394 protein-coding genes and 9 pseudogenes (1 of these 403 only partly in view) are annotated in these 461,373 nt (G+C 63.3%); 260 read left to right on the forward strand and 143 right to left on the reverse strand.

Annotated elements, in window-relative coordinates; genetic code table 11:
• The 5 genes and pseudogenes from GGD40_RS00005 to GGD40_RS00025 all read left to right on the forward strand — a co-directional run.
• A pseudogene (locus GGD40_RS00005) lies at nucleotides 1-289 on the forward strand (3-hydroxyacyl-ACP dehydratase FabZ); the annotation flags it as partial.
• 93 nt (nucleotides 290-382) lie between these two features.
• Nucleotides 383-1,171: an acyl-ACP--UDP-N-acetylglucosamine O-acyltransferase gene (gene lpxA / locus GGD40_RS00010; protein ID WP_035546180.1), complete on the forward strand. Its 789-nt coding sequence runs from the start codon at nucleotides 383-385 to the stop codon at nucleotides 1,169-1,171.
• Nucleotides 1,172-1,174: 3 nt separating this feature from the next.
• Nucleotides 1,175-2,344, forward strand: coding sequence for a lipid-A-disaccharide synthase (gene lpxB / locus GGD40_RS00015; RefSeq protein ID WP_179742401.1), 1,170 nt, complete (start codon nucleotides 1,175-1,177; stop codon nucleotides 2,342-2,344).
• Nucleotides 2,341-3,096 carry a ribonuclease HII gene (gene rnhB, locus GGD40_RS00020; RefSeq protein ID WP_179742402.1) on the forward strand — a complete coding sequence of 252 codons (756 nt, stop codon included), beginning with the start codon at nucleotides 2,341-2,343 and terminating at the stop codon, nucleotides 3,094-3,096. The genes lpxB and rnhB overlap by 4 nt, the downstream gene beginning before the upstream one ends.
• Before the next feature lie 77 nt (nucleotides 3,097-3,173).
• Complete coding sequence (locus GGD40_RS00025) at nucleotides 3,174-3,959, forward strand: TrmH family RNA methyltransferase (RefSeq protein ID WP_179742403.1); 786 nt, start codon at nucleotides 3,174-3,176, stop codon at nucleotides 3,957-3,959.
• A 54-nt stretch (nucleotides 3,960-4,013) separates the two neighbouring features.
• Here the strand turns inward: GGD40_RS00025 and ppsR are convergent, their stop codons facing one another.
• Nucleotides 4,014-4,829, reverse strand: a complete 816-nt coding sequence (gene ppsR / locus GGD40_RS00030; protein WP_179742404.1) for a posphoenolpyruvate synthetase regulatory kinase/phosphorylase PpsR — start codon at nucleotides 4,827-4,829, stop codon at nucleotides 4,014-4,016.
• A gap of 567 nt (nucleotides 4,830-5,396) precedes the next feature.
• On the opposite strand from ppsR, the gene ppsA reads away from it, so the two are divergent.
• From ppsA to GGD40_RS00045, 3 genes are all read left to right on the forward strand, one after another.
• On the forward strand, nucleotides 5,397-7,802 hold the full coding sequence (gene ppsA, locus GGD40_RS00035; RefSeq protein WP_179742405.1) for a phosphoenolpyruvate synthase: 2,406 nt from the start codon (nucleotides 5,397-5,399) through the stop codon (nucleotides 7,800-7,802).
• 180 nt (nucleotides 7,803-7,982) lie between these two features.
• Nucleotides 7,983-8,426, forward strand: coding sequence for an NfeD family protein (locus GGD40_RS00040; protein ID WP_179703948.1), 444 nt, complete (start codon nucleotides 7,983-7,985; stop codon nucleotides 8,424-8,426).
• 78 nt (nucleotides 8,427-8,504) lie between these two features.
• On the forward strand, nucleotides 8,505-9,440 hold the full coding sequence (locus GGD40_RS00045; RefSeq protein ID WP_179703949.1) for an SPFH domain-containing protein: 936 nt from the start codon (nucleotides 8,505-8,507) through the stop codon (nucleotides 9,438-9,440).
• Nucleotides 9,441-9,683: 243 nt separating this feature from the next.
• Here the strand turns inward: GGD40_RS00045 and smpB are convergent, their stop codons facing one another.
• A complete protein-coding gene (gene smpB, locus GGD40_RS00050; protein WP_035546168.1) occupies nucleotides 9,684-10,130 on the reverse strand; it encodes an SsrA-binding protein SmpB in 447 nt (148 codons plus the stop codon).
• 100 nt (nucleotides 10,131-10,230) lie between these two features.
• Here smpB and GGD40_RS00055 point away from each other — a divergent pair, with 100 nt between their 5' ends.
• Complete coding sequence (locus GGD40_RS00055; RefSeq protein WP_035546166.1) at nucleotides 10,231-10,668, forward strand: type II toxin-antitoxin system RatA family toxin; 438 nt, start codon at nucleotides 10,231-10,233, stop codon at nucleotides 10,666-10,668.
• Entirely contained in the window at nucleotides 10,665-10,997 is a 333-nt protein-coding gene (locus GGD40_RS00060) for an RnfH family protein (RefSeq protein WP_179703950.1), read from the forward strand. Before GGD40_RS00055 ends, GGD40_RS00060 begins: the two co-directional genes overlap by 4 nt.
• 127 nt (nucleotides 10,998-11,124) lie before the next feature.
• Here GGD40_RS00060 and GGD40_RS00065 read toward each other — a convergent pair whose 3' ends face one another.
• Nucleotides 11,125-12,102: a DMT family transporter gene (locus GGD40_RS00065; protein ID WP_179742406.1), complete on the reverse strand. Its 978-nt coding sequence runs from the start codon at nucleotides 12,100-12,102 to the stop codon at nucleotides 11,125-11,127.
• A 292-nt stretch (nucleotides 12,103-12,394) separates the two neighbouring features.
• On the opposite strand from GGD40_RS00065, the gene guaB reads away from it, so the two are divergent.
• The 3 genes from guaB to guaA all read left to right on the forward strand — a co-directional run bounded on the left by guaB (nucleotide 12,395) and on the right by guaA (nucleotide 16,333).
• The gene (guaB, locus tag GGD40_RS00070; protein ID WP_179703952.1) at nucleotides 12,395-13,855 is read left to right on the forward strand and encodes an IMP dehydrogenase; all 1,461 of its coding nucleotides are present in this window, start codon (nucleotides 12,395-12,397) and stop codon (nucleotides 13,853-13,855) included.
• Between the two features lie 6 nt (nucleotides 13,856-13,861).
• Entirely contained in the window at nucleotides 13,862-14,611 is a 750-nt protein-coding gene (locus GGD40_RS00075; protein WP_179703953.1) for a hypothetical protein, read from the forward strand.
• 138 nt (nucleotides 14,612-14,749) lie between these two features.
• Entirely contained in the window at nucleotides 14,750-16,333 is a 1,584-nt protein-coding gene (gene guaA / locus GGD40_RS00080) for a glutamine-hydrolyzing GMP synthase (protein ID WP_179742407.1), read from the forward strand.
• Nucleotides 16,334-16,500: 167 nt separating this feature from the next.
• On the opposite strand, the gene GGD40_RS00085 is transcribed toward guaA, so the two are convergent.
• Nucleotides 16,501-17,556: an AI-2E family transporter gene (locus GGD40_RS00085; protein WP_179742408.1), complete on the reverse strand. Its 1,056-nt coding sequence runs from the start codon at nucleotides 17,554-17,556 to the stop codon at nucleotides 16,501-16,503.
• A gap of 331 nt (nucleotides 17,557-17,887) precedes the next feature.
• On the opposite strand from GGD40_RS00085, the gene GGD40_RS00090 reads away from it, so the two are divergent.
• From GGD40_RS00090 to GGD40_RS00135, 10 genes are all read left to right on the forward strand, one after another.
• Entirely contained in the window at nucleotides 17,888-19,402 is a 1,515-nt protein-coding gene (locus GGD40_RS00090) for a sugar ABC transporter ATP-binding protein (protein ID WP_179742409.1), read from the forward strand.
• A 16-nt stretch (nucleotides 19,403-19,418) separates the two neighbouring features.
• Nucleotides 19,419-20,444 (forward strand): ABC transporter permease, encoded by a 1,026-nt coding sequence (locus GGD40_RS00095; protein ID WP_179742410.1) that lies wholly within the window; start codon nucleotides 19,419-19,421, stop codon nucleotides 20,442-20,444.
• 87 nt (nucleotides 20,445-20,531) lie between these two features.
• Complete coding sequence (locus tag GGD40_RS00100; protein ID WP_035546042.1) at nucleotides 20,532-21,473, forward strand: ABC transporter substrate-binding protein; 942 nt, start codon at nucleotides 20,532-20,534, stop codon at nucleotides 21,471-21,473.
• Nucleotides 21,474-21,595: 122 nt separating this feature from the next.
• Nucleotides 21,596-22,900: an L-fuconate dehydratase gene (locus GGD40_RS00105; RefSeq protein WP_179742411.1), complete on the forward strand. Its 1,305-nt coding sequence runs from the start codon at nucleotides 21,596-21,598 to the stop codon at nucleotides 22,898-22,900.
• A gap of 391 nt (nucleotides 22,901-23,291) precedes the next feature.
• Nucleotides 23,292-23,684, forward strand: coding sequence for a type II secretion system minor pseudopilin GspI (gene gspI / locus GGD40_RS00110; RefSeq protein ID WP_306456567.1), 393 nt, complete (start codon nucleotides 23,292-23,294; stop codon nucleotides 23,682-23,684).
• Nucleotides 23,668-24,330 (forward strand): PulJ/GspJ family protein, encoded by a 663-nt coding sequence (locus GGD40_RS00115; RefSeq protein ID WP_179742412.1) that lies wholly within the window; start codon nucleotides 23,668-23,670, stop codon nucleotides 24,328-24,330. The genes gspI and GGD40_RS00115 overlap by 17 nt, the downstream gene beginning before the upstream one ends.
• Nucleotides 24,331-24,584: 254 nt before the next feature.
• Nucleotides 24,585-26,807, forward strand: coding sequence for a tetratricopeptide repeat protein (locus tag GGD40_RS00120; protein WP_373565237.1), 2,223 nt, complete (start codon nucleotides 24,585-24,587; stop codon nucleotides 26,805-26,807).
• A 49-nt stretch (nucleotides 26,808-26,856) separates the two neighbouring features.
• Entirely contained in the window at nucleotides 26,857-29,112 is a 2,256-nt protein-coding gene (locus GGD40_RS00125; RefSeq protein ID WP_179742414.1) for a tetratricopeptide repeat protein, read from the forward strand.
• The gene (locus tag GGD40_RS00130; protein ID WP_179742415.1) at nucleotides 29,109-31,370 is read left to right on the forward strand and encodes a tetratricopeptide repeat protein; all 2,262 of its coding nucleotides are present in this window, start codon (nucleotides 29,109-29,111) and stop codon (nucleotides 31,368-31,370) included. The genes GGD40_RS00125 and GGD40_RS00130 overlap by 4 nt, the downstream gene beginning before the upstream one ends.
• A gap of 312 nt (nucleotides 31,371-31,682) precedes the next feature.
• Nucleotides 31,683-44,486 carry a filamentous haemagglutinin family protein gene (locus GGD40_RS00135; protein WP_179742416.1) on the forward strand — a complete coding sequence of 4,268 codons (12,804 nt, stop codon included), beginning with the start codon at nucleotides 31,683-31,685 and terminating at the stop codon, nucleotides 44,484-44,486.
• A gap of 100 nt (nucleotides 44,487-44,586) precedes the next feature.
• Here the strand turns inward: GGD40_RS00135 and GGD40_RS00140 are convergent, their stop codons facing one another.
• A complete protein-coding gene (locus GGD40_RS00140; RefSeq protein WP_179742417.1) occupies nucleotides 44,587-45,918 on the reverse strand; it encodes a substrate-binding domain-containing protein in 1,332 nt (443 codons plus the stop codon).
• A 355-nt stretch (nucleotides 45,919-46,273) separates the two neighbouring features.
• Here GGD40_RS00140 and gspF point away from each other — a divergent pair, with 355 nt between their 5' ends.
• From gspF to GGD40_RS00165, 5 genes are all read left to right on the forward strand, one after another.
• On the forward strand, nucleotides 46,274-47,491 hold the full coding sequence (gene gspF, locus GGD40_RS00145; RefSeq protein WP_179703964.1) for a type II secretion system inner membrane protein GspF: 1,218 nt from the start codon (nucleotides 46,274-46,276) through the stop codon (nucleotides 47,489-47,491).
• A gap of 9 nt (nucleotides 47,492-47,500) precedes the next feature.
• Entirely contained in the window at nucleotides 47,501-48,025 is a 525-nt protein-coding gene (gene gspH / locus GGD40_RS00150) for a type II secretion system minor pseudopilin GspH (protein ID WP_257030295.1), read from the forward strand.
• A gap of 174 nt (nucleotides 48,026-48,199) precedes the next feature.
• The gene (locus tag GGD40_RS00155; protein WP_179742419.1) at nucleotides 48,200-48,949 is read left to right on the forward strand and encodes a TonB C-terminal domain-containing protein; all 750 of its coding nucleotides are present in this window, start codon (nucleotides 48,200-48,202) and stop codon (nucleotides 48,947-48,949) included.
• A 6-nt stretch (nucleotides 48,950-48,955) separates the two neighbouring features.
• Nucleotides 48,956-49,507 carry an RNA polymerase sigma factor gene (locus GGD40_RS00160; RefSeq protein WP_179703967.1) on the forward strand — a complete coding sequence of 184 codons (552 nt, stop codon included), beginning with the start codon at nucleotides 48,956-48,958 and terminating at the stop codon, nucleotides 49,505-49,507.
• Between the two features lie 11 nt (nucleotides 49,508-49,518).
• Nucleotides 49,519-50,520 carry a FecR family protein gene (locus GGD40_RS00165; protein ID WP_179742420.1) on the forward strand — a complete coding sequence of 334 codons (1,002 nt, stop codon included), beginning with the start codon at nucleotides 49,519-49,521 and terminating at the stop codon, nucleotides 50,518-50,520.
• Nucleotides 50,521-50,731: 211 nt separating this feature from the next.
• Here GGD40_RS00165 and GGD40_RS00170 read toward each other — a convergent pair whose 3' ends face one another.
• Nucleotides 50,732-51,565: a hypothetical protein gene (locus GGD40_RS00170; RefSeq protein WP_179742421.1), complete on the reverse strand. Its 834-nt coding sequence runs from the start codon at nucleotides 51,563-51,565 to the stop codon at nucleotides 50,732-50,734.
• Nucleotides 51,566-51,787: 222 nt separating this feature from the next.
• On the opposite strand from GGD40_RS00170, the gene GGD40_RS00175 reads away from it, so the two are divergent.
• A complete protein-coding gene (locus tag GGD40_RS00175; RefSeq protein WP_179742422.1) occupies nucleotides 51,788-53,443 on the forward strand; it encodes a type II toxin-antitoxin system Phd/YefM family antitoxin in 1,656 nt (551 codons plus the stop codon).
• Nucleotides 53,444-53,481: 38 nt separating this feature from the next.
• On the opposite strand, the gene gspK is transcribed toward GGD40_RS00175, so the two are convergent.
• Together gspK and GGD40_RS00185 are read right to left on the reverse strand one after the other, a co-directional pair.
• Nucleotides 53,482-54,480 carry a type II secretion system minor pseudopilin GspK gene (gene gspK, locus GGD40_RS00180; RefSeq protein ID WP_179742423.1) on the reverse strand — a complete coding sequence of 333 codons (999 nt, stop codon included), beginning with the start codon at nucleotides 54,478-54,480 and terminating at the stop codon, nucleotides 53,482-53,484.
• Between the two features lie 44 nt (nucleotides 54,481-54,524).
• Entirely contained in the window at nucleotides 54,525-55,109 is a 585-nt protein-coding gene (locus tag GGD40_RS00185; protein ID WP_179742424.1) for a hypothetical protein, read from the reverse strand.
• 411 nt (nucleotides 55,110-55,520) lie between these two features.
• Here GGD40_RS00185 and GGD40_RS00190 point away from each other — a divergent pair, with 411 nt between their 5' ends.
• The 26 genes from GGD40_RS00190 (at nucleotide 55,521) to GGD40_RS00315 (ending at nucleotide 79,614) form a co-directional block, all read left to right on the forward strand.
• Entirely contained in the window at nucleotides 55,521-56,684 is a 1,164-nt protein-coding gene (locus GGD40_RS00190) for a TIGR03032 family protein (protein WP_179742425.1), read from the forward strand.
• A 388-nt stretch (nucleotides 56,685-57,072) separates the two neighbouring features.
• Nucleotides 57,073-58,674, forward strand: coding sequence for a ShlB/FhaC/HecB family hemolysin secretion/activation protein (locus GGD40_RS00195; protein WP_179744815.1), 1,602 nt, complete (start codon nucleotides 57,073-57,075; stop codon nucleotides 58,672-58,674).
• A gap of 105 nt (nucleotides 58,675-58,779) precedes the next feature.
• The gene (locus GGD40_RS00200; protein ID WP_218900955.1) at nucleotides 58,780-60,531 is read left to right on the forward strand and encodes a DUF2341 domain-containing protein; all 1,752 of its coding nucleotides are present in this window, start codon (nucleotides 58,780-58,782) and stop codon (nucleotides 60,529-60,531) included.
• A 19-nt stretch (nucleotides 60,532-60,550) separates the two neighbouring features.
• A complete protein-coding gene (locus GGD40_RS00205; protein ID WP_105510640.1) occupies nucleotides 60,551-60,961 on the forward strand; it encodes an ExbD/TolR family protein in 411 nt (136 codons plus the stop codon).
• 9 nt (nucleotides 60,962-60,970) lie between these two features.
• Complete coding sequence (locus tag GGD40_RS00210; RefSeq protein ID WP_179742427.1) at nucleotides 60,971-61,669, forward strand: TonB C-terminal domain-containing protein; 699 nt, start codon at nucleotides 60,971-60,973, stop codon at nucleotides 61,667-61,669.
• Nucleotides 61,670-61,834: 165 nt separating this feature from the next.
• On the forward strand, nucleotides 61,835-63,661 hold the full coding sequence (locus tag GGD40_RS00215; RefSeq protein WP_179742428.1) for a putative porin: 1,827 nt from the start codon (nucleotides 61,835-61,837) through the stop codon (nucleotides 63,659-63,661).
• An 11-nt stretch (nucleotides 63,662-63,672) separates the two neighbouring features.
• Nucleotides 63,673-64,359 carry a hypothetical protein gene (locus GGD40_RS00220; protein ID WP_179703977.1) on the forward strand — a complete coding sequence of 229 codons (687 nt, stop codon included), beginning with the start codon at nucleotides 63,673-63,675 and terminating at the stop codon, nucleotides 64,357-64,359.
• 76 nt (nucleotides 64,360-64,435) lie between these two features.
• A complete protein-coding gene (locus GGD40_RS00225) occupies nucleotides 64,436-65,068 on the forward strand; it encodes a YbjN domain-containing protein (protein WP_179742429.1) in 633 nt (210 codons plus the stop codon).
• Complete coding sequence (locus GGD40_RS00230) at nucleotides 65,065-65,511, forward strand: hypothetical protein (protein WP_179742430.1); 447 nt, start codon at nucleotides 65,065-65,067, stop codon at nucleotides 65,509-65,511. The genes GGD40_RS00225 and GGD40_RS00230 overlap by 4 nt, the downstream gene beginning before the upstream one ends.
• An 88-nt stretch (nucleotides 65,512-65,599) precedes the next feature.
• The gene (locus tag GGD40_RS00235) at nucleotides 65,600-66,475 is read left to right on the forward strand and encodes a peptidylprolyl isomerase (protein WP_373565238.1); all 876 of its coding nucleotides are present in this window, start codon (nucleotides 65,600-65,602) and stop codon (nucleotides 66,473-66,475) included.
• A 112-nt stretch (nucleotides 66,476-66,587) separates the two neighbouring features.
• Complete coding sequence (locus GGD40_RS00240; protein ID WP_179742431.1) at nucleotides 66,588-66,971, forward strand: hypothetical protein; 384 nt, start codon at nucleotides 66,588-66,590, stop codon at nucleotides 66,969-66,971.
• An 11-nt stretch (nucleotides 66,972-66,982) separates the two neighbouring features.
• The gene (locus GGD40_RS00245) at nucleotides 66,983-67,162 is read left to right on the forward strand and encodes a hypothetical protein (RefSeq protein WP_179742432.1); all 180 of its coding nucleotides are present in this window, start codon (nucleotides 66,983-66,985) and stop codon (nucleotides 67,160-67,162) included.
• A gap of 86 nt (nucleotides 67,163-67,248) precedes the next feature.
• A complete protein-coding gene (locus GGD40_RS00250; protein ID WP_257030297.1) occupies nucleotides 67,249-67,464 on the forward strand; it encodes a hypothetical protein in 216 nt (71 codons plus the stop codon).
• A gap of 63 nt (nucleotides 67,465-67,527) precedes the next feature.
• Nucleotides 67,528-68,907, forward strand: coding sequence for a Do family serine endopeptidase (locus GGD40_RS00255; protein WP_257030451.1), 1,380 nt, complete (start codon nucleotides 67,528-67,530; stop codon nucleotides 68,905-68,907).
• 12 nt (nucleotides 68,908-68,919) lie between these two features.
• Nucleotides 68,920-69,402, forward strand: a complete 483-nt coding sequence (locus GGD40_RS00260) for a YbaB/EbfC family DNA-binding protein (RefSeq protein WP_257030298.1) — start codon at nucleotides 68,920-68,922, stop codon at nucleotides 69,400-69,402.
• A gap of 254 nt (nucleotides 69,403-69,656) precedes the next feature.
• Nucleotides 69,657-70,247: a 2'-5' RNA ligase family protein gene (locus GGD40_RS00265; protein ID WP_179744819.1), complete on the forward strand. Its 591-nt coding sequence runs from the start codon at nucleotides 69,657-69,659 to the stop codon at nucleotides 70,245-70,247.
• Between the two features lie 160 nt (nucleotides 70,248-70,407).
• Nucleotides 70,408-70,809 carry a DnaJ family domain-containing protein gene (locus GGD40_RS00270; protein ID WP_035545992.1) on the forward strand — a complete coding sequence of 134 codons (402 nt, stop codon included), beginning with the start codon at nucleotides 70,408-70,410 and terminating at the stop codon, nucleotides 70,807-70,809.
• Between the two features lie 161 nt (nucleotides 70,810-70,970).
• Nucleotides 70,971-71,534 (forward strand): tRNA adenosine(34) deaminase TadA, encoded by a 564-nt coding sequence (gene tadA / locus GGD40_RS00275; RefSeq protein ID WP_373565307.1) that lies wholly within the window; start codon nucleotides 70,971-70,973, stop codon nucleotides 71,532-71,534.
• 27 nt (nucleotides 71,535-71,561) lie between these two features.
• Nucleotides 71,562-72,488, forward strand: a complete 927-nt coding sequence (gene ldcA, locus GGD40_RS00280) for a muramoyltetrapeptide carboxypeptidase (protein WP_179703983.1) — start codon at nucleotides 71,562-71,564, stop codon at nucleotides 72,486-72,488.
• A gap of 319 nt (nucleotides 72,489-72,807) precedes the next feature.
• Nucleotides 72,808-73,560 carry a GntR family transcriptional regulator gene (locus GGD40_RS00285; protein ID WP_179703984.1) on the forward strand — a complete coding sequence of 251 codons (753 nt, stop codon included), beginning with the start codon at nucleotides 72,808-72,810 and terminating at the stop codon, nucleotides 73,558-73,560.
• 349 nt (nucleotides 73,561-73,909) lie between these two features.
• Complete coding sequence (locus GGD40_RS00290) at nucleotides 73,910-75,391, forward strand: NCS1 family nucleobase:cation symporter-1 (RefSeq protein WP_179742434.1); 1,482 nt, start codon at nucleotides 73,910-73,912, stop codon at nucleotides 75,389-75,391.
• Between the two features lie 30 nt (nucleotides 75,392-75,421).
• On the forward strand, nucleotides 75,422-76,288 hold the full coding sequence (locus GGD40_RS00295; protein WP_179703985.1) for an aspartate/glutamate racemase family protein: 867 nt from the start codon (nucleotides 75,422-75,424) through the stop codon (nucleotides 76,286-76,288).
• Between the two features lie 261 nt (nucleotides 76,289-76,549).
• A complete protein-coding gene (gene puuE / locus GGD40_RS00300) occupies nucleotides 76,550-77,500 on the forward strand; it encodes an allantoinase PuuE (RefSeq protein ID WP_179742435.1) in 951 nt (316 codons plus the stop codon).
• Nucleotides 77,497-78,018 carry a 2-oxo-4-hydroxy-4-carboxy-5-ureidoimidazoline decarboxylase gene (uraD, locus tag GGD40_RS00305; protein ID WP_179742436.1) on the forward strand — a complete coding sequence of 174 codons (522 nt, stop codon included), beginning with the start codon at nucleotides 77,497-77,499 and terminating at the stop codon, nucleotides 78,016-78,018. Before puuE ends, uraD begins: the two co-directional genes overlap by 4 nt.
• A gap of 73 nt (nucleotides 78,019-78,091) precedes the next feature.
• Nucleotides 78,092-79,105 carry an allantoicase gene (gene alc / locus GGD40_RS00310; protein WP_179703988.1) on the forward strand — a complete coding sequence of 338 codons (1,014 nt, stop codon included), beginning with the start codon at nucleotides 78,092-78,094 and terminating at the stop codon, nucleotides 79,103-79,105.
• The gene (locus GGD40_RS00315; RefSeq protein WP_035545975.1) at nucleotides 79,102-79,614 is read left to right on the forward strand and encodes an ureidoglycolate lyase; all 513 of its coding nucleotides are present in this window, start codon (nucleotides 79,102-79,104) and stop codon (nucleotides 79,612-79,614) included. Before alc ends, GGD40_RS00315 begins: the two co-directional genes overlap by 4 nt.
• Nucleotides 79,615-79,740: 126 nt before the next feature.
• Here GGD40_RS00315 and GGD40_RS00320 read toward each other — a convergent pair whose 3' ends face one another.
• The 4 genes from GGD40_RS00320 to uraH all read right to left on the reverse strand — a co-directional run bounded on the left by GGD40_RS00320 (nucleotide 79,741) and on the right by uraH (nucleotide 83,501).
• Nucleotides 79,741-81,087 carry a type II toxin-antitoxin system HipA family toxin gene (locus GGD40_RS00320; RefSeq protein ID WP_179703989.1) on the reverse strand — a complete coding sequence of 449 codons (1,347 nt, stop codon included), beginning with the start codon at nucleotides 81,085-81,087 and terminating at the stop codon, nucleotides 79,741-79,743.
• Nucleotides 81,084-81,350, reverse strand: a complete 267-nt coding sequence (locus GGD40_RS00325; protein WP_035545971.1) for a helix-turn-helix domain-containing protein — start codon at nucleotides 81,348-81,350, stop codon at nucleotides 81,084-81,086. Before GGD40_RS00325 ends, GGD40_RS00320 begins: the two co-directional genes overlap by 4 nt.
• A 271-nt stretch (nucleotides 81,351-81,621) precedes the next feature.
• Entirely contained in the window at nucleotides 81,622-82,815 is a 1,194-nt protein-coding gene (locus tag GGD40_RS00330) for a urate hydroxylase PuuD (RefSeq protein WP_179742437.1), read from the reverse strand.
• Between the two features lie 332 nt (nucleotides 82,816-83,147).
• On the reverse strand, nucleotides 83,148-83,501 hold the full coding sequence (gene uraH, locus GGD40_RS00335; protein ID WP_179742438.1) for a hydroxyisourate hydrolase: 354 nt from the start codon (nucleotides 83,499-83,501) through the stop codon (nucleotides 83,148-83,150).
• Between the two features lie 527 nt (nucleotides 83,502-84,028).
• Here uraH and GGD40_RS00340 point away from each other — a divergent pair.
• The gene (locus tag GGD40_RS00340; RefSeq protein ID WP_179742439.1) at nucleotides 84,029-85,417 is read left to right on the forward strand and encodes an 8-oxoguanine deaminase; all 1,389 of its coding nucleotides are present in this window, start codon (nucleotides 84,029-84,031) and stop codon (nucleotides 85,415-85,417) included.
• A 96-nt stretch (nucleotides 85,418-85,513) separates the two neighbouring features.
• Here the strand turns inward: GGD40_RS00340 and GGD40_RS00345 are convergent, their stop codons facing one another.
• Nucleotides 85,514-86,446, reverse strand: coding sequence for a LysR substrate-binding domain-containing protein (locus GGD40_RS00345; RefSeq protein ID WP_172176057.1), 933 nt, complete (start codon nucleotides 86,444-86,446; stop codon nucleotides 85,514-85,516).
• 251 nt (nucleotides 86,447-86,697) lie between these two features.
• Between GGD40_RS00345 and GGD40_RS00350 the strand changes: the two genes are divergently transcribed.
• From GGD40_RS00350 to GGD40_RS00365, 4 genes are all read left to right on the forward strand, one after another.
• Nucleotides 86,698-88,299, forward strand: a complete 1,602-nt coding sequence (locus GGD40_RS00350; protein ID WP_179703994.1) for an ABC transporter ATP-binding protein — start codon at nucleotides 86,698-86,700, stop codon at nucleotides 88,297-88,299.
• Between the two features lie 85 nt (nucleotides 88,300-88,384).
• On the forward strand, nucleotides 88,385-89,491 hold the full coding sequence (locus tag GGD40_RS00355) for an ABC transporter permease (RefSeq protein ID WP_179742440.1): 1,107 nt from the start codon (nucleotides 88,385-88,387) through the stop codon (nucleotides 89,489-89,491).
• A 40-nt stretch (nucleotides 89,492-89,531) separates the two neighbouring features.
• Nucleotides 89,532-90,461, forward strand: coding sequence for an ABC transporter permease (locus GGD40_RS00360; protein ID WP_035545959.1), 930 nt, complete (start codon nucleotides 89,532-89,534; stop codon nucleotides 90,459-90,461).
• 68 nt (nucleotides 90,462-90,529) lie between these two features.
• On the forward strand, nucleotides 90,530-91,624 hold the full coding sequence (locus GGD40_RS00365) for a BMP family ABC transporter substrate-binding protein (RefSeq protein ID WP_105510668.1): 1,095 nt from the start codon (nucleotides 90,530-90,532) through the stop codon (nucleotides 91,622-91,624).
• A 210-nt stretch (nucleotides 91,625-91,834) separates the two neighbouring features.
• Here the strand turns inward: GGD40_RS00365 and GGD40_RS00370 are convergent, their stop codons facing one another.
• Nucleotides 91,835-92,041 carry a dodecin gene (locus tag GGD40_RS00370; protein WP_035545955.1) on the reverse strand — a complete coding sequence of 69 codons (207 nt, stop codon included), beginning with the start codon at nucleotides 92,039-92,041 and terminating at the stop codon, nucleotides 91,835-91,837.
• A 232-nt stretch (nucleotides 92,042-92,273) separates the two neighbouring features.
• On the opposite strand from GGD40_RS00370, the gene GGD40_RS00375 reads away from it, so the two are divergent.
• From GGD40_RS00375 to GGD40_RS00400, 7 genes are all read left to right on the forward strand, one after another.
• Nucleotides 92,274-93,224: an NAD(P)-dependent oxidoreductase gene (locus GGD40_RS00375; RefSeq protein ID WP_373565239.1), complete on the forward strand. Its 951-nt coding sequence runs from the start codon at nucleotides 92,274-92,276 to the stop codon at nucleotides 93,222-93,224.
• Nucleotides 93,225-93,307: 83 nt separating this feature from the next.
• Nucleotides 93,308-94,900 (forward strand): ABC-F family ATPase, encoded by a 1,593-nt coding sequence (locus GGD40_RS00380; RefSeq protein WP_179742441.1) that lies wholly within the window; start codon nucleotides 93,308-93,310, stop codon nucleotides 94,898-94,900.
• Between the two features lie 717 nt (nucleotides 94,901-95,617).
• Nucleotides 95,618-96,424, forward strand: a complete 807-nt coding sequence (locus tag GGD40_RS36725; protein ID WP_257030299.1) for a VRR-NUC domain-containing protein — start codon at nucleotides 95,618-95,620, stop codon at nucleotides 96,422-96,424.
• Nucleotides 96,421-96,879, forward strand: a complete 459-nt coding sequence (locus tag GGD40_RS36730; RefSeq protein ID WP_257030300.1) for a hypothetical protein — start codon at nucleotides 96,421-96,423, stop codon at nucleotides 96,877-96,879. The genes GGD40_RS36725 and GGD40_RS36730 overlap by 4 nt, the downstream gene beginning before the upstream one ends.
• Before the next feature lie 36 nt (nucleotides 96,880-96,915).
• A complete protein-coding gene (locus GGD40_RS00390) occupies nucleotides 96,916-98,256 on the forward strand; it encodes a type VI immunity family protein (protein WP_179742442.1) in 1,341 nt (446 codons plus the stop codon).
• 200 nt (nucleotides 98,257-98,456) lie between these two features.
• On the forward strand, nucleotides 98,457-99,647 hold the full coding sequence (locus GGD40_RS00395) for an NAD(P)H-dependent flavin oxidoreductase (RefSeq protein WP_179703999.1): 1,191 nt from the start codon (nucleotides 98,457-98,459) through the stop codon (nucleotides 99,645-99,647).
• A gap of 69 nt (nucleotides 99,648-99,716) precedes the next feature.
• Nucleotides 99,717-100,373, forward strand: coding sequence for an OmpW/AlkL family protein (locus tag GGD40_RS00400; RefSeq protein WP_179742443.1), 657 nt, complete (start codon nucleotides 99,717-99,719; stop codon nucleotides 100,371-100,373).
• Between the two features lie 63 nt (nucleotides 100,374-100,436).
• Here the strand turns inward: GGD40_RS00400 and GGD40_RS00405 are convergent, their stop codons facing one another.
• From GGD40_RS00405 to GGD40_RS00415, 3 genes are all read right to left on the reverse strand, one after another.
• Complete coding sequence (locus tag GGD40_RS00405; protein WP_179704001.1) at nucleotides 100,437-100,640, reverse strand: DUF1289 domain-containing protein; 204 nt, start codon at nucleotides 100,638-100,640, stop codon at nucleotides 100,437-100,439.
• A 146-nt stretch (nucleotides 100,641-100,786) separates the two neighbouring features.
• Nucleotides 100,787-102,049, reverse strand: coding sequence for a phospholipase A (locus GGD40_RS00410; protein WP_179704002.1), 1,263 nt, complete (start codon nucleotides 102,047-102,049; stop codon nucleotides 100,787-100,789).
• 215 nt (nucleotides 102,050-102,264) lie between these two features.
• On the reverse strand, nucleotides 102,265-103,569 hold the full coding sequence (locus tag GGD40_RS00415) for an Nramp family divalent metal transporter (RefSeq protein ID WP_179704003.1): 1,305 nt from the start codon (nucleotides 103,567-103,569) through the stop codon (nucleotides 102,265-102,267).
• A gap of 509 nt (nucleotides 103,570-104,078) precedes the next feature.
• Here GGD40_RS00415 and GGD40_RS00420 point away from each other — a divergent pair.
• The 5 genes from GGD40_RS00420 to GGD40_RS00440 all read left to right on the forward strand — a co-directional run bounded on the left by GGD40_RS00420 (nucleotide 104,079) and on the right by GGD40_RS00440 (nucleotide 109,494).
• Nucleotides 104,079-105,179 carry a polyamine ABC transporter substrate-binding protein gene (locus tag GGD40_RS00420; RefSeq protein ID WP_179704004.1) on the forward strand — a complete coding sequence of 367 codons (1,101 nt, stop codon included), beginning with the start codon at nucleotides 104,079-104,081 and terminating at the stop codon, nucleotides 105,177-105,179.
• A 93-nt stretch (nucleotides 105,180-105,272) separates the two neighbouring features.
• A complete protein-coding gene (locus GGD40_RS00425; RefSeq protein WP_179742444.1) occupies nucleotides 105,273-106,439 on the forward strand; it encodes an ABC transporter ATP-binding protein in 1,167 nt (388 codons plus the stop codon).
• Complete coding sequence (locus tag GGD40_RS00430; protein WP_179704005.1) at nucleotides 106,436-107,368, forward strand: ABC transporter permease subunit; 933 nt, start codon at nucleotides 106,436-106,438, stop codon at nucleotides 107,366-107,368. The genes GGD40_RS00425 and GGD40_RS00430 overlap by 4 nt, the downstream gene beginning before the upstream one ends.
• Nucleotides 107,368-108,186 carry an ABC transporter permease subunit gene (locus GGD40_RS00435; protein WP_179742445.1) on the forward strand — a complete coding sequence of 273 codons (819 nt, stop codon included), beginning with the start codon at nucleotides 107,368-107,370 and terminating at the stop codon, nucleotides 108,184-108,186. The genes GGD40_RS00430 and GGD40_RS00435 overlap by 1 nt, the downstream gene beginning before the upstream one ends.
• Nucleotides 108,187-108,570: 384 nt before the next feature.
• Nucleotides 108,571-109,494, forward strand: a complete 924-nt coding sequence (locus GGD40_RS00440) for a LysR family transcriptional regulator (protein WP_179744821.1) — start codon at nucleotides 108,571-108,573, stop codon at nucleotides 109,492-109,494.
• A gap of 48 nt (nucleotides 109,495-109,542) precedes the next feature.
• Here the strand turns inward: GGD40_RS00440 and asnB are convergent, their stop codons facing one another.
• From asnB to GGD40_RS00460, 4 genes are all read right to left on the reverse strand, one after another.
• Nucleotides 109,543-111,411, reverse strand: coding sequence for an asparagine synthase (glutamine-hydrolyzing) (gene asnB / locus GGD40_RS00445; protein WP_179742446.1), 1,869 nt, complete (start codon nucleotides 111,409-111,411; stop codon nucleotides 109,543-109,545).
• Between the two features lie 151 nt (nucleotides 111,412-111,562).
• A complete protein-coding gene (locus tag GGD40_RS00450; RefSeq protein ID WP_179742447.1) occupies nucleotides 111,563-112,456 on the reverse strand; it encodes a TauD/TfdA dioxygenase family protein in 894 nt (297 codons plus the stop codon).
• Nucleotides 112,453-113,514: an L-tyrosine/L-tryptophan isonitrile synthase family protein gene (locus GGD40_RS00455; protein ID WP_179704009.1), complete on the reverse strand. Its 1,062-nt coding sequence runs from the start codon at nucleotides 113,512-113,514 to the stop codon at nucleotides 112,453-112,455. The genes GGD40_RS00450 and GGD40_RS00455 overlap by 4 nt, the downstream gene beginning before the upstream one ends.
• A 107-nt stretch (nucleotides 113,515-113,621) precedes the next feature.
• On the reverse strand, nucleotides 113,622-115,025 hold the full coding sequence (locus GGD40_RS00460) for a methyl-accepting chemotaxis protein (RefSeq protein WP_179742448.1): 1,404 nt from the start codon (nucleotides 115,023-115,025) through the stop codon (nucleotides 113,622-113,624).
• Between GGD40_RS00460 and GGD40_RS00465 the strand changes: the two genes are divergently transcribed.
• Nucleotides 115,012-115,323, forward strand: coding sequence for a hypothetical protein (locus tag GGD40_RS00465; RefSeq protein WP_179703157.1), 312 nt, complete (start codon nucleotides 115,012-115,014; stop codon nucleotides 115,321-115,323). The two genes, GGD40_RS00460 and GGD40_RS00465, sit on opposite strands and share 14 nt — an antisense overlap.
• A 17-nt stretch (nucleotides 115,324-115,340) precedes the next feature.
• Here the strand turns inward: GGD40_RS00465 and GGD40_RS00470 are convergent, their stop codons facing one another.
• Together GGD40_RS00470 and GGD40_RS00475 are read right to left on the reverse strand one after the other, a co-directional pair.
• Nucleotides 115,341-116,330, reverse strand: a complete 990-nt coding sequence (locus tag GGD40_RS00470; protein ID WP_179742449.1) for an alpha/beta fold hydrolase — start codon at nucleotides 116,328-116,330, stop codon at nucleotides 115,341-115,343.
• Between the two features lie 126 nt (nucleotides 116,331-116,456).
• Complete coding sequence (locus GGD40_RS00475; protein ID WP_179744822.1) at nucleotides 116,457-117,947, reverse strand: flavin-containing monooxygenase; 1,491 nt, start codon at nucleotides 117,945-117,947, stop codon at nucleotides 116,457-116,459.
• Between the two features lie 145 nt (nucleotides 117,948-118,092).
• On the opposite strand from GGD40_RS00475, the gene GGD40_RS00480 reads away from it, so the two are divergent.
• Nucleotides 118,093-118,782: a TetR family transcriptional regulator gene (locus tag GGD40_RS00480; RefSeq protein WP_179742450.1), complete on the forward strand. Its 690-nt coding sequence runs from the start codon at nucleotides 118,093-118,095 to the stop codon at nucleotides 118,780-118,782.
• Nucleotides 118,783-118,873: 91 nt separating this feature from the next.
• Here the strand turns inward: GGD40_RS00480 and GGD40_RS00485 are convergent, their stop codons facing one another.
• The 3 genes from GGD40_RS00485 to GGD40_RS00495 all read right to left on the reverse strand — a co-directional run bounded on the left by GGD40_RS00485 (nucleotide 118,874) and on the right by GGD40_RS00495 (nucleotide 122,079).
• Nucleotides 118,874-120,061: a tetratricopeptide repeat protein gene (locus tag GGD40_RS00485; protein ID WP_179742451.1), complete on the reverse strand. Its 1,188-nt coding sequence runs from the start codon at nucleotides 120,059-120,061 to the stop codon at nucleotides 118,874-118,876.
• A 130-nt stretch (nucleotides 120,062-120,191) separates the two neighbouring features.
• Nucleotides 120,192-120,872, reverse strand: coding sequence for a PspA/IM30 family protein (locus GGD40_RS00490; RefSeq protein WP_179704013.1), 681 nt, complete (start codon nucleotides 120,870-120,872; stop codon nucleotides 120,192-120,194).
• 574 nt (nucleotides 120,873-121,446) lie between these two features.
• Complete coding sequence (locus tag GGD40_RS00495; protein WP_179742452.1) at nucleotides 121,447-122,079, reverse strand: hypothetical protein; 633 nt, start codon at nucleotides 122,077-122,079, stop codon at nucleotides 121,447-121,449.
• Between the two features lie 510 nt (nucleotides 122,080-122,589).
• On the opposite strand from GGD40_RS00495, the gene GGD40_RS00500 reads away from it, so the two are divergent.
• The 4 genes from GGD40_RS00500 to GGD40_RS00515 all read left to right on the forward strand — a co-directional run bounded on the left by GGD40_RS00500 (nucleotide 122,590) and on the right by GGD40_RS00515 (nucleotide 127,297).
• Nucleotides 122,590-125,100 carry a penicillin-binding protein 1A gene (locus tag GGD40_RS00500; RefSeq protein ID WP_179704015.1) on the forward strand — a complete coding sequence of 837 codons (2,511 nt, stop codon included), beginning with the start codon at nucleotides 122,590-122,592 and terminating at the stop codon, nucleotides 125,098-125,100.
• Nucleotides 125,101-125,502: 402 nt separating this feature from the next.
• Complete coding sequence (locus GGD40_RS00505) at nucleotides 125,503-126,381, forward strand: lipid A biosynthesis lauroyl acyltransferase (protein ID WP_179704016.1); 879 nt, start codon at nucleotides 125,503-125,505, stop codon at nucleotides 126,379-126,381.
• A gap of 382 nt (nucleotides 126,382-126,763) precedes the next feature.
• On the forward strand, nucleotides 126,764-126,991 hold the full coding sequence (locus GGD40_RS00510) for a hypothetical protein (protein ID WP_179742453.1): 228 nt from the start codon (nucleotides 126,764-126,766) through the stop codon (nucleotides 126,989-126,991).
• Nucleotides 126,992-127,048: 57 nt separating this feature from the next.
• A complete protein-coding gene (locus tag GGD40_RS00515; protein WP_179742454.1) occupies nucleotides 127,049-127,297 on the forward strand; it encodes a hypothetical protein in 249 nt (82 codons plus the stop codon).
• A gap of 243 nt (nucleotides 127,298-127,540) precedes the next feature.
• Here the strand turns inward: GGD40_RS00515 and GGD40_RS00520 are convergent, their stop codons facing one another.
• From GGD40_RS00520 to GGD40_RS00530, 3 genes are read right to left on the reverse strand one after another with little or no spacing between them, the layout of a single operon-like run.
• Nucleotides 127,541-129,070: an efflux transporter outer membrane subunit gene (locus tag GGD40_RS00520; protein ID WP_179742455.1), complete on the reverse strand. Its 1,530-nt coding sequence runs from the start codon at nucleotides 129,068-129,070 to the stop codon at nucleotides 127,541-127,543.
• Between the two features lie 2 nt (nucleotides 129,071-129,072).
• Complete coding sequence (locus GGD40_RS00525; RefSeq protein WP_179742456.1) at nucleotides 129,073-132,195, reverse strand: efflux RND transporter permease subunit; 3,123 nt, start codon at nucleotides 132,193-132,195, stop codon at nucleotides 129,073-129,075.
• On the reverse strand, nucleotides 132,192-133,409 hold the full coding sequence (locus tag GGD40_RS00530) for an efflux RND transporter periplasmic adaptor subunit (RefSeq protein WP_179742457.1): 1,218 nt from the start codon (nucleotides 133,407-133,409) through the stop codon (nucleotides 132,192-132,194). The genes GGD40_RS00525 and GGD40_RS00530 overlap by 4 nt, the downstream gene beginning before the upstream one ends.
• Before the next feature lie 219 nt (nucleotides 133,410-133,628).
• Here GGD40_RS00530 and GGD40_RS00535 point away from each other — a divergent pair, with 219 nt between their 5' ends.
• Entirely contained in the window at nucleotides 133,629-134,246 is a 618-nt protein-coding gene (locus GGD40_RS00535; protein WP_105510697.1) for a TetR/AcrR family transcriptional regulator, read from the forward strand.
• 126 nt (nucleotides 134,247-134,372) lie between these two features.
• Here GGD40_RS00535 and GGD40_RS00540 read toward each other — a convergent pair whose 3' ends face one another.
• The gene (locus GGD40_RS00540; protein WP_035545882.1) at nucleotides 134,373-134,585 is read right to left on the reverse strand and encodes a hypothetical protein; all 213 of its coding nucleotides are present in this window, start codon (nucleotides 134,583-134,585) and stop codon (nucleotides 134,373-134,375) included.
• A gap of 260 nt (nucleotides 134,586-134,845) precedes the next feature.
• Here GGD40_RS00540 and GGD40_RS00545 point away from each other — a divergent pair, with 260 nt between their 5' ends.
• Nucleotides 134,846-135,904, forward strand: a complete 1,059-nt coding sequence (locus GGD40_RS00545; RefSeq protein WP_179704022.1) for a LysR family transcriptional regulator — start codon at nucleotides 134,846-134,848, stop codon at nucleotides 135,902-135,904.
• Nucleotides 135,905-135,983: 79 nt separating this feature from the next.
• On the opposite strand, the gene GGD40_RS00550 is transcribed toward GGD40_RS00545, so the two are convergent.
• The 9 genes from GGD40_RS00550 to GGD40_RS00590 all read right to left on the reverse strand — a co-directional run bounded on the left by GGD40_RS00550 (nucleotide 135,984) and on the right by GGD40_RS00590 (nucleotide 145,352).
• The gene (locus GGD40_RS00550) at nucleotides 135,984-137,522 is read right to left on the reverse strand and encodes a hypothetical protein (protein ID WP_179742458.1); all 1,539 of its coding nucleotides are present in this window, start codon (nucleotides 137,520-137,522) and stop codon (nucleotides 135,984-135,986) included.
• 131 nt (nucleotides 137,523-137,653) lie between these two features.
• The gene (locus GGD40_RS00555; RefSeq protein ID WP_179704024.1) at nucleotides 137,654-138,043 is read right to left on the reverse strand and encodes a cupin domain-containing protein; all 390 of its coding nucleotides are present in this window, start codon (nucleotides 138,041-138,043) and stop codon (nucleotides 137,654-137,656) included.
• 169 nt (nucleotides 138,044-138,212) lie between these two features.
• Nucleotides 138,213-139,019, reverse strand: a complete 807-nt coding sequence (locus tag GGD40_RS00560; RefSeq protein WP_373565308.1) for an AraC family transcriptional regulator — start codon at nucleotides 139,017-139,019, stop codon at nucleotides 138,213-138,215.
• Between the two features lie 116 nt (nucleotides 139,020-139,135).
• Complete coding sequence (locus GGD40_RS00565) at nucleotides 139,136-139,366, reverse strand: DUF2795 domain-containing protein (RefSeq protein ID WP_179742459.1); 231 nt, start codon at nucleotides 139,364-139,366, stop codon at nucleotides 139,136-139,138.
• A gap of 107 nt (nucleotides 139,367-139,473) precedes the next feature.
• Entirely contained in the window at nucleotides 139,474-139,728 is a 255-nt protein-coding gene (locus GGD40_RS00570; RefSeq protein ID WP_179704026.1) for a hypothetical protein, read from the reverse strand.
• Between the two features lie 356 nt (nucleotides 139,729-140,084).
• Nucleotides 140,085-141,422: a C45 family autoproteolytic acyltransferase/hydolase gene (locus tag GGD40_RS00575; RefSeq protein ID WP_179742460.1), complete on the reverse strand. Its 1,338-nt coding sequence runs from the start codon at nucleotides 141,420-141,422 to the stop codon at nucleotides 140,085-140,087.
• Nucleotides 141,423-141,517: 95 nt separating this feature from the next.
• Nucleotides 141,518-143,251, reverse strand: coding sequence for a ClcB-like voltage-gated chloride channel protein (locus GGD40_RS00580; protein ID WP_179704028.1), 1,734 nt, complete (start codon nucleotides 143,249-143,251; stop codon nucleotides 141,518-141,520).
• Between the two features lie 109 nt (nucleotides 143,252-143,360).
• Entirely contained in the window at nucleotides 143,361-144,098 is a 738-nt protein-coding gene (locus GGD40_RS00585; RefSeq protein WP_179742461.1) for a glutathione S-transferase, read from the reverse strand.
• Nucleotides 144,099-144,269: 171 nt separating this feature from the next.
• On the reverse strand, nucleotides 144,270-145,352 hold the full coding sequence (locus tag GGD40_RS00590) for a YeiH family protein (protein ID WP_179742462.1): 1,083 nt from the start codon (nucleotides 145,350-145,352) through the stop codon (nucleotides 144,270-144,272).
• A 123-nt stretch (nucleotides 145,353-145,475) separates the two neighbouring features.
• Here GGD40_RS00590 and GGD40_RS00595 point away from each other — a divergent pair, with 123 nt between their 5' ends.
• The 8 genes from GGD40_RS00595 to GGD40_RS00630 all read left to right on the forward strand — a co-directional run bounded on the left by GGD40_RS00595 (nucleotide 145,476) and on the right by GGD40_RS00630 (nucleotide 153,506).
• Nucleotides 145,476-146,387, forward strand: coding sequence for a LysR family transcriptional regulator (locus GGD40_RS00595; protein ID WP_179742463.1), 912 nt, complete (start codon nucleotides 145,476-145,478; stop codon nucleotides 146,385-146,387).
• Nucleotides 146,388-146,633: 246 nt separating this feature from the next.
• The gene (locus GGD40_RS00600) at nucleotides 146,634-147,407 is read left to right on the forward strand and encodes a sugar phosphate isomerase/epimerase family protein (RefSeq protein ID WP_179742464.1); all 774 of its coding nucleotides are present in this window, start codon (nucleotides 146,634-146,636) and stop codon (nucleotides 147,405-147,407) included.
• Nucleotides 147,408-147,476: 69 nt separating this feature from the next.
• Nucleotides 147,477-148,466: a sugar kinase gene (locus GGD40_RS00605; protein ID WP_179742465.1), complete on the forward strand. Its 990-nt coding sequence runs from the start codon at nucleotides 147,477-147,479 to the stop codon at nucleotides 148,464-148,466.
• Between the two features lie 201 nt (nucleotides 148,467-148,667).
• A complete protein-coding gene (locus GGD40_RS00610; RefSeq protein WP_179742466.1) occupies nucleotides 148,668-149,963 on the forward strand; it encodes an MFS transporter in 1,296 nt (431 codons plus the stop codon).
• Between the two features lie 4 nt (nucleotides 149,964-149,967).
• Nucleotides 149,968-150,933 carry a 2-hydroxyacid dehydrogenase gene (locus GGD40_RS00615; protein ID WP_179742467.1) on the forward strand — a complete coding sequence of 322 codons (966 nt, stop codon included), beginning with the start codon at nucleotides 149,968-149,970 and terminating at the stop codon, nucleotides 150,931-150,933.
• Nucleotides 150,934-150,964: 31 nt separating this feature from the next.
• Nucleotides 150,965-152,164, forward strand: a complete 1,200-nt coding sequence (locus tag GGD40_RS00620; RefSeq protein ID WP_179742468.1) for a LacI family DNA-binding transcriptional regulator — start codon at nucleotides 150,965-150,967, stop codon at nucleotides 152,162-152,164.
• Between the two features lie 60 nt (nucleotides 152,165-152,224).
• On the forward strand, nucleotides 152,225-153,061 hold the full coding sequence (locus GGD40_RS00625) for a YhfC family intramembrane metalloprotease (protein ID WP_179742469.1): 837 nt from the start codon (nucleotides 152,225-152,227) through the stop codon (nucleotides 153,059-153,061).
• A 79-nt stretch (nucleotides 153,062-153,140) separates the two neighbouring features.
• Complete coding sequence (locus GGD40_RS00630; protein ID WP_179742470.1) at nucleotides 153,141-153,506, forward strand: DUF3022 domain-containing protein; 366 nt, start codon at nucleotides 153,141-153,143, stop codon at nucleotides 153,504-153,506.
• Nucleotides 153,507-153,611: 105 nt separating this feature from the next.
• Here GGD40_RS00630 and GGD40_RS00635 read toward each other — a convergent pair whose 3' ends face one another.
• Together GGD40_RS00635 and GGD40_RS00640 are read right to left on the reverse strand one after the other, a co-directional pair.
• Nucleotides 153,612-154,049 (reverse strand): PGDYG domain-containing protein, encoded by a 438-nt coding sequence (locus tag GGD40_RS00635; RefSeq protein WP_179742471.1) that lies wholly within the window; start codon nucleotides 154,047-154,049, stop codon nucleotides 153,612-153,614.
• 257 nt (nucleotides 154,050-154,306) lie between these two features.
• Nucleotides 154,307-154,825 carry a Spy/CpxP family protein refolding chaperone gene (locus GGD40_RS00640; RefSeq protein WP_179704040.1) on the reverse strand — a complete coding sequence of 173 codons (519 nt, stop codon included), beginning with the start codon at nucleotides 154,823-154,825 and terminating at the stop codon, nucleotides 154,307-154,309.
• Between the two features lie 173 nt (nucleotides 154,826-154,998).
• On the opposite strand from GGD40_RS00640, the gene GGD40_RS00645 reads away from it, so the two are divergent.
• From GGD40_RS00645 to GGD40_RS00655, 3 genes are all read left to right on the forward strand, one after another.
• The gene (locus tag GGD40_RS00645; RefSeq protein WP_179742472.1) at nucleotides 154,999-155,883 is read left to right on the forward strand and encodes a LysR family transcriptional regulator; all 885 of its coding nucleotides are present in this window, start codon (nucleotides 154,999-155,001) and stop codon (nucleotides 155,881-155,883) included.
• A gap of 79 nt (nucleotides 155,884-155,962) precedes the next feature.
• Nucleotides 155,963-156,421, forward strand: coding sequence for an Lrp/AsnC family transcriptional regulator (locus tag GGD40_RS00650; protein WP_111928894.1), 459 nt, complete (start codon nucleotides 155,963-155,965; stop codon nucleotides 156,419-156,421).
• Nucleotides 156,422-156,674: 253 nt separating this feature from the next.
• Nucleotides 156,675-157,772 carry a saccharopine dehydrogenase family protein gene (locus GGD40_RS00655; protein WP_179704042.1) on the forward strand — a complete coding sequence of 366 codons (1,098 nt, stop codon included), beginning with the start codon at nucleotides 156,675-156,677 and terminating at the stop codon, nucleotides 157,770-157,772.
• A gap of 169 nt (nucleotides 157,773-157,941) precedes the next feature.
• On the opposite strand, the gene GGD40_RS00660 is transcribed toward GGD40_RS00655, so the two are convergent.
• Both GGD40_RS00660 and cydX read right to left on the reverse strand, forming a co-directional pair.
• Nucleotides 157,942-158,562 (reverse strand): AAA family ATPase, encoded by a 621-nt coding sequence (locus GGD40_RS00660; RefSeq protein WP_179742473.1) that lies wholly within the window; start codon nucleotides 158,560-158,562, stop codon nucleotides 157,942-157,944.
• Nucleotides 158,559-158,705, reverse strand: a complete 147-nt coding sequence (cydX, locus tag GGD40_RS00665; RefSeq protein ID WP_179704044.1) for a cytochrome bd-I oxidase subunit CydX — start codon at nucleotides 158,703-158,705, stop codon at nucleotides 158,559-158,561. Before cydX ends, GGD40_RS00660 begins: the two co-directional genes overlap by 4 nt.
• Nucleotides 158,706-159,061: 356 nt before the next feature.
• Between cydX and GGD40_RS00670 the strand changes: the two genes are divergently transcribed.
• From GGD40_RS00670 to GGD40_RS00735, 14 genes are all read left to right on the forward strand, one after another.
• A complete protein-coding gene (locus GGD40_RS00670) occupies nucleotides 159,062-159,547 on the forward strand; it encodes a hypothetical protein (RefSeq protein ID WP_179742474.1) in 486 nt (161 codons plus the stop codon).
• A 176-nt stretch (nucleotides 159,548-159,723) separates the two neighbouring features.
• The gene (gene corA / locus GGD40_RS00675; RefSeq protein WP_179704046.1) at nucleotides 159,724-160,701 is read left to right on the forward strand and encodes a magnesium/cobalt transporter CorA; all 978 of its coding nucleotides are present in this window, start codon (nucleotides 159,724-159,726) and stop codon (nucleotides 160,699-160,701) included.
• 335 nt (nucleotides 160,702-161,036) lie between these two features.
• Nucleotides 161,037-161,999, forward strand: coding sequence for a sugar ABC transporter substrate-binding protein (locus tag GGD40_RS00680; RefSeq protein WP_179742475.1), 963 nt, complete (start codon nucleotides 161,037-161,039; stop codon nucleotides 161,997-161,999).
• Between the two features lie 266 nt (nucleotides 162,000-162,265).
• Entirely contained in the window at nucleotides 162,266-163,861 is a 1,596-nt protein-coding gene (locus tag GGD40_RS00685) for a sugar ABC transporter ATP-binding protein (RefSeq protein ID WP_179742476.1), read from the forward strand.
• Nucleotides 163,858-164,925, forward strand: a complete 1,068-nt coding sequence (locus GGD40_RS00690; protein ID WP_179704049.1) for an ABC transporter permease — start codon at nucleotides 163,858-163,860, stop codon at nucleotides 164,923-164,925. The genes GGD40_RS00685 and GGD40_RS00690 overlap by 4 nt, the downstream gene beginning before the upstream one ends.
• Nucleotides 164,926-165,105: 180 nt before the next feature.
• A complete protein-coding gene (locus GGD40_RS00695) occupies nucleotides 165,106-166,146 on the forward strand; it encodes a LacI family DNA-binding transcriptional regulator (RefSeq protein ID WP_179742477.1) in 1,041 nt (346 codons plus the stop codon).
• Between the two features lie 445 nt (nucleotides 166,147-166,591).
• Nucleotides 166,592-168,406, forward strand: a complete 1,815-nt coding sequence (locus GGD40_RS00700; protein ID WP_179742478.1) for a methyl-accepting chemotaxis protein — start codon at nucleotides 166,592-166,594, stop codon at nucleotides 168,404-168,406.
• Nucleotides 168,407-168,841: 435 nt separating this feature from the next.
• The gene (locus tag GGD40_RS00705) at nucleotides 168,842-169,603 is read left to right on the forward strand and encodes a hydratase (RefSeq protein ID WP_179704052.1); all 762 of its coding nucleotides are present in this window, start codon (nucleotides 168,842-168,844) and stop codon (nucleotides 169,601-169,603) included.
• Nucleotides 169,604-170,583: 980 nt separating this feature from the next.
• Nucleotides 170,584-172,506 (forward strand): PrkA family serine protein kinase, encoded by a 1,923-nt coding sequence (locus GGD40_RS00710; protein ID WP_179704053.1) that lies wholly within the window; start codon nucleotides 170,584-170,586, stop codon nucleotides 172,504-172,506.
• Nucleotides 172,507-172,733: 227 nt separating this feature from the next.
• The gene (locus GGD40_RS00715) at nucleotides 172,734-174,005 is read left to right on the forward strand and encodes a YeaH/YhbH family protein (protein ID WP_179704054.1); all 1,272 of its coding nucleotides are present in this window, start codon (nucleotides 172,734-172,736) and stop codon (nucleotides 174,003-174,005) included.
• Nucleotides 174,006-174,205: 200 nt separating this feature from the next.
• A complete protein-coding gene (locus tag GGD40_RS00720) occupies nucleotides 174,206-175,729 on the forward strand; it encodes a SpoVR family protein (protein ID WP_373565240.1) in 1,524 nt (507 codons plus the stop codon).
• 187 nt (nucleotides 175,730-175,916) lie between these two features.
• Nucleotides 175,917-176,483, forward strand: coding sequence for a nucleotidyltransferase domain-containing protein (locus GGD40_RS00725; RefSeq protein ID WP_179704056.1), 567 nt, complete (start codon nucleotides 175,917-175,919; stop codon nucleotides 176,481-176,483).
• A gap of 13 nt (nucleotides 176,484-176,496) precedes the next feature.
• Nucleotides 176,497-176,940, forward strand: a complete 444-nt coding sequence (locus GGD40_RS00730; RefSeq protein WP_179742480.1) for a hypothetical protein — start codon at nucleotides 176,497-176,499, stop codon at nucleotides 176,938-176,940.
• Between the two features lie 178 nt (nucleotides 176,941-177,118).
• Nucleotides 177,119-178,423, forward strand: a complete 1,305-nt coding sequence (locus GGD40_RS00735; RefSeq protein ID WP_179742481.1) for an MFS family transporter — start codon at nucleotides 177,119-177,121, stop codon at nucleotides 178,421-178,423.
• 43 nt (nucleotides 178,424-178,466) lie between these two features.
• On the opposite strand, the gene GGD40_RS00740 is transcribed toward GGD40_RS00735, so the two are convergent.
• The 3 genes from GGD40_RS00740 to GGD40_RS00750 all read right to left on the reverse strand — a co-directional run bounded on the left by GGD40_RS00740 (nucleotide 178,467) and on the right by GGD40_RS00750 (nucleotide 180,382).
• Nucleotides 178,467-178,688: a hypothetical protein gene (locus GGD40_RS00740; RefSeq protein ID WP_179704059.1), complete on the reverse strand. Its 222-nt coding sequence runs from the start codon at nucleotides 178,686-178,688 to the stop codon at nucleotides 178,467-178,469.
• Between the two features lie 222 nt (nucleotides 178,689-178,910).
• Nucleotides 178,911-179,987, reverse strand: coding sequence for a glycosyltransferase family 2 protein (locus GGD40_RS00745; RefSeq protein WP_179742482.1), 1,077 nt, complete (start codon nucleotides 179,985-179,987; stop codon nucleotides 178,911-178,913).
• 215 nt (nucleotides 179,988-180,202) lie between these two features.
• A complete protein-coding gene (locus tag GGD40_RS00750; protein ID WP_179742483.1) occupies nucleotides 180,203-180,382 on the reverse strand; it encodes a hypothetical protein in 180 nt (59 codons plus the stop codon).
• A gap of 260 nt (nucleotides 180,383-180,642) precedes the next feature.
• Here GGD40_RS00750 and GGD40_RS00755 point away from each other — a divergent pair, with 260 nt between their 5' ends.
• Nucleotides 180,643-180,894, forward strand: a complete 252-nt coding sequence (locus GGD40_RS00755; RefSeq protein WP_035545794.1) for a DUF1488 family protein — start codon at nucleotides 180,643-180,645, stop codon at nucleotides 180,892-180,894.
• Nucleotides 180,895-180,910: 16 nt separating this feature from the next.
• Here the strand turns inward: GGD40_RS00755 and GGD40_RS00760 are convergent, their stop codons facing one another.
• Entirely contained in the window at nucleotides 180,911-181,840 is a 930-nt protein-coding gene (locus GGD40_RS00760) for a LysR family transcriptional regulator (protein ID WP_179742484.1), read from the reverse strand.
• A gap of 251 nt (nucleotides 181,841-182,091) precedes the next feature.
• Here GGD40_RS00760 and GGD40_RS00765 point away from each other — a divergent pair, with 251 nt between their 5' ends.
• Entirely contained in the window at nucleotides 182,092-182,865 is a 774-nt protein-coding gene (locus tag GGD40_RS00765; RefSeq protein ID WP_179742485.1) for an SDR family NAD(P)-dependent oxidoreductase, read from the forward strand.
• Between the two features lie 16 nt (nucleotides 182,866-182,881).
• Here GGD40_RS00765 and GGD40_RS00770 read toward each other — a convergent pair whose 3' ends face one another.
• Nucleotides 182,882-184,282 (reverse strand): DHA2 family efflux MFS transporter permease subunit, encoded by a 1,401-nt coding sequence (locus tag GGD40_RS00770; protein WP_179742486.1) that lies wholly within the window; start codon nucleotides 184,280-184,282, stop codon nucleotides 182,882-182,884.
• A gap of 154 nt (nucleotides 184,283-184,436) precedes the next feature.
• Between GGD40_RS00770 and GGD40_RS00775 the strand changes: the two genes are divergently transcribed.
• Nucleotides 184,437-185,297: a LysR family transcriptional regulator gene (locus GGD40_RS00775; RefSeq protein ID WP_179742487.1), complete on the forward strand. Its 861-nt coding sequence runs from the start codon at nucleotides 184,437-184,439 to the stop codon at nucleotides 185,295-185,297.
• Between the two features lie 47 nt (nucleotides 185,298-185,344).
• Here GGD40_RS00775 and add read toward each other — a convergent pair whose 3' ends face one another.
• Nucleotides 185,345-186,442 carry an adenosine deaminase gene (gene add / locus GGD40_RS00780; RefSeq protein ID WP_179742488.1) on the reverse strand — a complete coding sequence of 366 codons (1,098 nt, stop codon included), beginning with the start codon at nucleotides 186,440-186,442 and terminating at the stop codon, nucleotides 185,345-185,347.
• Nucleotides 186,443-186,567: 125 nt separating this feature from the next.
• Nucleotides 186,568-187,914, reverse strand: a complete 1,347-nt coding sequence (locus tag GGD40_RS00785; protein ID WP_179742489.1) for an NCS2 family permease — start codon at nucleotides 187,912-187,914, stop codon at nucleotides 186,568-186,570.
• A gap of 83 nt (nucleotides 187,915-187,997) precedes the next feature.
• Here GGD40_RS00785 and GGD40_RS00790 point away from each other — a divergent pair, with 83 nt between their 5' ends.
• Nucleotides 187,998-188,924 carry a LysR family transcriptional regulator gene (locus GGD40_RS00790; protein WP_179742490.1) on the forward strand — a complete coding sequence of 309 codons (927 nt, stop codon included), beginning with the start codon at nucleotides 187,998-188,000 and terminating at the stop codon, nucleotides 188,922-188,924.
• A 37-nt stretch (nucleotides 188,925-188,961) separates the two neighbouring features.
• On the opposite strand, the gene GGD40_RS00795 is transcribed toward GGD40_RS00790, so the two are convergent.
• On the reverse strand, nucleotides 188,962-190,158 hold the full coding sequence (locus GGD40_RS00795) for a nucleoside hydrolase (RefSeq protein WP_257030301.1): 1,197 nt from the start codon (nucleotides 190,156-190,158) through the stop codon (nucleotides 188,962-188,964).
• A 14-nt stretch (nucleotides 190,159-190,172) separates the two neighbouring features.
• On the reverse strand, nucleotides 190,173-191,282 hold the full coding sequence (locus GGD40_RS00800) for a porin (RefSeq protein ID WP_179742491.1): 1,110 nt from the start codon (nucleotides 191,280-191,282) through the stop codon (nucleotides 190,173-190,175).
• 296 nt (nucleotides 191,283-191,578) lie between these two features.
• Here GGD40_RS00800 and GGD40_RS00805 point away from each other — a divergent pair, with 296 nt between their 5' ends.
• Complete coding sequence (locus GGD40_RS00805) at nucleotides 191,579-193,165, forward strand: methyl-accepting chemotaxis protein (protein ID WP_179742492.1); 1,587 nt, start codon at nucleotides 191,579-191,581, stop codon at nucleotides 193,163-193,165.
• Between the two features lie 84 nt (nucleotides 193,166-193,249).
• Here the strand turns inward: GGD40_RS00805 and GGD40_RS00810 are convergent, their stop codons facing one another.
• Nucleotides 193,250-193,687, reverse strand: coding sequence for a carboxymuconolactone decarboxylase family protein (locus tag GGD40_RS00810; RefSeq protein WP_179742493.1), 438 nt, complete (start codon nucleotides 193,685-193,687; stop codon nucleotides 193,250-193,252).
• 276 nt (nucleotides 193,688-193,963) lie between these two features.
• Between GGD40_RS00810 and GGD40_RS00815 the strand changes: the two genes are divergently transcribed.
• Nucleotides 193,964-195,013, forward strand: coding sequence for an NAD(P)/FAD-dependent oxidoreductase (locus tag GGD40_RS00815; protein WP_179742494.1), 1,050 nt, complete (start codon nucleotides 193,964-193,966; stop codon nucleotides 195,011-195,013).
• Between the two features lie 131 nt (nucleotides 195,014-195,144).
• On the opposite strand, the gene GGD40_RS00820 is transcribed toward GGD40_RS00815, so the two are convergent.
• The gene (locus GGD40_RS00820) at nucleotides 195,145-195,342 is read right to left on the reverse strand and encodes a hypothetical protein (protein ID WP_257030454.1); all 198 of its coding nucleotides are present in this window, start codon (nucleotides 195,340-195,342) and stop codon (nucleotides 195,145-195,147) included.
• Nucleotides 195,343-195,550: 208 nt separating this feature from the next.
• Here GGD40_RS00820 and GGD40_RS00825 point away from each other — a divergent pair, with 208 nt between their 5' ends.
• From GGD40_RS00825 to GGD40_RS00840, 4 genes are all read left to right on the forward strand, one after another.
• Complete coding sequence (locus tag GGD40_RS00825) at nucleotides 195,551-197,530, forward strand: PAS domain-containing hybrid sensor histidine kinase/response regulator (protein ID WP_179742495.1); 1,980 nt, start codon at nucleotides 195,551-195,553, stop codon at nucleotides 197,528-197,530.
• A 232-nt stretch (nucleotides 197,531-197,762) separates the two neighbouring features.
• Nucleotides 197,763-199,094, forward strand: coding sequence for an acyl-CoA dehydrogenase (locus tag GGD40_RS00830; RefSeq protein ID WP_373565241.1), 1,332 nt, complete (start codon nucleotides 197,763-197,765; stop codon nucleotides 199,092-199,094).
• A complete protein-coding gene (locus GGD40_RS00835; protein ID WP_179742496.1) occupies nucleotides 199,082-199,747 on the forward strand; it encodes an SAM-dependent methyltransferase in 666 nt (221 codons plus the stop codon). The genes GGD40_RS00830 and GGD40_RS00835 overlap by 13 nt, the downstream gene beginning before the upstream one ends.
• Nucleotides 199,744-200,397: a glycosyltransferase gene (locus GGD40_RS00840; protein WP_179704076.1), complete on the forward strand. Its 654-nt coding sequence runs from the start codon at nucleotides 199,744-199,746 to the stop codon at nucleotides 200,395-200,397. The genes GGD40_RS00835 and GGD40_RS00840 overlap by 4 nt, the downstream gene beginning before the upstream one ends.
• 7 nt (nucleotides 200,398-200,404) lie before the next feature.
• On the opposite strand, the gene GGD40_RS00845 is transcribed toward GGD40_RS00840, so the two are convergent.
• Nucleotides 200,405-201,802, reverse strand: a complete 1,398-nt coding sequence (locus GGD40_RS00845) for an MFS transporter (protein WP_179704077.1) — start codon at nucleotides 201,800-201,802, stop codon at nucleotides 200,405-200,407.
• A gap of 230 nt (nucleotides 201,803-202,032) precedes the next feature.
• Here GGD40_RS00845 and GGD40_RS00850 point away from each other — a divergent pair, with 230 nt between their 5' ends.
• A complete protein-coding gene (locus GGD40_RS00850) occupies nucleotides 202,033-202,191 on the forward strand; it encodes a hypothetical protein (protein ID WP_179704078.1) in 159 nt (52 codons plus the stop codon).
• A gap of 169 nt (nucleotides 202,192-202,360) precedes the next feature.
• On the opposite strand, the gene GGD40_RS00855 is transcribed toward GGD40_RS00850, so the two are convergent.
• Nucleotides 202,361-202,507, reverse strand: coding sequence for a hypothetical protein (locus tag GGD40_RS00855; protein WP_179704079.1), 147 nt, complete (start codon nucleotides 202,505-202,507; stop codon nucleotides 202,361-202,363).
• 459 nt (nucleotides 202,508-202,966) lie between these two features.
• Here GGD40_RS00855 and mprF point away from each other — a divergent pair, with 459 nt between their 5' ends.
• From mprF to GGD40_RS00880, 5 genes are all read left to right on the forward strand, one after another.
• Entirely contained in the window at nucleotides 202,967-205,561 is a 2,595-nt protein-coding gene (gene mprF, locus GGD40_RS00860) for a bifunctional lysylphosphatidylglycerol flippase/synthetase MprF (RefSeq protein ID WP_179742497.1), read from the forward strand.
• A complete protein-coding gene (locus tag GGD40_RS00865) occupies nucleotides 205,558-206,823 on the forward strand; it encodes a virulence factor family protein (protein WP_179742498.1) in 1,266 nt (421 codons plus the stop codon). Before mprF ends, GGD40_RS00865 begins: the two co-directional genes overlap by 4 nt.
• 262 nt (nucleotides 206,824-207,085) lie before the next feature.
• Nucleotides 207,086-208,657 (forward strand): threonine ammonia-lyase, biosynthetic, encoded by a 1,572-nt coding sequence (gene ilvA / locus GGD40_RS00870; protein ID WP_179742499.1) that lies wholly within the window; start codon nucleotides 207,086-207,088, stop codon nucleotides 208,655-208,657.
• 300 nt (nucleotides 208,658-208,957) lie between these two features.
• Nucleotides 208,958-210,130: a 4-hydroxybenzoate 3-monooxygenase gene (locus GGD40_RS00875; protein ID WP_179742500.1), complete on the forward strand. Its 1,173-nt coding sequence runs from the start codon at nucleotides 208,958-208,960 to the stop codon at nucleotides 210,128-210,130.
• A gap of 220 nt (nucleotides 210,131-210,350) precedes the next feature.
• Nucleotides 210,351-210,602 carry a hypothetical protein gene (locus GGD40_RS00880; protein WP_179742501.1) on the forward strand — a complete coding sequence of 84 codons (252 nt, stop codon included), beginning with the start codon at nucleotides 210,351-210,353 and terminating at the stop codon, nucleotides 210,600-210,602.
• A 100-nt stretch (nucleotides 210,603-210,702) separates the two neighbouring features.
• On the opposite strand, the gene GGD40_RS00885 is transcribed toward GGD40_RS00880, so the two are convergent.
• Both GGD40_RS00885 and GGD40_RS00890 read right to left on the reverse strand, forming a co-directional pair.
• Nucleotides 210,703-210,951 (reverse strand): hypothetical protein, encoded by a 249-nt coding sequence (locus tag GGD40_RS00885; RefSeq protein ID WP_179704084.1) that lies wholly within the window; start codon nucleotides 210,949-210,951, stop codon nucleotides 210,703-210,705.
• Between the two features lie 77 nt (nucleotides 210,952-211,028).
• Nucleotides 211,029-211,421 (reverse strand): hypothetical protein, encoded by a 393-nt coding sequence (locus GGD40_RS00890; protein ID WP_179742502.1) that lies wholly within the window; start codon nucleotides 211,419-211,421, stop codon nucleotides 211,029-211,031.
• Nucleotides 211,422-212,119: 698 nt separating this feature from the next.
• Between GGD40_RS00890 and GGD40_RS00895 the strand changes: the two genes are divergently transcribed.
• Nucleotides 212,120-212,668 carry a cytochrome b gene (locus tag GGD40_RS00895; protein ID WP_179744825.1) on the forward strand — a complete coding sequence of 183 codons (549 nt, stop codon included), beginning with the start codon at nucleotides 212,120-212,122 and terminating at the stop codon, nucleotides 212,666-212,668.
• A 76-nt stretch (nucleotides 212,669-212,744) separates the two neighbouring features.
• Here the strand turns inward: GGD40_RS00895 and kdgR are convergent, their stop codons facing one another.
• From kdgR to kduI, 3 genes are all read right to left on the reverse strand, one after another.
• Entirely contained in the window at nucleotides 212,745-213,647 is a 903-nt protein-coding gene (gene kdgR / locus GGD40_RS00900) for a DNA-binding transcriptional regulator KdgR (protein ID WP_179742503.1), read from the reverse strand.
• A gap of 67 nt (nucleotides 213,648-213,714) precedes the next feature.
• Nucleotides 213,715-214,485 (reverse strand): 2-dehydro-3-deoxy-D-gluconate 5-dehydrogenase KduD, encoded by a 771-nt coding sequence (gene kduD, locus GGD40_RS00905; RefSeq protein ID WP_179742504.1) that lies wholly within the window; start codon nucleotides 214,483-214,485, stop codon nucleotides 213,715-213,717.
• A gap of 58 nt (nucleotides 214,486-214,543) precedes the next feature.
• Entirely contained in the window at nucleotides 214,544-215,380 is an 837-nt protein-coding gene (gene kduI, locus GGD40_RS00910) for a 5-dehydro-4-deoxy-D-glucuronate isomerase (RefSeq protein WP_179742505.1), read from the reverse strand.
• Between the two features lie 304 nt (nucleotides 215,381-215,684).
• On the opposite strand from kduI, the gene kdgT reads away from it, so the two are divergent.
• The gene (gene kdgT, locus GGD40_RS00915; RefSeq protein ID WP_179742506.1) at nucleotides 215,685-216,713 is read left to right on the forward strand and encodes a 2-keto-3-deoxygluconate transporter; all 1,029 of its coding nucleotides are present in this window, start codon (nucleotides 215,685-215,687) and stop codon (nucleotides 216,711-216,713) included.
• 23 nt (nucleotides 216,714-216,736) lie between these two features.
• Here the strand turns inward: kdgT and GGD40_RS00920 are convergent, their stop codons facing one another.
• Both GGD40_RS00920 and GGD40_RS00925 read right to left on the reverse strand, forming a co-directional pair.
• Nucleotides 216,737-217,312, reverse strand: coding sequence for a GNAT family N-acetyltransferase (locus tag GGD40_RS00920; protein ID WP_179744826.1), 576 nt, complete (start codon nucleotides 217,310-217,312; stop codon nucleotides 216,737-216,739).
• Between the two features lie 149 nt (nucleotides 217,313-217,461).
• A complete protein-coding gene (locus GGD40_RS00925; RefSeq protein WP_179742507.1) occupies nucleotides 217,462-218,907 on the reverse strand; it encodes an NAD-dependent succinate-semialdehyde dehydrogenase in 1,446 nt (481 codons plus the stop codon).
• Nucleotides 218,908-219,210: 303 nt separating this feature from the next.
• Here GGD40_RS00925 and GGD40_RS00930 point away from each other — a divergent pair, with 303 nt between their 5' ends.
• The 4 genes from GGD40_RS00930 to GGD40_RS00945 all read left to right on the forward strand — a co-directional run bounded on the left by GGD40_RS00930 (nucleotide 219,211) and on the right by GGD40_RS00945 (nucleotide 223,527).
• Nucleotides 219,211-219,414: a cold-shock protein gene (locus GGD40_RS00930; protein WP_179708612.1), complete on the forward strand. Its 204-nt coding sequence runs from the start codon at nucleotides 219,211-219,213 to the stop codon at nucleotides 219,412-219,414.
• Nucleotides 219,415-219,743: 329 nt separating this feature from the next.
• Nucleotides 219,744-221,165 (forward strand): hopanoid biosynthesis associated radical SAM protein HpnJ, encoded by a 1,422-nt coding sequence (gene hpnJ / locus GGD40_RS00935; RefSeq protein ID WP_179704091.1) that lies wholly within the window; start codon nucleotides 219,744-219,746, stop codon nucleotides 221,163-221,165.
• Nucleotides 221,162-222,322 carry a bacteriohopanetetrol glucosamine biosynthesis glycosyltransferase HpnI gene (hpnI, locus tag GGD40_RS00940; RefSeq protein WP_179742508.1) on the forward strand — a complete coding sequence of 387 codons (1,161 nt, stop codon included), beginning with the start codon at nucleotides 221,162-221,164 and terminating at the stop codon, nucleotides 222,320-222,322. Before hpnJ ends, hpnI (GGD40_RS00940) begins: the two co-directional genes overlap by 4 nt.
• Nucleotides 222,323-222,447: 125 nt before the next feature.
• Nucleotides 222,448-223,527: a lysylphosphatidylglycerol synthase domain-containing protein gene (locus GGD40_RS00945; protein ID WP_179742509.1), complete on the forward strand. Its 1,080-nt coding sequence runs from the start codon at nucleotides 222,448-222,450 to the stop codon at nucleotides 223,525-223,527.
• A 70-nt stretch (nucleotides 223,528-223,597) separates the two neighbouring features.
• Here the strand turns inward: GGD40_RS00945 and GGD40_RS00950 are convergent, their stop codons facing one another.
• Together GGD40_RS00950 and GGD40_RS00955 are read right to left on the reverse strand one after the other, a co-directional pair.
• On the reverse strand, nucleotides 223,598-224,998 hold the full coding sequence (locus GGD40_RS00950; protein WP_179742510.1) for an ATP-binding protein: 1,401 nt from the start codon (nucleotides 224,996-224,998) through the stop codon (nucleotides 223,598-223,600).
• A complete protein-coding gene (locus GGD40_RS00955) occupies nucleotides 224,998-225,657 on the reverse strand; it encodes a response regulator (protein WP_179742511.1) in 660 nt (219 codons plus the stop codon). Before GGD40_RS00955 ends, GGD40_RS00950 begins: the two co-directional genes overlap by 1 nt.
• A 365-nt stretch (nucleotides 225,658-226,022) precedes the next feature.
• On the opposite strand from GGD40_RS00955, the gene GGD40_RS00960 reads away from it, so the two are divergent.
• From GGD40_RS00960 to hpnK, 3 genes are read left to right on the forward strand one after another with little or no spacing between them, the layout of a single operon-like run.
• Nucleotides 226,023-226,373, forward strand: a complete 351-nt coding sequence (locus GGD40_RS00960) for a hypothetical protein (RefSeq protein WP_179742512.1) — start codon at nucleotides 226,023-226,025, stop codon at nucleotides 226,371-226,373.
• 13 nt (nucleotides 226,374-226,386) lie between these two features.
• Entirely contained in the window at nucleotides 226,387-227,703 is a 1,317-nt protein-coding gene (hpnI, locus tag GGD40_RS00965; protein WP_179742513.1) for a bacteriohopanetetrol glucosamine biosynthesis glycosyltransferase HpnI, read from the forward strand.
• Nucleotides 227,693-228,520 (forward strand): hopanoid biosynthesis-associated protein HpnK, encoded by an 828-nt coding sequence (gene hpnK, locus GGD40_RS00970; RefSeq protein ID WP_179742514.1) that lies wholly within the window; start codon nucleotides 227,693-227,695, stop codon nucleotides 228,518-228,520. Before hpnI (GGD40_RS00965) ends, hpnK begins: the two co-directional genes overlap by 11 nt.
• Nucleotides 228,521-228,547: 27 nt before the next feature.
• On the opposite strand, the gene GGD40_RS00975 is transcribed toward hpnK, so the two are convergent.
• The 3 genes from GGD40_RS00975 to GGD40_RS00985 are packed head-to-tail and all read right to left on the reverse strand — an operon-like array spanning nucleotide 228,548 to nucleotide 234,133.
• The gene (locus GGD40_RS00975; protein ID WP_179742515.1) at nucleotides 228,548-231,598 is read right to left on the reverse strand and encodes an efflux RND transporter permease subunit; all 3,051 of its coding nucleotides are present in this window, start codon (nucleotides 231,596-231,598) and stop codon (nucleotides 228,548-228,550) included.
• Nucleotides 231,595-232,728, reverse strand: coding sequence for an efflux RND transporter periplasmic adaptor subunit (locus GGD40_RS00980; protein WP_179742516.1), 1,134 nt, complete (start codon nucleotides 232,726-232,728; stop codon nucleotides 231,595-231,597). The genes GGD40_RS00975 and GGD40_RS00980 overlap by 4 nt, the downstream gene beginning before the upstream one ends.
• Complete coding sequence (locus GGD40_RS00985; RefSeq protein WP_179742517.1) at nucleotides 232,718-234,133, reverse strand: TolC family protein; 1,416 nt, start codon at nucleotides 234,131-234,133, stop codon at nucleotides 232,718-232,720. The genes GGD40_RS00980 and GGD40_RS00985 overlap by 11 nt, the downstream gene beginning before the upstream one ends.
• A 211-nt stretch (nucleotides 234,134-234,344) precedes the next feature.
• Here GGD40_RS00985 and GGD40_RS00990 point away from each other — a divergent pair, with 211 nt between their 5' ends.
• The 3 genes from GGD40_RS00990 (at nucleotide 234,345) to GGD40_RS01000 (ending at nucleotide 237,238) form a co-directional block, all read left to right on the forward strand.
• The gene (locus tag GGD40_RS00990) at nucleotides 234,345-235,004 is read left to right on the forward strand and encodes a response regulator (RefSeq protein ID WP_179704100.1); all 660 of its coding nucleotides are present in this window, start codon (nucleotides 234,345-234,347) and stop codon (nucleotides 235,002-235,004) included.
• Nucleotides 235,004-236,368, forward strand: coding sequence for an ATP-binding protein (locus GGD40_RS00995; RefSeq protein ID WP_179742518.1), 1,365 nt, complete (start codon nucleotides 235,004-235,006; stop codon nucleotides 236,366-236,368). Before GGD40_RS00990 ends, GGD40_RS00995 begins: the two co-directional genes overlap by 1 nt.
• A gap of 117 nt (nucleotides 236,369-236,485) precedes the next feature.
• Entirely contained in the window at nucleotides 236,486-237,238 is a 753-nt protein-coding gene (locus GGD40_RS01000; RefSeq protein ID WP_179742519.1) for a ProQ/FinO family protein, read from the forward strand.
• Between the two features lie 17 nt (nucleotides 237,239-237,255).
• Here the strand turns inward: GGD40_RS01000 and GGD40_RS01005 are convergent, their stop codons facing one another.
• Nucleotides 237,256-238,608: a TAXI family TRAP transporter solute-binding subunit gene (locus tag GGD40_RS01005; RefSeq protein ID WP_179742520.1), complete on the reverse strand. Its 1,353-nt coding sequence runs from the start codon at nucleotides 238,606-238,608 to the stop codon at nucleotides 237,256-237,258.
• Nucleotides 238,609-238,814: 206 nt separating this feature from the next.
• Between GGD40_RS01005 and GGD40_RS01010 the strand changes: the two genes are divergently transcribed.
• The 18 genes from GGD40_RS01010 (at nucleotide 238,815) to hypB (ending at nucleotide 255,664) form a co-directional block, all read left to right on the forward strand.
• A complete protein-coding gene (locus GGD40_RS01010) occupies nucleotides 238,815-239,279 on the forward strand; it encodes a DUF2946 domain-containing protein (RefSeq protein WP_218900764.1) in 465 nt (154 codons plus the stop codon).
• Nucleotides 239,280-239,385: 106 nt separating this feature from the next.
• A complete protein-coding gene (locus GGD40_RS01015) occupies nucleotides 239,386-240,282 on the forward strand; it encodes a hypothetical protein (RefSeq protein ID WP_179742521.1) in 897 nt (298 codons plus the stop codon).
• 42 nt (nucleotides 240,283-240,324) lie between these two features.
• Nucleotides 240,325-240,705, forward strand: a complete 381-nt coding sequence (locus GGD40_RS01020; protein WP_179742522.1) for a copper resistance CopC family protein — start codon at nucleotides 240,325-240,327, stop codon at nucleotides 240,703-240,705.
• Nucleotides 240,706-240,864: 159 nt separating this feature from the next.
• Nucleotides 240,865-241,920, forward strand: a complete 1,056-nt coding sequence (locus GGD40_RS01025) for a HoxN/HupN/NixA family nickel/cobalt transporter (protein ID WP_179704106.1) — start codon at nucleotides 240,865-240,867, stop codon at nucleotides 241,918-241,920.
• 277 nt (nucleotides 241,921-242,197) lie between these two features.
• Entirely contained in the window at nucleotides 242,198-243,256 is a 1,059-nt protein-coding gene (locus tag GGD40_RS01030) for a hydrogenase expression protein HypE (RefSeq protein WP_179704107.1), read from the forward strand.
• Nucleotides 243,257-243,322: 66 nt separating this feature from the next.
• Nucleotides 243,323-245,137, forward strand: a complete 1,815-nt coding sequence (locus tag GGD40_RS01035; RefSeq protein ID WP_179742523.1) for a nickel-dependent hydrogenase large subunit — start codon at nucleotides 243,323-243,325, stop codon at nucleotides 245,135-245,137.
• Nucleotides 245,134-245,757: a NifU family protein gene (locus GGD40_RS37295; RefSeq protein ID WP_179742524.1), complete on the forward strand. Its 624-nt coding sequence runs from the start codon at nucleotides 245,134-245,136 to the stop codon at nucleotides 245,755-245,757. Before GGD40_RS01035 ends, GGD40_RS37295 begins: the two co-directional genes overlap by 4 nt.
• A complete protein-coding gene (locus tag GGD40_RS01045) occupies nucleotides 245,754-246,395 on the forward strand; it encodes a DUF5947 family protein (protein WP_179704111.1) in 642 nt (213 codons plus the stop codon). Before GGD40_RS37295 ends, GGD40_RS01045 begins: the two co-directional genes overlap by 4 nt.
• Nucleotides 246,388-247,059, forward strand: coding sequence for a DUF6084 family protein (locus tag GGD40_RS01050; protein ID WP_179742525.1), 672 nt, complete (start codon nucleotides 246,388-246,390; stop codon nucleotides 247,057-247,059). Before GGD40_RS01045 ends, GGD40_RS01050 begins: the two co-directional genes overlap by 8 nt.
• Complete coding sequence (locus GGD40_RS01055) at nucleotides 247,056-248,516, forward strand: hypothetical protein (protein ID WP_179742526.1); 1,461 nt, start codon at nucleotides 247,056-247,058, stop codon at nucleotides 248,514-248,516. The genes GGD40_RS01050 and GGD40_RS01055 overlap by 4 nt, the downstream gene beginning before the upstream one ends.
• The gene (locus GGD40_RS01060; RefSeq protein WP_179742527.1) at nucleotides 248,513-249,061 is read left to right on the forward strand and encodes a hydrogenase maturation protease; all 549 of its coding nucleotides are present in this window, start codon (nucleotides 248,513-248,515) and stop codon (nucleotides 249,059-249,061) included. Before GGD40_RS01055 ends, GGD40_RS01060 begins: the two co-directional genes overlap by 4 nt.
• Before the next feature lie 48 nt (nucleotides 249,062-249,109).
• Nucleotides 249,110-249,211, forward strand: coding sequence for a DUF6893 family small protein (locus tag GGD40_RS37300; protein WP_373565243.1), 102 nt, complete (start codon nucleotides 249,110-249,112; stop codon nucleotides 249,209-249,211).
• A 24-nt stretch (nucleotides 249,212-249,235) separates the two neighbouring features.
• A complete protein-coding gene (gene hypF / locus GGD40_RS01065; protein WP_179742528.1) occupies nucleotides 249,236-251,641 on the forward strand; it encodes a carbamoyltransferase HypF in 2,406 nt (801 codons plus the stop codon).
• Between the two features lie 46 nt (nucleotides 251,642-251,687).
• Nucleotides 251,688-251,975: a HypC/HybG/HupF family hydrogenase formation chaperone gene (locus GGD40_RS01070; protein ID WP_179704135.1), complete on the forward strand. Its 288-nt coding sequence runs from the start codon at nucleotides 251,688-251,690 to the stop codon at nucleotides 251,973-251,975.
• Nucleotides 251,972-253,270, forward strand: a complete 1,299-nt coding sequence (hypD, locus tag GGD40_RS01075; protein ID WP_179742529.1) for a hydrogenase formation protein HypD — start codon at nucleotides 251,972-251,974, stop codon at nucleotides 253,268-253,270. The genes GGD40_RS01070 and hypD overlap by 4 nt, the downstream gene beginning before the upstream one ends.
• Before the next feature lie 8 nt (nucleotides 253,271-253,278).
• Nucleotides 253,279-254,382 carry a hydrogenase expression/formation protein HypE gene (hypE, locus tag GGD40_RS01080; RefSeq protein ID WP_179742530.1) on the forward strand — a complete coding sequence of 368 codons (1,104 nt, stop codon included), beginning with the start codon at nucleotides 253,279-253,281 and terminating at the stop codon, nucleotides 254,380-254,382.
• A 20-nt stretch (nucleotides 254,383-254,402) separates the two neighbouring features.
• Entirely contained in the window at nucleotides 254,403-254,732 is a 330-nt protein-coding gene (hypA, locus tag GGD40_RS01085; RefSeq protein ID WP_179704139.1) for a hydrogenase maturation nickel metallochaperone HypA, read from the forward strand.
• The gene (gene hypB / locus GGD40_RS01090) at nucleotides 254,732-255,664 is read left to right on the forward strand and encodes a hydrogenase nickel incorporation protein HypB (RefSeq protein WP_179742531.1); all 933 of its coding nucleotides are present in this window, start codon (nucleotides 254,732-254,734) and stop codon (nucleotides 255,662-255,664) included. The genes hypA and hypB overlap by 1 nt, the downstream gene beginning before the upstream one ends.
• Nucleotides 255,665-255,690: 26 nt before the next feature.
• Here hypB and GGD40_RS01095 read toward each other — a convergent pair whose 3' ends face one another.
• The 5 genes and pseudogenes from GGD40_RS01095 to GGD40_RS01115 form a co-directional block, all read right to left on the reverse strand.
• Nucleotides 255,691-256,578 carry a LysR family transcriptional regulator gene (locus tag GGD40_RS01095; protein WP_179742532.1) on the reverse strand — a complete coding sequence of 296 codons (888 nt, stop codon included), beginning with the start codon at nucleotides 256,576-256,578 and terminating at the stop codon, nucleotides 255,691-255,693.
• Nucleotides 256,579-256,662: 84 nt separating this feature from the next.
• Nucleotides 256,663-258,462 (reverse strand): chloride channel protein, encoded by a 1,800-nt coding sequence (locus GGD40_RS01100; protein WP_179742533.1) that lies wholly within the window; start codon nucleotides 258,460-258,462, stop codon nucleotides 256,663-256,665.
• Nucleotides 258,463-258,464: 2 nt separating this feature from the next.
• Entirely contained in the window at nucleotides 258,465-258,881 is a 417-nt protein-coding gene (locus tag GGD40_RS01105) for a MarR family winged helix-turn-helix transcriptional regulator (RefSeq protein WP_179704147.1), read from the reverse strand.
• A 91-nt stretch (nucleotides 258,882-258,972) separates the two neighbouring features.
• Nucleotides 258,973-259,692 (reverse strand): annotated as a pseudogene (locus tag GGD40_RS01110) (HPP family protein); the annotation flags it as partial.
• Nucleotides 259,693-259,819: 127 nt separating this feature from the next.
• Nucleotides 259,820-261,343: a sensor domain-containing diguanylate cyclase gene (locus tag GGD40_RS01115; RefSeq protein ID WP_179742534.1), complete on the reverse strand. Its 1,524-nt coding sequence runs from the start codon at nucleotides 261,341-261,343 to the stop codon at nucleotides 259,820-259,822.
• A 375-nt stretch (nucleotides 261,344-261,718) separates the two neighbouring features.
• Between GGD40_RS01115 and GGD40_RS01120 the strand changes: the two genes are divergently transcribed.
• The 5 genes from GGD40_RS01120 to catA all read left to right on the forward strand — a co-directional run bounded on the left by GGD40_RS01120 (nucleotide 261,719) and on the right by catA (nucleotide 266,916).
• Nucleotides 261,719-262,807, forward strand: coding sequence for a sugar ABC transporter substrate-binding protein (locus GGD40_RS01120; protein WP_179742535.1), 1,089 nt, complete (start codon nucleotides 261,719-261,721; stop codon nucleotides 262,805-262,807).
• A gap of 59 nt (nucleotides 262,808-262,866) precedes the next feature.
• Nucleotides 262,867-263,805: an ABC transporter permease gene (locus GGD40_RS01125; protein WP_373565309.1), complete on the forward strand. Its 939-nt coding sequence runs from the start codon at nucleotides 262,867-262,869 to the stop codon at nucleotides 263,803-263,805.
• On the forward strand, nucleotides 263,805-264,587 hold the full coding sequence (locus tag GGD40_RS01130) for an ATP-binding cassette domain-containing protein (protein WP_179742537.1): 783 nt from the start codon (nucleotides 263,805-263,807) through the stop codon (nucleotides 264,585-264,587). Before GGD40_RS01125 ends, GGD40_RS01130 begins: the two co-directional genes overlap by 1 nt.
• A 187-nt stretch (nucleotides 264,588-264,774) precedes the next feature.
• Nucleotides 264,775-265,908 (forward strand): muconate/chloromuconate family cycloisomerase, encoded by a 1,134-nt coding sequence (locus GGD40_RS01135; protein ID WP_179742538.1) that lies wholly within the window; start codon nucleotides 264,775-264,777, stop codon nucleotides 265,906-265,908.
• Nucleotides 265,909-266,007: 99 nt separating this feature from the next.
• Nucleotides 266,008-266,916: a catechol 1,2-dioxygenase gene (gene catA, locus GGD40_RS01140; protein ID WP_179704157.1), complete on the forward strand. Its 909-nt coding sequence runs from the start codon at nucleotides 266,008-266,010 to the stop codon at nucleotides 266,914-266,916.
• A gap of 111 nt (nucleotides 266,917-267,027) precedes the next feature.
• On the opposite strand, the gene GGD40_RS01145 is transcribed toward catA, so the two are convergent.
• Together GGD40_RS01145 and GGD40_RS01150 are read right to left on the reverse strand one after the other, a co-directional pair.
• Nucleotides 267,028-267,912: a LysR family transcriptional regulator gene (locus GGD40_RS01145; protein ID WP_179742539.1), complete on the reverse strand. Its 885-nt coding sequence runs from the start codon at nucleotides 267,910-267,912 to the stop codon at nucleotides 267,028-267,030.
• 399 nt (nucleotides 267,913-268,311) lie between these two features.
• On the reverse strand, nucleotides 268,312-269,271 hold the full coding sequence (locus tag GGD40_RS01150; protein WP_179744828.1) for a LysR family transcriptional regulator: 960 nt from the start codon (nucleotides 269,269-269,271) through the stop codon (nucleotides 268,312-268,314).
• A gap of 158 nt (nucleotides 269,272-269,429) precedes the next feature.
• On the opposite strand from GGD40_RS01150, the gene GGD40_RS01155 reads away from it, so the two are divergent.
• From GGD40_RS01155 to GGD40_RS01170, 4 genes are all read left to right on the forward strand, one after another.
• Nucleotides 269,430-270,740, forward strand: coding sequence for an MFS transporter (locus GGD40_RS01155; RefSeq protein ID WP_179704161.1), 1,311 nt, complete (start codon nucleotides 269,430-269,432; stop codon nucleotides 270,738-270,740).
• A 19-nt stretch (nucleotides 270,741-270,759) separates the two neighbouring features.
• Nucleotides 270,760-272,007 (forward strand): Zn-dependent hydrolase, encoded by a 1,248-nt coding sequence (locus GGD40_RS01160; protein ID WP_179742540.1) that lies wholly within the window; start codon nucleotides 270,760-270,762, stop codon nucleotides 272,005-272,007.
• A 53-nt stretch (nucleotides 272,008-272,060) separates the two neighbouring features.
• Nucleotides 272,061-273,083 (forward strand): histone deacetylase family protein, encoded by a 1,023-nt coding sequence (locus tag GGD40_RS01165; RefSeq protein WP_179742541.1) that lies wholly within the window; start codon nucleotides 272,061-272,063, stop codon nucleotides 273,081-273,083.
• 234 nt (nucleotides 273,084-273,317) lie between these two features.
• Complete coding sequence (locus tag GGD40_RS01170) at nucleotides 273,318-274,070, forward strand: glucose 1-dehydrogenase (RefSeq protein WP_179704167.1); 753 nt, start codon at nucleotides 273,318-273,320, stop codon at nucleotides 274,068-274,070.
• Between the two features lie 62 nt (nucleotides 274,071-274,132).
• On the opposite strand, the gene GGD40_RS01175 is transcribed toward GGD40_RS01170, so the two are convergent.
• Nucleotides 274,133-275,014, reverse strand: a complete 882-nt coding sequence (locus tag GGD40_RS01175) for a LysR substrate-binding domain-containing protein (RefSeq protein ID WP_179742542.1) — start codon at nucleotides 275,012-275,014, stop codon at nucleotides 274,133-274,135.
• A 119-nt stretch (nucleotides 275,015-275,133) separates the two neighbouring features.
• On the opposite strand from GGD40_RS01175, the gene GGD40_RS01180 reads away from it, so the two are divergent.
• Nucleotides 275,134-276,360: a 2-aminoethylphosphonate--pyruvate transaminase gene (locus GGD40_RS01180; protein WP_179742543.1), complete on the forward strand. Its 1,227-nt coding sequence runs from the start codon at nucleotides 275,134-275,136 to the stop codon at nucleotides 276,358-276,360.
• Between the two features lie 95 nt (nucleotides 276,361-276,455).
• A complete protein-coding gene (phnX, locus tag GGD40_RS01185; protein ID WP_179742544.1) occupies nucleotides 276,456-277,259 on the forward strand; it encodes a phosphonoacetaldehyde hydrolase in 804 nt (267 codons plus the stop codon).
• 36 nt (nucleotides 277,260-277,295) lie between these two features.
• On the opposite strand, the gene GGD40_RS01190 is transcribed toward phnX, so the two are convergent.
• Nucleotides 277,296-278,237, reverse strand: coding sequence for a LysR family transcriptional regulator (locus GGD40_RS01190; RefSeq protein ID WP_179742545.1), 942 nt, complete (start codon nucleotides 278,235-278,237; stop codon nucleotides 277,296-277,298).
• Between the two features lie 23 nt (nucleotides 278,238-278,260).
• Nucleotides 278,261-279,457 (reverse strand): amidohydrolase family protein, encoded by a 1,197-nt coding sequence (locus GGD40_RS01195; RefSeq protein WP_179742546.1) that lies wholly within the window; start codon nucleotides 279,455-279,457, stop codon nucleotides 278,261-278,263.
• Nucleotides 279,458-279,722: 265 nt separating this feature from the next.
• On the opposite strand from GGD40_RS01195, the gene GGD40_RS01200 reads away from it, so the two are divergent.
• Complete coding sequence (locus GGD40_RS01200; protein WP_373565244.1) at nucleotides 279,723-280,754, forward strand: GGDEF domain-containing protein; 1,032 nt, start codon at nucleotides 279,723-279,725, stop codon at nucleotides 280,752-280,754.
• A 117-nt stretch (nucleotides 280,755-280,871) separates the two neighbouring features.
• Here the strand turns inward: GGD40_RS01200 and GGD40_RS01205 are convergent, their stop codons facing one another.
• Complete coding sequence (locus GGD40_RS01205) at nucleotides 280,872-281,804, reverse strand: LysR family transcriptional regulator (RefSeq protein WP_179742547.1); 933 nt, start codon at nucleotides 281,802-281,804, stop codon at nucleotides 280,872-280,874.
• A gap of 150 nt (nucleotides 281,805-281,954) precedes the next feature.
• Here GGD40_RS01205 and GGD40_RS01210 point away from each other — a divergent pair, with 150 nt between their 5' ends.
• Entirely contained in the window at nucleotides 281,955-282,737 is a 783-nt protein-coding gene (locus GGD40_RS01210; RefSeq protein WP_179704183.1) for a glucose 1-dehydrogenase, read from the forward strand.
• 225 nt (nucleotides 282,738-282,962) lie between these two features.
• Entirely contained in the window at nucleotides 282,963-283,862 is a 900-nt protein-coding gene (locus tag GGD40_RS01215) for a fimbrial protein (RefSeq protein WP_179742548.1), read from the forward strand.
• Nucleotides 283,863-284,147: 285 nt separating this feature from the next.
• Here GGD40_RS01215 and GGD40_RS01220 read toward each other — a convergent pair whose 3' ends face one another.
• Nucleotides 284,148-284,897, reverse strand: a complete 750-nt coding sequence (locus GGD40_RS01220; protein ID WP_179704186.1) for a helix-turn-helix domain-containing protein — start codon at nucleotides 284,895-284,897, stop codon at nucleotides 284,148-284,150.
• Nucleotides 284,898-285,656: 759 nt separating this feature from the next.
• On the opposite strand from GGD40_RS01220, the gene GGD40_RS01225 reads away from it, so the two are divergent.
• The 3 genes from GGD40_RS01225 (at nucleotide 285,657) to GGD40_RS01235 (ending at nucleotide 291,526) form a co-directional block, all read left to right on the forward strand.
• Entirely contained in the window at nucleotides 285,657-287,258 is a 1,602-nt protein-coding gene (locus GGD40_RS01225; RefSeq protein WP_179742549.1) for a methyl-accepting chemotaxis protein, read from the forward strand.
• Nucleotides 287,259-287,457: 199 nt separating this feature from the next.
• Nucleotides 287,458-289,626 (forward strand): EAL domain-containing protein, encoded by a 2,169-nt coding sequence (locus GGD40_RS01230; RefSeq protein WP_179742550.1) that lies wholly within the window; start codon nucleotides 287,458-287,460, stop codon nucleotides 289,624-289,626.
• A gap of 136 nt (nucleotides 289,627-289,762) precedes the next feature.
• Complete coding sequence (locus GGD40_RS01235) at nucleotides 289,763-291,526, forward strand: GGDEF domain-containing protein (protein ID WP_257030303.1); 1,764 nt, start codon at nucleotides 289,763-289,765, stop codon at nucleotides 291,524-291,526.
• Nucleotides 291,527-291,665: 139 nt separating this feature from the next.
• Here the strand turns inward: GGD40_RS01235 and GGD40_RS01240 are convergent, their stop codons facing one another.
• The 5 genes from GGD40_RS01240 to GGD40_RS01260 form a co-directional block, all read right to left on the reverse strand.
• On the reverse strand, nucleotides 291,666-292,814 hold the full coding sequence (locus GGD40_RS01240) for a porin (RefSeq protein WP_179742551.1): 1,149 nt from the start codon (nucleotides 292,812-292,814) through the stop codon (nucleotides 291,666-291,668).
• Nucleotides 292,815-292,990: 176 nt separating this feature from the next.
• A complete protein-coding gene (locus GGD40_RS01245; RefSeq protein WP_179742552.1) occupies nucleotides 292,991-296,023 on the reverse strand; it encodes an Hsp70 family protein in 3,033 nt (1,010 codons plus the stop codon).
• A complete protein-coding gene (locus GGD40_RS01250; RefSeq protein ID WP_179742553.1) occupies nucleotides 296,020-297,879 on the reverse strand; it encodes an Hsp70 family protein in 1,860 nt (619 codons plus the stop codon). The genes GGD40_RS01245 and GGD40_RS01250 overlap by 4 nt, the downstream gene beginning before the upstream one ends.
• Entirely contained in the window at nucleotides 297,876-298,460 is a 585-nt protein-coding gene (locus GGD40_RS01255) for a DUF2760 domain-containing protein (RefSeq protein ID WP_179742554.1), read from the reverse strand. Before GGD40_RS01255 ends, GGD40_RS01250 begins: the two co-directional genes overlap by 4 nt.
• Nucleotides 298,461-298,665: 205 nt before the next feature.
• A complete protein-coding gene (locus tag GGD40_RS01260; RefSeq protein WP_179742555.1) occupies nucleotides 298,666-299,586 on the reverse strand; it encodes a LysR family transcriptional regulator in 921 nt (306 codons plus the stop codon).
• A gap of 131 nt (nucleotides 299,587-299,717) precedes the next feature.
• Between GGD40_RS01260 and GGD40_RS01265 the strand changes: the two genes are divergently transcribed.
• A complete protein-coding gene (locus tag GGD40_RS01265) occupies nucleotides 299,718-300,377 on the forward strand; it encodes an NADPH-dependent F420 reductase (RefSeq protein ID WP_179742556.1) in 660 nt (219 codons plus the stop codon).
• An 83-nt stretch (nucleotides 300,378-300,460) separates the two neighbouring features.
• Here GGD40_RS01265 and GGD40_RS01270 read toward each other — a convergent pair whose 3' ends face one another.
• From GGD40_RS01270 to GGD40_RS01280, 3 genes and pseudogenes are all read right to left on the reverse strand, one after another.
• Entirely contained in the window at nucleotides 300,461-300,901 is a 441-nt protein-coding gene (locus GGD40_RS01270; protein ID WP_179742557.1) for a hypothetical protein, read from the reverse strand.
• Between the two features lie 19 nt (nucleotides 300,902-300,920).
• Nucleotides 300,921-301,499: a YcxB family protein gene (locus tag GGD40_RS01275; protein ID WP_179742558.1), complete on the reverse strand. Its 579-nt coding sequence runs from the start codon at nucleotides 301,497-301,499 to the stop codon at nucleotides 300,921-300,923.
• A gap of 16 nt (nucleotides 301,500-301,515) precedes the next feature.
• Nucleotides 301,516-302,437: pseudogene (locus tag GGD40_RS01280) on the reverse strand (IS4/Tn5 family transposase DNA-binding protein).
• Between the two features lie 238 nt (nucleotides 302,438-302,675).
• Between GGD40_RS01280 and GGD40_RS01285 the strand changes: the two are divergent.
• The 7 genes and pseudogenes from GGD40_RS01285 (at nucleotide 302,676) to GGD40_RS01315 (ending at nucleotide 311,430) form a co-directional block, all read left to right on the forward strand.
• Nucleotides 302,676-305,336, forward strand: a complete 2,661-nt coding sequence (locus tag GGD40_RS01285; RefSeq protein ID WP_179742559.1) for a type VI secretion system Vgr family protein — start codon at nucleotides 302,676-302,678, stop codon at nucleotides 305,334-305,336.
• 12 nt (nucleotides 305,337-305,348) lie between these two features.
• Nucleotides 305,349-306,503 carry a DUF2515 family protein gene (locus tag GGD40_RS01290; RefSeq protein WP_179742560.1) on the forward strand — a complete coding sequence of 385 codons (1,155 nt, stop codon included), beginning with the start codon at nucleotides 305,349-305,351 and terminating at the stop codon, nucleotides 306,501-306,503.
• Nucleotides 306,504-306,547: 44 nt separating this feature from the next.
• Nucleotides 306,548-307,453 carry a hypothetical protein gene (locus tag GGD40_RS01295; protein WP_179742561.1) on the forward strand — a complete coding sequence of 302 codons (906 nt, stop codon included), beginning with the start codon at nucleotides 306,548-306,550 and terminating at the stop codon, nucleotides 307,451-307,453.
• 15 nt (nucleotides 307,454-307,468) lie between these two features.
• Nucleotides 307,469-307,756: a PAAR domain-containing protein gene (locus GGD40_RS01300; RefSeq protein WP_179742562.1), complete on the forward strand. Its 288-nt coding sequence runs from the start codon at nucleotides 307,469-307,471 to the stop codon at nucleotides 307,754-307,756.
• 470 nt (nucleotides 307,757-308,226) lie between these two features.
• Nucleotides 308,227-309,148, forward strand: a pseudogene (locus GGD40_RS01305) (IS4/Tn5 family transposase DNA-binding protein).
• Between the two features lie 750 nt (nucleotides 309,149-309,898).
• The gene (locus tag GGD40_RS01310) at nucleotides 309,899-310,843 is read left to right on the forward strand and encodes a DUF6402 family protein (RefSeq protein ID WP_179742563.1); all 945 of its coding nucleotides are present in this window, start codon (nucleotides 309,899-309,901) and stop codon (nucleotides 310,841-310,843) included.
• Nucleotides 310,840-311,430 carry a hypothetical protein gene (locus GGD40_RS01315; protein WP_184000865.1) on the forward strand — a complete coding sequence of 197 codons (591 nt, stop codon included), beginning with the start codon at nucleotides 310,840-310,842 and terminating at the stop codon, nucleotides 311,428-311,430. Before GGD40_RS01310 ends, GGD40_RS01315 begins: the two co-directional genes overlap by 4 nt.
• A 68-nt stretch (nucleotides 311,431-311,498) precedes the next feature.
• On the opposite strand, the gene GGD40_RS01320 is transcribed toward GGD40_RS01315, so the two are convergent.
• Together GGD40_RS01320 and prs are read right to left on the reverse strand one after the other, a co-directional pair.
• Entirely contained in the window at nucleotides 311,499-313,211 is a 1,713-nt protein-coding gene (locus GGD40_RS01320; protein WP_179742565.1) for a nicotinate phosphoribosyltransferase, read from the reverse strand.
• A 48-nt stretch (nucleotides 313,212-313,259) separates the two neighbouring features.
• A complete protein-coding gene (prs, locus tag GGD40_RS01325; protein ID WP_179704216.1) occupies nucleotides 313,260-314,078 on the reverse strand; it encodes a ribose-phosphate diphosphokinase in 819 nt (272 codons plus the stop codon).
• Nucleotides 314,079-314,212: 134 nt separating this feature from the next.
• Here prs and GGD40_RS01330 point away from each other — a divergent pair, with 134 nt between their 5' ends.
• The 4 genes and pseudogenes from GGD40_RS01330 to pheA all read left to right on the forward strand — a co-directional run bounded on the left by GGD40_RS01330 (nucleotide 314,213) and on the right by pheA (nucleotide 318,862).
• Nucleotides 314,213-314,911, forward strand: a complete 699-nt coding sequence (locus GGD40_RS01330) for an NUDIX hydrolase (RefSeq protein ID WP_179742566.1) — start codon at nucleotides 314,213-314,215, stop codon at nucleotides 314,909-314,911.
• Between the two features lie 653 nt (nucleotides 314,912-315,564).
• The gene (locus GGD40_RS01335) at nucleotides 315,565-316,722 is read left to right on the forward strand and encodes an acyl-CoA dehydrogenase family protein (protein WP_179742567.1); all 1,158 of its coding nucleotides are present in this window, start codon (nucleotides 315,565-315,567) and stop codon (nucleotides 316,720-316,722) included.
• A gap of 53 nt (nucleotides 316,723-316,775) precedes the next feature.
• Nucleotides 316,776-317,831: pseudogene (locus tag GGD40_RS01340) on the forward strand (3-deoxy-7-phosphoheptulonate synthase); the annotation flags it as partial.
• Nucleotides 317,832-317,905: 74 nt separating this feature from the next.
• On the forward strand, nucleotides 317,906-318,862 hold the full coding sequence (pheA, locus tag GGD40_RS01345; protein WP_179742569.1) for a prephenate dehydratase: 957 nt from the start codon (nucleotides 317,906-317,908) through the stop codon (nucleotides 318,860-318,862).
• Between the two features lie 83 nt (nucleotides 318,863-318,945).
• Here pheA and GGD40_RS01350 read toward each other — a convergent pair whose 3' ends face one another.
• Complete coding sequence (locus GGD40_RS01350; protein WP_257030306.1) at nucleotides 318,946-319,854, reverse strand: alanyl-tRNA editing protein; 909 nt, start codon at nucleotides 319,852-319,854, stop codon at nucleotides 318,946-318,948.
• Between the two features lie 23 nt (nucleotides 319,855-319,877).
• Between GGD40_RS01350 and GGD40_RS01355 the strand changes: the two genes are divergently transcribed.
• Nucleotides 319,878-320,696, forward strand: coding sequence for an AraC family transcriptional regulator (locus tag GGD40_RS01355; protein WP_179742570.1), 819 nt, complete (start codon nucleotides 319,878-319,880; stop codon nucleotides 320,694-320,696).
• A 118-nt stretch (nucleotides 320,697-320,814) separates the two neighbouring features.
• On the opposite strand, the gene GGD40_RS01360 is transcribed toward GGD40_RS01355, so the two are convergent.
• From GGD40_RS01360 to GGD40_RS01370, 3 genes are all read right to left on the reverse strand, one after another.
• Nucleotides 320,815-321,225 carry an acyl-CoA thioesterase gene (locus GGD40_RS01360; protein WP_035549650.1) on the reverse strand — a complete coding sequence of 137 codons (411 nt, stop codon included), beginning with the start codon at nucleotides 321,223-321,225 and terminating at the stop codon, nucleotides 320,815-320,817.
• Nucleotides 321,226-321,417: 192 nt separating this feature from the next.
• Nucleotides 321,418-322,518 (reverse strand): glutamate--cysteine ligase, encoded by a 1,101-nt coding sequence (locus tag GGD40_RS01365; RefSeq protein ID WP_218900770.1) that lies wholly within the window; start codon nucleotides 322,516-322,518, stop codon nucleotides 321,418-321,420.
• A 190-nt stretch (nucleotides 322,519-322,708) separates the two neighbouring features.
• Complete coding sequence (locus tag GGD40_RS01370) at nucleotides 322,709-323,590, reverse strand: AraC family transcriptional regulator (protein ID WP_179742571.1); 882 nt, start codon at nucleotides 323,588-323,590, stop codon at nucleotides 322,709-322,711.
• A 246-nt stretch (nucleotides 323,591-323,836) separates the two neighbouring features.
• Between GGD40_RS01370 and GGD40_RS01375 the strand changes: the two genes are divergently transcribed.
• The 5 genes from GGD40_RS01375 to GGD40_RS01395 all read left to right on the forward strand — a co-directional run bounded on the left by GGD40_RS01375 (nucleotide 323,837) and on the right by GGD40_RS01395 (nucleotide 329,518).
• Entirely contained in the window at nucleotides 323,837-325,294 is a 1,458-nt protein-coding gene (locus tag GGD40_RS01375) for an efflux transporter outer membrane subunit (protein WP_179742572.1), read from the forward strand.
• Complete coding sequence (locus tag GGD40_RS01380) at nucleotides 325,291-326,661, forward strand: HlyD family secretion protein (RefSeq protein WP_179742573.1); 1,371 nt, start codon at nucleotides 325,291-325,293, stop codon at nucleotides 326,659-326,661. The genes GGD40_RS01375 and GGD40_RS01380 overlap by 4 nt, the downstream gene beginning before the upstream one ends.
• Nucleotides 326,658-328,214: a DHA2 family efflux MFS transporter permease subunit gene (locus GGD40_RS01385; protein WP_179704235.1), complete on the forward strand. Its 1,557-nt coding sequence runs from the start codon at nucleotides 326,658-326,660 to the stop codon at nucleotides 328,212-328,214. The genes GGD40_RS01380 and GGD40_RS01385 overlap by 4 nt, the downstream gene beginning before the upstream one ends.
• 52 nt (nucleotides 328,215-328,266) lie before the next feature.
• Nucleotides 328,267-328,680, forward strand: coding sequence for a hypothetical protein (locus tag GGD40_RS01390; protein ID WP_179704237.1), 414 nt, complete (start codon nucleotides 328,267-328,269; stop codon nucleotides 328,678-328,680).
• Nucleotides 328,681-328,771: 91 nt separating this feature from the next.
• On the forward strand, nucleotides 328,772-329,518 hold the full coding sequence (locus GGD40_RS01395) for a helix-turn-helix transcriptional regulator (protein WP_179704239.1): 747 nt from the start codon (nucleotides 328,772-328,774) through the stop codon (nucleotides 329,516-329,518).
• Here the strand turns inward: GGD40_RS01395 and GGD40_RS01400 are convergent.
• The 5 genes from GGD40_RS01400 to GGD40_RS01420 are packed head-to-tail and all read right to left on the reverse strand — an operon-like array spanning nucleotide 329,432 to nucleotide 333,748.
• Complete coding sequence (locus GGD40_RS01400) at nucleotides 329,432-330,247, reverse strand: glutamine amidotransferase (RefSeq protein WP_179742574.1); 816 nt, start codon at nucleotides 330,245-330,247, stop codon at nucleotides 329,432-329,434. The genes GGD40_RS01395 and GGD40_RS01400 overlap by 87 nt on opposite strands.
• Nucleotides 330,248-330,271: 24 nt before the next feature.
• Nucleotides 330,272-330,916: a glutathione S-transferase family protein gene (locus tag GGD40_RS01405; protein ID WP_179742575.1), complete on the reverse strand. Its 645-nt coding sequence runs from the start codon at nucleotides 330,914-330,916 to the stop codon at nucleotides 330,272-330,274.
• Nucleotides 330,910-332,157, reverse strand: coding sequence for a cystathionine beta-lyase (gene metC / locus GGD40_RS01410; protein ID WP_257030307.1), 1,248 nt, complete (start codon nucleotides 332,155-332,157; stop codon nucleotides 330,910-330,912). Before metC ends, GGD40_RS01405 begins: the two co-directional genes overlap by 7 nt.
• Nucleotides 332,148-332,831 carry a pyridoxine/pyridoxamine 5'-phosphate oxidase gene (locus GGD40_RS01415; RefSeq protein WP_218900772.1) on the reverse strand — a complete coding sequence of 228 codons (684 nt, stop codon included), beginning with the start codon at nucleotides 332,829-332,831 and terminating at the stop codon, nucleotides 332,148-332,150. Before GGD40_RS01415 ends, metC begins: the two co-directional genes overlap by 10 nt.
• Before the next feature lie 14 nt (nucleotides 332,832-332,845).
• Nucleotides 332,846-333,748 (reverse strand): HpcH/HpaI aldolase/citrate lyase family protein, encoded by a 903-nt coding sequence (locus GGD40_RS01420; protein WP_179742576.1) that lies wholly within the window; start codon nucleotides 333,746-333,748, stop codon nucleotides 332,846-332,848.
• A gap of 540 nt (nucleotides 333,749-334,288) precedes the next feature.
• Between GGD40_RS01420 and GGD40_RS01425 the strand changes: the two genes are divergently transcribed.
• The 8 genes from GGD40_RS01425 (at nucleotide 334,289) to GGD40_RS01460 (ending at nucleotide 343,432) form a co-directional block, all read left to right on the forward strand.
• Nucleotides 334,289-334,807, forward strand: coding sequence for a deaminase (locus GGD40_RS01425; RefSeq protein ID WP_179742577.1), 519 nt, complete (start codon nucleotides 334,289-334,291; stop codon nucleotides 334,805-334,807).
• Between the two features lie 175 nt (nucleotides 334,808-334,982).
• A complete protein-coding gene (locus GGD40_RS01430; RefSeq protein ID WP_179742578.1) occupies nucleotides 334,983-335,234 on the forward strand; it encodes a hypothetical protein in 252 nt (83 codons plus the stop codon).
• A 171-nt stretch (nucleotides 335,235-335,405) separates the two neighbouring features.
• Nucleotides 335,406-336,533 carry a hybrid sensor histidine kinase/response regulator gene (locus GGD40_RS01435; RefSeq protein WP_179704251.1) on the forward strand — a complete coding sequence of 376 codons (1,128 nt, stop codon included), beginning with the start codon at nucleotides 335,406-335,408 and terminating at the stop codon, nucleotides 336,531-336,533.
• A 151-nt stretch (nucleotides 336,534-336,684) separates the two neighbouring features.
• Nucleotides 336,685-337,503: an ABC transporter substrate-binding protein gene (locus tag GGD40_RS01440; RefSeq protein WP_179742579.1), complete on the forward strand. Its 819-nt coding sequence runs from the start codon at nucleotides 336,685-336,687 to the stop codon at nucleotides 337,501-337,503.
• A 110-nt stretch (nucleotides 337,504-337,613) separates the two neighbouring features.
• Nucleotides 337,614-338,372 carry an amino acid ABC transporter permease gene (locus tag GGD40_RS01445; RefSeq protein ID WP_179742580.1) on the forward strand — a complete coding sequence of 253 codons (759 nt, stop codon included), beginning with the start codon at nucleotides 337,614-337,616 and terminating at the stop codon, nucleotides 338,370-338,372.
• Entirely contained in the window at nucleotides 338,369-339,055 is a 687-nt protein-coding gene (locus tag GGD40_RS01450) for an amino acid ABC transporter permease (protein WP_179742581.1), read from the forward strand. The genes GGD40_RS01445 and GGD40_RS01450 overlap by 4 nt, the downstream gene beginning before the upstream one ends.
• A 132-nt stretch (nucleotides 339,056-339,187) precedes the next feature.
• Nucleotides 339,188-341,797, forward strand: a complete 2,610-nt coding sequence (locus tag GGD40_RS01455) for an EAL domain-containing protein (protein ID WP_179742582.1) — start codon at nucleotides 339,188-339,190, stop codon at nucleotides 341,795-341,797.
• Between the two features lie 15 nt (nucleotides 341,798-341,812).
• Nucleotides 341,813-343,432 carry a methyl-accepting chemotaxis protein gene (locus tag GGD40_RS01460; RefSeq protein WP_179742583.1) on the forward strand — a complete coding sequence of 540 codons (1,620 nt, stop codon included), beginning with the start codon at nucleotides 341,813-341,815 and terminating at the stop codon, nucleotides 343,430-343,432.
• 35 nt (nucleotides 343,433-343,467) lie between these two features.
• On the opposite strand, the gene GGD40_RS01465 is transcribed toward GGD40_RS01460, so the two are convergent.
• Nucleotides 343,468-344,355 (reverse strand): LysR substrate-binding domain-containing protein, encoded by an 888-nt coding sequence (locus tag GGD40_RS01465; protein WP_179704264.1) that lies wholly within the window; start codon nucleotides 344,353-344,355, stop codon nucleotides 343,468-343,470.
• 2 nt (nucleotides 344,356-344,357) lie between these two features.
• Here GGD40_RS01465 and GGD40_RS01470 point away from each other — a divergent pair, with 2 nt between their 5' ends.
• The 5 genes from GGD40_RS01470 to GGD40_RS01490 all read left to right on the forward strand — a co-directional run bounded on the left by GGD40_RS01470 (nucleotide 344,358) and on the right by GGD40_RS01490 (nucleotide 348,819).
• Nucleotides 344,358-344,636 carry a hypothetical protein gene (locus GGD40_RS01470; RefSeq protein ID WP_179704266.1) on the forward strand — a complete coding sequence of 93 codons (279 nt, stop codon included), beginning with the start codon at nucleotides 344,358-344,360 and terminating at the stop codon, nucleotides 344,634-344,636.
• Nucleotides 344,605-345,564 (forward strand): polysaccharide deacetylase family protein, encoded by a 960-nt coding sequence (locus GGD40_RS01475; RefSeq protein WP_179742584.1) that lies wholly within the window; start codon nucleotides 344,605-344,607, stop codon nucleotides 345,562-345,564. Before GGD40_RS01470 ends, GGD40_RS01475 begins: the two co-directional genes overlap by 32 nt.
• Nucleotides 345,561-346,511, forward strand: a complete 951-nt coding sequence (locus GGD40_RS01480; protein WP_179742585.1) for a polysaccharide deacetylase family protein — start codon at nucleotides 345,561-345,563, stop codon at nucleotides 346,509-346,511. Before GGD40_RS01475 ends, GGD40_RS01480 begins: the two co-directional genes overlap by 4 nt.
• Nucleotides 346,508-347,902: an MmgE/PrpD family protein gene (locus tag GGD40_RS01485; RefSeq protein WP_179742586.1), complete on the forward strand. Its 1,395-nt coding sequence runs from the start codon at nucleotides 346,508-346,510 to the stop codon at nucleotides 347,900-347,902. The genes GGD40_RS01480 and GGD40_RS01485 overlap by 4 nt, the downstream gene beginning before the upstream one ends.
• A 68-nt stretch (nucleotides 347,903-347,970) precedes the next feature.
• Entirely contained in the window at nucleotides 347,971-348,819 is an 849-nt protein-coding gene (locus GGD40_RS01490) for an ABC transporter substrate-binding protein (protein WP_179742587.1), read from the forward strand.
• Nucleotides 348,820-348,874: 55 nt separating this feature from the next.
• Here the strand turns inward: GGD40_RS01490 and GGD40_RS01495 are convergent, their stop codons facing one another.
• On the reverse strand, nucleotides 348,875-349,753 hold the full coding sequence (locus GGD40_RS01495; protein ID WP_179742588.1) for a LysR substrate-binding domain-containing protein: 879 nt from the start codon (nucleotides 349,751-349,753) through the stop codon (nucleotides 348,875-348,877).
• 198 nt (nucleotides 349,754-349,951) lie between these two features.
• Between GGD40_RS01495 and argH the strand changes: the two genes are divergently transcribed.
• The 7 genes from argH to GGD40_RS01530 all read left to right on the forward strand — a co-directional run bounded on the left by argH (nucleotide 349,952) and on the right by GGD40_RS01530 (nucleotide 356,002).
• On the forward strand, nucleotides 349,952-351,385 hold the full coding sequence (gene argH, locus GGD40_RS01500; RefSeq protein WP_218900774.1) for an argininosuccinate lyase: 1,434 nt from the start codon (nucleotides 349,952-349,954) through the stop codon (nucleotides 351,383-351,385).
• Nucleotides 351,379-352,329, forward strand: coding sequence for an amino acid ABC transporter permease (locus tag GGD40_RS01505; protein WP_257030308.1), 951 nt, complete (start codon nucleotides 351,379-351,381; stop codon nucleotides 352,327-352,329). Before argH ends, GGD40_RS01505 begins: the two co-directional genes overlap by 7 nt.
• A gap of 20 nt (nucleotides 352,330-352,349) precedes the next feature.
• Complete coding sequence (locus GGD40_RS01510; RefSeq protein WP_179742589.1) at nucleotides 352,350-353,114, forward strand: amino acid ABC transporter ATP-binding protein; 765 nt, start codon at nucleotides 352,350-352,352, stop codon at nucleotides 353,112-353,114.
• Nucleotides 353,115-353,193: 79 nt separating this feature from the next.
• A complete protein-coding gene (locus GGD40_RS01515) occupies nucleotides 353,194-354,036 on the forward strand; it encodes an ABC transporter substrate-binding protein (protein ID WP_179704282.1) in 843 nt (280 codons plus the stop codon).
• A 49-nt stretch (nucleotides 354,037-354,085) separates the two neighbouring features.
• On the forward strand, nucleotides 354,086-354,862 hold the full coding sequence (locus tag GGD40_RS01520) for a class II aldolase/adducin family protein (protein ID WP_179742590.1): 777 nt from the start codon (nucleotides 354,086-354,088) through the stop codon (nucleotides 354,860-354,862).
• 283 nt (nucleotides 354,863-355,145) lie between these two features.
• Nucleotides 355,146-355,547 (forward strand): hypothetical protein, encoded by a 402-nt coding sequence (locus tag GGD40_RS01525; protein ID WP_218900778.1) that lies wholly within the window; start codon nucleotides 355,146-355,148, stop codon nucleotides 355,545-355,547.
• Nucleotides 355,544-356,002 (forward strand): hypothetical protein, encoded by a 459-nt coding sequence (locus GGD40_RS01530; protein ID WP_179742591.1) that lies wholly within the window; start codon nucleotides 355,544-355,546, stop codon nucleotides 356,000-356,002. Before GGD40_RS01525 ends, GGD40_RS01530 begins: the two co-directional genes overlap by 4 nt.
• 227 nt (nucleotides 356,003-356,229) lie before the next feature.
• Here GGD40_RS01530 and GGD40_RS01535 read toward each other — a convergent pair whose 3' ends face one another.
• The 8 genes from GGD40_RS01535 to GGD40_RS01570 form a co-directional block, all read right to left on the reverse strand.
• The gene (locus GGD40_RS01535; protein WP_179742592.1) at nucleotides 356,230-357,186 is read right to left on the reverse strand and encodes a c-type cytochrome; all 957 of its coding nucleotides are present in this window, start codon (nucleotides 357,184-357,186) and stop codon (nucleotides 356,230-356,232) included.
• Nucleotides 357,183-357,863, reverse strand: a complete 681-nt coding sequence (locus tag GGD40_RS01540; protein ID WP_179708632.1) for a c-type cytochrome — start codon at nucleotides 357,861-357,863, stop codon at nucleotides 357,183-357,185. Before GGD40_RS01540 ends, GGD40_RS01535 begins: the two co-directional genes overlap by 4 nt.
• A 172-nt stretch (nucleotides 357,864-358,035) precedes the next feature.
• Nucleotides 358,036-359,061 (reverse strand): substrate-binding domain-containing protein, encoded by a 1,026-nt coding sequence (locus GGD40_RS01545; RefSeq protein ID WP_179708634.1) that lies wholly within the window; start codon nucleotides 359,059-359,061, stop codon nucleotides 358,036-358,038.
• Nucleotides 359,062-359,124: 63 nt separating this feature from the next.
• Nucleotides 359,125-359,916, reverse strand: a complete 792-nt coding sequence (gene tetH / locus GGD40_RS01550; protein WP_179704293.1) for a thiosulfate dehydrogenase — start codon at nucleotides 359,914-359,916, stop codon at nucleotides 359,125-359,127.
• Nucleotides 359,917-360,111: 195 nt separating this feature from the next.
• Nucleotides 360,112-361,050: a CobW family GTP-binding protein gene (locus tag GGD40_RS01555; RefSeq protein ID WP_179742593.1), complete on the reverse strand. Its 939-nt coding sequence runs from the start codon at nucleotides 361,048-361,050 to the stop codon at nucleotides 360,112-360,114.
• Nucleotides 361,047-362,705 (reverse strand): amidohydrolase, encoded by a 1,659-nt coding sequence (locus GGD40_RS01560; RefSeq protein WP_179742594.1) that lies wholly within the window; start codon nucleotides 362,703-362,705, stop codon nucleotides 361,047-361,049. Before GGD40_RS01560 ends, GGD40_RS01555 begins: the two co-directional genes overlap by 4 nt.
• Before the next feature lie 20 nt (nucleotides 362,706-362,725).
• On the reverse strand, nucleotides 362,726-364,111 hold the full coding sequence (locus tag GGD40_RS01565; protein WP_179704299.1) for a sodium:solute symporter family protein: 1,386 nt from the start codon (nucleotides 364,109-364,111) through the stop codon (nucleotides 362,726-362,728).
• A 12-nt stretch (nucleotides 364,112-364,123) separates the two neighbouring features.
• Nucleotides 364,124-364,333, reverse strand: a complete 210-nt coding sequence (locus GGD40_RS01570) for a DUF3311 domain-containing protein (protein WP_179704301.1) — start codon at nucleotides 364,331-364,333, stop codon at nucleotides 364,124-364,126.
• 321 nt (nucleotides 364,334-364,654) lie between these two features.
• Here GGD40_RS01570 and GGD40_RS01575 point away from each other — a divergent pair, with 321 nt between their 5' ends.
• From GGD40_RS01575 to GGD40_RS01590, 4 genes are all read left to right on the forward strand, one after another.
• A complete protein-coding gene (locus tag GGD40_RS01575; protein ID WP_179742595.1) occupies nucleotides 364,655-365,059 on the forward strand; it encodes a nuclear transport factor 2 family protein in 405 nt (134 codons plus the stop codon).
• 18 nt (nucleotides 365,060-365,077) lie between these two features.
• The gene (locus GGD40_RS01580; protein WP_179742596.1) at nucleotides 365,078-366,493 is read left to right on the forward strand and encodes an NAD(P)/FAD-dependent oxidoreductase; all 1,416 of its coding nucleotides are present in this window, start codon (nucleotides 365,078-365,080) and stop codon (nucleotides 366,491-366,493) included.
• A 168-nt stretch (nucleotides 366,494-366,661) separates the two neighbouring features.
• A complete protein-coding gene (locus GGD40_RS01585) occupies nucleotides 366,662-367,639 on the forward strand; it encodes an AAA family ATPase (protein WP_179742597.1) in 978 nt (325 codons plus the stop codon).
• Nucleotides 367,636-369,360: a cobaltochelatase CobT-related protein gene (locus GGD40_RS01590; RefSeq protein ID WP_179742598.1), complete on the forward strand. Its 1,725-nt coding sequence runs from the start codon at nucleotides 367,636-367,638 to the stop codon at nucleotides 369,358-369,360. Before GGD40_RS01585 ends, GGD40_RS01590 begins: the two co-directional genes overlap by 4 nt.
• A gap of 102 nt (nucleotides 369,361-369,462) precedes the next feature.
• Here the strand turns inward: GGD40_RS01590 and GGD40_RS01595 are convergent, their stop codons facing one another.
• The 3 genes from GGD40_RS01595 to GGD40_RS01605 form a co-directional block, all read right to left on the reverse strand.
• Nucleotides 369,463-369,888, reverse strand: a complete 426-nt coding sequence (locus tag GGD40_RS01595) for a lipocalin-like domain-containing protein (RefSeq protein ID WP_179704312.1) — start codon at nucleotides 369,886-369,888, stop codon at nucleotides 369,463-369,465.
• A 162-nt stretch (nucleotides 369,889-370,050) separates the two neighbouring features.
• On the reverse strand, nucleotides 370,051-370,716 hold the full coding sequence (locus tag GGD40_RS01600; protein ID WP_218900780.1) for a DNA-3-methyladenine glycosylase I: 666 nt from the start codon (nucleotides 370,714-370,716) through the stop codon (nucleotides 370,051-370,053).
• A gap of 667 nt (nucleotides 370,717-371,383) precedes the next feature.
• The gene (locus tag GGD40_RS01605; RefSeq protein WP_179742599.1) at nucleotides 371,384-372,412 is read right to left on the reverse strand and encodes a hypothetical protein; all 1,029 of its coding nucleotides are present in this window, start codon (nucleotides 372,410-372,412) and stop codon (nucleotides 371,384-371,386) included.
• A gap of 316 nt (nucleotides 372,413-372,728) precedes the next feature.
• On the opposite strand from GGD40_RS01605, the gene GGD40_RS01610 reads away from it, so the two are divergent.
• On the forward strand, nucleotides 372,729-373,142 hold the full coding sequence (locus GGD40_RS01610; protein WP_179742600.1) for a PPC domain-containing DNA-binding protein: 414 nt from the start codon (nucleotides 372,729-372,731) through the stop codon (nucleotides 373,140-373,142).
• Nucleotides 373,143-373,170: 28 nt separating this feature from the next.
• Here the strand turns inward: GGD40_RS01610 and flgM are convergent, their stop codons facing one another.
• The 7 genes from flgM to tauA form a co-directional block, all read right to left on the reverse strand.
• Nucleotides 373,171-373,482 (reverse strand): flagellar biosynthesis anti-sigma factor FlgM, encoded by a 312-nt coding sequence (flgM, locus tag GGD40_RS01615; protein ID WP_179742601.1) that lies wholly within the window; start codon nucleotides 373,480-373,482, stop codon nucleotides 373,171-373,173.
• A gap of 809 nt (nucleotides 373,483-374,291) precedes the next feature.
• On the reverse strand, nucleotides 374,292-375,179 hold the full coding sequence (locus GGD40_RS01620; RefSeq protein WP_179742602.1) for an SDR family oxidoreductase: 888 nt from the start codon (nucleotides 375,177-375,179) through the stop codon (nucleotides 374,292-374,294).
• Between the two features lie 84 nt (nucleotides 375,180-375,263).
• Complete coding sequence (gene pta, locus GGD40_RS01625) at nucleotides 375,264-376,283, reverse strand: phosphate acetyltransferase (protein WP_179742603.1); 1,020 nt, start codon at nucleotides 376,281-376,283, stop codon at nucleotides 375,264-375,266.
• A 164-nt stretch (nucleotides 376,284-376,447) separates the two neighbouring features.
• Nucleotides 376,448-378,280: a sulfoacetaldehyde acetyltransferase gene (gene xsc / locus GGD40_RS01630; protein WP_179742604.1), complete on the reverse strand. Its 1,833-nt coding sequence runs from the start codon at nucleotides 378,278-378,280 to the stop codon at nucleotides 376,448-376,450.
• A gap of 187 nt (nucleotides 378,281-378,467) precedes the next feature.
• Nucleotides 378,468-379,397 (reverse strand): ABC transporter permease subunit, encoded by a 930-nt coding sequence (locus tag GGD40_RS01635; RefSeq protein WP_179742605.1) that lies wholly within the window; start codon nucleotides 379,395-379,397, stop codon nucleotides 378,468-378,470.
• On the reverse strand, nucleotides 379,390-380,205 hold the full coding sequence (locus GGD40_RS01640; protein WP_179704324.1) for a taurine ABC transporter ATP-binding protein: 816 nt from the start codon (nucleotides 380,203-380,205) through the stop codon (nucleotides 379,390-379,392). Before GGD40_RS01640 ends, GGD40_RS01635 begins: the two co-directional genes overlap by 8 nt.
• 46 nt (nucleotides 380,206-380,251) lie before the next feature.
• Complete coding sequence (gene tauA / locus GGD40_RS01645) at nucleotides 380,252-381,310, reverse strand: taurine ABC transporter substrate-binding protein (RefSeq protein WP_179742606.1); 1,059 nt, start codon at nucleotides 381,308-381,310, stop codon at nucleotides 380,252-380,254.
• Between the two features lie 184 nt (nucleotides 381,311-381,494).
• Between tauA and pdxR the strand changes: the two genes are divergently transcribed.
• Nucleotides 381,495-383,024, forward strand: a complete 1,530-nt coding sequence (pdxR, locus tag GGD40_RS01650) for a MocR-like pyridoxine biosynthesis transcription factor PdxR (protein WP_179704327.1) — start codon at nucleotides 381,495-381,497, stop codon at nucleotides 383,022-383,024.
• A gap of 111 nt (nucleotides 383,025-383,135) precedes the next feature.
• Here pdxR and GGD40_RS01655 read toward each other — a convergent pair whose 3' ends face one another.
• Nucleotides 383,136-383,888 (reverse strand): IclR family transcriptional regulator, encoded by a 753-nt coding sequence (locus GGD40_RS01655; protein WP_179708638.1) that lies wholly within the window; start codon nucleotides 383,886-383,888, stop codon nucleotides 383,136-383,138.
• Between the two features lie 130 nt (nucleotides 383,889-384,018).
• Nucleotides 384,019-384,855, reverse strand: coding sequence for an IclR family transcriptional regulator (locus tag GGD40_RS01660; protein ID WP_179704328.1), 837 nt, complete (start codon nucleotides 384,853-384,855; stop codon nucleotides 384,019-384,021).
• 223 nt (nucleotides 384,856-385,078) lie between these two features.
• Between GGD40_RS01660 and GGD40_RS01665 the strand changes: the two genes are divergently transcribed.
• Both GGD40_RS01665 and GGD40_RS01670 read left to right on the forward strand, forming a co-directional pair.
• A complete protein-coding gene (locus tag GGD40_RS01665) occupies nucleotides 385,079-386,734 on the forward strand; it encodes a GMC family oxidoreductase (RefSeq protein ID WP_179742607.1) in 1,656 nt (551 codons plus the stop codon).
• 203 nt (nucleotides 386,735-386,937) lie between these two features.
• Complete coding sequence (locus GGD40_RS01670) at nucleotides 386,938-388,245, forward strand: MFS transporter (protein WP_179742608.1); 1,308 nt, start codon at nucleotides 386,938-386,940, stop codon at nucleotides 388,243-388,245.
• 112 nt (nucleotides 388,246-388,357) lie between these two features.
• Here the strand turns inward: GGD40_RS01670 and GGD40_RS01675 are convergent, their stop codons facing one another.
• On the reverse strand, nucleotides 388,358-389,122 hold the full coding sequence (locus tag GGD40_RS01675) for an IclR family transcriptional regulator (protein WP_179742609.1): 765 nt from the start codon (nucleotides 389,120-389,122) through the stop codon (nucleotides 388,358-388,360).
• 204 nt (nucleotides 389,123-389,326) lie between these two features.
• Here GGD40_RS01675 and sauS point away from each other — a divergent pair, with 204 nt between their 5' ends.
• From sauS to GGD40_RS01690, 3 genes are all read left to right on the forward strand, one after another.
• Nucleotides 389,327-390,772, forward strand: a complete 1,446-nt coding sequence (gene sauS, locus GGD40_RS01680; protein WP_179742610.1) for an acylating sulfoacetaldehyde dehydrogenase — start codon at nucleotides 389,327-389,329, stop codon at nucleotides 390,770-390,772.
• On the forward strand, nucleotides 390,769-392,448 hold the full coding sequence (locus tag GGD40_RS01685) for an AMP-binding protein (RefSeq protein WP_179742611.1): 1,680 nt from the start codon (nucleotides 390,769-390,771) through the stop codon (nucleotides 392,446-392,448). The genes sauS and GGD40_RS01685 overlap by 4 nt, the downstream gene beginning before the upstream one ends.
• A gap of 189 nt (nucleotides 392,449-392,637) precedes the next feature.
• Nucleotides 392,638-394,020 carry an MFS transporter gene (locus GGD40_RS01690; protein WP_179742612.1) on the forward strand — a complete coding sequence of 461 codons (1,383 nt, stop codon included), beginning with the start codon at nucleotides 392,638-392,640 and terminating at the stop codon, nucleotides 394,018-394,020.
• A gap of 10 nt (nucleotides 394,021-394,030) precedes the next feature.
• Here the strand turns inward: GGD40_RS01690 and GGD40_RS01695 are convergent, their stop codons facing one another.
• Nucleotides 394,031-394,984 carry a LysR family transcriptional regulator gene (locus GGD40_RS01695; protein WP_179742613.1) on the reverse strand — a complete coding sequence of 318 codons (954 nt, stop codon included), beginning with the start codon at nucleotides 394,982-394,984 and terminating at the stop codon, nucleotides 394,031-394,033.
• A 111-nt stretch (nucleotides 394,985-395,095) separates the two neighbouring features.
• Here GGD40_RS01695 and GGD40_RS01700 point away from each other — a divergent pair, with 111 nt between their 5' ends.
• Entirely contained in the window at nucleotides 395,096-395,830 is a 735-nt protein-coding gene (locus GGD40_RS01700; RefSeq protein WP_257030309.1) for an SDR family oxidoreductase, read from the forward strand.
• Nucleotides 395,831-395,924: 94 nt separating this feature from the next.
• On the opposite strand, the gene GGD40_RS01705 is transcribed toward GGD40_RS01700, so the two are convergent.
• Nucleotides 395,925-396,962 (reverse strand): aldo/keto reductase, encoded by a 1,038-nt coding sequence (locus GGD40_RS01705; RefSeq protein WP_179742614.1) that lies wholly within the window; start codon nucleotides 396,960-396,962, stop codon nucleotides 395,925-395,927.
• On the opposite strand from GGD40_RS01705, the gene GGD40_RS01710 reads away from it, so the two are divergent.
• A complete protein-coding gene (locus GGD40_RS01710; RefSeq protein ID WP_373565245.1) occupies nucleotides 396,950-397,717 on the forward strand; it encodes a substrate binding domain-containing protein in 768 nt (255 codons plus the stop codon). The genes GGD40_RS01705 and GGD40_RS01710 overlap by 13 nt on opposite strands.
• 93 nt (nucleotides 397,718-397,810) lie before the next feature.
• On the opposite strand, the gene GGD40_RS01715 is transcribed toward GGD40_RS01710, so the two are convergent.
• Nucleotides 397,811-398,341 carry an RBBP9/YdeN family alpha/beta hydrolase gene (locus GGD40_RS01715; protein ID WP_179742616.1) on the reverse strand — a complete coding sequence of 177 codons (531 nt, stop codon included), beginning with the start codon at nucleotides 398,339-398,341 and terminating at the stop codon, nucleotides 397,811-397,813.
• A 124-nt stretch (nucleotides 398,342-398,465) separates the two neighbouring features.
• On the opposite strand from GGD40_RS01715, the gene GGD40_RS01720 reads away from it, so the two are divergent.
• Nucleotides 398,466-398,924 (forward strand): Lrp/AsnC family transcriptional regulator, encoded by a 459-nt coding sequence (locus GGD40_RS01720; RefSeq protein ID WP_179704344.1) that lies wholly within the window; start codon nucleotides 398,466-398,468, stop codon nucleotides 398,922-398,924.
• A 28-nt stretch (nucleotides 398,925-398,952) separates the two neighbouring features.
• On the opposite strand, the pseudogene GGD40_RS01725 reads toward GGD40_RS01720, so the two are convergent.
• Nucleotides 398,953-399,779, reverse strand: a pseudogene (locus GGD40_RS01725) (SDR family NAD(P)-dependent oxidoreductase).
• Between the two features lie 5 nt (nucleotides 399,780-399,784).
• On the opposite strand from GGD40_RS01725, the pseudogene GGD40_RS01730 reads away from it, so the two are divergent.
• The 6 genes and pseudogenes from GGD40_RS01730 to GGD40_RS01760 all read left to right on the forward strand — a co-directional run.
• Nucleotides 399,785-400,096, forward strand: a pseudogene (locus GGD40_RS01730) (MerR family DNA-binding protein); the annotation flags it as partial.
• 215 nt (nucleotides 400,097-400,311) lie between these two features.
• Nucleotides 400,312-401,757: an IS1182 family transposase gene (locus GGD40_RS01735; RefSeq protein WP_179742617.1), complete on the forward strand. Its 1,446-nt coding sequence runs from the start codon at nucleotides 400,312-400,314 to the stop codon at nucleotides 401,755-401,757.
• 252 nt (nucleotides 401,758-402,009) lie between these two features.
• The gene (locus GGD40_RS01740; RefSeq protein ID WP_218900782.1) at nucleotides 402,010-402,522 is read left to right on the forward strand and encodes a GNAT family N-acetyltransferase; all 513 of its coding nucleotides are present in this window, start codon (nucleotides 402,010-402,012) and stop codon (nucleotides 402,520-402,522) included.
• 87 nt (nucleotides 402,523-402,609) lie between these two features.
• Nucleotides 402,610-403,584: a GNAT family N-acetyltransferase gene (locus GGD40_RS37305; RefSeq protein WP_218900784.1), complete on the forward strand. Its 975-nt coding sequence runs from the start codon at nucleotides 402,610-402,612 to the stop codon at nucleotides 403,582-403,584.
• Between the two features lie 417 nt (nucleotides 403,585-404,001).
• Complete coding sequence (locus tag GGD40_RS01755; protein ID WP_179704353.1) at nucleotides 404,002-404,355, forward strand: hypothetical protein; 354 nt, start codon at nucleotides 404,002-404,004, stop codon at nucleotides 404,353-404,355.
• A 275-nt stretch (nucleotides 404,356-404,630) separates the two neighbouring features.
• A pseudogene (locus tag GGD40_RS01760) lies at nucleotides 404,631-404,780 on the forward strand (HAD family hydrolase); the annotation flags it as partial.
• A gap of 190 nt (nucleotides 404,781-404,970) precedes the next feature.
• On the opposite strand, the gene GGD40_RS01765 reads toward GGD40_RS01760, so the two are convergent.
• The 3 genes from GGD40_RS01765 to GGD40_RS01775 form a co-directional block, all read right to left on the reverse strand.
• A complete protein-coding gene (locus GGD40_RS01765; protein WP_179742618.1) occupies nucleotides 404,971-406,044 on the reverse strand; it encodes a hypothetical protein in 1,074 nt (357 codons plus the stop codon).
• A gap of 28 nt (nucleotides 406,045-406,072) precedes the next feature.
• On the reverse strand, nucleotides 406,073-407,059 hold the full coding sequence (locus GGD40_RS01770) for a sulfotransferase family protein (protein WP_179742619.1): 987 nt from the start codon (nucleotides 407,057-407,059) through the stop codon (nucleotides 406,073-406,075).
• Nucleotides 407,060-407,417: 358 nt separating this feature from the next.
• Nucleotides 407,418-408,782, reverse strand: a complete 1,365-nt coding sequence (locus GGD40_RS01775) for a hypothetical protein (RefSeq protein WP_179742620.1) — start codon at nucleotides 408,780-408,782, stop codon at nucleotides 407,418-407,420.
• Between the two features lie 397 nt (nucleotides 408,783-409,179).
• Between GGD40_RS01775 and GGD40_RS01780 the strand changes: the two genes are divergently transcribed.
• Both GGD40_RS01780 and GGD40_RS01785 read left to right on the forward strand, forming a co-directional pair.
• Complete coding sequence (locus GGD40_RS01780) at nucleotides 409,180-409,602, forward strand: hypothetical protein (RefSeq protein ID WP_257030310.1); 423 nt, start codon at nucleotides 409,180-409,182, stop codon at nucleotides 409,600-409,602.
• Nucleotides 409,603-409,607: 5 nt separating this feature from the next.
• Nucleotides 409,608-409,874 (forward strand): hypothetical protein, encoded by a 267-nt coding sequence (locus GGD40_RS01785; RefSeq protein ID WP_257030311.1) that lies wholly within the window; start codon nucleotides 409,608-409,610, stop codon nucleotides 409,872-409,874.
• 347 nt (nucleotides 409,875-410,221) lie between these two features.
• Here the strand turns inward: GGD40_RS01785 and GGD40_RS01790 are convergent, their stop codons facing one another.
• The gene (locus tag GGD40_RS01790) at nucleotides 410,222-411,106 is read right to left on the reverse strand and encodes an NmrA family NAD(P)-binding protein (protein WP_179742622.1); all 885 of its coding nucleotides are present in this window, start codon (nucleotides 411,104-411,106) and stop codon (nucleotides 410,222-410,224) included.
• A gap of 105 nt (nucleotides 411,107-411,211) precedes the next feature.
• On the opposite strand from GGD40_RS01790, the gene GGD40_RS01795 reads away from it, so the two are divergent.
• The 4 genes from GGD40_RS01795 (at nucleotide 411,212) to GGD40_RS01810 (ending at nucleotide 414,254) form a co-directional block, all read left to right on the forward strand.
• Nucleotides 411,212-411,631 carry a winged helix-turn-helix transcriptional regulator gene (locus GGD40_RS01795; protein ID WP_179704367.1) on the forward strand — a complete coding sequence of 140 codons (420 nt, stop codon included), beginning with the start codon at nucleotides 411,212-411,214 and terminating at the stop codon, nucleotides 411,629-411,631.
• A complete protein-coding gene (locus tag GGD40_RS01800; protein ID WP_218900786.1) occupies nucleotides 411,612-412,082 on the forward strand; it encodes a DoxX family protein in 471 nt (156 codons plus the stop codon). Before GGD40_RS01795 ends, GGD40_RS01800 begins: the two co-directional genes overlap by 20 nt.
• A 91-nt stretch (nucleotides 412,083-412,173) precedes the next feature.
• A complete protein-coding gene (locus GGD40_RS01805; RefSeq protein ID WP_179742623.1) occupies nucleotides 412,174-413,577 on the forward strand; it encodes a GGDEF domain-containing protein in 1,404 nt (467 codons plus the stop codon).
• An 89-nt stretch (nucleotides 413,578-413,666) separates the two neighbouring features.
• Nucleotides 413,667-414,254: a class I SAM-dependent methyltransferase gene (locus GGD40_RS01810; protein ID WP_179742624.1), complete on the forward strand. Its 588-nt coding sequence runs from the start codon at nucleotides 413,667-413,669 to the stop codon at nucleotides 414,252-414,254.
• 434 nt (nucleotides 414,255-414,688) lie between these two features.
• On the opposite strand, the gene GGD40_RS01815 is transcribed toward GGD40_RS01810, so the two are convergent.
• Entirely contained in the window at nucleotides 414,689-415,297 is a 609-nt protein-coding gene (locus tag GGD40_RS01815) for an FMN-dependent NADH-azoreductase (RefSeq protein WP_179704372.1), read from the reverse strand.
• The gene (locus GGD40_RS01820) at nucleotides 415,294-415,731 is read right to left on the reverse strand and encodes a nuclear transport factor 2 family protein (RefSeq protein ID WP_179742625.1); all 438 of its coding nucleotides are present in this window, start codon (nucleotides 415,729-415,731) and stop codon (nucleotides 415,294-415,296) included. The genes GGD40_RS01815 and GGD40_RS01820 overlap by 4 nt, the downstream gene beginning before the upstream one ends.
• A 117-nt stretch (nucleotides 415,732-415,848) precedes the next feature.
• On the opposite strand from GGD40_RS01820, the gene GGD40_RS01825 reads away from it, so the two are divergent.
• Both GGD40_RS01825 and GGD40_RS01830 read left to right on the forward strand, forming a co-directional pair.
• Nucleotides 415,849-416,244 (forward strand): winged helix-turn-helix transcriptional regulator, encoded by a 396-nt coding sequence (locus tag GGD40_RS01825; protein ID WP_179742626.1) that lies wholly within the window; start codon nucleotides 415,849-415,851, stop codon nucleotides 416,242-416,244.
• Between the two features lie 518 nt (nucleotides 416,245-416,762).
• The gene (locus GGD40_RS01830) at nucleotides 416,763-418,208 is read left to right on the forward strand and encodes an IS1182 family transposase (RefSeq protein WP_179742617.1); all 1,446 of its coding nucleotides are present in this window, start codon (nucleotides 416,763-416,765) and stop codon (nucleotides 418,206-418,208) included.
• A gap of 235 nt (nucleotides 418,209-418,443) precedes the next feature.
• On the opposite strand, the gene GGD40_RS01835 is transcribed toward GGD40_RS01830, so the two are convergent.
• The gene (locus tag GGD40_RS01835; RefSeq protein ID WP_179742627.1) at nucleotides 418,444-419,391 is read right to left on the reverse strand and encodes a LysR family transcriptional regulator; all 948 of its coding nucleotides are present in this window, start codon (nucleotides 419,389-419,391) and stop codon (nucleotides 418,444-418,446) included.
• 187 nt (nucleotides 419,392-419,578) lie between these two features.
• Between GGD40_RS01835 and GGD40_RS01840 the strand changes: the two genes are divergently transcribed.
• From GGD40_RS01840 to GGD40_RS01850, 3 genes and pseudogenes are all read left to right on the forward strand, one after another.
• Complete coding sequence (locus GGD40_RS01840; protein WP_179742628.1) at nucleotides 419,579-420,313, forward strand: SDR family NAD(P)-dependent oxidoreductase; 735 nt, start codon at nucleotides 419,579-419,581, stop codon at nucleotides 420,311-420,313.
• Nucleotides 420,314-420,385: 72 nt separating this feature from the next.
• A pseudogene (locus GGD40_RS01845) lies at nucleotides 420,386-420,839 on the forward strand (NADPH-dependent F420 reductase).
• A 241-nt stretch (nucleotides 420,840-421,080) separates the two neighbouring features.
• Nucleotides 421,081-422,733, forward strand: coding sequence for an FAD-dependent oxidoreductase (locus GGD40_RS01850; RefSeq protein WP_179742629.1), 1,653 nt, complete (start codon nucleotides 421,081-421,083; stop codon nucleotides 422,731-422,733).
• A gap of 16 nt (nucleotides 422,734-422,749) precedes the next feature.
• On the opposite strand, the gene GGD40_RS01855 is transcribed toward GGD40_RS01850, so the two are convergent.
• Nucleotides 422,750-423,565, reverse strand: a complete 816-nt coding sequence (locus GGD40_RS01855) for a DNA-binding transcriptional regulator (RefSeq protein WP_179742630.1) — start codon at nucleotides 423,563-423,565, stop codon at nucleotides 422,750-422,752.
• A gap of 219 nt (nucleotides 423,566-423,784) precedes the next feature.
• Here GGD40_RS01855 and GGD40_RS01860 point away from each other — a divergent pair, with 219 nt between their 5' ends.
• From GGD40_RS01860 to GGD40_RS01925, 14 genes are all read left to right on the forward strand, one after another.
• Complete coding sequence (locus tag GGD40_RS01860) at nucleotides 423,785-425,653, forward strand: bifunctional 3-(3-hydroxy-phenyl)propionate/3-hydroxycinnamic acid hydroxylase (RefSeq protein WP_179742631.1); 1,869 nt, start codon at nucleotides 423,785-423,787, stop codon at nucleotides 425,651-425,653.
• Between the two features lies 1 nt (nucleotide 425,654).
• A complete protein-coding gene (locus GGD40_RS01865; protein WP_179742632.1) occupies nucleotides 425,655-426,617 on the forward strand; it encodes a 3-carboxyethylcatechol 2,3-dioxygenase in 963 nt (320 codons plus the stop codon).
• Nucleotides 426,607-427,395 carry a 2-keto-4-pentenoate hydratase gene (gene mhpD, locus GGD40_RS01870; RefSeq protein WP_179742633.1) on the forward strand — a complete coding sequence of 263 codons (789 nt, stop codon included), beginning with the start codon at nucleotides 426,607-426,609 and terminating at the stop codon, nucleotides 427,393-427,395. The genes GGD40_RS01865 and mhpD overlap by 11 nt, the downstream gene beginning before the upstream one ends.
• 9 nt (nucleotides 427,396-427,404) lie before the next feature.
• Nucleotides 427,405-428,346 carry an acetaldehyde dehydrogenase (acetylating) gene (locus tag GGD40_RS01875; RefSeq protein ID WP_179742634.1) on the forward strand — a complete coding sequence of 314 codons (942 nt, stop codon included), beginning with the start codon at nucleotides 427,405-427,407 and terminating at the stop codon, nucleotides 428,344-428,346.
• 12 nt (nucleotides 428,347-428,358) lie between these two features.
• Complete coding sequence (gene dmpG / locus GGD40_RS01880; protein WP_179742635.1) at nucleotides 428,359-429,381, forward strand: 4-hydroxy-2-oxovalerate aldolase; 1,023 nt, start codon at nucleotides 428,359-428,361, stop codon at nucleotides 429,379-429,381.
• 88 nt (nucleotides 429,382-429,469) lie between these two features.
• Nucleotides 429,470-430,705, forward strand: coding sequence for a 3-(3-hydroxy-phenyl)propionate transporter MhpT (mhpT, locus tag GGD40_RS01885; protein WP_179742636.1), 1,236 nt, complete (start codon nucleotides 429,470-429,472; stop codon nucleotides 430,703-430,705).
• A 77-nt stretch (nucleotides 430,706-430,782) separates the two neighbouring features.
• Nucleotides 430,783-431,652, forward strand: a complete 870-nt coding sequence (locus tag GGD40_RS01890; protein WP_179742637.1) for an alpha/beta fold hydrolase — start codon at nucleotides 430,783-430,785, stop codon at nucleotides 431,650-431,652.
• Between the two features lie 316 nt (nucleotides 431,653-431,968).
• Nucleotides 431,969-432,688, forward strand: coding sequence for an ABC transporter substrate-binding protein (locus GGD40_RS01895; RefSeq protein ID WP_257030462.1), 720 nt, complete (start codon nucleotides 431,969-431,971; stop codon nucleotides 432,686-432,688).
• Nucleotides 432,689-433,085: 397 nt separating this feature from the next.
• On the forward strand, nucleotides 433,086-433,997 hold the full coding sequence (locus tag GGD40_RS01900) for a GHMP family kinase ATP-binding protein (RefSeq protein ID WP_257030312.1): 912 nt from the start codon (nucleotides 433,086-433,088) through the stop codon (nucleotides 433,995-433,997).
• A gap of 8 nt (nucleotides 433,998-434,005) precedes the next feature.
• Complete coding sequence (locus GGD40_RS01905) at nucleotides 434,006-435,010, forward strand: PLP-dependent cysteine synthase family protein (protein WP_179742638.1); 1,005 nt, start codon at nucleotides 434,006-434,008, stop codon at nucleotides 435,008-435,010.
• A 3-nt stretch (nucleotides 435,011-435,013) separates the two neighbouring features.
• Complete coding sequence (locus GGD40_RS01910) at nucleotides 435,014-437,620, forward strand: lyase family protein (protein WP_179742639.1); 2,607 nt, start codon at nucleotides 435,014-435,016, stop codon at nucleotides 437,618-437,620.
• Nucleotides 437,617-438,474: a formyl transferase gene (locus GGD40_RS01915; RefSeq protein ID WP_257030313.1), complete on the forward strand. Its 858-nt coding sequence runs from the start codon at nucleotides 437,617-437,619 to the stop codon at nucleotides 438,472-438,474. Before GGD40_RS01910 ends, GGD40_RS01915 begins: the two co-directional genes overlap by 4 nt.
• Nucleotides 438,471-439,067 (forward strand): LysE family translocator, encoded by a 597-nt coding sequence (locus GGD40_RS01920; protein ID WP_179704414.1) that lies wholly within the window; start codon nucleotides 438,471-438,473, stop codon nucleotides 439,065-439,067. The genes GGD40_RS01915 and GGD40_RS01920 overlap by 4 nt, the downstream gene beginning before the upstream one ends.
• Before the next feature lie 55 nt (nucleotides 439,068-439,122).
• The gene (locus GGD40_RS01925) at nucleotides 439,123-440,079 is read left to right on the forward strand and encodes a D-aminoacyl-tRNA deacylase (protein WP_179742640.1); all 957 of its coding nucleotides are present in this window, start codon (nucleotides 439,123-439,125) and stop codon (nucleotides 440,077-440,079) included.
• A 38-nt stretch (nucleotides 440,080-440,117) separates the two neighbouring features.
• Here GGD40_RS01925 and GGD40_RS01930 read toward each other — a convergent pair whose 3' ends face one another.
• The 3 genes from GGD40_RS01930 to GGD40_RS01940 all read right to left on the reverse strand — a co-directional run bounded on the left by GGD40_RS01930 (nucleotide 440,118) and on the right by GGD40_RS01940 (nucleotide 443,568).
• Nucleotides 440,118-440,924 (reverse strand): helix-turn-helix transcriptional regulator, encoded by an 807-nt coding sequence (locus GGD40_RS01930; protein ID WP_179704419.1) that lies wholly within the window; start codon nucleotides 440,922-440,924, stop codon nucleotides 440,118-440,120.
• A gap of 263 nt (nucleotides 440,925-441,187) precedes the next feature.
• Nucleotides 441,188-442,489: a UDP-N-acetylglucosamine 1-carboxyvinyltransferase gene (locus tag GGD40_RS01935; protein WP_179742641.1), complete on the reverse strand. Its 1,302-nt coding sequence runs from the start codon at nucleotides 442,487-442,489 to the stop codon at nucleotides 441,188-441,190.
• 131 nt (nucleotides 442,490-442,620) lie between these two features.
• Nucleotides 442,621-443,568, reverse strand: coding sequence for a LysR substrate-binding domain-containing protein (locus GGD40_RS01940; protein ID WP_179742642.1), 948 nt, complete (start codon nucleotides 443,566-443,568; stop codon nucleotides 442,621-442,623).
• Nucleotides 443,569-443,681: 113 nt separating this feature from the next.
• Here GGD40_RS01940 and GGD40_RS01945 point away from each other — a divergent pair, with 113 nt between their 5' ends.
• The 3 genes from GGD40_RS01945 (at nucleotide 443,682) to GGD40_RS01955 (ending at nucleotide 449,525) form a co-directional block, all read left to right on the forward strand.
• A complete protein-coding gene (locus tag GGD40_RS01945; protein ID WP_179742643.1) occupies nucleotides 443,682-447,218 on the forward strand; it encodes an ABC transporter ATP-binding protein/permease in 3,537 nt (1,178 codons plus the stop codon).
• 223 nt (nucleotides 447,219-447,441) lie between these two features.
• On the forward strand, nucleotides 447,442-448,848 hold the full coding sequence (locus GGD40_RS01950; RefSeq protein WP_179742644.1) for a selenium-binding family protein: 1,407 nt from the start codon (nucleotides 447,442-447,444) through the stop codon (nucleotides 448,846-448,848).
• Nucleotides 448,845-449,525, forward strand: coding sequence for a hypothetical protein (locus GGD40_RS01955; protein ID WP_179742645.1), 681 nt, complete (start codon nucleotides 448,845-448,847; stop codon nucleotides 449,523-449,525). The genes GGD40_RS01950 and GGD40_RS01955 overlap by 4 nt, the downstream gene beginning before the upstream one ends.
• Here GGD40_RS01955 and GGD40_RS01960 read toward each other — a convergent pair.
• The 5 genes from GGD40_RS01960 to GGD40_RS01980 are packed head-to-tail and all read right to left on the reverse strand — an operon-like array spanning nucleotide 449,515 to nucleotide 453,711.
• Nucleotides 449,515-449,826 (reverse strand): gamma-butyrobetaine hydroxylase-like domain-containing protein, encoded by a 312-nt coding sequence (locus tag GGD40_RS01960; RefSeq protein WP_179742646.1) that lies wholly within the window; start codon nucleotides 449,824-449,826, stop codon nucleotides 449,515-449,517. The two genes, GGD40_RS01955 and GGD40_RS01960, sit on opposite strands and share 11 nt — an antisense overlap.
• The gene (locus tag GGD40_RS01965) at nucleotides 449,823-450,827 is read right to left on the reverse strand and encodes a HEAT repeat domain-containing protein (RefSeq protein WP_179742647.1); all 1,005 of its coding nucleotides are present in this window, start codon (nucleotides 450,825-450,827) and stop codon (nucleotides 449,823-449,825) included. Before GGD40_RS01965 ends, GGD40_RS01960 begins: the two co-directional genes overlap by 4 nt.
• A gap of 11 nt (nucleotides 450,828-450,838) precedes the next feature.
• Nucleotides 450,839-451,084 carry a 4Fe-4S dicluster domain-containing protein gene (locus tag GGD40_RS01970; RefSeq protein ID WP_179742648.1) on the reverse strand — a complete coding sequence of 82 codons (246 nt, stop codon included), beginning with the start codon at nucleotides 451,082-451,084 and terminating at the stop codon, nucleotides 450,839-450,841.
• A gap of 42 nt (nucleotides 451,085-451,126) precedes the next feature.
• Entirely contained in the window at nucleotides 451,127-452,875 is a 1,749-nt protein-coding gene (locus GGD40_RS01975; protein WP_179742649.1) for a fumarate reductase/succinate dehydrogenase flavoprotein subunit, read from the reverse strand.
• Complete coding sequence (locus GGD40_RS01980) at nucleotides 452,872-453,711, reverse strand: GntR family transcriptional regulator (RefSeq protein ID WP_179742650.1); 840 nt, start codon at nucleotides 453,709-453,711, stop codon at nucleotides 452,872-452,874. The genes GGD40_RS01975 and GGD40_RS01980 overlap by 4 nt, the downstream gene beginning before the upstream one ends.
• Before the next feature lie 205 nt (nucleotides 453,712-453,916).
• Here GGD40_RS01980 and GGD40_RS01985 point away from each other — a divergent pair, with 205 nt between their 5' ends.
• The 6 genes from GGD40_RS01985 to GGD40_RS02010 all read left to right on the forward strand — a co-directional run.
• Nucleotides 453,917-454,909 (forward strand): succinylglutamate desuccinylase/aspartoacylase family protein, encoded by a 993-nt coding sequence (locus GGD40_RS01985; protein WP_179742651.1) that lies wholly within the window; start codon nucleotides 453,917-453,919, stop codon nucleotides 454,907-454,909.
• A gap of 414 nt (nucleotides 454,910-455,323) precedes the next feature.
• The gene (locus tag GGD40_RS01990) at nucleotides 455,324-455,875 is read left to right on the forward strand and encodes a GNAT family N-acetyltransferase (RefSeq protein WP_179704438.1); all 552 of its coding nucleotides are present in this window, start codon (nucleotides 455,324-455,326) and stop codon (nucleotides 455,873-455,875) included.
• Nucleotides 455,876-455,958: 83 nt separating this feature from the next.
• Nucleotides 455,959-456,894, forward strand: coding sequence for an ABC transporter substrate-binding protein (locus GGD40_RS01995; RefSeq protein ID WP_179704440.1), 936 nt, complete (start codon nucleotides 455,959-455,961; stop codon nucleotides 456,892-456,894).
• A gap of 156 nt (nucleotides 456,895-457,050) precedes the next feature.
• Complete coding sequence (locus tag GGD40_RS02000; protein WP_179742652.1) at nucleotides 457,051-459,486, forward strand: TonB-dependent receptor plug domain-containing protein; 2,436 nt, start codon at nucleotides 457,051-457,053, stop codon at nucleotides 459,484-459,486.
• A 169-nt stretch (nucleotides 459,487-459,655) separates the two neighbouring features.
• Nucleotides 459,656-460,657, forward strand: a complete 1,002-nt coding sequence (locus GGD40_RS02005; protein ID WP_179742653.1) for an LLM class flavin-dependent oxidoreductase — start codon at nucleotides 459,656-459,658, stop codon at nucleotides 460,655-460,657.
• Between the two features lie 43 nt (nucleotides 460,658-460,700).
• On the forward strand, nucleotides 460,701-461,373 hold the 5' portion of the coding sequence (locus GGD40_RS02010; RefSeq protein ID WP_179742654.1) for an LLM class flavin-dependent oxidoreductase. Its footprint extends 650 nt past the window's final position; only the first 673 of its 1,323 coding nucleotides appear in the window; the start codon lies at nucleotides 460,701-460,703; its stop codon lies off the right edge, out of view.

Here is a 461,373-nt window from a genome sequence, read left to right on the forward strand (position 1 = left end):
CGTCATGCCCGGCGTGCTGATCCTCGAAGCGCTCGCGCAAACCGCGGCGCTGCTGACGTTTTCGGAAGAGCCGAGCGATCCGTCGAACACGCTGTACCTGTTCGTCGGTATCGACAATGCGCGCTTCAAGCGCGTGGTGGAGCCGGGCGATCAGTTGATCCTGAACTGCACGTTCGAGCGTCATATGCGCGGCATCTGGAAGTTCAAGGCGCGCGCCGAAGTGGATGGTGTCGTGGCGGCGGAAGCCGACCTGATGTGCGCGGTGCGGCACACGGACAAGGACGCTTAAGTCAGCGTCCGGTCAGCCCGTGGCGCGATGCCGGCGCGGCCGGCGTCGCCTGGGCCCATCCAGACAACGCAACAGAATCAGAAGCGAGGACGCATGAGCAGGATTCATCCCACTGCGATCGTCGAACCGGGCGCACAAGTCGACGAGTCCGTCGAAATCGGACCGTATGCCGTGATCGGCGCACATGTGACGATCGGCGCACGGAGCACGGTCGGCTCGCATAGCGTGATCGAAGGTCACACCACGCTCGGCGAAGACAACCGCGTCGGCCACTACGCATCGGTCGGCGGCCGTCCGCAGGACATGAAGTACAAAGACGAGCCGACCCGGCTCGTGATCGGCAACCGCAACACGATCCGCGAATTCACCACGATCCACACCGGCACGGTGCAGGACGCGGGCGTCACCACGCTCGGCGACGACAACTGGATCATGGCGTACGTGCACATCGGGCACGACTGCCACGTCGGTAATAACGTCATTCTGTCGAGCAACGCGCAGATGGCCGGCCACGTGACGATCGGGGATCACGCGATCGTCGGCGGCATGTCGGGCGTGCATCAGTTCGTGCGCATCGGCGCGCACTCCATGCTGGGCGGTGCGTCGGCGCTGGTGCAGGACATTCCGCCGTTCGTGATCGCCGCCGGCAACAAGGCGGAGCCGCACGGCATCAACGTCGAAGGGCTGCGCCGCCGCGGCTTCTCGCCGGACGCGATTTCGGCGCTGCGCTCGGCCTATCGCCTGCTGTACAAGAACGGCCTGTCGCTTGAAGAAGCGAAGGTGCAGTTGCGTGAACTGGCATCCGCGGGTGGCGATGGCGACGAACCGGTGCAGACGCTGCTCGCGTTCATCGAAATGTCGCAACGCGGCATCATCCGCTAACCGATGGCATTGCAACCCAATCCGCTGCGCGTCGCGATGGTGGCCGGCGAACCGTCCGGCGACCTGCTCGCGGCGTCGCTGCTCGACGGTCTCGCGAGCCGTCTGCCCACCGGCACCCAGTACTACGGAATCGGCGGCCCGCGCATGATCGCCACGGGCTTCGACGCCCACTGGCCGATGGATAAGCTGACGGTGCGCGGCTATGTCGAAGCACTGCGGCATATTCCCAGCATTCTTGCCGTCCGTAACGAACTGAAGCGCCAATTGCTGGCGGAACCGCCGTCGGTGTTCGTCGGCGTGGACGCGCCCGATTTCAACTTCGGGCTCGAGCATGCGTTGCGCGACGCGGGCATTCCGACTGTTCACTTCGTGTGTCCGTCCATCTGGGCGTGGCGCGGCGGGCGCATCAAGAAGATCGCCAAAGCGGTCGACCACATGATGTGCGTGTTCCCGTTCGAAACCGCGCTGCTGGAGAAAGCCGGCGTCGCGGCGTCGTACGTAGGGCATCCGCTGGCCGACGAGATCCCGCTGATACCCGACACGCTCGGCGCACGCCGCGCGCTCGGTCTCGCGGAAGACGGTCCGATCATCGCGGTGCTGCCGGGCAGCCGGCGCTCGGAGATCGATCTGATCGGCCCGACGTTCTTCGCGGCGATGGAAATGATGCAGCATCAGGAGCCCAGCGTGCGCTTCGTGATGCCGGCGGCCACGCCGACCTTGCGTGAGATGCTGCGGCCGCTGGTCGACTCGCATCCGGGTCTCGCGCTGACGATTACCGACGGTCAGTCGCAACTCGCCATGACCGCAGCCGACGCCATCCTCGTGAAGAGCGGCACCGTGACGCTGGAAGCCGCGCTGCTGAAAAAGCCGATGGTGATCTCGTACAAGGTGCCCTGGCTGACCGGCCAGATCATGCGCCGCCAAGGCTATCTGCCATACGTGGGTCTGCCGAACATTCTGGCGGGGCGTTTCGTCGTGCCGGAAATTCTGCAGCATTTCGCCACGCCGCAAGCGCTGGCCGAGGCCACGCTGAAACAGTTGCGCGACGAAGGCAACCGGCGCACGCTGACGGAAATCTTCACGGAGATGCATCACGTGCTGAAGCAGAACACGGCGCAGCGTGCGGCGGAAGTCGTGGCGAACGTCGTCGAAAAGCATAAGGCGCGGCCGTGACCGGTGCGCGCGCACCTCGTCGCAAAACCGTGGCGGGCGCCGCGACGGAGCAGGTCGGCCTGAACTTCGAGACGCCGGACGACATCGTCTGCGGCGTCGACGAAGCCGGGCGGGGTCCGCTGGCCGGTCCGGTGGTCGCGGCGGCGGTGATCTTCGACCCGTCGAAGCCGATGATTCGCGGCCTCGACGATTCGAAGGTGCTCAGCGCGAAAAAGCGCGACGAACTGTACGACAAGATTGTCGATCGGGCGCTGGCCTACTGCATCGCGTCGGCGAGCGTCGAGGAAATCGATTCGCTGAATATCCTGCACGCCACCATGCTGGCGATGAAACGCGCGGTGGAAGGTCTCGCGGTCGTGCCGACGCTGGTCAAAATCGACGGTAATCGCTGCCCGACGCTGAGCGTGCGCAGCGAGGCGGTGATCGGCGGCGACGCGCTCGTCAAAAGCATTTCGGCGGCGTCGATTCTGGCTAAAGTCACGCGCGACCGGATGCTGCTCGAATTGCATCAGCGCTTTCCGGTGTACGGTTTCAATGCCCATGCCGGCTACGGCACGCCGCAACATCTCGCGGCACTGCGTGAACATGGGCCGTGCGAGCATCATCGGCGCTCGTTCGCGCCGGTGCGTGAAGCGCATCTGCGCTTCGGCACGACCACGCGTCTGCCGGCGGGTGAAATCGTCGTCATGCCCGTCACGCTGACCGACGCCATGCTCGACGACGACGCCTTTGGCGAACGCAGCGGCGTCTGATTTTTCAGTGAGCGCCGCGCGCGCGGCACAACAGCGCGTCGTTCATTCTTTCCCCATTCTCACTGTCTTCGCTGCCTGTGAAAGCCATCACCTCGCGGGACAATCCGCTCTATAAACGTCTCAAGGCATTGGCCGGCTCGACGCATCAACAGCGTCGCGGCGGCCAGGCGTTGCTCGAAGGGTTTCATCTTGCGAGCGCGTTTCTCGACGTCGCCGGGCAGCCGGAAATGTGCATCGTCACGGATGGCGCGCTGACTCACGACGAAGCGCGCGCGATCGTCGCGCGTGTCGAAGATCATCGCGTCGTGACGCTGCCGGATGCGTTGTTCGGGCAATTGTCGAACGTCGTGCATGGGGTGGGGATTCTGCTGCTGGTCGACAAGCTCGATCCGCCGCTCCCCGACACGATCGCGCAGACCTGTCTGGTGCTCGACGGCGTACAGGACGCAGGCAATGTCGGCTCGATTCTACGCAGCGCGGCGGCGGCCGGCATTCAGCAGGTGTTCTGCGCGCCGGGTACCGCGTACGCGTGGTCGTCGAAAGTCTTGCGCTCGGGCATGGGCGCGCACTTCCTGTTGCAGATTCACGAGGACGTCGAAGCGCAGTCGTTGATCGAACGCCTCGCGGTGCCGATCGTGATTACGGACTCGCACGGCGCTGAAGCGATCTACGACTGCGATCTGAGTGGACCGCTCGCGTGGGTGTTCGGCAACGAAGGGGCGGGCGTGTCGCAAATCTGGCGCGACGCGGTGTCGTTGCGGGTGACGATTCCCCAGCCGGGCGGCATGGAGTCGCTCAATGTGGCGGCTGCGGCGGCGGTTTGCGTGTTCGAGCAATGCCGCCAGCAGCGCGGTCGCGCGTAGCCGTAAAAAAGGGCGCCGTGTCAGGCGCCCCGTCGACCCGCTTCACTTACCCACTCAATAAGCCTGTCGATCCAGCTTGATCTCCTGCAGGATCGTCGTCGCGATCTCTTCGATCGACTTGTGCGTCGACGACAGCCACTTGACGCCCTCGCGTCGCATCATCGCTTCGGCTTCGTTGATCTCATAACGGCAGTTTTCCGACGCGGCGTATTTGCTGCCCGGCCGGCGCTCGTTGCGGATTTCGGACAACCGCTGCGGATCGATCGACAACCCAAACATCTTCTGACGATGCGCGAGCAAGGGCGTAGGCAGCTTGCCGCGCTCGAAGTCTTCCGGAATCAGCGGATAGTTCGCCGCCTTCACGCCGTATTGCATGGCCAGATAAAGGCTCGTCGGCGTTTTCCCACTGCGCGACACGCCGACCAGAATCACGTCGGCGTCGGCCAGATTGCGGTTCGATTGACCGTCGTCATGCGCGAGCGAAAAGTTGATCGCCTCGATCCGGTTCTTGTATTCCTCGGTGTCCGCGTTCTGGTGGCCACGGCCCATGGCGTGGCTCGACTTCAGTTCCAGTTCCTGTTCGAGCGGCTCGACAAAGGTCTGAAACATGTCCAGCACCAACGCGTGCGAGCCTTTGACGATCTGGTTCGACGCGCTGTCCACCAGCGTGGTGAACACGATCGGCCGGCGGCCGTCTTGCGCGATCGCCTCGTTGATCTTTTCGAGGGTGGCGTAGGCCTTTTCCGTCGAGTCGACGAAGGGCACGCGAACCAGACGGAATTTCTGGTCGAACTGGGAGAGGATCGAATGCGCGAAGGTTTCGGCAGTGATCCCGGTACCGTCGGAGACGATGAATACGGTGGGCGGCATCAGTGGGGCTGGGAACGTGAGCGGAAAATAGCGCTCGAATAAAACATCGCCGCGCAGACCTCGCTGCCCGGTGGCTAACCGGAGGGTGCAGCGGATCGGCACGACGCGCCGTGGGCACCACAATTGCGTCCGGATGACGGTGGGGCCTCGCAAAAGCCCGCTGGCCGGTCCGGGGCGCGTTTCGAGGCGCAATTCTCGTCCGACAGTCACATTTTGAGAGTCGGCACGGTAGAATAGCGGCAACCTGTTGGATAAGCAATTGCAGGCGATTGGCGTCTAACTTACCGTGAACGGTAGTTCAACGCGTCGCTTTCGGCCGGTAACGTGCGGCGAATGTGGTGGATTGATCGGTAAATTCGTCCATTCGCGTTCTTCGTCGCGCATCCGGCCATTTGCACATTTGCGGCATCTCCGAGGCGCTTTTTGCCGCCCGTGGCCGCTTACCGTGCTGTGTCGCGATTGCTTCTCCAACAGGTTGTGCAAGACGCGAGGTCACGCTCCCAATGGGCGTCTCGCGTTCGAGCCCACTTGCACAGCCGTGAATTTCTTTCACACTTAGGGGCTTGTATGACTAACGCAGTTACCGTCGCAAAGGATAAGGCGTATGTAGTTCCGTTCGAGCAGTTGCGGATGACCGACGTGGAGATTGTCGGTGGCAAGAATGCGTCGCTGGGCGAGATGATCAGTCAACTCGCTGAAGCCGGCGTGCGCGTGCCCACCGGTTTCGCTACGACGGCGCTGGCATTCCGTGACTTCCTGAATCACAACACGCTGACCGAACGCATCGCCAAACGTCTCGAGACGCTCGACGTCGACGACGTGAAGGCGCTTGCCGAAGCAGGCAAGGAGATCCGTCAATGGATCGTCGACGCGCCGATGCAGCCGCAGCTCGAAGCGGATATCCGCGCAGGTTTCGACATCCTGCAAAACAGCTCGCCTGAAGAGCTGTCGTTTGCCGTGCGTTCGTCGGCAACGGCGGAAGACTTGCCGGACGCATCGTTCGCGGGTCAGCAGGAAAGCTACCTGAACGTGATCGGCGTCGAAGACGTGCTCGATCGCATGAAGCACGTGTTCGCATCGTTGTACAACGACCGCGCTATCTCCTATCGCGTCCACAAGGGCTTCACGCATGCTGAAGTCGCGTTGTCGGCGGGCGTGCAGCGCATGGTGCGCTCGGACGTCGGCGCGGCCGGCGTGATGTTCACGCTGGACACCGAATCGGGCTTTAAAGACGCCGTGTTCATCACGTCGAGCTACGGCCTGGGCGAAACGGTGGTGCAGGGCGCCGTGAATCCGGACGAGTTCTACGTCTTCAAGACCACGCTCGCGCAAGGCAAGTACCCGATCATCCGTCGCTCGATCGGCTCGAAGCTGATCAAGATGGAATTCACGAAGGCCGGCGAAGAAGGCCGCGTGAAGACCGTCGACGTGACGCACGAGCAGCGCAACCGTTTCTCGATCACCGACGAAGACGTGATCGAACTCGCGAAATACGCGGTCATCATCGAAAAGCACTACGAGCGTCCGATGGACATCGAGTGGGGCAAAGATGGCCGCGACGGCAAGATCTTCATTCTGCAGGCGCGTCCGGAAACGGTGAAGAGCCAGGCCGCGGGCAAGGCCGAGCAGCGCTTCAAGCTGAAGGGTCAGTCGAACGTGCTGGCCACGGGCCGCGCGATCGGCCAGAAGATCGGCGCAGGTCCGGTGCGCGTGATTCACGATCCGTCGGAAATGGACCGTGTGCAGCCGGGCGACGTGCTGGTCGCCGACATGACCGACCCGAACTGGGAACCGGTCATGAAGCGCGCGGCGGCGATCGTCACGAATCGTGGCGGCCGTACCTGCCACGCGGCGATTATCGCGCGTGAGCTGGGCGTGCCGGCGGTGGTCGGCTGCGGCGACGCGACCGACGTGCTGAAGGAAGGCGCGCTGGTCACGGTCTCGTGTGCGGAAGGCGACGAAGGCAAGATCTACGACGGTCTGCTCGAAACGGAAATTACCGAAGTGGAGCGCGGCGAACTGCCGGCGATTCCGGTGAAGATCATGATGAACGTCGGCAATCCGCAACTGGCTTTCGACTTCTCGCAACTGCCGAACGCCGGCGTGGGTCTGGCGCGGCTCGAGTTCATCATCAACAACAACATCGGCGTGCACCCGAAGGCGATTCTCGAGTACCCGAACATCGACCAGGACCTGAAGAAGGCGGTGGAAAGCGTCGCGCGCGGCCATGCATCGCCGCGTGCGTTCTACGTCGACAAGCTGACCGAAGGGATCGCGACGATTGCCGCCGCGTTCTATCCGAAGCCCGTGATCGTGCGTCTGTCGGACTTCAAGTCGAACGAGTACAAGAAGCTGATCGGCGGTTCGCGTTACGAGCCGGACGAAGAAAACCCGATGCTGGGTTTCCGTGGCGCGTCGCGCTACATCGCCGACGACTTCGCCGAAGCGTTCCAGATGGAATGTGTCGCGCTGAAGAAGGTGCGTGAAGAGATGGGCCTCGACAATGTCGAGATCATGGTGCCGTTCGTGCGCACGCTGAAGCAGGCGGAGCGCGTGATTGGGCTGCTCGGCAAGTTCGGCCTGAAGCGTGGCGAGAAGGGCCTGCGCCTGATCATGATGTGCGAAGTGCCGTCGAACGCGATTCTCGCCGAAGAATTCCTGCAATTCTTCGACGGTTTCTCGATCGGTTCGAACGACCTGACGCAGCTCACGCTGGGCCTCGACCGTGACTCGGGCATGGAATTGCTGGCCGTCGATTTCGACGAACGCGATCCGGCCGTCAAGTTCCTGCTCAAGCGTGCGATCGAAACCTGCCTGCGCCTGAACAAGTACGTCGGCATTTGCGGTCAGGGTCCTTCGGATCACCCGGACTTCGCACAATGGCTGACGGACGAAGGCATCGCGTCGATCTCGCTGAACCCCGACTCGATCATCGAGACGTGGAAGCAACTGGCGGTGTCGGCGAAGCAGTAAAACGCCTGATGCATGCCGCTTCCTAAGCGGCATGCATAGCGTGCGGCGGGGTGCGTCAAAATGCGCGTAAAAAGCGCATCAAAAGCTTGTCAAAGAGTATCGCAGCTTCCGTTCGATGCACCAGCTTCGTGCTATAAACACCCCGGTAGATCCGGGGTGTTTTGCTTTGTGGAGGTCGATGTGGCGCCAGGTGGATTGTTCTGGTGGATCGGGGCGGGTGTGCTGGTCGTGCTGGAGTTGATCAGCGGTACGTTCTATCTGTTGATGATCGCGTTGGGTTTCGCCGCGGCGGCCCTTGCGCACATTGCGGGTGCGCCCGCCGATCTGCAGTTCGCGGTGGCGGCGGCCGTGGCGCTGGCCGCGGTGCTGTTGCTGCGCCGCTCGCGCTTTGGCCGCAGAACGCGCAAAGACGCTTCGCACAATCCGGACGTCAATCTCGACATCGGCCAGACCTTGACCGTCGACGCCTGGCAGGCGCGCCGCGCGCGCGCTAATTATCGCGGCGCCGCGTGGGACATCGAACTCGCGCCGGGCGAACCGGAAGACGCCCATCTTTATGAAATCACCGCGCTGAATGGCAGTTGTCTTGTCGTCATCGCCAGCAGGCGGGCGGCGGGCGCCTGAGCGCACGCTGCGTTCGGGACACCGTCGCCGAGTTTTTCAGCTTCACGCAACCCATCGAGTACGGACCGGAGAACAACAATGGATGTATCGACCATCGTCGGGATAGTAGTGCTGATCATCGTGATCATGACGGCGGCGCAGACCCTCAAGATCGTGCCGCAGCAACATGCGTGGGTGCTCGAGCGGCTCGGGCGCTATCACCGTACGCTTACGCCGGGTTTGAGCTTCGCGGTGCCGTTCGTCGACCGGATTGCGTACAAGCACATCCTCAAGGAAATTCCGCTCGAAGTGCCGAGCCAGGTCTGTATTACACGCGACAACACGCAGTTGCAGGTGGACGGTGTGCTGTACTTTCAGGTCACCGATCCGATGAAGGCGTCGTACGGATCGAGCAACTTCGTGTTCGCGATCACGCAGTTGTCGCAGACCACGCTGCGCTCGGTGATCGGCAAGCTGGAACTCGACAAGACCTTCGAGGAGCGGAACTTCATCAACCACAGCATCGTGTCGTCGCTCGACGAAGCGGCGTCGAACTGGGGCGTGAAGGTGCTGCGCTACGAGATCAAGGATCTGACGCCGCCCAAGGAGATTCTCCACGCCATGCAGGCGCAGATCACCGCCGAGCGCGAAAAACGCGCGCTGATCGCGGCGTCGGAAGGGCGCAAGCAGGAGCAGATCAATATCGCGTCCGGTAGCCGCGAAGCGTCGATCCAGAAGTCCGAAGGCGAGCGGCAGGCGGCGATCAATCAGGCGCAAGGTCAGGCGGCGGCGATTCTGGCTGTCGCCGAGGCCAACTCGCAGGCAATCCAGAAGATTGCGGCGGCTATTCAGTCGAACGGTGGGATGGAAGCGGTGAACCTCAAGGTGGCCGAACAATACGTGACCGCGTTCGGCAATCTGGCGAAGCAGGGCACCACGCTGATCGTGCCGGGCAATCTGGCAGATATGAGCTCGATGATCGCGTCGGCGCTGACGATCGTGAACAAGGGGAAGGGCGCGCCCGAGGTGCGCTAAGCACGTGTGCTGTGCCCGTGAGGGCGGCTTGCCGCTTCGTGCTTGCGGTGGCTGCGTGAGCCGCCTGCGGCGCTGTTCGCGCCGCATTGCACTGCCGTCCTTGTGCCGTATTCCGCAGCGGCAACAACCCAAAAAAATGGCCCGCTCAAAAAGCGGGCCATTTTTCATTGAACCTGTCACAGCGCCAACCGAGGCCACACAAAGCGCGGCAAAACCGCGCAGGCTTTCGCGCCAAAAACCCGCCTAGCCCGGCGAACGCATCAGGCGCGCCTTCTCGCGCTCCCAATCGCGTTTCTTCTCGGATTCGCGTTTGTCGTGCTGCTTCTTACCCTTGGCCAGCCCGATCTCGCATTTGACGCGGCCGCCCTTGTAGTGGAAGTTCAGCGGCACGAGCGTGTAGCCGCGCTGCTCGACCTTGCCGATCAGTTTGCTGATCTCTTCGCTATGCAGCAGCAGCTTGCGCGTGCGCACCGGATCCGGGTGGATGTGGGTCGAGGCTTCGGGCAGCGGGCTGATGTGCGTGCCGATCAGGAACAGTTCGTTGTCTTTGATCACAACGTAACCTTCCTTGATCTGGCCGCGCCCGGCGCGCAGCGCCTTGACCTCCCATCCTTCGAGCACGAGCCCTGCTTCATAGCGTTCTTCGACCGAATAGTCGTAGAAAGCTTTTCTGTTGTCGATAATGCTCATGAATGGAAAGTGCCCAACTCGTTTAAAATCACGATTTTAGCAAAGCGGGGCAAGGAAAGCCCGCCGCGCTTGTCCACCCTTGCCACGCGCTGTTCAATTTATGGCAGATGTCCAGAAAACCGTGTTGATCCGCCATTCGGCGGAACAGATGTTCGACCTCGTCACCGACGTCGCCGATTACCCCAACTTCCTGCCTTGGTGCGGGGGTGTCGAAATCCGCCGCCAGGACGAAAACGGCATGGAAGCGAAGATCGATATCAACTTCAAGGGCATCAAGCAGCATTTCGCCACGCGTAACAGCATGGAGCGGCCCACGCGCATCGATATGGAATTCGCAGATGGCCCGTTTCGCAAATTCACCGGCTTCTGGCGCTTCACGCCGTTGCGGGCGGATGCCTGCAAGATCGAATTCGCGCTGCACTACGAATTCACCAACATCATTCTCGAGAAGATCATCGGGCCGGTGTTCAGCCACATTGCCAACACCTTCGTCGAATCGTTCGTGAAGCGCGCCGACGTGCGCTACGGTAAGGCATGAGCGCGCGCTTGTCGATTGAAGTCTGTTACGCGCTGCCGGACGAGCAGGCGCTGATCGCCGTGGATCTGCCCGAGGGCGCCACGCTGCAGCAGGCGCTCGACGCGAGCGGCATCTTGCAGCGCTTTCCGCGCATCGATCTGACTACGCAGAAAGTGGGCGTGTTCGGCAAGATCAAGGCGCTGGACGCCGTGCTGGCCGATCATGATCGCGTCGAGATTTACCGGCCGCTGCTGGTGGATCCGAAGCTGTCGCGGCAACGGCGCGTCGCGAAGACCCGCAAGGCGGGTTCGATCGAAGGGCGGCGCTGGCAGAACCGGGATTCGCGCTAGGCGCGTTCTGCGGCGTTGCTTGGGTGGCGGTTCAGCGTGGCTCAAGGCGACTCAGAGCGGCTCAAGCGGCTCAAGCGGCTCAAGCGGCTCAAGGCGGCCAAGTCGCCGCGCCGACCAACGCGTCACCTCAAGACGCCGAAGCCGGCGCCTTCTTCCCCAGCGCCGCCGCGCCGGACGAATTGTCGTCCGCATGTTGGCGCACCGACCAGCACACGCCCGCCACCAGCAGCAGAATCGCCGCCAGCTCCAGCGGACGCGGCAGGCGCTGGTCGTAAATGAACGCGTAAAGCAGCGCGAACAGCGTCTCGAACACGATCATCTGGCCGGAAAGCGTCAGCGGCAAGCGCTTCGACGCGGCATTCCAGAGCCCGTTGCCGAGCCACGAGGCGCCGATCGCGACCGCCAGATTCAGCATCCAGAACAGATGCCAGCGGCCGTCCGCCAGCTCGCCCTGCGGGCCGCCGGAGGGCAGCGCAGCCACCACCAGCCACAGCGCCGCGCCGAGCGCGCCGGTCACCACGCCCCACAGCAGCGACCATTCGTTGCCGCTGAAATGCGTCTGACGCTGCAGATAACGGGCGTTTTCGACCGCGAACCAGGTCCAGCAGCCGAGCGCGCCCACCGCGCAGGCGAGGCCGATCAGCTTGGTGCCGATGCTCACCGGCGTGGCGTCGGCGACCGTGAAGACGTCCACGTTGATGCAGACGATGCCGGCCATCACCATCGTGAGCGGCCAGGCGAGGCGGGCGAGCGGCACCGCGCCGTGGTCGCGCCGGCCGAGCAGCGTGACGGTAACGGGCAGCACGCCGACGATCAGCGAGGCCGGCGCGATCCCGATCAGGTGCACGGCCGCCGTCAGCAGCAGGTAATAGAGCAGGTTGCCGGCCAGCGCCAGCTTCACCAGCGCGCCGAGATCCTCGCGGGTCAGGCGTTTGACGAGCGAGCGCGCCATCGGCAGGGCTGCGGCCAGCGAGACGATGCCGTACATCGTGTAGCGGCCGGCGCTCAGCAGCAGCGGCGAAAAGTCGGGCAGCACGCGCGGCACCAGAAACACCATTCCCCATAAGGCCCCGGCCATTACTCCATATGCCACACCGCGCTGCATCGACTGCCCCTGCAAGAAAACTGGAATGGTCGGGAGAATAGCGGTTCGAGCCGCGAACTGTCTTGTTCGATTCTGCATTCGCGCGGCAATTCATGGCTTTCGGGCCACCCGGCGACGATTTGGGCCCGAACGCGCAAACGAAACCGGATCGAACCCGAGGCGAACGGAGAAGCGAAATCGGCGAGCGGCTTATCGCGAAAAAAATCGCCCGAAACTCGCTAAGCTGCTGTTCGTGCAGTGAAAACCGGGGAGGTATCGCGTATAATCTGCTTTTGCGCCTATAGGATTTGCCATGCGTCTGATCCAAACAGCACTCACGTTCGATGACGTGCTCCTCGTCCCGGCCTTCTCCGATGTTTTGCCGCGCGACACCAGCCTCAAGACCCGGCTGACCCGCAACATCTCCCTGAATATGCCGCTTGTGTCCGCCGCCATGGACACCGTCACCGAAGCCCGTCTCGCGATCGCGATGGCGCAAATGGGTGGCGTGGGCATCATCCACAAGAATCTCACGCCGGCCGAGCAGGCGCGTGAAGTTGCCAAGGTCAAGCGCTTCGAATCGGGCGTCGTGCGCGATCCGATCACGGTGCCGCCGCAAATGAAGGTGCGCGACGTGATCGCGCTGTCGCAACAGCATGGCATTTCGGGCTTCCCGGTCGTCGAAGGCGCGCAACTGATCGGTATCGTCACGAACCGCGACCTGCGCTTTGAAGAGCGTCTGGACGAACCGGTGCGCAACATCATGACGCCGCGCGAGCGCCTCGTCACCGTCAAGGAAGGCACGCCGCTCGCCGAAGCCAAGGCGCTGATGCACAGCCACCGCCTTGAGCGCGTGCTGGTCATCAACGAGGCATTCGAACTGCGCGGCCTGATGACGGTGAAAGACATCACCAAGCAGACCGAACACCCGGACGCGTGTAAAGACGAACACGGCAAGCTGCGTGCAGGCGCGGCGGTCGGTGTCGGCGAGGACAACGAAGAACGTGTCGAACTGCTGGTGCAGGCGGGCGTCGACGTGATCGTCGTCGATACCGCGCACGGCCATAGCAAGGGCGTGCTCGAACGCGTCCGGTGGGTCAAGCAGAACTTCCCGCACGTCGAAGTGATCGGCGGCAACATTGCCACCGCGGCGGCCGCCAAGGCGCTCGTCGAATACGGCGCGGACGGCGTGAAGGTCGGTATCGGCCCGGGCTCGATCTGCACGACACGGATCGTCGCCGGTGTCGGCGTGCCGCAAGTCACCGCGATCTCGAACGTGTCCGAAGCGCTGAAGGGCACCGGCGTGCCGGTGATCGCCGACGGCGGCGTGCGTTTCTCGGGCGACGTCAGCAAGGCGCTGGCCGCCGGCGCGAACGCCGTGATGATGGGCAGCATGTTCGCCGGCACCGAAGAATCGCCGGGCGACGTGTTCCTGTATCAGGGCCGTCAGTACAAGTCTTACCGTGGCATGGGCTCGGTCGGCGCAATGAAAGACGGCGCGGCGGACCGCTACTTCCAGGACAACTCCGCGAATATCGACAAGCTGGTGCCGGAAGGTATCGAAGGCCGCGTCGCCTACAAGGGCTCGGTCAACGCGATCCTGTTCCAGTTGATCGGCGGCGTGCGTGCCAGCATGGGGTATTGCGGTTGCCGCACCATCGACGAGATGAACGACAAGGCCGAGTTCGTGCAGATCACGGGCGCGGGCTTGCGCGAGTCGCACGTGCACGACGTGCAAATCACCAAGGAAGCGCCCAACTACCACGTGGACTAAACGCCAATGAAGCCATTGCTGCGCGCTGTACTCATTCTCGATGCCTTGTTGCTGCTTGCGTTCGGCCTGCTGTTCCTGCTGACGCCCTGGACTTCGTTGTACAACGCGCTGCTTCTGGTGCAAACGCAGCCGGCGCTGGTCGGCCAGGCGTTTGGCGTGGCGCTGATCGGGCTCGCGTGGCTGGCTTTTCACGCGTCGATCGCCGGGGCGTTGACCTCGACGGTCGCCAAGGTGGTCGGCCATGTGAACTGGCTGACCGGCGTGCTGATGCTGGTCTGGCTGCTCGGCTTGCATACGCCGGCGCTGACCGGTTTCGGGCAGATCGTCGCGGTGCTCACCGGTGTGGTGTTGCTGGTGATCGGTCTGGGTGGCGTGCGTTTATCGGGCGCGGTCAGGCGGCGTGAGAAGGAGCGGCTGGTGGACGCCGCCGCTGCCGGGCGTGCTGAAAAGCAGGCCGCCAAAGACGCCGCGAAAGACGCTGCCAACCGGCGCGAGCCGGAGCGTGTGACGGCAGGTTTCCCGGTCTATCGCGCTGAGCCGGCCGTGGCGCCCGTCGTCGAACCGGTGGTACCGGTGGTTCCGGTCACGCGGCCGGTGGATACCGTTGCAACCGGCACGTTCCGTCCGGCAGTCGATGAATCCGCTCTAACGCCATCCGAAAGGGCAGCGCGTGCCGAGAGCACCGTCGCCCGCGACGAAGCCCGTAACGCCGCCGCTGACGCGCCAGGCGGCCCCCGTCCGCCGTTTCATGGCTGACCTCGCGCCGCGCACACGCCAGTCCGCATCAGCTTGCCGCTTCACGCCCGATCGTCCCCCCGTGGACCGCTTTGAATTCAACGCCGCGCCTTGCGCGCGGCATCTTATATCCGCTTACTTTTGACTCCGTCCGCTGCCATGCACGACAAGATCCTGATTCTCGACTTCGGTTCGCAAGTCACCCAACTGATTGCACGTCGCGTTCGCGAAGCCAACGTGTATTCGGAAATCCACCCGTACGACGTCGATGCGTCGTTCATTCGCGACTTCGCGCCGAAGGGCGTGATTCTGTCGGGCGGCCCGAGCTCGGTCACCGAAACCGACACGCCGCGCGTGCCGCAAGCGGTGTTCGAGCTCGGCGTGCCGGTGCTCGGCATCTGCTACGGCATGCAAGCCATGGCCGAGCAACTGGGCGGCAAGGTCGACAACGGCCATCTGCGTGAATTCGGCTACGCCGAAGTGCGCGCGCGCAATCATACGAGCCTGCTGGAAGGCATCAGCGACTTCACCACGCCGGAAGGTCACGGCATGCTGAAGGTCTGGATGAGCCACGGCGACAAGGTGCTGGAAATGCCGCCGGGCTTCGCGCTGATGGCATCGACGGAATCGTGCCCGATCGCGGCGATGGCCGACGAACAGCGCCATTTCTACGGCCTGCAATGGCATCCGGAAGTCACGCACACCGTGCAGGGCCGCGCAATGATCGAGCGCTTCGTGCTGCAGATCTGCGGCGCGCGGGCTGACTGGGAAATGGGCAACTATATCGACGAAGCCGTCGCCAAGATTCGCGAGCAGGTCGGCCAGGAACACGTGATCCTGGGGCTGTCGGGCGGCGTGGATTCGTCGGTGGCGGCGGCGCTGCTGCATCGCGCGATCGGCGATCAGCTGACTTGCGTGTTCGTCGATCACGGCCTGTTGCGTCTGAACGAAGCCGAGCAGGTCATGGCGCTGTTTGCCGATAACCTCGGCGTGAAAGTGATTCACGTCGACGCGAGCGAAGTGTTCCTGCGCAAGCTGACCGGCGTGACCGATCCGGAAGCGAAGCGCAAGATCATCGGCGCGGAATTCGTCGAAGTGTTCCAGACCGAAGCCGGCAAGCTGAGCGACGCGAAGTGGCTGGCGCAAGGCACGATCTATCCGGACGTGATCGAATCGGCTGGCAAGGGCAAGAAGGGTACGCATACGATCAAGAGCCACCACAACGTGGGCGGCCTGCCGGAAACGCTGAACCTGAAGCTGCTCGAACCGCTGCGCGAACTGTTCAAGGACGAAGTCCGCGAACTCGGCGTGAAGCTCGGTTTGCCGCCGTCGATGGTGTATCGCCACCCGTTCCCGGGCCCGGGTCTGGGCGTGCGGATTCTCGGCGAAGTGAAGCGCGATTTCGCGGACCTGCTGCGTCGCGCGGACGCGATTTTCATCGAGACGCTGCGTACCACGATCGACAAGGAAACCGGCAAGTCATGGTACGACCTGACGAGCCAGGCGTTCGCGGTGTTCCTGCCGGTGAAGAGCGTCGGCGTGATGGGCGACGGGCGCACTTACGAGTACGTGGTCGCGTTGCGTGCGGTGCAGACGCTGGACTTCATGACCGCGCATTGGGCGCATCTGCCGCATGAACTGCTGGGGCATGTGTCGAACCGCATTATTAATGAAGTGCGTGGGATTAACCGGGTGGTGTATGACATCTCGGGGAAGCCGCCGGCGACGATTGAGTGGGAATAAACTGATCGTCTCCCGGCTCACACCGGGAGTATCGGTTTTCCATGTTTTTCCATTCAAAAAACATGGCGTATCACCAGACCCAACACCGCCCCAACACCGCCCCATCACCGCCCCATCACCGCCCCATCACCGCCCCATCACCGCCCCATCACCGCCCCATCACCGCATCACCCACCCGGCAATTGCGCAGCATCCACCGCATCCGGCACCCCATCGTGCGACATCAAAATCGCTAGCCAGCGAGTGCTTTGAAACTGAGCGGCGATCACCATCATCAGCACCGTCAACGGCGTCGCGAGAATGGCGCCCGGCACGCCCCACAGAAGCGTCCAGATGCCCAGCGCGAAGATCCCGATGAGCGGGTCCGTATTGGTGCTTTTGGCCTGGACTTTCGGCATGATGAGATTGTGTGCGACCTGGAAGACCGCCAGCACAATCACGAACACACCGAGCGGCACGGCGACCGATCCGCTATGAATCGCAGCGAATACCGCGGGCACGACGCTCGCCACGAAGGGTCCGACGACCGGCATGAATGCCAGAAGAAAGACCGTCACCGACCAGAACGCCGTGTCAGGTAATTCAGCAAAGCGGAACACAGCGGCGGAAATCGCGGCAATCGCCAGGTTGATCGCGGTCTGAGAAACCAGGTAAGCCTGCACTCGACGTGTGATTTTGGAGAGCACGGCGCGCTGGGAGTTCGCTCTCGCTTCGTTAGTGGTTGCCTTGATTATCTTGGGATCGGCGTCGGTCCCCGGTCCAAGCAGCATGAACACGAAGAAAAACAACGTCAGGAATGCTTTCGACACGGCGTCGCCCAGCCCGGCCGCGAGACTATGCTCCAGCGCTGGGAAATCGACTAACCCCAGCACGCTCGCCAGATCGAACTTGCGACCAAATCCCACACTAACCGATCGAATGAGACTGTCGAGTTGAGCCGGGAGCACGGGCGCCTGTTTGACGAGATCGCTCATGCCCTGAAGGATCACGATAAAAATGCTGTAGGCGCTAAAGCCGACAATCACCGCGGTCGCGACAAGGATCAGCCATTTAGGCGCACGGGGCAGCAGCCGGACGACCAGCGAGACGATGCCGGCAATGAGAATCCGGAGCAACACGGCCAGAAAGAAAGGAACTAGCACCGGTCGCAAAAAATAGAGAATCGCCAGACCGGCCGCTACGCCGGTAGTGGTCTGTGCGACAGAGCCCGGTGTTGTCGTCATGATTTATCTTTTCAATGGTTCCAGCCAGCAAGCGCGCGCTAGAGGTCGCGCGTCTTTTCCGTCGGCGAGGATATCAGGAATGGCTCGAGGTGCGGGCGCTTGCCTGGTCCGAGTCGGGTTCGGTCACCGCGCCCCCACCCCCGGGAATGCCCCGCCTTGCTCCCACCGCCCACCAGCGTAGAATCGTCGCACATCGATTTGGGAGTCCAGCAATGCGTCTGGTTTCTCGTGGCGATTTCCTTCACCCAACCCGGCCATCCCCGGCGTTTCCTCGACCCGCCTCTCGCGCAGAGGTGAGCGGTCGTTGCGGATTTGTTTTCAGATCCGCGCCATGATCCCACTGATTTCCGTAAGAAATCTCAACAAGAGCTTCCCCGGCGTACGAGCGCTTCACGAGGTCCAGCTCGAATTAATGACCGGTGAGGTCCATGCGCTGATGGGTGAAAACGGCGCGGGCAAATCGACGTTGATGAAGATCCTCGCCGGCGTGTACACGCGCGACACCGGCGAAATCCTCGTCGACGGCCAGCCGGTCGATTTCCAGAGCCCACGCGACGCCCAGGCCGTCGGCGTCGGCATCATTCATCAGGAACTCCAACTGATGAACCATCTGAGCGTCGCGCAGAACATCTTCATTGGCCGCGAACCGCGCGGGCGCCTCGGTGTTTTCCTCGACGAAGACAAACTCAACGCACAGGCACGCGACATTCTCGCCCGCATGCACGTGAACATCGATCCGCGCGCCATGGTCGGCGCACTGACCGTGGCCAAACAGCAAATGGTCGAGATCGCCAAGGCGTTGTCTTTCGATTCGCGCGTGCTGATCATGGACGAGCCGACCTCGGCCCTCAACGACGCCGAGATCGCCGAGCTGTTCCGCATCATCCGCGAGCTGAAGAGCCGGGGCGTGGGCATCGTCTACATTTCCCACAAAATGGACGAGTTGAAGCAGATCGCCGACCGCGTGACCGTGTTACGCGACGGCGAATACGTGGCCACCGTCGCCGTCGCGGACGCCAGCGTCGAGACAATCATCGGCATGATGGTCGGGCGCACCCTGACCGACGTCGAGCCGCCCAACAACAGCGCGGACAAAGGCGACATCGCGCTCGAAGTCAAACACCTGAATGCCGGCCCACTGGTCAGAGACGTGAGCTTCACGCTACACAACGGCGAGATCCTGGGCTTCGCCGGCCTGATGGGCGCCGGCCGTACGGAAGTCGCGCGCGCAGTGTTCGGCGCCGATCCGATCGAATCCGGCGAAATCGTCGTGCGAGGGAAAAGGGCGACGATCCGCGAGCCGAGCGACGCCGTCGCGCACGGCATCGGTTATCTGTCGGAAGACCGCAAGCGTTTCGGCCTTGCGACCGGCATGGACGTCGAGTCGAACATCGTCATGTCCAATCTGGGCAAATTCCTGTCGCTCAATTTTTTCCTGCGACGCGCACGGATTCGCCGCACCGCCGGTCATTTCATCAAACTGCTCGCCATTCGCACGCCGTCCGCGACGCAGCCGGTCCGCCTGCTATCCGGCGGCAATCAGCAGAAGGTCGTGATCGCCAAATGGCTCGAACGCGACTGCGACGTGCTGTTCTTCGACGAACCCACGCGCGGTATCGACGTCGGCGCCAAAAGCGAAATCTACAAGCTGCTGCGCGCGCTGGCCGCACAAGGCAAGGCGATCGTGATGATCTCGTCGGAGCTGCCGGAAATCCTGCGCATGAGCGACCGCATCGTCGTGATGTGCGAGGGCCGCATTACGGGCGAACTCCTGGCCGCCGAGGCATCGCAGGAAAGCATCATGCATCTCGCAACGCAGCGCGACACCTTGAAAGCAGCGGCATGAACCTCGTGAGGTCTGAATGAAGTTGCCATCGGATACGTCGACGTTAGCGAGCGAGGGGCGCGTCTCCGGCCTCAAAGCGCGCCTCTTCGCGCCGGCCGCGCTGCAAAAAATGCTGGCGTTTGCAAGCCTGATTCTGCTGCTGGTGTTCTTCAGTTTCGCGTCGCCGGCATTCATGCAGATCGACAATATTCTCGGCATTCTGCAGGCCACGGCCGTCAACGGCGTGCTGGCGATTGCCTGCACGTTCATCATCATTACCGGCGGTATCGATCTGTCGGTCGGCACGCTGATGACATTCACCGCCGTCATTTGCGGCGTGTTTCTGACTTACTGGCATTTGCCGATGTGGACCGGCGTGCTCGCGGCGATCGGCGCCGGCGCAATGTGCGGGACCATTTCCGGAACCCTCATCGCCAAGATGAAAATCCCGCCGTTCATCGCGACGCTGGGCATGATGCTGCTGCTCAAAGGGCTCTCGCTGGTGGTCTCGGCCGACAAGCCGATTTACTTCACCGACACCGAAAACTTCACCCTGATCTCGCAGGACTCGCTGATCGGTTACGTGCTGCCGAACCTGCCGGTGCCGAACGGCGTGCTGATCCTGTTTTTCCTCGCGATCGTGAGTTCGCTGACATTGAATCGCACGGCGCTCGGCCGCTACACGTTCGCGCTCGGCAGCAACGAAGAAGCGGTGCGTCTGTCCGGCGTGAACGTCGACCGCTGGAAGATCGCCATTTACGCGCTCGGCGGGGCCATTTGCGGCATTGCCGGCTTGTTGATCGCGTCGCGGCTGAATTCCGCGCAGCCGGCGCTCGGCCAGGGCTATGAACTCGAAGCGATCGCCGCCGTGGTGATCGGCGGCACGTCGCTGAGCGGCGGCGCGGGCACGATCCTCGGCACGATCATCGGTGCGTTCATCATGAGCGTGCTGACCAACGGCCTGCGCATCCTGTCGGTCGCGCAGGAATGGCAGATCGTCGTGACCGGGCTCATCATCATTCTCGCGGTCTATGCCGATATCCTGCGGCGCAGCAAGCGCTGACACGCCACAAACGAAATCAAAAAAGGGAAGCGCGAAAGGGCTTCCTCATTACTGAAGGCGGTGGTCCACCTTAGGAGGAGAGTTGCCATGTTGAATCGAAAACTATTCGGTGTCGTGGTCGGCGTGGGCGCGCTGGTCGGCGTGACGAATCTGGCCCGTGCGGAAGAACCGTATATTCCGCTGATCTCGAAGGGCTTCCAGCATCAGTTCTGGCAAGCCGTTAAATCCGGCGCCGAACAGGCGGCGAAGGAACAGAAAGCCCGCATCACGTTCGAGGGCCCCGAAACCGAGGCCATGGTCGACAAGCAGATCGATATGCTGTCGGCGGCGCTTGCCAAGAAGCCTCAAGCGCTCGGCATTGCCGCGCTCGACAGCAAAGCGGCCATTCCGCTGCTGCGCCGTGCGCAGGCCGCCAAAATACCGGTGATCGCGTTCGACTCGGGTGTCGACAGCGACATTCCGCTCACGACCTGCGCGACCGACAATCTCGCCGCGGCCGCTCTCGCCGCCGACAAGATGGCGGCGGCAATCGGCGATTCGGGTGAAGTGGGTCTCGTGGTGCACGACCAGACCAGCCGCACGGGCGTGGACCGTCGCGATGGTTTCCTGAACGAGATGAAGGCGAAGCATCCGAACGTCAAGATCGTGTCCGTGCAGTACGGCGGCGGCGACCACTTGAAGTCCGCGGAAATCGCCAAGGCGATGATCCAGGCCAATCCCAACCTGAAGGGGATTTTCGGCTCGAATGAAGGCTCGGCCGAAGGCGCGGCGATCGGCGTCAAGGAGTCGGGCAAGAAGCTCGTGCTGATCGGCTACGACTCCGGCAAGGAGCAGAAAGACGACATCAACTCCGGCCTGATGCTGGGCGCGATCACGCAGAACCCGGTCGGCATCGGCAAGTGCGTCGTCGATTCCGCGATGAAGGCGCTGAAGGGCGAGAAGCTGCCGAAGAAGGTCGACACGGGCTTCTACTGGTACGACAAGAGCAATATGAGCGATCCGAAGATTGCCGCCGTGCTGTATGACTGAGTTGCGCCGATAAGGCGCAATGGGAGAGGCCGCGCGCATGGCGCCGGCCTTTCTCTTTCTGGTTCCGTCGGGCAGGGTGGGGACAGGCGGACATCGATAGCTGTCGCTCAGGAGCGTGCCAAGTGACTACGATCACCAACCTGTCCGTGCGGGACATCCGCTTTCCGACCTCGCGTTCGCTGGACGGCTCCGACGCAATGAACGCGGCGCCGGATTACTCCGCCACCTACGTGACGCTCGAAACCGATTCATCGCAGCCGCAAGGGCTCACCGGTCATGGCCTGACGTTCACGATCGGGCGCGGCAACGAGATCTGCGTGGCGGCGGTGAAGGCGCTGGCGCCGTTGGTCGTCGGCCGGACGCTCGAAGAGATCGCGGCAAACATGGGCGCGTTCTGGCGCGCGCTGACGTCGGACAGTCAACTGCGCTGGATCGGTCCGGACAAGGGCGCGATGCATCTGGCGACGGCGGCCGTCGTCAATGCCGCCTGGGACCTGTGGGCCAAAGCGGAAGGCAAGCCGGTGTGGAAGCTGCTGGTCGACATGAGCCCGGAAGACCTCGTGCGGTGTCTCGACTTTCGCTATGTGACCGACGCGATCACGCCGCAGGAAGCGATCGCGATGCTGCATCGTCATGCGTCGACACGCGGCGAGCGCGAAGCGGAGATGCTCGCGCAGGGCTACCCGGCGTACACGACATCGGCGGGCTGGCTCGGCTATGACGACGACAAGATCCGCCGCCTCGCGCGCGAAGGCGTCGCGCAGGGTTGGACGCATTTCAAGCAGAAGGTGGGCGGGAATCTCGACGAAGACATGCGCCGCGCGCGCATTCTCCGGGAAGAGATCGGCCAGAACCGCAAGCTGATGATGGATGCGAACCAGGTCTGGGACGTCGACGAAGCGGTCGCGAACATGCGACGCCTCGCGCAGTTCGACCCGTGGTGGATCGAAGAGCCGACCAGCCCCGACGACATTCTCGGCCACGCGGCGATCCGTCAGCGGCTCAAACCGATCGGCGTGGCGACCGGCGAGCATTGCCAGAATCGGGTGATGTTCAAACAGTTGCTGCAGGCGCAGGCCATTGATTTTTGTCAGGTCGACAGTTGCCGGCTGGGCGGTTTGAACGAAGTGATCGTGGTCCTGCTGATGGCGGCCAAATTCGGCGTGCCCGTGTGTCCGCATGCGGGCGGAGTCGGATTGTGCGAGTACGTGCAGCATATTTCGCTGCTCGACTATGTCTGCGTGTCGGCGTCGCTGGAGAATCGGGTGCTCGAGTATGTGGATCATCTGCATGAGCATTTCGTCGATCCGGTAGTGATCCGCAATGGACGTTATATGCCGCCGCAGCGCCCCGGCTACAGCATCGAAATGCATGCGGCGTCGCTCGACCGGTATCGTTTTCCTGACGGCGCGGCCTGGACGACTTGAGAGCGCGCGACGCTGGCCGTGTCGCCGTTTCGCCTCGCTGATGCCGCTGGAACGGAACGCGTCCAGCGGCCACCTCCGCTATCCCCGCCACTTCAGCGTCAAAAATGGTCCGTACCATTCGACACGTTGATGCCACAGGCGTCCGTTACCGTCAGCGGACTGCTTCCCGCCCAACCCTGCGGTCCGATGCGAATGCGGTATTGCCGCGCCATCGGCGGCGCGTGACCGCTTGCGCAATCCGACGACGTGGCGGGAGCCGACCTGATCGCCTGTTCTGATCGTTTCTTCTGCGGGGAATCCGATGAGTGTCCGTCCGATAGGGCACGCGCCTGCCGCCTGGCCATGGACGCGGCCGATGCGGCCGACGAGGCCGATGTGTCCGACGTGGCCGATGCGTGCGCGCGCAACGACCGGCGAGTCCGGTGGCTTCACGCTCATCGAAGTGCTGATCGCGCTCGCGATCGTCGCCATTGCGCTGGGCGCGGTGCTGCGCGCGATCGGCTCCCTCGCGTCGGACACCGACAGTGCGCGCGCACGTTTGCTCGCGCTGTGGAGCGCGGACAATGCACTGGCGGCCATCCGTATTTCATCCAGTTGGCCGCCCGTGGGACGCAGCACCTTCGCCTGTCCGCAGGGACAGTATCCGTTCGTCTGTCGTCAGGTGGTGACGGCGTTCGAAAGCCCGCTGGTGCGTCAGGTGACGGTGAGCGTGTTGCCGTCCGCGTCGAGCCGCAGCGTCCTCGCCGAAGTCGTGACCGTGGTGCAGGATGAAGCGCGTCACTAGCCCGCGCGGCGCGCCGCGAGCGAAGGGCTTCACGCTGATCGAGATGCTGGTCGCGATCACGCTGCTCGCCGTGATTGCGCTGCTGTCGTGGCGCGGCCTCGACGCGACGATTCGCGGACGCGACGACATCGCCGCGAGCCTCGGCCAGACGCGGCTGATCGGCCGATACTTCTCGCAGATGCAATACGACCTGCTGAACCTCGTCACCGCCGACGAGGTGTTCGGACCGCCCTTGCGCATCCGGCCCAATGAACTCGTGCTGGTTCGGCACCTCGGCATCGGCAGCGGGCCGACCCAGGTGCAGGTGGTGCGCTATCAGTTGAAGGGCCGCGAACTCATCCGCAGCGCCTCACAGCCGCTCAGCTCGCTCGCCGATCTCGACGACGCCCTGCAGCACATGGATCAATTCGCGCGCATTGTTGTCAGCGACAACGCGCGCTCGATGCAACTGGCGGTGTGGATCGCGCCGGACGGCTGGACCTCCAGTCAGCCGGCCGTCGAGGCAGCGTATACGCGTTTTCTGTCGCAGCACGGCATCAGCAATATCACGTCGCTCGGTATGCCGTTACCGCGTGGCCTCAAGTTCACCGTCGCGCTCGGCAGTCCGCCGGTCGAATTCGTGCGGATGATTCCGATCGGGCAATAAGGCGTGCGCTAGAACCCATCCTCGGTTCGGTGCCGCATTGCCGTCACATTGCAGCCCCGTTGCCGTCACATTGCAGCCGCATTTCGCTCAATTCAATGCGCTAAGCATAGTCGAGGAAATGTTCCGTAACTTTCGTCATACGCCTGTTATCGCCCGTCCCTAGTCTCGGTATGAGGCAGTCACTTTCAAAGATCGTTGCACGCGATTGAAGTGGCGGCGCGTAGCGCAACATGACGAGGGGAGCGAACGTGGAGGTGGGATACTCACAAGACACGCGAGCCGGCGCGCAGAGCGGCGACGCGTCGGCCATGCGGCGAAGCGTGGCGAATTTATCGCGGGCCAAAGATTGGCATGCGGCAGGGCGCTTCGATGAAGCGGCGCGCGAGTATGAAGCGCTGCTGGCCAACGACCCCGACAACCCCGATCTATTGCACCTCTACGGCGTGCTGCACTATCAGCGCGGCGCGGTGGCCGACGCCGAGTCGTTGCTGCGCCAATCGATTGCGTTGGCGCCCACCGCGCGCGCGCTGTCCGATCTCGGCGCGGTGCTGGCCGAATCCGGACGGGCCGACGCCGGCCTCGCGCAGTTCGACGCCGCGTTGCGGCTCGATCCGCTCGACATCCAGACGCTGGTGCGCAAGGGCAATACGCTGACGGCGCTGCGTCGCCATGCGGCGGCGCTCGATGCGTTCGACCGTGTGCTGTCGATCTCGCCGCTCGTGCTCGACGCGTTGTGCAATCGCGGCGGCGCGTTGCGCGCGTTGGGGCGCCGCGAGGAAGCGGTCGATACGTACGATCGCGCGCTCGTCGTCGATACGGCCTCGTTCGAATCGTGGTTCAACCGTGGCCTGGTGCTGCGCGAATTGCAGCGCACCGCCGAGGCGCTGCAATGCTTCGAGCGAGCGATTGCAATCCAGCCCGGCAATGCGGTGATGCTGTCGATGCGCGGCCAGTGTCTGGTGGACCTCGGTCGGCTGAACGAAGCGCTCGCGGCCTTCAACGAAGCCATCGCAGCCGAGCCCGGCATGATCGAGGCGCTCTACAACAGCGCGGTCGCACTCGACCGCCTTGGGCGATCCGCAGAAGCGATCGGCCGCTGCGCGCGGGTGCTGGCGTTGGAGCCGCAGCATGCGCACGCGTTGACCTGTTGCGCCAATGCGATGCTGCAATTGAAGCGCTACGACGCGGCGTTGTCGAACTACGACCTCGCGCTGAAGATCGACCCCGACGCGGCCGAAATTCACTGCAACCGCGGCACCGCATTGCGCTATCTGAAGCGCTACGACGACGCGCTCGCCAGTTACGACGCAGCGCTCGCGCGCGACCACCGTTTCGGCGAAGCGTGGACCAACCGCAGCAACGTGCTGCAGGATCTGCATCGCTACGACGAAGCGATGAGCGCGCTCGACAAGGCGATGCTTATCCGACCGGACCACGCGACCCACTTTTTCAGTCGCGGCAATCTCCACTACGACACCGGACGTCACGACGCAGCGCAAGCCGCCTACGACCGCGCGATCGAACTGAAGGCGGACTACGTCGACGCGCATTTCGCGCGGGCCTCGCTGTATCTCGCGCAAGGCAACTTCGCGCGAGGCTGGGCCGGCTACGAATGGCGTCTGCGGGACGCTGAGCTGGCGCGACACTATCGCCCGTTCGCGCAACCGTTGTGGCGCGGCGACGAGCCGCTCGACGGCAAGACGATCCTGATCTACGCGGAACAGGGCTTCGGCGACACGCTGCAGTTCTGCCGCTACGCGCCGCAGCTAGCGGCGCTGGGCGCGCGCGTGGTGCTCGAAGTCCAGCCGGCGTTGCGCAAGCTGATGACGACGCTGGCAGGTCCCGCACAAGTGCTCGCGCGAGGCGAGCCGCTGCCGGCCTTCGACTATCAGTGTCCGCTGCTCAGCCTGCCGTTTGCGTTGCGCACGGAACTATCGAGCATCCCGCGTCATACGCCGTATCTGCATGCGGACCCGGAGCGCGCGCGGCAATTCGCTGAACGGCTTGGCAACGGGCGTCGTCCGCGCATCGGGCTGGCGTGGTCCGGCAATCCCGAGCATCGCAACGACCACAACCGTTCGATCGATTTCGCGCAGCTCGCGCCGCTGTTCGCGCTGGACGTCGACTGGATCAGCCTGCAAAAGACCGTGCGCGAGCAGGACGAAGCGTTGCTCGGCGACTCGCCCCTCATCCGCATCGACGGCGAACTCGACGATTTCGCCGACACCGCGGCGCTGATCCGTTCGCTCGATCTGGTGATCTCCGTCGACTCGGCGGTCGCGCATCTGGCCGGCGCGTTGGGTCAGCCGGTCTGGGTGCTGTTGTCGGACCCGGCCGAATGGCGCTGGCTGCGCGAACGCGCGGACAGTCCGTGGTATCCCGACGCGCGGCTGTTCCGGCAAAGCACGCCGGGTCAGTGGGGCAGCGTGATCGAAGCGGTCAAGGTGGCCATCGGCCAGCCGGACGCAGAAGACTGAACTCGACTGAAAAACGCCGGGCGCGAGCGCGGCAACAGGGGCTGAAACGATGACATCGAATGGGGAAGGGACGACGCTCGCGATCCAGACAGATTTCGCGCGGGCGCAGGACGAGGTCCCGAAGCCCGACGCCGCGCAGCTCGACCGTCTGTTGCAACGCGCGCGCAAGGCGCACGCCGAGGGTGGCCTCGACAAAGCGGAGGCCGCGTACGCCGAGTTGCTGATGCTCGACCCCGCGCATGCGGAAGCGCTGCATCTGCTGGGCGCGGTGCGTTTCCAGCAGGGACGGCTGGAGGAAGCCGATGCGTTGATGAGCCGCTCGATCGAGCGGCAACCGGTCGCGCTCGCGCTCGCCAATCACTCTGCCGTGCTGCTGGGTCTTGGGCGTACGCAAGAAGCGCTGTCACGGCTCGATGAAGCGCTGGCGCTCAATCCCGGCCATCAACGCGCGCTGTTTCAGCGCGCGGGTCTGCTCGCGCAACTGGGCCGTCACGACGATGCGCTCGCCGCATACGACCGCTTGCTCGACATCAATCCGGGTTCCGCCGAGGCGCTGCTCAAGCGCAGCGAATCGTTGCGCGCGCTGGGGCGTGCTGCCGACGCGCTGGTCTGCTGCGACCGCGCGTTGTCGATAGCCGGCCGTTCCTTCGACGTATTGCGCGAACGCGGACGCGTCTTGCGCGAGCTGGGCCGTTTCCAGCACGCGACGGATAACTACGGTCTGGCGTTGTCGCTCGTGCCGGGCAGTGCGGAGGTTCTGTTCCTGAGAGGCGTCGCGTTTCTCGATCTGCACGAACCCGGCAACGCACTCGCCGACTTCAACGCGGCGATGGCGGCGAGCCCGAGCTTCGTGGATGCGATCTACAACAGTTCGGTCGCGCTGGAACAGCTTGGGCGGCATCAGGAAACCCTCGCGCGTTGCGACCGCGTGCTCGCCATCGAGCCGAATCATGCGAAGGCGCATGCGAACCGCGGCAACGCGGCGTGTCATCTGGGCCGCGACGGCGACGGCGCGCAGAGCTATGCGCGCGCTCTCGACGTCGAGCCGGACAGCCTCGGCGTGTTGTGCAATTACGCGAGCGCGCTGATCAGCATCAAGCGGCACGACGACGCGCGGCAGGCCTGCGAACGCGCGCTTGCGCTCGAACCGGACTATGTGCCCGCGTGGTTCACGCGTGGGCGTGTGTCGCTGGAAACACACCGCTACGACGACGCGCTCGACGACTTCGCGCACGTGCTGGAAGCAACGCCGCGCGACAAGCTCGCGCATTTTCACACCGGCAATGCGCTGCGTTCCTTGCGCCGTCACGAGGAAGCGAAAGCGGCCTACGCGCAGGCTATCGACATCGATCCGGACTACGTGCTCGCGCACTGCCTGCGCGCGTTTCTGTGTCTGTCGATCGGCGACTTCGAGGCCGGTTGGAGCGAATACGAATGGCGCTGGCGCGACGCGCAACTCGATGGCAGCCGCCGCGAGTTCGTGCAGCCGAGGTGGACGCACGGCATGCCGCTCGCGGGCCGCACGATCCTGCTGTATGCGGAGCAGGGTCTCGGCGACACGCTGCAATTCTGCCGCTATGTGCCGCTCGTGAAGGCGCTCGGCGCGACGGTGGTGCTCGAAGTGCAGCGTGAGTTGACCGGGCTGCTGGAAAGCCTCGACGGCGTCGACGCGCTGGTCGTGCGCGGCGGCCCGCTGCCGCCGTTCGATCTGCATTGTCCGTTGCTGAGTCTGCCGCTCGAGTTCCGCACCGAACAGGCGTCGATTCCCGCCGAGGTGCCGTATTTGCGGGCCGATGCTGCGCATGTCGCGCGCTGGGGCGAGCGGCTTGGTGTGTTGCAACGGCCGCGTATCGGCCTCGTGTGGTCGGGCAATCCGCTGCATCTGAACGACCGCAACCGGTCGATGCCGCTCGCCGATCTGCTGCCGCTACTCGACGACTCATTCGAATGGATCAGCCTGCAAAAGGTGGTGCGCGACGAGGATCAAACAGCGCTCGTCGCGAGTCCGATCCGTCACGTGGGCGATCAGATCGAGGACTTTGCCGACACGGCCGCGCTGACCGCGTTGATGGACTACGTGGTGAGTGTCGACACGTCGGTTGCGCATCTTGCGGGCGCGTTGGGGCGGCCGCTTGCTGTTTTGTTGCCGCATACGCCGGACTTCCGCTGGATGCTCGATCGCGACGACAACCCGTGGTATCCGGGTACGCGACTTTTCCGCCAGGCCGAGGCGGGCAATTGGGCGCCGGTCGTCGAAGCCGTGAAGGCGGCGTTGCCTGTGCTCGTGAATGGAGCGGGCCGATGAGCCGGCAGAGCGCGCAGGACGCCGTCTCTCCGTTTGCGCCGGTGGCGAGCGCGAGTGCCGTGCAGGTGGCTATCGCCGATTCGTTGCGCAATGCGCGCGCGCTGCTGGAGAAGAACGACCTCGGCGCGGCGCGGCGTCTGTACGAAGGCGTGCTGACCCTGTCGCCCGATAACGTCGAGGCGCTGCATCTGCTGGGACTCGTCTGTTTGCGTCAGGGCGACGCGGCGCGCGCGGAGCCGCTGATCGGACGCTCGATGCGCGCGGGTTTGCGGCAAGCCTGGAACTTCACGAATCACGGCGCGGCGCTGGTCGGCGTGGGCCGTTATCGCGACGCGCTCGCCGTGCTCGACGAGGCGTTGAAACTCGACCCCGCGCATCCGCCCGCTCACATGGCGGTCGGCGATGCGCTGCTCGGACTCGAACGTTTCGACGAAGCCATCGCGGCCTACGACCGTTCGCTGCAACGCGCACCCGTGCAAGCGCAGGCGTGGAGCCGTCGCGGTGCCGCGCTGCGCGCGCTGGGCCGGCCTGCCGATGCATTGATCAGCCTGGAGCGCGCGTTGAAGCTCGATGCCAACGACGCCGTCACGCATGCCGAGCGCGGTCACGCGCTGCGTGAAGTCGGCCGTCGTGACGAAGCGTTGCGGCAATACCGGCTCGCAATGGTCGTCTGTGGGCGCAGTCCGGCGTTGCTGCTGGCCACGGGCATCGCGTTGACGGAGTTGGGGCGTGCCGCCGAGGCGCTGACGATCCTGGACGAAGGCCTGCAACTCGCGCCCGACGACAAGACGCTGCTATACGCAAGCTGCGTCGCGCTCGACATGCTGCATGCGCGCGCGGAACTGCTGCGGCGTTGCGACCGGCTGCTTGCTATCGATCGCGAGCAGTCGGCCGCGTGGGTGGGGCGCGGCAACGCGCTGCTCGGGCTCGACCGTCATCAGGAAGCGGCGGAAGCCTATAGGGAAGCGCTCAAACGCGCCCCCGGACATGTCGACGCGCTGCGCAACCACGCGGCGGCACTGCGCGCGCTCGGCCGCCACGACGAAGCGCTCGACGACTACGATCGCGCGCTCGCGCTGACCGGTGCGCATCCCGAGTTGCTGTACAACCGAGCGGTCACGCTGCAACAACTGGCGCGCTACGACGAGGCGACGGATAGTCACGCGAAAGCCGCCAGCGCCCCCGCCGATACCGCGCAACATCTCTATACGCGCGCGGTCGCGTTGCAGCAGATCGGCGAGCACGAGGCCGCGCTGCGCGCCTACGTGCAGGCCTGCGAACGCGATCCGCATCATGGCGCGGCGCGTCGCTCCGAGGCGTACTGTCGCTTGCTGATGGGTGACATGGAGGCCGGCTGGCCTCTGCACGAAGCACGCTGGCACGCCACCGACGTGGCGCTGCACCGGCGTCACGCCGATCGTCCGCTGTGGCTCGGCGTCGAGCCGATTGCGGGCAAGACCGTGCTGCTGCATGCGGAGCAGGGCTACGGCGACACGCTGCAATTCTGCCGCTACGCGAACCTCGTTCAGGCGAAGGGCGCGACGGTGATTCTGCAAGCGCCGCGCGAACTGGCGACGCTGCTGGCGTCGTTGCGCGACGTGAGTTGCATCGTCAGCGAAGACGATGCAATACCTCCGTTCGATTTTCAGGTTCCGTTGATGAGCCTGCCGCTCGCTTTCCGCACGACGCTCGACACGATTCCCGCGCCGGGCGCTTATCTGCATGCCGACGCGCGGCGGCGCGATGAATGGCGTCGCCGCGTCGATGCCATCGCCACGCCGCACAAGCTGAAAATCGGGCTCGCGTGGTCCGGTAATCCTCGCCATAACAACGACGAAAATCGTTCGCTGTCGTTTGCCGAACTGGCGCCGCTGTTCGCACTCGATGCAACGTTCGTCAGCCTGCAACCGCAAGTGCGCGAGCGCGATCGCGCCGCGCTGGCGGCGAGTCAAGTCGTGTGTTTCGACGACGCGCTTGTCGATTTCGCGGACACCGCGGCGCTGATCGATGCGCTCGATGGGGTGATTACGGTGGATACGTCGGTGGCGCATCTGGCGGGCGCCGTCGGCCGGCCGGTGTGGATTCTGTTGCCGCGCGCCCCCGACTGGCGCTGGTTGCTCGAACGCGACGACAGCCCGTGGTATCCGAACGCGCGTCTGTTCCGTCAGGCCCGGCCGGGCGACTGGCCGGCGGTGATCGAACGGGTTGGAAATGCGTTGCTCGAGATGATGCCGGCGGGTGACGTAGCCGCGGCATAGAAGCGGTAGAGAGGCGGTATAGAGGCGGTATAGAGGCGGCAAAGAAGCGAGGCGCATGAGCCACATAAGCCGCTCGCAGCAACAAAAGCTACGGACCATTTGAAGCGGCTCAAATGATGCGTAACAGCCGCAACATCGCTGCCATGCGCGACCCGTATTTTCGATGGATTCAGGCTGTTCGACGCGGGGTCGGCGAACGGTCGAAGGATCGAAGAATCGGGGATTCGGGTAATCGACATTCGCGGCTTCACGCGGGCGCCACAGTCGGCGCAAGCGGCGGGGTCGTCAACTTCTAAGGTTTCGGGGTGGAGAATGGCAGCACGCGCGCGCGCAGCAAGACAACAACACCAGTATCGTTCGCAGACTGTCCTTATCGCCGACGTGCGGCCGCTGCGCCGCGCCGTCGCGCTGATCCTGGCGGCGGGATTCACGACCCAGGCGCACGCCGCCGGCATCGTCAATCTGGGGCAGGCGACCGCGCGTAACGCGGCGGGCGGCGCGGGCGGCTACGGCGGCGCGGGCGTGCCGAATCTCGGCGTGTCGCCGCAGCAAGCGTTACAGGCGAGCCAGCCGTCGATTCGCAATCTCGGCCATGCGGCGCAGGCGATCGCGGCGCAGATCGCCGCGCAAAGCGCGGCAGCGGCTGCCGCCGCGGCGACGGTGTCGAACGTGCCGAACGGGTTGGCGCCTGGCGGCTTGCAGGTGGCGCCGGGCATCACCTTCGTGAACAACGGTAAAGGCGCGCTGATCAGTCAGAACACGGATACGACCAATCCGCTGCTATGGATCAACGCGAACGGGCCGCAGCAAACCGTCGACAGCAGCGGTCACGTCAACGTGAACGTGACGCAGACCGGCCAGAACGCGGTGCTGACCTGGCAGACGATGAACGTCGGCAAACAGACCACGCTCAACTTCGATCAGTCGGGCGGCACGCAGACAAACGGCGCGAACAATTGGGCGGTGTTCAACCGCATCGTCGATCCGAGCGGCGCGCCGAGTCAGATTCTCGGCAACATCAACGCGCAGGGTGCGGTGTATGTGATCAACCGCAACGGGATTCTGTTCGGCGCGGGGTCGCAGGTGAATGTGCATGCGCTGGTGGCGTCGTCGCTCAATCTGCTCGATACGAAGAACGAGTTAGGGCAGAGCGCGGCCGGCATCGTGGCGAGCAACCGGCTGTTCCTGAGCTTGCCCATGGGGACCTCGGGGGGGCTGGCGTTTCCGGAGTCGGGAACGTCGAACGGCGTGCAGGGCGGCAACAATGTGCCGAATGAGATTCTGGGTCTGGGCAACCAGGCGACGGCGAATGGACCTTACCAGGCGCCGGGCGATATCGCGATCCAGCCGGGCGCGTCGATCGCCACCCATGTCAACGGTACCGTTAGCGACGGCGGTTTCGTGCTGGTTGCCGCACCCAACGTGAGCAACGGCGGCAGCATTACGGCGACGGCAGGCCAGGTGGTGCTCGCCGCGGGCGTCGGTGTGAGCGTCAAACCGAACACAGGCGTGCCAGCCAATCCTCAGGTGTTGTTGCCCGAACTGAGCGGGCAGATCGTCACCGTGCAGAATGGCACGGCGATCGACATGACCCCCGCGGGGACGTTGACCAATACGGGTATCGTCCAGGCCTCGCGCGGTACGGTGAACCTGCTCGGCAGCAGCGTCGCGCAGAACGGCGTGGTCGGTGTGACGACGAGCGTCAACACGCCGGGCACGATCGCTATCTCGACGGCCGACGAGTACAGCTCGAACAATCCATCGGCTCAGGGCTATGGCGGCACGTCGCCGGTCACGGGCGGGACGGGCGGTGGGGACGCCGTGCATCGCGCGGGCCTGCTGAGCTTCGGCCCGGATTCGGTGACCGCCGTGCTGCCCGATAACGGCGGCCAGACGGCAACCTCGACGCCGGGCACGATTTTCACCCCCGGCGGCATCACCATGACGGCGGGCTCGGTCTGGTTTCAGGGCGGCTCGCTGATCGAGGCGCCAGGCTCGAAGGTGTCCGTCAACGCGCTGACCCAGTCGGCGAGCGGTTACGCCACACCGGTGGGGCAATCCGCGGTGCCGGGCCGCATCTATCTGGACAGCGGCGCGACGATCGACGTCTCCGGTCTGGCCAACGTCGAGCTGCCCATCTCCAGCATCCTGCTCACCATCGACCGGATCGGCCAGAACGAGCTGGCCGACTCGCCGCTGCTGCGCGACGGCTTCCTGTTCGGTCAGAAGGGCGTGGTGGTCGACAGCACACTCATGGGCACGCGCAGCGACGGCCTGCAGTGGGTCGGCAGTCCGATCCTGAATCTGTCCGGCTACGTGAACGGCATGTCGCGCACGGTCGACCAGTTGCTGACCAACGGCGGCACCATCACGCTATCGGGCAACGAGGTGATGACGGCAGCGGGTTCGTCGCTGAACCTGAACGGCGGCTACGTTCACTACGACGGCGGTATGGTCAACACCACGCGTCTCGTCGACGCGAACGGCGCGATCGTGCCGATCGGTCAGGCGAGTCCGTTCGATACGTTCGTGGGGATTGCCGGCCAGTTCACCGAAAGCCACCCGCGCTGGGGCGTGACGAAAACCTGGTACAACCCGTTGCAGACTGGGGGGGCTTATCAACCGGCATTCATCGTCGGTGGGAACGCCGGTGCGCTGGACCTTTTCGCGTCGCAGTCGATGGTGCTCGACGGCGATATCACCGCGCAGGCGTTCGGCGGTTCGAAGCAGACCCAGGGTAACGATCTGCCGACGGGTGGCGCATTCAATCTCGGGGTCGACCCGAAGTTACCGAGCGCGGGCGCGATCATCAACCTGACGCAGAGCGGCAATGGTGGCCAGCCCTCGGGCGAATTCAACCTGGTGATCCTGCAGAACGCCGCGCCGAAGCTGGACGATCTGGCGCCGGGGTTTTCATACGACACGCTGCTGAATCCGACGGCGCTCAATGCGCTGTCGGCGACCGATCCGAACAACGTGCTCGCGACCATCGTGGTGCCGGTCGATATGCTGAATGCAGGGGGCTTCGCGAACGTCGATCTCACGGGCGACAAAACCAACGGCAAAGGTTTTCTGGTGTCCGAGGGAACGAAGTTGACGCTGCAGGCGGGCGGTTCCCTGAAGCTCAATGGGGGGAGTGCCGGCAGCGCGACGGTGTCGGGTCAGTTGATCGTGCCGTCGGGCACGGTATCGATCTCCACCGGCAGCAACATCACGGTCGGGCCCGATGCGCTGATCAGTGTGGCCGGCCAGTGGGTGAACAACGACGTGCAGGCCGCGCCGGGCACGACGCCGGGCAATAGCCAGTTCATCAACGGCGGCAGTATCGCGCTGTCCACGACCAGTTACAGCACGACCGCCAACGGCACCGTGACCGACAGGACCGGCTCGATCCTTCTGCAGCCTGGTAGCGTGCTCGACGTGTCCGGCGGCGCAGAGATGCAGGCCAACGGCACGTTGCTGATGAGTAATGGGATCGCAGCCGGCAAAGGCGGCAGTCTGTCCCTGCTCACCTATGGCGCGAACGGTCATCCGTTCGGCGACGTGACGGATGGCGGTTTCGCCCTTCCCACGAATCAGCCGGTGGCGGGGCAAATCCAGATGGACGGCACCATCCGGAGTGCCGGTTTTGCGGGCGGCGGCACCTTGACGCTGCAGGCGCTGGGGTTCCAGATCGGCGGCGATCCGGCGCAAGCGCCGGGCTGGGACCTGGTGCTGCCGACCGATTTTTTTGCCACCCAGGGGTTCGGCAATTACGTGCTGAACGCTTTCTACGACGCGACCGTGGCGCCGGGCGCCATGGTCCGGTTGACCCAGCAGAATCTGATCCCGGACGCGGTCGCATTGCAGCGCGCCATCAGCGGCGCCGATCTGTCGGCCGCGGGGCTGACGTCTGCCGGCACGCTCGATGCGTACCACCGGCAGGCGACGAACCTCACGATGACCGCGGGCGGTTATACGGCCTGGAGCCGTCTCGATTCATCGGGCGCCCCCCAGGTGCCGGTTTACCCCGGCGTGACGGGCGGCGTGAGCGTGGGACAAGGGGGGGCGATTGTCGGCGATGCCGGCGCGAGCATCGGGCTCGGCTCACCCGCGCAGGTGACGGTGCTCGGCTCGCTGATCGCGCCGGGCGGCTCGATCACGCTGAGCGGCGATTCGACCTCGGGCAACTTTGCACTGCCGGGACAATACACGGGCACTTCTTCGTTCACGAGCCCGACCCAATCCGTCTGGTTGGGATCCAACGCGGTGCTCGATGTCTCCGGCGTCGCGTTGACCAACCCGCTGGCCTCACCCGTAAAAAACGGCTTGACGACGCTGACGCCGAACACGGGCCGCGTGCTCGCAGGCGGTAGCGTGACAATCTCCGACGACTCCGGCTACGTGGTGGCGCAGACCGGTTCGAAGATCGACGTGTCGGGCACATCGGCCCGCTTCGACCAGTTGCAGGCGAACGGCACGTACGCGTCGCAGTCGGTGTGGAGCAATGCCGGCTCGATTACGTTCGGGGCATCCAGCGGGCTGTTCTTCGACGGTACGCTCAACGCCAGGCCAGGCGCCGCTCAGGCCGCTGGTGGCACGCTGACGATCCTGCCGGAGCAGAATGCCTCGGCCAGTGTGTATATGGGCAATGGCACGACGGGATCGCTGATCGGCGCGACCGCGCTGATCGTGCGCCAGGACGGGCAATTCGTGCCGCAAGGCCTCGCGCCGGGACAGGGTTTTGCCGCGGCCATCGATCCGACCACCGGGCAGGCGCTCGGGCAGCCAAACGGGGTGATCCAGTTCGCCGCCGACCGTCTGAACGGATCGGGGATTGCGAATCTGGTGCTGGGTGCCGCGAATGACGGCGCGCCGGTCACGGTCGCGTTTGCCGGCGACGTCAACCTGACGCTGCCGGGTTCGGTCACGGTGAACGCGGGGCGGATCGCGGCGATTGGCATGGACCAGTTGTCCACGCTGCTGTCGACGCCCGCTGTTCAACCGACAAAGAACAATCTGCACCCCACGCCGTTGCTGACGACGCTGCTCGGCGAGGCGCCGCAGAACCCGCTCGGCACCACGGTGACCATCGATGCGCCCTACGTCGCACTGGTCGGCCCGAAGCTCACGAACAATCCGCCAGCATTCACCCCGGTTGCGACGCTATCGGACGGCACGCTGAACGTGAACGCGTCGTTCATCGATCTGGAGAACCAGTTCCAGCTGAACAACTTCGGTCAGGCGAACTTCACGAGCAGCGGCGACATCCGCCTGAGTTCGACCAACGTCGCGCGGACGGGCAGCGTGGGGCTCCTGGCAGGCGAGCTCTACACGCCCGGCAACCTGACGTTCAAGGCGGCGGATCTGTATCCGTCGACCGCCAGCACGTTCATTGTCGATGCGATCGGACCCACGGACCCGAGCACGGGCAAACCGGCGCCGACTACCGTCACGTTTGCCTCGAACGGCACGTCGGGCGTGCCGTTGTCGGCGGGCGGCACGTTGCTGGTGGATGCGTCGAACATCGTGCAGGGCGGCACGGTGCGCGCGCCGTCGGGCACGCTGGTGTTCGGCGTGGGCGACCCCACCCATGTCGCAACGCAAACCCAGTTCAACAGCAAGACGCTCGTCGCGACCGACTCGGTGACGTTCGCCAACGGCAGCGTGACGTCGGTATCGAACGACAACGCGGTGATTCCTTATGGCGCGACAGTCGACGGGTCGGAATGGCAGTTCAACCCGATAGCCGGCAACACGGCGCCCGATCTGAATGCGCCGCCGTCGAAGTTTATCGGCGTGAACGGCAGCAGCGTCGCGCTGAACAAGGGCGCGACGATCGACCTGTCGGGCGGTGGCGATCTTCAGGCCGCCGAATGGATTCCGGGCACAGGTGGCACGCGCGACGTGCTGTCGCAATACAACGTCAGCTACGCGAGCAATCCGACCGGCGTGGCGGTGCCCGTCAACGTAGGCGCGTCGAACGTGTACGCGATCCTGCCGGGCGCGCAGTCACCCGTGTCCGCTTACGACCCGACCTTCGCGCAAACGCTGCAGCCGTCCACCAATGGGAACGGCACCGTGGGCACCAGCACGGCGAGTCTCGGTATCGGTCAGGCCGGCATGGGCAGTGCGATCGGCCAGTCGGTCTATCTGTCCGGGGTACCGGGGTTGTCGCCGGGTTATTACACGTTGTTGCCGGGGAAATACGCGACGGTGCCTGGCGCCTATCGGGTCACGATGGCGAGCACCACCGGCAACGTGACCCCAGGCTCCAGCAACGTGCTCGCCGACGGCACGGTGATGACCGCGGGCTACTTCGGCAATGCCGTCACTGGGAGCCGCAGCGCGACGCCGACGCTCTTCGACGTGCAGTCGGGACCGGTGTGGCAGCAGTACTCGCAATACACGCTGACGAGCGCCAACACCTTTTTCCCGACGCTAGCGGCCGGCAAAGGCAACGTCACGCCGCCGCTACCGGTCGACGGCGGTCAACTGGCGCTGGCCGCCACGCGCGCGCTGAAGCTCGGCGCGACGCTCAATACGGCGCCCGGACAAGGCGGCGCGCCGGCCGAAGTCGACATTGCGTCGCAGGACATTCAGATCACCGGCAACGGCAGTCCCGCCTTGTCCGGTTATCTACAGATCAGCGCGACCGATCTCGACTCGCTGAACGCGGGCAGCCTGCTGATCGGCGGCACGCGCACCGCGACGACCAGCGGCATCACGATCAACCCGATCGCCGATAGCGTGGTGGTCTCGAACAATGCGGGCAGCGCACTGAGCGGCCCGGAAATTCTGCTGGTCACGAAAACGGACCCGACGGCTACTGATCCGAATGCGGCCAACGGCCTGCGCGTCGATGCAGGCGGCGCGATCACCGCGACCGGCAGCTATCCGGCCGCGAAAGATCAGCCGATCGCAGTCGCGGGCGATGGTTCGCTTTTACGCGTCTCGAACGGCGCAATGACGACGGTGACGCGCACCGGCGCGACCGGCACCGGCTTGCTGACGGTCGGCGCAAACGCGACGCTCACGGGTGGCCAGGCGCTGACGCTCGATTCGTCGGGCAACCTCAAGGTCGACCCGAGCGCGACGCTGTCGGCGAAAGCCATCACGGTGGATGGCTCGGCGATCACGTTCACGAACGAGGGCGGCGCGGCGGCCGCGAACCTGCCGGGTTTCGTGCTCGATCCAGCCGGACTCGCGCAGCTCGCGAACGCGCAGCAGGTGATCTTGCGCAGCGCGGGCGCGATCAATTTCGTCGGCAATGTCAACGCGACGTTCGGCAACAGCGTGGACCTGAGCGCGGGCACGTTCGCGAGCGACGGCGGCAACGTCGTGCTCCACGGCCAGCAGATCGCGTTCACGAACGAGGCGGGTGCGCCAACGTCGGCCGCGACGCCGGGCAGCGGCACGCTCACCGTCAACGCGAAGGAAATCGACTTCGGCACGGGCGACAAGATCGTCAACGGCTTCGGCGCGGTGACGATGAATGCGCAGGCTGGCATCGTCGGGCAGAACACCGGCACGTTCGATTTCGGCGCGTTGCCGGTCACGCTCAATGCGCCGGTGTATCTGGCGGATACGAGCTCCGCCTCGACGCTGAAGACGACCGGCGCGCTGACGCTGAATAATGTGGCGGGTACGGCGTTGACGCGCACGGCCGTTGGCGGCGCGTGGAACCTGATCGGCGGAACGCTGACGGATAACGGCGCGACGATCTCGGCGCCCGCGGGCAACGTCAGCCTCGAAGCGACGAGCGGCAACCTGACGATCGGCACGGGCTCGACGGTGAGCGCTGCCGGCGTGGCGAAACAGTTTTTCGATGTCGCTGCCTATGCGCCGGCGGGCAACCTCACGCTGACCGCCGACACGGGCACGGTCGACGTGCAGGCGGGTTCGACGCTGGACTTCTCGGGCGCGTCGGGCGGCGGTGCGGCGGGTACGTTGACGCTGGCTGCGCCGCAGCAGTCGGTGAATCTGAGCGGCACGATCAAGGGCGGCGCGTCGAGCGGTTACGCGGGTGGCTCGCTGTCGCTGAATACGGGCGGCGCGGTGGACCTGGATGCGCTCGCGGCGACGCTCGCGTCGAGCGGTGTCAACAACGCCATCTCGATCCGGACGAACTCGGGCAATCTGACGTTGGCGGCCGGGCACACGTTGACGTCCAATTCGGTTGCGCTGACGGCCGACGGCGGCGCGGGCAACGCGACCGATGCGGCAAACGGCAATGTGAACATACTCGGTACGATCGACGCATCGGGCAAAGCCGGCGGCGAGATCGATCTGTACGGCCATAGCGGTGTCGATCTCGAGGGCACGCTGCTCGCGCGCGGCACCGATCCGAACCAGCGTGGCGGCAAGGTGGTGATCGGCACGAACGGCGTGTTCGATCCGAACCACGCGAACCCGTATAACGCCACGTACGGCTACGAGAATATCGACCCGACGCGAGCCGGTGTGATCAGGCTCGGCAGCGGCGCACTGATCGACGTGTCGGGCGGCACGGCCGGCGGGCTGTCGAATGGCACGGTCAGCTTCCGCGCGCCGTTGCTGTCGGATGGGACGGTCAATCTGACACTGCCAGCCGGCGGCTTCAATGCGGGCAAAGGGATCGTGGGTTCCCGCGCGACGACGCTCGAAGCGTACGCGGTATGGAGCACCACCGACGCGACGACGGGCGTTCAGCACTTCGACGGCGTGATCGATCCGGCAGGCTGGTACAACAGCCTGGGCCATCTGGTCGCGGGCACGTTCACCGCGCAAGGCACGGGCGGCACGACGTTCAGCTTTACGCCCGACGCGAATGGCGACGGCGGCGGCACGGTGACGAACGGTACGACGGGCGTGTCGACGGCGCTCACCCAGGCGCAATTGCGCAACGGCGACACGGCGATCGGCTTCGGCGGCCTGTCGAGCATGTATTTCTCGACGACCGGCCCGAACACGGACCATCAGACTTTCTATGGGTACCAGAAGGGCGACGCGGCGACTGCCACGGCGGGTACGCTGATGGGCTTCGTGCAGCACGGACTGGATACGTTGACGAATCCGTTGATCGCGGCCGGCGTCACCAATAGCAGCATCGTGCCGGGCATCGAACTGGACAACCCGAGTCCGTCCATCAATCACGGCGATATCCAGGTGCTGTCGGACTGGAATCTGGGCGCCGGTAAGTCGGAGACAGATCTGGCGTATCGGTTCGACGGCCAGGCGCCGGTCATCACGCTGCGCGCGGAAAATCGCGTCAAGGTGAAGGCGAGTCTGTCGGACGGGTTTTTCCAGATCGCCAATCCGCTCGGCGGTGGCGGCACGATTGCGGTGCCGCCGCTGTCGACCTATGGCGCGTCGCATTCAATTTTTTCGGCACCGTCGGGCGCCATTGCCCAGTACGGATATGGGTTGAGCTATTGGGCGATGACCGGACTGGCCTTCGGTCCCGGACACCCGACGGGGGGAACCGCTGATGAGATCGCGGAATACTACGCGCTGTACTCCGCTTACGCGGACTATCTGACGGCGCCGGCAACCACACTTATCGCGGTAGTCCCCATGGATCCGCGTAGTGACGCGGCCGACGTCGTCAGCCGATACAGAGGTAATTCGCTGCAGTCGGGCCAACCGCTCGCTCCAACAGCGCCATCGGCGTCGGAGCAGGCTACCAATCCTGCTTCTTACCTGATCTATCTGAATCAATATCAGGCTTACCTTTTAGCGCTAGTGAATTTCGATGTACAGCATTCAAGAACGCCTCCCCATGCGGATACGGTCCAGGCGCCGGATATACAACCTGTCGCTGTCGTCGCGACGTCGACGATCAATGTTCCTGGCGTGTCCGACAACACGCCGTCGCCGACCGCTGCCGCGGATAATCCGCTTCCGCTGTTATCGGCGTCGCTGGCGGGAGGCGCCAGCAGTTCGTTCCGCGTGGTGGCGGGCGCCAATGCCGCCAGTTCGGATCCGCTTGCCGTGCGCCTCACGTCGCAGCTCGGCAACTCGCCGAATACGGGCAGCGTCGTCTTCGACGGTTATACGAGCTATCTCGACAGCAACAATCAACGGGTGCTCGCTCCGACGATGATACGCACCGGGATCGGCGCGATCGACGTCGCCGCCGCGGGCAACATCGCGCTGTACGACACGACATCGGGATCGGCTTCGACATCGACGAACAGCCCGCCTGCATTGCTCGTACCCGGCGTCATCTACACGGCGGGTGCGCTGGCGGCCGGCGCGCCGACGGAAGGCTCCACGATCTCGATCGTTCACGCGGGAGCGGGGAACCAGGACATCTTTGTTACGCCGACCGTCAATCCGGATTCCGCCGGCGACATCACGCTCCATGCGCAGGGCAATATTGTCGGTGCGGAGAATCTGACGGATACGACCGGAGCCGTTACGGGTACGGTCGGCGCCAACCTCAGTCAGTTCTGGTGGCAATGGATGGAGGTCGGCAACCCGCTCGGCACGGTAGGCGCGACTAACCCGGCTACGCAGATCGTTCAGACCTCGATCAATTTCGGTGCGTTCGATCAGGGCGTAATGAGCGTGGGCGGAAACATCGCGGTGAAGGCCGGGGGCAGCGTGATCGACCTGTCGGCATCGCTACCGACAACCTGGTGGCTGACCAACGCCAATACCGACAATCCAACGGTCAATACGGTGGGTGGCGGCAATCTGACGGTGAAAGCGGGGGCCGATATTCTAAGCGGCGCCTATTTTGTCGCGAAGGGCGCCGGTGCGATTAGCGCAGGCGGTCAGATTGCCGCGGATTCCAGCGGTTCATCCGGAATCCTGGGGGCGTCGCCCGTCGCGGTTTCGACTTTGCTGGCATTGCAGGATGGCGTCCTGAACGTGAGCGCGCGTCTGGGCGCGGACATTGGTCAGATCGTGGATCCTTCTTATATGCAAAGCTCGGCGTTGTTGAACGCTTATAAGCTGCACGCGGACGCGCAAGGATATTCGGCCACGTCGCAAGTCAGCGTGACCTCGACAACCGGAGATGTGGCGATCGGGACCGTGCCCAGTCTCGCGTTTATCGGAGCCGGTGCACCTGCCAACACAATCTCTGGTCAGAACGACATGTCGTTCGTGTTGCCTGCAACGTTGAACCTGACCGCGTTTACCGGCGGTATCCAGCTGGCGTCCAGTGGCGAACTCTACCCGTCAGCCACCGGGAATCTGAATCTGCTCGCGGATCAAACCATCTCGATTTCGGGCGTCCAGGTAGCGAACTCGACGGGAGCGGCCGCTGTGTTCGGCATGCTGGACGTCGATCCGGCATCGATGCCCTCGCCGAAGAACCCCTATCTCAACGTACCGCTGGTTACCGAGACGACGCTGGCTGCGCATGCCGCAAATGCATTGCACGCGGACGACACCACGCCTGCACGGATCTATAGCCTGAACGGCAGCATCGTGAATGGCATTCCCGGTACGACGGGCGCCACCGCAGGTTTCTACGAGCAACTTATTAACATCTCGACCGACAAGCCGACGCTGATTCAGGCAGGCCAGGACATCGTAAACCTCGCGTTCTACGGCCAGAATCTACGCAGCTCGGACGTCACGCGTATCGTGGCGGGGCGCGACATCTTCGATACGCCGATTCCAACGACTGGCAACGGTGCGGCGCCCGCACTGGTGCTAGGCGGTCCCGGCACCTTCGATGTCGAAGCCGGGCGGAATATGGGTCCGCTCACGAGTCAGGCGCAACTGTATGCGGCTGCAGCTTTAAATGGTCAGGTCGTCACCGGTATCAACGCGGTCGGCAACGCGAACAATCCCAACCTGCCGCACGAGAGCGCCGACATCAGCGTGCTGTTCGGCGTGGGACCCGGTGTCGACCTGTCGACTTTCGTCTCGACCTATATCGCCCCTGGCAGTTCGGTCGCCGGGGTGTCCAGCACGACGCCGGCGCTGATCGCGTTCATGCAGCAGTACGATGCAGGCCTTGGCGTCGATACGGGTCTGCAGGTCGACAAGGATGCTGCGCGGAAGAACTTAGGCATGCTGTCCGCGGGCGCGGCATGGAAGCAGTTTCAGGCGTTGCCGTCGTACGTGCAGCAGCTTTTCGCCGAGCAGGTGCTGTTCAGTGTGTTGACCCAGGTCGGCACCGACTACAACAACCCCGCCAGCCCCTACTACCAGAAATACGCGCGCGGCTACGAGGCCCTCAACACGCTGTTCCCGGCGTCGTTCGGCTACACGGCGAACAACCTGGCCGGTGGCGGCAACGGCGCGAACAAGACGGTCAGCACCGGCAACCTCGACATTCGCAGCACGACCATTCAGACGCAGCAGGGCGGCAATGTCTCCATTCTCGGTCCCGGCGGTCAGGCGCTGGTAGGCAGTACGACGGCGCCTCCCGAGATTGTCGACAGTCACGGCAAGGTCATAGCGGGTCCCGGTTCGATGGGCATTCTGACGCTCGAGCAGGGCAACATCAACATCTTCACCGACCAGAGTGTGCTGCTCGCGCAGAGCCGTATCTTTACCGAGCAGGGCGGCGACCTGACGATCTGGAGTTCGAACGGCGACATCAACGCGGGCAAGGGCGCGAAGTCGTCCGCCGATACGCCTGCGCCGCAATACGTGTGCGACGCCAACCATTACTGCACGGTCGATGCGCGCGGCGAAGTGACAGGCGCCGGGATCGCGACCTTGCAGTCGGTGCCGGGTTCGCCGACGGGCAACGCGAATCTGATTGCGCCGCGCGGCACGGTGGATGCCGGCGACGCGGGCATTCGCGTGTCGGGCAACCTGAACGTGGCGGCGTTGCATGTGGCGAACGCCGACAACATTCAGGTGCAAGGGACGTCGCTGGGCGTGCCGGTTGGGCAGGCCGTGAATACGGGCGCGCTGACCGCCGCGAGTTCGGCGGCGTCGGCGGCGAGCCAGTTGGCGCAGGACCTCGTGAAGAACAATGCGTCGGGCGTCGGCCAGCGGCGCTGGACGATCTCCGTCCAGGTGGAAGGCTTCGGCGACGCAACGGACGACGGCAGGAAGCGCAAGCGGGAGCAGGTTGGGTACGACTCGTCCAGCGCGGTGTCGATCGTGGGTTTCGGGCAGGTGGGGCCGACTCAGCAAGCCGTGCTCAGCGCGCAGGAGCGGCAGCGGCTGGGCAAAATATAGAGAGCGGCGTCGCGATCCGCGGCATAAAAAAACCGCGTCCCCGGTTTCCCGGGGACGCGGTTTTAAAGTACTTCCGCGTTATTCAGACTGCGAGCCGAACTTAACGACCCGTAACCGAGCCCGTGCAAACGCTCGTGTTGCCGATGTCGAGGTTCCAGCCCGCCGCGTTGCTCAGGAAATCGTTCGAGATTGCCGTCTGATAGCCGGACGGAACCGTATCGAAGCCGTTGCCACGAACCACTGCCGCGAACGTGGTGTTCGTGAAGTGATCGTTCAGGAAGTCGTGCACGGCCGTCTTGACTGCCGGATCGGCATAGCACTGGCTCAGAATGATCTGGCTCGTGCCCGACACCGGATAGCCCGAAGCCGGGTTGGCGAGCAGCGTGTAAGCGGCGTTGCCGGCGATCGGTACCCAGTTTGCCGCGTTGGATGCGGCGAGCTTGTTGGCGGGCGGCGTTACCGTACCCAGCGCCGTCGTCGCGTTGGCCGACGTCGGTGCGTAGTACGTGCTGTTCTTCGAGTTGTAGAGGCTGGCGACCTGAAGCTGCGACGAAGCCGACGAGCTCGACGGTGCGAGGAACGTGTTCGTGTAGTCCGGGCTCAGGTAAGCGACTGCAGCCGGCGAACCCGACGAGCTCTGGATGGCCAGCAACGCGGTCTTCACGCCGCCGCTACCCGTTGCGGAAACGAAGTTTGCCGGCACGCCGCTCGGGAAAGCGGACGTGTTGGCGAACGTCAGCGAGTCGACGAACGTCACACCGGTTGCCGTGTTGGCGGTCGTGCAGACGGCGGCCAGGTGGCGCGTCAGCAGTTCGCTCGTGCCGCTGCTGTCAGCACGGTAGACGACCTTGATCGGGCTGCTGGCGGTGCTGTATGCCGCGCCGGTTTCGGGATTGATAACCGCATTCCAGTCCGCGATCTTGCCCGAGAAAATACCGCACAGGTCGTTGTCGTTCAGCGCGATGCTGTGTGCCTGGCCCGGCGTCGTTTGCGGCGTCGCGGTGCTCGTCACAGCGGGTGCGTTGATCAGCGGAATCGTGATCGGCGTGACGATGTACGGAATCTGGATCAGCGGGCCGCTAGCCGTGCCGACGGTGCTGCTCTTGTAGCTCGTGATCTGCGCGGTGCTCAGTGCTGCGTCGCTGTTGGCGAAGTCGACGGTGCCCGTCACGCCCGTGCCGAGGAACGTCGGCTGATTGCCGAGGAATGCGTTCTGACCGGCGCCCGAGCCGACCGAGTAATACGTGAACGAACCTTCAGTGGTGCCGAACAGACCGATTTCGGTGTTGGCCACGCCAATTGCACCGATCGTCGGTGCCACGAGCGACGAACCGCCGCCTTGAACAACGGGAACCGCCATTGCAGCCGATGCACCCACGCCCGACAGGACGAGAGCCAGAATTTGACAGATCTTGCGCTTGCTGGATTTCATGAGATTTCCTTGCACGAAGAAAAAGAGAGGGGCTGCCGATACGGCCGGACTATGTCGTTGACCGCGCAGCTACTTTAGGATGAACGTCGTGCTTATCTCGTGAATTTTTAATAACGAATGGTACGGAACATTTCGGCCATCCTTGATGGAAACCAATACTTGTATGAAGCGAGGACGTATAGGCACTTTATGGGCGAAAAATCTAAAAACACCCACACCGCCGCAATAACAGAAACGCAAAAAATGTTAGCCCACCATTCGTCATAATTCTGATCCCGTTCGCTGCTTAGTCTTTGCCGGACCATCGCTTGAAGATCGCTTGATGAAGTGCTGCGCGTAACCGGAGGAAAGTGTCATGTCGGCATTTCGCTATGAGGCCATCAACCTGGCGGGCAAGACGTTGAAGGGCGTGCTCGAAGCGGACAGCGCGCGCGCCGGGCGCACCCAGTTGCGCGGTCTGGGACTCACGCCGCTGGTCGTCGAGCTGGCCACGTCGCGGCTGCAAGGCGAGCGCAGCCGGCGGCTCGGCGCGGGGCGCAAGCTGTCGCAGCGCGAGCAGGCCATCCTCACGCGGCAACTGGCGAGTCTGTTGATCGCGGGGCTGCCGCTCAACGAAACGCTCTCGGTACTCAGCGAACAGGCCGAACGCGATTACATCCGCGAACTGATGGCGTCGATTCGCGGCGAAGTCATCGGCGGGCATTCGTTTGCGAATGCACTGGAGCAGCATCCGCGTGATTTTCCGGACATCTATCGCGCGCTGGTCGCGGCGGGTGAACATACCGGCAAGCTCGGCATCGTGCTGTCGCGTCTCGCGGACTACATCGAGCAAAGCAATGCGCTCAAGCAGAAGATCCTGCTCGCGTTTACCTATCCGGCCGTCGTCACGTTCATCGCGTTCGGCATCGTTACGTTCCTGCTGAGCTACGTGGTGCCGCAAGTGGCAAACGTGTTCACCAGCACGAAGCAGGCGCTGCCGTTTCTGACGGTGGCGATGCTAGCGTTGTCGGACTATGTGCGGCATTGGTGGTGGGCAACGCTTATCGCGGTCGGCGTGCTCGTGTGGATCGTACGCGGTGTGCTCGCGCGGCCAGGGCCGCGTTTGTCGTTCGACCGGTGGCTGCTCACCGCGCCGCTCGCAGGACGGATCGTGCGCGGCTACAACACGGTGCGTTTCGCCAGCACGCTGGGCATTCTCACGGCAGCCGGCGTGCCGATTCTGCGAGCGTTGCAGGCGGCAGGCGAAACACTCAGCAATCGCGCGATGCTTGCCAATATCCAGGATGCGATCGTGCGCGTGCGCGAAGGCACGTCGCTGTCGCGCGCGCTCGGCAATACGAAGACGTTTCCGCCGGTGCTGGTGCATCTGATCCGCTCAGGCGAAGCGACCGGCGACGTGACCACGATGCTCGACCGCGCGTCCGACGGCGAGTCGCGCGAACTCGAAAGGCGCACGATGTTTCTGACCAGCCTGCTCGAACCGCTGCTGATTCTGGCAATGGGCGGTGTCGTGCTGGTGATCGTGCTGGCGGTGATGATGCCGATCATCGAGTTGAACAACATGGTGCAGTGAGCGATGCGAATGCGGAACGAAGCTGAGCACGCCGAGCGACCTCTCGCCAAGCGCCTCACGCGCCCGAATCGTCACGCGCAGCGCGGCTTCACGCTGCTCGAAATGATGGTGGTGCTGTTGATCGTCGGCCTGCTTGTCGCGGTCGTCGCGCTGGCGCCTTCGCGTAACCGCCGCACCGATCTCGCCGAAGAGGCGCAGCGCCTCGCGAGCCTGCTCGAATCCGCCGGCGACGAAGCGCAGGTCCGCTCGTCGCCGATGGCGTGGCAACCCATCGCCGGCGGCTACAAGTTCTATCGGCGTACCGAAGACGGCGCGTGGAAGCCCGTCGCGGACGACCTGTTCAGCCCGCATCGCTGGTCGACCGAGGTGACCGGCGTGACGGTCCGCTACACCGGCAGCAACGAGCCGGTATCGCGCGTCGTGTTCGGCGACGAAAGCATCGGCGTACCGGTGACGATCACGCTGTCTTCGGAGGGCGTGCGATTACTCGTAGTCGGCACGGGCATCGGCAACTTCGTCGTGCGACGCCCCTGAACTCGCCGGGTCCGGATCCGGACCCGCACGCATAGAACGTCGATCCAAACCGCACCCTTATGCGGATTCACCTAAGTGTCACAGTGATTCCCTACGATGCGATGTTCGCTTGCTTCGGGGCGGCTCTGGGCCGCTGCGCCGAAATCCTGTGCAAAACATTTCCGGCATTGATAGATGACACGTTCACGGGCGCCGACCGGTGTCCTGGCGTTGACTGCATGTCTGCTGTTGCTGGCGTTCGTCATGCGTTGCGCCAAGGCCCAGGACGCGGGAGAGGCCAGCCGTCCGACCGGCCGCGCGGCGCGTTTCGAGCTGCCCGCCCAGCCGCTCGCGCAGGCCTTGCAGGCGTTCGCACGGACCACCGAGCTGATCGTGCTGGCGCCCGCGCCGCTGCTCGACGGTCGTGCGAGCGCGCCGGTCCAGGGCGATTACTTACCGCGCGAAGCACTTGAGAGGGTGCTCGCGGGAACCGGATTGAAGGCCGAGTTCACCGGCACGGACGAGGCGATCATCGTCGCGCAGCCCGCTGCGCCCGAAGCGTCGCCCGTCGTGGCGGAGGCGCCGGCGAACCCGGCGTTGCCGGTCGACGGACTCGGTGACGACGCCGACGCGCAAGCGTACGCCGCGCAGTTGCAGGCGCGGATGACCCAGGTCTTGTGCGCGCTGCCAGCGGCCATGCCGGGCGGCTACCGGCTGGCGGCACAGTTGCGTATCGACGATAAGGGGGCAGTGGTGGCGGTGAATATGGTCGCTTCAAGTGGTCAGGCTTCGCGTGACGCGGCCGTCGTGCGCGCGCTGCGCTCGCTGAGGCTCGATTCGCCGCCGCCGGGCAGCTTGCCCGAGCCCGTCACGATTCTGCTGCGGCCCACCGGCAACGGTGTGCATCTGCATTGCCCGACGACAACAACAGACGGTCGGAACTAGGCGCTTATGCCAGACACGAGCCGCACCCAACTCAAACAGATCCTGGCCACGCGCTACGCGTACCTCGTCAGGCGGCTGGAGCGCATCACAGGATCGAAAGAAGGGGCGACCGACGCATTGCACGAAACCTGGCTGCGTCTGGACAAGGCAAATGTGTCCACCCAGGTCGCCAATGCCGACGCGTATATTCTCGGCATGGCGAGCAACGTCGCGATCGACCAGCATCGCCACGAGCGCCGTCATGCGCATGACGACGACGTCGACGTGCTGCTCGGCGTGCCCGACGAGCTGGCCGATCCCGAGCGGATCCTGACGGCGCGCCGCAAGATCGATAGCCTGAAAGACGTGCTGCGCGGTCTGACGCCCCGGCGCCGGGCCATCCTGCTGGCCGCGCGGGTGGATGGCCAGTTGAATCGCGAAATCGCCGAGCGTTTCGGGATTTCCCTGAGGCTGGTAGAGAGTGAATTGAGTGCGGCCATGAAGTATTGTCTCCAGCGTATGCAGGAAGCCGGCGACCCGTACACGGATTCACGCAGCAGTGGGCCACGTAAATTTTGAACATCCCGACGATGAGGAAAGCTGATGCCGTTACCGCGGACCACGCCCAGGAAGAAGCCCAGGCGTGGCTCGTGCGCTTGCGCTCGGGCAGCATGAGCCGCGCCGAAACGGAGTCCTTCCAGCGCTGGAGCGCCGAGCATCCGCAGACCGCGGCGCTGCTGCGCGATACGTGGAACCTGCTGCGTACGGCAGCCGCCGAGCTGGCCGACGAAAGCCCGGCCGCCGCCAACGATGAATGGCTAGCCGAAGCGCGCCGCGATAAAACGGTGCGCACGGGGCGTCGCGCGTTCGTCGGTTTTGCGGTGGCGGCGGGCGCGTCGTGGCTCGCGCTGCGTCCGCCGCTGGAACTGTGGCCGTCGCTCACCGACCTCGCCGCCGACTATCGCACCGGCACCGGTGAACAACGTAGCGTGGTGCTGTCGGATCGTGTCGTGGTCGAGATGAATACGCAGACGCGGCTCGACGTGCTGCCGGTCCAGGCCGCCGCGCGAGGGATCGATCTGCTGGCGGGCGAGGCGGAGATCGACGCGAAGGCGTCGACAGCGCTGGGCGACGCGTTGTTGCGGCAGGTGACCGTCGTTGCCGGGAAAGGGCGCATGCAGGCCGTCACGGCGCGGTTCAATGTGCGTCGCGGTGGCGGGTCGGTTTGCGTGACCTGTCTGTCGGGTTCGCTCGCGCTCGACCATCCCAGCGCGCGGCTCACGTTGCGCGCCAACGACCAGGTGATCTACGACGACCGCAAGGTCGAGCCGGTTGCGCGTGTCGATCCGAGCGGCTTCGTGGCGTGGCGACGTGGTGTGCTGGTGTTTAACGGCGTGCCGCTGGCCGAGGTCGTCGACGAAATCAATCGCTACCGCCCGGGAAAAATTATTCTCAGAAATCCGGCGTTGGGGCAGAACCGCATGCAGGCGCAATTTCCGATCACGCGGCTCGACGATGTGATCGATCTGCTTGGGCGCTTGTACGGCGCGCGCATCACGCGCTTGCCGGGGAATCTGGTTTTGCTGAGCTGAACCGCGCCGTAAAAGCGGGCCATCGCGCCCGCTTCATGCGCTCCCAATCTATTCATTACTCATAGCCTGCGTCTCCACGCCACGCGGGCGTGTGCGCGCTCGTGCGCGCGGCCAACCTTCGCCGACGCTTAAAAAGAAAATCTGCGGGTTAGCGCGGCTCGCTTCGACCTAGTTTAAGAAGGCCGCATTTTTCGGCATCGAGTCGCGGCGCTCACGACGCGGCCGCATCGCCGTCGGCGCTCGCGCTCGCACGAGCGGCATCCCAACTGGCATCGAGGGGATCGGCAACGTGGCGATAAGGCTCAAGCAGAAACGGACAACGCTCGACGAACGAGGCGGATTTTTGCAAGGCCACGATATGGTTGACCATCCATTGCAGCAGATCGCTACCCTGTCGAATCTGCTCGGCGCGCCACGCCGGCATCGTGGCGAACAGCGCGGCAAAACGATCCCAACGGGAGTCGCGGTCGCTCGTTGCAGGGCGGATATAGGTGTTCAGGCAGATGTCGTTGCTGTCGTTCAAGGCGCCGACGAACAGACCCGCTGCCGTCGGCACGCCGACCTGCTGCCAGTTGCCGGCCAGCGCGAGCGGACGTATCACGCGGGCCAGCACGAACGCGGCGCTGGTTTCCGCTTCGATCTCCGCGAGCGACACCACGCCGTTGCGCTGCATGCAGCGTGCGACCGCATGCGGGCGGATCGTGCTCGACGCAAAACTACGCAACACCAGGTCCGGCACGCTCAATTGCAACTGGAATTCTCGCAGGCCGTGTTCGGCGCTCATGGTCGAGAAGTTGACGAACAGGCCCTCGGTTGCGCCGAGTGCACCGACGTAGGGTTCGAGTCCGAGCCGCGCGAGTTTCGGCGCGATCTGGCGCTCCAGCAGCCGGAGCAGATTGCGTCGGTTGCGGATGCCGGTGAAGTTGTCGAGGCTGGTCGTGACGATGCTGCTGATCTCCCAGCGGCGTTCTTCGGCGAACAGGCGCGGGGACCGGTTCAGATCGTATTTGGCTCGGCCATGCGCTACGCGCGGGTCGACAAACATGGCGGGTCCTTGTGGATGCCGTCCGGGGAACTGACGCGACGCTGCGCCAGCCTGCCCCTTTCTCGTCACATTCGATGGTCCAACGTCGGAAAAAGTTCGTCAAGCGCTTCGACAGGAGCGGCACCGATAGCGTGTGAGCAACGAAGGCCGTGAGGCTCTTCCCGCACGCGACGCAAACCTGAACGCTGGACGCGGTCTGTCAAAACGATAACGAGGTGGCCTTTGATACGCACAGTCATGGAACGCTTTGTCGAGCATAGCCCGATGGCGGTGATGGCGCGGCTGGTAATGCAATGGGCGCTGCACGGGGAGTCGCTGGACGATCCGCTCGGCAACGACGAGCCAGACAACGATGGCGAACCGCTGCGCGAATTGCTGCTTTCCATGACCGTACAGGCGATGACGCAGATCGCCGCGCGCAAGCACCGCACGCGCGAAACGGTCCCCGAAGCGCTCGAAGAAAGCGGCGCGCGGTTGACCGCGTTGCATGACCGGATGAGCCGCGTGCGCGCGCAATGGGGCCGTTCTCTGGTGCGCGACAGCGCGGGACTATTGCTGCCGGTCGCGCATCGGCGCACGGAGAAACGGTCGCAATCGCTCGGCGATTTGCGGGTGTGCGTGCTGGATGGTGTTTCGATGTCGGCCGGAATGCGCTGTATGCCGGGACCGGCAGGCTGCGTCCACGTGATCGCTCCGGCCGATACTCAGCCGGGCGCTGTGGACGGCCCTTACGTGCTGCCGGTCTATGACCCGGAGCTTGCGCTGATCGTCGATCTGTTGCCCTACGAACGCGGCTTTGTCCACGAGCGGGCGTTTGCCGCGCAACTGGTGGAGTCGGTTCGGCCGGGTGAGCTGTGGATTCTCGACGGGCATTTCAATCCGGCCGCCATCCTGTCCGGCTGGCCCTGCGACGGCAGTCTGTTCGTCGTGCAGGAACACGGCTGTACGCCCGCGTATCGCGCACTCGGCGAGTCGCGCGAAGAGGGCTGCCTCGACGGCGCGCCGGTCTGCGAGCAGCCTATCGGCGTGCCTACGGAGTGCGGCGCGTCGCCGGTGTTCCGGCGTATCGAATGGCATCGGATCGACGCGCAAGGCGGTACGACGCAACGCGTCGTGATCCTGACGAACGTACCCGCGACGACACTCGACGCGCCGCAAATCGTCCAGCTTGCCACCCGTGCGTGGCGCGACACACTGCCGTTGCCGCTCGACGCCGTCTGCGACGGCGCCGCGTTCGGCGCTATCGCGTCGCGGGCGGCGCCGCTTGCGTCGGGCATCGTCGCATTGGCGTTCAACGTGTTCAGCGCGATGATCGGCGTCGTGAAAAATGCGCTCGATCTCGACGAGCGCGATAGCGAGCGTTTGCCGCAGCACATGGCGAGCGGTATAGAGGCTGCGTACGGCGGCATGATGATCGCGCTGCCGCCCGACAACTGGCGGCGCTACGACAGGCTCCCGGATGCGGCGCTGCGCGATATCGCCCGGCATCTTGCGGTGCATGTCGACCCGCGCAGCATGCGCAGAAAGCGGCGCGATCACAAGGTGTCGGCGAAATCGCAGGCACGTTTGCTCGCGACGACGCTCGAGTATCTGTTGCGCGAAGACGCGGAGCTGGCGGCGGCGGGATTTTCCAGACTGCGCACCATCGCGATGGCGACCCGCGACTTCAGCAGCAATCCGTCGCGCGCGCTACGTCATGCCAGCGACGCTCTCGTGATGGTGACGAAATACAACCGGCCGGTCGCGTTGCTGGTGTCCATCGACGACTGGAACCGGTTGATCGGCCAGGTGCGCGAAACCAATTTCGACCGGCTGTCGATCGACTATGCGTCGTTGGTACCGATGAGCGGCGAGACGGTCGTCAGCGATCTGCATTGAATTGAAACCGGCTAGCCGGCTAGCAAGATCAGCCCTGGTTAGCCGGTGATCCGATGCACCCAGATCACCGACGTCCAACTGAAATTGCCAACCCCATAGCGCGCCACCAGCGTATCGATACGACTATTGATCCGGGCGGAATGAATCCGGCAATGAACGATGAAATACCCGCTGTTGACGCCGACCATCGCGCCATCGGGCAAGGTTGCGCTGCTTTGGGTCGGGGCCAGCACCTCGGCGATATCGCCGGTACTGACGAAGTACGCCGTGTTGCGTCGTTCGACGAGCCGGTGCGCGAGCACGCGCGTTAGCGTCGGGATCGCGGCGACCAGCACCGGCTCCGACGCGGTGTTCGCATTGACCGTGGTCAGGTCGGGCAGGATCGTGACGTATGGCGCGAGCGCTGCGCTCGTACTCTCGTCGTAACCGGCCGCGCGCGACAGATCTGACACCGTCACGAGTTGCAAGGGCCAGCCGTCCGGACCGTTGGTTTCGCGCAGCGATTTCAGCAGGTAGGCGGAGGTTTGCTTCGCGAGCGCCGGATCGAGCGACAGTTCACCGAGCAGGCGGCGATAGGCGAGCAAGCCTTCGGCATTGGTTTGCCAGGGCTGGCCGGGCGCGGCGCGCGACACGAGGTTCATCAGGTTGAAGCGGGCTTGCGCGTCTTCCACGCTACCCGAGATCGAAGCACGCGATAGCTCGCCATTGAGGGCGGCGGCGCTTGACCCCGGCGCGAGGAAACTGACCAGTTGTACCTCGCTCACCGGCGCGGACCACGGCTGGCCCACGTAAGCCACATTCGATATCACGGCTTGTGCGCGCAACGTGGCGCGCGCCCATTCGACGGCGGCGCGCTCGGCCCACATCGTTTCGACCGCGAGGCGCTGGTTCTCCACGTCGCGCAGGGCGACCTGCTGACGCCACAACACGCTGGCCGCGAGCGTGGCCGCCAGCGCGACGACGAGCAGCACCATCACGATGGCAATACCGTGTTGCCGCGAGGCGTTCGCGTGGCTGGCTGGTTTTCGAAGGCGCATAGAGTCGGTCCCGCGCGGAGCGTGAAGAGGGTTCAAGCGAGGGTTCAGGCCAGGAAGGCCAGCCACACGTGCAGGATGCTCGCATGCAGAGATGACGATATGCCGAACGCGGCGACGAGACCGGTCATCCACAGCGCGAGCGCGCCGGGGTGCGAGCCTGGCGTGGCGATGGCGAGCGGCGCGACGAGGTCGTCGATGGCATGCGTGCCCCACAGTAGAAGCAGCACGAGCACGCAGCTCAACGCCATGCTGCGTTGAAAATAATAGAGCGCCGCCGCGCGATGACTGCGGAATGGCGCGCGGTAGTGCTGCTGATTGGTCAGCACGATGGTGATCCCGCCGGCCAGCGGCACGATCGCCATCAGCCCATTCCAGAAGAACGGCTGGTCGCTGTGCGGATTGATTATCTGCAGCGCGCCGATCGCCCAGAAGGGCGGCGCGAGCAGCGTCAGCGAAACCCACGACAGCGTTTGCCACGCGAGCCACGGCATACGCCAGCGCAAGCGCCGCGAGCCTGTGGTGTCGCTCGCGGCTTGCGGATCGCCCGGCGGACTGCGCTCCGCCGTCTCGCCGCGCGTGCCGGTCAGCCTGGCGACGAGCCGTCGCAGAAGCATGGTGGTGATCAACATGGATCTCCTCGCTGATGTCGTCCCTGTATTTGATAGGACGTTGCGACGCGGTCTATCCCGCACGTTGCGTTGTGTTTCTCGGGGCGTCGAGGATTCCTTCACACGAATGTTCTGCAGATGTCACAAAAAATTACGCATCCGCGAGGGACGATGGGCCGTGTTCAAACATTAATATGCACGCCGCATTTTTCTGCTGAACACCGGTTGAACTCCGCTTGAACACACTTGCAAGAAAAATAGTTTGCGGGATTGGCCGGCCGTTTCCGTCTAGGAGTAAGGAACGCTCGAATGGATCTGGACGCCGGTGTCGACAGGTCACATGAAGCGATAAATCCGTACGAGGCGCGATGCTTGCGCGCATATCGCGACGGGTCTTTATAAAAAGCAGCGCGAGAGCTTGGGATAAATAACGTGGAACGCCTCGGGGAACATCAGTCGGAAGGTGAGCCGGATCCGGCGAGCGATCAATCGCCGCCCGTCGTGGCGACGGACGCCGACTCGCCTTTCATCAATTTGCGCGACACGGGGCGCTTTCTCGATGTGCTCGCGTCGCTGCAGTGTTCTCTCGCGATCAGCCGCCGGCCGTCGGGCGTGGCGTTGCTCGGCGTTGAAAACGGCACGCCTACGCTGTCCGCCTGTCTGCTGCCGCGCTCGATGGGCATGACGGTGAGTGGCAACCGCCTCGCCGTGGCGACGATGCACGAGTTGATGGTGTTCGCCAATCTGCCGTCACTCGCGGCGCTTTATCCGGCTCGTCCCAATTACTACGACGCGATCTTCGTGCCGCGCATGACGTACTACACGGGCGATCTCGATCTGCACGACATGGTGTTCGACAAGCAGATCGTGCTCGCGGTCAATACGCGCTACTCGTGCATTAGCGTGATCGACGGTTATTTCAATTTCACGCCGATCTGGCAGCCGCCTTTCGTCAAGGAGTTCGGCCCGGACGATCGCTGCCATCTGAACGGTATGGCCTATCACGACGGCAAGGTGCGCTATGCGACAGCGCTCGGCCAGACCAGCACGCCGTTCGGTTGGCGCGCAGGTATGGCGAGCGACGGCATCGTCATGGAAGTGCCGTCGGGGCGGATCGTCGCGTCGGGACTGTCCATGCCGCACTCGCCGCGGTTGATCGACGGTCGCCTTTATGTACTCGAAGGCGGCCGGGGGCAAGTGCTTGAAATCGATGTGCACAGCGGCGCGCGACGCGTCGTGGCGACCTTGCCCGGCTTCGTGCACGGTCTGGCCGAATACCGCGGCGTGATGTTCGTGGGTCTGTCGAAACTGCGCGATAAGCGCGGGCCGCAGGGCTTGCCGATCGAGAGCGGCGCGGATGCACTGGTGGCCGGCGTGGCGGCACTCGATAGCCGCAGCGGCGAAGTATTGGGGATCATGGAGTTCTTCAACGGCGTGGACGAGGTTTTCGATGTCCAGGTGCTGCCCAATATTCTGCGCGCCGAAATTCTGAGTCCGCGGGAGTGGGCGGAAACGCCGTCCATCGCGACGATGAAGGGCGGCTTCTGGCAGACGCGGCCGCGCGAGGAAGACGAATCGCAGGCCGGTGAAGGCTAAATCGCAAAAATTTTCAAATATGCGCTGCGGGTTAGGCGGGCTCGTTTCGTCTTGATGATAGGGACGCGCGATAAAGACCGGCTTTGTCGGTTAGCGCGCTGAGGTTTGATTTGCGGCAGTTAAGAGACATCGCGACGGAGACCAGCAGTACAAGCCATACGATTAGGATGGCCAACTAAAAGTAACATTTCTGAAATGAAACTGTGCTAGCGGACCCGATGAAGCAGGGCCCGCCGATGCGGCAACGATCCGAATGAAAAAAGGGGAATGGCGCATGCCGCCAAGAGTTGACGGGATTGGGATATCACCCGAGGGTTCGAGCGGGGAGTCCAACGGGGAATGGGCTCAACGCAGACGCGCCACGCGGCGGCGCTGCGTGTCTGGTGCGATGGGCGCGATGAGCGTGGCATTCGTCGGTGGCCTGGGGCTAGCGGGCGGCGTGCATGCGCAGAACGCGACGGCGGCAACGTCGGCGTCGGCATCGGCCGCGCCGCAAACATTCGATCTGAACGAATTTATCGTGCGTGGCAATACGACCTTGCCGAGCCTTGAAATCGAAAAAGCGGTCTATCCGTTCGAAGGACCCGGCAAGACCCTGGCGGACGTCAATGCGGCGCGCGATGCGTTGCAGAAGATCTATCAGGATCGCGGCTATCAATCGGTGGTCGTCGAGTTGCCGCAGCAGCAGGTCAAGAACGGCGTGATCGTGTTGCAGGTCGTGGAAGCGAAAGTGGGTCGGCTGCGCGTGGAAGGCGCGCAGTACACCTCGCCGCAGAATATTCGCGACGCGGTGCCGGCGCTCGCGGAAGGCAGCGTGCCCGACTTCGGCGTCGCGCAGCAGCAGCTCACCGATCTGAACCGCTCGGCAGACCGCCAGGTGATTCCGGTGCTGAAACCCGGCGCCATGCCGCAAACCGTGGACGTCGATCTGAAAGTGGACGATCACAGCCCGCTGCACGGCACGCTCGACCTGAACAACGACAACAGCCCGGGCACCTCGCTGTTGCGCACCAGCGCCACGCTGAGCTATTCGAATCTATGGCAACTGGGCCACGTGGTCTCGGGCACCTACGTGATCGCGCCGCAGCATCCGGACGACGCGCGCGTGTACTCGTTCTCGTATCTGGCGCCGCTGAAGGATTCGCACTGGAGCCTGCTGGCCACGGTGGTTCATTCCGACAGCAACGTGGCGTCGATCGGCGGCACCAACGTGCTCGGCAAGGGAACGACCTACGGCTTCACGGCGATCTATGCGTTGCCGGCGTCGGACACTTACGCGCAGTCGGTGAGTATCGAGATCGATCGCAAGCATTACGACGAGAACGTCAGCCTGGGCGGACAGATGTCCATGTCGCCGCTGACCTACGTGCCGGTCACGCTGTCGTACACCGGCCAGCTCAGCCTGAAGAACTCGCAGACGGCGTTTTCCGCGTCGCTGACCACGAATATCCGCGGTATCGGCAGCGACGCCGGTGCGTGGGACAACAAGCGCTACAACGCAACGCCCGACTTTCTCTACGCCAAATTCGACGTCAATCACACGCAGCATTTTGCCAACGACATGCAGGCCAACGCGCACGTGACCGCGCAACTGGCGAACTCGCCGCTGGTGTCGAGCGAGCAGTTCGCGGCCGGCGGCATGAACAGCGTGCGCGGCTACATGCAGGCGGAAGACACGGCGGACAGCGGCGTGATCGGCTCACTCGAATTGCGCAGCCCTTCGCTGACGAAATACCTCGGCGGCGCGGCCGGCAGTCGCATCAACGAATGGCGTTTTCATGCGTTCGTCGACGCGGCGCACCTGTGGCTGCTCAGTCCGCTGCCGGAACAGACCGCGAGCTTCAACCTGCTCAGCGTCGGCGTGGGGACACGGGTGCAACTGTTCAAGTACGCGAGCGCGGATTTCGAAGCGGGCTGGCCGCTGAAAGCCGGCATCTACACGAAGCAGTACAGCCCGCGCTTTGATTTCTATGTGCGCCTCGGTTTCTGAAGGATCTTTTCTGTTCGTGCCTTGCCGCGTTGCCGGTACGGTTCATTTGGGGAGTGGATTGTGAAGCGAGCCTTGTTTCTCCTGTTACTGACGCTGCTGGGCGTGATGCCCGGCGTCGCCAACGCGTGGTGGCAAAACGACTGGTCGTACCGCAAGGCGATCACGATCGACGCCGGTCCGAAAGGGGCCAACCTGGCGGAGTCGGTCGGTCGCGTGCCGTTGCTGATCCGGCTGCACTCGGGCAATTTCCAGTTCGACGGACTGGCCGATAACGGTGCCGACATCCGCTTCGTCGCGGCCGACGACAAGACGCCGTTGAACTTCGAAATCGAACAGTACGACGCAGTGCTCGGTGTCGCGCTCATCTGGGTCGATATTACGAAGATGCCGGCCGGTTCAGCCGAATCGATCTGGATGTACTACGGCAACAAGAAGGCGCCCGACGGCAGCAAGCCGTCGCAGACTTTCGATCCGGATTACACGCTGGTGTATCACTTCGACAGCCCGTCCGGCTCGCCGTCGAAAGACGCGACCGCATACGCAAACAATGCGCAGAACGCACCGCTGCGTACAGTTGAAGACGGGATCGTCGGCAAGGGCGCGCAGTTCGACGGCAGCACCGCGTTGAACCTGCCGGCCACGCCGTCGCTGAATGTGAGCGCGGGCGGCAGCTTCACGTTCAGCGTGTGGGTCAAGCCCTCGGCGCTGGCGGCCAACACGCTGCTGTATAGCCGCCGCGACGGCGCGAACGCCTTGCTGATCGGCCTCGACAACGGCGTGCCGTTTGCCGAGATCGACGGCGCCGCCGCGCCGGTTCGCACGCCCGCCGCGACGGCGTTGACGGCCAATCAGTGGGCCCATCTCGCCGTCACCGCCGACGGCAAGAACCTCACCGTGTACGTGAACGGCAAGCAGGCCGCGCAGATCGCCGCGGCATTGCCCGCGCTGACCAGCGCGGCCGCAGTGGCCGGCGACGTGACGGGCGCGCCCGCCGGCTTCAGCGGCTTCAAGGGTTCGCTCGACGAATTGCGCCTGTCGAAGATCGCCCGCTCGCCGGATCTGATCGCGCTCGACGCGCTGGCGCAAGGCTCGGAATCGAAGCTGATCAACTACGGCGCGGATGAAAAGCAGTCGGGCTTCGGCTTCGGCTACTTCGGCGTGATCGTCCAGTCGGTGACGGTCGATGCGTGGGTGGTGATCGGCATTCTGCTGGCCATGGCGGTCGTCTCGTGGGTGGTGATGTGGAACAAGGGGCGCTACGTCGGCCTCGTCGATCGTGCCAACAACTACTTCGTCGAACGCTTTCGCGAAGTGGCGGGCCGTCACCTGGTCGGCCTCGCGCACGTGAAGGAAACCAGCGAGGAGGGCCAACGTCTGCGCCAGTCGTCGCTGTACCGCTTGTACCGCGCGGGCGTCGCCGAAATTCATAGCCGCGTCGACGACAACGGCCGCACGGTGATCACCAGCGAGTCGATCGAAGCGATCCGCGCGTCGATGGACGCCACGCTCGTGCGCGAAAACCAGCGCCTGTCGAAGTCGATGGTGCTGCTGACCATCGCCATTTCGGGCGGTCCGTTTCTCGGTCTGCTCGGCACGGTGGTCGGCGTGATGATCACCTTCGCCGCGATCGCGGCCGCCGGCGACGTCAACGTCAACGCGATCGCGCCGGGTATCGCCGCCGCGCTGCTGGCCACCGTCACGGGTCTGTTCGTCGCGATTCCGGCGCTGTTTGGCTACAACTACCTGCTGATCCGCAACAAGAACGTGACCGCGAACATGCAGGTGTTCGTCGACGAATTCGTCACGCGGCTGGCCGAAGCGCATCGCAGTCCGGACCACGCGCTGCTGGCCGACTGAACGCACACGGGAGATCACCATGCAGGTTCAGGACGACGACAAGCCGTACGACGACATCAACATCACGCCGATGCTCGATCTGGCGTACGTGCTGTTGATCATCTTCATCATCATGACGACCGCTTCGGTGCAGGGCATCAAGGTGGATCTGCCCAAGGCGAGTTCGTCGGCGAGTCTCGCCAAGCCGAAGACCAAGGCGATCACCGTGTCCGATTCGGGACAGATTTTTCTGGATGCGTACCCCGTGTCGATGGACGAACTGGAGAGCCGGCTGCGCACCGAGAAGGCGAGCAATCCGGATGTGCCGATCGTCCTCAAAGGCGATTCGGCCGTGGCGTATCAGCGGGTCATGGATGTACTCGATCTGCTCCGGCGCCTCGATCTGTCGCAGGTCGGTCTGGTGACCGGCAAAGCGAAGCAGGGCGGCTAGGGCGACGCGATGGAAATGACCTATAACGGCGGCCCTTCCGGCAAGGGTCCGGGCCGCTTTATCAAGCCGGTCTCGATCGTGCTGGCGCTGGTGGCGCTCGGTGCGCTGATCTGGCATTTCGCCGGCGATACGACGGGCGTGAAACGCATCAGCGCGCCGCAGGTGACGACGGTCATTCCGTTGCCGCCGCCTCCACCGCCGCCGCAGAAACCGCCGCCGGAGAAAGTGAAGGAAGAGCTCAAGACGCCGGTGGATAAGCCGACGGTCGCGCCTAAACCGTCGGAAGCGCCCAAGCCGTCGGACAACCAGCCCAAGCAGATGACCATGAACGCGCCGGCTCAGGCGGGCACCGACAGTTTCAACATCGGTGCGGGCGACGGCTCGGGGAACGTGGGCAGCGGCGGCAACGTGGGGCGCTTCGGTAACGCGAGCTACGCGCAGTACATGGTCTACACGCTGCAGCGCGCGGTCGAGCAGGACAAGGGCGTGCAGGAGGTCGGCGGCGTGCGCTTCACCGGCAGCCTGAATCTGTGGATGGAGCCGTCGGGACGCATCACGAAGGTGACGATCGCGCAGACCACCGGCGATCCGAAGATCGACGCCGCCGTCGTCGCGGCGGTCGAGGCGCTCGGCAAGGTCGACGAGCCACCGCCGCCCGCCACGGCGTATCCGGTGCTGGTGAAGCTGCAGGGGCGCAAGCCGGGATAACGGGCGCGTGGCAGGGCTGCAAGCGGTCTACAAGCGGCACGGGCAAACGCAAAGACAAAGATCACACACACGCACGCAACCACGCGGCGGCAGACAAGCAAACACGTGGCAGGTCCGCACACGGACGATGCCGGCAAAAGAACAGCGGTTACGCGGAGAGCATTGATGATTCGGAAAATGAAGCTACGGGGTCGCGGCTACGGCGGCGGAGGATCGACGACGACCGGCGCGCGCCTGAGCGTGGCGCTGGTCACGCTGGGCCTGTCGTGCGCGACGGGCGCGCACGCGCAGTCGCTCGAAACGCAGGCCGCGACGGGCGCAGCGGCGCCGACCGAGAGCACGGTGATCAACCTGATCAACCTGCTCGTCAAGCGCGGCGTGCTGACGCAGCAGAACGCCAACGACCTGATTCGCGAAGCACGCGCGGAAACGGCGCAGGCCAAGGCGGCATCCGGGCGCCCGGTGGCGGCGGGCGCGGCAGGCTTCGCAGGGGCCGCGGTCGTCAATGCGCCGACGCAACCGGGCGACGTCGCGGTGCCGTACGTGCCGCAGGTCGTGCGCGATCAGATTCGCGATCAGGTGAAGCAGGAAGTGGTCGCGCAAGCGAAGGCGGAGAACTGGGCGCAACCCAACACGTTCCCCGACTGGGTGTCGCGCATCAAGCTGGACGGCGATCTGCGCGTGCGTGACGAATTCCACTTCTATGGCAGCCGCAACGCCAACAACGTGACGAACTTCGCGGCGATCAATCAGGGCGGCGGCTTCGATATCAACGGCAACACCAACACCACGCAATTGCCGACGCAGAACACCACGCAGAACCGCAACAACCTCGAACGCTATCGCGCGCGTCTCGGCGTGACCGCGCTGCTGTCGGACGAATTCAGCGCCGGCATCCAGCTCGCGAGCGGCAACGACAACGGTCCCGTGTCGACCACCGCCACCGCGGGCGGCGGCTTCGCGAAGAAGAATATCTGGCTGAACAAGGCGTTTTTCCGCTATCAGCCGAACTCGTGGCTGAACGTCGTGGCGGGTCGCTTCGACAATCCGTTCTTCACGTCGGACCTGCTGTTCTCCAATGACCTCGAAATGGACGGTCTGGCCGCGAGCTTTCGTCACGCATTGCCGATCAATCCGGACGTGACGCTGTTCGGCACCTTCGGCGTGTTCCCGATTCAGTACACGTCGGAGAACTTCCCGTCGAACAGCACCAGCAAAGTGGGCAGCGACACCAAGTGGATGTTCGGCGCGCAGGTCGGCGCGGAATGGAAGATCAACCAGCAGAACCGCTTGAAGGGCGCGCTGGCCTACTACGACTACCAGAACATGCGCGGCACGCTGTCGTCGCCTTGCGCGCTGTACCTCGGCGCGACGAACTGCAGCACCGACAACGAAGCGCCCGCGTTCCTGCAGGGCGGCAACACGCTGGTGGCGTTGCGCAACATCGTGCAGAACCCGAATCTCGCGCCGGGCATGACGCCCGAGCCGCAACTCTTCGGGCTCGCGTACAACTACCGGCTGCTCGACATCAAGGCGCAATGGGACACGGTCTTGGCCGATCGCGTCAAGGTGAGACTGGACGGCGAGTTCGTCCGCAATCTGGCCTACAACACCAACAAGGCGTTCGGCGCGGCGTCGTTGCCGGTCAACAACTACGAGGCGACCACGGTCAACGCGAGCCAGTCCGACTATCGCAGCGGCCCGAACGGCTACCTCGCGAAAGTGACGTTCGGTGAGCCGGAGCCGAGCACCAAAGGTCAGTGGAATTTCTCGGTCGCCTACAAGTATCTGCAGCCGGACGCCACGCTCGACGCATTCAACGATCCGGACTTCCATCTGGGCGGCACCAATGCGCGCGGCTACATTCTCGGCGCGTCGTATGCGGTGGCGCGCGATACCTGGCTGTCGGCACGCTATCTCAGCGCGAAGGAAGTCTACGGGCCGCCGGTCTCGATCGACGTGCTGCAGATCGAGCTCAACGCGCGCTTCTGACGGGAGTCGGGATGAAAACAGTTCGTTATGGCCTGATTGCCGCGGCGCTTGCCGGCGCTTTCATGTTCGTCGGTGCGAGTGCCAACGCGCAGAGCATCGAAGACAAGTTGCGCACGCAATTACGTTCCACGGTGCAAACGCTGCGGCAGCTTCAGGACAATCAGGCGCAGCTTCAGGCCGACAAAACCGCCGCCGAGCAGCAACGCGATGCGGCGCAGGCGCAGTTGAAGGACGCGCAGGCGCAGCTCGCGGCCGCGAGCGGGAAGTCGAGCGGCGAGGCGGCGGCCGAGCGGGCGTTGTCGGTGGAGAAGAGCAGTCATGCGCAGGACGCCCAGCAGCTCGCGAAGTACAAGTCGTCTTATGAGGAACTGCTGACGGTCTCGCGAGCGCGCGACGCGCAACGCGCGCAATTGCAGAACGACGCGAAGCTGCGCGATACGCGCTTGCAGATGTGTCAGGCAAAGAACGCGGATCTGTATCGCGTGGGGCATGAAATTCTGGACGCTTATGAGCATGTCGGTTTCGGCTCGTTCTTCGCGTCGCGTCAGCCGTTCGCACAAGGCTCGCGCGTGAAATACGACGAGATCGAGCAGCGTTACGGCGACGCGCTTTACAGCGCTCAATACGATCCGGCGGCGCGGTCGGTAGCGGCATCTGCATCTCAGGATGCGGCTTCCGGGCCTGCCGCCGCGCCGTGACACAGGCAGCGCGAGAACACAAAAAACACTGCCCGGAACGGGCCGTTAGCAACCCAATCGACGTAGGAGCATCGACATGAGCGACAAACAGACCAAGGCCGTGGCCGAGCAATTTCCCGGTGGCGAATTGATCGAAGCGGTGAGCATCGATCGACTGGCGGAGATCCTGAAAGCGGCCGGCTATCGCGTGACCGTGGCCGAACAGAACGGCGCGCTGCAACTGATGAGCGCGAGCCAGGGCGTCGGCTTCTCGGTGCGTTTCGGCAACGCGGTGCAGGACGCTGCTGCGGCGACCGATCCGGCCGCCGTCCGCTATCTGGATTACACCCATAGCTGCGTGCTGCAGGTGCAAGGTGAACTGCCGATGGAACTGGTGGCGAGCTGGAACCGCACCAAGCGTTTCGCGCGTCTCGCCGATCACGGGCCGTTTCTGGCGCTGGAGATGGACGTGATCGTCGCGGGTGGCGTGACCGAGCGCTATCTGCGCTCGACGATCGAACTCTGGGACCGTCTGATTCAGGAGTTCCTGTTGCATCTGCGTAACCGTCCGGTGTTGGCGGAACAGCAGACGGATTCGCGGACGACGGCAACCGTGGCTTCTGCTCCCGCGTCCGCAGCTACGGCTCCCGCTCCCGCTGCATTCGTCAGCGAGGGGACGGACTCGGCAGTGCGTGAAAACGGCACGCGTGAGAGAGCGCTCGCGCAATGAACATCGCGGGTCGCATGAAGGCGTTCGGCGTGGCGCTGCTGTCGGTTCTCGGCGGCAGCCTGCGCGTGAAACCCGATGCGGTGGCGCTCGGCGACGCGCCGGCCGCGTGGGTGCATTACGCGGAACTGGTCGCGCGGCGGCTGCACGCCGCACTCGACGGCGCGGACGGCGCTGCCTGCCGGCTTCGTGCTTCTCTCGAACAACGTGCAAGCGCGGCGGCGGACAACGAGCCGCTGGTCTTGCGACTGAAGACCTGGCTCGACGCGCGTGGGCGCATCGAACGGATCGAATGCGCGCCGCATTGCCTGCCTGAAATCGAAGCCGATCTTCATCGGGTAGTGGTCGGCAAGGGCATAGGTAAAGCACCGCCGCGCGACATGATTCAGCCGATCGTCGTGCAGTTGGGCGGCCATGCAGCAATGAACCGGTCGGCCGAATCGTAGGTCGCGATTCTGGCCGCCGTGCAGAGGGCACGTCCCAACCGAGGCGCGTGCCGGTGATGACAGCATTCAGGTAACCGCAGGAGTCGTGGTGAAGAAATTCGTACTGGCAGGATGGCTTGTGTCGATGATGCCGCTCGTCGCGATGGCGCAAAGCGATGTGATCGCCAACGCGCCTCAGGCGTCGGTCACGCAGGCCGATATCGAAAGGCTGCTGAAGTCGCTCAATCCCGACGGACGCACGCGGCTCGCGGCGGACCCCGGCGCGATGGATCAACTCGTGCGCTCGACGCTGGCGCAGAAAGCGGTGCTCGCCGAAGCCAAGGCGAAGGGCTGGGACAAGCAGCCGCAAGTGCGCACGGCGCTGGAGCAGGCCCAGCGCGATGTGGTGGTTCGCAGCTATCTCGCTTCGGTGAATGCACCGCCGGCGGATTATCCGTCCGACGCGGAAATCCAGTCGGCGTACGACCAGAATCAGTCGGCGTTCACCGCGCCGCGCGCACTGCATCTCGCGCAGATTTATCTTGAAGCACCGGCTAATTCGGACGCGGCGACGCTCGAGAAAATCCGCAAGCAGGCGGCCGATCTCGCCGGCCGCGCGCGTGGTGGAGACTTTGCCGCGCTCGCCAAGGCGAATTCGCAGGACAAGACCAGCGCGGCGAACGGCGGCGACATGGGGGTCGTGCCCGAGACGATGCTGTTGCCCGCCATCCGTCAGGCCGCCGACGCGCTCAAACCCGGTCAGGTGTCCGCGCCGGTTCAGACGCCGAGCGGTTTTCACGTCGTCAAACTGATCGACGTGAAGGGCGCGACGCTGCGTCCGCTCGCCGACGTCAAGGAACAGATTCGCACGACGTTGCGCGCGCAACGTTTGCAGCAGAACGTTCAGGCCTATGTCGCGAAGCTGGCCGGCAATACGCCGATCAACGAGGACGCGTTGAAAAAGGCGTTGGCCGCGGCGCAGTGATCGACGCGGCCGGCAGGTCCGGTTTGTGTTGAAGCGGACTTCGCGCGGGTATCTCGCGCGAAGTGGCGTAGCGGTGCGCGAACGCGCGAAGTGTCGCCGACAGGAGAGAGCAATGAATCTGCGTCGATTGATCGTTGTGGTGCTCGTTGCGTCGGCATCGGTATTGGTATTGGCCGGCGCGGTCCATGCGCAAGGCGGCGCGACGCGTGCGAGTTCTTCCGGCGCGGCGGCGTCGGCGACGAAGCCGGTGTGCGTGGATGCTGAAGTGGACGGCCAGCGCGCACTGTCGTACGACTGCCTGAGCTCACAGCTGAAGCCGAAGCCGACGGTGCAGGCCGGTGCGTCGCAGACGGCGGCGGAAGCCGCGGCTAACGCGCCGTCGAACCGGCTCGGCACGTTCAATCTGTCCACCGAACGTAACCGGTTCGGCACGAACTGGGGCAATTCGGTGACGCCGCAGCGTCCCGCCGCGCCGGTCGCGGTGCCGCCGAAATGATGCATGACCCCATGCGTGAATTCGGCGAGGACGACCGGCAGGACGACGCCTCGTCGAGTGAGGGCGCCGTGCGTGACGGTGTCGATGAGTCTGGCGGCGATGCGCTTTTCAGCAAAGTGGAGCGCAAGCGTCGCGGTGCAACGAGGCGATCACACAGGAGCGTCAAAGTGCTGTTGTGGGACGAGACGTAGAGGTTAATGCCGCGTTCGGGCCGGGAGCGGCGGCGATGGTGGCAAACGGTCCGGAATAACGGAGCAACACAGCAGGGAGAATACGGATGATGGCGTGGGACAAGATGGACGACGTGGTCGAAGTCGACGCGAAGGTGACTGAATCGACTGCGCAGCGGATTTTGCGCAGCCGGGGCGGCTGGGTCGCGTGGGATGCGTTGCGCGACTGTCCTGACTGGCAGATGGGCACCATCGCGCTGGACGGCCGTTTCTCGATGGATGAATTGCGCGCGCTGATTCTCCTCGCGCGTCGATGTGGCTGACGTATGGGACCTGCGGTGAAGGGGCGGATGGCGCGGGGCGGGGTCGTGCGTATGGGTGTGGGCATGGGGACGGCCGTGCTGATGTTGATGTACGCGAGCACGGCGGTCTGGGCGGCCAACCCGAGCGCGGCGGATAACAGCGCATCAACCAGCGCGTCGCTGACGGTGCCGAATTTCGCCGCGCTCGTCAAACGCTACGGTCAGGCGGTGGTCAATATCAGCGTCACGCGCGAAGTCACGCAGATGGGCATCCAACTGCCGCCCGGCATCGCGCCCGGCAATCCGCTGGCTCCGTTTCTCGCGCGGCGCGTGATCGGCAATCGCGAAGAGGTGAGTCTCGGCTCGGGATTTATCGTGAGTCCGGAAGGCGTGATTCTGACCAACCGGCACGTGGTCGGCGACGCGACGACCGTCGACGTGAAGCTGACCGACAAGCGCCAGTTCAAGGGCACGGTGATCGGCAGCGACGCGCTGTCGGACGTCGCGGTGATTCGCATCGACGCCCGCAATCTGCCGGCTGTCGTCACGGGAAATCCGGCCCGCACCGAGGTCGGCGATTGGGTGATGGCGATTGGCTCGCCATACGGATTCGCGAATACGGTGACGCAAGGTATCGTCAGCGCGAAGTCGCGCTCGCTGCCGGGCGAGAGCTATATCCCGTTCATTCAGACCGACGTGCCGATCAATCCGGGCAATTCGGGCGGCCCGTTGTTCGACCTGAACGGCCGCGTGATCGCGATCAATTCGATGATCTATTCGAAGACGGGCGGTTATCAGGGATTGTCGTTCGCGATTCCGATCGACGTGGCGCTCGACGTGAAGGAGCAACTGCTCAAGACCGGCAAGGTCACGCGCGGACGGCTCGGGGTCGCGTTGCAGGAAGTCAGCCAGGCGCTCGCGCGTTCGTTCGGGCTGGCGCAGCCGGATGGCGCGCTGATCAGCATGGTGGAAGCCGGTGGACCCGGCGCGCAGGCGGGACTGCTCGCCGGCGACGTCGTGCTCGGCGTGGATGGCGACGCGGTGGCCGATCCCGTCGATCTGCTCGGCACCATCGCGAAGATGAAGCCGGGGCAAAAGGCCGATCTACTCGTCTGGCGCGCGGGGGCCCGGACGCATATTCAGGCGGCGGTGGGCGCGCTCGACAGCGGTGTTGCCTCGAGCGGGAACCCCAAGGGGCCGGCGCGCATCGGCTTGAGCTTGCGGCCGTTGAACGGACCGGAGCAACAGCAGTTCGGCGTCGACCGTGGCTTGCTGGTCGAACAGGCGAGCGGTCAGGCGGCGCGTATCGGCCTGAAGCCGGGCGATATCGTGCTGTCGGTCAATGGCACGCCGGTCGCGACGATCGACGCGCTGATCGCCGAAATCGGCGCGGCGCACGGCACGGTCGCGCTGCTCGTGCAGCGCGGCGGTTCGCGACTGTACCTTCCCATGGATCCGGACTAGCCGGGAATCGTCATGAAGCGCAATAGCCGATGCAATACCCGCCGCACGCTGTCTCGATGGACGAGCACGGTCGCCGTCGCATGCACGCTGTTCTGCAGCGCACTGGCCGCGGCGCAGACGCTCGATGTGCCGCAGCCGTGGATCGATTATGCGCAGCGCGTGGGCCAGCAGTTCCAGGCATCGCTCGAAGCGAACGACGACGCGGCCAACCAGTTCCATCAGTTTCTCGAAGACCGGGTGCTGAACGCGAAGGCCGATGCGCCGCCGCCCGCGCTGGTGGTCCGCGCATGGATCGGCGCGGATGGGGCGGTCACGAAGGTGCAGTTCGATTCGCTCGGCGATCCGAAGGCCGATTCGACCTTGCAGCAATTGCTGACCGTACATCCGATTTCGGGGGCGCCGCCAGTGGATATGCGTCAGCCGTTGAGGGTGAGGTTGCGGCTTGCGGCGAATCCGGATTGGGGGGCAAGTGGGGCGCAGGCTGTCGCGCGGTAGAGGTGTTGTCGGTGCCGCTCGTGGACGAGATGTCGTACTCCCGTGAGTCGGCCAATATTTCCGGTTTTTGAGCAATTCAACGTTGCTGCCAATACTGTATGAATGTACAGTATTGCGCGTAGACCGTTCGCTTGTGCGAGCGGCTTTCTGATGCCGCCGAGTATTTGATCGGCGGCTCGCTCAGCCGCTGCGTGCAAGCCCGCTCAATCAACGGAGATTTATCGTCATGCCGGCTTTACCGGGTCAGGACCACCATGCCTGAACAATTCTGGCTGCCCGGGCTCGAGGCGCCGCCCACGCCGACAGACGGCCTGTTTTTCGCTGTTTTCCCCGATCCCAATACGGCAAGCGGCATCGCGAAGTTCGCGCAACAGCTTTGCGTTGAAGCGCGCGTGCGTAGCAAGCCGCTTGCGGCGGGTCGTTTGCACGTCACGTTGCAACACCTTGGCAATTTCGCGGGCGGGCTGCCGCAGGCGCGCGTCGACGCGGCGATGCAGGCGGCGGCATCCATTCGCATGGAGCCGTTCACCGTCGAGTTCGATTCGGTGGTCAGCTTCGCGACGCGGCCACGGCCGGGACCGTTGGTGCTGGGAGGCGGCGAGGGGGTACCCGGCTTGCATGCGCTTCACGAGGCGCTTGTGGCGGCGCTGCCAAACGAGGGTGTCGGGCATGCCGCGGTGCCCTATACCCCGCACGTCACGCTCGCCTACGGCATGCCCTGGGCGGCGACACGTCCCGTTGAACCCGTCAGTTGGAACGTCCGCGAGTTTGCGCTGATGCACAGTTTGCTCGGGCGCACCCGGCATGTCGTGCTCGCGCGTTGGCGGCTCGCCGGCGTGGTTTGACGATGTGTACGGCGCCTCTGCGCTCGTGGCCGCCTCGACCACACCGCTATGCCCTTGAAATACGCGGAGTCTGAAAACCAGGGGGTTTCGTCGGTCCGCGAGCCGAAACCGTCGCGTGCTCCCTGATAGAATGCTCGGGCCGCAACGTAGTGGATTGCAGATGAAATTGCTTGACGCGCTAGTCGAACAGCGTATTGCCGCCGCAGCCGCGCGTGGCGAGTTCGATGCTTTGCCGGGCGCAGGTGCGCCGCTGCCGCTCGGGGACGATGCACTGGTCCCGGAAGAGGTGCGTGTCGCCAACCGGATTCTAAAAAACGCGGGTTTCGTGCCGCCCGCTGTCGAGCAGTTGCGCGCGTTGCGCGACCTGCAAGCGGAGTTGAATGCCGTGAGCGACCCTACTACCCGTTGTCGTCTGCAGGCGCGCATGCTGGCGCTCGACATGGCGCTTGAGTCGCTGCGCGGCGGGCCGCTGGTGCTGCCGCGCGAATACTGCCGGCGTATTGCTGAGCGCCTGTCGGAACGCGCCGGTAATCTCAATGCGGCAGATGCGGGTTCGCGGTGAGCGGGCCGCTTACTGGCTGTGCCGCGTCGTCAGGTTCGGAGCCGCTCGAATCGGGGGGCGCGCTGAACAGTTCGGGTTCGTCCGCCGAATCCGCACAGTCCGCCGATTCGGGCACGCCTGATTCCCGCGCGGCCACACCTTCGGTAACTTGCGTCCCCGAGATTAACGACGTCTTGCCCGTTTCGACTCCGCCCATCTCCGAACGCGATCGCCGCTTCATGGCGCTCGCCCAGGCCGCCGCCGAACAGGCGCGCGCAGCCGGCGAAGTGCCGGTCGGCGCCGTGCTCGTGCGCGGCGACGACGTCATCGCCACCGGTTTCAATCATCCGATCGGCGCGCACGATCCGTCGGCGCATGCCGAAATGGTCGCGTTGCGTGCCGCGGCGCAGGCCGTCGAGAACTACCGCCTGCCGGGCTGCGAGCTCTACGTCACCCTCGAACCGTGTCTGATGTGCGCGGGCGCGATCATGCACGCGCGCATTGCCCGCGTCGTGTTCGGCGCGCGGGACCCGAAAACCGGCGCGTGCGGCAGTGTCGTCGACGCGTTCGCGAATCCGCAATTGAATCATCACACGTCGGTGACGGGCGGCGTCCTCGAAACCGAATGCGGCGCCGCCCTCAAATCGTTCTTCGCCGAACGCCGGCGCGCAAGCCGGGAAGCGCGTGCGGCGGCGCGTGCCGACACCGGCACAAGCAACGCACCAGGCTCGGCCGAGCCGCTCTAACACAACGACATCGAACGGACTTCGCCCATGACCGTCCATCGCACCATCGAACTGATCGCGCCGTCCGGCTATCCCCATGATCCGGAAGCGGTGCATCGCGCGTTGCAGCGCTTTCATGCGCAAGGGCATCGCGTCGAAGGCGCGGAGGTGACGAAGCGTCGCTATCAGCGGTTCGCCGGCACCGACGGCGAGCGCGCGGCCGATCTGAACCGGCTCGCGGACCCGGCGCGTGCGTTGCCGGACATCGTACTGGCAGTGCGTGGCGGCTACGGCGCGGCGCGGATACTGCACGGTCTCGACTACGAAGGGCTGCAACGGCGGCTGACCGATCAGCCGGTCGCGCTCGTGGGGCATAGCGATTTCACCGCGATCCAGCTTGCGCTTCTGGCGCGCGCCGGCGTCAAGACCTTCGGCGGCCCAATGATCACGAGCGATTTCGGTGCCGAAGAACTCAGCGAATTCACCATGCAGCACTTCTGGTCGGCGCTGACCAGGCCGACCATGACCGTGACCGGCAATACACCGCAAGCGCACGCGGTCAACGTCTCGGGCATGCTGTGGGGCGGCAATCTGGCGGTGTTGACATCGCTGATCGGCACGCCCTACATGCCGCCGGTGCAAGGCGGCATTCTGTTTCTGGAAGATGTGAACGAGCAGCCGTTCCGGGTCGAGCGGATGATTTATCAACTGCATCTGTCCGGCATTCTCGCGCAGCAGCAGGCGCTCGTGCTGGGCGACTTCTCCGGCGGCAAGGCATACGACTACGACAACGGCTACGATCTGCACGCGATGATCGAGCAAGTACGCTCGGTGATCGGCATTCCGGTCGTCACCGGGCTGCAATTCGGGCATGTCCGCAACATGCTGACGCTGCCGGTGGGGGCGGACGCCCACCTCGTCGCGGATGCGCACGGCTTCAAACTGAACCTGTCGGGTTATCCGACGCTGGCCTGAAGGTGAGGCAGCGTGGAGCAGGGAAGCGGGCATTTTGCCCGCTTTTTTTAAACTCACAACGCAACTAACTGTCAGGTTTTCAAGCATCCGGCCAAGCAGACAGGCCATGAAGGTCCCGCGATTTTGTTGACAAAAACGGCCGCCAATAGACAGCCATTTACCCATCTAATTAAACTGATACTGAAGCTGAACAGGCCTTGCAGCCATACACATTACCCTGCAGCCCAGCACCTTCCCCGAGATTGTCGATATTCAAAACAAAAATTGTTGACAATCTTTATGTCCATCCTATGATGACCAACATACCGAGACGCACATCATGTCCGACACAGATTCCGCGGCCGTCAACAGTTCGAAGCCTGAAGCGATCGCCGAGCGCATCCGCGCCGCGATCCTCGAGCATCGGCTCGCGCCGGGCGCCAAGCTGACCGAAGCCCAGTTATGCGAAGTATTCAACGTGAAGCGCGGCCCGATCCGGCAAGCGCTCGCGCAGTTGGCGACCGACCATCTCGTCGATCTCGAACCGAATCGCGGTGCGTTCGTCGCGAGCCCGTCGCTGCAGGAAGTGCACGAAGTGTTCGAGATGCGCCGCATCATCGAACTGGCGGTGGTGGAAAAGATTTGCAACGGTCACGGCATGCGGCGTTTGAAGGGTATCGGCAGCATGATCGGCCGTGAACGCAAAGCGTTCGAAACCCGTGATTTTCCGGCGTGGATCCGCCTGTCGGGCGAGTTTCATACCGAGTTGGCCGGCCTCACCGGCAACGCCGTACTGTGCGATTGTTTGAACGGACTGGTGGCGCGCTCCACGCTGATTTCGGCGTTGTACGAGTCGCTCGGGCGCAGCCCGTGTTCGTTCGAAGACCACGAAGCCATTCTCGCCGCGCTCGACGCCGGCAATGCCAAAGAGGCGGCGGCCCTGATGTCGCGCCATTTGCAAAGCGTCGAGTTGAAGATGCTGGAGCGCCCCGCACGCGGCGCGGCCGATCTGCATGAAGTGTTCGGCGCGCTGGACAGCGCGTCGAAAGAGTTGTCGAAAGGCAAGTCCAAAAGCAAGTCCGCGCCAGGCTGAGGCAGGCGGCCGGTGCGCGCCCGTCCGTGGTGCGCGCCGCACTGAATTGAACTGAACCGAATCAAGTGTTGCAAGGCGGCTCGTCGTGAGCGCTGCCGGCTTGCGCACGCGTGTCCGTCGCCGGGAGACGGAACTCGAGCAGCGACGCAGCGCCGGTCATCCGCGGTGGCAGGCGAGGCGATAACGACAAGTACGCCACAAGTACGTCAGTACGGAGACACCCGCGGCGCGGCCAGACCGACGGCGCCGGCTTCTTCGCTCCCGAGTGAGCGGGGGAGCGCGCGGTTGGCATGGCCGATGCAACGTCCTTCGATTCGCTTTTCGACGGTCCCTATCCCAAGGAGGAATCATGGCTCAGTTCAGTGCAGCGCCCGGCGCTCCAGCAGTTCACGCATACGGCGAAGACGGCGCGTCCGGCGATCCGTCGATGCCGGCAGGCTACAGCGAGCGGCTCTACAACGAAGACCTCGCGCCGTTGCGCCATCAAACCTGGGGCGCGTACAACATCTTCGCGTTCTGGATGTCGGACGTGCACAGCGTCGGCGGTTATGTATTCGCGGGCAGTCTGTTCGCGCTCGGCCTGACGAGCTGGCAGGTGCTGATCGCGCTGCTGGTCGGCATTACGATCGTCAACCTGTTGTGCAACCTGATCGCGAGGCCGAGCCAGGCGAACGGCGTGCCGTATCCGGTGGCGTGCCGCGCAACCTTCGGCGTGCTCGGCGCGAATATTCCGGCGGTGATTCGCGGCCTGATCGCGGTCGCGTGGTACGGCATTCAGACCTACCTCGCGTCGAGCGCGCTGGTGATCGTGGTGCTGAAATTCGTCCCGCAACTGCTGCCGTATGCCGACGTTCATCACCACGGTTTCATGGGACTGTCTACGCTCGGCTGGAGCGGTTTCATGCTGCTGTGGGTGTTGCAGGCGCTGGTGTTCTGGCACGGCATGGAGACCATCAAGAAGTTCATCGACTTCGCCGGTCCGGCCGTCTACGTGGTGATGTTCATGCTCGCGGGCTACATGGTGTATCGCGCGGGATGGCGCAACATCGGCATCAACCTGGGCGGCGTGAAGTATCACGGTATGGCAGTGGTGCCGGTGATGATCACGGCGATCTCGCTGGTGGTGTCGTACTTCTCCGGGCCGATGCTGAATTTCGGCGACTTCTCGCGCTACGGCAAAAGCTTTCGCAGCGTGCAGCGCGGCAACTTCTGGGGACTGCCGGTCAATTTTCTGGCGTTCTCGCTGGTGACGGTGGTCACGACCGCGGCCACGTTGCCGGTGTTCGGTGAGCTGATCACGGACCCGGTCGAAACCGTGGGCCGGATCGACTATCCGACCGCGGTGATTCTTGGCGCGCTGACGTTCACGATCGCGACGATCGGCATCAACATCGTCGCGAACTTCGTCTCGCCGGCGTTCGATTTTTCGAACGTCGCGCCGCGGCTGATCAGCTGGCGCATGGGCGGCATGCTGGCGGCGGTGGCGTCGATTTTCATCACGCCGTGGAATCTGTTCAACAACCCGGCCGTTATCCACTACACGCTCGACGTGCTCGGCAGTTTCATCGGACCTTTGTACGGCGTCCTGATCGTCGACTACTACCTCGTGAAGCGCCAGAAGATCGTGCTCGACGATCTGTACACGGTCGCGCCCACCGGTTCGTACTGGTATCGCAACGGCGTCAACTACCGCGCCGTGGCCGCGTTGTTGCCGGCCGCGCTGATCGCCGTGCTCTGCGTGATGGTGCCGGCGCTCGATGGCATGGCGAATTTCACATGGTTCATCGGCGCGGGGCTGGCTGCGCTGTTCTATCGCGTGCTCACACGCTGAGCCTTGAGGCTGCAGGCAACAGGAGTCGATATGCGCATCAAACTGATCAACCCGAACACGACCCAGCGGATGACCGACGCGATGGGCCGCTGCGCGCGCGACGTCGCCGCGCCGGGCACCGAAGTGATCGCGGTGAATCCCACCATGGGACCGCCGTCGATCGAAGGCTATTACGACGAAGCACTCGCGACGCCGGGCTTGCTGGCCGAAGTCATGGCCGGCGAGCGCGAAGGCTGCGACGGCTACGTGATCGCCTGTTTTGGCGATCCCGGGCTGTACGCCGCGCGCGAGGTGGCGCGCGGTCCGGTGATCGGTATCGCGGAAGCGGCGATGCACGCGGCGAGCGTGCTGGCACCGGGCTTTTCGGTGGTGACGACGCTGGCGCGCACTTGCGGGATGGCGTGGCATCTCGCCGAGCGTTATGGCATGAAGCGTTTTTGCCGCAACGTCCGGGCCACCGACGTCGCCGTGCTCGATCTCGACAAGCCGGGTTCGGCGGCGCGCCGCATCATCCTCGACGAATGTCGGCGCGCGCTTGCCGAGGACGGCTCGGACGCGATCGTACTGGGCTGCGCCGGCATGGCCGAATTGTGCGCGGAGATTGAAGACGCGCTGGGCGCGCCGGTTATTGAAGGCGTAACGGCCGCCGTGAAGTGGACGGAGGCGTTGATCGCGCTGCGCCTGTCGACGGCCAAGCGTGGCGACTATGCGCGGCCGCTCGCCAAGCGCTATGACGGCGCGCTGGAATCTTTCAGTCCGACCGAAGCCGACCCGAATCCGCGAGTGCCGCGCGGGTCTGGCGGAAGTTCTGCCGCGAACCCGCAAGAAAATGCGCAAACCGTTGATTCGCTGCGGGTAAACGCTACAAAACCGGGCTCGCACATACATTCAGTCTGACACGCACTATCTGCCCGGGTGTATGGGCGCACCCGGGTGTTTTCGCTACACTGGTCCCACTCCGCGCTGGGGTCGCGACAGGTTTTTTTGCCGCTGCTGCCGGCGCTGCTTTGAGTGGGTTTCCGCGCGTGCCGCCGTGCATTGCAGCTATCACCTGCAAGCAGAAGTTGCAGCCACAACCTGTCGGCCGAAGCGCGCGCCAACCCACGCCAAACAACCCCACGCGAATTTTACGTACCGTCACCACGCATTCGTCAAACCATGCCACTCGACCCGAACTACCCACGCGATCTGATCGGCTACGGCCGCCACCCGGTGCAGGCCAACTGGCCGGGTCAAGCGCGTGTCGCAGTGCAATTCGTTCTGAATTACGAAGAAGGCGGTGAAAACTGCGTATTGCACGGCGACCCCGGATCGGAGCAGTTTTTGTCGGAGATCGTCGGCGCCGCAGCTTACCCGGCGCGCCACATGAGCATGGAGTCGATCTACGAATACGGCTCGCGCGCGGGCGTCTGGCGCATTCTGCGCGAATTCGAAAAGCGTGGCCTGCCGCTCACGGTGTTCGGCGTCGGCATGGCGATCGAACGCAATCCGGACGTGGCGCGCGCGTTCGTCGAACTCGGCCATGAGATCGCCTGCCACGGCTATCGCTGGATTCACTATCAGGACATGGCGCCGGAGAAAGAGGCGGAGCACATGCGCCTCGGCATGGAAGCGATCGAACGCGTGACCGGCGAGCGTCCGCTCGGCTGGTACACCGGCCGCGACAGCCCCAACACGCATCGTCTGGTCGCCGAACACGGCGGTTTCCTGTACGACTCGGACAATTACGGCGACGACCTGCCGTTCTGGATGGACGTCGAAGTCACCGGCGGCGCGAAGGTGCCGCAACTGATCCTGCCGTACACGCTCGACACCAACGACATGCGCTTCGCGAGCCCGCAAGGCTTCAACACCGCGGACCACTTCTTCACCTATCTGCGCGACGCATTCGACGTGCTGTACGAAGAGGGCGACGAAGCGCCGAAGATGCTGTCGATCGGCATGCACTGCCGCCTGCTCGGACGCCCTGGGCGGTTCCGCGCACTGCAAAAGTTTCTCGATCACATCGAACAGCACGATCGCGTGTGGGTGACGCGGCGCGTCGATGTTGCGCGCCACTGGCGCGAACATCACCCTTACCAACAAAACAACCGCGGGGCTGCGGCATGAAGGCGATGCAATACACACTGGACCAACTCAACAGCACCTCGACCGACGCGTTCGTCGCAGCGCTGTCCGGTATTTTCGAGCACTCGCCGTGGGTCGCGGAACTCGCCGCGCAGCAACGGCCGTTCGCCAGCATCGACGAGTTGCACCGCAAGATGTCGTCGCTCGTCGAGACCGCGGGCGAAGAGAAACAACTGGCGCTGATCAACGCCCACCCGGAGCTCGCCGGCAAAGCCGCGGTACGCGGCGAGCTGACCGCCGAATCCACGCGTGAGCAGAGCGGCGCGGGCCTCGCGCAGTGCACCCAGGAAGAGTTCGACAGACTGGTCGCACTGAACAGCGCCTATCGCGAGAAGTTCGGCTTTCCGTTCATCCTCGCGGTGCGCGGCTTCGACCGCCACGGCATCATCGCGAACTTCGAGGCGCGCGTGAACAACAGCCGCGCCGACGAATTGCGCGCGAGCCTCGATCAGATCTACCGCATCGCACGTTTCCGGCTCGACGACCTGATCGACGCGTGACGCTTCATTCACGCGTCGCGGACCCCGAACCGAAACGTTTTTTCAGCACTAACAAACATTAAGGAAGACAAAGATGGCACTCCCGATTCTCGACCCCAATGCACCGGAATTCACGCGTCGTTATGTGAATCTGGCGGACCCGCGTCTGGGCGCACAGGCGCTCGAGACCAGCGACGATTTCTTCGCGCCGAAGGAACGCATGCTGAATCCGGAGCCGGCCGTTTTCATTCCGGGCAAGTACGACGACCACGGCAAGTGGATGGACGGGTGGGAAACCCGCCGCAAGCGCGCGAACGGCTACGACTGGTGCGTCGTGAAGCTGGCGCGTCCTGGCGTGATCAAGGGCCTCGATCTCGACACCAGCCACTTCACCGGCAACTTCCCGCCGGCCGCTTCGGTGGAAGCCGCGCGCGTGGTGGACGGCGTGCCGAACCAGTCGACCCAGTGGACCGAGATCGTTCCGTCGACTTCGTTGCAAGGCAACAGCCACCATTATCACGAAGTCAGCGACGCGAACGCGTACACGCATTTGCGCGTGAACATCTATCCGGACGGCGGTATCGCGCGTCTGCGGGTGTACGGTCAGCCGCAAGTGGATTGGGCCGGCGCGAGCCGCACCGATCAGTTCGACCTGGCCGCGATGGAAAACGGCGCGTACCTGGTCGCGGCGAATAACCAGCACTTCGGCGCGGCATCGACGATCCTGATGCCGGGCCGCGGCGTGAACATGGGCGACGGCTGGGAAACGCGCCGCCGTCGCGAGCCGGGTAACGACTGGGCGATCGTCGCGCTGGCGCAACCGGGCGTGATCAGGAAGATCGAAGTCGACACGGCGCACTTCAAGGGTAACTATCCGGATCGCTGCTCGATCCAGGCTGCGTACGTGACGGGCGGCACCGACAGCTCGCTGATCACGCAGGCGATGTTCTGGCCGGTGTTGCTGGGCGAACAGAAGCTGAAGATGGACAACCAGCATTACTTCGAAAGCGAGATCGCGGCGCTGGGTCCGGTGACGCACGTGCGCTTCAACATCATTCCGGACGGCGGCGTTTCGCGTCTGCGTCTGTGGGGCACGCTCGCATCATGAAAACGCTCGCGATCGAACCGTTGACGAAAGAAGCGTTCGCCGCGTTCGGCGATGTGATCGAACTCGAAGGCGCGAAGCAGATTCCGATCAACCTCGGCACGACGATCCGCTTTCACGATCTCGCGAAAGTGGACGTGACCGACGAGAACGGCCGCACGCTCGTGAACCTGTTCCGCGGGCAGCCGCGCACGCTGCCGTTCGAAGTGAAGATGCTCGAACGTCATCCGCTGGGTAGCCAGGCCTTCGTGCCGCTGAACGACAAGCCGTATCTGGTCGTGGTGGCGCCGGCGGGCGAGCTGGACGAGTCGGCGATTCGCGCGTTCGTAACGAGCGGCTGGCAGGGCGTCAACTACGCGAAGGGCGTATGGCACCATCCGCTGATCGCTTTGGGCGACGTGAGTGACTTTATCGTGGTCGATCGCGGTGGGGATGGACTCAACCTCAATGAGCAGGATCTGGCCGAATCGCTGTGGCTCACGGAAGATGCGTTGAGCGCGGTGGCGGTTTGAGTATTGCCTGAGTGTTGTGGCAAGCAGGTCGATGTGAAAAAAGCCCACGGTGTACGCTGTGGGCTTTTTGCATTGGCGCAGCGAAAGGAGCGCCTCGCCGTCACCTCGTAACCGCTTCATAGCCGCCTAGTGACGCTCGCCGAGAAGCGGTGAACGCCCGATTACTTCACGCGCACGTTGCGCCGGCTCCGGTGCGGAAAATCCCGCTGCTTCGATCGCGGGTTTGAGCCCTTTGAACTGCAGACTCTTCTTCGGCGAGCGCAAAGAGGACATCCCGTCGTCCCAAGCATGCAGCATCTGTTTCGCCACGTTATGCCACTGCGTTTCGTTACGCGCCGCTTCGATCAATTCATGGCCGACGCTCACCGCCGAGTCGCACAACGCTTCGACCATCTGCGCGTATTGCCGCGGCGCGATGCCCATGCGCGTGTTGAAAAAACGCTCCAGCGTTTTGCCGGCCGCCCAGGTCTTGCGGCCGTCGATCGGCAAGCCCGGCGGATTGGCTGCGAAGCGCGGATAAGCCTGCGTGGTGACGATGTCGTAGACGGGCGTGAAGGCGACGTCGTCGACCGAGGTATAGAAGAGCGCAATGTTCTTCGTATGGCAGTCGGCGTTGCGCACCACGTAGTTCGTCAACAGATGCCAGCCTAGATGCTCGAGTTGCTGCCGCGAGGTGTCGCGATCGAGCAGATACGCTCGCGCGGCGTTGAGCAGTTTTTCGCTGGTCGAGTTGTATTTCTCGTGCGGCGGCAGACCCAACAGCCCGCACAGATCTTCGACACCATAGGCGGGTAGTCCCTGCACGTCGACGTCGAAGCGCTCGACAATCAGCGCCCGGCCATCGTCCGACATCTGCGTACGTGCAACGGGCGCGACGCCGAGTCGTTCCAGCACGCGCATCGAGTAGAACTCGTTGAAGCCGAGAAACGGCGTGCTGTCGTCCGAACCTTTGACGATGTGGCGGCTCGTGCGGATAGTCGGTTTGCCCAGCGTCATCGGCGTGGACACACTGACGGTGTCCTGAGGGGCGATGAACTTCGGCACGGCGCCCGAGATGGCCGCGCGCGCATAGTCGCGCACGAGTCGCGCGAAATGCTCGGCGGTGTTGTCGCCGTGCAGAATGTCCTGAACGTCGAGCGCTTGCAGATCGGTGCCCGGCGCCACGCCTTCTGGCGTCACGGTGACGCGGCCAATGCCCATCGCGCCGACCACGGCCAGCAGCGACAGATCGGTGCCGTCGAGCAGCGGACCGAATTGCTCGCGGATCAGATTCAGCAGATAGCCCTCGGGCAGATTCTGCCGGAAAAACGGATGCAGATCGCGCGGCCACCGCCAGGCTTCCTCGCGCACCGGCATGGTCAGGCTGACGAAGTCGGCCGCGCCCGCGTCGCGGTGGTACTTGAGGACGTAGTCGTCGCGCTCGCGATAAAGCGTGGCGACGTTCTTGCCCAATACCTGAACGTCAAGTTTCATGGGTTCGCGTCCGGCGAGCGTTGCTCGGCGAGGATGTCTTCAAGCGTGCGTCCATGCCCATGCGCCACGAACTTGAGGTCGTAGCCCGCCGCTTCGAGCAGACGCACGAGCACGGAGACGCTCATATCGTTTTTGGCGAGCGTTTCCATACGGGCGACCGTGGTGCGTGCAACGCCCGCGCGGTGCGCCAGCTCCTTCTGCGAGAGACTGCTTTCATGGCGCACGGCCTTGAGCATGTCGGATACGTCAGCGAGATTGGTCATGTGTAGCCTTGGGGCGTCATTTTCTCTGAATTCAGCACTCAGTGTAGCCCATGGGGCACAATTTTATTATTAACGTTTGTAGCCTATAGGCTACAAATCAATAAAATATATAGATTTTGTCGCTCACGGGACACATTTTTGACGTGATATTGGAATTTCAACAATTTCCCGCCTGCCGGCAACAAAAAAACGGGCTTTCCGCTCACGCGAAAAGCCCGCTTCCTGTCCCGCCAACCAGCTGCACACCGGGCGCGAAGCCCGGCCAAACTCGTTACTTCGCAGCGCCGCCTTCGAACCACGCGGCGATCTTCATCCGCTCGTCGTCGGTCATGTGCGTCACGTTGCCGAGCGGCATTGCCTTCAACGTCACCGCCTGCTGATAAATCCGCTGTGCGTTCTGCGAGATTTCATCCGGCGTATCCAGCAGCACGCCGGCCGGCGCGCTGCCCATCATCGTCGGATGTGCGGAGTGGCAAGCCACGCAGCGTTGCTGCAACACCGGCGCGATGTCGGCGATCTTCACGGACGGCGCGTTCGCGGCTTGCGCTTGCGGCACGATCGGCTTCGGCATGGTCCAGAAGAGGGCGCAGAACATCAGCACGATGCCGACCAGCGGCAGATACCACAGCACCTGGCCACGGTGACGCATCACGAAGAACTGGCGAATCAGCGCGCCGGCCAGCATGATGATCAGCAGCACGGCCCAGTTGTACGGATGCGTGTACGTCATCGCGTAGTGGTTCGACAGCATCGCGAACACCACCGGCAGCGTGAAATACGTGTTGTGCACCGAACGTTGCTTGCCGCGCTTGCCGTAGATCGGGTTCGGCGTGTCGCCCTTGAGCATCGCGTCGACCATCTTGCGCTGGCCCGGAATGATCACGAAGAACACGTTCGCCGACATGATCGTCGCCAGCATCGCACCCATGATCAGGTACGCCGCGCGGCCCGCGAAGATGTGGCAGGCGAGCCATGCCGCGATCAGCACGTACACGCCGACGCAGATGCCCAGCACCTTGTCTTTATTGCCCAGAATGCGGCACAGCGAGTCGTAGACGATCCAGCCGGCGGCGAGGAAGCCGAGCGCCGACGCCACGGCGACCACCGGGCCCATATCGAGCACGTTCTTGTCGATCAGGTACGTGGACGGCGAGAACAGATACAGCACGGTGAACAGACCGAAGCCCGACAGCCAGGTCGTGTACGACGGCCACTTCGACCAGTGCAGATCTTCCGGCATTTCCGGCGGCGCGACGGTGTACTTCTGCATGTTGTAGAAGCCGCCGCCATGCACGTGCCACAGTTCGCCGAACACACCGCGCTTGCGCTGGTTCGGGTCAGTTGGCGGCTTCAGGCTGTTGTCGAGTGCGACGAAATAGAACGACTCGCCGATCCAGGCGATCGCGGCGATGACGTGAAACCAGCGAATCGCCAGATTCAACCAGTCGGTGATAAATCCTTCCATGAACTCCTCCACTTCTGATTCGTTGTACGCGCAACGACGGCGGGCGCCTTCGGGGAGCCGGCTAGCGGGTCGTCGGCGGAGATGACGTCGCTGCGCAGACTGCGGGGTGAAAGACGCGATGCGCTCAGTTCGCACAGCGTCGTTTTTAATGTGTCTTCGTGTCGGATCGGATCAGGCCGGTCGAGCCGTCAGCGTTCTTCGATTGCGTTTCGCGGGTGCTTGCGGTGAGATCCGTTCCGGCATCCCGGCAGGCATCTGCGCAATGCAATCGAGCGTGAACGTCAGGGCGCGAACTCGACCGGGTCTCCGCCGGGTTTCGCGGCAGACGTTCGTTAGCTGCCCCGATACGTGCTGTACGACCACGGCGACACCAGCAGCGGCACGTGATAGTGCGCAGCTGCATCGGCCACGCCGAAGCGCAACACGACACGATCGACGAAACGCGGCTCCGGCACCTTCGTGCCGATCGACGCGAAGTAATCGCCGGCGCCGAACACGAGTTCGTATTCGCCCGGGACTAGCGCTTCGCCTTCGAGCAGCGGCTGGTCGCAGCGGCCGTCGTCATTGGTGGTGGTGGTTTTGAGCGCGCGGCGGGTGTCGCCTGAGAGCGCGAAGAGTTCGACCTTGATGCCCGCGCCGGGACGGCCGTTCGCGGTGTCGAGCACATGGGTAGTGAGCTTTCCCATTCGCAATTTTCCTTATGTGAATGCGAGGTTTCGGCGGCAGCCCGATCCAGATACGTTTGCGGCGGATCGAGGCTCCACGTCAGTGGCTACATACCCGTCGGCGAATTGAAGCGAGCGCCGTGGCAGCCATTGTAAAAAGGTTGTTCCGCTCAGCGCGCCCGAGATAGGAAAGATAATACCTGGCGCATGACAGACAGCCTGATGAAAGCCACGGCGAGTCGATTCGGTCGACTATTGCCGGTTGTTTCGATCGTACCGGGGCCAAAAAAGGCCCACTATATCGACAGCCTGAACTTGGGTATCGCTATGGCGTGAGTTGTCAGCATTATTTTGGCCGTCGAAGGTTACACCCGTGCGCTGCAACAGACCCGGGCCGAAGACGGCTCGAGCGCGGCACACGCCCCGAAGACGGCGTAATACGCTGGGTAACCGGGCCAACGGCGTTCGACGGGACGCGACGGCACGGTAGCGTGCCGTCACATCGCGTTCGGACGACTTTGCACGGAAGCATTAAAGCGGAGAAGCGAATGACGATGGAACAAACGGCTGGCAAGCCGAAGAAAACGATGCTGGTGAAGCACGCGGACGTGCTGGTCACGATGGACGGCGCCCGGCGCGAACTGCGCGACGGCGGCCTGTATATCGAGGACAACCGCATCGTCGCGGTCGGACCGACGGCGGAGCTGCCGCAAACGGCCGATGAAGTGCTGGACATGCGTGGGCATCTGGTGATCCCGGGGCTCGTGAACACGCATCATCACATGTATCAGAGCCTGACGCGGGCGATTCCCGCCGCGCAGAACGCTGAGTTGTTCGGCTGGCTGACGAACCTCTACAAGGTGTGGGCGAACCTCACGCCGGAGATGATCGAAGTCTCGACGCTGACGGCCATGGCCGAGCTGTTGCTGTCCGGTTGCACGACGTCGAGCGACCATTTGTATATCTACCCGAACGGCAGCCGTCTCGACGACAGCATCGCTGCGGCGCGCCGGATCGGCATGCGTTTTCACGCAGCGCGCGGCAGCATGAGCGTGGGGCAGAAGGACGGCGGTCTGCCGCCGGATTCGGTGGTCGAACGTGAAGCGGACATTCTGAAGGACACGCAGCGCCTGATCGAGACGTATCACGACGACGGGCGCTACGCGATGCTGCGCGTGGTGGTCGCGCCGTGTTCGCCGTTCTCGGTGAGCCGCGATCTGATGCGCGAGTCGGCGGTGATGGCGCGTCAGTATGGCGTGTCGATGCATACGCACCTGGCGGAGAACGTCAACGACATTGCGTATAGCCGCGAGAAGTTCGGCATGACGCCGGCGGAGTACGCGGAAGACCTCGGCTGGGTCGGTCACGACGTATGGCATGCGCACTGCGTGCAACTCGACGACGCGGGCATCGAACTGTTCGCGCGCACGGGCACCGGCGTCGCGCATTGCCCGTGCTCGAACATGCGGCTCGCGTCGGGCATCGCGCCGATCAAGCGGATGCGTCTCGCGGGCGTGCCGGTGGGTCTCGGCGTCGACGGTTCGGCGTCGAACGACGGCGCGCAGATGATTGCGGAAGTGCGGCAGGCGTTGCTGTTGCAGCGGGTCGGCTTCGGACCGGACGCGATGACCGCGCGCGAAGCGCTGGAAATCGCCACGCTGGGCGGCGCGAAGGTGCTCAATCGCGACGACATCGGCGCGTTGGCGCCGGGTATGGCGGCGGACTTCGTGTCGTTCGATCTGAAGCAGCCGCTGTTTGCCGGTGCCTTGCATGACCCGGTCGCGGCGCTGGTGTTCTGCGCGCCTTCGCAGGTGAGCTATAGCGTGATCGGCGGCAAGGTGGTGGTGAAGGACGGCCAGTTGGCGACGCTGGAACTCGGGCCGGTCATCGAGCAGCACAACCGGCTGGCGAAGACGCTGTACGAGGCCGCGGCGTAATAGAAGGGAAAAGAGAGAAGGGTAAGAAGGAGAAAAGCGGAGTTGCCGGCGGCCGCCATCAAACGGCTGCCGATAACTCGCCAGACAAACAACGCGTTAAGGCTTGTCGATCAAGGTCTTGGTCGCTTCGGCGACCAGGCTGCGCAACCAGCGCACTTCGTCGGAATAATGCACGCGCTCGTGCCACAGCTGGTAGTACTGCATCGGCGGGAAATCGAGCGGCGCGGGCACCACGGTGAGCGGCAGGAACTTGGCGTAGTAGTCGGCAAACAGGCGCGTCGTCGTGAAGATCAGATCGGACTTGATCAGCACGTACGGCGCCAGATTGAAGTACGGCAGGGTCACGACCACATGACGCTTGAGCCGTTCGCGTGCGAGGTGCACGTCGATCGCGCCGCGTTGGCCCACCGAATACGGAGTTGGCGCAAGATGCGGTGCATTCAGGTACTGGTCGAGCGTCAACCCGCCGCGTTTGGCGAACGGATGCGCGTTGCTCATCAGGCAGACGATCTGATCGACGAACAGGTTCGACAGATGCAGTTGCTCCGGCGGTTCCGGCCAGTTGCCGACCACGGTGTCGAGCTTGCCGTCTTCGAGCGCGAGTTCGTAGTCGAAAGCGGGCCCAAGCGAATGAAACTCGAGCGTCGCGTTCGGCGCCGCCTGACGGAAGCGTTCCACCACCGTCGGCACGAACAGCACGTTCAGGTAGTCCGGGCAGCCGATCCGGTAGCAACGGATCGAGGTTGCGGGGTCGAAGTTGTGCTGCTGGAACTTGATGCGTTCGATTTCGCGCAGCGCGTTCTGCACCGGTTCGAGCAGGCGCAGACCGTATTCGGTCGGCACCATGCCGGACTTACCGCGCACCAGCAGCGGGTCGCCGGTGATGTCGCGCAAACGGCGCAGCGCCGCGCTGATCGCGGGTTGCGATTGATTCAGTTTGACGGCCGCGCGCGTGACGCTGCGTTCCATCAACAGGGTGTGCAAGACGCGTAATAGATACGTATCGATCGCCTCGCGTTGCTGACTCATGACTTCTCCGAAATATATGTTCTGGCTGATCGAGCGGGCATGGGGGTATATGCGTTTTAATATGAACTCGGGTTCACGTCAAGGGAGGGATACCCGCAGATCGCGCAGTGGCGTGGGTTTGCGGGGAATTTTGATGGCTCGACTGAGTGGGTCGAATTAGGTATTGTCATCCGGTTAAGGTGACGGATCGTCTGCCGGCAAGGCGGGCGGCCGCGCTGTAACCGGCAGTCACTGACGTACTACGGAATCACATGAGCGACTCTTTTCATAGCGACGGCGCCGCCGCGCAGCCGGCAACCAGGCCGGAACAGGCGGCGCCCCGGTTGATGCTTCAGGGCATCACCAAACAGTATCCGGCCGTGCGAGCCAATGACGACGTCACGTTGATCGTCGCGCCGGGTGAAATCCATGCCGTGCTCGGCGAAAACGGTGCCGGCAAAAGCACGCTGATGAAGATCATCTACGGCGCGGTGCGACCCGACGCGGGTGAGATTCGCTGGGAGGGCCAGGCGGTCGAGATCGCCAGTCCGGCGGCGGCGCGCAAGCTCGGCATCGGCATGGTGTTCCAGCATTTTTCTCTGTTCGAGACGCTCACGGTCGGCGAAAACATTGCGCTCGCGCTAGACGAACCCTTCGATCTGAAGACGCTCTCCAAACGGATTCGCGAAGTCTCCGCCGACTACGGCCTCGACATCGACCCGCAGCGTCACGTGCATAGCCTGACGGTGGGCGAGCGGCAACGCGTTGAGATCGTGCGTTGTCTGTTGCAGAACCCGCGTCTGCTGATCATGGACGAACCGACTTCGGTGCTCACGCCGCAAGCGGTGCGCAAGCTGTTCGCGACGCTCAGGCGTCTCGCGGCCGAAGGTTGCAGCATCCTCTACATCAGCCACAAGCTCGACGAAATCCAGGAACTGTGCGACACCGCCACGGTGATGCGCGGCGGTCGCGTGACGGGACATGTGAAGCCGAAGGGCGAAACGCACGCGTCGCTCGCGCAGTTGATGGTGGGTCATTCGCTGCCCGATTACACGCGGCGTGAACACAATCCGGGTCCGGTGCTGCTCGACGTGAAGACGCTGTCGGTCGCGAGCGACGATCCGTTCGGCACCTCGCTCGACAACGTGTCGTTCGGCGTGCATGCCGGCGAGATCTTCGGCATCGCGGGTGTGTCGGGCAATGGTCAGGCGGAACTGCTGTCGGCGCTGTCGGGCGAAAAGCGGGGCGTGCGCGCCGACGCGGTAACGATTTGCGGCAAGGCAGCCGGGCGCCTCGGCGCGGGTGGCCGGCGCGCGCTCGGTTTCGGTTTCGTGCCGGAAGAGCGGCTGGGTCGCGGCGCGGTGCCGGCCATGACGTTATCGGAAAACGCGCTGCTTACCGCGCATCGGCAGCAGATGGTGAGGTCGGGCTGGATCAACGCGGGCGCGATGCGCGCGTTCGCCCAACGCTGCATCGACGCGTTCGACGTGCGTTGCGGCGGCGCCGAAGCGCTCGCGCAAAGTCTGTCGGGCGGCAATCTGCAGAAGTACATCATGGGCCGCGAGATCCTGCAGGCGCCCAAGGTGCTGGTGGTCGCGCAGCCCACCTGGGGCGTCGACGTCGGCGCCGCGGCGTTCATTCGTCAGCAGTTGCTCGATCTGTCGGCGCGCGGCGTGGCGATTCTGGTGATCTCGGAGGAACTGGAGGAGTTGTTCGATATCTGCGACCGCATCGCGGTGCTCGCGGGCGGGCGGCTCTCGCCGGTGCGCGCCACCGGCGCGACCAATGCCGAGGAAATCGGCCGCTGGATGGCGGGCCTGTTCGGCGGCCGCGAAGGCGCGGCGCCGTCGGCGGAACAGCCGGCGCATGCCTGAGCGCAAGCGCGATGCCAACGCTAGCGCCAACGCCAACACGTTCGCTCCATAAAACCAGAACCTGAACGACCACGACACGCACCCCATGATTCTTCCGTATCGACTCGAAGCCCGCACGACACCCTCGCGCACGATGCAGCTCGCCGTCCCGCTGATCGCCGCGTTGCTCACGCTCGCGATCGGCTTTCTGATCTTCAGCCTTGTGGGCCGCGATCCGCTCGAAGCCATGCACGCATTTTTTATCGAGCCGCTGTCCAGCGTGAACGGTTGGTCGGAGCTGCTGCTGAAGGCGTCGCCGTTGTGCCTGATCGGCCTCGGTCTCGCGATCGGCTATCGCGCCAATGTGTGGAACATCGGCGCCGAAGGGCAGATGCTGCTGGGCGGCATTGCCGCGAGCGGCGTCGCGATCTATTTCGATCAGGCAACCGGCTGGTGGATTCTGCCGACCATGATGATTGCCGGCGTGCTCGGCGGCATGGCGTGGGCGGCGATTCCCGCGCTGCTGAAAAGCCGCTTCAACACCAATGAGATTCTCGTCAGCCTGATGCTCACGTATGTCGCCACGCAACTGCTGATCTATCTCGTGAGCGGTCCGTGGCGCGATCCGCAGGGGATGAACTTTCCGCTGTCGGAAATGTTCAGCGGCGACGCGTTGTTCCCCACGTTCTCCGGCGACTGGCACTGGAAATGGTTTCGCGGCACGCGTTTGAACGCGTCGGTATTCATCACGCTGGTCGCGATTCCGCTCGTGTGGCTGTTCATGCGCAAGAGCTTCGCGGGCTACCGGATGAACGTCGGCGGTCTCGCGCCGCTCGCCGCGCGCTACGCCGGTTTCTCCGACAAGAAAACCATCTGGACCTCGCTGCTGATCAGCGGCGGCCTCGCGGGTCTGGCCGGCATGGGCGAGATCGCCGGTCCGATCGGCCAGCTCCAGGCGACGTGGTCGCCGGGCTACGGCTTCACCGCGATCATCGTGGTGTTCGTCGGACGGCTGCATCCGATCGGTATCGTGCTCGCGAGTCTGTTGATGGCCTTGCTGTATCTCGGCGGGGAGGCCGTTCAGACCTCGATGCAATTGCCGCAGGCGCTTTCCGGCGTATTCCAGGGGCTGTTGCTGTTCTGCCTGCTGGGCGCCGACCTGTTCGTGAACTACCGTGTGCGGCGCCGATCTCTCGCCGCGCAAGCTCACTAAATTAGCTCACGTCCTAGATACTGACTCCCGCCGGATTGCCATGGATATCAACCAAGCCAGTGCGCTCACCTCGAGCGCCGTCACCGCCGCGATTCCGCTGATGTTCGCGGGCGCGGGCGAACTCGTCGCCGAAAAATCAGGCGTTCTCAACCTCGGTGTGGAAGGCATGATGCTGATGGGCGCCGTGAGCGGCTACGCGGTCACCGCGATCACCGGCAACCCCTGGCTCGGCGTGCTCGCCGCGATCGGCGCCGGGCTCGCGATGTCGCTGCTGTTCGCCTTCCTCACGCTCACCATGCTCGCCAACCAGGTCGCGACCGGCCTGTCGCTGACGATCTTCGGCATCGGCCTGTCGGCGTATGTCGGCAAGCCGTACACGTCGGCGGCGGTGCGCGCGACCATCGACACATGGACCATTCCCGGTCTCTCGAAGATTCCGGTGCTCGGGCCCGCGCTCTTCAGCCTCACGCCGCTCGATTACCTCGCGTTCCTGATGTTCGCGGTGATCGGCTGGTTCCTGTACCGCACGCGCGCGGGTCTCGTGCTGCGCTCGGTCGGCGAATCGCCGCAGGTCGCGCATTCGGTCGGCTTTCCGGTGGTCGGCGTGCGCTACGGCGCGGTGGCGTTCGGCGGCGGCATGGCTGGGCTCGCGGGCGGTTATTACTCGATCGTCAATCTGCACCTGTGGCAGGAAAACCTGACCTCGGGACGCGGCTGGATCGCGCTCGCGCTGGTCGTGTTCGCGACGTGGCGCCCGGGCCGTCTGCTGATCGGCGCGCTGCTGTTCGGCGCCGTCACGGGGCTGCAGTTCTACGCGCAGGCGATCGGCGTGCCGGTGCCGACGCAATTTCTCGCGATGCTGCCGTACGTCGCGACCGTCGTGGTGCTGGTGCTGATTTCGCGCAATCCGAACACGATCCGGCTGAACGCACCGGCATCGCTGGGTAAACCGTTTTTCTCGGCAGGCTGACCGACCAGGTTTCGACCATCCGTTTCCAGACGTTTCCAGATCATTCGATAAACACGACAGGAGAAAACATGAAGAGAAGAAATCTGCTGACCGCATTCGCGTGGGGCGCGGCCTCGCTGGCGCTCGCCGCGCCGCTCGCGCAAACCGCGCAGGCCGCCGACGCACCGGGCGTCGCGTTCGTCTACCTCGGCAATCCGGGCGATGCCGGCTGGACCTACGCGCACGATCAGGGCTCGAAGGAAGCGGAAGCGAAGTTCGGCAACAAGATCAAGATCACCCGCATCGAGAACGTGCCCGAATCGGCCGACTCCGAGCGCGTGTTCCGCGATCTCGCGAACAAGGGCAACAAGATCATCATCGGCTCGAGCTTCGGCTATCAGGATTTCGAACTGAAGGTCGCGAAGGATTTCCCGGACACGGTGTTCCTGCACGCGACCGGCTACAAGAAGGCGCCGAACTTCGGCACGTATGACGTGCGCATGTACCAGGGCGCGTATCTGGCGGGCGTCGCCGCCGGCTACGTGACGAAGACCAACACGCTGGGCTTCGTCGCCTCGGTGCCGATTCCGGAAGTGATCCGCAACATCAACGCGTACACGCTCGGCGCGCGCTCGGTGAATCCGAAGGTGCATACCAAGGTTATCTGGATCAACAGCTGGTTCGATCCGGGCAAGGAAAAGCAGGCGGCTGAAACGCTGATCGGCCAGGGCGCCGACGTGCTGCTGCAAAACACCGATTCGAGCGCGACGCTCGCAACCGCATCGGAAAAGCACGTGCATGCGTTCGGCTGGGATTCGGATATGAAGAAGTTCGGTCCCGACGCGCATCTCGGCTCGGTGGTTGCGCACTGGGGCGTGTACTACAACGCGGCGATCCAGCAGGTGCTGGACGGCAAGTGGAAGAACGATCCGGTGTGGTGGGGCATTCCGCAGAAAGCCGTCAACCTGGAGGATCTGAATACCGGTGTGATTTCGGCTGACGCGCAGAAGCAGGTCGCGGCGAAGCGCGACGAACTGGCGGGCGGCAAGTGGGACGTGTTCACGGGCCCGATCAAGGATCAGTCCGGCGCGGTGAAGGTGCCGGCCGGCAAGACGCTCGCCGATCCGGAACTGCAACGCCTGAACTGGTATGTGGAAGGCGTGGACGGGACGCTGCCGAAGTAAGTTGCGATTCAACGCGCACTTCAACGCGCGTTTCAACGTATTGCGATCGACCAGGCGGCGGTCTCAGCAACCGCTGCTTTAAGGCGCTGCGTCCAGTACGGACGCAGCTTTTTTTTGCTTCGGACTAATAGCTTGGGGCTCGCTGGCCTCGGGCTTGGCGCGGGCTTTAGCAAGGCACGCCGCGCGCCGACCTCAATTCCAATCTCCATCTCAATCGATGCGCAGGCCCACCTTGATGGTCACCTGCCAGTAAGCGACCTTGTCGTTCTCGATCTGGCCCCGCGTTTCCGTGACTTCGAACCAGTGCAGATGGCGCAGCGTCTTCGACGCTTTGGCGATTGCGGTGCTGATGGCGTCGTCGATCGACTTGGTCGATGAACCGGTCAGCTCGATCTGCTTGTAGACGTGTTCGGACATGGACTGCCTCCTTTCTCTCTTCGTTGGTGTTCAAAAAGTATAGGCAACGGGTCATGCGCCGCACGCCGCTTGCGCGAACCCGTTCGCGTTCGCTCAAGTGCATCAGGCTCGCATGACCCGCATGACCCGCATGAGCGAGTCATATCGCACATCGCGTGCCCGATATCCGGCGGCCTCGCGCGGCCGTTATCATGTCCGCGCAACTCAATCTGACAGTCGACGAGGTTCGAACGTGGAAATTGGTTTTTGCGGTCCCGGTCTGATGGGCGCGCCGATGATCCGGCATCTGCTGCGCGCCGGGCATACCGTGCATGTATGGAATCGCACGCGCGCCAAGGCCGAAGTGCTGATCGCGGATGGCGCGAAAGTGGTCGATACGCCGCGCGAACTGACGGCGCGCTGCGAAGCGGTGCTGCTGTGTGTTGCGGATGCAGCGGCGGTGGAGCAGACGGTGTTCGGCGCAGACGGTTTGTTGAGCGGCGTTCAGACGTCCGAGCCGAGCCGCGTGCGCTGGATCGTCGATCACTCCAGCATTCCGCCGGCCGCGACGCGCGCATTCGCGCAGCGTGCGGCGGATGTGACGGGTGTGGCGCTCGCGTCGACCCAGTCGCCCCACGAACGCACCAACGCGCCACACATCGGCTGGATCGACGCCCCTGTCTCCGGCGGCGTGGCCGGCGCGAACGCCGGCACGCTGGCCATCATGGCCGGCGGCGCGGAGGCCGACGTAGAAGCGGTCAAGCCGCTGCTCAGCGCGTACGCGGCCCGCGTCACCCACATGGGCGACGTCGGCGCGGGCCAGACCACCAAACTGTGCAACCAAACCATCGTCACCGCCACGCTCGCGGCGATCGCCGAAGCCGTGAGCCTCGCGCAACGCAGCGGCATCGACGCCGCCAAACTGACCGAAGGCCTCGCCGGCGGCTGGGCCGACTCCGTGCTGCTGCAGATTTTCGTGCCGCGCATGACGCAAGGCGGCCTCGCGCCGATCGGCGCGTTCCGGACCTTTCAGAAAGATATCGACACGGTGGCCGCCACCGCGTACGAGACCGGCACGCCGATGCCGGTGTCGTCGACGGTTCAGCAACTGCTGCGACTGGGCGCGGCGATGGGACTCGGCGAGGCCGATCTGTCGGCCTTCATCGACGTTTTGCAGACGCCGCGCGGCGTCCAGCGCCAGTAACGCGGCGCGCGTGCGGGTTGAATTCGCGATAACCTGCTAAAATATTGGGTTTTTCGCCGATATCACATTCAAAGGGACGCGCCGTGCTGTCTACCGCCAATATCACCATGCAATTCGGGCCAAAGCCCCTCTTCGAGAATATCTCGGTCAAATTCGGGGGAGGGAACCGCTATGGCCTGATTGGTGCGAACGGCTGCGGTAAATCGACCTTCATGAAGATTCTGGGTTCCGACCTGGAACCGAGTTCCGGCAACGTGATGCTTGAGCCGAACATCCGCCTCGGTAAATTGCGTCAGGACCAGTTCGCGTACGAAGACGTGCGCGTGCTCGACGTCGTGATGATGGGCCACGCCGAAATGTGGGCCGCCATGACCGAGCGCGACGCGATCTACGCGAACCCCGACGCGACCGACGACGACTACATGCACGCGGCCGAACTCGAAGCGAAGTTCTCCGAGTACGACGGCTACACGGCCGAAGCACGCGCGGGCGAGTTGCTGCTGGGCATCGGCATTGCGATCGAGGACCACAACGGTCCGATGAGCAAGGTGGCGCCGGGCTGGAAACTGCGCGTGCTGCTCGCGCAGGCGCTGTTCTCGAAGCCGGACGTGCTGCTGCTGGACGAGCCGACCAACAACCTGGACATCAACTCGATCCGTTGGCTGGAAGACGTGCTCAACCAGTACAACTCGACGATGATCATCATCTCGCACGATCGTCACTTTCTGAACCAGGTCTGCACGCACATGGCCGACATGGACTTCGGCACGCTGAAGGTCTATCCGGGCAATTACGACGACTACATGCTGGCCAGCACGCAGGCGCGCGAGCGTCAGCAGAACGCCAACTCGAAGGCGAAGGAACGCGTCGCCGACCTGCAGGACTTCGTGCGCCGCTTCTCGGCGAACAAGTCGAAGGCGCGTCAGGCCACCAGCCGGATGAAGATGATCGACAAGATCAAGATCGAGGAATTCAAGCCGTCGTCGCGTCAGAACCCGTTCATCCGCTTCGAGTACGAAAAGAAGCTGCATAACATCGCGGTGGTGGCGGAGAAAATCTCGAAGAAATACGAGCGCACGATTTTCAACGACTTCAGCGTCAGCGTGCAGCCGGGCGAGCGTATCGCGATCATCGGCGAGAACGGCGCGGGCAAGACCACGCTGCTGCGCTCGCTGCTCGGCAAACTGACGCTCGATCACGGTACGGTGAAGTGGGCCGAAAACGCGAACGTCGGCTACATGCCGCAAGACACGTACGAAGAGTTTCCGGACGACCTGACGCTGATGGACTGGATCGACGGCTATCGTCAGGAAGGCGATGACGAGCAGATGGTGCGCGGCACGCTCGGCCGGCTGTTGTTCAATGCCGACGACATCCGCAAGTCGGTGAAGGTGCTCTCGGGTGGCGAGAAGGGCCGCATGATCTGGGGCAAGCTGATGCTGGGCCGCCACAACGTGCTGCTGATGGACGAGCCGACCAACCACATGGACATGGAATCGATCGAGTCGCTGCAGATCGCGCTGGATAAGTTCGAAGGCACGCTGATTTTCGTGTCGCACGACCGCGAGTTCGTGAGCGGGTTGGCGAACCGGATCATCGAAGTGAAGACGAATGGCACGTTGAATGACTTCGGTGGGAATTATGAAGATTTCCTGCTGAGCCAGGGCGTGCAGTAACTGTCGTAAAACGTCCGTTCATGTCAACCCTTGTCCCCTTGGACAAGGGTTGACATATCGATTGCCGGGCAATCGCTCACTTCGCAATATCAAGCCTGCCTTGCACAATTCACGGTGACGAGATCGCGTCAGCACAAGATCTGCTGCTGTCGTCACTGATGTGAATATTTTGCATTCCAATATCGCCCTCCATCGCGCTTGAACGGTGTGCGCCACCAACCGATTTCCGGATTCGGTTCACTCGCGCTCACTGTCTGTCGTAAGCCGCAGCGTTTCGAAGAAAGCACATTGTCGAATACTGCGCGCGTCTGAAAAACCGGCCGTTCAATCACTGAAAAAGGCGGAATAAATGCCTGTGCAATTCAATAATTGCCTCGATATTCGTTCCGCATTGAATTGGTTTGCCCTTTGCAAAATGTCACAGTTGTCTGATTGCCTTCGCACGATCGTAATACGTAAAATTGCGCGAATTAGCCGTGATTACCTGTTCGTGCTCGACTGCGTCTCCACGTTGGGCGTATTCGCTTAAGTCGTCCGCCGGAAGGACGATTCAGAGCATCACTAACGATCGCGGTGAGACGACACCGATCTTTACACCGTCCCCGCAAGAAGTGCCGCTACAAGCCGTGAAACCGGAGCCGGCTTAAGTCGAAGCGTGGCAATTCGCGGGCGGCAGTAAGCCATCCATTCAACGCGACCATTTGGAGGACATGACACATGTCGGCCACGATGGAAACGATCGCGACCTGCACGACAGTCAACGAGGACAGGAAAACGTATGCCGAGTTGCCGCCGAATACGAAGGGCTATTTGCAGGAGAAGATCGAATATTCACTGAAGGCCCCGGATATCATCAACGTCAGACTGCCGGACGGTTCGAACACGATCTCAATGCTCAAGCAAATCGTGATGACCGCAGCGATTCATGTCGATGAAAAACTGGCAGATTTCCGCTGGCAGTACAAAGCGGAGGTCAGCTTTGATATGTGGCCGAATTTCGCATCGAATGGCGAAAATGCCCCTATCCCATTTCTTAGCGCCAGTGTGGATAAGGGTCCGGGCCGTCGCCATAGCACGAGTCCGTTTCCGAAAGGGCTGGTGCCCGGCTACTTGCGCCGGCCGGACGTGATCATCGTGAGAACTGCCGCTGACCGTTGGCCGGGACGCAGTCCAATCGATCTTCAAGGCAATCCGCACATCGATAATTCGTTGCGGCTGGTTGAAGTCAAGTTTCCCGGCGACAGTTGGGGTTCAGGTCAAGAAGATGCCTATCGAAAAATTGCGGGAGCGCCGGGGGAATACACGCATCGCATGACCGTGATCGACGTGAGCGACTGTCACGGCGATCTTGAAAAGGCCCGCGTACGAGCGCTCGCCATGTCGCCGGAACAGCGTGAAGCTGAACTGCGACAGAAGCGACGTGAACGACAACTGCGCGCGCACCGATCCGAAGCAAGGAGCCGATTCCGGAGCCCGCATGGTACGAAGCCTGGGTTCGACGGGCCGAAGAAGCCGGCGACGTGACAGTCGCAGCCGTGTGGGATGCATTGAATGGTGGCGCGGATTACCTGTCGGCTGAAATGCACGCGTGGTTGCAGCAGCATGCGCCGTGGGCACTCACGGCAGGGCAGTGGGTCGTCGATAAATCAAGCGCTACATGGCGATGGGTGGACGAGAAAGGCAACGAGATTCACCGTTACACAACTTCGCAGTTAAAGACCGGCTGGGAAGCAATCGCGCGAACCACTGACATGACGTGGGACCTGCTGAAGCAAGTCAACTGGACGCAGATCGGCACATCGTTCATCAAGGGGCTGGTGGCTGTGGTAGCCATCGTTGCGGGCGTCGTGGTCGTCATCGTGCTCGCGGAAGTCCTGTTGGCGATCCTGCTCGCGCTCGCGGCAATTGTCGCAACAGCCTCAGGCGCAGTCGTCGCGGCGCTGGCTGTCGCGCTCGGTGTATCCGCTGCCGCTGCGTGAGCGTGGCCACAGCTAATATTGGTGAGAAATTTGAGCATGAGCAATATCGAAGTGACGAAACCAGTCGTATTGACGCCGTTCGCAGCCTACGCGCGCTACCTCGAAGATCTGAGTGTCCGCTTGGCCGACAATAGTTTTGCGGTGAAACCGGGCGTGATCGGGACGGTGTACTTTGCTGGCGGCTCGAAACCGGAAGGGCGACGCGGGCTGCTCGCGTGTTTCGACCGCTTCGATGAGTTGTTCGGCGAACACCTGATTTCCGGCAAAGACGAGGACCTGGCGAAGTTCAGCAGAAAAACAGCGAAGGGGATCGAAAAAATCCGCAAGGTCATCATCGATTCACCGGAATATGAACAGGTCAGCGTGATGCGGTCCAGCGCACCGAATCCCCTGACCGCACCGGACTACCAGATTGCGACGCTAACCGGACGTGCAAGTCCGATGAATTACGAATCTCCGGAAGGCTTCAAAGTAGCCAAAGGCGAAGAAAAAGAAATTTCGTATCTGAAATTTAGCGTTCCGATGGAACTGGTGACTCGCCCTGAAGGACAAGAACAATACGAGCAGTTTCTGCGATACGTGTGTGAGCAGTTAGACGTTTGTGGCGGCTACGGTGGACTGTCCGCCGTGACGGCGTACAACTATCACAACTGGCAGGCTCAGGAGTGGGCAATTGCTGAACGGTTCAGCGGTATCGAGGTAGATGCCTGCGCGCACTTTGGCAGAGAAGAATATGACCCGACCTCCTATGAAGGCGAACCCTATAATTTAAAGGCTGTATATAACTACCTGCACCCCGGTGCAAAAGTAGGTCGTTGGGGTTTCATCAAAAGCATCAACTGGTACACGCTGATGGGCGACGTATTCGTTGAACGCCTTGGCGGCGACACCGCGCTGCGTGCTGCATTGGATCGTGCCGACATCCAGATCGAGCGCATCAATCACTGCACACTGGTGCGTGCCGGCCCAATCCCACGCCTGGGTGCACCCGAAGAAGGTCTGCCGGAGCCCTATGTGTTCGTCAACAAGGTGTTGCGTGTGCTGCGCAACCCGAAGCCGGATGGACTGCACTGGTACGACCCGCAGTTGCAGAACGCGGACAGCAAGAACGCACGCGCGTGGGAAGCCCGCTTCGATCTGCCGAACGCTCCGCCGATTCCGGCTACGCCGACCATCGTTCCTCAGCCGGTGAAGCGCGAACCGGTCCGCCGTAGCGTGCGGGGCGGCAGCCCATGCCCCGAGGCGGGTTGGTGGCAGACGCCCGCGAAGGCGGGAAGCCGTCGTTATTTCGAAGCGGGGGAAATCATGCCGGTCTTTGCGGGAAGTCGTTGGGGAGAGACAAACTGGGTTTGGTCTGCGGACGAGAATACACAGTGACTGACAGGCAAAACCCGCTTCTTCTTCGGAAAAGCGGGTTTCTTATGGGGCGCGCGCCGCGCAATAGCGCTCACACCTGACCCGCGTCAACAAACCTCGCCGCCGCCCCACGCCATCCCCCAACACCTTGACCTGAAACAACGCCCCCCGGCCCGCACCGACGATGATCGCCAGTTCGACCATCCGCTATCGGGCCCGTCATGTTCACCTCTCACGCATTCTCTCCGCTCACTCTCCGTGGCCGCTCGTTACTGCCGATCGTGCAGGGCGGCATGGGCGTCGGCATCTCCGCGCACCGGCTGGCCGGCAGCGTCGCCCGTGAAGGCGCGCTAGGCACCATCGCCAGTATCGACCTGCGGCATCATCATCGCGATCTGGTCGAACAATGCCGCCAGTCGCCCGACCGTGCCACGCTCGAACAGGCTAACCTCACCGCGCTGGCCCGCGAAATCCACGCCGCCAAAGCGCTCAGCAAAGGCCGCGGCATGATCGCCGTGAACGTGATGAAAGCGGTCAGCGCGCAAGCCGACTACGTGCGCACTGCCTGCGAAAACGGCGCCGACGCGATCGTGATGGGCGCAGGCCTGCCGCTCGATCTGCCCGACATGACGCAAGGCCACGACATCGCGCTGATCCCGATCCTGTCGGACAGCCGCGGCGTCGCGTTGATCCTCAAAAAGTGGATGAAGAAAGGCCGCTTGCCCGACGCCGTGGTGATCGAACATCCGGCGCATGCGGGTGGCCATCTCGGCGTCAACAACGTGGCCGACATGCAGGATCCGCGCTTCGACTTTCACCGCATTCTCGACGAACTCGACACGGTTTTCACGTCGCTCGGCTTGCAACGTCGTGACGTGCCGCTGATTCTCGCAGGCGGCATCAATAGTCACGAGGCGGTGCGCGAACTGCTGAACGCGGGCGCGAGCGGCGTGCAGCTCGGCACGCCGTTCGCCGTCACCGAGGAAGGCGACGCGCATCCGAATTTCAAGCGCGTACTCGCCGAAGCGACACCCGACGACATCGTCGAATTCGTCAGCGTGACGGGGCTGCCCGCGCGCGCGGTGAAAACCCCTTGGCTGATGCGCTATCTGCGCCACGAAAACAAGATCCGCGAGCGGGTCGGCGCGCTCAAGCACGCGTGTCCGACCGCGCTCGAATGCCTCAGCGCGTGCGGCTGGCGCGACGGCATCGAGAAGTTCGGCCACTTCTGCATCGACACGCGACTCGCGGCGGCATTGCGTGGCGACGTGGCCAACGGTCTGTTCTTTCGCGGCCGCGAAGCGTTGCCGTTCGGCACTGCGATTCGCAGCGTTCACGATCTGATCGAGCTTTTGCTGACCGGTGCAACGCGACCGGCTGTCGCAGGGCGATGGGCGTTTTCTCTCGGTTGATGCGTATCAACGTGTTTCGCGGCGAGAACTTCGACAATTCCCGCACGCAAACAACATTCGGGGAAGCAGATGACGCTCTCACACAGAAACAGAATCCGGGCCGTCGCGATCGCGGCGAGCCTGCTCGGCGCAAGCGTCATGGCCACGCAAGCACATGCCGCCAGCGACGATGAGATGACCGGCATCCACGCCGGCGACGTGCTGGTGCGTCTGCGCGCCATCAGCATCATGCCGAACGTGGGCACGAACCAGTCGCTGAAGGCGCTCAATGTGGGCGTCAACAACGCGATCGTGCCGGAACTGGACTTCACCTACATGATCCGCGACTACCTGGGCGTCGAGCTGATTCTCGGTACCTCGCGGCATCAGTTGACGTCGAGCCTCGGCAACCTGGGTGGCGTGAACGTATTGCCGCCTACGCTGCTGCTGCAATATCACTTCAACCATGCGGGCAAGATCCGGCCGTATGTCGGCGCGGGTATCAACTACACGCTGTTCTATAACGACGGACTGCATGCCGGCGCGGCGCCGATTTCGGTCACCAATCACAGCTTTGGCCCGGCGCTGCAGGCCGGCGTGGACGTGCAGGTGACCAAGAAGCTGTTTGTCAATGCGGACATCAAGAAGATCTGGATGCACACGGACGCCTCGCTCGGCGGGCAGTCGCTCGGGCGCCTGAATATCGATCCGGTGGTGGTAGGGCTGGGTGTCGGGATGCGCTTCTGATTTTTGCCGCGAACTTTGCCGCGAACGCGTGACGGCAGGTTGCCGGCACGCCGACGCGGCAGCCTACAGTTTGTCGTTCCTGAACCGCATGGCGGTTCCTTCCTGCTCGATACGCATCCACACCGCGCGTTTTTCCTCGTCGCTGAGGAAAACCCAGTTCGAAACTTCAGTGGCGGTGCGGCCGCAGCCTTTGCAGACGTCGTCGAAAAGCGTGGAACAGACGCCGATGCAAGGGCTGTCGGGAAGATCGTGGAGATTCGAAGCCATCGGAAACCTTGAGCGGAAAAGCGAAGTGCCGCTATGTTAACCGATGCGCGGCTCGCGACTCGCCAAGGCGAGTCGTGTGGCCGCGGTTCGCGTGCGGTTGGCAGCATCCGCAGGACCGCCGCAATACAGATCGGTGTGGGTGAGCCTCAACGCGCGATGCTGTAGCCGATCCGCGCCATCCAGTGCTGGCGATTGTTGTAGTCCAGCAAATCCTCGCCGTAGCCGTTGAAATATCCCACCCACAGATAGCCGCCCCACGCGCTGCCCAGCAGTTTCGCGAGCGGGTAGGTGAATTGCGAATCGACGCTGCCGTACCAGTGTTTGGTGCCTTTGCGCAGCGTGGTGGCCAGTTGCCAGCCGTCCGGGCTACCGTATTTGATCAGCAGGTCTACGTAGCCGCGGTAATCGGCGATATCGGGGTTGTTGCTGGTGCCGATGTAGTAGTAGAAGCGCGGCGACACCGTCAGATGGTTGGCCGTCAGATCGCCGAATTCCCACGTCGGCCGGATGAAGGGCAGGTTGATGCTGCGCGAATCGGCGCCGGCCTTGCCGTTCGATTCATGCGCGAAGCCCGCCGCGAACCCCATGCGGGTGAACCACGAACTGCGCCAGCCGGTGTCCGGCACGTAGTAGAACAGTTGCGGCGAATAGGTCGTGTCGCGGAACGGCCGCGAATCCGCCGACAGATCCCAGATCGAGGTCTGCGTGTACGCGAAGTACAGGTTGTCGGTGAAGGCCTTCGAGCGCAGATCGTCGGGGATCCGGAGCCGGTATTTGAAGCTCAGTTGCAGCCGCGCGTTGGTGTCACCGTTATGGCCGGCGCCGAAGTACATCGGCTCGTAGTAGGACACGTGCGAAAGCACGCTGCGGCCGGTAGTGGCCAGCGAGTCGCCCGGTGGCGACATGGCGTCGCCCGTCGGACCGTCCACCAGCGCAGCGGTCGCGGCAGCCTGCGCCGGCGTGCTGGCGTGGCTTTCCGAGCGCTCCGCCTGGGCGATCGCGTCCTGCTGCGGCCCGCGATTGATCGCCACGAGCGCCGGCGACGCATCGAAGCCCACCGGGTCGATCCGTACCTCGCCGCGCGCGTATTGCGGCCACGGCGCGGAGAAGCGCACCTTGCGGAACTGGCCGGGCTGCAGATGCAGCGTGTCGGGCACGCCGGGCTCGCGTTGCAGATCGAGCGGCTGGGGCGACTGTTCGGCCGCGCTGAGCGTCACGCGCAGCGTCGGCGGGACGGTGACAGTGAGCGGTTTGGCGTCGTCGGCGGAATAGAGCAGCGTGATTTGCAGCGGCTCGTTCGCCGCGGCCACGCGGGCGGGTTGCAGCATGGCGACCGTCGCGCGGGCGTCGCCGGACCAGCAGGTAACGCACGCGATTAGCAGGAACAGCAGCGTGGCGGGAAAGCGCATAGGCGATTGCGATTGTCCAAGGGAAACGGCAACGTCGCGGGACGTCGGCGACACAAAAACGGCTGCCGTAGAAACCCGGCAGCCGCGTCGAAACAGGATGCATAACCGGCGCAGCGCCTCGATGGGCTAGCACACCGGTTACGACCACTCCTCTGAGAATACTTACAAAATCACTTCATTGCCAGGGTGATGCGACAACCTGCGACAAAACATCGTCACCCGCCCAACGCCAGCTGCCACAGCAACGCGACGTTGAGCACCACGATAAAGGCGGCGGACAACCACGCCAACGCAAGCCGCGTGCCGCGCACGTGCCAGCCGCGCATGAGTTCCGCGTCGGACGTGTAGCGGATCAGCGGCACGACCGCGAGCGGCAATTGCAGGCTCAACACCACCTGGCTCGCCACCAGCAACTGATTCGAGCCATGCTGGCCGAACAGACCCACGGCCACGAGCGCCGGCCCGATCGCGAGCGCCCGGGTCAGCAACGCGCGCTTCCAGCGCGGCAGGCGGATCTGCAGGAAGCCTTCCATGACCGTCTGACCCGCCAGCGTGCCCGTGACGGTGGCGCTCAACCCGCAAGCGAGCAGGGCCGCCGCGAACAGAATGCTGGCCCAGTGCGTGCCGACGAGCGGCGCGATCAGCCGGTGGGCGTCCGCGAGATCCGTGACGTCGCGATGGCCGCTTGAATAGAACACGGCGGCCGCCACGATCAGCAACGCCGCGTTGATCACGAACGCAAAGCTCAGCGAGCCGATGGTGTCGAGATTGACCACGTGCAGCGCGGCTTTGATCTGCGCGTCGCTGCTGTCGGGCGCGTGGTGCTTGACGAGCGCCGAGTGCAGATAAAGGTTATGCGGCATGACCGTCGCGCCGACGATGCCCGCCGCCAGCCACACCATGCCGGCATTGCGCAGCAGTTCGAGGCTCGGCGCGGTGCCGGCCAACGCGGCATGCCAGTCGGGCCGAGCGAGCGCCAGCTCGACCACGAAGCACAGCCCGACGAAGCCGATCAGCACGGCGATCACCGCTTCGAGTTTGCGGCCGCCTTTCTGCTGAAGCGCGAGCAATGCGAACGTGCAGACCGCCGACATCAGCACGCCGACCGTCAGCGAGACGCCGAGCAGCAGTTGCAACGCCACGGCGCTGCCCACCACCTCGGCGACGTCGCAGGCAATGATCGCGATCTCGCTGGTCAGCCAGAGCAACAGCGTGCCGCGCGGACTCGAGCGTTCGCGGCAGATCTGCGCGAGGTCGCGTCCGGTCACCACGCCGAGGCGCGACGACAGCCATTGCATCAGCATGCCGATCAGACTGGCCAGCAGCACGATACTGAGCAGCCGGTAGCCGTAGCCCGCGCCGGCGCCCAGCGCGGTGGCCCAGTTACCCGGATCGATATAGCCGACCGCGATCAGCGCGCCCGCGCCGACGAATGAGAACCAGTGAGCGGGACGTACCGGCCCATCGCCCGGCAGACGCCGGCGGCGGTTTGGACGCAATGCGGACGGATTGGTGTTCATCGATACCCGAGGTTCAAGACTGCATGCCTGTGCAAGCCACGTGCCCGTTCGCCAGCGGCACGCGACGCGATCCTGCCGGAGCGCACGTCGCGCGATGTGCGATGCGCTGTCCTTCGACACTCCGTAAGCTATTGTGCACCGTCGTACGCGCCGCGGCTGACGGCCGCCGCAACGTTAGCCGAACGGCATAGGATTCGCGCAAAACGGCCGTGCCTGGCCACTGCCGAACCGCACGCGGCACAGGCCGGATGCGCCAGCTTGACAACAACCTGACAGCGCCCGCGCGACAGTGTTTTTTTCGGGTAGACAGGCGCGCATAACCCGCTAAAATTGCGGCGAATTTTCCAGCGGTACGGCTTGCGCTGTACCGTTTGCGCGACAGCCCGGGATTTTTTTTGGAGCGCGCAATAATTAATGGTAGTTTTCGGGTTTTTCAGGGGAGCCGTGCGCGCGGTGCCGCGGCGTGAGAGAGGACGGCCGGCTCAGGTCGGTCAGGATCGGAGAACGGAATGAAAAGACGGGTAGTGGGGCAGGTGGCGGCGCTGGTCTTGTGCGCAACGCCGTGGTTGACGGCCGCTGCGAAGGATACGCAGTTGAACGTGTATAACTGGTCCGATTACATCGCCAAGGACACCATTCCGAACTTCAGCAAGCAGACCGGCGTTCAGGTCAAGTACGACAACTACGACAGCGACGACACGCTGCAAGCCAAGCTCCTCACCGGCAATTCCGGCTACGACATCGTCGTGCCGACCAGCAACTACGCCGGCAAGCAGATCGCCGCGGGCATCTTCGCCCCGCTCGACAAATCGAAACTGCCGAACCTCAAATACCTCGACCCGTCGCTGATGGCGCTCGTAGCCGGCGCGGATCCGGGCAACAAGTACACGGTACCCTGGGCGTACGGCACGACCGGCCTCGGCTACAACGTCACGAAGGCGCAGCAGATTCTCGGCAAGAACGTGCCGCTGGATAGCTGGGACGTGCTCTTCAAACCCGAAAACATCTCGAAGCTGAAGGCTTGCGGCGTGTCCGTGCTCGACGCGCCGGACCAGATGTTCGCCGCCGCGCTGCACTACATCGGCAAAGATCCGATGAGCACGAACCCGGCCGACTATCGCGCCGCGCTCGAGATGATGAAGAAGATCCGTCCGTACATCACGCAGTTCAATTCGTCGGGCTATATCAACGACCTGGTCGGCGGCGACGTGTGCTTCGCGTACGGCTGGTCGGGCGACGTCGTGATCGCCAAGCATCGCGCGGTCGAAGCGAAGAAGGCGTTCAAGATCGAGTACTACATTCCGAAGGGCGGTGCGCCGGTGTGGTTCGACGTGATGGCGATTCCGAAAGACGCGAAGAACAAGGAAGCCGCGCTCGAGTGGATCAACTACATCGAAACGCCGCAGGTGCACGCCGCGATCACCAACGCCGTCTACTACCCGAGCGCCAACCTCGAAGCGCGCAAGTACGTGGACAAGGACGTGGCGAACGACCCGGCGGTGTATCCGTCGCCGGAAGTCATCAAGACCCTGTTCCTGCTGAAGCCGCTGCCGCCGGAAATCCAGCGTCTGCAAACGCGGTTGTGGACTGAATTCAAGTCCGGCCGCTAAAACGCCGTCAATGTGAACGGGTAATGCATCATCATGAAGCCCTCGGTGTCCACCGGGGGCTTTGTACGTTAAACGCCGGAGTCAAGCATTGTGATGAGTAGTGATCAGTCGGGCGCAGCGGCGGGGAATGCCGCGCCGTCCCTCAGTATGAGCGCCGTGTCGAGCGACGCCGCGGACCAGTTCGTCCAGATCGTCGACGTCGTCAAGAAGTTCGGCGAATCCGTGGCGGTCAAAGGGGTCAACCTGTCGGTGAAGAAGGGCGAACTGTTCGCGCTACTCGGCAGTTCCGGTTGCGGCAAGTCGACCTTGCTGCGCATGCTGGCCGGGCTCGAAACCATTACGTCGGGCAAGATCCTGATCGACGGCGAAGACCTCGCGCAATTGCCGCCGTACCGCCGGCCGGTCAACATGATGTTCCAGTCGTACGCGCTGTTTCCGCACATGAACGTGGAGACGAACGTCGCCTTCGGTCTGAAGCAGGAAGGCGTGCCGAAGGCCGAACTCAAAGACCGCGTGCAGAGCGCGCTCGATCTCGTGCAGATGGGCCGCTTCGCAAAGCGCAAGCCGAATCAACTCTCCGGTGGTCAGCAACAACGCGTGGCGCTGGCGCGCTCGCTGGTCAAGCGGCCCAAGCTGCTGCTGCTCGACGAACCGATGTCCGCGCTCGACAAGCAGATCCGTCAGCGCACGCAGATCGAACTGGTCAACATTCTCGACAAGGTCGGCGTGACCTGCATGATGGTCACGCACGATCAGGAAGAGGCGATGACCATGGCCAGCCGCCTCGCGGTGATGAGCGAAGGCGAGATCATTCAGCTCGGCACGCCGCATGAGGTGTACGAGTATCCGAACACGCGCTTTTCGGCGGAGTTTATCGGCTCGACCAATCTGTTCGACGGCCATGTCGTCGAAGACGAACCCGATCACGTGTTTATCGACACGCCGGATCTGCCGTGCCGTCTGTATGTGAACCACGGCATTACCGGTCCGCTCGGCATGCCGGTGACCATCTCGGTGCGGCCCGAACGGATCGCGCTCACGCGCAAGCCGCCCGAGGGCGCGTACAACTGGGGCAAGGGCGTCGTCACGAATATCGCGTACATGGGCGGCTATTCGCTCTATCACGTGAAGCTCGAAGCCGGCAAAACGGTGATCGCGAACGTGACCAGTCTCGCGTTGACCGAGATCGATACGCCCACCTGGGGCGACGAAGTGTACGTGCGCTGGAGTGCGTCGGCCGGTGTGGTGCTGACGTCATGAAGCGCGCCTCGTTCAGTTCCCTCGCCAACTGGCCGGTGCGGCGTTTCAATCTGACCGGCCGCACCGCCGTGGTGGCCGGGCCGTTCGTCTGGCTGCTGCTGTTTTTCCTCGTGCCGTTCCTGCTGGTCGTGAAGATCAGCTTCGCCGATCTGCAGCTCGGTATTCCGCCTTATACGGAGCTGAGCACTTTCGCGGATGGCGCGGTTCATATCACGCTCGACCTGTCGCATTACGCGTTTCTGCTGACCGACAGCCTGTATTTCGCGACCTATGTGAATTCGGTGGTGGTCGCCGCGATCTCGACCTTGCTGTGTCTGCTGATCGGTTACCCGATGGCGTATTACATCGCGCGATCGAATCCGGCGAGCCGCAATCTGCTGATGATGGCCGTGATGCTGCCGTTCTGGACGTCGTTTCTGATTCGCGTGTATGCGTGGATCGGGATTCTGAAGAACAACGGTTTGCTGAATAACTTCCTGATGTCAATCGGCCTGATTCATTCGCCGATCGAGCTGTATCACACGAATACGGCGGTCTACATCGGGATGGTGTATTCGTATCTGCCGTTTCTCGTCATGCCGTTGTACGCGCATCTGGTGAAGATGGATATGACGCTGCTCGAGGCGGCCTACGATCTCGGCGCGAAGCCCTGGAAGGCGTTCTGGCAGATTACGTTGCCGCTCTCGAAGAACGGAATTATCGCCGGCTGTTTGCTGGTGTTCATTCCGGCGGTGGGGGAGTATGTGATTCCTGAACTTCTCGGTGGCGCGAACACGCTGATGATCGGGCGGGTGATGTGGAATGAGTTCTTCGACAATGCCGATTGGCCGATGGCGTCTGCTGTGACGTGTGCGATGGTGTTGCTGCTGCTGGTGCCGATGGCGTTCTTCCAATACGCGCAGGCGAAGGCGATGGAGGAAAGGCGCTGATGAAGCCGAACCGGATTTTGCAGTTTGTTTTCCTCGGGATTGGGTTTCTGTTTTTGTATATCCCGATTGTTAGTCTTATTGTCTATTCGTTCAATGAGTCGCAGTTGGTCACCGTCTGGACGCGGTTTTCTACGCGGTGGTATGCGGCTTTGTTGCAGGATGATGAGTTGATCGCGGCCGCGTGGTTGTCGTTGCGGGTGGCTTTGCTGACCGCGTTTGCTTCTGTTGTTATTGGCACATGGGCTGGGTTTGTGTTGGCCCGTATGGGGCGGTTTCGGGGGTTTACGCTCTATACCGGGATGATCAATGCGCCTCTGGTTATTCCTGAAGTCATTCAGGGTATCTCGCTGTTGTTGCTGTTCATCGAAATGGCTAAGTGGTTGGGGTGGCCCGCCGGGCGCGGGGTCTTCACCATCTGGATCGGCCATGTCATGCTGTGTATCTCCTATGTCGCGATCATCGTGCAGTCGCGCGTTAAGGAGTTGCATCCTTCTCTCGAAGAGGCAGCGCTTGATCTTGGGGCTACGCCGATTCGGGTGTTCTTCTTTATTACCCTGCCGTTGATCTCTCAAGCACTCGTTTCCGGGTGGTTGTTGTCGTTCACCCTCTCTATCGATGATCTCGTGCTGTCTGCGTTCTTGTCCGGGCCTGGGTCGACTACCTTGCCTCTCGTCGTCTTCTCGCGGGTTCGGCTTGGGCTCAACCCCGAGATGAATGCGCTCGCTACCCTGTTTATTGCTGTCGTTACTGTTGGGGTTGTTGTCGCTAATTATCTTATGCAGCGGGCTGAGAGGAAGAAGGCTGTTATGGCGGTTTAGGGGGCGCTTTGCGGGTTTTGGCTGTGATCCTGGGGTGTTGGCCTCTCCTTGTGTTGCTTGTGGTCTATTAGTGTTCCCCCTGTGCGGGGGGCACTAACTTCTCTTTGCCGCGGCAAAGAGAAGTCAGCAAGAGAAAGCCGCTCACACCGCTAATTCTTAAGTGGGTCCCCCGCGCAGTCACGGTAGTGGCTCATCTGGAATCCGTGCTCTCGCACACTCCGCCTTCGTGGTACAGCAGTCATTCTTCCGGCGGCGCTCCGCGCGCCGTTGCGGTCTTCTTTTCTCCTGGGTGCGGCGAATTGCGGCGGCACGTTTTGCAACGCTCGCGCGATGTCGGAGTCAATCCATTACCGGTTGCTACGGGCCGACGTCGACGAGGTGGATATGGGCGAGGGAGAGATCAGGAATCTGAATTACCTTCGCGTTTTTATGGCCGTCGTCGAACAAGGGAGTTTTACCGCTGCGGCGGATCGTCTCTGTATTTCTAAATCGCTTGTCAGCGAATACCTGAGTCGCCTCGAAGCGGAAATCGATACCCAACTCGTCCGGCGTAGCACCCGCAAAATCGCCCCCACCGATGCCGGGCATACCCTCTATCTCGCAGCCCAGGAATTCGTCAGCCATCTGCATGAAACCGTTGGGAGCATCCGGCGACTCCGCCACGAATCGACAGGGCTGCTGCGCGTCGCCGCACCCAGCGCGTTCTCCACGGCGCTGCTGGGTCGCATCGTTGCAATGTTCGTTAATCGGCATCCGCATATCGATGTAGAAATTGTCTGCAACGACCTGGACGTCGATCTGATCGGACAACGCATCGATCTCGCCTTCGAAACCGGCTGGCCCAAAAAGAAAGGCTTCCGCATGAAATTGCTCGGTTCCTTCGAGCAATGCCTCGTCGCATCACCGGACTACGCGCGCCAACACGCCGCGCCATGTCATCCGAATGATCTGCCCAGCGCGCACTGGATCTCGCATGACGGTCTGGCCAATTCGGCTTATTCGCTTTTCGTGAATAACGGGCAGTCCGCCCGCATTCACACCCACGGACGCCTCAAAGTGCAAAGCGTCCTGCTCGCTCTTCAACTGGTGCTGGCAGGCGCCGGCGTCGGTGTGTTCCCCGACTATCTCGTCGCCAAAGACCTGCACGAAGGGCGCCTGTGCCGCTTGCTACCCGCCTGGACCACACCGCCAGGGGGGTTCTATGCTTTTCGTACCGCCGCCCGCCATGCGTCGATCCGGGAGCGTCTGTTCCTCGATGCAGTGCAGACGTATCTGTCGGATGCGGAGCGCGAGCGGGCAATCGCCTGAGTTCTCCCACGCTAGCGGCGTTCGTGCTCCTGGTGTTGATGAAAAAAATCAACCCGCCGGTACGCCATCCAGTTCGACTCGATACAGCGCAAGCCAACTGTTGAGGCGCGTGCTCGACTCCACGAGAATGCGTTCGAAATCGGACAGAGTGCTGGTCGTGGTTCGTGCCGCGAGCGTGCGCAGCGCGTCCCGGTCGATCAAGGGATGCAGCGGCGCGCGCGGGTCGTCGAGCGCCGTGTTCAGACGGGCGATGAGGCCGCGGTCGTAGGCCGGCGTCTGGATCGACGGATAAGCCGCCTTCTTGCGATGCAGTACCGATTCAGGCAGCAGGTCGTCCGCGGCGGCCCGCAGCAGCGCTTTGTCGCGGCCGTTGAAGGCCTTCATCGCCCACGGAATGTTGAAGGCGTACTCGACGAGCCGGTGATCGCAGAACGGCACCCGTCCTTCGATCGCGTTGGCCATGCCCATCCGGTCTTTCTTGTCGAGCAGCAGCGGCAGCCAACGCGTCAGCGTCAGATAGCTCACCTCGCGCGTGCGTTGCTGTTCCGGGCTCTCTCCGGCAAGGCGCGGCACTTCCGCGAGGGCCGAGCGATAGAGATCCGCTTCGTATTCGTCGAGTTTCAGTGCGTCGATGAAACCCGCGCGAAACAGCGCGCGGGGATCGAGGCCGCGATGCGCGCCGAGCTTGAGCCACGGAAAAGTTTGCGCGCTGCGCGCGGCCGGATCGGTAAACCACAGGTAGCCGCCAAAAATTTCGTCGGCGGCTTCACCCGATAGCGCGACGGTCGCATGCCGGCTCACTTCGGCGAAAAGCCGATGCAGCGACACGTCGAGGTCGCCGAAGTTGAACGGTAGATCCCACGCGCGCAGCACCGCTTCGCGCACCTGGGGATCGAGTAGCGTGGCATGGTTCAGCTCGATCGTATGATGGTCGCTGCCAATGTGCCGCGCGACTTCGCGGGCGAACGGCGCGTCGGCCGTGGGACGAACCGGGTCGGCCCGAAAGTGTTGCGTGTGCCCGGTGAAGTCGACGCAGAACGTCTGGAGCTGGCCGCCGCCGTTTGCGCTTCGGTGTTTCTGCGCGAGCGCGGCGACAGTGCTCGAATCGACGCCGCCGGACAGCAGGGCGCACAGCGGCACGTCGGCGATCATCTGGCGCGACACGATGTCGTCGAGCAACGCGCGCAGCGTCGCGATGGTCGTCGGCAGATCGTCGGTGTGTGGGCGCGCCTCCAGTGCCCAGTAGCGCTCCTCCACGATGCGCCCGCGCCGCACACGCAGCCGGTGGCCGGGCTTCAGTTCGCGCATGCCGGTGAGCGGAACCTGTCCTGGTGTGCGCAAAAACAGCAGTGCGTCACAGAGCCCTTCGGACGAGGTGCGCGCTCGCACGTCGGGGTGGGCGAGAATCGCTTTCGGTTCGGAGCCGAAGATCACGCCGTGCGCCGTGGGATAGTAGAACAACGGCTTCACGCCGAGGCGGTCACGCACGAGCAGAAGCTCGTGCCGCACCGTATCCCACAGCGCGATCGCATACATGCCGTTGAGGCGCTCGACGAATTGCGCGCCCCATTGCAGATACGCATGTAGCACGACCTCGGTATCGCACCGCGTTTCGAAGCGGTGGCCGAGCGCGCCGAGTTCGGTCCGCAGCTCGCGAAAGTTGTAGGTTTCTCCGCCGTAACAGATCACCGCGCGAGGCAGGCCGCGCGTATCGTACGCCGGGCTGCACAGGGGTTGCGCACCGTGTGCGGGATCGATGATCGCCAGCCGCCGGTGTCCCAGCGCCACGTGCGTGTCGAGCCACACGCCACGCCCGTCCGGGCCGCGATGGGCCAGTTCGTCGGTCATCCCGTCGACGATGGCCGCCGTGCACCGCAAGTCGCGTTCGAAGTCGACCCATCCAGCGATCCCGCACATAGTGGTTCCCTTGAATTGAAACAGCAGAGATCGGACGATTCGAGCCAGTCAGTTCAGTCGGGCAGCCAGGAGCCAAGGGTTGCGCAACCGATCGTGCGAGCTGTCGTTGTTCATGCAGTGCCGCGCGAATGCGTCATGGTCGGCGAGCTGCTCAGACGACCGCATCACGCGGCCGTTTCGATAGATGCGGGTTGGCCAGCGGCGGCTCGCTATGCACGTGAACGCGGCGCAGATGCCGCCCGCTGCGGCTGACGAAGCGTTCGCGTCCGTGCAGCAGGGTGAAGTTGTCGGTCAGCACGACGTCGCCCGTTTGCCAGCGATGCGCGTAGTGCGCGCGCGGATCGTAGAGCGCTTGCCGCAAACTGGCGAGCAGCGTTTCCCGCTCGTGTTCGCCGATGCCGTCGAACGCGTAGGTCGATGGATTGATGAAGGTGCTGTCGCCGTCGACCGGTGGTTCGCAAAAACGCAGCACCGGAAACGCGCGCCGTGGATGCCGCCCGACAATGGGCGCCGCCACTGTGGCGCTGTAGAGCTCGACCGTTCGTTGATAAATCCCGCTGGCCCGGTGCCAGAGCGCATGGTCCCGCGGCGTCGCGATACGCAGCGCCTCGGTCGTGCTCGAAAACGTGGTGCGTCCGCCTTGCGTGTCGCCGGGCGCGTTGACGCAATGAAATAGCTGGTATTCCGGCACGGTTTCCAGGTACATCCCGTCCCAATGCAACGGCACATAGCCGCTCGCGAAGATATGGTCCTGGGGATCGGCCTGCTCGACCAGTTCGAGCACCGCGCCAAATGGCCACATCATGATTTCGCCGAACGTTGCGCAGAAACGGGTCAGGCTGTCGGCGTCGTCGAAGCTGTCGAAGCCGCGCAAGACAACCAGTTGATGGCTGTGCACCAGCGCGCGCAACCATTCGATCCATAGTTCGTCAACATGAAGATCCGCGCGGCGCGATGTCACGAGGATGCCGAACGAACAGGCGTTGCCGGTGCTGCCGATCAACGGTTCGAGGGTCAGCGATCGTTGGACGAAGAGGTCGTTCATTGACCCTCCGGCTTGGTCGTCGGGATGACGTTAGCGCTGGCCGATGCGCGATGGCGGCGACTGTCTGAGGGAACGGGAGGATAGCGGTTGGCGAGATGCAAGGGATCGATTCGATAGTGGCTCGGTTGTTGATCGTGCATCACGATGCGGCCACCCAGCCGCTCGGCGTCACGGCGTTTCATCAGCGTGAACTGTCCGTGGCGTTCGACTGCGACGCCGTGCCACGGCGTTAGCCAGTTGTCGCGCGTCGGCATCAGGTGAATGCCGATCTTTTGACTCGCTGCCGGCTGCGGATGGATCGACAGACGGATCGCGTTCGGGAACCGGTCGGCGAGCAGCGCGCCCCATGCCCAACTGCGTTGAATCACACCGAGCGCGCGAGTTTTGGCATCTTTCTGCAGCGCGGTTCGGGAGCCACGATAGTGAGGCGTCAGGCCGTCTTCGAACAGGAAGCGGGTGATGGCGCGATAGAGCTGCGTACCCGCTGGATCGCCGATGAGTTTCTGTTTGATCGCGTCGATTGGGTCGGCGTATTCGTCGACGAGTCGTTCGCGCATTTCATTGAAGTTGGCGGTGTGAGCGGGGCGCGGGTTGGAATGGTCCAGGTTGTAGAGTTCGAGATGGTCCGCGCGGCTTTGCGCGACGATGTGTTGCAGCGCGCTCTGGTAAGCGCTGATGTCGCGATCGTCGACCCGGATCAGATCGCCGAAGACGCGGCCGTCTGAGCAGATTTTTAGTTGGGCGCCGGGTGGGTGGTGGCGTTGAATGCGTAGGCAGAGCGTATTGAGGAACGTTAGCGAGAGTCTTTCCGCCAGATCGGGGAGGCGGCCGAGTACTTTCGCGAGGTTCGGGGATTTTGATGGGAAAGCGGGGAGGACGAGCTCGATCGGGTTGTTGGCTTCGACGAAAGCGTGGATTCGGGGTAGCTGGATTGCGCCGATTGTCTGGTTGTCGTGGCGGATTTCCGAGGCGGTTCTTTGGGCCGGGTGCCAGCGAACGATCTGGATTATCTCTTCAAGGATGGCATGAGACGTTAGCCGATTCCGGTCGTGTGGCATGGAAGGCAACCTCGCTGGTTCATTCGATAGGCAGTGAGGTGCATTCTATTTTTTACAGGGCGATCGATAAACACGGATTGGTCGATAAGACCGTTCGGTTTATCTGTTCAAACCCGATACCCCACCCGAACCCCACCCCAATGCCGCCCACCCACAAAAACCGGCGCGGACGCATCCTTCATCAACACAAACTCCCCACCCCCCATATCCCGCCGATACGTCTGCAGCAAAAACCGCTTCGTATGCGAAGCCGCAGCAATCCCGGTGCGATCATCAAACATCCGCCGATTCCGGCAATTCGCCATATTCCAAACAACATCCTCCCGCTGCGCCAAAGAGAACTTCAGATTATGCGTAGGCAAATACCCGCGCAAATCCACAGCAGCACAAAATGCCACCCGCGAATCGAGCTTAAGCAAAGGCTCCTGAATCGCCGGCAACACCCGATCGGTAAACGAAGTAAACCGGGTAACGAACTGCGGCGGATTACTCCCGGCAACCGGCACATAGCGCTGATCGAACAGATCCTCGATCGACACTTCACCCCGCGCGACAGCGCCCTCGAACACCTTGCTCACCGCCGCCGCGGCCCGCTGCACCGCATCGATAAAAAGCGTATCCGCCGTCTCGACGCCCGTCGCGGCCGTCAACTCGATCAACGTCTCCGACACCCCCAGCAGATTCCCCAACCGGTCCTTGGCCTGCGCAAAGTTCTCGCTCGAATCCTCGACACCGCTCGCCATCTCCAGCACCTGCGCCTCGAGCCCATCGCACTGCGTTTCGATCTCGCCAGTCAACGCGGCAATCTCACCCGCCTCGTTGTTCAACTGCGCAATCGCGTCGCCCGTCGCATGCACGACGTCGCCGATCTTGCGCGTGCCTTCACGCACCCGATGCGCCCGCGCGGTATTCACCGATCCTTCGCTAATCAGTTGCTCGGTCTGCTGCGTGAGTTGCGCGAGCGTCTTTTCGATCTGCCCGGTAGCTTGCGCGGTCTTCGCCGACAGGTTCTTCACCTCGGCGGCCACCACCGCGAAACTCTTGCCGGAATCGCCCGCGCGCGCCGCTTCGATCGCGGCGTTCAACGCGAGCAAATGCGTCTGGCGCGCGATCAGCGAAATTTCCTCGGATACCCGGCTCACATGCGCCAACGCGCTGCGTAACGCGCCGATCTGGCTCTCGATCACCGTCACGCCTTCGACCAGTCCGTGAATGTCGGCGAGCGAGGCCTGCAAGGTCTCCTGCGACGCCTGCACACCGGTCGCGGCTTCGGCCGAGACGTTACGCATTTCACGCGCGGCAGTCGCAATGCGATGATTGCCAGCCAGCGTTTGCGCCGCGGATTCGCGCAGCGCGCGGCAGACCTGCGCCTGGCGTTGCACGCGCGCGGCGACTTCCTCGACGTGGCCCGAGACGTCGCAGATCTCAATGCCCAGTTTGCCGGCTTGCGCCGCAATATCGCCGACGACACCCTGTGACTGAGCCGGTCTGCGGAATTTGAAACGCATCATTTACGTCTCCTCGATGGCGCGCGTGGCGCGCTCGGCTTGCGCTGTCATCCATGGCAGATGCAGCGCCTCCTCGATGCGTTTACGGCAGACTTTCAATCGACTTGATACGGGCTATCCCGCAGTCGTTATGATGGGCGGTCAAACCGCCATCCGCAGCCCTAATTTCTTGCCTTCACCCATCATGATCGACTCCTTCGCGCGCGTTTCGGGCTGGCAACAGCTCTATCACCTGTGGGAGCTGATCGTGATGCTCTGCAAGTTCTTGTGGGGGCTGTTGCGTTTTCTCGGCGGAGGGTGACCGGAAGCGGATGAAGTTCAGGCCGGCGCGCGACGACTGTCTTCGTCCATCGAAACATCGGCGCCCGGCGTGCCGAGAAACGCGCGCAGATCGGTCATCACGCGCTCGGGCGCTTCTTCCATCGGAATGTGCCCGAGCCCCGGATACATCACCGATTTAGCGCCCGGAATACGGCTCGCAAACTCGCTCGCGTGCGCGGGCGGAATCCAGCGGTCCCTGGCGCCCCACAGCACCAGCGTGGGCACGTCGAGCGTTCTGAGCGCCTCCGTGTCGACCTCCTTGAAGTCGAGCGTCGGCACCATCTTGCCGATCGCGGTGCGCGCGCCCTCGGCGTGAAAGAAATCGACGTAGCGCCGCATCGTCACCGCGTCGATCTTGCGCGAATCGCCGTACACGTTGCGCACCGCGCTTTTGACAATGACTTCGGGCAGCCACCACGGCGAACTCAGCCGCACCAGCGCGTGATTGAACAGGTCGATGTAAATCGGCAGCTTCATCGGAAAGCCGGCCGAATCGATCAGCACCAGACGTTCGACGGCGTCGCGGTGGCGCACCGCGTAGTCCCACGAAATCAGCCCGCCGAGCGAGTTGCCGATCAAGGTCGCGCGCGCAATGCCGAGCGCCTGCACGAACGTGTCGATGAAGCGACGATAAGTCGGCAGGTTCATCGTGTCGATTTCGCCGGTGCTGGAACGCAGCGGGCCGGTCACGCCGAACGGCGGCAGATCGAGGCGAATCACGCGATGCTCGCGCTTGAGTTCATCGGCGACACGGTTCCACGTATGCAGCGACGACGCGAAACCATGGATCATCACGATCGTGTCGCCGCTGCCTTCGTCGAGGTAGTGCACGTCGGCGCCCATGATCTTGACGAACTGCGAGCCGCTTTGCGTGTAGCGGCGGCGCAATTCATCGCGCGGCACGCTGGTCATGCCCAGGCGCGCGGCGAGCGAGCGCGGCGGTAGCGGCGCGATGGTGGCGGGCGAGGTGGATTCGATGCTTGCCATGATGCTTGTCTCCCTTTGTTGTTCGACTAGTCCGACTGGTTCGAATGCTTTGGATGCTTTGGTTGCCCCGAATGCTTCGAATGCCTCGAATGCCCCGAATGCTTCAAACCGCCCCCGCCCGCGGCCTCAACGCGCGAAGCGATATTCACCCGGCCGCACGCGCCGGGTGCGCTTGCGAAAGCTGAACGTGAACCCCGGCCACAACGCGGTCACCTTGCCGCTCTTCGTCTGATACCAGCTATGGCAGCCGCTGACCCACACCGAGTGCTGCATCTCCTTCTGCAAGCGCGCATTGAAATCGCGCTGCACGTCGAGCCGTAGATTCATCGTGCGTGCTTTGCGCCGGCGCAGTTCGCGCAGACAATCGGCGATGTATTGCACCTGCGACTCGATCATGTAGATCATCGAGTTATGACCGAGCCCGGTGTTCGGGCCGACGATCATGAAAAAATTCGGAAAGTCCGCGACGCTCACGCCGAGGTACGCTTCCGGACCGTCGCGCAGCCACATCGCGCCGAGATCCGCACCGTCGAGACCGGTCACGTCGAACGGCGCGCCGACGTCGTTGACCTGGAAACCCGTGCCGCAGATGATCGCGTCGGCACGATGCAGCACACCGTCTTCGGTCACGATGCCGTCGGCGACGACCTCGCGGATACCGGTCGTGACCACGTCGACGTTCGGTTTGCCGAGCGCCGGATAGTAATCGCTCGACAACAGCACGCGCTTGCAACCGAGCCGGTAGTTCGGCGTGAGTTTGGCGCGCAGCGTGGGGTCCGGTACGCGCCGTTGGAGATAGCTGAGGCCGAACTTCATCGGCATTTTCATCAGCTTCGGATTGACCACGAACGCAATAGCGCGCGATTCGAGTTGCCAGTAAATCGCGCTGCGCACGAAACGCTGCGTGAACGGCAGATGCCGGAACAGCCAGTGCGCGCGCGGGCCGACCGGCTTGTCCGGTTTCGGCATGATCCACGGCGCGGTGCGCTGGAACAGTTCGAGTTGTGCAACGTGCGGCTGGATTTGCGGCACGAACTGGATCGCGCTCGCGCCGGTGCCGATCACCGCGACGCGTTTGCCTTCGAGCGGATACGCGTGGTCCCAGCGCGCCGAATGAAACAGCTTGCCTTCGAACTGGTCGAGCCCGGCGATTTGCGGCATCGCCGGACGCGACAGCGGGCCGCTCGCGGCGATCACCACGTCCGCTTCGAGGGTTTCACGCGTGCCGTGCGCGTCGATCTCGACGTGCCACACCTGGCGGGTTGCATCGAAGCGGGTGGCGGCCACGGGCGCGTTGCAACGTACGTAGCGATCCACGCCGTACTTGCGCGCGCAATGCTTCAGATAGTCGAGAATTTCCGCCTGGCCGCCGAACGCGCGCGACCACGCCGGATTCGGCTCGAACGAAAACGAATAGAGATGCGACGGCACATCGCAAGCTGCGCCGGGATAGGTGTTGTCACGCCACGTACCGCCTATGTCGGCGGCCGCTTCGTACACGGTGAACGACGTAATCCCCATTTTCAGCAGGCGGATCGCCATGCCGATGCCGGCAAAGCCGCTGCCCACGATGGCAATGCGCGGCGCGGCGGAGGAAGTGGAAGAGGCGGGGGTCACGGTGATCTCCAGCATGGAACGAAGTTCCGGAGTCTACACATGTCTACTCCGGTATAACGCGCAGAGTAGACAACTGTACACTTGGCGTCAAGATCGTTTAGAGTACTGCTATTAAACGCGCATGGCGCACAGTGGCTGAAAGCTTATGAACCCCGTCCCCGACGCGGCGAACGCCGCCGACCCAGATCTCGCGGCCGTGCAGGAATTGCCGGCCGGCAAGCGCAAGCTGATCGAAGCCGCGTTGCGGCTCACAGCAGGTGGCCGCAGCTTCGCGAGCCTGGGTCTGCGCGAACTGGCGCGCGAGGCGGGGCTGAATCCCAACACGTTCTACCGTCATTTCGACACGCTCGACGACCTCGCGCGCGAGGCGGTCGAATCGGTGAGCCGGCGCTTACGGCCGATGCTGCGGCGCGAGCGCTGGCTCGCCGCGCACGACGAGCCCCATAGCGTGCCGCGTCGCGCGTGCGTGGCGTTTTTCACGTTCGCGCTGGATAACCGCGAGGCCTTTCTGAGCGCGCTGGCCGAGTATCACGGCACGTCGCCGGCGCTGCGCGAGGCGGTGCGCGCGAATCTCCACGACGTATCGGCGGAAATGGCCGACGACGTCGTGCAGCTGGAACTGATGCCGACGCTCGAGCGCGACACCGTCGACGAAGTCTGCACGCAGATCGTGCTGCAACTGTTTCATCTGTCGGCGGAATATATCGGCGCGGAGGCGGCGCGCCGCGATGCACTGGTCGCGTACGCGGAGCGTTTTATCGTCAGGTTGTTTGCGGGGTCGATATTGCTTGCGCAGCATGAGCCGGGCAGGGCGTCGGCGTCGGTACGCGTGTGAAATCCGCTAGCCGAATAAACCGGCATAAAAAACGGGCTCCTTCATTTGAAGGAGCCCGTTTTTGTTTCAGCTTGCCGCCTGGCTACGTCGCTCAGGTATCGTTCCAGCCGCCGGAGTCGTCGTTGCTGCCCATATCGACGCCACCGCCGCTGTTATCGTTCCAGTCGTTCGAGCCCTGGCCGAAGTCGAGGCCGCCGCCATTGCCGCCGTCGTTGCCGCGGCGGCGTGTTTCGTCGTCGACGATCACGTCGCGCTCAACCACGCGCTCACGCCCGGAGTTCAGCGCTTCGCCGAGCAGCACGCCGGTCAACAGACCGCCCATGCCGCCGCCGAAGCCGCCACCGCCTTGCTGCACAATGACCTGCGGCTGCTGCTGATACGGACCTTGCTGCGGATAGGGCGCTTGCGGCGGATTGCCAAAGCGGTCGGCTTCCTGCGCATACGGCGATTGCTGCGTGGTGGCCGCCGGCGCGGCGTACGGATCGGGCCGGCCGTCTGCGCGTGCGCGCAGGCTGCCGATGCGTTGTTCGAGTTCGTCGAGCTGATACGGCGGCACCGGGTTCTTGCCGTTCGACAGCGTTTCGACGAGGCCGCGCAACTGGTCTTCGGTCGCTTCGACTTCTTTCTCCAGCGCCTCGTGACCTTGCACGGTGGACAGCTTCACGTCGAGCTTCAGCGAACGCACGGCGTTGAGCATCTCGGTAGCGCGCTTCAACTGCACGCGACGATCGTCGTCGGCGCGCGTATCGTCTTGCGAGCGCGCGCGACGCAGCGTCCAGCGCAACACCAGCGCGATCGCGCCGATCAGCAGAATGATGCCGATCCACATGCCCATGCCCGGACCATGCCGTTGCGGCGCTTGCGACATCATCGCCGACTGCTGCTGCACGGCCGGCGCATTCTGCTGCGCGAACGGGTTCGGTGCGGTGGTGTTGCCCGAGTTGCCGCCGGCACGTTCCGCATCTTTACGGATGCGCGCTTCGGTCTGCGCGAAACGGGTCGGGTCGGTGAAGCGGATTTGCGGGTCGAGCGTCTTGGCCTGTTGCACCTGGGCGAGCGCGTCGGCATAACGGCCTTCGCGATCCAGCACCTGGCTGTACAGATAGCGTGCGCGCGCATTGTTCGGATGCGCCTGCAGCACTTCGCTCAGGCCGGCGTCGGCCTGCTGCCAGTTGCCTTGCGACATGGCGGATTCGATCTGCTGAACCGTCGGCACCGCGAAGGCCGCGGCCGAGACGAACAGCAAGGAAGCGAATGCGCCTGCGAGAAATTTTTTCATGGTCGGACCAGGCGCATGGCGCCCGTCTCCTTCAGTCGTTTCTGGTGGCCGGCGGCCGGAAACCCGGCGACCGACTACCAGGCGCTCCGGCGGTTGCATGCGCAACCGCGAGGAGCTACTGCTGACGCAATTACTGAGCCGGCGTATTGATCTGTTTCTTCAATGCTTCGAGACGATCTTCGACGGACGGCCCGCGGTTCAGATCCGAGAGCTTGTCGTCGAGCGCCTTGCCGCTCGTTGCGTCGGCGGAATTCAGACGCGCGTCGGAACGGGCATTCGACAGCGCGACCTTGTCTTCCAGCTTCTGGAAATCCTGCGACAGATTCTTGCCGCCGATGCCGCCCAATGCCGTAGCTGCAACGTCTTTCGCCTGCGCGATCTGTTGCTTGGCTTGCAGAATGTTTGAACGTGCGTTCAGGTCGTTGCGACGGCTGCGCATGTCGTCGATCTGGCTCTTCAACTGCGCGACCGACGGTTCGAGCGTGGTCAGTTCTTTCGCCAGCGCGTCGCGTTCGGCTTCGGCCGTGGCTTGTGCGCCGAGGGCTTCGCGCGCGAGGGCTTCGTCGCCGGATTGCAGCGCGCGCTTCGCGCCGTCTTCGTACTTCTTCGCCTTGTCCGCGGCAACATCGCGCTTGCTTTGCTGCGTGGCCACTTGCGCCTGAATCTCGATCAACGAGTTCTCGGCTTTGGCGATGCTTTCGTCGAGTTCGCGCACGATCTGGCGCGAGTCGCGCGACGGGTCTTGCACGGAATCGGCTGCGTCGTTAAGGAGACCTTTAAGCGTGCGCGAAATGCTGTCGAATAGCGACATGAAAACCTCCAGAGAATGGTGTCGGCGCTGAATAAATCCGCGCGTCCAACTGCTTTTAACTGCTACTTTACGCCGCTGCGCGTGAAGCTGCGCAACGTTCGGACCGGAGTTCGGGGCGTGCTCGCCAATTGCAATAGCAGCGCCGTAAATTGTTCGATCGACGGATCGAATGGCAAACAGTGATTACGGTTAAAACGCGCGGCCAGTGATTCAGCCGCCCGCGGATATTACACCACGGGCTCGCTTAAATCCGCCTTAAAGGGCGCGATGACAGAATCGCGTAGTTTGCGCGCATTGGGTGTCGTCGATGTGAAGCGCTGCGGCTTATATGTGCCGACTTGCAGAGTAGAAGTCTGTTCAGCCAGATGAGATGAGCGACGTGAAAGACGATGCGCATAAGCGGACTAAGACTGGACTGAAGCCGGGCTAACGCTTCTACCTCACACCACAGTGGCCGGCTCACATCGTCAAGCTTGCAATATCGAAAGCTCGCGCGTTTCACCGCGCCCAGCATGACGTCGGATGCACCGCCAATGCGCGATTTGCGATGTCCACTTCGCGCTAAAGCGCTTCGTCAGGCGAAGCGGCCGCCTTCGGTGCTCGGATCGGTACGGGGATCGTCGTCGTCGCGCGAACTGTCGACGCGCGGGCGCTTGAGCACGCTGCGCAGTTGCGCGTCAGCATCGGTCTGCGGCGTGCTCGCGCTTTCAACCGCGGCGGCTTTCGCGGCTGCCACGCGTGCCACGGCTTCCGCGGTGGCCAAGGCTTCTTCGTCGATCTCGGCGGCCAGCGCGGCGGCGACCCCCGCCGGCAACAACGGTGCAGGCTCAGGCGCGGCGGGCTTGCGGGGCACGGCATTCGCATTCGACGGCGCGTTCGCTGCGTCCGCTGTTGCTCCACCTTCCGCCGATGCACCGGTTTCGCTGCCGCCACGCGTTTGCAAGGCCGCCGGCAGCGCCGCGCGCGCGTGGCGCGTGCCGCGCGCGACCCGCTGCAACGCCGCGTCGAGCGCATCCGGCGCGCGCGGGGCGCGCAAGCGGTCGACGATGCTGGCCGCCTTCACCTGTTCGCTGGTGGCGCCGAAGCTCAACACCGCGCGCCGCATCAACTCGCTGACGCTAATGCCCAGATTCTCGGCGGTGGCGGCGATCGCGCGTTTCTGCGCGGTCGTGACGAATACGACGATGCGTTCGCTGGGCTTGTTCATGATCGGCTCGCATACTTGTTGGCATGGGCGGGACGGCTTGGTGGTGCGTCTGATAGTGCGCTTGCTGGTACGTCCGGCAGCGCGCGGGTCCGACGCACGCGCCGAACCCATCATATGACGAGTTGCAACGATGCGGAACGGGCGTGACATGAAAATCCCGTGACATCAACGACTTGTCGCGTTTCCGGCGAGCTTGTCCACAGGCCTTTCAACAGTTTCTGTTGATAACCCCGGCCGTCCGCGCAAGGCGTGGCGGCGTAGGGCGGCAGCGGCGGGCGCGCAAGGAACGCGAAGGGAATTCTTACAAAAAAACTCGCTTCGGCCTGTCTTGATTTCTTTAAAATGCGCTGTTACGTTGCGCCGGACACTGTCCCGGGCGCCGTGCGGCTGGCCGGGGGCATAGGGCCGCGCGGCGGTGTGCGTCCGAGGCCACGGTGCTCGATCACGATCCATGCACGCGCTACGAGCGCGCGCAGAAAGGCGTTCAGTTACGCGCCCACTATTCCAGTCATGCCAATCATCAAACGACCGCATTCTTCCAATTCTCCGGCTGGTGAAGACCGGGACTCCTACCAACGCACTCCAGGACGCAATGCGGCTTCGCGCGAGGCCGAGGGCGACGCGCGCGGCCGCCGTTCGATCGGCTTGACCCTCGTGATCTGGTTCGCCAGCCTGATGGGCACGCTCGCGGTGGTGGGCGCGCTGATCGTCGGCTATGCGCTGGTGGTGATGGGGCCGCAGTTGCCGTCGCTCGACGCGTTGACCGACTATCGTCCGAAAGTGCCGCTGCGGGTCTACACGGCCGACCACGTGCTGATCGGCGAATTCGGCGACGAGCGGCGCAGCATCGTGCGCTTCCAGGACATTCCCGACCAGATGAAGAAAGCGGTGCTCGCGATCGAAGACTATCGCTTCTACGAGCACGGCGGCGTCGACTTTCTGGGCATTCTGCGCGCCGGTTTTGCCGACCTGGCGCACGGCGGCGCCTCGCAGGGCGCGAGCACGATCACCATGCAGGTGGCGCGCAACTTCTTCCTGTCGAGCGAAAAGACCTACACGCGCAAGATCTATGAAATGCTGCTCGCGTACAAGATCGAGCGCGCGCTGACCAAAGACCAGATTCTCGAGCTGTATATGAACCAGATTTATCTGGGCGAGCGCGCGTACGGCTTTGCGTCGGCGGCGCGCGTGTACTTCGGCAAGGATCTGAAGGACATCACGCTGGCGGAATCCGCGATGCTGGCCGGTTTGCCGAAAGCGCCGTCCGCGTATAACCCGGTGGTCAATCCGAAGCGCGCCAAGATCCGTCAGGAGTACATTCTGCGGCGCATGTTCGAGCTGAAATACATCAGCCAGGATCAGTACGATCAGGCGGTGAAGGAAGAGATTCACACCAAGAATCCGGGCAACGAATACAGCGTGCACGCGGAGTACATCGCCGAAATGGTGCGGCAGATGATGTACGCGCAGTACAAGGACGAAACCTATACGCGCGGTCTGAACGTCACCACCACGATCGATTCCGCGGATCAGGACGCCGCGTATCAGGCGGTGCGTAAAGGCGTGATGGACTACGAGCGCCGGCACGGCTATCGCGGACCGGAAGGCTTCGTGCAACTGCCCGAGCCGGGCGACGACCGCGATCAGACGATCGACGACGCGCTCACCGATCACCCCGACAACGGCGAGATCATCGCCGCCGTGGTGACCGACGCGAATCCGAAGCTGGTGAAAGCGCAACTGGTGGACGGCACGCAGGTGGCGATTAGCGGCGACGGGCTGCGCTTCGTCGCGGGCGGCTTGAGCGCGCGCGCCACCGCGGCCACGAAGATCAAGCCGGGTTCGATCGTGCGCCTCATCGCCGACGATAAAGGCAACTGGCAGATCACGCAGTTGCCGCAGGTGGAAGGCGCGCTGGTGTCGCTCACGCCGCAGGACGGCGCGATCCGCGCGCTGGTGGGCGGCTTCGACTTCAACAAGAACAAGTTCAATCACGTGACCCAGGCGTGGCGTCAGCCGGGTTCGAGCTTCAAGCCGTTCATCTATTCGGCGGCGCTGGATAAAGGCCTCGGACCGGCTACGATCATCAACGACGCACCGCTGTACTTCCCGTCGAGCACGCCGGGCGGCGACGCGTGGGAGCCGAAGGACGACGACCAGCCGGACGGTCCGATGCCGATGCGTCTCGCGCTGCAGAAGTCGAAGAACCTGGTGTCGATCCGCATTCTGTCGTTCATCGGCACCAAGTACGCGCAGGACTTCGTCACGCAGCGTTTCGGTTTCGACGCCGACAAGACCCCGCCGTATCTGCCGATGGCGCTCGGCGCGGGCCTCGTCACGCCGTTGCAGTCGGCGGGGGCTTACTCAGTGTTCGCGAACGGCGGCTACCGGATCAATCCGTATCTGATCGCCGAGGTGACGGATGCACGCGGCCAGCCGCTCTCCAAAGCGCAGCCGCTGACGGCCGGGCGCGACGCGCCGCGCACGCTCGAACCGCGTAACGCCTACATCATGAACAGCCTGTTGCATTCGGTGGCGACGGCCGGTACGGGCGCGGGCACCAACGTGCTGCATCGCTCGGACCTGCAGGGCAAGACGGGGACCACCAACGACGCGAAAGACGGCTGGTTCGCAGGCTATCAGCAGTCGCTGGTGGCGGTGGCGTGGATGGGTTACGATCAGCCGAAGAGCCTCGGTAGCCGTGAATTCGGCGCGCAGCTCGCGTTGCCGATCTGGGTCGAGTACATGCAGCGCGCGCTGCGCGGCGTGCCGCAAGCCGAACCCGCGCAGCCTGACGGCGTGACCGCGGTCGACGGCGAGCTGTTCTACACCGACATGACGCCGGGCAACGGTTTCGTCGCCAGCATCGGTCTGGATTCGGCGAACCCGACCGCCGGCGCGAGCGACGCCGTGGGTGGCGTCGGACCGGCGGGCATGACGCCGCCGGCGGTGCCGCCGCCGAACGTGTCGTCGAACGAGAAGAAGCAGATTCTCGATCTGTTCGAATCGAACAAGCCTTGATGTCCCCCACGGGGATTTTCTTAAGGTTGCGTTAAGCGGGCGCGGTCCACGATACGTTGGGCCGCGCACGAAAAATTTTGAAAGATCGTCGAGACGCCTGCCTGGTATGGGTTTCACGGTATTGGGCGGCGCCGTTTCCAGCAGTTTTTGTGCCCGGCATTCGCAGTATGTTTTAATCACGCCTGCGGTGCTTTCATACCGGGTCCTAACGGACTCCCGACGCCTGAGCGGTTTCGGTCTCCAGCACCTCTACGTTTCGCCACGGGCGAAGCGTCCACTTCAGAAAAAACGCGCGGCGCGAGACACGGTTTGACGCACGCGCATGCCACGTCGATCGTCGCGCGCTGTGAGGCCGTGGCGGCCGGCGTGTTCGCCATTTAGCATCCACCAGGTCCACGCCGAGTGAAAAGTCGAATCCTTATCTGTCTGATGACAGGTCTGTTGCGCGTGTTCGCGTTCCTGCCGTATGGCGCCGTTGCGCGGATCGGCACCGGCATCGGCGCCTTGCTGTACCGCATTCCGAGCGCCCGCCGGCGCGTCGTGCACACCAATCTGAAGCTGTGTTTTCCGGACATGAGCGACGACGCGCGCGAACGGCTCGCGCGTGCGCATTTCCGTCACGTGATTCGCAGTTATGTGGAGCGCGGGCCGCAATGGTTCGGCAATGCGCAGGCGCTCGCGCGTCTCGTGGAAGTGGAGAGCGCGATCGATCTGTCCGACATGCAGTCGCACCCGACGATTTTCGTCGGCTTCCATTTCGTGGGCATCGAGGCGGGTTGCATGATGTATTCGACGCGGCATCCGGTGGCGTCGCTTTACACGCCGATGTCCAACCTGCTGCTCGATGGCATGGCGGTGCGCCAGCGGGGCCGTTTCGGCACGGAGATGATTCCGCGTAGCGACAGCGTGCGGCGCGCGTTGCGCGTGCTGCGCGAGGGCAAACCGGTGATGCTGGCGGCCGATATGGACTTCGGTTTGCGCGACTCGGTGTTCGTGCCGTTCTTCGGCGTGCCGGCTTGCACGCTGACTTCCGTGTCGCGCATGGCGCGGGCGGGCAATGCGCGCGTCGTGCCGTTCGTGACGGAAGTGCTGCCGGATTATCGCGGGTACAAGCTGACTATTTTCGACCCGCTGAGTAACTTTCCGTCAGACGACGTGGCCGTCGATGCACGCCGGATTACCGAGTTTCTGGAGACGCAGGTTCGGCGGATTCCTGATCAATATTATTGGGTGCATAAGCGGTTCAAAAACCGGCCGGCGGGAGAGGCGGGGGTTTATTGAGTGTTGGTGGTAAGGGGGCGGCAGCGACTGCGCTGCTGCTTGGGTGCCGCCTTGGTGCCGCTTGACGCGTCCGCGTCGGCAAATGGGTCTCGCACTGAATCCGTTGCGTGCTCAAGTACTTAGTTGGGATCTCCAGGCGTTATCAACAGGGCTGTCAACATTATCTGTGGATAAGTTGTGGGGGTGCGTACTGGACGGTGTGCGGGCTATCGTTCATGTAGGGCCCGGCGTACGTTTCCTACGTCCAATGTAGGCGCCGTGAGAAGCGCACGGTCATCGATGAAATAACGGCAGAAGTTTAAGAATTTTCGCCGCCTCGCGGCGCACGGCTGCTTTTAGCGTACTTGTTCTTCGAACAAGTAAGACTGCTGAAGGACATCTCATGATTGAAGACAGAAGCGTTGCAGCGGAAGTTAACGACAAATTACTCGCTGCGAACCATTCCATTGTTGATGCGCTGAAAGTCGTCGAGCAGCACTGCTCGAAGAATGAGGCGGAGGTGTTTCGTGTTGAAGCTGCGAACGTGGCAGGGCATCTGTTCGCGTTTCTTTTAAGGCCGCTATGGCTGCTTCATCCGGGGCTTGCGCCCGAAGGTCTGTCCACGTCATAAGAGGCGAATGTTTTTGCCATTCGCAGCACGCGACGATATTCATTGCCGGAGGGAGGCGTGGACAAGGAAATCGACAAAGCCACGGCATCGCAAGTCAGCAAGCAACTGATGGACGCGTATCTATCGGTCGAAAACGCGACGCGGATAATTCAGGAACGGTGTTCAAAAGACGAATTCGATGGGTTTCGCGCTGAGGCGGGGAAGGTCGTCGGCGGCCTATACCTTCTTCTTGAACCATTGTGGAGAGCGTATCCAGACCTCGCACCCGAAGGTCTGGACATGACTGCCTCGAAGAAAAAGCCGTAGCAGAGCTGAAGGCGCGTTAAACCGCGCCTTCAGTCGCGACGAGATTTTGTCAGGAGGGTTGATCAACCCGCTCGCCGCGCGCAGTTCCTGTCACAAATCGACCACCGTTGCCCGCATCCGCACCGCCCCCAACAAACCCATTCTCATCAAGCACTTAACCGACTATCCCAGGAGTTATCAACAAGCCTGTCAACACAAACTGGGGATAACTCAGCGAATGTCAGTACGGAATCCCAGGTTTAGTCAGTTGACCGCCGTCACGCTCGACGCCGGAACCAGCGCCGCCGCAGGCGCATTGGCAGAATTAGCAACGCCACCCGCCGCCTCAACCGGCGGATTCCCCATCGCCTGAAACAACGCCGCCGTATCCGTCAACCTTGCGCTGGTATAGCGAATCTCATCGAGCTGCGCATTGCGGAACTGCTGCTCGCTGGAACGCGTCGACGCGATCGGTACCGCACCCAGCCGATACCGTCCCGACGTCTCCTCGAAAATCCCCTGTGCCGAGCGTGCGGCGACATTCGCCGAGTCCAGCGCCTGCGCGTCGTGCTCGAGCGCGGCGAGCGAATCGGCGACATTCTGGAACGCCGCCAACACCGTCTGCTTGTACTGCGAGACCGTCGCGTCGTAGGTATCCACCGCCGCGCGTCGCTGCGCGAACAGCGCCCCGCCGTGGAACAGCGGCTGCGACAACGAAGCCCCCAGACTCCAGATCGCGCCCGCGCCCGAGAGCGCGACCGGCCAGCTAAACCCGCCTTGTCCCATCGATGCGCTCAGCGACAGGCTAGGGAACATCTGCGCCGTCGCGACGCCGACATCGGCCGCGGCGGCCTTCAACGCGGCGTCGGCGGCCTGAATATCGGGCCGCGCGCGCAGCAACTCCGAAGGCACCACCACCGGCACCTGCTGGGGCAACTGCAACTGCGCGAGCGCGAGATCGTCGGGCGCGGCGTCCGGCGTCCGGCCGAGCAGCACGGCCAGCGCATGACGCGTGGTCAACCACTGCTGCCGCAAACCCGGCAAGCTCGCCGACAGGCTCGCCGCGCTTTGTTGCGCGCTCAACTGATCGGCATGCGAGACCGCGCCCAGCACATAGCGCCGCTGCGTATCGCGCGCCTGGTCGTTGGCGAGTGTCACGAGCCGTTCGGTCGTGTCGATCTGCGCACGCAGCGCGGCGCTCGTGATAGCCGCCGTCACGATGTTGGCGGCCAGCGCGCGACGCGCGGCGTCCAGCTGATACGCCTGCACATTCACGCGCGACGCAAGCGCCGCGTCGGCGAGGCGCGAGGCGCCGAACAGGTCGATCGTGTAGTGCGCCTCCAGTTGCCCGATGAAGACGTCGTACAGCATCGTGCTAGGCCCGAACCCGGGAATCGTCAACGCACGATTACGGGTCGCCTGACCACCTGCATCGATGGTCGGCAGCATCGAACTGCCGACCTGCGCGCGCAACTGCTCACGCGCGGCGGCGAGGCTCTTGTCGGTGGCGGCGAGCGTCGGGCTGTTGCGCAAGCCTTCGTCGACCAGCGCATTCAACGCGTCCGACTGATACTGCTTCCACCATTCGGGTACCGGCTTCGCGCCGACCACGAATTGCTGGGTGATGCCTTGCGCGGCCACGGTCTGGGTCGGCTGCGCAGCAGCGCCGTAGTGAGCCGGCTGCGGCATCGCGGGCGGCTTGCCGTTGGGTCCGAACGAACAGGCGGCAAGCGCGAACGTTGCGCTGACCAGCGTGACGATGCGCGGATAGCGGGAGAGGGGGATCGTAGCCATGCTCAATTTCCCGAATGCGCCGTGCCGGACGGTGCCGGTGGCTCGCGTTCGTCGCCGCGCACCCTGAACGAGGCGGCGTACAGCGCGGGCAGATAGAACAGCGTGAGGATGGTCGCGCTCGTAATGCCGCCCATCAGCGCGGTCGCCATCGGACCGAAGAAGTTCGAGCGCAACAGCGGAATCAGCGCGAGCACGGCCGCCGCGGCGGTCAGCGTGATCGGCCGGAAACGCCGCACGGTCGCGCCGACGATCGCGTCGAAACGCTTATGCCCGGACGCAATGTCCTGCTCGATCTGATCGACCAGAATCACCGAGTTGCGCATGATGATGCCGAACATCGCGATCACGCCCAGCATGGCGACGAAGCCGAACGGCTGGCCGAACAGCAGCAGCGTGAAGACCACGCCGATCAGCCCGAGCGGCGCGGTCAGCACCACCATCAGCACGCGCGCGAAGCTCTGCAACTGGATCATCAGCAACACCAGCACGGCAATGATCATGATCGGCATTTGCGCATTGATCGACGTCTGGCCCTTGCCGCTTTCCTCGACCGAGCCGCCGATCTCGATCCGGTAACCGACCGGCAGCGTCGCGCGAATCGAGCTCAACGCCTTGTCGACCGCATGCGTGACGTCGATGCCTTGCGCGCCGGGCGCCACGTCGGACTGCACGGTGATGGTCGGCTGGCGGTCGCGTTCCCAGATCACGCCGTATTCGAGATCGTTGCGCAGATGGCCGAGCGTACCGAGCGGCACCGAACCGTTCGGTGTCGGCATGGCCAGCGTGACGAGCTGCGCGGGATCGACGCGTTCGGCTTTCGGCGCGCGCAGATCGACGCTGATCAGCTTGTCGCGTTCGCGATACTGCGTGACCGTGTAGCCGGACAAGGTCATCGCGAGGAAGCTGGAGATGTCGTCGGAGCTCACGCCCAGTTCGCGCGCTTTCTTCTGGTCGACTTCGAAGCGCACCGAGCGTTCGGCCGGCTCGTCCCAGTCGAACTGGACGTTGCGGGTGCCGCCGTCGGCGCGCAGCGTGGCCGCGACGCGCTCGGCGATCGAACGCACGGTGGCGATGTCGTCGCCGCTCACGCGGAACTGCACCGGATAACCGACCGGTGGCCCGTTCTCGAGACGCGACAGACGCGTGCGGATCGCCGGGAAGTTGTCGCGCAATTCCGGTTCGAGCCACTGCGCGAGCTTCTCGCGTTCTTTCACGGATTTCGCGGTGATCACGAACTGCGCGAAATTCGGCGTCTGCAATTGCTGGTCGAGCGGCAGATAGAAGCGCGGCGCGCCGCTGCCGACGAAGTCCACCGTATGATCGATTTCAGGCCGGCCCACCAGCACTTTTTCGAGCCGCTGAGCTTCCCGCAGCGTCGCCTGGAACGAAGCACCCTCGGGCAGCCGCACGTCGACCAGCAACTCGGGGCGGTCGGAACTCGGGAAGAACTGTTGCGGCACCAGCGTGAAGCCCGCCATCGCCACCATGAACAGTACGACGGTGATCGCCAGCACGATGAAGCGACGCTCGATGCACCAGCTGATCCAGCCGCGCAGCCGCTTGTAGAAGCGCGTGTCGTAGATGTCGTGTTCGTGGTCGTCCGCTTCGTGCGCCAGGCGTTTGCGCTCGGGTAGCATGTGATAGCCGAGCAGCGGAATCAGCACGACTGCTGCAAGCCACGACGCGATCAACGCGATCGCCGACACTTCGAAGATGGACCGCGTGTATTCGCCGGTGCTCGACTTGGCGAGCGCGATCGGCAGGAAGCCGGACACGGTCACGAGCGTGCCGGTCAGCATCGGAAACGCGGTGCTGGTGTACGCATAGGCGGCGGAGCGCGTGCGGTTCCAGCCTTGCTCCAGCTTTACCGACATCATTTCGACGGCGATGATCGCGTCGTCGACCAGCAGCCCGAGCGCAAGCACCAGCGTGCCGAGCGACACCTTGTGCAAGCCGATATCGAACAGATACATGCACAGAGCGGTGACGGCGAGCACGACCGGAATCGAGATCACCACCACCATGCCGGTGCGCACGCCGAGCGACAGCAGACTCACCACCAGCACGATCGCGATCGCTTCGGCCACGGCTTCGAGGAAGTCGTCGACCGATTGCGCGACGGCGTGCGGCATGCTCGACACTTCGACGAGCTGCAGACCGGTGGGCAGCGCGTGGCGCAACTGGATCATCTGACTGTCGAGCGCCTTGCCTAGCTGGATCACGTCGCCGCCGGGCTGCATCGTCACGCCGATGCCGAGCACGGCCTTGCCGCCGGAGCGCATTTGCGTGACGACCGGATCGTCGTAGCCGCGTTTGATCGTGGCGATGTCGCCGAGACGGAACGAACGGTTGTTGATGCGGATCAGCGTGTCGGCGAGCGCGTTGACGTCCTTGAACTGGCCGGTGGGGCGCACGAACACGCGGTCGTCGGTGGTGGTCAGCGTGCCGGCCGCCGAGACGCTGTTCTGCGAATTGATCGCCTGGCCGAGTTGCTGCGGCGAGATGCCCAGACGCGTGAGTTGCGTGTTGGCGATCTCGATGTAGATGTGCTGATCGGGATCGCCGAAGTAATCGACCTTGCCGACGCCCGGCACGCGCAGCAGCACCGTGCGCAACTGGTCCGCGTAGTCGTGCAGTTGCGCGGCGGAAAAGCCGTCGCCTTCGAGCGTGTAGATGTTGGTGTAGACGTCGCCGAACTCGTCGTTGAAGAACGGGCCTTGAATGCCTGGCGGCAGCGTGGCGGCGATATCGCCGACTTTCTTGCGCACCTGATACCAGGTTTCGGGCACGTCCTTGACCGGCGCCGAGTCTTTCATCGAGAAGAACATCAGCGACTCGCCGGGGCGCGAATAGCTGCGCACGAAGTCGATGGCCGGCGTTTCCTGCAATTTACGGCCGATGCGGTCCGTGACCTGCTCCTGCACCTGGCGCGCTGTGGCGCCGGGCCAGAAGGTGCGGATCACCATCACGCGGAACGTGAAGGGCGGGTCTTCGGATTGCGCGAGTTTCGTATAAGCGAGGATACCGAACGCGGTGGCGAGCGCGATCAGGAAGACGACCAGCGCCTGATGGCGCAGCGCCCATGCGGACAGGTTGAAGCGTCCTTCTTCATGCGGGGTGCTCATGAAGCGAAGTCCTCGGGATGCAGCGGCGCGACCACCCGGACTTTTTCGCCGGCGGTCACGGTGTGCACGCCCTGCAGCACGACACGCTCGCCGTCCTTGAGCCCCTGGCCGATCACGATGGTGCGCTCGTTGTAGCGCGTGACCGTGACGCGGCGCAGTTCCAGCACGTTGTCCGCGGCGCGCACGACCCACACGGCCGGCTGTGTGCCGTCGTGGAACAGGGCGGTGGCGGCGACCGTGAAGGCGCTGTTCTGATTCGCGCTGCCGCTGCCGCTGCCGCTGCCGCTGCCGCTGCCGCTGCCGCTGCCATTGCCATTGCCATTGCCATTGCCATTGCCGTTAGCCGGCGCGGCGAGTGCGATATCCGCGGTCATGCCGAGGCGCACGTCCGGGCCGGGGTTCTCGAGCGTGAGCTTGGCGCGATAAGTGCGGCTTTGCGGATCGGCGGCGGGCGAGAGTTCGCGCACCCGCGCGCTGAACTTGCGGCCCGGCAGCGCGGCCAGCGTGACGCTCGCGGTTTGTCCGACCGACAGCGCGGCCAGCGCGCTTTCCGGCACGTCGCAGACCACGTCGACATCACCGCTCCACGCGAGGTTGTAGACGGCCTGGCCGGCGGACACGTTCTGGCCGGTGTCGGCCTGTTCGGCGGTGATCACACCGGCGTGATCCGCACTGAGCGTGGTGTACTGCAACTGGTCTTTCGACAACGCGGCCTGCTGCGCGGCCTGATCGCGCTGCGCGGCCGCCGAGGCGTAAGCATTGGTGGTCTGTTCGAGCTGCGCGGGGGCGATCAGGTTTTCTTTCGCCTGCGCCTGGTCGCGATCGAGTTGCTGCTTCGCGTAGACGAAGCTGTGCTCCGCGGCGGCGAGTTGCGCTTGCGCGCTGGCCGTATTCTTCTGCTGATCGGCCGGGTCGAGGCGGGCGACGATCTGACCGTTCTTCACGACGTCGCCGAGGCGCACGAGCCGCTCGACGATCTTGCCACTCACTCGAAACGACAGCGGCGTCGAATAGCGCGCCTGGACTTCGCCGGGCAGCGACGCCGCCTGTTGGGCATTGCCGTCGGCATGCACCGCCACGGCAACTACCGGACGCGGCGTGCTCGCCGCGACTTCTTTCTTCGAGCACGCCGTCAGCGCGACGACGCCGGCAAGCGCGAGCGCGATGGCGGCGCGCCGCGCGCGCCGGCCATGCCGATGAGACTGCTGGCGCATCGCTGACGATGCGGGGGGACCGGGACGCTTCACAATTACTCCAACAGGAGACAGCGTACGAACACGGCAAGCCGCAGCGGCCCGCCAGCGATAACGCGCATGCCGATTGATGCAACCAGCATACGCAGTTGACTTCGAATGAATGGGCGCATTCTAATACACACCTGTATCTGAATGTAATGGTGAATCGAAATTCTTTTCGGTGCTAGACTTCCGCCCATGAAAAGGCAAAGACTCACTCGCGAGCAAAGCAAAGACCAGACGCGCCTGCGTCTGCTCGATGCCGCGCAAGCGATTTTTATGAAGAAAGGTTTTGTCGCGGCGAGTGTCGAAGACATCGCGGCGGCGGCGGGCTATACACGCGGTGCGTTCTATTCGAACTTCCGCGGCAAGAACGAGCTGTTTCTCGAACTCCTGCGGCGCGATCACGAAGCCATGCAGGGCGGCCTGCAGGCGATCTTCGCGAGCGCGGCGTCGCGTGAGGAAATGGAGGCGCGCGTGCTGCGCTACTACAGCACGCTGCATTGCGAGAACAAGTGTTTCCTGCTGTGGGCGGAGGCCAAGCTGCTGGCGGTGCGCGACGGCCGCTTCCGGATCCGCTTCAACGCATTCATGCACGAGAAGCTGGAACAGTTGGGCGCGTATATTCGCGAGTTCTCGGCGCGGGTCGGCACACCAATGCTGATGACGCCGGAAACGCTGGCGATCGGTTTGATGGGCTTGTGCGACGGCGTGCAGTTCTTCTACACGATCGATCCGCAGAACGTGCCGACGGAGCTGGCTGAGAAAGTGCTGGCGGGATTCTTCGCGCGCGTGGTGTTCGGCCGCGACGCGTGATGGACCGGATGGACGACGCGCGGCAGACGGCGCGGTATGAGAGAGCCCGCTGACGTACGAAGAGGGTCGGCGAGACCGCGCTACGAAGTCAGGCGGCGTACGGGTGGCGTGGCCGCCGCCCGCTGATCAGTTGGTCGGGAATTGCGCGCAGGCGTCGGCAACCGGCGACGAGCAGGCGAACGAATACTGCCCGCTGTAGCGCAAGGCTTCTTCGCCGACGTGCAGGACGACCCGGATATCCGGGCAGCGCTCATACGCGATAAAGGCCGAACAGGCCGCCGCGGACCAGCAAACCAGCGAAAACGCGATTTTTTCCAGAAGCTGAAAACGATGTGTCATAGCGATTAATTTCCTTTCGGGCGCTATGTTACCAGCATCTAAGGGTTTCTACTTACTCCAAATCCGCAATAAAGCTCGCAAAAAGTAGCGGGCACGCCGCGTCAACCTGACCGGATTGTCATGTTCGAGTCAGTGTTGGGACATGATCGGATCGATACAATCGGAAGCGTTGGGCAAACCCGCGCGCGCCTGGTCGCCCGGGTCGACACAGGCGGCCAGAGGTGGCGCCGGCCCGGCTTTACCGAGGCAGGAGTCGTCCCATGAATCAATTGCAATCCATGCGCGTGTTCGTCAAAGTGGCCGATCTCGGCAGTTTCGTCGGCGCGGCCGGCGCGTTGGATCTGTCCACCGCGGTCGTCACGCGTCACGTTGCCGATCTGGAAGCGCGCCTCGGCACGCGGCTGCTCAATCGCACCACGCGCCGTCTGTCGCTGACCGAGTCGGGCAGCACGTATCTGGAGCGTGTGCGGCACATTCTCGACGACCTTGAAGGCGTCGAGCAGATGGTGGTGGCGCGCAATCACGAACCGGTCGGCACCTTGCGGATCGTGGCGCCCGTGGTGTTCGGGCTGCACAGTCTCGCGCCCGTGGTGCAGTCGTACGCGGCGCGCTATCCGGACGTGATGCCGGACGTCACGCTGGCGGATCGTCAGGTGGATCTGGTCGAAGAGGGTTACGACGTCGGCATCATGGTCACGCGGCACATGCGCAGTGCGAGCATCGTTACGCGGCGGCTGACCACCGGCTATATGACGGTCTGCGCGACACCCGCCTATCTGGCGCAGCACGGCACACCGACGCGCCCCGAGCATCTGCTCGGGCATCCGTGTCTGAGTCGGCCGTCCGAGCAGGGCGGCGACGAGCGGGTGTTCACCGGCCCGGAAGGCGAGGTCCGCGTGCGGCCCAGCAATGCGATCGCCGCGAACAACACCGAGATGCTCAGGCAGTTCGCGCTGCTGGGCATGGGCGTCGCGATTCTGCCGAGTTATCTGATTGGCCGCGATCTGGCGTCCGGGCGGCTCGTGCCTTTGCTCGGCGACTACCGGTTGCCGCAGATCGAAATCACGATTGCGTATCCAAGCCGGTTGCACTTGCCGGCGAAGGTGCGAACCTTCATCGATCACCTGGTCGAGTATTTCCAGCCCGGCCAGCCGTCGTCGCGCGATCGGTCGGCAACGGCGTCGGCGTTCGCTGTGACCGCGCTGGATCCCGCACACGATCTGCCGGAGGCGGATTTGCACAGCGAAGCGGTACGTCCGGTGCGCAATGCTGCGCGGACGCGAAGCGCGGCTTCAGTGTCGGCTTCGTCGCCGATCTGATTGAAAACGGGGCGTTGCTGAAGGGCATCCTTTTGATGCCCGGGTGCCGACGCCTCTTTTTTATCGATATTATCGATATTCAGGCGCCGTATTTCTTTTTCACGTAGTCGATAAGATGAAACCCCGCAATCCCTCCCGCCACGTTGACCTTCGACCAGTTCCAGAACTCTAGTTGCGCCTTGAGTTGTCGATCGCGGAAATAGCCGGAAACGTCATTGTCGAATTCGGTCTGAAGCCGCGACCTTTCTCTGATAACACTCTGCATGCTGTTGTCGCCGTTTCCGTATCGATATAGCGCATCCTCGTAATACGCCTTTCTGCCTTCGATATATTTAATGGAGTCGTCATTTTTTCTGTAAGGCATGAGCCTGGTGACGGCGTTTCCTTTGCCCGCGAGCGGCCACTTGAAAGATATTTTATTCAGGGATTTGAGCGCGCGCCCGTCCAGCTTGAATATTGGACTGTCTTCATTGAGTGCCTCGCGCTGCAGGATATACACATCCCGTTTGAAGTCCTGGCGGGTAGTCAGTTCGTTTCTATAGGTGTTCGAGGTAATTTGGGGCATCGATTTTGTTGGGTCTGAAATTGTTTCGTAAAATTTTGAGTTGAACAAAACCAGATCCATGGTTTGATCGTCAATGTAATTTTTGAGATTGGTTTGTTGGGTTTTTATCAGGGTTTGCCAGATATTCGAAAGATTTTTTCCTCTGGTTTCTTCGGTGCCCCATACTTCCTGCCATCGTTTCATGAATGGCGAATTTTTTTCATTGGAAAGCGGGCCGACGGTCGAGTTTTTATTTTCGCCAAAGTAAGGCTCCTTGGTACCCATATTCAGCCATGCTGGATTTCGATCCATTTTTAAATGCCCGAGCTGGCGATTGGCATCGTCGATGGATTTGAATTTTGAGTAGAAGAACAACTCGCGATCGCTTGGCGGCGGCGGAAGTGGCAGATCCTGCCCCCTGAGGGGTCTTGGCGGCGCATTGGTTTCATGGGCGCCACGTCCAGGTCTTTCAGAGGTCGATGGCAATTCCGTTTGACCTCGCGGTTGCCTGGCTCTGCGCAAGGCACCCCTCCTGACGAAGGGCTGCGGACCTGGTTCGTTGTCAGCATGTCGATCTCCTTCGGACGCCGGTGCTAACTTTGATCGACCTGTATCCGCATGACCTGAAGTTGTCGCAACGGGTTGAGCACCGGCGAAGTCTGACCGTATTCCTGGCGCAACAGGAGCGGATCCCCGGTAGATGTGTGCCGGCAGGTTGGAATAATGGGCGCGACCTGTTTGCGGATTAACGGTCGCCCGGCCATCCGGCGACTGGACGGGTTCAGTTTCTTCGCTCGGTAATCGCGGAAGCCGAGTGGGGCCGAGCGGATAGCCAAGTTGTCCGTTGACACGCTGCGGCGGATTAAAAAATGACTTGAGTGCGGAGATCGTCGTTGACTCGAACGCGGGCACCTCGGCATAAATGCGCGGTTGAGTCGCTGACGACGTCTCCTGTCGATTCGGCCGGGGAGTGGCCGTGGCGTTGTCGTTCCCGAACGGGACAGACTGAGGTTTAAGCGGCGAGGGGCCTTGCGAACGTTGCTGCGGCTGATCCTGGTTAGTCGCGATTTTCATAATTCCACTCCGTGGGCGGTAATGAGCCGGGCCAGCACCGGCAGGAGTGTTCAGTATTCGGGAAGATATCCTCGCCAGGTGGTACATAGATGCGCTTGAGCGGCGGCCGGCGTATCCGCCTTTCTCACTGCCTAGATCCACACATCATTTTCGGCGGTGCGGTCGCTGGTTTCGTCGCCGGTATTTTTCACGCCGCGCGGCTCGATCAGCAGCATCTTGACTTCGCGTTCGGCGTACGGCTTGTGCTCGACCCCCTTGGGCACCACGAACATTTCCCCGGCTGAAACCAGCACGAAACCGTCACGCATGTCGATCCGCAACTGGCCGTCGAGCACGATGAAAGTCTCGTCGGTATCGGCGTGTTCGTGCCAGATGAACTCGCCTTCGATCCGCACCACCTTGAACTGGTAGTCGTTCATTTCGGCGACCACGCGTGGCTGCCAATGATCGTGAATACGGCTGAGTTTGTCGGCGAAGTTGATGGGCTGGTAGGACGGTTGGGTCGTTTGATCGTTTGACATGGAAGGTGCCTCCTGAGCACGATGGGTCAGGCCGGAGCATAGAGCGCGGTACGCTTCGGGGTCTTGCACGTTTGTGCGCGCGCAGATTGTGCGGCGCGGCGGGGTTTTGGCTTTGCTTCAGGGATGCTCGCGCCTTCGCCTTCGACGAGACCCAGGTCTACGCCTTCGTTCAGCGCATACCCGGCGTCGAAGCGCCCAGCATCTTCAGCCACTGCGCCGGCGCCACGCCCCACGCGCGTTTGAAATGCCGCGTCATATGGCTCTGATCGGTGAAGCCGCTGGCCGCCGCCGCATCGGCGAGCGACATGCCATGCACCACCAACTGCCGGACCCGATCGAGACGCCGCATAGTCAGATATCGATGCGGGCTGGTGCCGAATAGCGCGCGAAAATCCCGCGACAAACTCCAGCGGTCACGACCGGCCGCGGTAGCCAGTTCGTCGAGCGTGACCGCACTTTCGAGCGAGGCAAGCAGATACTCACGAGCGCGCGCCGCCGCGTGAAAATCCACCGGACGGCGCGTGCCCGTGGCGCCGGCCACGGCGTCGAGCGCGATCGCCAGGTCGTAAAGCGCGTCGTCCTGTTCGAGCGGGTCGAGCGCGTTATCCATTGTGCGCAGCAGGTTCGTGGTGGCCTTGAAGAGACGCGGATCGTCCGACAGGCCGCCTTTGACGAACGGCAACGGCTTGCCGCCGAGCGCCTGCTGCAACAGCGCCGGGTCGACATAGATCATGCGGTAGCGGAAGCCGTCGCCGGTGCCGGCCTGGCCGTCGTGCGGCTCATCGGGGTGCAGCACCATCGTGCCGCCCGGCAGGCTGTTGCAGGACCCGCCGCGATAGCGAAAGTTTTGCACGCCGGCCAACGTGTGGCCGATGGCGTAGGTATCGTGCCGGTGCATCGCGTAGGCGGTGTGATGAAAGAACGCCTCGATCCGCTCGATGCCGTTCGCGACGTCCGAAAGCGGTGAGCGATAGATCCAGTCGGCACCGGCTCGTTGCGTGGTTTTTTGCCCGGAAGGCGGCGGTGCCGAAGAGCCTGGCTCAGCCGCCGCCCTCGGCGCAACCAAACGCGGCGACACATCCCGCGCTCGACTCACGCGCCCAAACCCGGGCCGAAATTACCGCCGATCAGCCGCGTCACGGCGGTCACGTCGGCGTAATCCTGTTCCGGCAGACCGTCGAGCATCGACAGCACTTCGTTACTCGCACCGGCTTCGCGGGCGACGTCGACGAGGGCATCTTTATTCGCCGGGAAATGGACTTCGCCGAGCACGTCGGCGATTTGCAGATCAATCGATTCGCCGGGAATGGCCGATGCGGTCATGCAAACGCTCCTGCGGATTCGTTGGAAGGATAAAGCCTGCGATTCGACTCAATATCACGACGCTACACAACATGCAACTTTAACAACCTCGGGCACGCGCGCCGATATTAGGTCTGAAGATGCTCGTTCTGGCCAGTAAAGCTGCGTTCGAGATGTCGTGATTTCGGCAGCGCAATATGTTGCCATTGTTGCGGACGGATGTCGTCCGTGGCGGCGACGCCTGGCGCCGCGGGGGCAACCGGTGCGGCATTGGCGCGTTCGGCGAGGCTGCTCGCGTCGGTGCCGTCACGCGCGGTATGCACCGGCGCGGCGAAACACGAAGCTGACAGTGTCACCATGGTCAACAGTGTCGAGGTTTTCATCGCCCGACCTCCTAAGCTCATGCGGCGCTGTCAGTTGAGCAAGCGCTGTGCCGTCCCCGCGTCGAAAGGAAGGCGCAAGCTACGCGCGATGTCGTGGTATGCGAAACGCGTGCATCTTCCATCTTAGATGGCAAAACCTGCAACGCGCGCACATTTGCGACAAAACGGTATTGTAAATTTCAAATGATGGCAGCCAAAAGGCAAGTCCAGGTTAAGTCGGAAATAGTGCGGTGGCGAGCTGGCCGCAAAGGCCTGGTCAGCGGCTCTGTTGCGGTGCGGCGAAGCCGCAAAGCGGCAAGTCGCGGCGGGCTTGCCTCGCCGCAGGGCCTCGAACCCGCCCGCACCCACGGCCCCCCTCAGCGCAACGCCTCGAACCGCGTCCACGGCCACGACGGCCGGTCGCGCATATACCCGTTCAGCCAGTTCCACTGCGGATGCCGTTTCATGAACGCCTGCGCGTCGAACGGCCGTCCGCACGGATGTCCCCAGCGCGCGGCGAACGCCATCGCGCTCGCCATGTCGCTATCGGCCACTTTGCCGTCATTGGCGCCCCAGGGATTGAACGGCCCCTGATCGTTGCCGCCGAAGCGCGCGTCGTCCAGTTCCAGGTGCCCGCAGATGGTGCGCGAGCAGGGGTTGTCGTTACGGTCGAGATACACGTCGTGGTGATCGGCGATCATCGCTTTGGCCAGTTCGACATCGATTTTGCCGTGATGCAGTTCCGCAAGCTGCATGAAGCGCAAACGCCGCGCACCGTTCTTGCGCACGTCGGTGTAATCCTCGCCTTCGCCGATACATTCCTGGTTGCGGATCTTCAGATCGGTCGCGGTGTTATAGCCGCTGTAGAAGCCATCTTTCGTGCTTTCGAAGCCGGCGTAATGCAGCCCGAGTTCGTAGCGCGCGATCTCGCCGGTCTTGGTGTCGCCGAGCAGCCAGCTGTTCGCGTAGCCGCCGTTATTGGCGAGCGCGAACATTTCGCACCATTCGGCGATGCTGTTCGCGTACTGCGACGCGCGCCGCGAGCGGTAGAACTCGGGCGCGCCGGCCGCGTTATAGCCGACGAAGTTCGAGATGGTGGTTTCGGTCACCATCAACCCGGCAGCGGTCACCCAGAAGTCGGTGAGGCTCGAAATGCAACCCGGCAAACCTTGCATGAGGATGCGGTTGCCACGCTCCGGCACGATGTCGAACACCACGTTGAACGCGTCGCCCGCGGCGTAGCGGTCCCATGAGTTGTGCGCCATCACGATGCGGCCGTCGCGCGTGGCGCTGCCGGTCGCGATGAACGCGCTGCAATGATGGCCGCGCCGTCCGCGCCACGGTTTCAGACCCAGCTCGGGCTTCTGCTGCGCCGCGTGGGCCGGCCACCAGCTTTGCAGCAGATCCATGTAGCCGTTCCACGCCAGCACTTCGGCGAACGGCAGCTTCGCGCCGTCGGCGATGCCCTGGATTTCGTCGGCGAATTCGGTGTCGAGCTGATTGGCGAACTGCGACACGGCGGCACCGACGAAGGTCTCGAAGTCTTCGCCGGTGTCCCACTTCGCGAGGTAGCGGGCGGTGTGGATCGCGTTGCGGATTTCGGTGGCGAGCAACTGGCCGTGCTGCTCGCCGCGATCGTACGGATCGCCTTCGATATGCACGAAAATCCATCCCGCCTGATCGCGGCGTGCGGCATCGTGTGACGGTTCGCTCATCTTCGCTCCGGTGCTGACTTTTCGCTGCAGCGATCTCCTCATTGTAGAAAATCTGCCGGGCTTTGCACGGCGCGCAACGGCAAGCCGCGGGACGCTCAGCGCGTCGGATTCATCCGGAAATAGGCATCGAGCAGCGAAGTTTTGTACACCACACCCGCGAGTTTCGGATGCGCGGCGCTCTCCACGACCGGCAGCCGCTCGCCCTGAAACGCCATGAAGTGCTGCAACGCGACGCCGAGCGGCATGTCGGGCGTGAGCACGTCGAAATGCGGCTGCAGATAATCGGCGGCGGTCTTCGCGGCGGTGTCGCGTTTTTCAAGCAGATCGGAGGTAATGTCCTTCAGCGCGACCACGCCTAGAAACGCACCGGACTCGTTGGCCACGTACAGATACTTCACCGGATACTCAAGAAACACGCGCGTCATGTCATGCACGGTCGCGTTCGGCGGCACGACGGTTTCGGCCGGCCGGATCAGTTCGCGCATCTGCGTGGAGCGCAGCCGCGAACGCTCCTGTTCCTCCTGATTACGGTGCAGCGTGATCTCGTACATCGACGTCTTGCCGATCGCGCGCGACACGAAATACGCGACTACGCACGACAGCATCAGCGGCAGCACCACCTGATAGCTGAGGGTCATTTCGAAGATCATCAGGATCGCCATCAGCGGCGCCTGGGTCGCGCCGGCCAGGAACGCGCCCATGCCGACCATTGCGTACGCGAACGGCGCCGAGGTGCCGTGCGGCCACAGCGCATGCATGCCCTGGCCGAACAGCGAGCCGACCACCGCGCCGACGAACAGCGTCGGCGTGAAGACCCCGCCGACCGCGCCCGAACCCGCCGTGGCGGCGGTCGCGACGAGTTTGAACACCAGCACGAGCACGAGCGCGGTCCACGTCCACGGCGAATGCAGAATCGAGTTGACCACGCTATAGCCGTTGCCCCACACCTCGGGCGACCAGACCGACAGAATGCCGACCACCAGACCGCCGATCGCGAGCCTCACCGGCAACGGCAACGGCAGCTTGCGAAAGCTCGCCTTCGACACATCGAGCAGCCGCAGAAACTGCGGCGCCGCCGCGCCGCACAGCGCACCGAGCGCGACGAACAGCAGCACTTCGAGGCCGGCCACCGGCGGAAACACCGGCATCTCGTACGGCGGCTTGTAGCCGGCGAATTCACGCATCGTGATATTGGCGACCACGGCTGCGACCACCACCGGCCCGAAGCTTTCCATCGCGATCGAACCGAGCACGATCTCGGTGACGAAAAACGCGCCGGCAATCGGCGCGCTATACGCGGACGTGATACCGGCCGCCGCACCGCACGCCACCAGCAGCCGCAGCCGCGCCGGATCGAGATGCACCCAGCGCCCGATCAGCGACGCGGCCAGCGCCGCCAGTTGCACCATCGGCCCTTCGCGGCCAATCGAGCCGCCGCTCGAAATCGTGAACAGCGACGACACGCTGCGCCAGAAACTCAGCTTCACCGGCACCACGCCGTCGCCGATCGCGACCGCTTCCATGTAGTCGACGTGGCTGTTCTTGTCCGTATGACGCCGCGCGATCAGGAGGAAGAAACCGGCGATCAGACCGCCGGCGGCGGGCAGCCAGATCCGCACCGTCCACGGCAGGCTGCGGGCCATTTCGACGAAGCTGCCGGACTTGCCGACTGCCGCCAGTTGCAGCAGCGCGATGGCCTCGCGAAAGGCGATCGTCGCGAAGGCGCCGGCGACGCCGACCACCACCGACCAGACCAGCATCGTGTGGGCTTCGGAAAGGCGGAACAGATGTTGCGCGCGGGTGCGCAGCTTCAGCAGGAATGAAAGCACGTCGGCGTGACAGGGTGTGAAGGGTTGGACGGCAGGCCCAGCGACTGCATCGCGCCCGCAACGGACGGCGGGCGAGATGTAATGGCTGGGCGGTGAAGGGCGGTGCGGCTCAAGCCGCCGCCTTGTCGAGCTCGGGGTAGTGCCGGAAGATGCAGGCCTCGTTATGCGCGATGCGTCGCTCCGACTGCAGATACGCGGCGATGTTCGGCCGCTCGATCACCGCGTCGTGCAGCGCGGCGAGCCGCGGATAGTGTTCGCCGAAACGCTTGAGCGCGCGCGGAAACGCGTACAGCAGGCCGTCGATCAACTGGAACATCGACAGGTCGACGTAGCTCAGCGAGTCGCCGACCATCCAGGCGCCGCCGGCCGGATTCTGCTTCAGCACGCGCTCGAAGTACGTCATGAACTTCGGAATCCGGTTGTCGATGAAGTCATGCGCGCGCACCTTGGCGGCGTCTTTCTGGTCTTCGTAATACAGCGCGCTGGCGAGCGGATGGTGCGTGTCGTGCGCTTCGGTGACCATGTCGGCGATGGTCAGTTGCAGGCCGTTGGCGACGTAACGCAGGCTTTCCGCCTGCGGCGCGAGATTCAGTCGCGGCCCGAGGTAGAACAGAATGTTGGCGGTCTGCGCGATTACCAGATCGCCGTCTTTCAAAAACGGCGGCGCGTACGGCGGATAGGGCGCGTCGCGGCTCTTCATGACGGCCATCATCGCATTGGTGCCGAGGCCCTCCGACGGCTCGCCGCGCGCCACTTCCACATAGTCGGCGCCGGCTTCTTCCAGCGCCAGCCGCACGAATTCGCCGCGGCCCTGCAGGCCGTCCCAATAGTAAAGTTCCAGGCTCATCGATCGATCCTCATTCCGGTTGCCCATGTGTCTCTTGAACGGGCAGGTTGCACGACGGATTGCGTGAACTGGCGACGTCAGCAACCAGTATGCCGTGCGCTCGGGCCGGATGGGGCGCCTGAATGCGCAAAACCCCGCACGCGGCGGGGTGGGTTCGAAGGCGGAAGCCGCTTAGCCGAACAGGCGCTGGACGGCCCATGTGATCCCGAGTCCGCCGGCAATCAGCCAGACGTACAGAATGAAGCCGGTGGTCAGCGCCCGGGGCCCAGCCTGGCGAATCTGCGAGATCCGCGTTTCGATGCCGAGGGCGGTCATGGCCATGGTCAGCGCAAAGGTGTCGAGCATGTTCAGCGTGCTGGTCGCGGCTTCCGGCAGCACATGCAGCGAGTTGATCACGACGAACGCGAGGAAGCCGAGCGCGAACCAGGGAATCGCCAGCTTGCGCGGAGCATGTGAGGCAGCGCCTTCATGCGACGAAGTCGAGCGGGCCGAACGGTTCACCCACAAGCCGACCACCAGCAGCACCGGCACCAGCAGCATCACGCGGGTCATCTTGACGATGGTGGCGATATGCTCGGCTTCCGGGCTGACGTTGCTGGCCGCGCCGACCACTTGCGCCACTTCGTGAATCGTGCCGCCGAAGAAGAGGCCTGCACCCACCGTGTCCAGATGCAGCCAGCCTGCCTTGAACAGCACCGGGTAGAGGAACATGGAGAGCGTGCCGAACAGCACCACGCTGCCCACGGCCATCGCGCTCTTGTGCGGCTTGGATTGCAGCGTCGATTCGAAGGCGAGCACGGCTGCCGCGCCGCAGATCGCGCTGCCGGCTGCCGTCAGAAGCGCGGTGTCGCGGTCGAGCTTCATGATTTTCATGCCGGCCCACGTGCCGATCACGAGCGTGCTGACAACAATCAGCACCGATTCCGCGAGACCCGGCAAACCGACCTGGGCGATTTCCTGCAGGCTCACGCGCAGTCCGAAGAAGGCGACCGCGATGCGCAGCAGTTTGCGCGCCGAGAAATTGACGCCGGCCGACCAGCTGGCGGGCATGCCGTCGCGCAAGCCGTTGCCGTACAGTGCGCCGGCCACGATGCCGACGATCAGCGGGCTCAGGCCCAGGCCGGCAATCGCGGGAATCGCGGCGATCCGCGTGACGGCGGCGGCGAACAGCGCGACGAACAGAATGCCGTTGAGTTGGCCGCGAGTGGAGGACTCGGCGGCAGGATTAGAGGCGGTGAGGTGAGCGGTTGACATGGTTTGCAGCCCTTTTCTATGACTGACTAAGATTCGATAGGGCTAATCCTAATTTAGATATATCGATATGAAAAATCGTGATTTAGGATGTAAAGTATAGGTTGCACCGATACTTTGGTTCCCATGACCCCCGATCAACTTATAACGTTCGCTGCCGTCGCCGAGCATCGCAACATCAGCCGGGCGGCGGTTGCGCTGCATTTATCGCAGCCGGCCGTGTCCGGGCAGTTGCGGCAGTTGCAGGACGAATTCGGCGAACCGCTTTATCAGCGCGACGGCCGCGGCGTGCGTCTGACGCCCGCCGGCGAGCAGTTGGCGAGCTATGCGTCGCGGCTGCGCGACACGTGGCGGCAGGCGCATGCGTACCGCGACGCGTTGCGCGGGCTGGAGCAGGGCACCTTGCGGATCGGCGCGAGCACCACGCCGGCGAGCTATCTACTGCCGTATCTGATCGCCGAGTTTCATCGGCGCTTCCCTGAGGTCACGCTGCATGCCGCCGATGGCAACACCACGGAAATCGTCGGCGCGCTGGGTTCGGTCGACATCGCGATGATCGAAGGGCCGGTCGGCGCGGATTTGCCGCCGGATACCGCGGTGCATGCATGGCGCGAGGATGAGATCGTCGCGATCATGCCGAGCTCGCATCCGTTGGCGCGGTTGAGCGGGGCGGGTGGCGAGGGCGGTGAGGGCGGCCGCGTCGAGCTGGCGGCGTTTGGTGACTATCCGCTGGTGTTGCGCGAGACCGGCTCCGGTGTGCGGCAGATCGTCGAGCGCGCGTTTGCCCGGGCGGGTGTGCCGATGCGCGTGGCACTGGAGATTGCCGGCGTGGAAGGCGTGAAGGAGGCGGTGCGGGCTGGCATGGGCATCGGATTCGTGTCGGCCATGTCGATGCGGCATGAAAACGGTGCGCTGCGTTTGTTCTCGCTGAGCCCGGAACCGCTGACGCGACGCTTGTCGATCCTGGTGCCGCATGCGAGTGCGCCGGCGCGGGTGGTGGAGCAGTTTCTTGCGCTCTGTCTGGCTGAAGAGGCTTGAGCGGGCAACGTGAGGTTTGCTGGCCGATACGCCGCCTCGCCAACACGCCAACACGCCAACACGCCAACACGCCAACACGCCAACACGCCAACACGCTAAGTCTGCCCCTGGGGATTTCCACTATGGTGTATGAAGCCGGCCCCGGCGCACTATTCGGGCATCGCAAGCGCCTCGGCGCTTTTTTTCGAAACGCATTTGGAACCGGTTCCAAATGCCGATTGGCAGACAGGATTGAGTAAATTCGACATGACTGACGCAGTGGACGTGGTGATCGTCGCCAGCGCGTTCGGGATGGATGCGGTACGTGCGCACGGTCATCTGAAGTGGGCGGAAGCGAGCCGGCAAGCCGGCGCGGCGGGTTTCGAAGTGCGTCGCGAGTTGTTCGCCGACGAAACCGACGCGGCCCCGCCCAAGCTGCGCGAACTCGGCGAGCGGATCGCGGCGCTGGGTTTGTGGTGCGTGTACTCGACGCCGGCCTCGCTATACGCTGCAGACGGCACGCTCGACGCCGACGCGCTGCGTCTGTCGATCGAAGAAGCGTTGGCGCTCGGCGCGCGCTTCGTGAAGCTGCAACTGGGCGGTTTCGCTCGTGAGGCCAACGCGGCCGTGATCGCCGATCACCTGCGTTGCGCGGATCTGCGACTGGTCGTCGAAAACGGTCAACTGGCCGAGGGCGGTTCGCTCGACCAGTTCGTTGGGCTGTTCGACGCGCTGGCGCGCGAGGGCCACGCGGACGTGCTCGGCATGACCTTCGACATCGGCAACTGGGCCTGGCGCGATGTCGCGCCGCTCGACGCGGCCGGCCCGCTGGCGGCGCACGTCGACTATATCCATTGCAAGACGACGACGGGCGAGGGCGCGCGGCGTTTTCCGGCCGCCCCGGCCGCCGACGACGTGCAGTTCGCCGCGGTGCTCGACTCCCTGCCGCGGAGTGTGCCGCGCGGTATTGAGTTTCCGTTCGAGACGAGCCGTATCGATGCGGACGCGGCGCGTTACGTCGCTTGGCTGGCGGCGGCGTAAGCGGTGCGCGGGACCTGAGAGAACGCGGTAGAGAAAACAGCACACAGCGAATCAATGCAGGAGCGAAGCATGAGCAACACCAACACCCACGCAGCACTCGACGTGATCACCTACGGCGAAGCCATGGCCATGTTCGTGGCCGCCGAAACCGGCGCGCTCGCGGCGGTCGGACAGTTCACCAAACGCGTTGCAGGCGCCGATCTGAATGTGGCGATCGGCCTGTCGCGGCTCGGCTTCAAGGTGGGCTGGATGAGTCGCGTCGGCAGCGACTCGTTCGGTCAGTTCGTGCGCGACACGTTGACGAAAGAGGGCATCGACCAGCGCTGCGTGACGACCGACGAACACTACCCGACCGGCTTCCAGCTGAAGTCGAAAAACGACGACGGCAGCGACCCGGCGATCGAATACTTTCGCAAAGGCTCGGCGGCGAGTCATCTGTCGTTGGCGGACTACGCGGCGGACTATGTGCTGCCCGCGCGTCACTTGCACCTGACCGGCGTGGCCCCGGCGATCTCGGCGAGCTCGCGTGAACTCGCGTTTCATCTCGCGCGCGAAATGCGCGCCGCCGGCAAGACGATTTCGTTCGACCCGAATCTGCGCCCGACCTTGTGGCCGTCACGTGCCGCGATGGTCGACGGCTTGAATGCGCTGGCCGCGCTGGCCGACTGGGTGCTGCCCGGCATCGGCGAGGGCGAGATTCTGACCGGCTACACGAAGCCGGACGACATCGCGAAGTTCTACCTCGACCAGGGCGCGCGCGGCGTCATCATCAAGCTCGGCGCGCAAGGCGCGTATTTCCGCACCGCCGACGATGCCGCCATGATTCCCGGCCGGCCGGTCGCGAAGGTGGTGGACACGGTAGGCGCGGGCGATGGCTTCGCGGTCGGCGTGGTCAGCGCGCTGCTCGAAGGCCGCACGCTGCCGCAAGCCGTGGCGCGCGGCAATCGCATCGGCGCGCTGGCGATCCAGGTGATCGGCGATTCGGAAGGCTTGCCGACCCGCGCCGAACTCGACGCGCTCGAACTGGCCGATGTGCCGTCGGTCGCGACCGCGTTGTGAACGACGCTAGCGTTAGGCAGGTGTCGGCGCGAAGCCAAGCAGCCGCCTCGCCAACCGCTGGTCGCCGGCACCTGATAGCTGGCAACTAACGGCAGCAGAAAACAGTCGGCAGCAAAAAGGCAACACCCACAGCAAGAGCGCGCCGAACCGCGCCCCATGACCGTTCATCATTGTTTCGGGAAGCCGTCAAAGGAGACACCCATGACCTCATCGCTCGCGATTCGCCGCTGGTGGACGATCATGCCGATCGTATTCATCACCTACAGCCTCGCTTATCTGGACCGCGCGAACTTCGGCTTCGCGTCGGCGGCCGGCATCAACCAGGATCTCGGCATCAGCAAGGGGCTGTCGTCGCTGATCGGCGCGCTGTTCTTTCTAGGCTATTTCTTCTTCCAGATTCCCGGCGCGATCTACGCCGAACGCCGCAGCGTCAAGAAGCTCGTGTTCTGGAGCCTCATGCTGTGGGGCGGCTGCGCGGCGCTGACCGGCATGGTCAGCAATATTCCGTCGCTGATGGTGATCCGCTTCGTGCTCGGCGTGGTCGAAGCCGCGGTAATGCCGGCCATGCTGATCTTCATCAGTAACTGGTTCACCAAGGGCGAACGCTCGCGCGCCAACACCTTTCTGATTCTCGGTAATCCGGTCACCGTGCTGTGGATGTCGGTCGTGTCCGGCTATCTGGTGCATTCGTTCGGCTGGCGTCACATGTTTATCGCCGAGGGTGCGCCCGCGATTATCTGGGCGGTGTGCTGGTGGTTCATCGTGCAGGACAAGCCGCAGCAGGTGTCGTGGCTGACCCAGCAGCAAAAGGACGATCTCGCGCAAACGCTGCGCGCCGAGCAGGCCGCGATCAAGCCGGTGCGCAACTATAGCGAGGCGTTTCGCAACCCCGCGGTGATCAAGCTGTGCGCGCAATATTTTTGCTGGAGTATCGGCGTGTACGGCTTCGTGCTGTGGTTGCCGTCGATCCTGAAGAACGGCTCGACGCTCGGCATGGTCGAAACCGGCTGGCTCTCGGCGCTGCCGTATCTGGCTGCGACCATTGCGATGCTTGCAGCTTCGTGGGCATCGGATAAACTCAACCGCCGCAAAGTGTTCGTCTGGCCGTTCCTGCTGGTCGGCGCGGTGGCGTTCGCGGCGTCGTACGCGCTCGGCTCCACGCATTTCTGGCTCTCGTATGCGCTGCTGGTGATCGCCGGCGGCGCGATGTACGCGCCGTACGGACCGTTCTTCGCGATCGTGCCGGAACTGCTGCCGAAGAACGTCGCGGGCGGCGCGATGGCGCTGATCAACAGCATGGGCGCGCTCGGTTCGTTCGTCGGCTCGTATGTAGTCGGTTATCTGAACGGCGCCACCGGGTCGCCCTCGGCGTCGTATGCCTTCATGAGCGTGGCGCTGGTCGCCGCGGTGATCCTGACGCTGATCGTCAAGCCGCAGCCGCAGGATCAAACGCCGAACAACGCGGCCCCGCTCGCTACACCGTTGCAAGGAAAATAAGCTGATGAAGAAGATCGTCGCCTGGAAGCCGCTGCCCGAAGATGTGCTCGCGTATCTGCAGCAGCATGGGGAAGTCGTGCAGGTCGATGCGGCGCAGCACGACACGTTCGTCGCGGCACTGAGAGACGCGGACGGCGGCATCGGCTCGAGCGTGAAGATCACGCCGGCCATGCTCGAAGGCGCGACGCGCCTCAAGGCGTTGTCGACCATCTCGGTGGGCTTCGATCAGTTCGACGTCGCCGATCTGACGCGCCGTGGCATCGTGCTCGCGCATACGCCGGACGTGCTGACCGAATCCACTGCGGATACCGTGTTTTCGTTGATTCTCGCCTCGGCCCGCCGGGTGGTCGAACTCGCCGACTGGGTGAAGGCGGGCGAGTGGCGGCAGAGCATCGGGCCGGCTCAGTTCGGCGTCGACGTACAGGGCAAGACGCTCGGCATCGTCGGGCTGGGGCGGATCGGCGGCGCGGTCGCGCGGCGCGCGGCGCTGGGCTTCAACATGAAGGTGCTGTACACCAACCGCAGCGCGAACCCGCAGGCCGAACAGGCTTATGGCGCGCGGCGCGTCGAGTTGGCGGAGTTGCTGGCCACGGCCGATTTCGTCTGCCTGCAAGTGCCGCTCACGGCCGCGACGAAGCATCTGATCGGCGCAGCCGAACTCAGCTCGATGAAGCCAACCGCGATCCTGATCAACGCGTCGCGCGGCGCGACCGTCGACGAACCGGCGCTGATCGAAGCGCTGCAAAACGGCACGATTCGCGGCGCGGGACTCGACGTGTTCGAGACCGAGCCGCTGCCGGCCGACTCGCCGCTATTGAAGCTCGCGAACGTGGTCGCGCTGCCGCACATCGGCTCGGCGACCCATGAGACGCGTCATGCAATGGCGCGCAACGCGGCGGAAAATCTGGTCGCCGCGTTGCAAGGCACGCTCGCGAACAACATCGTCAATCGTGAGGTTCTGGGCCTGTGAGGCAACGCGTGAACGGCCTGGCGAGGCGCCCATGAGCACGACAAGCACGACAAGCACGACACCGCAAACCGCGCCGCGCCGCGCGACGATCACCGACGTCGCGCGTGAAGCCGGCACCGGCAAGACCAGCATCTCGCGCTATCTGAACGGCGAGATGAGCGTGTTGTCGCCGGACTTGCGCGCGCGGATCGAGGCCGCGATCGCGCGGCTCGACTATCAGCCGAACCAGATGGCGCGTGGCCTCAAGCGCGGTCGCAACCGGTTGATCGGCATGCTGCTCGCCGACCTGACCAATCCCTACACGGTCGAAGTGCTGCAAGGCGTGGAAGCCGCCTGTCACGCGCTCGGTCTGATGCCGCTGATCTGCCATGCCGCCAACGAAGTCGAAATGGAGCGGCGCTATCTGCAACTGCTGACCACGTATCGGGTGGAAGGCGTGATCGTCAACGCGCTGGGTGTGCGTGAGGAGACGTTGCGGCCGGTCGTCGGCAGCGGGATTCCGGCGGTGCTGGTGGATCGTCTGGTAGATGGGTTGGTCGCCGATATGGTGGGGCTGGACAATCGCGCGGCGGCCGAGCTGGGCACGCGGCATCTGCTCGAAAGTGGCTTCGACGAGATCTGGTTTGCCGTTCAACCGTTCGAGCAGGTCAGCTCGCGGCAATTGCGCGAGGCGGCGTTTCGTGAGGCGATGGGGGCGCAAGCGGGGCAAGCGGGGCAAGCGGGGCAAGCGGGGCAAGTTGGGCAAGTTGGGCAAGTTGGGCAAGGCGGCAAAGGCCGCGCGCGTGGGCATACGCTGGTGCTGAATCTCGCGGACACCGCCGAGGTCGAACGCAGCCTCGCCGAACTGGACCGCGCGATCGACGCCGCCACGAACGCGGGCCATTCAGGCCGCGGCGGCAACCTGGCCAACTCGGGCGGCGCGGCCAGACCCGCCGCGCCACACTCGCGCCGCATCGCGCTATTCGCCGCCAACGCTCCCGTCGCGCTGTGTCTCGCGCTGCACCTGAAAGCCCGCTACGGCGCCGACTGGCAAAGCCGCGTCGCGCTGCTTTCCATCGACGACCCCGACTGGGCCGAATTGACCGGCGTGACGACGATCCGCCAGCCGACCTACGAGATCGGCTATCGCGCGGTCGAGTTCCTGCACGAGCGCATCGAAGGCGTTCAGACCGCCGCGCGCGACTGTCTGCTGCCGGGAGAATTGATCGTCCGCGCGTCAACCTCGCGCTGATCTGCGATCATTCGGGCTGCGGCGCGCAGCGGGTGCGCGCCGGTCATTGCAAGGATACTCATGGTTGTAGCACCGCTTACCCTCTCCAGTCTCGCCGTCGCGACGCTGCTGGTCGCCGCCTTACCTTTCCTGATCTACCGTCGTCTGCGCCGGCCGCTCGCGCTGAAACCACGTGATGCGATCACCGGTATCGCGATCTTCGCGTTGTTCGCGATGGTGATCGAACGCGCATTGAACGACTACGTGCTGCATCGGAACGAGGCGACCGCAACCTTCCTGTCCAATCCGCTGGCTTTCGTGGTGTACGGCGCGCTGGCCGCGGGCATCTGCGAAGAAGTGGGGCGCTTCATCGGTATGCGGCTGCTGCTCAAGCGTGCCGCGACTAAAGCGATGTCGGCGACGTCGACCACGTCGGACAACTCGGCCGCGCGCGGCGACGACGGCACCGCGCTGACCTACGGCCTCGGCCACGGCGGCGCGGAGGCATGGCTGGTGGGTGTGCTGGTGCAGATTCAATGGATCCTGTTCGCGGTGTTCGAAAACCGTGGCGAACTAGACAGCTACCTGAGCAACCTGCCGACCGATTCGGTGATGCGCATTCACCTGATTCTCGCCAGCCTGACGCCGCAGACGGCCGGGATTTTCGCGCTCGAACGCGTGGCCGCGCTGATCTTCCAGATTGGTTTGTCGGTGCTGATGTGGCGGGGTCTGCGCGCTGGCTGGCGCGGCATCCTGCCGCTCGCGATCCTGCTGCATGCGCTGGTGGACGTGCCCGCCGCGCTGTTCCAGGCGCAACTGGTGCCGCTCGCCGCGGTGGATGGCGTGTATGCGCTGGGCGCGTTGGTCGTCGCGGGGCTGTTGTTCAGAACGTACCGTCGACCGGCGGTCGCGGCATAATCCGGCGCGGTGCGGTGTTAACTCGTCGGCGGCTCCGCGTGAGCGGCCGACCCTTCAGCATGACCTCTGGACCCTTCCCATGGAAGCTTACCAATACGACTGCGCGAATCCCGAGTTCGAGGAATTGGCGCGTGTCATCAGCGATCTGTTTCCCGAGCAGACGCAGTTCATCCAGCGCGCGGCGGAAGACGGTACGCCGACGCTGGCGATTCACTGGGTGGCGATGCGTTTCGGCGCGGCGGCGCGCCGCATCGTGATGACGGTGGAGATCACGCCGGCCGCGCTGGCGCGTTATCGCGCGACGCCGGCGCGGTTGCGCGGCCGCAGCTTTGCCGTGCTGCGCGCGTATGTCGAGGCGAGCATCGGCTCGCTCGAAGAACAGTATGCGAACGGTGAGGCGGTGCCGCGTGACGTTACGGTGGATCTCGGCGACGAGTTTGCTTGAGGCTTGGAATTGAGGCTTAGAGCGTGAGCTTTGGCGCCGAGCTTCAGCACCTGGCTTGAGGCCTGAGCCGCGAGTTTCAGGCTCCGGCTCCAAGCCCAAGCTCCCTCAATCGGCGAGCCGATAAACCTTCGCGAAGCGCGCGGCCTGGACCACGCCGTAATCGCCGGGCGCGTATTGCATGATCCAGTCGCCGGCGACGCCGCGCAGCACGTCGCCGCCGGCGGCGGAACGCGCGAGCGAGAACGCTTCGGTCATCTGTCTGGCGAGTACGACGGCCGGGCGGTTGCGGTAGGCGCCCGCTTCGCCGTGCGCGAGCGCGGCGTCGGCGGGGACGTATTTGGCGTCGAAGCGTTCGCGCGAGACGACCCAGCGGTCGCCGGTCGATCCGGTGATCAGCGCGTCGCCCGGGACATAACGGTTCGGGCCTTCGAGGCTCATCAGTTCGCCTTCGACGGCGGCGAATTCGACGTTCACGGTTTCGTCTTTAACCACGCGACGGGCGAGCGGATCTTGACTCAGATCGAGATTTTTCAGTTCGTTCATGAAGCGAGCAGAGATAGAGATGTTGAGAGCGGCGTGCGGGCAGGGGATCGCGACAGTGTGTCTCTGAACCCGTTGCCGGATGCCGCGAACTCGCATCATGCCAGATGGATCCGGCGATCTGTTTGTTTTGGGTTGGGTAGCGCGATAAGCGCGCGACGAAGAACTCGCCGGTCGCCAAAAAGAACAGGGCGAGCGGCGCACATTCTCGCGCCGCTCGCCCTTACTGCTGAACTACCTATAACTACCGATCTGCGCGATTACTGCGCGGCGTCGCTCGCCGGCGCCGGTGCGGCCTTGCCGCCCTTACCCTTGCCCTTGCCGTGATGAAGCGGACCGCCGTTCGGACCGCCCGGTTGATGGAACGTCACATCGGCCAGCTTTTTCTGCTCGGGCGAGAAGCTGCTATACAACGGGTCGAACGCGTCGACCAGCTTCTTCATGCCATCCGCATGCGCTTGCGCGATCGAAGCGTATTGCTTCATGTCGTCGATCGCGGACAGGTTGGCCGCGGTCTTGCGTTGCTGGAACAACTGGCCCATCGTCTCGCCGTTGCTGCGCATGACGTCGGCGAAAGCGTTCCATTGCGATTCCTGCGCCGAGGTGATCTTCAGTTGCGAGTGCAGGTAGGCGATCCGGTCTTCGACATTGCGCTCGTGGCCGGCTTTGCCGGCGGGGGCCGCCATGGCGCCGGCCGGTGCCGATGCCGGCGCGGGGGTTTGTGCGAACGCGCCGCTCATGGCGACTGCGGTGGCCAGCATTACCAGTGCTTTTTTCATCGAAACTCCTGATGTCTATTCGAATTGGGACAAGGCGCGTGTGGCGAGCGGCCCGCCTCGCGTCGATGCGGCCGGCTGCCCATTTGCCGTCGCCGCTATTAGTATCACGATATCCCTACAATGCGCCGCTTATGCGACAAACGCTTACAACCGAAACCAACAGGAAATAGCGGGTGGATAAATTCGTCAGCATGGAAATCTTCGTCGCGGTCGTCGAGGCGGGCAGCCTGACGGCGGCGGCCGAGCGGTTCGATATTTCGTCGGCAATGGTTGGTAAACATATCCGCGCGCTCGAAACCCGGCTGGCCACGCGGCTGCTGACACGCACCACGCGCCGGCAAAGTTTGACCGAGATCGGCCGGCAGTATTACGAGCAATGCCGACGCATTCTGGCCGACGTGAAGAATGCCGAGTCGCTCGCCGAGGCGATGGCCGCCACGCCGCGCGGCGTGCTCAAGGTGACCGTGCCGCTGACCTACGGCGTCGAAGTCTTCGCGCCCGCCATGACCGACTACCTCACCGCATGGCCGGACGTGATCCTCGAACTCGATCTGTCGAACCGCGTGATCGATCTGGTGGAGGAGGGCTTCGACGCGTCCGTGCGGATCGGTCATCTGGCGGATTCGAGTTTCGTCGCGCGTCCGCTGAAGCCGTACCGGATGCGCGCGTGCGCGTCGCCGGCGTATCTGGCGCGGGTCGGCACGCCGCGCACGCCGGCCGATCTGGTGGATCACGAATGTCTGGGTTTTCTGCACTGGGGCCGCGAAGGTTTGTGGCGGCTCGACGGCGAGACCGTTGCGGAAAACCAGTTGCGCGCCGGGCGATTCCGCGCGAACAACGGACAGGCGCTGAAGGTGGCCGCGTTGCGCGGTTTCGGCCTGGTGTTGCAGCCGGAGGCGCTGCTCGCGCGGGAGATTGCCAGCGGCGAACTGGTGTCCGTGCTGGAGGATTATTTGCCGGATGGTGCACCGGTTCATCTGGTCTATCCGCGCGACCGGCGCGCCACGCCGAAGCTCACCAGTTTTATCGACTTCGTGATCGAGCGTTTCGGCGTGTGATCCGTAGCACGACTTCACCGCCCGCCGCCCAAGACGCGCGATAATCCGCTCCACCGTTGACCACCTTCTTTCGCCCTCGATGAGACCTCCGCGCCTCGACCAACTCGACGACCTCGACCGCAACCTCGTTGCGCTGCTACAAGCCAACGCCCGCGAAAGCGTCGCCAATCTCGCGCGCCAACTGGACGTGGCGCGCACCACGGTGATCGCCCGCATCGCGCGGCTCGAACGCAGCAATGTGATCGCCGGCTATAGCGTGCGGCTTGGGCAGGACGTGCTCGATTCGAGCATCGTCGCCTATGTCGGCATCATCCTCGCGCCCAAGCACGGGCCGGCCGTGCAGAAGCGGCTCGGCAAGATGCCTGAGGTGCAACTGCTGTGCGCGGTGAGCGGCGAGTTCGACTACGTCGCGTGGCTGCGCGCCGATTCGCCCGACCGGCTGAACGATCTGCTCGATCAGATCGGCGGCCTGGAGGGCGTGGAGCGCACCACGACCTCGATCATTCTGGCGCGCAAGATCGATCGCGGCACGGTGTGAGCGGGGGCGTTGTCGTCCGCTGTCGCTCTCGGTCGCCCTCGTTGTTTACGCCGTTTTAACAACTTTTCGACATATTGAATGATTGGTTCGTCATAACGTCGAAGTTCATGGTCATATCGCAGCATTTTGCGCGTATGAACTGTTTTGGCTTCCTCCTAAACTGTTGCTCAAGGGTTCAGCCCGCCGGGCGCGGCGCCATAGCGCAGCGCACTTCCCAAGCTGGAGACAGCAGTTAGAGAATCAGGAGAAGCGCATGAAAGTAGCCATCGTTGGCGCAGGTTTGATCGGTCACACCATCGCCCACATGTTGCGCGAAACCGGCGACTACGAAGTCGTCGCGTTCGACCGCGACCAGCACGCGCTCGATAAGCTCGCCGCCCAGGGAATTCCAACACAGCGCGTCGACTCCGCCGATGCCGCCGCGCTGCGCGCCGCCGTGCAGGGCTTCGACGCACTCGTCAACGCGTTGCCGTATTACCTCGCGGTGAACGTGGCGGCGGCGGCCAAGGGTGCGGGCGTGCATTACTTCGACCTGACCGAAGACGTGCGCGCGACCTCCGCGATCCGCGAAATCGCGGAATCCGCCGATCACGCGTTCATGCCGCAGTGCGGCCTCGCGCCGGGCTTCATCGGCATTGCGGCGCACGAGCTGGCGAACCGCTTCACCGAAATCCGCGACGTCAAGATGCGGGTCGGCGCGCTGCCGGAATTCCCGACCAATGCGCTGAAGTACAACCTGACGTGGAGCGTCGACGGTCTGATCAACGAGTACTGCCAGCCGTGCGAAGCGATTCGCGACAGCCGCACGCAGTGGGTGCAGCCGCTCGAAGGCCTCGAACATTTTTCACTCGACGGCACCGAATACGAAGCCTTCAATACGTCCGGCGGCCTCGGCACGCTGTGCGAAACGCTGGCGGGCCGCGTCGAATCGCTCGACTACAAGTCGGTGCGTTATCCGGGCCACCGCAACCTGATGCAGTTCCTGCTCGAAGACCTGCGCCTCGCCACCGACCGCGACACGCTGAAGAACATCATGCGCCGTTCGGTGCCGTCGACCGCGCAAGACGTGGTGCTGGTGTTCATCACCGTGAGCGGCATGCGTGACGGTCAACTGGTGCAGGAAGTGTTCACCCGCAAGATCTTCGCGAAGACGGTGTGCGGCGTGCCGATGAGCGCGATCCAGATCACCACGGCCGGCGCGATGTGCGCGGTGCTCGACCTGTTCCGCGAAAAGAAGCTGCCGCAAAGCGGTTTCGTACGCCAGGAGCAGGTTTCGCTGCGCGACTTCCTCGCGAACCGGTTTGGGCAACTGTATGAAGGGCAGTCGCTGGATACGATGGCGACGGTTTAAGGCCGCGCACGCGCTGCGAGAAGTGGCGAGGTTTTGAGTCTTTAGCCGAGGGCCGTGTTTGGCCGTGAGTATGCAGGAAGGCCCCGCAGAGGGCGGTGGAAACGCCCCGTATTGACGGTTAGTCATACGGGGCGTTGTTGTTTTTGCGGGAGGTTCGCGCGACGTCCGTCTACACCGGCAACGGCGGCTGCATCGTAGCCGCCGGATAAGGCTCGCCGATAATGCGCGCGAGCAAGGCTTCGTGATCTGCCGACGTAGGCGCGGTATTGTCGAACATCAACAGATCGTCACACACCTTGCCGCCCGGCACGAAGCGGCGCTGCCGGTATTCGTCCCAATGCGCGAGCTTGTACGCGTCGTTCGGATTGCCGCGCTCGACGATGCGCCGATGCGCGGTTTCTTCCTCCGTATAGACCCACACGACCCTGAGCGTGACCTTCTCGCCGACACCTAGCCACGCGCGATCGAACAGACGCCGTTCTCGCACTTCACGGGACAGCGGAGCGACCACCAGCGCGCTCACGCCGAGTTCGAGGTTGTCGCGGGCCGTGTCGATCAGGCTGCGATATTCCGGGTCGCGCAGATGCTGCAGGAACAGCGGGCTGTCGCGGTCGTTCGGATCGCCGGTCAGCATGGCCATCGCGGCCGCGCTATAGCCGCCGTACAGCGTATCTTTGTCGAGCAGGCAGAAGGGCGCGCCGCTCGCCTGCATCAGCGAGCCGAACAGCTTCTTCGCGAGCGTGGTCTTGCCTGTGCCCGAATGACCGCAAACGAACACCAGATAAGTCACGCAGACTTGTCCTCCGGCGTGGCCGAAGTGGCGCCGAGTTGCGGGTCACGCGCGAACTTGCCGCCGGCCTCCAGCCACATCACGTTGATGATGCCGAAGCCCAACGCTACGCCAATGCCGAGAATCCAGGTGAAGTACCACATTGCAATCTCCTTGATCGACTATCCGCCGATGCGGATAGTGAAGCATTGCGCATAGACGCGATGGCGAAGACCATGCTGGCGAGCGGGCTTGGCGCGCGTTGCAACCGAGGGTAAATCCGTAACGCGCCGGACCTGCGCAAGCGTCCCTTTGCAGCGATCATGAAGAAGAACGCGGCGTCATGCAAGAGGGCGGCCTGAGGTTGGCGTGAGGCTAGCCGTTCGGCCAGGGTGGCAGAACGGCCGCGCGTTGCTATCATGCCTGGCAATGTGTGAGCGGGAGGATTCAGGATGGCAATTCATCATGCAACACACCCATAGCAAAACCCAGCACGATAACCGGCCACCAGGGAGACCACATGCCTAAGTGCCTGTATAGCCACCTCCGGGCCGCGTTGCTCGCGCTTGCCGCGTCGTCAGTCGCGTCCGCTGTTGCGCCGGCCGTCACGTTGAGCGTCGCGCTGCTCGCCGGTTGCGCCGCCACCCCTGCCGAGCCGGTGCCGTTCAAGGCGGTGTCGGCCGCGCGCATCATCCAGCCCGGCTACACCGAGCGGGGCAATGGACTCGTCGCGGTCGACGTGCGGCGCGAACGTTCGCGCGACGTGATCGTGCGCTTTCGCGATGCGCTGGTGTATATCGACGGCGAACAGGTCACCGATCTGATGAACGGCGAGCACGTGGTCTTCTATCTCAGCCCGGGCGTGCATCGCATCGGCGTGTCCACGCAGTTCGACCCGGTCGTCGAAATGCGTTTCACGGTGACGGCGGACACGCGCTACACGAACCGCGCGTCGATCGTCTTCGGCGAAGATCATCGCATCGCGCTGCGCCGGGTCGCCCAATAACGGCGCGATCGCCGCGCGCCAGCCCTGATACGCCACGTTGAACAAATGGATACAAGGCGTTCACACGGCGCCTTTAACATGACGGATGTAGAACCCAACCCCCCGCAGATCCCGACGCCAGGCACGCACCCTGCGAACCCCGGCGGTCTGTTTCCGTTTTTAAGGTAATCATCCACATGCTGATCAATTGCGCCGCCTATCAGGACGGCAGGAAGCTGGCCGATATCGACATCGATAGCATCAGCGACTACGTAGCGCGGCCCGAGTGTTTCGTCTGGGTCGCGCTGAAAGATCCGGAGCCGGACGAACTGGCCGTGATGAAGCACGAGTTCAACCTCCACGAACTCGCCATCGAAGACGCGCAGAACGGTCACCAGAGCCCCAAGATCGAGGAGTACGGCGAGTCTCTGTTCGCGGTCATGCATACCGTCGAAATGGACGAGGAGGGCGAACTGCTGATCGGCGAAGTGGACGTGTTCGTCGGCAAAAACTATGTGCTCTCCGTGCGTCGCGGCTCGCGTGCCGGTTTTCAGAATGTGCGCGCCCGCTGCGAGCGCGAGCCGCAATTGCTCAAGGAAGGTTCCGCGTTCGTGCTGTACGCGCTGGCCGACGATATCGTCGATCGTTACTTCCCGATCATCGAGGCGTTGAACACGGAGATCGAAGCGCTCGAAGATCGCATTTTCGAGCGCAACAATTCGGCGGCGTCGCGCGAGATCATTCAGGAGCTGTATTCGCTCAAGCGCCGCCTCGTGATCCTGCAACACCATATCGCGCCGTTGCAGGAAGCGATCAGCAAGCTGACCGGCGGGCGCATTCCGAGCATTTGCGAAGGCATGCAGGCTTACTTTCGCGACGTCTACGACCACCTCGAACGGATCGTCAAGATTATCGACGGCCGCCGCGAACTGGTGGTCACCGCCGTGCAGGTCAATCTCGGCATGATCTCGCTGGCCGAGAGCGAGGTGACCAAGCGGCTCGGCTCGTTCGCGGCGCTGTTCGCGGTGCCGACCATGATCGCCGGCATCTACGGGATGAATTTTCAGAGCATTCCCGAACTGCACTACAAATACGGCTATCCGCTATGTCTGGCCGTGATGTTCGCGGTCGACTGCGTGCTGTACTGGCGGTTTCGCAAAGCGGGCTGGCTGTAACGCGCGCCTCTCGTTGTCCCCGCTTGCACCCCACGCAATAAAAGTCCAGCATAAGCGGCCCGCCGGCTGTCGATCTTGCAGCCGGCGGCAAAAACGACTACGCGCGGACCGAGCGAGGGATCCTTGCCACACTCAGCCTGCCGGCACGCCTATCCGGCGCGCCGGTTCGATTCGATCGACTGCAACGCACCCTTACGCATGCGGCATGCCGGTGCATTGCAACACCGTGAATCGTTGACATTGCGGAAAGACTGCGCTGAGAATGGGCCTCGCAAACGTTTGCGCATTGCTAAAAATACGGCTCCTGTTGGAGCCCGACAACCCTGGAGATGTGCATGAACCAACGCATTCGCCGCCGCCTGTTGACGGCCGCCGTCCTCGTCACCGCTACCGCGGGCTTGCCGCTGTCGTCCGCGTACGCGCAGAGCGCGCCCCCGCACAAGCCGAAGGTCGCGCTGGTGATGAAGTCGCTCGCCAACGAGTTTTTCCTGACCATGGAAACCGGCGCGAAGGACTACCAGAAACACAATCCTTCCCAGTTCGACCTGATCACCAACGGCATCAAGGACGAGACCGATACCGCCAACCAGATCCGCATCGTCGAGCAGATGATCGTCTCGAAGGTCGATGCGATCGTGCTGGCGCCGGCTGATTCGAAAGCGCTGGTGCCGGTCGTCAAGAAGGCGGTCGACGCGGGCATCATCGTCGTGAACATCGACAACCGGCTCGACCCGGACGTGCTCAAGTCGAAGGACCTGAACGTGCCGTTCGTCGGCCCGGATAACCGCAAGGGCGCGCAGAAGGTCGGCGACTACCTGGCGAAGAAGCTGAAGGCCGGCGACGAGGTGGGGATTATCGAAGGCGTGTCGACCACCACCAACGCGCAGCAGCGCACCGCGGGCTTCAAGGACGCGATGCAGACGGTCGGCGCGAAGGTCGTGTCGGTGCAATCGGGTGAATGGGAAATCGACAAGGGCAACGCGGTCGCGTCGGCCATGCTCAATGAATATCCGAACCTGAAGGCACTGCTCGCCGGTAACGACAACATGGCAATCGGCGCTGTCTCGGCAGTGCGCGCGGCTGGCAAGCAGGGCAAGGTGCTGGTGGTCGGCTACGACAACATCGGCGCGATCAAGCCGATGCTGAAAGACGGCCGTGTATTGGCCACGGCGGATCAATACGCTGCCAAGCAGGCCGTGTTCGGCATCGATACCGCGCTGAAGGCAATCAGCGAGCACAAGAAGCAATCGCAGTTGTCCGGTGTGGTGGAAACGCCGTGCGATCTGGTGACCAGGTAAGGATTGCCGCCGGCGCCGCTGCGTGCAGTCTGCATCGCACCAACGCGTGAATTCGCGTCTATTCAATAAACGCTCAAGAAACCTGCCGGGCCGCCGTTAATTCCAGAGGTAAGCGTCATGACGGTGGCTGCGTGGCGGGAGGGGGCGCGGCTGTTGGCGCCCGCGCATTCCGCGCATTGGGCCGGCATGACACGTGGCGGCCGGCGCCGGCTTCATGCGAGCGAAAACGCGTGAGGCCGACCCGGCCGCCATGAACCAGGATTGCAATGGATTCAACCGACCACGACGCCTTGCCTGCCGTACTGTCCGTCAGCGGTATCGGCAAGACCTATGCCGAACCGGTGCTCGCCGATGTCTCGCTGTCGCTGCGCGCCGGCGAGGTATTGGCGCTGACCGGCGAGAACGGCGCGGGCAAGAGTACGCTGTCCAAAATTATCGGCGGGCTCGTGGATCCAACCGCCGGCACGATGCGCCTGGGCGGCGAGCCTTACGCGCCGTCGAGCCGCACCGACGCCGAGCGGCTCGGCGTGCGCATGGTGATGCAGGAGTTGAATCTGCTGCCGACCTTGTCGGTGGCCGAAAACCTGTTCCTGAACCGCTTGCCGCGCGTGGGTGCGTTCAGCTTCGGCTGGATCGACCGTCGCAAGCTGCGTGAAGACGCGCGCATGGCGATGGCGCAGGTCGGGCTGGATGCGATCGACCCGGACGCGCTGGTCGGCGAACTCGGCATCGGTCATCAGCAGATGGTGGAGATCGCGCGCAATCTGATCGACGACTGCCGCGTGCTGATCCTCGACGAACCGACCGCGATGCTGACCGCGCGCGAAGTCGACCTGCTGTTCGAGCAGATCGACCGTCTCAAGGCGCGCGGCGTGGCGCTGGTCTACATCTCGCACCGGCTCGAAGAGCTGGCGCGGGTCGCCGAACAGATCGCGGTGTTGCGCGACGGCCGGCTGGTGCATGTCGACGCGATGGCCAACCTCACGAGCGAGCAGATCGTCACGTGGATGGTCGGTCGCGAACTCGGCGAGCGGATCGATCTGGGCGAGCGCAACATCGGCGCGCCGTTGCTGAGAGTGGACCGGCTCGCGCGCGGCAAGGTGGTGCGCGACGTGTCGTTCGAGGTGCGCGCGGGTGAGATTTTCGGCATCAGCGGTCTGATCGGCGCGGGGCGCACCGAGCTGATGCGGCTGATCTACGGCGCCGATCAGAAGGACAGCGGCAGCGTGGCGCTGGCGGCAACGCCGGGCGCCGTGCCCACGCCGGTGCGGATCGACTCGCCGTCGGACGCGGTGCGCGCGGGGATCGCGCTGATCACCGAAGACCGCAAGGGCGAAGGCCTGCTACTGCCGCAGCCGATCGCCGCCAATGTTTCGCTCGGCAACATCGGCAGTGTGGCGCGGCATGGCGTGGTCGACGCGAAGCGCGAGAACGCGCTCGCGCAGAAGCAGATCGACGCGATGCGGATTCGCAGCTCGGGCCCGGCGCAGATTGTCGGCGAGCTGTCGGGCGGTAATCAGCAGAAGGTGGTGATCGGCCGCTGGCTGGCGCGCGATTGCCGCGTGCTGTTATTCGACGAACCCACGCGCGGCATCGACGTCGGCGCGAAGTTCGATATTTATGGCTTGATGGGCGCGCTGGCGCGGGAAGGGCGCGCGCTCGTCGTGGTGTCGAGCGATCTGCGTGAGCTGATGCTGATCTGCGACCGGATCGGCGTGATGTCCGCAGGCAGCATGACGGGTGTGTTCGAGCGCGATAGCTGGTCGCAGGATGCGTTGCTGGCCGCGGCATTTGCCGGCTACCGCAGCCGCGAAGCGTTGCTGCACGCCCCCGATACCCACCAGGCAGGGAGTAGCTCATGAACGATCAAGCGTCGCCGGACAAGCCGGGCGGCGGCCAGGCAGGCAAGCCGGGAGACAAGCCAGGCGCCGCGAACGTAACGCCGCCGGCCGATCCGTCGGCGCCGCTCGCGAGCGGCAAACCGGCCGGCACGCGGCTGGGCTTGTCGAACTATCTGGGTCTGGCCGGCGCGCTGCTGGCCATGATCGCGCTGTTTTCCGTACTGAGTTCGCACTTCTTCACGTACGACACCTTCAGCACGATCGCCAACCAGATTCCGGATCTGGTGGTGATGTCGGTGGGCATGACCTTCGTGCTGATCATCGCCGGGATCGATCTGTCGGTCGGCTCGGTGCTGGCGCTGGGCGCGTCGGTGGTGAGCGTGGCCGCGTTGAAGTGGGGCTGGGGGCCGTTTCCGTCGGCGTTGCTCGGCGTGGCCGCGGCCGCGCTGACCGGCACGATCACCGGCGCGGTGACGGTGGGCTGGCGGATTCCGTCGTTCATCGTGTCGCTCGGGGTGCTCGAAGCGGCGCGCGGCATGGCGTATCAGATGACGAACTCGCGCACCGCCTATATCGGCGACGCGTTCGATTTCCTGTCGAATCCGATCGCGCTCGGCATTTCGCCGGCCTTCCTGATTGCGGTGGCGGTGATGATCGTCGCGCAACTGGTGCTCACGCGCACGGTGTTCGGCCGCTATCTGGTCGGTATCGGTACCAATGAGGAAGCGGTGCGGCTCGCGGGCGTCAATCCGCGGCCCTACAAGATCATCGTGTTCGCGCTGATGGGCGCGCTCGCGGGGCTCGCCGCGCTGTTCCAGATTTCGCGTCTGGAAGCGGCCGATCCGAACGCGGGCGTCGGCGTGGAGTTGCAGGTGATCGCCGCGGTGGTGATCGGCGGGACGAGTTTGATGGGCGGGCGCGGCTCGGTGATCAGCACCTTTTTCGGTGTGTTGATCATTTCGGTGCTGGCGGCCGGTCTCGCGCAGATCGGCGCGAACGAGCCGACCAAGCGGATGATCACCGGCGCGGTGATCGTGGTGGCGGTGGTGCTGGATACCTACCGCAGCCGCCGCAAGCGGGCGTGAATTGCAGTGAATCGGATGGGCTGACGCCTCGGCGTGAGCCGGCCAGTTGATGTGTCATGAGCGGTCAGGCAGCGGTTTTCATGGGTGAGGTCGGTCTTCGATGAGGACGTCCGGTGGGCCGCCAGGCGGCGTGGACGGCGGGAACGACCGCGGGAACTACAGGCAGGAGAGCAACAGGTTATGGCGACGATCAAGGATGTAGCGGCTGTGGCGGGCGTGTCTTTCACGACGGTATCGCACGTGGTGAACAACTCGCGCCCGGTGTCGGCCGACGTGCGCGCAAAGGTCGAACACGCGATCCGTCAGCTTCACTATGTTCCGTCGGCTGTGGCCCGTTCGCTGAAGGCGCGCGCCACGGCGACGATCGGACTGGTGGTGCCGAACAGCACGAACCCGTATTTCGCGGAAATGGCACGCGGTATCGAAGACGGTTGCTCGCGCAACGGCTACTGCCTGTTCTTCTGCAATTCCGACGACGATCCGGCCAAGCAGCGTAACTATCTGCGCGTGCTGCAGGAAAAGCGCATCGACGGGCTGATCGTCGCGTCGGCCGGCGACGACGCCGTGCTCGCGCAGACGCTCGCCGACTCGCACGAGCCGCTGGTGATCGTGGACCGCAATATCGAAGGCCTGAACGCCGATCTGGTGCAGATCGACCATGAGAAGGGCGCGTATCTGGCCACCCGTCATTTGCTGGAACTGGGGCATGTGCGGATCGGCTGTATTACCGGGCCGGTGCAGACGGCCGTCAGCGCAATGCGGGTACACGGCTTCATCCGCGCGATGACGGAACGGGGCATCGAGATTCCGCCCGATGCGATCGTCGAAAGCGATTTTTCGGGCACCGGCGGCCATCGTGCGGCCGCGCAACTGTTCGATACCGTCCGGCCGTCGGCGATTTTCGCCGGTAACGACATGATGGGCATCGGCGCGCTGCGCGCCGCGGCGGAACGCAATATCAGCGTGCCGCGCGATTGCTCGATCATCGGCTTCGACGATATCGAACTGGGACGTTTCACCTACCCGGCGCTGTCGACGGTCGGGCAGTCGGTGCGCGCGCTCGGCGACATGGCCGCGCAGACGCTGATCGAACGCATTGCGGGGACCTCGGCGGGCAATCCACGCGCGCCGGGCCGTCGGCGTGTGGTGTCGCCACGGTTGATCGTGCGCGAATCCACCACGACGTGGGCGGGTGCGGCCAGGCGCGATCTGGCGGCCTGAGGCTGAGCCGGCGTTGGCGTTGGCGGATAGCGCCGCCCGAGGGATCGGAGCGAGGGCGGCGTCAGCCGCTCAACCTTCACCGCACGGTCACAGTGAATTGCCGGTCACAACTAATTAGTTGCTGTCGATCTGCAGCGATGCGTTTCGGATAAAACACCGTCCCACGCTCAAAACCTGCCGTATTTCTGCACAACAGCATGCCATTGAGGCTGTTCTGCATCCCTTCCGTCATACCGTGCCAAGCTGCCCACTGTCAGCTTCTTGTAATTTCTTCCAATTCCTTTCATCTGCTTTCTTCATACTATATAAATACTTCAAGTATGCAGTCGGAATGCCGTAAACGGGACTATTAGAGCGCCACACCAAAAAGCGCCGCACGCAGACGCCACACGCTACCCCGCGCTGCGTACGCAGCCTCTCATTTCGTCTAAGTACAGGATTAAGCATGTTGAACAAAGGCATCACGATCAAGGCGCGGATTGGCCTTACGATGGCTTTTCTCGCCGCGCTGCTGGTTGCCATTGGTGTTTTCGGTCTGATCGGCATGAGCCGTTCGAACGACGCCTACAAGGACACCTTCACTAACGCCATGCCGAGCGCCGTCGATATCGGCAACGCCGAGCTGTTCGCGGCGCGTGAACGCCTCGCGCTGGACCGCGCCGCGTTCATGATCGGCACGCCCGACGCGGCGTCGACGCTGGAGCGTGCGCGCGTGATGCGCACCACGTCCGACATGTGGTGGAAAAAGTATCTGGACCTGCCGCGCGACGCCAACGAAGACCGTCTCGCGCAGGACGTGGTCGCCAAACGCGACGCGTTGCATCAGCAACTGGACGCCTTTTCGGCGACCATCGCGGCCAACGACCAGGCGAAGGTGCTCGGCGGCGCCCAGCGTCTGCAAGCCTCGTACAACGACCTCGCCAACGCAGACGACACGCTGCGCAAGGATCAGTTCACGTCGGCGCGGGAAGGTTACGACTCCGCGCAAGGCAGCTTCGATACGTTCCGTCTTGTCAGCATCGGCGCGTTGCTGCTCGGCGTGCTCGCCGCCGCGTTCTCGTACCTGACGCTTAGCCGCGCGATCGGCCGGCCGCTCGGCGAAGCGCTCGGTCATTTCGACGCGATCGCCGGCGGCGATCTGCGTCGCCCGGTGATCGTCACGTCGCGTGACGAAATGGGGCAGTTGCTCGAAGGCATCGCGAAGATGCAGCGCAGCCTCACCGAAACGGTGCGTACGGTGAGGAGCGGCAGCGAATCGATCGCGACCGCTACTCGCCAGATCGCGGCCGGCAATATCGACCTGTCGTCGCGCACCGAAGAGCAGGCCTCGGCGCTGCAGGAAACCGCGTCGAGCATGGAAGAGCTGACCGGCACGGTCAAACAGAATGCCGACAACGCTCGCCAGGCGAGCTCGCTCGCCGCCAACGCGTCGGAGATCGCCAACAAGGGCAGCGCGGTGGTCAGCCAGGTGGTCGGCACGATGGGCGACATCAATCAGAGCTCGGCGAAGATTGCCGACATCATCTCGATCATCGAAGGGATCGCGTTCCAGACCAACATCCTGGCCCTGAATGCGGCCGTGGAAGCGGCGCGAGCCGGTGAAGAAGGGCGCGGCTTCGCGGTCGTGGCCGGCGAAGTGCGCAGCCTCGCGCAGCGCTCGTCGGCGGCGGCGAAGGAAATCAAGGGGCTGATCGACACCTCGGTCGAGCGCGTGCAGTCGGGCTCGGCGCTGGTGGACGAAGCGGGCCGCACGATGACCGAGATCATCGGCGCGGTGCAGCGCGTGACCGACATCATGGGCGAGATCGCCGCGGCGTCGGAAGAGCAGAGCAGCGGCATCGACCAGGTGGCGCGCGCCGTCACGCAGATGGACGAAGTGACGCAGCAGAATGCCGCGCTGGTGGAAGAGGCGGCGGCGGCTGCGTCGTCGCTCGAAGACCAGGCCGGCAAGCTGCGCACCGCCGTGTCGGTGTTCCAGGTCGACGAAGGCGGTTACAAGGCGCCGGTCAGCGCGCCGAAGCGGATGAGTGCGCCGGTGCGCTCGACGGTGGCGCGCAAGATGTCGCGTCCGGCGGCTTCGTCGGTGGCATCGCACTCGACGTCACAATCTGCCGCGCAAGCCGTTGCCCAGCAGCCCGCGCATGCAGTGCCGCAAGCCACTACAGCACCCAAAGCGGCCGCCGCGGCACCCGCGCGCGCGCCGGCCAAAGCGATGGCGACGGCCAGCGCCGGCAGCGACCAGGATTGGGAAACCTTCTGATCCGACTCGGTCCGGGGCGAGCGTTGCAACATTCATTCCCGGCGGCGCGTTAGATCGAAGCGCAGCGTCGCGGATGATCGCCACCCGTTGACCCAGAAACCGCGATTGCACCTGCAGTCGCGGTTTTTTTCATGATGGGCGCATCAAATCAGGTTCGCGATGGCGACCCGATCACGACCCGATGGCGACCCGGTGGCGATCCCACTGCGACGCGATGACAACCCGACTGCAACCTGTACCCTGGCGGAGGCCATGATCCGGTACATTGACGGGCGGGCTCGGCCACGGCCACGCCGCGACGGTAACGCCGCCGCGAATCGTCTGCCCGAACGGCAGGCGCGCCGGTCGCCGCCGCAGCGCCCGGCCTCCACCCACCCGCACGCCGCCGTCAACCGCTTAACGAACCGCTCAACGCGCCAGCCCTAAAGGACCGACATGACGCAATACGATCTTGCGCAACGCCTCGTCGAAGCACGCCGGCAGCATCGGCTGATCGAAGCGCCCGCACCCGACAGCCTGCCGCCCGACGCGGCCACCGCGTATGCGATCCAGCAGGCGGTCATCGCGGGCCTCGGCGACTCGACCGGCGCCTGGAAGATCGGTGCGAGAGCGCCGGGCGGCCCCGGCGCGGGCGCGCCGATTCCGGCTTCGCTGGTGCTGCCGTCGCCGGCGCGGGCCGCGCATGGCGCGTTTTTCCGCGTGCTGGTGGAACTGGAGATCGCGTTCCGTTTCGCCGAGGCGATCGAACCGCGCGGCCGCGCCTACGCGCGCGACGAAGTGCTCTCGAAAGTCGGCGTCGTGCTGCCCGCCATCGAGATCGTCGATAGCCGCTTCGCGGAATGGCCGAATGTCGCGCCGCTCGCGCAACTGGCCGACGCGCAGAACAACGGCGCGTTGATCACCGGTCACGCGGTGGCCTATGCGGGACTCGCGCGCGGCTTCGATTTCGTTTCGCCTGAACTGGCACTGAGCTTCAACGGCGACTCGCTGTTGCCGGAGGCCACCGGCAACCCGGCCGGCGATCCGCGCGAACTGCTGGTCTGGTTCGTCAACCACTGCGCAGCGATGGGCATCACCATCGAGCCGGACTGGACCATCACGACCGGCTCCTACGTCGGCGGTATCAAGCTGGCCGAACCGGGGCGCGTGCGCGGTCACATCGACGGCCTCGGGGATGTGGAGATTGAACTGACCTGAGCATGCAGCGGGTTGCCGCTCGTTGCGGCGAGCTTTCACCATCGTTGCTCATGAGGCAGCGGCGCTTGTCACATTCGCCCGTCACCTTCCCATCTTCATGACCACGCTTCAAACAAACGGCTGCCCACGGGTGGCCGTTTCACATTTGTCGCATCTGTCGCGGCGGCTTTGCCGTATACACCTATGAAAGCCGTTGGCCGCGTCGCCGTCATCCAGTAATAGAGGCATCGAGGCAGATCAGCGGCTAACCCTGTTGCCGACGCGGTTAATACGAAACGTGCAATGGACCACGCGCAAAACATGCATGACGCGCGCGACGACACATGGCGCGTTTGTCATGTAACAAGGAAAGCGCGGAACAAAATGGGCCGCATGGTGACGAACAGGCTGACGACACGACGTATCGTTCAATCGCGCTTTCGACCGGAACGGCAAATGAACATGTAACAGGCGGCGTGCGTTGTAGACGGAATGCCGATGTCGCGCGTTGTGGCAGAGAGGTGGACAGGGTTCGAGCGGCGTGTCGAAAACGCGCATGCTGTCCACGCTTTCAGCAACAAAGTGTGCGCGTGCAGACAGGGCGTCTGATATCGCAGTGAGATCGTTCGATGTAACTGGACGAGCGGCGCAATGGCACGTTGCACGCGCACTGAGCAGCAGTGCCAGGTGAGCGGCGTGACACGAACCGGGCAGTGTGAACGTTGACGGCCAGGTCGCTAACCAGGTTGCTAACCAGGTTGCGAATCAGGCCGTAAAACAGGCAGCAAGCGTGCGCATCGATCGCTACGATGTGAGCGCAAGATTGTAGGTGGTGGAAAGTGTGTTTCCAAGTGAGGAATGTCGGGAGGCGAATGCGGCGCGATTTTCGCAACGTAGTTCGTGAAAAAAAATTTAAAAGGGTTTAGGATGAATTCGAGCGATGTCGTTTCCGAATAGCGCGCCGCGCACGACATCGGTCTAGACTTCGGCGAGGAGGTAGCATGGATATCTACAGCAGTTTCGCGACCCGCTTCGAAAAAACGCGAGAAGATGAACTCTCGCTCGAGGAGTATCTCGCGCTCTGCAAAGACAATCCCGCCGCGTACGCCACTGCTGGCGAACGCATGTTGACGGCAATCGGGGAACCGGAACAGATTGACACTCGCAACGATCCGCGCACCTCGCGCATCTTCGCGAACAAGGTCATCAAGGTATACCCCGCGTTCCGTGAGTTCTACGGAATGGAGGACGTGATCGAGCAGGTGGTCGCGTACTTCCGGCACTCGGCCCAAGGGCTCGAAGAAAAGAAACAGATTCTGTATCTATTGGGCCCGGTCGGCGGTGGTAAATCGTCGATAGCCGAGCGTTTGAAGCAGCTCATGGAGCGCGTGCCTTTTTATTCGATCAAGGGTTCGCCCGTGAACGAATCGCCGCTCGGGTTGTTCGATTACGACGAGGACGGTCCGATCCTCGAAGAGCAGTTCGGCATTCCACGCCGCTACCTGAAAAGCATTCTGAGTCCGTGGGCGGTGAAACGCCTGCACGAATTCAACGGCGACATCCGCAAGTTCAAGGTGGTGCGCCGCTACCCGTCGATCCTTCGCCAGATCGGTATCGCCAAGACCGAGCCGGGCGACGAAAACAACCAGGACATTTCGTCGCTGGTCGGCAAGGTCGACATCCGCAAGCTCGAACAGTACGCACAAGACGACGCGGACGCGTACAGCTACTCCGGTGGCCTGTGTCTCGCCAATCAGGGGCTGCTCGAGTTCGTCGAAATGTTCAAGGCGCCGATCAAGGTCTTGCACCCGTTGCTGACCGCCACCCAGGAAGGCAACTTCAAGGGCACGGAAGGGTTCGGTGCGATTCCGTTCGACGGCGTGATCCTCGCGCACTCGAACGAGTCGGAATGGAAGGCGTTCCGCAACAACCGCAACAACGAAGCACTGCTCGACCGGATCTTCGTCGTGAAGGTGCCGTACTGCCTGCGCTACGGTGAAGAGGTCAAGATCTACGAGAAGCTGCTGCGCAATTCGTCGCTGGCGAATGCGGTCTGCGCACCGGGCACGCTGAAGATGATGGCGCAGATGTCGGTGCTCACGCGCCTGCAGGAGCCGGAGAATTCGAGCCTGTTCTCGAAGATGCAGGTGTATGACGGCGAGAACCTGAAGGACACCGATCCGAAGGCCAAATCGTACCAGGAGTACCGCGATTTCGCGGGCGTGGACGAAGGCATGACCGGCGTGTCGACCCGCTTCGCGTTCAAGATCATGTCGCGGGTGTTCAACTTCGACTCGACCGAGGTCGCGGCCAATCCGGTGCATCTGATGTACGTGCTCGAACAGCAGATCGAACGCGAGCAGTTCCCGCCGGAAACCGAACAGAAGTATCTGTCGTTCATCAAAGACGTGCTTGCGTCACGCTATGCCGAGTTCATCGGCAAGGAGATTCAGACCGCGTACCTGGAGTCGTATTCCGAGTATGGTCAGAACATCTTCGATCGCTATGTGACGTACGCGGACTTCTGGATTCAGGATCAGGAATTCCGCGACCACGACACCGGCGAGAGCTTCGACCGCGCGGCGTTGAACGCCGAGCTGGAGAAGATCGAGAAACCCGCGGGCATCAGCAACCCGAAGGACTTCCGCAACGAGATCGTGAACTTCGTGCTGCGTGCGCGTGCTGCGAATGCGGGGAAGAATCCCGCGTGGATCAGCTACGAGAAGCTGCGCGTCGTGATCGAAAAGAAGATGTTCTCGAACACGGAAGAGCTGTTGCCGGTGATCTCGTTCAACGCCAAGGGTTCGGCGGAAGAGCAACGCAAGCACGAAGACTTCGTCAATCGCATGGTGACGAAGGGCTATACGCCGAAGCAGGTGCGCTTGCTGTGTGACTGGTATCTGCGCGTGCGCAAGTCGTCATGAAATGCACCGCGTGCCGCCCGCGTGGTCCGACCGCGCGGGCACCCTGCGAGGCGCAAGCTGCATGGACATAGCGTTGCATCAGGCAGCGTGCGTCTCGCGCACCGGAAATTAGTGCGGGGTTTGTTTGGTAAGGTATTGGTGCCAGGCGCCGATACCGATCGACATGCTCTGCATGGGGTCCAGGTCAACGCTAAAGCGCTAACCTGGACCGACAAGGGAGACCGGGCGTGCTTCATCAAATTATCGACCGCAGGTTAGCTGGCAAAAACAAGAGCATTGCGAATCGCGAGCGGTTTTTGCGTCGCGTCAAGAACTACATTCGTCGCGCCGTTTCGGAAGCGGTGCGCGACCGCAGCATCAAAGACATCCAGAACACCCAGAGCATCACGATCCCGCGCAAGGACATTGCGGAGCCGTCGTTCCGGCACGGTCCCGGCGGCAAGCGGGAGATGGTGCACCCGGGTAACGCCGACTACATTCGCGGCGACAAGATCCAGCGTCCGCAGGGCGGCGGCGGTGGAGGCGGCGGCAATCAGGCCAGCAACGAAGGCGACGGGCAGGACGACTTCGTGTTCGAGCTGAGCCGCGAAGAATTCATGCAGTATTTCTTCGACGATCTCGAACTGCCGCGACTCGTCAAAACCCATCTGATGGCCGTGCCGACGTGGAAAAGCATCCGCGCGGGCTGGGCCGCGGAAGGCACGCCGAACAATATCGACGTGGTCCGTTCGCTGCGCAGCGCGCTCGGCCGCCGCATCGCGCTCGGCGCGCCGCTCGTCAACCAGTTGCACGAGATGGAGCGGCAACTGGAGGTCATGAAGGCCGACCCCGACGATCGTCGCGACGAGATCAAACTGCTCGAAGAGGAAATCCACCATTTGCGCGGGCGCATCTGGCGGATTCCGTTTATCGATCCGTTCGATCTGCGCTATGTGAATCGCGTGAAGCAGCCCACGCCGTCCAGCCAGGCCGTGATGTTCTGTCTGATGGATGTGTCCGGTTCCATGGACGAGCAGCGCAAGGACCTCGCCAAGCGCTTTTTCATTCTGCTGTATCTGTTCCTCAAGCGGAACTACGAGAAGATTGAAGTCGTGTTCATTCGCCACCACACGCGCGCCGAAGAGGTCGACGAAGACACCTTCTTTCATTCGACCGAAAGCGGCGGCACCGTGGTGTCGAGCGCGCTGGAGTTGATGCAGAAGGTCATGGACGAGCGCTACTCGCCGACTGAATGGAATATTTACGGCGCCCAGGCGTCGGACGGCGACAACTGGACCGACGACTCGCCGAAGTGCCGCAAGATACTCTCGGATGACATCCTGGAGAAGGTGCGCTATTTTGCGTATATTCAGGTGACGCCCGAAGAGCAGAATTTGTGGCTCGAATATGCGCAACTGGCGTTAAGCCAGCCGCATATGGCGATGAAGAAGGTCGAAACCGCGGCTGACATCTATCCGGTGTTTCGTGAGCTGTTTGAAAAGCAGGTTGCGTCGTCATGACGTCGAAGTCGTCGAAGCGCCTGCACAACGAAGCGCGCGGCGATCAGCCGGCGCGCGGGAAAGGCGTGCCGCAGCAGCAACCGTCGGGGCATGCCGAGGCAGCAGCGGAGCCGCCAGGGGCCGCCACTGCCGGAGCAGTCGACACCGCTGCAGCACGGGGACACACCGGAACGCCCACTGAGGGGCAAAGGGAAGTCCGTATGAACGTAGCCGATAGACGGCCTCTGCCGTGCCCGTCCGACTGGACCTTCGAATTGATCGAAGAGTACGACTCGCATATTGCCCGTGTTGCAGAGCAATATGAACTCGACGTGTATCCGATCCAGCTCGAACTCATCAGCGCCGAACAGATGATGGACGCGTACGCGTCCGTCGGGATGCCGGTGAACTACCGTCACTGGTCGTTCGGCAAACACTTTCTCTCCACCGAAAAAAGCTACCGTCGCGGGCAGATGGGGCTGGCGTACGAGATCGTCATCAATTCGAACCCTTGCATCGCGTATCTGATGGAAGAGAACACGATGACGATGCAGGCGCTCGTCATCGCGCATGCGGCCTACGGGCACAACTCGTTCTTCAAGGGCAACTATCTGTTCAAACTCTGGACGGATGCGCACGCGATCATCGACTACCTCGTCTACGCGAAGAATTACATCGCCGAGTGCGAGGAGCGTTTTGGGCTCGATCGGGTCGAGGAGCTGCTCGACTCGTGCCACGCGTTGATGAATTACGGCGTGGATCGTTACAAGCGTCCGCAGAAGCTGTCGCTCGAAAAGGAATTCGCGGCGCGCCGCGAGCGCGAGGCGTATCTGCAGTCGCAGGTCAATGAGCTGTGGCGCACCTTGCCGACCCGGCATACGCCGTTGCCGGAGGAAATCGAGGAGCGCTATCCGCCCGAGCCGCAGGAAAACCTGCTGTATTTCGCGGAGAAAAACGCGCCGCTGCTGGAGCCGTGGGAGCGGGAAGTGATCCGCATCGTGCGCAAGGTCGGCCAGTATTTCTACCCGCAGCGGCAGACCCAGGTGATGAACGAAGGCTGGGCGACGTTCTGGCACTACACGTTGCTCAACACCATGTACGCGCAGGGCAAGCTGGAAGACGGCTTCATGATGGAGTTTCTCCATTCGCACAGCAATGTGGTCTACCAGCCGCCGGTCACGAAGCAGTATTACAGCGGCATCAACCCGTACGCGCTCGGTTTTTCGATGATGAGCGACATTCGGCGGATCTGCGAAGCGCCCACCGAAGAAGACCGCCGCTGGTTTCCGGAGCTGGCGGGCAGTCCGTGGCTGCCGGCCATGCACTACGCGATGCGCAACTTCAAGGACGAGAGTTTCGTCGCGCAGTATCTGTCGCCGCATCTGATCCGGGAAATGCGCCTGTTCTCGGTGCTCGACGACGACATGCGCGATTCGCTCGAAGTCTCGGCGATTCATGACGACAGTGGTTATCAGTATGTGCGTCAGGCGTTGTCGCGGCAGTACGACATGCATCACCGGGAACCGAATATTCAGGTGTGGGCGGTCAATACGCGCGGCGACCGGAGTTTGACGCTGCGGCACTTCATGAGCGACAACCGGCATCTGTCGGGGGATAGCGAGGAAGTGCTCAAGCACATGGCGCGGCTGTGGCAATTCGATGTCTATCTGGAGAGCGTCGACGAAAACGGCACGGTGCGTAAGCGCTATGAGTGCCGGTATGTGCCGCCGGCGGTGCGGGTGTGATGGTTTGTCACTGAGCGTTGCAGAAGAAAAAAGCCAGCCTGAATGAAAGCTGGCTTTTTCTTTGGGTGAGGCGAGGGGACGAGGAGCGCTTGTCCTAAATACCGGAAAGCGGTACTATTTTACCGGTTTCCGGTATTTCTCTCCAATTACCGATTTCCGGTAACAAAGTACCGAAAAAAGGTATTCCATGCTCGCAGACTTTCTTCTCACACCCAAGCAGCAGCGCATCCTGGGCGCGCTCGTTCTGAACCCGGATCGCACCTATTCGCTATCTGAGCTATTCGAGTTGAGTGGCGGGGGCCGGAGTTCCACCCAGGACTTCGTTGCGAAGCTGCTGGGCGGCGGCGTGATCCTTCAGCAGACGGGCGGCCGGGCGTCGTATCAGGCAAACTCCCGGCATCCTCTTTACCCCGAGTTACGGCAAATCGCCGTGAAGAGCTTTGGATTGAAAGAGCCGATCGAGCGCGCGTTAGCCGTGCTCGGCGGCAAGATCAGCGCGGCGTTTATCTTCGGGTCGATGGCCGCCGGAATGGCGGGGCCGGCAAGCGACATCGATGTGATGGTGATCGGCGACGCCCGCCTCGGTCGCGTGCAGCGCGAACTCGACGCGGCCGGCGAAACGCTTGGCCGGGAAATTCACGTCAGCGTCTATCCGGAAAATGAGTGGGAGCAGAAGCGTTATTCGGACCCTGTGCTAGAGTCGATCGATCAAGGTCCGAAGATTATGCTCGATGTTTCCACTGCCACCGACTGACAAACTTAGCGGCATGCTCCAAGCCGGCTATCTCCGTAAGACGCCGTTCTCCGCGGCGAACGCTGTGCAGTTTCGTCGCAATGCTGCATCGTTTCTTCAGGCTTCCAAAGACGACAGGCATCCACCTATCGTTCGTTACGCCAACGCTTATGAGGCGGTGCATGCGTTGGCCGTTGGCTTTGTCTACGTTCATGGTCTGGCTCCTCGCGGTGGTGACGGTCATCGCATCAAAGTCATCGGCACGTTGCTGGATCACGCTAAACCCGAGTTGGATCTCGATGACCGCTCGGAGATCGAATACGCGGCGCGGCAGCGTAACGAGAAAATCTATGAATCGCCAGCGCCGCCGCCGTCCGTGAAAGCGGTTGAAGACCTGATCGGTAGCGTCGGTCGGGTCGAGGCAATCATCCACGCGCAGTGGCCGAACTGGTATGCATTGAAGGCAGATAAGGCATAACGCGCCGCCACGCTGCTGCCGCCCCGCACGCGGCACTTCCGCCCACCTAACAAACCCCCATCTTATCCTTGCATTTCTGTAAAATTCGCGCACGCACGCGATGAGCACCTCGCCACGCGCGTTGTGAAGGCGGCGCGACGACCGCCACTTCCGCTTACAGACAAGGAAAGACAACAGCATGACCGACCTGACTGATCAAACCGTGACCTCGGCTCACGACACGCGTCGCCGCATCCTGGCGATCGTTGGCGCTTCATCGGGCAATCTCGTCGAGTGGTTCGACTTTTACGTGTACTCGTTCTGCGCGCTGTACTTCGCGCCGGCGTTCTTTCCGAGCGGCAACACCACCACCCAGTTGCTCAACACGGCGGGTGTGTTCGCCGCGGGCTTCCTGATGCGGCCGATCGGCGGCTGGTTCTTCGGCCGCCTCGCCGACAAGCGCGGCCGAAAAACCGCCATGATGATCTCGGTGTTCATGATGTGCGGCGGCTCGCTGGTAATCGCCGTGCTGCCCACCTATGCACAGATCGGCGCGCTGGCACCGGCTTTGCTGCTGGTCGCGCGGCTGTTCCAGGGCTTATCCGTGGGGGGCGAATACGGCACCAGCGCGACCTATATGAGTGAGGTCGCGCTGAAAGGCCGGCGCGGCTTCTTCGCGTCGTTCCAGTACGTCACGCTGATCGGCGGCCAGTTGTGCGCGCTGCTGGTGCTGGTGGTCCTGCAACAAACGCTGTCCACTGAAGAGCTGAAGGCGTGGGGCTGGCGCGTGCCGTTCGTGATCGGCGCGCTGGCGGCGCTGGTCGCGCTGTATCTGCGTAAATCGCTCGAGGAAACCACGACCGCCGCCACGCGTCAGCGCAAGGAAGCCGGCACGTTGCGCGGCCTGTGGCTGCACAAGGGCGCATTCATGACGGTGCTCGGCTTCACGGCCGGCGGTTCGCTGATCTTCTACACGTTCACCACGTACATGCAGAAGTACCTGGTCAACACGGCCGGCATGCACGCAAAGACCGCCAGCAATGTAATGACCGCGGCGCTGTTCGTCTACATGCTGATGCAGCCCGCGTTCGGCGCCTTGTCGGATCGGATCGGCCGGCGTCGTTCCATGCTGTTCTTCGGCTTCTTCGCGACCATCGGCACGGTGCCGCTGCTGCATGCGCTGAAAGACGTGACGAGCCCGTACGCGGCCTTCGGCCTGGTCGTGGTGGCGCTGGCGATCGTCAGCTTCTATACGTCGATCAGCGGGCTGATCAAGGCCGAGATGTTCCCGCCGGAAGTGCGCGCGCTCGGCGTCGGGTTGTCGTACGCGGTGGCCAATGCGATCTTCGGCGGTTCGGCGGAATATGTGGCGCTGTGGCTGAAATCGATCGGCAGCGAGACGACCTTCTTCTGGTACGTCACCGCGTTGTGCGCGATTGCCGGGATCGTTTCGCTGCGCATGCGCGATCCGTCGAAAGAGGGGTATTTGCGGCACGAGCCTTGAAGCGTCACAGGCTTCTACGCACGAAGTTTGACGAGCCGCGTGCTCAGGCCACCACGATATCCGTGCCCAATGCATGCAGCAGATCGCGCAGCGCCTCGGCCTGCGCCATCTTCGCGTCACTGCGCAAATGAATCTGCAGCGCTCGCCCCTCGATACCATCGACGGGGTGCGCGAGCCACAACTCCACGGCGAGCCCCAATCCTTCCGGCTGGTTGACGACGACCGGCTCGATCACACGCGGCTTGAAACAGGCACTGTCGGACATGGCGGCTGACCTCGGCTGATGATGATGGTTCGGGCTCATCGTAATCAACGCGGCATGCCCCACCAAGCAACAAATACGCGTTTGCTAAGCAGAGGATGCTTAGCAGGAAACGCGCTGACCGCCTGAGCGTCGCGGCCGTGAAGCATCGGCGAGGACCGATCACGCAGCGCAGTGCGTCGCGGGTCGGTCCTCGCGAGCAGGCACCACGACCGCCACCCAACCTCACACCGGTTCGGACCGGTCCGCGACCAGTTCGGAAACGAGCTCCTTCACCGCGGCCACCGGTTCGGCGGCAACGGCGGGCGCGGCCGCCACCGCTGCGACCGCCGCGGCGACGGCCTGTGGCCGCACGCTGAACCCCGCGCGCGCGAGCATCGCGAGATGGTAGTAAAAGCGCTTGGTCAGCCCATAGCGGTAGGCGAACAGATGACCGAACAGGATCTTCAGTCCCGCCCGCACCTGGCGATTGCGCGCGTGCACGGAGACCACGATCGGCGCGAGACGACGTAACGCCAGCCTGCGTGACGGCTCCAGCGAGGCCGGCAAGGACAGCGCCTTGACGAACGCATATGCGCTCACCGTCGCGGCGATTGCCGTGCCGCGCGTGCTATGCGAGATCGACGTCGCCGTCTTGCGATACACCGACACATAGTCGTGCAGGTAAAACACCTCGCGCGCCGCGAGGCACAACTGAGCGCCGAACACGAAGTCGCAGCACATGCCGTACTGATCCGAATACCCGATGCGCTTCACGAGTTGCGCGTCGGCCATCCAGCCGTTGTTCGGGAACATCTGGATCAGACCGGTTCTGCCCGGCAACGGCTGCAGGCCTTCGGCGTCGCGGGTCCGGCGGAAATCGACATTCAACTGCCGGCTACCGTCGAAGTCGATCGTGCCCGCGTGATCGGCTTCGTATTGATCGCCGAACGCGGCGTCGAGTTGCGGATGCCGCTTCCATATCGACACGAGTTTCTCGACGCCGTCCGTGGTGAGCAGGTCGTCGTCGTGAATCAGCAGGATCTTGTCGCCCGTCGCGCGCTCGAACAGGCTTGCGACATTGCGCGCCTGGCCAAGCGGCGGCCGGTTCAGCGTATAGCGCACGCGCGGTTCGTCGCGATAACGCGCCTCGATCAACTGCTGGGTGCGTGCGTCGTTCGAATCGTCGCCGATCACGATTTCCAGATTGTCGTAGCTCTGCGCGAGGCACGAATCGATGCACTGCACCACCAGTTCAGGGCGGTGGCAGGTGGGTAGGCAGACGGAGACGGTGGGAAGAAGGGAGCCTGATGAGATGGACATGATGGACGTCGCCGTTGTTATTCAGTAGGGGGCGGCAGCCGATTCGCCTGGCGCGCTCAGCGTTGCAGGCAGAAAAATAGTCCATTGCGGCGAAAAAATAATCGGTAAAAATCAGGAAGAAATGTTTGGCTTATGAAAGCGCGTGTTAGGGAAAAATTCATGCGGCTTTGCCGCCAAAATGCAGCAAAGCCGCCCGCAGCTTGATGCTAAATATTTCAACTCACTGACGGCTCGCCCTCGCCGGGTTTTTTTCCGGGACGGTCGGCGGGCGACTGATCGCGATCCTGATCGCCGCGCTCGGGCAGCTTGCTCTTCTCGTTGTCGCTATGAACAGCTGGTTGCGGATGCTCGATGTCGGCCGATTTGTCGTTGACGTGCTCCTGGGTTGCACTCATGGCTCTCTCCTCGGTTGGAAAACATCTTGTATGCAGCAAGGCGCAGACCCGGCGCGGGGAGTCGCCATTTTCATGCAGCGCTCACGCAATCGGCGCGCAGTGCAAGCGCAGGATTTTCAGCGCGAACTGATTCGGTATCCGTATGAGGTGCGATGCATCAAACGGTGCTGAAAAAGCCGCCGCTACGACCGACAAAAACCTTGACCGTCGACGGTAGAAAGCGCACCGTGAGGAAGTTCGACCCGCCCGAGGAACACAAAATGAAACTCAATTTCCCGAATCCGAGTCGCAGCTATGACGCGAGCCATCATTGTGTCAATTTCTGGGGATACGACAACGCGCGCGAGATCGCCTTCGCGGTCAACGATTCGGTGATTTCGAATCTGAGCCCCGAAGCCGGTTCCGACGAACGGGCAGTATTAGCGGCCTTCGATCTGCATCGCGAGCAGATCCTGATGCTGGCGCGCGGCGTGTATGTCGCCGGGCCGCAGACGCGCTATACGATTTCCTGACTGATCGCCTGAAAGCTCATCCCGCCGGCTCGCGCGCCGCACCACCCGTCAGCGACACCACGAAGTCGAAGAACGCCCGCACCTTGGCCGGCGGATGATGCCGCGAAGGATAAAGCGCATACAGCGGATAAAGCTCATCGCCCCAATCGGGAAACAGTTCGACGAGCTTGCCGCTCGATAGCAGCGGTTCCGCGCCGAGCGCCAGAATCTGCGCGACGCCCTGGCCGGCCGCGCACGCGCTATGCATGGTGCCGACGTCGTTGACCGTCAGCGGACCTTGCGGCGTCAGCATCAGCTTCTTGCGCCCGCGGTGAAACTCCCAACCGAACGGATAACCCGTGAGCGGATCACGGAATTTGATGCAGACATGCTGCCCGGTCTCGAGATCCGTGGGTGTGGCCGGATGCCCGTGTTTCTTCAGATACGACGGCGCGGCCACCGTCAGAATCCGCGTATCCAGCAGCTTGCGCGCGATCAGCGACGACACCGGCGGAGCGCCGAAACGGATCGCGATATCGAAACCGTCGCTGACCATATCGCCCAATTGATCGCGCGTGATCAACTCGAGCTGCAGATCGGGATGCCTGTCGATAAACCCGCCTAGCCGGGCCCCGAGCACCAGCCGCGAAAAGAACGGATCCATATTCACGCGCAGTCGCCCGCGCACGGCCGTCGCGCCTTGCGCTGCCGACGAGGCCGCTTCTTCGAGGCCGCCCAGCAGCGGCACGATCTGTTCATAGAACCGCCGGCCTTCGTCGGTCAGCGTGACCGAGCGCGTGGTGCGGTCGAACAGCCGGATTCCGAGCCGCGCTTCGAGCCGCGCGACCGATCGGCTCACTCCGGATTGCGACATGTCGAGTGCTTCGCCCGCCGCCGCAAAACTGCCGCAATCGACGATCGCCGTCAACACGCCCATGCCGTTCAGCATGCGCTCGTCAAATGGCATCTGTTATTCCTTTCTTATGCATTAATGCACGACATGCTAACGCGAAAATCTGTTTGAATTCACACGACGGCCAGTGCAAAGGCCGCCCATCCACGCCGATCAATGATGTCTTGTCATGACTGGAATGACAGCGAAGCTATCGCGTCAATCGCGGGGTGGGCGTTAATCTTTGTGAACTCGCTCGAACGACGAAGGCATGCGATTCTCGTCATGCACAGGGCATATTCGAGTGGAATAACGGAGAACGCGTCATGTCGAGAATATTTATTACCGGTTCCGCCGATGGCCTCGGTCAAATGGCCGCGCGACGGCTTGTCGATGCCGGACACCAGGTGGTTTTGCACGCCCGCAGCGCGGCGCGCGCGGACGAAGCACTGAAAGCCGTGCCGCAAGCGGAGTGCGCGTTGGCCGGCGATCTGTCGAGCCTGGCTGAAACGGCGGCGCTCGCGGAGCAGGTGAACCGGCTGGGCCGTTTCGACGCGATCATCCACAACGCGGCGGTTGGTTATCAGGAGCCGCGCCGGATCGCCACGGTCGACGGTTTACCGCATGTGTTCGCGGTCAATACGCTGGCGCCGTATGTGCTGACCGCGCTGATCGAGAAGCCGCAGCGGCTCGTCTATCTCAGCTCGGGCCTGCATCGCAGCGGCGACGCGAGTCTCGACGATCTCGCGTGGGAGCGTCGGCCGTGGCAAGGCACGGCCGCGTATTCGGATTCAAAGCTGCACGATGCGTTGCTGGCGTTCACGATGGCGCGCCGCTGGCCGCAGGTGTTGTCGAATGCGTTGGAGCCGGGCTGGGTCGCGACGAAAATGGGCGGGCCGGGTGCGCCGGACGATCTGGCCGCCGCGCCGACCACGCAGGTGTGGCTCGCGGCGAGCGATGAACCGGCGGCCACCGTCAGCGGCGCGTACTTCTATCACATGAAGCCGCGCGAGACGCATCCGGCGGTAGGTGACGTCGCGGTTCAGGAGCGCTTGATCGAAGCGTGCGCCGGGTTCTCCGGCATCCGTCTGCCGGATTGATGGCGGATACCGCCGTTCAACGTCCCGCGCTGTGCGTTGCCGGCGCGCGCACTTTGGGTTGCGCCGGCGCGACGTCGAGTTGACGAAAGATCCACGCGGACACCAGCGTGATTACGCCCACGCACGCGAAGCTGAAGCGGAAGCCGAGCGCCGCCGAGCCCCATTGCGCCGAAAACAGATTCACGAGCCCACCGCCGATCGACACGCCCAGCCCGATCGCGAGCATCTGCACCATCGAAAACAGGCTGTTGCCGCTGCCCGCATCTTCATGCGAGAGGTCCTTGAGCGTGACGCTGTTCATCGCCGCGAACTGCATGGAGTTGGCCGCGCCGAACACCGCGAGGATCGCGATCTCGATGGCGAGCGGCGTGCCGCGCGTGATCAATGCAAACGCAACGATCGACGAACCGACGATCAGCGTATTGACCAACAGAAACGTGTCGTAGCCGTAGCGGCGGATCAGCGGCGCGATCCAGCGTTTGGCGACGGTGCCGGCGAGCGCCGCGGGCAGCATCATCAGACCGGAGTGCAGCGGCGAATAGCCGAGTTGCAATTGCAGCAGCAAGGGCACGAGAAACGGCACGGCGCTGGAGCCGATACGGCACACCAGATTGCCGATCAGACCGACGCTGAAATTCGGCTCGCTGAACAGCGCCAGCTTGAACAACGGATTGCGGCGGCGCCGCGCGTACGGAATATAGGCGAGGGCGCTGACGACCGCGAGCACGAACAGCCCCGCAGCCCAAGCCGCCCGGTGCGTGGAGAACGGCGCTTCGATCGACAGCGAAAACGCGATCATGCACAGCGACAGCAGCCCGCAACCCACGAAATCGAATGGTGGCGCCTGGGTCTCGCCATGCGTCGGCAGAAAGCGCCGCACCGCATAGAGGCCGACGGCACCGATCGGCACATTGATCAGAAAGATCCAGTGCCACGTCATGTCCTGCACGAACCAGCCGCCGAGCGTCGGTCCGGCGATCGGTCCCAACTGACCCGCGACGGAAATGAACGCCAGCGCCGACACGTACTGCTCGCCCGACACGCTGCGCAACACCGCGAGCCGGCCGATCGGCAACAGCATCGAACCGCCGACGCCTTGCAGCACCCGCGCGATCACCAACTGGCCGAGCGTATGCGCGCTCGCGCAGCAGATCGAGCCGAGCACGAAGATGAGGATCGCCACGAAGTACACGCGGCGTGTGCCGAAGCGGTCGGCGAGCCAGCCGGACGCGGGCGTGAGCATCGCCATGGTCAGCGTGTAGGCGATGATGATCGGCTGCATGGCGAGCGGCGCGACGTGCAGGCTGTTCGCGATCGACGGCAACGCGGTGTTGACGATGGTCGTGTCGAGCGACTGCATGAAAAAGCCGGCGGCGACGATCCACAGCAGCGCGGTCTGAGCGGAATCCTTGTTCATTTTTACGGGGCGGCAAGGCGGGCGGCTAGACGCCCGGACTCGGGGCATTCATTGGGGGAGTGCAGTCATGATATTGACATACCCGTCAATCGGGAACCCCACTAGGAACGCTGACTGTTATCGACATTGCCGATAAGCAGCGCGACAATGCGCCATGCTCAACCCCATCTGGCTCAAAACATTCGCGACGGTCGCCGCCTGCCATAGCTTCACCGAGGCGGGGCGGCGGCTCGACCTGACGCAGTCGAGCGTCAGCGAACACATCCGGCGGCTCGAAGAGAGCGTGGGCCGCCGTCTGTTCGTGCGCGACACCCATTCACTGGCCATGACTGCCGACGGCGAAGCCATGCTCGCACACGCCAGCGTGATCCTGCAGGCGCTCGCGCGGGCTGAATCGCAGTTTCGCGCGCCACGCCTGAAAGGGCGCGTGCGGCTCGGTTCATCCGACGATGTCGCGCTCGGGCCGCTGCCCAATGTGCTGGCGGCGTTTCGCGACGCGCATCCGGATGTCGAGTTGGAAATCACCATCGGCATGACCGGCAAGCTTTACGAATTGCTGGAGGCCGGGTCGATCGATCTGCTGGTGGGCAAGCGCCGGCTCGGCGACCGCCGCGGCGTGCCGCTTTTCACGGGCCGGCTCGAATGGCTCGCGCGTCCCGGGACGCTGGTCGATCTGAGTCAGCCGCTGCCGCTGATTCTGGTCGCCGAGCCGAGCGTGACGCGCGCGGTCGTGCTCGATGCGCTCGCCGAAGCGGGTTTTAGCTGGCAACTGGTGTGCACGAGCAGCAGCCATTCGGGCTGTATCGCAGCGGCGCGCGGCGGGCTGGGAATTACGGTGCGGCCGCAGTATCTGGCCGCGCGCGGGTTGGCGCCGCCGTTGAATGCCGCGGCGCTGCCGGCGTTGCCGTCGGTGGAATTTATCGCGCTGGCGGCCCGGCGGCTGAGCCGGCCGGCGGGCACGCTGATGCAGCTTTTACACGACAGCGATTTGCGCGGGTCGTGGATCGGGGAGTGAGGCGTGGCGGGCGGCGCTTTGTTTTGCTTTGCCTTGCCTTGCCTCACTCAGCCAGGTAAAGCCGCCGCCAGACTATCGAACTCCGCCCCCCACGCCGCGCGCCACGTGTTGCGCGTGGCTTCATCCACCCACGCGCCGTCAATGCCGTTCAGCATGAATTGACGCAATTCTGCGATGCTGAAACCGAAGTGGCTGAACATCAACTGCCACGCTTCGCTCGGATTCACCTTGTGCAAGGTCGGATCGTCGGTGTTCGGATGGATTTTCAGGCCGAGGCCCGGCATACGCCGCATGGGATGCTGTTCGGCCCACACGTCCGGCGCGAGCGTGCGCAGATAGTACGAATTGGTCGGCACGACGGTGAAGACAATGCCGCGCTGCGCATAGCGCGCGGCCAGCTCCGGATTGTCGACGATCGTGTACCCATGATCGATACGGTCGCATTGCAGTAAATCCACTGCGGTCTCGACATTGCGCCACGGCATGCCGAATTCGCCTGCGTGCGCGGTGGTTTTAAAGCCCGCGTTGCGCGCGTCGCGATACGCTTTCCAGAACAGTTCGGGCGGCCGGTCGTTCTCGCGGTAGTCGATGCCCAGACCCGCCACTTCCTCGGCTCGATGCGCGCGCATCCAGTCCACCAGCGCAACGGCTTCATCCGGATCGGCTTCGCGATCGATGCTCGGAATCAGCCGCGCGTTGATACCGAAGTCGCGCGCGGCGTCGCGAATCGCGGTGACGATCGCGGCTTGCGCGTCCCCATACGGAATCTTCGATACGCGCACCGTGCCGGTCGGATTCCAGAAAAACTCGCTATGACGCACCTGATGCGCGGCGGCATCGGCGAGATATTCGTAGGCGATGCGATGCAGGTCGTCGGCTTGCGTGAGCAGGTAGTCGTCCAGCGCGCGCAGCACGCGCAGCACGCCGACCGGTTTCTCGCCGCGCGTATAGAACGAGTCGATTTCCGCGCGGCTGATCGGCGCCTGACTTTTCTCGGCCAGCGCGATAAAAGTCTCATGACGTACCGCGCCCAGCAGATGGCAATGCAACTCGACCTTCGGCAGCGCGGTGAAGAACGCGTGATGCGCGTCGGTGAGCGTGATGCCGAGGCGTGATGCGGGCACGTTGCCCAGTGTCTCTTTCATGTCGGTATGGTTTTTGGTAGTGCGCAAAACTGAGTGTAGTGCGAATGCAAAGGCTAGAAAACGTGTGGCGATCGGGGAAGCTTCAACGCAGATTCAACGCAGCTTCAGCGCGGCGTCAAAGCAGCTTAGTGCGGTTTGACCACGGTATAGAAGTAATAGCCAAGCGGTACGGCCAGCACATACAGACCCCACGGCACTTCGCGGAACCGTCCGGCGAGCAGTTTGACGAGCACGTAGCAGAGCAGGCCGCCCGCAATGCCGGTGCCGAAACTGTTCGACATCAGCGTGAGCAGGACCATCGACAGCACCGGCAGCGAGTCGGTGAAGTCGTCGAAATGCGCGTGACGGATCGTGCTGAACATCGACAGGCCGATCAGGATCAGCGCCGGCGCGGTCGCTTCTTTCGGAATCGCCAGCGCGACCGGCACGAACAGCAGCATCAGCGCGAACATCGCGGCAGCGGCGAGCGACGACAAGCCGCTGCGGCCGCCCGCTTCGACCCCCGCCGCCGATTCCACCAACGCGGTCAGCGCCGGAATACCGAACACGGGCCCGAGCGTCGCGGCGATCGAGTCGACCAGAAACGGCCGGTTGATGTTGGGCAGATTGGCGTTTTCGTCGAGCAGATTGGCCTTGGCGCCGACCGCGAGGGTGGTGCCGAGCGTCGAGAAAAACTCCGCGGCGAAGAACACGAACAGATACGGAATCGACGCCACGCTCAGCGCGCTGACCAGGTCGACCTTGAACGCGATCGGCGCGATGCTGTGCGGCCACGCGAGCAACGACGCGGGCAGATGCGTGACGCCGAGCGGCACCCCTGCACCGGCCGCGATCAGGATCGCCCACAGAATCGCGCCGGGCACGCGGCGGCCCTGCAGCACCACGGCTGCGCCGAGTCCGATTAGCGCGACCAGCGTGCCCGGCCGCGAGAAATCGCCGAGCGCGAGCGCATTGGTTTTCGCGTTGGCGATCACCATGCCCGCATTGCGGAAGCCGAGCACCGCGATGAACAAGCCGATCGACGCACCGAGCCCGAGCTTGATCTGCGCCGGAATCAACCGCATCACGAGACTGCGTGCGCCGACGACGGTCAGGATCAGGAACAGCACACCGGACACGCACGCAATGCCGAGCCCCGTTTGCCACGCGACATGCTCGCCCGCGAGCGTGACGCCAAGAATCACCGAGCCGCCAATGCCTGGGCCAACCAGAAAGGGCAGGTTCGCATACAGCGCCATCAGCACCGTACTCAGCACGAACACGAGAATCGTCGCGGTGGTGGCGGCGCCGCGATCCATGCCGCCCGCTGCCAGCAGCGAAGGGATCACCACCAGCAGATAAGCGGCCGCGAGAAACGACGTGATACCGGCGACGGTTTCGATACGTACGCTGGTCTTGCGCTCGCTGAGCGCGAAACGCCGCTCGAGCCAACTGCTGTCTGCCGGTACTGCGGCAGACGCTGCTTCGGGCATTGAAGATTCGTTATTGATCAATTGATTCATCCTGTAATCGTGCCATTTATACTGCTGCGCATTGCGTCGATGCTTCGCTCACCATGACCGACCGTTCGTCCCTGCTGCCCGCGCTCACGCTGCGACAAATCCAGTACTTCGTCACGCTCGCGCATGCACGCAGCTTCACGCAGGCCGCGAAGTCGCTCGCGTTGACGCAGCCGGCGCTGACCGCGGCGATCCGGCAGATCGAGTTCCTGCTCGGCGGGCCGCTGTTCGCGCGTTCCGCGCATCGGCTGACGCTCACGCACGCGGGCGCCAGCGTGCTGCCGCTCGCCGAACGCCTGCTCAACCAGGCGCGCGGCACCTTCGACGATATGGCGAGCACCTTCGCCGAACGCGTGCAGACGGTGCGTATCGGGCTGATTCCGTCGGCCGCGGCGCGTCTGCTGCCGGCGCTTGCTTCGTTGCGCGCGCAACAGCCGTCGCTGCGCTTCACGCTGAACGACATGCCGAACACCGCGTTGCTCGACGCGGTGCGGCAGGGTGCGGCCGACTTCGGCGTCGGCGTTCATGAGCCCGACGCGCCCGCCACCGAACGCGACGGCGACGCCGTGTTGCGCTATCAGGATCTGTTCGAGGATCAGATCGTCGTAGTGGTGCGGCGCGACGATCCGCTCGCGCAGAAGAAGAGCCTGGCTTGGGCGAAGCTGGTGGGGCGCGACCTCGCCGCGTTCGTACGCGGCAGCGTCAGCGAGGCGTTGCAGCGCACCGGCGGCGCGGAAGGTTTGCAGCTCAACGTCGCCTATCGCGTCGAATACACCGAGCCCCTGTACGAACTGGTGCGCAACCGTCTGGCGATTGCCGTGCTGCCGAGTCTCTACACGATGCATCTGCACGATGCCGAACTGGTCGCGCTGCGTCTCGACAAACCGCGCGTGACCCGCTCGATCGCCCTGATCTCGCTCGACGGCGACGATCGCGGCCCGCACGTGCGGGCTTGCCGCGAGTGGATCGTCGCGCATATTTGAGGGCGAGGGTGGGGGCTGCATTGACGTGCGGTTGCGCTCAGGGCAGCGTCGCCAGCCGTGAGCGCAGCGCGGCGTAGAAACCGTCCGCGTCGACTTCGGTGATCCATGTCGCGTTCGGCTTGCGTCCGCTGTGGCCGCTCCAGTCCACCACGGTTTCGCCGAGCGTCCATTCGCCGACGGTCTCGATCATCACGTTGACCTCGCGTCCCTTGAACAACGACGGGTCGATCAGATAGCCGGTCGCGCACGGGTCGTACATCGGCGCGGATTCGACGCCGCGGCGGCCCTTCTGATAGGCGACTTCCGCGGCCATGATGTCGGCCGCCATCGTCCCGCAACGGTTGCCGAGCGCGCGAATCGGCGCGATACGCGTGGGCGTGATCGGCGCTTTCACGGCGACGTCGCGCGGCAGCACGACGATCGGCACGCCGCTCGCGAATACCACCTGTGCGGCTTGCGGATCGACATAGATGTTGAATTCCGCGGCCGGCGTGATGTTGCCGCGTTCGAAGAACGCGCCGCCCATCAGCACGATGTCGCGAATGCCGTTGCGGATCTCCGGCGCTTCGATCAAAGCCGTGGCCAGGTTGGTCAGCGGGCCGAGCGCGCAGAGCGTCACGCTGTGCGGCGCCGCCGCGCGCAGCGTCTCGATCAGGAACGCCACCGCGTGTTGCGGCGCGAGCGGCGCCAGCGGTTCGTGCAAGGACACACCGTCGAGGCCGGTCTTGCCGTGGACGTTGGCGGCCGTGATCAGTTCGCGCGCGAGCGGCCGCGGGCAGCCGGCATAGACCGGCAGCGAATGCGTGCGCCCGGCCCAGTCGCGGACGATGCGCGCGTTGCGTTCGGTCAGATCGAGCGGCACGTTGCCGGCCACCGTGGTGATCGCGCGTAGGTCGAGCCGGTCGCTGGCGCCGAGCGCGAACAGGATCGCGATCGCGTCGTCCTGGCCCGGATCGCAGTCGATGATCACGCTGCGGCGCGCGTTGTCCTGCGCCATGGCGGCGCTGGAGGAGGCGGCGGCCGCCTCCGCATTGGCGCCTTGATTTGAAGGTGCCGTCTGCGCCGTCATTGTCGTCGCCGCGCCCGCCAGCATCGGCCACGAAGACGCGCCCGCGGCCAGCCCCATCGCCGTGCGCAAAAACTTGCGGCGCGGCTGTGCAGAAGCGATCGGAGCAATCGGCGCAATCGGATCGGTCGGTGCAAGCAAAGCGGCCGGATCAAAGCATTTCGTCATGGTCAGCTCTGGCGTCAAAACACGTGGCGCATGCCGACCGTGGTAATCATCTGCCGGATGCCGGTGGATTGCGCGTAAGCAAAGATCTGCGCGTGTTGTGCATCGCCCGCCGCCTGCTGCGCGATCACCGTCAGCGCGATGTCGGTGCGTTTCGACAGGAAGTAATCGGCCTGCAGATTCACCTGATGCCATTTGGGCCTCGTGTTGATCACATCGTATTTGCCGTCGGTGAAGGCGTACGCGGCGCCGAGAATGAACGCGGGCGTCACGTGATAGTTCACGTTCAGGTTGTAGTTCTGCAAACGCAGATGCGAACCGTCGAGATAATCGTAGCGGACATCCGTGAACAGCGCGGCGAATTGCGCGGCACCGACCGTGTAGAAACCGCCCGTGCCGAAGATGCGCTGTTTGCTCGCGAAGGCGGCCGGATGCAACGCGCTTTTCGCGAAGATCAGCAGCGACGAGGCGTAGTCGTTCGAGATCGCGCCGTCCTGGTTGGTGGCGCTGTACGGATTGTTGTACTGCGCGTAGACCACGCTCCATTTCAGCGGACCGTGCTCGTAACCGGCGCCGAAACTGTAGGCGTTGTTGTTGGCGAAACCGGTGGCGTTGCTGAAACCGTATTCGGCGGTGGCTTTCAGGCCGCGATAGTCGGGCGTCACGTATTTCACCGCGTTCTGCACACGGATGTCGTTATAGCCGTTGTCGTTATCGCCGATGTTGACGCCGTTGCTCGCAATGATCACCGGGCCGACGTAGTCGTGCACTGTGTCGTACTGACGGCCGAAAGTCAGCGTGCCGTAGCGTTTGCTGGCGAGTCCCACGAACGCCTGGCGGCCGAACTCGCGGCCGTTTTGCGACGCGGTGCCGGTCATCACGTTGAAGCCGTTTTCCAGCTGGAAAATCGCGCTCGTGCCGCCGCCCAGATCTTCCACGCCTTTCAGGCCCCAGCGCGGATTCTGGTTGGTGCCCGACAGCGCCTGCCACGCGTTCTTGCCGCCCTGGTTCGTCGCATAGCCGACGCCCGCCGAAATCAGGCCATACAGCGTGACGGTGCTTTGCGCATGCGCGGCGCCGGAGAGCGCGCCGGCAATCGCGAGAGGGGCGAACTTGAGTAGTTTCATCGTGGTCCAGTAGCGGAAAGAGAGGGCGCCGAGCGTGCGGCGCATTCGAACTGGGCTCGACTATACGAAGCCGTCGGCTATAAAAATAATGTTGTTTTCTTATAGTTCTATAAATTAAATCTATTCAACGTGCGGGCGGCGGACCGGCAACGCGACGTGGGTTCGTTGCCGTGTTGCGCGTTTGCCGCGTCGGCCAAATTTTATTTTTTCGACCTGATTCGGCTCGCTATACTTTCCATATGTGGTTATATATTCCACATATGGAACAAAAACAAGCTAAAGCGACGAGACCCCTCATGACCCGAAACCTGACCATCAATCTGCGGATCGCGATCACCATCGCGTTTCTCGGCGCACTGCTGATCGCGACCGGCGCGCTCGGCATTCTCGGCATGAACGAAAGCAACGAAGCGCAGCACGACGCGTACACGGTGCATTTCGCGTCGGTGGTGGCGCTCGGCAAGTCGGGCACGGCGATGTCGCGGGCGCGCTTTGGACTCGACTGGGCGATGAGCAATCCGCACTCGCCGCAACTGAACGCGCAACTCGACCGCGCGCGCATGCTGCTCGGCGATTCGGACAAATGGTGGAACACGTTCCGCGAATTGCCGAAAACGCCTGAATTGCAACGCCTCACCGACGACCTCGACGCCAAACGCACCGCCGTGCGACACGACGGCATCGACCAGTTGATCGCGGCGATTCGCGGCGGCAACGCGAGCTGGATGGACGAAAGCCGCGCGGCGCATCTGATCGGCCTCTACACCGCAATGAACACGAGCCAGGGCGCGCTGGAGGACTATCTGAACCAGCAGGCGAGCGACGCGAGCGAGCGCTCGGCGGCGCTGTTTCATACGCTGCTGGTCGCATGCGTCGCCAGCGTTCTGGTGGGCTTGACGGTCGCGGTTATCAGTTGGCGCACGTTGCGACGCGCGATCATGGCGCCGCTGCACGACGCGCTGCGCCAGTTCGACGCGATCGCTGCCGGCGAGCTGACCACGCGTGTGACGATCCGCTCGAACGACGAAATGGCCACGCTGCTGCGCGGCGTCGCGTCGATGCAGGACAAGCTCGGCGCGACCGTCACCACGGTGCGGGCCGGTTCGCATTCGATCGCGTCGTCCACGCAACAGATCGCCGCCGGCAATCTCGATCTGTCGCAGCGCACCGAGGAACAGGCGGCTTCGCTCGAACAGACCGCGGCGGCGATGGAGCAGCTCACGTCGACGGTGCAGTTGAATGCGCAGAACGCGTATCACGCCAGCGAGCTGGCCTCGCGCGCGTCGGCCATGGCCGCGCGTGGGCGCGATTCGGTCGGCAGCATGGTCGAGACGATGCGGGTGATTCACGCGGGTTCGTCGAAGATGACCGGCATCATTACCGCGATCGAAGGGATCGCGTTTCAGACCAATATTCTTGCGCTGAACGCGGCCGTCGAAGCGGCGCGTGCCGGCGAGGAAGGGCGTGGCTTCGCGGTGGTGGCCGGCGAGGTGCGCAGTCTCGCGCAACGCTCCGCGGCGGCGGCGAAGGAAATCGGCGCGCTGATCGCGGAGTCGACGGCGCGCGTGGAGAGCGGCGCGGGCCTCGTCAACGAAGCGGGCGCGACGATGCAGGAGATCGAAGCGGAGATTGGCCGGGTGGCGAAGATCGTCGGCGAGATCGCGGCGGCGTCGAAAGAGCAGAGCGACGGCATCCAGCAGGTGAGCCTCGCCGTCACACAGATGGACGAGGTCACGCAGCACAACGCCGCGCTCGTCGAGGAGAGCGCGGCGACCGCGAATTCGCTCGCGGATCAGGCGCGGCAATTGAGCGAATTGACCGCGGCGTTCAAGGTGGCGAGCGATCGACCGGAGCGGCCCACGCGAGCCATGCAAACGGCGTAAATCACGAAACGGCGTAAAGCGCGTTGCCCGCCTGACGATCCGCGCAGCGCTTTGCGCGCCGCTCGGTCCGTTACAGCACGAGGCTCAAGCCGGCATCTTGCGGAACGCGATCGCAAAGCGATTCCACGCGTTGATCGCGGACACCAGCAGCGTCAGATCGACCAGTTCTTCGTCACTGAAGTGCGGGCGCACAGCTTCCCACACCGCGTTGGGCACATGCTCGTGCGACACCAGCGTCACCGCTTCGGTCCATTCGAGCGCGGCGCGTTCGCGATCGGTGAAGAACGGCGTTTCGCGCCATACCACCACGGTCGCGAGACGGCGTTCGGTTTCGCCGCCCTTGCGGGCGTCGCTCACGTGCATGTCGACGCAGTACGCGCAGCCGTTGATCTGCGACGCGCGCAGCCGCACCAGTTCGGCCAGCGGTTTTTCGAGCGCCGATTTGCCGATGCGTTCTTCGACGCCGAGCAGGGCTTTGACGGCGGCGGGGTTGGCTTTGTAGAAGTCGAGGCGTTGTTCCATGGTTCACTCCTGAGTCGGGTTGGACGCATGCGGTGATGCGATGAGTGAAGATTAGGCGCTCGATTGGCTTTGTAAAATAACCGATTCAGGCTATTTTAAGGTAACCACTTTGGCGGCCTTCGGGGCGGCTGCTTTGCCGCCCGCGTTGCCGCCCGATAACACAGGTCGGCCACGCGCAGCGCCCCGCGCCGAGCGTCCTTACCGCGCGTAATGGCATCGTTGCCGCGCTTCGGGCGATTCTGTATGGTGAGCCATCGCCTTCCACAGAGAGACCGCATGACTTCCGCCGCCGACCAACCCACGCCGCCCATCCGCACCGACGTCCTGATCGTCGGCGCCGGCCCCGTGGGGCTTTTTGCCGCTTTCGAAGCGGGCGTGCTCGGCCTCACCTGCGAGATCGTCGACGGTCTCGACAAGGTTGGCGGTCAATGCATCGAGCTGTATCCGGACAAGCCGATCTACGATATTCCCGCGATTCCGTCGTGCACCGCACGCGAGTTGGTGGAGCGTCTGATGGCGCAATGCAAACCGTTCAACGTGCCGATTCATCTGGAGCAGCGCGTCGAGTCGGTCGAGCAGCGCGCCGATGGACGCTGGACCGTGCGCACCGAGCGCGGCCTTGCGTTCGATGTCGCCGCGATTTTGCTCGCTGCGGGCAACGGCGCATTCGTGCCGCAGAAGCTCGCGCTCGCCGAAGCCGTGCCGCTCGAATCGCGCCATGTGCACTACAGCGTGCCGCGCCTCGCCGATTTCGCTGACAAGCATGTCGTCGTAGCCGGCGGCGGCGATTCCGCGCTCGACTGGGTGCTAGCGCTGCGCAAGGTCGCGCGGCACGTCACGCTGGTGCATCGGCGCAATGGTTTCAGCGCGGCGGATTCGAGCGTCGAGCTGATGCGGCGCGCGGTCGAGGCAGGCGAGATGGACTTCGTCATCGGCGCGATCGCCGGGCTCACCGTTGAAGACGATGCGTTGAAGGCGATCACGTTGCGCGGCCTCGACGGCGAGACGCAACTCGAGGCGGAGCATCTGGTCGCGCTATACGGACTCGTTGCCGACCTCGGACCGATCGCGCAGTGGGGACTGTCGATTCACGGCGGCCGCATCGACGTGGATACGTCGAACTATGAAAGCTCGCGGCCCGGTATTTTCGCGGCCGGCGACATCGCCAACTATCCGAACAAGCAGAAGCTGATTCTGTCCGGTTTCCACGAGGCGTCGCTGGCGCTGCGCAAGGCGTATTCGTATGCGTACCCGGAAAAAAAGCGCATGCATGTGCATTCCAGTTACGACGCGAAGCTCGCGGAAAAGCTCGGCGCGGTGGGTTGAGCGTCGCGATGGCGCCATGCCGTTCGGCGGCTTCGGCGCAGTCAATCTGAAAGAGCCGGTAGGGAACGAAACGTCCCTGCCGGCTCTTTTTTACCTGCGGACTACGACGTGGGGCGAGGCGTCAAGTCGTTTCATTTCCCCGCGGGTTGGCTAGCGGCGGCGGCCGCGCTGGCCGCCTTGTCCTTTTTCTTCGCTTCGTGGTGGCCGATCGCGCAGCCTGCCGCCGCACCGGCTACGCCATGGTCGCCGGCCACGTGGCCGGCCACGCCGCCCACGACGGCGCCCTTGGTACAGCCCTCGGCATGCACGGCGGTGTTGGCGAGCGCCATGACGGCGGCGAGGGCAACGGTGGTGAAGGCTCGTTTCAATTGATGCTCCTGGTTTTAATGAGAGTGCGTACAGGACCAGCAATTGCGAGGCCTGGGCACGACGGCGTTCATGCTGTCGAACGCGCCTCAGGTGAAACCATGAGCCCGGCGGCGGCCGCCTCCCGGTGTATGCTTTTGGACGGTTGCCCACTTCCCCTTCCTTGCCGCAATGAACCAGCTCGACGTCCCGCCCGCCGATGACAATGACGAACCCGCACCGGCCGGGGCCCCGTTCCCGGCACGGAAGCGCGCGCCCGCCGGCGTCGATTACGGCATGCTGGTCCAGGCGATCGAAGACTATGCGATCTTCCTGCTGGATGCGACCGGCCACATCGTCAGTTGGAGCGCCGGCGCGCAGAAGCTGAAGGGGTACACGGAAGCGGAGATCATCGGCGAGCACTTTTCGCGCTTCTACACCGCCGAAGCGGTGGCACGCGGCTGGCCCGCGTACGAACTGCAGCAGGCGTCGCTGACCGGCCGTTTCGAGGACGAAGGCTGGCGCGTGCGCAAGGACGGCACGACCTTCTGGTCGAACGTCGTGATCACGGCGATCCGCGACCAGGACGGCAAAGTCACGGGCTTCGCCAAGATCACGCGCGACCTGACCGCGCAACGCGAGTATCTGGAAGCGTTGCGGCAGAGCGAAGAGCGTTTCCGGCTGCTGGTGGATAGCGTGAAGGACTACGCGATCTTCATGCTCGATCCGGACGGCAATGTGATCAGCTGGAACGCCGGCGCGGCGCGCATCAAAGGCTATTCGCGCGACGACATTGTCGGCCGGCATTTCTCGACGTTCTATCCGCCGGAGGATGTCGCGGCGGGTAAGCCCGCGCGCGAGCTGGCGATCGCCCGCCAGATCGGTCACGTCGAGGACGAAGGCTGGCGCGTGCGCAAGGACGGCACGACCTTCTGGGCCAACGTCAACATTACCGCCGTGTACGACGAGACGAAGCGCTTGCGCGGCTTCGCCAAGGTCACGCGCGATCTGACCGAACGGCGTCAACGCGAAGAGTTGGAGCGCTCGAGCGACCGCATGCGCACGTTTCTCGCGACCCTCGCGCATGAATTGCGCAATCCGCTCGCGCCGGTGCGCAACGCGCTCGGCGTGATGCAACTGGAGACCGGCGTGAGTCCCACGCTGGCGCGTTCGCGCGATCTGATCGACCGCCAGGTCACGCATCTCACGCGACTGGTCGACGATCTGCTCGACGTCGGCCGGATCATGTCGGACAAAGTCGAGTTGCGCGTGACCGATGTCGATCTGGCCGAAGTGGTGGCGCGCGGCATCGAAGCGGCGCGGCCGTTTACCGACGCGCACGAACAGCGTGTCGTCGTGCATTTGCCGCACGATCCGGTGGTGGTGCGTGGTGACATGACGCGTCTCGTGCAGGTGCTGCAGAACCTGCTGCACAACGCGTCGAAATTCTCGCCGGTGGGCAGCCGTGTCGACGTGCAGGGGCGTATCGAGCATCGCATGGCGGTGCTTGAAGTGCGCGACCAGGGACGCGGGATTCCCGTGCGTTCGCTCGACCGGATTTTCGAATTGTTCGCGCAGGAGAAGGACGGCCTGACCGCGGGCGCGGGCGGCCTCGGTATCGGCCTGACGCTGTGCAAATCGCTGGTCGAGATGCATGGCGGCAGCATTCTCGCGACTAGCGAAGGCGCGGGATGCGGCAGCAGCTTCACGGTGAGCCTGCCGCTGGCCGCCGCGCCGTCCACGGCGGCGGACGATGCGCCGAACGCGGCGGACGGTGAAGTTGCGCCGCTGCGTATTCTGCTGGTCGACGACAATCGCGATTCGGCCGACAGTCTCGCCATGCTGCTCGAACTCAAGGGCCACACGGTGCGGATCGCCTACGAAGGGCAGCAGGCGCTCGACGTCGCGCCGCGTTTCGCGCCGCACCTCGCGGTGATCGATCTGGCGATGCCGAAAATGGACGGCTTCGCGACGATCGCCGGGCTGCTTGCCATGCCTGAACTCGGGAATACGATGTTTGCGGCCATGACCGGCTTCGGTCATGCGAGCGATCGTGAACGTACGCGCGAAGCGGGGTTCGATGTGCATCTGGTGAAGCCGGTGGAACTGGCGCTGTTCGATGATCTGCTGGCGCAGGTCGAGGCGCGGCGTAGCGGCCGGGCTGCGGGTTAGGCTTCTCTCAATGTGGCGCGTGCTTCACTTATGGCGAAGCGTTCCTCGCTGATAACAGACTGTGCCTCGCTTATCACCGAGCGTCTTCGGGCACGTGCTGCCCAAACTATCTTCTGTCAAAACCCTGTCCGCGCGGCTGTGATGCGTGCGGCACGACGCTTGCTGAGCGTCTTCATGCGCGGCGGCGCCTGACACTCCGCCGGCACCTGATCGACAGCTTCTGGGAGGCACGATGCTCGATACGCGAGATCGTGCGGCCGGCGTCAGCGCGCGGCCGCCGCAAAGGTTTGACACGGCTCATCGCGCGCGTGAGACAGCGCGTGCGCAGCCCATGGTGGCGCCTTCCGCGGCGTTGGAAGATTTTCTGCGTAACACGCGTTTCGATCCTCACGATTCCGCTTCGCTCGGTGATGTGTTGCGCGCGCTGGTCGAATACGGCTGTGATCGTGCGCCGTTTGTGCCACTGCCAGGCCATGGTCAGACTTTGGCGCGGTGGCGCGCGTTGGCTGCGGTGGCCGCCTGCGATCTCGGGCTTGTCAAACTCTTCGAAGGCCATACGGATGCGTTGGCGATTCTTGCGGAGTTGGGCGGTCCTGCTGTGGCGTCGGGAAGTCGTTGGGCAGTGTGGGCGGCGGAGCCGCCGGATGCCCGGGTGGTGGCGAGGGTGGGAAATACTCAAAGGGTTGACGGGCAAGCGGGACACGCGGGACAAGTGGGACAAGCAGAGCAAGCAGATCAGGTGGGGCTGCCGGGTTTCGCGGAGCGGATCGCTCAACACACGCAAGTGCATCTCACCGGCACGAAGGCCTGGTGTTCGGGCGCGGCCGTCGTCAGCCATGCGCTCGTGACCGCGTGGCTGGACGACGAACCCGTGCTCGTGGCCGTCGCGATGGATCATCCGACGATCGCGATCGATTCGTCGAAATGGCAGGCTGTCGGCATGCAGGCCACGGCTAGCGCTGACGTCCGCTTCGCGCAGACCCCCGCGACACTGATCGGCACGGCGCACGCGTACGTGCGCCGGCCAGGTTTCTGGCAGGGCGGAGCAGGCATCGCCGCGTGCTGGTACGGCGCCGCCGCGCGGATCGGTGAACGGGTGCGCGAGACGTCGTCGCCTCAGGCGGATGCGCATCGTCTGGCGCATCTGGGCGCGATCGACGTTGCGTTGGCATCGGCCGCTGCCGTGCTGCGCGAAGCCGCTGCGTGGATCGACGCAAACCCGCTCGCCGACGCGCAACGCGTGGCGCTGCGCGCACGCCTCGTCGTGGAGGCGGCGGCGACTGAAGTCATGCATCACGCGACCCGCGCGCTTGGCGCGGGTCCGTTGTGCCGTGACGCACGTTTTGCGCGTGCGCTGGCGGATTTGCCGGTGTTTTTGCGGCAAAGCCACGCGGAGCGCGATCTTGCCGCGCTCGGCGCGCTGATGACGGCCACGCATAACAATGCGGGCACCGATGCGCACGCGAACTCCCATTCAAACGCCACGGCCAACTCGAACGCCAACTCGAACACGAGCGCCAACGTCGCCCCTCACGATCCGGGAACCGCGCCATGGACGCTCTAACGCCCCGCACCGAGGACCGGCCCGCTGACACGACATCGACCTCGCCATCATCCTCACCAACAACCTATTTCGACAACCTCTACCGCCGCAGCGACGACCCCTGGAACCTGCGCGAAGGCTGGTACGAAAGCCGCAAACGCTCGCTCACCCTCGCGCTATTACCGCGTCCGCGCTACCGCAACGCATTCGAACCCGGCTGCGCGAACGGCGAACTGACCTTCGAACTGGCCAAACGCTGCGACGCATTACTCGCAGCCGATCTCCACGAACGCGCCGTGCAACTCGCCGGCGAACGCATGGCCGGCGCATCGCAAGTCCGTATCGAACGACGCACCGTGCCGCGCGATTGGCCCGTCGAGGCCGGCCCCTTCGATCTGATCGTGATCAGCGAATTCGCCTATTACCTGCACGCGGCCGAGCTCGACGCGCTCGCCGGATGCATCGCCGCGTCGCTCACGCCGGACGGCACGCTGCTCGCCTGTCACTGGCGCCGGCCCTTCGCCGAAGCGCTCGAATCCGCCGACACCGCGCATGCGTTGTTCGATGCGCGTTGCGGCCTGACGCGTCTAGCGCATCACGACGAAGCCGATCTGCTGATCGACGTCTGGTCGCGCGACGCACGTTCGGTGGCGCAACGCGAGGGGCTCCTATGATCGGCGTGATCGTTCCGGCGCATAACGAAGAGGCGTTGCTGGCGCCTTGCCTCGCGGCCTTGCTCGGCGCGTCGCGGCATGAGGACCTGGTGGGCGAAACCGTGCGCATCGTGGTCGTGCTCGATGCCTGCGACGACTTCAGCGGCGCCATCGCGCGCGCGTACGGCGTCGAGACCTTGACACTGAAGGCGCGCAACGTCGGCATTGCGCGCGCGACGGGCGCGGATTTTTTACTCGCCGACGGCGCCCGCTGGCTCGCTTTCACCGACGCCGACAGCCGCGTGTCGGCGGGCTGGCTGGTCGCGCAACTCTCGCTGGATGCGGATGCCGTGTGCGGCTCGATTGCCGTCGACGACTGGACCTCGCATCCGCTCAGCGTGCGCGAGTATTTTCGCAAGACGTATGTGGATGCCGATGGTCATCGGCATATTCACGGCGCGAACCTGGGCGTGTCCGCCGACGCGTATCGTCGCGCGGGCGGCTTTCCACCGCTGACCTGCAGTGAAGACGTCGCGCTGGTCGACCGCTTGATCGCGACCGGCGCGCGCATTGCGTGGAGCGCCGCGCCGCGCGTGATCACCAGTGCGCGCGCGGTCGCCCGCGCACGCGGCGGCTTCGGCGATACGCTCGCGGCGTGGGCGGCGGGATGACTGAAGTTCACCCACGCCCGCCGCGCGCGATTTCCTCACCCGCGCGATGCGGCATGCGCAGCGTGACCGGAATCGACGCGAGCGAGCACAGCCCCACCACCAGAAACGCCGGCCAGAAATCCGACCACATGATGCTCGGATGCCCGTTCAGCGCGCGCGAAATCTGCAGCACGATGCCGCCTATCGTCACGCCGAGACCGAGCGACATCTGCTGCACGACGCTGCCGAGGCTCGTCGCGCGGCCCACGTCGCGGCTGGCGATTTCGGCGTAGGTCAGCGAATTCAGACTCGTGAACTGCAAGGCCGGGAAGAAGCCGCCGAGCAGCACCACGACCCAGATGAGCCAGGCCGGCGTGCCGGGGAAAAACAGGCCGCAGGCCGCGATCGAGATGCCCGACAACACGGCGTTGACCACCAGCACCGAACGGAAGCCGAACCGGTGCAGCACGTTCGACGCGATCACCCGCATGAACATGCCGCCGAATGCGGACGCGCAAGTAATCAACCCGGATTCGAACGCGCTCATGCCGTGGCCTTCCTGCAGCATCAGCGGCAACAGAAACGGCAGCGCGCCGAGGCCGATGCGAAACAGCGAGCCGCCCAGCACACTCGCCTGAAACGTCGGCACCTTGAAAAAGCGCAGATCCAGCAGCGGATGCTCGACGCGTTGCGCGTAGGCGATGTAGCCGAGCAGCAGCACGGCGCCGCTCGCGCACATGCCGAACGCGTTCTGATTCGATATCAGCTCGCCGCCCACCAGCGAAAGCCCGAGCAGCAGCAACACCGCGCCCGCCGCCGACAGCAGGAAACCGATCCAGTCGAGTGGGCCCGGGTCCGGTTCACGCGTGTTGGCGATATGCCGGTTGGTCAGATAAATGCCGAGCATGCCGATCGGCACGTTGATGAAGAAAATCAGCCGCCAGTGCAGATACGTGGTGATGAAGCCGCCGAGCAGCGGGCCGGCGGCGGGGCCGAGCAGGGCGGGCACGCTCAGATAGTTCATCGCGCGAATAAAGTCGGCTTTGTGAACCACGCGAAAAATGATGATGCGCCCGACCGGCACCATCATCGCGCCGCCTACGCCTTGCACGAAGCGCGCGAGCGTGAAGGTGGCCAGCGAATTCGACGCCGCGCACAGCAGCGAGCCGGTCACGAAAATGCCGATCGCCGTGCGAAAGATGGTGCGCGCGCCGAACCGGTCGGCCAGCCACCCGCACACGGGGATAAACACGCCGAGGCCCAGCACGTAGCTCGTCACGGCGATTTTCAGGGTGACCGGATCGCGCCCGAAGTCGCGCGCCATGGCCGGCAGCGCGGTGACGATCACGTTCGCGTCGACGCTCTCCATGAACATCGCACAAGCGACGATGAGAGGCGCGATCATGGCTTTCTGAACGACGGTCATGGGGCAATGCTGCGGCGGACGGTCGCAGGCAAAGGGGTCATTATTGCACCTGTACGGTGCGGTTTGTTAACACCGGGCGACCTTGTTTGCGACCCTTTTTGAGATTTGCCATTACCGCGTGGCATCGACGCCAGAAGGCGCGCGACTATTATTGATATTTGTTGCGGTGCGGCACGAGAGGACTATAATCGGGTTATTGCCTAGGTATAAACCCTATACAGGAATCCACCATGAACACCGCTTCCAATACCGCCGCCGCCCGTGCTACTGCAACTGCAACCACCCGCAACAACTGGCTCGGCAAGCTGCGCGCTTTGGCGCTGCAGGCGCTGAACATCCATCTGCAAACCTGCGCGATCATGGCCGAAGCGCATCGCCGTCCGCAGTAAAGCTGCAATAAGGCTGCAGTAACGCCGCAGCCAGTCAGGCCAGCGTCACGCGTCGTACCGCAGGACAACAGAGCGGGGAGCGCGAAACGCGCTAACGTCAACCGCGCAGGGCGCCACGCTTTCAAAAGCGTCGAAGCGCCGCGCGGCCGCGCACCGGTTGCGCGTTACCTCAGTCGTGACGGGTCTGCGCCCGCACCGTCGATACCGTTGGGCGCTCCCTGGTGGCGCGCGCGGATAGCGCGCTCATCAGCAGCGCCATCGACACCAGCCCGACCAGATAAATCCCCGCCATCACCCAATCCTGTTCCGCCATCATCGTTCTCCCTCTAGTGCCGTAGTTCACCCGGTGCATGCAGTGCATTGCACGCCGCCCTTGATCTCGATTACGGCACGCGACGCGCGAATCTTGATGCCGCGCGTCGAGGATTAATGGGGATTCAATCTTCATGCGGCCCGCATGAAGATTGAATCTTTCGGCTCGTCGTGCCGATTAGCGTTTAAACTTCAGCCCCTTTCGGCCGCAGGGTGTTCGTCAGCCTCCACCAGCATTCGGCAAGATCGACCGTTCTGGCCGCCGCGTCCTTATTCGGCTGACCCGGCCGGTCATGAGCGCCCCTCATTTCGATCCGCGACCCAGGTTAAATCCCTGCGAACAGGCTGACGCTGTCAACCTTTTCAGTTCGGTGCCGTTATCCATTTGTAATCGCCAGAGTAAGGCGACGCCGCGACCGACGATCCGTCGTCGCGACTGCTCCACGCAAGGCCCGCATTGACCATGTTCCACCGATATAACAAGAAATTCGACCGGCTCGGCGCGCTGCTGATCCGTGCATCGAAGACGCTCGGCAGTCGGGGCCTGCTCTCGCCCGTGCTCGCGCTCGTCATTTGCGGGCTGCTGCTGGTCGTCTTGCAACATCTGTCGCAAGCGGTCGACTACCGGTCGGTGATGCGTCAGTTGCGTCATCTGACGGGCAGCGAGTGGTGCGCCGCGCTCGGCGCAACCGCGCTCAGCTATGTCGCACTGGTCGGCCGCGACGCGGTCGGCTTGCGCTACCTCGGCACCGCGGTGCCGCGCGTGGCGTTGTGGGTCGGCGCCACCGCAGGTTCCGCACTCGGCAACGCCACCGGTTTCGGCGCGCTGACGGGCGGCGCGGTGCGCGCGCGCGTCTATGGCGTGACGGGTGTCACGCCGGCGCAGATCGGTCGTATGACGGTGTTCACGAGCGTCTCGCTGGCGCTCGCGCTCGTGTTGATGACGGCGCTCGGCATGGTAGGCGCGGCCGACACGCTCGCGCCGATGCTGCATCTCGCGCCGTTCACGCTGCGCTGGATCGGCGCAGCGCTGCTGATCGCGCTCGCACTGGCAGCCGCCGCGTGCCGCCGTGAAACCCGGCCGGTGCGCACGCGCTGGCAGTGGTTGTCGTTCGATATTCCGGCGCGCCGCGATCTGCTCGCGCAAATCGCGTTGGCCGTGCTCGACGTGGTGGCCGCGGGCCTCGCGCTGTGGGCGCTGCTGCCGCATGCGGACGTGAGCTTTGTGAGCTTCGTCACGATTTACGCCGCAGCCATGCTGCTCGGCATGATTGGCCACACGCCCGGCGGCGTCGGCGTGTTCGAAGCGGCCATGGTGTTCGCGCTGAACGGCAGCGTGCAGACGCATCAGATGGTCGCCGCGCTGCTGGCCTATCGTGCGATTTACTTCGGCGTGCCGCTGATCGTGTCGGCGGCCTTGCTCGCGGGCTTCGAAGGCCGCGCGCTAAAAAGCCGTCTGCCGTTGCGGCATGCGGCGGGCGTGTCGAAACTCGCGCCGCTGTTTCTGAGCCTCGTCACGTTTCTGGTCGGCGGCATGCTGGTGATTTCCAGCGCGACGCCGGCGTTCTGGCAACGCATCCTGATTCTGCGCGACGTGCTGCCGCTGTGGGTCCTCGAAAGTTCGCAGATGCTGTGCAGCGTGCTCGGCGTGCTGCTGCTGTTCGTCGCACGCGGATTGCTGCGGCGTCTGGACGCCGCCTGGTGGATGACGCTGCTGCTGGCCGTGCTGAGCCTCGGGCTGTCGCTGACCAAGGGCCTCGCGTTCGTCGAAGCGGGCGTGCTCGGCACGCTGATCGCGTTGCTGCTGTCCACGCGGCGGCGTTTCAACCGCCATTCGTCGCTGTTCGCCGAACGCTTTACGTCGGGCTGGCTGGTGTCGATCGCGATGGTGTTGATGCTGGCCGTGTGGGTCATGCTGTTCGCCTTCCGCGACGTGCCGTACACACGCGATCTCTGGTGGCAATTCGCCTTCGACGAACGCGCGCCGCGCGCGCTGCGCGCGACGCTGGCCGCGAGTCTGTTCGCGGCGATCTTCGCGTTCTGGCAGTTGTTGCGCCCGGCCGCCGGCCGCTTCGTCAAACCGGCGCCGGAAGATCTGCACGACGCGGCGCGCATTGTGCGCGCGCAGGAGCGCAGCGACGCCGGTCTCGCGCTGATGGGCGACAAGAGCTTTCTATTTTCCGAGTCGCGCGAAGCCTTCCTGATGTACGCGAAATACGGCCGTACGTGGGCCGCGCTGCACGATCCCGTGGGACCGCGCGAAGAGTGGGCGGGCCTGATCAGCAAGTTCGTCGCGCTCGCGCATACGCACGGCGGCCGCGCGGCGTTTTATCAGGTGCGCGCCAATGCGTTGCCGCTGTATCTCGACGCCGGCCTCACGCTGATGAAACTCGGCGAGGAAGCCCACGTGGTGCTCGACGATTTCGATCTGAAGGGCTCGCATCGCGCGCATCTTCGCTATGCGTTGAAGCGCGGCGAGCGCGACGGCTTCAGCGTCGAAGTGATCGATCAGGCCAACGTGCCGGCGTCGCTCGAGACACTGCGCGAGATTTCCGACGGTTGGCTCGACAGCCGCGACGCGCGCGAGAAAAGCTTCTCGGTGGCCGCGTTCACCGACGAATACCTCGCCGCGCAATCGGTGATGCTGGTGCGCCAGAACGGCGAGCCGGCCGCCTTCGTGACCTTCATGACGACCGATATGAACACCGAGGCGACGGTCGGCGTGATGCGTCACGTGGAAAGCGCGTCGTCGTATGCGATGGAATATCTGTTCACGCAACTCGCGTTGCATCTGAAGCAGGCGGGTTTCCGCTCGCTGAGTCTGGGCATCGCGCCGCTTTCCGGCATGCAGCCGACGCCGCTCGCGTCGCGCTGGCACCGGTTTGCCGGCATCGTGTGGCGCTTCGGCGGCCGCTTCTATAACTTCCGCGGTCTGCGAGCTTTCAAGAGCAAGTTCCAGCCGCATTGGGAGCCGCGCTATCTCGCGGCGTCGGGTTCGGTGGGCGTGTTCTTCACGCTCGCGGATCTGTCATTGCTGGCAGGAGGCCGGCGTTCATGACCTTGCAATCGTTTTTCCGGCTCGCCGTTGCGGCGAGCCTCGTAACCGGCAGCGCGTTCGCGCATGCGGCAACCACGACCGTGCCGGGCGGCCGTTTCGGCGACGTGACGGTGACGCAACCCACGGGTCCATTGCGCGGCTTCGTCGTGCTGTATTCGCAGGCGAGCGGCTGGAGCGCGGCGGATCAGCAGAGCGCCGAGGCGCTCGCCAGGGCCGGCGCGTTGACCGTCGGCGTGGATACCGCGCGCTATGCGGCGAATCTGGCCGCGACGAAAGAGACCTGCCACAAGCTGGTGGGCGACGCGGAGTCGCTGAGCCATCAGCTCGAGCGGCAATCGCAATCGGCCCGTTATTTCGCGCCGATCGCTGCCGGTACGGGGCAGGGCGCGACGCTCGCGATGCATGTGCTCGAACAGGCGCCGTCGAATACGATCGCCGGCGCTGTTTCCGTGGATGCCGAACCTACGCTCGACGCACGCTTCCAGCCGTGCCCACCGGACCCCACGGTGATTCGCGACAAGGTGCCGGGCTTCGTCGAAAAAGCGACTACGGGGACGGCCGATCGCGCGCGCCTCGTCGCGCTGCTCACGCCGCATCTGCAAGTGCTGCCGACCAGCGATGACGACGTCTCCGATCTGCCGCTGATCGAGTTGCCGGCGGCGCATCCGAACGGCCTGATGGCGATCGTGATTTCCGGCGACGGCGGCTGGCGCGATCTCGACAAGACCATCGCGCTGGCGTTGCAGAAGGACGGCGTGTCGGTGGTCGGCATGGACAGCCTGCGTTACTTCTGGAGCGAGAAGTCGCCCGCGCAAACCAGCCGCGACCTCGCGCGCATCATGCAAACCTATGGCGTGCGCTGGCACGCGCAGCACATCGCGCTGGTCGGCTATTCGTTCGGTGCGGACGTGATGCCGTTCGCCTATAACCGCTTGCCCGATACGCTGAAGTCGAAGGTGTCGCTGATCGCGTTGCTCGGCTTCGCGCCGGACGCCGATTTCCAGATTCGCGTGGGCGGCTGGCTCGGCATGCCGGCGAGCGACAAGGCGTTGAAGGTGCAGCCGGAGCTGGCTCACGTACCGCCTTCGCTGATGCAATGCTTCTATGGCGAAGACGAGAAGGACACGTTGTGTCCGGCGCTCGGCAAGACCGGCGTCGAGGTGATTCGCACCTCGGGCGATCATCATTTCGGCCGCGACTACAACGCGCTCGAACAACGCATTCTCAGCTCGTTCAAGAAGCGGAGCGGCGTGCGCGATTGATCGCCGCGACGCTCGACGCAGACCGTCGAGCGTCGTGACGAGGGATTGACAAAGCGTGCCAGGTCAACGAAGATCACCCACATGAACTGCCTCGACATCCGTATTGCGCTGATTATTAGCATCATTCATCGAATGGTGGGTTAGCGCACGTCGGTCTGCAGTGACAAACTAACCCGCCCCACGAGGCGGGTTTTTTTATGTCCGCTTGCCTGCCTCCTGGTGCATTTCCCGCTGATTCGTTATTGCCGCACAGGAGCTTGCCTTGCCGTCACACGAACTCACCCAGGTGGCCGAAGCCGCTGAAAGCGTCGCGCTTCGTCACGACTATCTGAAGAAAACCCTGACCGCGCGCGTTTATGACGTGGCCCGCGAGACCGAACTCGAACACGCGCCGAATCTGTCGGCGCGTCTGCGCAATCCGGTCTATCTGAAGCGCGAGGACAACCAGCCGGTGTTCTCGTTCAAGGTGCGCGGCGCGTACAACAAGATGGCGCACATTCCAGCCGAAGCGCTGGAGCGTGGGGTGATTACCGCATCGGCGGGTAATCATGCGCAGGGCGTGGCGCTGTCGGCGGCGCGCATGGGCGTGAAGGCGATCATCGTCGTGCCGGTGACCACGCCGCAACTGAAGGTCGATGCAGTGCGCTCGCATGGCGGGCCGACCGTCGAGATCGTGCAGTTCGGCGAGTCGTACAGCGACGCCTATGGCCACGCGGTGAAGTTGCAGGAAGAGCGTGGATTGACCTTCGTGCATCCGTTCGACGATCCGTATGTGATCGCCGGACAGGGCACGGTCGCGATGGAAATTCTCAGCCAGCACCAGGGCCCGATCCACGCGATCTTCGTGCCGATCGGCGGCGGTGGACTTGCGGCGGGTGTCGCGGCGTACGTGAAATCGGTGCGCCCGGAGATCAAGGTGATCGGCGTGCAGACGGACGATTCGTGCGCGATGGCCGTCTCGCTGAAAGCGGGTGAACGCGTTACGTTGAGCGAGGTGGGTCTGTTCTCGGATGGCACCGCAGTGAAGCTGGTAGGTGAAGAAACCTTCCGCCTGTGCAGCGAATATCTCGACGACGTATTGATCGTGAACACCGACGCGCTCTGTGCCGCGATCAAGGACGTGTTCCAGGACACGCGCAGCGTGCTCGAACCTGCTGGCGCGCTCTCTGTGGCCGGTGCGAAACAATACGCCGAGCGCGAAGGCATCGAGAATCAGACGCTGATCGCGATCACGTCCGGTGCGAACATGAACTTCGACCGCATGCGTTTTGTCGCCGAGCGCGCCGAGGTCGGTGAAGCACGCGAAGCGGTATTTGCTGTGACGATCCCCGAAGAGCGTGGCAGCTTCCGACGCTTCTGCGAACTGCTCGGCACGCGCAGCGTCACCGAATTCAACTACCGGATTGCGGATGCGAATTCCGCGCATATCTTCGTGGGTGTGCAGATCCGCAATCGCAGCGAATCGGCGCAGATCGCGGGCGCATTCGAGGCGCACGGCTTCGCGACGGTCGATCTAACCTTCGATGAACTCTCGAAGCAGCACATCCGCTACATGGTCGGCGGCCGCTCGCCACTCGCGCATAGCGAACGTCTGTTCCGTTTCGAGTTTCCCGAACGGCCGGGTGCGCTGATGAAATTCCTGTCGTCGATGGCGCCGAACTGGAATATCAGCCTGTTCCATTACCGCAACCAGGGCGCGGACTACAGCTCGATCCTGGTCGGCATTCAGGTGCCCGAAAGCGAGAACCCCACGTTCGACCAGTTTCTCGCCACGCTCGGTTATCCGAACTGGGAAGAGACCCAAAACCCCGTCTATCGCCTGTTTCTCGCGTAGTAAAACGCGTCGGGGTTTACCTTAAGCCGACCGAACGCAGCAAACCCACAACGGTTATCCGGCGAATGAGCCACAAGCTCCGTCTGGACAGCGTTAGCGCGCTTTTCGATCCACTAGCGCCACGAGCTGACGCCTCACCGTTATCTCAAATCTAGATATCTCCTATCCGCCATATCGCGTTGCGCGATACAGGCCGTGATCGCCACACTGAGCGCCAGTTAAACACCACGTCCCGCACATACCTTGCATGGGACCGGGGGAGGCGCTAAAGCGCCCACTCCGGTCGACAGGAGACAACTCATGCGCACTCAAGTTGGCATCATCGGCGCCGGGCCCGCAGGCCTGCTGCTTTCCCATCTGCTTCATTTGCGCGGCATCGATTCCGTCGTGCTCGAATCGCGCTCACGCGAACAGATCGAATCCACCATCCGCGCCGGCGTGCTCGAACAGGGCACCATGGACCTGCTGACCGAAGCCGGCGTCGGCGCGCGCATGCAAGCTGAAGGCGCGTTGCATCACGGTTTCGAACTGGCTTTCGAAGGCAAGCGCCGGCGCATCGATCTGACCGGACTCACCGGCCATTCGATCACGGTGTACGCGCAGCACGAAGTCATCAAGGATCTGGTCGCGGCGCGCGTGGCCGCGGACGGCGCGCCGCGCTTCGGCGTGTCGAATGTGTCGATTCACGGCATCGAGACCGACTCGCCGTCGATCCGCTACCACCATGAAGGCGAAACGCACGATCTGCAGTGCGATTTCGTGATCGGCTGCGATGGCTCGCAAGGCGTGTCGCGCGCGGCGATTCCGCAGGCGCTGCGGCAGGACTTCGAGCGCGTCTATCCGTTTGGGTGGTTCGGCATTCTGTGCGAAGGCGTGCCGTCGTCGGAGGAATTGATCTACGCGCGTCACGAGCGGGGCTTCGCGTTGGTTAGCACGCGTTCGCCGAATGTGCAGCGGATGTACTTCCAATGCGATCCCAAGGATTCCGTCGACAACTGGTCCGACGATCGAATCTGGGCCGAGCTGCATGCGCGCGTCGATTCGCACGACGGACAGCAAATCGTCGACGGCAAGATCTTTCAGAAGAACATTGTCGGCATGCGCAGCTTTGTTTCCACGACGATGCAGCACGGCCGCCTTTTTCTCGCCGGCGACGCGGCGCACATCGTGCCGCCCACCGGCGCGAAGGGGATGAATCTCGCCGTTGCCGACGTGCGTGTCTTGACGCGCGCATTGAGCGCGTTCTACACGGAAAATCGGTCGGATCTGCTCGACGCTTACAGCGAAACGGCGCTCAAGCGCATCTGGCGCGCCGAGCATTTCTCGTACTGGATGACGAGCATGATGCACCGCATCGAAGGCGCTTCGCCGTTCGAGCAGCAGTTGCAGGTGGCGGAACTGGAGTATGTGACGACTTCACGCGCGGCAGCGACCGCGATGGCTGAAAATTATGTGGGGGTCGCCGTGGCGTAGCAAGGAGCGGGCAGGGCACGCTGCGCGGTGCTTTGCGCGGTGCTTTGCGCGGTTTGAAGCGCCGTCATTTTCATTGTCGTGCGCAAAGCAACAGTGTATTCAGGATTAGCGGATTTATCCGCTACCACCAGCCACCTAGACTCTGTATATGGCTGCAGTGATAGCCAGATTCATGGCGCGTTTAGAAATAAATGCGGAGACAAATTCTGGAGGTGGTTTCATGAAGTCGCTCATTCAAGCCGTTGCTATCGCCGTGGTGCTTGCCGTGCCGGTAGCCTCATTCGCCGAGTCGTCCATGCAACCGGCGGCGCAAGACACGCAGTCGGTGCAGGCGTCGCCTGCCGATCAGCAGAATGCCACTCAGGCCGCCAACAGCGGTTATGGTTCGGGAAGCCGTGGTACGTGGCAAGCCGGTTACGCCAACGACACGACGGTGACTTCGTATTCGCCGCCGATCCGCAACGCTCGCTAAGCGCAATCGCAATCGCATGACATGCGCGCCACGGCGACGAATTCGCCGCGGCGCGCATTGTGCAATCTGCAATCCGCTTGACTCACGATCAAGCTCAATATCAAGGCGTCCGCATCAACGTCATCTCGTTGCGCAGTAGCGCGATCAGATCGTCATCCGTTGGACGCGTGCCCCAATGCCGCGCGCCGGCCACCGAAGCAATCGCCATCCACGAATGCGGTGGAAACCACTCGCGCAGCAGCGCACCATCCTGACGCACACATAATTGCCCGGTCTGTTCGCTGTATTCGGCGGAGACGACCTTGTCGTCGATCTGCGCGGTGACGCGTCGTGGTTCGGTGCGTAGCAAAGCGTCGCTCCTTTGATCGGTGTGGCGCGATGGGTTGCGCGGTCCGGCCTCGTCAGCGACGCTGCCAGGCTCGTGCATCAGTGGTCACCGTTGCCGTGCCAGTCGCCGCCGTGTCCATGATCATGGTCATCGCGGCCGTCGCGTCCGTGCCAGTCGCCGTGCGGACCGCGAGCGTCATGCCATTCGCGTTCGTCGTGATGACGCTCTTCCCACTCGCGACGTTGCCAGTAACGGTGGCCGTCGTAATAGCGCTCGCCATACCAGCCCGGCGCCACCACGACGACCGGCGGAGCGGGGGCGTACACCGGCGGCGGAGGCGGCGCGACATACACCGGTTGCGGCGCATACACCGCGCCCGGAATGCCGATGTTCACGCCCACGTCGACGTGCGCGAACGCCACCGACGACGCGCCGATTCCCAACCCTGCAACGATCGCCAACGACCACCAGCGGCTTCGTGAATTGCTCATGTTTTATTCTCGGTTTCTAAGATTGAGTGTGAAGGGCCTGGCGCAAGCGAGACCTAGTAATGATCGTGATAATAGTGATCGTGATAGCCGCCGCCGGGCACCACGATGCAACCGCCTAAAGCACTGCCGAGCGTGACGGCGAGAATGACCAGCGCGAGGATTCTTTTCATGACGTTGCTCCGTTGTTCCGTGTGACCGAACTCTACTGAGCGGCGTCATTACCGATGTGTTCGTGTGTAACAGGACGTGTCGATGCCGCGTCGTGCCGTGGCGACGCCGGACGTAGGGGAGGGAGGTGGTTGAAGGTGGCGGGCCAGCGCGGCGCCGTGGCGACGGTGGCGGCCAAGCCATTGAACGCACGATGAAAAAAGCCGCGTCGTCGCGCAACGCGTAGGTCGGTGCGAGTCAAGCGTCCGACGTATGAACAGCCGCTATCTATACGGCATCGTGTTGCGTTGCTGATTAGCGCAGCGGATACATTCAGTTGCAGACTGAGGGCGCCGCGCAACATCGTCAGCCGGCGCTCGCGAGTTTTACGTACTTCGCCCGGATGGTCGGGCCGCGCGCAAGTCGGGCAACATCCGCCTGACATCAGCTTCTCTTAAGCTTTGCTCCGTAGCATCGCCTGCGCGCGCACGCCGAATACAGGGCGCCCACGCGTGAACGACAACCCAATCTCAACCCACGTAATCATCATGATGCGATCCGACGAAGCCAGTTCACGCCGCGACCTGATGGCCTATGACGCCGTCGCGAAGTTTTTTCATTGGCTGGTGGTCGTGCTGATCGCCGCCCAGTTCGTGATCGGCTGGACCATGCCGGACATACACAAGGACACGCGGCCGGACGGGCTGATTGCGTGGCATCTCGGTGTGGGCGCGACGTTGATCGCCGTCGTGGTGCTGAGAATTGTCTGGCGTTTCACGCACAGGCCGACGCCCGCAGCGTTATCGCCTGTTCTCAGCGTCGTTTCGCATATCACGCACGGACTGCTTTACGTCGCGCTGGTGGTCGTGCCGGTGCTGGGGTGGGCCAATGCGTCGTCGCGCGGCTGGTCGGTCAGGTTGCTGGGTCTGCTGCCCTATCCCGCCATCGCGCAGACAGGATCGCCCACCGGTCACGCAATGGGCGATATTCATGGCGTTCTGGCGTGGGTGCTGTTCGCACTGATCGCGCTGCATGTGGCGGCAGCGCTGTTTCATCGCTTCGTGCTGAGGGACCGGATTGTGCAGCGCATGCTGCCATGAGCGGCCGACCCGTCGGGTAATGCGCGTCGGGTAATGCGTTGAAGCGCCGAGCCGGCAGGCGGGGCGTGGTGCTCGCCTAGCCTTGCTCTGCCGCGAGACGTTCAGCAGCAGAGACAGCCGCCGCAACAGCCGCCGCGTCGCGATAGCCGAGCCGCGCGGAGATCGCCTGACCCGACTCCTTCAGCAGCGCGACATAGTGCGACTTCGTATCGGCGCCGCAGCGCATGGTCGGAAACGAAACCGACAGTCCGGCGATTACGCGCCCGAAGCGGTCGAACACCGGCACGGCGAGACAGCGCAAACCTTCTTCCTGTTCCTCGTTGTCTTCGCCGTAACCCTGTTCACGCACGCGCGGCAGAATGCTCAACACAGCGTCGGCGGACGCGAGCGTTTTTTGCGTCGACTTGCGAAACTCCACATGCGAGAGCACCTCGCGCGCGTCGGCCGGGTCCATCCACGCCAGCAGCACTTTGCCGATCGCCGTGCTGTGCAGCGGATTGCGTCGGCCGATTCGCGACTGCATGCGCAGGCCGTAGTCCGCGTCGATCTTGTGGATGTAGATGATGGCGTCTTCGTCGAATGCGCCGAGGTGGACCGCTTCGCGCGTCACCGCGCCGATACGGCGCATTTCGATGTCGGCCTCGCGTACCAGGTCGACGCTTTCCAGCGCCTTCGCGCCGAGTTCGAACAGACGGATGGTCAGCCGGTAGCGTTCGGTTTCGACTTCCTGCGTCACATAGCCGAGCGCCTTCAGCGTCTGGATCACGCGATGCACGGTGGTCTTCGACATGCCGAGCCGTTGCGACAATTCGCTGATGCCGATCTGTCCGCGCTCGCCGATCGCGCCGAGAATCGCGAACACGCGGCCGACCGACGAAGCCGATTCGCCGCGCTCGCCGCCGGCGCCGCAGTCGGCGTTGTCCGCGTCCTGCAACGACGTGGCGTCGTCGTCTTTGCGCTGTTTGCTCATTGCTGCCATTTCCGTGTTTCCTCGCTATACGGTACTACCGGGCTCGATGTTCATTATCCGCGATCCAACCCACAACCTAACGCGCGAGCCATCCACCATCCACCGCCAGTGTATGCCCGTGCACATAGTCGGAAGCGGACGATGCCAGAAACACCACCGGCCCGGCGAGATCTTCCGGCGTGCCCCAGCGGTTCGCCGGAATGCGCCCGAGAATCTCGTCGTTGCGCTGCGCGTCGTCACGCAGCGCCGCCGTGTTCGCGGTCGCCATGTAGCCGGGCGCGATCGCGTTCACGTTGATGCCTTGCGCGGCCCACTCGTTGGCGAGCAGGCGCGTGAGACCGAGCACGCCGCTTTTCGATGCCGTGTACGAGGCGACCCGTATGCCGCCCTGAAACGACAGCATCGACGCCACGTTGATGATCTTGCCGCCGTCGCCCTGTTTGACGAACTGCCGCGCCGCGGCCTGCGACAGAAAGAACAGGCTCTTCAGGTTGACGTCCATCACCGCGTCCCAGTCGTCGACGCTGAATTCGAGCGCGTCCTCGCGGCGGATGATGCCCGCGTTGTTCACCAGCACGTCGATCCGGCCGAACGCCTCGACCGCGGCGCGCACGATGTCGTCGACCGGCGCGATCGACGCAAGATCGGCGCGCACGTCGGCGAAACGCCGGCCAGTGGCAGCGATGCGCGAGGCGGTGTCGCCCGGACCGGCGCGGCTCACGCCGACGATGTCGCAACCCGCGGCGGCGAGCGCGACCGCCATGCCGGCGCCGAGCCCGGTGTTGCTGCCGGTGACGATGGCGACGCGGCCGCTGAGATCGAAAGTGTTCACGGTATTCAAGCCCATGTCGTGTGCAAAGGAGGCGCGATATAAGCCGCGCCGACCACGCTGACCCCGCGGTCCATCAACGCAGCTCGCGGACCGCGAGATGGTCCATGTCGCCGAACACCTGGTTTTCGCCGACCATGCCCCAGATGAAGGTGTACGCGCGCGTGCCGACGCCCGAATGAATCGACCAGCTCGGCGAGATCACCGCCTGTTCGTTATGCACGAGAATGTGCCGCGTTTCGTGCGGCTCGCCCATCATGTGGAAGACGGCGGCGTCGTCGGCGATGTTGAAATAGAAATACACCTCCATGCGGCGCTCGTGCGTATGGCACGGCATGGTGTTCCACAGATTGCCCGGTTCGAGTTTCGTCATGCCCATCGACAACTGGCAGGTGGGCAGCACCTCGGGCACGATGAACTTGTAGATGGTGCGACGGTTGCTCGTGGCCGGATCGCCGAGCGTTTGCGGCGACGCTTGCGCGAGCGTGATCGTGCGGGTCGGATACGACGTATGCGCGGGCGCGCAGTTCACGTAGAACTTCGCGGGATGCGCGGCGTCGTCGCTGCCGAACGCCACGGCCTGCGCGCCCTTGCCGATATAGATAGCCTCTTCGTTGCGCACGGTATGGCGCTGGCCGTCCACATCGACCCAGCCGTCGCCGCCGATGTTGATCGCGCCGAGTTCGCGCCGCTCCAGCAACGTGCTGACGCCGATCGCCTTGCCGAGCGAGCTTGGCACTTCGACCGCGCGCGCCACCGGCCACACCCCACCGACGATGATCCGGTCGATGTGGCTATACGTGAGCTTCAGCGCATCGCGCTCAAACACCTGATCGACGAGAAACTGTTTGCGCAGCCCCTCGGTGTCGAGCGTTTTCGCGTACTCGCTGTTGATGGCCTGTCTCACTTCCATGATTCGCTTTCTCCGCTCGGTTGGGGGCGCCGGCCGCGTCGGGTTCGGGACGCCGTTCTGGCCACGACTGTAGCGCAAAATTCGTATTTCGGAACATCGGTCCGAAAATATTGCGACGCGACATCAACACTGACAAGCGTTTCGAAGCAGGCGCGGGTAAACGATAAACAGAAAACCAAACAGAATCGGAACGTCGTTCCTATCTCGGTGATATATTGCGCCGAAAGGGAGAGCCCGGCGTAAGAACGGGACCTTACCCCGGGTGATTCACCCGACAACGGGACGCGAAGTCCATGGAGGAGGCATGAAGCTCAAGAAGGCCATCGACCGCGTACCAGGCGGCCTGATGCTGGTGCCGTTGTTGCTCGGCGCCTGTGTCCACACCTTCGCGCCCGGCGCGGGGAAATATTTCGGCTCGTTCACCAACGGTCTGATCAGCGGCACCGTGCCGATTCTGGCGGTGTGGTTCTTCTGCATGGGCGCGACGATCGACCTGCGGGCAACCGGCGTGGTGCTGCGCAAGTCGGGCACGCTGCTCATCACCAAGATGCTGGTCGCGTGGATCGCGACGCTGATCGCCGCACGCTTCATTCCGATCGACGGCGTCAAGGCGGGGCTGTTCGCGGGCCTCTCGGTGCTCGCGATCACCACGTCGATGGACATGACCAACGGCGGCCTCTACGCGGCGGTGATGCAGCAGTACGGCACGAAAGAGGAGGCCGGCGCATTCGTGCTGATGTCGGTCGAATCGGGGCCGCTCGTGAGCATGATCATTCTGGGCGCGACCGGTGTGGCGTTCTTCGAGCCGCGGCTGTTCGTCGGCGCGGTGTTGCCGTTTCTGATCGGCTTCGTGCTGGGCAATCTGGATAGCGAGTTGCGCGAGTTCTTCGGGCGCTGCGTGCATCCGCTGATTCCGTTCTTCGGCTTCGCGCTCGGCAACGGCATCGATCTAAACGTGATCGTGACGAGCGGGCTGCCGGGTGTCGTGCTCGGACTCGGAGTGATCGTCGTGACGGGCATTCCGCTGATTCTCGCGGATCGCTGGATTGCGGGAGGCAATGGCGCGGCGGGGCTCGCGGCCTCGTCGACGGCGGGCGCCGCGGTGGCGAATCCGGCGATCATCGGCGAGATGATTCCGCGCTTCAAACCGCTGGTGCCGGCGGCGACCGCGATGGTCGCAACCGCGTGTCTGGTGACGGCGATTCTGGTGCCGATCCTGACGGCGCTGTGGGTGCATCGGCATCACGCGCGCAATGCGACGTCAGGCGAGGGGGTGGATGCAGGGCAGGCGCCGCCCGCGCCGTTGAATGAGCCGCGCGACGTGCATGTTTGAGCGTGGGGCGGGCGGCGGCTCGCTCAGCGCGCCATCTTCCGCTCCAGCATCGCCTTCACCTCAGCCCATTCATCGTCGATGATGCTAAAGCGCGCCGAATTGCGTTTGCGTCCATCCGGCATGATGCGTTCGTGCCGGACGATGCCTTCCAGTTTCGCGCCGATACCCAGAATCGCCGCGCGCGATTTCTCGTTGGATTCGTCGGTGGTGAGTTGCACGCGCATGCACTGCATCGCTTCGAAGGCATGGCTCAACAGCAGATACTTCGCCTCGGTGTTCACGCCCGACCGCTGCATCGACTGACTCAACCACGTGTGACCGATTTCGAGCTTGCGGTTGATCCGGTCGATTTTCCAGAACCGCGTGCTGCCGACAAGCTTGCCCGTGTCGCGCTTAACGATCACGAACGGCATCACCGTGCCGCCCGCCCGGCTTTCCAGCGCGGCGGCGATAAATGCGCCCATGGTCTGCGGACCCGGCACCACGGTCACGGTCATGTTCCACAATTGGCCATCCGCGGCGGCGTCGAGCAGGCCTTGCTCGTGTTCCGGCTGAAGCGGCTGAAGTTCGAGGGTCTTGCCAGTCAGCGTGGGTTGCATGAGTCGGGGCAGGGTGTCGTTGTTCACGGTCGTCACGTTCGTCACGGTCACAATAAAAAAGTCCGCGAGCAATACCTCGCGGACCCGTCACAGTCAAACTAGGCAGCGGGAGCACGCGCTCCCGAACCACCTCAGGCCACAGCGAACGCTTAAGCCGCCGTCACCGAGACCGACTTGGTGACCAGATAAGCTTCCATCGCTTCCGGACCGCCTTCCGAGCCGTAGCCGGAATCCTTCACGCCGCCGAACGGCATTTCCGGCCAGGGCGTAGCCGGCTGGTTGATCCACAGCATGCCGACTTCCATCTGCTGCGACAGCAGGTGCACGTTGCTGAACGACTTCGTGTACGCATAACCCGCGAGACCGAACGGCAGACGATTGGCTTCGGCAATCGCTTCTTCGAGCTTGTCGAAACCGCGAATCGCGGCGATCGGGCCGAACGGCTCGTTGTTGAACACGTCCGCTTCGAGCGACACGTTGGTCAGCACGGTCGGCGCGAAGAAGTTGCCTTCCGAGCCGATCCGCTCGCCGCCCGTTGCTACCGTCGCGCCGGTCTTGCGCGCGTCGTCGAGCACCTTGCTCATGGCCGTCAGACGGCGCGCGTTGGCGAGCGGCCCGATCGAGGTGCCTTCCGTCAGACCGTCGCCGAGCTTGAGGCTTTCAGCATGCTTGACCAGCGCCGCGGCGAATTCCTCGCGGATGCTGTTGTGCACCAGGAAGCGCGTCGGCGAGATACAGACCTGGCCCGCGTTGCGGAATTTCGCGCCGCCGGCGGCCTTGACCGCCAGCGCCACGTCCGCGTCTTCGGCCACGATCACCGGCGCGTGACCGCCCAGTTCCATGGTCGCGCGTTTCATGTGCGCGCCGGCCAGCGCGGCCAGTTGCTTGCCGACCGGCGTCGAGCCGGTGAACGTGACCTTGCGGATCACCGGATGCGGGATCAGATAGCTCGAAATCTCGGCCGGATCGCCGAACACGAGGCCGACCACACCCGCCGGCACGCCGGCTTCGACGAACGCCTGCAGCAGCGCCGCCGGCGACGCCGGGGTTTCCTCCGGCGCCTTGACGAGGAACGAGCAACCGCAGGCCAGCGCCGCGCTCAGCTTGCGCACCACCTGGTTGACCGGGAAATTCCACGGCGTGAAAGCCGCGACCGGGCCGATCGGTTCCTTCAGCACCAGTTGCTGCACCGACACGTTGCGCGGCGGCACGACCCGGCCGTAGACACGGCGGCCTTCGTCCGCGAACCACTCGATGATGTCCGCCGCGGACAGCACCTCGACGCGTGCCTCACCCAGCGGCTTGCCCTGTTCCAGCGTCATCAGACGGGCGATGTCGGCGGCGCGCGTGCGCACCAGCCCGGCGGCCTTGCGCATGATCGCGGCGCGCTCGTTGGCCGGCACCTTGCGCCAGGCTTCGAAGCCACGTTGCGCGGCGGCCAGCGCCCGGTCAAGATCGGCAATCCCGGCATGGGCCACTTTGCCGATCGGCTGGCCGGTCGCGGGATTGAGGACGTCGAGGGTCTTGCCGCTTGCGGCGTCGCACCACTCGCCGTTGATCAGGAGTTGGGTGTCGGTATAGCTCGGAATGGCCATGCTGGGGTTCCTGTAAGTGGGAAAACGACAGGCCGCGCGGTCGTGAAACATTGGGCTGAACCAGCGCGGCCAAGGATGGACTGCCGATACCAATCATCTTATCTGATTGCAGCCGACGGCATCGACCACGCGCCCACCCGTGGTGCCCGGCACGCGGCTTGCGGCACGGCTGCCGCGACGGCGGCAACGCAGTCGAAGCGGCGTCGCGCAAAGAGGCGTAAAGTCAAATGGGAGTGGCACGAACCGGCGCGGGCCCGCGCCGGCAAATGCAGCCCAAATCAACCCGATGCACAAGGAATCGACATGGCAACCGGCACAGTGAAATGGTTTAACGACGCGAAAGGCTTCGGCTTCATCACCCCCGACGACGGCGGCGAAGATCTGTTCGCGCATTTCTCGGAGATTCGTTCCGAGGGCTTCAAGTCGCTGCAGGAAAACCAGAAGGTCAGCTTTGAAATCAAGCAGGGCCCGAAGGGCAAGCAGGCGGCGGATATCAAGCCGGTGTGAAGGCGCGGGCAGCCGGTCCGTGCACCGCGAGTGCGCGGCCGGTTATGCGCTGCGGGTAGCGTCGGCGTAGTCTCGAACCGTCCGCGAAATCGCCTTCCGGTTGTAATAAATTTTGCCTGGAAGCGATGGTACAAACTCGTCGGAGCCAGGCCGACGAGCGGACCTCCACGTCAGCGCCACGCGCGCTGCGGCGGGCGTTTTTTTCTTCAGGTTTCCTTCAGCTTCGCTCCGTAGTATTAGCGAGATTCGCCCGTTTCCCCGCGGGTAAGCGTGCCGATAGTTTTCCGACAGAAAACTGAAAGCACTCATCAAGGCTTGCCGGAGCGTCAATGAAAACCCTGTTTTTGCAGGCGCCGTCGTACGACGGCTTCGACGGTGGCGCGGGTTCGCGCTATCAGGCCAAGCGTGAAGTCCGCTCGTTCTGGTACCCGACGTGGCTCGCCCAGCCCGCCGCGCTGGTGCCCGACAGCCGTGTGCTCGACGCACCCGCCGACGGTTTGTCCGTCGACGCCACGCTCGATATCGCCCAGCAATACGATCTGGTGGTAATCCACACCAGCACGCCGTCTTTCCCCACCGACGCGCTATTCGCCGAAGACCTGAAAAAGCGCAAGCCCACGCTGCTGGTCGGCATGGTCGGCGCGAAGGTCGCGGTCGATCCGCACAATTCGCTGGTCGCGAGCGAGGCGATCGATTTCGTCTGCCGCGAAGAGTTCGATTTCACCTGCCAGGAAGTCGCCGAAGGCAAACCGTTCGCGCAGATCAAAGGTCTGAGCTACCGCGCGCCCGACGGCTCGATCGAACACAACGAGGCCCGTCCGATCCTCGAGAACATGGACGAGTTGCCGTTCGTCGCGCCGATCTACCAGCGCGATCTGAAGATCGACAACTACTTCATCGGCTATCTGAAGCACCCGTACGTGTCGATCTACACGGGCCGCGGCTGCCGCTCGAAATGCACGTTCTGCCTGTGGCCGCAAACGGTGGGCGGGCATCGCTACCGCACGCGCTCCACGGAGAACGTGCTGGAAGAAGTGAAGTGGATTCGCGACAACATGCCTGAAGTCAAAGAGATCATGTTCGACGACGACACCTTCACCGACTTCAAGCCACGCGTCGAGGAAATCGCGCGCGGCCTCGGCAAACTGGGCGTGACGTGGTCCTGCAACGCGAAGGCGAACGTGCCTTACGCGACGCTGAAAATCATGAAGGAAAACGGCCTGCGTTTGCTGCTGGTGGGCTACGAATCGGGCGACGACCAGATCCTGCTGAACATCAAGAAGGGTTTGCGCACCGATATCGCGCGCCGTTTCAGCGACGATTGCCGCAAGCTCGGCATCAAGATTCACGGCACCTTCATTCTCGGCCTGCCCGGCGAGACGCAGGACACGATCCAGAAGACGATCGAGTACGCGAAAGAGATCAATCCCCATACCATCCAGGTCTCGCTCGCCGCCCCGTATCCGGGCACGACGCTGTACAACCAGGCGGTTGAAAACGGTTGGCTCGAAGAGAACAAGGTGATCAATCTCGTCAGCAAATCGGGCGTGCAGCTGGCGGCGATCGGCTATCCGCATCTGTCGCGCGACGAGATCTACCATCAGCTCGAAAACTTCTACAAGCGTTTCTATTTCCGGCCGTCGAAGATCTGGGAAATTCTGCGCGAGATGCTGACCAGTTGGGACATGATGAAACGACGCCTGCGTGAAGGCGTCGAATTCTTCCGCTTCCTGCGCGCTCACGAGGCGTGAGCGCCGCGCATCTGGTGGCCGCCACGCTGGCCTGCGCGTGCGCGGCGGGGGCGGCTTTCGGAATCGCTTACACGGTGCTGGCCGGCGCGCTGATCGGGCGCTTCTTCGCCCGAGCGGTGTCCGAGCCGACCAGCTTTCCGCCGGTCACGATCGTCAAGCCGCTGCACGGCAACGAATGGGCGCTGCTCGCCAATCTGTCGAGCTTCTGCCAGCAAGACTATCCGGGTCCGGTGCAATTCCTGTTCGGCGTGCACGACAGCGCCGACCCGGCGTTGCAAACCGTCGACGACCTGCGCCGCCTGCATCCCGGCGCGGATATCACCGTGGTGGCCGACGCGCGCCTCTACGGCCCGAACCGCAAGATCAGCAACATCCTCAATATGCTGCCGCAGGCGCGCCACGACGTGCTGGTGTTCGCCGATAGCGACGTCAGCGTCGGCCCGGATTATCTGCGCAACGTGATCGGCGAATTGCAGAAGCCGGGCGTCGGGCTGGTTACCTGCGTGTATCGCGGGACGCCCGATCCGGGTTTCTGGCCGAGACTGTCGGCGAAGGCCACCAATTATCAGTTCCTGCCCGGCGTCGTGACCGGCCTCGCGCTCGGCCTCGCGCGCCCGTGCTTTGGTCAGACGATCGCGATGCGGCGCGACACGCTAGAAAAAATCGGCGGCTTCACGCCGTTCGTGCGGCACCTCGCCGAAGATCATGCAATCGGCGAAGCGGTGCGCATGATCGGCGAGAAGGTGGTGATTCCGCCGTTCACGATTTCGCACGCGTGCGTCGAGACGAGCGCGATGCAACTGATCGCGCATGAACTGCGCTGGAGCCGCACGATTCGCAGCGTCGATCCGCTCGGGCATCTCGGCTCCGCGCTGATCCATCCGCTCGCGTTCGCGTTGCTGACCGTGGCGTTTTCGGGCGGTGCGCCGTGGGCTTGGGCACTCGCTTTCCTGGCGATGAGCGCAAGGCTCGCGCTGAAGTTGTTATCCGATCGTGCGTTGCACCAGGCACGCCGCGATCTGTGGCTGTTGCCGTTATGGGATATCGTGTCATTTGCGATTTTTGTCGCGAGTTTCTGGTCGTCGCGCGTGATCTGGCGCGGCTTCAGTTTCGAGGTGGACGGCGACGGCCTGTTGTCGGCGCAGCCGGACGAATGACGAACGAATAACCCACGAATGACGGATCAACGGCAGTCCCGATCGGCCACGAAGCCCGGCTTTCCCGAACCACAACGTCATGCCGCCCCCGGCCCGGCGAATCGCGCGCGCGAGGTGGCGGCGTGATGAAGCATCTCGGTCGCTCGGCCGCGCTCGTCGGCTTGCTGATGTCGTTGTGGCTGGTCTGGCGAGAGAACCCCGGCGCCGTGCTCGGCGCGCTGCGGGCGGCCGGCGCGGGTCTGGTGCTGGCGGCGCTCGCGCACGTGCTGCCGATGATCGCCAACGCCTGCGACTGGCGTTCGCTGATTCGCGGCGCGAGCCGGCCGAGCCTTGGCCGGATGCTGCATCTCGTGTGGGTGCGCGAATCGGTCAACTGCATGCTGCCGGTCGCGCGGATCGGCGGCGAGGTCGTGTCGTTCCGGATGCTCCGGCGCTGGGGCGTGCGACCGTCGGCGGCGGTGGGCAGCATCATCGTCGACATGCAACTCACGGTGATCAGCCAGTTGATGTTCACGATGGTGGGCATCGGCTTTCTGTTCGCGCATGCGCATTCGGATACGTTGCGGCTGGCCTCTCAACTCGCGTGGGGCGTGGTGGTGCTGACGCCGCTGTTCGTGCTGTTCGCGCTCGTGCAGCATGCGAGTCCGTTCGAGCGGATCAGCCGCGTGCTCGACCGGATGACGAGCGGCAAGCTCGCGGCGCTGGTCGGTCAATCGGCGCGGATCGATCAGACCATCAAACTGATCTGGCGGCGGCGCGGCGTGGTGCTGCGCTATCTGTTCTTCTGGCAGCCGCTGCAATGTCTGCTGACGTCGCTGGAAATCTGGCTCGCGCTGGTTTTTCTTGGCGTGCGCATCACGCTGGTCGAGGCGGTGGTGATCGAGTCGCTGATCCAGGCGATCAGCAGCGCGGCGTTCTTCGTGCCTGGCGGTTTGGGCGTGCAGGAGGGCGGTTTTATTCTGATCGGCGGCGCGCTGGGGCTCGAGCCTTCGTTGTGTCTTGCGCTGGCCGGCGCGCGGCGGATTCGCGATCTGTTGATGTTCGTGCCGGGGCTGATTGCGTGGCAGTTCGCGGAATCGTCGAAGCGTGCGCCGGAGGGGGCTTCGGAACAGGTGGAGCGTATGCCGACCGTACCGACCGTACCGTCTGTCCCGTCTGTCCCGCTGGCCGAGCGGCAAGTGGCGGGCGAAGCGAGCCGGCGTTAGGGCGTGGAGGTTGCGGCTGCGTGGTGCGACTTCGTCGCGCCGCCGCATTGCTAACCTGCATCACACCGCTTCACCGCACCGCCGCATACGCCGGAAACGACACCTCCACCGACAAACCACGCTCGCCAAGCCCCTGGCCGAGCCGCAAATCCGCGCCGAAATGCTCGGCGATCCGCGCGACGATCGACAACCCCAGCCCGCTCCCGGTCGCCTGATTGCCGGTCGCGCGAAAGAAGCGATTCGTCAGACGGTCGAGATCGCCTGGCGCGACGCCCGGGCCGTCGTCGCGCACCGTCAACTGCACCCGGTCGGCCGCATGTTCCACGGCGACCTCGATGCTGCCGCCGGTCTGCCCGTACTTGATCGCGTTATCGAGCAGGTTGTCGAGCAGAATCCCGATCAGCACCGGCTCCGCATTGATCTCGGCGCGCAGGTCGCCGGTGAGCGTCACGCGGATATCTTTCTGCTGCGCATTGCGTTCGTTGGCGAGCAGCGCGTCTTTCGCTACCACAGCGGGCTTGAGCGGCACCGTGGACAGTTTCTCGTGCACGTCGAGCCGCGCCAGCAGCAACAGTTGCTCCGCGAGCCGCGCGCTGCGGTCCACGCCTTGCACCACGCGCTCCATCGCGAGTCGCTGCAATGCCGTATCCGGTTCGGCGAGCGCGACTTGCGCCTGCACCTTGATCGCGGCCAGCGGCGTTTTCAGTTCATGGGCGGCGTCGGCGGTAAACGCGCGTTCACGCTCCAGCGAATGCAACAAACGCGACAGCAGCAGATTGATCGCGTCGACGAGCGGGCGCACCTCGGTCGGCGCACGGCCGATGTCGACCGGTTCGAGCCGGTTGACGTCGCGCGAACGGATCGCGCCCGACAGCACCTTGAGCGGCGCCAGGCTCAAGCCGATACTGAACCACACCAGCACCGCGAGCACCGGCAGCGCGATCAGCGTAGGCCGCGCGATCCGGCTTGCCACGCCGCTCACCAGATCGCTGCGCGTATTGGCCGGTTCGAACACGCGCACGATATGGCCGAGCGTGGTGTCGCGCAACGTGAACGAGTGGTACATCTGGCCGCCGAGCGTGACGTCCTGGGTGCCGCTCGCGGGCGGTACCGGCAGATCCCACGCGTTGAGCGCATGCAATTGCGGGCTGCCCGCCAGCATCTCGCCGTTTGCCTTGCGTACCTGGAAGAGGGCGTCGCGCGGCAAGGCGTCGTCGTCATCGGCGTCGTTCGCGCCCGGCTCGCCGCCTTTTTCTTCTTCGCGCACGTCGATGCGCGCATTCGCGAGCGTGGTCAGATTGCGTTGATCGAGCAGCGCGAGAATCTGCGCGAGTTCCGCGAGGCGCGCTTCTTCCCACTCGCTGACTTCACGCTTGGCCTGACCGTAACTGGTGATCAGCGCGACACCCCACACCAGCACGATGCTGGCGAGCACCAGCAGAACGAGGCGCCGGCGGATCGACGGCGACATTACGCTTTCTCCACGACGTAGCCGATATTGCGCACGGTGCGGATCAGCTTCGCGCCCAGTTTTTTACGCAGGTTCGACACGTGCACCTCGATCGCGTTGCTCTCGATTTCCTCCTGCCAGCCGTACAGACTTTCTTCGAGCCGCGAGCGCGATTGCGGAATGCCCTGGTGGGTCAGCAACTGCATCAGGATCGCCCATTCGCGCGACGTGAGCGGCACGCGCGTCGCGCCCACCTCGACGGTTTGCGCGCTCGGATTGACGGTCAGATCCTGATAGCGGATCAGCTCGACGCTGCGGCCCTGTGCGCGGCGCAGCAAAGCCCGGCAACGGGCGATCAGTTCCGTCAGATCGAAAGGCTTGCCGAGGTAGTCGTCGGCGCCGGCTTCGAGACCGCTCACGCGGTCCACGATCGTACCTTTCGCGGTCAGCACCAGCACCGGCACGTCCTTGCCCGCGTCCCGCAAACGCTTCAGCAATTCCATGCCGGAGACGCGCGGCAGGCCGAGGTCGAGTATGACCAGCGCATAAGCGGTGGTGTCGAGCGCGAGGCCTGCTTTGTGGCCGTCGCGCGCCCAGTCGACGGTGAAGCCGGCTTGCCGCAAACCGGCTTCGATTCCGCAGCCGATCAGATCGTCATCTTCTACGAGGAGGATGCGCATGGTGTGGTGTGATTTCCTTCGACGTGGACCGCATGGCGGTGTGGCTTTTAAGCATCCGGCGAACCGCATATCGTCAGTGTAACCAACTGGTTCGCCAGGTGCTTCGTAGCGCTCCTTCCGTTAAGGTTTCCTTCAGCTTGGATCGATACTATCGCCGTTCGACAGGTGACTGTCGTGTGGCCGTCATGAGCGCGCGGCACCATGCTGTGTCATCGCATTACGACCACGTCGTCGCAATCCGATCGTAAGCATATCGATGAAACGCACGGTCGGGTTGAGTCCCGACCAGGCGCGCCGATGCCGGTTGCGCTGTGCTTTTCGCCAGGTTAGCAGGTTAGCCAGAAGCCAGGTCACGAGACCACGCCATGAAGCCACTTACCGTCGACATGCTGCGCGCCCATCTGATAGTGGCCTCGTTCACGGCCCTGTGCGCGCAATTGCTCGCCTGCATCGCGCTGCTGTTGCTGCCGGTCTCGCAGCAGCTATTCAGTTCCACGCCGTTCCGCCTGCTGGCAATGGCCGCGATCGTCAGCGGCGTGATCGTGACGCGAGATTTCGCGCAGGCTGCTTTCGACTCCGCGCGGCAAAGCCGTCATGTCGCCCCGCACGACGCTCACGAGCACGGCGTCGCCATTGCCTCCGACTGTCCGCAGTGCTGGCTCGTCGTTCTCCATTTGCGCCTGACGGGCAGGCCGTTCGTGCTCGCCGGGCATTGATGGCGCCCGCCCCATGGCTGCGCACGCGTTGACGGCATGGCAATGGCTTCTGTTGGCCGGATGCGCCGGCGCATTGCTGTATGCGATGGTCGCGGCGGTGGCGATGCCGTTTTTCGGCGGCCGGCGCCGCGCGACAGCCGCTGCGGCGGCTAATACAACGGTTATTGCGGCGGCTAATACAACAGCTAATACAGCCGTTAACGCAGCATCCAGCGCGACACCCGCCTGCTATCCCTTTGCCAACGTCGGCGTCAGCGTGCTCAAGCCGCTGTGCGGCGCCGAACCGCGTCTCTACGAAAACCTGCGCACGTTCTGCGATCAACGCCACGGACATTTTCAGCTAGTGCTCGGCGTATCGTCGCCGGACGATCCTGCGATTGCCGTGGTGCGCCGTCTGCAAGCGGCGTATCCGAAGCACGACATCGAACTCGCCATCGACACGCGCGTGCATGGCACCAATCTCAAGGTCAGCAACCTGATCAATATGGCCGAGCACGCGCGTTATGACGTGATCGTGATCGCCGACAGCGACATTGCCGTCGAAGCCGATTATCTCGACACCGTCGCCGCGCCGCTGGCGGATCCGCGGGTCGGCGTGGTGACCTGTCTTTACGTCGCGCAGGGCGTCGGTGGATTCTGGCCGCGGCTGGGCGCGCTCTTCATCAACGAGTGGTTCGCGCCGTCGGTACGTGTCGCGCACGCGGCCGGATCGCGCCGCTTCGGGTTCGGCGCGACGCTCGCGTTGCGGCGCGCAACGCTCGAACGCATCGGCGGTTTCGCCGCGCTGAAAAACTGTCTCGCCGACGATTACTGGCTGGCCGAACACGTCCGCGCGCTGGGACTGCCCACGGTGCTCTCGCGCGTGATGGTGGCCACGGACGTGATCGAGCCGACCTTTGCCGCGTTGTGGCAACGTGAGACGCGCTGGCTGCGCACCATCCGCTCGGTGAATCTGTTTGGCTTTGCGGCGCTGCCCATTACGTTTACGTCGCCGTGGCTAGCGGCCGGCGCTTGGCTCGCCGTCAATCTGGCAACCGGGCCTGCGGACGGCGTACACCTCACGGCAGCGTTCGCCTGCGCGGCCGGCACGCTCGCGGGCGCGGCGGCGCGCCTGCTGCTGCATGGGCGCGCCGCGCGTCATGAGCGCACCTTCTGGCGCGATCTGCCGCTGGTGCCGTTGCGCGATACGCTGTTGACGCTGCAATGGGCCGCGGCCGCGTTCGGCTCGCATGTCACGTGGCGTGGCGCGCGCGTGCCGCTCGAAGCCTCGACGACGCGCAACGCGGCGCTCAGCGTGATGGACGTGATGGAGACTTCCGATGGTGGCTAGCCGGCCACGCGCGCTGATCGTGACCGCCGACGATTTCGGTTTGCACCCGCGCGTGAATCTGGCCGTCGAGCGTGCGCATCGCGACGGCGTGCTGAGCGCCGCGAGTCTGATGATCGGCGCACCGGCCGCCGCCGATGCGGTGGCGCGCGCGCGCACGTTGCCGCGATTGCGCGTCGGCCTGCATCTGGTGCTGGCCGATGGCGCCGCGCTCACGCCGCGCGCGGAGATTGCCGCGTTGCTCGACGAGCATGGCCGTTTCGGCGACAACATGGCGTGGGACGGTGTGCGGTTTTTCTTCTTGCCGCATGTGCGCAGGCAGCTTGCGCGAGAGATTCGCGCGCAATTCGACGCGTTCGCCAACACCGGTTTGACGCTCGACCACGTCAACACGCACAAGCATTTTCATTTGCATCCGACGGTGCTGGGCTTGATCCTGGAGATCGGCCGCGAGTACGGCATGCGGGCGATGCGTCTGCCGTTCGAGGTCGGTGCGCCGCTCTGGCTGAGGCCGTGGATCGCAACGGTGCGGGCACGGCTGGATCGCGCGGGGATCGTGCACAATGATTACGTGGTGGGAATCGCCGAGAGCGGCCGGATGGGTGAAGCGGCGTGGCTCCAGGCGCTCGCCGATTTGCCGGATGGCGTGAGCGAGATTTACTGCCATCCGGCCATGGCCGGCGACCGTGCGTTGAGTCACGGCATGCGGGCTTACCGGCATGCCGACGAACTGCAGGCGCTGTTGTCGCCGCGCGTCGCGGCGGCGATTCGAGCGACGGGCGCGAGGCTGGGCGGCTTTGCGGATGTGCTGCCGGGGTAGCCTCCGCGCAAGCCGCGTGACCAACGCCTAGATCGCCTGTTGTTTCATCAGCAGCTTCAACAGCACCGGCAGCAGGAGCAGCACCAGCGGCAACTGCACCATCAAACCGGAGATGATCGCGATGGCCAGCGGCTGCTGCATCGCCGATCCTTGCCCGAGCGCGAAAGCGAGCGGCAGCAGCGCCAGAATCGCGGCGATCGTCGTCATGGCGATGGGGCGCAGACGATTGCGGCCGGCGGCGATCAAGGCCGCTTCGAGCGGCATCTCCTCGTCGCGCATCAGTGACTGCAACTCCGAGACGTAGAAAATCGCGACCTCGGTCACGATGCCGATAATCATCGTCATGCCCATCATCGCGGAGATGTTCAGTTCGATGCCGGTCGCCCATAGCCCGATGAAGACCGCGCCCGTCGCGAGCAAGGGCATCGCCATGACCGCCAGCGCGACGCGAAAGCGCTCGTAGAGAAACAGCAGCAGGCCGAACACCAGCGCGATTGCCGCGCCGAACACGCTCAGCAGGCCCTTGAACGCGATCTGCTGTTGCTGGTACAAGCCGCCCAATTCGTAGTACACGCCGGTCGGCAACAGGTTTTTATCGCCGAGCGCTTTCTGCACGTCGGCGATGGTCGAGCCCAGATCGCGTCCATCGATGCGGGCGGTCACCGCCACCATTCGCTTCAGATTATCGCGGCTGATTTCCGGTTGACCGGTCACCGTCACCAGCTCGGCCACGCGGTTCAACGCAAACAGATGACCGTCCGGCGCGCGAATCTGTAAGCGGCCCAGTTGCGTATCGGTCAGCGTCATCGCACCGGCCACGCGCACGCGCACGCCGACCGTCTTCGGCCCACTCTGGAACTGTGTCGCGACATTGCCTTCCAGCATGTCGGACACCGCCTGCGCGACCGACTGCGGATCCATGCCCTCGGCCGCCGCTGCTTCCGGACGGATGTGCAATTCGAGCGCGTCGCCGGCCGGGTTGATGCCGTCGTTCACGTCCACCACGCCCTGAATCTTGCCGATCCGCGCGGCGACTTTTTTCGCGGTCGCGTCCAGCGTGGTTGGGTCGTCGGAATAGATCTTGATCTGCACCGGCTGCGGCACGGCCGTCAGATCGCCGATCAGATCCTCCATCAATTGCGCGAGTTCGATGCTCACGCCGGGCACCTGCGTGTCGACCTTCGAGCGGATTTCTTCCATGACCGTGTCAATGGGCTCGCGCCGACCCGATTTCAGACGGACGAAGAAGTCGCCCTTGTTCGGCTCGTTCAGATCGCCGCCGAGGCCCGCGCCGGTGCGGCGCGAATACGTCGCGACATTCGGATTCGCGCGGATGATGCCCTCGATCTGCTTCATCAGCCGGTCGGTTTCGGTCACCGAGGTGCCGGGCTGGGTGTGATAGTCGAGCACGAAGCCGCCTTCGTCCATGCTCGGCATGAAGCCGCTGCCCACCCGCGTGAACGCGAACGCGGCCACCACGATCAACGGCAGCAACCCGAGCAGCACGAGGATCGGCCGGCCGGTGACGCGCTCGACCAGCACCGCGTAGCGCCGGTTCATCCACGCGGCGAAGCGGGTTTCGCGATGTTCGTCGGCGTCTTGCGGTTTGAGCCAGCGGTCGCACAGAATCGGCACGGCGAGCCACGTGACGAGAAACGAAATGAACAGCGCGCTTGCCATGGTCACCGAGAGCGCCTTGAAGAACGCCCCGGTTACGCCGGACAGAAACGCCAGCGGCACGAAAATGATCAGCGTCGCCGCCGACGAGCCGGCCAGCGGCCGCGTGAATTCCAGCGCGGCCGCCATCACGCGGCCGTGAAACGAGCGCGCGCCGGCTTCGCGCATGCGCCGCACGATGTGTTCGATCATCACGATCGCGTCGTCGATCACGAGGCCGACGGCCGCCGCCATGCCGCCCAGCGTCATGATGTTGAAGCCCATGCCGAACACGTCGAGCAGCAGGATCGTCGCGGCCATCACGACCGGCACCAGCGCCACGGCGATCGCGGTGATCTTCCAGTTGCGCAGGAAGGCGAACAGCGTCAACGCGGCCAGCACCACGCCGATCATGATCGCGTCGCGCACGCTGGTGGCCGAGGCGATCACCAGTTCGCTCTGGTCGTACCAGTTCGCGAGTTTCACGCCAGCCGGCATCTGCGGCTGGAAGGCGGCGAGCTTCGCGCGGATCGCCGTGGCCATCGCCACGCTGTTGGCGCCCGGTTGCTGGTAGACGTTGAGCAGCACGGCGTCCTGGCCGTCGGCGGTGACGCGCATCCATTGCGGCGTGACGCCCTGACGGACGGTGGCGATATCGCCGAGACGGATCTGCGTGGCGCCGACAGCGGAGACGACGACGTTACGCAGTTCGTCGAGCCGCGTAATGGTGGTGTTGGCGATCACGAGATACAGCTTGTCGTGATCTTCGATCCGGCCGTTCGCCATCAGCACGTTGCTCGCGCCGATCGCTTTCGACACGTCCGCGAGCGACAGTTTGTAGGTGGCGAGGCGGGCGGGATCGACGGCAACCTCGAACTCGCTCTGCGCACCGCCGGTCACCTCGACGCGCGCAACACCTTCCACCGACGAAAGCAGCGGGCGCATCTGGAATTGCGCGAGATCGCGCAGCGCGGCCGGCGACTGCTGCTTCGACGTGAGGCTGTAGGCCAGCACCGGAAACACCGTCGGGTCCATGCGGCGTACCTGCATCGACGTGCCTGGTGGCAGCGTCGCGAGAATCTCGCTGATCGCCGATTGTGCCTGCAAGGTGGCCTGCGCCATGTCGGTGCCCCAGTCGAAGTTCAGCGAGATTTCCGCCGCGCCGCGACTGGTGGTCGACTCGACGTCGCGCACATTCGGCACGCGCCGCAACGCTTCTTCGACCGGCATCGTGACGAGCGTGGCCATCTGTTCGGCGGGGCGGTCGCCCGCGTCGAGCGAGACGACCGCGCGCGGAAACGCGACGTTCGGGAACAGCGAGATCGGCAGACGGAACGCGGTGAGGGCGCCCGCGATTGCCAGCAACGCGATCACGAACAGCAGCGAGCGGCGGTGCGTCTGCATCCATTGACCGAAATTCATCGCGGTGCGCCTCCGCCGGTTTGCACCGCCATGCCGTTCTGTAGCTCGTAATTGCCGCTGACCACGAGTCCCTGCGCGGCGTCGAGCGCACCGTCCACGCCGTAACGGTCGCCGTTTTCGACCTGGATCGTTACGGCCACGCGGCGTGCGTTGTTTTGCGGCGTGATCTGGAACACGTAGGCGCCCTGGTCGTCTTTCAGCACGGCCGCGCGCGGCACGATCCAGTGCGTGCCGCTGCGGGTGGCGATGTCGGCGCTGACGTGGGTGCCCGGCATGAACGCGCTCTGGCCGAGCGGCACCATCGCGCCGATGTCGACGAGCTGGCTTTGCGGATCGATGGCGGCGCCGACCAGCACCACGCGGCCTGCTATCGCGGCCTTCGCGAGCGCGGTGGAGAGGCCGTGCAGGGTGACCGTGTCGCCGGGATGAATCGCGGCGGCGTCTGCAGGTTCGACGCCGAGCGTGACGTTGGGGCGGCTGTTGCCAATGCCGTCATCCGCGAGTTGCAGAATCGCGGCGCCCGCCTGCACCTGATCGCCTTGAGCCACCGACACCTGCAGCACGACCCCATCGCGCGGCGCGGCCACGACCTTGTTGCCGCCCGCCACACCGCTCTGATTCTGCGCGGCGAGCGCCTGCCGTGCGTCGTCGTCGGCCTTGCGGGCGGCGGCGAGTTGCGACTGCGTGGAGAGACCTTGGTCGAGCAGCGATTGCGTGCGCGCCAACTCGCCCTGCGCGAGCGTCACGGCGCTTTTCGCCTGCGTCGCGGCGAGCACGGCGGCGGGATCGGCCTGCACGACGAACAGCGGCGTGCCGCGTGTCACGCGCTGACCGGCCTGCACGCGCATTTGCACGATACGCGCGACGTACGGCAGATTGATCGTGGTGAGACTGGACCCGGACGCCGCGACGATGCCGTAACCGCGCACCGGTTGCGCGATGACGGCTTGCTGCACACGCACGGTTTGGACGGCGACGGCGGGGTAGTCGGCGCTGTCGGCGGCTGTCGGTGCACTAGCGGCACGTGACGCATGAAACGCGATACCGGCCAGTGCAATGCCGGCAACCGCGGCGGTCATGGCGGCCACGGCGAGACGCCGCCGCAGCGCGGGAGAAGGGCTATTTCGCATGAGTGTCGATGAAGGTTTGATCCGAGGTGAAGGCGTCGGGAATCGCGCTGCCGAGCAGCGCCTGCAAACCGACGCGTTGTTCGGCGAGCGCTTCGCGCAGCGTCGCGACGTCGACGCGTTTGGCCAGCGACGCGCTTTGCGCATCGGTATAGGCGCCGAGCGCGAGGTCGTGATCCGCGTACGCCGCCGCCGCGTGCCGCGCGGCCAGATCGACGCCGGGCAGCGCGTCTTCGGTTTGCTGCAACTGGCGCGTGAGGATGGCGTCGTCCGCGCGCAGATGAGCGACATCCGCGTAAGCCTGGTTCAGCCTCGACTGATACTCGTCGCGTAAGCGTCGACGGGTAGCCTTTTCGATCGCGACGTTGCCCTGATTACGGTTGAAGATCGGCAGGCTCAGGTTGATCTGAAAGCCGCTGGTGTAGATGTTCGACGTGTCGCGCGCCCGCACGAAACCGACCGACAGACTCGGGAACTGGCTGAGCACCGCCGCGCGGTATTTCTGCTCCTGTGCCTCGTAGCCGGCTTGCAGCGCGATCAGATCGGGGCGGCGTCGCGCGAGATCGGCGAGCGCCGCGTCGACTGCTGCGTCAAGCGTTGGGGCGGCGAGCGGCGCGATGGCGTCGTTGCCGGTGAGCGGCAATTGCACATCGGGCGAGAGACCGAGCAATGCGTTGAGGTCGTGATGCGTTTGCTCCGCCGCGCGTTCGGCGTCGGTGAATTGCTTGCGCGCGTCGCTGTAGGCGGTGAGTGCCGCGGTCAGCGTGTCGTCGGTGAGGTCGCCGTCGCGGTGCGCGTCGGCCATGCGTTCGTAGCGCGTGCGCGCGAGATCGCGTTGTTGCCGCAGCAGCGGCAGCGTGTCCTGCTGGAAGCGAGTTTTGACGAACAGCTGTCGCGCCTGGGCGACGATCTGCCATTCCTGCCACAGCAGCCCGAGATCGGTCTTGGCGACGGTCGCGTCGGCAGACTGTTGATTCGCGCTGCGCAGCACGATCGCCATCACGTCGATGCTCAGGCCGTAGTTGAAGGCGCGGGTGGTGCCTGCCGCGCCCGGATAATCGCTCGACACGCTCAGTTGCGGGTCGGGCAGCAGACCCGCCGAATAGGCTTGCGCGCGGGCAATGCCGAGATCGTCGCGAGCCAGCTTGAGATCGGGATTGTTGGCGACCGCGAGCATCGCGACTTCGTCGATGTCGAGTCCGTCCGATGGATCGAAACGATGCGCGGCCAGTTCGGGCAGCGGCATGGTTGCGGGATCGATCCGGATGCGTTCGAGCGTGCGCGTCGACGTGGAGGTATCGCGCTGCGCGAGCGGCTCGCGGTGATACCACGTGCAGCCGCCGATCAGCAATGCGCAGAGCGGCACGAGGGCGCGCAGGGGCGCCGAGGTGGCGTAAAAGACGGGCAAAATCGGGCTCCTGAACCAGGAAGGGGCAAACGCAGGTGGGTCGGCACGAACGGTTGCCGCATGACAGGAGGCGATTCTGCGGAGGTGGCGCTTAAGACACGCTTAACTGAAAATTAAGCCCGCCCTCAGCGTCCCATAAGGAAGCGTTAAGCTGGCGGGCATCACAATCCGGGCACACTGGAGCGCAACTACGTTGCATGAGGGAGAGCCGATGCGTTTGCTACTGGTCGAAGACGACGACATGATCGCGGAAACGGTATTGGGCGCGATGCGCCGCGTCGGCTACGCGATCGACTGGGCCGAAGACGGCCGCGCGGCCGAATTGTCGCTGGGCAACGGCGTGTACGACCTCGTGCTGCTGGACCTCGGCCTGCCGAAAAAAGACGGCATCGACGTGCTCAACGCGTACCGCAAAAACGGCGGCGCGGCGCCGGTCATCATCCTGACCGCGCGCGACGCGGTCGACGAGCGGATTCGCGGCCTCGACGCCGGCGCCGACGATTACCTGATCAAACCGTTCGACCTCGACGAGCTGGCCGCGCGCATCCGCGCGTTGCTGCGGCGGCGCACCGGCCAGAAGCAGCCGGTCTACGCGCACGGCGAACTCACGCTCGACCCCGCCGCACACGAAGTCACCAAGGCGGGCGAGCTGCTGCCGCTGGTGCCGCGCGAATTCGCGCTGCTGCAGGCGCTGATCGAAGAACCCACGCGCGTGTTCACCAAGGCCGAGCTCGAAGAGAAGCTGTACGGCTGGGGCGAGGAAGTGGGCAGCAACACGATCGAAGTCCACGTGCACAGCTTGCGGCGCAAGATCGGCGCGGACCAGGTCGTGACGGTGCGCGGCGTGGGCTACCGTCTGAAGAGGTGCTGATGACGTCGATTCGCCGCTGGCTGCTCGGTTGGCTGATCTTCGGCATGGCGGCGGCTTCGGGTATGGCCGGCTACGGCATTTTTCACACGGCGCGCGAGGAAGCCAGCGAACTGTTCGACTACGAGTTGCGCACGGTCGCGCTGTCTTTACCGTCGAATCTGAGCGGCGCGGGCGACGGCGAACATCGCCCGCCCGACCTCGGCGATCTGGCCGACGACCGCATCGTCATCGAAATCTGGGACCGCGCCGGTACGATGATCTATCACTCGATGCAGGCGCCGGTGTTCATGCGCCTGCCCGCGGGCTTCAACACCGTGGAGCGCGGCGAATATCACTGGCGCACGTTCGGCGTGGCGCAGCCGGCGCGCTATATCCAGGTGGCGCAGCCGGTTTCCGTGCGCGAGGATCTCGCGCTGCGCCTCGCGTTGCATACGCTGTGGCCGCTCGCCGTGCTGGTGCCGGTGACGATCGTGCTGGTGCTGCTGGTGGTGGCGCGCGGGCTGGCGCCGATCGGCGGCCTGTCGCGCGCGGTGTCCACCCGCTCGATCGACTCGCTGGAGCCCTTGCATCTGGACGGCGCCGTGCCGGTCGAAATGAAGCCGCTGGTCGACGCGCTCAACGATCTGCTGCAACGGCTGCATACCGCGTCGCAGGCGCAGCGCACGTTTATCGCCGACGCCGCGCACGAACTGCGCTCGCCGCTCGCGGCGCTCAAGCTGCAATTGCAGGCGGCCTCGCGCGACGGCTCGCTAAAGGGCGAAGGGCAGACGCTCGAACGCCTCGAAGGGCGCGTCAACCGGATCATTCATCTCGTGCAGCAACTGTTGACGCTGGCGCGTGAGGACGCGCAGCCGGTGACGTCGCGCGCACCGGTCAGCTTGCGGCGGATCGGCGAGCAGGCGGTGGGCGATTGTTCGCTGCTCGCCGAGGCGAAGGAAATCGATCTCGGTCTCGAATGCGAGGGCGCGCGTTCGGCCACGGATCCCTACACCGTGCTGGCCGAGCCGCACGGCATGAGCGTGCTGCTGGCCAATCTGATCAACAACGCGATTCGTCATACGCCGCGCGGCGGCCGCGTCGACGTGATCCTGAAACGCGCGGGCGAGCGGGTCGGGCTCGACGTGTTGGATAGCGGCACGGGGATTCCGGAAGCCGAGCTGGAACGGGTGTTCGACCGCTTTTACCGGGGCGAGGAGGCGCAGGGCGAGGGCAGCGGACTGGGGCTCGCAATCGTGTCGCGAATCGCCGGGCGGCACCAGCTCGGGCTGTCGCTGCGCAACAATCAGGGTCGCCCGGGCCTGTGCGTGGCGGTGTCCGGGCTGCCTGCGCACGAGGGCGAAATCGCCACATCGGCGCGTCGTTGACGGCGCCGGATTCACCTGTCCGCAGTCCGTGTGGACCCACCGCTGAGCGTTGTCACGATTGGGTTTCCACACGCTGCTACAATCTCGTCTTTCGTCTTTCTCGATCGATTGTGCGCTATGGGTTTCGAACAACTTGCTGAACTGAAGAAGCAACTGGCCGCGGCGCGAGCCGAAGCGGCGCCTGCCGCCAAGCCGGATGCAAAGCGTGGTTCCAAGCCTGGCGCGAAACCCGCTGCCCAGGCTGGCGAACGGCATCGCGCGAAGCCTGCGCAGCCGCCGCGCCGTCATGCGCCCGATGCCAGGCCGAACGCCAATGCGGACGCGAACGCCCAGGCGCCCGCGCGCGCCCGGCCGTCCTCGCACGCCAAACCGGCGGCGGATGCGAAGCCGGTGGACCCGGTGGTGAAATCGATCGGCCGCCTGCAGAAGCGTTTTCCGAATGCGTTCCCGAAGAACCCGGCGCCGAAGCTGCCGCTGAAGGTCGGCATTTTCGAAGACCTCGTGGTCCACGCGAAGGAGCTGTCGCTGAGCGAAGCCGAATTGCGCGACGCGATCAAGACGTGGTGCCGTGGCAGCCGTTACTGGAAGTGCCTCGTCGAAGGCGCCGCACGGGTGGATCTGACGGGCAGCGAAGCCGGTACGGTGAGCACGCAGGAAGCGGCGGGCGCGCAGCGTCTGCAAGCGCATCGCGCGAATCGTGGGGCGCAGAAGGCGGCGGCTGCGGGTGCGGCCGACGCAGCGGTCAATCACGAAGTGGCTGCTGAACCGGCAACCGAACCGGCTGCTGAACCGGCAGCTGAACCGGCAGCGGAGCCGACAACTGAAGCTGCAACCCCAGCCGGCGCCCCGCCGGCTACGCCAGCAGCATAAAAACCACGCCACCCCGCCTAGGGGTGGCTGTGTTCCCGCGCCGCAGCCGCCAGCCGGCTGCGCACGAAGCCGACGTGCTCCCGCAGCACATAAAACGCATCCGCATAAGCAAGCGGCATACGCAGCCGGTTCAGCGACGCCTCGATTTGATCCAGCTCAACGAATAGACGTTGTCGTTCCTCATCGGTCGAATCGGCGAGCGCGCCGCGTTCAATCGCAATCAGCGACCCGTAATAGCGATAGATGCGCGAGCGCACACGCCACCGGTACAGCGCCGGAATCAGCCGCATCGCGGGGAACAGCAGCACCGCCATCGGCAGCAGCAACACCAGCGTGCGATCGCCGATACTCGCCAGCCAGAACGGCAGCGTGCGGTACAGAAAGCTCTTGCCGGTCCTGTAGTAGCGCTGCGCGTCTTCGCTGATCTGATACTCGCGCGCCACCGGATTCGGAAACTCTCCCGCGTGTTGCAACAGCCCCGGCATGCCATGCACTTCCTGTGCGGCTTCGATCAGCAGATCGGAGATCGCCGGATGCAGGCTGGTGCGCGCCACCAGCTCCACCGTCGGGCTGATCAGATGCACGGTTTCGGGCGGAATCCGGTGCTTCAGATCCAGCACGCCGGGCGGCAGATCGATCTCGTCCAGATACGGAAAGAGCCGCGTATAGGCGCTGGCTTCGTCGAAATTCATCACCGACACGCCGGGCACTTTCAGCAGGCGCAGCATCAGGCCGCGAGTGGCCGAGTCGCCGTTCAGGATCGCCGCGTCGACCTCGCCCGCCACCAGTTGGGTGGCGGCTTGCATGCCGTCGCTCGGCACCAGCACCGTGCTGCCGCCGGGTTCGATGCCATTCGCGTCCAGCAGTTTGAGCGCCAGCATGCGCGTGCCGCTGCCTTCGCGGCCCACGGCGATGCGCTTTCCTTCCAGTTGTGAAAGCTGGGACACACCCGAGCCGCGATAGAACACCACCACGGGAATGTAGAACACGCTGCCGAGCGACATCAGCGACGAGGTGTCGGAGCCATCGGCGACGCCGCCTTGCACGAGCGCGACGTCGACATGCTGCTTCGGGTCCAGCAGACGCTGCAGGTTCTGCACCGAGCCGTCCGACTCCAGCACGTTCAGCTTGATGCCGTTGCGGGCGAGGATTTTCTTGTACTGCTCCGCGGCGACGACGAACGAGCTGTCGTGCGGGCCCGCGCTCATCGTGATGGTTTTCGGCGGCGCCGGATCGATCAGCCAGACGCCCAGCGTTACCAGCAGGATGATCAGCGCGGCCACGATCACATAAGACAGCGTGTGATCGCGCCACTCGGCGTGCGGGTGATCGTCGGGAAACGACGGGGAAGGCGGGCGCTGCGCTTTCATGAACACTCCGTACCGGGAGCCGGGATGACGGCATTGTCCACTGTCCGGCGGGGGTTTGCCTTCGGCAGTTTGCTCTATTGACCGGGTGGGCGAAAGAATCTGTCGAGCGGCCGAATGTTCGGCATAACGGCGCCTGGGACGGTCGGCAGGCGGTGGAGGCCATGGCATAATCCGCGACAGCTTCTCATCGTGTCGCCGGGCGTATCTTGAGTCGTTTCTATCGGAAGATCGGCAGTTGGCTGGGATTGTTGGCGATCCTGATGGCCACGCTCGCGCCGACGATCTCGCACACGCTCGCCGCTCGCGACGCAGCGGCAGGCGGAATGCCCGAGCATTGCATGATGCCGTCGATGGCGTCCATGGACTCGATGGGCCCGATGGACTCGATGGCTTCAATGCATGCGATGTCCTCCCTGCGAGACGATCCCTCCGCCGCCAGCACTCCGACCGACTCCACCAGCAAACACCCCCAGCACCCGTCGATGTCCGACGGCGACGCCTGCGGCTACTGCAGCCTGCTGGCTCACATGCCCGCCGTGCCCAGCGTCGAGACGCTCTTCACGGTCGCCGTGCGGGCTCGCCAGCACACCGTCGCCACCCGCTTCGAGAGCGTTCGCCGCGTCGAACCGCTCACTTTCGCGCAACCCCGCGCCCCTCCGTTCAACGCCTGATTCAAGTCATCACGTCGCGATGCCGTGAAGCGCAGCGCGACGGCCGCCGCACGTCGGTTCGACGCTGCGCGCCGGCCTTGTCACGACCCATGAAACAGGATGAACCATGCTTACCCCTACCACGCGCAACGGCCGCCCGCTGCGCGCCGCGTCGCTCATTGCGGCCGCCGCAAGCGTTCTGCTCGGCATACCTTCGCTAGCCCACGCCCATGCCATTGCCGGCGACCGCATCTTTCCGGCGACGATGGCCGTCGACGATCCCGGCGTCGGCGACGAAGCCGACTTCCAGTACGGCCACCAACGCGTTCCCGGCGACAACGGCGATCAGAGCATCAACACCTTCAACGTCGAGTACGACAAGCTGATCACGCCGCGGCTCGCGGTGTCTGTCAACGGTAGTTACGTGATGCAGAACAATCCGACCGCGCGCGGCTTCGACAACTTCGGCGTCGGCCTGAAGTACATGCTGTACGTCAACGACGCGCACGAGTTCATGACCTCGGTCGGCGTGGATGCCGACCTCGGCGGCACCGGCAGCCGCGCGGTCGCCGACAACTTCTCGACCATTTCGCCGACCGTCTACGCGGGCAAGGGCATGGGCGATCTGCCCGACGCGCTGGCGTATCTGCGTCCGATCGCGATCACCGGCGAAGCGGGTCCGGCGCTCACCACCGGCGCGGGTCAACCGAACGCGTTCAACTACGGCTTCACGTTCCAGTACAGCCTGCCGTACCTGCAACAGCACGTCCACGACGTCGGTCTGCCGCAGCCGCTGTCGAACCTGATCCCGCTGGTGGAAGTCCCGCTGTCGCGCAGCCAGGGGCAAACCACCGGCACGGTCAACCCGGGCTTCATCTGGATCAACCGTTACGGTCAGTTCGGCGTGGAAGCGCAGATTCCGATCAATCGCGCCAGCGGATCGCACGTGGGCATTCTGGTTCAGGCCCATGTGTTCCTCGACGACGTTGCGCCGACCACGATCGGCAAACCGCTCTTTCAGTAACGTCGGCAACTTCGATAACTTCAGTCACGCAGGAGAAGCACGATGAAAAACGATCGGCTGGTAAGTCTGCACAAAACCGCGAAACTGATCACGTTCGTGGCCGGCCTCGCGTTCGCAAGCGCCGCGTTCGCGCATGTGTTTCCGCAGAAGCAGGAACCGGGCGCGGGCGCAACGGTGGCTTCACCCGCGCAGGTGCGGGTGATTTTCGATGGCCCGCTGGAACCGGCCTTCAGTTCGCTGACAGTCACCGACGCGGCCGGTAAGCAGGTCAACACAGAGAAGTCCGCGGTCGACGCGCAGCAGGCCGCCGCGATCGCGGTGCCGCTGCCGACGCTCGCGGCGGGTCGCTACACGGTGCACTGGGTGGCGGTGGCCGACGACGGCCATCGCACGCACGGCGACTACGGCTTCAATGTGAAGTAAGCGCAAGCGGTAAAGCGCTGCGTGATCCATCGCCATGGATGACGCAGCGCACGATAGCGCCGGGCATCGCGGGCGGGTGAAACGGTCTATTATCGAAAGCACGCGTGAAGCGGCTGGCTGTGCAACGCAACAGTCCTTCACCGCCAGGGAGAAGAACCCATGAATGAGCTCATCAAGGCGCTCGGTGCCGGGGTACGCGGCCGGCAGCGTCGGCAGATCGTGTGGCTCTATGGGGCGCTTCTCGCGTTCAATCTCGCGGCATGGGCCGCCGCCTTCGTGGCGTTTCGCGGCTATCCGCTGCTGATGGGCTCCTGTCTGCTGGCCTATTCGTTCGGCCTCAGGCATGCGGTGGACGCGGACCATATCGCCGCCATCGACAATGTCACCCGCAAGCTGATGCAGTCCGGCCAGCGTCCCGTCACGGTCGGGCTGATGTTCTCGCTCGGCCATTCCACCATCGTCGTGCTGGCGACGCTCGGCATTGCCGCGACGGCGATGGCCTTGCAAAGCCGCATGAGCGATTTCAAGGAAACCGGCGCGCTGATCGGCACGCTTGTCTCGACGTTTTTCCTGTTCGCGATCGCGCTGCTGAACCTGATCGTGCTGCGCTCGGTGCTGCGCGCGTTTCGCCGCGTGCAGCGCGGTGAACCCTACGTCGATGAAGATCTGGACATGCTGCTGGCCAATCGCGGCTTTCTCGCGCGACTCTTCCGGCCGCTCTTTCGCCTCATCACACGAAGCTGGCATATGTACCCGCTCGGCTTTCTGTTCGGACTGGGTTTCGACACCGCGACCGAAGTCGGCCTGCTTGGCATTTCCGCCGCCGGCGCCGCGCAAGGCATGTCGATCTGGTCGATCCTCGTGTTCCCGGTGCTGTTCACCGCGGGCATGACGCTGGTCGACACCACCGACGGCATCATGATGCTCGGCGCCTACGGCTGGGCCTTCGTGAAGCCGGTCCGCAAGCTTTACTACAACATCACGATCACGACGATCTCGGTTGCGGTGGCGCTGCTGGTGGGCGGTATCGAAGGGCTCGGCCTGCTGGCCGACAGGCTGCACCTGAGTGGCGGATTCTGGCTGGCGGTGGGCGTGCTCAACGATAACTTCGGCATGGTCGGCTACGCGATTATCGGGCTGTTTCTGGCGAGCTGGCTGCTGTCCGCGGCGTTCTACAAATGGAAGCGATTCGAGGAACTGGAGATTCGCTCCTGAGTGTGTCGCGATTTGCGAATCACGGCGCGATGCACGCACCTTCATGAATCCATTGCGAAATCTGGGTTATTTGGTAGCGCTGACCTATACTCGAAAAGGTTTTTCGGGCTCATTGCGGTGAGCACCATTCAAACGAAAACATGCAGCAAAAACGATCCTTTAGCCGCCACCCCACGCGGTAGTTTGACTGATCGATTGCTGGACACGTGACTGCCGTGCGGCACTCGCCACGTATCTTTGTTTGCCCAAAAGAACGTGAACGCAGTGGAGACACATCATGGCAGAAGCAGACAACGTCCCCTATGGGCGCAAGACTCAGCACGCGCCCGCTCTCACCGAAGTGCACATCATCTGGATTACCGCGGGCCTCGGCTGCGACGGCGATTCGGTATCGATTACCGCGGCGACCCAGCCGAGTATCGAAGATGTGATTCTCGGTGCGATTCCCGGCTTGCCGAAGGTTCATCTGCACAATCCCGTCCTGGCGTATGAAAACGGCGATGAGTTTCTCAAGCCGTTTCATCAGGCCGCGCGCGGCGAGCTGGACAACTTCGTGCTGGTGATGGAAGGCTCGATTCCGAACGAGCGAATTAATCGCGAAGGCTATTGGGCCGCGTTGGGCACCGACCCCGATACGGGCGACCCGATCACGATTCCGCAGTGGCTCGACCGGCTCGCGCCGCGCGCGCTGGCGGTGGTCGGCGCGGGCACCTGCGCGACCTATGGCGGCATTCATGCGATGGAAGGCAATCCGACCGGCTGCATGGGTCTGGCCGATTATCTCGGCTGGGACTGGAAGTCGAAAGCGGGCCTGCCGATCGTGAATGTGCCGGGTTGTCCGGTGCAGCCGGACAACTTCATGGAGACGCTGCTGTACCTGCTATATCAGCTCGCGGGCCTCGCGCCGATGATTCCGCTCGACGACGCGTTGCGCCCGAAGTGGCTGTTCAGCCGCACCGTCCACGACGGCTGCGATCGCGCCGGTTCGTATGAGCAGGCGATCTTCGCGAGCGAATACGGCAGCCCGAACTGCATCGTCAAACTCGGCTGCTGGGGGCCGGTCGTGCAGTGCAATGTGCCCAAACGCGGCTGGATGGCGGGGATCGGCGGCTGTCCGAACGTGGGCGGCATCTGCATCGGCTGCACGATGCCGGGCTTTCCCGACAAGTTCATGCCGTTCATGGACGAGCCTCCCGGCGCGGTGCTGTCGTCGAATCTCATCAAGACGTATGGCCCGCTGATTCGCAGCCTGCGCAAGCTGACCAACCACACACTGAACGACGAGCCGAAATGGCGTCACAACGGCGCGAAACTTACCACCGGTTACCGCCGCTGAGGCGGCGGCATTCGCGATTCGACCGCTTATTTCAGCATTGTTAGCACCGTCAGCAGGGAGAAGGTCATGGCCGTCAGCACCGCACCTGAAGCGACCCACAGCACCCAGGCAGCGCCGGGCAAGCTGGTCGAGATGAACTGGGATCCGATTACACGGATCGTCGGCAGTCTGGGGATTTACACCAAGATCGATTTTGCGAACCGCCGCGTGGCGGAGTGCTACAGCACGTCGTCGATCTTTCGTGGCTATAGCATTTTCATGAAGGGCAAGGACCCGCGCGACGCGCATTTCATTACGAGCCGCATCTGCGGAATCTGCGGCGACAATCACGCAACCTGTTCGGTCTACGCGCAGAACATGGCCTACGGCGTGAAGCCGCCCGCGATCGCCGAGTGGATCGTCAATCTCGGCGAAGCGGCCGAGTATATGTTCGACCACAACATCTTCCAGGACAACCTGGTGGGCGTGGACTTCTGCGAGACGATGGTCAAGGAGACCAATCCGGGTGTCTGGGCGAAGGCGCAGAAAACGCCCGCACCGCACGCGGACAAGCACGGTTATAAAACCATTGCCGACATCATGACGGCGCTCAATCCGTTCACTGGCGAGTTCTACCGCGAAACGCTGATGGTGAGCCGCTATACCCGCGAAATGTTCTGCCTGATGGAAGGGCGCCACGTTCATCCGTCGACCTTGTATCCGGGCGGCGTGGGCACGGTGCCGACCATTCAGCTCTTCACCGACTACATCACGCGGTTGATGAAGTATGTGGAGTTCATGAAGAAGGTCGTGCCGCTGCACGACGATCTGTTCGACTTCTTCTACGAAGCGCTGCCGGGTTACGAGGAAGTGGGCCGGCGCCGCGTTCTGCTCGGCTGCTGGGGTTCGTTCCAGGACCCGAACGTGTGCGACTACAACTACAACACCATGACGCAATGGGGCCGCGGCATGTTCGTGACGCCGGGCGTGGTGGTGGACGGCGAACTGGTGACCACGGATCTGGTGGACATCAACCTGAACATTCGCATTCTGCTCGGCAGCTCGTACTACGACGACTGGGATCACGAAGAGACCTTCGTCAAGAACGATCCGCTCGGCAATCCGGTGGACCGCAAGCATCCGTGGAATCAGACCACGTTGCCGCATCCGCAGAAACGAAAATTCGACGGCAACTACACATGGGTGATGTCGCCGCGCTGGCTCGACAAGCGCACCGGCGACCACCTCGCGCTCGACACCGGCGGCGGTCCGATCGCGCGCCTATGGGCAACGGCGTTGGCCGGGCTCGTCGATATCGGCTATATCAAGGCGACGGGGCGTAGCGTGAAGATCTATTTGCCGAAAACCGCGCTGAAGCCGGAAGTCGAATTCGAATGGAAGATTCCGAAGTGGAGCAATGCGCTCGAACGCGATCGCGCGCGCACCTATTTTCAGGCATACGCGGCGGCTGCGGCGTTGTACTTCGCCGAACAGGCGCTCGCCGAATTGCACGCGGGCCGCACCCGTACGTTCAGCGATTTCACCGTGCCGGAAGAGGGTATCGGCTGCGGCTTTCATGAAGCGGTGCGCGGCGTGCTCTCGCATCATCTCGTGATTCGCGACGGCAAGATCGCCAACTACCATCCGTATCCGCCTACCCCGTGGAACGCCAATCCGCGCGATATCTACGGCACGCCCGGACCCTATGAGGACGCGGTGCAGAACACGCCGATCTTCGAAGAGAACGGGCCCGACAAGTTCAAGGGCATCGACATCATGCGCGCGGTGCGCAGCTTCGATCCGTGCTTGCCGTGCGGCGTGCACATGTATGTCGGCAACGGCAAGACGATCGACACGTCGCATTCGCCGACCTTCGGCGTGATGCAGGGAGCGCACAAGTGAGCACGCGGCTCGACGATCAGCGCGCGGTCGCCGCGCAGCAGCAGCGGATCGACGAACTGATCGCGACGCTGGAAACGCTCGACGACCGCGAGGCGCGTGAGAGCGCTCAGGAATTGCTGCAGGTGGTGCTCGATCTGCATACGAACGGCCTCGCGCGGCTGATGGAGATCGTCGCGGCGGCCGGCGTAGTGGACGACGCGATGGTCGAAGCATTCGAGCGCGACGCCGGGGTCTCGGCGTTGCTGTTGCTGCATGGTTTGCATCCTCGGGATATGGCGACGCGGGTCTCGCGGGCGGTCGACAAATTGCGGCCGTTGCTCGGTGTGCAAGGCATTCAGATCGACTTGCTGGACGCCGCGGAAGAGGCGGTGCGCGTGCGTGTGGCGGGTCGTTTGCAGGGCAAGCACAATTCGGTTGGCGAATTGCAGCAGGAAATCGAGCGCGCCGTGTTTGAAGCGGCGCCGGAGGCCATGCGCGTCGCTATCGAAGGCTTGCAGGACGTCAACGTGCATGAGTTGCGTTTCGTGCCGAAGCCTACCGAGCACAGCGAGCCCAACGAGCAGACCGAACGCACCGCGCACCCTGAGCCAACCCGCCGGACCGAGGCCGGCGCGCCATGACACCCGCCGCCGCTTCGCCAACGCACGGCTGGGTCGCGGGCCTGCGGCGTTTCGTGCGCCGTGCCGACGACGTGCAGTGCGAGCTATGCGGCGCGTTGTTGCTTGCCGATCATCCGCATCTGTTCGAAACCGCCAAACGGCAGCTTTATTGCTGCTGCCGGGCGTGCGCGCTGCTGTTCGGCAATCAGCAGAACACGCGCTATCGTCCGGTACCGCGCGACGCGCAATGGCTCACGGGCTTTCGCATGAGCGACGCACAGTGGGGCGCGCTGGCCATTCCTATCGACATTGCGTTCTTCTTCCACGACAGTTCGGCGCAACGCGTGGTGGCGCTGTATCCGGGACCGGCCGGCGGCACGCAATCGCTGCTTCGGCTCGACGCGTGGGACGAACTCGTCGCCGACAATCCGTTGCTCGCGCAACTGGAGCCCGACGTCGAAGCGCTGCTGGTGAATCGCAGCGAAGGCGCGCGCGAGTACTACCGCGTGCCGATCGATCAGTGTTACGCGCTGACCGGCGTGATTCGCGCGCGCTGGCGCGGCGTGTCGGGCGGCCGCCAGGCGTGGGATGCGATTCATCGCTTCTTTGCCGCGCTAAAGACCCATGGCCGCGTACCAGAGGGCTTGCTCCATGCCTGATCTCGGGTTCACGGTCGAGTCCGCCGAAGTGGCGCCGTTCGCCGCGGCGCCGCTCATGATGTTCAGGCTGCGGATCGTCGATACGTCACCGCACGCGGTGAGCGTAACGTCCGCGCACGAAGCCGTCGCCAGCATCACGTTGCAATGCCAGATCCAGATCGAAGCCACCCGGCGCCGCTACACGCCCGCCGAGCAGTACGGACTCGAAGACCTGTTCGGTGCGCCGCCGCGGTGGGGCGAAACCTTGCGCACGCTGCTGTGGACGCATACGTTCGTGGTCGTGCCGCCGTTCACCGGCGAATGCACGGTCAATCTACCCGTGCCGTGCAGCTACGACTTCAACGTCGCCGCCAGCAAATATTTTTATGGACTGGAAGACGGCGAGATTCCGCTGCTGCTGCAATTCAGCGGCACCGTGTTCTATCGCGAAGCCGACGGCGCATTGCAGGCCGCGCCGATTCCGTGGCACAAGGACGCGGCGTTCCGTATGCCAGTGGCGTTGTGGCGCGACATGATGAGCCGTTACTACCCGAACGGTGCATGGTTGTCTCTGCACCGGGAGGTCTTCGACCGCCTCGCGCGTTTCAAGACCCGGCGCGGTCTCACGAGTTGGGATCAGGCGGTGGCGAGCCTGCTCGACGGCCTCGAGGAGGACCTATCGTGAACGCGGTCGAGAGCGTCGTTCAGGCGGTGCTGTACGAAGGCTACCTGCTGTATCCGTACCGGCCGACTTCGGTGAAGAACCGGCAGCGCTGGACCTTCGGCGGCGTGTATCCGCGCGCCTATGCGGAGGCGTCCGGCAGCGATCCGTGGGTCACGCAGAGCGAGTGCCTGCTGCGCGGCGGCGAGCACACGCGGGTGGCGGTGCGCCCCGGTTTTCTGCAGGTCATCGACCGGACGGTGCTGGAGGCGGAAAACACGGCGGTGCGGCCGGAATCCGGCGAACCCGTATGGCGGTCGGTGCCCGTGCTCGATATCGGCGAGCGCCGCTATACGCCATGGCAGGAAGCGGCCGAGCGGCATATCGCGTTGCCGGTGCTGGTGCTCGGCGACCTGCTGAAAACGCCCACCGAGATCGCTTTTTCGTTCGACGCCGCTTGCGACCTCGAACCGCTTGCGGACGGGCACGACACGCTGCGTGGCGCGTTGCGCCGCACTCGCGCGGCACTGCAAGGACGGGTCGAATTGAGCGCGACCAGCGTGGCCAACGGGGTTTATCGATTGAAGACGCGTATCGTCAACGAAACGCCGCTCGATCGTGCCCGCGACCTGACGCGCGATGCCGCGTCGCTGTTCGCGCTGGTGTCCTGCCACACGGTGCTCACGGTCGACGGCGGTACGTGGCTGTCGTCGATCGATCCGCCGGACGAACTGGCGGCGTGCTCCGCCGCCTGCCGCAACATCGGCGTGTGGCCGGTGCTGGTGGGCGACGAGCAGCAGCCCGACACGATGCTCGCGTCGCCGATCATTCTCTACGACTTCCCGCAGATCGCGCCGGAAAGCGCCGGCGATCTGTTCGACGCGACCGAGATCGACGAGATTCTCACGCTGCGCATTCTGACCATGACGGATGACGAAAAGCGCGAAATGATCGCGACCGACGAACGCGCGCGCGCGTTGCTGACGCGTACCGAAAGCCTCGGCGCCGAGCAGATGCAGAAGTTGCACGGCACGCTGCGTCAGGTTCGCTCGCTCGATACTGCGAGCGTGAGCATGCCGACCTTCACGGCACCGCAAGCCGACGCGCTGCCGGTCTCGCCGTGGGCCGAACTCGACGCGCGGCCGCATCTCGCCTACGTGCGGGTGGCGGGCGTGGAGATTCGCATCGGCGATCAGGTGCGCCTGCGGCCGCGTGGCCGTGCCGATATCTTCGATATCGCGCTGAGCGGCATGGTCGCGACGATCGAATCGATCGAACGCGATTTCGACGATCACGTGCATGTGGCGGTCACGATCGACGACGACCCCGGCAAGGACTTCGGCATGCAGCGCATGCCGGGCCATCGTTTCTTTTTTGGGCCGGACGAGATCGAGCCGCTGAAGCCGGTGAAGACCGTGAAGCCGCTCAAGCCGCTAAAGCCGCAGAAACCCACCCCCAACGGCCGGCGAGGTCTCGCATGAGCGCGATTCTGGTGGCCGGCATCGGCAACGTGTTTCTCGGCGACGACGGCTTCGGCGTCGAAGTCGTGCGGCGTCTGCGGGAGCGGCTCGACGCGGGCGAATGGCCGGCGCTCGCGCGCGGCGTGAGCATCGCGGATTTCGGCATTCGCGGCATCGATCTCTGCTATGCGCTGCTCGACGACGTGGACAGTGCGATCCTGATCGATGCGACGCAGCGCGGCGGCGCACCCGGCACGCTGTACGTGATCGAACCGTCCGAGGAAGACCGCGGTGGCGGCGATGGCGATCCCTATGCAGTGCCTATGCTGATGTCGCCGCATGAGATGGACCCGGTCAAGGTGCTGCAAACGGTGCGGATGCTGGGCGGCGGCTGCGAGGACATCGTCGTGCTTGGTTGCGAGCCGCAGGATTTCGGCTGCGAAAACGGTGAGCAGGGGCGCATGAGTTTGAGCGACGCGGTAGCGCAAGCGGTCGAGCCTGCAGCGGAAGCCGTGGTGCGGCTCGTGATGGCGAGATTGGAGCGAAACGCAGCGCTGGTGAGCTGATGAATACGCCAATGAACAGGCGGTGAAGTAACCGGAGTGGGGGACGTCATGAAAGGCTTGCTGAAATACCTGTTGTTGCCGGCGTTGCTGGTCGGCGTGCTGGCGAATATGAAGGACATCAAGCGCTATATCCGCATCCGCAACATGTAGACGATAGCTGCCGGGGAGTTGGCGATGAGCACACATGCACAGCCTGCTGGACCCAGTTCAACCCAGCTTCCGCCGTTGGGCGGGCCGCCGGGAGAAGAAATCCGCGTGCGCGGGCTGGTGCAGGGCGTCGGCTTCCGGCCCACCGTGTGGCGGATCGCGCACGCTTGCGGCGTGGTCGGCGACGTGCGCAACGACAGTGACGGCGTGCTGATTCATGCGTGGGGCGACGCGTGGACGCTGCAGCGATTCATCGAAAGTCTGAGCACCGAGTGCCCGCCGCTCGCGCGTATCGACGCGATCGAGCGGCATCAACTGAACGAGGCGGCCGAGGCGAGCGACTTCCGGATCGTGCCGAGCGAAGGCGGCCCGGTTCACACCGGTGTGACGCCGGACGCGGTGGTCTGCGCCGACTGCGCGGCGGATATCGCCGACCCGGCCAACCGCCGCTACCGTTATCCGTTCACCAACTGCACGCATTGCGGGCCGCGCCTGTCGATCGTGCAGGCCATTCCGTACGATCGCGCCAATACCACGATGGCCGCGTTCGCGATGTGCGACGCGTGCCGCGCCGAATACGACGATCCCGCCGACCGGCGCTTTCACGCGCAGCCGGTGGCGTGCCCGGCGTGCGGTCCGCGCGTCTGGCTGGAAACGCGCGACGGCGGCCGCCGCGTCGAAGGCGAGGATCCGTGTCGTGCGGCCAGTCTGCTGCTGCGGCACGGCTCGATCGTCGCGATCAAAGGGCTGGGCGGTTTTCAACTGGCCTGCGACGCCGCCGACGAAGTCGCCGTCGCACGTTTGCGGCGCCTGAAACGCCGCGAGCGCAAACCTTTCGCGCTGATGGCGCGCGACCTGCAAGCCGTGCGCCGCTATTGCACCCCCAATCAGACCGAACGCGAGCTGTTGGCGAATGCCGGCGGCCCGATCGTGATCCTGCGCGCCAATGGTCCGGAATGCGTCGCGGCGAGCGTCGCGCCGGGTGTCGGCACGCTCGGTTTCATGCTGCCGTCCACGCCGCTGCACCGTTTGCTGATGGAATCGCTCGAGGGCGCGCTCGTGGTGACGAGCGGCAACACCAGCGACGAGCCGCCCTGTATCGACAACGCCGATGCCCGCGCGCGTCTCGGCCGTATCGCCGATGTCTTTCTGATGCACGATCGCGATATTGCCAGGCGGGTCGACGATTCGGTCACGCGGGTGGTGCAGGGTACGCCGCGCATGCTGCGCCGCGCGCGCGGCTACGCGCCCGCGCCGCTGCTGTTGCCCGAAGGTTTCGCCGACACCCCCGCCGTGCTGGCGATGGGCGGTGAACTGAAGAACACCTTCTGCCTGGCGCGCGACACGCAGGCGATCGTCTCGCATCATCTCGGCGATCTGGCCGACGCGTTGACGTATGCGGACTATCGGCGCGCGATCGCCCAGTATCTGCGGCTGTTCGACCATGAACCGGAAGTGATCGCGCTCGACTCTCACCCCGAGTACCTGTCGCGCAAGATCGGCCAGGAACTCGCGCAAGCCCTGCAGGTTCCGGCGGTCGAGGTGCAGCATCATCACGCGCATCTGGCGGCCTGCATGGCCGAAAACGGCGTGCCGTTCGACGCGCTGCCAATGCTCGGCGTCGCGCTCGACGGTCTCGGTTACGGCGACGACGGCACGCTGTGGGGCGGCGAATTCATGCTGGCCGATTACCGCGGCTACACGCGCCTCGGCCGCTTCAAACCGGTGGCGATGCCGGGCGGCACGCGCGCGATCGACGAGCCGTGGCGCAACGCGTACGCGCAGTTGCGCGCGGCCTTCGACTGGCAAGGTCTGACACGGCAATACGGCGGCCTCGATATCGTGAGGTTCCTGAGCCATCGTCCACGCGCCGCGCTCGATACGATGATCGCGCAGCGCGTGAACAGCCCGCTATCGAGTTCCGTGGGGCGCCTGTTCGATGCCGTGGCGGCTACCGTGGGCATCTGTCGCGAGCGCGTGCTTTACGAAGGACAGGCCGCGATCGAACTGGAGGCGCTGGTCGATCCGCGTGCGCTGCGCGACGACAGCGACGCCCATGCGTACCCGTTCGAAATCGTCAGCACCGCGCCAGACGGCTTGCGCTGCATCGAGCCGCGTCCGATGTGGGAAGCGCTGCTCGACGATCTGCTGCGCGGCGTGCCGGTGCCGTTGATCGCCGCACGTGTTCACAAGGGTCTCGCGATCGCGATCGAACGGATGGTGGAAGGTCTGGCCGATCTGCTGAGCGGTCCGGCGGACACCCGCAGCGTCGCGCTGTCGGGCGGGGTGTTCCAGAATCGCGTTCTGTTCGAGCAGGTCGTGACGCGCCTCGACGCGGCCGGGTTTCGGGTGCTGACGCATCGGCAGGTGCCGGCCAACGACGGTGGCTTATCGCTCGGCCAGGCGGTCGTGGCGGCGGCGCGAGGGCGTTGAATCGCGCTTGCGGTTTCCCGCCAGCGCGGGCTAAGGGGAGAAGGACATGTGCTTGGGAATCCCAGGACAGATCGTCGAAGTGACGGACGCGGCGAACGACCTTGCGCTCGTGAATGTGGGCGGCGTGCGGCGCGTGATCAACATCGCCTTCGTGATCGACGACGACCGGCCCGCCAGTGCCTGTGTCGGCGAGTGGGTACTGGTGCATGTGGGCTTCGCGATGAGCCGGCTCGACGAGCAGGAAGCGGCCAGCACGCTCGCGTTACTGCACGAGCTGGGCGTCGCGCAAGGCGAGATGGACGAGATGCGCACCGAAGGGAGTCGCACGCCATGAAATACGTCGATGAGTTTCGCGATCCGGATAAAGCCCGGACGCTGGCAAGAGAGATCCGCGCGCTGGTGTCGCGCATCGAGCGCGTGAAGCAGCGGCCGTTGCAGATCATGGAAGTGTGCGGCGGCCATACGCATACGATTTTTCGCTATGGTATCCAGCAACTGCTGCCCGATACGGTGGAGTTCGTGCATGGCCCGGGTTGCCCGGTGTGCGTGCTGCCGATCGGTCGCGTCGATGACTGCGTGGCACTGGCCGAGCGGCCCGAAGTGATTTTCACGACCTTCGGCGACGCGATGCGCGTGCCCGGTTCGAAGAAGAGCCTGCTCAAAGCGAAGGCCGACGGCGCCGATGTGCGGATGGTCTATTCGCCGCTGGATGCACTGAAAATCGCGCAGCTCAATCCGGACCGCGAGGTGATCTTCTTCGGTCTCGGCTTCGAGACGACCATGCCGAGCACCGCGATGACGGTGTTGCAGGCGCACGCGCGCAAGATCACGAATTTCTCGCTGTTCTGCAATCACATCACGATCATTCCGACCATCAAGGCGATTCTCGATGCGCCGGATTTGCAACTCGATGGTTTCCTCGGGCCGGGGCACGTGAGTATGGTGATCGGCACGCGGCCCTACGATTTCATTGCTCGCGAGTATCGCAAGCCGATTACGGTGGCCGGCTTCGAACCGCTCGACGTCCTGCAATCCATGTGGATGGTGATCCGGCAGATCGCCGAAGGCCGCTGCGAGGTCGAGAACCAATACGGCCGGATCGTGCCGGAGGACGGCAATGCGCAGGCGTTGTCGGCGGTGAACCAGGTGTTCGAGACGCGCGAGTTCTTCGAGTGGCGTGGGCTCGGGTCGATCGATCGTTCCGGTGTCAGGGTGCGCGAAGCGTTCGCGGGCTTCGACGCGGAGCGCAAGTTCGCGATGCCGAATCTGAGCGTGGCCGATCCGAAGGCGTGTCAATGCGGCGAGGTGCTGAAGGGCTTGATCCGGCCGCATCAATGCAAGGTGTTCGGCACCGCGTGCACGCCGGAGTCGCCGCTCGGGGCGCTGATGGTGTCGAGCGAAGGCGCTTGCGCGGCGTACTACAACTACGGGCGCATCGATGTGTCGGCGATCGAGGAACGGCGTCGTGCGCGGCAGGCGACGGAAGCCGGGGCCGTGACTGCGGGATGCCTCGGCGCGAGCGCTGCGAGCATTGCGGAATGCGTCGACGCTGGGGTCGCGAGCGGCACCGTTAGCGCGATCGTAGAGCCTGTCCTGACGGCCGGCACGCTGGCCGCTTCAACCGCGTGAGGCGCTGCATGAACGACCGCGTGGCTGTTTCCATCGAACCGGGCGAGCCGCGGCGCGTGCGTCCACCGCGCCGCGTGAACGACGTCGCCGTCAATCTCGCGCATGGCAGCGGTGGACGTGCCATGCGCGATCTGATCGAAGACGTGTTCGTGTCGGCCTTCGACAATCCGACGCTGGCCGCGCTCGAAGATCAGGCGGTGTTCGCGCTGGCCGATCTTGCCGCACGCGGCGACCGCCTCGCGTTTACGACCGACAGCTACGTCGTCGACCCGCTGTTCTTTCCCGGCGGCGACATCGGCACGCTCGCGGTATCGGGCACGGTCAACGATCTGGCGGTCTGCGGGGCCACGCCGCTGTATCTGTCGTGCGCGGTGGTGATCGAAGAAGGGCTCGCCGTCGACGTCCTACGGCGCGTCGCGGCGAGTATGCAGCGGATCGCGCTCGAAGCCGGCGTCGCGATCGTCACGGGAGACACCAAAGTGGTGGAGCGGGGTTGCGCCGACAAGCTGTTCGTCAACACGGCGGGGATTGGGGTGGTGCGTCGCGACGTATCGATTTCGGCGCGCAATGCGCGGCCCGGCGACGTAGTGATCGTCAACGGCTTTCTCGGCGATCACGGCGCCGCGATTCTGGTGGCGCGCCAGCAGCTTGCGCTCGACGCCGACATTAAAAGCGATTGTTGTCCCCTCAACGGATTGATCGCGGCGATGCTCGACGTGTGCCCGCGAATCCACTGTCTGCGCGATGCGACGCGCGGCGGTGTCGCGACCGTATTGAACGAGTTCGCGCAGAGTTCACGGGTGAGGATACGGCTGGACGAAACCGCGTTGCCGCTGCGCGAGCCGGTGCAGGGCGCGTGCGAAATTCTCGGTCTGGACCCGCTCTATCTGGCTAACGAAGGCAAGCTGGTCGCCGTGGTCCCCGCGGATGCCGCGCAGCAGGTGCTGACCGCGATGCGGGCGCATCCGGCCGGCCGCGAGGCGGCGGTGATCGGCACGGTCGAAGCGTGCGACGAAGGCGCGGAAGAAGGCCTCGTGGTCATGCAGACGACGTTCGGCGGGCAACGTATCGTCGATATGCTGGTGGGCGAGCAATTACCGCGCATCTGCTGACGAAACGCCGGGAGCGTCACATGCACGAGTTGAGTATCGCCAGCAGCGTGGTCGAGATTTGCGCGGAGCAGGCGCACGGCGCGCGCGTCAGACGGGTCACGCTGGAGATCGGGCAACTCTCGGCGGTGATGCCGGAGGCGATCCGTTTCTGTTTCGACGTGTGCGCGAAAGATACTGCGGTCGAAGGCGCCACGCTGGAGATCGTCGAAATTCCGGGGCAGGCGAGGTGCCTCGCGTGCGGCGCGACGCTCGACGTCGAGGTGCCGTTCGGACAGTGCGCGTGCGGTAGCGAGGATCTCGAGTTGATTGCCGGGCAGCAGTTGAAAATCCGGCAGATGGAGGTAGTGTGATGTGTACGACATGCGGGTGCTCGGAGACGGGGAGTGCGGCGGCGGTGACCGATCTGGATGCGCAGACGAAGCCGGCGGCGGGTGCGGTTGAGACGGTTTATCGGCGGGTGGATCGGCCTGCGCATGGGCCTGCGCATCCGCATCCGCACACGCATCCGCACACGCATCCACACGAGCACGACCATACGCATCCGCACGAGCACGACCATGAGCATCCGCACGACCATGAGCATCCGCCGCATCGCCACGACGAACACGGCGCGACGATCACCTTGGAGCAGGACATTCTGGCGAAAAACCAGCTACTGGCCGAACGCAATCGCGGCTGGCTGGCGGGCCGTTCGATCGTGGCGCTCAACCTGATGAGCTCGCCGGGTTCGGGCAAAACCACGCTGCTCGAACGGACGATCCGCGACCTGGGCGAAACGTTGCCCATGTCGGTTATCGAAGGCGATCAGGCCACGCTCAACGACGCCGAACGGATTCGCGCGACCGGCGCCCGTGTGGTGCAGATCAACACGGGTACGGGATGCCATCTGGACGCCGCCATGGCAGCGCGGGCGCTGACGCAACTCGATCCGCCGTTGCATTCGGTCGTGATGATCGAGAACGTCGGCAATCTGGTGTGCCCGGCGTTGTTCGATCTCGGCGAAGCGGCCAAGGTGCTGATTCTGTCGGTGACGGAAGGCGAGGACAAGCCGCTCAAATATCCGCACATGTTCCAGGCCTGTTCGTTACTGCTGTTGAACAAGATCGATCTGTTACCGCACCTGCAGTTCGATGTCGAGCGCTGCGTCGACTACGCCCGCCGCGTCAATCCCCGCATGCAGATTCTTCAGGTTTCGGCGCAGACGGGCGAGGGCATGGACGGATGGTACGGCTGGTTGCGCGCGCTGACGGCGGACGCCGCGCCGCGTTCCGCCGCGCGCTGAAAACGCGCCGCGTCGGGTCTTTGGGGTCAGCTCTTTTTGAACAGATCGCGCGCGAGCGAGCACAGCAGCGTGGTCGCCGGCGATTCGTCCTGCAGGCGGCGGCTCATGATGATCGGCGAGACCACGTTGGCCGCCGGAATCGGCCGGTACACCACGCCATGCGCGCGCAAGCCTTCCACGCTTTCCGGCACGAGGCACACGCCCACTTGCGCGGCCACCAGACCCAGCGCGGTCTGCAGTTCCCGCACTTCATGAATCGCTTTCGGCTCCAGCGCGTGATCGTGCAGGGCGGACAGTTGCTGGTCTGCGTAGCTCGGCCGCGGCGTGCTCGGATAGACGATCAAGGTTTCCGCCGCGAGCGCGGCCAGCGTCACCGCTTTCTTCTGTCTGGCGAGCGGATGGCCTTGCGGCAGCGCGGCGATCATCCGTTCTTCGACGAGCACCTCGCGCGCCAGTTGCGCGTCATCGAAACGCAGGCGGCCGAAGCCCACGTCGATGCGGCCACCCTTGAGCGCGCCGAGCTGTTCGATCGTGAACATTTCGATCAGCGACAACTCGATCTGCGGCGCGGCCTCGCGAAACGCGCGGATCACGGCGGGCAACGCGCCATATAGCGTCGACGGCACGAAGCCGATCACGATACGTTCGGCCAGTTGCGCGAGACGCCGGGTGAGCGGCGCGAGTTCATCGGCGTCGTCGATCAGGCGCTTGGCCTGCGCGTAGAAAATCCGCCCGGCTTCGGTGAGCCGCAACGGCCGCGCGCCGCGTTCGAACAGCGGCAACCCGACGCTTTCCTCGATCTGCTGGATCTGGCGGCTCAGCGGCGGCTGCGTCATATGCAGACGATTCGCCGCCCGCGTGATGTTCATTTCTTCCGCGACCGCGATGAAGTAACGCAGTTGACGAAGTTCCATGCAGATCCCTGAGGGAGAGGAGCGCTGATCGATTGCCGCGGTTGGCCACGCGGTTTCCCACCGTGGCGCGGGCGGCGGTTGCCTTCAGCCGGCTTTGCGACCCGCCGCAAAACGCCGCCTGGCCGGCGTCGGCACGAGCCTTCTGAAGCGTTCCCGCTTGTGTTCTTCTTCGAAGTGGCTCAACGACGGCTTCACCAGGTCGCTGCGCGACACGATGCCGATGAGGCGCAAAGTCTTGCCGTCGGCCACCACGGGCAGCCGTTCAAGTCCCTGCACGGCGAGCCGCGTGGCGACGAGTCGGCAGGTTTCGGACGGCAAGGCAAAGACCGGCGTGGTTTGAGCGAACACGTCGGCGAGTGTCGTTGCGCGAGCAAGCGCTTCATCGTCGCGACAGAAACGGTCGAGTGCCGCTCGGTCGGCCACGCCGATCACCGCGCCGTCCCGTATGACCGGATAGGCGCGACGCAACTGCCCGGCGCCGAAATACGCGTTCAGTGCCGCGCCGACCGTCATGCTGGCATCGATCGAATCGACGGCGGCCGTCATGACTTCGTCGACGTAGTGACGTTCGAGCGGATCGACGCCGTACTCGCGATAGATGTGATAACCGCGCCGCGCGATTTTCTCCGTCATGATCGAACGGCGCATGACCACCGTCGAAAAACCATGCGCGATCAGCGTGGCCGTCAACAGCGGCAACAGCGCATTGCTGTCGTGGGTCAGGCCGAAAGCGAACACGATCGCCGTCAGCGGGGCACCGAGCGTTGCGCCCAGCGTGGCGGCCATGCAGACGAGCGGCCACAGCGCCGGCTGGTTGCCAGGCAGCCAGTGCGACAGCACCGTGCCGAGGCCGGCGCCGAGCATCAACAGCGGTGCGAGCACGCCGCCGGAGGTGCCGGAGCCGAGCGCGACGACCCACATCACGGCCTTCACGGCGAGCAGCAGCAGCGCGATTTGCAACGCGATGTGCTGATGCAGCAGGTCGCCGATCACGTCGTAACCGACACCGAGCGCGCGCGGTTCGAGCCAGCCGCCGATACCGACGACGATCCCACCGAGCGCGGGCCACCACATCCAGTGAAGCGGCAGCTTGCCGAACAGATCTTCGGTCTTGTACAACGCAGCGGAAAGCCCGGACGCGAGCGCGCCCGACAGCAAGCCGGCAATCACGCAGGACAGCAGCGCCCAGCTATCCGGCGGGGTGGTTTCGAGCGGAAAGAGCGGGCCCGCACCGAAGCACAGCGCGCGAGCGAAACCGGCGACCGCGCAGGCGATCGCCACCGGCAGGAAACTACGCGGCCGCCACTCGAACAGCAACAGTTCGACCGCCAGCAGCACGGCCGCCACTGGCGTGCCGAACACGGCGGTCATGCCGGCGGCCGCACCGGCGACCAGCAGCGTCTTGCGCTCCGCCGCCGTGACCTTCACGCATTGCGCGATCAGCGAGCCGAGTGCGCCGCCCGTCATGATGATCGGGCCTTCCGCGCCGAACGGGCCGCCGCTGCCGATCACGATGCCGGACGACAGCGGCTTGAGCAGCGCCACTTTCGGCGACATGCGGCTTTTGCCGAACAGGATCGCTTCGATCGCCTCGGGAATCCCATGGCCGCGAATTTTCTCGGAACCGTAACGCGCGATCAGGCCGACGATCAGACCACCGATCACCGGCACGCCGATCACCCACAGACCGAGCGTATTCCCGGCCGGCGAGCGTTCGACGAACGACAGCGTGCCGAAGAAGAACAGATTGGTGAACAGGCGAATCAGATTCAGCAGCACGTATGCCGCGAGCGTGCTGACCGCCCCGATGCACGCGGCTAACGCAAAAATGCCGGGCAGCCGCGCGTTGGCTGAAAAATCGCGCTTGTGTGACGCTGTGCTCATGATTACTCGTAGTCGATCTGTGGAACCTGGAACGCGCCCTGCAGCGATTTCAACTCCGCCCGGTGCAATTCCGCCAGTCGCGCCAGCACCCGTTCGCCGGCTTTCTCAAGATGCACTTCCACCTGGCGGCGATCGGTTTCGCTAACCTGGCGGCGCACCAGATTGAGCGCTTCGCAACGCGACACCAGCGCGACCACGCCGTGATGTTGCGACTGCAAGCGTTCGGCCAGTTCGCCGACGCTCGCCCAGTCGCGCTCCGGATAACCCTTGATATGCAGCAGCAACAGATACTGCAGCGGCGTGATGCCTTCGCTCTGCGCCGCCTGTTCCGAGAAGTGTTCGAAACGCCGCATCTGGTAGCGAAACTCCGATAGTTGCTCGAAGTCGGTTTTTTTCAAGCCGTTAGTGCGTGCTTTCATGGCGTGTCTGCTGGTTTGAATTCGTATCACGAGATGATGCAATGGCTCGCGCTGCGGGTCCGTGCACGCTTTGCATGCTTTGCGCGTTGCCGTTGAAACCGCGCGATATGGCCTGAAGTTCCACTTCATGCAGCAGCGCTTCGAGGTCGTCCGGATCGATGTCCAGCATTTCACTGCGACGCTTCAGCACCGCTTCGAAATCCGCGCGTGTAAAGCCGGCGCGCGGCGGCTCGCCCGTAACGTTGGCGTTGCCGGTCGCGGCGCGGCTCGGCCGGTGCGCGTGCGGGTAACGGTGGCCGGTTGCGGCGTGATAAACCAGCGCCGCCGCCAGCAGCGCGGCCGACTGGATCGCGATCGGCTCCAGCACGAAGCGGTAGCCCAGCGCATGAATGGCGGGGCCGCCCAGCACCGCTGTCAACGCCACCGCGCCGGACGGCGGGTGAACGCAGCGCAGCGCGAACATGCCGCAGATCGACAGCGCGACGGCTAGCGCGGCGGCGAGCGTCGGGTCGCCGATCAGGTTGGCGCAGGTCACACCGATTGCGGCAGAAACGAGATTGCCGCCGATCAGCGACCAGGGCTGCGCCAGCGGGCTCGCGGGCACGGCGAACAGCAGCACGGCGGAGGCGCCCATCGGCGCGACCAGCAACGGAATATTCGCCGCAGGCCCAAGCAGCAAACGCATGGAGCCGCTGGTGAACGCGATGCCGACGAGTGCGCCGAGGCAGGAACGCACGCGTTCCTGCCATCGCACGGAAACCGGTGCGGGGATAAAACTGGCCAGCCAGCGAAGTGCGACGGAATGGAACACGGTGTAGGGACGAGCGAGGTTGAAGACAATGCCGGCGCGAAATTGCCGGACAGAACCCGGCAACGCGAAGGCGCGGTGGCCGCAATTATATGTCAATGTGATATAAATTGCTGGCGGGCTTCAACCCCTACACACGCGACGACAGCGACACCTTGTTGCGCCCGCTTGCCTTGGCGTCGTAGAGCGCCTCGTCGGCGGCTTTGATTACGGCGGTCACTTCGTCATCGCGCTGCGGTTCGCAACTGACCGCGCCGATACTCGCCGTCACGCGTCCGTACTCGCTGCCGGCGTGTTCGATCGCGCAATTGGAAATGGCGTTGCGAATCCGTTCCGCGATTTCCGTTGCGCCTTCCGCCGGCGTATCGGGCAACACGACGATGAATTCCTCGCCGCCGTAACGCGCGGCGGTATCCGCCGGTCGCCGGATGCTGTCGGTAATGCAGCGCGCCACCGCGGCTAGCGCATCGTCGCCGGCCTGGTGGCCGTAGGTATCGTTGTACGACTTGAACCGGTCGATATCGACGAACAGCAGCGACACCATGCTGCGGGTGCGTTTTGCGCGGCGCCATTCCGTATCGAGAATCTCGCCGAGGCTGCGGCGATTGTTCAAACCCGTGAGGCCGTCGGTTCGCGCCAGCAGGCGCAATTCCGACTCCGCGCGCATGCGCCGTCGCAACTGGATGCCGAGCAGCGAGGTCAAGCCGATAAACACCGAGCCGAACACGACCATCAGCGAACCGATTGTCAGCGCGCGGCGGCGCCAGTTCGCATAGATGTCACTTTCCGCGGCGGCGGCCATGATGATCAGCGGCGTATTGGGGAAATTGCTGAACCAGTAGAGGCGCCGCACCCCGTCGATCGACGCGGTATCTTCGAAGCTGCCTTCGTTGGCGGCCATGAAGTGGCGGAAGGTGCTGGCGTTGTGGATATCGCGGCCGATAACCTTGTGATCGTAAGGTTGGCGCATCACCATCACGCCGTTTTTGCCGATCAGCGACAGTGAACCGTGCGGCCCCAGCGAAAGCCCCGCGAACAGCGTGTGGAAATACTCGAGGTTGACCGCCAGCAGCACGATGCCGCCGAACGAGCCGTCCGGATTCGAAATGCGCCGGGTCAGCGCGATACTCGGCGACCCGCTTCTCAGCCGCGACTCGTAAGGATCGCTGACATACGTGCCGACGTTCGGATTGTCGCGGTGAACGATGAAGTATTTTCTGTCGGCGAAATTGCCTTGGCGCGGCACGTCGCTGCCGGAATCGATAACGATATTGCCCTTGGCATCGAGCACGAGGATCGAGCCCAGATATTTGGCACTGGCAGCCCGGTCGAACAACACCTCACGGCGCATTCTCGGCGACAGCGCCATGACCTCCGGGTCCTTGACGTTGTCGACCACGGCTTGCAGCGAGAGGTCGTAGAGCTCGAAATTGCGCTCTATGTCGCGTTCGGCGATCAGCGCGATATCGCGCAAGGTGTCGCGGGTGTGATCGAGCGTGTCCTGGCGGCTTTGGTAAAGCACGATTCCGCATAAACCGACCATTACGATCGCGATCACCGCGCCGCATGCCGCAACGAGCAGCGACGACGACGCGAATTTCCGTGTGACCAGCCCCCGGAAGTCCGCAACCAGATCGTTTTCCGTTTTTATCATCTTTTTCGGACCACGCAAGCCCGGCTTTGGCGACGCCAGGGCGGTCGTCAGGAGGACACCGTGGCGGCAGCGTCCGCCGGGCATCCTGCTTCACTGATGCGGTGCCCATGGTATCAGGCTTAAACCGCCTGTTGCCGTTTGTTTCAGGCGGCCGTTGGCTAACGGTAAGCGTACTGATCAATCGTCTAACAGGTTCAGGGTATACATCGATTAAAGGGCAAAAGTTCGTGATATAGGATTTTCTTCGGGGTTGTCTGGCGCACGCGCATGCACACAGGTTTTGTGGGTGTGGTGGAGCCCGGCACCGGCGCTTTCCTGGCCAGCGCCGTCATGCACACAGCGAGTTATTCCATAACTGAACGACTGGAGACTGACATGGCGGACGAACAGGAAGACAAGGACGACGTACAACACACACGCCGCGGACTGCTGCAAGGCGCGGGCCTCGGCGCGGCGCTGGCGCTGCTCGGCGGCGGCCTGGCGGCGACACAGGCGGCCCGGGCGGCGGAAGGCGGGCCGTTTCCGGACCACAAGCGCTGGAAGATCGTGTTCGTCAACCACGTCACGACGAATCCGTTCTTCGTGCCGACGCAGTACGGCATTCAGGACGCCACGGCGTTGCTCGGCATGGACTATCAATGGACCGGCTCCGCGAATGCGGATATCGCCGAGATGGTGAACGCGGTCAACGCGGCCATTGCCGGCAAGGCGGACGCGATCGCCGTGCCGATCGTCGATCCGAAAGCCTTCGACAAACCGATCCAGGCCGCGCTCGACGCCGGCATTCCCGTGTTTGCCTATAACGCCGATGCGCCGCAGGGCACGTCCAATCCACGACTCGCGTACATCGGCCAGGATCTGTATCTGTCCGGGTATCAGATGGGCGAGCGCATTGCGAGCCTGATCGATAGCGGCATGGTCGCGCTCTTCATCGCAACGCCGGGCCAACTAAACATTCAGCCGCGACTCGACGGCGCGGTCGCCGCGATCAAGAAGTCCGGCAAGAAGATCGACGTGCAGACCATCGCGACCGGCGCCACGGTCAACGAAGAACTCTCCAAGATCAAATCCTTCTATCTGGGACATCAGGACCTGAAAGGCATGTTCGCCGTCGACGCGGGCAGCACGCAAGGCGTGGCGGAAGTGATGAAGGCGTCGAACCTGCCGTCCAAGGGGGTGCATGGCGGCGGCTTCGATCTGTTGCCGCGCACGGTCGAGCTGATCCACGACGGCTTTCTCGACTTCACGATCGACCAGCAGCCGTACGTGCAAGGTTTCTATACCGTGGTGCAGGCATTCGTGTTTCTCGCCTCCGGCGGCCTGGTGGGGCCGGCGAACGTGAACACGGGGCTGAAATTCGTCACCAAAGGCAGCGTCGATCCGTATCTGAGCACCTCGACGCGTTACGAAGGCAAGAGCACCAAGCCTCAGATCGTGCCGCATACGGGTGGGATCAAAGGGTGACGTCTTCCGTGACGGACGCCTCGACCTCTCGCGAACGCCGGCGCTTCGGGTCGGGGCGCATCTGGCGTTCCAGCGAGATTCGCATTCTCGCGGTGGCGTTGATTCTGTGCGCCTATTTCGAAACCGCGAATCATGACTTCCTGCTGACGGGCGCGAGCCTGGAAAACCTGTCGCAGTTCATTGCGCCGGTCGCGCTCATTGCGTTCGGCGAAATCATGCTGATGATCGGCGGCGAGATCGATCTGTCCGCCGGCATGGTGTTCGCGTTCGCGCCGTTCATCATGCACTTCGCGACCGAAGCCGGTCTGCCGGTGTGGGCCGCGTTGCTTGCCGGTTTGCTGGCGGCGTCGCTCGTGGGGCTGATCAACGGCGCGGTCACGGTGTATCTGCGTATTCCTTCGTTTGTCACCACGCTCGGGACGCTCTTTTTCGTCAACGGTTTCACGCTGACGATCTCGCGCGGCACGCCGGTCTCGCCGCCGGACAATGCGAATTTCGCGGCCTTCATGGGCGCGTGGGGTTACAGCGAAATCATCTGGACGGTCGCGATCGCGGCCATCATGCATGTGCTGTTGCGGCATACCCGCTGGGGTTTGCACACCATTGCGGGCGGCGCGAATCCGCTTGGCGCGAGCGAGGCCGGCATTCACGTTCGACGCCTGAAGCTCGGCAACTTCGTGATTGCGGCGGTGCTCGCGGGCTTCACGGGCATTCTCGAAGGCTTCCGGATTACCTCGATCGATCCGCAAGCGGGCGGCAACCAGATCATGTTCCTCGCGGTCGCCGCGGCGGTGATCGGCGGTACGCCATTGGCCGGCGGATCGGGCACGATCATCGGCGGTCTGATCGGCGCGGCGGTGCTGGGGATTCTCAACGATGGGTTCACGCTGATCGGCATCAACGCGTTCACGTTCAACATGATTCTCGGCGCCGCGATTCTCGCCGCGATGATCTTCAACATCCACGTGGTTCGGCTCGCCCGCAAGGGCGACTTGTGATGGCGACGCTACCGGAAGTGCTACCCGAAGCGCTGCGCGGTGAAGATATCGTCAAGCGTTTCGGCGCGGTCACCGCGCTCGACGGCGTGGGTCTGACGCTCAGGCAGGGCGAAATACTCGGCGTGCTGGGCGACAACGGCGCGGGCAAGTCGACCCTGATCAAGATTCTGACCGGCTTTCATCAGCAGACCAGCGGCAAGCTCTTCGTGCATGGCGAGGAAACGCTGCTTCGCTCGGTCGATCACGCGCGCTCGCTGGGCATTGAATGCGTGTATCAGGACCTGGCGCTGGCGAACTCGCTGAGTATCTATCACAACATGTTCCTGAATCGCGAGATCATCCGCCGGGGTCCGTTCCGGCTGTTGAACAATCGCGCAATGCGCGCTCGCGCCGCCGAGTGTCTCGACGAGATCGGCGTGCACGTGCCTTCGGTGGATCTGCCGGTCGAGCAGTTGTCGGGTGGGCAGCGCCAGGCGATCGCGGTGGCGCGCGCGGTCAATTCCAACGCCAGGATTCTGCTGCTCGACGAACCGCTCGCGGCCATGGGCGCTCGCGAGGCCGGGCTGATTATCGACCTGATTTTACGGTTGAAAGAGAAGGGCGGCCTCTCCATCGTCATGATCATGCACAACTACGCGCAGACGCTCGATATCGCCGATCGCGTGATGCTGATGCAGCGCGGCCGCGTGACCTATCAGCGGGAAGCGGCCAGTACCTCGGTGGCGGAACTGATGGAGATCGTGCGGCGCGAGTATCGGGAAATGCGCAGCGCCGCGCAGTGATCCCGGCTGTTTTGTTACGCCATCGCAGCGTGATTCCGCTTGAACCTACAGCTCCCTGAATGCTTCGCCTTCCATACCGCCAAGGTATGGAAGTAGTCGTAATCGGTGTTGGACGACTTCACGAGTTTGTTTCTACCATGGTGTCCTCAGTCGCGCAGTTCAGGAGCGCAGTTCAGGAGGGCATCGCATGACAGCAGCACCCGTGAAGATCGACAGCGTGGAGACGATCCTCGTCGACGTGCCGACGATTCGCCCGCACCGCCTCTCGGTCGCGACAATGAATTGCCAGACCCTCGTGCTGGTGCGCATTCGTTGCGCCGACGGCATTGTCGGTGTCGGTGAAGGCACTACCATCGGCGGGCTCGCGTATGGCGAGGAGAGCCCCGAGAGCATCAAGATCAATATCGACACCTATTTCGCGCCCCTGCTCAAAGGGCGGGACGTCACGCGCCCAGGCGCCGCGATGGCGAACGTACGCACGCTGTTCCAGGGCAACCGGTTTGCGAAATCCGCGCTGGAAACCGCGTTGTTCGACGCGCACGCGCAGCGCCTCGGCGTGCCCTTGTCGGAGCTGTTCGGCGGCCGCGTGCGGGATTCCGTCGAGGTCGCGTGGACGCTCGCGAGCGGCGACACGCAGCGCGATATCGACGAAGCCGCGCGCGTCTACGAGGCCAAACGGCATCGTATTTTCAAGCTGAAAATCGGCGCCCGCGCATTGGCCGACGACGTTGCGCATGTCGTCGCGATTGGCCGGGCGCTCGAAGGCCGCGGCGAAGTGCGGGTCGACGTGAACCAGGCGTGGAGTGAAACCGAAGCAATCTGGGCCGCGCGCCGTTTCGCCGACGCCGGCGTGACGCTGATCGAGCAGCCGATCGCGGCGCACAACCGCGCGGGCCTCAAACGCCTGACCGACCTCGCCATCGTGCCGATCATGGCCGACGAAGCGCTGCACGGTCCCGCCGATGCGTTCGCTCTCGCGAGCGAGCGCGCCGCCGACGTCTTCGCGGTGAAGATCGCGCAGTCGGGCGGTCTGGCCGGCGCGTCGCAAGTGGCCGCGATTGCGGCGGCCGCGCATCTCGATCTCTACGGCGGCACCATGCTCGAAGGCGCGGTGGGCACGATGGCCTCCGCGCAACTCTTCAGCACCTTCGGCGAGCTGAAGTGGGGCACCGAGCTGTTCGGACCGTTGCTGCTCACCGAAGAAATTCTCACCGAACCGCTGCGCTACGAGAACTTCGCGCTGCATCTGCCTGACGGTCCCGGTCTGGGCATCGCGCTCGACTGGGACAAGATCGACCGCCTGCGGCGCGCCACGCACTAGCGCTTCGCCGCTCAGCGTTACCCGCATCAGCACCCGCATCAGTACGCACGGAAGGCTCATCCGCTAGCCATCCAGAACATCAAACGAAGGAGATACCCCATGAACCCGCAAGCCATCGACGCCCTGCTGCAAAAGATCAACGACAGCGCCAGCCGCGAGGGCAATCCGCGCGCGAAGCAGATCGTCCACCGGATCGTGCGCGATCTATTCCATACGATCGAAGACCTCGACGTGCAGCCCGACGAATTCTGGACCGCGCTGAACTATCTCGGCGAAGCCGGTAAGAGCGGCGAACTGGGATTGCTGGCTGCGGGTCTAGGCTTCGAGCATTTTCTCGATCTGCGTCTGGACGAAGCGGAGGCGAAGGCGGGCATCGAGGGCGGCACGCCGCGCACGATCGAAGGTCCGTTGTATGTGGCGGGCGCGCCGCTGTCGGAAGGGCACGCGCGCCTCGACGACGGCACCGATCCGGGCCAGACGCTGGTGATGCGCGGCCGCGTGCTCGGCGAAGGCGGCCAGCCGCTGGCTCATGCGCTGGTCGAGGTGTGGCACGCGAATCATCTCGGCAACTACTCGTACTTCGACAAATCGCAGCCGGCCTTCAATCTGCGCCGCTCCATTCGTACCGATGCCGAGGGCAGGTACAGCTTTCGCAGCGTCGTACCGGTGGGCTATAGCGTGCCGCCGCAAGGTCAGACGCAATTGCTGCTCGACCAGTTGGGTCGGCATGGGCATCGACCGGCGCATATCCACTTCTTTATTTCCGCGCCGGGTTGTCGCAAGCTGACCACGCAGATCAATATCGACGGCGATCCGTATCTGTGGGACGACTTCGCGTTCGCCACGCGTGAGGGTCTCGTGCCGGCCGTCAAACAGGCCGAAGGCGTGGAAGGTCAGGCGTATGGTGTGGACGGTCGGTTCGCGCTGATCGATTTCGACTTCACGTTGTTCAAGGAGCGCGACAACCTGCCGGATGCCGAAGTGGAGCGTGTGCGCGCCGAAGCGTGAGGCTTCAACGCATGGGGCCTCGCGAAATGTGAGGCCTTGAAGCGCGTGACCTCGAAGCATGCGACCTCGAAGCGTAAGGCCTCAAAACGTGTGACCTCAACGCGTGCAAGCTCACAGCCCCGCCAGATGCTCCACGAGCGCCTTCTCCGCGCGTGGCATCGCGTCCCGGTCGCGCATGCAGATCAGCAACTGGCGGGTCGCCCAGCTATCGGCGAGTTCGATCGTGCTGATGCCGGGCGTGTCGCGATAGCGCCGCGCCGCCGCGGCCGACACGATACCGATGCCGGCACCTTGCTCGACCATGCAGCAGACGCCGTCGAAGGTCCGCATATGGGTGCGGAAACTGAGCGTGCGGCCGGCCATCAGCGCTCGCTCGCCGAGGTAGGCCTGCAACGCGCTGTCCGCGCTCAGGCCGATAAATTCCCGCCCGGCGACCTCCGCCAGCGTGGTGCTGGCCAACTGCGCGAGCGGATCGTCGCGGCTCGCGATCAGCACCAGTTTGTCGACCGCGAACGGTAGCGTCTGCAATGCGCCGTGTTCGACCGCATCGGAAATGATGCCGATCTCCGCCGCGCCGGTCAGCACCGCTTTCACCGTCTCGCTGCTTTGGCGTTCCTTCAGATCGATCTGCACGTTCGGGTGATCGCGCAGAAATCGGCCGATTGGCGACGGCAGAAACTCGGTGATCGCCGCAGAATTGGTCCACAGGCGAATGCAGGCTTTGCGGCCTTCCTGATGCTCGCCGAGCTCGCCCTGCATCCGTTCGATCTGGCCGAGCACGAGCCGCGCGTGATGCGCGAGCGTGTCGCCGGTCGGCGTCGATTCCACCCCGCGCCGGCCGCGTTCGAGCAGGGGCATGCCGAGCGTGTCTTCCATGCCGCGCAGCCGCGCGCTCGCCGACGGCAGCGACAGGTTCGCGCGTGCCGCGCCGTGGGTGATGCTGCCGGTTTCGAGGATGTAGAGAAACAGCCGTAGGTCGACGAGATCGAAGCGCATGGAGGGCGTGGAAGTAGATGACGGGTCGCCAGGATTCGGCGTGGGTTTCAGCCTGGATTCTGCCTGGATTTCAGCCTTAGTCCTGGCCTAAGTCACGGTACGTATCTTACGCATTGTGGGCAGCGTACAGGCAATCGACAATCGCGCTTATCGCGGCAATTTATCTGTCTCCTCGTGCCCGGCATTCAACTAATGGCGCGTGCGGTCGTTTAATCAGCAACCGGTCAAAGCAAAGGGGAGGTGAGAACGTGTGGCCCACTATTCTGGATACGTTGGGTGCATTGGCGGTGCTGGCTAGCGTGGCCGCGCAGATCGCGTTTCTGCGCAGGAAGCCGTGAAGCCGAAAAACGCTGAAGCGCCGTAAAACGCCAAACCACTGCAACAGCTCACGGTTTGCGCTCAACGCGGCGCGAGCCGCTCCGGCAGCGCATAGCGCTGCATCGTGCGCTCCATACCGTCGAGAAACGCCTGCTCGGCGGCATTCATCTTGCGCGCGCGCAGCCACAGCAGATCGATATCGACATCGACCAGACCTTCATCCGGCGGCAGGCGCCACAACCGCTGTTGCGCGAGATCGTCGCGCACGATGTGCTCCGGCAAACAGCCGATGCCGTAACCCGCGAAGATCAGCCGCCGCACTTCGTCGAGACTCGGCGACGCGGCCACGATACGCCCTGTGAAACCGCGCTGATCGCGAAACACCGTGAGCGGCGACAGGCTGTCGCCGATCTGGTCGCTGGTGAACGACACGAAATTTTCCGCCAGCAACTGATCGATCGACAACGCATGCCGCCCGAACAGCCGATGATGCCGGCCGCAGAAAAGCGCATACCGTTGCCGCAGAAAACAGCGCTGTTCGAGTTTGTCGACCGGCGTGCGGCACAGTCCGAGCCCGGCGGTCGCGGTCTTCTGCAACAGCGACGAGATGATGTCCGACGAACGCATCACCTCGATCTGGAAATCCACCCGCGGATAGGTCTTGTGGAATTCCGCGAGGAATTCGTCGTAGACGCCCGAGTCGATCCGGCTCACGGTCAGCAGCCGGATCGAACCGGTGATGTCGTCGCTGCGATCGTCGAGTTCGGTTTCGAGCCGTGACATGTGGCCGTAGATATCGCTCGCGATCCGATACACCTCTTCACCGGCGCGCGTGGGTTCGAAGTGCGGACCACGGCGCTGGATCAGCGTGCGCCCGAGCGTGTCTTCGAGCCGCTTGAGCGCCTGGCTGACCGCCGGTTGCGTGAGATGCAAACGCGCGGCGGCGCGACTCACGCTGCGCTCCTGCATGATCACCAGAAAGGTGCGCAGCAGGTTCCAGTCGAGCCGGTCGTTCAGAAAACGCGTGACGTCCGCGCGCAGTTGGGTCATCGGTTCGCCTCAGTGGGTCGGCAAGGTACTAGCGAGGTATAAGCCAGATTTATAGTCAAGATAATAAACCGAAATTTGACTAATGTTTTATGGATGGCGATAAAAGCCCTCGACAGATATCCATCCGGAATAACAACTGAGGAGCCGCCATGAACCCTTCGACCGCCCCGACCCGCCAGCCCGTGCGAGCGGCCAGCGCCGCTTTCATCGGCACCATGATCGAGTGGTACGACTTTTATATCTACGCCACGGCCGCCGCGCTGGTGTTCGGCGAGTTGTATTTCCCGTCGCACGATCCGTTCGTCAGCACCATGGCGTCGTTCGCGACCTTCGCGGTCGGCTTCTTCGCGCGGCCGCTGGGCGGCGTGATTTTCGGCCACCTGGGCGACCGGATCGGCCGCAAGAAGGCGCTGATGACCACGCTGATGATGATGGGCGTGGCGACCGTGTGCGTCGGTCTGCTGCCGGCGTACACGAAGGTCGGCATGCTGGCGCCCGTGCTGCTGGTGTTGCTGCGGGTGGTGCAGGGCATCGCGGTGGGTGGCGAATGGGGCGGCGCCGTGCTGATGGCGGGCGAACACGCGCCGCAAGGGCGGCGCACGTTCTTCGCGTCGTTCGCGCAACTGGGCAGTCCGGCCGGCCTGATTCTGTCGCTGATCGCGTTTCGCGCCGTGACCGCCATGCCGCACGACGATTTTCTAGCCTACGGTTGGCGTCTGCCGTTTCTGGCGAGCGCGGTACTGCTCGCGGTCGGCATTTTCATCCGGATGGGCGTGAACGAGTCGCCGGAATTCGCGCGCGAGAAAGCGGCGAAGCGCACCGTCGAGTTGCCTATCGCCGAGGTGTTCCGCTCGTCCGGCGCGCTCGTCGCGTTGTGTATCGGCGCGAATACTATCGGGATTGCCGGCGTGTATTTCACCAACACGTTCATGATTTCGTACACCACGCAGAACGTCGGCGTGTCGAAGTCGCTGATTCTCGATTGTCTGTTCGCGGTGGCGATCATCCAGTTTCTGGTGCAGCCGCTCGCCGCTTTGCTCGCTGAGAAACTCGGCGCTGCGCGTTTCCTGAAGCTTGCCGCGTTCGCCGCGATGCTGTCGCCGTATCCGATGTTCACGCTCGTACAGAGCGGCAACCGCGGTTCGATGATCGTCGGTATCGCGCTGGCGGTGGTATGCATGGCAAGCTTTTATTCGGTGATCGCGGGCTTTGTCAGCGGTGTGTTTCCGGTGCGCGTGCGTTATTCCGCGATCTCATTGTCGTACCAGGTGTGCGGCGCGATTGCCGGTGGTTTGACGCCGCTCGCGGGCACCTGGCTCGCGCACAAGTTCGTTGGGCAATGGTGGCCGCTGGCGGTGTTTTATACGTGTCTCGCGGGCATCTCGCTGTCGTGCATCGTCGCGCTCGATGCGCTCAAGCACCGCCGCGCGGATGCGCCCGAAGCGCTGCCGGCACGTTGAATCGAAGAGGACAATCGCGATGTTGAAAGTCGATGGACAACGCCTGTGGGCGAGTTTGATGGAGATGGCGCAAGTGGGCGCGACCGCGCGTGGCGGCGTGCGCCGGCTGGCGCTGACGGAGGAAGATCGGCGCGGCCGCGCGCGGTTCGCCGAATGGTGCGAAGCGGCCGGCATGACGATGCGCTCCGATGCGGTCGGCAACCTGTTCGCGCGCCGTGAAGGCACGGATGCGGATGCGAAGCCGATCCTGATCGGCAGCCACCTGGATACGCAACCCGAGGGCGGCCGTTTCGACGGTGTGTATGGCGTGCTGGCCGGTCTCGAAGTCGTGCGCTCGCTGAATGAACAGGGGATCCACACGCACCATCCGATCGAGGTCGTGTCGTGGACCAACGAGGAAGGCGCGCGTTTCACGCCGGCAATGCTGGGCTCCGCGGTGTTCGTCGGCGCGACGCCGTTGGTCGACGCGTTGCGCACGCAGGACGCGCAAGGCGTGACGCTCGCCGAAGCGCTCGAAGCGTGCGGCTGCACGAGCGACGCCAAACAATTGACGACGCACGACGTCGAAGCCTATTTCGAGGCCCATATCGAACAGGGGCCGATTCTCGAAAGCCACGGTCATCCGATTGGCGTCGTGACCGGCGGGCAATCGATCCGCTGGCTCGATATCGAAGTGACCGGCATCGCCGCGCATGCGGGCACTACGCCGATGCCTTACCGCAAGGACGCGTTCTTCGCAGCCTCGGCGATGGCGCTCGAACTCGAAGCCCTCGCCGGGCGTTACGCGCCTCAGGGGCTAGTCACGATCGGCCAGATCGACGTGCCGAATTCGTCGCGCAATACGATTGCGGGCAAGGTGGCGTTCACCGTCGACCTGCGTCATCCCGACGACACGAAGATCGACGCGATGGAGCGCGACGTGCGCGCCGCCTTCGAGCGCGTCGCCGCGCAGCGCGGTGTGCAAGCGTCGATCTCGACCTACTGGACCAGTCCCGCGACGCCGTTCGATCCGGCCTGCGTGGCGCTGGTCGAGGACGCCACGCGGCAGCTCGGCTATACCTATGAGCGTATCGTCAGCGGTGCGGGGCATGATGCGATTCATCTGGCGCGCCACGTGCCGACCGCGATGGTCTTCATTCCGTGCGTGGACGGTCTCTCGCACAACGAAGCCGAAGACGCGTTGCCCGCCGATGTGACCGCCGGCGCGAATGTGTTGCTCAATGCGGTGCTGGCGCGCGCGAAAGTGGCCGCGCCGGTGCTTGCATGAAACATCTGAATGCCTGAACCCGCTTGAACCCGCCTGAACCAAGGAATCTCACGATGCAGACGTTTTTTCATCCGGCGCAGTTGAAGCATCATCCGCGCAGCTATCTGTCGCGCGGCCAGATGCGCACGCCGCAGGAAGTCCCCGAGCGCGCGTTGCGGCTCGTCGAGGCGGCAAAAAAACTCGGCTTCGACGTGCGTGAGCCGGCCGATTTCGGCAGCGCGCCGCTCGCTGCCGTGCATGGCATGAACTATCTGCGCTTTCTCGAAGAAGCACACCGAGAGTGGAAAAAGATGCCCGCGGAGTGGGGCGACGAAGTGATGTCGAACGTGTATATCCGCGAGAACAATCCGCTGCGCGGCGTGCTTGCGCAAGCCGCGCGTTATCTGGCCGATGGCAGTTGCCCGGTCGGCGAGCACACGTACGAATCGGCCTACTGGTCCGCACAAAGCGCGCTGGCCGGTGCGCAGGCGTTGCTCGACGGCGCGGGCGAAGCGTACGCGTTGTGCCGTCCGCCGGGGCATCATGCGCGCGCCGAAGCGGCCGGTGGTTTTTGCTATCTGAACAATGCGGCCGTTGCCGCACAGGCGCTGCGCAAACGGTATGGACGCGTGGCGATTCTCGATACCGACATGCACCACGGGCAGGGAATTCAGGAGATTTTCTACGACCGCGACGACGTGCTGTATGTGTCGATTCATGGCGACCCGACCAATTTCTATCCGGTGGTCGCAGGTTTCGACGACGAACGCGGCACGGCGCAAGGCGAGGGCTACAACGTCAATCTGCCGATGCCGCACGGTTCGCCGGAAGCGGTGTTCTTCGAGCAATTCGATACCGCGCTGGGCGCGCTCGCGCGTTTTCAACCGGATGTGCTGGTGGTCGCGCTCGGCTTCGACATCTACAAGGACGACCCGCAAGCAATGGTGGCCGTGACGACCGAAGGTTTCGGCGAATTAGGCAGCAAGCTCGGCGGATTGAAACTACCCACGCTGATCGTGCAGGAAGGCGGCTATCACATCGAAACGCTGGATGCGAATGCGCGTTCGTTCTTCGGCGGCTTTGCTTCGATGCGTTAATGTAATCGGATCGATAACATTTTTCCGGGCGCAACGCGTAACGCTTGCGCCACCCGTTTCCGATTGTTCTGCTCAAGCGACGTATCTGTTCGTTTACAACCGCTTTATCCGCGACGCATACCCGCCTACATTGCTTCCAGTGACAGCGCCATTGCATCTCCGGCTTCATCGGGGTCAGTACCGCGACTCTTCGCGGCAACCGGCCGGCGCGAAACCCAGTTAAAGGAAACGATCATGAGCAAGCTCACAGGTAAGGTTGCAGTTGTAACTGGCGCATCGAAAGGTATCGGCGCGGCCATTGCGAAGGCGTTGGCTGCGCAAGGCGCGTCGGTGGTGGTCAACTATGCGTCGAGCAAGGCGGGTGCCGACGACGTCGTCGCCGCGATCACGGCGTCGGGCGGTAAGGCCGTGGCGGTGGGCGGCGACGTGTCCAAAGCGGCCGACGCGCAAGGTATCGTCGACGCGGCGGTCGAAACGTATGGCCGTCTGGACATTCTGGTCAACAACTCGGGCGTGTACGCGTTCGCACCGATCGAAGAAATCACCGAAGAGCATTTCCATAAGCACTTCAACGTCAACGTGCTGGGTGTGTTGCTGGTCACGCAGGCGGCCGTCAAGCATATCGGCGAAGGCGGCAGCATCGTCAACGTGAGTTCGGTGGTGAGCCGTATCACGCCGGCGGGCAGCGCGGTTTATACCGCGACCAAGGGCGCGGTGGACGGCATTACCGGCGCGCTCGCGCGCGAACTCGGTCCGCGCAAGATCCGCGTGAACTCGGTGAATCCGGGCATGGTCGCGACCGAAGGCACGCATAGTGCGGGCATTACCGGCGCTGACTCCGATTTCGAAGCGTGGGCGCTCAGCACGACGCCGCTCGGTCGCATCGGCCAGCCGGAAGATATCGCCGACGTGGTGACGTTCCTCGTGTCGAACGACGCGCGCTGGGTGACGGGTGAAAGTCTGATTGCGAGCGGCGGCTCGCGTTAAGCGGATGCGGCGCTGAGACGTTAGGTTCTTAAACGTCTCGGCGCCGCCGCTGTTCTTTCGCGCTATCCCGCCACATGCGGCGCCGGTTCCGGCAACTCCACCGCGAACAACGCATCGAGCAGGTTCGATCCCGGCCGCTCGGCGAGTCGTGTCAGCGATTCGATCATCCGCACCTGGCAATCCTGCAGCGGGACCATGCGGATCCGCCGCGACTCCTTGAATTCCGCGCGCGCGATCACCCCCACGCCTAGCCCTTGCGCGACGGCTTCTTCAAGCGCTTCGCGGCCGTCCACATACATCACCGGTTCCACCTGCAAAGACTCGCGCACCAGCTCGGTTTCGAGCAACTGCTGCGTGACGGATTGCGGCTCGCGAAAAATCATCGGCTGCCGGACCAGTTCCGCGTAGCTCAGCTTGCGTTTCTTCGCCGCCGGATAATTCGCCGGGACCATCGCCACCAGCGGATCGCGCCGCAACACCCGCGCCTCCAGCCGGCTGTGGACTTGCGGCGCGGCGGTAATGGCGGCGTCCACCGCGCTCGACAGCACGCGCTGCATGCAATCCGCCGCGTTGGCGATCGACAGCGTCACGACGATTCCTGGATGCAGCTTGCGAAACGCGCCGATCAGCGCGACCGCCAGATCGGGTGCGTCGGCCACGATCGAGAGCGACCCGGACTCCAGCCCGCCCGCCGATTCGAGTAATTGCCGCGCGTCGCGCTCGCAACTCAGCATATGCCGCGTCACCGCGAACAGACGCAGACCGAGTTCCGTGGTGTCGACGCCGCGCGGTCCGCGCTCGAACAGTTTGACGCCGTATTCCTGCTCCAGCCGCCGCACGTGGTCCGACACCGCCGGCTGCGTGAGCGATAGCGCCTGCGCCGCTTTCGAAAAACCGCCGTGTTCCGCGACCGCATGAAACGCCCGCAATTGCGCGTATTGCACGTGTGCCTCGCTGAGTGATAAGTTTTTACGATACATGCATCGATTATATCGATTTTACCGATGGACCAAGTTTCGCTACTGTGTCAGTCATCGAAACAGCGTTATCGGAGATTCCGGCCATGCACAGGGTGATCGACCGTCCTATCGCAGCGTCCCCGGCAGAGACCTTCACGTGTGCGGTGCCGGCCAAAGGCGAGCCGTATCTGTTGACGCCGGGTCCGCTCACCACGGCGCTCTCGACCAAAGAGGCGATGCTGCGCGACTGGGGCTCGTGGGATGGCGACTTCCGCGCCATGACCGCACAGTTGCGCGCCGGCCTGCTGGAGATCGCGGGCGATACCGCGGGCGACTACGATTGCGTGCCGCTGCAAGGCAGCGGCAGCTACTGCGTCGAGGCGATGCTCGGCAGCCTGATTCCGCGCGACGGCCATGCGCTGGTGCTCGCCAACGGCGCGTACGGCAAGCGCATCGCCACCACGCTCGGCTATCTCGGCCGCACGGCCACCGTGCTCGACAAGGGCGACTATCTGCCGCCGCGCGGCGCCGAAGTCGAACGTCTGCTGGCCGCTGATTCGAGCATCACGCATGTGGTCGCGGTGCATTGCGAGACCAGCTCGGGAATTCTCAATCCCATTGAAGAGATCGCCGCCGCCACCGCGAAGCAGGGCCGCAAACTGCTGATCGACTCGATGAGCGCATTCGGCGCGGTGCCGCTCGACGTGCGGCAGATTCCGTGCGAGGCGTTCGTCTCGTCGGCGAATAAATGTATCGAAGGCGTGCCGGGGTTCGGCTTCGTGATCGCTCGTAAAAGCGCGTTGCAGGAAGCGAAGGGCCGCAGCCATTCGCTCGCGCTCGACGTCTACGATCAGTGGGACGTGATGAACCGCACCGGGCAGTGGCGCTTTACGCCGCCCACGCACACCGTGGCCGCGTTTATCGAAGCGCTGCGCCTGCATAAGCTCGAAGGCGGCCAGGCCGGCCGCCTCGCGCGTTACGCGAACAATCGCGACGTGCTGGTCGCCGGCATGGGCAAGCTCGGTTTCGAGCCGCTGCTGAACGCGCGCTGGCGCTCGCCGATCATCGTGACGTTTTTTGCGCCGGCGCATCCGTCGTTCCGCTTCGAGCGCTTTTACGAGTCGATGAAGCAGCAGGGTTTCATCATCTATCCGGGCAAATTGACGGTGGCGGACAGCTTCCGCATCGGCTGTATCGGTCAGGTGGATGAGCATGTCATGCGCGCCGTGGTGCGGGCTTGCGCCAGTTCGCTGCGAGAGATGGGCGTGCCGGGCGCGGAGCCGCCGGCCGCCGCGCTCGAAGAACGCAAGGCGTTGGCGGACGCGGACTGAATGCGCCGGACGTCGGCGGAACACGCGAGGATAGCGGGTCATCAACCGCGCGGCACGTTGCGCGCGGCTGGGCAATATCAAAGGATCGAAGTGAAATGAAACACGTCAAAGCAGTGATTTTCGACTGGGCCGGCACGGTGGTCGACTATGGTTCTCTCGCCCCGATGGGCGCCTTCGTCGAGACCTTCGAACAGTTCGGCGTGGCGATCTCGATCGACGAAGCACGCGGTCCGATGGGCATGGCCAAGCGCCCGCATATCGCGGCGCTGATGGCATTGCCGCGCGTCGCGCAGGCGTGGGCGGACAAGTATGGCCACGCGCCGGGCGAAGCGGATATCGACGCGGTGTACGACGTATTCGTGCCGAAGAACATCGCGGTGGCGGCGAGCTACAGCTCGGTGATTCCGGGCGTCGCGGCCGTGGCGAGCGCGCTGCGCGGCGACGATATCCGCATCGGCACGACCACCGGCTACACCCGCGAGATCATGGCCGAGATCGTGCCGGGCGCGGCCGAGCAGGGCTTTTCGCCGGACAGTATCGTCTGCACCGGCGATACGCCGGAAGGCCGGCCGTCACCGTACATGATCTACAAGACCTTGCCCGCGCTCGGCGTGTGGCGCGCCAAAGAGGCGATCAAGGTGGACGACACCGAGGTCGGCATTGAAGAAGGGATCAACGGCGGCACGTGGGCGGTCGGTGTCGCGGTGAGCGGCAACGCGTTCGGCATGGCCGAAAATGACGTCAAGGCCCTGGCGCCGGACGAGTTCGCCTGGCGGCGCCAGGCGGCGATTGAGAAGCTGCGGTCGGCCGGTGCGCATTATGTGATCGATAGCGTCGCGGATCTGATGCCGGTGGTCTATGAGATCGAGGCGCGGCTGGAGCGCGGCGAGCGGCCGTAAGCGGTCCTTGAGCGGCTGGCTTTGTGAGTCAGGCGCTCACTTGAAAAACCCCACCGCCAGATCGATAAACTCGCGAATCTTGCGCGGCACGAATTCGCGGCTGGGGTACACGAGCGAGACGGCCACGTCGCCGTTGGTGACCGCGTAGTCGTCGAGCACGCGCACGAGGGTGCCGCTGCGCAATTCGTCGGCGACCATTTCGAGCGGCAGCAGCGCAATGCCCATCGCGCCTAGCGTGGCCTGCTTTTGCATGATCATGCTGTTGACCGTGAACGACGCATCGAGCGCGATGCTTTCTTCGTTGCCCGCAGTGCCGTTCGCAGTGCCGTTGTTACCGTGTTTGCCGTTGTCACCGCTATGGCTGAACACCCACGTCTGCGGACTGGTGTCGAGCGCGGCGGCAATCACGCGATGCCGCGCCAGATCGGCCGGCGTTTTCGGCTGGCCCGCCTGCGCCAGATACGCGGCCGCCGCCACCGGCACCGCGTGCGAGTTGATCAGACGCCGCACCACCAACGACTCCGAACGGATCATATGTTCGGTGACGATCCCCACATCGAATCCCCCTTCAAGCAGGTCGACCCGTTTCTCGGTGAGCGTGACGCGCAGATTCACCTGCGGAAACTTCGCCTGATATTCCGCGAACAGCGGCGTGAGCCGGAACAGCGAGAAGCTGCCGAGCGCCACGATACGCAGATCGCCCACGACTTCCTTCGACGTAGTGGTCGCGCGCGATTCGACTTCTTCCAGTTCCGACATCACCACGCGGCAACCGTCCGCGTAATCCGCGCCGGCTTCGGTCAGCACGACTTTGCGGGTAGTGCGCTGGAACAGCCGGATACCGAGGTGTTTTTCAAGGCTCGACACGTGGCGCGTCACCACGGAGGTCGAGACGTTGAGTTGCTCGGCGGCCTGCGCGAAGCTGCCCGCTTCGGCGACTTTGACGAAGGCCTGCATGGCCTGAAAGAGATTGATCATGTCAGTGCGAAAAGCGGTGTCGTTTAAGCGTGCGTGTCGTGGCGGGCGACGATCCGTCCGTTCGCCACCACCAGTTTGCGAGCGGGCCGCGCGACGATCGCCTGCGCGAGCGTGTCCGCGTCGACCAGCACCAGATCGGCGCGGGCGCCGGCATACAGGCCGTAGTCGGTGAAGCCGCAAGCGCGCGCGGCCGTCGTGCTGACGCAATCGAACGCGATGGCCAGCTCGTCGTCACGACGCAGGTCGTAGCGCATCGCGATCAGCATCGCGCGTTCGAGCATGTCCGGCGAGCCATAAGGCGTCCAGGTATCGCGTATGCCGTCGTTGCCGCCGAACAGCGTGACGCCTTTTTCAAGGCAGGCTTTCAGCGGCGGCACCGGCGTCGAAGCGGGGGCCGTGGTCAACAGCGCGACACGCAGATCGGCGAGGCGCGCGAGCAACGCGTCGCGTTCGCGCTCGGGCAGCGCACCGAGACAGAACGCATGGCTGACCACCACGCGCCCTTGCATGCCGAGCGCGGCGACGCGATCGAGCAGCAGCCCGAGCGTGAATGCGCCGACTTCGCCGGGCTCGTGCAAGTGAATGTCGATCGGCTTCTGATGACGCTGCGCGAGCTCGAACGTCAAGTCGAGCGACGCCACCGGATCGCCGTCGATCAGCGCGGGATCGAGCGCGCCCAGCACGTCCGCGCCTGCGTCCAGCGCCTGCCCGAGCAATGCGCCGGTGCCGGGACGCCCGAGTACGCCCGATTGCGGAAACGCAACGATCTGCATCTCCAGCACCTCGCGCAACGCATCGCGCGTGGCGAGCACGCCTTCAAGATGACGCAGCCCCGCGTCGGTATCGATATCCACGTGCGTGCGCAAACGCGTCGTACCCGCCTGCAGGAACGCACGGGCGAGCGCGAGCGACTGCACGCCCGCGTCGTGATCGCCTTGCGCGCGGAACCGCCGTTCGTTCTCGATCCGGTCGGTCAGCTTCGGGCCGACCTCGTTGCGATACCACGGCAAGCCCCAATGCGTTTTGTCCAGATGCGTATGACCTTCGACGAAACCGGGCAGCAGCAACGCGCCCGCGCCGTCTTCCAGCATCACGCCGGGCTCGCGCGGCAGGTTCGGGCCGAGCGCCGCAATGCGGCCGTCGGTGATCGACACGTCGACGCGGGCGCCGTCTGGCAGACGGACATCGGTGATGAGCAAAGCGTGGGTGGTCGTGGTCATGAGAGCGGGTCGGCTGCGATGCGCGTGATCCGGGCGCGCGTCGGCGATAAGCAATGGTCTGCTGAAAGAGTGCGCTGCCTGTTTGTTGTGCAGGCGAGGGCGGCGCACGTCCGGCGGGTGAATTGTACTTCCTGACGCCGCGGGCCGATCCGCCTGGACGTTTCGCCGCCGACCCGCGAAAACTCGTTGCAAACCGTTACAGGCGCTCAAGTTTCGCGTGTCCATGCCGTTGACACACATGCAAATCAAATTCGGGAACCCAGCCGTGCAAGTCGCTTACAGTAACGACCGTTTGTCCAGCCGGATGGCGGTCGATCCGTCCATCGCGGGCGAACCCGAGGTGGAATCGTCGGTGATCGAGTGGCTGTTGCATGACGATCAGGTGATGCGCGAGTGCTTCACGCACGCGGCCGAAATCCTGAAGAGCGTAACCGGCGCGGCGATTACCGCGATCACGCTGCTCGACGAGGAACACCAGCACTACCGCGCCGAAGTCGGCATGGCGATGCCGCTCGTCACGCGCGCGCGCTCGCTCGCGGACTACGCGGTGCGCGACGCGGACCTGTTCGTTATCGAAGATGCGCACGACGACGCCCGCTTCGGCGAGTGCATGCTGGTGCAGCGTCATCCGTTCGTGCGCTTTTACGCGGCGATCGCGTTGCGCGCGCCGAACGGCGAGATCGTCGGCGCGTTGTGCGCGATGGACCCGTCGCCGGGCCGGCTCAACGAGGGCCAACGCGGCGTGTTCTACCACCTGCGCGCGATGATCGAAAACGATCTGAAGATGCGCACGGCCACCGCGATCGATCCGCTGACGCAGTTGTATAACCGCCGCTTCCTGCTGGAGAGCATTGCGCGCCGCTGGAAAGAAGCGCGCGATGGCGACGTGATGGGTTCGGTGGTGGTCGACGTGGACTGGTTCAAGCAATACAACGACACGTATGGTCACCAGGCGGGCGATCACTGCCTGCGCAAGGTCGCGTCGGTGATGCAGGCCGCAGCCGATGGCGACGGCATCATCGCCGGACGCATGGGTGGCGAGGAGTTCGGTCTGCTGGTGCTGCACGCGGAACCGGCGGCGCTGCAGGGCACGCTGGAAACGTTGCGGCAGGGCGTGGTCGATCTGGCGATCGAACATCGCGCGTCGCCGTTGGGCGTGGTGACGGTGAGCGTGGGCGGCGCGATGACGCGAATCAACGAAAGCTCGCGGGCCGCGCATCGGGATGGTTTCGCGAGCGCGGACCGGGCGCTGTATCGGTCGAAACATGCGGGGCGGAATCTGGTGACGATGGCCTAGCGCCTAGCGCCTAGCGCCTAGCGCCTGGTGCCTGGTGCCCGGTGCCCGGTGCGTAGTGCGTAGTGCGGCGCGGGCAACCCGATCCGCACTTAACGCAGCGCTGCGCCGCCGCCGCGATCAACTCTCCCGAACGTTCGCGTAAACCTGTTTGACCCAGTCGGCGAACACCCGCAGCTTCGTGCTGTAACGCCGGCTCGGCGGATACGCGAGATAGACCTCCAGCGGCGGACGCCGGTAGTCCGCCAGAATCGGCAGCAGCTCGCCTCGCGCGATAGCGGGCCGCACCATGAAATCCAACGTATGAACAATGCCCAGGCCAGCTAGCGCGGTGGCCAGGTGCGCATTGCTTTCGCTCACCATCACTGGATTGCGCACGCCTTCGAGCACGATGGGTTCGCCATCGCCATCGCCATCGCCATCGCCCGCGCTGGCGAATTGCAGCGGCTGGATAAGCCCCGTACTCGCGGAAAAATAGCTGACCACGGCATGACGGTCGTCGACGATCTGTTGCGGATGCAACGGTGTGCCATGTTCGGCCAGATACGCCGGACTCGCGCAGGTGGTCCAGCGCAGCGTGCCGATGGCCTGTGTGACCAGCGCCGGGTCATTCGCCGTGCTGCGAATCGCGCAGTCGATGTTCTCGGCGATCAGATCCGCCGTGCGGTCCGTCACGCTCAACTGCACCTGAATGTCCGGATAACGCACGCAAAACCCAGGCAGCGCCGGAATCAGAATGCCGCTCGCGGTCGAGCCGCCGCTATCCACCCGCAACGCGCCGCGTGGACTCGCGCGATCGCGGCCGAGCGTCGCCTCGATATCGTCGAGTTCGCTGAGCAGATGCCGGGTGCGCTCGTAATACGCGGCGCCGTCGGTCGTGACGTTGACGCTGCGCGTGCTGCGTTCAAGGAGTTTGACGCCGAGGTGATCTTCAAGCGATTTGACCCACTTGCTGACCGTGGCGTTGGGCATTTGCAGCGACTGCGCCGCGCGACTGAAGCCGCCGGTTTCCACCACGCGCGCGAAGATGCGGATTGCCTGCAAATGATCCATGGTCCGGTTCCGATTGATTATCCACAGTGGTGGATAAAGAAACCACAGCATAGCTATTTATCTCCCTGTGCGCATCAAATAAGCTGACGTCAAGGGTCAAGCGACCTCAACGAATTAACGAACTCAACGGATGTCACCCAGGAGCTTTCCATGAACAAGTCCACACTTGAAAACGTCAACGCCCGCAAACATGCCGGCAAGATCGCGCTCGTGACCGGCGGCAGCAGCGGTATCGGCCTTGCGGCCGCAATGCGTTTCGCGCAGGAAGGGGCGAAGGTTTTTATCACCGGCCGCCGTCAGGCCGAACTCGACGCCGCGGTCGAGCAGATCGGTCACGGCGCCGTGGCGATTCGCGCGGATATCGCGTCGGCCGCCGACCTCGACCGCATGTTCAGCACGGTGCAGGCCGCGCATCAGCGGCTCGATATTCTGTTCGCGAATGCGGGCGGCGGCGAGTTTTCCCCGCTCGGCGCGATTACGGAGGAACAGTTCGACAAGTACTTCGATATCAACGTCAAAGGCACGTTGTTCACGGTGCAGAAAGCGCTGCCGCTGATGAAGCCGGGCAGTGCGATCGTGCTGACGGGCTCGATCACGTCGATTCAGGGCGTGCCGGCCTTTGGCGTGTATGCCGCGACCAAGGCTGCGTTGCGTTCGTTTGCGCGGACGTGGGCGTCGGATCTGAAGGGGCGCGATATTCGCGTCAATGTGGTCGCGCCGGGTGTGGTGGTGACGCCCGCCTATAAAACCGAACTGAAGATGAGCGACGAGCAGATCGAGGGTTATCGGCAGCATGTCAGCGACACGACGCCGCTGGGCCGCGTCGGCGAAGCGGATGAGATCGCCAAGGCGGTGTCGTTTTTAGCTTCCGATGACGCGAGCTACATCACGGGGATCGAGTTGTTCGTGGATGGCGGCATGGCGCAGGTGTAAGGCGATGGATGCGAACATCGGTCTCATGGTTTTTCGCCGCCGCGATGGCTAGCATGGGCGCCTGCTATCCATGCGCTAACGCGGAGCGTCAAGATGTTCGATCTGGTTAATCCGGGTGCCGGAGGGTTCGGTGGACGGTTGGCGAATACGGCCTCGTACAGAACACGATTCGCCACGGCGCGTGCAGGCGTTCTTGTCGCCTCGCTCCTGCACGCAAGCGGCGCTATGGCGTTCACCGGCTCGATCCGATTTCCGGGCAACGGAACGTCGCTGTCCAACCTCGCGTTTGCGCCGACGATCCGGGTTCCGAACTATCCATCGGTGGGACAGGTGTTGCAATCGGCGTCCCATGAGGTCGGCCTGGGCACACCGCAAGTTCTTTGCAGGATCTTCGAGACTGTCGCGGTGAACGGGACGTTGGCCTCCGGTTCCGACACGCTCTTCACGACCAATGTGCCCGGCCTGGGCGTGCGTTATTCAATCAAGCGTCAATCGAAAGGTCAGTTCAGGACCGCGCCTTATGCCACGGTTTTCTTTCCACCCGTCAGCCATGCCGCCGAGTACCACATCATGGCCGAACTCGTGGTGACCGGTCCGCTCGTCGGCGGCACGCTGACGACGATTCCGAGCCTCACCGTCACCTTTGCCGGCCGCTGCTTCGATACGGTGAGCAGGACGCAGCACGTGACACCGGGCAGTATGTTCACGGCCGGTACATGCAGCGTCACGACCCGGGCGATTCAGGTTGCGTTGCCGCCGCGCGTGTCGCCGTCGAACCTGGCTAGTGTCGGCGCTGCGCCGTTTTCAATCGGGCTCAATTGCGCTGCGCCGGCGAGAGCCTATCTGTCGCTCGACGATGCATCGAACCCGGGTAACCGGTCGACGATCCTGAGCGCCGCCGCGGGTTCGACCGCGAAAGGCGTGGGGATGCAGATCATGTCGGAGTCGAGAGCGTTGTCGTTCGGCCCGCACGATCCGGACAGCGGCGACCTGAACGTTTCGTTCGTCGGAAAAATGAGAGCTGGGGAGAATCAGATTCCGTTGAGCGCGCGATACGTGCGCACGGGGCCGGTGAGCGGCGGCACGGTGAAAGGGCTCGCGACGTTCACGATGTCGTATCAATAGCCTGCGTCGCACGCCACGCGGCGGGTTCGTATTCTCAAGCTGCTCGCCTCGCGCCGGGGCATTCATCGGTGAACCCACAACAGTCCCTTCCTGTCAGGTGGATTAATCCTGGACGTCGCCCGCTCTAGACTGCTCGTCTCCACCGGGAGTCGTGTCGATCCGGAGTTCGGGACGGTCTCTCGTCCAACAGGCACCCCGGTCTGTTGGATTTGCCCAGCGCCCCTGTCTGGGCTTTTTTTCCCTTTTTTCGCTCGCCCCGGATCCGATGCACTTCCTGATGGGTATTCACCGCGACGCTGAAAACCATTTTCGCAGTATCTGCACGTCCGGGATGCGGACATGTCGTCCCCTGGCCTCGATCAGATTCAGATTGTGGAGCCGGGTGAATGCACGGCTGACGGTCTCGAGTCGCAGTCCGACGAAATCCGCAATATCGGTTCGACTGACGGGCAGTGAAAACTCGGTGAAGTGCTGTTTGCGCGCGGCAAGCTGGTCCGAAAACCACAGGACGAATCCACCGACACGCCGTTCGGCATTCGTGCTTGCAGTGAACAGGAATGCTTCCTGCCGTTGCGTCATCACGCGTGCCACCAGACGATGAAACTGAACGCCGATGTTCCGATCCTGGGAGATACGCCGCAGCAGGTGGTTATAAGGAATGACACAAAAAACGGAGTTCTCGAGGGCGACGAGCGTGACCGTGTGCACGCCGGAGCCTACGCCGAGGAAACCCACGAGATCGCCTCGCAGCGCAAGGGCGGCGGTTTGCCCGCGCCCGTCGCCGGGATACACCACGGCTTTCGAGGAACCGCTCGCAATGGCATATAGATGCGTGAAAGGGGTACCTTGTTCATAGAGAACTTTCCCTTGCTGGATCCGTCTCCTCTCGACGACGACGCCAGCGAGACTCGACACCTGAAGCGCGTCGAGACCGCTACCGAGGCATAGCTCGCGGATTCCGCACTGCGCGCAATGATTTGGGATTTCGCCTGCGAAAGATTGCTTGCCACGGGCGATCAAGAGTTCATGGTCCATTGCTAATGAGTCTCGGGGAATCGGTGATGTCAGGTCGAGTGATCGGTCACGCTACGCCCCGTGCCCATCATATTCCGCAGTCGACGTCATGCTCTCACCGGCACCGCTCAAGAAGTTGACTATAGTCAAATGGAAGGGTTTGCCGCGTCGGCGTGCAGTAGGGCGTGACGATTCGAACGGGTATCGTGGTGGACCTGTGTCCAATCTCGGCATGGCATCACTCAGATCAACTGAGTAATCGTCTGACAATTAAAATTGCCCCTATGAACTGTTCAGTCGGCGTCGAGCTTCTCGGGTGTGATCGACCATGTTCGCGCGCGCGCTTACTCGACGATCGTTGTCTCAGACTGTTCGACGGGTGGTGCGAGAGGCGCGCGATCGTACCATTGCGTTATCTGATGAACGCGTGGCCACTTGCGTGCGCATTCGATTCGGCAATCTGTCGAATTCGGGAGTCGTTAGATCAACTATTGAGCGATGACACCGCGGGGCTACTGGACGACGAACGTGTGGCAATCAATCGGATTCTGAAGGGCGGATGCGACCGTGACGACGAATCGTGGTTGTGTCCGGACCTGTTTTTCTTAAGATATCGAACCGTCGGCCGATAAAGAAGTGGAGAGGTGGACCTCTCCAATCTGGTGACATCCGGAATATTGATCTGGATTCCTACGGTCAATCGAACCTCTCTCTGTGTATCTGTCATGGGCCGTTGTCTGGTCTGCTAGTCGATGTCTTTTTGAATGGGTGCGTCAACGTATGAAGTTGTCCTTTGTCCAGAAACTCTGGCTGCCGCTCGTGTTGAGTCTGCTGTCTCTTGCCGGTATGTCGATCTACAACGCCTACGAAGGGCGGGCGGCGCAACTGGAAGACCGCAAGCTGGACCTGGTCCACGCTTCCGAGATTGCCCTGAGTGTCGTGAAGACATACGGTGAGGCGGCAGCCGCGGGGAAGTTGCCCGAGGCGGAAGCCAGAAAACAGGCAATGGATAAAATCCGGGCGATCCGCTACGGCGACGAGGGCTACTTCGCGATCATCGACTCGCGAGCCACGGTGTTGATGCATCCCACGCGCCCGGAGATGGACGGCAAGGACGCGAGCAATTACAGGGATCCGAACGGCATCTATGTCTTTCGAGCCGCAGTCGCTGCCATCAAGGGCGAGGGCAAGGGTTTCAACGAGTACGCGTTTCCGCGCCCCGGCGCCACGGGGGCGTCTCCGAAGATCTCCTACAACGCGATTTATCAGCCGTGGGACTGGATTCTCACGACCGGCGTCTATGTCGACGACATCGACGCGGCCTTCCGCTCGATGCTGTATCGGAGCCTCGGCACCCTGCTGGTGCTGGCGGCAATCTTGTCGGCCATCGTGGTAGTGCTCAATCGCAGCATCCTGCATGCATTGGGCGGCGAGCCCTCCTACGCCGCGGACATCGCGAACCAGATTGCCGGCAACGATTTGACCGCGGTGGTCAGGACCGCTTCAGACGACCGATCCAGCCTGCTATTTTCGATGAAGCGCATGCAGGAGCAACTTACGCACACCATCGGCACGATCAAGATTTCGGCCGATTCGATTGCGACTGCCGCACATCAGATTGCCGCAGGCAACCAGGACCTGTCGCAGCGAACCGAAGAGCAGGCCGCGTCGCTCGAACAGACGGCCGCCAGCATGGAGCAACTGACCGCCACGGTGAACCAGAATGCGGATAACGCGGGTCAGGCCAATCAACTCGCGGCGCAGGCGGTGAAGGTGGCCGAGCATGGCGGGACCGTGGTGTCGCGTGTCGTCGAGACGATGGACGGCATCAATGCCAGCTCCGACAAAATTGCCGATATTGTCGGCATGATCGAAAGCATTGCCTTCCAGACCAATATCCTTGCTTTGAACGCCGCGGTGGAGGCGGCGCGTGCCGGGGAACAAGGCCGGGGCTTTGCGGTGGTCGCCGCCGAGGTGCGCTCGCTCGCGCAGCGTTCTTCCACCGCGTCGAAAGAGATCAGGGAGCTGATTCACGACTCAGTCGAACGGGTGCGCACGGGGGCCGGCTACGCGCAGGAAGCCGGCGCGGCGATGGACCGGATCACGCTCGAGGTCAGGCGCGTGACTGACATCATGAGTGAAATCGCCGCATCGTCGCAGGAGCAGCGAAAAGGTATCGGCGAGGTAAGTGAGGCGGTCACCCAGATCGATCAGGTCACGCAGCAGAACGCCGCACTGGTGGAAGAGGCCGCGGCGGCGGCCGGTTTGCTGGGAATTCAGGCCGACGACCTGAAGGCCGCGGTTTCCACGTTCCGGCTGGACGCATCGCGCGCCGCCCGGCCCGTGCAGGCCGCAGACGCAGACGGCTGGACGGGCGGTTAGTTCTTGTCGGTGAACACGGGACCTTCGGGTCCCGACGACCCCGCAATAATGGTCTGCCCGAGGTAACGGGCGAGTTGGCAGCGTTCGCCGCGAACGCCATCCACTACGTCTGCCCGGCCGTACGAGAGGCCGCCGGTCCGCGCGACGACGCGCTGCGCCCATCATCCAAGAACGCCCACCTGCCGGAGCTTGCACTGCCATGTCGAATGACGCTTTCGAGGCGACGCCTGACAACGATCTCATGGACGACGGTTCACATCTGTACAGCGAGGCATGGGCTGCGGCACTCGCGTCCTTGACGACGGTGCTCCAGCATCACGCCGTCGAGATCGTGAGTCGGTTCTACGACGGCCTGATCCGCCTGCCCAGGTCCACGACCACCCTTGCGACCCTGTCCGAACAGGAACTTCAGCACCTCAGAGCGCAGCAGATCCAGAATCTGTACGCGCTCGCGTCGCCGGACCTGACCTCGGTAGGGCATCGGTCGATGGCGTGGCGGGTCGGGCGCATCCATGCCATCGTGGGGCTGGAATGGGAAGACCTGGTGCGAAGCCGGGGCATCCTCTCGGCTGCGATTCACGGCAAAGTCGATACGATGCTGCACGGAAGAGCGCTGGCGGTACTCGGCCGACGGCTCACGCAGGATCTGGCCTGGCAGACGGAGGCTTACCAGCGCCTGCACGTTTCGCGTCAGGACGTATTGATGCGTGTGACCGCACTGGCATGGGAAGTAGAGAACTATACGGATCTGATCGGCCGGGTCGTGCAGATTCTCGGCGAGCACGACGAGGTTGCAGGATGCTCGGTTGGCCGCCCCGATGGGCAGGGAGTATTTCGTTTCGAGTCGGTCTCGGGCAAAACCATCGAGAGATATCTCGCCGAACTGGAGGGGTCAGCGGACCGGCCGATCGCGGACGGCGACCGTCCCCAGGGCCAGGGCCCCGCCGGGCGCGCCTGGCGCAGCGGAAACGTCGAGCGCAGCGTCAATGTCGCGACGGACCCCCTGATGGCGCCGTGGAAGAACGTGGCATTGCGCGAAGGCTTCCGCTCCAGTGTGGCCATTCCCCTGCGTCAACCCGGACATCCTCCCAAGGCCATTCTCTCGCTCTACAGCGCGTTTCCAGGCGGGTACTCGGCGGCGGACCAGATAGCGTTCATCACGCCGTTGCAGACACTGCTTGGGCTTGCGATCGCGCGGATCGAGAGTCAGGAAGGGCGCACCCATGCGGTACCCTACGCGACGCGGCAACACTGGGCGGCGCTGCTCAGATCGGATGCGCTGGAGATGCACTACCAACCGCTACTGGATCTCAAAACCGGGCAGATCACCAAGGTTGAGGCGTTAGCCCGTCTGCACGACGGCGCTCGGGTCCTGACGCCTGGGGAGTTTTTCCCGGCACTGTCCTCGGACGATTTCCTCGTGCTTTACGTGCGAGGGCTTGCGCAAGTCCTGTCACAGCGCAATCGCTGGCTGCAAGGTGGCGTCGAGTTGAAAGTGTCGGTGAATCTGCCGTCCAGTGCGCTGGGCGATAACCGCTATTTCGAAGCCACCCGTGAGGCATTGACCGACCATGCCTGCCGTCCGGACACGCTGACCCTGGAAATTCTCGAAACGGATGCACTGCCAGCCGGCACGGACGTCCGCAATGAACTCGCGAAATTCAAGCTACTCGGCGTCAATCTGGCCGAAGACGATCTCGGTTCCGGGCACAGCAGCCTCATCCGGCTGCGCGAGTTGCCCTTCGACTGGATCAAGATCGATCGAAGTATCGTGAGCGGGGTGAGCGAGGACGCCTCGAACGTGCTGCGGTTTGTTTACCAGTTGACGAGACTCGGCCGCTCGCTCGGTAAATCGGTTGTCGTGGAAGGGATCGAAGATGCGGGGATGCTCGAAGCCATCGTGATTCTCGGCGCCGACGTCGCGCAGGGCTACGCGATCGCTCGCCCAATGCCGGCGTTGCAGTTGATGGCATGGGTGAGCAACAGCCAGCCCCGCTTGCCCTATCCGTTCGAGGCGAGAAGTACCTTGGGTAAGCTGGCCACACTGCTGATCTGGGAAGAGCGGTTGCATCTGATCTGCGAGGATCCGCGCGCTTTCGGCTGGCTGTCGGACATCATGACGATGTCGGTCAAGGTCGGCGCCGTTGCGCCGACTGCGCCGGCGCCGCTCGACTCGGCCTGCCAGGTGTGCCCGTTCTCCCGGTTCTTCAGCGAAACGGACTCCATTCTGCCCGAGGGACTGTCCGATCCGGCGGCGCAGCGAGCCCTGATCGCGGCGGCGGTGAGTGATGGGCAGGATAGCGTGGCTTACCGATCGGCACGCGCGCGGCTGGTGACGGCGATCATGAGCGAGGCGGTCCAGCATTGAGCACCATCTCTCCCGGAAGGCGGCGGCCAACCGCGAGAAACGATCGCTTGAGTTTGCGCCGCTTCGCGGTCTCCCCTTTCGTCCAGACGAGTGAATTCTCCGGTACGTTTCCATGATCAGGAATCCATTTGCCGCCATGTCCATCGACAGGCGTTTTAGCATCAGCGCCACCGCGGCGCTGTTTCCCGTTCTGCTTCTGTGCGGCTGGCTCGTCGTGCACGAGTGGCGCGCATACGTCGGGGCCGACGACGCGCTCCGCGCGTTCGAGGCCTATCGTGCCGGGTTGGAGGCGGTCGAGAAGGTCTCGGCGGAACGTGGCCCGACAAACAGCCTGTTAGGGCAGGCGTTGCCGATCCCGCAAGCAATGATGCTGTCGCTGCGCCGCGCGCGCGACGACAGCGACGCCCGCATCGAGAAGTTGCTTGCGATGCTGCAGGCCGACCGCTGTCAGTCCTGCGTCGTCGAGCCCGCTCGCATCGCCGAGGCGCGCAGCGAACTCGCCGACGCGCGGGCGAACGCCGACCGGCTCATCGATCTGCCGCTGGCGTCGCGCCGGGAGCGGGCACTGACGGGCGCCGTGGACCGGATGATCGGCATCGTCCCGCAGTTCGCGCCGGCGATCAACGCGTTGGCTGCGAATGTAGTCAAGGGCGATGCCGGCGCACTGAATTGCCTGATCCTCGCGACGCTGTCGGCCGACCTCCGGGAATACGCCGGCCAGCTTGGCTCGCACTTTACGGCGGCCCTGACCGCGCGCAGACCGCTCGATGAAGACGATCAACTGGCAATCGAACGTACCGAGGGGCGCATCGACCAGTTGCGCGCACTGATCGATGCGCATGTGAGGGGACGACCGGCGCTGAATTCACTGGCCTTCGACAGAATGAACCGGGAATATTTTGGCGTGGGTATTGCCTATATCACCGACGTCCGCCGCCTGGCGACGCGAGCCGGCGGTGCCGGTATCTCGCCCGGCCAGCTCGCGAATCGCTATGTGCCGCAAATGCGCTCGATTTCGGCGTTCCGCGACCAGGTGCTGGACCTCGCGCAAACGGAGGTTCGTCGTCACCGCGAGGAGGCCATGGCGCTTCTCGCGGGCAGTGCGCTGGCATCGTTCCTGCTGATAGCCGCGTTGCTGTCCATGGTGATGTTATTCAGACGACGCGTGATCCGGCCGCTTCTCGATGCAACGCGTGTTATCGGTGCAATTGCGAACGGCGACCTCACGGCGGAAGTCCCGGCAGCCCCGTATCGGGACGAGGTCAAGGCCATGTTCGACGCAATCGACGTGCTCAAGGCGAACAGTGTCGAACGGGACCGGCTCGAACGGGAGCGTGCCAGTCTGATTTACGAATTGAAGACCATGGCGGAAACGGATTTCCTGACCCGTTTGCTCAATCGCCGCGCGTTCGAGAGCCGGGCGCGCGCGACCTGCGCCGAACAGAACGCGGCGGCCCCGGAACTCGCGCTGATCATGTTCGACCTTGACCACTTCAAGAAAATCAACGACACGTACGGCCATGACACGGGCGATCGTGCTTTGCAGATCGTGGCGGCGCTTTGCCGCGAAACCTGCCGACCATCGGACATCGTTGCCCGATGGGGCGGGGAGGAGTTTGCAGTACTGAGCCGTGTGCACGATGCGGCGCAGGCGCTTGCGATTGCTGATCGTTTGCGCCGCCGGATTCGCGAGACGCGGATCCCTTTCGAAGGCGGCGAGGGCTTCACCATGACAGCCAGCTTTGGCGTCGCATTCGGTTTGGCGTCGGCGTCGGCCTGTGATTCGGGGGACGTCGGGCGCCTTTTCCGGCGAGCCGATCGTCTGCTGTATCAGGCCAAAGAGGCCGGGCGCGATCGTGTCGTTGCCGATCCGACTACCGTACTGGACGATGCACCGTGAGGACATGGCCGCATTGAAGCGTCGACGGCGCAAACGCGCGCATCGACGCGAGTACCGGCACGGAACATGGAGGGGTTCCGGGCCGGCGTGGCCAATCTGGCGCGCCGGATAGGGGCGGGCGCTTCGCGGCGGCGTGACGTCAGAAGGTCTTGCGGATGCCGACTGCCGCGCCGACGTTGTTGGTACGGCCAACGTTATCGACAACGCCGCTGGCCGGGTTGGTCGAGCCCGGATAGTCGGCGGCGAACGCGCCGTTGCCACGCGCGAAGTCCACGGTGCCATACACTTCCGTGTGCTTGGACAGCGAGTATTCGGCAAGCACGGTGGCGGAGTAGTTGATTCCGGATCCGAGCGTGCCGTCGAGCCGTTCGGCATTGCGGGCGTGACCGTAGTAGCCGGCCACGGTGACTAGCAATGGTCGTGTTGCCTGCCAGTTGGCGCCGACGTAAAACGTATCGTCGATACGGTTCGGACTGCTGCCCGGCAGCTTTGGCGCGCCGGACTGTTGCATGTTCGCATCGGTCGTGCCGGTCTGATCCTGCGCATGCAGCCAACCGGCCAGCAGGCGTACGGCGGGGGTGATCTGGTACGCCCCGCTGACGTGCAGCAGGTTGATCTTCGCGCCATTCATCGAGCTGCCGTTAGCGGACGACACGGAAGTCTGCTGGAAGCCCGCGCCGAGCGTGGCGGGGCCATGTGCGTAGGACAATTCCACGCCATAGGTGCTGCCGAGGCCGACCGCGCCCGCCTGATTGCCGAAGCCGTAGATCGCATCGAGAGTCAGCCCGTTAGACGTGACCTTGTATTTGACCGAGTTATTGATAGTCAGGTAGGGGCCTATGCCGTTCCACATCCAGCTGTCTTGCCAGTAGTCGCCGACCGTCAATGGGTCAAACACATCGCCCATCGTGTCGTAAAGCGGCGCGTATTGATTGCCGAACGTCAGCGCGCCATATCGGCCGCTCGATAGACCAACGTACGCTTGCCGGCTGAACAGGGTGTTCGGTGTATGAAGCTGCCCGCTATTGAGTTCGAAGCCGTTTTCAAGGCGGAAAATGGCGGACAGGCCGCCACCCAGATCCTCGCTCCCTTTCAAACCCCAACGGCTGTGAGTTTCGGGGCCGACCGTCATGCCGACCAGATCTTTACCGTCCGGGCCGGCATTCGTCTGATAGCGGAGTGCCGTATCGACGAGGCCGTATAGCGTGACCGAGCTTTGTGCCCATGCCGGTGAGGCGGCAACAACGAAAAGTGAACCGAATGCACTCGAAATGAAGACTTTTTTCATCAGACGGCTGTCCCTGGGATGATGTGATTATGTAACCGGCGTCGATGTCCTCATGGACTCGATGAGCCAGGTTGTGCCCGGAGCATAGTCGGTGATTTTTTTGAGTCATATCGCGGAATCTGGATTGGTTCTTTCCGGAATCCGCAACGATGATGAGGGGCACGCGGCATCCCCCTTCAGGTCGTGATCAGCTTCAACCCCACCGGCAACGATTCGCCGAATACGCGGCCTTCGTCGGCGTTATCGAGTTCGACGCTCTCGCTCACCATCGTGATCCACGCGCGCGGCGCGTTCACCGCTTCGAGCCGCCGCACGACGGCATGACGTAAATCGTCGGCGAGGTCGCGCGAGCGGTCGCCCGTCATGCGGGCGATCTGCGTCGCGGCGAACGCAGCCGGATCGACCTTCTTCCAGTCGAGCGCGAGTATCGCGTTCAGCCACTGCGCGGCGATCTCCGGCGGCACGACGCTATGCGCGCTGCCGTAGAACGGTTGCCGCGCACCGATCCGCCCAACCGCCCACCAGCTTTGATGATTTTCAGCGGGCTTCTTCAGCCGCGCGAGCACGGATTCACCGAGTTCGATCTTGCGCTCGACAGGAATCCGTTCAAGCGATGCGCTCAGCCGAACCATATCGGCGATACCGGTTTTCGCGACGTCGAACGGCAGCTTGTGACGCGCTTGCGCGGCGTTCTGCAGATACGCCATCGCGTCGAGCACGCGCAGTTGCGCGCTTTCGTCGAGACCGCCGGCCGCGCGACGCCACAGCGTCCACCATTCGGACCAGACCTGGCTTTCGTTGATGTACTGGATGCCGTCGTCGAACAACGTCCACAATTGTTCGACGCGCCATTCGTCGAGCGGATAGCCGAAGCCGGGGCGCAGGCAATAGCCGGCCAGATTCAGCCACAGCCGCTCATGATCGGCCGACCGCCGCCGACGCCGCGCGCGTTCCCACAGCGCGCCGAACAGTTCGCGCAGTGACGCGCTGTTCCAGGCGTCGCGCGGTCCGAGCAGTTGCTCAAGTTGCGCGCGCAACCGCTTGACTTCTTTCGGATCGATTTTCTGCGTGCGCGTGCCGAAGCTGCGGTCGATCTGTTCGATCGCTTCGTCGAGCCGCGGATGCCGCGCTTGTGCCGGATCGGCGGAGAGATCCACCTGCGCGGTTTCGCTGCGCAACTGGAATTCGAGCAGCCAGCGTTGCGCGGGATCGTCGAGTTCGATGCAGTGCACGTCGAGCGTGCCGACTTCGGTGAGCGAGGTGGCGATCCGCACGGCGGTTTCGCGTGCGGTGCTCGCGCCGCGCGGTTGAACGACGGTGGCGATCGGCGGCAGGCGCACGAAGTCGCCGTCGGTGAGATCGATCAGCTCGCCGGCGCGATAGACCGTGTCCGCACTCGATGACACCAGGTGGAAGCGCACCGGGTGACCGAGACGCAACGCGAACGTGCGGTCTGCGATCAGGATTTCCTGGCCTTCCTCGGTGCCGCGCGGCAGCAGGCAGATGCCGGTTTGGACGGGTTCGGCGGTGGATTGGGCTGGAGTGCCTGGGTTGCTGTTTGATTCTGTGTTTGTTTGCGGGGGTGTTCGCGTGTTGGCGTCGGCTCGTTTCTTCGCGGGTTCGCTCGTGCGTTCGCCGCCGCGCTCTCCGCTTTCCTCTAGAACGAGGAAGTAGCTGCGCGGCGAGCCGCCGCCGATTTTCGGCGCGGCGCCCGCGCGCGCCAGTGAATAGGCGACCGCGCCGCGCGCGACGGCGACATCGGGGTTGTCGTTGTGCAGCACGTTGAGCGCTTCGCCGCGCCAAGTGCCGAGGGTGTCGGCGAGACGTCGCGTGAGTGCATCGGCGCGGAATACGCCGCCGTTGAGCAGCAGCGTGTCGGGAATCGGCAATGGTGCGTGCGAGTCTGCTGCCGCTGCCACCTTCGAAACCGCGTCCGAACCGGCATCCGAAACCGCAGCTGAACCAGCCTCGACACCCCCCAACGCCTGACGCGACTGCGCCGCAAACCGGCTCAAAAACGCCGCGATATGCCGCGTTACCGCCGCATCGGTCGCATACGGCAAGCCGAACTCGACGATCGCGCCACGCGGTCTACCCGGCCGTTCATGCGACGCCACCGCCGGAAAGAACCCATCGACGATGATCCGCTCGACTTCCTCCCGCGTGACCTGCGCACTACGCGCACCGCCGATCAGCTTCGAGCCCGCGCCGAGCAGCGTGATCGACGCCGAGTCGGGCGCCTGCGGACCGAGCAACTGTTCCTTCGCGGCGCGGCACCGCTCGACCAGTTGCGACAAACTCGCCGCCGACAGCCGCGCGCGTTCGCCTCCACCCGGCAGCCGCGCTTCCACCAGATGCGCGAGCGCGAGATCCATGTTGTCGCCGCCGAGCATCAGATGATTGCCCACGCCGATGCGCGTCAACTGCGGCTCGCCGTCGCGCACGTTCACGGCGATCAGCGTCAGGTCGGTAGTGCCGCCGCCCACGTCGCAGATCAGCACGAGACGGGACTCCGCGAGCTCGTCGGCCAGTCGCTCGCGATGCTGAAACAGCCAGTCGTAGAAGGCCGCTTGCGGCTCTTCCAGCAATTTCAGTTTGGGTAGCCCGGCCATGCGCGCCGCGGCCACGGTGAGCGCGCGTGCGCCTTCGTCGAAGGAAGCGGGGACCGTGAGCACCACGTCCTGCTGTTCGAGCGGCGCATCCGGAAAACGCTGGTTCCACGCCGAGCGCACATGCGCGAGATAGCTCGCGCTGGCTTCGACCGGCGAGACTTTGCGGACGTCGTCGGCGGCGCCCCACGGCAGGATCGGTGCGACGCGATCGACCGATGCATGCGACAGCCAGCTCTTCGCGCTGGCCACCAGCCGTCCCGGCACCTGAGCGCCGAGCACGCGAGCGAGGCGGCCGATCACAACCGGCGGCGTGGAAGCGTCGGCGGTGACGAGACGGTTGGCGGGCTGAGCCGCGCGACCTGCAGCAGCCTGATCCACCGACGACCACGGCAACTGCAAATCGCCCACCGCCAACTCACCTTCAGCCGCGTGATACCGCACCGACGGCAGCAACGGTCGCGCCGCCACTTCACCGGGGCTCACCAGTTGCTCGATCTCGAACACGTGGATGGTCTGCGACCCCACCTGCGCATAAGCCAGCACCGTGTTGCTGGTGCCGAGATCGATACCGACGCTATACCGCTTCATCTCACTCATGCATTCGCGTTGCCGCGCACGTCGAACTCGACTTTCCAGCGCGCGTCCGTGCCGCGCGGTATCGCTTCGAGTTCGAGCGTGCCCGCTTCGGTGACACGCGCGTGCAACTTCACCGGCACGACTTCACCAGCGGTGCGGCCGGCGGCCGGCAGCGTCGCCTGGATCTCTTCGAGTTCCTGCAGTTCGTCGGGGCCCCAGAAGTCGAGCAGCGTGCCGACCTGATCCTGACGACGCACCGACGACCCGAAGAAGCGGAAATGCACCGGCTCGCCGACCACGAGGCCGAACTCCTGCGCGGGCAACTCGGCGTCCGTGCCTTCCTCCATGCCGAAGGGCGCCACGCACAGCGCCTGGATCGGCGGTTCGAGGCCGGGCACGGCAGGCATCGCCGATTCGATCGCGATGTAGTACGCCCGCGCGGTGCCGCCGCGAATCCGCACGCCCTGGCCGCGTCGCACGTAGCCGTAGTAGGCCGCGCCGCGTGCGACCGCGAGGTCGAGATCGGCGCCTTCGAGCAGTCGCGCCGGCGCCGCGCTTTCCGCCGCGAGCCAGTTGTTGAGCGTGCCCATGATGCGTTCGACCAGCAGCGGCGACTTGAACACGCCGCCGTTGAACAGCACCACGGTGGGATGCAGAAAGCTCGCACCTTGCGCGGCGGCATGGGCCGCCGCCTCGCCGAGACCTTCGAGTTCAGCGAGCGCGCCGACCTGGCGGCCGAGGAACGCCGCCAGATGACGCGTGATGCCCGCGTCCTGCGCATACGGCAGACCGAGTTGCGTCAGACCGGCGCGAGCGCGGCTCACCGGACGCGCCGCGCTGTCCACCTGCGGGAAAAAGCCGTCGAGGATCGTCTGCGTCAGTTCGGCGCGCGTGAGTTCGGTGCGGATCGAACCGCCGATCAGCTTCGAGCCGCGGCTCGGCACGACGAGCGGCACGGTGTCGGTGGCCGGATCGGTAAGCAGTGTTTCCTTGGCCGAGCGGCACGCGTAGGTGAGGGCACGCAATTGCCACGCGTCGGCCTGGGTGCCTTGCGCCGCCAGCTTACGTGCGACGACGTGCGCGAGCGCGAGGTCCATGTTGTCGCCGCCGAGCAGAATATGTTCGCCGACCGCGACACGATGCAGTTCGAGATTGCCTTCACGCTCGATCACGGCGATCAGCGAGAGGTCGGTCGTGCCGCCGCCCACGTCGACCACGAGGATGATGTCGCCGACCTTGACCTGCTTGCGCCATTGACCGCCGCTCTTCTGGATCCAGCTATACAGCGCGGCCTGCGGTTCTTCGAGCAGCGTCATGCGGGCGAAGCCGGCCGCCTCGGCGGCTTCGGCGGTCAGTTCGCGCGCGGCCGGATCGAACGAGGCCGGGATCGTCACCGTGACGTCCTGCTGGCTGAACGGCGCCTCCGGATGCGCGTGATCCCACGCTTCGCGCAAGTGCGTCAGATAGCGCACCGAGCTTTCGAGCGGCGAGACGCGCGCGACTTCCGGCGGTGCGTCGTTGGGCAAAATCGCCGCGCGACGATCGACGCCCGGATGACACAACCAGCTCTTCGCGCTCGACACCAGCCGGATCGGCGTGGCCGCGCCGCGGTTGCGGGCAAACTCGCCGACCGCGAATTCGCGCTGGCCGGTCCATGGCAGGTACAGGTCGCCGGACGCCAGTTCGTCCGGGTGCGGCAAGTACAGGAACGAGGGCAGCAGATCGAGATTGTCGATCGCGCCGGGGCCGGTGAGTTGCGCGATCGGCAGCACGCCTTGCGCGGTTTTCTCGCCGTCGCTGGCGCTGGTGTCGACGTACGACAGCGCGCAGTGCGTGGTGCCGAGATCGATACCGATCGAATAGCGGGCGTCGCTCATAGCTCCACCTCGGCCGGTGCGATCACGTTCGCGTTGTGGCTGTCGGCGAGCTTCGGCAGACGCACCTCGTCGACGCGCCAGCCGCGGTGGCTGATGCTGCCGTTGAACGGCGCCTTGCCGACCACGTTGCCGGTCAGGCGAACCGCGCTGGCGTCGAAACCTTCGGCCAGCGTGATGCGGCTGCCTTCGGCTTCGTCGCGCACCGGACGGATCGTGAAATGCTCGCGCAGCGTCGTGCGGCAGCCGTCGTGCACGAGGCGCGCGGCCGCGCCGATGTCGGCGTCGCTGTAGCTCTTGATGTCTTCTTCGACGAAATCGATGAAGCGTGCGTCGCGTTGCAGTAGGCCGAGCAGTTGCAGCGCGGCGTCGGGGCTGGCGGTTTTCAGCACGGGCGCGGGGGCTGCTGCGGGGGCGGGCGTCGGTGCGGGCGTGGGTGCCGGTGCCGGTGTAGCCGCGGCGGCCGTGCCGCCTTGACGCAGACGCAATACGCCGGCAGCAAATTCACCGTCGCCGAGAATGCTGAAAAACGTGCCGACGGCAAGTGAAATCCTGCCGAGGAAGGATGGGTTCGAATCGGTCATCAATGCTCCTGAGAGGCTCTGTTAAAGGACGAGCTGTCCTGACTGTGCCGCGCGCGACGGGCCTGGCGAGTACTCACCGGGCCGTGACTGATATGCGCGAAACCCGTATTTTGCCTTGCGGCGGGTCCGAAGCGGACAAAGCCGGGCATTCTAGCGTTCTGCGCGCGTAATTTGGCGGACTTTGAAGAGCCGGATTCAAGCGCCGTCAGGTCGCTTCGAACTGGCCGTCCTGCACGGTGTCCGGGCCGAATTCCGCGACGACCTGGTTGATGAAGGCCCGCAGTTTCGGGGTCGCGCGGCTCGCCGGGAATACCAGGTGCATCGGCCGGGCGGGCGTTTCGTAGTCGCGCAGGAGGCGCACCAGACGGCCTGCGGCGAGATCCTCCTGCACGGCCACCTCGGGCGCGAGCATCACGCCCGCGCCGTGGAGCGCGGCGGCGCGCAGCGCTTTCACGTCGTTGGCGTGAAACGGGCCCGAGACCGGCACCACGTACTCGCCGTGCGCGTCGGAAAAATGCCATTCGATCGCGACCGGCCGGGTCATGTAGACGAAGCTCAGGCACGCATGATCGGCTAATTCCGCGGGCGTTCGCGGCTCGCCGTGCTCCGCCAGATAGTCGGGCGAGGCGCACACGAGCAGCCGGTATGGGATCAGTTGCCGGCCGATCAGCGACGAATCCGTCAGCGCGCCGAGCCGGATCGCAGCCTCGTAGCCTTCGTCGATCAGATCGACGAAGCGGTCGGTCAGCGTCAGGTCGACCAGCACGTGCGGATGGCCTTTCAGATAGCGGGCGATCATCGGCGCGAGGCAATTGGCGCCGAACGTGACCGGCGCGGTAATGCGCAAGCGCCCGCGCGGCGAGGCCGACAGTTCCTGCGCGACCGACTCGGCCGCTTCGGCATCCGCGAGCAGCGCCTTGCAGCGCTCGTAGAAGATCTGGCCGATTTCGGTGAGGCTCTGGCGACGCGTGGTCCGGTTGAGCAGGCGCGCGCCGACGCGCTCTTCCAGCGTGCTCACGTGCTTGCCCGCCATCTGCGACGAGATGCCGAACGCGAGCGCGGCCGCGGCGAACGAGCCGCTGTCCGCGGTTTTGACGAACACGGCCATGCTGGTCAGACGGTCCATGATTCCCTACTCGTGGTTTCGACAATCGTAGGATTATGCGTGTTTATCATGCTGAAGTTTTGAATCATAGTGTTTCTCACCGACAGGCGCGCTCAACCGAGCGGTCCTCAACCAGTGATGGAGTGTGAAACATGAAGATAGGCATTCTCGGCGCGGGCTTTATCGGCCGCGCGATGGCGACCCTCGCGAAGCAGGGCGGGCATGAGGTGATGATCAGCAATTCGCGCGATCCATCGACCTTGATGAGCACTGCCGCCGCGCTCGGTTGTGCGCTCGGCACCGCGCAACAGGCGGCGAGTTTCGGTGACGTGGTCGTGACGGCCGTGCCGTTTTCGCAGATCGGCGCGCTGCCGGTCGCCGCGCTCGACGGCAAGATCGTGATCGACACGTGCAACTACTATCCGGAGCGCGACGGCCCTATCGCTGCGCTCGACGAGCGTACGACCACGACCAGCCAGATGCTGGCCGCTTTGTTGCCGGGCGCGAAGGTGGTGAAGGCGTTCAACGCGATTCTGGCTGCGGATCTGCACACGGACGGTCGGCCGATTGGTACGCCGCAGCGCCGCGCTTTGCCATTCGCGGGCGATGACGCGGCGGCGAAGCGGATCGTAAGTGGGCTGATGGATCAGTTCGGCTTCGATCCGGTCGATGTCGGCGCGTTGCAGGATAGTTGGCGCTTTGAACGGGCGAAGCCGGTGTATTGCATTCCGTTCGACCGTGATGGGCTGCTTGCGGGATTGACGGCGGCGCAGCGGGACGTCGAATTGCCGCATGGGTCGTGGCGCAAGTGAGGGGCGGTTGCGGCGAGGGAGATAGCGAAGGGTGAAGCGGCGCGGCGCGGTCTGGAGGGCGGATGCGGCGCCGCGCTCTCGATTCATGCATCGCTGGATGCTTTGATCCTTCGCATCATCAGGCGCGGACACAGCCAGCTGAGGCCGCGCCACGTGATCCCGTGTTCGCGGATTGTGAAGAACCAGCGGTTCGGATCGTCGGCGAACGTCGCGATGAAATGCGTGCTGTCCGTCCAGCGGATGTCATCCAGCCAGAACGAACAATACGGCGCGCCGATCTGCCGGACGGCGAGCACGCGTTGCAGGTCCTTGCTGACCAGCACGAACGCCGCCGCTTCTTCGAACAGGCAATCGAAGTCGGTGGCGAATAGATAGCCGGATGGCGTGTCGAACTGGAACAGCAACGTGTAGCCGGGAATCGCGAGCGGCAGCGTCTGGCCGTCGACGATCAGACGCGACGCGGGCGGCCATGATTCATAGGGGCCGTGGTGTTGTTCAAGTGTGAAGTGCTGGATGGGCGTCACGCATGAAGCGCCGTTCGGTTCATCGTTCAACGCTGCGGTCCCTCACCGGCATATATCGCGCGATCACACGCTCAATTGCCGCGAGCTGCGTGGGCAGCAAATCGCGACGCGGCAACGCGACGAACGCGGAGCCGCCCGCGAACAGATAGATGCGCTCGGCGTCGTCCACACGCGAGGTCAGACTCGACCAGTTCAGACGCAGGCTGGATAGTGTCGACTCGCCGGTCACGCCGGCGGCGTCGAAGGTGACCTGCTGCGGGCCGAGAAACGGCACCGCGCCGCGTTTGATGCGCGCTTTGAGGCCGGCCCGCGCGATGCCGCGCAGGAAGAGGGGGGCGAAATACGCGTCGTTGCAGAACGCCAGCGCGGCGGCGGCAATCGCACAGCCGGCAATGCTCGATGCGATCGATATGTCGACATGCGTTGCGGACCAGTACCAGCCGGCGAGTCCGCCGACAACAGCGGCAATCGCGACCGAGCGGATCTGTTTGCGTCGAGTGCGCTTAGCCGAATAGAGAGCGACATGCGCGGCGATAAAGTCTTCATCCGTCAAGGTGACGGAGACCTGAAAGGGGAGCTGCGTGTCGGAGTTGGTCATGCCTTAAATCATTCCATTACACACAAGTCTGACGCTCGACCTCGCGCATGTACCTGATGCCAGCAGCGAAGTCCACCACTCGCTGCATGCCTTGCCAGATGGTTTTGACGCCAGGCTCGCCGTCGCCTTTGCGCGCGAGGAAGCCGCCGAGCATGGCGACCAGCCGTACCACTTCGTTCAGTTGCGGTGGTTTGTCGGGCGGGGTCTTCTTGTTGAGGATGAAGGCGGCCTTCCATTCGTCGGGCTCGAACAGCAGTCCGGCATCGAGGTCCGGGCAGGTTCGGCCGAACCGCATGAGACGAGCAATGCGCCACGCCACCACCATGAACACCTCCCGCGCCTTCTGTCGCTGGCGACCATGCAACATGAAGCGGATTTCACCCAGCGGCTCAGCTTGCGTGGCGTGATCCCAGAGCCTTTGACCCTCGGGCAACACGCGATTGTGCTGGGCGCGAATCAGCCAGTCCGCCGGACAGCCGAGATCGTGTGCCCGGCGCATCAGCGCAATGATGTCCGACTCCCGGTCCGCGACATACACCAACCGCGTGCCGGGCAGATCCGCCGCCTGCTCGGCCACTCGTTCGTATCCTTCAATCCAGCGCGTGCTTTCCTTCTCGCCGCCACGCACACCATCGGCGCCCTTGCGCTCACGCGCCCACATCCAGGCACAGCACCATGTCGCATACCCGCATCCGCTCGGCCGAGCACTGCCAGTGCGGCTCCATGACGTCGGTCCATTCCAGCTTGTCCTGCGCGAAGAACCGATAAGCCGCTGCCGTCTCGGCCCAGCCGCCGCACGCCTGCGGAATGCTCGTCGTCGGATTCCCCGACAGTTGTTCGCCCAGCACGATCGCCCGCCGGTTCAGGCGCTTGTCGCCAAGATCGATACCCTTGAATTCCATTGCCGCCGAGCTCTCCGTTGTTCGTGCCATTCGCATACCGCGCAAAAAGCAAGAGTAAACGGCAAGCCGCGAAAGTTTACAACCCGCTCACGCCGACTTGTGTGTAATGGAATGCCCTCAATCTGCAATACAAGAAAACATAATGCATATTGAATCAGGTTATAGGATTTTTTCCATGTTTATCAATCACCGGATCGATAGCCTGTAGAATCGCATCGACAAGCCGTTTCATATTAACGGCAACGAATAAGCAAAGGGCAACAAAGGGGCGGGAATGAATGCGCAGGACATTATCAGGGCCGTTCAGGGAGGATTGATACAGCAAGATCGCCTGCTGAAACTCGACACGTCGTTGGGAGCCAACGTGCTGTTGCCTCAGCGGTTGGCGGGTTGGTCGCGCATTGGCCGGCATTTCGAATTTACGATCGACGTTCTGTCGACGAGCGGCGATATCAAGCTGAAAAAGCTGATCGGTCAGCAGGTGACTCTCTGGATCGAGCAGGCGGACAAATCCTACCTCCCGCATCACGGTTATGTTTTTGCGGTGCGAAGGCTCGGGGCCGAAGGCGGACTGACCAGCTACCAGATCCGCTTCGCGTCGTGGATGAATTTCCTCAAGTTCCGCCGCGATCAGCGCATCTGGCAAGACAAGCCCGCCGATGAAATCCTGACTGACGTGTTCAACGCGCACTCCCAGGCGAAAGGCTATTTCAGCTTCGCTCTCTGGAAGCCATTGCCGCCCAGATCCTATTGCACGCAGTATGAGGACGATTGGACCTTCGTCCACAGGCTGATGGAGGCTGAAGGGCTGTTTGGAGTCTGGACACATGCCGCGGACGGCAAGTCGCACAAATTGACGATCACCGACCGCCTCGACACGTGCGAGCCGCTCACGCCGCAGACGGTCCAGTTCTCGCGCTATGGCACGAACAGCGAAGTCGACGCGCTGGTTCACTGGTCGAGCGTGCGCACGCTGCACAGTGCCGTGCTGACGGGCCGCACGTTTGACTACAAGAATCCCTCGCCCCTTGCCAATCCGAAGAGCGTCAGCGTGCCGACGCTGTCGCACGAACTGCCCGAAGAGTTGGAGTTTTACGAATACACTGGCCCCTACGCCTACTTCGAGCAAGCGCGCGGCGAGCACCTGACGAAAATCCGCATGGAGGAGTGGGAATCGCGCGCCAAAAGATTCTATGGCGCGGGCGGCCTGCGCGGAGTCGATGCCGGGCGGTGGTTCGAACTTGCCAACCATCCGGAGCACGACAAAGATTCTGCCGACAGGCGGCAGTTTGCCGTCATCGAGACGATCTGGCTGATCGAAAACAACATTCCCGGATCGAGCCATCACGCTAACTTTCCGCACAGCCTGCAAGGCCAGCTAGCCGAAGCAATGGCAGGCGGTGAAGACAAAGGCCCGGCCAGCGTGCCGCATCCGGACGGCTCCACCGGTTTTTACTTTGTCGAGATCGAGGCGCAACGCCGGTCCGTGCCTTTCCGCAGCCCGTTCGAACACGAAGCGCCCCTTATGCAAATGCAGACGGCGACGGTTGTTGGCCCCCAAGGGCAACCTGTTTACACCGACGAGTTGGGCCGAGTTAAGGTGCAGTTCCACTGGGATCGCATCGGGCAGCGCAATGAGCGCAGCTCCTGCTGGGTCCGCGTGAGCCAGCCGTGGGCGGGCCAAGGTTCTGGGATGATCCATGTCCCGCGAATCGGCGACGAAGTCGTCGTGTCATTCCTGAACGGCTCGCCGGACAGGCCGGTCATCACGGGCCGAGTGCCGAACGGCATCAACTTTGTGCAATGGAAGCTGCCGGACAACCAAGCCCTCTCGGGCATGCGTTCGCGCGACCTGGCCGGCGCGGGGGCGACCCATGTCGTCGCCGACGACACGCCGGGAAAACTGCAGGTGCAGGTGTCGAGCGACCACGAGCAGTCGCGCCTTGTGGTCGGCTACAACACGCGCATTGATGGCCACGCGGGGCGTGGGCAAGCGCGAGGAATTGGGTGGGAGCTAGCAACCGACTCCTGGGGCGTGCTGCGCGCGAACCGGGGCATGTTGATCACCACCGAGACGCGCTCTGGCGCCTCGGCTGCGGCCAAAGACATGGGCGAAACAGCGCAGCGTTTCGCGCAGGCGCGAGACCAGCACAACACGCTCGCCAATGCGGCGGTTCAGGCGCAAGCGCAGGACGGGCAGGACCAGCCGGCGGTTGCGATCGCCCTCCAGAAACAGAACGACGAAATCAAGGGGCAAGGCGCGGGGGATTTTCCGGAGCTGTCGAAGCCCCATCTGGTCTTCGCGTCTCCGGCCGGGATCGAAGCGACATCGGCGGGAAGCACCCACCTGGCGAGCGGCGAGCACATGGCGGTCACGACGGGCGGCCATGTCAGCATGAGCAGCGGCAACAGCCTGCTGGCCTCGGCTCGGAACGCCATCCGATTTTTCGCCTACAAGCTCGGCATCCGGATGGTTTCTTACGCAGGGGACATCGATCTCAAAGCCCTGCAAAAGAATCTCAATCTGCTGGCGAAGCTCGAAATCACACAGACCGCGAACCGGATCACGATCAAGGCGACTGAAGAAGTAATGCTGCATGGTGGCGACAGCTATATCAGCTTGAAAAGCGGCAAGATCACGGTGGGCGGCAGCGTGTATGAGGTGAACGCCCAGTCCAGCAACCTGCCGCCCAAGCCGATGGGTGTCTCGCCGAATGGCGCGCCCGCCGTTCAGGCCAACGACCAGACGTTCAGGATGCTGACGCCATCCGGCCGATCGCTGCCTGGCGTCCCCTACCGGATGACGGCGGATTCGGGCGCGCATGTCTTCCAGACCAACCCCATCGGGCGTTCAGCCACCGTGAACACCGAACAGGAAGAGGGCGTTAAATTTGCCCCTCATTGGGATGAGCTCTTCACCGACGCCGATAAATAAGAGATTGCGCATATGGACACACTGGCAGAAAGCTCCACCAATTCCGACAACAACACATGCGTTGACGCCCATTGCGACTGCAAATTCATCTGGTCGCTCGCCCAACAATACGGGATGGCGCAACTCGACTCCCGGACTCCCGTCCTGAAAGACGGAACGCCTGATTATCGCTTCACTTCGCATACGATCGGCGACACGCCGATCGAGCCCGGAGATGCGTCGTTTGTCGGCAAGAACTACGGGGCAAGAGCTCGCCGGGTGGCCTCAAGCTACGCGCGCTTGTTCCTCGAAGATTTCCACCTTGGCGAGAAGGACAAGATCGGTCGGTTCTACTGGACGGGGCTTGGAGCGTTCGCGGCGAAACAGGTCTCTGCCAATATCGAGAGCTGGCAAGTCGACAAGGTCCCCGGCATGGACATCGTCCACGAAGGCTTGGGCAAGGGCAATCTGTGGATTTACAACGACCTGCTGCCTTGGTGTTACGGCTACGCGGCAGATCCAGAATCCTTTTCCAGTTGCGCGCCACAACGCGACAGCCGGACCTTTCATCCGACGGTGCAGAAGAATCTCATGCGCCAGCAGTGGGCGAGCGACGTGGTGCCGAAGTGTCCGGTGATGATTGAGCCTTCCAAAAATGACGACGATGCCGGATCGGGAAAATTTGTCGGAAAGGATTCGGAGAGCCCCGGATATTTCAAATGGACGCCCCGCGTTTCCATCGGGTTTAATTTCGTGAAGCAATGGGAAGGGACGACAAATGAAAAAACGAAGGCTTCTCTTGCGTTCAAGCATCTGTGGGTGATGGCGCAGCACGAGCAGGGCGAGGTCTTGCAGGGATTGATCTATAACGACAATGCTTTTATAAGCAAACTGAAATTCCAGAGGACGATGGATGGCGTGACCAGCTCAGATCACTGGTGGGCGGCGCCAATGCGCTTGTTTCACGCGTTGATTCCACCTCTGCAATTGAGTTTCACCGCGCAGAACGAAACAACCGACATGCAGTATCGTTCGAATGCGCCGCCTGACCTTATCCTTGAGGATTATGGGCAAAGAATGGCATGGATCATGGTGACCGGAAAGCTGTTTCATAGTTTGATGCAAAAGAAGAACGCCTACATGATGGGCGAGCTCAAGGCCATCGCCGCAATGGGAGGTTTGACCTAAGTGATTTTTATAAAATCTCTGCAAATGCTGATGCGCATAAACAAATGAAGATTTCGAAGAAGCTGTGGTCGATTATCCTGATTGCCGTTGTAATTCTGATTTTTATATTGGTTCAGAAATTTTATGCCAAGGAAAAGGCAATGATTCCCGAAAAAATTGTGATTCGACTCGGGGTAGAGGGACAGGCGGATGCCAAAACGCAAGGCTTTGATGTCATGAGCCATCCATCCGGACTGTATTTTTATACGGCGCATTGGGATAACCCAGGAAAACTTGGAGTTGTTAGGTTCGAGAAGGGAAGTAATTCCTTCGAAATTGGCAATGTCCAAATTGTCAATGGAACGGGAGACAATGATTTTCCGGAAAATGGGGTGGAGAATTGGGATGTTATTTTTCGTGTTGCGTCAACAAAAACGAGTTCATACGCAGAGGCGCGCGATAACGCAATGGCATTGCTGGGGCGATTGCGAGCTGCTGGTTGGAAAAGGTATATAGAAACATCAGATCCCCGTTTGACGGGGAAAGAGGCGATGCTGTATGAGTTGTCGGAGCCTGGGCTAATCTATTCCATGGATTCTGCTTACACGCCAACAATCGAGGAATGGAAAAGGATTGTTGAAATTGAGCCCGTTTGGAGTTTCTACGCGAACGGAGTATTCGTTGATTTGACTCTTTCGTATCAGGCATCTACTTCTGATATGGGAGTTTATTTAATGGATATTAAAATAAGCTCGGCAATCGACAATTATTCGGCGTATTTCTCAAAAGATGACGACGACATAAAAAGGCAGTGGAAGAAATGTCTGTCCGATAGGCTGGAGCCAGCAAGAAAAGAGCGGTTGATGAGGGAGGCCAAACTCGATCCCAAAAAATACACGATCGACACGACCTATCAGGCCCCGCCTTTTGAAGCGCCTGATTTCTCGGCCGAAGCAGGCGCGGCGCACTGATTCCGGAGGCGATCAATGGAACGAGCGAGCCTGCACGGAAGGGCGCAGATTGTGGTGGGTGATGCGACGAGCCATGGTGGCAAGGTCATTTCGGGCAGTCCGTCCTCGACCTGGAGTGCAGCAAAGATTCCTATTGCCCGGAAGGGCGACCAGGTGACGTGCCCGCTTTGCGCGCCACATCTGTTTGAGATTGCTGAGGGTCTTGACGGGTGCGAAGACTTTGGGCAACTCATGGCCCTTGAGGGGCACAAGACCACTTGTGGCGCGGTTTTGATCGCGCAACCTGCCTCGGACGATGCTTAGTTCGGGAAGCTCTTTGCTGATTTTCAGTCTTTTGAATGTCGATATCTGAGCAGGCCACCGGTGTTCAAAATGACCAAGGCTCAGGCGGCCGCCGATTTAGATTGGAACAGAATATGGCACACCGGATCGTTCATGGTAACCGCCCCGGTGGACCGCTAAAAACCCGCCCTATTATTTGCCCGCTGTAATTGGATCGAGGACGATTTGATCAATAAGGCACCACAGTTGTTGGCTAAAGACGGCATTATGGTTTGGAATAATTGATTGATGGCTTGCGACATTCCAGAATGGCTCACGTGCGGGCCCTGGTGCGTTGTAGGTTTTCATTGCACACACGGTTGGTTCAAATCCACATTCGTTGCCTTTCGGCTCTACAAATAGATGCCTAAAAGCATTCCATTACACACAAGTCGGCGTGAGCGGGTTGTAAACTTTCGCGGCTTGCCGTTTACTCTTGCTTTTTGCGCGGTATGCGAATGGCACGAACAACGGAGAGCTCGGCGGCAATGGAATTCAAGGGTATCGATCTTGGCGACAAGCGCCTGAACCGGCGGGCGATCGTGCTGGGCGAACAACTGTCGGGGAATCCGACGACGAGCATTCCGCAGGCGTGCGGCGGCTGGGCCGAGACGGCAGCGGCTTATCGGTTCTTCGCGCAGGACAAGCTGGAATGGACCGACGTCATGGAGCCGCACTGGCAGTGCTCGGCCGAGCGGATGCGGGTATGCGACGTGGTGCTGTGCCTGGATGTGGGCGCGTGAGCGCAAGGGCGCCGATGGTGTGCGTGGCGGCGAGAAGGAAAGCACGCGCTGGATTGAAGGATACGAACGAGTGGCCGAGCAGGCGGCGGATCTGCCCGGCACGCGGTTGGTGTATGTCGCGGACCGGGAGTCGGACATCATTGCGCTGATGCGCCGGGCACACGATCTCGGCTGTCCGGCGGACTGGCTGATTCGCGCCCAGCACAATCGCGTGTTGCCCGAGGGTCAAAGGCTCTGGGATCACGCCACGCAAGCTGAGCCGCTGGGTGAAATCCGCTTCATGTTGCATGGTCGCCAGCGACAGAAGGCGCGGGAGGTGTTCATGGTGGTGGCGTGGCGCATTGCTCGTCTCATGCGGTTCGGCCGAACCTGCCCGGACCTCGATGCCGGACTGCTGTTCGAGCCCGACGAATGGAAGGCCGCCTTCATCCTCAACAAGAAGACCCCGCCCGACAAACCACCGCAACTGAACGAAGTGGTACGGCTGGTCGCCATGCTCGGCGGCTTCCTCGCGCGCAAAGGCGACGGCGAGCCTGGCGTCAAAACCATCTGGCAAGGCATGCAGCGAGTGGTGGACTTCGCTGCTGGCATCAGGTACATGCGCGAGGTCGAGCGTCAGACTTGTGTGTAATGGAATGGCCTTAAATGGTGGGCCGTTTCTGCGAGAGGGAATAGTACACGACGTTGATACGCGTTATGCGTGCCTATTCTGACTGGCGGTTTTGGCGGCATGTAAAACGGTGCGTTATGTGACGTTCAACCGATGCGGGCGGCTGAAACACGGCGGCATGCGCCTGTCCAAAACGTTGACTGTCCCGCATTCCCTTTTGGCCATGTACATGCCTATTTGTGCCGAACCGATGCAATATCGGCGATATTAGCTGATTTTCTGCTGATGCGGAATTCGCGGATGCGATTTGCAGAATTTTCTCATTGATTGAATGCCCTGGTAAAAAATAAACTCGGTAACTCATCTCGTTTCACGTTTTGAATGAGTGTGATTGAGTCGGTGTCGGTACTTTTTGATCCGCGTAATTTTAATGGGTGTTTGTGTCGAGGGATTAAGTTATTGGAAAATGAGCAGAATAGTTAAAGTGCCGTACTATTTTCTTGCCGGATCGAAGTGGAAAGAATCATCGGGCTCGCAAGGCTGCGTGCCGCTCAATACGTTGAAATGTATTTCGTTTGATCGTCTGGCGCCTAATGAACCGTCGCCACCCAGACAAGTACCCGTCCGAGAGCTGAATCAGCAGGCAGAAGAAAAAATCGAGAGAAATCGCCTTCCCTGGCACTTACCTCACGACCTGAACCGCAACCCCCTCAAGATGCCGAACAGATTGAAAATCCGCCAACATTTGATCTGTTGGACATACCACATGCTATGAAAAACATGGGCTGGCCGGTCTCGGTAAAACTCGCCACCGCGTGGTTCAGCAACTCAAAACACATTTATGATGATAATCCGAACTCCGTTCAACCCATCGACGGTGCTACGATCTCGCTGGATTGGTGTCTGAATTTTGGCGGCGTAAAAAACAAGTACGACGATCTGATTTCAAGGAAGATTTACAACGAGGCGGCTTATGCTCACATAAAGAACAAGATAAAGCCGATTTTGGAAAGAGGCTTTCAACACTCGATCGCCTCGGACATCAACGCAAAAATCTTTCTGAAGGATCTAAGAAGTTTTCATATGGACTGGCAGTTTCAGATCGTCAACATATCGAGTTACGATACCCTGACAAATCGCCTTGGCATGACCGATTTGACGGCCGCACTTGCAAATTTCGGTATCTATGCGGCGATCGGTCGTGTTGAGGTCGGTGGGGACCGATATTACAAATATGATCGGAGCGCAAGGACCAAGACCTATTGCATGGATGCGCAGATCAAGGTAACGCATGTCTACGTATACGTGAAAGATAATTATTCGTTCAACGATTCAGATGGGAATTCGCAATATCTAGGTCACTGGAATAAAAGAGGAGTAGTATTGACGAAAGGCGCGCTTATTAGCGAGCTTATCAATGGTGGAAGATTTCATACTAGCTTTGGTGATTCGCTCGAAACGAAAATAAATTTCAACTGGAAGTATCTTTTTTATAAGCCGTTAGATAAACCAATTGACAAAAGAACCGGGTTGATCGGAAAATTCATGAAAAGGGACGTGTATTGGCCTGTCTACAATAGCACGTACAATCGCTGGCGGGAAAAGCATAATCGGGGCGGCGATTTTATGGTTTATTCAATGCCGAAATATGTAAAACTAGACAGGCCGATTGAGGTCGGCGTGGGGGTGATATGCAGGCCGGTGGAAAAAATGTGAAGCGAATATCTATCACTGTACTAATTTTAATTGTCTGCGGTTTTGTTTTAGATCTCACTGGCGTAAAAACTTTACTTTTTCTGATCGAGTACAAGCAGGCAATTACGCGTCTGATTGCGTTTGTTTTTGTGATCGTAATCACCTGTGTTATTGTGAAGGCGAAGGCAAGTCGGAAAATAAAATCATCCATCGCCATTTTTTTGATGATTGGCGGCTATGCATGCGTTTGTCTCTACGAATTTGTCATGCCGACGCAATATGCGAGATGCGATTTTTACAGCCAAAAACTCAGCGGCGGTGTGAAAATCTTCGATGGAAAAAATTATAAAGTGAGCTTATGCGGAACCGGCAGTGACGACATGCAAAGCGGCGATGAAATAAGGCTGCAGGTTTTCAGTGATACGGGAGTACTTCTCGCGACAAGGTATTTTTCAGTTAACTGGAATGAAAGTTTCCCGAACTCTCTTGAGTACGGACCTGATCGCATCACCTATTACGACAACAATGGACGTGATTTTAAGACGCACCTCTTTATGCCGCCAACGGCGTTAGATTGGGTGCGCGCGCGAATTCCATTGCTTAACTAAAGGCAGCGTGGCATTTGCAAGGCCCGGCACACTGAAGCGCCGAGCCTCGTTCAACCTCACCCGCAACCTCACCCCCAAACAATCGACCCCGCCTCCGGACACGTCCACGACGACTGCAAGCGCTCGCGAATCTCCGCCAGCGACTGCCTCACCAGCAATTCGCCATTCCGGAACACCGGCACCAGCGCGCCGCCTTCAGCCTGCTCGGCCGTCTGCTGTTCGTACAGCACGAAGTGATCGCCTTCCTTCTCGACACGCGGCAGCCCCTTCGCGGACTTCTTGGTGCCGTCGTCGGTGGCCGGGTCTTTATAGATGTCGACCGCTTCGCCATCCACCTCGGCATAGATCGCCTTGAGCGCATAGCCGAAGGTGTCGCGCGAATTCATCCCATACACGTAGCTGCCGATGCCGAGCACCACGTTGCACGAAGCGAAGCCCTTGGCCGCCATACGCAACATGATGTCGCGTGCGCGGGTCAGCGTGATCGAGTCGCCGTAGATCAGCCCGACGTGCGAATCCAGCACCTTGTAGCCTTTCTCCGTGGTCGTCCCGCCGTAGATATTCCACAGACACTCGACCGCGCCGGTGCGCTCCGCTTCGCTGATCGTCTCGCCGCTCTCCTTGACCGTGTAGCGGCCCGCTTCGGTAACGGCGGGCTTACCGTCGCTGTCCAGCACGAGTTCGTTGTCCGTATAGCCGGTGAGGATCTTCACCGGATCGCCGGAGTCGGGGCGGAACACCACCTTGGCGTTGCCCAGCGCGTCCGGCCGGCGGGCGAGAATATCCGCCTTCAGTTCTTTGGCGATGATCGTCATCACGTTCCAGAAGTCGAACGTATCGCTGACGAGCGAGACCATTCCTTGCGGGTAGCCTTCGGTGACGAACTCGCGGATCACTTCCAGTTCGGCCTTGCGGCGCAGCGCCTTCGGGTCGAGCATGGCTTGCGCCGGATCGCGTTCGAGGCGTTGCTGCGTCAGCAGAATGCGCAGCGCCATCACGCTGTGTTCCGACGCTGGAATCGAACCGCCGACGAGCTCACGCTCCGCATTCGCGCCGTAGTGGTCTTCGAGATAGTCGATCGCGGGAATCGTGTCCGTACCGGTGAAGGACAGCAAGTGACCCGCGCCGCAGCGCATGGCGTCGTGCACGCCGCTCATGCCGCGCATCGAAAAATCGTGACCTTGCCAGTTCACGAAGTCGAGCGGCGCGCCGGTCAGATTCGCGAAGTAGGTCAGCAGCTTGCGGAATTCGAACGCGATGGTGGCGACCGTGGACGGCTTCCACGATTCACAGCTCACCACCGTTTCAAAGTACGTCGACACCCACGGAAAATCCGGGTGCGTGTTGATGAAAATCACCGGCGGCACCCTGATATCGACCCGCGAGCCTTCCGGCAGCGAGCGGATTTCGAGCGGCAGGTGGCCGAGCTCGTGCAGCGCTTCGAGGCTCGCCACCGGCACGGCGTCCGCGCCCAGTGCGGTGTCCATGCGCCGCTTGTACTTGCGCACGGCCTGCGCCTTCGGCTTCTGGAAAAACTCGGCGCCGAACAGGTCGATCAGGAATTCCTGAATGAAGCCTTGCAGGCCGAACCAGACCACCTTGTCATCGAACAGTTCGCGCAACACCGGCGCGTATTTCGCCGAACGGGGCGTGAAGTTCGCGACGAGTTTGGTGGTCGCTTTCGGGTACATGGACGGGTGGCCGGTCTTGTAGAAATCGGCGAGATTGAACGGGACGAGCTGATTCTTTTCGAGGACTTCCGTGCGGTCGGGTGCGTTCATCAACATCTCCTGGCGAGTTCGGATTCAGACGATAGGTTCGGATTCAGTTCAGACCAACTGGCAGCGTGTATCGCTCGTCCAGTTGTTGCGCGTGAAAACCGTCTGGTAGTGTTCGAGCAGCGGCGCGAGGCCCTTGCTGAAAATGCCGTGCGTGACATACAGGTAAAGCGGCTGGCTCTGGCGCTGTTCGGCCTGGCGCGTACGCAACGCCGCGGCGAGTTCGGTGAAGGTGCGGCCGCCGTCGCAGATATCGTCCACCACGAGAAGCGGCGCGTCGGGCAAGTCGCCCACCACCTGAGTGCCGGTGATCTTGCCGGTCTGCGTGTTGCGCACTTTCTCGGCGAACACCACGTCGAGTTCCAGCGCCTGCGCCAGATGCATGACGCGCTTGCGGGCGCCGGCGTCCGGCGCGACCAGCGCAGCGCGGCTCAGGCCCAAGCCCGTCAGCGCACGGCGCAACGACGGCAACGGATCGGCAATCACCACGCGGTCGAGCAGGGCGGTTACGACGTCGCTATGCGGGTCCTGCACTTCGACCTGCGCATACTGCTGGGTGTTGATCAGGTCGCAGAAGACGCGCGCGCTGAGCGCTTCGCCCGGGTTCGCCACGCGGTCCTGGCGGGCATACGGCACGTACGGCAGCGACAACAGGATCGGCGTGCCCGGATAGCCGCGGCGCAGCGCGTCGGTCGCGAGCAGCAGGGTCATGACCGCTTCGGCGTTGGGCAGATGCGCCTGGATGCGCAGCGTGTGCGCGGGCTTGCCCAGTTCGACCGTGACGTTGACCTCGCCGCCGGGGAACACCAGCTTGCGGAGTTCCAGCGGCACTTCACCCCGATCGCTCGATACGGCAAAAACCTGAATCATTTGTTATCCTCCGTCTGGCTTAGTCGGAATATCCGACTAACTGGTTGCCAGTATAAGATGGCTTAGTTGAGAATTGCAACTATGTATGCAAAAATACTCATGACGCATATTCGGCCCAGGCACAGGAGTGATCCATGAAACAGAGCTACACCACGCCGGACGTGAGCGTCGACATTGTGTTGCTGACGCTGGACGAGGGCCTGCTGAAGGTGGCCTTGCACCAGCGCGATCGAGCGCCCGCGAAGCATAGCCTGGCGTTGCCCGGTGGCTATGTTCACGTGGGCGAAGACGCGTCGCTGGAAGCGACGGCGAAGCGCGTGCTACTGGAGAAGACCGGCTTCGCACCGCGCTATCTCGAGCAGTTGCGCACGTTCGGCGGTCCGGCGCGCGATCCGCGCGGCTGGTCGGTTGCGGTGTCGCACGTCGCGCTGATTCCGCATGCGGAATTGAGCGCGGCCGGCGCGGGCGTGTTTCAGTTCTACGATGTGGACGACCTGCCCGAACTGGCATTCGATCATGCGGAGCAGGTGGAGGAAGCGGTGCAGCGGGTGCGCAACAAGGCGAGCTATTCGACGTTGCCGTGCTGGCTGCTGCCGGAGTCGTTCACGCTGACGCAATTGCAGACGATCTACGAACAGATTTTTGGCGAGGCGGTGTCGCGCGGCACGTTCCGTTCGCGGCTGGGGATCAAGGTGGCCGAGTTGCAACCGGGCGACGCGGCCGACGAGGCCGATATCCTGATCGCCACCGACGAGTTTCAGGGCGGCAATCAGCGGCCCGCGCGGTTGTTCAAGGTGAATCGGTTGAGTCTGTTCAAGCGGGCGTTCTGGTAGGGCGCGGGGCGTGGCATGCAGCGGCGCCGGCGCGCCGTGTCAGAGCGCGCTCGTCGGCTGCGGCGCGCTGACGGGCATCTGTACCGGTCGAACGGCCTTGGAATGATTCACGTCGATGAATGTCGCGGCCTATCTTGGAAATATAAGGTAGGTGTGCGCACATGTTGTTTTACTCACTTCGCTTTCTGAGAATAAATCGACTCGCCTTATATCATTCGTGATACCAGGTCGACCCCTATCAGAAATCTCAGGCATACAGCGAGATGATCCGCGAGTAGACTAGCCAGCGAATCAACAAGCAGCACTATCAATGGGAATACAGCTCGCCGGAATATAACGGCGACATCTCCCGTGCACGATGGCTGTGCGTGAAATAAGAGATTCTCCATTAATACAGTCCGGGCCAGACGCGGTGCGCACGGTTAATTTGACGCGTGCAAATAGCCGGAAGATTGAATTCTCTAAATCTGCGAAATGCATAATCTCGCAATTATTTTGACTGATAGAGCAACTATTAAATCCGGATGACGGTGGCGATTTATCCGGCGCGCGTTAACGACTCGACTATCACCGGCCTGGTATCAGAGCGCATATTTTCCGATGCGGACTCCGCCATGCCGTCCATTTAAATCTGAGCGACGGAGCGGCGCACGATGTTTCACGACTGGACCCCCGAACAACTGACACTGCGCGAGCGTTTCGCCGCGGTGGGCGAACTGCTCGCGAAAGCGCGCGACCAGCAGCCGGAAGGTTTCGACTACGCCGGGTGGAACCGCTTGCGCGACGAGCAGCTCTGGCACCTCGTGGTCCCGCGAGACTACGGCGGCCATGGCGAAGACTGGTGGGGCTTTACCGCCGCGCTCGACGGCCTGTCGTCGACGCTCCGCACGCCGGAACTGCTGTTGTCGGTGATCGCGCAGGCCGGCATGGTGCGCGCGATGGTGCGTCACGGCAGCCCGCTGCAGAAGGAGCGTTATCTCGCGGCCATCCTGCGCGGCAAGGTCAGCGCGACCGGCATCGCGGAGCCGTCCACCGGCACCGACGTGCGCAGCATTGAAACCACGCTGTCGGAGGCGCCGGACGGCTACCGCCTCAACGGCAGCAAATACAACATCGCGCATGCGCCGATCATGGACTTCATCCTCGTGGTGAGCCGACTGGAGCGCCGCGAGTCGAGCAACATCGCGCTGGTGCTGCTCGATCGCGATACGCCGGGCCTCGTGATCGGCGCGCAGGACGACAAGCTCGGCAACCGCAATCTGCCCACCGGCGAACTGCGTTTCGAAGACGTGCACATCGACGCGTCGCAAATCCTCGGCCAGGCGGGGCGTGGCCTTGGCCACCTGATCGACATCATCTCGCTCGGTCGGCTTTACTACGGGCTGGTGGCGGCGAACCTGCCGCTGCCGTTCGTCGACGAAGCGATGCACTACGCGGCGCAGCGCACCAGCTTTAAAAGCACGATCGACTCGCATCAATATATCCAGAAGCGTCTAGTCGACATGAAGATCGGCATGGAGCGCAGCCGCTGGGCCGCTTACGGCGCGCTCGGCCGTTTGCTGAACGCGCATCCCGAGGCGCTGCTGGCGTGCTCGGTGGCCAAGCTGGTCGGCGCCAGCGATCTGATCGACAACGCCACGAGCCTCGTCAAGCTGTACGGCAGCATCGGCTATCACAACGGCGGCATCGCCACGTTGCTGAAGGACGCGATGGGGTTTGCGAGCGTCGGCGGCACCGAAGAGATGCATCGCAAGAATATTTTCAACCAGATGCAGCGGCTCGCCGGCAGCGCATCGTCCTCGCAAGGCTGAGCGGTTCGGCCGCGTGGTTTCTCTCGGGCGTGACACGCTCATGGGGTCTGTCTATGTTGAGTTGGGATATCGGAAGAGGCATGAGCGCGACGACGCCGGTGATCGGGCCGGCGGAGCTGAGGCAACAGTTGCCGTGCGACGTCGAAAGCCTGCACACCGTCATGCAAACGCGCCGCGCGATCTCTGGGGTCCTGCAGGGGCTCAGCGGCAGGCTGATCGTGATCGTCGGACCGTGTTCGATTCACGACCCGGTCGCCGCGCTCGAATACGCGGCGCGGTTGTCGAAGCAGCGGCACGTGTGGCAGGACGAGCTCGAGATCGTGATGCGCGTGTACTTTGAAAAGCCGCGCACCACGGTCGGCTGGAAAGGCTTGATCAACGATCCGCATCTGGACGGCAGCTATGCGATCGACGCCGGCATTCGCCTTGCCCGGCAATTGATGCTCGACATTACGCGGGCCGGCGTGCCGGTCGCGACCGAGTTCCTCGACGTGACCACGCCGCATTATCTGGCCGATCTGGTGAGCTGGGGCGCGATCGGCGCGCGCACCACGGAGTCGCAGATTCATCGCGAGCTGGCGTCGGGCTTGCCGTGTCCGATCGGTTTCAAGAACGGCACGGACGGCAACGTCAAGATCGCGATCGACGCGATTCACGCCGCCGGTCATGCGCATCATTTTCTCGGCGTGACGGAGAGCGGCCGGTTCGCGAAGGTCGCGACGAGCGGCAATCAGGACTGTCACCTCGTGCTGCGCGGCGGCAAGCAGCCCAATTACGACGCGCAGAGCGTCGCCGAAGCCTGCGCGTCGCTCGCGGCGGGCGGGCTGCCGGGGCGGGTCGTGATCGACGCGAGTCACGGCAACAGTTGCAAGCAGTACGACAAGCAATTGTGCGTGTGCGAATCGTTGTGCGAGCAGATTGCGGGCGGCGGCGAGCGGATCGCTGGTGTGATGATCGAATCGAATCTGCTGGCCGGCCGCCAGGACGTGATGGCCGATGTGCCGCTCGCCTACGGTCAGAGCATTACCGACGCGTGCATCGGCTGGGATGCGACCGAAGCGTCGCTGGGCCAGCTCGCCGAGGCCGTTCGGCAGCGTCGTCAGCGTCGTCAGCGGCACGCGGCGACGCCGATGCGCGAAAGCTTGCCGGCCTTGTCGTCGTTGTCGTCTTTGCAGTCGGCGGCATGATGGCGACGCCGAACGCACCGATCGCTGCTATTGTGCCTATCGCGCCGAACGTTGCCGCGCCGCAGGCGGCGCAACGCGCCGCGCGCCGGCTCGAACTCGCGCCGTCTTGCGGCGAAATCGAGCGCAATGCGATCGCCTTTCTCGGCCCATGCGGCACCTATACCGAAGACGCGATGCGTCTGTGCTTCGGCGAGACGCATGACGCGATGTCCTGCACCAACGTCGACGCCGTGTTCGACGCGGTCGCGCACGGCGGCGCCAGCCACGGCGTCGTGCCGGTCGAGAACTCCACGGAAGGCATCGTGGCGCGCACGCTGGATCTGCTGCTGAAGAACCGGTTGACCGTGAGCGGCGAAGTCGTGCTGCCGGTGCGGCATATGCTGATGACGGCGCATGGCACGCTCGACGGCATTATCTGTGTGACGGCGCACGAGCAGGCGCTCGCGCAATGCCGCCGCTGGCTCGACGCGCATCTACCGGACGTGCCCAGACAGGCAGTCGCTAGCAATGCGCAGGCGGCCCAGCTTGCCGCGCGCTCGGCGGGTCACGCTGCGATCGGCAGTCAGCGGGCGGCGCATCACTACGGCTTGCGGATCGTCGCATCGGCGATTCAGGATGAGCATTTCAACAGCACGCGTTTCTACGTGATCGGCCGCGACGAACCGCCGCCCACCGGCGACGATCGCACGCTGTTATGTGTCGAACTCGAGAACAGCAGTGGAGCGCTGCAACGCGTGCTCGCGCCGCTGGCCGAGCATCGGATTCCGGTGACGCGGCTCGACGCGCGGCCGCTTCGAAACGAGTTGTGGGCGTACCGGTTCTTCGTCGAGTTGCCCAGGCATCGGCATGACGTGCAGATGGCTCACGCGCTCGCGCAGATGAAGAGGCATGCTCGTGCGCTGGTCTTGCTGGGTTCGTTTCCGGCGGCGCCGGGTGGTGGTGCGGTGTCGTGACGGTTGGGCTGCGTGTGCGGAGCAGGACTCGGTGAGTGCCGCGATCAGGTGCGTGACTCAGGCGCGTAACTCAGGCGCGTAACTCAGGTCCGTAACTCCGGGATCGACTCCGCGAAGTCACAGGAAAGGCGGTCCTTACCACGCCCCAGGTTTTTCCGGTGTACCTGAATGCGGCCGACTGGCGCAGTCGACGCTATATGCGTTCCGCCGCAAGCCATGACCTGACCTTCGCAGGCCCAATACCGCGCATCCCGATACAGCGGATGCGGATACGTGACGACCTCACTGCCGCGCTGCACATACGCGTTGGCGATGCGTTCGATTTCCTGAAGCTCGTCGGCCGTGAAGCGGGTTTCCACGCTGAAATCGAAGCGCGCGGCGTCGACCTTGATATGACAACCGAACAGACCCGGCATGGCATCGGGTCGAACCTCGTTAACGCCGAGATACAGCAGGTGTGAAGCCGTGTGACTGAGCGAGAGCTGCGCCCGTCGCAGCCGGTCGATACGCACGGTGGCCTCCGCGCCGACATCCAGCTCTCTGAGCAGAACGAGATCGTCCGGATGAATCACGTGCTCGATAATGCCGTCCACCAGGATGCTCGGGAAATCGGGAATGCGTGCGAAATTGCCGTACATTTTCCGCGCGTCGACGAAACGCAACACGCGTCCATCCCCAAGAATGATCGCCCCATGATCGGCTTCCTGCCCGCCGCCTTCCGGATAGGCGACCGTCGTATCGAGTTCGATACTGTTTGCGTTGACCTTGACGATCTTTGCCGCGCACTCCGATAGGGAAGGGTTCTCGTAATAGAGTTTGCGCGTTTTCCGGTTTAGTGAAAACATGATGTCTGATAGGCCCACAAAGAGAACGGTCGCTTGACTGCATGACAGGCGATGATAGTGAATCGCCGCGGCCCCGCTGTCAGAAAAGTGACCCAAATGCGGCCGGCGCGTCTCGCCGGCTCGTCGAACAAATAGTGGTTTTCGCAATCGCTCAACCCGCACGAGGGACGATGAATACGGCAGAAACACCGAACCCGGAGCGGATAAGCCAGGCAGGCCGGCGGCTCGTGATCGGCTGCTGGGGCGTCGAGCTATTGCCGCGACATGCGTATGAAGTCATGTACACCCCGGACCAGGCGGTGATCGGTTTCGCGTTCGAAAGCCAGCGGGGACATCATGCGTTTTCAAGCGATCGCGTGCTGCCGTTCTTTTCGAAGCCGAACAGCCTCGCCTACGTGCCAGACGGTTGCACGGTGTTTTCGTCGTCGCAAGGTGGGGGCGAATATCTGCGCGTCACCACGCCTCGCGATCTTGCCGGCAGCGTGTCGGTCCAACGACAGTTCAACGACTTCATCGATCCGATCGCGATCGACGCCGCGCAAACCATTCGGACGCTGTTGCTCACCGATGCACCGGCCACGTTGTTGCTGGAAGAAAAGCTCATCGTTCTGGCGGAGCGCGTCAAGTCGGTTTTTCATGGCGGATTGAGCGCGCCCCGGCAAGCCCGCTCGATGACCTCCGCGCGCCTGCGGCAGATCGACGAGATCATCGACTCGACCCTCGGCGAAGATATCAGCGTCAAGCTGATGGCGGACGCGGTGGGACTCTCCGAGGCGTTCTTCATTCGGGCATTCAAGGCCGGGGTCGGAAAGAGCCCGCATAGCTACCTGATCGATCGCAGATTGGCCGCCGCCCGCGTGCTACTGGAAAGCTCGCGTCACGATTTGCGCGAGATCGCGCTCGCGGTCGGTTTTTCTTCGCACGCGCATATGACAGCCGCCTTTCGAAGCCGCCTGGGAATCACGCCCAGTCGTTTGCGGGGTGACTGAGAAAAGGTCTGCGCGGACGCCGCGTTAAGTCCTCGCTTTACGTCATCGCCAAATGAAACGACCCGATCGCGGCTGCGACCGGGTCGTTTCATTTCCAACGCAGCGCTTCTCGCGCCCGTTACAGCGAACCCTGAAAGGTCATCACCCGTTCCTTGAATGCGTCCGGTACGAGCGCCGTCTTATTGGTCGTGTAATCGAACATCACATGCGTGGACGCGCCGCGCGCGATGATCTGCTTGTCGTCGCGCTCCATCACATGTTCGAGCTCGAAGCTCTTGCTGCCGAATTTGACGACGCTGGAGCGAACCGTCAGCTTGTCGCCGAACATGGCGGGCGCCAGATACTCGCATTGCGTCTTGACCATGATGTGCGGCAGCTTCTCCGTGCGCGGCATGTCCAGCAGATCGAACATGTAGCTCAGATACGAATGCTGCAGATAATCGTAATAGACCGGGCTGCTCACGTGGCCCATCGAATCGGTGTCGCGGTACTTAACGTCGATCGGTGTTTCGTAGTGTCGCTTTGACATGGTTGCCTCAACATGAGAAGTGATTGTCGTATCGGCTCGATCTTGGCGTCTCGCCGTCCTGCTTGATGCCTCGTTGCTACTGAACTTCAAAAAATTCCGCCGAACGATCGTTCTGCAACAGATCGCCAAAAATACGCGTGACGTCGCCGTCCCACGCTTCGCGATAACGCGCGAGCCAGTTCTCCGACTGATTCAGCGCGCCTGCGGCGATGTCCTTAAGCGGTGCGAGGTATTGCGTTTCATCGTCGCCGGCGGCGTCATGCCGCGCGCGGGCGCGTAGTCCTTTGTTTGCGATCGCCACCACATCGCCCGCGAGCTCGCGCAGCGTGCGGCCTTGCAGACGCGCGTCGAGACCGAGGTAAACGCCGTCGTCATGTGATCGGCGAAGTCGGCGAGCGTCGCCGTGTCGTCTTCGAGACCGGGAATGCGCCCGGCAAGAAAATCGCGGAACGTGTGGCCGGCCACATCGATATAACGATCGTTGCGGCGCACGAAATACATGGGCACGTCGTCGAGCAACCAGTTCACGTAGCGCTCGAAACCGAAGCTGCGCGACATGAACAGTGCGGGTATGCCGCAACGGTCGTGATCGGTATCGTTGCAGACGTCGGCGCGCGTCGACATCAGTCCGGACGGTTGACCCTCGCGAAACGGCGAGTTGGCGAATAGCGCGGTGGCGAGCGGCTGAAGCGCGAGCGACACGCGCATCTTGGCCGCCATCTCCGCTTCCGACGCATAGTCGAGATTGACCTGCACGGTGCAGGTGCGCAGCATCATGTCGAGGCCGCGCGTGCCGACCTGCGGCATATAACGGCGCATGATCGCGTAACGGCGCTTCGGCATCCACGGCATCTCGTCGCGACGCATCAGCGGATGAAAGCCGAGCGGCGCCGCCTCGAACCCGAGTTGCTCGCCGATTGCTCTAACGCTGTCCAGATGCGCGTGCAGTTCCGCCTGCGTGTCATGCAACGACGCCACCGGCGCGCCGGACAATTCCAGTTGCCCGGCGGGTTCGAGCGAGATCGCCGCACCGTCGTCATAGCGCACGCCGATCAGGTGCCCGTCGTCGAGAATGGGCGAGCCTTGCTGGTCGAGCAGCCGTTGCAGCACCGCGCCAATGCCCGCGTTGCCGTGATACGAAAGCGGTTTCAACGTGTTGCGGCCGAACAGGAATTTCTCGTGCTCGGTGCCGATGCGAAACGCCGCGCGGTCTTTGCATCCCGCGGCGATGTAGTCGGCCAGTTGCTGCACGGAGACGATAGGCGTCTCGTCTGAATCCACGGCGTTAGACATGGGTAAGCTCGACCTAAGTGGGGGCGAAAACCGTCAGGTAGTCATCCTGATCAGTGTGTCGAACGCTTCGAGCGAAGCGCGCACGTTATGACGCAACGGACTAACTATATCTAGCCCGCTGCTAAGCGACTACTGATAGCGTTGACAGGTTTTTCGCCTCACCGTGTAGGAAAACGGTGTCGGGCGTGAGTTACAGCGAGGGCTTGCGTTTCGCGAAATAGTGCGCGGGGGAATCGCCGAAACAGCGGCGAAACATCGCGATGAAATTGCTCGGCGTCGCATAGCCCAAGGCATCGGCCACGTTGGCGACGCTGTCGCCTTGCGCGAGACGTTCGAGCGCGCGCGTCAAACAGGCCTGCTGACGCCACTGCGCGAAACTGCTGCCGGTCTCGGCGATAAACAGGCGGCTCAGCGTGCGTGCCGACAGACCCGCCCAGGCAGCCCATTCGTCGAGCGTGCGCGTGTCGTCGGGCTGGCCGAGGATCGCGTTGGCGATGCGCACGAGCCGGCGGTCGGTGGGCATCGGCAGATGCAGCGGTTCGTGCGGCGCGCGACGCATCTCGTCGAGCAGCACGAAGCTCATGCGTTCCTGTTCGGCATCGAGCCGGCATTGCGTGGCCCATGAGACCGCGCGCCTGACCAACGCCCGCATCAGTTCGCTGATGCTGATCACGCACGGCCGTTCCGGCAGGCTGGCGCTCGCCGCCGGCGTGATCACGACGCTCCAGCCGCTCATCGCACCGCTAATGCTGACTTTATGCGATTCGCCTGGCGGGATCCAACCGGCGCGATGCGGCGGCAATAACCAGGAACCATGCTGCGTGCGTACATGCGCGAGGCCGCTCTCGACGCAAAACACCTGGCCGCGCAAATGATTATGCCAATCGACTTCGCGCGTGCCGAGTTGATAGTCGCTATGGCCTTCATGCTCACCCCATACGGCGATGAGCGGCGGCCCGTCGGCGCGTTCGCTCGGGTCGGATGCGGGGGCAGTGGGCGCTGCCGGCGCTGCTATTTTTCGTGAGGTTTTAGGCTCGCCAGGGTCCGCATTTTTATGCGCGGATTTATGCATGAGGTGCTGCGCCTTGCTCTGGGTAGTCTTCTGATATGGCATGGCTGGAATTCATTATTTTTTGTCTAAACAACGTTATCAGCTTTTCTATTGAACGTCCAACAATGCGGGTCATGGCAAGTCGCCCGACAGATGGAGTATTCAATGCAAGGATGGGCTGATAGTCGACGCGTTGCTTCGACGAGATCGACAAGATCGACAAGGTCGACATGGCATCGCCGTGATGCGCTCCGCATCGCGGCGTGGATGACGGCGACGGCGCTGCTGATAACGTCGGCCGGTTGCGTCACCAGCAGCGGGCTTGCGCCGGTCGGCAAGCTGAGCGATCCGTCGCAGTTGCAGGCGTCGCAAAGTCTCGCGGGCATCGACGCCAATCGTGCATGGCCTGCCACCGACTGGTGGGTCGCCTTGGGGAACCCGCAATTGACGGCGCTGATCGAGCGCGCGCTCGCCGGCAACCCCGACCTGGCCATCGCCGACGCACGGGCACGCGACGCGCAATCGCAGGTGAGCGAAGCCTACGCCGCACGCTTCCCGAATCTGACCGCGAACGGCAACTTCACCGCGCAACGTCAATCGGGCACCGTGTACAGCGAACAGGAGGGCGGCGGGTTCTTCTATCACACGCGCGGACTCAATCTCGGCTTCAACTGGGACCTCGACCTGTGGGGCGGCAAGCGAGCCGCGTGGGAAGCCGCCTTAGGCGAAGCGCGCGCCACGGAAGTCGACGCGCAGGCCGCGCGCATCCAGCTTTCGGTGAACGTGGCGCGCGCCTATACGAATCTGAACTACGCGTATGCGCAACAGGAAGTCGCGCAGGCGGAGGCGGGTCGCGCCAACGAAGCGCGTGATCTGACGCTGCAGCGGGTTCACAAAGGCATCGACAACCAGGCGCAACTCAAGCAGTCCGATAGCGAAGTCGCGACCGCCGTGCAGCAACAGGCGATGGCCGCGCAGGAGATCGCCAGCGCGCGGATCGCGCTTGCGATTCTGCTGGGCCAGGGGCCGGACGCGGGTCTGTCGATCCAGCAGCCCGCGGCGTTGCCGGTGCCCGCGCTCGCGGTGCCTGGTGACCTGCCGGCCAATCTGCTCGGCCGTCGCGCCGATCTGGTCGCGGCGCGCTGGCGGGTCGAGGCGGCGAGCCGCAACATCGCCAGCGCCAAAACGGAGTTCCTGCCCAACATCAGTCTGAGCGCGATGGCGGGGCTCGCCACGCGCGGCGGTGCGTCGTTGTTTCAGGCGGCCTCGCGCACGTATTCGGTGACGCCGGCCATCAGTCTGCCGATCTTCGACGGCGGCGCATTGCGCGGCAATCTGCAGCATCGCGACGCGCAATACGACGTGGCGGTCGCGCAATACAACAAGACGCTGATCGGCGCGCTCAATCAGGTCGCCGACAACCTGCACAGCCTGCAATCGATGCAACTGCAAATCGACGCACAGCAGCACGCGTTCGACGCCGCCCATGACGCTTGGGCGCTCGCCGATCAGCGCTACCGCGCGGGCGTGGGCAGTTATCTGGAGGCGCTGGTGGTGCGTCAGCAGTTGCTGGTTGCCAGCAAACGGATGGCGCAATTGCGCGCGCAACACGTCGATCTGTCTCTGCAACTGGTCGAGGCGCTGGGCGGCGGTTTCATGCCGCAGCGCCCCGACGCCGCGTTCGCAGCCGTCTCTCCTTCTCTCGACATTCAAGCTACGCCATGAGCAGCGAAAAAATTCTCGAACCCGTAGGTCAGGCCACCGCGCCTGCGAATCAAACCGCGCTACGTCCGGGCGCCCCACCTGAACCGGCGAAGCCGACGCCGGGCGGCGCAGCGCCGGGCTCCGCGCCGGGTGGCTCGGGTGGCGCGGGCGGCAGTCCGACGCCGCCGGCTTCCGGGCGTCGCAAACTGCTGCTGCGTTTGCTGATCGGCGGGTTCGCGATCGGTATCGCCGTGTGGCTCGTGTGGCACTTCCTGGTCGGCCAATGGTACGAGGCGACGGATAACGCGTACGTGCAAGGCAACGTCGTCGAGATCACGCCGCAGGTGCAGGGCACGGTGGTGTCGATCGGCGCCGACGACGGCGACCTCGTGCGTAGCGGCGACACGCTGGTGAAGCTCGACCCGAGCGATACCGAAGTGGAACTGGCCGGCGCGCAGGCCGCGCTGGCCGGATCGGTGCGCAAGGTGCGCGGGCTGTACAGCAACGAACGCGGCTTGCACGACAGTCTGGAGGGCTCGCAGGCGGAAGTCGACGCGCGCCGCACGTCGCTCGATAAAGCCCGTGCCGACTACGAACGCCGCCGCGATCTCGGCCGCTCGGGCGCGATTTCGGCCGAAGAGCTGGCGCATGCGCACGACACGCTGGTGTCCGCGCAAAGCGCGTTCGTCGGCGCACAGAGCGCGCTGGCGAATCTGCAGCAACAGTATCAGACCAGCAAGGCGCTGGTCGACGATACGGCGGTGGCGTCGCATCCAGATGTGGAAACGGCCGCCGCGCGCTTGCGCGCCGCCTATCTGGAGAACGCGCGCGCCACGCTGGTCACGCCGGTTACCGGCTACGTCGCGAAACGCACGGTGCAATTGAGTCAGCGCGTGCAGCCGGGCACCCCGCTAATGGCCGTGGTGCCGCTGCGGCAAGTCTGGGTCGATGCCAACTTCACCGAAAAGCAGGTCTCGGAGATGCGCATCGGCCAACCGGTCGAACTGCGCTCGGATCTGTACGGCGGCGGCGTGCGTTATAGCGGCAAGGTGCAGGCGCTCGGCGTCGGCACCGGCAGCGCGTTCGCGTTGCTGCCCGCGCAGAACGCCACCGGCAACTGGATCAAGATCGTCCAGCGCCTGCCGGTGCGGATCGAATTCACCGACCCGCAGCAGTTGGAAAAGCATCCGCTGCGGATCGGACTGTCGATGCACGCCAGCGTCGATCTGCATAATCGCGACGGCGCGATGCTGGCGCATCAGCCGCCGAGCGAACCGTTGTTCAGCAGCGATCTGTATCGACGCCAGTTACAGCTCGCGAATGCGCTGGTCGACAAGGTGATCCACGACAACCTGCCGGTCACCCGTGCCACGGCGAGCGTGAAATGAGCGCGCCCGCGGCTGTGGCCGGCAGCGATTTCCGGCCCCGCAGCGTTCCGCTCACCACCTTCGGCCTCGCGCTGGCCGTGTTCATGCAGGTGCTGGACGGCACCATCGCCAACGTGTCGCTGCCCACCATTGCCGGTAATCTCGGCGTGAGCACGAATCAGAGCGCGTGGGTCATCACCACCTTTTCGGTGAGCAACGCGATCGCGCTGCCGCTGACGGGTTTTCTGGTGAAGCGCTTCGGCCAGGTGAAGCTGTTCGTCTGGGCGACGCTGCTGTTCACGTTCGCTTCGCTGCTGTGCGGACTGGCGCATAGCCTGCCGCAACTGGTGGCGTTCCGCGCGTTCCAGGGCCTCGTTGCCGGACCGATGATTCCGACCACCCAGGCGCTGATGCTGTCGATCTATCCACCGGCGCGGCGCGGCTTCGCACTCTCGATGATCGCGATGGTGACCGTCGTCGCGCCGATCGCGGGGCCCTTGCTCGGCGGCTGGATCACCGAGAACTACTCGTGGGAGTGGTCGTTCCTGATCAACGTGCCGATCGGCATTTTCGCGTGTTCGATGGTGTACGCGCAGATGCAGGGTCGGCCCGAGACCACCGCGAAGGCGAAGGTCGACTATGTCGGTCTCGCGGCGCTGATACTCGGCGTCGGCGCGTTGCAGATCGTGCTGGACAAGGGTAACGACGAGGACTGGTTCAACTCGACATTCATCGTGTGGATGTCGGTCGTGGCCGCGTTCGGCATTCTGCTGTTCCTGATCTGGGAACTGACCGAGCCGAATCCGATCGTCAACCTGCGGCTTTTCAAGCATCGCAATTTCGCGGCCGGGACGCTGACGCTGGTGCTGGCGTATTCGGCGTTCTTCGCGGTCAACGTGATCGTGCCGCAATGGCTGCAGCGCACGCTCGGTTATACGGCCTTCTGGGCCGGTGTCGCGGCCGCGCCGATGGGGATCATTCCCGTGCTGCTCACGCCCTTCATGGGCAAGTACGCGCCGCGCTTCAACATGCGCATGCTGGTGTGCATGGCGTTCGGCATTCTCGGCTGCGCGTCGTTTCTACGCTCGCAGTTTTTTCTCGGGGTGGACTTCGAGCACATCGCGCTGATCCAGTTGCTGCAAGGACTCGGGCTCGCGCTGTTCATCATGCCGATCAACAGCATTCTGCTGTCGGATCTGAAGCCCGACGAGATCGCCGCGGGCTCCGGCCTGTCGACCTTTCTGCGCACGCTCGGCGCGAGCTTCGCGGTGTCGATCACGTCGTTTCTGTGGGAGCGCCGCGCGGTGCAGCATCACGCGCAGATCACCGAGAGCATCAGTGTGTTCGATCCGGCGGTGCGTCAACAGTTGCGCGTGCTGGGGCAGGGCGATCCGCAAACCGGCTATCAACTGCTCGACCGGATGATCGACTCGCAGGCCTATCAGATCTCGTTCAACGACGTCGCGTTCGCGCTGGGTTGGGTGTACATCGCGGTGATCGTGCTCGTGTGGCTGGCTAAACCGCCGTTCGGACCGAGGCCAGGCGGCGGTGCGTCCGCCGGGGCGAAGCGCTGAACCGATAAAGCGCAATCAAGATTTTTTTCAACTTGCAAGAGGAACCTGAATCATGAATCTGAGCCATGAACTCACATCGTCCGCCGTGTTCGACCTGTCGGCATTCCCGCTCGTGATCGCCCGCAACGACGCGATCGCACCCGGCTACGCGGTGGCCTGGGAGCAGGACATGAATGCGCTGCTGAAGACCGGCGAGCATTTCGTGCTGCTGTTCATTTCGCCGCGCCCCGAGGAAACGCACGAGGACCGCAAGCAACGCGGCATGTGGCTCAAGACGAACCGCGACGCACTGTCGCAAGTCTGCAAGGCCTTGATCACGGTCGAACCCGACGAGCGTGAGCGCGAAGAGTCGAAGGCCGGCGCGGCGGCGATTTCGAAAGCCTTCGGCATTCCGCTCGAAGCGGTGGCCACGCTCGACGATGCCAAGAAGATAGGTAGGCAATTGCTGTCGGAAACGGGAGACTAACGCCGTCGTTCCGATTGGCAACAGGGCTGCGAGGCGCTCGGGACGGTTATATCAGTACACCAGAACGAACAGAAAAAACGGGAGTATACGAATGAACGGCCAGAATGATTACCTGGATTTGCTTGTGCCGACCGACGAGTGCGCGCTACGCCACCGTATTCTCGACGCAACCGCAAAAATGGGATTCGACAAGGTGGTGCTCGCGGTGCTGCCGTCGCAGGGGGTGTCTTTCTGCGCGGCCCACATGTGGAGCAACTGCGAGCCGGAATGGGAGCAACGCTATCGCGAGCGCTCCTTCGATCAGGTCGATCCGCTGCTCAAACATTGTTTCAGATCACGTATGCCGCTGATCTGGGACCCGGCTTTTTTCGTCGCGCCGGCGCAGCGCGAGTTTCACGACGAAGCGAGCGCCTTTGGCCTGAACCGTGGCGTCACGCTGCCGCTCTATGGATTGAAGGGGGAGGTGGGCATGCTGACGTGCGCGGTGAACGACGAATATGCGCTCACCTACGAAAATTGCCTGCGCAGCCTGCCGCGTTTGTCGTTGCTGCGCGATATCACGAGCGAGGCGATCGGCCAGTTCGGGTTCGATACCAAACCCGGCTCGGTGCCGCGCCTGAGCCGCCGCGAGACGGAGTGTCTGCGCTGGCATGCGTTCGGCAAGACCTCATGGGAGATCGGCCACATTCTCAACGTGAGCGAGTCCTGCATCAACTTTCACTTCAACAATATCCGCCGCAAGTTCAACGTGTCACGTCGTCATGAGGCCGTGCTGAAGGCGATTGAATGGGGCCTGCTTAGCGTCACCGACATGACTGCCGGCCTTGCCGCCAACTAGCAACGATTCGGCGGCCCGTCCGGTGAGCCATGTGTCCAGAAAACTGTTGAGCCATGCGACGCCGGCACGATCGTGCCGATGCGCTTCGCGAGTCTGAGTGGGAATATCCTGGGCACCCGGCGCGGAGAGCTTGTGCGCGGCGGCGGCAGTCCAGCGCCGCATCATCTGATAGCTGACCTCCGGGTGAAACTGCACGCCGTACGCGGCCGGGCCGTAACGCACCGCCTGGTTTTCAAACTCGTCGCCGGCGGCTAGCCGTTCGAGTCCCGCGACACTGTCGAAGCCTTCGCGGTGCCATTGATACACGCGCTCCGGCCATTGGCACAACGCGCGCCCGAGCGGTGTCGGCCTGATCGGCCAGTAGCCGATTTCAGCGCGACCGTCCCGATGCGTCGTCACGTTTCCGCCCAGATGACGAATCATCATCTGGGCGCCGAGACAGATGCCGAGAAACGGCGCCTGCTCACGCAGTGCCACGCCGATCCAGTCGGTTTCGGTGCGAATCCACGCATCGTTGTCGTTGGCGCTCATCGGGCCGCCGAAGATCATCGCGCCGGCGTGGTCGCGCAGCGTCGTGGGCAACGGATCGCCGAGCGGCGGACGGCGAATGTCGAGTTCGTAGCCGCGTTGCAGCAGCAGACGGCCAACACGTCCGGGGCTCGATTGCTCGCGATGCAGCACGATGAGAATCCGGCCGTGCGGGTTGCCGGCGGCGTGTGAATGGAGCATGGTGGATAGGCGTTTTGAAGGGGGTCAGCCGGGACGGCCGCGTAAGGCTTCGAATGAGGCCATCACGTGTTCGCGATAGGCGGGGCGCTGTTGCAACCGGCGATACCACGCGTTCACATGCGGCAGCGCCGGGCGTTCGACGTCGAGCGAGAAATAGCGGAACAGCGTCGCGCCGACCGGAATATCGCCGAGCCCCAATGCGTCGCCGCTCAGAAACGGCCGCGTGGCGAGCATCCGGTCGAGCATCTGGAAGTGCTGGGTACAGCGCGCGTTCTTCTCGTGAACCAGCGGCCAGTTACGCTCGGACTCGGGCGTGCGGACCATCGCCCAGAACAGCCCGGTCATCAGGTCGGGTTCGAGTGTGGTCTGGCACCAGTCCATCCAGCGCTCGGCATGCGAGCGCGCGAACGGATCGGCGAGCCAGAACGGCGCCTGACGTGTCTGCGCGGCGAGCAGCCGGAGGATCGTGTGCGATTCCCACGCAATCTCGCCGTCGAGCTCGATCACCGGAATACGCCGGGTCGGATTCAGCGCTTCGAACTCGGCCGTTTCGCAACCGCCGAATTCACCGCCAATCGACACATGCCGATACGCCAGCCCCAACTCACCGGCGAGCCACAGCACTTTCTGCACGTTGAACGAACTGCGTCTTCCCCAGATCGTCAGCATGTGGCGGCGTCCTCCCGCGCGGGGCAGGCGGCGCTGTAGCGTTGCAGACCGGCGGCGAGATCGGCGATCAGATCGGCGGGCGCTTCGAGGCCGACATGCAGGCGCACGCCGATACTGCCGTCCGGCCAGCGCTGCGCGATGCGCTGCGATTGCAGGTCGAACGGCACCGCCAGACTTTCGAAGCCGCCCCACGAATAGCCGAGACCGAACAGTTCGAGACTGTCGAGAAACGCGGCGAGCGCTTCGTCGGGCGCGGCATGCAGGATCACGGAAAACAGCCCCGAGGTGCCTTTGAAGTCGCGTTTCCAGAGCGCATGACCGGGGCAATCGTCGAACGCGGGAAACAGAATGCCGAGCACCTCGGGTTGCTGCTTGAGCCAGCTCGCCACCACGACCGCGTTCTCCTGATGCTGACGCAAACGCAGCCCTAGCGTGCGCAGGCCGCGCAGCGCGAGATACAGGTCGTCTGGACCGACGCACAGGCCGAGATCGCCGTGCAGTTGCTTCAACGCGGGCCATGCGGCGGCGTTGGCGGACACGGTGCCGAGCATCGCGTCGGAATGGCCGACCAGATATTTGGTGCCGGCCTGGATCGACAGATCGACGCCATGATCGTGCGGCCGGAACAGCAGCGGCGTGGCCCAACTGTTGTCGGCGATCACGCTCATGCCGTGCGCGTGCGCCACGCGGGCGATCGCGCCGATGTCCTGCACTTCGAACGTGTACGACCCCGGCGACTCCACGTAGACCGCGCGGGTACGCGGCCGGATCAACGGTTCGAGCGCGGCGCCCAGCAACGGATCGTAGTACGTGGTGTCGATGCCCATGCGCCGCAGCACGCCGTCGCAGGCATGCCGGACCGGGCCGTAGACGCTGTCGGTCATCAGCAGATGATCGCCCGGCGTGAGACACGACAGCAGCGCGAGCGTGCAGGCGGACAGCCCCGAAGGACACAGCACCGCGCCGGCGCCGCCTTCGAGTTCGATCAGCGCGTGTTCCAGCGCGTCGGAGGTCGGCGTGCCGCGCCGGCCGTAGATGTACGGCTGGGTCCGGTGCAACAGGTCGTGCGTGGTTGGGCTCAATACCGTCGAGCCGTGATAGACCGGCGGATTGACGAAGCCGTGATATGCGCCGGGGTCGCGTCCCGCGAGCGTGAGCCGGGTCGCGTCGGCGAACCGGTCCAGCAGCGGCGTGTACGGCGACGCGGGCGGCGCGCCCGGCGTAGCGGTAATCATGGCCATAGCAGGCTGCGCTCCCACGAAGCGTTCGCACCGCTGCCCGCGCGGACATATCGCAGTCGCGTAAAACGGCGCTCGGCATCCGACTGCCAGAATTCCACTTCATGCGGCGCCAACGCGTACATGCCCCAGTGCGGCGACACCAGCTCCGGCTGCGACGCGACGCGCGCGAGTTGCTCATGCAGCGCGTGCCGAAGGTCGTCCTGACTGTTCAACACCTGGCTCTGCCGGCCGATCAGGATGCTGGCGCGCGAGCGCTCCGGACGCGCCATGAAATCCGCGCGGCACGCCTCGTCGGACAGCCGCGCCACCTTGCCGCGCAAGCGGATCTGCTGGGCCGTGGCGGGCCAGTAGAACGTGATGGCGGCCTCGGGCCGGTGCGTCAACTGACGGCCTTTGGGGCTCGCGGCGTTGGCCGCGAAATGCCAGCCTTGCGCGTCCATGTTCAGCAGCACGACGGAGCGGGCGTCGGGTGCGCCGTCCGGATCGACCGTGGAGAGCGTCATGACTTGCGGTTCGCTGACCCGGGCTTCGACCGCAGCATCGAACCACCGCTCGAACAGCGCGTGCGGCGTGGCCGGCACGGCGTCCGTGTCGAAGGTCTGGTGCGCGCCCGCGAGGGTCTTGAGCGACTTCAGGCGGCTTTCAAAGGCGGTCATAGCCAGGCGAGTGTCCATGTCGTTCACGTTGCTCATGCGAGGCCGAATTGCGTGGCGCGCGCGAGCAGCCGGTGCGCGGCGAGATAGTCGGGGACTTCGGCGAGAAAGCCGTCCACCACGGCGGCGGCGACCCGCTTGCCGTTCGATTGTTCACGGGCTTTGTCGACGGTCTGGATCACGCGGCGGGCGAGCGCGACTTCGTCCGCGCTCGGCGTCAGCACGCGGTTGACGATCGCCGTGAGCGGCGCATTGACGATGCCCTTGGCCTTGTAGCCGAGCGCGCGCGACCGGCGCATGTCGAGTTCCGCACCCTCGACGTCCGCAAAGCTGTACGGACAGTCGATCGCCGTGACGCCGACTGCCGCGCATTCGAGCAGAAACCGCGAGCGCACGTAATCGAGTTCGTGGCCGGCGTGCGTGCGTTCGGCGCCGAGATCGGCGACCATGTCTTCGGTTCCGACCAGCACGGCGGAAATGCGGCGGCTGCAGCGGGCAATCGCCATGGTGTTGACCACGCCGAGCGGCGATTCGATATTCGGCACGAGTTCGGTCGAACCCGGTTGAATGTCGTACTCCGCTTCGCAACGCGTGACGGCTTCGTCGAGCGCGACGACCTGTTCGGGCGTCGACACGAACGACATCATGATGATGTCCGGGCGGCTGCGCATGACGGCCCGCAGATCGTCCACGCCGCCGCTGTCGAGCGGGTTCACGCGCACGGAGGTCAGCACGCCGGCGTCGCGCCAGCATTTCAGGACTTCGTCCGCGATACGGTGGGCTTCCGGCCGGCGTGCCGGCGGCGTGAAGGTCTCGAGTTCCTGAACGAGGACGTCGGCGCCGGTCTGCGGACCGGCGAGAAGTGTTTCGCGGTCGGCGCCGGCCAGAAACAGCCAGGAGCGGCGCAACTGCGGCGGACGTCGATTGAGCAGGGGCATCGGATATTCCTCTCAGGCGCGAACCTCGTGAGTTCGCGCGGTGCGTTGGTGACGATGAAGCGGATAGGCCGCGAGACGCGCCGACGTTCAAGCCGGTGCGCTACGTGATGGGATGGAGTGATCGGGCGACGCCCGTGGCCGGGACGGGATTGAGTCGCAAGACCGATACGGGTGAATGAATGACGTGATTCCGTGCGGGCTACCGCTCGTCATGGCATCGGTCGTTGTGTCGGTGAGCAGTCCCGGTTGTGTTAGGCGTCGTTGAGTCGGCCAAAGATTAAACGCGGCCGCCGCCGGCAACAACTATCAGGAATGTCAGTGTGCGGCAGACAAGCGTAGGTATTCCGTACGCGCTACAACGTGGTGGCGTTGCCGTTGCGATCCAGCTCGAACACCTTGTGTTCCTGCAACCGGCGATGTCGTTTCCCACGCTGTGCGGCCACGTTAACGGACCGTCCGCGTCGCTTTCCACGCACAATGCGCAATCGGAAGTTCATTAATCATTCAAGACGCTCAACCCCCCGTTCAAGGAGTCAGCAAATGAACATAGAAAAAGCTTCCACCGCATCGACATTGTCCGGGACCGATCTGTCCTTGCTCCGCGCGGCTATCGACCTGGCCGAGGAATCGAAGAAGAGCGGCCGCCATCCGTTCGCCGCGATCGTGGCGAACGAGCGCGGTGAAATCATCGCCACCGCCGGCAATAATTCGATGCCGCCCGAAGGCGACCCGACCCAGCACGCCGAACTCGCGGCGGCGGCCAAAGCGGCGAAGCTGCTGTCCCCGGACGAACTCGCGAAATGCACGCTCTACACGAGCGCCGAACCGTGCTGCATGTGCTCCGGCGCGATCTACTGGTGCAACATCGGCAGGGTCGTGTATGCGCTGTCCGAGCATCGACTGTTGACGCTCACCGGCGATCATCCGGAGAACCCCACGTTCTCGCTGCCTTGCCGGGAGATCTTCCTGCGCGGACAACGGCATATCGAAGTGGTCGGTCCGCTGCTCGAAGAGGAAGCCGAACAATCGCATATCGGTTTCTGGGGCGAAGGAGCGTGACTGAGTGAGCGAGTTCTCGTCGGCATACCGGACGGCCCGCCGATGCAGTATCCTCTCGCGTGGCGCACCCCCGTTTTAACCGGCCGACGCGGCGCGCACGCCGTTTCTTCGCGCTCGCCGTCTGGTCGGTCATACAAAGCGTACAAAGCGCCATGGAACTGAAAGGAGGGCGGAGATGAGCTTCTCGGCCGACATGCTCGTGCTGATCTGTGCCGGCTGCTGGGTCGCGGTGGTCCTCGCGCGCTCAGGCGTGCTGCGCGGCAAACGCGGCGCGCGGGATTCACAGGGCGCGCGCGTCTTGCGAGGCGCCCTGGAGCAGCGCGACGTGCCCGACGTGCGCAACGTTCAGGATGTGAAGGACGTGCGAAACGTCGGCCGGATCGGCGGCCTGAAAAACACTCGCGGATGGCGCAACCGGCGCCCTTGAATGAGCCGCGCAGCGCAGCAGAGCCGAGCAGCAACGCAATCCGCATAGACGCTCCAGCGGAATATTCCCGCGCTTTGGCGAACGCGCTAACATGTTCCCCCCAACGCCAATTTCATCACTCGTGAATCGGGCGCCATTCAACCCTGGCCACCGCGATCGGCAGACAACGCTATGAGTGACACCCCGCAGCCGCCGTTTTCCATCCTCTTCGTCGACGACGACGAGCTGTCGCGCAACCATTTCGCTCGCGCCATCCGCGCGGACTACAACGTGCACGTCGCCGGCAGCGCGGACGAGGCCATGGCCGTGCTCGACCGCCACGGCGCGGAGATTGCCGTGCTGGTCACGGATTTCCGCATGCCCGGCCGCGACGGCGACGATCTGCTGCGCCACGTCGCGCATGAGTACCCACAGATCGTGCGGATTCTCGTGACCGCGTACGCCGATAAAGACCTGCTGCTGAAAACCGTCAATACCGGTGAGATCTTCCGTATCCTCGAAAAGCCGTTGCGCACGGAGAAGGTCCGCGAGGTGCTGCAACTTGCCATGACGCGCTACGCCGAGCGGGAAACGCGTCAGCAACGCCTGCTGGCCATGGACGAAACGCTGGCCTTCCTGGCCCACGAACTGAACACCCCGCTGGCGACGATCTCGCTGTTCGCGCAATCGGTCGGCAGCAATGTCGCGGAGCAATACGATCCGGAGCGCCAGAAGGAGATCGGTCACGCGGCCACGTCCATGCTTAATAACGCGCAGTATTGCCTGACGCTGATCTCGTCGTTCTGGGCGACGGTGCACAAGAGCGGCGCGCAGCAATCGGCCTCGGGCGTGAGTCTGCGCGAAGTGACCGCGACGCGGCTGATCGCCACCTTGCTCGACACCTATCCGTTCGCCGCGTCGCAGCGCGACTGGATTCAGGTCGACGTGCAGGGCGATTTCGTGGTCCGCACCATGCCCAACTGCGTGGCGCTGGTGCTTTCTTCGCTGTTGTCCAATGCACTGCGCGCGCTTGAGACGACTGCCGCGCCTTTGCTGCGGCTCGAAGTCGTCGCAACGCCCGAGCCGGAAATCCGGGTTCGCGACAACGGTCCCGGCATCGCGCCGGAGATCAAGGCGCGTCTGATGCAGGACCCCGTCACCACGTATGCGGGTGCCGGCGGCCATGGCATGGGCATGATCTTTTGCAACCGCATCATGCAATCGTCCGGCGGCTCGCTGCGGATCGACTCCGCGCTCGGCGAGGGCACCACCGTGACCATGGCGTTTCCCGGCCATTTGTCGTCGACCGTGCGCGGATAGATTCGCCGCGCGGCTGTTATGACATCCCCGACTTAGTAGCTGACAAATGCTTGGTTCGTGGCCTCCCGGCGCGCTGCTACAGTGGCCGCCACGCTGACGGGTGCGCCCGCAACGATCAAGAAAATCAACTGCTTGACCAAGGGGCTTTCACATGAAGAACTGGACTCGCCGTGCCGCCATGGCCGGACTGCTTTTGACGCTGGCGGGCGTCGCACACGCCGATCAACTCGACGACATCAAGAAGGCCGGCGTCTTGCGCGTCGCGACATTCGACAGCAATCCGCCGTTTGGTTTCGTCGATCCGAAGAGCAATCAGATTGTCGGTCTCGACGTCGACTATGCGCGCGCCGTCGCGGCGAAACTCGGTGTGAAGCTCGAGATTCAGCCCACCAATCCGGCCAACCGGATTGCGTTTCTGAAGTCGAACAAGGTCGATCTGGTCTTCGCGAACTTCACGATCACGGATGAGCGCAAGAAGGAGATCGACTTCAGCACGCCGTATTTCGCGTCGGGCACGCAGTTCATCGCGAAGAAGGGCGTATTGAAGTCGCCGCAGCAACTGGCGAGCCTGCGGATCGGCGCGGACAAGGGCACTACGAACGAACAGCAGGTCCGCGCGCAGTATCCGGCCGCGACCATCGTCGCTTACGACGACACGCCGTTCGCGTTCGCCGCGCTGCGCGCCGGCAACGTGCAGGCCATCACGCAGGACGGCCCGAAGCTGGTCGCGTTGCTGGCGAATGTGCCGGATAAGGACAAGTACGAGATTCCGCCGTTCACGATCTCGAACGACTACGAAGGCGTCGGTGTGCCGAAGAACCAGCCGCGTCTGTTGAGCGTGGTCAACGAGACGTTGCAGGATCTGGAAGCGAAGGGTAACGCTTCGAAGATCTACGACCAGTGGTTCGGCCCGAAGAGCCGCGCGCCGCTGCCGCGTCTGTTCAGGATCGGCGATCCGCAGAAGAGCTGAGCGAAGCGTTGAACCAGGCGCTAAGCACAGCGCGCTCACAGTCCGGCCCGCCGCGCATCTGACGGCGGGCTAATTTATTTCTGCACGGCAATGGTTTCCAAACGATGACGATGAACACGTGGCTCGAACCGCGCTACACGGCGTGGATCTGGCACGGCTTCGCGATGACGCTGGCGCTGTCGGCTTGTGTGATCGTGGGCGCGACGCTGCTGGGTTTCGGGCTGGCGCTCGCCCGCAGCGCGCCTTATGCGACCGTGCGCCGCGCGGCCGCTGCTTATGTGCTGATCTTCCGCAACTCGCCGTTGATCGTGCAACTGCTGTTCTGGTATTTCGGCGCGGCCGCGCTAATGCCGGAAAGCGTGATGAGCTGGCTGAATACGCCGCATGCGCTCACGCTCGGGCCGCTGACACTCGGCTGGCCGAGCTTCGAGTTTCTGGCCGGCTGGGTCGGCCTCACGTGCTACGCAACGACTTTTATCGGCGAGGAATTCCGCGCGGGGCTGCGCGGCGTGCGCGACGGTCAGCATCAGGCGGCCGCGGCGCTCGGACTGACGCGCTTCGCGGCGTTCCGCTATGTGATTCTGCCGCAGGCGGTGCGGATCGCGACGCCGCCGCTGGCCGGGCAATATATGAATATCGTCAAGAACTCGTCGCTGACCATGGCGATCGGGCTGGCCGAGTTGTCGTATTCGTCGCGCCAGGTCGAGACGGAAACGCTGAAGACGTTCCAGTCGTTCGGCATGGCAACGCTGCTTTACATCGCGACGATCGCCACGATTGAAATCGCGTTGCTGTTGCGGCAGCGCAATGGCGCTCACGGTGCTCGCAGTGCTCGGGGTGCTCACGCCGCGCGCAGAGGCCGCGCATGAACGCGCCCGACTGGCTGCCTATTCTCCGTTACCTGCTGCTCGGCACGTTTCCCGATGGCCCGCTCGGCGGCGTCGCGCTGACCGTGGTGTTGACGCTGGCATCGGCGTCGTTATCGGCGCTGCTCGGCCTGGCCGGCGGCGTCGCATTGGCCATGACGCGCGGCATCGCGCATATCGTGCTGCTCACCGTGGTGGGTTTGTTTCGCGCGATTCCCGTGCTGATGCTGATCTTCTGGACCTTCTTCCTGATGCCCGTGCTGCTGCATGCGGATGTTCCCGGACTCGCGACCGTGGTATGTGCGCTCGCGCTGATCGGCGGCGCCTATCTGTCGCATTCGGTGCAGGCGGGCATCGTCGCGATCGGCGACGGGCAGTGGCAGGCGGCGCTGTCGCTCGGCATGACGCGCGGTCAGGCGCTGCGTTACGTGCTGTTGCCGCAAGCGGTGCGGGTGATGACGCCGTCGTTCGTCAACCAATGGGTGTCGCTGATCAAGGACACGTCGCTGGCCTATATCGTCGGCGTGCCGGAGTTCACGTTTCTCGCGAATCAGGTCAATAACCGGCTGATGGTTTATCCCGCGCAGATCTTTCTGTTCGTCGGGCTGGTGTATCTGGTGCTGTGCTGCACCTTTCAATGGGCCGTGACGCGCGTGCTGAGCGCACGCTTCGAGACGCCTCGCTAACGAGGCAAAGCGCGGCGTGTATCGAGCCGCAAACCGCGCCGCCAAGCGCGTTTGACGTGGATCAAGGTGAGCGGGGGTGGGCGCTGGTACTGTCGGCGCCATCTCAGAATTGCGACCTCATCCCGTCAAGCCATGGCTCATCACACGCTGGATATCGAAATCGGGCGGCTGGTCTCCGGCTCGATGCTGGAGTGCTCGCCGCACACGTCGATTCACGACGCCGCCCACTGCATGGCGGAGCAGCGACGCAGCGCGATCGTCGTGATGGACAGGCAACGCGCGGTCGGCATCTGGACCGAGCACGACGCGCTGGCGCTGGCCGACGACACCGACGTCCACGCCACGCCGGTCGAAGCCGTGATGAGCCAGCCGGTGATGTCGTTGCCGCAGCACACGCGCCTGGGCGACGCCGCGCTGCACTTCAGGAACAGCGGCATTCGCCATTGCCTCGTGGTCGACGACCAGGGGCACTCGCTCGGCATCCTCACGCAGACCGACTTTGTGATGAATCAGGGCGCCGAGTACTTCCTGCGGATGAAGTCGATCGAATCGATCAAGGCCGCCGCGCCGGTGCTGGTCGATCACGCGCTGTGCGTGAAGGAAGCCATGCGTTTGATGCGCGCGCAACGACTGAGCGCGGTGGTGGTCGCGTATCCGGACGGCGTGCACGGCATTCTGACCGAGCGCGATATCGTCGGTCTGGTCGCGAACGGCGCGACGAACGGCACGGTGGGTTGCCATGCGAGCCGGCCGCTGCGGTGCTTGCGCCAGTCGCAGAGTCTGTATGCGGCGCGCCAGTATCTGATCGAGCATCGCATGCGCCATGTCGGCATTCTCGACGGGCACGACGTATTGATCGGCGTGCTGGGTCTCGCCGACATTCTCAACGACATCGAACACGAGTACGTGCAGGAGTTGCAGATCGCGCTGCGCGAGCGCGACGACGCGTTGTTCGAGTCGCGCTACAACCTGCGCCTTGCCGACCGGGTGGTCGAATCGTCACTTGACGGCGTGATGGTGACCGATCTGCACGGCACCATCGAACGGGTCAATCCGGCTTTCACGAGACTGACCGGCTACGCGAAGTCCGACGTAGTGGGGCGCAACGCCAACCTGCTGAGCTCCGGACGCCAGCCGCCGGGCTTCTATCGCGATCTTTGGCAACACCTGCAGGAAGCCGGGCATTGGCAAGGCGAAATCTGGAACCGCAAGAAGAGCGGCGAGTTGTACCTGGAATATCTGTCGATCTCCGGTATCTGCGACGAAACCGGCCGCTGCACGCATTACGCCGCGATCTTTTCGGATATCACGGGGCGCCGGCTGGCGGAGGAGCGGCTGAGTTACCTGGCCACGCACGACGCGCTGACCGGCCTGCCGAATCGCACGCTGTTCAGCGAACGCCTCGGTCACGCGATGGCGCGCGCGCAGCGCAGCGGCAAACGGGTCGCGGTGATGTTTCTCGATCTCGACCGCTTCAAGCTGATCAACGACACGCTCGGCCACGGCATCGGCGACGAAACGCTGAAGGTGATCGCCGAGCGGCTCAAACACGGCGTGCGTGAAACCGATACGGTCGCGCGCTTAGGCGGCGACGAGTTCACGATCGTCGCTGAAGACATTGAAGATATCCGCCATGTCGGCAAGATCGCGCAATCGCTGCTCGAGGTGATCGGCCGGCCGATCGGGGTTGGCGCGCAGAGCGTGTTCGTGACGCCGAGCATCGGCATCAGCATGTTTCCCGACGACGGCACCGATCCGAAGCAACTGCTGATGCAGGCGGATCGCGCCATGTACGAAGCCAAGGAGGTCGGCAAGAACAACTTCCAGTTCTTCGCGGCGACGATGACTTCGTCGGCGAAAGAGCGGATCGTGCTCGAAGGCGAATTGCGTCAGGCGCTGCTGGCCGGGGAATTCCGTCTGCACTACCAGCCCGAATACGACCTGCGCACGGGTGCCATGACCGGCGTGGAAGCGCTGGTCCGCTGGCAGCATCCGCAGCGAGGGTTGATTGGGCCCGACCAGTTTATTCCGGCCGCGGAAGAGTCGGCGCTGATCGTGCCGATCGGCGGCTGGGTGCTGCGCGAAGCGTGCCGCCAGGCGCGCGCGTGGCTCGACGAAGGATTCGAGTTCGGACGTATTGCCGTGAACCTGTCCGGCAAGCAGTGTCGTCACGACGGTTTTCTGCACGAGGTGGCCCGTGTGTTGAGCGACACGGGTTTGCCGGCGCAGCGCTTGCAGTTCGAACTGGTCGAGAGCATGGCCATGACCGGCCGCGAGGAAACCGCCGCGTTGCTGGGTGAACTGGCGCGTCGCGGCATCAGTCTCGCGATCGACGACTTCGGCACCGGCTACTCGGCGTTCGCCTATTTGCAGAGCCTGCCGGTGGACACGCTGAAGATCGACCGCTCGTTTCTCGCGCAGATCGGACCCGGCACCACCGACGGCGCGATCGTGCGCGCGATCGTCGCGATGGCCAAGGCGCTCGGTATCACGGTCGTGGCCGAAGGCGTCGAATACGACGCGCAGTGGCGCTTTTTGCGCGAGATTGGCTGTGATCGCGCGCAGGGTTATCTGCTGGGCCGGCCGGTCCCCGCCGAGCAGTTGATCCGCACCACGCACGACGCGCGCTATGCGCCGTGTGCCGCGCTGGCGAGCGAGCGCGGGAGACTCGCCGGCGAGCTCGAAACCGCAACCGAACCGGCCTCGCTGCACGTATCACTGCAGGCCTCACACCAGGCGTAACAAGCGACATACCCCATGCGTGAAAATCTCCCGATCACCGATGAAGAGTACGTGCTGTCCGAACTGGACGTGATCATCACCCGCACGGATCTGACGGGCAACATCGTCTACGCCAACGAAGCGTTCCTGCGCAGCAGCGGCTATCCGCATGCCGAGGTGATCGGCAAGCCGCAGAATATCGTCCGTCACCCGGACATGCCCGAGGAAGCGTATCGGGACTTGTGGGAAACCATTGGCGGCGATCGGCCGTGGACCGGCGTGGTCAAGAATCGCCGCAAGCAGGGCGGGTATTACTGGGTGCTCGCCAATGTCACGCCGGTGTTCGAGAAGGGCGAGAAGGTCGGCTATATGTCGGTGCGCACGAAGCCGTCCGACGAGCAGATCGCGCGGGCCGACCACCTGTACGAGAGGCTCAATTCGCCCTCCGGCCACAAGCTGCGTTTGTCCGGCGGAACGGTGATTCGCACCGGCTTGGCCGGTGTCGCGGACCGCTTGCTGCGCCTGCCGGTCAATCTGCGCGTGTGGGCCACCATGGCGATGCTGATCGCCGTGATCCTGCTGCAAACGCTCGTCGCGAGTGGTTGGGTGCTGCCGCGCGTGCCGCCGCTCTGGCAGGCCCTGGGGCTGGCCGGCGTGGGGACGGGACTCGCGCTCGCCTGCGGCGTCTATCTGACGCGCAACCTGCTGATGCCACTGCAGGCGCTCAACGCAGGCGCCTTGAGCGTGTTGAACGGCCACATCCAGCAGCGGTTTCCGGAACGCGGCGATGCGCAGACCCGCATGCTGGGCCGGATGCTGAACCAGATGAACGCGAAGCTGGTCGGCGTGCTGATCGACGCCAAGATTTCAATCGATGCGATCCGCGACAAGACCCACGAATTCGCGCGCGGCAACAACGATCTAGCCACCCGTACCGACGAACAGGCGAGCGCGATCGATCAGACCACCGCCAGCCTCGCCGAGATCACGGAGACGGCGGAACAGAATGCGCTCGGTGCGGAGCGCGCCAACACGTCCGGGCGGCAGACGGCGGAAACCGCCGAGGTCGCGGCCGGCGAGGTGCAGAAGACGGTCGCCGTGATGGAGCGCGTGCGCGAGCATTCGCGCAAGATTTCGGACATCACGTCGGTGATCGACGCGATTGCGTTTCAGACCAATATCATCGCGCTGAACGCGTCGGTGGAAGCGGCGCGCGCGGGGCAATACGGACGCGGCTTCGCGGTGGTGGCGTCGGAGGTGCGCAGTCTCGCGCAACGCGCGGCCGGCGCCGCGAAGGAAATCAAAACCTTGATCGAGACGTCGCTGCATACGGTCACCACGGCCTCGCAAACGGCGGCGCGTGCTGGCGAGACGATGAATACCGTCGAGCAGACCGTCACGCAATTGACCCGCACGCTGTACGACATCGCGCTCGCGAGTCGCGGCCAGAGCGTGCAGATCGCGCAGATCAACGAGGCGGTCGGGCAGGTGGCCGGGCTGACCCAGCGCAATGCGGCGCTGGTCGAACAGTCGGCGGTGGCGTCGACCGATCTTCAGCAGCAGACGCAGTCGCTAGAGTCGGCGATGAGTATTTTTCATTTGCGTAGCGAGACGCGTGGTGACGTGGGCAGTGAGGAAACGGCCGAGGCGGCATAAGAGGCCGGCGCGCCACCCACTCACGCACGCCGCGCCTATCCCGCGTTGCTCGCCTGCAACCAGTTCAACAGCGGGTTGAGCTTCTCCCGGTATTCATTGCGCGGCGGATGCACCAGGTAATACCCGGCACCGGTTTCCACGACCCGTTTGAACGGCGTCACGAGCGAGCCGCTCGCCAGATTTTCACCCACCAGATTCAGATCGCCCAGCGCGACCCCAAGCCCGCGCACCGCGGCGCTGAACGCGAGGTCGAGCGTATCGAAGACCTGTTCGCGATACGTGTGAGCGGCCAGGTTGCCTTCCTGCTGCAACCACAACATCCAGCCACGCCGGCCGAAGCTCGAATGCAGCAGCGTGTGCTGCTTCAGGTCTTCGGGCTCGACGAGCGGCGGCGTGCCGCTTGCGATTTGCGGCGAGCAGACGGGGGTCAACCGCTCGCGCATCAGACAGGTCGATTCGAGCCCTTCCCAGTTGCCGGTGCCGAACAGGATCGCCGCGTCGAGTGTGCCTTCGCCGAAATTCGTGGGCAGGAACCAGGCCGTGTCGATATTCAACTGCGTGCCGGGCACCTGCGCATAGAAGTCGGACAGGCGCGGCAGCAGCCAGCGCGCGGCGAGCGTGGGCGTGACGCGCAACGTGATGGTCTGACCGCCCGTGTTCGTGATGTGCATGGAGCGCCGCGCGGTGGCCAGCAATTCCTCGACGATCGGCACCAGCCGCTGACACGCCGACGTGGGCACGACCATGCGTGTGTGCCGGACGAACAGCGCACAGCCGAAATACTCCTCGATCTGCTGGATATGCCGGCTGACCGCACTCTGGCTCAGGAACAGTTGCTGTGACGCGGCCGTGAAATTGCCGCAGCGCGCCACCACCAGCAGCGTCTGCAGCACATTGAACGGCGGATAGCGTTCGATTTTCATTGATGCATATCCTGCATGGTAACCATGAGATTTTACCGTTTGCCGTCGGTAAATTGGCGGCCTTAAATCACACCCAGGTTCTGAACGACGACGCGCGCGGCGGCGCGTCACAGATGCCCTCCGTATGGCGTGAAAGTCAGGCGGGGCAGCCACCGGCAGGATTCTACCGATTTTCATCTGAAGCGAGTTTGCATGAACGCATGGATTGTCTGCGTGGCGCTGTCACGCCTGTACGGAACGTGGTGAGCGATGTCAGTCCCGAATCAATCGCCTACTTTTGAGCCGCGGTCTCACGCGGATGCCCGCTCGCCGGCACCACGCTGGCCCGACGGCCACCGTTCCTGCGTCGCGCTGGCTTTCGACCTCGACGGTCCCACCGGCGACGCGATGCTCGACGGTTCGATCTGGCGCAACCCGTCGTACTTCACGCTCGGCAGCTATGGGCCCTGGCGCGCGCTGGGACGCCTGCTCGATCTGCTCAACGAGCGGCGCGTGCCCGCCACGTTTTTCGTACCGGCATGGGTGGTCGAAAACTGGCCGAAGCAATGCGCGGCGATCCTCGACGGCGGCCACGAAATCGCCTATCACGGCTATCGGCACGAGGCCTTCTGGACCCTCGATCGCGACGCTCAGCGTGCTGTGATGGCGCGTTCCGCCGACGTCTTCGAGCGCTATCTGGGCGTACGGCCGGTCGGCTTCCGCACGCCGTCGGGCGACTGGGGGCCGGACACGATCGGCGTGCTGCTCGAAGCGGGCGTGCGTTATTCGAGCTCGATGCGGGGCGACGATCGTCCGTATCTGCTGCACGCACCGGGCAGCGCCGAGCCGATGGTGGAGATTCCCGGGCGCTGGGAACTCGACGATTACGCGTCGCTCGCGTATCACCGCAATCCGGATTTTCCGGCGAGCCTCGACCGGATCGCGAGTTACGACACAACCTTCGACAACTGGCGCCGCGAATTCGACGGCTCGCATCGCGACGGACTCTGCCTGACCACGCTGTTTCATCCGAAGGTGTCGGGCAAGCCGGGCCGTATCGCGTTGCTGGAGAAGCTGCTTGACCATATGCGAGGACAGGGCGCCAAAGCCGACGCCGACCCAGGCCACGGCCACGGCCACGGCAGCGTCTGGTTCGCCACCTGCCGCGACGTCGCGCAATGGTGGCTCGACCACAACGTTTCAACGCAAGCGCGAGGAGTGAGCGCATGAGCGCATTTCGCTGGCCGGACAACGCGCGCTGCGCGGTGGTCGTGACGGTCGACTTCAACGATGAGCATGGCATCCTCACCCAGGAACCGCGTATCGCCGGCCGCGAGAAATCGCTGTCGGTCTGGCGTTATGGCGCGAAACGCGGCGTGGACCGCGTGCTCGACGCCTTCGACGAGTTCAATCTCCGCGCTAGCTGGTTCGTGCCGGGCCGGGTCGCGCAGACGCACACCGACCTGCTGCGCCGCATCGACGCGCAACGGCACGAGATCGGCACGAGCGGTTTTCGTTGCGAGAACTTCGACACGCTGACGCTCGATCAGCAAAAGTCGGCGTTCCATGCCGGGCAGCAGGCGCTGACGGACGCGCTCGGGCGGCGCGCCGAAGGCTTCCGCTCGTTTACCGGCAACTGGGCGCCTGGCTTCGCGGACTTTTTGCGGGCCGAAGGCGTCACGTGGTCATCGTCGTGGCGCGGGGACGATCTGCCGTATTTCCATCTGCCGGATACGAAGGAGGCCGCGAGCCGCGCGTCGAACCCCGCGTTGCTGGTCGAGTTGCCGCTGCACTACGAGCTGGAAGACGAACCGTACTTCGTCTACAACCTGTCGCCCGCGGTCCCGGTCGGGCAGCCGCGCATTCCGTCCTATCGCGAAGTGCTGGCGAACTGGAAGCAGGACTTCGCGGCCTTTCATCGCTTCGGGCTGTGTTTCGTGTTGCGCTTGCACCCCGAGTTGATCGGCACGGCGGGCCGCATCGACGTGCTGCGCGAATTGCTCGACGAGATGCGCACGCACGACGGCGTCTGGTTCGCGACCGGCGCGGAGGTGGCCCACTGGTGGCGGCAAAACGTCGACGGCAACGAGCCGGGTCATCCGGTCGAGATCTTCGCTCAGCATCGCGATTCGTGTGATTCGCGTGATCCGCGCGACGCGGCGGAGACGCCCCGATGAGCGCGCGCGATCTGTCTTTATCGGAGCAACTGGCGGCGTTCGTCGCGGGCGTGCCTGACAAGGCGTTGCCGCCCGCCGTGATCGAACGCGCCAAGCGGCATCTGCTCGACACGCTCGGCGCGGCGCTCGGCGGCGCGGTGGCCGCCGAGCCACGCAGCGCGCGAGCGGTGATGAGTGCGGACGGTCCCGGCGCTGCGCCGGTGTGGGGCACGCGGCATTCCCTAAGCCCGCGCAACGCGGCGTTCGTCAACGGCGTCGCGGCCCATGCGCTGGAACTCGACGACTCGGGCGGCTGCGATCACTCCGGCGCGGTGGTGTTGCCGGCCGCTTTCGCCGCGCTCGCGTGCTCGCCGCGACCGGTGTCGGGCCGGGCGTTCCTCACCGCGATGGTGCTCGGCTACGACGTGGGCCGGCGCGTGCTCGAAGCGTGCGGCGGCTACTCGCCGCACAACGCGCGCGGCTGGCATTCCACCATGACCTGCGGCGTGTTCGGTGCGGCTGCGGCGAGTGCGCGGCTGGTTGGGCTCGATGCCGCGCAAACCGGTGCGGCGTTCGGTCATGCCGGCAGTTTCAGCGGCGGCCTGTGGGGTTTCATTCACGACGCGTCGCAAACCAAGCGCATGCATACCGGCCGGGCCGCCGAAAGCGGACTGCTGGCGGCGCTGCTCGCGCGGCATGACATCAGCGGGCCGACGCAGGTCTTCGCGGACGTGTGGGGCGGCTTCTTCAACGCGTTCGCGCCCGACACGCAGAATCGCGCGGCGCTGCTGCACGAACTGGGCGACACGTGGAAGATCATGCGTTGCTCGATCAAGCCGCATGCGTCGTGCCGCAGCGCGCACGCGGCGGTGGACGCCACGCTCGATCTGATCCGCGACCGGCCGTACGACCCGGCGCAGGTGCAGAGCGTGCAGGTCAGATTGAGCAGTTTCGTCGAGCGGATGTGCGGTGGCCGCGATCTGCGCAATCTCGCCTCGTCGCAGATGAGCTTGCCGTATGCGCTCGCTGCGGTGCTGGTGCACGGTCACGCCGGCATCGGCGCCTATGGGGACGCGGCGCGCGGCGATCCGCGCGTGGCGGAGATGTTGGCGCGCATCACGCTCGACATCGATCCGGCCATGTCCGATCTGGACGAACCCATGGTCACGCTGACCCGGCATGGCGAGCCGCCGCGCTCGCGCCAGGTGCCCACGCCGCTCGGCGATCCGCTGAACCCGCTGTCCGATGCGCAACTGCTGTCGAAGTACCGTTCGCTTACCGCGCTCGTGCTCGATCCCGCGTCGGCGAACGCGCTTGCCGACGCGATACTCGATCTGGAGAATCTCGCCGACGCACGCTCGCTTGCAACCTGGCTCCCCGGCGACGCCGATACACGGCCTGTTTTGCGTTAAACGGCCGACCGTGGCCGAACCTCACATCGTTCCGATAACAAGCTGAATCTTTTAAAGGGGTGTTCTTCATGACCACGCTGAATTTGCCGGGCAGTCTTTCGCGTTCGCTTTCGATCGGCCTGTGCGCGCTGCTGTTCGGCGCGGCAGTTCAGGCCCAGGCGCTGCCTGACGCGATCGCTAAAACGAAGGTGATCAAGGTCGCCGTCAACTCGATCTATCCGCCGATGGAATACAAGGATCCGGAGAGCGGTGAGCTGATCGGCTTCGACATCGATCTCGGCAACGCGATCGCGAAGCAACTCGGTGTCAAGCTGGACTGGCAGGAGTCGGCGTTCGAACAATTGCTGCCGTCGCTGGCCACCGGGCGCGTGGACATGGTGCTGAGCGGCATGAGCGATGTGCCCGGACGGCGTGACGCGGCGGACTTCCTCGACTATCTGAATTCGGGTGCGCAGTTCTACATTCTGTCCGGCGCGCAAGGCAGCGCGATTCATCAGCCTGCCGATCTCTGCGGCAAATCCGTCGGTACGAGCCGCAGCACGTCGTTCCCCGCCGACACCGCAGCGTGGAGCGCCACCCACTGCGTCGGCAAGGCGCCGGTTGCGGTAGCGGGCACCGAAGACACGTCGGCGGCGCGCATGCAGTTGAAGCAGGGGCGCATCGTGGCCGGCGTGCAAGGCAGCGAAACGCTGCCGTACGCGATGAAGCTCGAACCGAACACCTATAAGCCGATCGGTGAGCCGTTCGCGACCTCGCCGGAGGGCATTGCGATCGCGAAGTCGAACCCGAAACTGCGCGACGCCGTCAAGGCCGCGCTCGACAAGCTGATCGCCAACGGCACTTACAGCGCGATCGTCGCGAAGTGGGGGCTGCAATCCAGCGCGGTCCAGCAACTGACGATGAACGGCGCGAAGTAGTCGCGGCACAGTGAACTGAACCGCGGCAATCCGAAGCGCGCGAAACCCACGCGCTTCACCCCACCTTGTCGCTCAGCCACGTTGCGAACGCGGACACCAGCGGCATATCGGACAACTCATGCGGCGACACGAGGTAATACGCGTGCCGGGACGGCACGGTGAGGCTGAAGGGGCGCATCAGCGTGCCGTCTTCCAGATCGTCGCGCACCGAGAAACTGTCGCCGAGTGCGACGCCCTGACCGTGCACGGCGGCTTCGATACCGATATGCGCGTTGCCGATCTCGAGAATCCGCAGCCCTTCGAGCTTGTCGGCCGAGGCCTGCGCGAGCCAGCGCATCCACGAGCCCGAGTGCTCGCAGAACAGCGCCTTGCCGACGAGGTCTTCGACCTTGCGGACCGCGTTGGGGCCGTTCATCAACGCGGGGCTGACCACCGGAAACAGCGTGGGATGGTCGATCATCGTCACATGCCGGTCGCGCCAGCGGCCTTCGCCGTAACGCACGCAGACGTCGACGTCCGGCGAGTAGACCTCGCGGTCGTCATTGGACGGGATCACCTTCAGCGTGATGCCCGGGTAGTGGTCGAGAAATTCGCCGATATGCCGGGCCATCCAGCGGGCCGTGAACAGCAGCGGCGTGGACACCACGAGGTCGCCCACCATCTCGGGCGAATCGAGTTTGACCACGGCGTTGGCGATCATGTCGAAGGCGCCCTTGACGGGTTGCAGCAGCGCCTCGCCTTCGCGCGTGAGCTTGACGCGCGCTTTCGAGCGGACGAACAGCGTGACGCCGAGGCTCTCTTCGAGAATGCGGATCTGGTGGCTGACCGCGCTCGCGGTCACGTGCAACTCCTGCGCGGCGCCGGCCACGCTGGCGCGGCGCGCGGCCGCCTCGAACGCGCGCAACGGATTGAGCGGCGGCAAACGGTTTCTCATGAGGAGCGGCCAGATGCTGAGAAAAATTGCATTTGAACTGAATTTAATTCTCGCTACAAGAAGAAAAACTGAATACGTACAGTGGGGTCAACGCGGTCGCCTGATGCGTTGCGACGCATCCGCCAACCGGTTTGCCACCGCATCGGTCAACTCATTGGCCACCTCATTGGCCACCTCAACTCATAGGGACTTGCAGCAATGAACATCTCCGAACCGATCGAGCGTTTGTGGGGCGGCCGTTTCAAGTCGGGACCGTCGGCGGCGTTGAAGGCGCTGTCGCGCTCCGAGCCGAGTTTCTTCCGCCTCTCGCCCTACGATCTGGCCGGCTCGCGCGCGCACGCTCAGGAGCTGCGTCGCGCGGAGATTCTCACCGACGAAGAACTGCAGCGGCTGCTCACGGAAATGGACCGGCTGACGACGCAGTTTTTCGCGGGTGAAATCGCGCCGTCCGCGGACGACGAGGACGTGCACACGTTCCTCGAACGCGAACTCACGCAGCGTCTGGGCACGACCGGCGGCAAGCTGCGCGCCGGCCGCTCGCGCAACGACCAGGCGGCCAACGACCTGCGCCTGTATCTGCGTGCGAAGGCGCGGTCGCTGACCCACGCGGTGATCGATCTGCAGCAGGCCTTGACGGAGCAAGCCGGTGCGCACACCCGCAGCGTGACGGCCGGCTTCACGCATCTGCAGCCGGCGCAACCGGTGGTGTTCGCGCACCACCTGCTGGCGCATGCGCAGTCGATCTATCGCGACGTCGACCGGCTGGTCGACTGGGACCGCCGCAGCGCGCGCTCGCCGCTCGGCGCGGCGGCGTTGGCCGGTTCGGCGATCTGTCTGCACCCGGAGCTGTCGGCGGTGGAACTGGGCTACGACGCGCCCTGCGAAAACTCGATCGACGCGGTCGCGTCGCGCGATCATGTGGCGGAGTTCGTGTTCGTCGCGAGCATGCTGGCGGTGAATCTGTCGCGGCTCTCCGAGGAAGTGATTCTATGGACCTCGCGCCAGTTCGGCTGGGTGGTGCTCGACGACGGCTATGCGACGGGCAGCTCGATCATGCCGCAGAAGAAAAATTCGGATATCGCCGAACTCACGCGCGGCAAGGCGGGGCGCCTGATCGGCAATCTGGGCGGCTTGCTGGCGACGCTGAAGTCGCTGCCGCTCGCGTACAACCGCGATCTCGCCGAAGATAAGAACGCCGCGTTCGACAGCATCGACACACTCGAACTGGTGTTACCGGCCATGGCCGGCATGATCCGCACGATGCATGTCAACGTCGATGAAATGCGCCGTCAGGCGCCGCTCGGCTTCACGCTCGCCACCGAAGTGGCGGACTGGCTGGCGTTGCGCGGCGTGCCGTTCAGCGAGGCGCACGAGATTACCGGCGCGCTGGTGCGGGCTTGCGAAGAGCAGGGTATCGAATTGGCGGAGGTGTCGGTGGCGACGCTGGCACAGGTGGATGCGCGGCTGGACGCGTCGGTGCTCGCGCATCTGACGCTGGAGGCGGCGGTCGCAGCGCGCAGCGGTTTCGGCGGGACGGCGCCGGCGCGCGTCGAGGAGCAGATTACCCGTCTGCGCGCGGCGCTCGACCGGCAATCCGCATGGGCAGACGATTACAAGGGGCCATCATGGTGAGTATGTCCGACGATCGCGCCGCGTTGTCCGCGGCGGCACAGGATCAGGCCGCGCAGAGTGGCGGCGTGGGTGGGGCTGCTGCCGGGTCCGCCGACGGGTTTGTCGACGGGTTTGTCGACATCACGCAGTTCAAACACGTGCGGCGCCGCTACTGGGGACGCTATGTCGCCTCCGCCGCGATTCTCGCGGTGATCGGCTACGTGGTGCTGGCGTTCGCCCATGGGCAGATCGAATGGCGCTACGTCGCGCGTTTTCTGACCGCGCGCTCGATCCTCACGGGGCTCGTCAACACGATCGTGATGACCGTGCTGGCGATGGCGCTAGGCGTGTTCCTCGGCGTCGTCACCGCGATCATGCGGCTGTCGCCGAACCCGGTGCTGCAGGCCGTGGCGCAGGGCTACGTGTGGCTGTTCCGCGGCACACCGGTGATTTTGCAGCTGCTGCTGTGGTTCAACCTCGCGCTGGTGTTTCCGTCGATGGGCATTCCCGGTCTGCTCGAATTCCGCACCGTGGATGTGATGACGCCGTTCCTCGCGGCCTTGCTCGGGCTGGGGATCAACCAGGGGGCGTACACGTCGGAAGTGGTGCGCGCGGGCTTGCTGTCGGTGGACACGGGGCAGTACGAAGCGGCCAAGTCGATCGGCATGCCGCGCCTGCAGGCACTGCGCCGCGTGATCCTGCCGCAGGCGATGCGGGTCATCGTGCCGCCCATCGGCAACGAACTGGTGGGGATGGTGAAGCTGACGTCGCTCGCCAGCGTGATCCAGTACGCGGAGATGCTGCACAACGCGGAGAACATCTACTACGCGAACGCACGGGTGATCGAGCTGCTGATGGTGGCGGGGATCTGGTATCTGGTGGTGGTGACGGTGCTGTCGTTCATGCAGTCGCGGGTGGAGCGGCATTACGCCCGCGGCGCCGGACGCGCGTCGGGACGGCAATGAACACGGAGCGAGGAGACGGCATGAATTCAATCGTTCGCGCGGTGGATGTGCGCAAATCCTACGGCGAGTTCAAGGCGCTGCAAGGCATCACGCTCGACGTCGCCAAGGGCGAAGTGCTGTGCGTGATCGGCCCGTCGGGCTCGGGCAAGAGCACCTTCCTGCGCTGTATCAACCAGCTGGAAAAAATCAACGACGGCGCGCTGTGGGTGAACGGCGAACTGGCCGGTTACCGGCGGGTGGGCGATCGTCTGTATGAGCTGTCGGAGCGTCAGATCGCGCGGCAGCGTCTGGCGACCAGCATGGTGTTCCAGCGCTTCAACCTGTTTCCGCACAAGACGGCGCTGGAGAACGTGATCGAAGGGCCGGTGCAGGTGCTCAAACGTCGTCGCGCCGAAGCCGAAGAAGAAGCGCGCGCCTTGCTCAAACGCGTGGGCCTCGGCCACAAGTGCGATGCCTTCCCGGTCGAACTCTCGGGCGGCCAGCAGCAACGCGTGGCGATTGCCCGCGCGCTGGCCATGCATCCGCAACTGATGCTGTTCGACGAGCCGACCTCGGCGCTGGACCCGGAACTGGTGGGCGAGGTGCTGGCGGTGATGCGCGACCTGGCGCAAAGCGGCATGACGATGATCGTGGTGACGCACGAACTCGGTTTCGCGCGTGAAGTGGCGAATCGCGTGGTCTTCATGGATCAGGGGCAGGTCGTCGAAACCGGCTCGCCCGACCAGGTGCTTGGCCGGCCACAGCAAAAACGGACGCAGGACTTTATCTCGGCGGTGTTGTCCTGATCGCAGCCCTGTCGTCAAGATACGGCCGATATGGCCGATACCGACGCGGTTTTCAATCTTTTCCAACAAGCGAGTTTTTATGAACACATCCCGTGGTTTGCGTGCGCTGCTCACGCTGGTAGTGGGCCTGGTTGCCTGGCACGCGCCGTTGTCGCAGGCGCAGACCGGTGCGTCGGCGTTGGGCAAGAGCACGCTCGTCGCGGCGATCGTGCCGAACTATCCGCCGTTCGAATACAAGGACCCGGCCACGGACAAGCTGATGGGCTTCGACGTCGATCTCGGCGAGGCGCTCGCCGCGAAACTCGGCGTCAAGCTCGAATGGCAGGAAACCAATTTCGACCAGATGATGAGCGCGCTGACCACGCGCCGCGTCGACGTGATTCTGTCGGGCATGACCGATCTGCCGGCGCGCCGTGGCACGGTGAACTTCCTCGACTACATCACGACCGGCCCGCAGTTCTACACCGCGAAGGCGCGCGCCGGCGAGTTCCCGAACATGGACGCGTTGTGCGGCAAGACGGTGGGAACCAGCCGTCGCACGTCGTTTCCGGACGACATCGCGAAGTGGAGCAACGAGCATTGCGTGAAGGCGGGCAAGCCGGCCGTGAAGGTGGTGGGCACGGACGGCTCGTCGGACGCGCGGATGCAACTGCGGCAGAACCGTATCGATGCGGCGGTGCAGGGTGGCGAAACATTGCCTTATCAGAACTCGATCGAGCAGAATGCGTATGCGCCGATCGGTCAGCCCTTCCTGTCGCAGTACACCGCGATCGGCATGGCGAAAGACAATGCGGCGCTCAACGCCGCGCTGACCCAGGCGTTCAACCAGTTGGTGGCGGACGGCACGTACCAGAAGATCCTTGCGAAGTGGGGCCTGCAGCAGCACGCGGTCGCCAAGGCGCAGATCAACGCCGGGACCTGAAGCGCCGGTCGTGCGGGACGCCACGGCATCGAAGCAATGGAGGCATGGAGTGACGCAAACGCAGACGCAAACTCGGACGCAACCGGATTCTTCTGAATGGGCAGTTCGCTGCGAACTGGCCGCGCTATACCGTTTGATGGCCCATCTGAAAATGTCCGATCTGATCGACACGCACATCACGGCGCGCGTGCCGGGCGAGCCCGGTCATTTTCTGATCAACCGCTACGGCGTGTTGTTCAACGAAATGCGCGCGTCGGACCTGGTGAAGATCGATGCCGAAGGCCGCGTGGTGGAGCGCAATCCGGATCCGGTCCGGCATCGCGTGAACGTGGCGGGCTTTGTGATTCATTCGGCGGTGCATGGGGCGCGCGAGGACATGCATTGGGTGATCCATGTGCATACCGCCGCGAGCAGCGCGGTGTCGGCGCAGGAAGACGGCCTGTTGCCGGTCAGCCAGCACGCGCTGCGTTTCTATCGGCGGCTCGCGTATCACGACTACGAAGGCATCGCGCTCGACACGGCCGAGCGTGAACGCCTGGTGGCAGATCTCGGTAAGCACAAGGCCATGATGTTGCGCAATCACGGCGTGCTGGTCGGCGCGCCGAGCGCGGCGGAAGCGTTCAGCCTGATCTATTTCCTGGAGCAGGCGTGTCGTATTCAGATCGGCGCGATGGCCGGCAACGCGCGTCTGCGGGTGCCGGACGCGGCGGTCTGCGAGAAAACGGCGAAGCAATTCGATGCGGCCGGTGAATACGACCTGATGGAACTCGCCTGGCAGGCTGCGCTGCGATTGATCGGCGATCAGGCCGCCGCTTATCAAAGCTGATAAAGAAGCTGGTAAAACTAATCAGGCAACCGGGCCGCGCATTGCTTTAATTGTGCGGCGCCGGGTAAAAAATACGGTCCATTAAAAAACGTTCAGGCCGAATTTACCTGATCGAACCGATCTGATTCGTTCTAAAAATCCCCATTCACATTTCGCTCGGCCTCGCTATAATCCGAACGCCTGCATTTGGGCGTTTTACCTGCGCGAGCGCGATGGGCTTTTTGACGGGATGCCGACATCGCCATAAAAACTGACGCCGTCACACGGTTAATGGACCACGATAATGGCTGCCGCACAAAACATCAAAACCCTTTGTCAGACTCACTGGACGCAATGGAAAGCCGACTGCAGCGGCTTTCTGAAAGCCGTCGCCGCCGATCTCGACGTCACGCTGACAGGCGATGCAAATAGCATTGTCGATCAGATGGGCCGCTCACCGTGGCTTCAACTCGGCGCGGACGCGGATAAAGCCGTCGCGTATGCCGGACTGGGTTATCTGGTGGTCGCCGGATTGAAGGCGACCCATCATGGCCATGTGGCGATTATCATGCCGGGCCAATCCAAACCCTATCCGCTTGCTTACTGGGGCCGCTATGGCGGTATCGGCCGGCAGAATACCGCGATTAACTTTTCGTGGAACCATGCGGATCTCGCGAACGTGCAGTATTACGCCATCAAGCCATGAAACAGCATTTCGTCAAGCAGGTAGCGATTATCGTCGCCGGTCTGGTGGTGGCCGCACCGGTTGCGTTCGCGCAGACGTGTCATTACAGCGAAGTCGATCCCGGCAAGGGAAAGGTTAGCGTCGGCGAGTTGTCGATCGATCTCGGGCAAGGCGACGGCTCGGATAACCCGACCGCGTGGCTGGGGCCGGTCACCGTCACGCATGCGAGCGGCGAGGCGTGTTCGGTGGATCCGAACGTGAGCATCGTCGAGCGTCCGCTGTACACGAACGGCAAGCAACTGCTCGTCTCTGCGTACTCGGGTAGCGAACAGAACGTCTATGCGATCGATGCGGCGACCTGCAAGGTGCGGTGGAAGAGCGAGTCGTTTTCGGGGCGCGTGAAACTGACGGGGAATCGGTTGCAGTTGGGGAAGCAGAGGGTGAAGCTGGGGGAAGATTGCACGCCGGTGCGGTGAGCTTTATTCGCTGTTCGAGCGCGTGATCCTGCGAAAACCACATGGCCTGGCTCGCGAGCCGATCACTTTGGGCATGCTCCAACAGGCAGCGCTGGACAAACGATGGGAGTCGCACAAACTCGCTTCAGTCCGCTAAGGGATCGTCGCGACTATCGCTCCGAACAATAAGATCGGCCTGGATTCATTGTTCGGGGCGATCCACAAACCGCCCCGTCACGACCCGCCCCTCACGGCGTCCCCAAAACCCGGCCGTTCACCTTCTGCCCATACATCGACAGCGGCGAGTCGTGGAATTTCGCGCGCGTTGCCGCCACCGAACCCACAAAGCGCGGGTCCTGCGGACGCTCGTGACTGTCCATGAACGTCGCCACGTCCCACGCTTCCTGATCCGTCAGCGTTCCACCGAGTCCCAACGGCATGTTCGCCTTGATGAAACCCGCGGCGTTCTGAATGTCGCCCATGCCCGCGCCCCAGTTGAACGAATGCGCGCCCCATAGCGGCGGAAAAACCGTCGCGCCGCCGCTGGATTGTCCCTGGCCGTCCGCACCGTGACACAGCGCGCAGTGTTGCGCGTAGATCGCGCCGCCTCGCGTGTAGTCCGCTTTCTGCGCGGGCGCGGGCAGTTTCGGATAGCCTTGCCCGGCCAACTTCGTTCCGACGGGCGCGCCTTTCGCGAGCCAGTACGCGTAGCTTTCGAGCGCCACGAGAATCGGGTCGCCGAGCGGCGGCGCCTTGCCGTTCATGCTGTACTGAAAGCAGCCCTGCATGCGTTCGGCGAACGAGTTCACACGATTGTTCTTGGCGCGGTAGGCCGGATACAACGGATACGCGCCCCACAGCGGACTCGAATCCGCCTTGCGCCCGGCATCCAGATGGCAACTCGCGCAATTGAGCGTATTGCCGACATACTTGCCGGCGAACTGCGTCGTATGGGTAAAAATCTGTTCGCCGAGTTTGACGGATTGGCCGAAGCCGTCCGTCGGCAGGGTGGATTCGGCGGGGGGCGTGAACGCTTTTTTAGCGGGCGAAGCAGCCCCGCCCACTGATGACGCAGTCGCAGTCGCGGGCGCCGACGCAACCGCAGGCGCACTGCCGTCAGCAAACGCCACGCTCGAAACCGCACTCAACACCGCACTCGACACCCCCACCAGCGCCACGCGAACCAGGCTGTTTCGATCGATCATGGCTTGCTCCCATTTGCCGACTTGCCCGCGCCGGTCACACCGACGCCCACGCCGGCATAGTAATCGGCCACTGCCGTGATATCCGCGTCGGACAATTTGCTCGCGACCACGGGCATCAACGCCATCGGTCCGGGCGGACGCTTGCCGTCCTTCCAGTTATGCAATTGACTCGCGATATACGCGGCCGGCTGCCCGGCCAACGGCGGAAACGTCGGGGCCACGCCGATGCCGCCCGGTCCATGGCATTGCACGCAGGCCGGCAGCGCCTGATCCCAGCGTCCGCGCGTCGCGATCCATGCACCGACATTGGCGGGCGTGACGGAACCGCTGTCAGACGCTTTGACGCCGGCAGGCGCAGGCAAGCCGGCGAAGTAACTCGCGACCGCCGAGCGCTCGCTCGCGGTCAACAGCTTGGCCATGGGTTGCATGATCGGATTCGGGCGGGTGCCTTCGGCGAAGGCCGTCAACTGGGTGGACAGGTATGCGGCGCTCAGGCCGGCGAGTCGCGGGAACCCGGCTGCCGCGTTGCCTTCGCCTTTCGCGCCGTGGCAGCCGATACAGGCGGCGACACCTTGCGCGGTGCCATGGGTGGCAATGGTTTGCCCGGCGCTAACCTCGTTCGCCTGGGCCGCGGGCATGACCGCTAACGTCGATGCCACGCTCACGGCCAGCATCATGCAGGCACGCCGTAAATTGATGATGGAACCGTCCACGTCGTCTCCTACGATTTGTCGTTTTATATTCTTAGGCAGGCTGTTGCCGCTTGCGCCACTTCCACTTGCTACGCGGCTAACGTTCTTGCGCGTCGTGCAATACAGCCAGTGGAAACGCCGTGCTCGCGAAAGCGCTTCATTCCGCGCTGGACGGATCGGCGGCGCTCGACTTCGCAGCCGCTTCATCATACTTCCCGAACCCGTAGCGACGGAAGATATCGAACGCCTCGGGCGAGCGCAAAAAAGCCAGCCACTGACGCGCCGCTTGCGGATGTGCCGCACCATGAACCACGGCGCCGGCATAGATGGCCGTCGTGTTCTCGGCGGCCGGAATATCCACGTGTTCCAACGGATGCCCGATCTGCTCCTGGAACAGCGCTTCCGACTTCCACACCACACCGGCATCCGCGCGACCCTGCATCAGAAACAGCGCGGTTTCCCGATGATGAATATGCGTAAGCTCAGTCGACCCTGCCCGCACCTTGTCACCGTAGACGGTAGTCGCCAACGTCTCGCCACCGGCCTTGACCAGCGACGCATTGATCTGCCGCGTCACGCCTTCGAACTCAGGGTTCGGCATCGCGAGACGCAACTCGGGTCTGCCCAGATCATTGAGCGAGCTCACGTGTTGCGGGTTGCCTTGACGAACCATGATCGTCAACTGATTGGTCACATACGGCACGGCGGGTCCGGTGAGCGTGCCGTCCGCGATCAGCGCCTTGACCTTCGCGAGCCCGGCGAAATAGGCGTCGGGCTTGACCGTCCACGTCATGTTGCCGACGGTGATCGTGCCGCCGGCCTTGATCTGCTTGACCAGCAGACCGGGCGGAATCGTTTCCCAGTAGAGGCGTCCGCGAAACTCGGGGTGATCCTGCTCGAAGCGGGCAACCAGCGGCGCCATCGCAAAGAAGTAGTTGCCGCCGACGAACAGCACCAGCTTCGGCGCCGTGAGGTCGCCGTGAAAATCGGCCAGCACGTCGACCTGCGGGACCGTGAATTCCATGCCGCGATTCACGGCGTCGTTGTTTGCGCCGTGCTGCCAGGGCGGGAAGATGTCCGGGTTTGAAGCAGAGTTCGGGTTCGCGTTTTCAGCGACGCCTGGCACAGCCGGCGCTGAAAACGCGCAAGTTGCCGCGCAACACAACGAGACCGCAAACGTCATCCGCACGAACCGTCGAAGTCCCTGCGACGCGCTGAACGCGTAACCAAACGGCATGGCGACCCCCTACGCGATGTAGTGAAACCCGGCCTGCTGCAGTTCGACCAGAGTGGCCACCGCGCCTGGCGTAACGACCGCGCCTGGAATCACGTGGTTGGTCAGGTCGGCCGCGAGCGCGTCGAGCGGCAGCTTGTCCGGATTCACGTTGGCGGCGTTCAGCCGGTCGGCCAGTTCCCAGATCGCGTTGTGGCACGACAGGAACACGACACCGCGTTGCTGCAGCGCGGGAATGCAGTTCTCATGAGAAGAAAACGCGCCGTCGGGGCTCTGATGATCCAGCGTGCCGCTGGCGCTCGCTGCCTTGTTGTCGAGCAACGAATTGGACGCGAACTTGCCGCCGCTCATTTTCGCGAGATCGTACTTGTCCCACGCGAGCTGATCGAACAGCGCAAGATGCGCGGAACCGTGCGTGGCCGATACGGCCAGAAAATCCGGATGCCTGAACGACCAGATCTGCGCGTTCAACGAATTGCGCATCAGGTTGAGCCATGGGCCGGCAATGTCGGTGTTGTCCCACGCCTGTTTCGGGCCGGCGCGATAGCCGATCACTTCCGTTAGCGCCGCGTGATCCCACTGATCCGGATGGTCGAGAATCATCGGCACGGTTTTGAAGTCGCGGCGGCGAGGCGCGGCGGCGAGGCGCCGCGCCAGCTCGGTGAGGTTGCCGGCGCCGTCGGGCAGCAGCGACGCGGCGCCGGCCGCGAGTGCCTGCGATTGGCCGCCGGCGCTCACGATCGCCGTGCCGGCAGCGACGGCGAAGGTTTTCAAGGCATTGCGGCGGGTCGTATTGTTAGTCATGGTCATGTCTCCAGCCTGTTGTCCGAGCCGTTCGCCGCAGTGGTTGCGGGTCGAGGTGAGTCCTCGCGCCCGACAAGCTGCGGCGTCGTTGTCGCGTGCTCAGTCTAGAGACATCCGTTCAATAACAACAATCATAAAATCAGATGTGAAGTATTGGCGCGTCCGATCGTTCGTTCAGTTTTGTCCGCGACGCGGTCAGATTTCCGCCGCGCCAAGCGCCGCTCTCGCACGCGACTCTTCGTCCCGATCGAACAGGCCGATCAGCACGATCAGCGACTCCGCCGTCGTTCGAGTGGGCGATGCCGTGATCAGCACACGACGGCCGACCACGTGCAATTCATGCAACTCACCGTCGCTGCCCAGACGCACGAAGCCCTTGGCCCGCAGCAGCTTCGCCGAGAAACTTTGCAGCGCTTCCTTGAGCTTGCCGCGACTGAGGCACGCGTCGGTGACGAAAGAGAAACTGCTCAGCGCTGCGAGCGTCGGTGTGGGCGAGGGCGAAGCGGCGGACAGTGGCAAGCCGTCGTGACGCTGCTCGGGCAGCACCTGACGGTCGAAAATCAAACCAGGCGGCACCACGCCATGAACCGCATCGAGCATTACGCGGCTATGCGCCAGCGCTTCGACGCGCGCTCTCACCATCTCGCGCGACGTCTCGTCGAGCAGATCCATCTTGTTCAGCACGAGGGCCGTTGCGCCTTCAATCTGCCGTTGCGCGATATCGCCGACATAAGGATCGGCAAGCGTCGCCTCGATGCGTTCGGCATCCACCAGCACGACCACCCCGTCGAGCCGGAACGCCCGATCGAGCAAGCCGATCTGCGCGATGCGAACCGGGTCCGACACGCCGCTCGCCTCGATGATCAGCAGGTCCGGCGGATCGTCGCGTGAGCTGATGGCGAGCAGCGCGTCGACCAGCCGTCCGCCGATCGAACAGCAGACACAACCGTTCTCCAGATTGATCACGTCGTCGGTGCGTTCGCGGATCAACGCGGCGTCGATATTGATCGAACCGAAGTCGTTGACGAGTACCGTGATACGGCGCGTGCCGGCGTTCGTCAGGACGTGGTTGAGGAGGGTGGTCTTGCCGGCGCCGAGATAGCCGCCGATCACGACGAGCGGGACCGGGCTCATCCCGCCGGTGCCTGAAAGACGCGGCCGCCGAGCACCGTGCCCCACACTTCGAGGTCTTTGAGTCTTGCCAAGGCGACCTCGGCGGGATCTTCGGCCAGCACCGCGAAATCCGCGAATTTGCCGACTTCGATACTGCCCACCAGATGATCCATCTTCAGCGTGTAAGCGGCGCCCAACGTGATCGCGCGCAACGCATCCGCGACCGGCACGCGTTCGCTCGCACCGAGAATGCGGCCCGACGACGTCTCGCGCCGCGCCGCGCACCATGCGGTGAACAACGGATTGAGCGGCGTGATCGGCGCATCGGAATGAAACGCGAACGGAATGCCCAGACGTCGCGCGGATTCCGCCGCGTTCATCCGGTTCGCGCGATCGGCGCCCATGGTTTGCGTGTAGTGCGCGTCGCCCCAGTAGTAAAGATGATTCGAGAAGAAGTTGATGCACAGGCCGAGGCTCGCCGCCCGTGCGAGCTGGCTCGCATCCGCCATCTGGCAATGTTGCAGCGTATGCCGATGATCGCGGCGCGGATGGCGCGTCAGAAGCTGCTCGAACGCGTCGAGCACGAGTTCGGTCGCTTCGTTGCCGTTGGTGTGAACGTGCAGTTGCAGGCCGGCTTCATGGAACGGCGTGAACACCTCGACGAACTGGCTAGGCGGAATCAGCCACAAACCGTTGGGCTTGCCGTTCAGATAACCGGGCCATTTCAGCCGCGCGGTGAAGCCCTGAATCGATCCGTCGACGATGAATTTGACCGGCCCGAAGTGCAGCTTCGGCGTCGCGGTTTTCATGGCGTCGAGCACCCGTTGCGCGCCGCCTTCGGGACTACGCTGCGGCGCGAACGCGGGCATGATCCGCACCGGAAAATCCGCCGCCCCGGTGACGTCGCGCAGATTGCGATTGCCGCGTTCGGAGAAGTCGTTGACGAGATCGGTTGCCGTCGTCACACCGGCGAGTTGCGCGACGCGGCCGAAATTCCAGATCGCCTCGACGCTCTCGCTCGCGGCAATCGACAAGCCGCCGCCGATCACCCGATACACGGGGAACATCGCCGCGAACTCCTGCAATTCGCCGGTGGGCTGGCCGGTGCTGTCCTTGTCGATACCGTCGATATCGGTTTCCTCGTCGATACCCGTGCGCTGCAGCATCGGCGAATTGACGTTCATCAGATGGACGCTCGCGTGCAGGATCACGATCGGGCGCTCGGCCGACACCGTGTCGAGTTCGCGTACGGTCAGACGCTGCGTGCCGAAGAAGATCGGATCGAAGCCCCACGCGAGCAGCGGGGCGTCGGCGGACGGCATGTCGGCTTGCGCTTCGCGCAGACGCTCGATCACCGCGTCCAGCGTTTTCAATCCAGGCCAGCGGCGGCCGTCGGGGCCACGGCGGTCGTAGTAGCCGACGTAGACGGCGTCCCACATCGCGCCTTCCATCAGATGGCAATGACCTTCCACGAAGCCGGGCATCAGCACCTTGTCCCGGAAGGTGTCGACGATCTCGGCATCGCCCCATTGCTTCACGTCGTCCGCATCGCCCACCGACAGAATCCGGCCGTCGCGAATCGCGACGTGGGTGGCGTGAGGTTGCATCGGGTTCATCGTCACGATCTTCTTGGCGACGAACACCTGAGTCCGGTTTCGGCTATCTGACTGTGTCATGGGCAGGAAAAGTGGTTCGGTCAGGGCAATGCATGCGCACGGCTGGCTTTCGCGGTGAGGTTCACCGCCGTCAGCACCAGCAGGTTCACGCCGAGACACAACAGTCCCAGATTGAAGCCGCCGAGATCGACTTGCAGCATATACAGAATGACCGCCAGCACCTGTCCGGTCAACATGCCGCAAGCAATCGCAGCGGGCCGCACGCGCAGGCCGAACAGAATGACCATCACACCCGGAAAGAACTGTGTGACGCCGTAGTAGGTGGTGTTGATCAGCGTGAGCATCAGATTCGGCGTGGCCAGCGTCATCACGATCGACACCAGCAGATACAGCACGATCACCACTTTCGCGCCTTTCTTCTGACGCGACTCGGGCATGCCGGGCAGCAGATTGCGCGTGACGATCGGACCGATCGCGAGACAGATGCCGGCCAGCACCAGCAGCCCGGACAACGACGCGCCCGCGGCGACGAGCCCGAGCAGCCAGCCGGGCAGCAGACGGATCGCGGCGGCGAAGAACGCTTCGTTCGGCGACGCCAGTTGCAGGTTCTGGCTGATCGCATAGTAAGAGGCGACCACGAGGAACGGATACATCAGCATGTAGAGCGGCATCGCGACCTGCGTGCGGCGGATCGTGTTCGCGCTCTTCGCGGTGAAGAAGTTCTGCACCGCGAACGGCATCACGTAGAAGCCGAGCGATTGGAACAGCATGGTGCTCATGGAGAAGGTGAGCTGATGCGAGTTCATCCGGTTGCTCACATGCAGACTGGCCGCATGGAAGACGTCGGTCACGCCGGTTTCCATGGCCACGGCAACACCCGTCACGACGATCGCGGCGACCATCAGAATGTCTTTCAGCACGGCGATATAGGCCGATGCGCGCACGCCGGCAATCGCGATATAGGTGAACGCGAGCAGCGCGGCGAACAGGATCAGATACAGCGGTTTGAAGTGCCAGCCGAGGCCGTTCAACGCGGCGACGAGTCCGGTGAATTGCAACTCGCCCCACGGCAGCAGAAACACAATCGCGGAGGCGGCGACGATCAACTCCAGCGGACGGCTCTGAAAATGGCCCTTGAACAGATCGGGCAGCGTGATCGCGTTATAGCGTTTGCCCGCCTGCCAGATTTTCGGGCCGATGAAATAGCCGACCGGATAGGCCAGCAGAATGTAGCCGAGAAACCAGACGCCGTACGTCGGGCCTTTCGCATAGATGCCGCCGGGAAAACCGACCATCGTGCCGATGCTGTAGATCTCGCCGGCGGCCAGGAAAAACACCAGGTAGGCGCCGAACTGCCGCGACGCCACGAAGAAGTCATGCACGCTTTGCGGGCCGCGTCCCTGATTGGAGCGGATCGCAAGATACAGCGAGAAAGCGATGAAACCGAGGAATACGGCGGTGGCCATCCGGACACTCCTTTAGCGGTTTTGCGGGTGGGACTCGTCGTGACGGCTGTCGAACACGCGCCAGCAGATCATCAGGCAGCCGGAAGTGAGAATGAACCACGCGAAGATCCACGCGTAGATGAACGGCACGCCGAACACGAAGCGGTCGACGGTTGCCACCCACGGCAGCAGGCCGATCACGCCCAGATACGGAATGCCGAGTCCGATAAACAGTTTGAGCACCTTGGTTCCTCGCGGCTGAAGTCATGGATGATTAAGCGAGCCTGACCACCAGTGTTGCCGAACAAAAAAACAGAACCATAGAGCCAGTTGGCGGGACTCGTTGAGTCCAATTCAGTGTACGCCGCAGAGGTGACGAAACCCCGACGGCGCGTCATGCGCGATGCCGGATCGCAAGCCGCGCCGTCGGCGTGCTGCACCAGGCGAAAGCCCGGCACTGGACCTACCCGTCAGATAAACCCCCTGCCTACAATTTCCGCACGGATCGCCGGGTCGGTGGCGGCATCCCATGCGTGACCGAAATTCATCCAGGAGGAGAGCTTCATGGCTCAAACACAAACCGCACAACCGCAAGTCACGGCCGAGACCCTCGCCGCGTTTTCCGACGCCTTCAATCGTCACGACGCGCAAGCGTTGATGGGCTTCATGACCGAAGACTGCGTATTCGACGCGGCCGGCGGCCCGGAAGTCTTCGGCACACGTTTCGTCGGCCGGGAAGCGACACGCGCGGCGTTCGAAGCGGTCTTCAAGACGTTCCCCGACGCGCACTGGGGGCAAGGGCGCCACACCGTGAACGGCGAGCGCGGCGTATCCGAATGGGTGTTCACGGGCACGCATGCGGAAGGCTGGCGCATCGAGGCGGAAGGCTGCGATCTGTTCGAGTTCCGCGACGGGCTGATCGCGGTCAAGCGCGCCTTCCGCAAGGAACGTCCGAAGCAGAACGTTTGATGCTCACAGGAGCCGCAGATGGAGCACAGTGAAATCGAACGCGTCGCGCAGCGTCTGTCGTCGGAGCGCGAGGACGATACCCGCTACGATCCCACCTACGACCCGCTGGTGTCGCCCGGACCGGGCTGGGGCAAGCAGTACGCGCCGACCTACTGGGTGGCGACCGCCGGCACGCCGCCCGCCGACGACGGCCCGATCACCGCCGACGTGGATGTGGACGTGGCGATTATCGGCGGCGGTTATACGGGACTCGCGACGGCGTTGTGTCTCGCGCGCGAGCACGGCATCAAGGCGGTGGTGCTCGAAGCCAACAAGACCAGTTGGGGCTGCAGCAGCCGCAACGGCGGGCAGGGGCAGAACGCGTCGGGACGGCTGTCGCGTTCGCAATGGATCGAGCGCTGGGGTAAAGATGTCGCGCTTAAAATGCACGACGAGATTCAGGAAGGCTTCGATAATTTCAAGTCGCTGATCGCGGAGATCGATTGCGATCCGCAACCCGGCGGCCACTTTCTGATCGCGCACCGGCCGCGCATCATGCAGAAGCTCGCTGCTGAGGCCAAGGTCTGGAAGGACGTGTTCGGCTATCCGTCGGAGCTGATCGACCGGCAGACGTTTCAGCGCGAGTTCGTGAACGACGCGGAAGCGGCCGGCGCGCTGCACGAGCCCGAGGGTATCGGCATTCATGCGCTGAAGCTCGCGTTCGGCTATCTGCGGCTCGCGCGCGAAGCGGGTGCGAAGGTGCATCCGGCGAGTCCGGTGCTCGGCTGGGAGACCATCAACGGGATTCATCATTTGCGCACGCCGGGCGGCATGGTTCGGGCGCGCGCGGTGGGTATCGCGACCGGCGCTTATACGGCGCAAACGCTGCATGATTCGTTGCGCAGCCGCATCATGCCGATCCTGTCGAATTCGATGGTCACGCGTCCGCTCACCGCGCAGGAAATCGCCGCGTGCAATTTCCGCACGACCCAGGTGCTGACGGATACGCGCACGCTGCGCTTCTACTATCGCTTTCTGCCGGATAACCGCTTGCAGATCGGCAGCCGCTCCGCGATCACCGGCGCCGATGCGCCGAATCCGCGCCACTACGACCTGCTGGTCGAGGGTATGGTCCGCAAGTTTCCCGCGCTGCGTGGCGTCGCGATCGATTATTCGTGGTGGGGCTGGGTGGATGTCAGTCACGACATGATGCCGCGCGTGTTTCAACCGGACCCGCGAGAGACGATCTATTACGCGCTGGGTTATGGCGGCAACGGCGTGTCGTATTCGCAGCAGGCCGGGCGGCGGCTGGCCGAACGCATTGCCGGGAAGGGCGCGAAAGAGACATTGCCGATTTTCGCGTCGCCCTTGCCGGGGCATCCGTTCGCACCGTTCCGGCGGATCGGCCAGCGGGCGCTGTATCAGTTGTACTTCCGCCGCGACGAGAAGCCTTGAGTTGCGTGGAAATATAAAAAACGGAATGATTTGTATCGGAAAAACAAACTGCGTATGATGAACCGGCGAGGCCGCGCCATGCTTTCCCGTGTGCGCGGCCCTTGTCGTGAGGCAAGCCTGGCACAGACCAAACGCGGGCCTGGCAGGCGACGCACAGAGGAGAACGCAGTGACCGATATCTCGACAGCCCGACCCGACCGCATGATTTCGGTGCGCACGGTGTTCGGCATCGATTCAGGCTTGATGGTGCCGGCCTTCAGCGAACGCGACGACCACGTGCCGGAAATCGACGAGGTGTACCGCTTCAATCCCGAGGTGACGCTGGCGATTCTCGCCGGCTTCATGCGCGAGCGTCGGGTGATGGTGCAGGGCTTGCACGGCACCGGTAAATCCACGCACATCGAACAGGTCGCCGCGCGGTTGAACTGGCCGTGCGTGCGCGTGAATCTCGACGGCCATATCAGTCGCCTCGATCTGGTCGGCAAAGACACGATCGTCGTGCGCGACGATCTGCAGGTGACCGAGTTTCAGGAAGGCATCGTGCCATGGGCGTTGCAGCGTCCCATGGCGCTGATCTTCGACGAATACGACGCGGGCCGTCCGGACGTGATGTTCGTGATCCAGCGCATTCTGGAACGCGACGGTAAGTTCACGCTGCTCGATCAGAATCGCGTGATTCATCCGCATCCTTTTTTCCGGCTTTTTGCTACGACTAATACGGTTGGGCTCGGCAATCTGAACGGCTTGTATCACGGCACGCAGTTGCTGAATCACGCGCAGATGGACCGCTGGAATGTGGTGGCCACACTCAATTACCTGCCGCGCGAAGAAGAGGCGAGCATCGTGCAGGCGCGCGTGCCGGAGCTGGCCGATGAGGCCGGCAGACGGCTGATCGAATCGATGATCAGCGTCGCCGATCTGACGCGCAAGGGCTTCGCCACCGGCGATCTGTCGACGCTGATGTCGCCGCGCACGGTGATCGACTGGGCAGAAAACTGCCAGATTTTCCGCGACCCGGCGCTGGCGTTTCGTCTCACGTTCGTCAACAAGTGCGACGAGGCCGAACGGGCGATTGTTGCTGAGTATTTTCAGCGCTGCTTCGATCGCGAACTGGATAGCGAGGTTCGTTCGACGGAGGCGCAATGACCCCCGCCGAGCGGCAGGCGGCACGCCGCGCGGAGCAGCGGCAGAATCTGTGCGCGGCAGCCGCGCGTGCGTTCACCGGCGACGCGCAATTGCATTACCGCGCCGGCCGGTTGTGCCGTGGGTTGCGTCCGTTGCCGTTGCACGCGCCGCATCTGCGCACCGATCCGCAAGTGGACGATCTGGCCTCGCTGCGCGGCGCTGCGGATGGCGCGGCGTTGCGGCTCACTCACTCCGACGCGACGCTGCACGCGAGCTTGTGCCCCACGGAGCCGGTCGAGCGCCTGCTGTTCGAACTGTTCGAGCAACTGCGTTGCGAAGCGCTGGCGCCGGTTGCGATGCCGGGGCTTGTGCACAATCTGCGGCATCGCTTCGAAACGTGGTCGCGCGCGTTCTGTCGCGCGGGATTGGCGGATGGGCACCTTGGGATTCTCCTTTATACGGTTGCGCAGATCGTCTGGTCGCGCCTGTCGGGTTGGCCCGTGCTGGAGGAAAGCGAAGGCCTGATCGAAGCGACGCGCGCCGCTATCACGCCGACGTTAGGTGTGCCGCTTGCAGCATTGCGGCGGCATCGCGCGGAGCAGAGTGTGTTCGCGCTTCATGCGCTCGACCTGGCTCGTTTGGTCGGCGTGATGATGCGCGACGCGCGCGGGGAGTCTGCCGAAGAGGACGCAGAAGCGCTCGAAGATGACGAAGCCGTGCGCGTGATGTTCGCGCTATGGTTCGATTCCGATGCCGGCGAGCAGGTCGATATGGGACTCGCGGCTACCGGCGACAGCCGTGTGCTGAGAGAGGCCGACCAGCGTTATCAGGCCTACACGACGCGCTATGACCGCGAGCTTGTGCCGGCCACGGGAATCCGCCGCGAATTGCTCGCGCAATACCGCGACCAGCTCGACCAACGGATTGCCGCGCAACGCATCAATGTGCCCCGGCTCGCGTATGCGCTGAAGGCGGCGCTTGCCGTGCCGCGTCGTGACGGCTGGTCGTTTGGCGAAGAGCAGGGGCGTGTGGACGGTCGCCGTCTCGCGCAACTCGTCAGTTCGCCGGGTGAGCGGCGTCTGTTTCTGCTCGATCGTTACCGGCCGGTGGCCGATTGCGTGGTGAGTTTTCTGATCGACTGTTCGGGGTCGATGCGGGTGCATATCGAACAGGTCGCGGTGCTGGTGGACGTGCTCATCCGTGCGCTCGATCAGGCAGGTGTCGCGACTGAAGTGCTCGGTTTCAGCACCGGCGCGTGGAACGGCGGGCGAGCGAGGTTGGACTGGCTGGCTGGTGGGCGACCACAGCATCCGGGCCGTCTGAACGAAATCGCTCATCTCGTGTTCAAGGACGCCGCGACGAGTTGGCGGCGCGCGCGCACGAATCTCGCCGCGTTGTTCAAGGCCGATCTGTTTCGTGAAGGCGTGGACGGGGAAGCGGTCGATTGGGCGTGCACGCGCTTGCGTGCGCGCGCGGAGCCTCGGCGGATTTTGATCGTGATTTCGGACGGTAGTCCGATGGATAGCGCTACCGCGCAGGTGAACGACGCGTATTACCTCGACAATCATCTGAAGCAGGTGGTCGCGCGTAATGAAGCGGCGCGCGATGTCGAAGTGCTGGGGCTTGGGGTAGGGCTCGATTTGAGTCCGTATTACCGCCGCTGTCTCGCGGTTGATCTGTCGACGGCGCCGGATATGGCGTTGTTTGGTGAAGTGGTGAGCTGGATTGGCGCGCGGCGGTAGGGGGCTTGGGCGGTGCGGCTGGTCGTGCGGATGGATGTGAGGCCGCAGCGATCACGTCGCGTCTTCGCTACCGATCTGGTTGCGAATTCAACGTACGGGAAACTATTCGCGTCTAAGACGGAGAATCGCCCTTCCTATCGGATTGCCTGGCACTAACGGATTCGGCATCCAGGCCGTACCGACTTCAAGCGTGTCTCCATCGAGCTTGTAGAAGCGTTCCTGCTCAGTGCCGTTCCAGGCTTCGTTCCAGCACGAGTCGATCTTCACGATGAACCTGTCGCCCTCTATCCGATACCGTCCTGTATAGGCCATCACGGTACGGAAAAGTGCCACTATTTTCTCATCTGTATTGCCTGGCTCGCGTGCCTTTGCGGTGACTAACACCATCATCCGCCCGTCAGCGCTGAACATAAGGTACCCATTGGGGTCGGCGCCCCACGGTTGAGTACGCTCCTTTGAATCCTGAAGCTCGGTTTCAAAAGAAACCAATCGCCAGTTACCGTGGAGCTTGGTGTCGTGCTCGGACATATTCCTTCCTGTAGTCGTTCGCCTGAATGTACCCGCCTGTCGAATGGTGGGTAAGTTGCCATGCAAATGGCAATAACACCATCGAATTTGCGGGATGTGCCACGGACCGCTCATGGCCCGGTACTGTCGGCTATGAACGAACGCTCTCCTTGTGAACGGCGGTCATATCCGATGCCAGACGCCGGAGCTCCCCCGACGGTGACTGTCCAGCAGATGCGTGTCGACAATCCCCGTAGCTTCCATGAGCGCGTACATCGTCGTAGGGCCGACGAACGAAAAACCTTTTTCACGAAGCGCCTTGCTCAGTGCGACCGACTCCTCGGACACTGTCGGAATTTCGTCGATCGTTTGGGGACGAGGCGTACTCGCAGGTTGAAATGACCAGATGAACTTGACGAGGCCGCCTTCCTGACGAAGTCCGATCGTCGCGACTGCGTTTTTGATCGTCGCAAGTATCTTGGCGCGATTACGAATGATTCTGGAATCGGTGAGAAGGCGTTCCACTTGCGTGTCATCGAACAGCGCTACTGTGTCGGGATCGAAATCGCAGAATACCGTGCGAAATGCATCCCTCTTCCTGAGGATCGTCGCCCACGACAACCCCGACTGAAACGCCTCCAGAGAAAGTCGCTCGAACAATCCTCTTTCATCCCGTACAGGCATTCCCCATTCGGTGTCGTAATAGGCGCGCAGCATAGTGTCGACCGCGGCCCATGGAGGTCGGGCCAGTCCGTCATCGCCGATGACGACAGCTCGCGTTTCAGGGGCGCTTGAATGGTCTGCTTCCTTCCGCGACGTTTTGCGAGCCGATTTCGTTTTCGTGTCCAATTCAATCCCGTTCCTGAGTTTCCCTCGCTTATTTTAACGTCCGACGCGATCGGATCGGGACGACCCGAAGCGTCCAGTTAGTCGTCCCACGCCTCATGTTCAGGTCGCATGCACTTCTCAACCCATTCTTGAATATCCGCGTAGAACTTAGTGATCGGCCAAGGATGTCGTTCTGTGGTCTTAGCCCAAGTTAGGTGAACGACCGCAACTCGGCCGGTCCCATCCAGTATTTCGAATAACGCGTCATCGCCTTGGCCACGTCCGATCAGTCGCGTGGACAACCGAAATAACTGATGTTCGGGTCCAACTTCCAATCCAGGCTGGTGCGCGAACACCTCGCGGAATTTTTCGTTTTCGCCTTCCGTAGACAGCCAAGGCTTCAGCCATTCCATCGTGAGATGCCAATTTTCAGTCGACCGTAGTTCTGTCCCGGCCTAAATACGGATCGTGTGCCCGAGGTAAGCTTGTCAACGATTACGGAATGTCTGTCGAAACGCCAATTCTGGCCGGCTACTGTCCCATGGGATCGGGCGGACGCAGCTTCAACCTGGACAGGCCGCGATCGGCAGCACGCGATCCTGAACAGACCTTCAGATTTACCCAAAGCGGCCGTTCGACGCTAGACGTCCAGGTTCAATCGGATTATTTGCCACCGGCTTCGTCCGTGTCATCGATCATCGTCCTGTTCGTTCTGTTGCCCGCGCCTTCCCGACCGGACCACAATCCCACCCTGGGCGATTGGACCGGGCGTGGAGTCCTCGATGATCTGCGACGGCGCCACATTACCTCTTGCTCCCGGCGCGAACGCGAGAATACGCAGGTTCGGCTCGGCAACAAGGAGCCGTCCGTCCGAGGAGATGGCGATCTCGTTTCCCGGCAAGCCAGAGCCAGTGATTCCCGTGGCTGGACCGCTGATTGTCCGTACCGGCGGTACGTCGCCGCTCGCCTTGGCGGCGAAAACGCTCACCTGGATCTGCGTCTCGTCTGTGGTCGCGTTGTAGACGAACAATTCGTCCGTACGAGGATCGAGAGCGATCGTCATGTTGTTCCTTCCAAAAAGTGGCGTCCCCGGCAACAGGCCGGTTTTGCTACCCGTGAGGCTGCGAAGAAGCGGCGGGGAGGTAAGGCTACGACTCGTGCCAAACGTGTCGATGATCGCCGCCCCCCGTATGTCATAACCCGCAATCAGCAGATTGTCGTCCTTATCAATGGCGATGCTCACGTACTGATTGATAGTTGGATCAGTAATGCGAGTCGGATTGGGCAGAGGACCAGAGCTGCTATTGGGAACGACCAGCACGCCTGCTTCGGACGGTCGAATGGTCAGGACGAAGTCGTTGAGGTGGGAATCCACTGCGATGCTGAGCAGGTCATTTGTTGATGTCAACATGAACGACCGGCTGGGTGCCTCATTGCCCTCGGCCTTGCGCGGAAAGATGTCGACAGTACTACTGGTGAGAAACTGCGCAACGTGAAAGAAGTCCTTCTTGTCGATCACCGTCGCTCCGGCGGTCATGAGGGTGGTGAGCGGCCCTTGCAGCACCTGGCAGGGCTCGGTCGCTCCGTTGGCGCGCAAGGAGTAACCGCGAATCTGATCACCTAGAACGAGGAAGACGGCGTCGTTGGGGCAGGCGGCGTGCGCCAGTTGGACCCAGAACAGCATACTGGCGACGGCGACACATAGCGTGGGTTTCATGACACGCCTCCTTGGTCATATTGTGCGAATACGCCAATGAAGCATAGACGCCGGCCGGAGGCCAAACGAACTTCCGCCAGTTTGAACCTGTGTTTTGGCGTGCAATGCGAGGGAACACCCATCGATATCCAATGGCCCTGCATTTGCTCAGGCAGCGGCTCTTCATGTCGTAATTAAGCGGCGATGTCAAACGGCCGTTTCTGACCGGCCAATGCCGATCGACCCGACGTCGCACTCATCGCAACCGCCCAACGCCCGCTTGCCGAAGCCCTTGTTCCAACTTAACCTGTCCGCAACATCGAACTCGTGCCCGCCCATGCAAGCCTATCCCTTACGCCTTTCCCCCGGCGACGATTTGCGTGTCGCAGTCGAAGACGTACTGCGTCAGCGCCAGTCGCACGCAGCCTTCGTGATTCAGGGTATCGGGAGTCTCAGCGTCGCCCAATTGCGATTCGCCGGGGCCGAGGCTCCGACTGAACTGCGCGGCGACCTTGAAATATTGACGCTAGCCGGCTCGGTCTCGCCCGATGGCGCACACCTGCACATGAGCGTCGCCGACGCGCGTGGTCAGGTATCCGGCGGCCATGTGGCGCACGGGTGCAAGGTCCGCACGACTGCCGAGCTGTTGCTAGCGTTGCTCCCCGAACATCGCTTCTCGCGGGAGTTCGATCCCGGTACCGGATTCCTGGAGCTGACGATCCATAGCGCGCCGCAAGATAAGCCGGGTTGATCTACTAACGCCGTTGTTCAGCTTCCGCTCAGGGCGTTGTCTTTTGCAGCAAATCACGCGCGTGGCTGAGCATGCCATCGGCGATCTTGCCCGAGTCGATCGTGTAGCTACCGTGACGCAGCGCGGCCTTGATCGACTCGACCTTCGCCGTGTCGATGTCCGAATCGCCCGACGTGTGCACTGCGGACATTGACGACAGACTGACAGTCGAATGCTGCGCGTCGGCAGCGCTGACGGGTTGCACGGACTCGACGGCGCCTTCTGCATCGCTATTGGCCGTTGCGCCTCGTGCGCCGCTCTGCGGAGCCGCGAGCGGATAATTGCCGGATTCAATCTTCATGGTATATGTCCCCCATCTGTTGAATCCTTTAACGGTCAAGCGTTTGAAATCTTCACCCCGCCGCGTGAAGCGCAACGGGGTCCGCGCTCCGTTTCAAGCCGCAAAGCCATGCTGGCCGGGGCCTCCAGACACCTCAAGCAAATTGAAACAAAGTGTGAACAACCCCACATAAGGGCCATAGACTGATCCTTGTCGAGCCGTTTCTAACCAGGGGCACGATTACACTTGAGAGCAGGCCACTGCACCCCATTTACCTCCTGTGAACAAACGTATCCGCCACCCTTTGCCACCTCAATGGCCCTTTCCGCCACGTCGCGATGTCGCTGGTCGCGCCTTCGGCCATCTCGTCGCGCTTCACTATTGCGGCGCGGAGTCGTGGCTTTGGCGATGCCGCTGCGGCCGCCACGTGACTGCCGGGCTAAAGACCGTGGAGAGCGGTGAAGTGCAGGATTGCGGGTGCCGCGAGCAGCGTCGTGTGTGGCGGTCGCGACCGGGCTCGCCTGCGCTGAAAAGCGGCGAGGTTTTCGGCCAACTGACAACGCAGCGGTACGCGGGCGATGGATTGTGGACTTGCCAGTGCGAGTGCGGCGCCGAAACGACAGTGAGCGCCGGACGTCTGCGAACGGGCAGGGCGCGCTCGTGCGGCACTTGCCTTGCCGCTTCGTCGGACCGGGCGGCATAGCCCGCCTGGCTTGATCTGCCGCTCACGTGCCCAGTCGGTCATGCACTCCCGAGCCCATCGCCATCAGGCGCATCCATCACCCCATCAGCGCCGGCTTCACCGCTGAGTGCTCAGCGCTCAACCACCCCTACACATATCGCGCTTCATCAAGATCGGCGAGCAACGTCGGGCCCGTCGGCTTCCAGCCCAACCGTGCCTGCGTCAGCGCGCTCGAAGCCGGCATATCCAGACCGACAAACATCCCCATCCATCCGAAGTGCGCCGCCGCTTCGTCCTGCGAGATCGAAACGACCGGCAGGTTCAGACCGCGTCCGAGCGACCCGGCAATCTCGCGGCTGCTGATGCCTTCTTCTCCGACCGCATGGTAACGGGCACCCGGCTCGCGTTTTTCGATCGCGAGCCGATACAGACGTACAACGTCGGAAAGATGACCGGCGGGCCAGCGATTGCGTCCCTCGCCCACATAGGCCACCACGCCTTTCTCCCGGGCGATGGCGACCAGCGGTGAGATCAGCCCCTGCTTGAAAGGATTGTGAACTTGCGGCAGCCGCATCACCGATACATTGATGCCGGCCTCAAGCAGCGCATTGCCGGCCAGTTCCGAGCCGATCCGCGGATTGGGGTGGCTCGTATTGAAGACGTCTTCGCTCGCCGGTTCGCCGTGCTCGCCGCTGCCCACACCCGTTCCGGACGTGATGAGGAGTGGACGATCCGAACCAGTGAGCGCGGAACCGAGTGCGGCGATGGCGCGCTTGTCTTTTTCGCAGTTCGCGACGAAGTTCGAGAAGTCGTGATCGAAGGCCGCGTGGATGACGGCATCCGCTTTCGCGGCGCCTTCGCGCAAGCTCGCGGTGTCCTCCAGGGTGCCGCGATGCACTTCGGCACCCGCATCGGCAAGCGCTTGCGCGCCTGCGTCCGACCGCGTCATGCCGATTACGTGATGGCCGGCTGCGATGAGCTCGGGAACGAGGGCCGAACCGATAAAACCCGTCGCGCCCGTGAGAAAAATACGCATAGTGAACTCTCCGTGTGTGTCACCCGTTCACTATCCGATCATTTCTCATTCCATAGAAGTGGTGAGCTCATCATGGTAAACCGACTAACAGGCTTCGACGCGCGCAAGCGCCGCCTGCGCCTGCACTGCCGTCACGGCGATCACATAGTAAATATCATCCGCGCTGCACCCGCGCGACAGATCGTTAGCGGGCTTCTGCAAGCCCTGTAGCAACGGCCCAATGGCCTTCGCACCGCCGATCCGCTCCGCCAGCTTATAGCCGATGTTGCCCGCCTCAAGACTCGGAAACACCAGCACATTCGCATGCCCCTCGACCTGCGAATGCTTGACCTTGCGCAGCGCGATTTCGGAGACGATCGCGGCGTCGAGTTGCACGTCCCCATCGATCATGAGATGCGGGCGACGTTCCTGCACTCGATGCGTAGCGTTGACCACCTTATCGACCGCCGCATGATGCGCGCTGCCGCTGGTCGAAAACGACAGCATCGCCACGCGCGGTTCATCCATCAGCAGGCTGCGTCCGCTGTCGGCTGCAGCGATTGCGATCTCGGCAAGCTGGTCGGCATCCGGTTCGACAACGAGCGCGCAGTCGGAAAAGATCAGGCCGCCTTTGAGCGTGTGGAACGGCTCGCACAGCATCATCAGGAAGAAGCTCGACACGAGTTTGAACGACGGCGCAATGCCGATCACCTGGATCGCGGTGCGCACCACGTCGGCGGTGGTGTTGACGGCGCCGGACACGGAACCGTCGGCGTCGCCGAGACGCACCATCAGGTTCGCGAAGCACAGCGGCTTGAGGATTTCCTGTTGTGCCTGATCCAGCGTCATGCCTTTCTTGCCGCGCAGCGCGAACAGTTCGGTGGCGTATGACGATGCGTGCGGCGAACTCGCAGGGTCGACCAGTTCCATCCCTGACAGATCGATATCGAAGCCCGCCGCGGCCTCGCGAATGCGCGCGGCGTCGCCCACCAGCACGATACGCGCGACGCCTTCACGGCTCGCGCGTTGCGCGGCTTGCAGCACGCGCGGATCGTCGGCTTCACTCAGCACGATGCGCATGGGCGATGCGCGCGCCTGGTCGATGATGCGGAGAATGGCTTTCATGGCAATGCCCGATAACGGAGGCCGCAAGACGCGCAGCGAAGGGGCGCGGACCGCAACACCGCGAACGGCATTCGAACCGGCGACCCGCAAGCACGGCGGGCTCCGACCGCCTCAAACTACAAGACGAAAACCGGAGCCCGCCGACACTCAGATGCCTGCTGTGCTCAAACGTAGTCCTTGTACTTGTCGAGCATGCGCACCGGCTTGGCGAGCGCATCGCGGCGGAACGGGTCACCCAGTTCGCGGGTACACATGATCTCGATGATCGTGGTCTTGCCATGATTCATCTGCAGATCGATTGCGCGCTTCAACGCCGGGCCCACATCTTCGAGCCGGTCCACCACGATCCCTTCGGCGCCCATCGCCTTCGCAATCTCCGCGAAGCTCTGGTTGTCCAGTTCACCGGCGACGAAGCGACGGTTGTAGAAGTCCACCTGGTTCTTCTTCTCCGCGCCCCATTGGCGGTTATGAAACACCACGGCCGTCACCGGAATGTTGTGGCGCACGCAGGTCATGGTTTCCATCATGCTCATGCCCCACGCGCCGTCGCCGGCATACGAAATGGCAGGGCGGTGCGGCGCCGCGACCTTCGCGCCGATGATGGTCGGGAACGCGTAACCGCAGTTGCCCCAGCTCATCGCCGCAAAGAAGCTGCGCGGCTTGTTGAAGCGCAGGTAGCTGTTCGACACTGAGTTGATGTTGCCGATATCGGTCGACACCATCACGTCTTCCGGCATGGCCTTTTCCAGTTCACGCAGCACCTGGCGCGGATGCAGATAGGTGCCGCCGCCCGGCGTGCGTTCCTGTTTCTGCTCCTCGATCATGTCGAGGCTGTACGGGTCGCGTTCGTGGGTCCACTCGTCGAGTTCTTTCTCCCACGCCGCTTTTTCCGAGGCGATCTGATCGCCGCGTTCGTTGCGGGTGGCGTCGCAGGCAATCTTGCGATCGGCCAGACGCTGCGTCAACGCGATGGCGGCCGCCTTCGCATCGCCGCAGATGCCCACCGAAATCTTCTTCACGAGGCCGAGCATCTTGTGATCGGCGTCGATCTGGATGATCTTCGCGTTGGTCGGCCAGTAGTCCATGCCGTGCTGCGGCAACGTGCCGAACGGCCCGAGCCGCGAACCGAGCGCGATCACCACGTCGGCGCGCGACAGCAGCTTCATCGCCGCCTTGGAACCCTGATAGCCGAGCGGGCCGCACCACAGCGGATGATTCGCCGGGAACGAGTCGTTGTGCAGATAGCTGTTGACCACCGGCGCGCCGAGGCGCTCGGCGAGCGCCTTGCATTCTTCGACGGCGTCGGCCATCACCACGCCGCCGCCGGAAATGATCACGGGGAATTTGGCCTGCGCGAGCAGTTCGGCGGCTTCGTCCAGACGCTGATCGCCGCCGGCGCCACGGTCGAGCCGCTGCGGTTGCGGAATCTCCACCTTGACCTGGCCGTAGAAGTAGTCGCGCGGAATGTTGAGCTGGGTCGGGCCCATTTCCGCCATCGCGCGGTCAAAGCAGCGGCCGGTGAATTCCGCCATCCGCGCAGGGTGCGTGACGTGGCCCTGGTACTTGGTGAACTCCTGGAACATGGGCAGTTGTTTGGCTTCCTGGAAGCCGCCGAGACCAATGCCCATGGTGCCGGCTTCCGGCGTCACGATCACCACCGGGCTATGCGCCCAGTAGGCCGCCGCGATGGCCGTGACGCAGTTGCTGATGCCCGGGCCGTTCTGCCCGATCACCACGCCGTGACGGCCCGACACGCGCGAATAACCGTCGGCCATATGACCGGCGCCTTGCTCGTGAACCACGGGAATCAGACGGATGCCGGCGGGCGCGAAGATGTCCATCGCGTCCATGAACGCCGAGCCCATGATGCCGAACATGTCGGTCACACCATTGGCCGCCAGTGTTTCGACGAAGGCTTCGGACGGCGTCATGGCTTGCGGGCCGCTCGCGCGGTGGTCGGCGCTGGCGTCACGCGGGGAAGGGTTCTGCTCGCTCATGGGGGTGTCTCCGGCTCTTTAAGATAAGTGGAACAAAAAATACCGAAAAATGCTTGGTGTCTAAAATGTAGGGCAGGCTTTTCGGGGCGTCAATCGAAAATCCAATAAGTGGAACGTTTTGTACCAATATGTTCCGATATGCGAAGGGCGACGCGGCAGCGCGCCGCGAGCGTTGCCGCCCGTGTCGTCAAACCCGGCCTTTCCACGGCACCAGTACGCGTTCGAGGTAGCGCATCAGCAGGTCGAAGCAGAGCGCGAAGAAGCCGATCACGATGATCCCCATGATCACGACATCGCTCGCCAGGAACTCCGCGGCGTTGAGCACCATGAAGCCGAGGCCGCTGGTCGACGCGACCATTTCGGCGGCCACCAGCGTGGTCCAGCCGACGCCGATGCCGATCCGCATGCCGGTGAAAATCTCCGGCATCGCCGACTTCAGGATCACGTACAGCACCACCTGCGTGCGTGAGGCACCCATCGAATACGCGGCGTGAATCTGTTCGATCGACACCGAGCGCACCCCGGCGCGCGCCGCGATGGCGAGCGGGGCGAAGATGGCCAGATAGATCAGCAGCACTTTCGAAAATTCGCCGATGCCGAACCAGATGATGATGAGCGGCAAATACGCGAGCGGCGGCAGGGGCCGGTAGAACTCGATGGGTGGATCGAAGGCGCCGCGCGCGAAACGCGACACGCCCATCATCACGCCGATCGGAATCGCCGTGACGCAGGCGAGCGCGAACGCGCCGAACACGCGCAGCAGGCTCACGCCGGTGTGCTGCGCGAGCGTCGAGTTGGCGAAGCCTTCGGTGGCGACGAAGATGAACTTCGCGTAGACGGCCTGCGGCGAGGGCAGGAACAGCGGCTTGATCCAGTGCAGGTTGGTCGCGGCGAACCAGAGGCCGAGAAACGCGGCCACGGTAATCAGACTCGTCACGACACTGCTGCCCTGGCCCGGCACGCCGAAGGTGTCGCCGGGGCGGGCGGGTTTCTTCGCCAGCACGCGGGTTTTGCGGCCTGGCCGGCGGGGTGGTTCGATTGGCTCGATCGGCGCGTTGGTGTCCATCGGCGAGACCTCGTGCTGCAGAACGGCTTGTGCGGATTTGGAACTAAACATGCGCCACCCCGGCTTCGGCGGCGTGCAGCTTCTCGTCGCCGTAAATGATGTTGAGGACCTGCTCGCGCATCGCGATGAAATCGGGACTCGATTTGATGGCGCGCGCGTCGCGCGTGTCGAGAAAACGGCGGTTGAAATCCAGCTCATACGTGTGCGTGATGCGCCCGGGTCGCGGCGACATCACGACCAGGCGGCTCGCCAGAAACAGCGCTTCCTCCACGCTGTGGGTGATGAAGAAGTACATCTTGCCGGTCTTCTTCCAGACGTCGAGCAGCAACTCCTGAATGGTCTCGCGGGTCAGTGCGTCGAGCGCGGCCATGGGCTCGTCCATCAGCAGCATGGCCGGGTCGCAGGTCAGCGCGCGGGCAATCCCCACGCGTTGCTGCATGCCGCCCGAGAGCTGATAGATCATGTGCTTGTGGAAGTCCTGCAGGCCCACCAGCGCGAGGTTGCGCACGGCAATCTCACGGCGCTGCGCGCGCGGCACGCCTTGCAGCTTGAGGCCGAATTCGGCGTTGTCGATCACGTTGAGCCACGGCAGCAGCGCGTGTTTCTGGAACACCACGCCGCGATCCGCGCCGGGGCCCGCGATCGGCTCGCCGCCGAGCAGCAACTCTCCCTGAGTCGGCGCGATGAAGCCGGCCATCAGCGACAGCAGCGTCGTCTTGCCGCAGCCGGACGCGCCCAGCGCCACCACGAAATCGCCCGGGCGGATGGTCAGGTTGATGTCGTCGAGCGCCCGCACGGTCTGGCCGGGCCGACGCCCTGGAAACGTCACGCTGACGTTTCTGATTGTCATGTTTTCCATGTTGCCTCCTGAAACGCCTGGATCTCTGTTGAAGCCCACGGCGACGTCACTTGAGTTTGGCCGCGGCTTCGGCATAGTCCGGCGTCACGAACTTCGAGTAGTCGGGCAGCACGGTGCCGATCTGCTTCTGGCCCTTGAGGAATTCCGAGGTGTCCTTGAGCGCCAGCGCCGCACGGCTCGATGCGCCGCCGCCGAGCCATTGCGCGGAGGCCTGTTCCTGCAGCGTCGGGAACGCGTACAGCGACAAAGAGTCCGGCACGTCGGCAGGTGTGCCGCCGATCATCTTCGCGATCGCCGCGGCTTGCGGCGAGGTCGCGTTCCATTGCGCCGGATTGGCGCGGTATTGCTGATCGGCGTCGGCGATGGCCTTGACGAGCTTCGCCATGAAGTCCTTATGCGCTTCGCCCCATTGGCGGTCCACCGCAATGCCGTCGAAGGTCGGCTTGCCGAGTTTCGACAGATCGCCCGACGTGATCAGCACCTTGCCGCTTTTCTTCAGCTCGGCGAGCGCGGGATTCCACACGTAGGCCGCGTCGATATCGCCACGCTCCCAGGCGGCGACGATCTGATTTGGCTGCATGTTCAGAATTTTCACGCTGGACGGATCGATGCCCCAGTGCTGCAGCGCGAACATCGTGTGATAGTGGGTCGTGGAGACGAACGGCACGCCGATCGTTTTGCCCTTCAGGTCGGCGGGTTTCGTGATGCCGGCGCCGTTGCGCACCACCATCGCTTCAGCCTGATTGATGTTGTCGAGAATCCAGAACAGTTGCAGATCGAGCCCCTGGCTGACTGCGGCGGCGAGCGGGCTGGAACCGATCACGCCGACCTTGACGTCGCCGGAGGCCAAAGCGGTCGCCACTTTCGCGCCCGACTCGAATTGCCGCCAGTTGATCTTGTAGCCGGTGGCTTTTTCGATCGAGCCGTTCGCAATGCCGACCACCCACGGATCGACGATCTGCTGATAGGCGATCGTGATCTCCTTGTCTTCGGCGTGGCTGGGCGTCGCCACGAGGGCGGCCGTGGCGGCGAACAGCAGCGACAGCACGCAGCGCGCCGTCCATTGGAACCAGGGCCTTGATGTCGAGTTTTTATGGCGTTTCATAATAGGTCTCAGAAGGTCTTGCCGATGGAGCAGGAAGATCGTGTGGCCACGACCGGTGCTTGTCCCGATCGCGTTTGACGGGGTGAGTCGAGTATCGTCATTAAAAAATGGAGCAAGTTAGTGCCAGACGGCGGCGATCGTTGAGTCCACATCCGCCCGGCTCCCTGTCATTTGAGGAGGAAGCATGTCCAGCCGTACCGCGACAGCCCTATGGACGCAGCGTTTTCAGCGTCCGGGCGACTCGACCATGAGCCTGCAAGGGCAGATCCGGCGAATGCTGGTGGCGGCGATTCTGGACGGCCAGTTGCCGCCGCAGACCGCGCTGCCGTCGAGCCGCGAATTGGCCGATCAATTGAGTGTCGCGCGCAATACGGTCGTGCTGGCTTATCAGCAGTTGGTTGAGGAGGGCTATCTGATTTCGCGCGAGCGCAGTGGGCACTTCGTCAATCCGGCGATGCTGGAAGGGCGTCACGGTTTCACGCAAACGCAGACGATCCCGACGAATACGCATGAAGACGCGCACGCGCGGCCAGATTGGGCGCAGCGGGTGCAGCGGCCGCCTTCCGCGCAGCGCAACATCGTCAAGCCTGGCAACTGGCAGAACTACGACTATCCCTTCATCTACGGACAATTCGACCAGACGCTGTTTCCCACCAACGACTGGCGGGAATGCTGCATGAAGGCGCTTTCGGTGATGGAAATCCGCAACTGGGCGCCCGATCTGATCGGCCGCGACGACGACACGCTGATCGAGCAGATTCGCACGCGCGTGCTGCCGCGACGCGGCGTGTTCGCCATGCCGGACGAGATCGTCATCACGATCGGCTGCCAGCAGGCGCTTTATCTGATCGCGGATCTGCTAGCCCGCGAGCGCACCACGGTGGGCTTCGAGAACCCCGGCTATCCGGACGCGCGCAACATCTTCGAGAATCGCAACGCGAGGCTGGTGCCGCTACCGATCGATGCGGGCGGCGTGCGTCCCGTCGAAGATGCCCACCTGTTCGCGCAGTGCGACTACGTGTACGTGACGCCGAGCCACCAGTGCCCGACCACGGCGACCATGCCGATCGACCGCCGCCATGCGTTGCTGGAACTCGCGCAGCAGCACGATTTCGTGCTGATCGAGGACGACTACGAAAGCGAGAACAACTTTTCGGGCACGCCGCATCCGGCGCTCAAGAGTCTGGATACGGCCGATCGCGTGATCTATATCGGCAGTCTGTCGAAGACGTTCGCGCCGGGTTTGCGGCTGGGTTATATCGTCGGACCACGCGAACTGGTGCTGGAGTTGCGCGCGCTGCGGCGGCTCATGGTGCGTCATCCGGCGGCCTATATTCAGCGCGCGTTCGCGACGTTTCTGTCGCTAGGTCATCACGATGCGTTGCTGCGTCGGCTGGCGTTTGCGTACCGCGAGCGCGCGTTGGCGCTGATGGCCGCGCTCGACGCGTATCTGCCCGAGGCCCGCTATCTGCCGGTGACGGGCGGCGCGTCATGCTGGGTGGAAGGGCCGCCATGGCTCGACGCGGAGCGCCTCGTCACCGACGCCGAAGCGCACGGCATTCTGATCGAGCGGGGCGACGTGTTCTTTATGGATGGGCTGGAGCAGAAGCACTGCTTCCGGATGGGCTTCTCGGCGATCAAGCTGGAAAAGATCGATGAGGGCGTGCGCCTGCTGGCCGGGTTAGTGCGTAAGCAGAAGCCCGCGGAAGGGTGAATCGGTGAATCGGTGAATGGGTGAAGCGGCCGGGAGCGTATCGCGCGATACGCGAACCCGGCGGTGCACGACAGACGCACAACGCACGCGCAATTTGCGCCTCACGCCACGTCAGAAGGTCTTGGCGAGTTCTCTAGCGGCTTCCTGAAGCCGCGGCACAAACTCCAGCGCCCGCGACAGCGGCGCGCGCGACACCGGCGCATGCACGGCGATCGCCGCGATACAGGTGCCGTTCTCATCCACCACCGGCGCCGCGACGCACACAATACCGGCCAGAAACTCTTCGTTATCGATCGCGATGCGCTTGTGCGCCGTACGGTCGAGTTCCGCTTCGAGTAACTCCGCGTCGGTAATCGTGTTCTGCGTGAAGCGTTCGAGCTTCAACGCGCGCACCAGCGCCGAGCGCTGTTCGCGCGGCAGCATGGACAACAGCAGCTTGCCGCTCGCGCTGCAATACGCGGGCACGTGCGAGCCCGGTTTGAGATCGAGACGTAACGGCCAGGGCGCTTCCATGCGGTCGAGATACAGCACCTCGGTTTCATGCAGCATCGTCAGATTGCAGGTCTCGCCGAGATCGGCCACCAGCCGCGCGAGGATCGCATGACGCAAGCGCCGCGTGCCGGGATGCATCACCACGCCCAACGCGAGTTGCGCGAGGCGCGGGCCGATCACATAGGCGTTCTTTTGCCCCGGTTCGCGGATCACCAGGCCGCCGGCCTCCAGCGAAGCGAGCATGCGATGCAGCGACGCCTTGGGCAGCGCGACGTCTTGTGCGATGTCGGCGAGCGACACCGGGCCGTCGCTGTTGACGAGGTGTTCGAGCAGCGCGAAGGCGCGCAGCGTCGGGGTATCCGCTTTGGTCATGCCTGCCGTTCCGGAAAATGGATCGGCGTCATTGTACCGTTCCGTTTCGGGCGGCCTGGCCTTCGTACGCGTGGTTTGCGCGGCGGCGCAAGCGTCGCTCGGATCGTACGGATCGCTCATCGGCAATGCGTCAGCGGTCATGGTTCGCGTGCTCCGTGGAGGTCGTGGCGGACAACAGCGGCGCGAGCTTCAGCGCCGCTTCCTTGAGCCGCGGCACGCTCTTGAGCAGATCGTTCAGACTCGCGCGCGCGGTGGGCGCGTGAATCGCCAGCGCCGCCAGCAGATGCGTGCCGCTCGCGTCGCGCACCGGCACCGCGACCGCCACCATGCCGCGCACCAGCTCTTCATTGTCGATCCCGATGCCGCGCACCGCGAGCCGGTCGAGTTCCGCTTCCAGCAGGTTCATCTCCGTCAGCGTGTTCTGGGTTTTACGTTCGAGCGTCAGCCGCGCCAGCATCGCGCGACGTTCTACGGGCGGCATCTGCGCGAGGAACAGTTTGCCGCTGGCGGTGCAGTGCAGCGGCACGCGGGTGCCCGGTTGCAGATGCAGGCGCAGCGGCTCGGCGGTCTCCACGCGTTCCAGATACAGCACCGTGTCGCGGTCGAGCGCGGTCAGGTTGCAGGTCTCGCCGAGCGCATCCACCAGCGCCCGCAGCAGCGAGCGGCAGGCGCGCCCGAAAGTGTTGTTGGCCAGCGTGGTGAGCGCGAGTTGCGCCGCTTTTGGCCCCAGGGTGATGCCGCGATCCGAGCCGCGCGAGTCGGGCAGATGCGTCACGTAGCCCTGCGCTTCGAGCGATTCGATCAGGCGCATCAGCGTGGCTTTGGGAATGTGCAGGCGCAGCGACAGTTGCGACAGCGAATACGGCTGTCCCGCCGCCGCCAGTTGTTCGAGCACCGCCAATGCGCGCAACGCCCGTGAATCTTCGGTCAGGGGTTCGCTGCGTGGGGACGGGCAGTGTGCCTGCATACGCTTCCTTGCTGTCGATCGAGGAGTGCCCGGCGTCCGCGACCGTTGCGCAGCGGGGCGGTCATTGCGAAAACTGAAACAAAAAATCGTGTTTCTGTTTCACATGAGCCGATCTTAGCGGGAATTTCTTGAACAAGAAACCGGCTGAACATAAATTTCAACGAAACATACCGGTTTTTATAAAACGCTCGCAATTCAGGTTGCGTGATCGGAGACACGTCACATGGCAGATCGATTCGACTTCGTGGTCGTCGGCGCGGGTTCAGCGGGCTGTGTGCTCGCCAACCGGCTTTCCGAAGGCGGCCGCTACTCGGTGTGTTTACTCGAAGCCGGCCCCGCCGATCGCTTCATGTGGATTCATATCCCCATTGGTTATGGCAAGACGATGTTTCACCCGGTCTACAACTGGGGCTTCTATACCGATCCCGATCCGAACATGCACCATCGCCGGCTTTACTGGCCGCGCGGCCGTACGCTCGGCGGCAGCAGTTCGATCAATGGCCTGATCTATGTACGCGGCCAGAAAGACGATTACGACCAGTGGGCGCGGCTCGGCAATCGCGGCTGGAGCTGGAACGAGTGTCTGCCGTATTTCAGGCGGCTGGAGCACAACGAACTCGGGGAAGGGCCGACGCGTGGCGTCGACGGGCCGTTGTGGGCCTCGACCATCAAGCAGCGGCATGAGCTGGTCGACGCGTTTATCGCGGCGTCCAATTCGTTAGGCGTGGCAAGCGTCGACGATTTCAACACGGGCGATCAGGAAGGCGTCGGCTATTACCAGTTGACGACCCGGCGCGGCTTCCGCTGTTCCACTGCGGTGGCCTATCTGAAGCCCGCGCGGCAACGCAAGAATCTGCACGTCGAAACGGATGCGATGGCCTCGAAAATTCTGTTCGAAGGCACTCGCGCCTGTGGCGTGCAATACCGGCAGCATGGCGAACTACGGGAAGTGCGCGCCAATCGCGAAGTGATCCTGACGGCCGGCGCGCTGCAGTCGCCGCAATTGCTGCAATTGTCGGGCGTGGGACCGGCTGCGCTGCTGCGCGAATTCGGTATTCCGGTGGTGGCCAATCGGGCCGGTGTCGGCGGCAATCTGCAGGACCATCTGCAGATCCGTCTGATCTATGAAGTCAGCAAGCCGATCACGACCAACGATCAACTGCGATCGTGGGCGGGCCGCGCAAAAATGGGCCTGCAATGGGCGCTGCTGCGCAGTGGTCCGCTGGCCGTCGGCATCAACCAGGGCGGCATGTTCTGCCGCGCGTTGCCGCAGGAATCGCCAACGCCGGATATCCAGTTTCATTTCTCGACGTTATCGGCGGACTCGGCGGGCGGCAACGTTCACGCGTTTCCTGGCTGCACGTATTCGGTGTGCCAACTGCGTCCCGAATCGCGCGGCGCCGTGCGGATTCGCAGCGCCGATCCGCGTGAAGCGCCGTCGATCCAGCCGAATTATCTCGACACTGACTTCGACCGTCGCACGACGATTGCCGGCGTGCGCTTTGCGCGCCGCGTTGCGGCGGCTGAGCCGATGGCCGGTCTGATGAAGCGCGAAGTGCGGCCCGGCGCGGACGCGCAGACCGACGACGAATTGCTCGAGTTCTGTCGGGAATACGGACAGACAATTTTCCATCCGTCTGGTACAGCGAAGATGGGGACGGCCGGCGATCCGCTCGCGGTGGTCGACGAGCGTTTGCGCGTGTACGGCACGCAGGGTTTGCGCGTGGTGGACTGTTCGATCATGCCGACGCTGGTGTCGGGTAATACGAATGTGCCGATCGTGATGGTGGCGGAAAAAGCGTCGGACATGATTCTCGACGACGCGCGTGGCGTCGATCGCGGCGCGGCCGTAGCGACGGCGGCGAAGGTGGCGGCTTAGAAGTTAGCAGGTGCAACACAGCAGGTGCAAAACAACGCGGCCGATACGCGCCGCGCAATGCAGTCGCGAGTCCGTCGCTTCACGAAAGGCTCGCTGTCTGCCAACAACACCCCCGGAGGAGACAACTGGGGTTTTCGTCCGGCCGCCCGTGAGCACGAGTGCTGAACACAGGTGGCATGGCCGTCCATTGAGGAGCAACTGCTATGGCAATCGATCCCCGTACTATCCGGCGCGTTGCGTTCGCCAGCGTGATCGGCGCGACCGTCGAATGGTATGACTTTTTCCTGTATGGCGTGGTCGCCGGCATCGTCTTCAACAAGCTCTATTTCCCGGCCAGCGATCCGCTGGTGTCCACGCTGCTCGCGTATTCGACCTTCGCGGTCGGGTTCGTTACGCGGCCGCTGGGCGGCGTGCTGTTCGGCCACTTCGGCGACAAGATCGGCCGCAAGTCGGCGCTGATCCTGACGCTGATCATCATGGGGATTTCGACGGCCGGCGTCGCATTCGTGCCGACCTATGCGCAGATCGGCATCTGGGCGCCGATTCTGCTGTTGTCGCTGCGCGTGTTGCAGGGCATTGGTCTCGGCGGCGAATGGGGTGGGGCGGTGCTGATGGCGTACGAATACGCGCCGCCCGAAAAGCGCGGGCTCTACGCGAGCTTGCCGCAGATCGGTCTGTCGATTGGCCTCTGTCTCGCGTCGGGGATGGTTGCGAGCCTGTCGCGCCTGCTGCCCGAAGCGGCGTTTCTGTCGTGGGGCTGGCGGATCGCGTTTGGCGCTTCGCTGGGGCTCGTGGTGATCGGCCTGTATATCCGCTCGAAAGTGATGGAAACGCCGGAATTTATCGCCCTCAAACGCGGCGGCCGTGAAGCCAGGATTCCGTTCGTCGATATGATCACGCGCTACCGCAGCGAGGTGATGCTCGGCATGGGCGCGCGTTATATCGACGGCGTGTTCTTCAATGTCTTCGCGGTGTTTTCGATCGGTTACCTGACGCAGCACGTCGCGATGAGCCGTACCGATGCATTGCTCGGCGTGATGATCGCGGCTGCCGTGATGTGTTTCTTCATTCCGCTGTTCGGCAGTCTGTCGGACCGGATCGGCCGCGCGAAGGTGTATTTCTGGGGTTCGCTGATTTGCGGCGTGTCGGTGTTTCCGTCGTTCTGGCTGATCGAAATGCAGCCGGGCAACACGCTGCTGATCTGGACCGCGATCGTGATTCCCTTCGGCATTTTCTACGCAATGGTCTATGGTCCGGAGGCTGCGCTGTTCGCCGAACTGTTCGACGCGAAAGTCCGCTATACAGGCATCTCGTTCGTGTATCAGTTCTCGGGCATCTTCGCTAGCGGCCTCACGCCGATCATCGCGACGATCCTGATGCGGTTGAACGGCGGCAAGCCGTGGACCGTGTGCGCGTATGTGCTGTTCTCGGCGCTGGTGTCGGCGTTGTCGGCGCGTGCGATAGAACGGAGGCGAGCGGGTGCGTTTGATTCGGTGGTGCACGCGCAGTGAGTGGGCGGGCGTGTTCAGCTAGCGTGTAAGTCGCGGCGCGTGTTGTTGCGGGTTGCAGCCCGCCGCTTATGCGAGCACGCTGCCGCGCTCGCGCGGTGAGTCATCGCCCCCGTCACTCGCGAAACGTCTTCGCGGTTTCCTCCGCCGCGTAGCGCAGATCGGGCACGAAGGCGAGCAGATCGTCGAGCGTGACTCGGCCTACCGGCGCCTGAACCGCAATCGCTGCGCACGCGCGATTGCGGTCCAGCATCACCGGCACGGCGATCGCAATCAGCCCTTGCAGATGCTCCTGATTGTTGATCGCGAGCAGGCGCCGCCGCGTGGTCGTCAACTCCTTGCGCAACGCGTCGCGGTCAGTGATCGTCCGTTCCGAATAGCCGCGTAGCGGCAGCGTTTCGATCACACGTTCGCGCCGGTCTTTCGGCAGAAAACTCAGCAGCAGTTTGCCGCTCGCCGAGCAATGCAGCGGCACGTGCGAGCCGGGTTGCAAATGCATCCGCAGCGGCCATTCGGTTTCGACGCGGTCCACGTAGACCACGTCGTTGCCGGACAGCATGGTCAGATTGCAGGTCTCGCCGATCTTCGCCACCAGTTGTTCCAGCAAAACGTGCCGCGCCGCAGCAGGTCCGGCGTGCATCAGCACGTTCACGGCCAGCATCCGCACGCGCGGCGAGCACTCGTACAGACGGTCGCCCGCGCCACGCGTGACGAGCCACGCGTCCATCAATTGCACGAGGATGCGGTGCACGGTCTGCTTGGGCAGGCCGAGCGCGTTGACGAGCTCCGTCATCGACAACGGGCTGCCCGCTTCGGCCAGCGTTTCTAGCACGCGAAACGCGCGCACCGCCGCTGCATTCGACTGATTCGACGTCGACATTCCGCTCCCTTGCCCACGTGGCGATAAGTCTGATTTTGCATCGGATCGAGCAGTTTTCGGGACTGTGGAAAGTACCGAATTCCGCACTTTCCGATGCGCGCGATTGGGCTGCGACGCTTAGCGCGAAAAACGGGACTTCGGCCTGCGCGCCGGTGGCTAGATTGGTAGCACTGCAATCGAAACCGCTACCCGGAGCACACCGATATGAACATCAGGGCCACAGGAGCCGAAATCGCGGGCGATCGCACCGACGGCGAAGCCGAACGTGTGGTTGCCGCACTCGTGGCGAAAGCACGCGCGGCGCAGCGCGTTTTCGAAAGCGCGGGACAGGAGGCGCTCGACACTGCGGCCGCCGCGGCCGCGTGGGCCATCATGGAGCCGCAGCGCAACCGACAGCTTGCCGACCTCTCGGTAAGCGATACGGGTCTCGGCAACGCGGACGACAAGTTCCGCAAGAACTATCGCAAGACACTGGGTTTGCTGCGCGATCTGCATGGCCAGAAAACCACCGGCGTGATCGCGCGCGACGACGCCAGCGGGATCGTCGAAATCGCCCGCGCGGTTGGCGTGGTCGCGGCGATCACGCCGTCGACCAATCCGGCCGCGACGCCGGCCAACAAGATCATCAACGCGCTCAAATGCGGCAATGCGGTCATCGTTGCGCCGTCGCCGAAGGGGTATTCCTCTTGCGCGTTGCTGATCGGGTTCATTCACGCGCAGTTCGCCAAGGCCGGGCTCGACCCCGATCTCGTGCAGATGCTGCCCGCGCCGATCAGCAAGGCCGCGACCGCCGCGTTGATGCGGCAGTGCGATCTGGTGGTCGCCACCGGTTCGCAGGCGAATGTGCGGATGGCGTATGCGAGCGGCACGCCCGCGTTCGGCGTGGGGGCGGGCAATGTCGCGTCGATCGTGACCGCGTCCGCGGATCTGCATGATGCGGCGCAAAAAATTCTGCGCTCGAAGACCTTCGACAACGCAACGAGCTGTTCGTCCGAAAACAGCATCGTGATCGAAGAGGCCGTGTATCAGCCGATGCTGGCCGAACTGGCCGCCTGTGGCGGCGACCTGCTCGACGCCGCGCAGAAAGCCCGCCTGCAGGCGGCGATGTGGGTCAACGGCAAGCTTTCCGAGCACTGCACCGCGAAATCCGCCGAGGTCATCGCGCGCGTGGCGGGTCTCGACGAGGTGGCCGAGCGGCATCCCGCGTTTCTGATGGTGGAAGAGAGCGGCGCCGGCAGCGACTATCCGTTCTCCGGCGAAAAACTCTCGCCGGTATTAACCGTCTATCGTGCGGCGAATTTCGACGCCGCTGCTGACGTGGTGCGCGACATCTACGCGTACATGGGCGCCGGCCATTCGGTCGGCCTGCATTCGAGCGATGCCGCGCAAGCGGTGCAACTCGGCGTGAGCTTGCCGGTGGCGCGCGTGATCGTGAATCAGGCGCATTGCCTCGCGACCGGCGGCAATTTTGACAACGGTCTGCCGTTTTCACTGTCGATGGGCTGCGGCACGTGGGGCCGCAACAACTTCTCGGGCAACCTGGGTTTCCGCCACTACCTGAACACGACGCGGGTCGCTTACCCGATCGAAGAGCGCGTGCCGGACCCGGACGACCTGCTCGGCGACTTCTTCGCGAGGGTCGGACGATGAACACGCCCGCCACGCTTCGCGCGCTGATCGACGAGCGCGCCGCGCAGTCTCCCGACAAGCCTTTTCTGCTGGCTGCGCTCGACGACGATGAACCGGTCGCCCCCGAGCGTCGCGCGACCGTGCTGACGTTCGGCGCATTGCGCGACGACTGCCGCGTGCTGGAGACGCGTTTCAGGGACGCCGGGCTGCGGCCGGGCGATGTGATTTCGGTTTTCATGGGCAACGGCATCCAGACCGCGCGACTGCTGCTCGCCGCGATGTACAGCGGTCTGGTGGCGAATCCGCTGAATCTGTTGTGCCAGCCGTCGCAGGTGCGCTATATCGTCGGCCATTCGGATACGCGGATGATCTTCGCCGCGCGCGACACGCACGCCACGATCGAAACGGCGCTCGCCGGTCTGCGCGCCGAAGGGCTGACGCGCGAGATCGCGTTGATTGAAACGGAACCGGACGATCCGGCGCCGCCGTTGCTAATGCGATGCGAGCCTGCCTTGGCGGAAACCGGAGCGCAGGGCGCGGGGCTGGCGGCGGTTTCGGCTTCCGCGGCCGCGGCCGCTCCGCTTGCGCCGCGCAGCGTCCCGCAACTTGCCACCGAAGCACTCGCCGACGCCTCGACCGAACCCACCGCCAGCGACATCGCGTTGCTGATGTACACCTCAGGCACCACCGGCACGCCCAAAGGCGTGCTCCTGACCCACCGCAACCTGGTTGCGAACGCACGCAATATCACCGCCGAACATCGGCTGAACGCGGACGATCGCGTGCTCGCGTCGCTGCCGCTTTATCACATCAACGGTCTCGTCGTGACGCTGCTCGCGCCGCTGTTTCATGGCGGCTCGGCGGTGATGACGCCGCGCTTTTCCGCGCGCACGTTCTGGCGCGACGTCGCGTTGCATGCGTGTACGTGGATCAACGTGGTGCCGACCATCGTCGCCTATCTGCTCAATGCCGACGAAGCCTGCACCTACGATCTGGCCGCGCTGAAGTTTTGCCGCAGCGCGTCGGCGGCGTTGCCGGCCGACCATCATCGCGCGTTCGAGGCGCGCTTCGGCATCGGCGTGATCGAAACGATGGGCATGACCGAAACCGCCGCGCCGGTGTTCAGCAACCCGTACGAGATGGCACGACGGCGGGTGGGCAGCATCGGCCTGCCTTCGGGCGGCGAAGCGCGCGTGATCGATCGCGACGGACGCGACTGCGCCGCCGACGAATGCGGCGAGTTGATTCTGCGCGGCGAGCAGGTGATGGGCGGCTACTACAAGCGCCCCGACGAAACCGCCGCCGCGTTCACCGCCGATGGCTGGCTGCGTACCGGCGACCTCGGTTATCGCGACGCGGACGGCTACTTCTACATCAACGGCCGCGCGAAGGAACTGATTATCAAGGGCGGTGAAAACATCGCGCCACGCGAAATCGACGAAGCGTTACTGCGCCATCCGGGCGTGCTGGATGCCGCGGCGGTCGGCGTGCCCGATCCGGCGTATGGGCAGGACATCGTCGCCTTCGTGGTGCCGCGTCTGAACGACGGACGCGCCGCGCCCGACCCGGCCGAACTCCGCGAGCACTGCCTGCGTGAACTGGGCCGCTACAAGACGCCGAAGGAATTCCGTTTCGTCGACGAATTGCCGCGTGGGCCGTCGGGCAAGGTGCAGCGACTGAAGCTGGTGCCCACATGAGTGACGGTGAAGCAGGGGCGTTGAAGCAGGGGCGTCGAGCCACGCGGAAAAGTGCCGAAGAGCCAGAGAGCCAATCAACCGCGCACCGCATCGCGCCAGCAGTAGCAGCAGAACGGCAGCATCGAACGGCGGTTGATCGACACCGCTCTCGACACACAAAAGACAGCAACTACGTTGCATGGAGACAGCATGGAAACGCGCATCCGGCGTATCAAAACACGCCATATCATCCTGGCGGTCATGTGTCTGATGTACTTCATCTCATACATCGATCGTGTGAACATTGCCGTAGCCGGTCCCTTGATCCGTCATGAGATGGGCCTCACCACGGTCCAGCTCGGCCTGGTGTTCTCGGCCTTCGCGTATCCGTACGCGGCGATGCAGATCGTCGGCGGCTGGCTCGCCGACAAATTCGGGCCGAAACTGGTGCTGACCGTGCTGTCGCTGATCTGGGGCGTGGCCACGCTCGCCACCGGTTTCGCGGGCAGCGTGACCATGCTGGTGCTGATGCGCTTCGCGCTCGGCATAGGCGAAGGCGGTGCGTTTCCGACCGCGACCCGCGCGTTCACCTACTGGATGCCGGTTGCCGAACGCGGCTTCGCGCAAGGCATCACGCACAGCTTCGCGCGCCTGGGCGGCGCCGTCACGCCGCCGCTCGTGCTCGCGGTGGTGGCCACCGGCGGCTGGCGCGATGCGTTCATCCTGCTCGGTATCGCCAGCCTCGCGTGGACGGTGCTGTACCTGTTCGTGTTCACGAACTCGCCGGAGCAGAACCGCCGCATCACGCCTGAAGAAACCAACGAAATCGGCTATCACACCGGCGATTGCGACCGCGCGAAACACGCGGCGACGCCGTGGCGCAAACTGATTCGGCGCATGTGGCTCGTGACCTTCGTCGACTTCTGCTATGGCTGGCTGTTGTGGGTGTATCTGACCTGGTTGCCGTCCTATCTGCGCGAATCGCGCGGCTTCGATCTCAAGCAACTGGCGCTGTTCACCGCGTTGCCGCTGCTGGCGGGCGTGGTGGGCGATACGCTCGGCGGCGTGGTGTCGGACAAGCTCTTCAAGATCACCGGACGCCTGCGCTTTGCGCGCTGCTCGGTGCTGGTGGTCGGCATGGGCGGATCGCTGGTGTTTCTGGTGCCGATGGTGTCCGCCACGAATCCGCTCACCGCCGTGTGGTATCTGTCGGCGTCGTTCTTCTTCCTCGAAATTACCAATCCGGTGCTGTGGACCTTGCCGCTGGATATCGCCGGTAAATACGCCGGCACGGCCGGCGGCATGATGAATACCGGCTTCGGCGTGGCGGGGATGATCTCGCCGGTCGTGTTCGGCTATCTGATCGAGAAGACCGGCAGCTACAACGTGCCGTTCACGATCTCGGCGGGGCTGCTAGCGGTCGGCGTGCTGGCCGCGCTGTTCATCGACACCAGCAAGACCGTCGAGGCCGACGAGGAGCGCGAACGTGCGACCGGTGTGCCGCTCGACGGCATGCCCGCGTTTCTGCATGCGGGGCCGGCGGTGCGGTTGGAGCGGCATCACCTGCGCCGGCCGTTGCGGTGGTGGAAGTGAGAGCGGGCGCTTATTCGACAGCCGGTTTAAGCGCCGGTAAACGCCAGATCAATGGGTTGCGCGGCTCGCTGCCGTGCCCCAAGGTTTCCTGGAGAAAGGCGATGAACGTCACCAGCTTCGGTGGCAGGTTCGCGTCGGGCAGATGCACCAGATGGATGGGCCAGGTTTGCGCCGGCCAGTCGGGAAACAGACGAACGAGGCGGCCCGCGTCCAGATCTTCCTGCAGCATCATCTGAGGTTGGAAAATTATCCCCAATCCCGCGAGCGCGGCCTCGCGAAGCGCCAGACCGCCATTGACGTCGAGGCGGCCTCGCACCGGGATGTGCTCCACACCTTTGCCGTCGGGACGTGGAAAGACCCACTCGCGTTCGGGGCCGGTCGCGACCATAAAGGCCAGACAGTTGTGCTGGGCGAGATCGGCGGGCACCCGCGGATGCCCATGCCGCGCCAGATAGTTCGGCGACGCGCAGGCAATGCGCGGCGAACAGGCCAGCGGCCGTGCGATCAAGCCGGAGTCCGGCAGCACGCCGGCGCGAATGGCGGCGTCGAAGCCGTCTTCCGCCAGATCGACAAAGCGGTCGTTCAGTGACAGTTCGACCTGCACCTCGGGATAGCGGTCGAGGTAAGCGGCAAGCGCCGGGACGAGCACACGCGTGCCATAGATCACAGGACAGCTCACCCGCAGTCGGCCACGCGGCGTGCTCTGCATCTCGCGCGCATCCAGTTCGGCGGAGTCCACCAGCGCCAGGATTTCGAGGCACCGCGCGTGATAGCGCTTGCCGAGTTCGGTCAGACTCTGACGTCGCGTGGTGCGATTCAGCAGACGGCCTTTGAGGCGCCGCTCCAACTCGCGGATGTGGTTGCCGACCATCGTCGGCGTCATGCCGCTGCCTTCGGCCGCCGCGGTGAAGCTGCCGCATTCGACCACGCGCGCGAACATGGTCATGCTGCTAAATCGATCCATTCGCAAGTCCTGTTAAGAGGTGATCGAAGGAAAGTTGCGTTTATCAACTTTGACTTAAGAATAATACTGGTGTCCTTGCTTCACTCACAGCCAACTTGCAAGGACTTTCCAATGATTACTCCAGACATGAAGCTTCGGGATCAACGCGTCGTCCTGTTGGGCGGCACATCGGGCATAGGCCTCGCCACGGCGCATGCCGCGCTGGCAATGGGTGCCTCGGTGATCGTGGTTTCGTCGAGCGCCCAGCGTGTTGCCGACGCCGTGAGCGGGCTCGGTGAGCGGGCCTCCGGATACACGGTCGATTTGAGTGATCAGTCCGCCGTGCGCGGCTTGTTCGAACAACTCGGGCCGTTCGATCATCTGGTCTACAGCGCAGGCGATTCGCTGCAAACCGGGGCGCTCGCCGAGATGGATCTCGACACGGTCCGTCGGGTTTTCGATGTGCGTGTCTTCGGAGCCATTGCCGCCGTAAAACATGCCACGCCGTATCTGCGTCCCGGTGGCTCCGTGGTACTGACGAGCGGAGTCGCCAGCCTGCGGCCGCAGCGGGGTTGGGTGGCGCTTGCGAGTGCCTGTAGCGCCATGGAAGGCCTCGTGCGGGCGCTGGCGGTGGAGTTGGCGCCCGTTCGCGTCAACCTCGTGAGCCCGGGGCTGGTACGCACGCCGCTGTGGGCCAACTTGCCGGATGCGGACCGTGAGGCGCTTTTTGCGGCGAGTGGGGAAGCGTTGCCGGTGGGGTATGTCGCCGAGGCCGACGATCTTGCGCACGCTTATGTTTATTTGATGATCAACCGGTATGCCACTGGACAGACCGTCGTGGTGGATGGCGGCGGGGTGTTGGTTTGAGGGCGGTGCTGCGCGGTTGATTTTTTTTCATAGCGATCCTTATCGTCCAACCCGGCCGGCTTTCGTTACGGCCGACCGCTCATTTTCCTGAAGACTAGCGGCATCGTCTTTGCATCCATGGCTTCCATGTCCACCAGCTAGGCGCGTGGCGGCGTGATTGTTGGCGGCTGTTCTGAAAGCGGCGGCACGATCCCATCCACCGATGCGGGACATACGGTGCTTCAAGTGCGGCGATTTCATCCTGCATAAGTGAGAAGTCGAGCGCGCTGATGGCGGTAGCAAGGTGCTCCGGCCTGGTCGCCCCGACGATCGGAGCCGTGACGCCCGGCCTCGATAGCAACCAGGCGAGCGCAACATGCGCGCGCGGCACCCGGTGAACTTCGGCGATACGCGCCACGACCTCGACCACCTTCCGGTCGTGGGCTTCCGCGTTCTGATACATCTTCAGCGCGAAGGCGTCGTTCTGCGTGCGGCGCGTATTTTCGCTCCAGTCGCGCGTCAGCCGTCCTCGGGCCATCGGGCTCCATGGAATGACCCCGACGCCCTGATCGGCGCAAAAGGGCAACATCTCGCGCTCCTCTTCCCGATAAAGAAGGTTGTACTGCGGCTGCATGGCAACGAAACGTGTCCACCCGTTGCGCTCAGCGACGTGCTGCATCTTGGCAAAGCGCCATGCCTCCATGGATGACGCGCCGATGTAGCGAGCTTTCCCCGCCTTCACGATGTCGTGCAGCGCCTCCATGGTTTCCTCGATAGGCGTGCCATGGTCGAAGCGGTGGATCTGGTAGAGGTCGACATAGTCCATCCCGAGCCGGCTCAGGCTGTCGTCGATCGACTGGAGCAGCGCCTTGCGCGAGAGGAATCCGGTATTGGGCGAGTTGCGCCACGGAAAGAAGGCTTTGGTGGCGACGACGATCTCTTCGCGCCGCGCCATGTCGTTGAGCGCCCGTCCCGTGATTTCTTCGGAACTCCCGTTCGAATAGATATTTGCCGTGTCGAAGAAATTGATGCCCGCGTCGAGGGCCTGCCGAAAAAACGGACGAGACGCCGCTTCGTCCAGCGACCACGGCTGAGGTAGGCGGTTTGGCTCCCCATAGCTCATGCAGCCGAGGCAAAGGCGTGAGACTTTCATTTCTCCGGCAAGCGCGCGTTGCGCTGGAGGCACTTGATGCCGCGGTTGATACCGTTGCCGCGCAGCGAGCCGTGGCTAGCGGACGAGTCCGCATTTCGACGAGCTCGGCCTTCGGGCGCGATCATGTGCTGCCGGCGCTACCTGCACTGTTAGGTCGGTACCCCGGCCTGTCCATTGAGGTCGATTTTGATGATCGGGTCGTCGATATTGTGCGGGATGGCTACGACATTGCCGTTAGGGGCGGCAACATCCCTGATTCAGCCCTCGTGACCCGTCCGGTCTGTCGCTTGAATGCGGTGCTGGTTGCCTCTCCCGAATACCTGGCGATGCATGGTGCACCGCAAACCCCTGAAGCATTGCAAGCGCATCGGCTCATCGCGCGGCGATTTCTGACCGGTCAGGTCTCCCAGTGGAACTTCAAGGCCGAGGACGGAAGTATCACAACACTGGACCCTGGGAACAGAGCGATGCTCACGCTATCTGCGCCCGAATCCCTCGTTCAGGCAGCATGCGATAGCGTTGGCATTGCCGAAGTCGGGGTTCATCTTGCCTGGGATCATCTGCGTTCCGGTTCGTTGAAGATAATCCTCCATGACTTCCACCAGCCCGGAACATACGAGATGGTGATTCAGTACCCGCATCGGGCACTGATAGCACCACGCGTGCAAGTCACATTGAAACACCTGCTGGAAGCGCTCGCCGCAGATGAAAAACTGCACGTGCCGATGGACGCCCTGGATGTCTACGCCGCATAGCGGTCCCCTCGCCAGGAGCAGGCATTCGAAGTCGCTTCGAGGATCGTCGACAATCTCGCAGTGGCTGTCGCGGATGGACTTCGGATCACGCCGTTAGTCGAACGTTTCAAGTAGTTTGAATCCTTGACGCCAATCACCAAGGCCGCTCTCTCCATTGAGATGCCCCTGCGCGCCGACGTCGATCAGCTCGCTACCCCACGCTGCTGCGCGGGCGCGTGCGAAGTCTGAGCTGCCATAGGGATCATTGGTGCTGGACACGATGGTCGTCCGAAACAGTAGCGGCTCCGATGGCAACGGCGTGAATCCGCTCGCGACCACCGCGGGGAATACCGGCGCAGCCGGGTCCGGCACGGCGACAAGCAGCGCGCCACGGATTCGGGTTGCGTGGCGGGCGGCCCAATGCACCACGGCCAGACATCCGAGGCTATGCGCCACGATGACTGTTTCCTCGCCGATTTCCGCTACCTGACGTTCGATCGCCGACACCCAATCGTCGCACACGACCTGATCCCAATCTTCGACCTCGAGGCGCCGCCAATCCGAATGCGTCGCCTGCCACACGCTCTGCCAGTGCGACGGGCCGGAGTTACCGATGCCTGGAACAACAAAAACGGGATGGTCCATCTGCCAACTCTCCATCAGTGAATGAGCAACCAGTGTAAAAGTTTGCGAATTCAGGCAACATCGCGAATCAAATGAATTGACGGCGATATACATCAAAATTGATGGAAATTGAAGGATTTCGCAAATGAAACCAAGGCAGGTAGCGTTGGACAGGCTTGACTGGCGGATACTCGAGGCGCTCCAGCGCAATGCACGTATCAGCAACACCGAGCTTGGCAAGCAGATTGGACTGTCGCAACCCGCTGTCACTGCGCGCATCAAAAGACTGGAAGAGCAGGGCGTTATCGAGGGTTACGCGGCGCGAATCAATCCGGGCCTGGTGGGGCGCGGCATCGCGGCGATCGTGCGGATCCGCACCACGCACGCTCAGATCAAGCATTGCCTGAGCGCCTTCGAAGCGATGCCTGAAATCGTCGAGGCGCACCGGATCACCGGCGAGGACTGTTTCATGGTCCGCATTGTGGTCGAAGAGATGACACAACTCGAAGCGGCAATCGACGCGCTGGCCAGATTCGGACCGGTAACGACCTCGGTCGTGCTGGCGAGCTATCCGCCGAAGACGATCTCCGGATCTCAACCTTGACCGGCACCACGTTGATATCGGGCGCACCCTACGCGTTGGTATCTCCCGTCACCCGGCCCTGAATGTCTGTCGGCCGAAGGATTTTTTCAACCAGGCGTGCCGACATCTCGCGACTCAACCGCCTTTGCAAATTGGCAAGCAACCGGTTCCGCGTCCCAACAACCTGATAGCTTCGATTGCGATCCAGTGCCCACAATGCATCCTGCACCACACTCGCGACGGGCATCGGTGTGCCGACAGCAGCCTCCTTTGCGCCAACGACATAAAAAAGGCGGTTTGCGTCGCGCCGGGACATAGCGCGACGACCCGAATGCCGCGATGCCGGTTCTCAGCCCAAACGGCTTCTGAAAATGACAGGAGAAAAGCCTTGGTTGCGCCGTAGACGGCCATATAGGGATCGGGCTGGAAGGCGGCGGTTGACGCGACGTTGATGATCACGCCATCGGATCGCGCCTGCATGCCCGGCAGCAGAAGATGAGTCAGTTCGATTGCGGCCATACAGTTCACCAGCACTTCATCGCGCTGGCGCGTCCACGGAATCGTTTCGAAGCGCCCGTAAGCCGCAAAGCCCGCATTGTTGATGAGGATATCGACGACCGTGCCGGTAGCCTTCAGGTGATGACCGATCGTGTGTACGGCGCCAGTAGCGCTCAAGTCGACCGTCAGGAAATCGGCGTCGCACGTATAGTCGCGTCGCAGTTCGACGGCGAGTTCGCGCAGCTTGTCGTGAGAGCGGGCGATCAGCAGAAGTTTCGCACCACGTCTGGCCAACGCATAGGCGAACGCACGCCCGATACCTGACGACGCGCCCGTGACGAGTGCTGTTTTTCCTCGAAAATCGAAACGATTTTTCATGGCCGCTCGGTCTGCTGGACAAAGCAACACAACCTCACGCGACAAATACGTACAAGCGCTATTCCGAACTCTCGTTACAGCGGATACGGCTGATCGTTCACGCGAAGGCGTTGGGCTTCACGCTCGCGGAAATTGGCGACGTCATTCAGGTATGGGATAGTCCGACGTTCGGTGTTGCGCAAAAGGTCGCGTGCCTGCAAGCAAAGCTCACAGAACTCGACGAAAAGAGTCACGCGTTGACCACGCTGCGCGCAGGGCTGCCGAATGCGCTAGCCAAAGTAGGCAGCGATTGTGTCGAAGAACAAATCGCGTGGTGACGTGCTGTTGGCGAAAGCGATAAGCCGTCTCAAACGGGAGCGTCAATGGCCGCTTCGGTTGCAAGGGAGAGTCCGTTCGGGTCGAGGGCGGTCCGTCGCGACAGGTGGGGTTCAGTTTCGTCGTGAATGCCTGGTGTGGGACCGGGTTCGGCCGAGGCTGTGTGAAAACGACCTTATCGCCTAAACTGAATTAACGCGTTGAGACCGGGTGACTCATGAAGCGATTCGTTGAAGGCGATGACCGCAAGCAGGTCGCATTACTTCCCGAATGCGTCGATGACTACATCGAACAGGACAACCCGGTCAGGATCATAGACGTCTTCGTCGATGAACTGGATCTTGCGGAACTCGGCTTCAACGGCGCCACGCCGGCCACCACAGGTCGCCCCTCGTATCATCCGGGCGTGATGCTCAAGCTCTACATCTACGGCTATCTGAACCGTGTACCTTCAAGCCGGCGTCTTGAGCGCGAATGTCAGCGCAATGTCGAGATGATGTGGTTGACAGGTCGGCTGGCACCTGACTTCAAGACGATTGCCGACTTTCGCCGTGATAACGGTGCGGCTATTCGCAACGTCTGCAAGCGCTTCGTCGAATTGTGTCGCGGGATGAAGTTGCTGACCAGTGACACCGTGGCCATCGACGGCAGCAAGTTCAAGGCAGTGAACAGTCGGGACAGGAATTACACGGCGGGCAAGATCGATAAGCGCCAGCAGCAGATCGAGGAAAGCGTACAGCGATATCTCGACGCGATTGAAACCGCGGACCGGATCAATCCGACGGGCTTCGATGTGAAGACCGTAGACCTGTACGGGAAGATCGCCCGTTTGCGTCAGCAGATGCGCGAACTCGAACAGATCAGAAAGGAGTTGAAGAAGCAGCCGGACCAGCAACTGTCGCTCACAGATCCGGATTCCCGCTCCATGACCAGTAGTGGCAAAGGGACCGGAACGGTGGGCTACAACGTGCAGGCGGCTGTAGACACAAAGCATCACCTGATCGTTGAACACGAGGTGACGAATGTCGGAAACGATCGCGGACAACTCAGCAGGATGGGCGTGTCGGCCAGCAAGGCGATGGGCAGGACGGGACTGAAGGTGCTAGCCGATCGGGGCTACTACAGCGGTCCTGAGATTCGTGCGTGCGAGCAGGCTGGCATTACCGCCTATGTGCCCAAACCGCTCACCTCGGGCTCACGGAAGAAAGGTCTCTTTACGAAGCGCGACTTCATCTACGCCAAAAAGGACGATGAGTACCGGTGCCCGGCAGGCGAGCGCGCCATTCGACGGTTCACGACAGTTGAGCACGGTATGAATCTGCAGGTGTACTGGCCCAGTGCCTGCCCGGAATGCCATCTGAAGGAGCGATGTTCTACCAGCGCCTATCGCCGCATCCGACGTTGGGAGCATGAACATGTACTGGAAGCCATGCAGCGTCGGCTGGAACGCAAGTCTGATGCAATGACCATCCGCAGAAGCACCGTCGAACATGTCTTCGGCACGCTCAAACACTGGATGGGGTCCACACACTTCCTCACGCGCACGCTGGCGCGGGTGAGTACCGAAATGAGCCTTCAGGTATTGGCGTACAACATCAGGCGCGCCATCAACATACTCGGTGTTGAACGAACGATGAAAGCCATGAAGATAGCTGGAAGCTGACGCCCCGAGGGGCTTATTTGCGCCTGCGATGTTCGATTAGCCTGAACCCGATGCATTAAACTTGATCGACCTGGCTGGCAACCTTGCCATCTGCGGCAAAAGTTGAGTTTCCACACAGCCTCGGCCAAAACCGGTCGGTCGACATAGGCATTCAGATCGTCAACAAACGGGCACTCTGAGGCGCTAACGCGCCGACAGACGATGCCGCGGCTCGTCTAAAATCAAGCCCGGCTCCAACTACCACTGAACGCAGTGAATTTCCATCTGACTATTCGAACCGCGCGAGGCGCTGATGCTGACATCCTTCAGTCGCTGTATCGTCAGTTGCTCGACGACGAGAACGTCAAGGCAACGGCGCACCAAATCCAGATTCTTGAGGACGACGCTCGTACTCGGTTGCTAGTCTGCGAGATTGATGGTCGTATTCGCGGTACCGTATTGGTTTGCCTCTGTGCGGATGCCATGTACGCCGGACAGCCTTTCGCCGTAGTTGAAAATCTCGTCGTTGATCAGGAATGCCGTGGGAATGGCATCGGGCGGGCACTGCTACGTGAGGTCGAGCAATTCTGTCGATCGCGAGACTGTTCGAAGATGATGCTTCTTAGTTCGGCGGCTCGCATCGACGCGCACCGATTCTTCGAGCAGTTTGGCTTCCTTGGTGACCGAAAGCGAGGTTTCGTCAAATACCGCAGCCAGTTTGCTGAAACGGCTTGCAATCCTCCGTCGCTCGCCGGCCAGAAACGGATGGTCGACGACAGCATGTAAATCGTTGAAAATCTCGCGTCGTAGGTTCGAGTGCAGCTCACCTTAGTGTTTTTTCATTACGGAGACTCCTCAACGGAGATATGAGCGATGGCCTTGAAAAGCATCCGCCGGGCAACGGCAGATGATGTACCCATACTTACACAGATTCGAAACGATGCGCATGCGAAGAAGGTCGCCTACCGCGACTATGCATGGGGGAAAGACGGGGACGGGTTTTCGGAAAACTGGGTACGAAACAATGTGTCTCAAAAGGAAGTGTATGTAGTTGAACTGGAAGGCACCCCAGTCGCAACGTTTTCGCTCGTTCTGGATGAGGACAAGCATTGGGGGCCTCAAGAACCGATCGCCGGTTATATCCATGGTCTTTCTGTGCGGAAGGACTTTAACGGACGTGGACTTGGCAGCTTTGTGCTTGATTGGTGCGGTGACAAAATTAGCGCCTTGGATCGGCGTTTTATTCGACTCGACTGCGCCGTCCACAACGCAAAGCTGTGTGCCTATTACGAGTCGTTTGGATTCATCCGCGTAGGGCAATACGTCGAGCCAGAGACCGGTGGCTATGTATGGTCACTCTACGAGAAAGCGGCGAATCCGTTGCGCAAGCGGCCATCGGCCAGGCTTTTAATAACCACTCCAAAGCGGCGCGTGTTGTTATTCCGTTTCGCCCACAAATCTGGCGCCCTCGCTGGGACGGCCTATTGGGCAACGCCGGGCGGCGGTGTCGAGCATGGCGAGACGTTTGCAGACGCGGCGATACGCGAGCTCCGCGAAGAAACAGGCATTCGCAAGGCGCGGATATCACAGCCAGTGGGACGACGCGAACTGCTCTTGCAGTTGCCGGACGGCGAGCACGTGTTCGCCGTCGAGCAGTATTTCGTCGTCGATACCGACACGGAATCCATTTCACGCGACAGTTGGACCGCCGAAGAGAAGGAAGTGATGGTGGATCATCAATGGTGGAGCCGGGACGAACTGTCCAGCACCACCGAGACTGTCTACCCTGAAGAGCTAATTCAGATGCTCGATAACGCCGGAGTTTTCGGCGCTGAACGTCCGCTATGAAGCAAACCAGACGGCCGGAATGGGTCGGGAGTGTGAGTTCGCCAACGCAGGAAGTTTCCGTCCGGCTGCTTGATGTCGCCATTGTCAGCAATCAACCCCATTGCTGACGCAGAACCCAGCCCATCTCCCATCTTAATGACGGGTCAGGCCGAATTACTGTCCTTAAGCGGGCGGTCTGCGCCGACCGCCCCGCAGAGTTAGCAGCCCCTTGTGGGTGCGACCGCGCAACTCGCGGCACTGGGCGGGCCTGCCTGCCGATCGGCGACGCGCCAAACGACAGCAATCAGTTCTACCGCCATGTCGCGAGGAGGCGGCCTTTGGTTTGAAGGCGGGTGTAAACGCTAGAATCGCAGTTCGCCAGACCCTGGGTAGGAGTCTGGAACCAATGCAGAACTTGAAAGTAGTGAGGAATATGATATGGAGAAAGGTAGGCTTATTACAATCGCTTTCACCATCGTCGCGGCATCCTTAACTGGTTGCGCGAGCGTGGCCGAAAAAAATGCGGACCAGTGCGAACATATGATGCAAAGCAAAGCAGAACCCGCGCTCGTTTCGGTAAGCGAAAAGCAACCTTCGCCTGACGGCCGTTCCGTACTCGTAACTGGCATGATCGAAGATGAGCGCTCAAATACAGTCGTACCTGCAAAAGTGGAATGCCGGTTCGACGGCAAGTCGCTCGCAGCCTTTCATTGGTTAGCTCCCGCCACGTTGGGGGATTCAGACGACACGCATGCCAACGCCCAAAAGTTGTCATCCAAGTCTCCGAAGTGACGCCTGAACTGGTTGACGCCATGAAACGCCTGCTCCCCGAGTTATCTTCGTCAGCATCGCGGCCTCAGAGAAACGCTACCGCGAGGGGACGGACTCGAATCATGACGATGAGTGCCGCATTTTCGGGCGTTCGAGATTGACACTCCGATGCCGGCATCCTGCATGTCGCGTCAACGGGCGACTGGAGACTGCTTTCTCAACTCCTGCTTGATACAGTACGGTCTCTCGAAGGTATTCAGAGAGTGAGGCAGCTGTTTTCAGCGGCGATCTTCGACATGGACGGCCTGCTCGTCGATTCCGAGCGCACGATCATGAACACTTGGATCACGGTGGGATTGGACCTTGGAATTCCATTGTCGGCTAACGATTACCTTCGTATTGTCGGAAGGTCGTCTACGGAACGCGAACTGATCCGCCTTCGATTGCCATCGACGACTTTGCGGCCGTTCTTTATGTCGGCACTTCTCTCGACAGTGTGTTTTCGTGGCGATCAGGATCGACTGCGTATCAAGCTTATCGTGACGGCGACATGGTGATTGAGACGGCTTTGCCGGTCAAAAAAATTATCCGCTTATGCCAACGGACTTCGCTCATGGCGAGACGCTCAAACGTCTCTTAAACCCACGCAGCAGACCTGCCTGACCGATCTATCTGAGCGTTGGCTGCCGATATGGCGGCTTGCTCCATGGCCGTTGCTCCCTGCGGTGCCTTGAGGCGCCCCGTCGTGGTATCCACCGCCGAGTCATGGTAGTGAAGCAGCGCAATACCGGCGCGTTCATCGAACCACCGATGCCGTCCTGCAAAATGCAAGTAGTAGTTGGCGTTCGAAGGTGCGTGTCGGAACGGAATCTGCCCTACGTGAATTGCCAGCCACATGGCCACCTGGTCGACGTGCGTTTGCTTGCGGGCTTTTTTTAGCGGTTCGATGTTCTGCAACAGCCAGAGCGCCCAATACCGCCATGCCGTGTCAACCTGCTCGACCAGGTGCTTCGGGATGCCGTACATGCCACCGTTGCAATTCCCTACGAACGTCAGATCCTGCTCGACATGCCTCCTGGTGGACCCGACCAGCTCTCGCAGCGCTAGTAGCGGCTTTCGCAACAGATCGACTATCCGCCGCCTGGGCGCGCGGATAGCCTGGTTGTCCAGAGGCTCGTGAGCGGCATGCTTGCCGCCATTGCTACTCGCCACGAGCCCCAATCCGCTCGAAGCATCGACTTCAATCAGCGGCGGTTCTTCGCGCATTCCGGCAAGGCGGGCGACCTGTCGCAATACGGAAAGCGGCGGGTTCGGACCGTCGACGACCTTAGCGGTCAGCTCCGCGTTGCTGAGATGAGGGCGTAGATCATCAAGAGCGATCATGTCGGTATCGAGCAGGACAACGATCGAAAAGTCGAGGTCTTTCAGATTGCCCAGTTGCGCCAGCTTGTTGCAGTAACGACCGTCGCCGAACGGCTTGATCTGGTGCGTCGTGCAGCCCAGTTTTTCGAAGATACGCCTGGCTTCATCCGGCACGCTTTCCGTGAACTGGACGTGAATATCGGCCGGGTCGTCGCAGCTATGCTGGCGCAGAGACAGCGCGAGGTGATACCCCATGGAGGCGAACTTGGGGTGCCGGTCGACAACAAACGAAAACAACGTTTTCCCGACGTTGATGGGTCCGCGAGAATCGTGCGCTAAAGAGGGCATGGCGAATGCGTGGCTCGTCAAATTTCGGCTAGAACAAGCGAACCGCTCGCATTGCTCGCACCGCAGCCGAGACAATTTTCGAGATCGACTGAACCGCCGCGGGCGTTCGCGTCGGTTCCTGTTGCGACAAGGCGTAATGCTCGGCGTCTCTGAGCGCCAGGGCGAGCGCCGACCTGGACTCTTCTTCCTTGTGTGAAAGCATGGCGCGCAATGCCTGGAACAGGCGTTGTGCCAGTTGCGGCGCGGCATGCGCGGCGTCGAACTCTTCCGGGGTAAATTGCCAATGCCGAAGGCGGTTATCGAGGAACTCTTGCGCGTAGACGGCGACACGCTGAGCGTTCAACGTAAGTCCCAGGCAGGTTGAGACACGCGTGAGTTCCGCGATCGGCGCATCGATAAGCGTATCGTAGTCGACGAGCACCCGCCGTTGCCCGTCTGTTGCGCGAATCGCGGGCACCATGTGAGCGAGCCACAACCGGCACGATTTCTCAAGACTGAAGCGGTCCCGGCGTTTCAGCGAACGGGCCACGCTGATCGGATTTCTGATTGCAATGACGTAGACGATGCGTATCCCTGAGCGCTCGAACACCGGCATCCAGAATGGCAGCAATCGCGACAGGCGCGGGTCCTTGAGCGCGAAGATCCTCGTTCGACACTTCTCGCGCAGCACCGAAGTCGCACGCTCCCGGAAAACGTCGAGCACCGCTGGTGCGATCCGATCGAGGTCGATGGTGGCCAATGAGTCCCAACTCGCCCCGGCAGCGTGCAGGAGCTCGGCGTTGATGCGGTGAATATCGAGATCTTCGAAAAAGCCCTTGTCGTTTTCACCTGCGACAGGATTCCCAAGGTTGTTGCCGAAATCGGCGCCTATCGTCTCCATGGCCCGAGTAATGGCGCTAGTTCCGCCTCGATGCATGCCTAAGACGACAATGAGCGTCGATTCAGTAAGCGAACGATTGACAGCGGGGATGTCATTTTCTAAAGAGGGATATGAATGCGAATAGACTTCCGTCACGATATGCCCTAGTAGCGCATTAATGCGAGTCACCAGGCGGTTCGAGCCGCGAGACGCTTAACACAGTCATGCATAGGCCGAGGACGACACAACGCAGAAGCGAAAGAGGTGCGGAAACCATGGCCAGGTTGAGGTGGCTGAATAGCTTGAACTATCATAGCAGCGGACTAAGCGCTGAGTCAGCGAAACAGCACGGAAAACGGTTCGCTGGCGGAGGGATTCGATTACCGAATATTCGGGTTACTTACGAAAATATTAGGTTACAGAATATTCCACTGGATCGCATCGATCGGACGGGATGACAGCGCGCACGGCGACAGCGCCTCCCCTATGGAAGGCGCTGAGCGAGTTTCACGGATTAGAGAAACGTAGCGGGCGGATTTGCGCCCATATAACTCTGAAGTCTCGCGTAGCGGCCTTTCAGTGTCGTCCCGTCGGCTGCAATCACGCCGTAGTTACCATCATTCGGGTCATCATAGAGTTCGAACAGCATGATGGCCTGCACGCCGTATTGCGCTGCCACACTTTCGACTGTTGGGTAGCCGCCCTGGGTACTGCCTTGATCGAGCAGCCAGTTACCCATCTGCTTTTCGGTCGGGACACCTGAGACGCCTGGCACCCCATTGCTAAACGGGCGTACGCCGAACTCCGTCAGCCAGATCGGCAGATTGCGCCGTGGCTGTAGCGTTGCGAGCACGTTGGTGACACCCTCGTAGTTACTCGCGGCCAGAATGTTTCCCATGTCCGAATACCAGTGCCACGCCTCAATATCCCAGCGAACCTGTGGATAGCCGGAAGAGCCATCTGGCTGCGTTCCGTTCCAGAGCATGTCGGAAAACGCGAAGTGCAGCCAGCTGCAGGCCGGCGCGATGATTTTTGCCGCCGTATCGATCGACTTGATGCCGTCGATCATGCCTCGTACGAGTCCTCGCGCCAGCGGGAATAACTGGTTGCTGTATTGCGACGGCACGTCGCCGTTATAGGCCCCGGACAACAGCAGTTGACTATCGATTTCATTCCCGACCTCGTAATAGCCGACCAGACCTTTCAATCCCGACGCCGCCGTTTGACCGAGCGAGTACCCCTGGTTGTAGTAATCCTGTTCGGTCATCGACGTATTCGACGTGTCGAGATATTGGTCGATGCAGGGGTAAGCCTGCATGCCGGTGCCCTGCAACTGCTGGATAAAAGTCTTCAACTGACCGACTTCGCTCGATCCATTCCCGTTGGTGCGCACCATCGTCACGCCCATTTGCCGCATCTGCGCGATTTGCGTGGAGAAGGGCACGGTGCCGTACGTATTATCGCCAACTGTCGAATGGGTATTAATGCCATAAAACACGAGATCTTCTGCGGGGCGCGGATCGTTCGCAGTCGCGACCCAGCCGGTCCCGTTCCAACTCCACCAGTCACCGACCTGATTCTGCTGGTAGACCGTGCTGTTGTAATAGACAAGCAAGGTGACGAGGTTGGTATAACCGGCGTTCTGTCCATTCAATTGGACGACGCCATTCGCCACGGTCCAGACCCCTCCTTGGGCGTCGGCAATGCTGTTTAACGGTGGAATGACCGAGCCGTTGGGAGAGGGGGTGCTGGCCCGGGTCGCTGACATTGCATTCAATTTCGCGGAGGAAGCTGGATTGTCATCCGCACCGCAAGCAGCCAGCACTGCACTGCCTGCCATTGCTATCGTAGTAGTCAGGAATTTTCGGCGATCATTCATATTGGCTCTATCCTCAGGAATTGAATTTCTTTTTTTGATTCAGTTCAAAACTCGTTGATAAGAATACGGACAGGCAGGCGGGGGCACTGTCAACGATTGTTAGTCGACGTCAGTACTCGGATCGCCAACATTCGAGAACAAATTAATGCCGATGATCCTTCGTGACTTTTATTGACAATATCTCGCTCGATCGCGAGCTATCATTTTCAGCGGCAAAATTGGGCCGAGTACTAGCGCGCTCCCGTCTAATCGTCAATTGCACGCCCTTCGTCTGAAAAGTGGGGCGTGTTCGACTGGGAGCCTGTCGCATAGTCAGCGAATCTCTTAAGAAAATTTGCGGGTTGCCGATATCAAAGGCAAACCTTTTTTATTGAAGCGGAAACTTATGAGCCTACGATTGAGGTCGTGGCTGCTGGCCTTCGCGCTGAGCGCCGTGTGTGCGGGTATCGTGGCTTGCCTCAACTTGATGCTCGCCAATCCGGGTGGTCCTCAACTGCTTTGGTTGACCCGCCTGCACGTAGCTTGTGCGTTCGCCGGCACACTTGCCATTACGCGCTTCATCCAGGGCGCGCCAGCCGCTCTGCAGGGGCCGACCTCCCGGACCATCATCGCTCAAGGCGTCGTCGCGCATAACAGAACGGAGGCGGTGAACTTCGTCGTCCCCGGCAAGAGCGCGTTCTTCTCGACGGGCCGCTGCGTCATGATCATCTGCTTCGTGCTGTGCTTCATGGTGCAATTCATCAGGGCCGGCAAGCCGGCCGAGGACACGGACGGCTCGCATGCGGGCACCGGTCAGCAAATGCGGAAGCTGAGCACGTGATGCCGATGGGTAAGCAACGCCGGGCACCGCCGGCGACGGCGCCGGAGGCAAAACCAAATGTTCGCCACCGATCCATGGATCAAACGCTCGCCGTCGCCTTGCTCGCGTTGGGCATCGCGTCGATCAGCTTCGGACTCTACAGTCTGATTCAAGCGTTCGACGTCTTCGATCTTCCGATGGCGTTCAAGGTGTGGTTCTCGCGGGCACTCGTCGCCCTTGTGATCGGCGTGATTGCCCTGCATTTCGGCGGCAGGCGCGTTGAGGCGCTTTAGGGCGAAGCTAAACGAGCCCGTTCAACGAACAGGACGTATCCGATCAACCACTGAGAGGTAGTCTGGACGAGTTAAGTGGTCTCCATCCTGGACGTATTCGTTCACCGTGCACGGTCGACGACTCGGCGATACGAGCATCGAAATACCTCTGTGGCTACAACGCGCGCCGATACGCATCTTCTGCCCTGCAAGCCGGTTCAATGTCGAACCAGGTTCTGTCACTTTCGGCCGCACGCTTGCGACACGTCGCATTGGTCCGGACACCAATGCGCTATGACGTGTTTCGTTATGTCACGGTATGACAATGACAGCCGCTCGATCTTTTTTCAACCCCGCGGCAAAGACAATCACCCCGCGTAGCTGGACTTAGCCTCTTCCAGATAATCGGCAAGTCGCTTTGGAGCGCGGCCGATGAGCGATTCGAGATGGTCCGTCACGATAGAAAGATTGCCGGCCCGAATCTCCGCCTCGATCGACACCAGGACAGAAATAAAACCGTCAGGAACACCCGCCGCTTTCAGCCCCGTGGCGAGTTGCTGGTCGGTCACATGGACGACGGCGAGCGGTTTGCCCGTAGCCCGGCGAGCAAGCTCGGCGATCTCTTCGTTCGACAGCGCCTCAGGACCTGTGAGCGTGTAGATCCGGCTATGAGGAGTTGACGTAGCCAGCGCTGCGGCGATCGCTTCGGCGATTTCCTCTCGTGCGACGTATGACGTTCTCCCACCTTCAGTTGCCGAATGCCATTGCCCGCTCTTCAGCGCATTGGGGAGCGACCTGAGCAGATTCTCCCGATACCAGCCGTTTCGGAAAATCACGTGCGGCAGCCCGATGGCCTTAATGGTCCGCTCGGTTTCCAGATGATCTGGCGCGAAGGTCAGAAGCGAACTGTCCGGATTGGGCTGCGATGTATAGGCGAGACGTTCGACGCCCGCGGCAACGGCTGCCGAGACCGCATTGCGATGCTGCTTCAGGCGTGTGTCCGCTCCATCCAGAGCATCGGTTGAAATGATAAGGACGGTTCCTGCGCCTTTGAACGCCTCGGTCAGACTCTTCGGATCTTCGAAGTCCGTCTTGCGAACCTCGATGCCCGCCGCAGCGAGGTCGGCAAGTTTCTCCGGGCTGCGGGTGCCGGCGATGATGCGGCTGTGTGCCACGCCGCGTGCAAGCAGATGCTTGACAACAAGTTGACCGAGTTGACCGGATGCACCGGTGACGAAAATTGTATTGCTCATGGCCTAGCCTCGCTCTGAGTGTTACTCTCGTTTTGAGAGCGTCCAGATAATCAAGCTTTGGCAGGCTTTCGTAAAGAAGGCAGTTTTTCAGGAGATAGTTACCCGATGGGAACCACCAACGCATCGCCAGGCGCACTCAAAACGAGGCTGGAGGAGGCCCGGGCCCAATATGGTCCTTTGACGAATTGCCCGGTGCGCGACGTTATCGATGTCATTAGCGGGCGATGGAGTTCATTGTTGATGATGGCGCTAGCCGAGCACCCACATCGATTCGGCGAACTTCGCCGGTTGGTGCCGGACATTTCGCAGCGAATGCTCACGCAGACACTTCATGAGTTACAGCGCGATGGTTATGTGCATCGTGAGGTCTTCCCGACAAAACCGCCCGGCGTTCAATACAGCCTGACCGACCTCGGTCGTTCGATGTTCGACGCATTGAACGTTTTGATTATGTGGGCCGACGGTAATCATGCCGCGGTTACCGCAGCTCGCCTCAACTTTGATAGTGAAAAAGAATCTGCGTAGGAGACGCGCCATCGAACAGCGGACACTCGGTATCTGGCGAAAGCTGGGCTTGGCTTTCGTCTTTTTATGGTTCTTCATAGGCGGGATTGCACATTTTGCCGCGACCGATCTGGAGATGCGCATTGTGCCGCCATGGCTGCCAGAACCCAGGCTTATGGTTCTGGTGAGCGGCGTATTCGAATTGCTCGGCGCGATCGGTGTGCTGATGCCGCGCACCCGACAGGTAGCCGGGTATGGGCTCATGCTGCTGACCATCGCGGTGACGCCCGCGAATATCTACATGTGGCAGCAAGCGAGCCAATTCCCGGCGATTCCCTACTGGGCGCTGACACTTCGTCTACCGCTTCAGGTCGCGCTGCTTGCCTGCATAGGGTGGTCGACACGTGACGTGCGGCGACGCCCGCCTGCGGGATCGCAACCAGGCCAGCGTTCAGCGAGAAGGAAACTGTAACCTGGTGAAAATGCTGGCGAGCTCCGGCATCGGAAACGCTACACTTCGCTCTCTCGTCCAGAGGAAAGTCACGCGTAACGATGTCGCTCCAATGTCCATCGCCGATCCGTTAAAACTATTGTCCAGTCGGCCTGACTTGAGGGTCATCGCCCGGCTTGCCTCCCTGCAGATGGTTTCGCTCGCGCTCGTTGCACTCACGGCGGGAACCGTCCTGTGCGCCTGGCTGGTGCCCGCTGTAGCGACGCTGCTTCCGCATGGCTGGTCGCTGATGAAGGTCAACACCGCGTTGTGCCTGCTGCTTGGAACGGGCAGTCTGGCGTTGTCCCGAAACAGGCAAACCGCCCGTCATCTGATGGTAAGCCGCGTTCTCGCCGGGGCGCTTCTGGTCATCGCCGGATCCGTGTTGCTTGAGCATTTGACCGGAACGGCGAGCGGTTTCGATATCCTGCTGGCCGCCGATGCGACATCGAGCCGGCCAGGACGCATGGCCCTGCAGACGTCGGTGTTTTTTCTCCTGCTTGGCCTGACATTGCTGTTTGTCCGCTCGCGCAAAAGCCCGATTTCAAACATGGCCGACGCGCTGACGCTGGCGATGGTGGTTCTGACGCTGGTGGTTCTCTCCGGGTATTGCTTTGGGGCAGCCAGGCTTTTTGGCGAATCCTCCGACACGCGAACTTCGCCCCATACGCTCGTTTGCATGGCGCTACTGGTTTTCGTGAAAATCGGCCGCCGAGCCGAGAGCGGCCATTTTTCCGTTCTGCTGGGAATTGGGATCGGCAGCCGTATTGCACGGAGCGTTCTGCCATTCGCGCTGCTCTTGCCGTTCCTGATGGTGAGCGGCAGCGCCTATACGACCCGACAGGGCTGGCTGTCCGCGTCGTACGCGGCGGCACTGAGCGCGTCAGTTATCTCGGTCGCGTTGTTCGGCCTGGTCATTCTGATGGCCGGGCGGATCAATGAGCTCGAACGGGATCTTCGCGACATGTCGCTCACTGACGATCTGACTGGAATATTGAACCGCCGTGGATTCAATCTGCTCGGCGAGCAAGCGGTGCTGCAGGCGCGACGGGACCAGTCTCCTCTGACGGTTCTGTTCTTCGACCTCGACGGCTTGAAGCAGGTCAATGACAGTTTTGGTCACGAAGCAGGATCGCAATTCCTCGTGGATGTCGCGACGTTGCTTCGCAATACATTTCGAGGTTCCGATATCGTCGCGCGGATCGGTGGGGACGAATTCGCGGTCGTGGTACACGACGGTGGCGCAAAAGCAAAAGTTGCGATGGCGCGTATGGACGAGAGTGCCGCGGCCATGAACCGAAATGGTAGCAGGGGTTACCCGATCAGCTATAGCGTCGGAGAAGCGAGTCGCGAATTGACCGGGGACGATTCATTTGAGCAACTGGTCTCACGAGCCGACGCCATGATGTATGAGCAAAAGCAGTCGAAGCGTCGTCTCGGCAGACAACGTGGAACCGTTGGGGTGATCGGGGTTTGATTGAAGGTTCGGTGCGATAGGTGGAGCAGGTGCGACCCGTGTGGCTTTGGGCAGGCAACGCAAATCGTTAAACAACACACTCCCAGGATATGTTCTCTCTATTTCCCGATCCCTGGCTAGACCGATGGCTAACTTTGATCAGGGCGCGAGCTGGTGAACGACCCGTGCTTGAGATTGGCTGTGGTTACGGGGACGACACGGCCACTTTGGCTAAAGCCGGTCTGCGCGTGATCGGCTTTGACCTCTCACGTGCAGCCGTAGCGTCGACGAAAATAAGAGTACCCACTGCGAACATCGAGCGACGAGACGTTCGTGATCCGCTTCCTGAGGAAGCGACGAACTTGGGTGTCGTATTGGCGAGCCTGTCGCTTCACTACTTTTCCTGGAACGAAACCGTGTCGATCGCAGATCGAGTGAGATTGGCACTGCGACCAGGCGGGGTGCTGCTATGTCGATTGAACTCCACCCAGGATAGAAATTTTGGTGCGCATGGGTGCGAGGAAATCGAGCCGAACTATTTTCTGGTAGATGGACAGCCAAAGCGCTTCTTTGACGAGGACGCAGTGTGTCGGCTTTTTTCCGATGGCTGGAACACGATCGCGTTAGAGCACGTCACAACCGATAAATACCGCAAGCCAAAAACGGCGTGGGAAGTCGTTCTGGAACGGGCGCAGTGACTTGTTGATGGAGTTCTCTCGGCTCGCCTGAGTCGTTCCTGTGAGCTTCGATGGCAAACGGATGGCAAGTATCTCGCGTGACGAAGTAGGCGAGTGTTCGCCGCAGTTCCCGAATGACCGCTATCGAGAAACCTATCGGTCTGCTGTGGGGTCGACCTGAGACGGTCGTCATCCGTCCCCTCGGCAATGGAGTGTCATTCGGTCGCGGCGTAGTTCGGACACTCGGGCGTCTGCTTTGCCTACGAAAGCGGCCTGTGAACTGAGCTTGTCGCCCGGTGTGAACTGACGACCCGTCGACCGGGAGCGCTCTGCGAATGAGGTAGTCTCGCAGCGCTCACCGACACCTGAAGCGACAAAAACGAACATCATGGCCTGATGGCAAACTCATCTTTCGTTTATGTATATCCTTCAGTTTCATTGACGGGAAAGAGTGCCTATAGAAGAAGCTCCATGACAGCCCTGTTTGCCTTCGGCACGGCGTTGGTAGCCAAGAGCGGTATATTCATCCCCTCAACGCGAACAGCCTGCACATCCACGATGCCAATGAAGCCAAGGATTTGGTGGAGATAAGGCTCGACAAAATCCCAGGAGCGCCACGGGCCTTCGGTGAAAACGCCCCCTGAAGCCAGAACCAGAATGGCTCTCTTGCCTTTTGCCAGACCGAGGACGCCACCATCCGAGTATTGGAAGGTTCTGCCCGGCCGAACGACCAAATCGATCCATGCTTTGAGGGCGGAGGGAATACCGAAATTCCACATCGGCGTTGCGATAACCAGTAGGTCGGATTCCAGAAGCTCGTCGGTTAGCTTATCCGACTGGCAGGCCGCATCCTTCAGTCTATCCGCCTCGGCCGGGTCCTTCGTCGAGATAGCTGGAAGCGTGATTTCGTCCAGATGAGGGAGATGCTCGGCGGCCAAGTCGCGGCGTATGAGCTTTGCCGATGGATAGAGGTCGATGAGCCGCGAGGCGAGCGTATCGGCGACCAGTCGACTCGCGGAGTCCTTCCCTCTCGGGCTCACCTCAATCATCAAAATCTGCTTCATATTGTTCGCTCCGATTTCTTCCCGGTCATTGCGCTCCAGGCTGCATGGGAGTCCATGTAGTCTCTCCAGTGTGTGATCTTGCGGTTTTCGACCTTGATGATTGAGCAGAACCGGTTGTTGTATTTCACGCCTGTCGCGAGGATGGCTCCATGAACCTCGTATTCGATGACGCAGCCTGTGTCTGTCTTGTGGGTAATCAACTTGTCGGCAGATTGAAGCGCGATGTTGTCGACGTAGCCTCTGAACGCAGCCATCAGGTCGATTCGTCCTTCGATAACGCGGGGCCAACCCAGGTCGTAGAGAACCTCGTAAATGACATCGTCGGAGACGATGTCGAAGAAGTGCTCTCCATCGACAAGGTCGCCGAGCGCCACTCGAACCAGATTGAAGTACGGGTCAGCAGCCTCGTAGGCAGCGTATTTCGGTTTCGACATTCCAGACTCCTTGCTCACTTCGGTATATTACTTACAGAATGAGAGTTGAATATAAATCGGAAGCTAGCCTCAAGGAAGAAGGCACTTTAGATTCAGTCACTAACATTGAGGTAAGTTATGAAGAAACCGAGCAAAGCCAGCCAACTGGATCCTGCAGCAATCTGCAAGAGCTCCGACCCGATGGTGGTCCGGGAACTGCTAACGAAGATTGGCGACAAGTGGACGATCTTCGTCGTGCTTTCGCTCGACCTTCTCGGCGGGCGCGCTCGATTCTCCGTACTCGAACGTGCGGTTCCGGGGATTTCGCAACGGATGCTCTCTTCGACTCTGAAGAATCTCGAACGTGACGGCATGGTAATTCGTGAGCTGTTTCCTGAGGTGCCCCCCCGCGTCGAGTATGAGATGACGGATCTCGGAAAGAGCCTACTGACCCCTACTCAAGGGCTGGTCGATTGGGCCAAGGAAAACTGGGAGCAAGTCAGGGATGCGCAATGTAAATTCGACGCGAGATAGCGTCTGGCATGGCATCAGCCACCGAGTCGACGTATTCTCGTTGGCTATCGCCTTTCTGACCGACAACTAGGCGAATGTGCATATCGTCCTGGATAGCGGTGCAAGCGTCCATGTTGGCACGCAATATCAGAGTGCGGCAATATCCACACAAGCGTGTCTTTACTGGATCGCTTGCGCTTGCCCGTTGAACGACCGCTTCACTTTTGAGAGCTGCCGATGTTCCCACAGCGCTCTGAATGACGGCAACGGGTCGATGGACGGTCCGTCGCCACAGGCGTCGTTTGGCTTATCAAGGAGGTGGCCCGTGGGACCATGTCCGGCCACAGCGCGGCGCTCGACTGTGTCCTCGGCTGGACGTTCACACATCAACTCAGCTTCGCAACCGGACATCCGCGCATCAAGATGTACGCTCCTTCACCGACCATATCCGACAAGCGTGAATGAGTCTTCGCGGCCGAGGCTGTGTGAAAACGACCTTATCGCCTAAACTGAATTAACGCGTTGAGACCGGGTGACTCATGAAGCGATTCGTTGAAGGCGATGACCGCAAGCAGGTCGCATTACTTCCCGAATGCGTCGATGACTACATCGAACAGGACAACCCGGTCAGGATCATAGACGTCTTCGTCGATGAACTGGATCTTGCGGAACTCGGCTTCAACGGCGCCACGCCGGCCACCACAGGTCGCCCCTCGTATCATCCGGGCGTGATGCTCAAGCTCTACATCTACGGCTATCTGAACCGTGTACCTTCAAGCCGGCGTCTTGAGCGCGAATGTCAGCGCAATGTCGAGATGATGTGGTTGACAGGTCGGCTGGCACCTGACTTCAAGACGATTGCCGACTTTCGCCGTGATAACGGTGCGGCTATTCGCAACGTCTGCAAGCGCTTCGTCGAATTGTGTCGCGGGATGAAGTTGCTGACCAGTGACACCGTGGCCATCGACGGCAGCAAGTTCAAGGCAGTGAACAGTCGGGACAGGAATTACACGGCGGGCAAGATCGATAAGCGCCAGCAGCAGATCGAGGAAAGCGTACAGCGATATCTCGACGCGATTGAAACCGCGGACCGGATCAATCCGACGGGCTTCGATGTGAAGACCGTAGACCTGTACGGGAAGATCGCCCGTTTGCGTCAGCAGATGCGCGAACTCGAACAGATCAGAAAGGAGTTGAAGAAGCAGCCGGACCAGCAACTGTCGCTCACAGATCCGGATTCCCGCTCCATGACCAGTAGTGGCAAAGGGACCGGAACGGTGGGCTACAACGTGCAGGCGGCTGTAGACACAAAGCATCACCTGATCGTTGAACACGAGGTGACGAATGTCGGAAACGATCGCGGACAACTCAGCAGGATGGGCGTGTCGGCCAGCAAGGCGATGGGCAGGACGGGACTGAAGGTGCTAGCCGATCGGGGCTACTACAGCGGTCCTGAGATTCGTGCGTGCGAGCAGGCTGGCATTACCGCCTATGTGCCCAAACCGCTCACCTCGGGCTCACGGAAGAAAGGTCTCTTTACGAAGCGCGACTTCATCTACGCCAAAAAGGACGATGAGTACCGGTGCCCGGCAGGCGAGCGCGCCATTCGACGGTTCACGACAGTTGAGCACGGTATGAATCTGCAGGTGTACTGGCCCAGTGCCTGCCCGGAATGCCATCTGAAGGAGCGATGTTCTACCAGCGCCTATCGCCGCATCCGACGTTGGGAGCATGAACATGTACTGGAAGCCATGCAGCGTCGGCTGGAACGCAAGTCTGATGCAATGACCATCCGCAGAAGCACCGTCGAACATGTCTTCGGCACGCTCAAACACTGGATGGGGTCCACACACTTCCTCACGCGCACGCTGGCGCGGGTGAGTACCGAAATGAGCCTTCAGGTATTGGCGTACAACATCAGGCGCGCCATCAACATACTCGGTGTTGAACGAACGATGAAAGCCATGAAGATAGCTGGAAGCTGACGCCCCGAGGGGCTTATTTGCGCCTGCGATGTTCGATTAGCCTGAACCCGATGCATTAAACTTGATCGACCTGGCTGGCAACCTTGCCATCTGCGGCAAAAGTTGAGTTTCCACACAGCCTCGGCCCGTTGCAGCCATTGAAGATTCCAGAAGGCAGACTGCTGTTGATCTACGTTGCGGACATCCGTCGAGGAACGGCAGGCCGCACCGGCTATCACTCACTCATGCCACGCCTTCACGCTTTTTTCCCTTTGCGCGAGACAACGCGCTTGCCGGCACCCTTTGCGAAGCGATGGCGATTGCCAAGAAGCTCGACCAGCCGCGTCTCGCATTCGGAAAACGCGTACCCGCGCCGCTGCGAGATCATGAACGTGAGGGCACGCATGTGCCATGCGCGCCGTTGGAGTTCGACAAGTGTTCCGTTCGCGAGGTCTTCCGCGACCACATGATGCGGCATGTGCCCCCAGCATAAACTCCCCCTGAGCAAATCGTGCTTCGCGCCGAGGTCATTCACCAGCCACTGGCGCTCACCGGCGACCCCCTGTTGTGTCTTTTCCGCATCGGGCTGATTGTCGGTTACGACAAGCTGGATGTGCCGGCCGAATTCCTCCCGCGGGATCGGCCCCGCGATGGCGGCCAGCGGATGCGATGGCGCACAGACGGTCACCATTTGCGCTTCACATAAATGCTGCCTTTCGATGGTGCCCGGGCTCAGCTCCGGCACGTCGGCGATCGTCACCGCCAATGCGCACGTGCCGTCGAGAACCAAACGCTCGCCGCCTTGCATGGTCGTCATGCGCAGATTGATTGCAACGGTTGGAAAGTCCGACTGCAGACTGCGCAGGCATTCGATCAGGTGCGCGCGCGGAAAATAGGTATCCACTGCAATCGAGACCTGCGGTACCCCGGCTTCAGCAATCGCAACCGCGCGCATCTTCATTTCCTCGGTGCGTGAGATCACCCCACGAGCATCCGGCAGGAGGCTGCGGCCCGCGGCCGTCAGCGTCGCTTTGCGAGCGTTGCGCTCGAACAGCACCACATCGAAGGCACTCTCGAGCGCGCTGATCGCGTGACTGATCGCTGACTGTGCACGCCTCAGCTCTCGTGCAGCCCCGGAAAAGCTGCCCTGGTCACACACGGCAACGAAGGCTCGAAGTTGATTGATGGTGACGTTATCGAGCATACGTATCCAAAGAGTAGATGGGAATTATAGATATTTAGTCAATTGGCTGCATGAATCAAGACCTTCAGAATCGTGTTTGTCGCTTTTGTTTCGGCACTCACAGTTAAGGGGTTCGGGTTCTACGTGTTCATGTGGTTGATGAATACAGTTCCCTGCTTCCGAACAACTCCAATGAAGGATGCATGACATGAACAGACTGAATGGAAAGACCGCCGTGATTACCGGTGGCGCTACCGGCATCGGCCGCGCCGCGGCAAAGCGTTTCATCGGGGAGGGCGCCTTCGTCTTCATCTTCGGCCGGCGGCAGGACGCGCTCGATGACGCCGTGGCCGACCTCGGACCCAATGCCCGCGCGGTGAAGGGTTCGGTCTCGGAGCTGGCCGACCTCGACCGACTCTACGCGGCGGTGAAGGCCGAGCGCGGAACCCTCGACATCGTCTTCGCCAATGCCGGGGCGGGAAGCCAGCTTGCGCTCGGCAAGATCACCGCCGAGCACATCGACGAAACCTTCGACACCAATGTGAAGGGCACGATCTTCACGGTCCAGAAGGCGTTGCCGCTGATGGGCAAGGGCGGTTCGATCATCCTGACCGGATCGAGCGCCGGCACCACGGGCGCCCCGGCAATGAGCGTCTACAGCGCGAGCAAAGCGGCAGTGCGCAATCTCGCGCGGAGCTGGGCGGAGGACCTGAAGGGCACCGGCATCCGGGTCAACGTGCTGTCGCCCGGGGCGACGGCGACCGAACTCGCGAAGGAAGCGCTAGGCGAGGAGGGCCAGAAGGTCTTCGCCTCGATGACTCCGCTCCAGCGCATGGCCGATCCGGCCGAGATCGCAGCGGCGGCCGCCTTTCTCGCGTCGCCGGACAGCAGCTTCATGACCGCCAGCGAGCTCGCCGTCGACGGTGGCCTGGCGCAACTCTGACGTGCCACGCCCGGCCGGTCACTCCATCCGATATTCGGAGCCCGTAGGGCGTGCTAAACCAAAGGAAAACAGATGAACTACGCAATTATTGGCTTCGGCAAGATCGGCCAGGCGCTTGCCGCGGCGTTTGCCCGAAGCGGCATCGAAGTAGCTGTTGCAACCACTCGCGACCCGGCAAGCTTTGCATCCGCGGCGGCCGCGATTGGACCCGGGATCATTCCCAAAAAATTGGCGGAAGCGGTCAAGGCGGACATCGTTTTTCTGGCTGTCGGTTTCGCGTCGCACCGGGATGTCGCGAAGGCACTGCCCACCTGGAAGGGCAAGACCATCGTCGATGTGACCAATGCCTACGGCGTGCCCCCTGAGGAACTGGGGGGACAACCTTCTTCCAGGGCAGTCGCGCAGGCCTTCACTGGCTTTCTCGCCGATCAAACTCGGCGGGCTTTCGGAAGGTGGACTGCTTGTGCAGGGGCGTGGAAATAGCTGGGGCCACCTGATCTTTAAGGACCTGGTCAAGTTCGACTGATGAATCGCGATCGCAAGTTTCGATGCGATCCTGCCTCGTGGACAAAGGGCAGTCACAACCGGGTTTCGCATGCGAAAGTCATATACTGGTTTGGTCTGCCTGCTGTCTATCGCGCAGCATTGGTATGCGTTCGCATAACTATTTGATCGGTATTGATGCACTCGGCGCGGGGAGACTAACGGCGTTGTGTTCGCCTCCATGTTCACCGAGCTTCACCTAAATTGCCTGTTTGGACGAATCCATGCTGACAATCGACGACATCCGGGCAATTCCGCTGTTCTCCACACTCCCTAACGACGAACTGGAACATCTCGCGCACACCTGCGCAGACCTGCATCTGTGCGCGGGTGAGTTCGCGGTCCATGAAGGGGGAGAGCGCGCACTGTACGCCGTCGTGTCCGGCAAGATGGAAGTCGTCAAGACGTTCGACGGTGTCGAGCGCACGTTGGGTTGGCGCCTGCCCGGAACCGTCTTTGGCGAAGTGCCGCTCGCGTTGAGTTCGCCGTTTCCCGGTGCCTATCGGGCCGCGGAGCCGTCGCGTGTCATGCGCGTGGATGCTCAGCGTTACTACGTACTTGCTGCGGCGTCGCCGGAAATCGCGTTCAAAATGGGCGCCCTGGCGCGTGAGCGGATTGGCGGACTGCAGGGCCTCTCCGCCGAGCCGCCCAAGGCCCGCGTGACCATGATTGGAAGTCGCTGGGACACCGCTTGTACCGCGTTGCGCCAGTTCCTCGCCCGCAACCAGATCAGCTACGACTGGATGACACCGGATGCGCCCGAAGTGACGGCGCGCTGGCCTGGCACCTGTCCGCCAGAGCAGGATTGCCCTGCATTGCGACTGGTCGACGGGACGGTGCTGAGGCGACCTGAGACACGAGAGCTGGCGGAGTTGCTGGGTCTGCAGACACAGCCTCGCTTCGCCGAATACGACACGATGATCATTGGTGGCGGGCCGGCCGGTCTCGCTGCGGCGGTGTACGGCGCGTCGGAAGGTTTGCGTACCGTGGTGCTGGAGCGCGAAGCGCCAGGCGGGCAGGCCGGGACCTCGTCGCGGATTGAGAATTACCTTGGCTTCCCCAACGGCGTGTCGGGCGACGAACTGGCGAGCCGGGCACTACAGCAGGCCAGGCGGCTCGGTGCGGAGATTCTGGTGACACGGTCTGTCGTTCGAATCGACGTGGCTGACCGTAGCGTTCACCTCGACGGCGGTGGCGTCATCCGGGCACGAACGATCATTCTCGCGACCGGCGTCACGTGGCGCCGCCTCGCGATCGACGGCTTCGACCGGTTTATCGGCAAAGGCATTTACTACGGCGCGTCACGCAGCGAAGCGAACGCGACGCATGGCCTCGACGTCTATCTGATCGGTGGCGGAAACTCGGCCGGCCAGGCCGCGTTGTACTTCGCCAATCATGCACGCAGCGTTACGCTTGTCCTGCGAGGCGATTCGCTGGAGAAGAGCATGTCTCGCTATCTCGTCGAGCAGCTTCGTGGGAAGTCGAACGTCGGGGTGCAACTGCGATCGGAAGTAGTCGGTGCGCACGGCGATACCCATCTGACAGCGATCGAGGTACGCGATGGATTGAGCGCAGAGGTGCATCGACACGACTGCGGTGGATTGTTCGTGTTCATCGGCGCCGATGCAGAGACCGAGTGGTTGCCGGAGGAAATCGCCCGCGATGCGCGCGGATATGTTCTCACCGGCGACGACGTCGTCAAGGCGGGACGCTGGTCCCATAGCCGGGATCCCTATCTCCTCGAATCGAGTGTTCCCGGCGTGTTTGCGTGTGGCGATGTGAGATTGAGCCCGGTCAAGCGCGTCGCTTCAGCGGTCGGCGAGGGCAGCATGGCGATCGCGTTCGCCCACACATATTTGCAGCACGACGCCAGATAGCATTGGGTGCCCCCTGTCATGACGCTGTCTCTGTCGGGTCTGGATTTTCCGCGGCTTCCAGCGCCGCGACCATCTCACTGGCGGCCAGCCGCAGCTCCGGTACATAGCGACGTGTGGCTTCCGCCAGCGTGACCGCGCGAGACAGAAAGACGACGTTCAAGCTCGCGAGCACGCGCTCGCGCGATACGATCGCGACCGCAACGGCGCCGATCTTGCTCTGAGCCGCCCAATCACCGTGATTCGCGCCGAAGCCATCGACACGCACGCGTCGAATGAGGTTGCTAACGAGTGCATCGCTGGACGCCAGCGCCTTCTGTTCATCGCCTCCCGCACCCGAGCGCAGCAAGTCGAGAATGTCCTGCCGCTCGCCGTCGGGACACGTCGCGAAATAGGCGCGGCCTGCCGCCGTCAACAGAATCGGCAGGCGCCGGCCCACCATTGACCGATGAAACGATAGCTGGCTGAACCGATGCGTCGTCTCGCGGATGATCATCGCGTCGCCGTCGGGCGTCGTCAGATCGGATGGCCACGCCACGCGCTGAAGCATCCGTCCCATGATCGACGGGGCGACGGTCGCGATCCGTTCGTCGTCCGTGAAGCCTTCGCTCAGTGAACGGACGTCGAGCGTCAGACGAAAACTGTCGTCCGACGCACTACGCCGCACGAACCCTTCTTCGACCAGCGTCTCCAGCAATCGCCGCACGGTGGTGCGATGCAACCCTGTTGCGTCGCTGATCTGCTGGCTCGTGGCGCGTCCGCTTTCCATCGCATTGAGCGCCCGCAGGACCTGCAGGCCGCGCGCCAGACCTCGAACATTCGTATAGGTCGTCACCGAAAAATCCCTGTTAAATCAACTATGTGCATTCTATGCACATTTATCAGATTTTGTTGAGTGGGCGGGTGACGCTCCCTAGACTTGCATCAAAACCAAGTATTCAACAGGAGACGCGGCGGGTGACCGACGTCACGCATGCGTCTCCTGAATCGGACTGCACCAACCCGTATCGGACGCGACCACGGACCTCATCCGGGCGCGATCAAGGAGACAGACATGGAACCCGCCGTCGACACGGTGGCCGATAGCGGCCGCCCCGAGATTGTGTCAACCGACATCGCCATCATCGGCGCCGGCCCGGTCGGCCTGATGATCGCCAACTATCTGGGCCTGCAAGGCGTGCGCGTCATGCTGCTCGAAAAGCTCGATCAGATCATCGACTATCCGCGCGCTATCGGCCTCGACGATGAAGCCTTGCGCGTGTTCCAGTCCGTCGGGCTCGCCGAGGAACTGCTGCCGCACACCACGCCGGAACACTGGATGCGTTTCGTCACGCGCACCGGCCACTGCTTTGCTTCGATCGAGCCGCGCACCGACGAATTCGGTTGGTCGCGCCGCAACGCATTTATTCAGCCGCTTGCCGATCGCATCCTGTTTCAGGGATTGCAGCGGTTTGCGCAGGTGCAGGTGCGGTTCGGACACACGGTCGCCGGCTTCACGCAGGACGACACCGGCGTGACGATCGACGCGCACGATGCCAACGGCGCGCGCCAATCGATCCGTGCGGCCTACCTGATCGGCGCGGACGGCGGCAACAGCTTCGTGCGCCGCGCGCTCGACGTGCCGTTCGAAGGACGCACCAAGGCGAATCAGTGGATTGTCGTCGACGTACGCAATGACCCGATAGGTTCGCCGCACGTCTATATGCATTGCGATCCGGCGCGGCCTTATGTGTCGGCGGCGTTGCCGCACGGTATCCGGCGCTTCGAATTCATGGTGATGCCGGGCGAGACGGAAGAAGAACTCTCGACGCCGGAGAACATGGCGGCGCTGATCCGCAAGGTGGTCGCCGACCCGGACCAGGTCGACTACATCAGAAAGCGCGTGTACACCCACAATGCGCGCCTGGCGAGCACGTTCCGCGTGAAGCGCGTGCTGCTCGCGGGCGACGCCGCGCACATCATGCCCGTGTGGCAAGGGCAGGGTTACAACAGCGGTATCCGCGACGCGAACAATCTTGGCTGGAAGCTTGCCATGGTGGTCAAGGGTCTTGCGGGCGACAGTCTGCTCGACACCTACACGACGGAGCGCCGCGCCCATGCGCGCTCGATGATCCATCTGTCGGAAGTTGCCGGCGACATCTTTGCGCCGACGAGTCGGCTCGGCACGACGTTCCGCGACGGCTTCGTGCGCGCGCTCGCCGTGCTGCCGTCGCTCAAGCGCTACTTCGTCGAAATGCGTTTCAAGCCGATGCCGCGCTACGAGTCGGGCGTGGTGCTGCTGCCTGAGCGTGAGCGTCGCGACGGCCTTCTCGCCCGATTGCTGGAGCGCTCCGGGCATTCGGCGCTCGGTCGCATGCTTGGCCTGATGAGTGAGAAGCGCGAATCGCTGATCGGCCGTCTGGTGCACGGACGCGATCCGCGAAGCCAGACGCCCGTGGGCCGTCTATTCATTCAGCCCCGCGTTCGAACGGCGGACGGCGCAACGATGCGTCTCGACGATGCGATCGGCAATCGTTTCGCGATCATCGGCTGGGGTACGGAGCCTACCTTTGGACTGACACCGGAGGCACGCGAAACGTGGGAGCGAATCGGCGGCTGCTTCGTGATTGCCAAACCCGATACGCAACTGGCTTATCACGACGACGTGCCGGCAGACGTGATCGCCATCGGCGACGTAAGCGGGCGGCTGAAGGAGTGGTTCACGCGCGTGCCGGAGTCGGTCGTGCTGCTGCGTCCCGACCGCTTTGTTGCGGGCATCTGCACGCCTCAGCAGGTGTCGGCCAGCATCGCGGCCCTGGCGGCCAAGCTTGATTCGCGATCACTTGGCACGCCGGTCGTTCAGCACGCAGACAACGAAGCGGGCTGTGCATCGACCTATGAAGCAGGCCATGAAGCGCCCGTCGTGAACGAAGTGGGAGCCTGACATGCCGATCCTTCTCGAATGCCTGTCCCACACACCACTGCAAGGTTATTTCGACCCGGCGCCGGAGATCGTCGCCGAGGTCGAACGTGTGCAGCGCAAAGCCCGCGCGCGTGTTGAAGCGTTCGATCCTGAACTGGTCGTGGCCTTCGCGCCCGATCACTACAACGGTTTCTTCTACGACGTGATGCCGCAATTCTGTATCGGCATCGCGGCGACGGCGATCGGCGACTTCAACAGTCTCGCGGGGCCACTCGACGTGCCGCAGGACATCGCGCTGGCAATGGCGGAGAACGTGCTGGCCAATGAGGTCGATGTGTCGGTGTCGTATCGCATGCAGGTCGATCACGGATGCGCGCAGGCGTTGGAAGTGTTGACGGGCGGTCTCGATCGCTACCCGGTCGTGCCGGTCTTCATCAATTCGGTGGCATCGCCGATGGCCTCGTGCCGCCGTTCGCGCCTGCTCGGCGACGGCATTGGCCGCTTCCTCTCGCGTACGGACCAGCGTGTGCTCGTCATCGGCTCGGGCGGCATCTCGCACGAGCCGCCCGTGCCGGAAATCGCAGGCGCCAGCGCGGAGGTCGCCGAACGGCTGATCGCCGGACGCCATCCGTCGGCTGAATCGCGCGCGGCGCGGCAAGCACGCACGGTCGCCGCAGCGAAGTCGTTCACCGCAGGCGACAGCCATTTGCATCCTCTCAATCCCGACTGGGACCGCGCGTTTCTCGAGCTGCTCGCAGCGGGTGAAATCACCGCCGTCGACGGCATGACCAACGGCGCGATCAGTCGCGACGGCGGCAAGTCCGCTCATGAAATCCGCACCTGGATCGCGGCGTTCGGCGCGCTCTCGGCGTACGGTCCGTATCGCGCATCGATTGATTACTACCGTCCCATTCCCGAATGGATCGCGGGCTTCGGCGCGATGCACGCGCAACCAGAAACACAAGGAGACAGTCATGCCCAATGAGCCAATCGAACGAACACTGGCCGCCCGTCTGCGCGGTGCCGAACACGCAAGACGGCCCGTCGCGCCGGTGCGCGATGAGATGTCACCCGACGATGCCGCGCTCGCGTACGCCGTGCAGCGCGCCAACGTCGACGCGCGATGCGCCGCCGGCGAGCGCGTGGTCGGCCGCAAGATCGGTCTCACGTCGCCTGCCGTGCAGCGGCAACTCGGTGTCGATCAACCCGACTTCGGCACGCTGTTCGCATCGATGGCTTACGGCGACAACGCGCCGATGCCGCTATCGCGTCTGATCCAGCCGAAGGTGGAAGCGGAGATCGCGCTCGTGCTTCAGCGCGACCTCGTGCAGGACAGGCACACGTTCGCCGACCTGATCGGCGCGACCGCCTACGCGCTGGCCGCGATCGAGGTCGTCGACAGCCGGATTCAAAACTGGGACATCCGCTTCGTGGACACCGTCGCCGACAACGCATCGAGCGCGATGTTCGTACTCGGAAGCCGGCCGGTGCTGCTTTCCGCGATCGATCTCAGCGCCTGCGCGATGACGCTTTCGCAGGACCAGGAGGTGCTGTCGCGCGGCAACGGCCCGGCATGCCTCGGCAATCCGCTCAACGCCGCCGTCTGGCTTGCCGATCGCATGGTGCAGCTTGGCACGCCCCTTCGCGCCGGCGACATCGTGCTGACGGGCGCGCTCGGACCCATGGTCACCGTCACAAGTCCCGGCACGTTCACCGCGCAAATCGACGGACTCGGCAGCGTCCGCGCCACTTTCACCGACTGAGGCATTCACATGGCAACCGACAAACTCAAGGCCGCGATCATCGGCTCCGGCAATATCGGCACCGATCTGATGATCAAGATCCTGCGCCACGGCAAGCATCTGGAAGTGGCCGCGATGGTGGGTATCGACGCGGCGTCCGATGGTCTCGCGCGCGCCGCGCGGCTCGGGGTCGCGACGACGCACGAGGGGGTTCAGGGACTCACGCGCCTGCCGGTGTTCGACGACATCGACTTCGTGTTCGACGCGACGTCCGCTGGCGCGCACGTCAAGAACGATGCGTTTCTGCGCGCGCTCAAGCCCGGCATTCGCCTGATCGACCTCACGCCTGCGGCGATCGGCCCGTACTGCGTGCCGGTTGTGAATCTGGACGCGCATATCGACAGCCTCAACGTCAACATGGTGACCTGCGGCGGGCAAGCGACCATTCCGATGGTGGCCGCCGTGTCGCGTGTCGCCAGGGTTCACTATGCGGAGATCGTCGCGTCGATCAGCAGCAAGTCGGCCGGCCCCGGCACGCGCGCGAACATCGACGAGTTCACCGAAACCACGTCGAAGGCGATCGAAGCCGTAGGCGGCGCGCACAAGGGCAAGGCGATCATCGTGCTGAACCCGGCTGAACCGCCGCTGATGATGCGCGACACGGTCTATGTGCTCTCCGAGCTGGCCGACCTGGCAAAGATCGAAGCATCGATCGAAGCCATGGCCGTTGCCGTGCAGGCCTACGTGCCGGGCTACCGTCTCAAGCAAAAGGTGCAGTTCGACGAGATTCCCGCTTCGACGCCGCTCAACATCCCCGGCCTCGGCCGCTTCAGCGGATTGAAAACCTCCGTGTTCATCGAGGTGGAAGGCGCCGCGCACTATCTGCCTGCCTATGCCGGCAATCTCGACATCATGACGTCGGCCGCGCTCGCAACGGCCGAACGCATGGCTCAATCGCTCGCGAACGCTTAAAGGATCATCGACATGAGCAAGAAACTCTACATCTCCGACGTCACGCTGCGCGACGGCATGCATGCGATCCGTCATCAGTATTCGATCGAGAACGTGCAAGACATTGCCCGCGCATTGGACCGCGCGAAGGTCGACAGCATCGAAGTCGCGCACGGCGATGGCCTGCAGGGCTCCAGCTTCAACTACGGCTTTGGCGCGCACAGCGATCTGGAGTGGATCGAAGCGGCGGCGGATGTCGTGAGCTACGCCAGGATCGCGACGCTGCTCTTGCCCGGCATCGGCACGATTCACGATCTCAAGGCCGCCTACAACGCGGGCGCGCGCGTCGTGCGTGTGGCCACGCATTGCACTGAAGCGGATATCTCGAAGCAGCACATCGAATACGCGCGCGAACTCGGCATGGACACGGTGGGCTTCCTGATGATGAGCCACATGACGACGCCGGAAAATCTGGCCGCCGAAGCGAAGAAGATGGAGCGCTACGGCGCGACCTGCATCTACGTGGTGGACTCGGGCGGCGCGATGAACATGAACGATATTCGCGCGCGCTTCAAGGCCTTCAAGGACGTGCTCGACCCCGCCACGCAGACCGGCATGCACGCGCATCACAACCTGAGCCTCGGCGTGGCGAATTCGATCGTCGCGGTGGAGGAGGGCTGCGATCGCATCGATGCGAGCCTCGCCGGGATGGGCGCCGGGGCAGGCAACGCGCCGCTCGAAGTATTCATCGCGGCGGCGGAACGGCTCGGATGGCATCACGGCACCGACCTCTACACATTGCTCGACGCCGCCGACGACATCGTGAGGCCGCTGCAGGACCGGGCCGTGCGCGTGGATCGCGAGACGCTCGCGTTGGGTTATGCCGGTGTTTATTCGAGCTTCCTGCGTCACTCGGAAGTCGCGGCGCAGAAGTACGGCCTCAAGACCGTGGACATCCTCGTCGAACTTGGCCGGCGCCGCATGGTGGGCGGCCAGGAAGACATGATCGTCGATGTTGCGCTGGATCTGAAGCGCGAACTCAACGAAACCCGCTAGTTCGTCACGCCGGTTTGAACGGATGCAGTCATAGCCCGCAACGCTATCGCCGCCAAGAGCGATGCTGAACCTATATTGGAGACTTGGTATGAAAACCTCAACACCGGCCCGCGCAAGCGGCGCCATCACCGTCGGCTTGTGTCTCGTCGTCGCCCTGCTCGAAGGACTCGATCTGCAATCGACCGGCGTCGCGGCGCCGCGCATGGCGCGCGAATTTCATCTCGCCGTTGCGCAGATGGGCTGGGCCTTCAGCGTCGGCGCACTAGGCCTGCTACCCGGCGCGGCAATCGGCGGCCGACTCGCGGACCGGCTCGGCCGCAAGCGCGTGCTGATGCTTGCCGTGGCGCTGTTCGGCCTGTTCTCGCTCGCGACCACTCAGGTGTGGAACTTCGAGAGTCTGCTTGCCATGCGCTTCCTGACGGGTCTCGGACTCGGCGCCGCGATGCCGAATCTGATCGCGCTCTGTTCCGAAGCCGCGTCGCCGCATCAGCGCAATACGGCAGTGGGCGCGATGTACTGCGGCATGCCGTTCGGCGCTGCGATCGCCGCGGTGATCGGGATCGTCAGCCCGGGCGATGAAGGCTGGCGGCACATTTTCTATGTCGGCGGCGTTGGACCGTTGCTGATTCTGCCCCTGCTCGCGCTCTTCCTGAAGGAATCCGCTCACTTCATCGCGGCCAGATCGAACGAATCCGCCCATCATGAAGCCGCGCCCGGCATCGCTCAGGCACTCTGGAAAGAGGGCCGGGCCGGGACAACGCTGGCGCTGTGGATCAGCTTTCTCGGCACGCTGATCGTGCTGTACTTCCTGATCAACTGGTTGCCGTCGATGGTGCTGAGCCGGGGTCTCACGCGCGTGCAGTCGAGCGTCGTGCAGATGATGTTCAACATCGGCGGCGGCATCGGTGCAATCGTCATTGCGGGGCTGATGGACCGGATCGGCCGGCGGCCCACCGTCACCGGCATGTATGTCGGGATCGCCGTGGCGCTCGCCGTGCTCGCGAGTGCCGGCTCGAGCGTGGGCATGGCGCTCGGCGGTTTGCTGGCGGGCCTGTTTCTCGTCGGCGGACAGTCGGTGCTGTATGCGCTCGCCAGCAACATCTATCCGACCCAGGTTCGTGGCACGGGCGTTGGCGCTGCCGTCGCGGTGGGACGCATGGGCTCGATCCTCGGGCCCTTGATTGCCGGCCAGTTGCTGGCGATCGGGCAGAGCGCGTCGGTGCTGGTTGCAGCCAGTATTCCGCTGATCGCCGTGGCCGCCATCGCGGCGCTGGTCGTGGTCGCCAGGTTTCCGCGCGGCTCAACCATGGCGGTGGCGCACTAGCATCGCGCGCACTGAAATTCCGGATACGGCGGGCTTCTGCCCGCTCCGATACACACGCTGAAACGAGGTAACGTGAAATGACAGTAACGACGAAAGTTCAAAGCGAAACAGCCACCAGCCAATTCGTGAGCGTCAAGGAAGGCGACGCCGAATTGCGCCTGCACTACAACGATGCCGGCCAGGGTGACGAGACGGTCGTGATGCTGCACGGGTCCGGTCCCGGCGCGAGCGGTTGGGCCAACTTTAACCGCAATGTCGACGCATTCGTCGACGCCGGCTATCGCGTGATTCTGCTGGACTGCCCCGGGTGGGGAAAGTCCGATTCCATCGTCTGCCACGGCTCGCGTTCGGAACTGAATGCACGTGTCCTGAAAGGGCTGATGGATGCGATCGACATTGAACGCGTCCACATCGTCGGCAATTCGATGGGCGGTCACAGCGCGGTCGCGTTTGCTCTCGCGAATCCGCAACGCGTCGGCAAGCTGGTGCTGATGGGCGGCGGTACGGGCGGCCCCAGCCAGTTCGTGCCGATGCCCACGGAAGGCATCAAACTGCTTCAGGCGCTCTACCGTGAACCGACGCTCGACAACCTGAAACGGATGTTGAACGTCTTCGTGTTCGACACCAGCACGCTGACCGATGAGCTGATGCAAACGCGCCTGCAAAACATGCTCGCGCGGCGCGATCACCTCGAGAATTTCGTCAGGAGTCTCGCGGTCAATCCGAAGCAGTTCCCGGACGTAGGCTCGCGTCTGGGCGAGATTTCCGCGCCGGCGCTCGTCATCTGGGGACGCGACGACCGCTTCGTGCCCATGGATATCGGGCTGCGTCTCGTGTGGGGCATGCCGAACGCCGACCTGCATGTCTTCGGTCGATGCGGCCACTGGGCGCAGTGGGAGCACGCTGGGAAGTTTAATCAGATGGTGCTGGAATTCCTGGGGCGTTGAGGCGTTTTTCGACGGAAAGGCAACATAAGCCGCCGCGTTGCGCCGCCCGACGTGAAGTGTTCCAGCGACGACCCGCATAATGTCGTTCTGGTTCGCTCACCCAAGGCAGCCGAAGATGAACAAGCTTTCAATCATGAAATTCCGTCGCGCCACGATCAGAACGCGGGCCGCTGCTGTTGTGCTGGCAACGAGTGCGGTCTTGCCCGCGGGGCTCGCGTTCATGTCCACGTCCACGCCCGCATTCGCGCAAACGCAAAGTGCGAGCGCCTCGCAACCGGCGGCTTCGACGAATCCGCTCAACCCATCAAGGACCCCCATGGCCTCCGTGTTCGCGCCGCACGGCACGCTCCGCGCGTCGATCAACCTCGGCAATCCGGTGCTGGCCAGTCTCGATCCGGCCACCGGTCGACCGGTCGGCGTATCCGTCGATCTCGCCACCGAATTCGCCAAACGCCTCGGCGTGCCGCTGCAACTGGTGGCGGTCAAATCGGCGGGGCTGTCGGTCGACAACGTCAATCAGGACAAAGCCGACATCGGCTTCTTCGCCGTCGATCCGAAACGCGGCGAGGAGATCGCGTTCACGAAGCCTTACGTGCTGATTGAAGGCTTCTATCTGGTGCGCGATGCGTCGCCGATCACCCGCAACGCGCAGGTCGATCAAACCGGCGTGACCGTCGCGGTCGGCAAGGGCAGCGCCTACGATCTGTTTCTGACGCGCGAGCTTCAGCACGCCACGCTGGTGCGCATTCCGACTTCGCCGGCGGTCGTGCAGGGTTTTCTGGATCAGCATCTGGACGTGGCCGCGGGCGTCAAACAACAACTTCAGAAAGACGCTGGCCAGACAGGTGGATTACGCCTGCTCGATCAGCGCTTCATGGTGATCCGTCAGGCGATGGGTGTACCCAAGGCGAGAGGCGATGACGCGGCCGCTTATCTCGCGAGCTTCGTCGAGGAGATGAAGGCGTCGGGGTTCGTGAAGGCGTCGCTGGCGCGGCATCATATCGACGGCGCGGCCGTCGCGGGTGAGGGCGACTAGCAAGCACCGCTGTCCGGTCCTCGCCGGTGCGTAACAGACGGCGCGCATGAAGTTTTCACGCGCCGACTTCTTACGCAAACGTTTCCGCGTTTATGATTCAATCTTCATAACGATTCAAGATTCATAAACGCGGTGCGCGCCGCAGAACCCGGCAATCGAGCGTCGTTCATACACGTTCAATGCACCGCGCTTATCGCCCTCATCGCGCGTCAACTCATGTCCCGCGCATCAATTCCCATCGCCTCACCGGCCGATCAAGCAAAGGCGAAGCCCACTCGCCGCCAAACAGCAATTTTCAGATAGCACTGCGCAATTCCCCCTAAGAACTGACCAGCCAACCGTCGCTATGCTCCGGGCTCGGCTTTATCAAATCGTCGTGTCTTTTACGAGGAGATATATGGTTGTTCTATTCGAGCACGATGAGCTGGACGAGGTGCTTCAGCGTCACGATTACGCGCCGCAGGCATCGATGGGTCAGTGCCATGGAACGTTCGGCGAATTGATGCAGGGCGTATTGCCGGACGACCGGCATATTCTCGTCACGTTGCCGATCAACCTGAAGAGCGTGATCGAATTCAGCGCCGCGCGCACCGACCGGGTGGGCGCGGACGTCAGTCGCAAGACCAAGGCGTGTCGCGCCGTCGAAGACTACTTGCGCCTCGCCGACCTGCCGCCCGGCGGCCTGCTGAATTTCAGATCGACGTTCCCGGTCGGCAAGGGGTTGGCGAGTTCCTCCGCCGACATGGTCGCGGCAATCCGCGCGGCGGCCCGTCATTACGGCCAGACGCCCGCGCCGGAGACCATCGAATCGGTGCTGCGCTTTATCGAACCGACCGACGGCGTGATGTACGACGGCGTCGTGTCGTTCTATCACCGCGAAGTCAAACTCGACGAACAGCTCGGCGCCACGCCGGGCCTCGCGATCGTGTCCGCCGATCGCGGCGGCGAATGCGACACCGTCGAGTTCAACCGCCGCAAGCACGACATGCCCAGCGCGGTGCGCCATGAGTACCGCGACATGCTGGCCGGCATGAAAGAGGCAATCCGCGCGTCCGACCTGCGCACCATCGGCGCGATCGCGACGCGCAGTTGCGACCTGTCGCAAGCGTTCAATCCTCATCCGCACATCGACCTCATGCGCGAGTTGCGTGCCGGGACCGACGCGCTCGGCCTCGTGGCGACCCATTCCGGCACCTGCATCGGCCTGCTTTACGACGCTGGCGACCCTGAGCGTCACGCCAAAACGGCGCATGTTCAGGCGTCGCTGCGCGCGCTACAGATTGAATCGAGCCAATACACGACGGTATAGGAATCCAGATGCTCAGATATGAATCCTCGCTGGACGCGATGCGGGACGCCACGCTGTTTCCAATCGACGATGCACTGCACATGGTGTCGTTCAAGGCGATGAAAATCGTGCCCGCGAACTTCATCATCCAGAAGGCGATCGCGCGCGGCGATCTGAAGCCGGGCGGCACGGTCGTGGAAACGTCGAGCGGCAACTTCGCGCTCGGCATGGCGATCGTCTGCAATCGCCTGAAGCATCGTTTCGTCGCGATCGGCGATCCGGCTATCGAGCCGTCGTATAAGCGTCAGTTGGAAATGCTCGGCGGCCAGGTCGAAATCATCACCGACAAGAAGGGTAGCCAGGGTTATCAGAAAGCGCGCCTCGACCGCCTGCATGAAATTCTCGACGACGAACCCGGCTCGTTCTGGTGCCGACAATACGACAACGAGGACAACGCGAACGCGTATGCCGAGCTAGGTCGTGAGTTGCTCGCCGCCGTGGGTCAGAGGCTGGTGCTGGTCGCGCCGGTCGGCTCGGGCGGTTCAAGCTGCGGGATCGCCGGCGCATTGCGCGCGGCCGGCGCGGACTGCACGCTGGTGGGCGTGGATACGTTCAATAGCATTCTGTTCGGCCAGCCGGACGGGCCGCGCAAACTGCGCGGCCTCGGCAACACGGTAATGCCGAAGAACCTCAGGCAGACGCTGTTCGACGACGTGCACTGGGTCGGCTCGGACTTCGCCGAGCATTTCACGCGCAAGCTGTATTCGTCCACTGGACATTTTCGCGGGCCGACCACCGGTGCGGCGTTCGCGGTGGCGCGCTTCGTGCGCGAGCGCTATGCGCAGACGCCCGTGGTGTTCCTGAGCCCGGACGACGGCTCGCGCTACGCCGACACGACCTACGCCGCCGACCCGTCCAACACCGCCTACGACACGCTCGCACCGCAACAGATCACGCAACCGACCGCGTACGCGCCCGGCGCCGACTGGGCATGGATGAACTGGCAACGCGCCGATATTCAACAATACCGTTAAGCCATGGCGATCATTTACGTCGAATCGAACACCACGGGCTTTGGGCACCGCTTGCTGGAGGTGTCGTGTCTGTATGACAGGGTGGTTTTTTTCATTAGCGACCCGGCGCGCTATGCCTTTCTGGACCAGTTGCCGGCGGCGGTGAATGTCGTCCTCTGCGATACGCGTTCAGTCGACGCGCTTCGCGAGGCATGTGCCCAAATCGACGCGATCCGCTATGTCGTGTCGACGAGCGATGCCTTCATCGACATCGCCGCGCGGCTGTCCGGCGAACTCGGCTTGCCGACCAACTCCGCCGCGGCCATCGCGTTATGCCGCGACAAACTGCGCTTGCAGGACGTGCTGCGCGACAGCGGCGTCGCGTATCCCAACACCGCGACGATCCGCTCCGCCGATGCCGTCGCGCGCCTGAGCTTTCCGGTGATCGTCAAGCCGAGGCAAGGCACGGGCAGCATCGGCGTTCGGCTGGTTGAAAGCGCGCAGGACTTTCCGCGTCAATTCGACGACGATCTGATCTGCCAGCGCTTCATTCCGGGCACGGAGTTTTCGGTCGAGTCGTTCAGCGACGCCGACGGCCATCAAATTCTCGGTGTCACACGCAAGTTCGTCACCAAGCCGCCGCACTTCCTCGAACTGGCGCACGTGTTTCCGGCCGACCTCGACACCGCGATTCGCTCGCGGATCGTCGATACAGTGCGGCGCGCGCTCGACGCGGTCGGCTACAGCTTCGGCCCCGCGCATACCGAAGTGAAGGTGCACGACGGCGCGGTGTCGATCATCGAAATCAACGCACGGCTCGCCGGCGGCATGATTCCGACGCTGATGGAGCGCTCGTTCGGCTGGTCGATGGCGGAGCTTTATGTACGCAGCTATCTGGCCGGCCGCAGCCAGTTCGTGGTGCCGACGCCCGCGCTCTATAGCGCGGTCGCGTTCGTGGTGCCGGAGGTGGGGCGCCGCTATGTCGGGATCGACTTTCCGCGCGATTGCGTCGACGCAGGGCTGTTTCGCAGCGAAGGTGTCAACGCGGGCAGGTTCGACTTTTCCGACCGCGCGGGTTACGTGATTTCGGTTGGCCGTAGCGCGATGTCGGCGCTGCGGCAAAGCCTGTCGCTGCGCATGCGTTCTGCTGTGCTCTATGACGACCGGCGCGATCCGCCGCCCGACGCGCAGACGATTCACGAGATCGTCTACCGCAAAACCGGGCCGAGCTTCGGCGCCCTGACCGACACGCTGCTCGTGATCGAAAAGGCCCATCTGACGATGCTGCGTGAGCAAGGCATGCTCAGCGCCGCCCAGTTCGACGCGTTGAAACAGGCCGTGCTCGCGCTGGAAGCCGATCCGGGCCTGCTGCGCGATCACGTTTCCGGCCGCGGCGACTACTTCGATTACGAAAACTACGTGATCGACCGGTGCGGACGCGAAACGGGCGGCATGATCCAGGCGGCTCGCTCGCGCAACGACATCAACAGCACGCATCTGTCGCTGACTTTGCGCGAGGCGCTGTCGCGGGTGAGTTCACGCACCGTCGACCTGGCCGCCGTGCTGGCGCGCCGCGCCAATGAAACCACCGACGTGCTGTTGCCGATCTACAGCCAGTATCAAACGGCCATGCCGGGTTCGGCGGGTCATTACCTCGTCGCGCAAGGCCAGATCCTGCTCGATACCTTGGGTGCGTTATCGGCCTTGCATGACAGCCTGAGCGTTTCGCCACTCGGCGCCTGCGCCGGCGCGGGGACGACGTTCGTCACGGATACCCACAGCACAGCGGCCTTGCTCGGTTTCGCGAGCGGTCCGTCGAATTCGTTACGGGCGATCAGCGACAAGAATCATGCGCAGCGCGGCGTGTATCTGCTGACTGAACTGAGCGGCAACCTGAACCGGATCGCCAGCGACCTGCAACTGTGGACCATGCGCGAGCTGGCGCTCGTCGCGTTGCCGGACGCGATGTATGGCGGCTCGTCCAATATGCCGCAAAAGCGCAACCCGTATCTGCTCGAATGGCTGCGCCTGGGCCACGAACGCAACGCCGCCCGCTTGACGATGGCGGTGTCGTCGCTGTCGCATCTGCCGACCGGCAACTCCTATCAGGCGAGCCGCACGGCCATCGAGACGCTGGTCGAATCAACTGGGCAGATCGTGGATATGCTGACCGTGCTGACCTATGCGATCGACGGCGCGCGTTTCGATGCCGACGCCGCACGTCGCGCGCTTGAAGCGGGGAGCGGTTGCGCGACGCTCGCGGCGGAACTGCTGGTGCAGCAGCACGAGGCGTCGTTCCGCGATGCTCACTCGCTGGTGGGTCGAGCACTCGCGGTTGCTGTAACGACCAACGCGACAACAGCGACAACGGCGATCACGGTGGCCACCGAAGCCACACCCGCCGAAGCAACCGCCCGCGCGCTGCTCGCCAGCATGAACGGCGAACTGGCCGCCGGCCACGTATTCGAGCGGCTCAGCGGGGGCGGCGGCCCATCGGCGGATAACACGCGCGCGGCATGGAAAGCCCTCGACACGCAACTCCGCGACGCCCGCCGACATCATCTGGCGCGCGACGCGCGCGCCGCCGCACTCGCGCGTGAACTCGATCGCCGCTTCAGGAGAACCCTTTGAACAGCTTGACTCCATCGCCCCGATCCACCCCGTCGATGCCGGACATCACCTTGCTGTGCTCGGACGGACCGCATCATCTGTATCTGGCCGCCGAAATCCTGAAGACCTTCGGCAAGCTGCGCCTCATCGTCGAACCCGGCCACGCCCAGTCGTCCCGTTTGTGGCGTAACGGCCACTACCGCGCGTATGGCTGGACGCTTTATCACCAGTGGCGGCGCAGTCTGTTCGGCTATAACGCGTACCGCCAGCGCTATTTCACGCAAGGCGAAGCGCCGCTCAGCTGGGACGCGCTGCGTCACGACCCTCGCGTTCGCCTGATCGAAACACCGTGGATCAACGATCCCTGCGTCGTCGAAACATTGCGGGAAGAGGGCGCCGACGCGTATATCGTGATGGGCACCAAGAAGATCGGCGCGGCCGTGCTCGCGCAGATTCCGCCGGACCGCATTCTCAATCTGCACGGCGGCCATCTGCCTCACTACAAGGGCAATCACTGCTTCTTCTTCGCGCTGCATCACGGCGAATTCGACAAGCTGAGCACCACGCTGCACCGGGTGGCGTCCGGTCTCGATACCGGCGCGATCGTCTCGCACCACACGGTGCAATTTCAGCAAGGCGACAATTCGGAAACGCTCTATTCGCGCGCGGAAAAACGGGCCGTGGACAACCTGGTCGCCCGCCTCAAGATGGACCCGGATGTCACGCGCTGGGACAGCGAGCCGCAACCCAACGCGGGCGCGACTTACCGGATGCGCGATCGCGGCCCGCTGGTCGAAATCGCGCACCGCTTCGCGCTGTTGCGCCACCTCCACGCGGCGTCTGCCGTGCGCCGGAAAAGGAATCAGGCACGATGAACAGCGCCCTGATTGCCCAGCTTTTACAGGTCGCGCTGTTTTCGATTCCGTTGACCATTTCGCCGGGACCGAACAACCTGATGATGACCACCAATTGCGCGCAGTTCGGCTTCCGGCGCACGCTGCCTTCGCTGGTCGGCATTTCGCTCGGCGTGTTCGTGCTGTTCATGGTCGTGGCGCTTGGCCTCGGCGGCGTGCTGGCCCGCTATCCGCAACTGCATCTCGCCCTGAAAGTGGTGGGTTCCGCGTACATTCTGTATTTGTCGTATCTGCTGTTCACGTCGCATTCGTCGAGCGCGCAAAAGAAATCGGCCGAACGGCCGATCACCTTCGTTCAGGCGGCTTTGCTGCAGGTGTTGAATCCGAAGATCTGGCTGCTCGCGGCGACGGCCTGTTCCACGTTTCTCCCCCTGACCGGCAACGTGCACACCGACGCGATTCTGCTGTCGCTCACGCTCGGCGCGATCTTCTTTCCGTGCAATTCGATCTGGGCGCTGTTCGGACTCGTGATGCGCGGGGTGATGCGCGGTCGCGCGTTCTATCGGACCATGGGGTTGATGACCGCGTCGTCGGTCTTTTTCGTGCTGTTTTGAGTTGGCTAATTAGCCGCGACGTCACGGCTTGCGCGCATTTCTATCAAGGACAGCCATGAACCACATCGTGCTAGCTTTTTGCATCGACCCGGCAAAAGATCCTGTTTCGTCGCATGTGCTCGAGCGACTGCTGGCCTCGGGCGCTTTCACGCCGACCGACGGCAGCGTCGACGGCCACCCTGTGTTGCGTGCGCAACTGGGCAGCGTGCGCTGCGATCTGCTTCAACTCGACGACGTGCTGAGCCACGACTATCCCCGCTACGCGCCGATTCTCAACGACGCGTTCGGCAGCGCCGACGCGGTCATTATCGTCAACTGGCACGAAGGCAAGAACGCGCCCGATCCGATCTTCACGGTGCAAACCACCGGCGACATCGAAACCGGCACCTTCAGCCCGGTCGATCCGGCCGTGACGCGCACGCTGTTCCTCGCGGTGGAAGCGCAGCGGCAAAAGGCCGGCCTCGGGCAATTCTCGACGTGGATGGAGGCGACGCACTGGTCCGGGCCGATGTACGGCGCAGCGTCGGGCAAGCTGGTGAACCTCGTGAAGCCGTCGGTGATCGATCTGGAGATCGGCAGCACGCCGCGCGCGTGGTCGTATCCGGCCGCCGCCGAGGTGCTCGCGCGGGCGCTGCTCACGGCATTCGAGTCGCCGCGGCAACCGGCGATTTCGCTGCTGGGGATCGGCGGCACGCATTTCGAAGCAGGCTTCACGCAACTCCTGCGCGACTACGGCGAAACGCAAGGGCTCGCGTTTTCGCATCTGCTGCCGAATCACTGGCTGGTTGCGCATCGTTATGAATCGTCGGCGCGGCTGCCCGATCTGCTGGCCTGCGCCCGCTCGATCAAAGGTGGCGTCGACGCGATTGCATTCCACGACAATCTGAAAAGCAGCTACAAGCACCAGGTGCAATTGCTCGCCAGCGAGCTTGGCGTACCGGCGTTTTCGCACCGCAAACTGCGATCGGACGACATAGCCGGGTTGATCCGCGACGCCCGTGTCGAATCGTGATGCGTGAGGGACGTGATAGACGTGAGGGACGCGGCGGATCAGAGCCCGCGAAGCGCCCTTGGCGGATAGCCGAAATGCTTCTTGAACGCGGTCGTGAACTGACTATGCTGCGCGTAGCCGCATTCCAGCGCGATGGTGGTGATTTTCTGCGGACTGTTCTTGAGCAGGTTGTGCGCGCGGCCCATTCTCGCGTGGGTCAGAAACGCATGCGGCGAGTGGCCGAAGGTGGTTTTGAATTTGCGCAGAAAGTGATACCGGCTGAGACTCACCAGGCTCGCCAGATCTTCGAGCCGCACCGGTTCGCCGAGGTTGTCGCTCAGATAGTCGCGCAACAGCTTGGTCTGATGGGCCGAGAAGCGGCCGCGCGTATTCGGCGCGTCCAGATCCGTGGCGGCATACGAGCGGATCGTGTTGAGCAGAATCCAGCTCATCAGACCGTCCACGCCGAGCAGCAGCGATTTGTCGTCCCAATCGGCGAGCGCGATGCTCGCGGCCGCCGCGCTGATGACCGGCGACGCCTCCTGGAACACCTCGCGGAACGAATAACTCTCCGGCGGCTGGCGCAGCGACTGCAGCAGGCTTTCTTCGAAGTTGCGCGGATCGAAATACACGTGCAGGAAATTCAGCCGCTCGGTGATCTGCCACTGCGATTGGCCTTCGCCGATCGGGAACAGGCAGACCGCGTTCTTGAAGCCGCGCCGCAAAATCTGCCGGCCCAGCACCTGGTTGCAGTTTTCCCCGCCCGACAGATACACGCTCAGCACGTTTTCGTTCGAGCTCTGATACTCGGTGAGCGTATTGCGGCCGGTCCACTCCGACACCACGATGCCCGACGGCAAGTGCATGGACCGGACGAGCTCGGCACCCGCCGTTTTCAGCGCGCCTCTGACGTTAATCGAGTTTGAAGACCGCATCTTGCAAATGATCGCTTATCGGCTGGTGGTAGAGCGGGCGGCGGCGCGCCGTGCCATGGAAAGCAGCAGAAGCGGCCCGCCGGTCCGGAATGCGTGTGGCGAATGAGTGGCTATTGTGTCAGAAGATGAGGGTGGTGAGCGCGCGGCTGGGCGGGGTAGCCAGCGCGCATAAAACAGCGTGTTTTCAGCCGCTTTTATTCGCTGCTGGTCCACTCCACGTTCGCACCCACCGAACGCAAATTTTCAACGAAGCGCGGATGCGCGCGGCGGATCGGCAGCGCATTCATGATCTCGGAGCGTCCTTCAATACTGGCCGCGACCATCAGCAACGCAATCGCCACGCGGATGATGTACGGGCTTTCGACCCGCGCCGGGCTCAGCGTCAGGCCGCCGAACGTGATCAGCCGGTGCGGATCGGACAGGAACACGTGCGCGCCGAACTTGGACAGTTCGCTGGTCCATCCCATTGCGCCGTCGTAGACCTTGTTCCAGAACATCGCGCTGCCCTCGGCCTTCACGCCGAGCGCGACGAAGATCGGCAGCAGATCGACCGGCACATACGGCCACGGCGCGGCTTCGACCTTGGTGAGAATGTTCTGCGTGAACGGCCGGCGCACCTGCAGCGCGCCGTTGCCATGCGCGCGCGACCAGCCGTCGCGATGCACCACGTCGACGCCGAACTTCGCGAACGTGCGGTCGATCAGCGGGAACTGCTCGGGCGCCGAGTTCCTGACCGCGATGTCGCCGCCGGTGATCGCGCCCAGCGCGAGAAACGTGGCGATTTCGTGGAAGTCTTCGCTGAAACGGAACTCGCCGCCGCCCAGGCGCTTGCCGCCCGTCACGCTGAGCCGCGAGGTGCCGATGCCGTCGATGCCCACGCCGAGCATCGCGAGAAAGCGGCAGAACTCCTGCACGTGCGGCTCGGACGCCGCGTTGGTGAGCGTGGAGGTGCCTTCGGCAGCCGCCGCGCACAGCGCGAAGTTTTCAGTGGTGGTGACCGACGCGTAGTCGAGCCAGTGATCGTTGGCGGCCATGCGCCGTTCGGTGCGCACGATCAGCGACTCGTCGGTGCGGGTGACGCGAGCGCCGAAACGCTCGAACACCTCGACGTGCGGATCGATCTCGCGCACGCCGAGCGTGCAGCCTTTCACATCGCTTTCGAGTCGCGCCACGTTGAAACGCGCGAGCAGCGGCGGCACCAGCATGATCGACGAGCGCATCTCCTCGGGCAGCTTGTGCGTGGCCGGATCGAAGGTGGTGGCGTGGTGATGCAGATCGAGCAGCCCGGTCGAGAAATCCACCGACACATCGCTGCCCAGCGCGCGGAAGATGTCGAGGATTTTCTTGACGTCGGTGATCTCCGGCACGCCGATCAGGCGTACCGGTTGGTCGGTGAGGAGGGTAGCGCAGAGAATCGGCAGAACAGCGTTCTTGTTGGCGGACGGCGTGATTTCGCCGCGTAACGGCAGTCCGCCGTGGACGATCAGGTTGGACATGTTCGGAAAGCTTTGAAGAATGAAGACGCGAGGCCGTCATGATGCCATCGCCGGGGCGCGCCTGCTTCAACTATCCGCCGGGCCAGAGCATGACCCGGCGAATCGCGCGCCTGAGCGTTTAGCTTGAGTGCTTACACACCCGCCGCCACCGCCGACGAACGCACCTGCGCCGCAGGCAACGCGGCCTCCAGACGCAGAAACTCGATCAGCGGCTCGAGCAGCTTGTGCCGACGCTCCGGCGCCGTGCGCAGCACGAAGCACCACGACGCCGGTCGCGACAGGTCCGGAAAAAGCCGCATCAGACGGCCGCTGCGCAGATCCGCTTCGATCAGCGGCAAGCGTCCGAGCGCGATTCCGGCGCCGCCGATCGCCGCGCCGAGCACCTGGCTGAAGCCGCTATAGCGGACGATCTTGGTGTCGAAATCGCTGGGCAAGCCGAACTGCGCCTTCCAGTTGCGCCACTCGAATTCGGGCGCGTTCTCATGGGTTTCCTGCAGCAGACGGCAGCGGCACACCGCCTTCGACGCGAACGGATGCAGTTCCGGCGCGCAGACCGGGAAGACCTCCTCGCGAAACAGCACGAGATCGTCGGCGCGCACTTTGTCGACATGGATATGCACGATGGCGACATCGACCTCATGGCGGGCGAAGTCCGGATCGCCGTCCAGCGTGATGGCGTTCAGCGGCGTCTCCGGATAGCGTGCCGAAAATTCGGCGAGACGGCGCGCGAGCCACATCGACGAAAACGAGCCGTTGGCGGCCACGGTCAGTTTCTTCGGCACGCCCTTGACCTGCGAGCAGGCCTCTTCCAGCAGCGACAGCGCGTGGCTCACGGCCGGCAGCAGGCTGGCGCCCGCCTCGGTGAGGCCAATGCCGCCGAGGCCCGTGCTGCGTTCGAGCAGCCGTGCGCCGAGCAGATCTTCGAGGCCGCGGATCTGATGGCTGACCGCGCTGGTCGACACACTCAGCTCAGTCGCCGCGCGGGCGAAGCCACCGAGCCGCACGGTCGCCTCGAAAGCGCGCAGCGAGGCCAGCGGAGGGATATGCGACTTGGGAGACGTGGAGGACTTGAGGGTCATGCGGGGTATTGTAGGATACTCAACACCCGTTGAAAAACCATCTTTTGCCTCGCTTCGCGCGCGCCTGTAACGTCGCATCCATCCGATACGACAAGCAATCAAAGGGGGCAGGCATGTATTTCGACGGCAGATTATGGGCGATGCTGGCCGGGCTGAGACTACGCGTGGCAGCGGCAGTCGGGCTGGGTCTGATCGCCATGGTGTTCGGCGTGTTGCGCTTCGTGTTCCTCGGCCGGATGCTCGCGCTCGCGTTCCAGGGCGCGCCGGTGAGCCAGGTCGCGCTGACTGCTGCGGGCGTCGCGGTTTGCGTGCTGTTGCGCGCCGCGCTCGATCATCGTCGCGTGGTGGTTGCGCAGCACACGGCGGGGCGCGTGCAAGCGGTGCTGCGGGCGCGACTGTTCGACCGGATCGTTGACCTCGGGCCGGCATGGTTCGGCGCCGAGCGTACCGGCGGCGTGATGCTGGCTGTGATCGACGGTGTCGAGCAGTTGCAGACCTTCTTCGGCGCGTACGTGCCGCAGTTGATCATCGCCGCCTGCGCACCGCTGATGATCTTCGCGGTGCTGGCCTGGTGGGACGTGCCGACCGCCGCCGTGCTGCTGGTTGCCGCGCTGGCCACGCTCGGCCTGCCGATGCTGGTCCACAACGCCGACAAGCAGGCGGCCATCGCAAGGGCGCGCGCGTTCAAGGCGTTCGGCGAGGAGTTTCTCGACGCGGTCCAGGGCCTGCCCACGCTGAAGGCGTTCGGCCAGAGCGGCGCGTTCGCGCAGAAGCTCGCCGAGCGGGCGCGGGCGCTATCCAGCAGCACCTTCTGGGTGCTCGCGCTCGGCTTGCTGACGCGCTTCTTCACCGATCTCGGCACGGGACTCGGCGCGGCCGCGGCGATTGCCGTCGGCGCGTGGCGGGTGAGCCATGGCGAGATGAGTCTCGAAGCCTTGCTGATCGTTTTGATGGCGGGCACGGAGGTGTTCCGGCCGTTGCGCGATCTGCGCAACGTGCTGCATCAGGGGATGATCGGGCAATCGGCGGCCTCCGCCATTCATACGCTGCTGGAGGCCCGCAGCGACGCGCCCGCCACCGGCGCCGCGCAGGTGCCGGATCTCAGTCCGCGTATCACGTTCGAGCAGGTCGGCTTCAGCTATCCAGGACGTCGCGTGATCGCGCATACCGGTCTGAGCTTCGAGATCGCCGCGGGCGAAACCGTCGGCATCGTGGGGCCGAGCGGCGCGGGCAAGTCGACGATTCTGCGTCTGTTGTTGCGCCAGCACGATGCGCAGGCCGGCACGATCCGGATTGGCGGACAGGATATCCGCACGCTAGACCCCGACCAGATTCGCGGCATGATCGCGATCGTCGCGCAGGACACCACGCTGTTCGACGGCACCATCGCAGACAATCTGCGACTCGGGCGGCACGACGCCGCCGAAGCGGACATGATCGCTGCGGCCAAAGCCGCCAATATCCACGATTTCATCCAGGCGCTGCCCGACGGTTACGCCACCCGCATCGGCGAACGCGGAGCGACGCTGTCCGGCGGGCAACGCCAACGGATCGCGATTGCCCGTGCGCTGTTGCGCGACGCGCCGATTCTCGTGCTCGACGAAGCGCTGTCGGCCGTCGACGCCGAGAACGAAGCTGTGATCCAGCAGGCGCTAGACCGGCTGATGCGCGGCCGCACCACCTTGATTCTGGCACACCGTTTGTCGAGCGTGATCGGCGCCGATCGGATTCTGGTGCTGGACCAGGGGCGCGTGGTCGAAAGCGGCAAGCATGCCGAGTTGATCGAGCGTTCAGGTGTCTATCAGCAGTTGATGGGGCCGCAGGTCTCCGCGCCCGTCGAGCGCTCCACGCTAGCCGCGCCGGCCCGTGCCGCGTCGCGCGCGGCGGGGCCCGAGGAACGCGCGCTCGCCGTCGACGCCGCCGAGATCGGCTGGGTCGACACGCTGCGCAGCTTGCTGCGTTTCGTGCGGCCATGGCGAACCCAACTGACGCTGACGGTGCTGTGCGGCATCGGCCGGGTGCTGGCGTTTATCGGCGTCGGTGCGCTAGGCGCGCTGGTGGTCGCGGGCATCGCGTCGGGGCGGCCGGTCACGACGCTGACCATTGCGCTGCTGATCAGCGCGCCGGTCGCAGCAACGCTGCACTGGCTGGAGTCGTGGATGGCGCACGCCATGGCGTACCGTCTGCTGTCCGAGATGCGTATTGCGCTGTTCGCGAAGCTCGAACGGCTCGCGCCCGCGTATTTGTTGCGCCGCCGCTCCGGCGATCTGGTGGCGCTGGCCACCCAGGACGTCGAGACCGTCGAGTATTTCTACGCGCACACCGTGGCGCCGGCGTTCGTCGCGCTGCTAGTGCCCGCCGCCGTGCTGGCGCTGCTCGCTTGGACGGCGTGGCCGCTCGCGCTGGTGCTGCTGCCGTTTCTCGCGTCGGCCGGTTTAACGCCGATCCTCGCGCGCGGCAAGATCGACCGTCTGGGCGGTCTCGCGCGTGCCGCGTTGGGACAGGTTGGCGCGCATCTCACGGAGACGATCCAGGGGCTCGCCGAACTGATCGCGTTCCAGGCCACAGGGCGTCGCCGCGCGGTTTTCCTCGATGATCTCGCCACATACCAGGCGCAGCGTTCGGCGTTGCAAGACGATTTGTCGCGTCAGAGCGCCGCGTTGGAAGTGGCGACGGGCCTCGGCGGTCTCGCCGTGGCGTTGCTCGGCGCGGTGCTGGCCGCGCGCGGCTGGTTCGCGCATGAATGGCTGCCGTTGCTGGTGCTGGTTTCCGTGGCGGCCTTCATGCCGGTGGCGGAGATCGGTCAGGTGGCACGCCAGTTGGCCGATACGATTGCGTCGACACGCCGCCTGCATGTCGTGGAGTCCGAGCCCGAACCGATCGTGGATGGCGATCAGCCGGTGCCGGCGAACCCATCGGTGCGTTTCGACACGGTGAGCTTCGCCTATCCGGGACGTAGCGCAGCAGCGTTGGACGAGGTGAGCTTCGCGGTGCGTCCCGGTAGCACGGTGGCGCTGGTCGGCGCATCGGGCGCGGGGAAATCGACGGTCGCGAATCTGTTGCTGCGTTTCTGGGACCCGCAGCAAGGGCGCATCACGTTAGGCGGTGTCGATCTGCGTGAGCTGCACTCCGACGGCTTGCGCCGCCACATTGCGCTGGTCGCACAAGACACGTATCTGTTCAACGACACGCTGGAGGCCAACATCCGTCTCGCCGGCCGCGACGTGTCCGATGCCGACGTGCGCCGGGCGTTGCAGCGTGCCGCGTTGAGCGACTTTGTGGACAGTCTGCCGGAGGGTCTCGCCACACGCGTGGGCGAGCGTGGCGTGCAGTTGTCCGGTGGGCAACGTCAGCGGGTAGCGATCGCGCGCGCGTTTCTCAAGGACGCGCCGATCCTGATCATGGACGAAGCGACCTCGCATCTCGACACGATCAGCGAACAGCAGATTCGCGCTGCGTTGGAGGAATTGATGTCGCAACGGACGTCGATCATCATCGCGCATCGTCTGTCGACGATTCAGAACGCCGATACGATTCTCGTGATGGACGCGGGTCGTGTGGTCGAAGCGGGCAGTCACGAAGAACTGCTGGCCGCGCGCGGCGCGTATGCGCGGCTTGTCGCGAACCAGTCGTGGATGGTGACCGCGTAGCACGGCTTGAGGCGACCTCGGCGGCCTATCCGTTTTGCTAGTGTCCGATACGTGGCGTGGCACGTATCGTCACAGTCTTTGCCGGAATCGGCAAACTTCCGGTTGCTCTCGCCGCCGCCGTGGACTACAAATCTAAACCTGAGCGCGTGCACGACGTGGCGCGCACGGTCAAGATCATCCGGCATCCAACCTTCCGAATCAGACAGACAAGGAGACTCCCGTCATGGGTATGCGCCCCGATCCCACGTTCTACGCATCGCCGAAACTCGCGATGGAGGCGCCGCCGGAAGATTACGCGTACACGCTGCTGCTGAGCCCCGATTTCTCGCAACCCGACGCGCTCGCCGTGATCGACGTGAAACCCGGTTCACCCACCTACAGCCAGGTGGTGCATACGGTGACCATGCCGAACACCGGCGACGAATTTCATCACTTCGGCTGGAATGCGTGCTCGTCGTCGTTGTCGCCGCTAACCGGACATGCGTTTCTCGAACGGCGCTATCTGATCATTCCGGGGCTGCGTTCTTCGCGCATCTACATTGTGGACACCAAGCCGCATCCCACGCAGGCGCGCATTCACAAGATCATCGAACCCGAGGAAATTTTCCGCAAAACGGGTTACTCGCGTCCGCACACGGTGCATTGCGGACCCGAAGGGATTTACATCAGCACGCTGGGCGGCGCGGGCAAAGACGGCACCGACGGGCCGCCGGGCATTTTCATCATGGATTGCGAAACCTTCGAGGTGCTCGGCCGCTGGGAAATCGACCGCGGCATGCAGGCGAAGCACTACGACTTCTGGTGGAATCTGCCGCGCGACTACATGGTGTCGAGCGAGTGGGCGTTGCCGCCGCAGTTCGAGAATGGGATCGTCCCCGAAGATCTGCTTTCCAATCAATACGGGCACCGGGTTCACTTCTGGGATCTGCGCGCCCGGCGCAACGTGCAGACGCTCGACCTCGGCGCGAATCATCAGATGGCGCTCGAAGTGCGGCCCGCGCACGATCCCAGCCGCGAATACGGGTTCCTCGGCGTAGTGGTCGACACGACCAATCTGGAAGGGTCGATCTGGACCTGGTGGCGCGAAGGCGGGCAGTTCCACATTGAAAAGACCGCGACCATTCCGGCCGAACCTGCCGCCGCGGAATTGTTGCCGCCGCTGCTGCAAGGCTTCGGCGCGGTGCCGCCGCTCGTCACCGACATCGACCTGTCGATCGACGACAAATTCCTCTACGTCGCCTGCTGGGGCACCGGCGAATTGCGCCAGTACGATGTGACCGAACCGCGCAAGCCGAAGCTGACCGGCTCGGTGCATATCGGCGGCATCGTGCGGCGCACGCCGCATGCGAACGGCAAGACGTTCGGCGGCGGTCCGCAGATGATCGAGATCAGCCGCGACGGCAAGCGCGTCTACTGGACCAACTCGCTGTATTCGACGTGGGACGACCAGTTTTATCCCGAAGGCGTACCGGCCGCCAAGGTCATGGCGCATGCGGAGCCGGGCGGCGGCCTCACGCTGGACAAGGAGTTTTGGGTCACGTTTCCCGACGGCTACCGGTCGCATCAGATCCGGCTGGAAGGCGGCGACTGTTCGACCGATTCGTTCTGTTATCCGTCGGTGGGCAGTTGATCGGCGCAGGTTGGTCGCAGACCGGTCTGTGGCTGGCGGTTCTCGCGAGCGGCCTCTATCACGGGCTCAACCCGGCCATGGGATGGCCGCTCGCGGTGTCGAGCGGTTTGATGCAACGACGCGCGCGGGCACTCGCCGGCGCGCTGCTTTATCTGGCGGCGGGACACGTGCTGGCCATGCTCACGGTGATGATGCCGTTCGCGATGCTGGCGGTTCTGCTCGCGTGGCAGCGTGAGATCCAGGCCGGGGCGAGCGTGCTCGTGATCGGCTTCGGCGTGTGGCTGCTGATCCAGCGACGTCATCCGCGCTTACTCGCGCGGATTCCGCCGTCGCGGCTTGCGCTGTGGTCGTTCGCCGTGGCCATTGCGCACGGCGCGGGGCTGATGCTCGTGCCGGTTTACCTCGGACTGTGCCGCTCGTACGGCATGGATCACGCGCATCGGGCCGCGCAGACGCTGATCGATGCGAATCTGCAGATGGCGTTACTCGTTTCCGCCGTGCATGCCACCGCGATGATGGCGGCCGGTGGTCTGCTGGCGTGGTTGGTTTACCGCTACCTCGGCCTGAAATTCGTGTCGCGCAGCTGGTTCAATCTGGATACGGTCTGGGCCGTGAGCCTTGTGCTTGTCGGCATGCTTTCGCTGGCGCTGATCGCGGTCGACGGTTTCAGGCTGTGAGCGCTGCGGCTGCGACTGTGCTTGCGATTTCCGGCAGGGCCTGGAGATACAGCCAGGGAAAAATGCCGCGATCGTGGCCGTCGCTAAAGACCAGTTGCACGCCGTAACCCATCGGTTGGATTGTGGTTACAACCACATCTTTCGCGTGCGCGGTTTCACCGCCCGCGATACGCACACGACGGCATCCCGCGCACGGACATGCGTTGCGCAACGTGCGGTGTGCGATCCGCTGCGCGGCCCCGCCGGGCCAATGCAAAATCATGGCGTCGGCATTCAGTTCGACGCGGTTCGGTAGGTTCATCGGCTTGCGTCCTCGATCTGTTGAAGCGCGATTCGCACCGCTTTGCGCACATCGGGGTCCGCGTCGTTCAACGCATCGCGCAGGGCGGGCAGCGTCGCGGGTTCGCGCAATTCGCCCAGCGCCAGCGCGGCTTCCTTGCGCAGATTGCTGATCGGATTCGACAACAACGCTGCGATCGGCAACGCGGCGGCGCGTTCGCCCATTTGTCCCAGCGCACGGACGGCGCGCAGACGGACTTGCCAGTAGTCGTCAGCGAGTGCGGCGATCAGCGCGTCATGCACGTCATGCGCGGCGTTCGCGCGCAGTTTGCCGAGCGTCGTCGCGGTTTCTTCACGGACCTGCCAGATCGGATCGCCCAGTGCTTGCAGCAGCGCGGTCAGCGTCGCCGTGTGCGTGGCCGGCGCGAAGCCCAGCGCACCGACTGCCGCGCGACGGATATCCGCGTTGGTATCGCCGGTGACGGTCTCGGCAAGCGGCGCCAAAGCGCGTGCGTCTTTCAACCAGCCGAGCAGCACGACGGCTTCAGTGCGCACGCTGTCGTCGGTATGTTCGAGCGCTCGCAACGCGGGTTCCAGCGCGTCGGCATAACGCAGTTCGTGCAAGCCGCGCAACACGGCGGCCTGCACGAACGGCTCAGCGTGATCCGTCCAGCGGTGCAGTGCAGGACCGCACGCGTCGTCCTTCAATGCGGACAGACTCAGCGCGGCGGCCGCGCGTACGTCGTGGTCCGTGTCGAGCAACGCGTGGCAGAGCGCGTCGACGATCCACGCTTCTTCCCACGAACCCAGAACGCGGGCCGCTTCGCGCCTGACCTCGGCCGACACGTCATGGGCCAGCGCGTGCGCGATGAGCGGCAGCGTATCCGGTTCTTCGAGATCGGCGAGTTCGAGCAGCGCGATCCGGCGCACGACCGGATCGGTATCGGCGAGACGCGGCAGCCGCGCGGCGGCTTCGGGCGCCAGCGTGTCGGGATCGTGAGTCAGCAAAGTGGAATCGGTCATGAGCGGGGCGCCTAGCGAAGCAGATAAGGAATCTCGACCTTCACCGCGCCGGACGGGCAATCCTGCTCGCACGGCATGCAGTACCAGCATTCGTCGAACTGCATGTAGGCCTTGCCTTTGCTCACGTCGATCGCGAGCAGGTCGAGCGGGCAGACGTCGACGCATACCGTGCAGCCCTTGTCGGCAATGCATTTATTTTCATCTATCGTGACGGGCGCGCTACTGCGCTGGAAAATCTCGTGGGGCGTATAGGACATCGCGGGCCTTCCTTTCTTTCGTTCGTTCTTTCGTTCTGTCGTTCAGACAGTGGCGTCGGCGAGCGGGCGGCTCTCCGCGTCAGGGATGCGCAGCTTGCGATACGAGTCGACTTCGGTCTCGGCGAGCGCCACGACATACGGTTCGACCGCGCGCTTCTCGCTGACCATGCAGCCCGCGTCGTCCTTGCGCAGATGCGTGTGGCAGAACCAGTCGGCGTCGTTGCGCTGCGGATAGTCGACCCGATGGTGATACAGCCCCCAACGGCTCTCGGTACGAAACAGCGACGCGCGCGCGGCCATTTCGGCGCAGTCGCGAATTGCGCGGACTTCGGCGGCGCGCATCAGCTCGTGCGGATTGTTGGCCTTGATCTCGGCGATGTCGTCGGCGATTTCCGCGAAGCGCTGCAGGCCGATTTCCATCTTGCGCGTGACCTTGGGCGGTTGCAGATAGTCGTTGACCATGCGACGCAGCTTGTATTCCACCTGCGAAGGCGCGAGACCGTTGTCACGTTCGAGCGGCGCATAGATGCGCGCGCGTTCGGCGTCGATCTGTTCCTGATCGAGCGCGGCATGCTCACGGCCCGCCACATAAGCCGCCGCGTTCTGTCCCGCGAACCAGCCGTACGTGAAGGCGCCGAGCATGTAGTTGTGCGGCACGGCGGCCATATCGCCGGCAGCGTAAAGACCCGGCACGGTCGTCTCCGAGCGTGCGTTCACATACACGCCCGAGGCGCTGTGGCCGCTGCAGAAACCAATCTCCGAGATATGCATCTCGACCATCTGTTGACGATAATCCGTGCCGCGTCCCGCATGAAAACGTCCGCGACTCGGGCGCTCGTTCGTGTGCAGGATCTGCTCGATGGTCTGAATGGTTTCTTCGGCGAGGTGGTCGAGTTTCAGAAACACGGGGCCGTTGCCGCTTTGCAGTTCCTGGTAAAACTCCCACATCATCTGACCGCTCCAGTAGTCGCATTCGATGAAGCGTTCACCTTTGCCGTTCGCCGTGAACCCACCCAGCGGGCCGGTCACGTAAGCACACGCGGGACCGTTGTAGTCCTTGATCAGCGGGTTGATCTGGAAGCACTCGAGGTTCGCGAGCGCGGCGCCCGCGTGATAGGCCATCGCATAGCCGTCGCCGGCATTGGTGGGATTTTCATAGGTGCCCATCAGATAACCGGACGCGGGCAGGCCGAGTCGTCCGGCCGCGCCGCACGACAGGATCACCGCCTTGGCGCGCACCACGTAGAAATCCGCGGTACGGCAGTCGAAACCGAGCACGCCGCACACGTTGCCCTGCGCGTCCTTGAGCAGACGCGTGGCGACGATACGGTTCGTGATCGCCACCCGCGCGCGCTTCAACTGCCGGTACAACACCTTCTTGATGTCATGGCCTTCGGGCATGGGCAGCACGTACGATCCCATGTGATGCACTTTCTTCACCGCATAGTCGCCGGTGCCGTCCTTTTCGAACTTCACGCCCCAGCGATCCAGTTCCTCGATGGTCTTGAAGCTGTGTTTCGCGTACGCATAGACCGCTTCCTGATCGACGATACCGTCGTTGGCGATCGTGATCTCGCGCGTGTATTGCTCGGGCGTCGCGTGGCCGGGAATCACCGCGTTGTTCAGGCCGTCCATGCCCATCGAAATCGCGCCGCTGCGCTTGACGTGGGCCTTCTCCAGCAGCAGCACCTTGAGGCCGGGATTCGCTTCCTTCGCCTTGACAGCGGCCATCGGGCCCGCCGTGCCGCCGCCGACGATCACGATGTCGTAGTCGAGTACATGAGTGGTCATGGTGCTGTCCTTGTTGCGTTGCGGCTGGTTGCGTTGCGGCCGACGGCGTGTTTGACGGCGCGTTTGACCGTATCGCTGGCGCCGGCCGTCTTGTCCCGGTCGACGCGCAGCCGGTACTGGAACGCGTCGCCGCGAAAGTAGAGGTGTTCGTAGTCGATCGGCGCGCCGTCGGCGTCGTGGGTCAGACGGTCGATGCGCAACACGGGGCCGCCTGCCTCGACGCGCAACGCGTCGGCGATTTCGTCGTCGGCGAGCATCGCGTCGATCGCGATATCGGCGCGACCGAGCGGCACGCCGCAGTCGTTTTCGAGGATCAGGAAGATGTCGCGCGTGACCAGATCCGCATTTGCGAGGCGCTTGCCGAGTGCTTCAGGCAGCCACGTCAGTTCGAGCGACACCGGCTCCCGATCGAGCAAACGCACGCGATGAATTTCGACCACCGGCGCGCCTTCGTCGAGCTTCAGCCGCGCGGCGACCTGGCGATTGGCTTCGACCACACGAAAGCTGCGCAACTGGTTGACGATCTCATGGCCCATCGACGACATCGCCTCGGCAAAGCCTTGCAGCGAACTCACGTTCTGAAACGCCCTGGGCTTGGAGACGAAGGTGCCTTTGCCGTGCAGCTTGAACAGCAAGCCTTCCTTCTGCAGGTCGCCGAGCGCCTGGCGCACGGTGATGCGGCTCACGCCGAACATCGCGCAGAGCTCGTGTTCGGAGGGCATCTGGCTATGCGGCGCATAACTGCCGTCGAGGATGCGTGTACGCAGCGTCTCCTTGATCTGCGCGTAGAGCGGCAGAGGCGAGGGCGGAACTAATTGGGCGACCGGGTTCGACATGGTTCGACTTGTTATGACAAGATGAGTCGCAGTCTAGTGAGCGGGTTCGGCGGATCAAACCAACTATTTCTGCTATCGATCTGTGCAATCGTGGAAGCGGCGCGCGTTCCGCTGCGCTGCCGGGAATTCAAATGCCCAATGCTCGGTTCACGGATCGGCAGGATTCCGGTAACGTGTCCCACTCCCGGTCGTCCATGGAGACCCGATGACTACCCTGCACAACGAAATCGATCTGGATGCCGACGGACGTCACGTCGGCTATCTGCGCCTGCCGCATTCGGTGCACCGTTCCGCGTACGGCTGGATCCCGATTCCGATCGCCTCGGTGCGCAATGGCGAAGGCCCCGTCGTGCTGCTGATGGGCGGCAATCACGGCGACGAATACGAAGGCCAGGTACTCGTCTCCAGTCTGATCCGCGAAATCGAGCCGCAATGGGTGCGCGGCCAACTGATCTTCCTGCCGATGGCGAATTTCCCCGCCGCAGCGGCGGGTCTGAGAACATCGCCGCTCGACGGCGGCAACCTGAACCGCAGTTTTCCCGGCGATCCGCAAGGCTCGCCGACCGCCGCGATCGCCGACTACATCGAGAACACGCTGCTGACTCGCGCGCAATATCTGATCGACCTGCATTCGGGCGGCAGTTCGCTGCTCTACGACGGCGCCAACATGCTCGCCATCGAACCGCGTGACCCCGAAGAAGAGGAACGCCTCAAAGCCTTGCTCGCCGCGTTCGGACTGCCGCGGGCATTTCTGCATCGGCCGAATCCGGTGCATTCGGCCACAGCGGCGCGGCGCCAGGGCGCGCTGTCGATCCTCGCGGAACTCGGCGGCGGCGGCACCGTGCAGGCGAGTCTGTTGCGCGAAGCGCGGCAAGGGCTGCTGCATCTGCTCGGCTTTATCGGTCTGCTGAGCGGGCCGCTCGTACCGGATGCGCCGCCGTCGCAAACGCGCTTCTTCAGCGTGTCCGGATCGCGCCATTACGTGTACGCCTACGATCGCGGCGTCTATGAGCCGCTCGTCGAACTCGGCGATCAGGTCGTGGCAGGGCAGCCTGCTGCACGTATTCATTTCCCCGATACGCCGTTGCGCGAACCCGTTACTACGTTTTTTGCGGGAGCCGGACAGGTGGTCTGCAAACGCGTGCCCGCTGCGGTGGAGCGCGGCGATTGTCTGTTCCATCTCGCCGAACCGGTTTGACAGCGGCGCGGGTTTAATTCACCGACGTTATCCTGGCGGATCGCGCGTTTCATTTGCAATAACCCGCATCCGAACGCGCGATTCCCGAATCCCCATATTTCATGAATGGCTAAATCGCGCTGCTATAGCGCAAATAAAGATGCCAATAAAATCAATGAAAGCGCAATGAAATAAATCCGTTGCCGATATTGTAAAAATGGCGTTGCAGCGTCGGCATTAAAGCCCGCAAGGGCTTGGCGGCCATGCCGCGCAAATTAAATATCCGTTATTCATGGAATAACCATTCGCTAAATGTTTGGTTCATTCCGCATTGCCGGCCTGTTATCTTGTTTCTAGTTCGACAGCATTCGAAGTCGGACAGGCAAAAGATTCACCGGACAATCGACCGGCGTCAGCGCCATCCCCGAATCCATCATGACCTACGAGATTATCGATACCACACCGCTCGATCCCATCGCTCAACCGTTGTTGGCCGCGCTGGAGATTGAATACACGACGCGTTATCGCGAGTTCCGCAAGGACAGCGCCGCGTCGGTGAGCGAAGAGATGCTGCGTTATCCGGCCGAACTGTTCGCGCCGCCGGAGGGCGCTTTCATTGTGATCCAGCGCGACGGCAAGACGGTCGGTGGCGGTGCGTTCAAGCGCTATGACACGGCCACGGCGGAACTGAAACGCATCTGGACGCATGAGAGCGAACGCCGCCAGGGACTGGCTCGCCGCGTCGTCGAGGAACTCGAAGCGCGCGCGTTACGCCAGGGCTATCGCCGCGTGTATCTGACCACGGGTTTCAGGCAACCGGAAGCGGCCGGGCTCTATACGAGTACGGGCTACGAAGCGCTGTTCGATCGTTCGATCGCGCCGGAGATTCATTTCCGTCTGCCGTTCGGCAAGGATTTGCTGGAGCCGGGCCGCCTCGAATCGCTCAGCGATCTGCGCCGCGCCGAGCCGCTCGGGCAACGGTCGTAGCGCGAGACGACGCACTGCGGGCACATTTCGGCCGCAATGTAGCACCTCGACCATTCGTTCATTTCAACAAGGCAGAACCAGCGATGAAGCACAGCAAGGCAATCCGCTCGGCGTTCGCGGTGTGGACGTTGGGCATGGCGGTCGCCGCGTCGGCGGCCACGACGGGCACCCTCAATCTGAGCCCGGACCAGCCCAACCGGATTCGCACGGCACCCGACGCCGCGGCCATTCAGGCCGTGCCCGCTGCGTTCCCGTTCGCCAGCAAGGACGAACTGGTGATCGGCATGACTGTGGCATGGCCGCCGCTCAGCACTTACGCGACCGATGAGAAGACCGTCGTCGGCGCCGACCCGGATCTCGCGCAACTGGTCGCCGACGGTCTGGGACGCAAGCTGAAAATCGTGGTCCTCGCGTGGGAAGACTGGCCGCTCGCGGTGCAATCGGGCAAGGTCGACGCGGTGCTGTCGAACGTGACGGTGACCGAAGCGCGCAAGGAGAAATTCGATTTTTCGAGCTATCGGCGCGACGTGCTCGGTTTCTACGTGCGCAAGGCCAGTCCGATCAAGGCGATCCGCGAGCCGAAGGATATTGCCGGTCTGCGCGTCATCACGGACTCGGGCACGAACCAGGAAAAGATCCTGCTGGAGTGGGATAAGGAAAATGTCGCGCAGGGACTCAAGCCGGTGCAGATCCAGTATTACGGCGATCCTGCCGTGAGTTTCGTGGCGCTGCAGTCAGGGCGCGCCGATCTGATCCTCAGCGTGAATTCGGCGCTGGCGTACGAGGCCGCGCAGAAAGGAGATTTGCGTGCGGTCGGCGCGATCAGCGGCGGTTGGCCGATCACGGCGGATCTCGCGATCACCACGCGCAAGGGTAGCGGACTGGCCGCGCCGCTCACGCTGTTGCTGAACGATCTGATTCACAGCGGCAAATATACCCAGGTGCTCGACCGCTGGAACCTCGGTTCCGAAGCGGTGAACAAGGCCGTGACCAATCCTCCCGGCTTGCCCAAAAGCTAGGTCAGCAGTCGGATCACTAGCTGGACCGTGAGGGCAGCGCTCGCTGCCTGACCGGGATTCGCTTTCCATCGCTTTCATCACCACGTTACTGCCTTGCGCACGGCTGCGATCAGCCCGTGTGCCGGTGCCCTTCGTCCATACAAAACGGAACAGTCGATGCGCGGGACAAACATCAAGCAGCGGGCGACTCAGCCTGCTATAGAAGTTCGCAGGACCATGCTGTCGATGGCCGTGCTGGCGGTCGCATTCAACGGCGCGGCATGGGCGCAGAGTGCACCTGCGTCGGGCGCCGCGGCCAACACCGTCAACACCGTGCAGCAGGACACGGTTGTCGTCACCGGCACGCGCACCGATACCAAAGCGAGCCAAAGCCTGACGCCGGTCGACGTGATCAGCGGCGCGCAATTGCGTTCCACGGGCCAAAGCAATCTACGCGACGCGCTGGTCCAGTTGTCGCCGTCGATCTCGCGCGAAAGCTACGCAGGCGACGCCGCGTTGCTCACCGACGCGCTGACGCTGCACGGCCTGAGTCCCGACCACGTGCTCGTGCTGGTGAACGGCAAGCGCCGCCACACCACGGCGAACATCGCGCTCGACGGCGGGCTCAACCAGGGCTCGACCGGTGTCGATATCGACATGATTCCGGTCGGGCTGATCGATCACATCGAAGTGCTGCGCGACGGCGCCGCGGCGCAATACGGTTCGGACGCGATCGCGGGCGTCATCAACATCATCCTGAAGCGCAGTTCGCACGGCGGCGAGTTGCAGACCACCAACGGCCAGACCTACGCCGGCGACGGCTTTAAAAACGGCGAAACCGCCACCGTCGGCTTGAATCTCGGCGGTAACGGCTTTCTGGACTTGAGCGCGGACTACAACCGTCAGAACCACACGGTGCGTACCGGACCCGACGATTATTTCGGCTCGTTCAAGCCAGGTCACGGCTACTACAACCCGATCGAAGGCGACCCGGCCAGCACGCGCGAAGCGGTCGGCTACAACGCCGGCTACTACCTCGGCGACGACGTCGAGTTGTACGGCTTCGGCACCTATGCGCACCGCAACGCGCAGGCGTATCAGAACTACCGTCCGCCCGGCGTGCTGCCGCAAATCTATCCGAACGGTTTCGTGCCGACCGAGACGGTCAACGAAAACGACTTCTCGGTGACGACCGGCATCAAAGGTCAGAACCTGTTCGGCTGGTCGTGGGATCTGAGTTCGACCTACGGCGGCGACCACGATGTTATCGGCATGACGAACTCGGCGAACACGGGGCTGTTCGCAAGCCAGGGCTATACGCCGACCAGTTTTCATCTGGCGACGATCAGCAATACGCAGTTGACCAACAACCTCGATTTCTCGCGCGCCTTCCAGTTGCCGCTGCTGCCGGCGCCGGTGAACGTGTCGTGGGGCGTCGAGCAGCGTCGCGAGACCTATACGGTGGGGGCGGGCGATCCCGCTTCGTATCTCGACGGCGGCTCGCAGGCGTTGCCGGGTCTCGCGCCCGTCAGCGCGAGCGACAACTCGCGCAACGTGGTCGCCACGTATATCGATCTATCGACCCATCTGACGCCGAAATGGACCGTCGATCTGGCGGGACGCTTCGAGCATTACAGCGACGTGGGCAACACGACCAACGGCAAGTTCTCAACGCGCTACGACTTCACGCCGGCATTCGCCGTGCGCGGCAGCGTCAGCACGGGTTTTCGCGCGCCGTCGCTGGCCGAGGAGTACTACAGCAACATCAACGAATCGCCGGCCTCGGTCGAGGGCCTGCTGGCGGCCAACTCGGGCGCGGCCCGACTGATCGGCGCCGCGCCGCTCAAGTCGGAGAAGTCGACCAACTACAACCTCGGCTTCGTGCTGACGCCGGTCAAGGGCCTGCACCTGGCGCTCGACGCGTACCAGATCGATATCCGCAACCGCATCGTCGAAGGCGGTACCGCGTCGGGCGCGGCCGCGATCGCCGCGATGCAGGCCGCGGGTTTGTCGGTGCCGAGTTCGATTCCGGCTTCGGCCGTGTCGGCGAGCTACTTCACCAACGGCGCGAACACGCGCACGCGCGGGCTCGATCTGACGGGCACCTATCACACCGGCTTCGGCGCGTTCGGGCAGGTGGACTGGGATCTCGGCGTGAACATCAACACGACGTCGGTCACGCATATCGCCACGGGGGCGAACGGCGGGCCGGAACTCAACGCGCAGCAGATCGCGTGGTTGAGCACATCGACGCCGAAGAACAAGATCATCGTCGGCGGCACGTGGCATCTCGACAAGTGGGGCGTGAGCCTGCACGAGACCCGCTTCGGCTCGACGTCGAGCGAGGAAACCTACATTGTCGGGCCGAATGCATTTTCGACGACGCAGTTCCTTCACTTCGAGAATGCCGCCCGCTATATCACCGACGTCGAAGTCCGCTACGACGTGACGAAGAAATTCCAGATCGCGGTGGGCGCGAACAATCTGTTCGATGTGTATCCGAGCAAGCTGCCTTACGTCGCGCAGCTCGAAGGCGCGCAATACGATTCGTTCGCGTCGACCACCGGCGTGAACGGCGGCTTCTATTACGCGCGCGCCCGCTACCTGTTCTAACGATTTGCTCATATGCAAAGCAAAATTTGCTCGAACGGAATCGAGCGCGGATGACGATAATGGATCAACGGTTTCGTTCGCTGCGTTCGGCGTTTCGTGCAGCGTTTCGTTCGGCTTATTTCCCCTAACTCATCCCCATGTACCTGGCGGTACACCAGGAGGGCTCACTGTGTCCTATTCACTTTCGATTCTCGACAAGAGTCCCATCGCCGACGGCAAAACGGCCCACGACGCGCTGCGTTTCACGGTGCGTCTCGCGCAGCGCGCGGAGGCGTTGGGCTACAAACGTTACTGGATCGCGGAGCATCACGGCGCGCCGGGCTTGGCGAGTTCCGCACCGGAGATCGTCGTCTCGCATCTGCTCGCGCATACGTCGCGAATTCGGGTCGGCTCGGGCGGCGTGATGCTCCAGCATTACAGCCCGTTCAAGGTGGCCGAATCGTTTCGCGTACTCGCTTCGCTGGCGCCGGGGCGCGTTGATCTTGGCGTCGGCAAGGCGCCGGGCGGGCTGCCGCTGACCACTCGCGCGCTGCAGTGGTTTCACGACAAGGCGAAGAAACCCGACTTCGCACACCAGCTCGCCGAACTCGACGCGTTCCTGAAATGGGGCGTGGCCGAAGATCACCCGCTGGCCGGCGCGGTGGCGCTGCCCACGCCACCTGAACCGCCGCAGCGCGTGCTGCTGGGCGGCAGTCCCGAGAGCGCCGGGCTCGCCGCGCAGCACGACTGGCAGTACTGCTACGCCGGGCATTTCAATGGCGACGAGGCCAACATCGAGCGTTCGTTCGACGCCTATCGCAGCGTGACGGGCCGCACGCCGCTGCTCGCGGTCTATGCGTTCGCGGCGGAATCGAAGGCCGAGGCGCAGCGACAGGTCGGCGCGCTGCGGGTGTTCAAGGTGCGCCTCGCCGGCGGCCAGACCGTGAATCTGCCGAGCCCGGAAGCGGCGGCGGAATTCGCGCGGCAGATCGGCGTGACCGACTTCCGGCTCGACGAACTGCGACCGCATGTGATCACCGGCACGCCGGACGAAGTCCGCGGCGAACTCGACGCGCTGCACGAACGCTTCGGTATCGAGGAATTCGTGATCGACACCCCCGTGACGGATTACGCGTTGCGGCTCGCGTCGGTCGAAGCACTCGCCGGCACGCGGCAACCCGCAAGCGTTTGAGCGCATTCAACTTCTCCCCATTCCCCCTTTGACGGACCCGACCATGACTCAGCGAAACCTCACTTTCGGCATCATGCTGCATGGCGCAGGCGGCCACATGAATTCGTGGAAGCATCCCGCCGGTCCCGCGGACGCCAGCGTCAACCTCGACTTCATCACCGGTATCGCGCAGAAGGCCGAAGCCAACGGTGTGGCGTTCGCGTTCGTGGCCGACGGCCTCTATATCAACGAGAAGTCGATCCCGCATTTCCTGAACCGCTTCGAGCCGATCTCGGTCCTGTCGGCGCTCGCGACCGCGACGTCGAAGATCGGGCTGGCCGGCACGCTGTCGACGTCGTACAGCCATCCGTTTACGGTGGCGCGGCAATTCGCGTCGCTCGATCTGATCAGCGGCGGGCGGGCCGGATGGAATGTCGTGACGTCGCCGCTCGAAGGGTCGGCGAAGAACTACGGCGGCGAGCATCCCGATCACGAACTGCGCTACGAAATCGCCGACGAATATCTCGACGTCGTGCAGGGCCTGTGGGATAGCTGGGACGACGACGCGTTCGTGCGCGAGCGCGACAGCGGCCAATTCTTCGACCGCGACAAGCTGCATACGCTCGACCATAAGGGGCGTTTTTTTCAGGTCGCCGGACCGCTGAATATTCAGCGCTCGCCGCAAGGTCAGCCGGTGATTTTCCAGGCGGGCTCGTCGGATTCGGGCATCGCGCTAG

The organism is Paraburkholderia bryophila, from assembly GCF_013409255.1.
GTDB lineage: Bacteria > Pseudomonadota > Gammaproteobacteria > Burkholderiales > Burkholderiaceae > Paraburkholderia.

Coding starts and splice junctions, on each gene's coding strand:
- GGD40_RS00390 (WP_179742442.1), top strand. CDS start 96,916: ATGAGCAATATCGAAGTGACGAAACCAGTCGTATTGACGCCGTTCGCA.
- GGD40_RS01565 (WP_179704299.1), bottom strand. CDS start 364,111: ATGGCCACCGCCGTATTCCTCGGTTTCATCGCTTTCTCGCTGTATCTT.
- GGD40_RS00975 (WP_179742515.1), bottom strand. CDS start 231,598: ATGAATTTCGGTCAATGGATGCAGACGCACCGCCGCTCGCTGCTGTTC.
- hpnK (WP_179742514.1), top strand. CDS start 227,693: ATGGTGGCTAGCCGGCCACGCGCGCTGATCGTGACCGCCGACGATTTC.
- GGD40_RS01850 (WP_179742629.1), top strand. CDS start 421,081: ATGCTGACAATCGACGACATCCGGGCAATTCCGCTGTTCTCCACACTC.
- GGD40_RS00625 (WP_179742469.1), top strand. CDS start 152,225: ATGGTTGTAGCACCGCTTACCCTCTCCAGTCTCGCCGTCGCGACGCTG.
- GGD40_RS00370 (WP_035545955.1), bottom strand. CDS start 92,041: ATGTCCGAACACGTCTACAAGCAGATCGAGCTGACCGGTTCATCGACC.
- GGD40_RS00490 (WP_179704013.1), bottom strand. CDS start 120,872: ATGTCGCTATTCGACAGCATTTCGCGCACGCTTAAAGGTCTCCTTAAC.
- GGD40_RS01925 (WP_179742640.1), top strand. CDS start 439,123: ATGAACCACATCGTGCTAGCTTTTTGCATCGACCCGGCAAAAGATCCT.
- GGD40_RS00590 (WP_179742462.1), bottom strand. CDS start 145,352: ATGTCAACCGCTCACCTCACCGCCTCTAATCCTGCCGCCGAGTCCTCC.
- GGD40_RS00745 (WP_179742482.1), bottom strand. CDS start 179,987: ATGTCCATCTCATCAGGCTCCCTTCTTCCCACCGTCTCCGTCTGCCTA.
- GGD40_RS01985 (WP_179742651.1), top strand. CDS start 453,917: ATGACTACCCTGCACAACGAAATCGATCTGGATGCCGACGGACGTCAC.
- GGD40_RS00615 (WP_179742467.1), top strand. CDS start 149,968: ATGAAGAAGATCGTCGCCTGGAAGCCGCTGCCCGAAGATGTGCTCGCG.
- GGD40_RS01095 (WP_179742532.1), bottom strand. CDS start 256,578: ATGGAACTTCGTCAACTGCGTTACTTCATCGCGGTCGCGGAAGAAATG.
- GGD40_RS01435 (WP_179704251.1), top strand. CDS start 335,406: ATGAGTGACACCCCGCAGCCGCCGTTTTCCATCCTCTTCGTCGACGAC.
- GGD40_RS01695 (WP_179742613.1), bottom strand. CDS start 394,984: ATGGATCGATTTAGCAGCATGACCATGTTCGCGCGCGTGGTCGAATGC.
- GGD40_RS01155 (WP_179704161.1), top strand. CDS start 269,430: ATGAACCCTTCGACCGCCCCGACCCGCCAGCCCGTGCGAGCGGCCAGC.
- GGD40_RS00555 (WP_179704024.1), bottom strand. CDS start 138,043: ATGTCAAACGATCAAACGACCCAACCGTCCTACCAGCCCATCAACTTC.
- GGD40_RS00480 (WP_179742450.1), top strand. CDS start 118,093: ATGAACCCCGTCCCCGACGCGGCGAACGCCGCCGACCCAGATCTCGCG.
- GGD40_RS00200 (WP_218900955.1), top strand. CDS start 58,780: ATGCCCGGCGTCGCCAACGCGTGGTGGCAAAACGACTGGTCGTACCGC.
- GGD40_RS00315 (WP_035545975.1), top strand. CDS start 79,102: ATGAAAACGCTCGCGATCGAACCGTTGACGAAAGAAGCGTTCGCCGCG.
- GGD40_RS00680 (WP_179742475.1), top strand. CDS start 161,037: ATGAACCAACGCATTCGCCGCCGCCTGTTGACGGCCGCCGTCCTCGTC.
- GGD40_RS00485 (WP_179742451.1), bottom strand. CDS start 120,061: ATGAAAAAATTTCTCGCAGGCGCATTCGCTTCCTTGCTGTTCGTCTCG.
- pdxR (WP_179704327.1), top strand. CDS start 381,495: ATGTCCAGCCGTACCGCGACAGCCCTATGGACGCAGCGTTTTCAGCGT.
- GGD40_RS00060 (WP_179703950.1), top strand. CDS start 10,665: ATGAGCGCGCGCTTGTCGATTGAAGTCTGTTACGCGCTGCCGGACGAG.
- GGD40_RS01820 (WP_179742625.1), bottom strand. CDS start 415,731: ATGTCGAAACCGAAATACGCTGCCTACGAGGCTGCTGACCCGTACTTC.
- GGD40_RS01485 (WP_179742586.1), top strand. CDS start 346,508: ATGAGCGCGCGCGATCTGTCTTTATCGGAGCAACTGGCGGCGTTCGTC.
- GGD40_RS00055 (WP_035546166.1), top strand. CDS start 10,231: ATGGCAGATGTCCAGAAAACCGTGTTGATCCGCCATTCGGCGGAACAG.
- GGD40_RS01890 (WP_179742637.1), top strand. CDS start 430,783: ATGACAGTAACGACGAAAGTTCAAAGCGAAACAGCCACCAGCCAATTC.
- GGD40_RS00630 (WP_179742470.1), top strand. CDS start 153,141: ATGGAAGCTTACCAATACGACTGCGCGAATCCCGAGTTCGAGGAATTG.
- GGD40_RS00690 (WP_179704049.1), top strand. CDS start 163,858: ATGAACGATCAAGCGTCGCCGGACAAGCCGGGCGGCGGCCAGGCAGGC.
- GGD40_RS01665 (WP_179742607.1), top strand. CDS start 385,079: ATGGCAGATCGATTCGACTTCGTGGTCGTCGGCGCGGGTTCAGCGGGC.
- GGD40_RS01815 (WP_179704372.1), bottom strand. CDS start 415,297: ATGAAGCAGATTTTGATGATTGAGGTGAGCCCGAGAGGGAAGGACTCC.
- GGD40_RS01825 (WP_179742626.1), top strand. CDS start 415,849: ATGAAGAAACCGAGCAAAGCCAGCCAACTGGATCCTGCAGCAATCTGC.
- hpnI (WP_179742513.1), top strand. CDS start 226,387: ATGGCTGCGCACGCGTTGACGGCATGGCAATGGCTTCTGTTGGCCGGA.
- GGD40_RS00140 (WP_179742417.1), bottom strand. CDS start 45,918: ATGAAATCCAGCAAGCGCAAGATCTGTCAAATTCTGGCTCTCGTCCTG.
- GGD40_RS00400 (WP_179742443.1), top strand. CDS start 99,717: ATGACGCTCTCACACAGAAACAGAATCCGGGCCGTCGCGATCGCGGCG.
- GGD40_RS00435 (WP_179742445.1), top strand. CDS start 107,368: ATGAAGCCGAACCGGATTTTGCAGTTTGTTTTCCTCGGGATTGGGTTT.
- GGD40_RS01335 (WP_179742567.1), top strand. CDS start 315,565: ATGTTTCACGACTGGACCCCCGAACAACTGACACTGCGCGAGCGTTTC.
- GGD40_RS00410 (WP_179704002.1), bottom strand. CDS start 102,049: ATGCGCTTTCCCGCCACGCTGCTGTTCCTGCTAATCGCGTGCGTTACC.
- GGD40_RS01670 (WP_179742608.1), top strand. CDS start 386,938: ATGGCAATCGATCCCCGTACTATCCGGCGCGTTGCGTTCGCCAGCGTG.
- GGD40_RS01265 (WP_179742556.1), top strand. CDS start 299,718: ATGAAGATAGGCATTCTCGGCGCGGGCTTTATCGGCCGCGCGATGGCG.
- GGD40_RS00925 (WP_179742507.1), bottom strand. CDS start 218,907: ATGGCCATTCCGAGCTATACCGACACCCAACTCCTGATCAACGGCGAG.
- metC (WP_257030307.1), bottom strand. CDS start 332,157: ATGGCCATGATTACCGCTACGCCGGGCGCGCCGCCCGCGTCGCCGTAC.
- GGD40_RS00460 (WP_179742448.1), bottom strand. CDS start 115,025: ATGATGCGTTTCAAATTCCGCAGACCGGCTCAGTCACAGGGTGTCGTC.
- GGD40_RS00075 (WP_179703953.1), top strand. CDS start 13,862: ATGAAGCCATTGCTGCGCGCTGTACTCATTCTCGATGCCTTGTTGCTG.
- GGD40_RS00090 (WP_179742409.1), top strand. CDS start 17,888: ATGATCCCACTGATTTCCGTAAGAAATCTCAACAAGAGCTTCCCCGGC.
- GGD40_RS01240 (WP_179742551.1), bottom strand. CDS start 292,814: ATGAAAAAAGTCTTCATTTCGAGTGCATTCGGTTCACTTTTCGTTGTT.
- GGD40_RS01510 (WP_179742589.1), top strand. CDS start 352,350: ATGAATTCAATCGTTCGCGCGGTGGATGTGCGCAAATCCTACGGCGAG.
- GGD40_RS01865 (WP_179742632.1), top strand. CDS start 425,655: ATGCCGATCCTTCTCGAATGCCTGTCCCACACACCACTGCAAGGTTAT.
- GGD40_RS00785 (WP_179742489.1), bottom strand. CDS start 187,914: ATGCCCGAAGCAGCGTCTGCCGCAGTACCGGCAGACAGCAGTTGGCTC.
- alc (WP_179703988.1), top strand. CDS start 78,092: ATGGCACTCCCGATTCTCGACCCCAATGCACCGGAATTCACGCGTCGT.
- GGD40_RS01035 (WP_179742523.1), top strand. CDS start 243,323: ATGGCCGTCAGCACCGCACCTGAAGCGACCCACAGCACCCAGGCAGCG.
- GGD40_RS01840 (WP_179742628.1), top strand. CDS start 419,579: ATGAACAGACTGAATGGAAAGACCGCCGTGATTACCGGTGGCGCTACC.
- GGD40_RS01535 (WP_179742592.1), bottom strand. CDS start 357,186: ATGATCGATCGAAACAGCCTGGTTCGCGTGGCGCTGGTGGGGGTGTCG.
- GGD40_RS00295 (WP_179703985.1), top strand. CDS start 75,422: ATGCGCATCAAACTGATCAACCCGAACACGACCCAGCGGATGACCGAC.
- GGD40_RS00670 (WP_179742474.1), top strand. CDS start 159,062: ATGCCTAAGTGCCTGTATAGCCACCTCCGGGCCGCGTTGCTCGCGCTT.
- GGD40_RS00250 (WP_257030297.1), top strand. CDS start 67,249: ATGATGGCGTGGGACAAGATGGACGACGTGGTCGAAGTCGACGCGAAG.
- GGD40_RS00195 (WP_179744815.1), top strand. CDS start 57,073: ATGGGCGCGATGAGCGTGGCATTCGTCGGTGGCCTGGGGCTAGCGGGC.
- GGD40_RS01620 (WP_179742602.1), bottom strand. CDS start 375,179: ATGCGTATTTTTCTCACGGGCGCGACGGGTTTTATCGGTTCGGCCCTC.
- gspI (WP_306456567.1), top strand. CDS start 23,292: ATGCGTGCGCGCGCAACGACCGGCGAGTCCGGTGGCTTCACGCTCATC.
- GGD40_RS01930 (WP_179704419.1), bottom strand. CDS start 440,924: ATGCACTTGCCGTCGGGCATCGTGGTGTCGGAGTGGACCGGCCGCAAT.
- GGD40_RS01415 (WP_218900772.1), bottom strand. CDS start 332,831: ATGGACACTCGCCTGGCTATGACCGCCTTTGAAAGCCGCCTGAAGTCG.
- GGD40_RS00525 (WP_179742456.1), bottom strand. CDS start 132,195: ATGAGCACCCCGCATGAAGAAGGACGCTTCAACCTGTCCGCATGGGCG.
- cydX (WP_179704044.1), bottom strand. CDS start 158,705: ATGTGGTACTTCACCTGGATTCTCGGCATTGGCGTAGCGTTGGGCTTC.
- GGD40_RS01135 (WP_179742538.1), top strand. CDS start 264,775: ATGACAGCAGCACCCGTGAAGATCGACAGCGTGGAGACGATCCTCGTC.
- GGD40_RS00920 (WP_179744826.1), bottom strand. CDS start 217,312: ATGCAACCCACGCTGACTGGCAAGACCCTCGAACTTCAGCCGCTTCAG.
- GGD40_RS00765 (WP_179742485.1), top strand. CDS start 182,092: ATGTCGAGAATATTTATTACCGGTTCCGCCGATGGCCTCGGTCAAATG.
- GGD40_RS00995 (WP_179742518.1), top strand. CDS start 235,004: ATGACGTCGATTCGCCGCTGGCTGCTCGGTTGGCTGATCTTCGGCATG.
- GGD40_RS00260 (WP_257030298.1), top strand. CDS start 68,920: ATGAAGCGCAATAGCCGATGCAATACCCGCCGCACGCTGTCTCGATGG.
- GGD40_RS01605 (WP_179742599.1), bottom strand. CDS start 372,412: ATGAAACCCACGCTATGTGTCGCCGTCGCCAGTATGCTGTTCTGGGTC.
- hypB (WP_179742531.1), top strand. CDS start 254,732: ATGTGTACGACATGCGGGTGCTCGGAGACGGGGAGTGCGGCGGCGGTG.
- GGD40_RS01640 (WP_179704324.1), bottom strand. CDS start 380,205: ATGGAAAACATGACAATCAGAAACGTCAGCGTGACGTTTCCAGGGCGT.
- GGD40_RS01025 (WP_179704106.1), top strand. CDS start 240,865: ATGAATGAGCTCATCAAGGCGCTCGGTGCCGGGGTACGCGGCCGGCAG.
- lpxB (WP_179742401.1), top strand. CDS start 1,175: ATGGCATTGCAACCCAATCCGCTGCGCGTCGCGATGGTGGCCGGCGAA.
- GGD40_RS01455 (WP_179742582.1), top strand. CDS start 339,188: ATGGCTCATCACACGCTGGATATCGAAATCGGGCGGCTGGTCTCCGGC.
- GGD40_RS00930 (WP_179708612.1), top strand. CDS start 219,211: ATGGCAACCGGCACAGTGAAATGGTTTAACGACGCGAAAGGCTTCGGC.
- GGD40_RS00395 (WP_179703999.1), top strand. CDS start 98,457: ATGTTCACCTCTCACGCATTCTCTCCGCTCACTCTCCGTGGCCGCTCG.
- GGD40_RS00450 (WP_179742447.1), bottom strand. CDS start 112,456: ATGAACGACCTCTTCGTCCAACGATCGCTGACCCTCGAACCGTTGATC.
- GGD40_RS00700 (WP_179742478.1), top strand. CDS start 166,592: ATGTTGAACAAAGGCATCACGATCAAGGCGCGGATTGGCCTTACGATG.
- GGD40_RS01385 (WP_179704235.1), top strand. CDS start 326,658: ATGAGCGCGCCCGCGGCTGTGGCCGGCAGCGATTTCCGGCCCCGCAGC.
- GGD40_RS00270 (WP_035545992.1), top strand. CDS start 70,408: ATGAAATTGCTTGACGCGCTAGTCGAACAGCGTATTGCCGCCGCAGCC.
- GGD40_RS01420 (WP_179742576.1), bottom strand. CDS start 333,748: ATGCCCCTGCTCAATCGACGTCCGCCGCAGTTGCGCCGCTCCTGGCTG.
- GGD40_RS00215 (WP_179742428.1), top strand. CDS start 61,835: ATGATTCGGAAAATGAAGCTACGGGGTCGCGGCTACGGCGGCGGAGGA.
- GGD40_RS00980 (WP_179742516.1), bottom strand. CDS start 232,728: ATGCGAAATAGCCCTTCTCCCGCGCTGCGGCGGCGTCTCGCCGTGGCC.
- GGD40_RS00865 (WP_179742498.1), top strand. CDS start 205,558: ATGACCTTGCAATCGTTTTTCCGGCTCGCCGTTGCGGCGAGCCTCGTA.
- GGD40_RS00095 (WP_179742410.1), top strand. CDS start 19,419: ATGAAGTTGCCATCGGATACGTCGACGTTAGCGAGCGAGGGGCGCGTC.
- GGD40_RS01590 (WP_179742598.1), top strand. CDS start 367,636: ATGACCCCCGCCGAGCGGCAGGCGGCACGCCGCGCGGAGCAGCGGCAG.
- asnB (WP_179742446.1), bottom strand. CDS start 111,411: ATGTGCGGGATCGCTGGATGGGTCGACTTCGAACGCGACTTGCGGTGC.
- GGD40_RS01160 (WP_179742540.1), top strand. CDS start 270,760: ATGTTGAAAGTCGATGGACAACGCCTGTGGGCGAGTTTGATGGAGATG.
- GGD40_RS01440 (WP_179742579.1), top strand. CDS start 336,685: ATGAAGAACTGGACTCGCCGTGCCGCCATGGCCGGACTGCTTTTGACG.
- GGD40_RS01215 (WP_179742548.1), top strand. CDS start 282,963: ATGGCGTTCACCGGCTCGATCCGATTTCCGGGCAACGGAACGTCGCTG.
- GGD40_RS00750 (WP_179742483.1), bottom strand. CDS start 180,382: ATGAGTGCAACCCAGGAGCACGTCAACGACAAATCGGCCGACATCGAG.
- GGD40_RS01635 (WP_179742605.1), bottom strand. CDS start 379,397: ATGTTTAGTTCCAAATCCGCACAAGCCGTTCTGCAGCACGAGGTCTCG.
- GGD40_RS01310 (WP_179742563.1), top strand. CDS start 309,899: ATGAAAAACATGGGCTGGCCGGTCTCGGTAAAACTCGCCACCGCGTGG.
- GGD40_RS01470 (WP_179704266.1), top strand. CDS start 344,358: ATGCATATCCTGCATGGTAACCATGAGATTTTACCGTTTGCCGTCGGT.
- GGD40_RS01290 (WP_179742560.1), top strand. CDS start 305,349: ATGGACACACTGGCAGAAAGCTCCACCAATTCCGACAACAACACATGC.
- GGD40_RS00960 (WP_179742512.1), top strand. CDS start 226,023: ATGAAGCCACTTACCGTCGACATGCTGCGCGCCCATCTGATAGTGGCC.
- GGD40_RS01715 (WP_179742616.1), bottom strand. CDS start 398,341: ATGGACCATCCCGTTTTTGTTGTTCCAGGCATCGGTAACTCCGGCCCG.
- GGD40_RS00530 (WP_179742457.1), bottom strand. CDS start 133,409: ATGCGCCAGCAGTCTCATCGGCATGGCCGGCGCGCGCGGCGCGCCGCC.
- GGD40_RS01685 (WP_179742611.1), top strand. CDS start 390,769: ATGAACACGCCCGCCACGCTTCGCGCGCTGATCGACGAGCGCGCCGCG.
- GGD40_RS00265 (WP_179744819.1), top strand. CDS start 69,657: ATGCCTGAACAATTCTGGCTGCCCGGGCTCGAGGCGCCGCCCACGCCG.
- GGD40_RS00045 (WP_179703949.1), top strand. CDS start 8,505: ATGGATGTATCGACCATCGTCGGGATAGTAGTGCTGATCATCGTGATC.
- GGD40_RS00290 (WP_179742434.1), top strand. CDS start 73,910: ATGGCTCAGTTCAGTGCAGCGCCCGGCGCTCCAGCAGTTCACGCATAC.
- sauS (WP_179742610.1), top strand. CDS start 389,327: ATGAACATCAGGGCCACAGGAGCCGAAATCGCGGGCGATCGCACCGAC.
- GGD40_RS01390 (WP_179704237.1), top strand. CDS start 328,267: ATGAATCTGAGCCATGAACTCACATCGTCCGCCGTGTTCGACCTGTCG.
- GGD40_RS01490 (WP_179742587.1), top strand. CDS start 347,971: ATGACCACGCTGAATTTGCCGGGCAGTCTTTCGCGTTCGCTTTCGATC.
- GGD40_RS00890 (WP_179742502.1), bottom strand. CDS start 211,421: ATGAGCAATTCACGAAGCCGCTGGTGGTCGTTGGCGATCGTTGCAGGG.
- GGD40_RS01005 (WP_179742520.1), bottom strand. CDS start 238,608: ATGAAAGCGCAGCGCCCGCCTTCCCCGTCGTTTCCCGACGATCACCCG.
- GGD40_RS00695 (WP_179742477.1), top strand. CDS start 165,106: ATGGCGACGATCAAGGATGTAGCGGCTGTGGCGGGCGTGTCTTTCACG.
- GGD40_RS01355 (WP_179742570.1), top strand. CDS start 319,878: ATGAATACGGCAGAAACACCGAACCCGGAGCGGATAAGCCAGGCAGGC.
- GGD40_RS00850 (WP_179704078.1), top strand. CDS start 202,033: ATGAACACCGCTTCCAATACCGCCGCCGCCCGTGCTACTGCAACTGCA.
- GGD40_RS01450 (WP_179742581.1), top strand. CDS start 338,369: ATGAACGCGCCCGACTGGCTGCCTATTCTCCGTTACCTGCTGCTCGGC.
- prs (WP_179704216.1), bottom strand. CDS start 314,078: ATGATTCAGGTTTTTGCCGTATCGAGCGATCGGGGTGAAGTGCCGCTG.
- GGD40_RS00640 (WP_179704040.1), bottom strand. CDS start 154,825: ATGAAAAAAGCACTGGTAATGCTGGCCACCGCAGTCGCCATGAGCGGC.
- GGD40_RS01575 (WP_179742595.1), top strand. CDS start 364,655: ATGGCTCAAACACAAACCGCACAACCGCAAGTCACGGCCGAGACCCTC.
- GGD40_RS00575 (WP_179742460.1), bottom strand. CDS start 141,422: ATGAGCGAACCGTCACACGATGCCGCACGCCGCGATCAGGCGGGATGG.
- GGD40_RS01970 (WP_179742648.1), bottom strand. CDS start 451,084: ATGTCCTATACGCCCCACGAGATTTTCCAGCGCAGTAGCGCGCCCGTC.
- GGD40_RS00065 (WP_179742406.1), bottom strand. CDS start 12,102: ATGCAGCGCGGTGTGGCATATGGAGTAATGGCCGGGGCCTTATGGGGA.
- ldcA (WP_179703983.1), top strand. CDS start 71,562: ATGACCGTCCATCGCACCATCGAACTGATCGCGCCGTCCGGCTATCCC.
- GGD40_RS01360 (WP_035549650.1), bottom strand. CDS start 321,225: ATGTCAAAGCGACACTACGAAACACCGATCGACGTTAAGTACCGCGAC.
- GGD40_RS01690 (WP_179742612.1), top strand. CDS start 392,638: ATGGAAACGCGCATCCGGCGTATCAAAACACGCCATATCATCCTGGCG.
- GGD40_RS00725 (WP_179704056.1), top strand. CDS start 175,917: ATGCTCGCAGACTTTCTTCTCACACCCAAGCAGCAGCGCATCCTGGGC.
- GGD40_RS00820 (WP_257030454.1), bottom strand. CDS start 195,342: ATGGCGCTCGCCAACACCGCCGTGCATGCCGAGGGCTGTACCAAGGGC.
- GGD40_RS00650 (WP_111928894.1), top strand. CDS start 155,963: ATGAGACCTCCGCGCCTCGACCAACTCGACGACCTCGACCGCAACCTC.
- GGD40_RS00565 (WP_179742459.1), bottom strand. CDS start 139,366: ATGACCGCATCGGCCATTCCCGGCGAATCGATTGATCTGCAAATCGCC.
- GGD40_RS00605 (WP_179742465.1), top strand. CDS start 147,477: ATGAGCAACACCAACACCCACGCAGCACTCGACGTGATCACCTACGGC.
- GGD40_RS00825 (WP_179742495.1), top strand. CDS start 195,551: ATGAACCAGCTCGACGTCCCGCCCGCCGATGACAATGACGAACCCGCA.
- GGD40_RS01505 (WP_257030308.1), top strand. CDS start 351,379: ATGGTGAGTATGTCCGACGATCGCGCCGCGTTGTCCGCGGCGGCACAG.
- GGD40_RS00130 (WP_179742415.1), top strand. CDS start 29,109: ATGAGCCGGCAGAGCGCGCAGGACGCCGTCTCTCCGTTTGCGCCGGTG.
- mprF (WP_179742497.1), top strand. CDS start 202,967: ATGTTCCACCGATATAACAAGAAATTCGACCGGCTCGGCGCGCTGCTG.
- ppsA (WP_179742405.1), top strand. CDS start 5,397: ATGACTAACGCAGTTACCGTCGCAAAGGATAAGGCGTATGTAGTTCCG.
- GGD40_RS01190 (WP_179742545.1), bottom strand. CDS start 278,237: ATGATCAATCTCTTTCAGGCCATGCAGGCCTTCGTCAAAGTCGCCGAA.
- GGD40_RS01060 (WP_179742527.1), top strand. CDS start 248,513: ATGAGCGCGATTCTGGTGGCCGGCATCGGCAACGTGTTTCTCGGCGAC.
- GGD40_RS01195 (WP_179742546.1), bottom strand. CDS start 279,457: ATGACCACGACCACCCACGCTTTGCTCATCACCGATGTCCGTCTGCCA.
- GGD40_RS01205 (WP_179742547.1), bottom strand. CDS start 281,804: ATGGATCATTTGCAGGCAATCCGCATCTTCGCGCGCGTGGTGGAAACC.
- GGD40_RS02000 (WP_179742652.1), top strand. CDS start 457,051: ATGCGCGGGACAAACATCAAGCAGCGGGCGACTCAGCCTGCTATAGAA.
- GGD40_RS01120 (WP_179742535.1), top strand. CDS start 261,719: ATGGCGGACGAACAGGAAGACAAGGACGACGTACAACACACACGCCGC.
- GGD40_RS01070 (WP_179704135.1), top strand. CDS start 251,688: ATGTGCTTGGGAATCCCAGGACAGATCGTCGAAGTGACGGACGCGGCG.
- GGD40_RS01980 (WP_179742650.1), bottom strand. CDS start 453,711: ATGTCGAACCCGGTCGCCCAATTAGTTCCGCCCTCGCCTCTGCCGCTC.
- GGD40_RS00955 (WP_179742511.1), bottom strand. CDS start 225,657: ATGCGCATCCTCCTCGTAGAAGATGACGATCTGATCGGCTGCGGAATC.
- GGD40_RS00830 (WP_373565241.1), top strand. CDS start 197,763: ATGCTCGATACGCGAGATCGTGCGGCCGGCGTCAGCGCGCGGCCGCCG.
- GGD40_RS00495 (WP_179742452.1), bottom strand. CDS start 122,079: ATGAACAAGCCCAGCGAACGCATCGTCGTATTCGTCACGACCGCGCAG.
- GGD40_RS00545 (WP_179704022.1), top strand. CDS start 134,846: ATGAATCAATTGCAATCCATGCGCGTGTTCGTCAAAGTGGCCGATCTC.
- GGD40_RS01995 (WP_179704440.1), top strand. CDS start 455,959: ATGAAGCACAGCAAGGCAATCCGCTCGGCGTTCGCGGTGTGGACGTTG.
- GGD40_RS01295 (WP_179742561.1), top strand. CDS start 306,548: ATGAAGATTTCGAAGAAGCTGTGGTCGATTATCCTGATTGCCGTTGTA.
- GGD40_RS01835 (WP_179742627.1), bottom strand. CDS start 419,391: ATGCTCGATAACGTCACCATCAATCAACTTCGAGCCTTCGTTGCCGTG.
- GGD40_RS01940 (WP_179742642.1), bottom strand. CDS start 443,568: ATGACCCTCAAGTCCTCCACGTCTCCCAAGTCGCATATCCCTCCGCTG.
- GGD40_RS01015 (WP_179742521.1), top strand. CDS start 239,386: ATGCTTACCCCTACCACGCGCAACGGCCGCCCGCTGCGCGCCGCGTCG.
- GGD40_RS00795 (WP_257030301.1), bottom strand. CDS start 190,158: ATGACGAAATGCTTTGATCCGGCCGCTTTGCTTGCACCGACCGATCCG.
- phnX (WP_179742544.1), top strand. CDS start 276,456: ATGAAACACGTCAAAGCAGTGATTTTCGACTGGGCCGGCACGGTGGTC.
- GGD40_RS00420 (WP_179704004.1), top strand. CDS start 104,079: ATGAAAAGACGGGTAGTGGGGCAGGTGGCGGCGCTGGTCTTGTGCGCA.
- GGD40_RS00225 (WP_179742429.1), top strand. CDS start 64,436: ATGAGCGACAAACAGACCAAGGCCGTGGCCGAGCAATTTCCCGGTGGC.
- GGD40_RS01480 (WP_179742585.1), top strand. CDS start 345,561: ATGAGCGCATTTCGCTGGCCGGACAACGCGCGCTGCGCGGTGGTCGTG.
- mhpT (WP_179742636.1), top strand. CDS start 429,470: ATGAAAACCTCAACACCGGCCCGCGCAAGCGGCGCCATCACCGTCGGC.
- GGD40_RS01365 (WP_218900770.1), bottom strand. CDS start 322,518: ATGTCTAACGCCGTGGATTCAGACGAGACGCCTATCGTCTCCGTGCAG.
- GGD40_RS01220 (WP_179704186.1), bottom strand. CDS start 284,897: ATGGACCATGAACTCTTGATCGCCCGTGGCAAGCAATCTTTCGCAGGC.
- GGD40_RS00320 (WP_179703989.1), bottom strand. CDS start 81,087: ATGAAACTTGACGTTCAGGTATTGGGCAAGAACGTCGCCACGCTTTAT.
- GGD40_RS01860 (WP_179742631.1), top strand. CDS start 423,785: ATGGAACCCGCCGTCGACACGGTGGCCGATAGCGGCCGCCCCGAGATT.
- GGD40_RS01465 (WP_179704264.1), bottom strand. CDS start 344,355: ATGAAAATCGAACGCTATCCGCCGTTCAATGTGCTGCAGACGCTGCTG.
- GGD40_RS00125 (WP_179742414.1), top strand. CDS start 26,857: ATGACATCGAATGGGGAAGGGACGACGCTCGCGATCCAGACAGATTTC.
- GGD40_RS01655 (WP_179708638.1), bottom strand. CDS start 383,888: ATGACCAAAGCGGATACCCCGACGCTGCGCGCCTTCGCGCTGCTCGAA.
- GGD40_RS01275 (WP_179742558.1), bottom strand. CDS start 301,499: ATGACCAACTCCGACACGCAGCTCCCCTTTCAGGTCTCCGTCACCTTG.
- GGD40_RS00740 (WP_179704059.1), bottom strand. CDS start 178,688: ATGTCCGACAGTGCCTGTTTCAAGCCGCGTGTGATCGAGCCGGTCGTC.
- GGD40_RS37300 (WP_373565243.1), top strand. CDS start 249,110: ATGAAAGGCTTGCTGAAATACCTGTTGTTGCCGGCGTTGCTGGTCGGC.
- GGD40_RS00600 (WP_179742464.1), top strand. CDS start 146,634: ATGACTGACGCAGTGGACGTGGTGATCGTCGCCAGCGCGTTCGGGATG.
- GGD40_RS00230 (WP_179742430.1), top strand. CDS start 65,065: ATGAACATCGCGGGTCGCATGAAGGCGTTCGGCGTGGCGCTGCTGTCG.
- GGD40_RS01115 (WP_179742534.1), bottom strand. CDS start 261,343: ATGATAAAAACGGAAAACGATCTGGTTGCGGACTTCCGGGGGCTGGTC.
- GGD40_RS01525 (WP_218900778.1), top strand. CDS start 355,146: ATGGCTGCCGCACAAAACATCAAAACCCTTTGTCAGACTCACTGGACG.
- GGD40_RS00345 (WP_172176057.1), bottom strand. CDS start 86,446: ATGAGTCAGCAACGCGAGGCGATCGATACGTATCTATTACGCGTCTTG.
- GGD40_RS01965 (WP_179742647.1), bottom strand. CDS start 450,827: ATGACCGATTCCACTTTGCTGACTCACGATCCCGACACGCTGGCGCCC.
- GGD40_RS00730 (WP_179742480.1), top strand. CDS start 176,497: ATGCTCCAAGCCGGCTATCTCCGTAAGACGCCGTTCTCCGCGGCGAAC.
- gspF (WP_179703964.1), top strand. CDS start 46,274: ATGTCGGCATTTCGCTATGAGGCCATCAACCTGGCGGGCAAGACGTTG.
- hypD (WP_179742529.1), top strand. CDS start 251,972: ATGAAATACGTCGATGAGTTTCGCGATCCGGATAAAGCCCGGACGCTG.
- GGD40_RS00945 (WP_179742509.1), top strand. CDS start 222,448: ATGAAGCATCTCGGTCGCTCGGCCGCGCTCGTCGGCTTGCTGATGTCG.
- GGD40_RS00735 (WP_179742481.1), top strand. CDS start 177,119: ATGACCGACCTGACTGATCAAACCGTGACCTCGGCTCACGACACGCGT.
- uraH (WP_179742438.1), bottom strand. CDS start 83,501: ATGGGAAAGCTCACTACCCATGTGCTCGACACCGCGAACGGCCGTCCC.
- GGD40_RS01990 (WP_179704438.1), top strand. CDS start 455,324: ATGACCTACGAGATTATCGATACCACACCGCTCGATCCCATCGCTCAA.
- GGD40_RS01975 (WP_179742649.1), bottom strand. CDS start 452,875: ATGACCACTCATGTACTCGACTACGACATCGTGATCGTCGGCGGCGGC.
- GGD40_RS00430 (WP_179704005.1), top strand. CDS start 106,436: ATGAAGCGCGCCTCGTTCAGTTCCCTCGCCAACTGGCCGGTGCGGCGT.
- GGD40_RS00330 (WP_179742437.1), bottom strand. CDS start 82,815: ATGGAAGGATTTATCACCGACTGGTTGAATCTGGCGATTCGCTGGTTT.
- GGD40_RS01400 (WP_179742574.1), bottom strand. CDS start 330,247: ATGCTCCATTCACACGCCGCCGGCAACCCGCACGGCCGGATTCTCATC.
- GGD40_RS00950 (WP_179742510.1), bottom strand. CDS start 224,998: ATGTCGCCGTCGATCCGCCGGCGCCTCGTTCTGCTGGTGCTCGCCAGC.
- GGD40_RS00845 (WP_179704077.1), bottom strand. CDS start 201,802: ATGACCGTCGTTCAGAAAGCCATGATCGCGCCTCTCATCGTCGCTTGT.
- GGD40_RS00325 (WP_035545971.1), bottom strand. CDS start 81,350: ATGACCAATCTCGCTGACGTATCCGACATGCTCAAGGCCGTGCGCCAT.
- GGD40_RS00815 (WP_179742494.1), top strand. CDS start 193,964: ATGACTTCCGCCGCCGACCAACCCACGCCGCCCATCCGCACCGACGTC.
- GGD40_RS00685 (WP_179742476.1), top strand. CDS start 162,266: ATGGATTCAACCGACCACGACGCCTTGCCTGCCGTACTGTCCGTCAGC.
- xsc (WP_179742604.1), bottom strand. CDS start 378,280: ATGAGCGAGCAGAACCCTTCCCCGCGTGACGCCAGCGCCGACCACCGC.
- GGD40_RS00895 (WP_179744825.1), top strand. CDS start 212,120: ATGCGATCCGACGAAGCCAGTTCACGCCGCGACCTGATGGCCTATGAC.
- GGD40_RS01020 (WP_179742522.1), top strand. CDS start 240,325: ATGAAAAACGATCGGCTGGTAAGTCTGCACAAAACCGCGAAACTGATC.
- GGD40_RS00655 (WP_179704042.1), top strand. CDS start 156,675: ATGAAAGTAGCCATCGTTGGCGCAGGTTTGATCGGTCACACCATCGCC.
- GGD40_RS36725 (WP_257030299.1), top strand. CDS start 95,618: ATGTCGGCCACGATGGAAACGATCGCGACCTGCACGACAGTCAACGAG.
- GGD40_RS00470 (WP_179742449.1), bottom strand. CDS start 116,330: ATGGCAAGCATCGAATCCACCTCGCCCGCCACCATCGCGCCGCTACCG.
- GGD40_RS01225 (WP_179742549.1), top strand. CDS start 285,657: ATGAAGTTGTCCTTTGTCCAGAAACTCTGGCTGCCGCTCGTGTTGAGT.
- GGD40_RS00210 (WP_179742427.1), top strand. CDS start 60,971: ATGGAAATGACCTATAACGGCGGCCCTTCCGGCAAGGGTCCGGGCCGC.
- kdgT (WP_179742506.1), top strand. CDS start 215,685: ATGAAGCTCAAGAAGGCCATCGACCGCGTACCAGGCGGCCTGATGCTG.
- uraD (WP_179742436.1), top strand. CDS start 77,497: ATGAAGGCGATGCAATACACACTGGACCAACTCAACAGCACCTCGACC.
- guaA (WP_179742407.1), top strand. CDS start 14,750: ATGCACGACAAGATCCTGATTCTCGACTTCGGTTCGCAAGTCACCCAA.
- GGD40_RS01785 (WP_257030311.1), top strand. CDS start 409,608: ATGGGTAAGCAACGCCGGGCACCGCCGGCGACGGCGCCGGAGGCAAAA.
- gspK (WP_179742423.1), bottom strand. CDS start 54,480: ATGCGCCTTCGAAAACCAGCCAGCCACGCGAACGCCTCGCGGCAACAC.
- GGD40_RS01765 (WP_179742618.1), bottom strand. CDS start 406,044: ATGCCCTCTTTAGCGCACGATTCTCGCGGACCCATCAACGTCGGGAAA.
- GGD40_RS00185 (WP_179742424.1), bottom strand. CDS start 55,109: ATGTTGATCACCACCATGCTTCTGCGACGGCTCGTCGCCAGGCTGACC.
- GGD40_RS01145 (WP_179742539.1), bottom strand. CDS start 267,912: ATGCGCTTCGATCTCGTCGACCTACGGCTGTTTCTCTACATCCTCGAA.
- GGD40_RS01945 (WP_179742643.1), top strand. CDS start 443,682: ATGTATTTCGACGGCAGATTATGGGCGATGCTGGCCGGGCTGAGACTA.
- GGD40_RS00570 (WP_179704026.1), bottom strand. CDS start 139,728: ATGAAAACCTCGACACTGTTGACCATGGTGACACTGTCAGCTTCGTGT.
- GGD40_RS01755 (WP_179704353.1), top strand. CDS start 404,002: ATGGAGAAAGGTAGGCTTATTACAATCGCTTTCACCATCGTCGCGGCA.
- GGD40_RS01905 (WP_179742638.1), top strand. CDS start 434,006: ATGCTCAGATATGAATCCTCGCTGGACGCGATGCGGGACGCCACGCTG.
- GGD40_RS00170 (WP_179742421.1), bottom strand. CDS start 51,565: ATGTTTGTCGACCCGCGCGTAGCGCATGGCCGAGCCAAATACGATCTG.
- GGD40_RS00510 (WP_179742453.1), top strand. CDS start 126,764: ATGATTGAAGACAGAAGCGTTGCAGCGGAAGTTAACGACAAATTACTC.
- GGD40_RS01425 (WP_179742577.1), top strand. CDS start 334,289: ATGAACATAGAAAAAGCTTCCACCGCATCGACATTGTCCGGGACCGAT.
- hypF (WP_179742528.1), top strand. CDS start 249,236: ATGAGCACACATGCACAGCCTGCTGGACCCAGTTCAACCCAGCTTCCG.
- hypA (WP_179704139.1), top strand. CDS start 254,403: ATGCACGAGTTGAGTATCGCCAGCAGCGTGGTCGAGATTTGCGCGGAG.
- GGD40_RS01245 (WP_179742552.1), bottom strand. CDS start 296,023: ATGAGTGAGATGAAGCGGTATAGCGTCGGTATCGATCTCGGCACCAGC.
- GGD40_RS00790 (WP_179742490.1), top strand. CDS start 187,998: ATGACCGACCGTTCGTCCCTGCTGCCCGCGCTCACGCTGCGACAAATC.
- GGD40_RS01030 (WP_179704107.1), top strand. CDS start 242,198: ATGGCAGAAGCAGACAACGTCCCCTATGGGCGCAAGACTCAGCACGCG.
- GGD40_RS00840 (WP_179704076.1), top strand. CDS start 199,744: ATGATCGGCGTGATCGTTCCGGCGCATAACGAAGAGGCGTTGCTGGCG.
- GGD40_RS01875 (WP_179742634.1), top strand. CDS start 427,405: ATGGCAACCGACAAACTCAAGGCCGCGATCATCGGCTCCGGCAATATC.
- GGD40_RS00705 (WP_179704052.1), top strand. CDS start 168,842: ATGACGCAATACGATCTTGCGCAACGCCTCGTCGAAGCACGCCGGCAG.
- GGD40_RS01595 (WP_179704312.1), bottom strand. CDS start 369,888: ATGTCCGAGCACGACACCAAGCTCCACGGTAACTGGCGATTGGTTTCT.
- GGD40_RS01230 (WP_179742550.1), top strand. CDS start 287,458: ATGTCGAATGACGCTTTCGAGGCGACGCCTGACAACGATCTCATGGAC.
- GGD40_RS01375 (WP_179742572.1), top strand. CDS start 323,837: ATGACGGCGACGGCGCTGCTGATAACGTCGGCCGGTTGCGTCACCAGC.
- GGD40_RS00245 (WP_179742432.1), top strand. CDS start 66,983: ATGCGTGAATTCGGCGAGGACGACCGGCAGGACGACGCCTCGTCGAGT.
- GGD40_RS00100 (WP_035546042.1), top strand. CDS start 20,532: ATGTTGAATCGAAAACTATTCGGTGTCGTGGTCGGCGTGGGCGCGCTG.
- GGD40_RS01720 (WP_179704344.1), top strand. CDS start 398,466: ATGAAACCAAGGCAGGTAGCGTTGGACAGGCTTGACTGGCGGATACTC.
- GGD40_RS00855 (WP_179704079.1), bottom strand. CDS start 202,507: ATGATGGCGGAACAGGATTGGGTGATGGCGGGGATTTATCTGGTCGGG.
- GGD40_RS01170 (WP_179704167.1), top strand. CDS start 273,318: ATGAGCAAGCTCACAGGTAAGGTTGCAGTTGTAACTGGCGCATCGAAA.
- argH (WP_218900774.1), top strand. CDS start 349,952: ATGAACATCTCCGAACCGATCGAGCGTTTGTGGGGCGGCCGTTTCAAG.
- tauA (WP_179742606.1), bottom strand. CDS start 381,310: ATGAAACGCCATAAAAACTCGACATCAAGGCCCTGGTTCCAATGGACG.
- add (WP_179742488.1), bottom strand. CDS start 186,442: ATGAAAGAGACACTGGGCAACGTGCCCGCATCACGCCTCGGCATCACG.
- GGD40_RS01515 (WP_179704282.1), top strand. CDS start 353,194: ATGAACACATCCCGTGGTTTGCGTGCGCTGCTCACGCTGGTAGTGGGC.
- GGD40_RS00415 (WP_179704003.1), bottom strand. CDS start 103,569: ATGAACACCAATCCGTCCGCATTGCGTCCAAACCGCCGCCGGCGTCTG.
- GGD40_RS01180 (WP_179742543.1), top strand. CDS start 275,134: ATGCACAGGGTGATCGACCGTCCTATCGCAGCGTCCCCGGCAGAGACC.
- pta (WP_179742603.1), bottom strand. CDS start 376,283: ATGAAAGCCATTCTCCGCATCATCGACCAGGCGCGCGCATCGCCCATG.
- GGD40_RS01100 (WP_179742533.1), bottom strand. CDS start 258,462: ATGAGCACAGCGTCACACAAGCGCGATTTTTCAGCCAACGCGCGGCTG.
- hypE (WP_179742530.1), top strand. CDS start 253,279: ATGAACGACCGCGTGGCTGTTTCCATCGAACCGGGCGAGCCGCGGCGC.
- GGD40_RS01285 (WP_179742559.1), top strand. CDS start 302,676: ATGAATGCGCAGGACATTATCAGGGCCGTTCAGGGAGGATTGATACAG.
- GGD40_RS01555 (WP_179742593.1), bottom strand. CDS start 361,050: ATGAGCCCGGTCCCGCTCGTCGTGATCGGCGGCTATCTCGGCGCCGGC.
- GGD40_RS01300 (WP_179742562.1), top strand. CDS start 307,469: ATGGAACGAGCGAGCCTGCACGGAAGGGCGCAGATTGTGGTGGGTGAT.
- GGD40_RS00155 (WP_179742419.1), top strand. CDS start 48,200: ATGACACGTTCACGGGCGCCGACCGGTGTCCTGGCGTTGACTGCATGT.
- GGD40_RS00340 (WP_179742439.1), top strand. CDS start 84,029: ATGACGATGGAACAAACGGCTGGCAAGCCGAAGAAAACGATGCTGGTG.
- GGD40_RS01105 (WP_179704147.1), bottom strand. CDS start 258,881: ATGAAAGCACGCACTAACGGCTTGAAAAAAACCGACTTCGAGCAACTA.
- GGD40_RS00085 (WP_179742408.1), bottom strand. CDS start 17,556: ATGACGACAACACCGGGCTCTGTCGCACAGACCACTACCGGCGTAGCG.
- GGD40_RS00135 (WP_179742416.1), top strand. CDS start 31,683: ATGGCAGCACGCGCGCGCGCAGCAAGACAACAACACCAGTATCGTTCG.
- GGD40_RS00285 (WP_179703984.1), top strand. CDS start 72,808: ATGTCCGACACAGATTCCGCGGCCGTCAACAGTTCGAAGCCTGAAGCG.
- GGD40_RS01675 (WP_179742609.1), bottom strand. CDS start 389,122: ATGTCGACGTCGAATCAGTCGAATGCAGCGGCGGTGCGCGCGTTTCGC.
- GGD40_RS00425 (WP_179742444.1), top strand. CDS start 105,273: ATGAGTAGTGATCAGTCGGGCGCAGCGGCGGGGAATGCCGCGCCGTCC.
- GGD40_RS01460 (WP_179742583.1), top strand. CDS start 341,813: ATGCGTGAAAATCTCCCGATCACCGATGAAGAGTACGTGCTGTCCGAA.
- GGD40_RS01260 (WP_179742555.1), bottom strand. CDS start 299,586: ATGGACCGTCTGACCAGCATGGCCGTGTTCGTCAAAACCGCGGACAGC.
- GGD40_RS01775 (WP_179742620.1), bottom strand. CDS start 408,782: ATGAATGATCGCCGAAAATTCCTGACTACTACGATAGCAATGGCAGGC.
- gspH (WP_257030295.1), top strand. CDS start 47,501: ATGCGGAACGAAGCTGAGCACGCCGAGCGACCTCTCGCCAAGCGCCTC.
- kduI (WP_179742505.1), bottom strand. CDS start 215,380: ATGGAAGTGAGACAGGCCATCAACAGCGAGTACGCGAAAACGCTCGAC.
- GGD40_RS01610 (WP_179742600.1), top strand. CDS start 372,729: ATGCAAGCCTATCCCTTACGCCTTTCCCCCGGCGACGATTTGCGTGTC.
- GGD40_RS00500 (WP_179704015.1), top strand. CDS start 122,590: ATGCCAATCATCAAACGACCGCATTCTTCCAATTCTCCGGCTGGTGAA.
- GGD40_RS00535 (WP_105510697.1), top strand. CDS start 133,629: ATGAAAAGGCAAAGACTCACTCGCGAGCAAAGCAAAGACCAGACGCGC.
- GGD40_RS01700 (WP_257030309.1), top strand. CDS start 395,096: ATGATTACTCCAGACATGAAGCTTCGGGATCAACGCGTCGTCCTGTTG.
- GGD40_RS01165 (WP_179742541.1), top strand. CDS start 272,061: ATGCAGACGTTTTTTCATCCGGCGCAGTTGAAGCATCATCCGCGCAGC.
- GGD40_RS00710 (WP_179704053.1), top strand. CDS start 170,584: ATGGATATCTACAGCAGTTTCGCGACCCGCTTCGAAAAAACGCGAGAA.
- GGD40_RS00775 (WP_179742487.1), top strand. CDS start 184,437: ATGCTCAACCCCATCTGGCTCAAAACATTCGCGACGGTCGCCGCCTGC.
- GGD40_RS01920 (WP_179704414.1), top strand. CDS start 438,471: ATGAACAGCGCCCTGATTGCCCAGCTTTTACAGGTCGCGCTGTTTTCG.
- hpnJ (WP_179704091.1), top strand. CDS start 219,744: ATGAAAACCCTGTTTTTGCAGGCGCCGTCGTACGACGGCTTCGACGGT.
- GGD40_RS00360 (WP_035545959.1), top strand. CDS start 89,532: ATGGATATCAACCAAGCCAGTGCGCTCACCTCGAGCGCCGTCACCGCC.
- GGD40_RS01395 (WP_179704239.1), top strand. CDS start 328,772: ATGAACGGCCAGAATGATTACCTGGATTTGCTTGTGCCGACCGACGAG.
- GGD40_RS01580 (WP_179742596.1), top strand. CDS start 365,078: ATGGAGCACAGTGAAATCGAACGCGTCGCGCAGCGTCTGTCGTCGGAG.
- GGD40_RS00255 (WP_257030451.1), top strand. CDS start 67,528: ATGGGGACGGCCGTGCTGATGTTGATGTACGCGAGCACGGCGGTCTGG.
- GGD40_RS00115 (WP_179742412.1), top strand. CDS start 23,668: ATGAAGCGCGTCACTAGCCCGCGCGGCGCGCCGCGAGCGAAGGGCTTC.
- GGD40_RS00990 (WP_179704100.1), top strand. CDS start 234,345: ATGCGTTTGCTACTGGTCGAAGACGACGACATGATCGCGGAAACGGTA.
- GGD40_RS01050 (WP_179742525.1), top strand. CDS start 246,388: ATGCCTGATCTCGGGTTCACGGTCGAGTCCGCCGAAGTGGCGCCGTTC.
- GGD40_RS00455 (WP_179704009.1), bottom strand. CDS start 113,514: ATGCCACACGACCGGAATCGGCTAACGTCTCATGCCATCCTTGAAGAG.
- GGD40_RS01560 (WP_179742594.1), bottom strand. CDS start 362,705: ATGACACAGTCAGATAGCCGAAACCGGACTCAGGTGTTCGTCGCCAAG.
- GGD40_RS01130 (WP_179742537.1), top strand. CDS start 263,805: ATGGCGACGCTACCGGAAGTGCTACCCGAAGCGCTGCGCGGTGAAGAT.
- lpxA (WP_035546180.1), top strand. CDS start 383: ATGAGCAGGATTCATCCCACTGCGATCGTCGAACCGGGCGCACAAGTC.
- dmpG (WP_179742635.1), top strand. CDS start 428,359: ATGAGCAAGAAACTCTACATCTCCGACGTCACGCTGCGCGACGGCATG.
- GGD40_RS00805 (WP_179742492.1), top strand. CDS start 191,579: ATGACCCGAAACCTGACCATCAATCTGCGGATCGCGATCACCATCGCG.
- GGD40_RS00880 (WP_179742501.1), top strand. CDS start 210,351: ATGAAGTCGCTCATTCAAGCCGTTGCTATCGCCGTGGTGCTTGCCGTG.
- GGD40_RS01045 (WP_179704111.1), top strand. CDS start 245,754: ATGACACCCGCCGCCGCTTCGCCAACGCACGGCTGGGTCGCGGGCCTG.
- GGD40_RS00875 (WP_179742500.1), top strand. CDS start 208,958: ATGCGCACTCAAGTTGGCATCATCGGCGCCGGGCCCGCAGGCCTGCTG.
- GGD40_RS01320 (WP_179742565.1), bottom strand. CDS start 313,211: ATGAACGCACCCGACCGCACGGAAGTCCTCGAAAAGAATCAGCTCGTC.
- GGD40_RS01545 (WP_179708634.1), bottom strand. CDS start 359,061: ATGACGTTTGCGGTCTCGTTGTGTTGCGCGGCAACTTGCGCGTTTTCA.
- ppsR (WP_179742404.1), bottom strand. CDS start 4,829: ATGCCGCCCACCGTATTCATCGTCTCCGACGGTACCGGGATCACTGCC.
- GGD40_RS01830 (WP_179742617.1), top strand. CDS start 416,763: ATGAAGCGATTCGTTGAAGGCGATGACCGCAAGCAGGTCGCATTACTT.
- catA (WP_179704157.1), top strand. CDS start 266,008: ATGAACCCGCAAGCCATCGACGCCCTGCTGCAAAAGATCAACGACAGC.
- GGD40_RS00350 (WP_179703994.1), top strand. CDS start 86,698: ATGAGCGACTCTTTTCATAGCGACGGCGCCGCCGCGCAGCCGGCAACC.
- GGD40_RS00755 (WP_035545794.1), top strand. CDS start 180,643: ATGAAACTCAATTTCCCGAATCCGAGTCGCAGCTATGACGCGAGCCAT.
- GGD40_RS01810 (WP_179742624.1), top strand. CDS start 413,667: ATGTTCTCTCTATTTCCCGATCCCTGGCTAGACCGATGGCTAACTTTG.
- kdgR (WP_179742503.1), bottom strand. CDS start 213,647: ATGGCAGCAATGAGCAAACAGCGCAAAGACGACGACGCCACGTCGTTG.
- GGD40_RS00585 (WP_179742461.1), bottom strand. CDS start 144,098: ATGAGCCTGGAACTTTACTATTGGGACGGCCTGCAGGGCCGCGGCGAA.
- GGD40_RS37305 (WP_218900784.1), top strand. CDS start 402,610: ATGGCCTTGAAAAGCATCCGCCGGGCAACGGCAGATGATGTACCCATA.
- GGD40_RS01895 (WP_257030462.1), top strand. CDS start 431,969: ATGGCCTCCGTGTTCGCGCCGCACGGCACGCTCCGCGCGTCGATCAAC.
- GGD40_RS01235 (WP_257030303.1), top strand. CDS start 289,763: ATGTCCATCGACAGGCGTTTTAGCATCAGCGCCACCGCGGCGCTGTTT.
- GGD40_RS01380 (WP_179742573.1), top strand. CDS start 325,291: ATGAGCAGCGAAAAAATTCTCGAACCCGTAGGTCAGGCCACCGCGCCT.
- GGD40_RS01330 (WP_179742566.1), top strand. CDS start 314,213: ATGAAACAGAGCTACACCACGCCGGACGTGAGCGTCGACATTGTGTTG.
- GGD40_RS01790 (WP_179742622.1), bottom strand. CDS start 411,106: ATGAGCAATACAATTTTCGTCACCGGTGCATCCGGTCAACTCGGTCAA.
- GGD40_RS00550 (WP_179742458.1), bottom strand. CDS start 137,522: ATGAAAATCGCGACTAACCAGGATCAGCCGCAGCAACGTTCGCAAGGC.
- GGD40_RS01495 (WP_179742588.1), bottom strand. CDS start 349,753: ATGAGAAACCGTTTGCCGCCGCTCAATCCGTTGCGCGCGTTCGAGGCG.
- puuE (WP_179742435.1), top strand. CDS start 76,550: ATGCCACTCGACCCGAACTACCCACGCGATCTGATCGGCTACGGCCGC.
- GGD40_RS00760 (WP_179742484.1), bottom strand. CDS start 181,840: ATGCCATTTGACGAGCGCATGCTGAACGGCATGGGCGTGTTGACGGCG.
- kduD (WP_179742504.1), bottom strand. CDS start 214,485: ATGGGCTTGAATACCGTGAACACTTTCGATCTCAGCGGCCGCGTCGCC.
- GGD40_RS00595 (WP_179742463.1), top strand. CDS start 145,476: ATGACCCCCGATCAACTTATAACGTTCGCTGCCGTCGCCGAGCATCGC.
- GGD40_RS01250 (WP_179742553.1), bottom strand. CDS start 297,879: ATGAGCGACGCCCGCTATTCGATCGGTATCGATCTCGGCACCACGCAC.
- mhpD (WP_179742633.1), top strand. CDS start 426,607: ATGCCCAATGAGCCAATCGAACGAACACTGGCCGCCCGTCTGCGCGGT.
- GGD40_RS01910 (WP_179742639.1), top strand. CDS start 435,014: ATGGCGATCATTTACGTCGAATCGAACACCACGGGCTTTGGGCACCGC.
- corA (WP_179704046.1), top strand. CDS start 159,724: ATGCTGATCAATTGCGCCGCCTATCAGGACGGCAGGAAGCTGGCCGAT.
- smpB (WP_035546168.1), bottom strand. CDS start 10,130: ATGAGCATTATCGACAACAGAAAAGCTTTCTACGACTATTCGGTCGAA.
- GGD40_RS01660 (WP_179704328.1), bottom strand. CDS start 384,855: ATGCAGGCACACTGCCCGTCCCCACGCAGCGAACCCCTGACCGAAGAT.
- GGD40_RS00165 (WP_179742420.1), top strand. CDS start 49,519: ATGAGGAAAGCTGATGCCGTTACCGCGGACCACGCCCAGGAAGAAGCC.
- GGD40_RS00610 (WP_179742466.1), top strand. CDS start 148,668: ATGACCTCATCGCTCGCGATTCGCCGCTGGTGGACGATCATGCCGATC.
- GGD40_RS00720 (WP_373565240.1), top strand. CDS start 174,206: ATGAACGTAGCCGATAGACGGCCTCTGCCGTGCCCGTCCGACTGGACC.
- GGD40_RS00835 (WP_179742496.1), top strand. CDS start 199,082: ATGGACGCTCTAACGCCCCGCACCGAGGACCGGCCCGCTGACACGACA.
- GGD40_RS00205 (WP_105510640.1), top strand. CDS start 60,551: ATGCAGGTTCAGGACGACGACAAGCCGTACGACGACATCAACATCACG.
- GGD40_RS01530 (WP_179742591.1), top strand. CDS start 355,544: ATGAAACAGCATTTCGTCAAGCAGGTAGCGATTATCGTCGCCGGTCTG.
- GGD40_RS00440 (WP_179744821.1), top strand. CDS start 108,571: ATGGGCGAGGGAGAGATCAGGAATCTGAATTACCTTCGCGTTTTTATG.
- GGD40_RS01370 (WP_179742571.1), bottom strand. CDS start 323,590: ATGCATAAATCCGCGCATAAAAATGCGGACCCTGGCGAGCCTAAAACC.
- GGD40_RS01000 (WP_179742519.1), top strand. CDS start 236,486: ATGGGTTTCGAACAACTTGCTGAACTGAAGAAGCAACTGGCCGCGGCG.
- GGD40_RS01960 (WP_179742646.1), bottom strand. CDS start 449,826: ATGAACCTACCGAACCGCGTCGAACTGAATGCCGACGCCATGATTTTG.
- GGD40_RS00635 (WP_179742471.1), bottom strand. CDS start 154,049: ATGAACGAACTGAAAAATCTCGATCTGAGTCAAGATCCGCTCGCCCGT.
- GGD40_RS01405 (WP_179742575.1), bottom strand. CDS start 330,916: ATGCTGACGATCTGGGGAAGACGCAGTTCGTTCAACGTGCAGAAAGTG.
- GGD40_RS01950 (WP_179742644.1), top strand. CDS start 447,442: ATGGGTATGCGCCCCGATCCCACGTTCTACGCATCGCCGAAACTCGCG.
- GGD40_RS00800 (WP_179742491.1), bottom strand. CDS start 191,282: ATGAAACTACTCAAGTTCGCCCCTCTCGCGATTGCCGGCGCGCTCTCC.
- GGD40_RS01805 (WP_179742623.1), top strand. CDS start 412,174: ATGTCCATCGCCGATCCGTTAAAACTATTGTCCAGTCGGCCTGACTTG.
- GGD40_RS00770 (WP_179742486.1), bottom strand. CDS start 184,282: ATGAACAAGGATTCCGCTCAGACCGCGCTGCTGTGGATCGTCGCCGCC.
- GGD40_RS00540 (WP_035545882.1), bottom strand. CDS start 134,585: ATGACACATCGTTTTCAGCTTCTGGAAAAAATCGCGTTTTCGCTGGTT.
- GGD40_RS01255 (WP_179742554.1), bottom strand. CDS start 298,460: ATGACCGATTCGAACCCATCCTTCCTCGGCAGGATTTCACTTGCCGTC.
- GGD40_RS01735 (WP_179742617.1), top strand. CDS start 400,312: ATGAAGCGATTCGTTGAAGGCGATGACCGCAAGCAGGTCGCATTACTT.
- GGD40_RS01430 (WP_179742578.1), top strand. CDS start 334,983: ATGAGCTTCTCGGCCGACATGCTCGTGCTGATCTGTGCCGGCTGCTGG.
- GGD40_RS01445 (WP_179742580.1), top strand. CDS start 337,614: ATGAACACGTGGCTCGAACCGCGCTACACGGCGTGGATCTGGCACGGC.
- pheA (WP_179742569.1), top strand. CDS start 317,906: ATGATGGCGACGCCGAACGCACCGATCGCTGCTATTGTGCCTATCGCG.
- flgM (WP_179742601.1), bottom strand. CDS start 373,482: ATGAAGATTGAATCCGGCAATTATCCGCTCGCGGCTCCGCAGAGCGGC.
- GGD40_RS01705 (WP_179742614.1), bottom strand. CDS start 396,962: ATGAAAGTCTCACGCCTTTGCCTCGGCTGCATGAGCTATGGGGAGCCA.
- GGD40_RS01475 (WP_179742584.1), top strand. CDS start 344,605: ATGTCAGTCCCGAATCAATCGCCTACTTTTGAGCCGCGGTCTCACGCG.
- GGD40_RS00810 (WP_179742493.1), bottom strand. CDS start 193,687: ATGGAACAACGCCTCGACTTCTACAAAGCCAACCCCGCCGCCGTCAAA.
- GGD40_RS00240 (WP_179742431.1), top strand. CDS start 66,588: ATGAATCTGCGTCGATTGATCGTTGTGGTGCTCGTTGCGTCGGCATCG.
- GGD40_RS00620 (WP_179742468.1), top strand. CDS start 150,965: ATGAGCACGACAAGCACGACAAGCACGACACCGCAAACCGCGCCGCGC.
- GGD40_RS01935 (WP_179742641.1), bottom strand. CDS start 442,489: ATGTCCAACCTGATCGTCCACGGCGGACTGCCGTTACGCGGCGAAATC.
- GGD40_RS01795 (WP_179704367.1), top strand. CDS start 411,212: ATGGGAACCACCAACGCATCGCCAGGCGCACTCAAAACGAGGCTGGAG.
- GGD40_RS01900 (WP_257030312.1), top strand. CDS start 433,086: ATGGTTGTTCTATTCGAGCACGATGAGCTGGACGAGGTGCTTCAGCGT.
- GGD40_RS00220 (WP_179703977.1), top strand. CDS start 63,673: ATGAAAACAGTTCGTTATGGCCTGATTGCCGCGGCGCTTGCCGGCGCT.
- GGD40_RS00405 (WP_179704001.1), bottom strand. CDS start 100,640: ATGGCTTCGAATCTCCACGATCTTCCCGACAGCCCTTGCATCGGCGTC.
- GGD40_RS01540 (WP_179708632.1), bottom strand. CDS start 357,863: ATGATGCTGGCCGTGAGCGTGGCATCGACGTTAGCGGTCATGCCCGCG.
- guaB (WP_179703952.1), top strand. CDS start 12,395: ATGCGTCTGATCCAAACAGCACTCACGTTCGATGACGTGCTCCTCGTC.
- GGD40_RS01210 (WP_179704183.1), top strand. CDS start 281,955: ATGAACAAGTCCACACTTGAAAACGTCAACGCCCGCAAACATGCCGGC.
- GGD40_RS00520 (WP_179742455.1), bottom strand. CDS start 129,070: ATGGCTACGATCCCCCTCTCCCGCTATCCGCGCATCGTCACGCTGGTC.
- tetH (WP_179704293.1), bottom strand. CDS start 359,916: ATGACTAACAATACGACCCGCCGCAATGCCTTGAAAACCTTCGCCGTC.
- GGD40_RS00355 (WP_179742440.1), top strand. CDS start 88,385: ATGATTCTTCCGTATCGACTCGAAGCCCGCACGACACCCTCGCGCACG.
- GGD40_RS00160 (WP_179703967.1), top strand. CDS start 48,956: ATGCCAGACACGAGCCGCACCCAACTCAAACAGATCCTGGCCACGCGC.
- GGD40_RS00365 (WP_105510668.1), top strand. CDS start 90,530: ATGAAGAGAAGAAATCTGCTGACCGCATTCGCGTGGGGCGCGGCCTCG.